The organism is Sphingomonas sp. SL1004 (assembly GCF_057815015.1).
Window position 1 is genome coordinate 562,501 of sequence record NZ_JBYMUX010000001.1, and the last position, 461,373, is coordinate 1,023,873.

Annotated in this window: 386 protein-coding genes, 1 tRNA gene, 2 rRNA genes and 5 pseudogenes (2 of these 394 cut by a window edge); 214 read left to right on the top strand and 180 right to left on the bottom strand. The window is 65.1% G+C overall.

The window, feature by feature from the left end; translation table 11 throughout:
- The 4 genes from AC3D24_RS02595 to AC3D24_RS02610 form a co-directional block, all read left to right on the top strand.
- Nucleotides 1-2,227 (top strand): 23S ribosomal RNA (locus tag AC3D24_RS02595); it begins 569 nt to the left of the window's first position.
- 217 nt (nt 2,228-2,444) lie between these two features.
- Nucleotides 2,445-2,559: ribosomal RNA gene (rrf, locus tag AC3D24_RS02600) — 5S ribosomal RNA — on the top strand.
- A gap of 83 nt (nt 2,560-2,642) precedes the next feature.
- A tRNA-Met gene (locus AC3D24_RS02605) sits at nt 2,643-2,719 on the top strand.
- 185 nt (nt 2,720-2,904) lie between these two features.
- A complete protein-coding gene (locus tag AC3D24_RS02610) occupies nt 2,905-4,152 on the top strand; it encodes a tyrosine-type recombinase/integrase (protein ID WP_489027910.1) in 1,248 nt (415 codons plus the stop codon).
- 162 nt (nt 4,153-4,314) lie between these two features.
- Here the strand turns inward: AC3D24_RS02610 and AC3D24_RS02615 are convergent.
- From AC3D24_RS02615 to AC3D24_RS02625, 3 genes and pseudogenes are all read right to left on the bottom strand, one after another.
- Nucleotides 4,315-4,841, bottom strand: a pseudogene (locus AC3D24_RS02615) (IS5 family transposase); the annotation flags it as partial.
- Nucleotides 4,842-4,862: 21 nt separating this feature from the next.
- Entirely contained in the window at nt 4,863-5,534 is a 672-nt protein-coding gene (locus AC3D24_RS02620) for a hypothetical protein (protein ID WP_489027912.1), read from the bottom strand.
- 658 nt (nt 5,535-6,192) lie between these two features.
- Nucleotides 6,193-6,684, bottom strand: coding sequence for an RrF2 family transcriptional regulator (locus AC3D24_RS02625; protein WP_489027914.1), 492 nt, complete (start codon nt 6,682-6,684; stop codon nt 6,193-6,195).
- A gap of 86 nt (nt 6,685-6,770) precedes the next feature.
- Here AC3D24_RS02625 and AC3D24_RS02630 point away from each other — a divergent pair, with 86 nt between their 5' ends.
- From AC3D24_RS02630 to AC3D24_RS02675, 10 genes are all read left to right on the top strand, one after another.
- A complete protein-coding gene (locus tag AC3D24_RS02630; protein WP_489027916.1) occupies nt 6,771-7,589 on the top strand; it encodes a globin domain-containing protein in 819 nt (272 codons plus the stop codon).
- A gap of 9 nt (nt 7,590-7,598) precedes the next feature.
- Complete coding sequence (locus AC3D24_RS02635) at nt 7,599-7,964, top strand: hypothetical protein (protein ID WP_489027918.1); 366 nt, start codon at nt 7,599-7,601, stop codon at nt 7,962-7,964.
- A gap of 11 nt (nt 7,965-7,975) precedes the next feature.
- Nucleotides 7,976-9,049, top strand: coding sequence for an NAD(P)H-dependent flavin oxidoreductase (locus tag AC3D24_RS02640; protein WP_489027919.1), 1,074 nt, complete (start codon nt 7,976-7,978; stop codon nt 9,047-9,049).
- A complete protein-coding gene (locus tag AC3D24_RS02645; protein WP_489027921.1) occupies nt 9,049-9,438 on the top strand; it encodes a tautomerase family protein in 390 nt (129 codons plus the stop codon). The genes AC3D24_RS02640 and AC3D24_RS02645 overlap by 1 nt, the downstream gene beginning before the upstream one ends.
- Before the next feature lie 232 nt (nt 9,439-9,670).
- Nucleotides 9,671-10,393, top strand: a complete 723-nt coding sequence (locus AC3D24_RS02650) for a response regulator (protein ID WP_489027923.1) — start codon at nt 9,671-9,673, stop codon at nt 10,391-10,393.
- Between the two features lies 1 nt (nt 10,394).
- Nucleotides 10,395-11,639, top strand: coding sequence for a HAMP domain-containing sensor histidine kinase (locus AC3D24_RS02655; RefSeq protein ID WP_489027925.1), 1,245 nt, complete (start codon nt 10,395-10,397; stop codon nt 11,637-11,639).
- 88 nt (nt 11,640-11,727) lie between these two features.
- Nucleotides 11,728-12,648, top strand: coding sequence for a dioxygenase family protein (locus tag AC3D24_RS02660; RefSeq protein WP_489027927.1), 921 nt, complete (start codon nt 11,728-11,730; stop codon nt 12,646-12,648).
- A 130-nt stretch (nt 12,649-12,778) separates the two neighbouring features.
- Entirely contained in the window at nt 12,779-12,949 is a 171-nt protein-coding gene (locus AC3D24_RS02665) for a hypothetical protein (protein WP_333922664.1), read from the top strand.
- A gap of 16 nt (nt 12,950-12,965) precedes the next feature.
- Entirely contained in the window at nt 12,966-13,859 is an 894-nt protein-coding gene (locus AC3D24_RS02670; protein ID WP_489027929.1) for a dihydrodipicolinate synthase family protein, read from the top strand.
- Between the two features lie 298 nt (nt 13,860-14,157).
- A complete protein-coding gene (locus AC3D24_RS02675) occupies nt 14,158-14,577 on the top strand; it encodes a GNAT family N-acetyltransferase (protein ID WP_277982711.1) in 420 nt (139 codons plus the stop codon).
- Between the two features lie 238 nt (nt 14,578-14,815).
- On the opposite strand, the gene AC3D24_RS02680 is transcribed toward AC3D24_RS02675, so the two are convergent.
- Nucleotides 14,816-15,310, bottom strand: coding sequence for a hypothetical protein (locus tag AC3D24_RS02680; protein ID WP_489027932.1), 495 nt, complete (start codon nt 15,308-15,310; stop codon nt 14,816-14,818).
- A 236-nt stretch (nt 15,311-15,546) separates the two neighbouring features.
- On the opposite strand from AC3D24_RS02680, the gene AC3D24_RS02685 reads away from it, so the two are divergent.
- The 7 genes from AC3D24_RS02685 to AC3D24_RS02715 all read left to right on the top strand — a co-directional run bounded on the left by AC3D24_RS02685 (nt 15,547) and on the right by AC3D24_RS02715 (nt 20,042).
- The gene (locus AC3D24_RS02685) at nt 15,547-16,128 is read left to right on the top strand and encodes a class I SAM-dependent methyltransferase (RefSeq protein WP_489027933.1); all 582 of its coding nucleotides are present in this window, start codon (nt 15,547-15,549) and stop codon (nt 16,126-16,128) included.
- A 137-nt stretch (nt 16,129-16,265) separates the two neighbouring features.
- On the top strand, nt 16,266-16,598 hold the full coding sequence (locus tag AC3D24_RS02690) for an ArsR/SmtB family transcription factor (protein ID WP_489027935.1): 333 nt from the start codon (nt 16,266-16,268) through the stop codon (nt 16,596-16,598).
- A gap of 11 nt (nt 16,599-16,609) precedes the next feature.
- The gene (arsC, locus tag AC3D24_RS02695; protein WP_489027937.1) at nt 16,610-17,038 is read left to right on the top strand and encodes an arsenate reductase (glutaredoxin); all 429 of its coding nucleotides are present in this window, start codon (nt 16,610-16,612) and stop codon (nt 17,036-17,038) included.
- Complete coding sequence (locus AC3D24_RS02700; protein WP_489027940.1) at nt 17,038-18,324, top strand: arsenic transporter; 1,287 nt, start codon at nt 17,038-17,040, stop codon at nt 18,322-18,324. Before arsC ends, AC3D24_RS02700 begins: the two co-directional genes overlap by 1 nt.
- On the top strand, nt 18,321-18,644 hold the full coding sequence (locus tag AC3D24_RS02705) for a YnfA family protein (RefSeq protein WP_489027942.1): 324 nt from the start codon (nt 18,321-18,323) through the stop codon (nt 18,642-18,644). Before AC3D24_RS02700 ends, AC3D24_RS02705 begins: the two co-directional genes overlap by 4 nt.
- Nucleotides 18,644-19,402, top strand: coding sequence for an arsenical resistance protein ArsH (gene arsH, locus AC3D24_RS02710; protein ID WP_489027943.1), 759 nt, complete (start codon nt 18,644-18,646; stop codon nt 19,400-19,402). Before AC3D24_RS02705 ends, arsH begins: the two co-directional genes overlap by 1 nt.
- Nucleotides 19,403-19,853: 451 nt before the next feature.
- The gene (locus AC3D24_RS02715) at nt 19,854-20,042 is read left to right on the top strand and encodes a hypothetical protein (RefSeq protein ID WP_489027945.1); all 189 of its coding nucleotides are present in this window, start codon (nt 19,854-19,856) and stop codon (nt 20,040-20,042) included.
- Between the two features lie 421 nt (nt 20,043-20,463).
- On the opposite strand, the gene AC3D24_RS02720 is transcribed toward AC3D24_RS02715, so the two are convergent.
- Nucleotides 20,464-21,135 carry a phosphoribosylanthranilate isomerase gene (locus tag AC3D24_RS02720; protein ID WP_489027947.1) on the bottom strand — a complete coding sequence of 224 codons (672 nt, stop codon included), beginning with the start codon at nt 21,133-21,135 and terminating at the stop codon, nt 20,464-20,466.
- Nucleotides 21,136-21,285: 150 nt separating this feature from the next.
- Between AC3D24_RS02720 and AC3D24_RS02725 the strand changes: the two genes are divergently transcribed.
- A complete protein-coding gene (locus AC3D24_RS02725) occupies nt 21,286-21,774 on the top strand; it encodes a GNAT family N-acetyltransferase (protein WP_489027949.1) in 489 nt (162 codons plus the stop codon).
- Between the two features lie 853 nt (nt 21,775-22,627).
- Here the strand turns inward: AC3D24_RS02725 and AC3D24_RS02730 are convergent.
- Nucleotides 22,628-24,040, bottom strand: a complete 1,413-nt coding sequence (locus AC3D24_RS02730) for an alpha/beta hydrolase family protein (protein WP_489027951.1) — start codon at nt 24,038-24,040, stop codon at nt 22,628-22,630.
- Nucleotides 24,041-24,212: 172 nt separating this feature from the next.
- The gene (locus AC3D24_RS02735; protein ID WP_489027953.1) at nt 24,213-25,064 is read right to left on the bottom strand and encodes a LytTR family DNA-binding domain-containing protein; all 852 of its coding nucleotides are present in this window, start codon (nt 25,062-25,064) and stop codon (nt 24,213-24,215) included.
- A 76-nt stretch (nt 25,065-25,140) separates the two neighbouring features.
- Here AC3D24_RS02735 and AC3D24_RS02740 point away from each other — a divergent pair, with 76 nt between their 5' ends.
- Together AC3D24_RS02740 and AC3D24_RS02745 are read left to right on the top strand one after the other, a co-directional pair.
- The gene (locus AC3D24_RS02740; protein ID WP_489027955.1) at nt 25,141-26,763 is read left to right on the top strand and encodes an alpha/beta hydrolase family protein; all 1,623 of its coding nucleotides are present in this window, start codon (nt 25,141-25,143) and stop codon (nt 26,761-26,763) included.
- A gap of 149 nt (nt 26,764-26,912) precedes the next feature.
- Complete coding sequence (locus tag AC3D24_RS02745) at nt 26,913-27,296, top strand: DUF7674 family protein (protein ID WP_489027956.1); 384 nt, start codon at nt 26,913-26,915, stop codon at nt 27,294-27,296.
- Nucleotides 27,297-27,480: 184 nt separating this feature from the next.
- Here AC3D24_RS02745 and AC3D24_RS02750 read toward each other — a convergent pair whose 3' ends face one another.
- From AC3D24_RS02750 to AC3D24_RS02770, 5 genes are read right to left on the bottom strand one after another with little or no spacing between them, the layout of a single operon-like run.
- The gene (locus AC3D24_RS02750) at nt 27,481-28,092 is read right to left on the bottom strand and encodes a DedA family protein (RefSeq protein ID WP_489027958.1); all 612 of its coding nucleotides are present in this window, start codon (nt 28,090-28,092) and stop codon (nt 27,481-27,483) included.
- Nucleotides 28,089-28,481 carry a hypothetical protein gene (locus AC3D24_RS02755; protein WP_489027960.1) on the bottom strand — a complete coding sequence of 131 codons (393 nt, stop codon included), beginning with the start codon at nt 28,479-28,481 and terminating at the stop codon, nt 28,089-28,091. Before AC3D24_RS02755 ends, AC3D24_RS02750 begins: the two co-directional genes overlap by 4 nt.
- Nucleotides 28,482-28,492: 11 nt before the next feature.
- Nucleotides 28,493-29,743: an arsenic transporter gene (locus AC3D24_RS02760; protein ID WP_489027962.1), complete on the bottom strand. Its 1,251-nt coding sequence runs from the start codon at nt 29,741-29,743 to the stop codon at nt 28,493-28,495.
- Nucleotides 29,740-30,867, bottom strand: coding sequence for a metallophosphoesterase family protein (locus AC3D24_RS02765; RefSeq protein ID WP_489027964.1), 1,128 nt, complete (start codon nt 30,865-30,867; stop codon nt 29,740-29,742). Before AC3D24_RS02765 ends, AC3D24_RS02760 begins: the two co-directional genes overlap by 4 nt.
- Complete coding sequence (locus AC3D24_RS02770) at nt 30,864-32,114, bottom strand: MFS transporter (RefSeq protein WP_489027966.1); 1,251 nt, start codon at nt 32,112-32,114, stop codon at nt 30,864-30,866. Before AC3D24_RS02770 ends, AC3D24_RS02765 begins: the two co-directional genes overlap by 4 nt.
- A gap of 696 nt (nt 32,115-32,810) precedes the next feature.
- Between AC3D24_RS02770 and AC3D24_RS02775 the strand changes: the two genes are divergently transcribed.
- Nucleotides 32,811-33,296, top strand: a complete 486-nt coding sequence (locus AC3D24_RS02775) for a J domain-containing protein (RefSeq protein WP_489027968.1) — start codon at nt 32,811-32,813, stop codon at nt 33,294-33,296.
- Here AC3D24_RS02775 and AC3D24_RS02780 read toward each other — a convergent pair.
- A complete protein-coding gene (locus AC3D24_RS02780; protein WP_489027970.1) occupies nt 33,284-33,409 on the bottom strand; it encodes a hypothetical protein in 126 nt (41 codons plus the stop codon). The two genes, AC3D24_RS02775 and AC3D24_RS02780, sit on opposite strands and share 13 nt — an antisense overlap.
- Nucleotides 33,410-33,985: 576 nt before the next feature.
- On the opposite strand from AC3D24_RS02780, the gene AC3D24_RS02785 reads away from it, so the two are divergent.
- Nucleotides 33,986-34,861, top strand: coding sequence for a transglutaminase-like domain-containing protein (locus AC3D24_RS02785; protein WP_489027972.1), 876 nt, complete (start codon nt 33,986-33,988; stop codon nt 34,859-34,861).
- 482 nt (nt 34,862-35,343) lie between these two features.
- Here AC3D24_RS02785 and AC3D24_RS02790 read toward each other — a convergent pair whose 3' ends face one another.
- Entirely contained in the window at nt 35,344-35,739 is a 396-nt protein-coding gene (locus tag AC3D24_RS02790) for a winged helix-turn-helix transcriptional regulator (protein ID WP_489027974.1), read from the bottom strand.
- A gap of 169 nt (nt 35,740-35,908) precedes the next feature.
- On the opposite strand from AC3D24_RS02790, the gene AC3D24_RS02795 reads away from it, so the two are divergent.
- The 3 genes from AC3D24_RS02795 to AC3D24_RS02805 all read left to right on the top strand — a co-directional run bounded on the left by AC3D24_RS02795 (nt 35,909) and on the right by AC3D24_RS02805 (nt 38,397).
- Nucleotides 35,909-36,286, top strand: a complete 378-nt coding sequence (locus AC3D24_RS02795) for a VOC family protein (protein WP_489027976.1) — start codon at nt 35,909-35,911, stop codon at nt 36,284-36,286.
- Between the two features lie 9 nt (nt 36,287-36,295).
- Nucleotides 36,296-37,282: an SDR family NAD(P)-dependent oxidoreductase gene (locus AC3D24_RS02800; RefSeq protein WP_489027978.1), complete on the top strand. Its 987-nt coding sequence runs from the start codon at nt 36,296-36,298 to the stop codon at nt 37,280-37,282.
- A 308-nt stretch (nt 37,283-37,590) separates the two neighbouring features.
- Nucleotides 37,591-38,397: an alpha/beta fold hydrolase gene (locus AC3D24_RS02805; protein WP_489027980.1), complete on the top strand. Its 807-nt coding sequence runs from the start codon at nt 37,591-37,593 to the stop codon at nt 38,395-38,397.
- Between the two features lie 343 nt (nt 38,398-38,740).
- On the opposite strand, the gene AC3D24_RS02810 is transcribed toward AC3D24_RS02805, so the two are convergent.
- From AC3D24_RS02810 to AC3D24_RS02830, 5 genes are all read right to left on the bottom strand, one after another.
- The gene (locus tag AC3D24_RS02810; RefSeq protein WP_489027982.1) at nt 38,741-40,246 is read right to left on the bottom strand and encodes a hypothetical protein; all 1,506 of its coding nucleotides are present in this window, start codon (nt 40,244-40,246) and stop codon (nt 38,741-38,743) included.
- 286 nt (nt 40,247-40,532) lie between these two features.
- Nucleotides 40,533-41,138, bottom strand: coding sequence for a plasmid pRiA4b ORF-3 family protein (locus tag AC3D24_RS02815; protein WP_489027984.1), 606 nt, complete (start codon nt 41,136-41,138; stop codon nt 40,533-40,535).
- 252 nt (nt 41,139-41,390) lie between these two features.
- Nucleotides 41,391-41,960, bottom strand: a complete 570-nt coding sequence (locus AC3D24_RS02820; RefSeq protein ID WP_489027986.1) for an alpha/beta hydrolase — start codon at nt 41,958-41,960, stop codon at nt 41,391-41,393.
- Nucleotides 41,961-42,136: 176 nt separating this feature from the next.
- The gene (locus AC3D24_RS02825) at nt 42,137-42,484 is read right to left on the bottom strand and encodes a hypothetical protein (RefSeq protein WP_489027988.1); all 348 of its coding nucleotides are present in this window, start codon (nt 42,482-42,484) and stop codon (nt 42,137-42,139) included.
- A gap of 111 nt (nt 42,485-42,595) precedes the next feature.
- Nucleotides 42,596-43,441: a LysR substrate-binding domain-containing protein gene (locus AC3D24_RS02830; protein ID WP_489027990.1), complete on the bottom strand. Its 846-nt coding sequence runs from the start codon at nt 43,439-43,441 to the stop codon at nt 42,596-42,598.
- Nucleotides 43,442-43,648: 207 nt separating this feature from the next.
- Between AC3D24_RS02830 and AC3D24_RS02835 the strand changes: the two genes are divergently transcribed.
- The 5 genes from AC3D24_RS02835 to AC3D24_RS02855 all read left to right on the top strand — a co-directional run bounded on the left by AC3D24_RS02835 (nt 43,649) and on the right by AC3D24_RS02855 (nt 49,878).
- Nucleotides 43,649-44,815, top strand: a complete 1,167-nt coding sequence (locus AC3D24_RS02835) for an acyl-CoA dehydrogenase family protein (protein WP_489027992.1) — start codon at nt 43,649-43,651, stop codon at nt 44,813-44,815.
- Complete coding sequence (locus AC3D24_RS02840) at nt 44,812-45,750, top strand: NAD(P)-dependent oxidoreductase (RefSeq protein WP_489027993.1); 939 nt, start codon at nt 44,812-44,814, stop codon at nt 45,748-45,750. Before AC3D24_RS02835 ends, AC3D24_RS02840 begins: the two co-directional genes overlap by 4 nt.
- An 11-nt stretch (nt 45,751-45,761) precedes the next feature.
- On the top strand, nt 45,762-46,598 hold the full coding sequence (locus AC3D24_RS02845) for a class II aldolase/adducin family protein (RefSeq protein WP_489027995.1): 837 nt from the start codon (nt 45,762-45,764) through the stop codon (nt 46,596-46,598).
- Nucleotides 46,595-47,569, top strand: coding sequence for an ABC transporter substrate-binding protein (locus tag AC3D24_RS02850; protein WP_489027997.1), 975 nt, complete (start codon nt 46,595-46,597; stop codon nt 47,567-47,569). Before AC3D24_RS02845 ends, AC3D24_RS02850 begins: the two co-directional genes overlap by 4 nt.
- Before the next feature lie 125 nt (nt 47,570-47,694).
- Nucleotides 47,695-49,878: a TonB-dependent receptor gene (locus AC3D24_RS02855; RefSeq protein ID WP_489027999.1), complete on the top strand. Its 2,184-nt coding sequence runs from the start codon at nt 47,695-47,697 to the stop codon at nt 49,876-49,878.
- Nucleotides 49,879-50,228: 350 nt separating this feature from the next.
- Here AC3D24_RS02855 and AC3D24_RS02860 read toward each other — a convergent pair whose 3' ends face one another.
- Genes AC3D24_RS02860 through AC3D24_RS02870 form a run of 3 tightly spaced genes read right to left on the bottom strand, consistent with a single transcriptional unit; the run spans nt 50,229 to nt 54,567 of the window.
- Nucleotides 50,229-51,737, bottom strand: coding sequence for a PepSY-associated TM helix domain-containing protein (locus AC3D24_RS02860; RefSeq protein ID WP_489028001.1), 1,509 nt, complete (start codon nt 51,735-51,737; stop codon nt 50,229-50,231).
- Nucleotides 51,734-52,291 carry a hypothetical protein gene (locus AC3D24_RS02865; RefSeq protein WP_489028003.1) on the bottom strand — a complete coding sequence of 186 codons (558 nt, stop codon included), beginning with the start codon at nt 52,289-52,291 and terminating at the stop codon, nt 51,734-51,736. Before AC3D24_RS02865 ends, AC3D24_RS02860 begins: the two co-directional genes overlap by 4 nt.
- A complete protein-coding gene (locus AC3D24_RS02870) occupies nt 52,291-54,567 on the bottom strand; it encodes a TonB-dependent receptor (protein WP_489028005.1) in 2,277 nt (758 codons plus the stop codon). The genes AC3D24_RS02865 and AC3D24_RS02870 overlap by 1 nt, the downstream gene beginning before the upstream one ends.
- Nucleotides 54,568-54,959: 392 nt before the next feature.
- Between AC3D24_RS02870 and AC3D24_RS02875 the strand changes: the two genes are divergently transcribed.
- Together AC3D24_RS02875 and AC3D24_RS02880 are read left to right on the top strand one after the other, a co-directional pair.
- Nucleotides 54,960-55,982, top strand: coding sequence for an IS110 family RNA-guided transposase (locus tag AC3D24_RS02875; RefSeq protein WP_107956118.1), 1,023 nt, complete (start codon nt 54,960-54,962; stop codon nt 55,980-55,982).
- Nucleotides 55,983-56,329: 347 nt separating this feature from the next.
- Nucleotides 56,330-56,605 (top strand): hypothetical protein, encoded by a 276-nt coding sequence (locus tag AC3D24_RS02880; RefSeq protein ID WP_235982751.1) that lies wholly within the window; start codon nt 56,330-56,332, stop codon nt 56,603-56,605.
- 322 nt (nt 56,606-56,927) lie between these two features.
- On the opposite strand, the gene AC3D24_RS02885 is transcribed toward AC3D24_RS02880, so the two are convergent.
- Nucleotides 56,928-58,100, bottom strand: a complete 1,173-nt coding sequence (locus tag AC3D24_RS02885) for an alpha-hydroxy acid oxidase (RefSeq protein WP_489028008.1) — start codon at nt 58,098-58,100, stop codon at nt 56,928-56,930.
- Nucleotides 58,101-58,396: 296 nt separating this feature from the next.
- On the opposite strand from AC3D24_RS02885, the gene AC3D24_RS02890 reads away from it, so the two are divergent.
- From AC3D24_RS02890 to AC3D24_RS02930, 9 genes are all read left to right on the top strand, one after another.
- Nucleotides 58,397-58,864, top strand: a complete 468-nt coding sequence (locus tag AC3D24_RS02890) for an NUDIX domain-containing protein (protein ID WP_489028010.1) — start codon at nt 58,397-58,399, stop codon at nt 58,862-58,864.
- A 132-nt stretch (nt 58,865-58,996) separates the two neighbouring features.
- On the top strand, nt 58,997-60,481 hold the full coding sequence (locus tag AC3D24_RS02895; RefSeq protein ID WP_489028012.1) for a carboxylesterase/lipase family protein: 1,485 nt from the start codon (nt 58,997-58,999) through the stop codon (nt 60,479-60,481).
- Nucleotides 60,482-60,490: 9 nt separating this feature from the next.
- On the top strand, nt 60,491-61,252 hold the full coding sequence (locus tag AC3D24_RS02900; RefSeq protein WP_489028014.1) for an SDR family NAD(P)-dependent oxidoreductase: 762 nt from the start codon (nt 60,491-60,493) through the stop codon (nt 61,250-61,252).
- Nucleotides 61,253-61,381: 129 nt separating this feature from the next.
- Nucleotides 61,382-63,541, top strand: coding sequence for a TonB-dependent receptor (locus AC3D24_RS02905; RefSeq protein WP_489028016.1), 2,160 nt, complete (start codon nt 61,382-61,384; stop codon nt 63,539-63,541).
- A 1-nt stretch (nt 63,542) separates the two neighbouring features.
- Entirely contained in the window at nt 63,543-64,946 is a 1,404-nt protein-coding gene (locus AC3D24_RS02910; protein ID WP_056481447.1) for an FAD-binding oxidoreductase, read from the top strand.
- A 51-nt stretch (nt 64,947-64,997) separates the two neighbouring features.
- On the top strand, nt 64,998-65,933 hold the full coding sequence (locus AC3D24_RS02915) for an alpha/beta hydrolase (protein WP_489028018.1): 936 nt from the start codon (nt 64,998-65,000) through the stop codon (nt 65,931-65,933).
- A gap of 9 nt (nt 65,934-65,942) precedes the next feature.
- Nucleotides 65,943-67,247, top strand: coding sequence for an MFS transporter (locus AC3D24_RS02920; protein WP_489028020.1), 1,305 nt, complete (start codon nt 65,943-65,945; stop codon nt 67,245-67,247).
- A 96-nt stretch (nt 67,248-67,343) separates the two neighbouring features.
- Nucleotides 67,344-68,096 (top strand): helix-turn-helix transcriptional regulator, encoded by a 753-nt coding sequence (locus tag AC3D24_RS02925; protein WP_489028022.1) that lies wholly within the window; start codon nt 67,344-67,346, stop codon nt 68,094-68,096.
- Nucleotides 68,093-68,815 carry a FadR/GntR family transcriptional regulator gene (locus tag AC3D24_RS02930; protein ID WP_489028024.1) on the top strand — a complete coding sequence of 241 codons (723 nt, stop codon included), beginning with the start codon at nt 68,093-68,095 and terminating at the stop codon, nt 68,813-68,815. Before AC3D24_RS02925 ends, AC3D24_RS02930 begins: the two co-directional genes overlap by 4 nt.
- A gap of 249 nt (nt 68,816-69,064) precedes the next feature.
- Here AC3D24_RS02930 and AC3D24_RS02935 read toward each other — a convergent pair.
- The 8 genes and pseudogenes from AC3D24_RS02935 to AC3D24_RS02970 all read right to left on the bottom strand — a co-directional run.
- Nucleotides 69,065-69,652, bottom strand: a pseudogene (locus AC3D24_RS02935) (tyrosine-type recombinase/integrase); the annotation flags it as partial.
- A gap of 68 nt (nt 69,653-69,720) precedes the next feature.
- A complete protein-coding gene (locus AC3D24_RS02940; RefSeq protein ID WP_489028026.1) occupies nt 69,721-70,758 on the bottom strand; it encodes a saccharopine dehydrogenase family protein in 1,038 nt (345 codons plus the stop codon).
- A gap of 91 nt (nt 70,759-70,849) precedes the next feature.
- Complete coding sequence (locus AC3D24_RS02945) at nt 70,850-71,149, bottom strand: hypothetical protein (protein ID WP_489028028.1); 300 nt, start codon at nt 71,147-71,149, stop codon at nt 70,850-70,852.
- Nucleotides 71,146-71,541 (bottom strand): hypothetical protein, encoded by a 396-nt coding sequence (locus AC3D24_RS02950; protein WP_489028030.1) that lies wholly within the window; start codon nt 71,539-71,541, stop codon nt 71,146-71,148. Before AC3D24_RS02950 ends, AC3D24_RS02945 begins: the two co-directional genes overlap by 4 nt.
- A 16-nt stretch (nt 71,542-71,557) precedes the next feature.
- Entirely contained in the window at nt 71,558-72,736 is a 1,179-nt protein-coding gene (locus AC3D24_RS02955; protein WP_489028032.1) for an acetyl-CoA C-acyltransferase, read from the bottom strand.
- A gap of 12 nt (nt 72,737-72,748) precedes the next feature.
- Nucleotides 72,749-73,642 carry an SDR family NAD(P)-dependent oxidoreductase gene (locus AC3D24_RS02960; RefSeq protein WP_489028034.1) on the bottom strand — a complete coding sequence of 298 codons (894 nt, stop codon included), beginning with the start codon at nt 73,640-73,642 and terminating at the stop codon, nt 72,749-72,751.
- 26 nt (nt 73,643-73,668) lie between these two features.
- Entirely contained in the window at nt 73,669-75,183 is a 1,515-nt protein-coding gene (locus tag AC3D24_RS02965) for a class I adenylate-forming enzyme family protein (protein WP_489028036.1), read from the bottom strand.
- 124 nt (nt 75,184-75,307) lie between these two features.
- Nucleotides 75,308-76,261, bottom strand: coding sequence for a LysR family transcriptional regulator (locus tag AC3D24_RS02970; RefSeq protein ID WP_489028038.1), 954 nt, complete (start codon nt 76,259-76,261; stop codon nt 75,308-75,310).
- Between the two features lie 150 nt (nt 76,262-76,411).
- Between AC3D24_RS02970 and AC3D24_RS02975 the strand changes: the two genes are divergently transcribed.
- The 5 genes from AC3D24_RS02975 (at nt 76,412) to AC3D24_RS02995 (ending at nt 84,022) form a co-directional block, all read left to right on the top strand.
- Entirely contained in the window at nt 76,412-79,465 is a 3,054-nt protein-coding gene (locus AC3D24_RS02975; protein ID WP_489028040.1) for a TonB-dependent receptor, read from the top strand.
- Nucleotides 79,437-80,510, top strand: a complete 1,074-nt coding sequence (locus AC3D24_RS02980) for an alpha/beta hydrolase fold domain-containing protein (protein WP_489028042.1) — start codon at nt 79,437-79,439, stop codon at nt 80,508-80,510. Before AC3D24_RS02975 ends, AC3D24_RS02980 begins: the two co-directional genes overlap by 29 nt.
- A gap of 100 nt (nt 80,511-80,610) precedes the next feature.
- Nucleotides 80,611-82,026, top strand: coding sequence for an MFS transporter (locus tag AC3D24_RS02985; protein ID WP_489028044.1), 1,416 nt, complete (start codon nt 80,611-80,613; stop codon nt 82,024-82,026).
- Between the two features lie 65 nt (nt 82,027-82,091).
- Nucleotides 82,092-82,865: an SDR family oxidoreductase gene (locus tag AC3D24_RS02990; protein WP_489028046.1), complete on the top strand. Its 774-nt coding sequence runs from the start codon at nt 82,092-82,094 to the stop codon at nt 82,863-82,865.
- A gap of 50 nt (nt 82,866-82,915) precedes the next feature.
- Nucleotides 82,916-84,022: an NADH:flavin oxidoreductase gene (locus AC3D24_RS02995; RefSeq protein ID WP_489028048.1), complete on the top strand. Its 1,107-nt coding sequence runs from the start codon at nt 82,916-82,918 to the stop codon at nt 84,020-84,022.
- Between the two features lie 180 nt (nt 84,023-84,202).
- Here the strand turns inward: AC3D24_RS02995 and AC3D24_RS03000 are convergent, their stop codons facing one another.
- The gene (locus tag AC3D24_RS03000) at nt 84,203-84,820 is read right to left on the bottom strand and encodes a TetR/AcrR family transcriptional regulator (protein ID WP_489028050.1); all 618 of its coding nucleotides are present in this window, start codon (nt 84,818-84,820) and stop codon (nt 84,203-84,205) included.
- Between the two features lie 424 nt (nt 84,821-85,244).
- Here AC3D24_RS03000 and AC3D24_RS03005 point away from each other — a divergent pair, with 424 nt between their 5' ends.
- The 6 genes from AC3D24_RS03005 to AC3D24_RS03030 all read left to right on the top strand — a co-directional run bounded on the left by AC3D24_RS03005 (nt 85,245) and on the right by AC3D24_RS03030 (nt 89,590).
- Nucleotides 85,245-85,511, top strand: a complete 267-nt coding sequence (locus tag AC3D24_RS03005; RefSeq protein WP_489028052.1) for a hypothetical protein — start codon at nt 85,245-85,247, stop codon at nt 85,509-85,511.
- On the top strand, nt 85,504-85,986 hold the full coding sequence (locus tag AC3D24_RS03010; protein WP_489028054.1) for a DUF3617 domain-containing protein: 483 nt from the start codon (nt 85,504-85,506) through the stop codon (nt 85,984-85,986). Before AC3D24_RS03005 ends, AC3D24_RS03010 begins: the two co-directional genes overlap by 8 nt.
- A gap of 82 nt (nt 85,987-86,068) precedes the next feature.
- Nucleotides 86,069-87,031, top strand: coding sequence for an alpha/beta hydrolase fold domain-containing protein (locus AC3D24_RS03015; protein ID WP_489028056.1), 963 nt, complete (start codon nt 86,069-86,071; stop codon nt 87,029-87,031).
- 50 nt (nt 87,032-87,081) lie between these two features.
- Entirely contained in the window at nt 87,082-87,945 is an 864-nt protein-coding gene (locus AC3D24_RS03020; protein ID WP_489028057.1) for an SGNH/GDSL hydrolase family protein, read from the top strand.
- A 183-nt stretch (nt 87,946-88,128) separates the two neighbouring features.
- The gene (locus AC3D24_RS03025) at nt 88,129-88,857 is read left to right on the top strand and encodes a sigma-70 family RNA polymerase sigma factor (protein WP_489028059.1); all 729 of its coding nucleotides are present in this window, start codon (nt 88,129-88,131) and stop codon (nt 88,855-88,857) included.
- Nucleotides 88,858-88,906: 49 nt separating this feature from the next.
- Nucleotides 88,907-89,590 (top strand): DUF3313 family protein, encoded by a 684-nt coding sequence (locus AC3D24_RS03030; protein WP_489028061.1) that lies wholly within the window; start codon nt 88,907-88,909, stop codon nt 89,588-89,590.
- A gap of 141 nt (nt 89,591-89,731) precedes the next feature.
- Here the strand turns inward: AC3D24_RS03030 and AC3D24_RS03035 are convergent, their stop codons facing one another.
- From AC3D24_RS03035 to AC3D24_RS03055, 5 genes are all read right to left on the bottom strand, one after another.
- A complete protein-coding gene (locus tag AC3D24_RS03035) occupies nt 89,732-90,004 on the bottom strand; it encodes a hypothetical protein (protein ID WP_489028063.1) in 273 nt (90 codons plus the stop codon).
- Nucleotides 90,005-90,089: 85 nt separating this feature from the next.
- A complete protein-coding gene (locus tag AC3D24_RS03040) occupies nt 90,090-91,559 on the bottom strand; it encodes an efflux transporter outer membrane subunit (RefSeq protein ID WP_489028065.1) in 1,470 nt (489 codons plus the stop codon).
- Complete coding sequence (locus AC3D24_RS03045; RefSeq protein ID WP_489028067.1) at nt 91,559-93,124, bottom strand: MDR family MFS transporter; 1,566 nt, start codon at nt 93,122-93,124, stop codon at nt 91,559-91,561. Before AC3D24_RS03045 ends, AC3D24_RS03040 begins: the two co-directional genes overlap by 1 nt.
- Before the next feature lies 1 nt (nt 93,125).
- Entirely contained in the window at nt 93,126-94,286 is a 1,161-nt protein-coding gene (locus AC3D24_RS03050; protein WP_489028068.1) for an HlyD family secretion protein, read from the bottom strand.
- The gene (locus tag AC3D24_RS03055) at nt 94,283-95,500 is read right to left on the bottom strand and encodes a patatin-like phospholipase family protein (RefSeq protein WP_489028069.1); all 1,218 of its coding nucleotides are present in this window, start codon (nt 95,498-95,500) and stop codon (nt 94,283-94,285) included. Before AC3D24_RS03055 ends, AC3D24_RS03050 begins: the two co-directional genes overlap by 4 nt.
- A gap of 218 nt (nt 95,501-95,718) precedes the next feature.
- Between AC3D24_RS03055 and AC3D24_RS03060 the strand changes: the two genes are divergently transcribed.
- Nucleotides 95,719-95,859: a hypothetical protein gene (locus AC3D24_RS03060; protein ID WP_489028071.1), complete on the top strand. Its 141-nt coding sequence runs from the start codon at nt 95,719-95,721 to the stop codon at nt 95,857-95,859.
- 498 nt (nt 95,860-96,357) lie between these two features.
- Here AC3D24_RS03060 and AC3D24_RS03065 read toward each other — a convergent pair whose 3' ends face one another.
- The 3 genes from AC3D24_RS03065 to AC3D24_RS03075 all read right to left on the bottom strand — a co-directional run bounded on the left by AC3D24_RS03065 (nt 96,358) and on the right by AC3D24_RS03075 (nt 99,277).
- Nucleotides 96,358-97,167 carry a SirB1 family protein gene (locus AC3D24_RS03065; protein ID WP_489028073.1) on the bottom strand — a complete coding sequence of 270 codons (810 nt, stop codon included), beginning with the start codon at nt 97,165-97,167 and terminating at the stop codon, nt 96,358-96,360.
- 360 nt (nt 97,168-97,527) lie between these two features.
- Complete coding sequence (locus AC3D24_RS03070; RefSeq protein ID WP_489028075.1) at nt 97,528-99,006, bottom strand: xanthine dehydrogenase family protein molybdopterin-binding subunit; 1,479 nt, start codon at nt 99,004-99,006, stop codon at nt 97,528-97,530.
- Nucleotides 98,894-99,277: a molybdopterin cofactor-binding domain-containing protein gene (locus AC3D24_RS03075; protein WP_489028077.1), complete on the bottom strand. Its 384-nt coding sequence runs from the start codon at nt 99,275-99,277 to the stop codon at nt 98,894-98,896. The genes AC3D24_RS03070 and AC3D24_RS03075 overlap by 113 nt, the downstream gene beginning before the upstream one ends.
- A 420-nt stretch (nt 99,278-99,697) precedes the next feature.
- Between AC3D24_RS03075 and AC3D24_RS03080 the strand changes: the two genes are divergently transcribed.
- Nucleotides 99,698-100,123, top strand: coding sequence for a fasciclin domain-containing protein (locus AC3D24_RS03080; RefSeq protein WP_332756231.1), 426 nt, complete (start codon nt 99,698-99,700; stop codon nt 100,121-100,123).
- A gap of 60 nt (nt 100,124-100,183) precedes the next feature.
- On the top strand, nt 100,184-101,158 hold the full coding sequence (locus AC3D24_RS03085; RefSeq protein ID WP_489028079.1) for an NAD(P)/FAD-dependent oxidoreductase: 975 nt from the start codon (nt 100,184-100,186) through the stop codon (nt 101,156-101,158).
- A 23-nt stretch (nt 101,159-101,181) separates the two neighbouring features.
- Here AC3D24_RS03085 and crtI read toward each other — a convergent pair whose 3' ends face one another.
- On the bottom strand, nt 101,182-102,846 hold the full coding sequence (gene crtI / locus AC3D24_RS03090) for a phytoene desaturase family protein (RefSeq protein ID WP_489028081.1): 1,665 nt from the start codon (nt 102,844-102,846) through the stop codon (nt 101,182-101,184).
- A 471-nt stretch (nt 102,847-103,317) separates the two neighbouring features.
- On the opposite strand from crtI, the gene AC3D24_RS03095 reads away from it, so the two are divergent.
- The 5 genes from AC3D24_RS03095 to yghU all read left to right on the top strand — a co-directional run bounded on the left by AC3D24_RS03095 (nt 103,318) and on the right by yghU (nt 108,885).
- Nucleotides 103,318-103,872, top strand: coding sequence for a fasciclin domain-containing protein (locus AC3D24_RS03095; protein ID WP_489028082.1), 555 nt, complete (start codon nt 103,318-103,320; stop codon nt 103,870-103,872).
- Nucleotides 103,873-104,773: 901 nt separating this feature from the next.
- Nucleotides 104,774-105,412, top strand: a complete 639-nt coding sequence (locus AC3D24_RS03100; protein WP_489033020.1) for a PAS domain-containing protein — start codon at nt 104,774-104,776, stop codon at nt 105,410-105,412.
- A 291-nt stretch (nt 105,413-105,703) separates the two neighbouring features.
- Nucleotides 105,704-106,471 carry a bacteriorhodopsin-like gene (locus AC3D24_RS03105; protein WP_489028084.1) on the top strand — a complete coding sequence of 256 codons (768 nt, stop codon included), beginning with the start codon at nt 105,704-105,706 and terminating at the stop codon, nt 106,469-106,471.
- Between the two features lie 37 nt (nt 106,472-106,508).
- Nucleotides 106,509-107,423: a Brp/Blh family beta-carotene 15,15'-dioxygenase gene (locus AC3D24_RS03110; RefSeq protein WP_489028086.1), complete on the top strand. Its 915-nt coding sequence runs from the start codon at nt 106,509-106,511 to the stop codon at nt 107,421-107,423.
- Between the two features lie 577 nt (nt 107,424-108,000).
- Nucleotides 108,001-108,885: a glutathione-dependent disulfide-bond oxidoreductase gene (gene yghU, locus AC3D24_RS03115; RefSeq protein WP_489028088.1), complete on the top strand. Its 885-nt coding sequence runs from the start codon at nt 108,001-108,003 to the stop codon at nt 108,883-108,885.
- Nucleotides 108,886-108,962: 77 nt separating this feature from the next.
- Here yghU and AC3D24_RS03120 read toward each other — a convergent pair whose 3' ends face one another.
- Nucleotides 108,963-111,146, bottom strand: coding sequence for a penicillin acylase family protein (locus tag AC3D24_RS03120; RefSeq protein WP_489028090.1), 2,184 nt, complete (start codon nt 111,144-111,146; stop codon nt 108,963-108,965).
- Between the two features lie 34 nt (nt 111,147-111,180).
- Between AC3D24_RS03120 and AC3D24_RS03125 the strand changes: the two genes are divergently transcribed.
- A complete protein-coding gene (locus tag AC3D24_RS03125; RefSeq protein WP_489028092.1) occupies nt 111,181-112,509 on the top strand; it encodes a metal-dependent hydrolase family protein in 1,329 nt (442 codons plus the stop codon).
- A gap of 86 nt (nt 112,510-112,595) precedes the next feature.
- Here the strand turns inward: AC3D24_RS03125 and AC3D24_RS03130 are convergent, their stop codons facing one another.
- The 6 genes from AC3D24_RS03130 to AC3D24_RS03155 form a co-directional block, all read right to left on the bottom strand.
- Nucleotides 112,596-114,242, bottom strand: coding sequence for a TPM domain-containing protein (locus tag AC3D24_RS03130; protein WP_489028093.1), 1,647 nt, complete (start codon nt 114,240-114,242; stop codon nt 112,596-112,598).
- A 15-nt stretch (nt 114,243-114,257) separates the two neighbouring features.
- On the bottom strand, nt 114,258-115,100 hold the full coding sequence (locus AC3D24_RS03135) for a DUF3667 domain-containing protein (protein WP_489028095.1): 843 nt from the start codon (nt 115,098-115,100) through the stop codon (nt 114,258-114,260).
- Between the two features lie 450 nt (nt 115,101-115,550).
- Nucleotides 115,551-116,864: a carbohydrate porin gene (locus tag AC3D24_RS03140; RefSeq protein ID WP_489028097.1), complete on the bottom strand. Its 1,314-nt coding sequence runs from the start codon at nt 116,862-116,864 to the stop codon at nt 115,551-115,553.
- Entirely contained in the window at nt 116,861-118,258 is a 1,398-nt protein-coding gene (locus AC3D24_RS03145; protein WP_489028099.1) for a c-type cytochrome, read from the bottom strand. Before AC3D24_RS03145 ends, AC3D24_RS03140 begins: the two co-directional genes overlap by 4 nt.
- The gene (locus AC3D24_RS03150; RefSeq protein ID WP_489028101.1) at nt 118,255-119,904 is read right to left on the bottom strand and encodes a GMC family oxidoreductase; all 1,650 of its coding nucleotides are present in this window, start codon (nt 119,902-119,904) and stop codon (nt 118,255-118,257) included. The genes AC3D24_RS03145 and AC3D24_RS03150 overlap by 4 nt, the downstream gene beginning before the upstream one ends.
- Entirely contained in the window at nt 119,901-120,491 is a 591-nt protein-coding gene (locus AC3D24_RS03155; RefSeq protein WP_489028102.1) for a sugar dehydrogenase complex small subunit, read from the bottom strand. The genes AC3D24_RS03150 and AC3D24_RS03155 overlap by 4 nt, the downstream gene beginning before the upstream one ends.
- 250 nt (nt 120,492-120,741) lie before the next feature.
- Between AC3D24_RS03155 and AC3D24_RS03160 the strand changes: the two genes are divergently transcribed.
- The 4 genes from AC3D24_RS03160 to AC3D24_RS03175 all read left to right on the top strand — a co-directional run bounded on the left by AC3D24_RS03160 (nt 120,742) and on the right by AC3D24_RS03175 (nt 126,011).
- Nucleotides 120,742-121,725, top strand: coding sequence for a LacI family DNA-binding transcriptional regulator (locus tag AC3D24_RS03160; protein ID WP_489028103.1), 984 nt, complete (start codon nt 120,742-120,744; stop codon nt 121,723-121,725).
- A gap of 246 nt (nt 121,726-121,971) precedes the next feature.
- Nucleotides 121,972-122,802 (top strand): 23S rRNA (adenine(2030)-N(6))-methyltransferase RlmJ, encoded by an 831-nt coding sequence (locus AC3D24_RS03165; protein ID WP_489033022.1) that lies wholly within the window; start codon nt 121,972-121,974, stop codon nt 122,800-122,802.
- 375 nt (nt 122,803-123,177) lie between these two features.
- A complete protein-coding gene (locus AC3D24_RS03170) occupies nt 123,178-124,512 on the top strand; it encodes a chloride channel protein (protein WP_489028104.1) in 1,335 nt (444 codons plus the stop codon).
- Between the two features lie 56 nt (nt 124,513-124,568).
- Nucleotides 124,569-126,011: a DUF389 domain-containing protein gene (locus AC3D24_RS03175; RefSeq protein WP_489028106.1), complete on the top strand. Its 1,443-nt coding sequence runs from the start codon at nt 124,569-124,571 to the stop codon at nt 126,009-126,011.
- Here the strand turns inward: AC3D24_RS03175 and AC3D24_RS03180 are convergent.
- On the bottom strand, nt 125,991-126,170 hold the full coding sequence (locus AC3D24_RS03180; RefSeq protein ID WP_489028108.1) for a hypothetical protein: 180 nt from the start codon (nt 126,168-126,170) through the stop codon (nt 125,991-125,993). The two genes, AC3D24_RS03175 and AC3D24_RS03180, sit on opposite strands and share 21 nt — an antisense overlap.
- A 279-nt stretch (nt 126,171-126,449) precedes the next feature.
- Between AC3D24_RS03180 and AC3D24_RS03185 the strand changes: the two genes are divergently transcribed.
- The 3 genes from AC3D24_RS03185 to AC3D24_RS03195 all read left to right on the top strand — a co-directional run bounded on the left by AC3D24_RS03185 (nt 126,450) and on the right by AC3D24_RS03195 (nt 131,306).
- Nucleotides 126,450-128,582: a TonB-dependent siderophore receptor gene (locus AC3D24_RS03185; protein ID WP_489028110.1), complete on the top strand. Its 2,133-nt coding sequence runs from the start codon at nt 126,450-126,452 to the stop codon at nt 128,580-128,582.
- The gene (locus tag AC3D24_RS03190) at nt 128,579-131,083 is read left to right on the top strand and encodes a PepSY domain-containing protein (protein WP_489028112.1); all 2,505 of its coding nucleotides are present in this window, start codon (nt 128,579-128,581) and stop codon (nt 131,081-131,083) included. Before AC3D24_RS03185 ends, AC3D24_RS03190 begins: the two co-directional genes overlap by 4 nt.
- 94 nt (nt 131,084-131,177) lie before the next feature.
- On the top strand, nt 131,178-131,306 hold the full coding sequence (locus AC3D24_RS03195; RefSeq protein WP_489028113.1) for a hypothetical protein: 129 nt from the start codon (nt 131,178-131,180) through the stop codon (nt 131,304-131,306).
- A gap of 15 nt (nt 131,307-131,321) precedes the next feature.
- On the opposite strand, the gene AC3D24_RS03200 is transcribed toward AC3D24_RS03195, so the two are convergent.
- The 3 genes from AC3D24_RS03200 to AC3D24_RS03210 all read right to left on the bottom strand — a co-directional run bounded on the left by AC3D24_RS03200 (nt 131,322) and on the right by AC3D24_RS03210 (nt 133,915).
- Nucleotides 131,322-132,347, bottom strand: coding sequence for an endonuclease/exonuclease/phosphatase family protein (locus AC3D24_RS03200; RefSeq protein ID WP_489028115.1), 1,026 nt, complete (start codon nt 132,345-132,347; stop codon nt 131,322-131,324).
- A gap of 117 nt (nt 132,348-132,464) precedes the next feature.
- On the bottom strand, nt 132,465-132,971 hold the full coding sequence (locus AC3D24_RS03205; protein ID WP_489028117.1) for a DUF2141 domain-containing protein: 507 nt from the start codon (nt 132,969-132,971) through the stop codon (nt 132,465-132,467).
- Nucleotides 132,968-133,915, bottom strand: coding sequence for a hypothetical protein (locus AC3D24_RS03210; RefSeq protein ID WP_489028119.1), 948 nt, complete (start codon nt 133,913-133,915; stop codon nt 132,968-132,970). Before AC3D24_RS03210 ends, AC3D24_RS03205 begins: the two co-directional genes overlap by 4 nt.
- A 217-nt stretch (nt 133,916-134,132) precedes the next feature.
- Between AC3D24_RS03210 and AC3D24_RS03215 the strand changes: the two genes are divergently transcribed.
- From AC3D24_RS03215 to AC3D24_RS03245, 7 genes are all read left to right on the top strand, one after another.
- Nucleotides 134,133-134,927: a DUF2334 domain-containing protein gene (locus AC3D24_RS03215; protein WP_489028121.1), complete on the top strand. Its 795-nt coding sequence runs from the start codon at nt 134,133-134,135 to the stop codon at nt 134,925-134,927.
- The gene (locus AC3D24_RS03220; protein ID WP_489028123.1) at nt 134,924-136,099 is read left to right on the top strand and encodes a glycosyltransferase; all 1,176 of its coding nucleotides are present in this window, start codon (nt 134,924-134,926) and stop codon (nt 136,097-136,099) included. The genes AC3D24_RS03215 and AC3D24_RS03220 overlap by 4 nt, the downstream gene beginning before the upstream one ends.
- Nucleotides 136,096-136,338, top strand: a complete 243-nt coding sequence (locus AC3D24_RS03225; RefSeq protein ID WP_489028125.1) for a hypothetical protein — start codon at nt 136,096-136,098, stop codon at nt 136,336-136,338. The genes AC3D24_RS03220 and AC3D24_RS03225 overlap by 4 nt, the downstream gene beginning before the upstream one ends.
- Nucleotides 136,335-137,096, top strand: a complete 762-nt coding sequence (locus AC3D24_RS03230) for a COG4705 family protein (protein ID WP_489028127.1) — start codon at nt 136,335-136,337, stop codon at nt 137,094-137,096. The genes AC3D24_RS03225 and AC3D24_RS03230 overlap by 4 nt, the downstream gene beginning before the upstream one ends.
- Before the next feature lie 131 nt (nt 137,097-137,227).
- Complete coding sequence (locus AC3D24_RS03235) at nt 137,228-137,716, top strand: RNA polymerase sigma factor (RefSeq protein WP_489028129.1); 489 nt, start codon at nt 137,228-137,230, stop codon at nt 137,714-137,716.
- 69 nt (nt 137,717-137,785) lie between these two features.
- Complete coding sequence (locus tag AC3D24_RS03240) at nt 137,786-138,754, top strand: FecR family protein (protein WP_489028131.1); 969 nt, start codon at nt 137,786-137,788, stop codon at nt 138,752-138,754.
- Nucleotides 138,657-141,005 carry a TonB-dependent receptor gene (locus AC3D24_RS03245; protein WP_489028133.1) on the top strand — a complete coding sequence of 783 codons (2,349 nt, stop codon included), beginning with the start codon at nt 138,657-138,659 and terminating at the stop codon, nt 141,003-141,005. Before AC3D24_RS03240 ends, AC3D24_RS03245 begins: the two co-directional genes overlap by 98 nt.
- A 45-nt stretch (nt 141,006-141,050) precedes the next feature.
- On the opposite strand, the gene AC3D24_RS03250 is transcribed toward AC3D24_RS03245, so the two are convergent.
- Entirely contained in the window at nt 141,051-141,842 is a 792-nt protein-coding gene (locus AC3D24_RS03250; RefSeq protein ID WP_489028135.1) for a TetR/AcrR family transcriptional regulator, read from the bottom strand.
- Between AC3D24_RS03250 and AC3D24_RS03255 the strand changes: the two genes are divergently transcribed.
- Nucleotides 141,778-142,518, top strand: a complete 741-nt coding sequence (locus AC3D24_RS03255) for an SDR family NAD(P)-dependent oxidoreductase (protein ID WP_489028137.1) — start codon at nt 141,778-141,780, stop codon at nt 142,516-142,518. The two genes, AC3D24_RS03250 and AC3D24_RS03255, sit on opposite strands and share 65 nt — an antisense overlap.
- A 391-nt stretch (nt 142,519-142,909) precedes the next feature.
- On the opposite strand, the gene AC3D24_RS03260 is transcribed toward AC3D24_RS03255, so the two are convergent.
- A complete protein-coding gene (locus AC3D24_RS03260) occupies nt 142,910-143,800 on the bottom strand; it encodes a LysR family transcriptional regulator (protein WP_489028139.1) in 891 nt (296 codons plus the stop codon).
- A gap of 90 nt (nt 143,801-143,890) precedes the next feature.
- Here AC3D24_RS03260 and AC3D24_RS03265 point away from each other — a divergent pair, with 90 nt between their 5' ends.
- The 3 genes from AC3D24_RS03265 to fghA are packed head-to-tail and all read left to right on the top strand — an operon-like array spanning nt 143,891 to nt 146,429.
- Nucleotides 143,891-145,000, top strand: coding sequence for an S-(hydroxymethyl)glutathione dehydrogenase/class III alcohol dehydrogenase (locus AC3D24_RS03265; RefSeq protein ID WP_489033024.1), 1,110 nt, complete (start codon nt 143,891-143,893; stop codon nt 144,998-145,000).
- Nucleotides 145,001-145,017: 17 nt separating this feature from the next.
- Nucleotides 145,018-145,584: an S-(hydroxymethyl)glutathione synthase gene (gene gfa / locus AC3D24_RS03270; protein WP_489028141.1), complete on the top strand. Its 567-nt coding sequence runs from the start codon at nt 145,018-145,020 to the stop codon at nt 145,582-145,584.
- Nucleotides 145,584-146,429, top strand: coding sequence for an S-formylglutathione hydrolase (gene fghA, locus AC3D24_RS03275; protein WP_489028143.1), 846 nt, complete (start codon nt 145,584-145,586; stop codon nt 146,427-146,429). Before gfa ends, fghA begins: the two co-directional genes overlap by 1 nt.
- A 48-nt stretch (nt 146,430-146,477) precedes the next feature.
- On the opposite strand, the gene AC3D24_RS03280 is transcribed toward fghA, so the two are convergent.
- From AC3D24_RS03280 to AC3D24_RS03335, 12 genes are all read right to left on the bottom strand, one after another.
- Nucleotides 146,478-146,783 carry a hypothetical protein gene (locus AC3D24_RS03280; RefSeq protein WP_489028144.1) on the bottom strand — a complete coding sequence of 102 codons (306 nt, stop codon included), beginning with the start codon at nt 146,781-146,783 and terminating at the stop codon, nt 146,478-146,480.
- Nucleotides 146,780-147,724: a LysR family transcriptional regulator gene (locus tag AC3D24_RS03285; RefSeq protein ID WP_489028146.1), complete on the bottom strand. Its 945-nt coding sequence runs from the start codon at nt 147,722-147,724 to the stop codon at nt 146,780-146,782. The genes AC3D24_RS03280 and AC3D24_RS03285 overlap by 4 nt, the downstream gene beginning before the upstream one ends.
- Nucleotides 147,721-148,128, bottom strand: coding sequence for a DoxX family protein (locus tag AC3D24_RS03290; protein WP_489028148.1), 408 nt, complete (start codon nt 148,126-148,128; stop codon nt 147,721-147,723). Before AC3D24_RS03290 ends, AC3D24_RS03285 begins: the two co-directional genes overlap by 4 nt.
- Before the next feature lie 4 nt (nt 148,129-148,132).
- A complete protein-coding gene (locus AC3D24_RS03295) occupies nt 148,133-148,762 on the bottom strand; it encodes an alpha/beta hydrolase family protein (protein ID WP_489028150.1) in 630 nt (209 codons plus the stop codon).
- Nucleotides 148,759-149,562, bottom strand: coding sequence for a DODA-type extradiol aromatic ring-opening family dioxygenase (locus tag AC3D24_RS03300; RefSeq protein WP_489028152.1), 804 nt, complete (start codon nt 149,560-149,562; stop codon nt 148,759-148,761). The genes AC3D24_RS03295 and AC3D24_RS03300 overlap by 4 nt, the downstream gene beginning before the upstream one ends.
- Before the next feature lie 326 nt (nt 149,563-149,888).
- Nucleotides 149,889-150,056, bottom strand: a complete 168-nt coding sequence (locus AC3D24_RS03305) for an antibiotic biosynthesis monooxygenase family protein (protein WP_489028154.1) — start codon at nt 150,054-150,056, stop codon at nt 149,889-149,891.
- 233 nt (nt 150,057-150,289) lie between these two features.
- Nucleotides 150,290-150,733, bottom strand: coding sequence for a VOC family protein (locus AC3D24_RS03310; RefSeq protein ID WP_489028156.1), 444 nt, complete (start codon nt 150,731-150,733; stop codon nt 150,290-150,292).
- 74 nt (nt 150,734-150,807) lie between these two features.
- Complete coding sequence (locus AC3D24_RS03315; protein ID WP_489028158.1) at nt 150,808-152,100, bottom strand: MFS transporter; 1,293 nt, start codon at nt 152,098-152,100, stop codon at nt 150,808-150,810.
- A gap of 148 nt (nt 152,101-152,248) precedes the next feature.
- Nucleotides 152,249-153,661, bottom strand: a complete 1,413-nt coding sequence (uxaC, locus tag AC3D24_RS03320; protein ID WP_489028160.1) for a glucuronate isomerase — start codon at nt 153,659-153,661, stop codon at nt 152,249-152,251.
- Nucleotides 153,658-154,824: a mannonate dehydratase gene (gene uxuA, locus AC3D24_RS03325; protein WP_489028162.1), complete on the bottom strand. Its 1,167-nt coding sequence runs from the start codon at nt 154,822-154,824 to the stop codon at nt 153,658-153,660. The genes uxaC and uxuA overlap by 4 nt, the downstream gene beginning before the upstream one ends.
- 258 nt (nt 154,825-155,082) lie before the next feature.
- Nucleotides 155,083-158,112, bottom strand: a complete 3,030-nt coding sequence (locus AC3D24_RS03330; protein ID WP_489028164.1) for a TonB-dependent receptor — start codon at nt 158,110-158,112, stop codon at nt 155,083-155,085.
- A 277-nt stretch (nt 158,113-158,389) separates the two neighbouring features.
- A complete protein-coding gene (locus tag AC3D24_RS03335) occupies nt 158,390-159,136 on the bottom strand; it encodes a FadR/GntR family transcriptional regulator (RefSeq protein ID WP_489028166.1) in 747 nt (248 codons plus the stop codon).
- A gap of 279 nt (nt 159,137-159,415) precedes the next feature.
- On the opposite strand from AC3D24_RS03335, the gene AC3D24_RS03340 reads away from it, so the two are divergent.
- The 7 genes from AC3D24_RS03340 to AC3D24_RS03370 all read left to right on the top strand — a co-directional run bounded on the left by AC3D24_RS03340 (nt 159,416) and on the right by AC3D24_RS03370 (nt 170,177).
- Nucleotides 159,416-160,837 carry a 3-keto-disaccharide hydrolase gene (locus AC3D24_RS03340; protein WP_489028168.1) on the top strand — a complete coding sequence of 474 codons (1,422 nt, stop codon included), beginning with the start codon at nt 159,416-159,418 and terminating at the stop codon, nt 160,835-160,837.
- A gap of 13 nt (nt 160,838-160,850) precedes the next feature.
- Nucleotides 160,851-162,173 carry a Gfo/Idh/MocA family protein gene (locus tag AC3D24_RS03345; protein WP_489028170.1) on the top strand — a complete coding sequence of 441 codons (1,323 nt, stop codon included), beginning with the start codon at nt 160,851-160,853 and terminating at the stop codon, nt 162,171-162,173.
- 1 nt (nt 162,174) lies between these two features.
- Entirely contained in the window at nt 162,175-163,029 is an 855-nt protein-coding gene (locus AC3D24_RS03350; RefSeq protein ID WP_489028172.1) for an FAD:protein FMN transferase, read from the top strand.
- Nucleotides 163,026-164,297 carry a Gfo/Idh/MocA family protein gene (locus tag AC3D24_RS03355; RefSeq protein ID WP_489028174.1) on the top strand — a complete coding sequence of 424 codons (1,272 nt, stop codon included), beginning with the start codon at nt 163,026-163,028 and terminating at the stop codon, nt 164,295-164,297. The genes AC3D24_RS03350 and AC3D24_RS03355 overlap by 4 nt, the downstream gene beginning before the upstream one ends.
- Before the next feature lie 14 nt (nt 164,298-164,311).
- On the top strand, nt 164,312-165,469 hold the full coding sequence (locus AC3D24_RS03360) for a Gfo/Idh/MocA family protein (RefSeq protein ID WP_489028176.1): 1,158 nt from the start codon (nt 164,312-164,314) through the stop codon (nt 165,467-165,469).
- A 178-nt stretch (nt 165,470-165,647) separates the two neighbouring features.
- Nucleotides 165,648-168,017, top strand: coding sequence for a GH92 family glycosyl hydrolase (locus AC3D24_RS03365; RefSeq protein ID WP_489033026.1), 2,370 nt, complete (start codon nt 165,648-165,650; stop codon nt 168,015-168,017).
- Nucleotides 168,018-168,065: 48 nt separating this feature from the next.
- A complete protein-coding gene (locus tag AC3D24_RS03370) occupies nt 168,066-170,177 on the top strand; it encodes a glutaminase family protein (RefSeq protein ID WP_489028178.1) in 2,112 nt (703 codons plus the stop codon).
- Nucleotides 170,178-170,248: 71 nt separating this feature from the next.
- Here the strand turns inward: AC3D24_RS03370 and AC3D24_RS03375 are convergent, their stop codons facing one another.
- On the bottom strand, nt 170,249-171,112 hold the full coding sequence (locus tag AC3D24_RS03375) for an endonuclease/exonuclease/phosphatase family protein (protein ID WP_489028180.1): 864 nt from the start codon (nt 171,110-171,112) through the stop codon (nt 170,249-170,251).
- Nucleotides 171,113-171,400: 288 nt separating this feature from the next.
- Nucleotides 171,401-172,306, bottom strand: a complete 906-nt coding sequence (locus AC3D24_RS03380; RefSeq protein ID WP_489028182.1) for an ROK family protein — start codon at nt 172,304-172,306, stop codon at nt 171,401-171,403.
- A gap of 303 nt (nt 172,307-172,609) precedes the next feature.
- Between AC3D24_RS03380 and AC3D24_RS03385 the strand changes: the two genes are divergently transcribed.
- From AC3D24_RS03385 to AC3D24_RS03410, 6 genes are all read left to right on the top strand, one after another.
- Nucleotides 172,610-173,806 carry an ROK family transcriptional regulator gene (locus tag AC3D24_RS03385; RefSeq protein ID WP_489028184.1) on the top strand — a complete coding sequence of 399 codons (1,197 nt, stop codon included), beginning with the start codon at nt 172,610-172,612 and terminating at the stop codon, nt 173,804-173,806.
- 393 nt (nt 173,807-174,199) lie between these two features.
- Nucleotides 174,200-177,253 (top strand): TonB-dependent receptor, encoded by a 3,054-nt coding sequence (locus AC3D24_RS03390; protein ID WP_489028186.1) that lies wholly within the window; start codon nt 174,200-174,202, stop codon nt 177,251-177,253.
- 97 nt (nt 177,254-177,350) lie between these two features.
- Nucleotides 177,351-178,400 carry a glycoside hydrolase family 43 protein gene (locus AC3D24_RS03395; RefSeq protein ID WP_489028188.1) on the top strand — a complete coding sequence of 350 codons (1,050 nt, stop codon included), beginning with the start codon at nt 177,351-177,353 and terminating at the stop codon, nt 178,398-178,400.
- A 150-nt stretch (nt 178,401-178,550) separates the two neighbouring features.
- Complete coding sequence (locus tag AC3D24_RS03400) at nt 178,551-180,845, top strand: GH92 family glycosyl hydrolase (protein WP_489033027.1); 2,295 nt, start codon at nt 178,551-178,553, stop codon at nt 180,843-180,845.
- Between the two features lie 28 nt (nt 180,846-180,873).
- Entirely contained in the window at nt 180,874-182,304 is a 1,431-nt protein-coding gene (locus tag AC3D24_RS03405) for a glycoside hydrolase family 125 protein (protein ID WP_489033029.1), read from the top strand.
- Nucleotides 182,305-182,326: 22 nt separating this feature from the next.
- Nucleotides 182,327-184,657 carry a GH92 family glycosyl hydrolase gene (locus tag AC3D24_RS03410; RefSeq protein ID WP_489028190.1) on the top strand — a complete coding sequence of 777 codons (2,331 nt, stop codon included), beginning with the start codon at nt 182,327-182,329 and terminating at the stop codon, nt 184,655-184,657.
- A gap of 123 nt (nt 184,658-184,780) precedes the next feature.
- On the opposite strand, the gene AC3D24_RS03415 is transcribed toward AC3D24_RS03410, so the two are convergent.
- A complete protein-coding gene (locus AC3D24_RS03415; protein ID WP_489028192.1) occupies nt 184,781-187,192 on the bottom strand; it encodes a GH92 family glycosyl hydrolase in 2,412 nt (803 codons plus the stop codon).
- Nucleotides 187,193-187,411: 219 nt separating this feature from the next.
- A complete protein-coding gene (locus tag AC3D24_RS03420; RefSeq protein ID WP_489028194.1) occupies nt 187,412-188,881 on the bottom strand; it encodes a PAS domain-containing protein in 1,470 nt (489 codons plus the stop codon).
- 171 nt (nt 188,882-189,052) lie between these two features.
- On the opposite strand from AC3D24_RS03420, the gene AC3D24_RS03425 reads away from it, so the two are divergent.
- From AC3D24_RS03425 to pelF, 11 genes are all read left to right on the top strand, one after another.
- Nucleotides 189,053-189,322: a GlsB/YeaQ/YmgE family stress response membrane protein gene (locus AC3D24_RS03425; protein ID WP_093400148.1), complete on the top strand. Its 270-nt coding sequence runs from the start codon at nt 189,053-189,055 to the stop codon at nt 189,320-189,322.
- Between the two features lie 68 nt (nt 189,323-189,390).
- A complete protein-coding gene (locus AC3D24_RS03430; RefSeq protein ID WP_489028197.1) occupies nt 189,391-189,702 on the top strand; it encodes a hypothetical protein in 312 nt (103 codons plus the stop codon).
- A 23-nt stretch (nt 189,703-189,725) separates the two neighbouring features.
- Nucleotides 189,726-190,361 (top strand): hypothetical protein, encoded by a 636-nt coding sequence (locus AC3D24_RS03435; RefSeq protein WP_489028199.1) that lies wholly within the window; start codon nt 189,726-189,728, stop codon nt 190,359-190,361.
- A 334-nt stretch (nt 190,362-190,695) separates the two neighbouring features.
- The gene (locus tag AC3D24_RS03440; RefSeq protein WP_489028201.1) at nt 190,696-191,553 is read left to right on the top strand and encodes a serine hydrolase; all 858 of its coding nucleotides are present in this window, start codon (nt 190,696-190,698) and stop codon (nt 191,551-191,553) included.
- A 299-nt stretch (nt 191,554-191,852) separates the two neighbouring features.
- Nucleotides 191,853-193,250: an exopolysaccharide Pel transporter PelG gene (pelG, locus tag AC3D24_RS03445; RefSeq protein ID WP_489028203.1), complete on the top strand. Its 1,398-nt coding sequence runs from the start codon at nt 191,853-191,855 to the stop codon at nt 193,248-193,250.
- Complete coding sequence (locus AC3D24_RS03450) at nt 193,247-194,116, top strand: glycoside hydrolase family 191 protein (RefSeq protein ID WP_489028205.1); 870 nt, start codon at nt 193,247-193,249, stop codon at nt 194,114-194,116. The genes pelG and AC3D24_RS03450 overlap by 4 nt, the downstream gene beginning before the upstream one ends.
- Complete coding sequence (locus AC3D24_RS03455) at nt 194,113-195,831, top strand: hypothetical protein (protein WP_489028207.1); 1,719 nt, start codon at nt 194,113-194,115, stop codon at nt 195,829-195,831. Before AC3D24_RS03450 ends, AC3D24_RS03455 begins: the two co-directional genes overlap by 4 nt.
- Nucleotides 195,828-197,297: a hypothetical protein gene (locus AC3D24_RS03460; protein WP_489028209.1), complete on the top strand. Its 1,470-nt coding sequence runs from the start codon at nt 195,828-195,830 to the stop codon at nt 197,295-197,297. The genes AC3D24_RS03455 and AC3D24_RS03460 overlap by 4 nt, the downstream gene beginning before the upstream one ends.
- Nucleotides 197,294-198,235, top strand: coding sequence for a hypothetical protein (locus tag AC3D24_RS03465; RefSeq protein WP_489028211.1), 942 nt, complete (start codon nt 197,294-197,296; stop codon nt 198,233-198,235). The genes AC3D24_RS03460 and AC3D24_RS03465 overlap by 4 nt, the downstream gene beginning before the upstream one ends.
- Complete coding sequence (locus AC3D24_RS03470; protein WP_489028213.1) at nt 198,232-199,077, top strand: hypothetical protein; 846 nt, start codon at nt 198,232-198,234, stop codon at nt 199,075-199,077. Before AC3D24_RS03465 ends, AC3D24_RS03470 begins: the two co-directional genes overlap by 4 nt.
- The gene (gene pelF, locus AC3D24_RS03475; RefSeq protein ID WP_489028215.1) at nt 199,074-200,540 is read left to right on the top strand and encodes a GT4 family glycosyltransferase PelF; all 1,467 of its coding nucleotides are present in this window, start codon (nt 199,074-199,076) and stop codon (nt 200,538-200,540) included. Before AC3D24_RS03470 ends, pelF begins: the two co-directional genes overlap by 4 nt.
- 249 nt (nt 200,541-200,789) lie before the next feature.
- Here pelF and AC3D24_RS03480 read toward each other — a convergent pair whose 3' ends face one another.
- The 5 genes from AC3D24_RS03480 to AC3D24_RS03500 form a co-directional block, all read right to left on the bottom strand.
- The gene (locus AC3D24_RS03480; RefSeq protein WP_489028217.1) at nt 200,790-201,869 is read right to left on the bottom strand and encodes a phosphatidylinositol-specific phospholipase C1-like protein; all 1,080 of its coding nucleotides are present in this window, start codon (nt 201,867-201,869) and stop codon (nt 200,790-200,792) included.
- Nucleotides 201,870-201,904: 35 nt separating this feature from the next.
- Entirely contained in the window at nt 201,905-203,113 is a 1,209-nt protein-coding gene (locus AC3D24_RS03485) for a Ca2+-dependent phosphoinositide-specific phospholipase C (protein ID WP_489028219.1), read from the bottom strand.
- A gap of 26 nt (nt 203,114-203,139) precedes the next feature.
- Nucleotides 203,140-205,560 carry a TonB-dependent receptor gene (locus tag AC3D24_RS03490; RefSeq protein WP_489028221.1) on the bottom strand — a complete coding sequence of 807 codons (2,421 nt, stop codon included), beginning with the start codon at nt 205,558-205,560 and terminating at the stop codon, nt 203,140-203,142.
- 93 nt (nt 205,561-205,653) lie between these two features.
- Nucleotides 205,654-206,991 carry an MFS transporter gene (locus AC3D24_RS03495; RefSeq protein ID WP_489028223.1) on the bottom strand — a complete coding sequence of 446 codons (1,338 nt, stop codon included), beginning with the start codon at nt 206,989-206,991 and terminating at the stop codon, nt 205,654-205,656.
- Nucleotides 206,992-207,069: 78 nt separating this feature from the next.
- On the bottom strand, nt 207,070-208,275 hold the full coding sequence (locus AC3D24_RS03500) for a TetR/AcrR family transcriptional regulator (RefSeq protein ID WP_489028225.1): 1,206 nt from the start codon (nt 208,273-208,275) through the stop codon (nt 207,070-207,072).
- Nucleotides 208,276-208,593: 318 nt separating this feature from the next.
- On the opposite strand from AC3D24_RS03500, the gene AC3D24_RS03505 reads away from it, so the two are divergent.
- From AC3D24_RS03505 to lysA, 4 genes are all read left to right on the top strand, one after another.
- A complete protein-coding gene (locus AC3D24_RS03505) occupies nt 208,594-208,872 on the top strand; it encodes a hypothetical protein (protein ID WP_489028227.1) in 279 nt (92 codons plus the stop codon).
- A 122-nt stretch (nt 208,873-208,994) separates the two neighbouring features.
- Nucleotides 208,995-209,384, top strand: a complete 390-nt coding sequence (locus AC3D24_RS03510; RefSeq protein WP_489028229.1) for a methyltransferase domain-containing protein — start codon at nt 208,995-208,997, stop codon at nt 209,382-209,384.
- Nucleotides 209,381-209,647 carry a hypothetical protein gene (locus tag AC3D24_RS03515; protein WP_489028231.1) on the top strand — a complete coding sequence of 89 codons (267 nt, stop codon included), beginning with the start codon at nt 209,381-209,383 and terminating at the stop codon, nt 209,645-209,647. The genes AC3D24_RS03510 and AC3D24_RS03515 overlap by 4 nt, the downstream gene beginning before the upstream one ends.
- Nucleotides 209,648-209,663: 16 nt before the next feature.
- Nucleotides 209,664-210,896: a diaminopimelate decarboxylase gene (gene lysA / locus AC3D24_RS03520; protein ID WP_489028233.1), complete on the top strand. Its 1,233-nt coding sequence runs from the start codon at nt 209,664-209,666 to the stop codon at nt 210,894-210,896.
- A gap of 102 nt (nt 210,897-210,998) precedes the next feature.
- On the opposite strand, the gene AC3D24_RS03525 is transcribed toward lysA, so the two are convergent.
- The 5 genes from AC3D24_RS03525 to AC3D24_RS03545 form a co-directional block, all read right to left on the bottom strand.
- The gene (locus AC3D24_RS03525) at nt 210,999-214,220 is read right to left on the bottom strand and encodes an efflux RND transporter permease subunit (protein WP_489028235.1); all 3,222 of its coding nucleotides are present in this window, start codon (nt 214,218-214,220) and stop codon (nt 210,999-211,001) included.
- 3 nt (nt 214,221-214,223) lie between these two features.
- Nucleotides 214,224-215,378 carry an efflux RND transporter periplasmic adaptor subunit gene (locus AC3D24_RS03530; RefSeq protein WP_489028237.1) on the bottom strand — a complete coding sequence of 385 codons (1,155 nt, stop codon included), beginning with the start codon at nt 215,376-215,378 and terminating at the stop codon, nt 214,224-214,226.
- A complete protein-coding gene (locus AC3D24_RS03535) occupies nt 215,375-216,637 on the bottom strand; it encodes a TolC family protein (protein WP_489028239.1) in 1,263 nt (420 codons plus the stop codon). The genes AC3D24_RS03530 and AC3D24_RS03535 overlap by 4 nt, the downstream gene beginning before the upstream one ends.
- Before the next feature lie 55 nt (nt 216,638-216,692).
- Nucleotides 216,693-217,025, bottom strand: a complete 333-nt coding sequence (locus tag AC3D24_RS03540) for a hypothetical protein (protein WP_489028241.1) — start codon at nt 217,023-217,025, stop codon at nt 216,693-216,695.
- A gap of 219 nt (nt 217,026-217,244) precedes the next feature.
- A complete protein-coding gene (locus tag AC3D24_RS03545) occupies nt 217,245-218,150 on the bottom strand; it encodes an SDR family oxidoreductase (protein WP_489028243.1) in 906 nt (301 codons plus the stop codon).
- Nucleotides 218,151-218,246: 96 nt separating this feature from the next.
- Between AC3D24_RS03545 and AC3D24_RS03550 the strand changes: the two genes are divergently transcribed.
- Nucleotides 218,247-219,098 carry a helix-turn-helix transcriptional regulator gene (locus AC3D24_RS03550; protein WP_489028245.1) on the top strand — a complete coding sequence of 284 codons (852 nt, stop codon included), beginning with the start codon at nt 218,247-218,249 and terminating at the stop codon, nt 219,096-219,098.
- A gap of 53 nt (nt 219,099-219,151) precedes the next feature.
- A pseudogene (locus AC3D24_RS03555) lies at nt 219,152-219,364 on the top strand (NAD(P)H-dependent oxidoreductase); the annotation flags it as partial.
- 195 nt (nt 219,365-219,559) lie between these two features.
- Here the strand turns inward: AC3D24_RS03555 and AC3D24_RS03560 are convergent.
- The 5 genes from AC3D24_RS03560 to AC3D24_RS03580 form a co-directional block, all read right to left on the bottom strand.
- The gene (locus AC3D24_RS03560; RefSeq protein WP_489028247.1) at nt 219,560-220,807 is read right to left on the bottom strand and encodes a TolC family outer membrane protein; all 1,248 of its coding nucleotides are present in this window, start codon (nt 220,805-220,807) and stop codon (nt 219,560-219,562) included.
- The gene (locus tag AC3D24_RS03565) at nt 220,800-223,235 is read right to left on the bottom strand and encodes an FtsX-like permease family protein (RefSeq protein ID WP_489028249.1); all 2,436 of its coding nucleotides are present in this window, start codon (nt 223,233-223,235) and stop codon (nt 220,800-220,802) included. The genes AC3D24_RS03560 and AC3D24_RS03565 overlap by 8 nt, the downstream gene beginning before the upstream one ends.
- Nucleotides 223,236-223,246: 11 nt before the next feature.
- Nucleotides 223,247-223,927 (bottom strand): ABC transporter ATP-binding protein, encoded by a 681-nt coding sequence (locus AC3D24_RS03570; RefSeq protein ID WP_380785503.1) that lies wholly within the window; start codon nt 223,925-223,927, stop codon nt 223,247-223,249.
- Between the two features lie 13 nt (nt 223,928-223,940).
- Nucleotides 223,941-225,230 (bottom strand): efflux RND transporter periplasmic adaptor subunit, encoded by a 1,290-nt coding sequence (locus AC3D24_RS03575; protein ID WP_489028252.1) that lies wholly within the window; start codon nt 225,228-225,230, stop codon nt 223,941-223,943.
- 75 nt (nt 225,231-225,305) lie between these two features.
- Nucleotides 225,306-225,623: a UrcA family protein gene (locus tag AC3D24_RS03580; protein ID WP_489028254.1), complete on the bottom strand. Its 318-nt coding sequence runs from the start codon at nt 225,621-225,623 to the stop codon at nt 225,306-225,308.
- A 192-nt stretch (nt 225,624-225,815) separates the two neighbouring features.
- On the opposite strand from AC3D24_RS03580, the gene AC3D24_RS03585 reads away from it, so the two are divergent.
- Together AC3D24_RS03585 and AC3D24_RS03590 are read left to right on the top strand one after the other, a co-directional pair.
- Complete coding sequence (locus AC3D24_RS03585) at nt 225,816-227,192, top strand: sigma-54-dependent transcriptional regulator (RefSeq protein ID WP_489028256.1); 1,377 nt, start codon at nt 225,816-225,818, stop codon at nt 227,190-227,192.
- Nucleotides 227,182-228,537 carry a sensor histidine kinase gene (locus AC3D24_RS03590; RefSeq protein WP_489028258.1) on the top strand — a complete coding sequence of 452 codons (1,356 nt, stop codon included), beginning with the start codon at nt 227,182-227,184 and terminating at the stop codon, nt 228,535-228,537. The genes AC3D24_RS03585 and AC3D24_RS03590 overlap by 11 nt, the downstream gene beginning before the upstream one ends.
- 64 nt (nt 228,538-228,601) lie before the next feature.
- On the opposite strand, the gene ahpF is transcribed toward AC3D24_RS03590, so the two are convergent.
- The 3 genes from ahpF to AC3D24_RS03605 all read right to left on the bottom strand — a co-directional run bounded on the left by ahpF (nt 228,602) and on the right by AC3D24_RS03605 (nt 231,679).
- Entirely contained in the window at nt 228,602-230,188 is a 1,587-nt protein-coding gene (gene ahpF / locus AC3D24_RS03595; protein WP_489028260.1) for an alkyl hydroperoxide reductase subunit F, read from the bottom strand.
- 127 nt (nt 230,189-230,315) lie between these two features.
- Entirely contained in the window at nt 230,316-230,879 is a 564-nt protein-coding gene (gene ahpC, locus AC3D24_RS03600) for an alkyl hydroperoxide reductase subunit C (RefSeq protein ID WP_489028262.1), read from the bottom strand.
- 113 nt (nt 230,880-230,992) lie between these two features.
- On the bottom strand, nt 230,993-231,679 hold the full coding sequence (locus AC3D24_RS03605; protein WP_489028264.1) for a type 1 glutamine amidotransferase domain-containing protein: 687 nt from the start codon (nt 231,677-231,679) through the stop codon (nt 230,993-230,995).
- A 282-nt stretch (nt 231,680-231,961) separates the two neighbouring features.
- On the opposite strand from AC3D24_RS03605, the gene AC3D24_RS03610 reads away from it, so the two are divergent.
- Entirely contained in the window at nt 231,962-232,564 is a 603-nt protein-coding gene (locus AC3D24_RS03610) for a TetR/AcrR family transcriptional regulator (RefSeq protein WP_489028266.1), read from the top strand.
- A gap of 197 nt (nt 232,565-232,761) precedes the next feature.
- On the opposite strand, the gene AC3D24_RS03615 is transcribed toward AC3D24_RS03610, so the two are convergent.
- The 3 genes from AC3D24_RS03615 to AC3D24_RS03625 all read right to left on the bottom strand — a co-directional run bounded on the left by AC3D24_RS03615 (nt 232,762) and on the right by AC3D24_RS03625 (nt 236,233).
- Nucleotides 232,762-234,045: a DEAD/DEAH box helicase gene (locus AC3D24_RS03615; protein ID WP_489028268.1), complete on the bottom strand. Its 1,284-nt coding sequence runs from the start codon at nt 234,043-234,045 to the stop codon at nt 232,762-232,764.
- A 161-nt stretch (nt 234,046-234,206) separates the two neighbouring features.
- Entirely contained in the window at nt 234,207-235,193 is a 987-nt protein-coding gene (locus AC3D24_RS03620) for a 3-keto-disaccharide hydrolase (RefSeq protein ID WP_489028270.1), read from the bottom strand.
- A 23-nt stretch (nt 235,194-235,216) separates the two neighbouring features.
- Entirely contained in the window at nt 235,217-236,233 is a 1,017-nt protein-coding gene (locus AC3D24_RS03625; RefSeq protein ID WP_489028272.1) for a LacI family DNA-binding transcriptional regulator, read from the bottom strand.
- 114 nt (nt 236,234-236,347) lie between these two features.
- Here AC3D24_RS03625 and AC3D24_RS03630 point away from each other — a divergent pair, with 114 nt between their 5' ends.
- From AC3D24_RS03630 to AC3D24_RS03670, 9 genes are read left to right on the top strand one after another with little or no spacing between them, the layout of a single operon-like run.
- Nucleotides 236,348-237,586: an MFS transporter gene (locus tag AC3D24_RS03630; RefSeq protein ID WP_489028274.1), complete on the top strand. Its 1,239-nt coding sequence runs from the start codon at nt 236,348-236,350 to the stop codon at nt 237,584-237,586.
- Nucleotides 237,583-238,647, top strand: a complete 1,065-nt coding sequence (locus AC3D24_RS03635; protein WP_489028276.1) for a sugar phosphate isomerase/epimerase family protein — start codon at nt 237,583-237,585, stop codon at nt 238,645-238,647. Before AC3D24_RS03630 ends, AC3D24_RS03635 begins: the two co-directional genes overlap by 4 nt.
- On the top strand, nt 238,644-239,801 hold the full coding sequence (locus AC3D24_RS03640; RefSeq protein ID WP_489028278.1) for a Gfo/Idh/MocA family protein: 1,158 nt from the start codon (nt 238,644-238,646) through the stop codon (nt 239,799-239,801). Before AC3D24_RS03635 ends, AC3D24_RS03640 begins: the two co-directional genes overlap by 4 nt.
- Nucleotides 239,798-240,184 carry a c-type cytochrome gene (locus AC3D24_RS03645; RefSeq protein WP_489028280.1) on the top strand — a complete coding sequence of 129 codons (387 nt, stop codon included), beginning with the start codon at nt 239,798-239,800 and terminating at the stop codon, nt 240,182-240,184. Before AC3D24_RS03640 ends, AC3D24_RS03645 begins: the two co-directional genes overlap by 4 nt.
- A gap of 13 nt (nt 240,185-240,197) precedes the next feature.
- Nucleotides 240,198-241,121, top strand: a complete 924-nt coding sequence (locus tag AC3D24_RS03650) for a hydroxypyruvate isomerase family protein (protein WP_489028282.1) — start codon at nt 240,198-240,200, stop codon at nt 241,119-241,121.
- A gap of 41 nt (nt 241,122-241,162) precedes the next feature.
- Complete coding sequence (locus AC3D24_RS03655) at nt 241,163-241,978, top strand: 3-keto-disaccharide hydrolase (RefSeq protein WP_489033031.1); 816 nt, start codon at nt 241,163-241,165, stop codon at nt 241,976-241,978.
- Nucleotides 241,975-242,556 carry a gluconate 2-dehydrogenase subunit 3 family protein gene (locus tag AC3D24_RS03660; RefSeq protein ID WP_489028284.1) on the top strand — a complete coding sequence of 194 codons (582 nt, stop codon included), beginning with the start codon at nt 241,975-241,977 and terminating at the stop codon, nt 242,554-242,556. The genes AC3D24_RS03655 and AC3D24_RS03660 overlap by 4 nt, the downstream gene beginning before the upstream one ends.
- Entirely contained in the window at nt 242,553-243,386 is an 834-nt protein-coding gene (locus AC3D24_RS03665) for a sugar phosphate isomerase/epimerase family protein (protein ID WP_489028286.1), read from the top strand. The genes AC3D24_RS03660 and AC3D24_RS03665 overlap by 4 nt, the downstream gene beginning before the upstream one ends.
- A 51-nt stretch (nt 243,387-243,437) precedes the next feature.
- Complete coding sequence (locus AC3D24_RS03670; protein ID WP_489028288.1) at nt 243,438-245,123, top strand: GMC oxidoreductase; 1,686 nt, start codon at nt 243,438-243,440, stop codon at nt 245,121-245,123.
- Nucleotides 245,124-245,193: 70 nt separating this feature from the next.
- Here AC3D24_RS03670 and AC3D24_RS03675 read toward each other — a convergent pair whose 3' ends face one another.
- The 5 genes from AC3D24_RS03675 to AC3D24_RS03695 form a co-directional block, all read right to left on the bottom strand.
- Nucleotides 245,194-247,395, bottom strand: coding sequence for an ATP-binding protein (locus AC3D24_RS03675; RefSeq protein WP_489028290.1), 2,202 nt, complete (start codon nt 247,393-247,395; stop codon nt 245,194-245,196).
- Between the two features lie 473 nt (nt 247,396-247,868).
- Nucleotides 247,869-249,203 carry an MFS transporter gene (locus AC3D24_RS03680; RefSeq protein WP_489028292.1) on the bottom strand — a complete coding sequence of 445 codons (1,335 nt, stop codon included), beginning with the start codon at nt 249,201-249,203 and terminating at the stop codon, nt 247,869-247,871.
- A 181-nt stretch (nt 249,204-249,384) separates the two neighbouring features.
- On the bottom strand, nt 249,385-251,187 hold the full coding sequence (locus tag AC3D24_RS03685) for an alpha-amylase family glycosyl hydrolase (protein ID WP_489028294.1): 1,803 nt from the start codon (nt 251,185-251,187) through the stop codon (nt 249,385-249,387).
- Between the two features lie 14 nt (nt 251,188-251,201).
- Nucleotides 251,202-253,706, bottom strand: a complete 2,505-nt coding sequence (locus tag AC3D24_RS03690) for a TonB-dependent receptor domain-containing protein (protein ID WP_489028296.1) — start codon at nt 253,704-253,706, stop codon at nt 251,202-251,204.
- A 98-nt stretch (nt 253,707-253,804) separates the two neighbouring features.
- Nucleotides 253,805-254,788 carry a LacI family DNA-binding transcriptional regulator gene (locus AC3D24_RS03695; RefSeq protein WP_489028298.1) on the bottom strand — a complete coding sequence of 328 codons (984 nt, stop codon included), beginning with the start codon at nt 254,786-254,788 and terminating at the stop codon, nt 253,805-253,807.
- 28 nt (nt 254,789-254,816) lie between these two features.
- Between AC3D24_RS03695 and AC3D24_RS03700 the strand changes: the two genes are divergently transcribed.
- The 5 genes and pseudogenes from AC3D24_RS03700 to AC3D24_RS03720 all read left to right on the top strand — a co-directional run bounded on the left by AC3D24_RS03700 (nt 254,817) and on the right by AC3D24_RS03720 (nt 258,031).
- Complete coding sequence (locus AC3D24_RS03700) at nt 254,817-255,080, top strand: hypothetical protein (protein ID WP_489028300.1); 264 nt, start codon at nt 254,817-254,819, stop codon at nt 255,078-255,080.
- A gap of 143 nt (nt 255,081-255,223) precedes the next feature.
- The gene (locus AC3D24_RS03705) at nt 255,224-255,922 is read left to right on the top strand and encodes a hypothetical protein (RefSeq protein ID WP_489028302.1); all 699 of its coding nucleotides are present in this window, start codon (nt 255,224-255,226) and stop codon (nt 255,920-255,922) included.
- Entirely contained in the window at nt 255,919-256,179 is a 261-nt protein-coding gene (locus AC3D24_RS03710) for a phospholipase D-like domain-containing protein (protein ID WP_489028304.1), read from the top strand. The genes AC3D24_RS03705 and AC3D24_RS03710 overlap by 4 nt, the downstream gene beginning before the upstream one ends.
- Nucleotides 256,180-256,269: 90 nt before the next feature.
- Nucleotides 256,270-257,244: pseudogene (locus AC3D24_RS03715) on the top strand (glycosyltransferase); the annotation flags it as partial.
- A 76-nt stretch (nt 257,245-257,320) separates the two neighbouring features.
- Nucleotides 257,321-258,031, top strand: coding sequence for a TonB-dependent receptor domain-containing protein (locus tag AC3D24_RS03720; protein WP_489028306.1), 711 nt, complete (start codon nt 257,321-257,323; stop codon nt 258,029-258,031).
- Between the two features lie 4 nt (nt 258,032-258,035).
- Here the strand turns inward: AC3D24_RS03720 and AC3D24_RS03725 are convergent, their stop codons facing one another.
- Nucleotides 258,036-258,533, bottom strand: coding sequence for a DUF2141 domain-containing protein (locus tag AC3D24_RS03725; protein ID WP_489028308.1), 498 nt, complete (start codon nt 258,531-258,533; stop codon nt 258,036-258,038).
- Between the two features lie 309 nt (nt 258,534-258,842).
- On the opposite strand from AC3D24_RS03725, the gene AC3D24_RS03730 reads away from it, so the two are divergent.
- From AC3D24_RS03730 to AC3D24_RS03750, 5 genes are all read left to right on the top strand, one after another.
- Entirely contained in the window at nt 258,843-270,794 is an 11,952-nt protein-coding gene (locus AC3D24_RS03730; protein WP_489028310.1) for a BapA/Bap/LapF family large adhesin, read from the top strand.
- Between the two features lie 164 nt (nt 270,795-270,958).
- The gene (locus AC3D24_RS03735; RefSeq protein WP_489028312.1) at nt 270,959-272,269 is read left to right on the top strand and encodes a TolC family protein; all 1,311 of its coding nucleotides are present in this window, start codon (nt 270,959-270,961) and stop codon (nt 272,267-272,269) included.
- On the top strand, nt 272,266-274,410 hold the full coding sequence (locus tag AC3D24_RS03740; RefSeq protein WP_489028314.1) for a type I secretion system permease/ATPase: 2,145 nt from the start codon (nt 272,266-272,268) through the stop codon (nt 274,408-274,410). Before AC3D24_RS03735 ends, AC3D24_RS03740 begins: the two co-directional genes overlap by 4 nt.
- The gene (locus AC3D24_RS03745) at nt 274,407-275,594 is read left to right on the top strand and encodes an HlyD family type I secretion periplasmic adaptor subunit (protein ID WP_489028316.1); all 1,188 of its coding nucleotides are present in this window, start codon (nt 274,407-274,409) and stop codon (nt 275,592-275,594) included. The genes AC3D24_RS03740 and AC3D24_RS03745 overlap by 4 nt, the downstream gene beginning before the upstream one ends.
- Entirely contained in the window at nt 275,591-276,091 is a 501-nt protein-coding gene (locus AC3D24_RS03750; protein ID WP_489028318.1) for a MarR family transcriptional regulator, read from the top strand. The genes AC3D24_RS03745 and AC3D24_RS03750 overlap by 4 nt, the downstream gene beginning before the upstream one ends.
- Before the next feature lie 381 nt (nt 276,092-276,472).
- Here the strand turns inward: AC3D24_RS03750 and rpsU are convergent, their stop codons facing one another.
- The 3 genes from rpsU to AC3D24_RS03765 all read right to left on the bottom strand — a co-directional run bounded on the left by rpsU (nt 276,473) and on the right by AC3D24_RS03765 (nt 277,334).
- Nucleotides 276,473-276,673: a 30S ribosomal protein S21 gene (rpsU, locus tag AC3D24_RS03755; RefSeq protein WP_489033032.1), complete on the bottom strand. Its 201-nt coding sequence runs from the start codon at nt 276,671-276,673 to the stop codon at nt 276,473-276,475.
- Between the two features lie 148 nt (nt 276,674-276,821).
- Nucleotides 276,822-276,953 carry a hypothetical protein gene (locus tag AC3D24_RS03760; protein WP_489028320.1) on the bottom strand — a complete coding sequence of 44 codons (132 nt, stop codon included), beginning with the start codon at nt 276,951-276,953 and terminating at the stop codon, nt 276,822-276,824.
- A 42-nt stretch (nt 276,954-276,995) separates the two neighbouring features.
- Nucleotides 276,996-277,334 carry a hypothetical protein gene (locus AC3D24_RS03765; RefSeq protein WP_489028322.1) on the bottom strand — a complete coding sequence of 113 codons (339 nt, stop codon included), beginning with the start codon at nt 277,332-277,334 and terminating at the stop codon, nt 276,996-276,998.
- Between the two features lie 256 nt (nt 277,335-277,590).
- Here AC3D24_RS03765 and AC3D24_RS03770 point away from each other — a divergent pair, with 256 nt between their 5' ends.
- The 7 genes from AC3D24_RS03770 (at nt 277,591) to AC3D24_RS03800 (ending at nt 285,214) form a co-directional block, all read left to right on the top strand.
- A complete protein-coding gene (locus AC3D24_RS03770; RefSeq protein ID WP_489028324.1) occupies nt 277,591-279,048 on the top strand; it encodes a TolC family protein in 1,458 nt (485 codons plus the stop codon).
- The gene (locus tag AC3D24_RS03775) at nt 279,045-280,046 is read left to right on the top strand and encodes an HlyD family secretion protein (protein WP_489028326.1); all 1,002 of its coding nucleotides are present in this window, start codon (nt 279,045-279,047) and stop codon (nt 280,044-280,046) included. The genes AC3D24_RS03770 and AC3D24_RS03775 overlap by 4 nt, the downstream gene beginning before the upstream one ends.
- Nucleotides 280,043-281,179, top strand: a complete 1,137-nt coding sequence (locus AC3D24_RS03780) for an ABC transporter permease (RefSeq protein WP_489028328.1) — start codon at nt 280,043-280,045, stop codon at nt 281,177-281,179. The genes AC3D24_RS03775 and AC3D24_RS03780 overlap by 4 nt, the downstream gene beginning before the upstream one ends.
- A complete protein-coding gene (locus AC3D24_RS03785; RefSeq protein WP_489028330.1) occupies nt 281,176-282,279 on the top strand; it encodes an ABC transporter permease in 1,104 nt (367 codons plus the stop codon). The genes AC3D24_RS03780 and AC3D24_RS03785 overlap by 4 nt, the downstream gene beginning before the upstream one ends.
- 55 nt (nt 282,280-282,334) lie before the next feature.
- On the top strand, nt 282,335-283,087 hold the full coding sequence (locus AC3D24_RS03790) for a dienelactone hydrolase family protein (protein ID WP_489028332.1): 753 nt from the start codon (nt 282,335-282,337) through the stop codon (nt 283,085-283,087).
- A 121-nt stretch (nt 283,088-283,208) separates the two neighbouring features.
- Complete coding sequence (locus tag AC3D24_RS03795; protein ID WP_489028334.1) at nt 283,209-283,499, top strand: hypothetical protein; 291 nt, start codon at nt 283,209-283,211, stop codon at nt 283,497-283,499.
- 149 nt (nt 283,500-283,648) lie between these two features.
- On the top strand, nt 283,649-285,214 hold the full coding sequence (locus AC3D24_RS03800) for an amino acid permease (RefSeq protein ID WP_489028336.1): 1,566 nt from the start codon (nt 283,649-283,651) through the stop codon (nt 285,212-285,214).
- A 36-nt stretch (nt 285,215-285,250) separates the two neighbouring features.
- Here the strand turns inward: AC3D24_RS03800 and AC3D24_RS03805 are convergent, their stop codons facing one another.
- The 3 genes from AC3D24_RS03805 to AC3D24_RS03815 form a co-directional block, all read right to left on the bottom strand.
- Nucleotides 285,251-286,630 carry a M20/M25/M40 family metallo-hydrolase gene (locus tag AC3D24_RS03805; RefSeq protein ID WP_489028338.1) on the bottom strand — a complete coding sequence of 460 codons (1,380 nt, stop codon included), beginning with the start codon at nt 286,628-286,630 and terminating at the stop codon, nt 285,251-285,253.
- A gap of 71 nt (nt 286,631-286,701) precedes the next feature.
- Nucleotides 286,702-289,239, bottom strand: coding sequence for a TonB-dependent receptor (locus tag AC3D24_RS03810; protein WP_489028340.1), 2,538 nt, complete (start codon nt 289,237-289,239; stop codon nt 286,702-286,704).
- A gap of 118 nt (nt 289,240-289,357) precedes the next feature.
- Nucleotides 289,358-290,923, bottom strand: a complete 1,566-nt coding sequence (locus AC3D24_RS03815; RefSeq protein ID WP_489028342.1) for a sulfotransferase family protein — start codon at nt 290,921-290,923, stop codon at nt 289,358-289,360.
- A gap of 162 nt (nt 290,924-291,085) precedes the next feature.
- On the opposite strand from AC3D24_RS03815, the gene AC3D24_RS03820 reads away from it, so the two are divergent.
- Both AC3D24_RS03820 and AC3D24_RS03825 read left to right on the top strand, forming a co-directional pair.
- Nucleotides 291,086-291,313: a hypothetical protein gene (locus tag AC3D24_RS03820; RefSeq protein WP_489028344.1), complete on the top strand. Its 228-nt coding sequence runs from the start codon at nt 291,086-291,088 to the stop codon at nt 291,311-291,313.
- 15 nt (nt 291,314-291,328) lie between these two features.
- Nucleotides 291,329-292,000: a UPF0149 family protein gene (locus AC3D24_RS03825; RefSeq protein ID WP_489028346.1), complete on the top strand. Its 672-nt coding sequence runs from the start codon at nt 291,329-291,331 to the stop codon at nt 291,998-292,000.
- A gap of 77 nt (nt 292,001-292,077) precedes the next feature.
- Here AC3D24_RS03825 and AC3D24_RS03830 read toward each other — a convergent pair whose 3' ends face one another.
- Nucleotides 292,078-292,284 carry a hypervirulence associated TUDOR domain-containing protein gene (locus AC3D24_RS03830; RefSeq protein WP_489028348.1) on the bottom strand — a complete coding sequence of 69 codons (207 nt, stop codon included), beginning with the start codon at nt 292,282-292,284 and terminating at the stop codon, nt 292,078-292,080.
- Between the two features lie 171 nt (nt 292,285-292,455).
- On the opposite strand from AC3D24_RS03830, the gene AC3D24_RS03835 reads away from it, so the two are divergent.
- On the top strand, nt 292,456-294,192 hold the full coding sequence (locus AC3D24_RS03835) for a chloride channel protein (RefSeq protein WP_489033033.1): 1,737 nt from the start codon (nt 292,456-292,458) through the stop codon (nt 294,190-294,192).
- Between the two features lie 324 nt (nt 294,193-294,516).
- Here the strand turns inward: AC3D24_RS03835 and AC3D24_RS03840 are convergent, their stop codons facing one another.
- Entirely contained in the window at nt 294,517-296,676 is a 2,160-nt protein-coding gene (locus AC3D24_RS03840; protein WP_489028350.1) for a histidine kinase dimerization/phosphoacceptor domain -containing protein, read from the bottom strand.
- 215 nt (nt 296,677-296,891) lie between these two features.
- Here AC3D24_RS03840 and AC3D24_RS03845 point away from each other — a divergent pair, with 215 nt between their 5' ends.
- The 6 genes and pseudogenes from AC3D24_RS03845 to AC3D24_RS03870 all read left to right on the top strand — a co-directional run bounded on the left by AC3D24_RS03845 (nt 296,892) and on the right by AC3D24_RS03870 (nt 302,421).
- Complete coding sequence (locus AC3D24_RS03845) at nt 296,892-297,575, top strand: NAD(P)H-dependent oxidoreductase (protein WP_489028352.1); 684 nt, start codon at nt 296,892-296,894, stop codon at nt 297,573-297,575.
- Between the two features lie 26 nt (nt 297,576-297,601).
- On the top strand, nt 297,602-298,633 hold the full coding sequence (gene adhP, locus AC3D24_RS03850; RefSeq protein ID WP_489028354.1) for an alcohol dehydrogenase AdhP: 1,032 nt from the start codon (nt 297,602-297,604) through the stop codon (nt 298,631-298,633).
- A 68-nt stretch (nt 298,634-298,701) separates the two neighbouring features.
- A pseudogene (locus AC3D24_RS03855) lies at nt 298,702-299,689 on the top strand (phosphoketolase family protein); the annotation flags it as partial.
- Between the two features lie 174 nt (nt 299,690-299,863).
- Nucleotides 299,864-301,006, top strand: a complete 1,143-nt coding sequence (locus tag AC3D24_RS03860; protein ID WP_489033035.1) for a phosphoketolase family protein — start codon at nt 299,864-299,866, stop codon at nt 301,004-301,006.
- Entirely contained in the window at nt 300,994-302,007 is a 1,014-nt protein-coding gene (locus AC3D24_RS03865) for an acetate/propionate family kinase (RefSeq protein ID WP_489028356.1), read from the top strand. The genes AC3D24_RS03860 and AC3D24_RS03865 overlap by 13 nt, the downstream gene beginning before the upstream one ends.
- 129 nt (nt 302,008-302,136) lie before the next feature.
- Nucleotides 302,137-302,421, top strand: a complete 285-nt coding sequence (locus AC3D24_RS03870; RefSeq protein WP_489028358.1) for a hypothetical protein — start codon at nt 302,137-302,139, stop codon at nt 302,419-302,421.
- 185 nt (nt 302,422-302,606) lie between these two features.
- Here the strand turns inward: AC3D24_RS03870 and AC3D24_RS03875 are convergent, their stop codons facing one another.
- The 6 genes from AC3D24_RS03875 to AC3D24_RS03900 all read right to left on the bottom strand — a co-directional run bounded on the left by AC3D24_RS03875 (nt 302,607) and on the right by AC3D24_RS03900 (nt 307,373).
- Nucleotides 302,607-302,795, bottom strand: coding sequence for a hypothetical protein (locus AC3D24_RS03875; RefSeq protein WP_489028360.1), 189 nt, complete (start codon nt 302,793-302,795; stop codon nt 302,607-302,609).
- Between the two features lie 137 nt (nt 302,796-302,932).
- The gene (locus AC3D24_RS03880) at nt 302,933-303,346 is read right to left on the bottom strand and encodes a response regulator (RefSeq protein ID WP_489028362.1); all 414 of its coding nucleotides are present in this window, start codon (nt 303,344-303,346) and stop codon (nt 302,933-302,935) included.
- 71 nt (nt 303,347-303,417) lie between these two features.
- On the bottom strand, nt 303,418-304,050 hold the full coding sequence (locus AC3D24_RS03885) for a response regulator transcription factor (protein WP_489028364.1): 633 nt from the start codon (nt 304,048-304,050) through the stop codon (nt 303,418-303,420).
- Complete coding sequence (locus AC3D24_RS03890; RefSeq protein ID WP_489028367.1) at nt 304,043-305,728, bottom strand: PAS domain-containing sensor histidine kinase; 1,686 nt, start codon at nt 305,726-305,728, stop codon at nt 304,043-304,045. Before AC3D24_RS03890 ends, AC3D24_RS03885 begins: the two co-directional genes overlap by 8 nt.
- A 139-nt stretch (nt 305,729-305,867) precedes the next feature.
- The gene (locus AC3D24_RS03895; protein ID WP_489028369.1) at nt 305,868-306,686 is read right to left on the bottom strand and encodes a universal stress protein; all 819 of its coding nucleotides are present in this window, start codon (nt 306,684-306,686) and stop codon (nt 305,868-305,870) included.
- Between the two features lie 75 nt (nt 306,687-306,761).
- Nucleotides 306,762-307,373, bottom strand: coding sequence for a GNAT family N-acetyltransferase (locus AC3D24_RS03900; protein WP_489028371.1), 612 nt, complete (start codon nt 307,371-307,373; stop codon nt 306,762-306,764).
- A 243-nt stretch (nt 307,374-307,616) separates the two neighbouring features.
- On the opposite strand from AC3D24_RS03900, the gene AC3D24_RS03905 reads away from it, so the two are divergent.
- Both AC3D24_RS03905 and AC3D24_RS03910 read left to right on the top strand, forming a co-directional pair.
- Nucleotides 307,617-308,207: a hypothetical protein gene (locus tag AC3D24_RS03905; protein ID WP_489028373.1), complete on the top strand. Its 591-nt coding sequence runs from the start codon at nt 307,617-307,619 to the stop codon at nt 308,205-308,207.
- A 90-nt stretch (nt 308,208-308,297) separates the two neighbouring features.
- Complete coding sequence (locus tag AC3D24_RS03910; protein WP_489028375.1) at nt 308,298-308,945, top strand: DsbA family oxidoreductase; 648 nt, start codon at nt 308,298-308,300, stop codon at nt 308,943-308,945.
- Between the two features lie 79 nt (nt 308,946-309,024).
- Here AC3D24_RS03910 and AC3D24_RS03915 read toward each other — a convergent pair whose 3' ends face one another.
- The 4 genes from AC3D24_RS03915 to AC3D24_RS03930 all read right to left on the bottom strand — a co-directional run bounded on the left by AC3D24_RS03915 (nt 309,025) and on the right by AC3D24_RS03930 (nt 316,422).
- Complete coding sequence (locus tag AC3D24_RS03915; protein ID WP_489033036.1) at nt 309,025-311,316, bottom strand: glycoside hydrolase family 31 protein; 2,292 nt, start codon at nt 311,314-311,316, stop codon at nt 309,025-309,027.
- A gap of 162 nt (nt 311,317-311,478) precedes the next feature.
- Entirely contained in the window at nt 311,479-313,845 is a 2,367-nt protein-coding gene (locus AC3D24_RS03920; RefSeq protein WP_489028377.1) for a TonB-dependent receptor, read from the bottom strand.
- A 151-nt stretch (nt 313,846-313,996) separates the two neighbouring features.
- Nucleotides 313,997-315,433, bottom strand: coding sequence for an NAD-dependent succinate-semialdehyde dehydrogenase (locus tag AC3D24_RS03925; protein WP_489028379.1), 1,437 nt, complete (start codon nt 315,431-315,433; stop codon nt 313,997-313,999).
- A gap of 167 nt (nt 315,434-315,600) precedes the next feature.
- Nucleotides 315,601-316,422: a transglutaminase-like domain-containing protein gene (locus AC3D24_RS03930; protein WP_489028381.1), complete on the bottom strand. Its 822-nt coding sequence runs from the start codon at nt 316,420-316,422 to the stop codon at nt 315,601-315,603.
- A gap of 221 nt (nt 316,423-316,643) precedes the next feature.
- On the opposite strand from AC3D24_RS03930, the gene AC3D24_RS03935 reads away from it, so the two are divergent.
- Both AC3D24_RS03935 and AC3D24_RS03940 read left to right on the top strand, forming a co-directional pair.
- Nucleotides 316,644-317,762, top strand: a complete 1,119-nt coding sequence (locus AC3D24_RS03935; protein WP_489028383.1) for a catalase family peroxidase — start codon at nt 316,644-316,646, stop codon at nt 317,760-317,762.
- Nucleotides 317,759-318,286: a cytochrome b gene (locus tag AC3D24_RS03940; protein WP_489028385.1), complete on the top strand. Its 528-nt coding sequence runs from the start codon at nt 317,759-317,761 to the stop codon at nt 318,284-318,286. Before AC3D24_RS03935 ends, AC3D24_RS03940 begins: the two co-directional genes overlap by 4 nt.
- Before the next feature lie 9 nt (nt 318,287-318,295).
- On the opposite strand, the gene AC3D24_RS03945 is transcribed toward AC3D24_RS03940, so the two are convergent.
- Both AC3D24_RS03945 and AC3D24_RS03950 read right to left on the bottom strand, forming a co-directional pair.
- Nucleotides 318,296-319,318: an oxidoreductase gene (locus AC3D24_RS03945; protein WP_489028387.1), complete on the bottom strand. Its 1,023-nt coding sequence runs from the start codon at nt 319,316-319,318 to the stop codon at nt 318,296-318,298.
- A 100-nt stretch (nt 319,319-319,418) separates the two neighbouring features.
- Nucleotides 319,419-319,868 carry a MarR family winged helix-turn-helix transcriptional regulator gene (locus AC3D24_RS03950; RefSeq protein ID WP_489028389.1) on the bottom strand — a complete coding sequence of 150 codons (450 nt, stop codon included), beginning with the start codon at nt 319,866-319,868 and terminating at the stop codon, nt 319,419-319,421.
- Nucleotides 319,869-319,985: 117 nt separating this feature from the next.
- Between AC3D24_RS03950 and AC3D24_RS03955 the strand changes: the two genes are divergently transcribed.
- Entirely contained in the window at nt 319,986-320,411 is a 426-nt protein-coding gene (locus AC3D24_RS03955) for an organic hydroperoxide resistance protein (RefSeq protein ID WP_489028391.1), read from the top strand.
- A gap of 84 nt (nt 320,412-320,495) precedes the next feature.
- On the opposite strand, the gene AC3D24_RS03960 is transcribed toward AC3D24_RS03955, so the two are convergent.
- From AC3D24_RS03960 to AC3D24_RS03970, 3 genes are all read right to left on the bottom strand, one after another.
- Nucleotides 320,496-320,753 (bottom strand): hypothetical protein, encoded by a 258-nt coding sequence (locus tag AC3D24_RS03960; protein WP_489028393.1) that lies wholly within the window; start codon nt 320,751-320,753, stop codon nt 320,496-320,498.
- 16 nt (nt 320,754-320,769) lie between these two features.
- Nucleotides 320,770-321,546 carry an SDR family NAD(P)-dependent oxidoreductase gene (locus AC3D24_RS03965; RefSeq protein WP_489028395.1) on the bottom strand — a complete coding sequence of 259 codons (777 nt, stop codon included), beginning with the start codon at nt 321,544-321,546 and terminating at the stop codon, nt 320,770-320,772.
- A 79-nt stretch (nt 321,547-321,625) separates the two neighbouring features.
- Entirely contained in the window at nt 321,626-322,801 is a 1,176-nt protein-coding gene (locus AC3D24_RS03970) for an MFS transporter (RefSeq protein ID WP_489028397.1), read from the bottom strand.
- A 78-nt stretch (nt 322,802-322,879) separates the two neighbouring features.
- On the opposite strand from AC3D24_RS03970, the gene AC3D24_RS03975 reads away from it, so the two are divergent.
- Both AC3D24_RS03975 and AC3D24_RS03980 read left to right on the top strand, forming a co-directional pair.
- Entirely contained in the window at nt 322,880-323,761 is an 882-nt protein-coding gene (locus AC3D24_RS03975) for a LysR family transcriptional regulator (protein WP_489028399.1), read from the top strand.
- A 90-nt stretch (nt 323,762-323,851) separates the two neighbouring features.
- Nucleotides 323,852-324,952 carry a metallophosphoesterase gene (locus AC3D24_RS03980; protein ID WP_489028401.1) on the top strand — a complete coding sequence of 367 codons (1,101 nt, stop codon included), beginning with the start codon at nt 323,852-323,854 and terminating at the stop codon, nt 324,950-324,952.
- Here AC3D24_RS03980 and AC3D24_RS03985 read toward each other — a convergent pair.
- Complete coding sequence (locus tag AC3D24_RS03985; RefSeq protein WP_489028403.1) at nt 324,927-325,838, bottom strand: LysR family transcriptional regulator; 912 nt, start codon at nt 325,836-325,838, stop codon at nt 324,927-324,929. The two genes, AC3D24_RS03980 and AC3D24_RS03985, sit on opposite strands and share 26 nt — an antisense overlap.
- An 89-nt stretch (nt 325,839-325,927) precedes the next feature.
- Here AC3D24_RS03985 and AC3D24_RS03990 point away from each other — a divergent pair, with 89 nt between their 5' ends.
- Nucleotides 325,928-326,809, top strand: a complete 882-nt coding sequence (locus tag AC3D24_RS03990; RefSeq protein WP_489028405.1) for an aldo/keto reductase family oxidoreductase — start codon at nt 325,928-325,930, stop codon at nt 326,807-326,809.
- Nucleotides 326,810-326,945: 136 nt separating this feature from the next.
- Nucleotides 326,946-328,289: a GntP family permease gene (locus tag AC3D24_RS03995; RefSeq protein WP_489028407.1), complete on the top strand. Its 1,344-nt coding sequence runs from the start codon at nt 326,946-326,948 to the stop codon at nt 328,287-328,289.
- Nucleotides 328,290-328,297: 8 nt separating this feature from the next.
- Here AC3D24_RS03995 and AC3D24_RS04000 read toward each other — a convergent pair whose 3' ends face one another.
- Both AC3D24_RS04000 and AC3D24_RS04005 read right to left on the bottom strand, forming a co-directional pair.
- On the bottom strand, nt 328,298-328,798 hold the full coding sequence (locus AC3D24_RS04000) for a gluconokinase (protein ID WP_489028409.1): 501 nt from the start codon (nt 328,796-328,798) through the stop codon (nt 328,298-328,300).
- 121 nt (nt 328,799-328,919) lie between these two features.
- Nucleotides 328,920-330,221 carry an MFS transporter gene (locus AC3D24_RS04005; protein ID WP_489028411.1) on the bottom strand — a complete coding sequence of 434 codons (1,302 nt, stop codon included), beginning with the start codon at nt 330,219-330,221 and terminating at the stop codon, nt 328,920-328,922.
- A 253-nt stretch (nt 330,222-330,474) separates the two neighbouring features.
- Here AC3D24_RS04005 and AC3D24_RS04010 point away from each other — a divergent pair, with 253 nt between their 5' ends.
- Nucleotides 330,475-331,749: an arsenic transporter gene (locus AC3D24_RS04010; protein WP_489028413.1), complete on the top strand. Its 1,275-nt coding sequence runs from the start codon at nt 330,475-330,477 to the stop codon at nt 331,747-331,749.
- A 12-nt stretch (nt 331,750-331,761) separates the two neighbouring features.
- Here AC3D24_RS04010 and AC3D24_RS04015 read toward each other — a convergent pair whose 3' ends face one another.
- Nucleotides 331,762-332,520, bottom strand: coding sequence for a FadR/GntR family transcriptional regulator (locus AC3D24_RS04015; RefSeq protein WP_489028415.1), 759 nt, complete (start codon nt 332,518-332,520; stop codon nt 331,762-331,764).
- A gap of 261 nt (nt 332,521-332,781) precedes the next feature.
- On the opposite strand from AC3D24_RS04015, the gene poxB reads away from it, so the two are divergent.
- On the top strand, nt 332,782-334,530 hold the full coding sequence (gene poxB / locus AC3D24_RS04020; RefSeq protein WP_489028417.1) for a ubiquinone-dependent pyruvate dehydrogenase: 1,749 nt from the start codon (nt 332,782-332,784) through the stop codon (nt 334,528-334,530).
- Between the two features lie 160 nt (nt 334,531-334,690).
- Here the strand turns inward: poxB and AC3D24_RS04025 are convergent, their stop codons facing one another.
- The 9 genes from AC3D24_RS04025 to AC3D24_RS04065 all read right to left on the bottom strand — a co-directional run bounded on the left by AC3D24_RS04025 (nt 334,691) and on the right by AC3D24_RS04065 (nt 344,907).
- Nucleotides 334,691-335,359, bottom strand: coding sequence for a peroxiredoxin-like family protein (locus AC3D24_RS04025; RefSeq protein ID WP_489028418.1), 669 nt, complete (start codon nt 335,357-335,359; stop codon nt 334,691-334,693).
- Nucleotides 335,356-336,702 carry an LLM class flavin-dependent oxidoreductase gene (locus AC3D24_RS04030; RefSeq protein ID WP_489028420.1) on the bottom strand — a complete coding sequence of 449 codons (1,347 nt, stop codon included), beginning with the start codon at nt 336,700-336,702 and terminating at the stop codon, nt 335,356-335,358. The genes AC3D24_RS04025 and AC3D24_RS04030 overlap by 4 nt, the downstream gene beginning before the upstream one ends.
- Nucleotides 336,699-339,233 carry a TonB-dependent receptor plug domain-containing protein gene (locus tag AC3D24_RS04035; RefSeq protein WP_489028422.1) on the bottom strand — a complete coding sequence of 845 codons (2,535 nt, stop codon included), beginning with the start codon at nt 339,231-339,233 and terminating at the stop codon, nt 336,699-336,701. Before AC3D24_RS04035 ends, AC3D24_RS04030 begins: the two co-directional genes overlap by 4 nt.
- Before the next feature lie 118 nt (nt 339,234-339,351).
- A complete protein-coding gene (locus AC3D24_RS04040; RefSeq protein WP_489028424.1) occupies nt 339,352-340,371 on the bottom strand; it encodes an ABC transporter substrate-binding protein in 1,020 nt (339 codons plus the stop codon).
- Nucleotides 340,371-341,471 (bottom strand): LLM class flavin-dependent oxidoreductase, encoded by a 1,101-nt coding sequence (locus tag AC3D24_RS04045; protein ID WP_489028426.1) that lies wholly within the window; start codon nt 341,469-341,471, stop codon nt 340,371-340,373. The genes AC3D24_RS04040 and AC3D24_RS04045 overlap by 1 nt, the downstream gene beginning before the upstream one ends.
- A gap of 29 nt (nt 341,472-341,500) precedes the next feature.
- Complete coding sequence (locus AC3D24_RS04050; RefSeq protein ID WP_489028428.1) at nt 341,501-342,724, bottom strand: rhodanese-like domain-containing protein; 1,224 nt, start codon at nt 342,722-342,724, stop codon at nt 341,501-341,503.
- Nucleotides 342,721-343,335 (bottom strand): cysteine dioxygenase family protein, encoded by a 615-nt coding sequence (locus AC3D24_RS04055; RefSeq protein WP_489028430.1) that lies wholly within the window; start codon nt 343,333-343,335, stop codon nt 342,721-342,723. The genes AC3D24_RS04050 and AC3D24_RS04055 overlap by 4 nt, the downstream gene beginning before the upstream one ends.
- Complete coding sequence (locus tag AC3D24_RS04060; protein ID WP_489028432.1) at nt 343,335-344,093, bottom strand: ABC transporter ATP-binding protein; 759 nt, start codon at nt 344,091-344,093, stop codon at nt 343,335-343,337. Before AC3D24_RS04060 ends, AC3D24_RS04055 begins: the two co-directional genes overlap by 1 nt.
- Nucleotide 344,094: 1 nt before the next feature.
- Nucleotides 344,095-344,907 (bottom strand): ABC transporter permease, encoded by an 813-nt coding sequence (locus tag AC3D24_RS04065; protein WP_489028434.1) that lies wholly within the window; start codon nt 344,905-344,907, stop codon nt 344,095-344,097.
- Nucleotides 344,908-345,095: 188 nt separating this feature from the next.
- On the opposite strand from AC3D24_RS04065, the gene AC3D24_RS04070 reads away from it, so the two are divergent.
- A complete protein-coding gene (locus AC3D24_RS04070; protein ID WP_489028436.1) occupies nt 345,096-345,932 on the top strand; it encodes a LysR substrate-binding domain-containing protein in 837 nt (278 codons plus the stop codon).
- Nucleotides 345,933-345,962: 30 nt separating this feature from the next.
- On the opposite strand, the gene AC3D24_RS04075 is transcribed toward AC3D24_RS04070, so the two are convergent.
- Nucleotides 345,963-347,465, bottom strand: a complete 1,503-nt coding sequence (locus AC3D24_RS04075) for an aldehyde dehydrogenase family protein (protein WP_489028438.1) — start codon at nt 347,463-347,465, stop codon at nt 345,963-345,965.
- Nucleotides 347,466-347,654: 189 nt separating this feature from the next.
- On the opposite strand from AC3D24_RS04075, the gene AC3D24_RS04080 reads away from it, so the two are divergent.
- The 5 genes from AC3D24_RS04080 (at nt 347,655) to AC3D24_RS04100 (ending at nt 354,468) form a co-directional block, all read left to right on the top strand.
- On the top strand, nt 347,655-349,703 hold the full coding sequence (locus AC3D24_RS04080; RefSeq protein ID WP_489028440.1) for a hydantoinase/oxoprolinase family protein: 2,049 nt from the start codon (nt 347,655-347,657) through the stop codon (nt 349,701-349,703).
- A gap of 10 nt (nt 349,704-349,713) precedes the next feature.
- Nucleotides 349,714-351,591, top strand: coding sequence for a hydantoinase B/oxoprolinase family protein (locus AC3D24_RS04085; RefSeq protein ID WP_489028442.1), 1,878 nt, complete (start codon nt 349,714-349,716; stop codon nt 351,589-351,591).
- 12 nt (nt 351,592-351,603) lie between these two features.
- Entirely contained in the window at nt 351,604-352,470 is an 867-nt protein-coding gene (locus tag AC3D24_RS04090; RefSeq protein WP_489028444.1) for an isocitrate lyase/PEP mutase family protein, read from the top strand.
- Nucleotides 352,467-353,579 carry a zinc-binding dehydrogenase gene (locus tag AC3D24_RS04095; protein ID WP_489028446.1) on the top strand — a complete coding sequence of 371 codons (1,113 nt, stop codon included), beginning with the start codon at nt 352,467-352,469 and terminating at the stop codon, nt 353,577-353,579. Before AC3D24_RS04090 ends, AC3D24_RS04095 begins: the two co-directional genes overlap by 4 nt.
- 115 nt (nt 353,580-353,694) lie before the next feature.
- Entirely contained in the window at nt 353,695-354,468 is a 774-nt protein-coding gene (locus tag AC3D24_RS04100; protein ID WP_489028448.1) for an IclR family transcriptional regulator, read from the top strand.
- 141 nt (nt 354,469-354,609) lie between these two features.
- Here the strand turns inward: AC3D24_RS04100 and AC3D24_RS04105 are convergent, their stop codons facing one another.
- From AC3D24_RS04105 to AC3D24_RS04120, 4 genes are read right to left on the bottom strand one after another with little or no spacing between them, the layout of a single operon-like run.
- Entirely contained in the window at nt 354,610-356,124 is a 1,515-nt protein-coding gene (locus AC3D24_RS04105) for an aldehyde dehydrogenase family protein (protein ID WP_489028450.1), read from the bottom strand.
- Nucleotides 356,121-357,383, bottom strand: coding sequence for an FAD-dependent monooxygenase (locus AC3D24_RS04110; RefSeq protein ID WP_489028452.1), 1,263 nt, complete (start codon nt 357,381-357,383; stop codon nt 356,121-356,123). The genes AC3D24_RS04105 and AC3D24_RS04110 overlap by 4 nt, the downstream gene beginning before the upstream one ends.
- The gene (locus tag AC3D24_RS04115; protein WP_489028454.1) at nt 357,274-358,197 is read right to left on the bottom strand and encodes a polysaccharide deacetylase family protein; all 924 of its coding nucleotides are present in this window, start codon (nt 358,195-358,197) and stop codon (nt 357,274-357,276) included. Before AC3D24_RS04115 ends, AC3D24_RS04110 begins: the two co-directional genes overlap by 110 nt.
- 17 nt (nt 358,198-358,214) lie before the next feature.
- Nucleotides 358,215-358,973 carry a maleate cis-trans isomerase family protein gene (locus AC3D24_RS04120; RefSeq protein WP_489028456.1) on the bottom strand — a complete coding sequence of 253 codons (759 nt, stop codon included), beginning with the start codon at nt 358,971-358,973 and terminating at the stop codon, nt 358,215-358,217.
- A gap of 242 nt (nt 358,974-359,215) precedes the next feature.
- Between AC3D24_RS04120 and AC3D24_RS04125 the strand changes: the two genes are divergently transcribed.
- Complete coding sequence (locus tag AC3D24_RS04125) at nt 359,216-360,433, top strand: FAD-dependent oxidoreductase (protein ID WP_489028458.1); 1,218 nt, start codon at nt 359,216-359,218, stop codon at nt 360,431-360,433.
- 285 nt (nt 360,434-360,718) lie between these two features.
- Here AC3D24_RS04125 and AC3D24_RS04130 read toward each other — a convergent pair whose 3' ends face one another.
- From AC3D24_RS04130 to AC3D24_RS04145, 4 genes are all read right to left on the bottom strand, one after another.
- Complete coding sequence (locus tag AC3D24_RS04130; protein ID WP_489028460.1) at nt 360,719-361,084, bottom strand: hypothetical protein; 366 nt, start codon at nt 361,082-361,084, stop codon at nt 360,719-360,721.
- Nucleotides 361,081-362,310 carry a class I SAM-dependent methyltransferase gene (locus tag AC3D24_RS04135; protein WP_489028462.1) on the bottom strand — a complete coding sequence of 410 codons (1,230 nt, stop codon included), beginning with the start codon at nt 362,308-362,310 and terminating at the stop codon, nt 361,081-361,083. Before AC3D24_RS04135 ends, AC3D24_RS04130 begins: the two co-directional genes overlap by 4 nt.
- 112 nt (nt 362,311-362,422) lie before the next feature.
- Nucleotides 362,423-362,716 carry a DUF1330 domain-containing protein gene (locus AC3D24_RS04140; protein ID WP_489028464.1) on the bottom strand — a complete coding sequence of 98 codons (294 nt, stop codon included), beginning with the start codon at nt 362,714-362,716 and terminating at the stop codon, nt 362,423-362,425.
- Nucleotides 362,717-362,806: 90 nt separating this feature from the next.
- On the bottom strand, nt 362,807-364,378 hold the full coding sequence (locus AC3D24_RS04145; protein WP_489028465.1) for an FAD-binding oxidoreductase: 1,572 nt from the start codon (nt 364,376-364,378) through the stop codon (nt 362,807-362,809).
- Nucleotides 364,379-364,580: 202 nt separating this feature from the next.
- Here AC3D24_RS04145 and AC3D24_RS04150 point away from each other — a divergent pair, with 202 nt between their 5' ends.
- The gene (locus tag AC3D24_RS04150) at nt 364,581-365,288 is read left to right on the top strand and encodes a hypothetical protein (protein ID WP_489028466.1); all 708 of its coding nucleotides are present in this window, start codon (nt 364,581-364,583) and stop codon (nt 365,286-365,288) included.
- A gap of 41 nt (nt 365,289-365,329) precedes the next feature.
- Here AC3D24_RS04150 and AC3D24_RS04155 read toward each other — a convergent pair whose 3' ends face one another.
- Genes AC3D24_RS04155 through AC3D24_RS04170 form a run of 4 tightly spaced genes read right to left on the bottom strand, consistent with a single transcriptional unit; the run spans nt 365,330 to nt 368,773 of the window.
- Nucleotides 365,330-366,247, bottom strand: a complete 918-nt coding sequence (locus tag AC3D24_RS04155; RefSeq protein WP_489028467.1) for a polysaccharide deacetylase family protein — start codon at nt 366,245-366,247, stop codon at nt 365,330-365,332.
- Nucleotides 366,244-367,164 carry a polysaccharide deacetylase family protein gene (locus AC3D24_RS04160; RefSeq protein WP_489028469.1) on the bottom strand — a complete coding sequence of 307 codons (921 nt, stop codon included), beginning with the start codon at nt 367,162-367,164 and terminating at the stop codon, nt 366,244-366,246. Before AC3D24_RS04160 ends, AC3D24_RS04155 begins: the two co-directional genes overlap by 4 nt.
- The gene (locus tag AC3D24_RS04165; protein WP_489028471.1) at nt 367,161-367,847 is read right to left on the bottom strand and encodes an isochorismatase family protein; all 687 of its coding nucleotides are present in this window, start codon (nt 367,845-367,847) and stop codon (nt 367,161-367,163) included. The genes AC3D24_RS04160 and AC3D24_RS04165 overlap by 4 nt, the downstream gene beginning before the upstream one ends.
- Nucleotides 367,844-368,773, bottom strand: a complete 930-nt coding sequence (locus AC3D24_RS04170; RefSeq protein WP_489028473.1) for a hydroxymethylglutaryl-CoA lyase — start codon at nt 368,771-368,773, stop codon at nt 367,844-367,846. Before AC3D24_RS04170 ends, AC3D24_RS04165 begins: the two co-directional genes overlap by 4 nt.
- A gap of 91 nt (nt 368,774-368,864) precedes the next feature.
- Here AC3D24_RS04170 and AC3D24_RS04175 point away from each other — a divergent pair, with 91 nt between their 5' ends.
- From AC3D24_RS04175 to leuD (AC3D24_RS04185), 3 genes are read left to right on the top strand one after another with little or no spacing between them, the layout of a single operon-like run.
- Nucleotides 368,865-370,064, top strand: a complete 1,200-nt coding sequence (locus AC3D24_RS04175; protein WP_489028475.1) for a CaiB/BaiF CoA transferase family protein — start codon at nt 368,865-368,867, stop codon at nt 370,062-370,064.
- 2 nt (nt 370,065-370,066) lie between these two features.
- Complete coding sequence (locus AC3D24_RS04180; protein WP_489028477.1) at nt 370,067-371,440, top strand: 3-isopropylmalate dehydratase large subunit; 1,374 nt, start codon at nt 370,067-370,069, stop codon at nt 371,438-371,440.
- 3 nt (nt 371,441-371,443) lie between these two features.
- A complete protein-coding gene (gene leuD / locus AC3D24_RS04185) occupies nt 371,444-372,067 on the top strand; it encodes a 3-isopropylmalate dehydratase small subunit (RefSeq protein WP_489028479.1) in 624 nt (207 codons plus the stop codon).
- Here the strand turns inward: leuD (AC3D24_RS04185) and AC3D24_RS04190 are convergent, their stop codons facing one another.
- The 3 genes from AC3D24_RS04190 to leuC are packed head-to-tail and all read right to left on the bottom strand — an operon-like array spanning nt 372,068 to nt 374,735.
- Nucleotides 372,068-372,703: an isochorismatase family protein gene (locus tag AC3D24_RS04190; protein WP_489028481.1), complete on the bottom strand. Its 636-nt coding sequence runs from the start codon at nt 372,701-372,703 to the stop codon at nt 372,068-372,070.
- Nucleotides 372,700-373,326, bottom strand: a complete 627-nt coding sequence (gene leuD / locus AC3D24_RS04195) for a 3-isopropylmalate dehydratase small subunit (protein WP_489028483.1) — start codon at nt 373,324-373,326, stop codon at nt 372,700-372,702. The genes AC3D24_RS04190 and leuD (AC3D24_RS04195) overlap by 4 nt, the downstream gene beginning before the upstream one ends.
- A complete protein-coding gene (gene leuC / locus AC3D24_RS04200) occupies nt 373,323-374,735 on the bottom strand; it encodes a 3-isopropylmalate dehydratase large subunit (RefSeq protein ID WP_489028485.1) in 1,413 nt (470 codons plus the stop codon). Before leuC ends, leuD (AC3D24_RS04195) begins: the two co-directional genes overlap by 4 nt.
- Nucleotides 374,736-374,940: 205 nt before the next feature.
- Between leuC and AC3D24_RS04205 the strand changes: the two genes are divergently transcribed.
- Nucleotides 374,941-378,222, top strand: a complete 3,282-nt coding sequence (locus tag AC3D24_RS04205; protein ID WP_489028487.1) for a PAS-domain containing protein — start codon at nt 374,941-374,943, stop codon at nt 378,220-378,222.
- Nucleotides 378,223-378,533: 311 nt separating this feature from the next.
- Here the strand turns inward: AC3D24_RS04205 and AC3D24_RS04210 are convergent, their stop codons facing one another.
- Both AC3D24_RS04210 and acs read right to left on the bottom strand, forming a co-directional pair.
- Complete coding sequence (locus AC3D24_RS04210; RefSeq protein ID WP_489028488.1) at nt 378,534-379,157, bottom strand: response regulator transcription factor; 624 nt, start codon at nt 379,155-379,157, stop codon at nt 378,534-378,536.
- Nucleotides 379,154-381,109 (bottom strand): acetate--CoA ligase, encoded by a 1,956-nt coding sequence (gene acs, locus AC3D24_RS04215; protein WP_489028490.1) that lies wholly within the window; start codon nt 381,107-381,109, stop codon nt 379,154-379,156. Before acs ends, AC3D24_RS04210 begins: the two co-directional genes overlap by 4 nt.
- Before the next feature lie 146 nt (nt 381,110-381,255).
- On the opposite strand from acs, the gene AC3D24_RS04220 reads away from it, so the two are divergent.
- Entirely contained in the window at nt 381,256-382,746 is a 1,491-nt protein-coding gene (locus AC3D24_RS04220) for a DcaP family trimeric outer membrane transporter (RefSeq protein ID WP_489028492.1), read from the top strand.
- A 233-nt stretch (nt 382,747-382,979) separates the two neighbouring features.
- Nucleotides 382,980-384,647 carry an MFS transporter gene (locus AC3D24_RS04225; protein WP_489028494.1) on the top strand — a complete coding sequence of 556 codons (1,668 nt, stop codon included), beginning with the start codon at nt 382,980-382,982 and terminating at the stop codon, nt 384,645-384,647.
- 155 nt (nt 384,648-384,802) lie between these two features.
- Here AC3D24_RS04225 and AC3D24_RS04230 read toward each other — a convergent pair whose 3' ends face one another.
- Complete coding sequence (locus AC3D24_RS04230) at nt 384,803-387,331, bottom strand: glycoside hydrolase family 3 protein (RefSeq protein WP_489028496.1); 2,529 nt, start codon at nt 387,329-387,331, stop codon at nt 384,803-384,805.
- Between the two features lie 487 nt (nt 387,332-387,818).
- Here AC3D24_RS04230 and AC3D24_RS04235 point away from each other — a divergent pair, with 487 nt between their 5' ends.
- The 9 genes from AC3D24_RS04235 to AC3D24_RS04275 all read left to right on the top strand — a co-directional run bounded on the left by AC3D24_RS04235 (nt 387,819) and on the right by AC3D24_RS04275 (nt 398,891).
- Nucleotides 387,819-388,634: a fatty acid desaturase gene (locus tag AC3D24_RS04235; protein ID WP_489028498.1), complete on the top strand. Its 816-nt coding sequence runs from the start codon at nt 387,819-387,821 to the stop codon at nt 388,632-388,634.
- Entirely contained in the window at nt 388,631-389,443 is an 813-nt protein-coding gene (locus AC3D24_RS04240) for a phosphate/phosphite/phosphonate ABC transporter substrate-binding protein (RefSeq protein ID WP_489028500.1), read from the top strand. The genes AC3D24_RS04235 and AC3D24_RS04240 overlap by 4 nt, the downstream gene beginning before the upstream one ends.
- Nucleotides 389,444-389,462: 19 nt before the next feature.
- Nucleotides 389,463-390,410 (top strand): serine O-acetyltransferase EpsC, encoded by a 948-nt coding sequence (epsC, locus tag AC3D24_RS04245; protein WP_489028502.1) that lies wholly within the window; start codon nt 389,463-389,465, stop codon nt 390,408-390,410.
- Complete coding sequence (locus tag AC3D24_RS04250; protein ID WP_489028504.1) at nt 390,407-391,177, top strand: gamma-glutamyl-gamma-aminobutyrate hydrolase family protein; 771 nt, start codon at nt 390,407-390,409, stop codon at nt 391,175-391,177. The genes epsC and AC3D24_RS04250 overlap by 4 nt, the downstream gene beginning before the upstream one ends.
- A gap of 66 nt (nt 391,178-391,243) precedes the next feature.
- Complete coding sequence (locus AC3D24_RS04255; protein WP_489028506.1) at nt 391,244-393,676, top strand: TonB-dependent receptor plug domain-containing protein; 2,433 nt, start codon at nt 391,244-391,246, stop codon at nt 393,674-393,676.
- A 121-nt stretch (nt 393,677-393,797) separates the two neighbouring features.
- Nucleotides 393,798-394,016 carry a hypothetical protein gene (locus AC3D24_RS04260; RefSeq protein ID WP_489028508.1) on the top strand — a complete coding sequence of 73 codons (219 nt, stop codon included), beginning with the start codon at nt 393,798-393,800 and terminating at the stop codon, nt 394,014-394,016.
- Nucleotides 394,017-394,519: 503 nt separating this feature from the next.
- On the top strand, nt 394,520-395,563 hold the full coding sequence (locus AC3D24_RS04265) for a rod shape-determining protein (protein ID WP_489028510.1): 1,044 nt from the start codon (nt 394,520-394,522) through the stop codon (nt 395,561-395,563).
- A 161-nt stretch (nt 395,564-395,724) separates the two neighbouring features.
- Entirely contained in the window at nt 395,725-398,097 is a 2,373-nt protein-coding gene (locus AC3D24_RS04270) for an FdhF/YdeP family oxidoreductase (protein WP_489028512.1), read from the top strand.
- On the top strand, nt 398,094-398,891 hold the full coding sequence (locus AC3D24_RS04275; RefSeq protein WP_489028514.1) for a formate/nitrite transporter family protein: 798 nt from the start codon (nt 398,094-398,096) through the stop codon (nt 398,889-398,891). The genes AC3D24_RS04270 and AC3D24_RS04275 overlap by 4 nt, the downstream gene beginning before the upstream one ends.
- 139 nt (nt 398,892-399,030) lie before the next feature.
- Here the strand turns inward: AC3D24_RS04275 and AC3D24_RS04280 are convergent, their stop codons facing one another.
- Nucleotides 399,031-399,504: an Lrp/AsnC family transcriptional regulator gene (locus AC3D24_RS04280; RefSeq protein ID WP_489028516.1), complete on the bottom strand. Its 474-nt coding sequence runs from the start codon at nt 399,502-399,504 to the stop codon at nt 399,031-399,033.
- Nucleotides 399,505-399,621: 117 nt separating this feature from the next.
- On the opposite strand from AC3D24_RS04280, the gene putA reads away from it, so the two are divergent.
- Complete coding sequence (putA, locus tag AC3D24_RS04285; RefSeq protein WP_489028518.1) at nt 399,622-403,227, top strand: trifunctional transcriptional regulator/proline dehydrogenase/L-glutamate gamma-semialdehyde dehydrogenase; 3,606 nt, start codon at nt 399,622-399,624, stop codon at nt 403,225-403,227.
- A gap of 15 nt (nt 403,228-403,242) precedes the next feature.
- Here putA and AC3D24_RS04290 read toward each other — a convergent pair whose 3' ends face one another.
- Together AC3D24_RS04290 and AC3D24_RS04295 are read right to left on the bottom strand one after the other, a co-directional pair.
- Complete coding sequence (locus AC3D24_RS04290) at nt 403,243-404,109, bottom strand: exonuclease domain-containing protein (protein ID WP_489028519.1); 867 nt, start codon at nt 404,107-404,109, stop codon at nt 403,243-403,245.
- A gap of 192 nt (nt 404,110-404,301) precedes the next feature.
- Nucleotides 404,302-404,562: a DksA/TraR family C4-type zinc finger protein gene (locus AC3D24_RS04295; protein ID WP_489028521.1), complete on the bottom strand. Its 261-nt coding sequence runs from the start codon at nt 404,560-404,562 to the stop codon at nt 404,302-404,304.
- A 147-nt stretch (nt 404,563-404,709) separates the two neighbouring features.
- On the opposite strand from AC3D24_RS04295, the gene AC3D24_RS04300 reads away from it, so the two are divergent.
- The gene (locus tag AC3D24_RS04300; protein ID WP_489028522.1) at nt 404,710-405,519 is read left to right on the top strand and encodes a class I SAM-dependent methyltransferase; all 810 of its coding nucleotides are present in this window, start codon (nt 404,710-404,712) and stop codon (nt 405,517-405,519) included.
- Nucleotides 405,520-405,601: 82 nt separating this feature from the next.
- Nucleotides 405,602-407,431, top strand: a complete 1,830-nt coding sequence (locus tag AC3D24_RS04305; protein WP_489033038.1) for a DUF885 domain-containing protein — start codon at nt 405,602-405,604, stop codon at nt 407,429-407,431.
- A gap of 13 nt (nt 407,432-407,444) precedes the next feature.
- On the opposite strand, the gene AC3D24_RS04310 is transcribed toward AC3D24_RS04305, so the two are convergent.
- Entirely contained in the window at nt 407,445-407,888 is a 444-nt protein-coding gene (locus AC3D24_RS04310; protein WP_489028524.1) for a hypothetical protein, read from the bottom strand.
- Between the two features lie 715 nt (nt 407,889-408,603).
- Here AC3D24_RS04310 and AC3D24_RS04315 point away from each other — a divergent pair.
- The 10 genes from AC3D24_RS04315 to mazG all read left to right on the top strand — a co-directional run bounded on the left by AC3D24_RS04315 (nt 408,604) and on the right by mazG (nt 418,031).
- On the top strand, nt 408,604-409,251 hold the full coding sequence (locus tag AC3D24_RS04315) for a glutathione S-transferase (protein WP_489028526.1): 648 nt from the start codon (nt 408,604-408,606) through the stop codon (nt 409,249-409,251).
- A 338-nt stretch (nt 409,252-409,589) separates the two neighbouring features.
- On the top strand, nt 409,590-410,606 hold the full coding sequence (locus AC3D24_RS04320; RefSeq protein WP_489033039.1) for a lytic murein transglycosylase: 1,017 nt from the start codon (nt 409,590-409,592) through the stop codon (nt 410,604-410,606).
- Nucleotides 410,590-411,324 (top strand): septal ring lytic transglycosylase RlpA family protein, encoded by a 735-nt coding sequence (locus AC3D24_RS04325; protein ID WP_489028528.1) that lies wholly within the window; start codon nt 410,590-410,592, stop codon nt 411,322-411,324. The genes AC3D24_RS04320 and AC3D24_RS04325 overlap by 17 nt, the downstream gene beginning before the upstream one ends.
- 27 nt (nt 411,325-411,351) lie before the next feature.
- A complete protein-coding gene (locus tag AC3D24_RS04330) occupies nt 411,352-412,515 on the top strand; it encodes a D-alanyl-D-alanine carboxypeptidase family protein (protein ID WP_489028530.1) in 1,164 nt (387 codons plus the stop codon).
- A gap of 25 nt (nt 412,516-412,540) precedes the next feature.
- Nucleotides 412,541-413,518: an AAA family ATPase gene (locus AC3D24_RS04335; protein WP_489028532.1), complete on the top strand. Its 978-nt coding sequence runs from the start codon at nt 412,541-412,543 to the stop codon at nt 413,516-413,518.
- A 61-nt stretch (nt 413,519-413,579) separates the two neighbouring features.
- Complete coding sequence (gene metG, locus AC3D24_RS04340; protein ID WP_489028534.1) at nt 413,580-415,127, top strand: methionine--tRNA ligase; 1,548 nt, start codon at nt 413,580-413,582, stop codon at nt 415,125-415,127.
- Complete coding sequence (locus AC3D24_RS04345; RefSeq protein ID WP_489028535.1) at nt 415,127-415,903, top strand: TatD family hydrolase; 777 nt, start codon at nt 415,127-415,129, stop codon at nt 415,901-415,903. Before metG ends, AC3D24_RS04345 begins: the two co-directional genes overlap by 1 nt.
- On the top strand, nt 415,900-416,664 hold the full coding sequence (locus AC3D24_RS04350; protein ID WP_489028537.1) for an MBL fold metallo-hydrolase: 765 nt from the start codon (nt 415,900-415,902) through the stop codon (nt 416,662-416,664). The genes AC3D24_RS04345 and AC3D24_RS04350 overlap by 4 nt, the downstream gene beginning before the upstream one ends.
- A 38-nt stretch (nt 416,665-416,702) precedes the next feature.
- Entirely contained in the window at nt 416,703-417,248 is a 546-nt protein-coding gene (locus tag AC3D24_RS04355; protein WP_489028539.1) for a retropepsin-like aspartic protease family protein, read from the top strand.
- A gap of 48 nt (nt 417,249-417,296) precedes the next feature.
- Nucleotides 417,297-418,031 (top strand): nucleoside triphosphate pyrophosphohydrolase, encoded by a 735-nt coding sequence (gene mazG, locus AC3D24_RS04360; protein WP_489028541.1) that lies wholly within the window; start codon nt 417,297-417,299, stop codon nt 418,029-418,031.
- Here mazG and hflX read toward each other — a convergent pair.
- The 7 genes from hflX to dusB form a co-directional block, all read right to left on the bottom strand.
- Complete coding sequence (gene hflX / locus AC3D24_RS04365; protein WP_489028543.1) at nt 418,012-419,304, bottom strand: GTPase HflX; 1,293 nt, start codon at nt 419,302-419,304, stop codon at nt 418,012-418,014. The genes mazG and hflX overlap by 20 nt on opposite strands.
- The gene (gene hfq, locus AC3D24_RS04370) at nt 419,301-419,858 is read right to left on the bottom strand and encodes an RNA chaperone Hfq (protein ID WP_489033040.1); all 558 of its coding nucleotides are present in this window, start codon (nt 419,856-419,858) and stop codon (nt 419,301-419,303) included. The genes hflX and hfq overlap by 4 nt, the downstream gene beginning before the upstream one ends.
- Before the next feature lie 88 nt (nt 419,859-419,946).
- The gene (gene ntrX / locus AC3D24_RS04375) at nt 419,947-421,323 is read right to left on the bottom strand and encodes a nitrogen assimilation response regulator NtrX (protein ID WP_489028545.1); all 1,377 of its coding nucleotides are present in this window, start codon (nt 421,321-421,323) and stop codon (nt 419,947-419,949) included.
- Nucleotides 421,324-421,327: 4 nt separating this feature from the next.
- Nucleotides 421,328-423,568, bottom strand: coding sequence for a sensor histidine kinase (locus AC3D24_RS04380; RefSeq protein WP_489028547.1), 2,241 nt, complete (start codon nt 423,566-423,568; stop codon nt 421,328-421,330).
- A 52-nt stretch (nt 423,569-423,620) separates the two neighbouring features.
- Nucleotides 423,621-425,063 (bottom strand): nitrogen regulation protein NR(I), encoded by a 1,443-nt coding sequence (gene ntrC / locus AC3D24_RS04385; RefSeq protein WP_489028549.1) that lies wholly within the window; start codon nt 425,061-425,063, stop codon nt 423,621-423,623.
- A complete protein-coding gene (locus AC3D24_RS04390; RefSeq protein ID WP_489028551.1) occupies nt 425,060-426,142 on the bottom strand; it encodes a two-component system sensor histidine kinase NtrB in 1,083 nt (360 codons plus the stop codon). The genes ntrC and AC3D24_RS04390 overlap by 4 nt, the downstream gene beginning before the upstream one ends.
- Nucleotides 426,111-427,109, bottom strand: coding sequence for a tRNA dihydrouridine synthase DusB (gene dusB, locus AC3D24_RS04395; protein WP_489028553.1), 999 nt, complete (start codon nt 427,107-427,109; stop codon nt 426,111-426,113). Before dusB ends, AC3D24_RS04390 begins: the two co-directional genes overlap by 32 nt.
- A gap of 91 nt (nt 427,110-427,200) precedes the next feature.
- On the opposite strand from dusB, the gene AC3D24_RS04400 reads away from it, so the two are divergent.
- From AC3D24_RS04400 to AC3D24_RS04410, 3 genes are read left to right on the top strand one after another with little or no spacing between them, the layout of a single operon-like run.
- Nucleotides 427,201-428,352, top strand: coding sequence for a bifunctional 2-C-methyl-D-erythritol 4-phosphate cytidylyltransferase/2-C-methyl-D-erythritol 2,4-cyclodiphosphate synthase (locus AC3D24_RS04400; RefSeq protein ID WP_489028555.1), 1,152 nt, complete (start codon nt 427,201-427,203; stop codon nt 428,350-428,352).
- Nucleotides 428,349-428,873, top strand: coding sequence for a hypothetical protein (locus AC3D24_RS04405; RefSeq protein ID WP_489028557.1), 525 nt, complete (start codon nt 428,349-428,351; stop codon nt 428,871-428,873). Before AC3D24_RS04400 ends, AC3D24_RS04405 begins: the two co-directional genes overlap by 4 nt.
- Nucleotides 428,873-429,388 (top strand): CinA family protein, encoded by a 516-nt coding sequence (locus tag AC3D24_RS04410; protein WP_132896344.1) that lies wholly within the window; start codon nt 428,873-428,875, stop codon nt 429,386-429,388. The genes AC3D24_RS04405 and AC3D24_RS04410 overlap by 1 nt, the downstream gene beginning before the upstream one ends.
- On the opposite strand, the gene AC3D24_RS04415 is transcribed toward AC3D24_RS04410, so the two are convergent.
- Nucleotides 429,334-429,807 carry a type II toxin-antitoxin system RatA family toxin gene (locus AC3D24_RS04415; RefSeq protein WP_489028559.1) on the bottom strand — a complete coding sequence of 158 codons (474 nt, stop codon included), beginning with the start codon at nt 429,805-429,807 and terminating at the stop codon, nt 429,334-429,336. The genes AC3D24_RS04410 and AC3D24_RS04415 overlap by 55 nt on opposite strands.
- Complete coding sequence (gene lipA / locus AC3D24_RS04420) at nt 429,807-430,733, bottom strand: lipoyl synthase (protein ID WP_489028561.1); 927 nt, start codon at nt 430,731-430,733, stop codon at nt 429,807-429,809. The genes AC3D24_RS04415 and lipA overlap by 1 nt, the downstream gene beginning before the upstream one ends.
- A gap of 175 nt (nt 430,734-430,908) precedes the next feature.
- On the opposite strand from lipA, the gene AC3D24_RS04425 reads away from it, so the two are divergent.
- Complete coding sequence (locus AC3D24_RS04425; RefSeq protein ID WP_489033042.1) at nt 430,909-431,550, top strand: carbonic anhydrase; 642 nt, start codon at nt 430,909-430,911, stop codon at nt 431,548-431,550.
- Between the two features lie 4 nt (nt 431,551-431,554).
- On the opposite strand, the gene AC3D24_RS04430 is transcribed toward AC3D24_RS04425, so the two are convergent.
- From AC3D24_RS04430 to aspS, 3 genes are all read right to left on the bottom strand, one after another.
- The gene (locus AC3D24_RS04430) at nt 431,555-432,331 is read right to left on the bottom strand and encodes a polyphosphate kinase 2 family protein (RefSeq protein ID WP_489028563.1); all 777 of its coding nucleotides are present in this window, start codon (nt 432,329-432,331) and stop codon (nt 431,555-431,557) included.
- Nucleotides 432,328-433,731 carry an APC family permease gene (locus tag AC3D24_RS04435; RefSeq protein ID WP_489028565.1) on the bottom strand — a complete coding sequence of 468 codons (1,404 nt, stop codon included), beginning with the start codon at nt 433,729-433,731 and terminating at the stop codon, nt 432,328-432,330. Before AC3D24_RS04435 ends, AC3D24_RS04430 begins: the two co-directional genes overlap by 4 nt.
- A 220-nt stretch (nt 433,732-433,951) precedes the next feature.
- Nucleotides 433,952-435,775: an aspartate--tRNA ligase gene (gene aspS / locus AC3D24_RS04440; protein ID WP_489028567.1), complete on the bottom strand. Its 1,824-nt coding sequence runs from the start codon at nt 435,773-435,775 to the stop codon at nt 433,952-433,954.
- A 177-nt stretch (nt 435,776-435,952) separates the two neighbouring features.
- On the opposite strand from aspS, the gene rnd reads away from it, so the two are divergent.
- Nucleotides 435,953-437,128: a ribonuclease D gene (rnd, locus tag AC3D24_RS04445; RefSeq protein ID WP_489028569.1), complete on the top strand. Its 1,176-nt coding sequence runs from the start codon at nt 435,953-435,955 to the stop codon at nt 437,126-437,128.
- On the top strand, nt 437,125-437,421 hold the full coding sequence (locus AC3D24_RS04450) for an I78 family peptidase inhibitor (protein WP_489028570.1): 297 nt from the start codon (nt 437,125-437,127) through the stop codon (nt 437,419-437,421). The genes rnd and AC3D24_RS04450 overlap by 4 nt, the downstream gene beginning before the upstream one ends.
- A 107-nt stretch (nt 437,422-437,528) precedes the next feature.
- Here the strand turns inward: AC3D24_RS04450 and AC3D24_RS04455 are convergent, their stop codons facing one another.
- Genes AC3D24_RS04455 through AC3D24_RS04470 form a run of 4 tightly spaced genes read right to left on the bottom strand, consistent with a single transcriptional unit; the run spans nt 437,529 to nt 443,119 of the window.
- On the bottom strand, nt 437,529-439,040 hold the full coding sequence (locus AC3D24_RS04455; RefSeq protein ID WP_489028571.1) for a Ppx/GppA phosphatase family protein: 1,512 nt from the start codon (nt 439,038-439,040) through the stop codon (nt 437,529-437,531).
- Complete coding sequence (locus tag AC3D24_RS04460) at nt 439,037-441,202, bottom strand: RNA degradosome polyphosphate kinase (RefSeq protein ID WP_056481892.1); 2,166 nt, start codon at nt 441,200-441,202, stop codon at nt 439,037-439,039. The genes AC3D24_RS04455 and AC3D24_RS04460 overlap by 4 nt, the downstream gene beginning before the upstream one ends.
- 16 nt (nt 441,203-441,218) lie before the next feature.
- Nucleotides 441,219-441,863, bottom strand: a complete 645-nt coding sequence (locus tag AC3D24_RS04465) for an HdaA/DnaA family protein (RefSeq protein WP_056050416.1) — start codon at nt 441,861-441,863, stop codon at nt 441,219-441,221.
- Nucleotides 441,864-441,874: 11 nt separating this feature from the next.
- Nucleotides 441,875-443,119, bottom strand: coding sequence for a heavy-metal-associated domain-containing protein (locus AC3D24_RS04470; protein ID WP_489028573.1), 1,245 nt, complete (start codon nt 443,117-443,119; stop codon nt 441,875-441,877).
- Between the two features lie 64 nt (nt 443,120-443,183).
- On the opposite strand from AC3D24_RS04470, the gene purM reads away from it, so the two are divergent.
- From purM to AC3D24_RS04490, 4 genes are read left to right on the top strand one after another with little or no spacing between them, the layout of a single operon-like run.
- Nucleotides 443,184-444,299, top strand: coding sequence for a phosphoribosylformylglycinamidine cyclo-ligase (purM, locus tag AC3D24_RS04475; protein ID WP_489028574.1), 1,116 nt, complete (start codon nt 443,184-443,186; stop codon nt 444,297-444,299).
- Nucleotides 444,292-444,864: a phosphoribosylglycinamide formyltransferase gene (purN, locus tag AC3D24_RS04480; protein WP_489028575.1), complete on the top strand. Its 573-nt coding sequence runs from the start codon at nt 444,292-444,294 to the stop codon at nt 444,862-444,864. Before purM ends, purN begins: the two co-directional genes overlap by 8 nt.
- Nucleotides 444,861-445,226, top strand: a complete 366-nt coding sequence (locus AC3D24_RS04485; RefSeq protein WP_489028577.1) for an MmcQ/YjbR family DNA-binding protein — start codon at nt 444,861-444,863, stop codon at nt 445,224-445,226. The genes purN and AC3D24_RS04485 overlap by 4 nt, the downstream gene beginning before the upstream one ends.
- The gene (locus AC3D24_RS04490; RefSeq protein WP_489028579.1) at nt 445,223-445,831 is read left to right on the top strand and encodes a hypothetical protein; all 609 of its coding nucleotides are present in this window, start codon (nt 445,223-445,225) and stop codon (nt 445,829-445,831) included. The genes AC3D24_RS04485 and AC3D24_RS04490 overlap by 4 nt, the downstream gene beginning before the upstream one ends.
- A 163-nt stretch (nt 445,832-445,994) precedes the next feature.
- Here the strand turns inward: AC3D24_RS04490 and AC3D24_RS04495 are convergent, their stop codons facing one another.
- The 4 genes from AC3D24_RS04495 to AC3D24_RS04510 all read right to left on the bottom strand — a co-directional run bounded on the left by AC3D24_RS04495 (nt 445,995) and on the right by AC3D24_RS04510 (nt 449,085).
- Complete coding sequence (locus AC3D24_RS04495; protein WP_489028581.1) at nt 445,995-446,513, bottom strand: GNAT family N-acetyltransferase; 519 nt, start codon at nt 446,511-446,513, stop codon at nt 445,995-445,997.
- On the bottom strand, nt 446,513-446,935 hold the full coding sequence (gene ndk, locus AC3D24_RS04500; RefSeq protein WP_056058698.1) for a nucleoside-diphosphate kinase: 423 nt from the start codon (nt 446,933-446,935) through the stop codon (nt 446,513-446,515). The genes AC3D24_RS04495 and ndk overlap by 1 nt, the downstream gene beginning before the upstream one ends.
- 74 nt (nt 446,936-447,009) lie before the next feature.
- Nucleotides 447,010-447,456 (bottom strand): DNA polymerase III subunit chi, encoded by a 447-nt coding sequence (locus tag AC3D24_RS04505; RefSeq protein WP_489028583.1) that lies wholly within the window; start codon nt 447,454-447,456, stop codon nt 447,010-447,012.
- A 153-nt stretch (nt 447,457-447,609) separates the two neighbouring features.
- A complete protein-coding gene (locus AC3D24_RS04510) occupies nt 447,610-449,085 on the bottom strand; it encodes a leucyl aminopeptidase (protein ID WP_489028585.1) in 1,476 nt (491 codons plus the stop codon).
- Between the two features lie 178 nt (nt 449,086-449,263).
- Between AC3D24_RS04510 and AC3D24_RS04515 the strand changes: the two genes are divergently transcribed.
- The 4 genes from AC3D24_RS04515 to rsmA all read left to right on the top strand — a co-directional run bounded on the left by AC3D24_RS04515 (nt 449,264) and on the right by rsmA (nt 454,905).
- Nucleotides 449,264-451,528 carry an LPS-assembly protein LptD gene (locus AC3D24_RS04515; protein ID WP_489028587.1) on the top strand — a complete coding sequence of 755 codons (2,265 nt, stop codon included), beginning with the start codon at nt 449,264-449,266 and terminating at the stop codon, nt 451,526-451,528.
- Between the two features lie 98 nt (nt 451,529-451,626).
- Entirely contained in the window at nt 451,627-453,048 is a 1,422-nt protein-coding gene (locus AC3D24_RS04520; RefSeq protein ID WP_489028589.1) for a peptidylprolyl isomerase, read from the top strand.
- Nucleotides 453,049-453,055: 7 nt separating this feature from the next.
- Nucleotides 453,056-454,063, top strand: a complete 1,008-nt coding sequence (gene pdxA / locus AC3D24_RS04525) for a 4-hydroxythreonine-4-phosphate dehydrogenase PdxA (protein ID WP_489028591.1) — start codon at nt 453,056-453,058, stop codon at nt 454,061-454,063.
- Between the two features lie 14 nt (nt 454,064-454,077).
- Complete coding sequence (gene rsmA / locus AC3D24_RS04530) at nt 454,078-454,905, top strand: 16S rRNA (adenine(1518)-N(6)/adenine(1519)-N(6))-dimethyltransferase RsmA (RefSeq protein ID WP_489028593.1); 828 nt, start codon at nt 454,078-454,080, stop codon at nt 454,903-454,905.
- Between the two features lie 161 nt (nt 454,906-455,066).
- Here rsmA and AC3D24_RS04535 read toward each other — a convergent pair whose 3' ends face one another.
- The 3 genes from AC3D24_RS04535 to guaB form a co-directional block, all read right to left on the bottom strand.
- Nucleotides 455,067-455,567, bottom strand: coding sequence for a tetratricopeptide repeat protein (locus AC3D24_RS04535; protein ID WP_175518035.1), 501 nt, complete (start codon nt 455,565-455,567; stop codon nt 455,067-455,069).
- A 56-nt stretch (nt 455,568-455,623) separates the two neighbouring features.
- Complete coding sequence (locus AC3D24_RS04540; RefSeq protein ID WP_489028596.1) at nt 455,624-456,811, bottom strand: RsmB/NOP family class I SAM-dependent RNA methyltransferase; 1,188 nt, start codon at nt 456,809-456,811, stop codon at nt 455,624-455,626.
- Nucleotides 456,812-457,382: 571 nt separating this feature from the next.
- Complete coding sequence (gene guaB, locus AC3D24_RS04545) at nt 457,383-458,840, bottom strand: IMP dehydrogenase (RefSeq protein ID WP_060525500.1); 1,458 nt, start codon at nt 458,838-458,840, stop codon at nt 457,383-457,385.
- Nucleotides 458,841-458,959: 119 nt separating this feature from the next.
- Between guaB and AC3D24_RS04550 the strand changes: the two genes are divergently transcribed.
- Both AC3D24_RS04550 and AC3D24_RS04555 read left to right on the top strand, forming a co-directional pair.
- Nucleotides 458,960-459,946, top strand: coding sequence for an SPFH domain-containing protein (locus AC3D24_RS04550; RefSeq protein WP_489028599.1), 987 nt, complete (start codon nt 458,960-458,962; stop codon nt 459,944-459,946).
- Nucleotides 459,946-460,383 (top strand): NfeD family protein, encoded by a 438-nt coding sequence (locus AC3D24_RS04555; protein ID WP_489028601.1) that lies wholly within the window; start codon nt 459,946-459,948, stop codon nt 460,381-460,383. Before AC3D24_RS04550 ends, AC3D24_RS04555 begins: the two co-directional genes overlap by 1 nt.
- A gap of 162 nt (nt 460,384-460,545) precedes the next feature.
- Here AC3D24_RS04555 and AC3D24_RS04560 read toward each other — a convergent pair whose 3' ends face one another.
- Nucleotides 460,546-461,373: the 3' portion of a phosphoenolpyruvate carboxykinase gene (locus tag AC3D24_RS04560; protein WP_489028603.1), read on the bottom strand. The gene runs 783 nt beyond the window's last position; the window shows 828 of its 1,611 coding nt (coding positions 784-1,611); its start codon lies off the right edge, out of view; the stop codon is at nt 460,546-460,548.

Sequence of the window (461,373 nt, forward strand, 5' to 3'; positions counted from 1 at the left end):
AGGGCTTTTATGGCCTGACAGCGTACCTCTTGCATAATGGGTCTGTGACTTAATGTATCAAGCAAGCTTAAGCCGATAGGTGTAGGCGCAGCGAAAGCGAGTCTGAATAGGGCGCCAGAGTTTGATGTATTAGACCCGAAACCCGGCGATCTAGGCATGACCAGGATGAAGGTGCAGTAACATGCACTGGAGGTCCGAACCGATTAACGTTGAAAAGTTACCGGATGAGTTGTGTTTAGGGGTGAAAGGCCAATCAAGCCGGGAAATAGCTGGTTCTCCGCGAAAACTATTGAGGTAGTGCCTCGCACGAACACCTTAGGGGGTAGAGCACTGGATGGGCTAGGGGGTCGCGAGATCTACCAAACCTAACCAAACTCCGAATACCTAAGAGTGATATGCGGGAGACAGACGGCGGGTGCTAAGGTCCGTCGTCAAAAGGGAAACAGCCCTGACCTACAGCTAAGGCCCCCAAATCGTATCTAAGTGGGAAAGCATGTGGGACTTCCAAAACAACCAGGAGGTTGGCTTAGAAGCAGCCATCCTTTAAAGAAAGCGTAACAGCTCACTGGTCTAAACAAGAGGTCCTGCGGCGAAGATGTAACGGGGCTCAAGATACGTGCCGAAGCTTAGGGTGTGCCACTTATGTGGTACGCGGTAGCGGAGCGTTCCGTAAGCCTGTGAAGCGATCTGGTAATGGGTCGTGGAGGTATCGGAAGTGCGAATGCAGACATGAGTAGCGATAAAGAGGGTGAGATGCCCTCTCGCCGAAAGACCAAGGGTTCCTGCGCAAGGCTAATCCGCGCAGGGTGAGCCGGCCCCTAAGACGAGCCCGAAGGGGGTAGTCGATGGGAACCACGTTAATATTCGTGGGCCTGGTGGTGTGTGACGGATCATGTGTGTTGTCATCCCTTATCGGATTGGGATGGCTTCGAAATGGTTCCAGGAAATAGCCCCACCGTATAGACCGTACCCGAAACCGACACAGGTGGTCAGGTAGAGTATACCAAGGCGCTTGAGAGAAGTGTCCTGAAGGAACTCGGCAAATTGCCTCCGTACCTTCGGAAGAAGGAGGCCCTCACTATGCGCAAGCACTTTGAGGGGGCACAGGCCAGGGGGTAGCGACTGTTTAGCAAAAACACAGGGCTCTGCTAAGTCGGCTTCAAGACGACGTATAGGGCCTGACGCCTGCCCGGTGCCTGAAGGTTAAGTGGAGGGGTGCAAGCTCTGAAATGAAGCCCAGGTAAACGGCGGCCGTAACTATAACGGTCCTAAGGTAGCGAAATTCCTTGTCGGGTAAGTTCCGACCTGCACGAATGGCGTAACGACTTCCCCACTGTCTCCAGGACATGCTCAGCGAAATTGAATTCTCCGTGAAGATGCGGAGTACCCGCGGTTAGACGGAAAGACCCCGTGCACCTTTACTGCAGCTTCAGAGTGGCATTAGGAAGAAACTGTGTAGCATAGGTGGGAGGCTTTGAAGCATCGGCGCCAGCTGATGTGGAGCCATAGGTGAAATACCACCCTGTTTGTTTCTGATGTCTAACCTCGTTCCGTAAGCCGGAACAGGGACCCTCTGTGGCGGGTAGTTTGACTGGGGCGGTCGCCTCCTAAAGAGTAACGGAGGCGCGCAATGGTGGGCTCAGGACGGTCGGAAACCGTCTGTTAGAGTGCAATGGCATAAGCCCGCCTGACTGCGAGACTGACAAGTCGAGCAGAGACGAAAGTCGGTCATAGTGATCCGGTGGTCCCTCGTGGAAGGGCCATCGCTCAACGGATAAAAGGTACGCCGGGGATAACAGGCTGATAACCCCCAAGAGCTCATATCGACGGGGTTGTTTGGCACCTCGATGTCGGCTCATCACATCCTGGGGCTGGAGCAGGTCCCAAGGGTTTGGCTGTTCGCCAATTAAAGTGGTACGTGAGCTGGGTTCAGAACGTCGCGAGACAGTTTGGTCCCTATCTGCCGTGGGCGTCGAAATTTGAGAGGAGTTGACCCTAGTACGAGAGGACCGGGTTGAACATACCTCTGGTGTACCAGTCGTTCCGCCAGGAGCGCAGCTGGGTAGCTATGTATGGACGGGATAACCGCTGAAAGCATCTAAGCGGGAAGCCTCCCTCGAGATAAGATTTCATAGAGCCGTCGGAGACCACGACGTTGATAGATCGGATGTAGAAGTGCGGTAACGCATGGAGCTAACCGATACTAATTGCTCTATTCGCGCTTGAGAGTCTCACACCATCAATGACAACACTGGGCAACCAGCTAGCCATCAGATGCGTGCGGATGATTAAGACGACGCCAGATTGCCAATCCCCTCGCCGTCGAGGGATTGGTCACAAATACCACTAACCTTGCACGGTATCGATTTTAAGCCCCCTCACCGCGAAAGCGGTGACGGGGTACCCAAAGCATTCCCCAACGTATCGTCGCACCGGCTCCATTGCCTGGTGGCTATAGCGTCGGTGTCCCACCCGATCCCATTCCGAACTCGGCCGTGAAACCCGACTGCGCCAATGGTACTATCGCTCAAGCGATGGAAGAGTAGGTCGTCGCCAGGCATTGAAGCCCGTGCGACAATACGTACAAGGAACGCTAAAACCCATTCACCATGTCATCTACCCTCAGTCCCTAACAGGACCGTCGCGGGGTGGAGCAGCCCGGTAGCTCGTCAGGCTCATAACCTGAAGGTCACAGGTTCAAATCCTGTCCCCGCAACCAAATCCAACATACCCACAACCGCCCAGGACATCCTGTGGCGGTTTTTTATTGCCTTTTTTCCACGACTTGCGCCGTCTCAGAGCCGGCATTGGCGTGCCAGCGAATGTCGCTGGGTGCCACTATGTCGATTTGCAATTGGGGGTATCTTCGGGGGTATGATGCCGGCCTCGGCAGGAGATACCCCCATGGCTCTCAAGGACCTCGAAGCACGCTACGCGACCAAACGCGACAAGGATTACAAGCTTGCTGACGGGGAGGGGCTGTACCTTCTCGTTCGGCCTAACGGCTCCAAGCTCTGGCGCTTCAAATACCGCTTTGCCGGCAAGGAGAAGCTGCTGTCGTTTGGACAGTACCCAAGCGTCGGGCTTGCTGATGCACGGCTGCGCCGCGCGGAGGCGAAGGTCGCGTTGGGGCAGGGGCTGGACCCGGGGGCCAGGGATAAGCCGACCGCCGTCACAACCTTCGAGGAGGCTGCACGCGCGTGGCACGCAAATAGGCTGGCCTCGCTCGACGAAGGTCATGCTTCGCGGCTCCTGACCCGGCTGGAGCGGGATGCGTTTCCGGCCTTCGGTAAAGTCGACCTTCGTGCCGTTACCAGCGCCGATGTGCTCGCGATGGTGCGTAGTGTGGAAGCACGCGGTGCACTCGACGTCAGTCGTCGTCTCAAACAGCATGTCAGTCAGATCTATCGCTTCGCGATTCCGCAGGGCTGGGCTGACAGGGATCCGGCCGAACATCTGAGCGACCTGCTCAAGCCGAAGCCTCGGACCCGGCATATGGCAAGGGTCGGTCTGGACGAGTTGCCGCAGCTCGTTCGCGCAATTGACCGCTATGATGGTGATGAGACGCCCAAACGGCGCGCGGTCACCCGCGGCGCGTTATTGTTCACGCTGCTGACCTGGGCGCGGACGAACGAAACCCGGCTGGCGACGTGGGACGAGTTTGAGGGGCTCGATACGCCTGACCCGATCTGGCGGGTGCCTGCTGCCCGCATGAAGATGGAGCGCGAACATATCGTCCCGCTTGCACCGGCGGTCGTGGCGCTGCTGGCCGAACTGCGGAAGATCAGCGCGGTGACGTATGTGTTTGCCGGCGACAAGCCCGGCAAGCCCATATCGCAGAACACCATGATCTACGGCTGCTACCGGATTGGCTATCGTGGCCGCCAGACCGTCCACGGGTTCCGCGGGATCGCGTCGACATGGGCCAACGAGGCCGAATGCTACCGCCCTGACTGGATTGAAATGTCGCTTGCTCATGTCGAGCGCGATGACGTCCGCGGGGCCTATAACAGCGCGCAGTACCTCACACCGCGTAGGCGGATGCTTCAGGCTTGGGCGGCTACCGTCATGCAGATGATCGACGCCGTGTCCGACCAAGACGCAGCTCCAATCCCGGCGAAATTCGCTTCCGATAGCGTACTCGTTGCGTGAGCGCATTTGAAAGCGGACCGTCCGCATTTCTGGTGGATAGCGGCCTGACCGCTTTGGAGAAGCCGGGGGCGGTAAGCAGCCCTTCATTCAGGATCGGTCGGTCGGCAGCTGTGCGCCCCGATGTCGCCGTGCAGCGGCCGATCCGCTAGGGCTGAGACTCAATCAGAGCCAGAATGCGAGCGCGGTTGCGATGGCGATGCCAGAGAGGAAGTTGGCGGCGAGCTTATCGTAGCGGGTGGCGACACGGCGGAAGTCCTTGAGACGGCAGAAGGCGTTCTCGATCAGGTGGCGGCCACGGTATCGGTCCTTGTCGTATCAGATGGCGCGTTTGCGGTTGCGCCGCCCCGGAAGGACAGGAACGACCCCGGCGTCACGCAGCGAGCGGCGCAGCCGGTCGGCATCATAGCCTTTGTCAGCGAGAAGGTAGCGCATGCGGCCGGCACGTTCGAGGAGTGCGGGCGCCGCTTTCACGTCGCTGACATTGCCGGCCGTCAATATCAACGCATAGGGGCGGCCGATGACATCGGTGAGTGTGTGGATCTTGGTCGTCCATTCGCCGCGCGAGCGACCGATCGCCTGGATCTGGCGCCCCCTTTTGCGCCGAAGGCCGCGCGTTGCGCCTTGATGTAGGTGCTGTCGATCGCCGTACTCTTCGTCACCGCGCCGGCATCCACCAGCGCGGCGAGCAGCTTGGCGGCGCAATCAGGCGTTCAGATGACGAACAACGGATGGGTCGGCGCGGAGGGGCCGCCGACCCGTTGCGTCAAGCTAATGGGCAGGCCATTATCGGTGCGGCAGATCGTAAGGTCGACGGGCCAATCCACGGCCGCGCCGGCTGCAGACCCCTGCGCCTTGTCGATGCAGGCCATCCCCCATGCAGCCAGGTCGAACGAACCGGCGCCGACGTTCTTGGCGGCGAACTCCGCCTTTGCGATCGCCAGAAACCCTGGCTGATCGGTGCCATCCGCATAAACGGGTCCGGGCTGCGGAGTGACCGCCTTGGAGCGCCAATCGAGGGTCATGATCTGTGCGGCGCCGCCGTTGCGGGCTGCTTCGGTGACGATCAGCGTCCCGTCAACTTTATGGGCGTTCGACTGATGCTTGAGCCGATCAATCTCCGCCTGCAGGCGCCCGTCGGCCACCTGCCCAAAGGCGTGCGCGATGCCGGCCGATGTCAGCATGCTCGAGTTACGATGCTGCCAAGACATCAGCTCGCCGATGAGCCGCTGAAGGCCCTCGCCGAAGCCCGTCTGCGAGATGACTACGTTCTCGCTCCAACGAAGCGCCTTGGGCGCGATGGTCGCAAAGCAGTAGACTGCGCGCTTGGTGTCGCTCGCGGTGAATGCAACGTCACCGCCCACATAGGTGAATATCGCCGTCAAAGTTCCTGCCTCCAATCGCCAGCCGTCTCCGGCGTCGACCGTCGCCGGGTCGCTGCGGTCGCCCTCGCGCCTGCTGCCACGCAAGGCTTACGCCGGCAAGCAGCCGAAGGCGACCATCGTGTTCCGCGCAGGTGCTTGCGGCTTATCGAAATGGCAATTGACCAACAAGAGCAGCAAGATGCGAAAAGACCTGAGCTGCCTCACGACCGCTTGCGCGCGTTCAGGGGCTACAAGCGGCCTGTCTCCTTCCGACCAACTCAAGCCCTTCGTGAAGCGAGTTGCGAATGGCAGCTTCGGACGGAACCCGTCATTCAAGGCCAAAACGATCGGCGGTCGCCGATCTTTGCGACCGAGCCCGTCCGGTAACCGGTCTTGAACACCGTCGTTCCTGACGTCACTCGGCACGAGCATCAAGCCGACCGGCGAGGGGTCATTGCCAACGGGCATCTATCGGGCACCTCTGTGCGGATAGCCGTACATGGGCTTTCCTGCACATTGTTTTCCAAACCGGTTGATGAACATTGGCCCGCGGCAACGGCCGGCTCTGGCGGGCCCGTATGCCGATGTTCGGAAAACGGCCGTTTTACGCACACCGCTTCCCGCCGCTTTTCTCAAAAAGGATGCTATATTGGGAATGCGAAGGGCCGTTCGCGCTCGCTTAGCTATGCTGATCGTCACTAATGGTAACGCCATCTGAGTCCAACACATCGCCCGAGACTGCGGCATCCGTATCACGCAACGCGAATAGCGCGCGTAGATCGGCCGGTCGGGTAGAAAGATCCGCGATCGTGTAGCGATCCAGCGTGGCAAGGAATGCCTTTGTCGCCTCAGCCAAGACGCGCGGCAGGCCACACGCGGGCGCGATCACGCAACCACCGCATTCCACCAGGTCAAAGCCGCCCTCGGTGTGACGCACCAAATCGCCAACGTTGATTTCTGCTGCTGGCCTCGCCAGCCGCAATCCCCCATTCCGTCCTCGGATCGTTTCCACGAAGCCGGCACGGCTGAGGTCCTGCACAACCTTCATCAGGTGATTTTGCGAGATCAGATAACGCGAAGCGATCCGACCGATAGAGGCCAGCTCGTTCTCATGCACCGCGAGGTGGATCAGCACGCGCAGCGCGTAGTCAGTGTATCGGGTCAGCTTCATTCAGATACGCTAATACCGGTATTCCGGTTGCATGTATATGGCAACGATAATAGAGGCATCTGCAATACCTCTTTATGGAGTCGCCCATGTCCGCGTCGTTGTCACCGCAAACCATCACCATCGTGAAGGCCACCGTTCCAGCGCTGGCCGAGCATGGCAGCGCCATCACTGGGGCGATGTATCGCCGGCTTTTCGAAGACGCGGAGATTGCCGCATTGTTCAACACAGCCAATCAGGAGAATGGCGCACAGGTCCATGCGCTGGCGACCGCCGTCCTTGCCTACGCTCGCAACATCGAGAATCTTGGTGCGCTTGGGCCTGCGGTCGAACGGATCGCGCAAAAGCATATCGGCTACGCCATCAAAACCGAGCATTATCCCTATGTCGCAACAGCCTTGCTCGGCGCGATAGAGGAAGTGCTCGGCGACGCTGCCACGCCAGAAATTCTAGCTGCTTGGGGCGAAGCATATTGGTTTCTCGCCAATATCCTGACGGGGCGCGAAGACACGATCCGCGCCGAAATTATGACGCACGAAGGTGGGTGGACCGACTGGCGCAAGTTCGTCGTCGCTGAGCGTCGGTCGGAGAGCGAAGGCATTGTGTCGTTCATTCTCAAGCCCGTCGATGGTCGTCCAGTGCTGCGCCATCGCGCCGGCCAGTATCTCACGTTCCGCTTCGACGCCGCGGGCTTGCCCGGTTTGAAACGCAACTTCTCAATTTCGTCCGGCCCAAGCGACGATCATTATCGCATCACCGTGAAGCGGCAGGCCGACGGGGGTGCGTCGGCGTTCCTGCACGATCAGGGTTTCCCTGGCGTGATCGTCGAAACTACGCCGCCTGCCGGCGATTTCTTCCTCGCCGACGTGCCGGAGCGCCCGATCGTATTGCTGTCTGGCGGTGTGTGACTGACGCCGATGGTCAGCATGATGGAAATGATTGCAGAGGCACATCCCGCCGCTCGCGTTTGGTACGTCCACGGGACGGCGAGCCGCGAAGCCCACGCTCTCGACGCCCATATCCGCGAATTGGCCGGTCAGCATGGCGGTACGAAGGTCCACACATTTTACGAACGGCGCAGCGAGGCAGACGATGCGGAAGCCGGGCTGGTCACGGTCGACTGGCTGAAAGCCAACACGCCATTCGAGCAAGCCGACTTCTACCTATGCGGTCCGCGTCCCTTCCTGCGCTCCTTCGTTCCCGGCCTGATCGGGGCGGGCGTACCATTGGGACAAGTTCACTACGAACTGTTCGGTCCGACTGACGAAGCGTTTGCGGCATAGGGATGCAAAGAATGCTCAACCGGCTCAACATAACGCTTCCCATCGTCCAGGCACCGATGGCCGGTGTCTCAACGCCAGTACTAGCAGCAACGGTATCGAATGCGGGCGGGCTAGGGTCGATCGGGGTCGGCGCGACCGACGCCAACGGCGCACGCGCGATGATCGAGGAAACCCGTGCGCGTATCGATCGCATCGACGGAGCCTTCAACGTCAACCTGTTCGTCCACGGCAACGCCACGGCCGATCCGGAGCGAGAACGGGTGTGGCTGGAATGGCTCGCGCCGTTGTTTGCTGAGTTCGACGCCGAGCCGCCCAAGGCATTGCGGACGATCTATAAGAGCTTTGCCGACGATGCCGACATGCTGGAAACGCTGCTCGCTCTAAAACCACCCGTCGTCAGCTTCCATTTCGGCTTGCCGTCTGCCGATACGCTCTCTGCCCTGCGCACGCGCGGGATCTACCTGTTGGCGACGGCCACCAGCTTGGAGGAAGCCCGCGCAATCGAAGCAGCCGGTATCAATGCTATTGTGGCGCAGGGTATCGAGGCAGGCGGGCATCGGGGCGTCTTCGATCCGGCAAAGCTCGACGATGCATTGGGGACGCTGGCGCTGACGCGCCTTCTGGTGCGGAAAACCAAGCTCCCTGTTGTCGCTGCTGGCGGGATCATGGATGGGGCGGGCATCGCAGCCGCACTCGACCTTGGCGCGGTTGCAGCGCAACTCGGCACGGCCTTCGTACCTTGTCCGGAATCCGCTGCTGATGATGCTTACCGCGCCGCATTGACCGGTCCGGGAGCGTATCACACGACCCTGACACCGCTGATTTCAGGACGCCCCGCGCGAGCGATTGCCAATCGTTTTACCGCGCTGGTCGAACACCTCTCCGGGCGGTTGCCGCCCGACTACCCCATTGCCTACGACGCCGGCAAAGCCCTCCATGCTGCCGCCAAAGCGCGCGGTGAACATGGCTTTGGCGCGCAATGGGCGGGACAGGGAGCACCGCTGTCTCGCGCCCTGCCTGCCACCACCCTCATTGAAACACTCGTGGGCGAGCTGCACGCCGTCCGCAATCGGAAGGACCAGTAATGCCGCTGCTCAACATTCATATCGTCAAGGGTCGCCCTGCAAATGCAGTCGCCGAATTGCAGCAGGTCATCCATGAAGCGATGGTGGAAGCGTTCCAGGTGCCGGTTCGTGACCGCTATCAGATCGTCACCGAGCACGAAGCTACTCACCTTGTCATGGAGGATACGGGCTTGGGCTTTGAGCGCACCGGACAGCGTGTTTTGATCCATATGACGACACGTCCTCGCTCGCAGGAAATGAAACAGGCATTTTACCAAGCGGTGACGCGCGGCCTTGCCGAGCGCTGCGGGATTGAGCCGCAGGATGTGATGTTCTCTGTGATCGAGAATAGCGACGCGGACTGGAGCTTTGGGTTCGGGACTGCGCAATTTCTCACTGGCGACCTATAAACAAGGGTCGTTTTCGGCCGTTTACGCACAGCGCCTCGCCTTTCTTTCAAACTGGATCTGAACAAAGACGATCAGAGGGAGACGGCATGGTAATCTAACAGTTCCGACCGGTTTCGGACCTCGTTGGCGCTGCGCTCTCGTTCGTGATTGTTGCAGCCCCGCAATGCTACGGATACGTTGCCGGGGCAGCGGTCGTGCTATGCTCGACATTGCACCAGCCCCACAGGATATGATGGATCTCTCGACCCGCCTCCTTATCGTCGATGACGATCCGGGCATTCGCGAGCTGACCACCGCGTTTCTTGTCGGGCACGGCTTTGTGGTCGATGCCGTGCCGAACGGCTCCGAGATGCGCGCCGCGCTGGCACGCGACCGTTATGATCTCGTAATTCTCGACGTGATGATGCCGGGCGAAGATGGACTGTCTATCCTTCGCTCCCTCGATCGAACAACCGGCCCTGCCGTCATCATGCATTCAGTGATCGGGCAAGAAGTCGATCGTATTATCGGTTTGGAGATGGGGGCTGATGACTATCTGGCCAAGCCCGCCAACCCGCGCGAACTACTGGCACGCATCCGCGCGGTCCTGCGCAGAGGTGCGAGTACGTCAGCGCCGCTTGTTCGAAGCCGGGTGTTTTTTCGTTTTTCTGGATGGCGCGTGGATCCGGTTGCGCGCGAACTGCTCGATCCCGACGAAGTGCTCATCAATCTAACCGATGGCGAGTTTCGCCTGCTGTTGACGCTGATCGAGCACCCGCGCCGTGTTCTGACGCGCGACTTCATACTCGATCATTCGCGCGGCATGAACGCGGAACAGTTCGACCGTGCGATCGATGTCCAAGTTAGCCGCCTGCGTCGTAAGCTCGCGCGCGACGATGGGCGCGGCGGTGAAGAGCTGATCCGGACCGTCCGCAACGAAGGATATCTGTTCACCGCCGATGTGCAGCGGCGCTGATATGCCCGCCAAACGCGCGGCGTCGATTGCGCAACCGATCTTCCTGTTAGTTATCGCCGCAATCGTGCTCGCGACTGTCGTCACGTTCGCGATCACGTTCAATGGCCCCCCGCCACGTCCAAGACCGATTCCTGATACGGACATCTTGGCAGCCTTGCGTGGCACGGTCGTGCCAGGCCTCATCGTTCTTCCAGGACGGCAACCCGCCCGCCCCGGCGAAACGCCAGACCTTGAACATGATGCCGCCCTCGCCCGAGCTCTGGGAAGCCCGGTTTTCGGCTTCTACGCTCAGCAAGAGCAAGAGCGAGAGCAGGCAGGCGAGGTCCGTGGTGGGTTCACTGTGTCCGGGCGTACGATGGACAAGTGGCGCACCGTTCGCAGCCCCGATCGTCCACTCATAACCAGCTGGCACGTTGTAACATTTGGCGGGATGGGATTCGCGCTGATCCTTCTGTCGATTCCGGCCTGGATAATCACCCGCCGCATCTCGCGTCCGCTCCAGCATCTTGCCAGCGCAGCCCAAGCTGCGCGGATAGGTTCGCCATTGGCGGCACCGCAAGAAGGCTCGCGCGAAGTACGCGAATTGGCTGTCGCATTTAGCGACATGCACGATCGTATTGGTCACCATGTGGAAGGTCGCACCACGATGCTCGCGGCCATTGCGCATGATCTTGGAACGCCCTTATCGCGCCTCGCCTTCCACATTGAGGGTCTACCCGAAGCGGCGCGCGCGCGCGCCGCTGCCGATGTCGATGAAATGCGCGCAATGATCGGTGCAGCGATCGGCTTCGCACGTGACGAACTCGTGAAAGGACCAGCGCTCCGCTTCGACTTGGGGAGCCTGCTCGACAGTTTGGTCGAGGACACGCGTGCAGCGGGGAAGGATGTGACGATCACTCCTGATGCGCGCGTGGTGGTGGTAGGTGACCCTGCTGCGCTGAGACGGCTATTCGCCAATCTAATCGACAACGCCATCCGTTATGGCGACCGCGCACGCGTTGGATGGCGTAAGCTCGACGGAGCGGTGGCTGTCACGGTGGAGGATGACGGCCCAGGCATAGATCCTGAACAAGCCGAACGTCTCTTCGAGCCGTTCGTTCGCGGCGACCCGTCCCGTAATCGGGAAACCGGCGGCACGGGCCTTGGACTCGCTATCGCTCGGGCCATCGCCACCCGCCACGGAGGACGGGTGACGTCCGAGCCAAGCGAAAACGGCGCGCAAATCCTAGTCGTACTGCCCTGCTGAAATATTCTGCAATAAATCCAGCCAGTCCCGAAATACGGTCGTCCAGCGCCTCCCCGACAAGCGTGATTTAAAGCACGAGGAGAGACGCATGAACGACCCGCACATGATCGAAGAAGCAGAGCATGGTCACGGCCTGGCCGAGGACTTGGTCCTCATGCACCGTCTTGCTGATCGTCGGCGCGCTCTGAAGTGGTTTGCCGGGGTCGGCACCGCTGCGCTGGTGACGGGCTGCGGTGGAAGCAGCAGCGACAGTTCCGGGACTGTTTCTGTCGTTTCGGGCGGGACGACCACCGCAACGCCGACGCCGACCACCACAACGACCACAACGACAGCTACTCCGACTAGCACAGCCACGTGCATTGCCGATCCAACGGAAACCGCAGGCCCCTATCCAGGCGATGGCACCAACACAGCCAGTGGATCGACGAGCAATATCCTTACCATAAGCGGGATCGTGCGAAGCGATATTCGGAAGAGCTTTATCAGCACCACGACGGACGCAGGAGGGGTGCTCGTTACTGTCACCCTGACGCTGGTGAACGTCAACGCCACGTGCGCGCCACTCAGCGGATACGCCGTTTATCTGTGGCACGCCGATCGGTATGGCCATTACTCACTCTATACAGCCGCGGCCGAGAGCTACCTTCGCGGTGTCCAGGTCACCGACGCTAACGGACAGGTCACCTTCACCACCTATTTTCCGCCTGCCTATGACGGTCGGTGGCCGCATTATCATTTCGAGGTTTTCTCGTCGCTCTCGAATGCACTCAGCGGAAAATACTCTATCTTGACCTCGCAGCTTTGTATGCCAGCAGCGATTTGCAACACTGTCTTCGCTGACACAACGACATATCCAAGTGCAAAAGGTATCTTTGCAGGTCTGTCACTCAGCACTGACAACGTGTTTGGTGTTAATACGGCCGCGCAGCTCGCGCAGCAGACGCCAACATTTACCGGTAGTGTCGCGAGTGGCTACACAGCGACAGCATTGATCGGGATCGCTCGGTAAGAAGTCATCGGCCTCGGAATGACGATCAACGCATAGAATGGACCCTGAAATGCGCTGACGACGAACGGGCTGCCGGGAAACCCCACGCCGGGGTTTCCCGGTACTGGACAGAGGCATCAAGCCTTGTTGAATGCTCCGAACTTCCGCTAGCTTCTTTGCAGCGCCCGCGTGGCGGCTGTATGAGCCTGTGTTCTCTACCGAGCCGATGGTGTGCGGCTACGCCTGCGCGCGCCGCTGGATCGAAGGAAGGCTCGCCATGGTGTTTACCAGCGCCGGCCCGAAGCTCTTCACCGCCTGCTGAACCAAAAGGCTCACTCATGTCCACGCTGTTCACCGGCCTGTCGGCTTTCCCGCTTACTCCCGCAGATCCCAATGGGATCGTCGACACCACGGCGATCGGCGTGCTGGTCGAGCGCCTGGTGGCGGCCGGTGTGGACTCTATCGGACTGCTCGGCAGCACCGGCATCTACGCCTACCTTGATCGCATCCAGCGCGGCCGGGCCGTGGCTGCGGCGGTGGAAGCGACGGGCGGGCGGGTGCCGCTGGTCGTCGGTATCGGCGCGTTGCGGACAAGCTGGGCAATCGAGCTTGCCGTCGATGCGGAGCGGGCCGGGGTATGCGGCCTGCTGCTCGCGCCCATGTCCTATGCCACCCTGACCGATAACGAAGCTGCGGCCCATTACCGCGCCGTCGCCGGTGCCACGGCGCTCCCGCTTTGCATCTACAACAATCCCGGCACGACCAATTTCAGCTTCTCCGACGCGCTGATCTGCGAGCTGGCGGCAATGCCCGGCATCGCCGGGATCAAGATGCCGCTGCCAGCGGATGACGACTATGCCGGCGAGCTGGCGCGGCTCCGCGCTTCAACACCCCAAAAGTTCGCGATTGGCTACAGCGGCGATTGGGGCGCCGCCCCGTCACTGCTCGCAGGTTGCGACGCTTGGTTTAGCGTCGTTGCGGGCCTGTTGCCTGAACCGTCGCTGCGGATGACCCGCGCAGCGCAGGAGGACGATGCCGCTGAGGTGGCCGCGATCGACGCTGCTTTCACCCCCTTATGGGCGTTGTTCAAAGCGCATGGCAGTCTGCGGGTGATGTACGTTGTCGCTGACCGGCTCTCCCTTTCGGTCGGCGATCCGCCGCTACCTATCATGCGCGTCAGTGCTGACGTTATGGCAGCCGTCGAGACAGCCTTGGAGCATCTGGGTGTCTGACGGGCCGCATGTGGCTTTCCCGAGCAGGCCCCCGATCGGGAAATAAGGGCGGTCCAAAACGCCCGGACACAGCCGCTAAAATGGGGAGTTTGATCTCTCGAAAGCGACCATTCGTTCAACACCTCCTTTCCAGCTTACCATCTTCAAACGGCAATTTCGGACAGGCAACGGCAACAGTATCTGGGAAGCTGGCAACATTGGGTGGCCGTCAGCGCGACCGGCTGGCGACCGTCTCCCGCTTTGGTTCGTGTGCGAGGAGGTACTATGTCGCAGAACGGGGTTCAGATACGCTTCTTCGATGACGCTACGAATCACTATCCCCGACAGCCCCTCCGAGACGGACCGCGAGGCAATAAGTGCGCCACTGCGCGCCTACAACATCCGTCAAGCGGGCGATCCGCGCATCCGCCCTGTGGCGATAATGCTGACCGATGAGCGTGGTGATCATGTGGGCGGCTTATGGGGCAAGTGCGTTTACGATTGGCTCTTTGTAGAGCTTCTGGCCGTCCCGGAGCAGTATCGAGGCGGAAGCTATGGCAAGGCGCTGATGAGCGAGGCGGAAGGGATCGCCCGAGCCAACGGCTGTGTCGGAATTTGGCTGGACACCCATGAGTTCCAAGCCCGCGGCTTTTATGAGAAGCTGGGGTTTGAGGTGTTCGGCACGCTGGACGACCATCCTATCGGCCAAAAGCTTATCTTCCTGCAAAAGCGGCTCTAGCGAGCAGGTTCCCTTTCGATCGAGTTTCGGGAATGTCCGAGATGGGAAGGAAAGCGGACTGTCCGCTTTGGAGGCAACGCCCCGGGAAACCTGCCACTGAACGGGTATTCCAAATGCATCAGTATTTTGCATCGCCCGAGCCGTTGGCTTCTCTCAGTTTTTGGGCTGATGCGAAATCCGTGAGTTTTGCATCAGGAACAGAAGATAGCGTCGGTCGGAGGCTGGGGTTTGCTCAAGTTCAAGCTGAAACCTCGACTGTCACATAATTGGTGCGCAACTGCTGGTACGCAGTCGGGCCGGCAATACTCATCAGTTTGATGAGAGCCCGAATTCGATACCGTCCGGGATTGGGAAAGACGTTGGTGGCGCGCACACCTACTTTGATTTCCAAAGGGCTGTTGGGCGTCACTACCGTAAGTTTTCCCTCGTCCAGCGGTGGCGCCGGGGGCGAGATGGCGATTGGCTCGCGCGGAGCGACCTGCTTTCCGTTCTGATCGATAACCTCAAAAGCGATTCCGCGCGTTGCCGTTATGAAGGGTGAAACCCGAAACTTCCCGTCATTGGATGATAGAATCACCGTGAGCGCAGCCGAACCGTTCATTGAAACCTGCTTGTCGTGAGACGCCATTCGGGCCTTGATGTTCGATCCGTCGCCCGCCCATTGTGCTTGAACGGGAGGAGCCCAAGCCGCTGTCACCACCTGAACTAGCATCGCGAGAATAAAGCTTATCATGAAAGTTCCTCATGCGGCGCGTTGCTAACTACTTAAACGCAATGGCAAGTGTCGGGAAGCCTTAGACGAGGCCCAGGACCGATTGTGAACCCCATAGACCAGCAGGCTTGGGCACGCCGCTGATGCAAAACTTTTGATTTTTGCATCAAGCCGGCATTCTCGGAATCGATCGAGAAATGGGAATCGTGCACGCCATGGGCTGATCCGCTAAAGGGCGATCCATCACGAGGTGACGAATGACAATGGACCACTCCGCTGGCTGGGAGGCAGTCTCTGACAAGTTCATAACCGTCCGCTCTGAAGTCGGGGCGGCGTTGGTTTTGGGATGGGCAACAGATCGTCTCCCGCGATCGGCTGCAATCTTGGACATTGGATGCGGCTCTGGTGTGCCAATCGCTCAAGGGCTGGTGGACGTTGGTTTTTCCGTATGGGGAGTCGATGCATCACCGTCGCTAATCTCGGCATACAGGCTCAACCTTCCCGACATGCCTGTGGTCTGCGAACCGGCTCAGGACAGTTCCTTCTTCGACAGAACGTTCGTCGGTGTGATCTCGATCGGACTCATCTTTCTGCTTGGTGAGGGCGACCAGCGGAAGCTTCTCACCAACGTCGCTAATGTGCTGGAACCCGACGGACGATTTCTGTTCAGCGCTCCACGTGAGGTCTGCCGTTGGAATGATACGCTAACGGGCCGTGCATCAATGTCGCTGGGAGCGGACGCATATGCTGCGCATCTTACCAGCGTTGGGCTGCGGTTGGACGGCTGCCGATCCGACGAAGGCGGGAACAACTACTACGAGGCGGTCAAACCCATCTGACGCGCCTCTGTTGGCCTTCCCGCAAACGAACGGCAGCCAAGACAAGGCGGGCGTTCCCGAAATCGATGCTGAATTGAGAAAGCCGGCTTTGGAAATCTCGAACTAGCCAAGTCCAGCATATCCTCTATGCTGGATATATGGAAAACGAATCGGCTATCGCTTCGCTTGGTGCGCTCGCACAGGCCACCCGCCTCGATGTGTTCCGCCTCTTGGTGCGGCACGAACCGGCCGGCATGGCAGCGGGCGAAATCGCTCGCCAGCTAGACGTACCGCAGAACACCATGTCCGCGCACCTCGGCATTCTCGCGCGGGCCGGCATCGTGCGCTCCGAACGGCATAGCCGATCGATCATCTACCGCGCCGATCTGGACGGGCTTCGAGCGCTGACGCTGTTCCTCGTCAAGGACTGCTGCGCCGGCTCGCCTGAACTGTGCGCGCCGCTCCTGGCCGAACTCACCCCCTGCTGCTGAAAGGACGCCCCGTGGCCGTCGATATCGTGATCTATCACAACCCCGAGTGCGGCACGTCGCGCAACACGCTGGCGATGATCCGCAATGCCGGCATCGAGCCGCATGTGGTCGAATATCTGAAGACGCCACCCTCGCGCACGCTGCTGGTCGATCTGATCGATCGCGCCGGGATGACGTCCCGCGATCTGCTGCGTGAGAAGGGGACGCCCTATGCGGAGTTGGGCCTAGGCGAGACCTCGCTGCCCGACGAAGCGCTGGTGGACGCGATGATGGCGCATCCGATCCTCATCAACCGGCCGCTGGTCGTATCGCCGCTTGGTGTGAAGCTGTGCCGACCTTCCGAAGCGGTCCTCGATCTGCTGCCTGAGCCACAACAGGGTGCGTTTGCCAAGGAAGACGGCGAACAGGTCGTGGACGCCGCTGGTCAGCGCGTCGCCTAATGCTGCTCGCGCTCGCTATCTTCGTCGCCACGGTCACACTCGTCATCTGGCAGCCCAAGGGCCTCGCCATTGGATGGAGCGCATTGGGCGGAGCGGCGATTGCGCTGCTCGTCGGGGTCGTTTCGCTCTCTGACGTGCCGGTGGTGTGGGGCATCGTCTGGAATGCGACCGCGACGTTTGTCGCGATCATCATCGTCAGCCTGTTGCTCGATGAAGCCGGGTTCTTCGAATGGGCGGCGCTCCACGTCGCGCGCTGGGGCCGGGGGCATGGTCGCCGGCTGTTCGTGCTGATCGTGCTGCTCGGCGCGGCGGTGTCGGCGCTGTTCGCCAATGATGGAGCGGCCCTGATCCTGACGCCGATCGTCATCGCGATGCTGCGAGCGTTGGGATACAAGGACAAGGCGACGCTGGCGTTCGTGATGGCGGCGGGGTTCATCGCCGATACTGCCAGCTTGCCGCTGATCGTCTCCAACCTCGTCAACATCGTGTCGGCCGACTTCTTCCGGATCGGCTTTGCCGATTATGCTTCGGTGATGGTGCCGGTCGATCTGGCGTCGATCGCCGCGACACTGGTCGCACTGCTGCTGTTCTTCCGGCGCGACATACCGGCGAATTACGATGTGGCGCAGCTCCGCACGCCCGGTGATGCGATCCGCGACCCTGCCACGTTCAAGGCGGGCTGGGTCGTTCTCGCCCTGCTGCTCGCCGGCTTCTTTCTGCTCGAACCTCTCGGCGTACCGGTCAGCGCCGTGGCGGCTGCCGGCGCAATCCTTCTACTCATCGTCGCCGCGCGCGGCGATGTCATCAAGACGCAGAAGGTGGTTGCCGGTGCGCCGTGGCAGGTCGTGATCTTCTCGCTCGGCATGTACCTGGTCGTCTACGGCCTGCGGAATGCTGGCCTGACCGACCACCTTGCCGGCCTTCTCGATCGCACCGCGCAAGGCGGCGTTTGGGGCGCGGCATTCGGGACCGGGATCATTGCCGCGCTGCTGTCGTCGGTGATGAACAACATGCCGACCGTGCTGGTGGGGGCTCTGTCGATCGACGCGACCCACGCCACGGGCGCGATCAAGGAAGCGATGATCTACGCCAACGTGATCGGGTGCGACCTCGGGCCGAAGATCACACCAATCGGCTCGCTCGCGACGCTGCTGTGGCTGCACGTCCTCGGGCAAAAGGATATCCGGATCGGCTGGGGCTATTACTTCAAGGTCGGCGCAACGCTGACGATCCCGGTGCTGCTGGTAACGCTCGCGGCACTCGCGATCAGGATCAGCATGGTATGACGACACTGCTATTTTTGGCCGCGTCGCTCGCGGAAATAGCAGGCTGCTTTGCCTTTTGGGCATGGTTGCGGCTGGACAAATCGCCCCTGTGGCTGGCTCCGGGCGTGGTCTCGCTTATGCTGTTCGCCTGGCTGCTGACACGCGTGGATAGCGATGCAGCGGGGCGGGCCTATGCTGCCTATGGCGGCGTCTACATCTGCGCATCGTTGATCTGGCTGTGGGCTGTCGAAGGGGTAAGGCCCGATCGCTGGGATGCTGGTGGAGCGGCACTCTGCCTGATCGGCACCTGTATCATTCTGCTTGGCCCAAGGACCGCCTGATGCCGCTCCGCGCTCTCTCCGATCCTTATAATTTGCCCGCGCTTGATCGGCGCTATGCGCTCGATCGTCCCGCCCTTGGGCTGGGCGCTGGTGATCCGCCTCCGCGCATACTGTTGCTCTACGGCTCCCTGCGGGAGCGGTCGTTCTCGCGGCTGTGCATCGAGGAAGCTGCTCGCCTGCTGCAATTCTTCGGCTGCGAAACGCGGATCTTCGATCCTTCGACCCTGCCGCTACCCGACCAAGTGACGGGGGACGATCACCCGGCCGTCCACGAACTGCGCGAACTATCGATGTGGTCGGAAGGGCATGTGTGGTGCAGCCCCGAGCGGCACGGCCAGATTACCGGCATCATGAAGTTGCAAGTCGATCACCTGCCGCTGTCGATGGGGGGGATGCGCCCGACGCAGGGCCGAACGCTCGCCGTCATGCAGGTGTCGGCCGGGTCGCAGTCGTTCAACAGCGTGAACACCCTGCGGGTCCTCGGCCGCTGGATGCGAATGGTGACGATCCCCAACCAATCCAGCGTAGCCAAGGCGTTTGCGGAATTTGACGACGCCGGCCGGATGAAGCCGTCCAGCTATTACGATCGGATCGTGGATGTAATGGAGGAACTGGTACGCTTCACGGTCCTGCTACGCCCGCACACCACGCAGCTTGTCGATCGCTATTCCGAGCGAAAGGAGGCAGGCGTGCCGATCGATAGCGCCACGGACCTTTCGAGCATCGCAACCTCGCCAACATACCGCAAAGGCGAGTAAAGCCCGCTTAGTGTGGTAAACCGCTCCTGCGACATTGTGCATCACTGAGTGTGCTTCTAGATGCACCCAATGAAACGCCGGGCTCGCCCAGTCTCCAAGATATTGCATTCCATGGCGTTTTTCGTCCTGGCAGTGATGTTGCTGGTCCGGCTTGGCCCGCTCTGCGAGACGATGGCGATGGCCGCGCCTCCGGCTGCGTCCGCGATGATGGACTGCGCCAGCACATCAGCAGGCGCTCCCATCAAAAAGGCCCCTGCGTCGGCTTGCGCCATACCGTGCGTTGCGGTTGCCGGCGAAACCGTCGAGCATATCGGGCTGGTTCCTTCCTCCCGTCTATCGCCTTGGCCGGCTCCACAGACCGGCCTTTTGGGCATGGCATACGCTCCGGCCACACCCCCTCCGCAAACCGTGTGACGTCGAACACCATCACACGTAAATTTCGGAGAATATCATGACCAAGTTCAAGCTCATCAGCGCTGCCTTCGCCCTCACCCTGTCGACTGGCGCATTCGCCGCTGTCGCCAATTGCTGCGCCGACATGGCGTGCTGCAAGGACGGTGCGGACTGCTGCAAGGATGGCGCAAAAGCTAAGGCTGCTGACTGCTGCGATCATACCAAGGGCGGCATGAAGCACGGCTAAAAGTCGGATAGGGGCGGGCAACCGCCCCTATCAAACCGCAATATTCCGTCGCGCTACATTCCTACATCGTGCGAATGGATATCCCGGGCTGAACCTGTTCGATGCCTGCCTTTCAATCCTCGCCATTCGCGCGAGGGTTCAGCCGCTAATTCGCGGCCCCCGTTTCACCCCCTCGCGCCACGGGCGCATCGTCGAGGGCAAAGAAAGGCGCAGCGTTGCCGCTCGCCCGCGTATCGCATCCTGCGTCCGCCCCAGGTCGCGCGCGATCTGGCTGACCGTCTGGCGTGCATCGATCCTCTTGCGCAAATCGGCATCGTCCACGTCCGACCAGAGGGGGGACCGGCTAGAGGATGTTCGGAATCGTACGCTAAGCGCTCCAGCCGTCCCGATTGGGATCGAGTTTCGCGAAAGGGCGGCGATGTCAGGCGGTCAGCGCTGCATCCGCCTGTCTCACCGCTAGCATGAACGCATCCAGCTTCACTGGATCGAGGTTGCCGTCGCTGCGAACCCCGGAACATAGGTCTAGGCCATAGGGCCGGACTTGATTGATCGCGTCCGCGACGTTCATGGCCGACAAACCGCCGGCAAGAAACACTGGCCTGTCTGTTGCCCGGACAAAGGCGGCGCTCACCGTCCAGTCGTGCGCCCGGCCCGTTCCACCCAGTTCCGCAATTGCGGCATTCGGCCTGCCGGAGTCCAGCAAGAAGGCGTGAACGTGTGGAGCGTAAGCGGGGATCAGGCCGATCGCTTCCGGTCCTTCGACATGGATAACTTGAACACGCCGTACATGCGGCTCCAGCATTGCCAGCTTTGCGGATTCTGCCGGGTCGATATGCGACACCACCTGCACCGTTGATGGGTTGGTTGCACGAATATGCGCCGAAATCGCTTCCGCTGTCGTTTCGGAGGTCAACAGAAATGTCCCTACCGGCGGTGGCGTTATCGCTGTCACCATAGAAATCATATCATCGGAAATTGGACCAGGGCCGGACGGCATCCGAGCGACCAGACCCAACGCATCGGCTCCCGCCAGTACCGCAGCGCGCGCCTCTTCCGGTGAGGCAATGCAGCAAATCTTGACCCGCGTTCTCATTGATAAACCATGCCGCAGGGCATGACCGGTCGCAATCTTCGTTTGCCCGGCATCATACTCCCCCCCGGGGCAATCATGGGTTTGATGCGTGGAAATGTCGTCAGGCGGTCGTTAGGATTGAAGCACGAAGGACATGATATGCAGATACGAATGGAAGCACCGGGCGACGAGGATGCGATCTCGGCTGTGACTGAGGTGGCCTTCAGGAACGCGCCACATAGCGATCAAAGCGAGGCGGCGATCGTCGTCGCGTTGCGCAGGGCTCACGCATTGACGATCTCTCTGGTGGCAACGGACGCGGACGGCGTAATCCTCGGCCACGTCGCCTTCTCCCCCGTGACGGTCAATGGCGAGGACCAGGGCTGGTACGGACTGGGACCGGTTTCGGTAACGCCAACGTGCCAAGGCCAAGGCATAGGTCGCGACCTGATCAAAGATGGAATTGACCGGTTGCGGGCATTCGGGGCACGGGGCTGCGTCGTCCTTGGTGATCCGGCGTACTACGGCAGGTTCAGCTTCAGATCGAACGGTGCTCTCACCTATCCCGGCGTACCGAACGAGTATTTCCAAGCTCGAAGCCTTGCCGGTCCAATGCCTGCCGGCGTCGTGGCCTACCATGCGGGCTTCGACGCGAAATAGCATGTGGAGCTCGCAAGAGGCTTTGATGCTCTTTCCCGAAAAGGAACGTCGATCGGGAAACCTGACCCGTCGATCCGGCTGACAGCCGCAGACGGGTGCTTTTTCTCAAAATCTGTTCCCGATTTGAAATTCTCAAAATTGCGAATTTTGATGGCATATTGGGAAAGATGCCGATCACTCTTGGCGGATATGGAGTGACGCCTATACCTGAACCTGACGCCGAGTGCTCATGTACACAACACCTCAGCAGCGCCGTCTGTGTATGTTCAACAAACGGACGTTTTCTGTACAGGTGCTTCCCGTTCCCTGAGATGCTGCAAAAAGATGCGCTCTCAGACAGTTAGACAGGGAGAGTGTTCAACAAACGGGTGGGCGCCTGTGAACAGTCCAACGCGAGTGGTTGCTAGCGACCTGCAAAGCGCAACCGGTTCGATCGCACCTACCCTAAAGGCGTTACCGAGGCGGCCACATCCGAACGTTGGCCGTCTGGAGACCCACGCTGCGAGCGTCTGCTTTTATCTGATCCCGCCGTTCGCGTCCGACGACTTTAAAGACCGCTTTGTCCCAAATTTCGCCATCTCGGTGCCGCTGCAAAACGATTGCAAGCCGATGAATGAATGTCCGGAGTCGGGAAGGTCGAGGAGGGCGTTGAGCGTCTGGCTCTGGGTCGTGTGACCCTCCCCAAAACCCGCTGTCTGGGAACGCTGAACATTCCCATAACTCCGTCTTCTTCCTGTGCTTTCGGGAAAGAGCAATTGGGAACGGATTTTGGGAAAATTGGGCCGCAAAGCCTTCGCCGGTGTGATCGCTGCGGACGTATTCGCAAACGGGTTCGCTTGTGGGAACGCGGACGCTAGCGGGGTCGAGTTTGGTTTACGATCCAATCGCCTACGGTTCGCAAGGCGTTGGGAGCGATCGTCTGCTCAATGAGACCATACTCGCCGACTTGCCCGGTGTCGGCGGTCTGAAGGAGGTGGTTCAAGCCTGGCAGCTTCACGATCGTTACCTCGGGGTTGGCGTGAAGCGCCAGCTTGATGCCGGCGAGATTGCTGTCGGATGCGACCTGAAGGTCCTTTGACCCGCCCACGGCCAGCACGGGGCACCTGACCTTGGCCAAAACGGAGCGAGGATCGTAGCGCACGAACCATCGCATCCAGGGTGACGCGACAACCTTGAGCTGTGCCGGCACGCTGCCGGATGGCCGGCCTTGCTCAGCGGCAATGGTTTCCCATGCCGTTTGCAGCGACGCGTCCGCTGAGGCTTGGTCAGGCGCGTCCTTGACTGCGTCATAGAGCCTCTGCATCGTCTGGGCGGATCGATCCACCGCCGCAGGCGGTAGGCCCATAGCGGTTTCGATCAGCCGCTTCTGTTCGAGCATCAGGGCTTCGCCTGTTTCGCCGGACCCGGCGAGCATTACGATGAAAGCGATACTTCGATCCTGCGCTGCGATCATCGGGGCGATGATCGCTCCCTCGCTATGGCCCATCAGCCCGATCCTGTGCGGATCGATGTCTCGGCGGGAGCGAAGAAACGCAACGCCGGCAGCCACGTCGCCGGCGAAGTCGGCCGTGGTGGCGGTACGGACCTCGCCTGTTGATCCACCTACCTGCCGATCATCTACCCGCAGCACGGCAATGCCACGCCTCGTCAATGTGTCAGCCCAGAGGAGGAAAGGCTTGTGGCCGAACACCGTTTCGTCCCGGTCCTGCAAACCAGAGCCGGTGATGAGCAGCACGGCTGGGAACGGTCCCGGCCCGCTCGGCAACGTCAGTGTGCCAGCTAGATGGGCGTGGCCAGCTGGGTTGTCATAAGCGACCTCTTCGCTTCGGTAAGGAAAAGGCGGATGGGGCATTTGCGGGCGAGTCACGGAAGCCGAAGCCGTGGTCGCTGCCCGCGTCATGGTAAGAGGCAGCGACGCGCCGCCCTGGTACCACTGCCCGACAAGAGTCTGACCGTCCGGCGAGAGCGATGCGATGTAGCTGACTTCAGGGGCAGTGATCTTGAAACGGACTACCGTGCTTTCCTGCACGACCTCGGCGACCGGTAACCCCAGCGCACCTTGCGATGGGCTATCGAAGGTCGCCGTCAAATGACCGGGCGTCCCCGCGACATGCATCACCAGGGGAATGGATCGACCTGACGCTGACAATGCGCCATGCCACTCACCTAAAGCTGAACCGGCCGCTGCTCCTGCGGGTGTTGGTAAGGCCTGAGCGTTCTGGATAGGCATTATCAATGCCCCCAACAGCCCCAACATCGCGCGCATCGACCTACTCCGCCAATGTTCGCAGGGTGCTATAAGCTTGAACGATTAAGGCCGCGAGAGTAGATCGCAATCAGGGGGCGCCCGTTCTCGGAATTGTTAGTCGAAGGGGTTCTGGGATCAGTTCACATCCCCATTTCCCGATCCCAATCGGGACCGCCGATCGCCACACCCTCTAGGCGGCAGAGCTTTCGGTATCTTTTATCCATCCGGCCGTCTTGAGGTGCGTAACAGCCGATCGCGCGACGGGTGCAACTACCCCGTTGGATAGCCGCAGGCGCATGGAGCGGGCGTTGCCTTCGACGGCTGTGACGGCATGGGCCGCCACCCACCACGATCGATGCGTGCGTAGGCCGTCTGCCTCGACCGCCTTGATCGCACGGCTGAGCGGCATAAGGATCAGCTCGGAACCGGCAGGGCGGTGCACGCGGACGTAATGGTCCTCCATCTGCAAGGCCAGCACCTCCCTGCCCAATGGCGTCGCGATTGGATCAACCACGGGTGCCGAGACGGGATTGCCCTGCGATACCGATGCGGATCGAAGCAGGACAATGGCGACACCTACCATCGCGATCACCCCAATCGTCGCCGTCTGCGCGAACCATAGGGGGAATGACAAATCGAACCGCACGAGTTCGGGCCACAGCCGGAACGCGGCCATCCGCGTTGCCAAGGCTTCAGGTATGCTGGCGAGCAAGGTTGCCCCGATCAGGGTAAGCCACCAGCGTCGCGAACCGATCGCGGTCAAAACGCTGACGATTCTGTATGCCGCGCCGTAGAGCGCGAGCCCGAGCAACATCGCGCCAATCCAGTACGTCAGCAGCCGGACCGGGCCACCGTTCATGTAGCTGCCGAACGGTCCGAGAATCGCCAGGAGACTACCAGCAACGATAGCCAAGCTAACCCAGCGCACTGCGGGCGACGCCATCAGGCTGCGATTAAGAACGAGGAAGGGCGAACGGGTCACGCCATCTTCTACCGCGATCACGACGACGAACAAAACCCGGTTGCCGACTGGCGTATCCATTCGCCCATTCGCGAATAGACGACTTCCGCCGAGAGGGTGTGCCGGGTCATTGGGACGCATCACCTGGGAGTCCCTTATGTCGTTGCGCCTCGCTATCGCTGCTCTGATCATCACCGTTGTCACTCCTGCGGCCGAAGCCCAATCGGTGCAGGCCGGGTTTCAGCACCAGATCACAGCGGACGGTATCGAGGTGGGTATTTGGTATCCCACATCCGGTACGCCCGTTCACCAGCGGCTCGGGCTTTATACGCAAGACGTGGTCGCCGGCGCGCGCGTTACGGATGGCAAGCATCCGCTGGTCGTCATCTCGTACGGCACCGGGGGAGATTTTGCCGGTCACGTCGATACGGCCGTGGCGCTTGCCCGCGCTGGCTTCATCGTCGCCGCGCTCACCCACCCCGGCGACAATTGGCGCAACAATAGCCGCGCGACCAGGATCGAAGGGCGACCGGCCGCGCTGAGCGCCACCATCTCGTACATGCTGCAGGCATGGCCAGCGCATGCCGCCATCGATCCCGATCGCATCGGTGCTTTCGGCTTTTCGGCAGGTGGCTTTACTGTTCTCGCAACGGCTGGGGGGAAGCCAGACATGACGCGCTTTGCCGATCACTGCGCACAGCATCCCGCCTCTTTCGTCTGCACGCTGCTGAAGTCGCAGCCTCGAACGCTGACGAGCGCCTGGCCGTCGATGACCGACCCGCGCATCAAGGCGATCGTCGTCGCCGCGCCGGCGATCGGCTTCACCTTCGATCGTGCTGGACTGGCGGACGTCCGTATCCCCGTGCAACTCTGGCGCGCCGACGATGACCGGGTTCTTCCGGCGCCCTTCTATGCGGATGCGGTTCGCGCGGCCTTGCCTAACAAACCTGAGTTCCATGCCGTACCCGGCGCGGGGCATTTCGACTTTCTGGCACCTTGTGCCGATCCCGCGACCATGCCGCAGCTATGCGCCAGCGGGCCGGGTTTCGACCGCACTGCGTTTCATGCGCGCTTCGATGCAGAGGTCGTGCGGTTCTTTACCGAAAAGTTGAATCGACCTGTCGTGGCGGCAGTGCCCGATGGTACGCGATTGCGGCCCCATTCGGCCTGCTATGCCATCGTCGGATTATCAGCCGAAGGCGCGCCCGTGATCGGCTCGGCGTGGCAGTCCGTTCGCAAGGAAAGGATAGGGCGACAGGCGGTCTGGCGGATCGTCGTGCATCAGCGCCTTGCCAGCGGTCGGTTCGATCTCCGCGACGCTTTTGCACTCGATGCCCGCACCTTGCGACCGATCAGCCTGACGACGACACGCGACGGCAAACCCCATGCCGAGCTGTCCTACACCGGCGATCATGTCACCGGGTACAAGCTCGATCGGCAGGGCAGCCGCGTGGTAATCGATCAGGCGCTTCCAAGCCCCGTCTGGGAAGGCAATCTCTTCGGGCCGACCTTCGCGGCGTTGCCTCTGGCTATAGGGGCGAGCTTCACGCTACCTTTCTACCAGTATGACCGTGGTTTGGGTGAGTTCACGATCACTGTGAAGGGAACCGAGTGGGTGACGACACCGGCAGGGCGAGTGGAGGCTTGGGTACTCGACGCAGGGTCAAGCGTAGCCCAGCGGTTGACGTATTGGATTGCCAAGCGCGACAGAAAAGAAGTTGGTTATAATTCGCCACGCGGCGGGCAACGGCTCGGCGGAACGTGCGAGGGCCTAGAATGACCCTCCCAAAATAGCATCGCATTTCGGGAATGTCGTGGCTCGGTGTACATCGAAGCGGCAGCTTTAGCTCGCGCCGGCTGTACCAGCCGAGTACCATATCAGCCATAAGGTTGGCCTCTTGGGAATGGGCCACAAGGATCACATAGATAATGAACGCTGGCCTTATCAACGATCTTGGCAACTTGGCGCCAGCGCTGCGTTTGGCACTTGATGAGGAAATAGCTTGGTGGGCCCCCGACGTCCCTCCGGTTACGATTGCAGCCGGGACACTTGCTACAAGCCTAAGTGCCCAGGTCAGCCATATTCCGCCAGAAATTCTAGCAGAGATATTTTCCAGATGCGAAGAGGCCCTGTCTCTTCCGCTAACTGACGAGCGCAATGCAGTGGCTACGGGGTTTCTTGAGGGGTTGCAGCATGCAGATGGACGCGGAGACTTTGATTTCACAATAATTGTCAGCTATCTTGGTCCAAAATCACGAGCCCATTGCGTTGGTATGGATGCTTTTCATGGAGCAACTACGCGCGGTTTATGAAAACGATCTGCGTTTGCCAGCACCGAACGGCCAGCGAGAAGTCATCGGCATTCTCGGAATAGATCATTCGCGAAATGAACTAGCGTCCGAAGTTGGGAAGCGAGCAGGGCGGCCTGAACGTCCACTTGTGGGTCGTCTGACCTTTTTCGCCGAGCCGTTTAGATCGACCGGGGATAATCGGTCTTCAAACCGTTACTTTTGAAGTTACTTCTGCTTTTCTTTTCCCGAACAGCTTCGATCCCAGAAATCCTGCGGCAAGAAGGCCTACGACGACCCAGGTGAGATTGCCGAGTAAGCTCGCCACGGTCTGAACCTGATCGCTAAATTGGCGTCCCAGCGAGACGTATATGAGAAGCCAGAGCAGTTCGCCGGCAACGTCGAGCAGGATGAACCATCCCCAGGGGTATTGCGTGAGGCCGCTTGTCACGTTGATCCAGGGTCCGAGCGGGCCGATCAGCCAGCGGCTGAAGAAGATACCCCAGCCTGCCCATTTGCGCGAGTAGGTCTCCGCTTGCGCCACCTTGTCAGCGCCGCCGATCCGCGTCGTCACGGCAGCAAGAAGCGGGCGGCCCCCGTAACGGCCAAATGCATAGCCGATCTGGTCGCCGAGCACGGCGCCGCCCGCACCCGAAAGCACGACCGGCCAAAAGCTCAGTTCGCCCTGCGCGACGAACGATCCCATTGCGATGAGCGTCAACGAACTGGGGAAAGGAAGCCCCGCAGCCGCCAGCACCATCGCGCCAAAGAGCGCGGGCAGGCCGTAGGTCGTCAGCAGTTCGAGCAGCTGGTCGGTCACGGCTTCGCGCTCGTCGGCGGGCAAGACCGTGAAGGCGGGGCGGGGGGCGGATAGGGCGGCCGGGCGTGGACGATCGCGTAGGTGAGCTTGCCGTCGATCTGCGTCATTGTTTGCCCGGTGTCCTGCGCGATGCGGCCGAGCGGACGGCGATCGGGTGCCGGGGGCAGGTTCAGCGCGCGGTGCAAGACGTGGGGTGGCACATGGTACGAATGCGCGACGTACCCGATCGTCATCCAGCGCTCGATCGGTTCGTCACGGTGCGCGTTCCAGTAGATCGCGTCGCTGACGGTGCGCGCCGCATGGTAGCCGGTGAATGCGACCACGGCGACGAACAGGGCGATCAGCAGGCGACGCCACATCCGATCGCGCGTCATGCTATCGTGCGTCATGCGATCCCGTGTCATCCCAGGGTAATCCTGACGCCTAGGGCAGCGATCAGCGCCAGCGGCATCGCCACCGCGCCGACCTTCAGGAACCGCCAGAACCCGATATCCTCGCCCTCCCGCCGGATCGCCTGCAACCACAATATCGTCGCCAGGCTGCCGGTGATGGACAGATTGGGGCCAAGGTCGACGCCGATCAGCAAGCCGTCGACGACCAGCTTGGGTGGCTGGGCCTGGGCAACCGCGGTGCTGGCAACCAGGCCCGCGGGCAGGTTGTTCATCAGGTTCGATCCGAACGCCAGGATCGTCCCCGATACCGCCGACGCCTGCGCCGGATCGGCCGACGCGGTGCGGATCGCGTGCGCGACCCACGCGATCACGCCGGTCAAGTCGAGCGCCTCGACCAGGACGAACAGTCCCGCGACCAGCGGCAGCACGCTCCACGAGATATCGCGCAGCAGCGCAACCGGCGACGACCGGGCGATCGTGCAGACCGCCAGCGTCGTGACGATACCGGCGATCGCGGTTGGCAGGCCGAGTCCGATATCGAGCGCGGATACAGTGAGCAGCACGATCGCGGTAGCGACGATCCCGACGAATGCGGCCTTGCCGCCCGCGGTCAGCGGGGTGCGCTCAACCGTGCTGGTGCAACTGCCTGCCAGCCGCGTGCGCTCAAGCCAGCGCAGCACGGCGAAGGTGACGACGATCGACGCCAGTGATGGCAGCGCGAACGAGGCGAACCACTGGCCGAGCGGCGGCATCTTGCCACCGTAGAGGACGAGGTTGGCGGGGTTGGAGATCGGCAGGACGAAGCTTGCCGCATTGGCGATCAGCGCGCAGGCGAACAGCAGCGGCAGGGGGTCGGCCTTCGCCTTCTTTGCCGCGGCATAGACCGCCGGGGTCAGCACCACCGCGGTCGCGTCGTTCGACAGGAAGGTCGTCGTGACGATGCCGGTGACGTAGACCAGCGCGAACAGCCGTGCGGTCGATCCCTTTGCGTGGATCGCCGCGGTCGCCGCGACCCAGTCGAACAGCCCTTGTGCGCGCGCCACCTCGCTGAGCAGCATCATGCCGATCAGGAACAGATAGACGTCCATACCCTTTTCGACGGCATGGAGCGTCGCGGGAAAGGGCATAAGCCCGAACAGCAGAAGCAAAGCTGCCCCTGCCACCGCCCAGATCGCCTCCGGCCAGCGGAACGGTCGTGCGATCACTGCAGCGGTCGAGGCGGCGCAGATACCCCAGGTGGCGCCGGTCGCGAGGATCACCAGTGCTTCCCGTTCTTGTTCGGGCCGAGCTGCGTGCCGGCGATGCCGTGCTCGGGCCATGCGCCGATGCTGTGGAGATCGCGACCCGGCGCGATCGGCACGCCGCGCCGCGGGATATCCGCTTCGCCACGGACCAGGATTTCGACCGTGTCGCGGTCCGTGCCGACGCTGGCCGCAACGCGGTGGAGCCCGGCGTCGAGCGTGATGCGCAACGACCAGAGCGCCGTGCCCGACACGGCGAGCATCGGCTGGGCGATGCCGTCGTTGACCGACAGCATCACCGGCTGTGTCGTGCCGCCGAACAGCTTGGCGACGATCTCGACCTCGCCCGGCCGCGGGGCCTGCGTGGCATCGGCGGGGCGCGTCACGAGCCGGATGTCGGCTGGCGCGACGATCTGGACGAACGGCCAGTCGCCGCCGGTCTCCTTGAACCGCCAGCTCGGCACGCGGCCGTGGAGCGTGACGATCGAGAAACCGGGCTTGCCGCTGCCTTCCTCGATCTCGCCGGTCGAACGCGTTGCGCCGTAGACGACCCGTCCGTCGTTGAGCAGCTCGTTGTAATGCGTATGCCCGGTATCGACGAAGGCGACGCGGGCGTCGGCGAAGATGCGGGCGATATCCTCGCCATCCGCGGCGAGGTCGCCGGGGTAGGCATGCATGAACACGACCGGCGTCTGCTGTTCCGCCTCGGCGCGCGCGAGTTCCTCGAGCAGGCGGTTGCGATGGTGCATCGTCAGCCGAAAATCTGGGCCGCCCGCACCCGCCGAGACGATATCGAGGAATATGCAGCGATGCCCGGCGATGACCTCGACCTCGGGCCGGTTCGCTTCGGCAAACGCGGCGTCGTAATGCGCGAGATCGCCGAGTTCGAAATCGTGATCGCCGGGGATGACCCGGTAGGGCAGGCGCAGCGGGGCGAGCGTATCGGTGATGACCCCGTATTGTTCGGCCGTCGCGTGATTGGCATTGTCGCCGGGCAGGTAGACGAAGTCCGCGGCGTCGCCGATATGCGCGTTGATCTCCGCGACGATCGCGGCGAGCCGGTCGCGGCTCTGCCAGCCGTTCGCCTCGTCCATGTGCAGATCGCCGATGTGCACCCATGTGATGGAGGAAGGGTGGGTCACTTGTGTGTCTCCGGCATGGCGGTGAGGTACAGCACGAACCCCGCCGCCGCGATCCCGGCGAGCGTCAGGAAGCTTGCACTGTATCCGGCCCAGACGATGATCGATCCGGCCAGCGTCGCCGACAATGCCGCCCCCAGGCCGAACACGCTCGACACGACGCCCTGGCTGACGTTGAACCGGCCGGATCCCTTGGTCAGGTCGGCGACGATCACCGGGAACAGCGCGCCGAAGATCCCCGCGCCGATCCCGTCGAGCGCCTGCACGCCGACCAGCCACCAAGGATCGTTCGACACGGTGTAGAGCGCGCCGCGCGCCGCCAGGAAGCCGAACGCGACCAGGAAGATCGGCTTGGTGCCCCAGCGTTCGGTGTTGCGCCCGACGACGATCGCGACCGGCACCATCACGAGCTGCGCCGCGACGATGCACGCGGCGGTCAGCGACGTCGCCTTGTCGGTGCCGACGGTGCGACCTAGCAACTGGCTGACCGAGGTCAGCGTCGCCGCATTGGCGAGATGGAAGGTGAATGCGGCCGCCGCGAAGATCATCAGCGGACGGTTCTCGATCAACGTCTTCCAGCCGCTCGGCTCCTCGCAGCCTTCTTCCGGCTCGCAGTCGAGGCCGCGCGCGACCGCATTGTCGATGTCGTCGTTCTTCAGCCGCCCCGCCACGATGACACTGGCGACCGTCAGCCCCGCCATCAGCCAGAAGACGACGACCGGACCGAACGACCAGGCAAGGACGCCGGCCAGCGCTGCGGACACGGCATTGCCGGCGTGGTTGAACGCCTCGTTGCGACCGACCCGCTTGGCGAACAGCTTCGGCCCGACCAGCCCCAGCGTAATCGCCGAGATCGCCGGTGCAAAGATCGCGCCCGCCGCAGCCGCGATCGACTGGGTGATCGTCACCATCGTGAAACCCGAGACGATCGGCAGCGACAGGCTGCTCAGCGTCACCAGCAGGGCGCCGGCGATGACGATGCGCGGCTTGTTCTTCGCCCGGTCAATCAACCCGCCCGCCGGCGTCTGCGACAACAGGCCGACGATCCCGGCGATGGTCAGCACGAGGCCGACCGTCGCCTCGTTCCAGCCATGCGAAGGCCCACGTACGACCAGCAGGTAGATTGCGAGATACGGCCCGAGCCCGTCGCGGACGTCCGCCAAGAAGAAGTTGAGCGCGTCGAGCGTACTGGTAGGCACGCTGCGCTGCGCCGGGTTCTTCGTCTCGGGCATGGCTGCCGCAGAGGCCATCGGGTGTCTCCAGATTTCGCGTAAAGAAAAGTGATCCGCGCAGTAAAGCGCTTCAGAGGCGGCAGCCTGAACGATGCCGTTCAGGTTCGATTTACAATGGCTTGAGGCATGCCGGATTAGCTGCGCAATATCGTTTCGGAGCTCATACAAGTTCCGAAGTGGACCGATATTCGTAAGAAATAACCATACATGACAGTATGTTAAAGATTCTGTGAATCGGATTTCACAGTCTGGTAGAGTGCGTTGACGATGGGGCGCGTTCCACGAAAGGGTGATTGGCATGCCTTTGGATCGGCAAGCTATCATTCGAGAGAAATCCGAAGGAATGTCCCGAGTCTGACGAGTATGGGCAAGGTGTCGAAGTGATCTCTTGTTGCGGAAAGCGACAGTTTTGCAGCCGACGAACGGACCCGGCGCGGTGCGCCTGATGCCGGGGGCACGCAAGGCGGTCATGGTGCCGAGATGAATGGATGTCCGAAGTTTGGGAGCGGGCGAGGCCGCCTATGCATACGGATGTAGGTTAGCGCCCGGGGGGGGCGGCGTCGTGTCATCGAAAGCAGGAAGTTGCGGATGGGAATGATAGCCATCTGGCTGTTGGCGCCTAAAGCCGCCCTTTGGATCACCCAGAAGGCCAGGTTAAGATCAAGGGCCAGGCGGACTTTCCTTTTTCGCGTTTTAGCCGCAAGAAACGACTAGATGGCGCTCTCACCCGACTATTATTCTGTTCTAGGGGTGCCCTCGACGGCAAGTCGCGACACTATCCACGCCGCGTGGAAAGCGCTGCTGCGCCAATATCACCCCGATGCCAATCATGGAGCGGACGTTTCTGCTCGTGCGAAAGAGATCAACGAGGCGTATTCCGTTTTGGGGAAAAAGGAAGCACGCGCCGCCTATGATCGGTCGCAGATCAGGCCGTCTGCCCACCGAGCGAACGCGGACCGCCCGTTTCACCCCAGGAAAACCGGCAGGCGTGCGATGCGACCTAGCCCGTCGGTTGCTGACCGGCAGCTTCACCGAGCGCCTACGGCCGCTCTTGTCAGAATAGGACGTCCACACCGGGCCTCAGAAGCGTCCGGGCTTGGTCGCAAGCCGCCCGACTGCTGCGAGCCGCGAGGACCTCAAGCGGTCATCCACGTGCCTCTACCCGCCTCCCAACTTTGGACACTCGTTCATTCGGACTGAGCAGGATCGTCATCGAGCGTAGCGACCCCCATCAACGGATGCATGACGAAGGTCCAGCCGTCGCCGCCGACAATCATAAGGCGCAGCGATTGACGATCTGCGGTGCCGAGCAACGATGCCGCTCCTGACGAAGCCGGCAATGTGACCGTCCTGCCATCCTGTAGAATACCCGTTGCCCAGCCACGCCGTCCATTAATGATCTCGTTGGCAAGGCGCTCCAGGGCCGTCTCGAGCGCAGTGCGCGCACGTTTTCCTGTAACCCACGCATAACCGCCCGTCCCCAATTCCGGCGGCGTTACTTAGGGCTGTCTGGGGACTGGAGACGGCTGTCCAACGATACGGCTCGGGTTTTGTTTCAGGGTGTTGAGAGGACGCACGCCCTCCATACTCATCATGCGCGCAAACTCATCCATCGCTGTTTCCTCAGTGGTAGCGCTCGGAGCGAATAGTTTGACCACTGGTTCCTTCCTGGTGCGAGGATAGCCTAAGAAGGGCGAATTTCGCTGCCGTGTTTTCCGTGCCCAGATCTAAGCGGATTCCAGATGGCGCACCTCTCGCAGGGGACCTCTTTTACGGGAGCACAAGGCTCATTACGCGGAGCAAGCAACCACTAAGCCCGCCGCTGGTTTATAGTAAACATCATCGGCGGCCGGTCCGGTTCATCGCGGGTGCTTTCTCGACGAGGCACTATGCTCATCCACGCTGGCTATACCCTGACCTTCGACTGCAATGCTCCGACGCCGATCATCGCCATGCTCAATCTTCACCCTTCGCGACTGGTCGATCTGCGATCACGCTACGCGATGTCCATCGGCGCGGCGACCGATCGGGAAGATTACCGTGATGCGTTCGGTAATATCTGTACCCGCCTGATGCTGCCAACCGGCACGACGACGCTGTCCTGCGACTTTGCCATTGAGGATAGCGGCAAACCCGATCCCCAGTATCCCGCCGACCAACACCCAGTTGAGGGACTTCCAGCCGAAGTACTGACCTATCTACTAGGCAGTCGCTACTGCGACACCGACCGCCTGACGACGGAGGCCTGGCGTCTGTTCGGCGGAACCGCACTAGGGGCTCCGCGCGTCCGCGCAATCGTCGACTTCGTTCATCAGCATATCACCTACGGGTACTGCTACGCTCGCGCTACACGGACCGCTTACGAGGCGTATAAGGAACGGGTTGGCGTCTGTCGCGACTTCGCCCATCTAGCAGTCGCCTTGTGCCGCTGCATGAATATCCCGGCGCGCTACTGCAGCGGCTACCTCGGTGACATCGGCGTACCGCCCGTCGACGCAGCGATGGATTTCCATGCCTGGTTCGAGGTTTATTTCGGCAATTCCTGGCATGCATACGATGCACGGCATCGCATCCCGCGCACCGGCCGCATCTTGATGGCAGTGGGCCGCGACGCAGCTGATACCGCCCTTACCACCGCTTTTGGCTGGGCGCGCCTCATCCGCTTTGAGGTTCACACGGAAGAGATGTCAGCGCTTGCATCGCGAATTGTACCGCGTCACGATCCCCTCCTAGCGCACGATGGCATCCTGGAACTCGTCGTTTAGTCCAGCGAACTTAGTGCTTCTAAGCCGTCCCTTTCTTGTTTGCCGATCCAACCTGACCCAGAAGCAGACGTCCCCGCCCCCTTCCTAGCTTCCCAACTTCGGCCGCTCGTTCATCTCCGCGTTACGACCGCTTTTAGCGCCTGACCCTGCGAACTCGAATGTCGCGACTGGGCAATAGTTTAGGAAGCAGGTCCAAGTCCGAGTTTTGTGCCCGATGAGCTGCGGACGGCTTTTGCAGGTGCCTCATGCACGGGATGAGCAGTGACGCTACGTCGAACCGTAGGTGCCACTCCGGATTCCTCATTCCACAGAACCAGGATTGTAGCGATAGGTGCGGCAGTGAGGATCAGCAGGAAAAGGCCCATCAGCCATTCGTTGGGCTGTAGCGGCTGCGAGAAGCTACCGCTGGTCTGCATCGCGCCGATCCGGCTATCATTATTTACACCACATCGGGACAAAGCCGATCGTCTAAGCAACCGCTATTAGTGATCAAAGGCAGTGCGGGCGGCTTTCACTCCATCCGCATTGCCAGCGACCCAATCGACCAACCCCTGAAGCGCAGGCAATAAAGTCCGGCCCATTGTGGTCAGCTGGTATTCCACACGCGGTGGGACTTCCGCAAAAACCTCCCGGGACAGAAGACCATCACGCTCCAAGCCGCGTAGCGTGAGTGACAGCATGCGCTCGGAAATCATCGGGATCGTTCTATGCAGTGTCGAGAATCGTGCTCGGTCCTCCGGCATCATCGAAAGCCCGAGCAATATGAGGATGCTCCATTTGTCACCGACTTTGGTGAGAAGCTCCCGGAACGCAATGGGGTCCTCATGGCCACAAAGCAAAACCGGCGCATCTACTGAAATCTGGTCGACAAGTTTCATGCTTACATCCATGTTAGCTTCGGCAATTTAAGTGCGTTCTTGTCGATATATGTTCCGCTGCATATAAAGTCGGTGACAGGCGAGCAGCTCTGCACAGAATTACATACGAAGTTGTCTTGAGTAATTCTCGAGATGACGAAACACATCTCAGAAAGATCGGAATTTTACCTTGATAAACCACATCATATTGAGCGTCGCTGACGTGGAAAAATCGCTGGCCTTCTATCAGGCAGCGCTCGCGCCGCTCGAAATTAAATTCTTCATGCCCTTCAAGGGCGAGAATGGCCACCCCGACCTCTGGGGATTCGGCGACGGGCAGAGCGCGCATTTCTGGCTTAAGCAGGGCACGCCCAGCCCAGACGCAATCCACTGGGGGTTCGATGCTGTCAGCAACGTCAATGTTGACGAATTTTACGCAGCAGCGATGGCGGCAGGGGCGAAGGACAACATCTCCCCGCGCGCGCGTCTTGAATATTATCCCGGGTATTATGCCGCGGACGTGTTCGACCCCGACGGGTACTCGTTCGAAGTTGTCTACAAGAGCTGATCCAGCACGTTGGTCCAAAGTCTGAAAGATCTGATCGTGCGCAATTTTGATGCGAACTCGACAACGAACGACGTGCTTGCCGGTCTGAACCTCGCGGGCAAGCGGGTCCTTGTCACCGGTGTCTCGGCTGGCCTCGGCGTGGAGACGGCGCGTGCTCTGGTCGCCCACGGGGCCGAGGTGATCGGCACTGCCAGAGATCTCGCCAAGGCCGAGATTGCCACGGCCGGTGTTCGGGAGGCCACCAAGACAAGTGGTAGCCGGTTCGATTTGGTCGAACTGGACTTGGCATCGCTGGCGAGCGTCCGTGCCGCTGCCGACATGCTGCTCGCGGACGGACGGCCGTTTGATGCGATTATCGCGAACGCGGGCGTGATGCTTACGCCGGAAGGCCGCACGCAGAATGGCTTCGAAACGCAGTTCGGCACCAATCATCTGGGACACTTCCTGCTGATCACGCGGCTCGCCCCGCTAATCTCCGATGGCGGACGGGTAGTGGTCCTCTCATCATCCGGCCACCGCACAGCGGACGTTGATCTGAGCGACCCCAATTTCGAGCGGCAAGCCTATGATCCTTGGATCGCCTATGGTCGTTCCAAGACTGCAAATGCATTATTCGCCGTAGAGTTCGATCGGCGGCATCGCGACCGCGGCGTGCACGCCTGTGCGGTGATGCCCGGTGTGATCAACACCGAGCTTGGACGTCACATAAAGCCCGATCAGCTAGATGCCATGATGGCCGATCTGCAACGCGAGACCGAGCTGTCGGGAGCGCCCCCGTTGACGTTCAAGTCGGTCGAACAGGGGGCCGCGACCTCCGTATGGGCGGCGGTGGTGGCCGATGGCGATCTGGTTGGCGGGCACTATTGCGAGAATTGCAGCGTGGCATCGGTCGCCGATCACGAAGGCTTTCGTGACGGCGTGCGTTCCTACGCGTTGGATCGTCAAAGCGCACAGGCGCTGTGGCATCTGAGCGAACAGTTGGTGAGCGAACGCTGAGCCAATGCTGCACTGAATAAGTGATTCTCTGACCTCTCGATGCGAAACACCGCGCGCTTGAATGATGCCGATACTCGCCGTGCGCATCCATTCGATCAACCTTACACGCTGAACGGACAAACAACATGTTGAACCCCGAAGATAATCTCGATCGTCGCGATATCCTTGGCCTGATGACTGGTGCCGGCACCGGCCTTGCGACACTCGCGGCTGCTTCGTCGACTGCCGCAGCGGCTTCGGTACACTCTGTCACTTCCGTCGATGCTCGTACCGTGCTTGGCAGCGCGACGCTGACCACGGAGGACGGCGTGACCATCTTCTACAAGGATTGGGGCCCAACGTCGGCGCAGCCGATCGTATTTCATCACGGCTGGCCGCTGACGGCGGACGACTGGGATAACCAGCTAATGTTCTTTCTACTGAAGGGCTATCGCGTCATCGCGCATGACCGCCGTGGCCACGGCCGTTCAAGCTCGACATTCACCGGCAACGACATGGATCATTATGCCGCCGACATGGCGGCCATCGCCGCACATCTTGATCTCAAGAGCGCGGTTCATGTCGGCCATTCGACCGGCGGCGGAGAGGTTACGCGCTACGTAGCGCGACATGGTGGCAACGGCCGCGTCGCGAAGGCGGTGCTGATCGGCGCGATACCGCCGATCATGTTAAAGACGGCTATCAATCCGGGCGGCTTGCCGATGGAGGCCTTTGATAGCTTTCGGTCGAGCTTGACCGGCAATCGCGCGCAATTCTACACGGACATTCCCACCGGGCCGTTCTATGGCTTCAACCGGCCCGGTGCCAAGGTGCAACCCGGCGTAGTCGCCAATTGGTTTCGACAAGGGATGATGGGCGACGCCAAGTCGCAATATGACTGCATCGTCGCCTTTTCGGAAACCGACTTCGCCGACGATCTAAAAGCAATCACTGTCCCAGTGCTTATTCTGCATGGTGAGGATGATCAGGTCGTACCAGTCGACAACACCGCGCGGCGCGCCGTGACGCTTTTGAAGCAGGGCACGCTTAAAACCTATCCCGGCCTCCCGCACGGCATGGCAACAACGCATCCGGAGCTCATCAACGGCGACTTGCTGACATTCATCCGAACCTGAGCCTTAGCGCGATACTGCATCTGACAACTCGGTCCGATTGCCTTTTTTTCATCCCACGCTGCGGAAGGAAGGCGCAGCCCCGCAACACTCGAAGACTCCTACGATACGCCGCTCGGCCGGCCAGGATGATCACTTTTCTAACTGTATCGTCGGCTTCCATCGCAAGCTGCCCTTCGTGTTATGCGCGGCGAATGACTGAAATGTCCCACTTTTTGCCCTCCGAGGCCGGCTTTGGTGGCCGGTCAAGCGACCGTCTGGCTAAGAGTAATGAGCGTCTGAAGTTGGGAAAGCCGGGAAGGGCTCTGAACGGCGACTTGTGGGTCCAGTTCGCAGAAGCGGTCATTTAGCGGGCGACGAGGAGGGGAGCACCGCCGCCAAGCGAGACATGAGCGTCGATGTCAGTGCGCACGAGCGCCAGCCCGGGTACGGCAAAGCTAATATCCACTCCGTCGATCTGCTCGAACGGTGGCATGATTTTGAAAGTGATCGGGCGGCCGGCTGTGATCGCGTAGAGCCCGTCTCCACCCGCTACCCACAAGCCGTCGGCGGCGGTCGTCAGTGCGTAGAAGGGCACTGTTTCAAAAGGCAATTTCGGTGGATCGGCAGGCCAGCTCTTCTGCATTGTGTACGGTTTGTAGTAGAGGCGTCGGACCTTGTCGCCGCACGCCTCGACCACCTGTCCGCTGGGAAAGAAGTGAACTAGGCCGACGGTGGCAACGACGCAGCCCGGGTGGCCAGGTTCGGGTCCCACGCCGTTGATCGGGCCGCCAAGTCCGGGGATTTTACTGACCGCGCCTGTATTTGTATCGATGCGCTCGAGGCCGCCACCCCACTCTCCCTTAGCGAGCCCCAGCAACAGGGTCGTCCCGGTATCGAAGGGCGCCGTTCGTACGATGGGACCGGTGAGCGGCGCCGAGAGGGGGACTGTGCGTTGCCGCCCGCCCGCGCTGACCACGAGGCGGTTCCGGCTCACCGCAATCACACGTTGGTCGGTGCAGCTCAGAGCCTGAACCGCTTCCCCGTTTAGGTCCAGGCGTTGCATCGCGTGCCAGGAACGATCCTCGAGGCGGGACATCTGGCCATCCACGCCGAGGATGACCAGTGCGGCGCCCGCGACGCAGATGTCGGCCGCCAGCCCGGGCGTCGTCTCAGTGCGGCGGTTGATCTCTCCCGGTGCGACGCTCGACAGTGTGCCGCGCTCGGTAAGCAGCCACAGGCGATCAGAGGCCCAGACCGCTCGCTTGATGAAGCGGTCCTGTCCGCGCAGCATATTCTCCGGAGTTGGGGCCGCAGGGTTCGTCGCTGCGCGCACTGCTGCTTGATGCTCGCGCACGAGAGCGGCGGCCACAGGGGCGGCCGGAACGCGGAAGCGTGTCGATGGGATGGCGGCGGTGCTGATCGAGACCAGTTGCGAGCCAAGGAGGTCGATCGGAGCACCCTGCGCGATTACCTCGCGGAAGCTGACGCGCTCCGGACTGTCGGCGCCCGGGAAGTTGCTCTGCTGCATTGCCGCGAGGCGCCGGTGGCCGGCCGCGAGCATTGCCAGCGAAGGATCGCGGCTGATGACCAGCGGCATGGCACCGGGATTGTGGCTAACGCCGTTGATAAAGTAGCGGGTGCCCTTCCGGCCGTTGATCGACACTGTGTCGACCGGCAGCCAGGCTTGCATGATCTCCGACGCGGGACGTATGCCCGCGCGAGCCGCAGCGGTGTCCGCCGTCCGGATCACCGTAGGGCCGCCCGGCCCGGGTCTGACCTCGTATCCTTTGCCGTTTTTCCAAAGATAGTAGCCGCGATCGTCGTTCCCGGCTCGAACGTCGCCGTTTGACGCGACCTCTATGGTGAGCACGCCTGCTGTGCTTACCGCACCAGGCCGCTGGTAAGTCGCCGTCATATCCGCGCCCGCTCGGGTGGGCGCAAGCGCGAGCAGCGCGACGCCTAATAGCGATGAATATCGTACCATTAGACGGCAGCCTTTCTCTGAACGGCGATAATACACCTTTGACTCACCGAACGGGAAGGCAACAACGTTCCGTGCTCAGGCTGAACGAACGTCCGAAGGTGGGGAGGGCGCTGGCTGCCGCGAGTGTCTGGAAGTGGGTCTTCCGCGCCACGATCTTGTTCTATCAACTGCGTCAGCGGCGGTTGCGGCTCTTTTCGTAGGCGACCTTGCCGGCATGTCGGCGGATCGCAATCGCTGCGACTGCATTCTTCGAGGCGACTTCATCGATGTCGAGCGGGTCGAAGGGGCCGCCGTACCATTCGTATAGCTGTTGATGTTCCTCGTGGGCCACGTCGCCCAGCTCCTGGAGGAAGCGCTCAAAGCCGGGTAGGCCGCCGACATCCTCGGGCGGGCATCGTCGCTCTCGGGAAACGAGGCGGGGATATTTGATTTCGTGCTCATCCAGTTCGACTGCCTCGACGGCGACAGTGTGCTGCCAGTCATCGCCCATGTCATAGGTATAGGTGAACTGCCGGACGTCGCGATCGATGAGCGTACCAAGCTTTACGTTTCGGGCTGCGGCGAGGTTGCGGTATGGCCATTCCGGGTTTGGTACGCCGTAGCGGCGTTCACCGGCCTCGAAATGCCAGAGATGATAATCCTGCCACCCCATTGCGGCCTGGATCACGTCATGGAGCATCTTAAGGCTGCCCGCGACAGGCATCTCGACGATCCGCCAGATCTCAGGCCCGATGTCGTTAAGGTTGATGCGCACGCGCGCGATGGTCTCTTGGGTCATGCCGCAGTTTTGAAGAATGGGGCACTCGTTGCCTGTGGATAGGCGTCGAAAGCTCTGCCACGGCAGAGTATCGCGAATTTATTGGAACTACCTCGAAAACCTACATGGTAGGGGACTAGATCGGCGCCGATCGGAACCATTCCCTGACCGACATTTTTCAAAAGATTGCAGTCAGTTGCTTCGCTAGCAGCAGGGCTCGCTTTCGACGCTGATACGCACGCATGCCCGACGCACGTAACGGCCGGCATGCAGCTAGGCGTCTCCGATCGCCTGGATGATGCAATACGCGGCAACAACATCGCGCTCGACCACTGCGGACGTGAAGCGTTCGATGATGGCGCGCAGGCGGTTGGTCGGCGCCGTCGCAGCGCTCAGGAGCGGGCCATCGATGAGGCGACTGCCCCATTCCATGCCCAGGCGCTGCGCTTCATCATCGGCGCCGACGACGATCGATGGGAAGGGCAGGCCGATCTTCGGCGCCGCAAAATGACGCTGGTGCAGGCTCGTACCTTCGGGGGCGACCAACAGGGCGCCGGCAACGTTCGCGGTATAGGCTTTCGGCGACAGTCGCGCCCACCATGCGGCGGCCGCGCAGGCACTGCCCTGCGCGAGGAGCATAACGGCACGATCGGACGCCGATACGGCGGCATCGATTCGCGCCGCCAGCGCTGTTCGCTCAGCGGCGGTACGACTGCGGACAGCGATATGCTGCGCATCGCCAAACCGTGGAAACTCCCGGAACCGCTCGAATATGGAGACGGCCTTGTCGGGGACGAGCGCGATGAGCGTTAGCCGATGGCTATCTAGGACGGCAACAGACACAATCCGGTCTCCCTTTCCAAGAACGCGGAAGCTGCCTTGTTCCGGTCAGCGGCGCAACGCAGCAGCACAGATACGCGCCAGACCGTTCTATCCCGAGTTTCGGCTGAGATCAGGGCGTTTAGATTTCACGCGATATGTCACCACGTCCTGCAAAGCGGTGCTTTCCCCATTTCGACTCAGCGAGTTCCATCCGTCTGGAAAGGCTTTTCCGGGTGCATGAAGAACGACAGGTCGGCGCCGACCAGGATTAGCGCCAGCGATGCGCAGAACGGGATCGACCAGCTGCCCGTCAGATCTACCGCCGCGCCGAACACTAGCGGAGAGAGGATACCGGCGATCCCGAAGCCAAAGTTCATCATGCCGCTGGCGGTGCCGGCATATTGCGGCGCGATGTCCCTCGGTACCGCCCAGATCGGCGCCACCACTAGCTCGGAGAAGAAGAAGGCGAGCGACAGGCATAAGGCGACCGTCGTCAGGTCGTGGGTGAGGACCACGGGCACGAGAAACACGAACGCACCGACCATCTAGAGAATGGCTCGCCACGCTTATTAGCGTTGCAAATACGGGCTCAAAGGATCACCGATTTCAACGTGTTGTCCGGCCGGCAAAGAAAGCCTTTGCGACCGTGAAGAGAGTCAATCTGCGCTGGCGGATTCGACGATCGAACGAAGGACGACGTCGTGGAGTCGGTCGAGTACCGGATGTCGCGTATCGTTGATGTGCAGGACATAGGCGACGCGGGGCAGCGCGGGGAGCCCGTCGTGGATTTCCGGATCGAGCCCCATCAAGGCGTCGGTCCGGCAGGTTATACCGATCCCGCCGGTTACTGCCGCGCGCAGCGCCGACAGGCTCGGCGTCTCCAGGACGATCCGGTAGGGCCTGCCCGCCGCCTCCAGCGCGGCGATCGCGGCATCGCGGAAGCGGCATGGCTTCTGGAGCACCGCCAGGGGCAGGATCGCGGCGGAGGTCAGGCGTGGATTGCCGAGCCAGTGCATGTCGGCGGTGACGACGGCGGCCGTGTCGGTGTCCTCGCCGATGCACAGGACGATATCGAGGCGGTCGGCCGCGAGCAGATCGAGCAGTTCGGCCGACCCTGCGACGCGGACGTCGAGCGAGGCGTCGGGGTTGCTCGACGCGAACACCGACAAGACGCCGGACAACAACGTCTCCGCGAAATCCTGGACGAAACCGATCCGTGCGGGGCCGGCCAGGCTGCCGTCGCCAAGTGCTGCCACCGCACGATCGTTGACCGCAAGCAGCTCGCGCGCGTGCGGCAGGAACCGTTCGCCCTGCACCGACAGGACGAGCCTGCGTCCCTCCCGCCGGAACAGCGCGACCTGGAGCAGTTCCTCAAGCCGTTTCATCTGCAGGCTGAGCGCGGACTGGCTGACGAAAACGCGGTCCGCGGCACGGAGCATCGAACCGGCATCGACGATCGCGACGAAACTGCGCACGACGTCGGTGGGAATGTTGACGGCCATCATCGGTCCTAGAAGCCACGCTCATATGCGTTAGCAGACAATCTACATTGATTCGATGGGAAATGAAGCGCTCCATGCTGCGAGAAGGAGCGCAGCCTTGGAATATCCTAATCCCGGACCAGGATCGCAGCACGGCAGCCACGCGCCGTGCGCGACCGATCGTCTTTACGCGAAGCCGGTCGACGACCTGATCGAGATGGTCCTGCGATGAGTGCGCAACTCCTCTCAATCGCGCCGCAGGGTCCGACGCTTGATCTGGATGCGATCCTGCCGGGGGTCACGGCCGCGTTCGCTGCAACCGCCGCACAGCATGACCGCGCCGGCACGTTGCCGGTCGAGAACTTCGCGCTACTGCACCGTCACGGCCTGCTCGCGCTGACCGCGCCTCATCGGCTTGGCGGTGGTGGCGGCGATCTGGCGGAGGCTCGGCGTGTGATCGCCGCGGTCGCGAGCGGTGAACCGGCGACCGCGCTCGTTCTGACGATGCAGTATCTGTTTCATGCCGGGCTCGACGATCGCTCCGGTTTTTCGGAAAGCCTGAAGACGCGTGTCGTCGGCGAGGCGTTGCGCGATGGCGCGCTGATCAATGCGCTGCGGGTGGAGCCGGATCTGGGCACGCCGGCGCGCGGCGGCCTGCCCGGCACGATCGCGCAGCGCACGGCCGAGGGCTGGCGGCTCGACGGGCGGAAGATCTTCTCGACCGGCTCGACCGCGCTGACGTGGATGGTGGTCTGGGCGCGGTCGGACGACGCCGAGCCGCTGGTCGGCGGCTGGCTGGTACGCGCCGATACGCCGGGCGTCCGGATCGAGGAGAGCTGGGATCATCTCGGGCTGCGCGCGAGTGCCAGCCACGATGTGGTGTTCGAGGACGTTCTGGTGCCGTTCGATCAGGCGCTGGAGCCCAGGCCGGTCGGCAAGCAGCCGCCCTATTCCGCTACGTTCGCCAACTGGTCCGCGGTGCTGACATCGGCGATCTATGACGCCGTCGCACGGAATGCGCGCGACTGGCTGGTCGGCTGGCTGATCGATCGCAAGCCGACCAATCTAGGTGCTTCGTTGTCGACCTTGCCGCGGTTCCAGGAGGTCGTTGGGACGATCGACGGCTTGCTGTTGCAGAACCGTCTGCTGCTCGATGCGGGTACGTCGGGCGCTACGAGCGGGCTGGAGGCGGGGATGGTCAAGCACCTCGTCACGGAGAACGCGATCGCCGCGGTGGAGAAGGCGATCGCGGTCACTGGCAATGCGGGACTTACAAGACACAATCCGTTGGAGCGCCACCTGCGCGATGTGTTGTGCGGACGTATCCACACCCCACAGGGCGATGTCGTGCTGGGCAGCACCGGTCGCGCGGCGTTCGCGGAGCGTGGCGCGTGACGCGTGTGCAGGTCGCCAGCCAGTTACCGATGCTCTTCAACGACGCCTTTGCAGCCTCGACGCAGGCGGCTGAGATCGTCAGCGTCGCGCCGGGATCGGCAGGGCTCGCGCACGGGCCCGAAGTCCTGATCGCCGCGCCGTTCCGACGGCCGGGCGATGCGTTTCCGGTGCGACCCAGGGGCTGGCCGTTCGATCTGCGCTGGATTCAGCTCGTCTCGGTGGGCATCGATTTCTATCCCGACTGGCTGTTCGAGGGACCGGTCGTCACCACCGCACGCGGGGCGTCGGCGATCGCGCTGGCGGAGTTCGCGCTTGCCGCGATCCTGGCGGAGGCCAAACATCTCCCCGACATCTGGATCCGCGATCGGAAAGACTGGGTGGCCAAGCCGCTCGCCACCGTCGGCGGCACCACGCTCGGGCTGATCGGGTTTGGGGCGATCGGCGAGGCGCTCGCCCCGCGCGCGCAGGCGCTGGGGATGCGGGTGATCGCCACGCGCCGCTCGGACCTGCCGCTCGCAGCGGGTGTCGAGCGTGCCGATCCCGCGGCGATCTTCGCGCAGGCCGACCACGTCGTCCTCGCCGCGCCCGCGACTGCACAGACCGAGCGGATGGTCGACGCGAAACTCCTGTCGCTGGCTAAACCGAACCTGCACCTCATCAACATCGCCCGCGGCATCCTGATCGACGACGATGCGTTGCTTGCCGCGCTCGACGAGGGGCGGGTCGGGCGCGCGACGCTCGACGTCACCTATCCGGAGCCACTGACCGCCGGGCACCGCTACTACACGCATCCCCGCGTCCGCCTGTCGCCGCATACCAGCGTCCACACGACCGAGACGCGCCGCAATCTTTCGCTGAGTTTCGCCGCCAATCTCGATCGCTTCCGCCGCGGGCAACCGCTCGACGGCGTGGTGGATCGCGCTCGCGGCTATTGAGGAGACCGACGATGACCAACCCGCTTCCCCTGCGGCGCCAGGAGCCGAACGAGACTGCGATCGTCGAGGCGCTGTTGCCCGAGTTCGGGTCGTCCGTGATCCCGGTTCACGCCGATCCCGCGGTCGAACGGCTGTATCGCAAACAGCGCCTGGCCGCCGCGTACCGGCTGTTCGGGCGCAACGGCTACGACATGGGCGGCGCGGGGCACATCACGGTGCGCGATCCCGAATGGCCCGATCATTTCTGGGTCAACCCGTTTGGCGTGCATTTCGGCCGGATCAAGGTGTCGCACCTGATGCTCGTCAGTCACGAAGGCGCGGTCGTCGAGCCCCCCAAGGGCGTGCCCCCGCGCCTCAACCGTGCAGCGTTCGCGATCCATTCGGAGCTGCACAAGGCCCGGCCCGACGTTATCGCGGCGGCGCACTCGCATTCCTTGTACGGCAAGGCATGGTCGTCGCTCGGCCGGCTGCTCGATCCACTGACGCAGGATTCGGCGGCCTTCTACGACGACCACGCGCTGTTCGAGGAGTATAGCGGCGTCGTACTCGACGCGAGCGAGGGCGAGAAGATCGCGCACACATTGGGCCATCGCAAGGCGGTGATCCTTCAGAACCACGGCATCCTGACGGTCGGTCATTCGGTCGAGGCGGCGGTCTGGCGCTATCTCGCGGTGGAGAATGCGTGCCAGGCGCAGTTGCTCGCCGAGGCGGCTGGCACGACCAAGCCGATGAGCGACGCGGTCGCGCGGCACACCGCGTCGCAGGTCGGCACGGAGGTCGGCGCGCTGTGGGCGTTCCAGCCCTATTGGGACGTGATCGTCTCGCAAGAGCCGGATTTGCTCGATTGACCCCGCTGCTGTCCCGCCGCGCGGTGATCGGGGGCGCGCTTGCCCTGTCGGCGTGCGGACGCGGGAGTTCCAAACCGGTCGCGCTGAAGGACGTGACGCTGCGCGTCGCCACCTACAAGGGGCAGATCGACTCGTTCTTCGCGCAGGCCGGCGAAGCGGCGGCGCCCTATACGGTGAGCAAGGCGCTGTTCGCGGGCGGCAACCAGATCGTCGAGGCGATCAACGCCGGCGCGATCGACTTCGGCGGGATGAGCGAGATACCGCCGATCTTCGCCGCCGCTGCGGACCCGCTGTTCCGGCTGATCGCGGTGCAGCAGTACGATGTGAACAATCAGGTCGTGCTGGTGCCGGCTGGCTCGACCATCCACGATGCGGCGGGTCTGCGCGGCAAGCGCGTCGGCTATGTTCGCGCGACCACCTCGCATTATATACTGTTGCGCCTACTCGACGAAGTCGGGCTGACGTTCGCGGACGTCCTGCCGATCGCGCTGTCGCCATCGGACGGACTAACCGCGTTCCAGCAGGGGCGGCTCGACGCATGGGTAATCTACGGCGTGCAGGGCAGTCTCGTCCGGTCGACCGGCGCGCGCGTGCTCGCCACCGGCAAGGGGAGGCTGTCGGGCAATTACGTCGTCGCGGCGTCGACCGCCGCGCTCGCCGACCCGCTCCGCGTCGAAGCCATCGGCGACTATCTCGGCAAGATCGCGCGGACCTTCGCCTGGTCGGTGGCCAACCCCGCGGCCTGGGCGGCGGCACTAGCCAAGGATACCGGGGTGCCCGAGGCGATCTGGCTCCAGCAGTTTAGAGAGCGCAGTGCCGATCCGCGCATAGTGCCCGTCACCGATGCGGCGATCGCCTCGCAGCAACAGGTTGCAGACCGGTTCGCGACGGCAAAGGTGATTCCGGCGAAGGTGGATGTCCGTCCGCTCTGGTCGACCGCACTCAATGCACGGATCGGGAAAATATACTGAAGAACAGTCAATGATACATATGTGTATCGACGAACAATCGGTAGTTTGAGGCCGGATACCTAAAGCAACTCGTGCCAATACCAGATCGACTCCATAGTTCAGCGACATAACAAGGGGTCGCATTGATGGGTCGTACTATACGGCGTTTGCTGAAGATATCCGTCGCAACCATGGCTTTCGGGTTGGCGTGGTCCGCGAGCGCGCAGACGACGGGCGGTCCGTCGACTACGGATCCGGTCGATACGTCGGACCGAACCGACACGTCCGATCGCGGTGAGATCATCGTCACTGCCGAGCGCCGTTCGACCGACCTGCAGAAGACGCCGATCGCGATCTCCGTGTTCGGCGGGCAGCTCGCGCAGGATCGCGACATCCGCGACGTGCGCGATCTGGCAGGGCAGGTCCCCAATCTGTTCGTGCCCCGCACCTCGATCAGCCACACCACGCAGACTTTCTCGTTGCGCGGCGTCGGCGAAAGCGACCCGATCCAGGAGCCGGTGCTCGCGGTCTATGTCGACGACGTCTACATCCCGCGACAGATCGGCTCGATGGTGGAGTTCAACGATCTCGAACGGATCGAACTTCTGCGGGGCCCTCAAGGCACGCTCTACGGTCGCAATTCGAGTGCTGGCGCGCTGCGGATCATAACCCGCGATCCCGATCAGGAAACGCACCTCAAGGCCGCGATCGGTTATGGCAGCAAGAACGAGGTCGACGCGCGCGCGCTGGTCAGCGGTCCGCTAAGCGATACGCTGGCGGCAAGCTTCTCGTATATCCACCACAGTCGCGACGGTGTGACCAAGGATCCGACGCTCGGCCACGACGTCAACCGGATCGACGTGGACTCGTTCAGGGCCAAGCTTCGCTGGACGCCGAATGCCGATCTCGACGTGTTGTTGACCGCCAATCTCGTCCGCGACCGCTCTGACTCGCGTAGCTACATCCCGGTCAACCAGCCAGGTGTCGTGTTCGACAAGCGTACCTCCTATTCCGAGGTCGAGCCGCTCCAGGATCTCGACGGCCGTTCGGGGTCGCTCAGGGTCAAATACGCGCTCGGCGAGCATCTCAGCCTGAAGTCGATCACCGCGGTCGGCGGGTTCAATCTCGACCCGGTCTCGTACGACAATGACGGCCAGTCCGCGCTGATCCAGAAGAACCTGATCCATTACAATGATCGCTACGTGACGCAGGAAGTGCAGTTGAATGGCGATTACGGCGCACTGACCTTTACCGGGGGGCTGTTCTATCTGCACGAGCGCTTCTTCGTCGAACGCGACGGATTCACGCGCCTTGGCACGTCGCCGACGGCCGCCGTATCTGGGCTCCGCGCACACAACATCACGACCACCGACGCGTATGCGATCTTCGGCGAGGCGACGTATCGGCTCGGGTCCGTGTTCAGTGTCACCGGCGGGCTTCGCGGCACGATCGAGCACAAGGATTTCGTGTTCGACAACAAGGTCATCAACCTCGCGCGCGTGCCCACCGCACAGTCGATTGCGGGAGAAGCGGACAAGACGTGGCGTGCGCTGACCCCGAAAGCCTCGGTGCAGGCGCAATGGAACCCGACGCTGCTGCAATATGCCAGCTATTCGCAGGGCTTCAAATCGGGCGGGTATGACAACCGTGCGACGCGGCTCGACCTTGCGACGCTGCCGTTCGCGCCGGAGAAGGTCAGCACCTACGAAACCGGGCTGAAGGCGACACTGTTCGACCGCGCGCTGCGCTCGAACATCGCGGTGTTTTACAACGACTATCAGGATTTGCAGGTGTCGTTCTTCGATCCGGTCTATCAGGGATCGCGCCGCGGCAATGCGGGCAAGGCGCATAGCTGGGGCGTCGAGATCGAGAACAGCGCCACCCTGACCGATCGCTTTAGCCTGCAACTCGCGGGCGGGTATCTCCACGCGACGTTCGACGACTATAAGGGCGCGGGCGGGGCAGGGGTGAACGCCGACGGCAACCGCCTGACCAATGCGCCGGAATGGACCGTCACCGGTGGCGCGAGCTACGAACTGCCCTTGGCCACCGCGGGTTCGCTGAGGCTGGCGGCGGACGTCAATTACCAGTCGTCCTATTATGCATCTGCGCTCAATCGCCCGCAGGACCGCTCGCCCGGCCAAGCCTATGTCAACGGCACGATCACATGGAATACCTCGAACCCGCATGTTGACGTCGCGCTGTCGGTCCGCAACGTGCTGAACACGAGCAAGCAGGTTGCGTCGGTCTACAACCCGTCGATCGGTGCATGGTACAAAAACTTTCCCGACCCCGGGACGGCGTTACTGACGCTGCGCTTCAGCCGGTAGATGCCGTAACACATAACAAAATTATTTTAACTTGCATATCGGGAGGTAAGCTAGGTATCCAGTATGGGGATGGCCAACATAGAAAGATAGGCTAGAAGTCGACACATTGCTTTCTGTCTAGATATACAAAGAGTAATAGGTAAAGAACCTGGAAAAGATGTTCTGGCAGCTTAATTTTATTGCGGGGATGAGTTGTGAGTAATCATACGATCTTGCAATATCTGTATCCTATCCATCTTTTGATAAAGGCATTCTGGGCGGGGGTTTGAGGTTTGTAAATCTTATCGCGGAGATGAACGAACGGCTGAAGTTGGGAGGTGGGGAAGGGCGCGCGAATGTCCGGGTATGGGTCATTTACTTACGATTGCACGTTGGCCGACGCGTTTAGCCACAATTGCAGAAGCGCGGCTATATTTGCCCAACAGGAAAATTACACTGCCGCCGATCAGCAGAAGGATGTCTACTCCCAAGCTGGCCGGCGTGACGAAATAAGCCGTAAGATGGCATGCGCCTAGTGTGATCATTGCTACTGCCAGCGCGAGACGTAAGCCGTGCGCGATCGCAGTCGCTGGAAAGCGCAGCGCCCCGGACCCTGACAACAGAACCACGGTTGCGACGAGCCAGGTCCATAATGCCGCCCCGCCAGTTGGCACGGCGATCGTTACGAGCGCGGCCAGCGCGAACGCGAGCGGTTGCCCCCAGGCGACCGACGCCCACAACCGTTCCCATTGCGGCACCGCGCGGCCCCGGTCGCGGCGGCGGGCGAGCCAGATGGTCACGCCGCTCGACGTGAGCACGCACAGTGCAAGGCCGAGTAGACCATAGATGATCCGCACCGGTAGCCCGCCATACCAGCCGAAATGCAGCTGACCGATACCGCCCAGGATCTTTGTCCCCGCGGCCAGATCACGGGGGTGCCGATCCTTCAGCACGCGGCCCGCCGCGTCGAAGCTCGTGGTGTCTTGCGGGACGAGTAGCCGTAGGCGTTCGGAGGTGACCGTGATCCGTGCATCGGCGCGACCGGCGTTCTCGATGATCAATTGATGCGGCGCCGCCTCGGGTGCACGGCGTCGCGCCTCGGCGAGCAGGGCAGCGAGCGGTGGCAGTGGCGCGGGCGAGGCGTTCACGGCGGGCGGCGCGTCGATGAAGAGGCCGTACACTTTCGCCGTATCGCCACGGTACAGCAGCATGGCCAGCACCCCGACGATCAGGGTGCTGAGCCCCAGCAGTGCTCCGGTCAGCGCGATAACGACATGGAACGGAAGTGCCCATATGCCCAGCCGGTTGTGCAGGTCGGCCTCCTGCAACCGGCGCGAGCCGCCGCGGCGCAGGTGGAAGGCGTCCTTGAGTACACGCGGATGCGCAAGGATCCCGGACACCAAGGAAGACAACAGTGCCACGCCGGCCAACCCGACAATGAACTCGCCCCAACTACGCGGCAGGTGCAGCGCGATGTGGAGGTTCACGACAAATTCGGAAAACGCCGTAGCCTTTTCGAGCAGTGCGCCATGCGCATCGATCGACCATTCACGCTCGAATGTGGGCGAATACGCGGTGATCTCAGCGCCGGGTTCGCCAGCCGACGGCAGCGAGGCGTAGAGCGTCGTGCCCGTCGGTACCTGCGCGCGTGCTGTATCGAGCGCACGCATCATCGCCGTATCGTCGATCCGGGACACGACTGGCCTGGCCGGCTGCTCCCAGCGTTCCAGATCGTGGACGAACACCGTCAGCGTACCCGACAGGCACACCAGGTAAATTATCGCCGCAAAGGCCAGTCCAAGAATACCGTGCCCGCTGAGTACCGCGCGCACCGTTGCAGGCGACAGCGGCCAGCGGCTCTTCACCTTCGACATGGTCATGCGAGGCCTCGCATTGCCGCCAGGGCGAAGCCGACGACCGTCGTTCCCACCAGCACCCCCAGTGCGCGCAGCAGACGCTGGTCGGCCAGCGTCCACGTCATCGCCAGCGCCCAGGCGACGGGCATCAGGAGGCCCCCGATGATGATCCGTGTCCGTGGATCACCCGGCGCCCAGGCGGCGTAGCAAAAGGCGAGGCCCATTGCCGCGGTCATGCCAAGCGGACCGGCAAGTAGGAACTTCATCCACCCGCGCCACGCGCGCGACGGCCCCTCCAGCGGCTCCGGTGCCAAGCTGTCGCGCGATGCCCGCGCCGCACGTCGCACGCGGCCCTGTACGACGACGCCAAGCGCACCGATGCCGATCGCTGCAACCCCCACCGCTATACCCTTTACCGGCCCGATGCTCCACGCGGCGAGCAAGACGGTCGCGAGCAGCGTCACCCATCCGGCCGCAACCAGCACAGGGCGCTCGCGCGTGCGATCTGCCCACGCATGGCGCAGCAACACAGCGCCACCGGCGCCGCCCGCCATGCTGGCGAGCGCCACTGCCAACATCAGAAATGCACCTCCACACCGCCGCCGAACGTTTGCGGATCGCCGAGGATCGCACGGCTGCTGCTGGCGAAATCATACTGCTTGTAGTCTTCGTTCAGCAGGTTGCGCGCGAAGGCGAAGATCGTGACGTGATCCATCTCCCAGCCTAGTCGTGCATTGACGACTGTACGCCCGGGCAATCGCCCCTGCACCTGCGTCACGCCGACATCGCTGAATACCGGCCCGCGGTAATTGGCGTTCAGGTTGCCGACGACAGGCCCCACGCGCGCGTTCACCCCGCCTGCGATCGTCCAGTGCGCGGCATAGGGAAATTCCGATCCGGCAAGGTCGACAGCGCTGGTCGAACCGTTCGGCAGCGTGAAATCGTCGAATTTGGTACGGACATGGCCAACGGACACATAGGCGTCGACCGCGCGGCTGATCTGCCCCTGCGCCTCCACCTCAAACCCGTAGAGGTGCGACTTGCCCGCATTGACGGTATTGTAGTCGAATTCGTTCAGGCCGAAAAAGGCGTTCGTCTGCTGGTTTTTCCAGTCGATGTAGAAAACGTTGGCATTCAGTGTCAGCTTGCCATCAAGCCAGCGCGATCGCAGCGAGCCTTCGTAGTTCCAACTATATTCGGGGTCATACGCCACCAGCAGCGCGCGCGCCGGGTTTTGGCTCGATCCGCCCGAGCGATAGGCGCGCTGCACGGTGAAGGCGGTGCTGACATCGCGTGTCCATGCCATGTTGAGCCCTGCCTTAGGCAGGAAGGCATCGAAGCTGCGTGCATTGCTCGCCCGCGCCGAATTGGCGTTGCCCACCAGACCAAGCACGCCTTGATTGACCGCAGAGACGGCGAGGAACAGCGGAGTTCCCGGTGCGCCGAACGCGGTGGGGCTGGGCAGGGTGCCGGTGAAGGTCGCTACCGTCTCCGCAGTATAGCGGTTGGTCTCGTGATCGTAGCGGAAGCCGCCAATCAGCGAGAGCCGGTCGGTCAGCTTGTAACGCGCATCCCCGAACAACGCGGCTGTGCGCACGCGCTGTGGAAAATCCGCAGCATACGCCACCGGGATGACCGGCAGCGCCGCGGTGTAGAGGTTGGCGATCTGCGTCGCGGCGGCCGCAGGGAAACCACCGCCCTGCAACAGTGCGGCGATCGTGCCCGTCGGCGTGTTGATGTTGAGCCGGTTCGCCGCGACAAGTCCGCCGGAGCGGCTGTAGGCCCAGGCGCCAAGCACGCCGCTCAACCGGTCGCCTTCGTAATTGAGCCGCAGTTCCTGCGTCCACGTGCGGAAGTCGTTGGTGTTATCGACCACCTGCAGGTTTGCCGCCGTCCCGTCGGTATCGATCACCGCGCGCGTATGGGTCTTGTTGAAAGACGTGATGCTGGAGAGCCGAAGCCGAGGCGTGATCTCGTAGCCGGCATTGAGCACGGCGATGTCGGTCTTGATATGCCCGCGGCTCGGCGCGTCGCCGGTCGAGACGCGATTGTCGTAGAAATCGGGCACGTCGGTGCGGCTGTATTCGTAGAGGTAGCCGCCATCGCGCCGGACGCGATTGTAGCTCGCCTGAACGTCCAGCCCAGGCAACGCGTGCGGCGTCCATTTGAGTTTGCCGCGCAGGTTCAGAGATTCGAGCGCATCGTCATAGCCGCCGCGGGTGACGTTGCGGATCAGCCCGCGATCATTGCGGCGCCCCGCCGAGATGCGGACGCCCAGTTCGTCCTTCACCAGCGGGCCGCCAACTGCAGCCGAGAATGTGCGGTCGTTGAACTCGCTCCAAAGCACACGCGCATCGGCGCTGTATTCGGTGGTCGAGGCGTCACGCGTCTTCAGTACGATCGCCCCGGCGAGCGCGTTGAGCCCCTGGATCGTCGATTGCGGGCCGCGCAGGATCTCGACCTGCGCCACGTCCCATAAATCTGTAGGACCACCGAACAGCGCCTCGCGCGGGATCGGCGCTCCGTCGACATACACGGTCGCGGTATCAGCACTGCCTCCGGCGCCGACCCCCTGGTTGCTGATCCCGCGGATGGTAAATCCCGCCGCGCCATACGTCTCTGCGACGTTGGCAGTGCGGCTGTAGATATCCTGGATCGTCAGTATATTTTCCTGCCGGATCCGCTCCGGCGTTGTGACCGCTACGCTGGTCGGCGTATCCTGCAACGTGCGGTTCGACTTTTCACCGGTGACAATGATGTCGTCGCCTTGCGGCTCGTCCGTTGCCTGCTGAGCGCTCGCGGAACTCGCCCAACATATTGCGCACGCGAGCGCCGAGATATGAATAATACGCATTGTGTCCCCCACGATCGACGCACTTGACGGAGGGGCTAACGCGAGTCAATCGCATTATCGTTCAGCAGGTCTTCGCCGGCTGGCGGATCGCGTGGCACACTGGGGTGACCGCTGAATGAGGTCGCACTCTGGGCGTTCGATCCGCCGGATTCCACGTAGCCGGGTGGCGTCGTAATGCCGGCAATACAGCCAACGTGGGTCATCTGAAGATACACGTAAGATGAACCTGGCGGTTGACGGAGGAGCGCTGTCTTAGTCGATTTCGCACGAAGCTGAACGAACGTCCGAAGCTGGAAAGGGTCTCCGACCGTCGCAGCGTCCGATTATGATGACGTGGACGGCTCTCCAACCCTCAAGCAGTATGTCCTGCGGAGAGTCGAAGGAGAGTCACGATGGGAAACGTCACAACGATCGGTCTGGATATCGCGAAGAACGTGTTTCAGGTGCACGGAGTGGATGCTGATGGCGCAGTGGTTGTTCGCCAGCGTCTGACGCGTGGGCGGATGTTGAAGTTCTTCGCCAAGCTGCCCCGGTGTCTGATCGGCATTGAGGCGTGTGCGACATCACACTTCTGGGCGCGCGAGCTGGTCGCGCTCGGGCATGACGTGAAGCTGATGCCGGCGCAGTACGTGAAGCCGTACGTCAAGCGAGGCAAGAACGATGCGGCTGATGCCGAGGCGATCTGCGAGGCCGTGACCCGCCCGACCATGCGCTTCGTCGGGATCAAGTCGCCCGAGCAGCAGAGCGCGATGATGCTCCATCGTGTCCGCCTGATCCTAAACCGCCAGCGCACGCAGCTGTCGAACGCGATGCGGGCGCACTTGGCCGAGTTCGGGATTGCAGCGCCGATTGGCAGAAACGGCATCGAGCAGCTCCTCGACGTAATCGCTGATCCTACCGATGAGCGCGTACCGGCCGATGCGCGGTTCTGCCTGGAGATGCTGGCAGCCCAGTTGCGCATCGTAAAGGAGCAGATCCTCGAGAACGATCGTCGCATCCTGGCGAGCGCACGCGAGACCGAGCTTGGTCGCCGGCTGATGGAGATACCCGGCGTGGGGCCACTGCTCGCCAGCGCCATCGTCGCCACGGTTCCTGACCCCGCGATCTTCCGCTCGGGCCGCAACCTGGCTGCTTGGATAGGCCTGGTGCCGCGGCAGAACTCGAGCGGCGGAAAGGAGCGGCTGGGCAGCATCACGAAGGCGGGCCACCAATATCTGCGTCAGATGCTGATCGTCGGCGCTATGGCAGTCGTGCGCTATGCCGAGCGGAACGGGGCTAAGCGGCCCTGGCTGGTGCAACTGCTTGCCAGGCGGAAGACCAAGGTCGCCGCGGTCGCGCTCGCTAACAAGAACGCCCGCATGATCTGGGCAATGATGGCCAGCGGCGAGCGCTATCGCGAGCCGCAGATCGCGTAACAGGATACGGTGCGGGCGACCACACCGGACGAGGTTGGGAAGGGCGGATAGGAGCTAATGCAACAAGCCGGTTGAACCGCCGGATCGGGAAAACCCACAAAGACCCAAGCACCTCGAGTGCGTGTTTGTGATCGGGACCCGAACCGCGCGAATGGCATTATGGCCAGCGGCGCTAAGAGCCGCACAACAGGTCGGACACATGGCCGCACCAACCAGCATTGCAACGCGACTGTTCAAGCTTGCCAACGGAGGGCCGTCCACACATGGGTCTTTGGATCGATCTCGGACGTGCCACCCGACTGGGGTCTGCCTTGCCAAGGATCGGGTGCGAGACCAACGGTGCGCGCATGACGGAAAAGCTGGCGATGTCCGAAGATTATGCACGCGGGCGGCGAGATGGACTGCGCTTGGCGCTGTCGATCCTGGAGGCAGAGGAGGCGAAGTGGGAGGCGCTGCTTGGTGAAAGCCCATCATGGCGGACGAATGCGACGCGTGCGATCCGACACAAGGCATATCAGGTCGCACGCAAGCGAGTGCAGACTGCGTTTAACCGGTTCCTGCCAAAGTCAGAGTCCGCATTGCCGGTCGAGGTTGCATCCATGATTGACCAAGCTGGATTGTAGGATGGTCGCCTTTGCGGGCTCTACCGTTCAACCCAGAATCGAGTTCGATCAAGGCGTTCAAACGTGATGAACGAACGGCAGGTTTTGGGGACCGGCAAAATTCCACAAGTGGGTCGATTCTAAATCTTTTTGGGAGTCATTTGCAGAAGTCGGCGAGAGCCCGAACTTTAGATCGTCAATCAGTCAATGAGGCTGGTTTCTCTTGAGTGCACCTATGCCGAAACACATCAGCGCCGCTCAAGGCGGCAGGCGTCGGATAGCCACGTGTCGATGAGCCTGCCCAATAGCGGATGCGACATGACGATCCCATTGGTGCCGAAAACTACGCCTTATCGCGCATATTTTCCCGAGTCCGAACATGGCGGCAGGACAGGGATGCGACATCATTGACGCCGGCCAGCGTCAGCGTGCGCTCGATTTCCTCGGTCAGCAGCGTCAGCACCCGGTCGACGCCTGCTTCTCCGGCGGCTGCGAGGCCGTACAGATAGGGACGCCCGATCGAACAGGCGGTCGCGCCTAGCGCCAACGCCTTCACCACGTCCGAGCCGCGCCGGATGCCGCCGTCGCAGATGACGTCCGGCGCATCGCCGACGGCGTCGCGTACCGCTGCGATCTGATCGATCGGCGCGGGCGCGCCGTCGAGCTGGCGACCCCCGTGATTGGAAACCATTACGCCGGTCGCGCCCGACGCGATGGAACGTCGCGCGTCCTCGGGTGTCATCACGCCCTTTATCGCGAGAGGACCGTTCCATTCGCGCGCGAGCCATTCGACGTCGCGCCAACCGACCGAGCGATCGAACTGGCCACCGATATAGTCGAACAGGCTCATCGGCCCCGATGCCAGCGCGTCGATCTTGTGACTGACGTTCGCAAGATCGAATCTCGATCCCGTCAGCGCGGGCAGCGACCATGAGGGATGACGCGCGAAGCTCAGCAACGACTTGAGCGTCAGCTTGGGCGGCAGCGACAGTCCGCTGCGCCGGTCTCGCTCGCGGTTGCCGGCGACCGGCGTGTCGACGGTCAGCGCCAGCCCGTGGAAGCCTGCGTCGCGACAGCGCGCGACGAACTCCGCGGTGAGGCCGCGGTCCTTGAAGATATAGATCTGGAAAACCTTCGGTCCGGCGAATGCCTGGGCAAGGTCTTCCAGCCGCGTCGTTCCCATCGTCGACAGGCTGTAGAGGATGCCGTGCCGCGCGGCCGCGCGCGCGACGGCGAGTTCCGCATGCCCGTGGAACATGCGGGTGAGACCGGTTGGCGCGAGCATGAGCGGCCATCGCGATGGTTGTCCGAAGAGCGTCATGCCGGTCCGGATCGCCGAGACATCGTTCAGTACGTCCGGGACAAGCTCGTAGTCCGAAAACGCGCTGACGTTTCGACGCAGCGACACCTCGTCGTCGGCCCCGCCGTCGATATAGTCGAAGATCGGTCGCGGCAGCCGTTTGCGTGCCATTAGGCGCAGGTCGGCAACGTTATTCGCACGACGAAGCTGCTTCATGATTGTCGCCACTTTTCGATCGCTGCCAACAGACCCTCTTTCACCATCGCCCTCCCACGTCGTAACGCCTCGCCGATGTCCGGAATGCAGGCACGGCGAGCAGACGTAATCTCGACGCGTCGTCCTTGCGATTCGGATTTCAGGGGCGCCGTCGCAGTCTGCGCGCATTCGGTGCTAGCGACGAAAGCATTCGCTGTGCGCGCCCGCTGCATGACTGTGCTTGCCGAGAAGCATATGCGCGTCGAACGAGGTTTCGGTAGTATTGCGACGCGTCGAACACATCGGGACATAAGCGCGTGGGCATATCGCATCGACTGATCGGCAAGGCGGCCAGATTGTTATGCCGAATCGGCAAGCCGCGCACGATCGGTGTTCGCGCGCTCCTGCTGGATCGGGACGGGCGGGTCGCGCTGGTGCGGCATACCTATGCCGATCACTGGTATCTCCCGGGCGGCGGCGTCAAGAAGGGCGAGAGTATCGAAGCGGCGCTGATGCGCGAGCTCGCAGAAGAGGTGGCGATTGCCGACGCGGTGATCGAGCGGGTCCTAGGGGTCTATCACAGCCGCCGAGAGGGCAAGGACGACCACATCGTGATCTTCGTCGTCCGAACCGCTACAAGCGGTATCCTCGCCCGTGCCGACCTGCGGGAGATCGAACAGGCTGGCTGGTTTGCGGTAGATGACCTGCCGGAGACGACATCTCCCGCGACCCGACGGCGAATCGCCGAATACCGGCAGGGGGCGACCGGAACCGGGGCCTGGTAACGCGGGCGCTCGCCAGCCCGCCGGACTGCACGATGAAAGCAACGATGGGCATAACGTGAGTTCGCGACGTACTTTGCCGGGCTGCTACCTTTGTTCTCCGACCGCGGCTGCGGATCGGGAGGAGAGAACATCGTGAGCCAACCCATCGTCTCGACCGCCGACGGTATCGTGCAGGGGAGCGCCGCGGGCGACGTACGGCGGTTCCTCGGCGTGCCCTACGCCGCGGCGCCGGTGGGTGCGAACCGGTTCGCACCGCCACAACCTGTCGTGCCGTGGTCAGGCGTACGCGACGCGACATTGGCCGGACCGAACGCACCGCAGCGGACCAAGGCGTTCCCCGGCCTCGATACCGTACCGCTGATCGGCGAGGGCTGGGCGCCGGGCGACGAGTATCTGACGGCGAATATCTGGCGGCCCGATGACGACCGAACTGGCCTGCCGGTGATGGTGTTCATCCACGGCGGCGGGTTCGTCATTGGTAGCAAGGATGCGCCGGTGCAGGACGGCGCGACGTTCGCGCGCGACGGCGTGATCTGCGTCGCGATCAATTACCGGATGGGCGTGGACGGTTTCCTGCCGATCCCCGGCGTGCCGACCAACCTGGGTCTGCGCGACATGATCGCGGCGCTGACATGGGTAAGAGACGGGATAACCGCGTTCGGCGGCGATCCGGACAACGTCACGGTGTTCGGTGAGTCCGCGGGGGCCATGGCGATCGCCGATCTGATCGCCTCGCCGCTCGCCAAGGGACTGTTCCGGCGGGCGATCGTTCAGAGCGGACACGGCGGAATGACGCGGTCGGTCCCGGTGATGCAGCGACTGGTGAAGAAGCTCGCGAAGATCCTGAAGATCACCCCCGACGCGACCGGCTTCGGCAGCGTGCCGTACGACGCATTGATCGACGCGGTCGAGGCGGTATCCGCACCGACCGCGCGGATCGATCTGCGCGACGAGGCGGGCCACGAACCGGTGTTCGGGATCAGCCGCTTCGTCCCCGTCCACGGCGACGACGTGCTGCCGCAACGTCCGCTCGATGCGCTGGCGAACGGCGCTGGCGCGGAGGTGGACCTGCTGATCGGCACCAATGCGGAGGAGATGAACCTTTATCTCGTCCCCACCGGCGTGCGTGACAAAATTGGGCGGTTGCTGGCGACCTATGTCCTTCACAAGTCGCAACCGCATGCGCGCAAGGTGGTTAAGGCCTACGGGATCGGCACGAAGGGCAGGAAGCCGGGACAGGCGCTGACGGACGCGATGAACGACCTCGTCTTTCGCTGGCCAGCGCGCAGGTTTGCGGAAGCGCACAAGGGGCGCACGCACATGTACGAATTCGACTGGCGCTCGCCGATGTTCGGCGGCGAGCTTGGTGCCTCACACGGGATGGAGCTTCCGTTCGTGTTCGATACCTTGGCGTGTGCGACCGGCGAGCAGGGTCTGTGCGGACCCAATCCGCCGCAGGATCTGGCCGAACGGATGCACGCGCTGTGGATCCGGTTCGCGACCGATGGCCGCCTGCCCTGGGTCGAATTCGATGCCGAAACGCGGCAGGTCTATTCGCTTGTCCGGCAGGAGGCGCGGCATGAGCCAGTCATGCCGGCCGCACCCTTCCTGCCCTGAGGACCGACGATGTATCTCGAACGACTGAAGCTGACCGGCCGTCGTGCGCTCGTGACGGGGGGCGCGGCGGGGATCGGCCTGGCGTGTGCCGAAGCGCTGGCCGAAATGGGCGCTTACGTGACGATCGCCGACCGCGACGACGGTGCGATCGCTTCCGGGCAGGCTGCGCTCTCGGACAAGGGCTATGCGGTCGACGGTATCGCGATGGACGTGACCGACTCGGCACGCGTCACCACGGTCGCAGATCAGCTCGGGGCGATCGACATCCTCGCCAACAATGCCGGGATCGCGCGCAGTGAAACCCCAGCGGAAGACGTCGCCGACGAGCATTGGCTGAACGTGCTCGACGTCAACCTCAACGGCACCTTCTGGTGTGCGCGCGCCTTTGGCCGTCACATGCTGGCGGCGGGGAGGGGCGCGATCGTCAATGTCGGGTCGATGAGCGGTTTCATCGTCAACCGGCCGCAACCGCAGAGTTATTACAACGCGTCGAAGGCCGCAGTGCACCAGCTTACCAAGAGCCTCGCTGCCGAATGGGCGCCACGCGGCGTCCGCGTCAACGCGGTTGCGCCGACCTATATAAACACCGTCCTCAACAGCTTCGCGGATCGCGAGGGCGAAATGTACAAGCGCTGGATCGACGGCACGCCGCAGGGCCGACTCGGCGAACCCGAAGAAGTCGCGTCGATCGTTGCATTCCTAGCCTCGGATGCGGCGAGCCTGATGACCGGCAGCATCGTCCTCGCCGACGGCGGCTATAGCTGTTGGTAACGCACCGATCGGCGAAGCCCGCGAGCCGGACGGCATAGCGCGGAACCTTTCATACAGGTAAGCTATCGGATAGCTCTGACTGTAGAAGTAGCCGGCGATGGATCGGCGCTCTAAAGGGATGAGGATCCAATGCGCTTCAAGACATTGCTCGCCGCAGGATGCGCCGCCGCCGCCTTCACGACCGTGCCGGCCTACGCACAGGACGCCGCCGATACGGCCAAGACCGCAACGCCCGTCAGCTCCGATGACATCGTCGTCACCGCCCGCCAGCGCCAGGAGTCGCTGAAGGATGTGCCTATCGCAGTCACCGCGATCACGGGCGACCGGCTGAAGGAGCTGCAGGTCAACACCGTCAAGGACGTCGCGTCCTACACGCCGGGCCTCAACATCAATTCGGACAGCGTAGGCCGCGCGTTCGTGTCGATCCGCGGCATCGGTACGACGCTGATCGACACCGTACAGCCGGGCGTCGGCATCTTCATCGACGGCGTCTATCAGCCGAACACCTCCTACCTCAACTCACCGATCGTCGACGTTGCACGGATTGAGGTTCTCCGCGGACCGCAGGGGACGCTGTTCGGCAACAACACGCTGGGCGGCGCGATCAACGTCATCACACGCCAGCCGGGTAACGAATGGGAAGGGCGGTTCGACGCGGCCGTCGCCGGCACGGACAATTACGCGTCGGTCTCGGGCTCGGTCAGCGGGCCGATCGTCCGCGATCTGCTCCAGTTCCGGATCGGCGCCTCCTATCACGAGCAGGACGGCTTCATGCGCAACACGCTGACGATCGGCGACATGAACCCGCTGAAACAGCAGAGCGTCGGCGGCACGTTGCGCTTCACGCCGGCGGATTGGGCGGTGTTCACCGTCAACGGCAATTACGACCGGACCGCGGGCGGCAGCACGTCGTATATCCACGTCGCCGGGCCGACCGATTACCGCCTGGACGGCGCGACCAACGTCCTGAACCGCGCGGTGATCGACTATTACGGCGCGAGCGTGAAGGGCGAGTTCGATGCCGCTTCGCTCAAGACCAAGATCACCGCGATCGGCGCCTACAACCAGAAGAATGTCGCCGGAATCAACGACGGCGATTTCGGCCCCGTCGACCTGCTCCGCACCCGCGGCGGTTCGACCTTGAAGACCAAGACCGCCGAACTCCGCTTCGATACGCAGTGGAGCGACGCGTTCTCGACGTTGATCGGGCTGTACGGCAACCGCTACACGCAGACGAGCGATCAGCTGACGACGATCGACTTCCGCGCGCTGCTGGGGCCGACCTTCCCGGCGCCGGCCTCGACCACGCCGTCGTCGACCTATGTCCGCAACGACACGCGCGCGATCTTCGCCACCGCGTTCCTGAAAGTCGGCACGCTCGATCTCGCCGTCGGCGGCCGGTACGATCACCAGAAGCTGGTCGCCAGCCAGGTCAACGGCACCACGCCCTATACCGCGCCCGAGTACAAGAAGAACCAGTTCCAGCCGCGCGTCACGCTGACGCAGCACTGGACACCGGCAGTGATGAGCTACGCCTCGGTCGCCAAGGGTATCCGCGGCGGTGGCCAGAACGGTCCGGGCACGCGGCCGGAGGATGCGACTTACAAGGGCGACAATGTCTGGACCTACGAACTCGGCACCAAGTTCGACGCGTTCGACCGTCGCCTGACGATCAACGCAGACGTGTTCTACAACGACTACAAGGACTTCATCGGCCAGAACTCGCTCGCGCCCAACACCAGCGGCGGATTTGTCGCGATCAACCTGAACACCGGCACTGTTGAAAGCTACGGCGCGGAAGTGGAGGCGCATCTGCGCGTGACGAACCAGTGGCGGATCGATGCCGGCGCGTCCTATCTCCATGCCCGCATCACCGACGACAGCCAGTATTTCGCGACCACCGGCGTCCACGTATCGAGCGACCGGATCATCTTCACGCCCGATTACAACTTCAATTTCAACACGACCTACACCGTGCCGGTCGGCGACAATGCGGTGCTGCTCGATGCCGGGATCTTCGGGAAGGGCAGCCGCATCGGCTCCTCGCTCGACCCCAATGTCGCGCCGAAACTATCGGCCTATGCGATCACCAACGCCTCACTCGGCTTCCGTTTCTCGAGTGGCCTGACCGTCACGGCGTTCGGCACCAACCTGTTCAACACCAAGTTCATCGAGAGCTATATCGACAAGTCGGCGCTGGTGCGGGCCGGGCTCGCGCCGCTGGCGTCGAACCTCGCCATCCAGGGCGATCGCCGCCGCTACGGCGTGCGCGCCAGCTTCCGGTTCTAGGATGACCATGCATTTCGACCCCATAGAGCGCGCACCGCTCGACCCCGCGTTCGTCGCGGCGCTCAAGCAGCGGTTCGGCGATGCGCTCCAGATGAGCGACGCGATGCGGCTCCACCACGGCAGCAGCGAGGCGCATTTCGCGCCGATGCTGCCCGACGCGGTCGTCTTCGCGCGATCGACCGAGGAGGTCGTCGATCTCGTCAAGCTGTGCACCGCCGCCAAGGTGCCGATCGTGGCTTTCGGGGCTGGCACCTCGATCGAGGGTAATACGCTGGCGGTGCAGGGTGGCGTCTCGGTCGACCTGTCCGAGATGACGCAGATCGTGTCGATCAACGCCGAGGACTTCGACTGCACGGTGCAGGCGGGGGTCCGCCGCGAGCAGCTGAACGAACATATCCGCGACCTGGGGCTGTTCTTCCCGATCGATCCCGGCGCCAATGCGACGATCGGCGGGATGGCGGCGACGCGCGCGAGCGGGACCAACGCGGTGCGCTACGGCACGATGCGCGAGGCGGTGCTGAGCCTGCGCGTGGTGACGCCCGACGGCCGCGAGATCCGCACCAGCCGCCGCGCGCGCAAGTCAGCGGCGGGGTATGATCTTACCCGGCTATTCGTCGGCTCCGAGGGGACGCTCGGCATCATCACCGAGGTGACGCTGCGGCTGCACGGCATTCCCGAGGCGATCTCGTCCGCGGTGTGCAGCTTCGACACGCTGAACGGCGCGGTCGATACCGTGGTGCAGGCGATCCAGATCGGCGTGCCGCTCGCCCGCGTGGAAATCCTCGACGACATGCAGATGAAGGCGGTCAACGCCTGGTCGAAGCTCGACTATCCCGAACTGACGACGCTGTTCTTCGAATTCCACGGCTCGCCGCGCTATGTCGACGAACAGGCCGAGACGGTGCGTGAACTCGCGGCGGCGAACGGCGGCGGCGACTTCCGTTGGTCGAATCTGCCCGAGGAACGCTCGAAGCTGTGGAAGGCGCGACACGAGGCGTATTACGCGGCGGTCAACCTGCGTCCGGGCGCGGTCGGCTGGGCGACCGACGTGTGCGTGCCGATCAGCCGCCTGGCGGAGTGCATCGGCGAGACCAAGGCCGACCTCCAGGCGTCGTCGGTCCCGGCAACCATTCTCGGCCATGTCGGCGACGGCAATTTCCACGTCGTCTTCTCGATCGATCCGGAGTCCGAGGCGGAACTCGCCGAGGTGTCGGCGATCAACGCAAGGATGGTCGAGCGTGCGCTGGCGATGGACGGCACCTGCACCGGCGAGCACGGCATCGGCATCGGCAAGCAGGATTGGCTGGTCGCGGAACTGGGCGATGCGGTCGATCTGATGCGGACGCTGAAGCATGCGCTCGATCCTGACAACCTGTTCAACCCGGGCAAGATCTTCGCGTTCTGAACGCCGTTCCGATATCGAACGTGCGTCAAAATGAAAATCGTGGAGAGAATGATGGACAGCCTGCACCTGGTGGACCCAACGCTGCGCCCGCTGCTGGAGATCTTGCCGCCGATATCGCTCAATGCCGATATCCTGCCGGCATTGCGGAACCGGCCGCCGATGTTGCCGCCGGCCGACGAGTCACTGGCGACGCGTGAGATCCATACGGTTCCAGGGCCTGCCGGAGCGCCCGATATCGACCTGCACGTCTTCCGCCCGGTGGGCGTCACTGGCGTCCTGCCCTGTATCTATCACATCCACGGCGGCGGCTATGTGATGGGCAAGGTGTCCGAATATGATCCGCTGGTCCGTCCGCTGATCGCCGACCTGCAATGCGTCATGGTGTCGGTCGAGTATCGCCTCGCGCCCGAGACGAATTTTCCGGGTCCGATCGAGGATTGCTATGCCGGGCTCGCCTGGACGATCGCGAATGCCGAGGACCTCGGAATCGATCCGACCCGGCTCGGCGTGATGGGGCAGAGCGCAGGCGGCGGGTATGCCGCGGCGCTGGCGCTGATGGTGCGCGATCGTGGTGAGTATGCACTAGCGTTCCAGCACCTGATATACCCGATGCTCGACGATCGCACCTGCACCGCACCGCCGCATCCGTACGCCGGCGAGTTTATCTGGACCGCGCAGAGCAATCGCTTCGGCTGGAGTTCGTTGCTCGGCCACGCCCCCGGTGGCGACGACGTCTCGCCCTACGCGGCACCGGCCCGCGCCACCGACCTCGGCAACCTGCCGCGTGCCTATATCGCGACCGGTGCGCTCGATCTCTTCGTCGACGAGGACATCGACTATGCCACGCGGTTGATCCGCGCCGGCGTGCCGGTCGAGCTTCACGTTTATCCCGGCGGCTATCACGCCTTCGATGTCTTCGCCGACGGTCCGGTCTCGCAACAGGCGCGCCGCGACAGCCACGAGGCACTGCGCCGTGCGCTTGCATAAGGACCTCCCATGACCGATTTCGCCCGACCGATCGAGGCGGCCTCACCGCCGTTCGCAAGGACGCTGCTGCCGTTGCTCGCGCTCGCGCTCGCGATGGCGGTCGGCTTCACGATGATGGGCTCGTTCGGGACGGTGCAGGAGGGCGCGAAGGCCGAACTCCACCTCAGCGACTATACGCTGAGCCTGATCCAGGGACTGTCCGCGGCACTGCCGCTCGCGGTGTTCTCGATCCCGATCGGTATCCTGGTCGATCGCTACAACCGCGTGCGGATGATGATCGCGCTCGCGCTAGTGTGGACGCTCGGCACGGTGCTAACCGCGTTCGCGCAGGGCGTGCCGGTGTTGTTCGTGGCGCGCATGCTGACCGGGATCGGCACGACCGGCGCCTTGACCGCGGCGCTGTCGCTGTGCGCCGACTTCTGCGTTCCAACGCAGCGGGGTAGGGCCATGCTAATCGTCAACCTCGGCAAGTCGCTCGGCGTTGCGCTCGCCCTGGGCTTGTCAGGCGCGCTGTTCGGCCTGTTCGCGCATGGCGGCGCGCCGGCATGGTTCGCAGGCATGATGCCGTGGCGCAGCGTCCATCTGGGCCTTGCCGTCGTCAGCGTGTTTGCCATCCTGCCGCTGTTCTTTTTGCGCGAACCGGCGCGGCAGGAGGTTGCGGCGGGCACGCATGCGCCGTTCAAGGTCGTCGCTGGCGAACTCTGGGCGCGTCGCGTGTTCCTGATCCCCTTGTTCATCGGCCAGATCAGCGTGGTGATGGCCGATGCCGCTGCCGGAATCTGGGTCTCGCCGGTCCTGTCGCGCAATTTCCACCTGCAGCCCGACCAGTTCGCGGGATGGATGGGTACGCTGCTCTTTGGCTCGGGCGTCGTGGGTGCGATCGTCGGTGGCCTGTCCGCCGACCGCGGGCAGAAGAGCGGTCAGCGCGGAGGCCTGCTGATCGGTGCGATCGTTGCCGCCGCAGTCGGCGTACCCGCCGCGCTGTTCCCGATCATGCCCTCGGTCCCGCTGTTCGGGGTCGCGGTCGGCCTGCTCGTGACGTGCGGCGCGGTGACGGGCGTAGTGACCTCGGTGGCGTTGACCGTGCTCATTCCCAACGAGCTGCGTGGGTTGTGCATCGGCGCGTTCATCGCGATGGCCGGGCTGATTGGCTACGGTCTCGCACCGACGCTGGTCGCGGCGGCAAGCGGCATGCTGGGCGGCGAGGCGCATCTCGCGCAAGGTCTTGCAATCGTCGGCGTGGTGACCAGCGCGATCTCCGTCGTCGCCTTCACGGTGGCGATGCGTCGCGCGCCGGTATCGGCAACGGCCTGACCTGTAAGATAGCTCTTGCGCGAGCTATCCGATAGCTGCATGATCGACCCAATCCCGGCAATCGGGAACAGGAGATCGGTGTTGGGCGAGGGTAGCATGCAGAAGGAACGGGTCACGGTGTCGACCGAGATGGCGGCATTCATCGGCGAGGGCCTGGTCGATCCGGCGGCTGTTTCCGCCGACGCGGTGGTCCTCTGCTTCACGCTCGGCGAGGACGCGCCAGCGCAGGTCACCGTCACCACCGTCACGGTTCCTTCGGAGGAGCGCGCGATCCTCGTGCTTGCGGTCGAACGTGGCGCCTGCCTGCGGGTCTTCGATTACGCGCCCGACGCGAACATCGCGTGCCATCTGCCGAGCGAGTTGCGGATGATGGTCGCCGCGATCCTCGATTGCACGCTGCCCGAACCCTGGCGCAGCACGCATCGTTCGGCAAAATGCATCGAGCTCCTGTCCAGCACGTTCCAGCGGATCGTCGAGGACGACCTGGTGCCGCTCGCGGGTGCCGGGCAATTGTCCGCTCGCGACAGCCAGCGGATCGTCGCGGCGAAACGGATGATCGACGAGCGCTGGGGCGAGAAGATGACGCTCGACTCGATCGCACGCGCCTGTGGACTGAACCGGGCGAAGCTCACGCGCGGCTTCCGCGACATGTTCGCCTGCACGGTCGCCGACGCGCTGCTCGACCGGCGGCTGGGAGCGGCACGCCAGATGCTGATGGCGACCGACCTGCCGGTATCGTCGATCGGGTACCAGTGCGGCTATCTCAACAACGCCAGTTTCACGCGCGCCTTCTCGCGGCAGTTCGGCGCGACCCCGTCGTCGCTGCGCGCACCACGGCTCGCGGCATGAGCGCGGCGAGCCTGCGACTAGTCGAGGGCGGCTCGCTCGTCGATCAGGCAGTCCATGCGGTCCGCACGCACATCCGCACGAACGACATGAAGGTCGGCGACACGCTGCCCTCCGAAGGTCATTTCGCGACCGAGCTGGGCGTCAGCCGGCCGGTGCTGCGAGAGGCGTTCGGCGCGCTGGCGGCGTTGCGGCTGATCGACGTCGGCAACGGCCGGCGCGCGCGGGTCGCGGCGATCGACGGATCGGTGATGGCGACGTCGCTCGATCACGCGGTGGCGACCGCGCAGATCTCGATGGTGCAGATCTGGGACGTGCGCCGCACGCTGGAACTCCGCACCGCCGAACTCGCCGCGATCGAACGCACCGACGACGAGGCGCGGACGATCGTCGGCCTGGCCGAGGCAATGGAAGCGGCGGGCACCGATGTCGATGCGCTGACCCGCCACGACATCGCGTTTCACCAGGCGATCGCGCAGGCGGGGCGCAACATGCTGTTCCTGCAGATCGTCCGCTCGTTCGCACCGATGATGGTCCACGCCGTGCCCGCCGCCTGGGCAACGCGAACCACCCCGCGGCAGCGTACCGCCGTGCTGGCGCATCATCACGACTTGGCGCGCACGATAGCCGATCGTGATCCGAAAGCTGCGATCGCAGCAATGAACACGCATTTTGTTGCGTCCATAGGAGATCTGTTTGCTCGTCGTGAGAATGGTAATTAGTCGGCGCCCATTATCCGAGCATCGACTGGTGTTAAAAGCGGTTGGCTGCAACAGCATTACCCCAACATTTGTCGGGTGTGGAAGCTTATAGGCTGTTGTGTAGGACGTATCTATGCCAGCCGACACCTGCCAGGAAGCGTGCGTCAATTGCATGACCTTTCAGGGTCTTGTAAGCGGGCTGCAACTGACGATAAACGAGCGTCAGTTTCCGGGACGCCACCGACTGCACTTGAACGTCCGCCACATGGGTCAGACTTCCGTCCGTTCTGACAGTTCCAACGCGTCTTCGACATCAACGCCAAGGTAGCGGACCGTGCTTTCAATCTTTGCATGACCGAGCAGAATCTGCACCGCTCGAAGATTTCCCGTAGCCTTGTAAATGATCGATGCCTTGGTGCGTCGAAGCGAATGAGTGCCGTAATCCTCAGCTTGGAGGTCGATACCGATGATTCACTCCCGAACGAAGCGCGCATACTGCCTTGTGCTCATGTGCCCCATATAATCGTTGCGGCTTGGTAAGACGAAGTCGTTCAAAGTGCCACCGCGACGCTCAAGCCAAGCTGGCAACGTCTTGCGTGCCGGTTCGACGATTTCGAACTGCACGGGGCGTTTGGTCTTTTGCTGCACTACGACGGCGCGATCCCGAATCCTGCCGCCGGCGACTATGTCACCGATGCGCACCTTGACGACATCGCAGCCGCGCAGCTTGCTATCGATCGCAAAGTCGAAAAGCGCTCGGTCCCGGAGACGCCGGTGCGGGTCAAGCCAAAATCGAATGGCCCAAACTTGCTGCGGTTTAAGGGCGCGCTTTGCGCCCCGAACGCGGCCGTCATTCCAGGGGCTGAGTTCATGAAAAGCTGGATTTAACGCGCGCGAGCGCCTCGCTCTGCGGCCACTTCGGACAGCTAGGTGATCCTGATTCTGCCGGACCCCGGCAGCGATTCGATAAGCCCGGCACCGCATAGAAGCGCCGGGGTTGTGTATCCCGGCTCGAGCGTGGCGGCTTCCATGATATGACGAAGCACCGCCAGCGCACCGTCTATCGTCACTTGGTAGCCATTTCCTGTGCGAATGCGCGCCGTCCGGGTCTTTCCGGCCACGTTACGCACTTCACCCCATAGATACGTTGGCGCGTTCTCGCGGGCGGTCGCATCTGGGCCGATCACCGCACCCGCTTTTGCAAGCATTCGCTTGCGGATCGCCGGCATCCGCAGGATCGGAGCCAGCATATTTGACGCTAACATTGCGACGCGGAAGGCAGGCGCTACCGCTAGATAGACCGTAATAGAGGGAATGCCGGTCGTCTTGTACGCCGTGCTGACATCTCCCCATGGAAAAGCGACAGCAAGGCGCGTGCCTAAACCGAAGTCTATTCGGCGGGCGAGAACACCAAGCGGCTGGGTGCGAATGGTGCCGCCTCGGCGGATTTTGGTGCCCGTACCGATGCCTTCCACAGTCGTCTTGGCAGTGCCTGGTGATTTGAGCGACTGGGATTGAAAGCCAAGGCTAAGCGAGATCGCGTCCGGCAGTGACTGCTTAAGCGCAAGCGCCAGGCAATCCGTCGGAATAACATCGAAGCCAACGCCTGGGCACAGGATGACATTAGCGGACCGCGCCTCGATGTCGAGCGAGCGAGCATGCTCGAAAACATCGATTTCGCCAGTGATGTCAAGATAGTGGACGCCGGCAGCGATCGAGGCAGCGATGATTGGCCGGGCCGTTGCCGAAAACGGGCCTGCGCAGTTGAGGACGAGCGTCAAGCCCGAGAGGTCAGCCGCGTCTACCGAAAAAACACGGTGAGAAAGGCCGAGCTCGACTGCGAGTGCGGTAACCTGACTAGCATTACGGCCTGCTAAAATGGGCCGAAGGCCGCGCCGCGCCGCCTCTCGAGCGATGAGCTCGCCCGAATAACCGTTGGCGCCGTAGATCATCCATTCAGCCATTACGTCCCTCCCGAAGCGGTGACAGCAATCGGATACATGCACACTGTCTTGTGTAGGCACCGGTGACATAGGTCGCCGGTGCCGGAACGCTTCAACTTACTTTTGTGCCCGTCAGCGGGAATGCACCGAACGCGCCCGTGTCGATCTTTCCATCGACCGATCCGTTCTCAATCGTCGCCGTACAATCGAGTGTTAATGGCATGGGGACTGTAATTGCCTGTTTCCAGCTCAAAGTGTTTCCGCTCACACGACCAGAAATGTTAGCTGCGCCCATCGAGCCCGAGCTGGCGCCGGTAAAGGTATCGCCATCAACTTGCACCGTCAGCGTCATCTTCTGCTCGCCGAGCGGGGTGGTAGTAGCCACGTCGTAGCTGCCGTTCAGGTCACTCATGTATTGTACTCCTTTGTTGAACCAGCGAGAATGCGGTCGTTGATCCAGGCAAGCAGCGTTGCCAAAACCTGTTCAGCAACGGCGTCGTTGAGCAGCTCGTGGCGACCGTCCGCCACCAGATCCAACGTCTTGTCTCGGGCAAGAAGACGGTCGAAAAACACGGCGCTATCGACGGCGGATGCAACCATCGGTGCGGGCAGAGGACCGCTCAGCCCGATCACGCGGGCAGGCGGAAACGGAGTCGCCGAATACGGTTCAAACGCGCGGGCAGGGGGCGGTGGCAGCTTACGATACGCAGGGTTGAGGGCGGGACGGAGAGTTGGATCGGCGCCCCGCGCCGGGCGTTGCCGGACGGACGAAACCACCACATTCGTCCTGCTCGGAGCGGTCATGGTTCGTCCGTTCGCTTCAGAGGACTTCGAACAGGCCGGCAGCACCCATACCGCCACCTACGCACATCGTCACAACGACATACCTGGCACCGCGACGCTTGCCCTCGATCAGAGCGTGACCAGTCATCCGCGCGCCCGACATGCCATAAGGATGGCCAATCGAGATCGCGCCGCCATTCACGTTCAACAGTTCGTCTGGGATACCGAGCGTGTCGCGGCAATACAGCACCTGCACAGCGAACGCTTCGTTCAGCTCCCAAAGACCGATATCGTCCATTTTCAGATTAAATCGTTCGAGCAGTGCAGGGATCGCGTAGACCGGACCAATGCCCATTTCGTCGGGCTTGGTGCCGGCTACCGCCATGCCGACATAGCGGCCGAGTGGGGAGAGGCCGCGTCGCTCGGCGACTTTACCCTCCATCAGAACGCTGGCCGAAGCGCCATCGGACAGCTGACTAGCGTTGCCCGCGGTGATCGTGCCATCAGGGCCGACAACGGCCTTCAGCGATTGCAGCCCCTCTAGCGTGGTGTCAGCGCGATTGCCCTCGTCCTTCGACAGCGTGGTCTCCTTGTAAGATACCTCCTTGGTGACCTTGTCAGTAACAGCCGTCGTCGCGGTCACGGGCACGATCTCGTCATCGAACTTGCCTGCCGCCTGTGCTGCCGCCGTGCGCTGCTGCGATTGCAGGCTGTAGGCGTCCATCGCATCGCGATCGATGCCATAGCGCCTGGCGACAACCTCGGCAGTCTGTAGCATCGGCATGTAGATGTCGTTGTGCATCGCGAACAGTTCGGGGTCCGGCGCAACACGCATCTGCGGTGTCTGGACCAAGCTGATGCTCTCGACGCCCCCCCCGATTGCGATATCCATATTGTCGACAATGATCTGTTTGGCGGCGGTAGCGATCGCCATCAGGCCCGACGCGCACTGACGATCGAGCGACATGCCTGCAACCAACGTCGGCAACCCGGCCCGCAGGAGCGCGTTGCGCGCGATATTTGCGGCCTGACTACCTTGCTGCAACGACGCGCCGAAAATCACGTCTTGGACCTCGCCACCGTCGATCCCGGCACGTTCGACAGCGGCTTTGATTGCATGGCTTGCAAGCGTGGGTGCAGGGAGGGTGTTGAACGCACCGCGATACGCGCGACCTATGGGAGTACGAGCGGTGGAAACGATGACGGCGTCACGCATGGATCTGATCCTTCAGGCGCTGATGGTGTTTTGAATGGTCTTGGCTTTGGCGGCGGCGGTCAGTTCCTGTTGGATCTGCGCACCTCCGGATTCAGGAACGGTCTCGCCACGGCGGTCTGAAATGTCGTCCCAATGTGCAGCGACCTGCTCGGCAGCATCGTCGCCGTCACCGGCATAGGCACCAGCAGTCAGCGTGACGTACGCGCGTCCGAAATGCCCTGCGCCGGCGGCCAGGATGACGCGTGTCGGCGCCTCCTCGCCGACCAACTTGACGAGCCCCGGGCTAACGCGCTCCGGTTGCAGCAGTGCCTTCATGGGCGGTGGCAGAAGTCCGTCGGTCATCGCTGTCGCAGCCGTCGGTGCAAGGCAGTTCACGCGGATGTCGTTCTTCGCACCTTCGATGCTGAGGGTCTGCATCAGGCCGACCAGAGCCATCTTCGCCGCACCATAATTCGACTGGCCAAAATTGCCGTAGAGGCCTGAAGACGAAGTGGTCAGCACGATGCGGCCGTAATTCTGCTCGCGCATGCCGTTCCATACCGCCTTGGTGCAGATCACCGCGCCCATCAGGTGGACGTCGACGACACTGCGAAAGTCGGCAATGCTCATCTTGGCGAAGGACGAATCTCGCAGGATGCCGGCGTTGTTCACGAGGATATCGACACGGTCCCACTTCGCCTTGGCAGCTTCGACCATAGCGGTGACCTGCGTCTCGTCGGTAACGGATCCGGTGACCGCAAGTGCTTCGCCGCCCGCCGCGCGGATTTCTTGGGCAACCTCCTCAGCGCCGTCGCCAAGGTCGTTGACGACGATTTTTGCGCCGTAACGGGCAAGCAGTAGCGCATGTGAACGGCCGAGGCCGCCTCCGGCGCCAGTGACGATGGCAACGCGTCCCTGCAAAGTCATACGATTATCCTTCTCGTTCGCTTGGTTCAGGCTGCGCGGAAGCGGTCGCGCAGCTCACGTTTCAACACTTTGCCGATGGCACTGCGTGGAAGTTCGTCGATCGCCTCGGCGGCGGACAACCGCTGCGTCTTGCCGACACGCGTGTTGGTCCAGGCCACGACGTCAGCGGGTGTGAGTTCGGGTATGGCTGGGATGTAGAAGGCGTAGGGGGTCTCGCCCCACACGTCGGACGGTACGCCGATGACCGCAGCGTCGAGGATGCCGGGGTGCCGGAGCAGCACGGCTTCGATATCGGGCGGGTAGATGTTGAATCCACCGCTGATAATCATGTCCTTTGACCGACCAAGCAGCGTCAGGAATCCGTCTTCGTCAAACCGTCCAAGATCACCATGGCGAATAAAATGATTGCCCTCGGCGTCGATCCATTCCGAAGCGGAAGTAGCTTCGGGACGATTATGGTAACCCGCCATCATAACGCCGGACCGGCCGACCACTTCACCGATCCCGCCCCGTGGGACTTCGCGACCATCTTCGTCGATCAGCCGGATGTCGTTGCCAGCTGCGGGTTGTCCAACGGTATGCAGTTTATCGGGAAAGGCGTTCGCATTAAGGACACAGCTCCCGCCGCCTTCCGTCATGCCGTAGACTTCCAGCAAAAGGCCGGGCCAGCGCTTGACGACATCAGCCTTCAGCTCGGCTGAAAACGGCGCGCTGGTAGACGATTTGAACACGAAGCTCGACAGATCGAATCTGTCGAAGTCCGGTACAGCCATGATCCGCTGATATTGAACAGGTACCAGCATCACGTGCGTCGCGCGCTCCCGCTGAGCGACTTCCAGGAACCCTCGCGCATCGAACTTGCCAAGCAACACTGCGGTGCCGCCATAAGCCAGCGTCGGTAGAAGACTGACCAACGTAGTGTTCGAGTATAGTGGGGTCGCCACTATCGTCGTCGACTGATCGAAACCAGCGGCTGCGTAAGCCTTGATCTGCGCCCAGCGCATCGCGTGATTATGGACGATGCCCTTTGGTGTGCCGGTCGTTCCCGACGAGTAGATAATATTGAACGCCGACGTGGGCCCGATCAGCACAGGGGATGGCGTGACACCAGCAGGCGGCAACCATTCTTCCAGCAGCTCAGTCGGGACGAGTTTCACGTCGAGCGGCGGCAACGTACTTCTGACATCGTCGTCAACGAAGATAATCCGGCTGCCGCTGTCCGCGACCATCGACGCGATCTGCTCGGGGGTCGACGACGGCGCGATCGGTGCCGGAATGCATCCGGCACAAATTGCGCCCAAGAATATGGCCACACCCGCTGCAGTGGTGGCGCCCAGCATCGCGACCGGCTCTCCGGGCGCAATTCCGTCCCGTTGTAGTCCCGCCGCAACACGCGCGATCAACGTACTTAGCTGCGCATACGACAGCGCGATGTCATCTTGAACGAGCGCCCGCACGTCGCCATCGCTGGCGGCATGGGCGCTGATTAAATCAACAATGGTCGCGAATTCGCGCGACAACACCTCTTGGGCGCCGTTCATAGTACGCGTTCCTTTAGCGATCCTCTTCTGCCCGACTGCATCGCCGAGATTGAGTGATCCGGCAAGGTGTTGGTTTCGAGCCGTGTCGTTCCATTTTTGGTACCTTCAAAATTGGCGAATGGGATCAGCCAGGCACCCTCAACGTTCTGAAATCGGCGCGCTGCCGCTCGATTTGCTCGGCCACGAAATCGAGAAAGACCTTCAATTTCGGGGAGACTGCCAGACGTTCCGTGTACAAGGCGTACAGCGTCGATGGATCGTAGATTTCATAGTCCGGCAAAATCCGAACGAGTTCGCCGGACCGGAGCGCGTCAACGATCCGGACGGCAGCGATCGGCGCAATCGCGGTATCCTGTCGTACGAGTTCGAGCATCATCATGTGGTCTGTGGACGTGAATCGCTTCCAGATCGGCACCGTGTACCGATCTTTCCCGCGGACCAATTCGAGAACGGGAACCCGCGCTGGAAGCCGGCCGATCTCGCTTGCGCCGGGGTCATGATAGAAATTACCGATGATCGCGTGATCCGCGAGTGCCTCGATCGAGTCCGGCCTTCCATGGCGCTCGATATAGCTGCGGCTGGCAACCAGTAACGTCCTCACTTCTGTCAGTTTCTGAACGATCAGCCGGGAATCGGCCAGCCATCCGGCGTGCAGCACGACGTCGAGTGTACTGGGCTCTGGCAGCAGTCGTTCGCCAACCCGAATCCGCAGATCGATATCGGGATATCGTCGCAAGAATTCGGGAATGCGCGGTCCCAGAAGTTCGCGGCCGACGTCTGCGGAACAGCCAACCCGCAGGGTCCCGGCAGGCACCCCCCGATGCGCTGCGATCTGCGCTTCGGCTTGTGCCATCTCGTCCAGGACGCGCAGGCACGAGCGATGAAGCGTCTGTCCGACCTGGGTAAGGCGAAGGCGCCGATTGGTACGGTCGAGCAGCGCTACCTTGTATGTTGCTTCTAGCCTCGCAACCGCCCGGCTGACGTTGGCTTTGGGTAAGCTGAGCGATCTGGCCGCTCCGGAGATCGACTCGAGCTCGCCTACCTTGGCGAAAATCGCAAATGCCTCGACATGATCCAACGCCAAATCCTTCCGTTCCAGAACTGGAACGTCATGATCCGTTTTGGTGATCTAGTCGATACGCCCTCGCTCTGCGACGGTGCAAGCATCACGGATAGCCTGTCAACAGACTGGGCCGCGTGAAACGTCGATGAGACGGGGAGAGGTGACATGAAGGCTAGTCTGCGCTCGGGAACCGCCATCGGTTCTGTAATCACGATGCTTGCTCTATCGACTGCGATGCCAGCGATGGCACAGACGATCCCTCCACAAAACCAGGACGCAGGCCAAGTCGGTGGCCCTGAAAAGCCGGTAGCCGCAACCGCGCAAGCTACAAGCGGTACGACGCAGTCTGCAGACGATGGGAACATCGGCGACATTGTCGTCACCGCGCAGCGTCAGTCGGAGTCGCTCCAGCGTGTGCCGATCGCAGTAAGCGCCTTCACTGCCGAGACGCTTGCAGCGCAGCAGATCAAGAACGCGAACGATCTGCAGCTCAGCCTCCCGAACGTCACCTTCACCAAGACAAACTTCACCGGTGGTAGCTTCACCATTCGCGGCGTCGGCGACCTCTGCGTTGGCACGTCGTGCGATCAGGCGACGGCGATCCACGTCAACGACATGCCGCTGTTGCAATCGCGCCTGTTCGAAACCGAATTCTTCGATCTCGAACGTGTCGAAGTGCTGCGTGGCCCGCAGGGAACACTGTTCGGGCGCAACGCGACCGCGGGCGTCGTAAACTTCATCACTGCCCGTCCGGACCTCACGGGGATCCACGCTGACGCGCAGGTTGAATATGGCAGCTACGACACAAAGAAATTCACTGGCATGATCAATGTGCCGCTAACGAACACAATTGGTCTTCGCGTCGCAGGAACCTATTTGAACCGCGATGGGTATACCAAGAACGTATTTGACGACAGCCGGGTCGACGGCCGTGATCTCTATGCGGTCCGCGGTACGCTTCGGTTCCAGCCTACGTCGAACACAACTCTAGATATAATCGGCTATTACTTTCGAGAGAAGGACGACCGTACGCGGTTTCAAAAACAGGTTTGTGGGCGGGATACAACGGGCATTCTTGGCTGTCGCCCTGACCAACTCGGCTTCGGATCGGTCAACGCCAATTCGACTTTTGGCAACTTGCTCGCGTCGCGTGAGTTTTTGAACATTGCAGGCGGCGGTGCACTGATCGGAAACCTTGGATTGGGCAGCATCTATGGTACGGATGGCTATGCGAACTCGGTAAATCCAGCGAATCTTCGATCCGTCAACGCTGACTATAAACCGAACTATTTCGCCGAAAACTACTTCATTCAGGGACGTCTCGAGCAAAACATCGGCGACTCGTTGGCGCTGACGGTGACTGGCGGCTATAATCACGACACTGTCGATGCACGGTCCGACTTCAACAACCTCGTTGCTAGCTCACTGGTCGGTAACGCAGGCATCACCGGTCTCACCACACTTGCGGCGGCGCCCGGTGCAGCGTTCCCGGGCGGCGTAAATCCTTTCACCAACGCCGCAAACGCTTTGGCACCAAAAGGTCCCTCGGGCAGTTTCTGTTTTTCCGAACCTACCAATTCGTTGACCGGGATTTTTGGCGGCAACGTGGCCGGGTGTTCACCAAGCGGCGGCGAGTTCGACAGCAGTCAAGCAACCAGTCGTCAGTATTCAATCGAGGCACACCTCGACAGCAAATTCGATGGCCCGTTAAATTTCCTCGTAGGGGGAATTTATCTCGACCAGAATATCAAGAATAACTATTTCGTAAGTTCATTCACAATTGATTACGCGGCGGGCGTACTTGGTGCAGCGACCTCGCTCGGCCAGCGAGCCGCAGGAAACACGAGCTACCCGAATGTATTTCTTGCGCCGCCATTCTTTGACGGAGAGGTCTCGGACTACGGCCTGAAAAGCTACGGTTTGTTCGGTGAGGTCTACTATCAAGCAACTGATCGCCTCAAGTTCACTGGAGGCCTGCGTTATTCAAATGATCGTAAGCGTCAGATAGGGCGCAATTTGACCGTCTCGTTTCCGGTCACTTACGGGCTCACGGATGCGTCGCAATCACCGTATTTTGCATCCTATGATGCCGTTGCGGCACAACCGGGTATCCAGCCGGTCAGCGAGAGCCGTGCAAAATCGGACGCGCTTACCGGACGGTTCGTCGTCGACTTCCAACTCGACCGTCGGACGATGTTCTATGCGTCCTACTCACGAGGTTACAAGTCCGGCGGCATAAACCCGGCCGTCCCGGCAGCGTTCAACGTATCGAATTCCTTTTTGCCGGAAAAGTTGGACGCGTTTGAGCTCGGAACGAAGACCACTCTCCTCGGCGGCACCCTGCGCCTCAATGCCAGTGCTTTCTACTACAAGTACAATAATCTCCAGATCAGCCGCCTGGTGGCGCGGACCGCACTAAACGACAATACCAACGCTGACATCTACGGCGCTGAGGCGGAAGCGGTGATCAGTCCAACGCGCAACTTCCAGGTCAATCTATCGGCAAGCTATCTGCATACCAAGATCAAAAGCCTGTCGCTGATTGATCCGCGGGATCCGTCGGGTGGCCGTTCCGACACCGTGATCCTGAAAGATATCAACTCCGGATCGCTCTGCACTGTCCGGCCGAACACGGCAGGGAATGCCACTGGCACGAACTTATTGGTAACTGCCTTTAACTCGGCCATTGGCTTGCGCGGCCCTACCGCGATCCCGGGTACGAACACGACGGGTGCTTTCAGCATCTGTAACTCGCTGGCGTCGACCATCGCGAACCCGGCCACCCCGCTGCGAGCCCTGTTCGGCGTTCCTACGGGTGCGTTGCCGTTCACCGTCTCCGATGGCAACGCTGTCGATGTATCGGGCAATCAATTGCCGCAAGCACCGCAAGTCAAATTCTCGGTCGGTGCACAGTATAAAATCGAGTTTGCCAACGGCATGACGCTAGTGCCCCGTGCCGACCTAACCTATACTGGTGAATCATACGCTCGCCCTTTCAACACTATTGTCGATCGCATCCAAGGTTATGAGATCGTCAATGCGCAGGTTCAATTGAACGGCGCAGATAGCAATTGGTTCTTGCGCGGCTTCGTTCAGAACCTGACCAATAATGACGCGGTCACCGGCCAGTTTCTAGCTGACACGTCTTCGGGTGGGTTCACTAACCTGTTCCTGCTTGAGCCTCGTCGCTATGGTATCGCTGCGGGTATCAAGTTCTAATGTTAGACCTGTGGAAGTTGCTAATAGCATCCCGACGGAGCCTGGTATGAAGAAACGCTACCTCCTGCCGGCCGTCGCGCTCGTCATTCCGGTCGTTGCTTTCGCCGCCCATGCGTTGACGGTCAAGAATGGTGGGAGCGTTGCGATGCAAGCCGCGACGCTGGCGATAAAAGCGCGCGGCAAACCTCTTGCTGATCCGGATGCGTTCCGGGTGGCGATATTGAAGCGCCCCTATCCGTCGCCAGCACCGATTCCCGCGGCGATGCGGGACGCGTTCGACATCCATGAGATCGATATCGACGGGCACAAAGTCATCGTCGTAGCCCCCAAATCCGGCGTGAGCCGATGGAACATCATCTATAATCACGGCGGCGCTTATGTGAACGATCTCGTTGGTCCGCACTGGGACATCGTGAAGGCGTTGGTTCAGGCTACCGGTGCAACAGTCACGGTGCCGATCTATCCGCTGGCGCCTGAATTCAACAACCGGCAGGCTTACCCCTTCCTGGCGAACGTGTACCGCAGCGTCCTGTCGAAGACGGCGGCGTCAAACGTAGTGCTGGCAGGCGATTCCGCTGGCGGCGGTCTCGCCATAGGCGAAGCGATCGAGTTCAAGCGTCTCGGTCTGCCCGCACCGGCACGCATCATCGCGTTCTCCCCGTGGCTCGATCTGACGTTGGCTGACCCTGCCGCGCAAGCGGTCGAGCCGTACGACATCATGCTCGGGATCGACGCGTTGCGGCTCTGTGGAAACTGGTGGGCAGCGGGCGACGATCCGAAGTCGCCGCGGTTGAGTCCGCTCTACGCGGATCTCAAGGGATTCCCTCCGATCGATATATACCAAGGCACCGAGGATCTTCTCGTTGTCGACGCGCGCACATTTGCCGCCAAGGCGAAGAAGGCCGGAACGCCCGTGCATTACGGCGAATATAACGGCGCGTTTCATGTCTTTGTAGGCGCGACCTTTACGCCCGAGGCGAAGGACGTGTTCGCGCGCATTCGTGCAGATCTTCCATCGGGTACGCCAGCTGGAACGAAAAAGTGACATCGATGATGGATAAATCGATCACGCAGCTAGCGCCGGTCAGGCACCAATCGTGACTCCACCAAGCGCGGTGCCAAGGCCGCTGACAACTCGCACGCGCTTGTTCTACGGCTTCGGCTCCGTCGCCTTTGGCGTGAAGGACAACGGCTTCGCGTATTTCCTTCAGTTCTTCTACACGCAAGTGGTGGGGCTACCGTCGGCGACGGTCGGCGTGGCGATCCTATTTGCTTTGGTCCTGGATGCCTTCATCGACCCGATAGTCGGTCAGGCGTCAGACAACTTCCGTAGCCGGTGGGGCCGTCGACATCCGTTCATGTATGCTGCCGCGTTGCCGGTGGCGTTATCGTATCTGCTGTTGTGGAATCCACCTTCAGGGTGGAGAGCTGGTGCAATGATCGGCTATCTCATCGTCACGGTAGTGCTGATCCGAACGTTCATCACCTGCTACGAGATACCCTCTACCGCGCTTTCGGCCGAGCTTTCCACCGACTATGACGAACGCACGCGGCTGATCAGCTATCGCTACCTTTTCGGTTGGATCGGCGGTCTGGCCATGTATACCTTGGCCTTGCTAGTCTTTCTGCGTCCTGCTGCGGCGGGGACCGTCGGTCAATTGAACGCGGCCGGCTACCGCAACTATGGCCTGTTCGCAGCAGGGCTCATGCTTGCTGCAATCCTGATTTCGGCGCTGGGAACACATAATCGGATTCCCGATCTTCCGCAGCCGGCCCGCGTGCGGGTACCGCTTGGTCAGTTAGCCCGACAGATGCTTGGGACACTGTCACATCGGACGTTTCTGTTCGTTCTCGGCGCGAGTTTCTTTAACGCCATGGCGTTGGGGCTAGCGCTATCGATCAACCTGTATATTGTAACATATTTCTGGTTGTTCACGGCCTCCCAGATCGCGCTGCTTGGAGCTTCCAGTTTGCTCGCGGCTGTGTTCGCATTCTGGATTGCGCCGCGTATCTCTTCCCGAACGGACAAGCGCACCGCCACCATCACACTGATCCTGCTGGGCGCGCTTATCACCGTGCTGCCTGTGACACTAAGACTGCTCGGCCTGCTTCCGCCCAATGGCAACGCTAGCGTCTATTGGCTAGTTTTTTGCGCAAACGTCGCCGGCCTCGGTCTCGGTATTACCGGCCAGATCCTTTCGGCGTCGATGATTGCCGACGTCGTTGAGGACTCCGAATTGCGGACCGGTCGCCGCCAAGAAGGCTTGTTCTTCGCGGCCGCTGCGTTTGTGAACAAGGCCGTCACGGGAGCTGGGATCTTCGTCACCAGTGTTATCATCAGCGCTGTTGGCTTCCCCCGCGGAGCGGTGCCGGGCTCGATCGCGTCGAAGACCTTAAGCGAATTGGGGCTGATTTACTCGGTCTCGACGGTCGCGTTGTTCGCAGCGTCGGCCGTGCTGCTGCTCGGCTACAAGATAACTCGCGCAAGCCACACCGATACGCTTGCACTGCTTGCCGAACGAAAGAGATCCGGCACGAACGATCCGTTGGCGCACGGATGACGACCCGCGACGACCGGACCTTTCCTTGCACCTGAAATTCGCCCGCATTTCTAAGGATAAACCAGATGGACACTACCACCCTGTTCCGGCTCGACGATCGGACCGCGCTGGTCACCGGCGGCTCGCGGGGGATCGGCAAGATGATCGCGGCGGGTTTTATCGCTCAAGGCGCGACCGTCTATATCTCGTCTCGGAAGGCTGACGCATGTTTTGCGACCGCGTGGGAACTCGGTGAGCGCTGCATTGCACTGCCGCAGGATGTCTCCGTAGTCGAGGGCTGTAAGGCGCTAGCCGCACAACTAGCCGAGCACACCGACACCTTGGACATCCTGGTCAATAACGCTGGCGCTGCGTGGGGTGCACCGTTCGAAGAGTTTCCTGAGAGCGGTTGGGACAAGGTGATGGACCTGAACGTCAAATCGCCATTTTTCCTCACCCAGGCTCTGCATGGTGCGTTGAAGGCTGCAGCACGCCCCGAGCGCCCAGCAAAAGTCATAAACATCACCTCGGTGGACGGGCAGCGGCTGAATCCGAGCGAGACGTACAGCTATCACGCGTCGAAGTCGGCCCTGATCTACCTGACGAAGCGGATGGCTGCTCGGCTCGTGCGCGATGGGATCAACGTTACATCGATCGCTCCAGGGGCGTTCGCCAGCGAAATGAACCGCGTCGCGCGGGATCACGCCGACGCCGTCTCCAAGATGATCCCAGCGGGGCGTATTGGAGTGGACGAGGATATGGCGGGTGCAGCGATCTATCTGGCCAGCCGCGCTGGCGACTATGTGATTGGCGACACGATCACCGTGGACGGCGGGCGCGTCAATGCGAACATCGCCTGAAGGCGATCTTCACTCCGACGTGGTACTGCGCTTCAGCTAGGAAGTTTTCGATGTCTCTCGCCAGTCTTTTCTCACCTTTCACGTACAAATCGCTGACCTTGGCGAACAGGATCGTCATGGCGCCCATGACCCGATCACATTCGCCCGGCGGTGTGCCAACCGCTGACGTCGCCGCTTATTATCGCAGGCGCGCTGCGGCCGATGTCGGGCTCATTATTTCGGAGGGCGCCGGCATCAACCGCCCGGCCGCACTCAATGGCCCTGACATGCCACGCTTCCACGGCGAGAAGGAACTGGCGGCCTGGCAAACAGTGATCGACGAGGTGCACGAGGTCGGCGGCGTCATGGCTCCGCAGCTCTGGCACGTCGGCGCGGTCAAGACGCGGGAGAAAAGCTGGGTTCCATCGGGTCCTTACGACAGTCCATCTGGCCTGGCTGGCCCAGGCAGGGCGTTGGGCAAGGCAATGGCAGATCACGAGATTGCCGATGCGATCGCTGCGTTTGCGCAAGGCGCAGCAGACGCTAAGCGGCTCGGCTTCGACGCGGTCGAGTTTCATGGCGCACACGGCTATCTGATCGATCAATTCTTTTGGGAAGGAACCAACACACGCGACTGTCGCTACGGCGGTGCTTCGTTGCCACAGCGCATCAACTTCGCCGCCGACATCTTGAAAGCAACACGGCTCGCAGTCGGTGCCGATTTTACGATTATCCTCCGTATCAGCCAATGGAAATCCCAGAACTATCTAGCTAGGCTGGCAAACACGCCGGGCGAGATGGAGGCCTGGCTTACGCCTCTGGTCGATGCAGGTGCTGATATCCTACACTGCTCGCAACGACGGTTTTGGGAGCCCGAGTTCGAGGATCAGGGGTCTGACCTGAACTTTGCGGGCTGGGCAAAAAAGATCACCGGCCAACCGACGATTACGGTGGGGTCCGTGGGCTTGTCGGCCGATTTTTTTGGAGCATTCGTCGGCATGGGCTCCGAACTCGCTTCGCTAGACGAACTCTTCCGCCGCTTGGATCGTGGCGATTTCGATCTTGTTGGCGTGGGCCGCGCTCTGCTTCAAGATCCACATTGGGCAAGCAAAATAAAGCAGGGTCGACTTGACGAACTTCAGCCGTACAGCGGCGATGCGTTAGCCACATTGACCTGATGCTCGAGCAGCTTGGGTACCGCGCGCTGGAAGCCGTGGGTGGCTCGCACAAAGATGACATAGGTCCTTTCAGGGCTGGAGCCCGTGGAAGGTGTGATCCGTAGATTTGGTTGTCGCGACGTCTTTTCCGGACAAATCGATGTCATAGCCATCTCGCGTCCCAGGAGACGCGCCACATTGCTACTTCAAGGCGATACGACTAAACGCGCTCCATCGCTGTTCGAAGACCTCGATCTTCTCTTGCTCGGACACTTTCCGCGTCATGGCGAGCTTGTCGGAGCCGCCGTTCATCAGCTCGCCGAGGATTTCGGCCTGCAGGTATATGTCGCCATCGACGCGCTTGCCGCGCGCATCAATTTCCTCGAGATACCGGACGTACAACAGTAAAAACCGTTCGCGCCACTGCAGCATTCGGTCGCGGATCCTGTCGTCCCGCAATCCCTCCACGCGCAGAAAAGTCGCTGTGCGATGGGCCATCACGACGTCCTTGTCGAAATGCGACCAAAGCAGGTCACGCAACGCCAAAACCGGATCATCGTGCGCCGGGACGGGCTGCTGCAAACCGTCGTCGAGCAGTCTGTCGATCGAATGCGCCAGGAGATCAAACTTGCTGTCCCAACGCCGATAAATGGCCTGCTTGCTGACCCCGGCGAGCTTTGCCACCTGGTCCATGCTGAACTCGTTGCCGTTAGTCGAGAACGCCTCGATCGTTGCTTTGACAACCACGACGCCGATTTCCGCGACACGCTCTGTGGTAGGGCGCCCACCTAGTGGCTTAGCTTTTGCTGTCTTGATCATCCGCTTGGTTCCTAGGCCCGTCGATGCGCGTTGATCAATGGCGGCGAGTGCCTCAGTCCCATCTGTTTAGGTTTCTGACAAATAGGCGAACCGTCAGCTCAGCTCGATGCACGCGCCGGGTTCGCCATCTGCTCGTTAGCGAAGAGCGAAGACCGCTGCCTTTCTGCACAATCAAAGTGTCGTCTTACTGTATCGCTTCACACCGAACTCCCATTCACCGGCGCCGAGCGGATGAAAAGAGATGCACGGGGGGGATCGTCGCGCACTGTCCAGACCGATCGATCCGGTTGCGCCACCACCTACAGCAAGAGCTGACGACGACGCCAGTTCGAACTTTCAAATGCGATCGCCAGACTTTTCACCCAACACGCAACGCAACTAAATGGTTGCGTTGCGTGTTGGGTACTCGATGAGATTCACTATCATGCCTACCGGCCCTCATGCGTTCGGCACAATCCCAGCCAAGCCTGCAACCGATCGCGGGCGTGGCCAACGCGGCGGCCCGAGCAGGACGCTTACCGGGACGATCGACGTTTCGGCGGGGCCCTGCGACATTGAGGCGCAGGTCGTCTTGCTCGTCGAACGCTGGGAATCATCGGGTTTGCTGGCCATTTGGGAGGCGAGCAACGACAACCAGCGCCGGGGTATCCGGCCTTGCGGACCGCAGACGGGTGCGAACGACCGTGCGTAAGACATGGCGTGCGGTGCGTCTCCGCCTCCTCCTTGCCGCGGTGGGGTTGCCGTTTTCCGCCTATGCGAACGCGCAGGCGCTCACACCCGGGAACTGGGACGTGAAATCGACCGCGGTTGAACTGACCGTGCCCGGGGCGCCGGGGTTCATGCTTCGCATGATGCGCGGAAAGTCGAAGGTCGAACATAAATGCGTGGCGCCCGGCGATGCGAAGATCGGCGTCGCGACGCTGGTCGCACCCGACCCGGCCGCGAGATGCACGGTCGAGAGGGCGCACATCGCGGACGGGCGGATCGAGCATGTCATGGCGTGCCCACAGAAGAAGGGGCCACCCATGCGCATCGTGCGTGCTGGCGCCTACACCGCGACCGGCTTCACTGCGCGCATGACGATGACGGGCGAGACCGACAAAGGTCCGATGCGCATCGTAGCCGATCAGGTCGCCACGCGAACTGCGCCGATCTGCAAGCGCTGAAAGCAAATCACGGAACGATGGGCAACCGCCTGCCGTCCATATCGCGGACCGGATGCGTTCGCTGTAACCTAGGAGTTTACCGATGAGTGCTCATGACGCGACCGACGCCGTCCCGGTCCCCGCTCGCCAGTTGCCGGTGCCAGCGCATCTCAGCGATATCGCGCGAGCGTATCTCGTGCCGCAGCCTCCCCAGGCGCCTTACCCGCCGATCGACGACAAGGCCGCCTGGGTGGCCTATGTAGAGGCGCAGGACGCAGCGGTCCTGCCGATGCTGCAGGGCATGATCACGCAGGTCGCTGCCGACGTGACGACCCGCGATGCTGACGGTGCGAAAGTCTATGACATTGCATTGACCGATCAGAATGCGGATCGGACAATCATCCTCGACATTCATGGCGGCGGCCTGATCCTCTGCGGTGGAGAGATCTGCCGGATGATGAGTATCGGCATGGCGGCGCGCATGCGTCGGCGGGTCTGGGCGGTCGACTATCGGATGCCACCAAAGCACCCTTATCCGGCGGCGCTCGACGACTGCATAAACGCCTATCGCGCGCTGCTGCGCGAGCGCGCGCCTGGCGAGATCATCGTCAGCGGCGGTTCGGGCGGCGGCAACCTTGCGGCGGCGCTCATTCTGCGCGCCCGCGCCGAAGGGCTGCCGATGCCGGCGGGTCTCATACTGGTCACGCCGGAGGTCGACCTTACCGAGTCAGGCGATAGTTTCCAGACCAATGACGGCATCGATCCCGCCCTGCATAGCCTGATGCCGGTCAATCTGCTCTACGCGGACGGCCACGACTTGGCGGATCCCTATCTTTCGCCGCTGTTCGGCGACCTCAGCGGCTTCCCGCCAGCGTTGCTGACGACCGGCACACGCGATCTCTATTTGTCCAACACCGTCCGCATGCATCGAGCGCTGCGGGCCGCGGGCGTCGCGGCGGACCTGCACGTGACGGAAGCGGGTCCACATACGGGCTTCCCGGGGTCGCCGGAAGGGGAGCAGATCGACATCGAAATGCGCCGGTTCATAGCGACGGTCGTCGCATGAGCAGGCTAGAGTTGGTGACTGGAAAACGGCGTCCCGTACGACGCGTCGTGATGAGGACGCTGCTCGCCCTACTGGCGTTGGGTGCGCTCGGCACTGTGGCGGTGGTCGCGATCCTCTTCTACCAGGGTCGCCGTCCGCCCCAGGGGCGCCCCGAATATGTAGCTCTTGGCAGTTCGTTCGCGGCGGGCTTGGGACTGGGCGACCGCGCGCCGGGCAGCCCAATCGCGTGCCAGCGCAGCGTTAACCGCTATCCGCAGCGGTTGACGCGAACTTTACATTTGTCGCTGGTCGACATGAGCTGTTCCGGCTCTACCGCGGCGCAGGTCGTGCAGGGCGGACAGTTCTTCCAGGGGCCGCAGATCGAGGCGGTGCAGCAGACGACCCGCCTGGTTACGCTCACGACCGGCGGAAACGATATTGCGTATATCGGCGACCTGGTCGGGATGAGCTATGCAAACCGCGGCGGCGTGATTGGTGGCGTTGCCGGGTTGCTGATGAAGGCGCCACACGCGCCTGCGGAGAGGAACATCGGCGCCGTCGCGGCCAATATCAGGAAGGTGATCGTCGCGGTTCGGCGTCGCGCGCCGTCCGCGCAGGTGATCGTCGCGACTTATCCGGCGGTGCTGCCGGAGCATGGGACCTGCGCGGCGCTGAACCTAACCGAACGCCAAGTGGCGCTGATGCGACCGGTCGCGGCGCGGCTGGCCGATGTAACCAGGGCGGCCGCGCGTGCTAGCGGGGCGACCGTGGTTGACATGGCGATAATCGGAAAGGGGCACGACGCTTGCTCCGCCAATCCATGGGTCAACGGCGTGGCGCCCGAGACCGGGGCGCCGTTCCATCCGACCCAAGCGGGCGCTGCCGCGACCGCTCAGGAAATCGCACGCGCAGTGGGTCCTAGCCTGCCCAGTTAAAACACCGGCATTAACGCAACTATGCAGTTGTGTTAATGCCGGTCTACTCGTAGAGCGCCGCTGCACGGCATCGTGCTGCAGAAGCTTCAGCGGCCTCTCGACCCGGCGCGTTCCGCGCTGCCGGTCGTGCAGGGGCGGGCGGGAGGACATCGTGGCGGTCTCCAACCGGTGCAAAGGTGAACGATGACACATCACAACGGGATTGATCATTGGGTCGGCACGCCGCTTCGTGCGGCGTTCCCGCCGCGAGTCGATATGGCGCTGCCGCACGAACTCGACCGGTTGATCGGACAAGTCGACGCGACACTCGCCGACCGCGCCTTCGGACGCGACCTGGCGGCACTAGGACCTAGGCTGAAGGCCTATGCTCGGTCGCTGACGCGGGGCGCCGAGGGTGCCGACGACCTGGTACAGGATACATTGGTGCGGGCATGGGTGGCACGCGCTGGCTTCGCCGAGGGCACCAACCTGCGCGCCTGGACCTTCACCATCCTGCGCAACTTGTTCCTCAACCAGCGACGCCGCGCGCGGTTTGAGGGCGAGTATGACGAGCTGGCTGCCGAGAAACGGCTCGCTCGACCCGAGGTCCAGTCGATCGTCGTTGAAGTTACCGACGTGCAAAAGGCAATGGGCCGGCTGTCGCGCAACCGTCGCGAGGCGCTGCAACACGTCGCGATTGAAGGCCTGTCGTACGAGCAGGCTGCGGTCGTCATGGGGATTTCGCTCGGGAGCCTGAAAAGTCACGTGTTGCGCGCGCGTGCCGAGCTGTATGCGATGCTGAACGACACGGCCAAACCGCCGGAAGTCGTACCTGATTGCGCCACACAGGCGCGCGGGCCGGCGCGCCGCCCGGCGCGCGGTGGTGCCTGGACCGCCGCCAAGGCGACCGGACGCCCACTATGGATCGGGTGAGACGAGCCTGTCCGCATGATTCCGCCCCGGCCCAGTACAGGACATTTTCATGATTCGCGTTTTTCAAAGTCGTGCGCTCGTCGCCTGCATGCCTGCGCTCCTGCTGGGGGCCTGTTCGACAGGTGGGCAGAAGCTTACGCATTCGGGGTTCCTGCCTGATTACGCACAGCTGCAGAAACCGGCGAAAAAGAAGAACGTCGCGGTCTGGGTATCGCCCGATTACCGACCGGAGCGCTACCAACAGGTCGTTATCGAACCGGTCGAGTGGCGCGCCCCGCCGCGCGATGCGAAAGCCGAAAAACAGTTGCGTGACGCGCTGCACCAGCATCTGGTGACTGCATTGTCGGGGCGGTACCAGGTCGTCGAGGGGAGCCAAGTACGCGGGAGCGCGCTACGCGTCCGGAGCGCGATCACCGGCGTGCGCCGTACGCGCTGGTTCTTGAACGCGCCGCTGCAGGTCGCGACGCTTGCGGCAGGTGGGCTTGGCGTACTGGCCCCGTTGCGCGGCGGGGGCAGCGTAGAGATTCAGATTGACGATGTCGGCACACAGCGTCCAGTCCTCCAGCTCGCCACCTACCGCAACGGCCAGCCCTGGAACATCAAGGGCTCCTACGTGGCGTACAACCACGCTGAGCAGGCGTTCGAGGGGGCGGCCGCCCAGCTGGTCGGCTATCTAGACGGCACTTCCGCGGCCCCGACACCGGGTGCGTCCAAAGCAAAGACCGCGCAATAAGATCGCTATCGCCGCATGCAGCTTGGTGGAGAATGGTAGCGGGCGCTGAGCAATCTTCCTTTCGTATGAAGGGTTATGACGCCTGACGCTTCCGATATAGTTGGAGTGGAGCGGCGACGCCCGTAAGCGTCGCCTCCAATATCATCGACGATGGCGGCGATGGCCGCGCTGGTGGTAGACCGGGCGGGCGTGATAGCCACGATGACCACGGTAGGCACGGCGGGCTGACGCGCGACGGTTGTAGCGATACGCCCGAGCACGCTGCGCACGACGCACCTGCGCGGGGCGGACTATCGGACGGTGCGCGCCGCGATCGGAGCGATAGGATTGCGCCTGGGCATCAGTGGGCGCGACGGAGACGCCGATCCCCGTGAACATCAGACTCATGGCAATGAGCATCAGCAGTTTCTTCAATCGACAAACTCCATAGGTAAAGGGCAGCAGATAACGCAACCGGTGAGTCTGCTTGCGCGTTCCGGGGCGATCGAATTAATTTATGTCATGGCTTTGCACCGTCCGGTGGTGCGCTCCAGCCGAGGCCCAGGCTCTTCTGGACGGCGATATAGCTGTTCGTCAGCGCGGCCTTGCCCTGCGCGACCGAAATGGCAGCGGAGAGACGCTGGCGCTGGATGTCGAGCTGGTCGATGACTGAGCTGGTGCCGGCGCGGACGCGCTGGTCGTTGAGTACCGCGGATCGCGTTGCCGACACTTCGGCGCGGCCCAACCCGGCCAGTTGCAGCCGCAGATTACCGAACCGCGACAGTGACGTCTCGGCGTCCTGGAGCGCCTGGAGGACGGCTTGGCGATACTGAGCCTCTGCCTCGTCGCGCTGCGCTTCGGACTGGCGGACGGCGGCGCGGTTCTTGCCGAAATCGAGGAAGGACCAGCTGATTGATGGTGTGACGAGCGTCGTTAGCTTGCCAAAATCGAAGACGTCACTGGGATCGGTGCCGCCGAGACCAAGGATGCCCATGAACCGAAGCCCCGGCAGCTGCTTTGCTTTGTTCACGCCGATCGCGGCATAGCTGGCCGCCAACGCGCGTTCGGCGGCCCGGATGTCGGGGCGGTGCGCGATCAGTGTTGCGGGGTCGGCGATCGCAACCTGCGCAGGGGGCAGTGGTACGGCCACGACCGTCGTCAGCGTCGCGTCGAGCGTGCCTGGCTCGCGGCCGGTCAGCACGGCGATCTGGTCGCGATACTCGTCGATCTGCGCGGCGAGCGGGATGTTCTGTGCATCAGTCGATTCGAGCTGGTTCTGCAACCGTTCGACATCGAGCGCGGAAACCGTGCCGCCGGCGTAGCGCTGGCGTGTCAGTTGCAACGCGCGCCGTTGCAGCTCGCTCGACTGCGCATTGAGCCGGGCTCGGTCCTGCGTATCGCGCAGATTGACATACGCCTGCGCGACTTGTGCAGAAAGGCTAACCTGCGCGTCGGCCAAGTCGGCGAAACGCTGCCCGATCTGCGCGCGCGATTGTTCGACACCGCGGCGTACGCCGCCGAACAGGTCTGGCTCCCACGATGCGTTCAGTCCGAGATTATAGAAGTCCAGCTTGGTCGACGAATCGGATCCCGTCGTCGCGCCGTCGCTCGCCGTGTCACCACTGCTGCCGATATCTACGCCGGGCAGCTGCGCGTGGAGATAGGTGGCGTTGGCGCTCGCGCTCGGCAGCTGCGCGGCCTGCTGCTGGGTGAGCGACGCGCGCGCTTGGCGGATACGCGCCTGTGCGATGTCGATCGACGGGCTGTGGGCGAGCGCATCGTCGATCAGGCGCGTGAGGATGGGGTCGCCAAGCCCTTCCCACCAACGCGCGACGGCGGGGGAGGGGACTAGCGTCGCATCGCCGGCCCGGACGAACGTGCCGCGCTTGGCGGCGTCCGATGCGGCGGCGGGCGGCCCCTTATAGTCGGGACCGACGGTGCAGGCGCCGAGCGCGGTCAGCGCTAGCAGGGCAGGGAGCGGGTGCGTCATCAATGTACCGCCGCGGGTGCGGCGTCCTTAGGCAAGGTGCGGAGGAACAGGACCAAGGGTAACACCGCGAGCGTGCCGACGCCCATGATCCAGAAGATGTCGTTATAGGTCATGACGAGTGCCTGGCCTTGGATCTGCTGCCCGACGAGGCGCAGTGCGGTGGGGCGCCCGCCCATCTGCTGACTTAGGCTCGCAACATAGCTTTGCACCGCCTGCGAGTTGGCGTTGAGCGACTCCTCGATCCGCCTGGAATGCAGCCAGCTGCGCTGCTCCTGCAGGATCGAGATGCCGGCGAGCGCGAAGCTGCCGCCCAGGTTGCGCACCGCGTTGAACAGGCCCGACGCATCGCCCGCATCCTCGGGCGCTACGGCGCGGACGACGGCTTGGCTTAGGAACAGCATGCCCAAGATTTGGCCGACGCCGCGCATCAGTTGCGACACGGTGAAGTCGCTGCCGACGGAGTTGGCCGTCAGGTTGGCGTCCATCAGCGCCGAGAGGCCCATGATCGACAGTCCGAGAGCGACCGCGATGCGGATGTCGACGCGCTTCAGTAGGATCGGCACGATCGCCATCATGACGAGGCTGGGCAGCCCGGAAAGCAGCACGACATAGCCGGACTGCAGCGCGTTATAGTCCGCGATCGAGGAGAGGAACTGGGGGATCGCGTAGGAGGTGCCGTACAGGACAATGCCGAGCACCACGCCCATCAGCGCGACCGACCCGAACTGCCGGTCGAGCAGGAGCGACAGCTTGATGACCGGCCGCTTCGCCACGATCTGACCTGCGAACAGCATCGCGAAGCCGGCCGCGGACACAACCGCCATCATGCGGATGAGCGACGAGGCGAACCACAGTTCGCGTTGGCCTTCTTCGAGGAGCACGGTGAGTCCGCCCAGACCGAGGGCGAGTCCGGCGATGCCGAGCCAGTCCGCCTCGCGGATCAGATGCAGCCGCAGCTTCTCGTGCGGCAGGCCGAGCAGAAGCAACGCGACCAACGCAGCGCAGAGCGGCAGGTTGAGGAAGAAGGCATAGTGCCAGCTGTAATTCTCGGTCAGCCAGCCGCCGATCAGTGGACCGATGACCGGCCCCAGAATCGCGGTGACGCCGAACAGGGCGATGCCGATCGGCTGCTGGCTGCGCGGCAGCCGCTGCGCGATGATGGTCTGCGCGGTTGGAATCATCGCGCCACCGGTAAAGCCTTGCCCAACGCGCCCGATGATCATCATTGTCAGGCTGGTCGACAGCCCGCAGACGATCGAGAAGATGGTGAACAGCCCCGCGGCGATCAGCAGGAAGGTGCGCAGGCCCAGCATCCGTTCGAGCCACGCCGCCATCGGGATAATGATGATTTCGGCGACCAGATAAGCGGTCGCCACCCAGGTGCCTTCGGTGCCGCTGGCGCCGATCTCGCCCTGGATGGTCGGCAACGCCGAGTTGACGATCGAGATGTCGAGCGTCGCCATCAACGCGCCGAGCGTACCTGCCGCCACCGCCAGCCATGCGCTCGCATCGGCGCGCTCGGCCGGCTTCGCGCCGCTCGCGCCTTGGATCGCAGCGCTCGCCATGTCAGCGATGCTGCTTATCGAGGCGCTTCTGCTCCTCCTCGATCCGGTCCTGCGCGTCCTTGGCGGCGATCGTGTCGACGCTCACAGTCACGGACAGGCCCGGCACCAGCAGCTTCCGGGTCTCGGGGCCCGCCTCGACTGCAATACGGATCGGCACGCGCTGGACGATCTTGGTGAAGTTGCCGGTCGCATTCTCGGGCGGTAGCAGCGAGAATTGCGATCCTGTGCCCGGCGACACGCTGACGACGCGGCCACGCAGTTCGACGCCGTCGAGGGCATCGACCGTGATCGTCGCAGGCTGGCCGACGCGCATCAGGCCGATCTGCGTCTCCTTGAAATTGGCAACGATGTAGAGCTGGCTCAGGGGGACGAGCGACATTAGCCTCGTGCCCGACTGCGCATATTGGCCGATCGTGACTGTCTTATCGCCTACGCGGCCGGCAATCGGCGCGCGGATAAGCGTCGCGTTGACGTCGACGTTCGCCGACTCCAGCTGTGCACGCGAGCCCCTGGCCTGAGCCTCCCCTTGCCGCACCTGCGCCTGCAACGAACCGACCTTGCGCTGCTGCGCGACAAGTGCCGCCGCCTGCGCGCGCGCATCGTTGGCGGAACCAATTGCGGTTGCGCGTAATTGAGCGAGGCGTTCGCGCGGTTCGGCGCCAGAGGCCGCAAGCGGCGTGTAGCGCGCGACTTCGGCGGCATCGTACGCGGCCTTGGCACGCGCGGCAGCAAGCTGTGCGCGTGTCTGCTCGATCGTGGCATATTGTTCGCTGATCGAGGCGCGGACATTGTCGGCGGTCGCCTGCGCGACGGCGATCTGCGCCTCGGCCTGCGCTGCCTGCGCGCGATAGTCGCGCGGATCGATGCGCACCAAAGGTTGTCCCTTGGCGACGTCCTGATTGTCGATCACCAGCACCTCGGCGACATAGCCGGCGGTGCGCGGCGACACCGTCACCGCATCGGCGCGGATCGTCGCATCATTGGTCGACTGAAGATATTTGCCGCGCGTTTCGTGTCGCACATACCAAGCGATGCCGGCGATCACCACCACCGCCACCAGCACCAGTAGGATAAGCTTCGCCCGCCCGCTCAGCTTGCGTGGGGGCTTTTCCTCGGGTGCGTCGGTCTCGGGCGCATCGTGCGGGGTGTCTTGATCCATCATGGCCTTCTTGGTGATATCGGTGTGGCGGGAGGGGACGGCGCCGGACGCGCAAGACAGTCGCCCGCCTGGCCGACACTCAGGCCGTAGTTATAGAGCGCGCGCATATAGTTGGGATCGAACAGCGTGCTGTCCTTGACCTGAAAACCGTCGTCGATTGCGCAGACCGAGACGGCGGTACCATGATCCGCGCCATAGGCTTTCAAATCCTTGACGCCGGTGCGGTCGATTTCCCCCAGCACGGTTGCCAGCGCACGACCCATAATGCCGAAGGTACGCGGCTTGACGACCGCAAACTGAGGATCGATCCGGCCATTGTAAAGGATCTGGATCGTGCCGCCGGGGCCGTTCTGGCGATTGCCCGCCTCCAGCATGGCGCGAGGCATAACGAAGAAACCGCCGATTGCGCCGCCATCGACATGCATCTCCGCAAAGGCGTGGCCGTTGCCGACGACGTCGACCATGACCGGCGGGAACGCGCCGGGGATGCTGGCAGAGGCGAGCAGGATTTGGCGGAACAGGATCAGGGTTCGCGGCGCGGGACTGGCGGCGATCGCGCCCATGTCCCAGACGACGCCGCGCTCTGCGTCCAAATTTGTGGTGAGGACGAGGAGGCGCCGGCCGCGGCGATGCTCGGCGGCGACGCGCGCTAGAAAGTCCGACGTAACGTAGCGCGCGATCAGAGTTTGCAGCGGCTTAGTGTCGAGCAGGCTAGCGCCGCCAAACAAGCCGCCGAGTACGCGCTGCCGATAAACGTCCTTGCCGTTGATGCCTGTATAGATCGCGGTCAGCGACGCATCCTCAGCCGACCCCAGAAATGCGAACGGCGCAATCAGCGCACCGGTGCTGACGCCCGTGACAATATCGAATTCGGGGCGGCCGCCGCGGCCGGTCCAGCCGTTCAGTAGCCCGGCGGCATAGGCGCCCTTGTCCGATCCGCCCGACAGCGCGAGCAGCGCCATGCCGTGCGCAGGCGTGACGCCACGGTCGCGGACCAGCGTGTCGCCCCACCGCGCGTAAGTTCTCGCGTCGTCATCGGCCCAGAACCGCACCGGATCGCCAGGGACCGCCCGCGCCGCGGCGAGATCGACCTTCGTGAAGGTCACCCGGTCGGGCAAGGTCGCGCAGGCGGTCACGGTCGCTACCAGACCGACCGACACGGCGCGGCGCAGGATCCGAACGATCGATCGCGGACGTGATGACGTGGCAAGAAGCATGTCGGATTTCAACGGTACCGGTGAGTTGCGATAGCGCCCCTAGCGCGGACGGGGAGCAATGACCACCGTAATCTTTGTTCACTACAGCACGTTAGGAACGAGGGTTTGAGATCGTTGCTTCCGACGCAGTTGCAAACCGCACACTCAGGAACCAGAGCAACGAGCATCATGGTGCACGCTGGTTCCGCGGGGCGCGCTATGTCGACCAGTTCTACAGCGTGCTCGATCTCGCACGGTTGGCGGGGCAACCGAAGGACGACGGCACGTCGATCATCCGCAACATAGCGTTCGAGAACACCACCCTGGAGACGATCGGCGAAAACGCGATCTACCTGGCCGCCCTTCCCGAAAGCCCGTGAGGGATATTCGGCTTGAGAATGTGGCTGCGGTCGGGCTCCACGGTTTCGTTGCCTATAACATTCGCGGGCTGGCGTTGAACGCGGTCTCAGTCGACGCGCGCAACGGGAGCGGAATGTGCTTCGTCAACGTAGCGGCATAGGGAAGACCAAGCGCATGGATCGTCGAACTGGACTTGCCGCGATGGCTGCATCGGGGCTCGTCGCACTGGACGGTACCGTCAGCGGGGCCCCTCACTCCCCACCACGTCCCCCCGAGCCTGATGCTGAGCAGCACGGTCTTTGCCGTGACCATCGACGAGATGTCGGAAGCTCGCGTCGTGTACCCTATGGGTATACCGTGAGGGAACACCCGGCGTTGAACAGTCCCCCCGTTCAAGCAGAGTCATTTGCGTAGAGATTGAACACTCCGTGCAGGGGGCTAGAGCCGGACTGAACAGATGGGGCTTTAATGACGCGTTTCGGATAAACGTCGTGAGGAGGAGAATCCCACCGAGATATTTAAGACAGCGTTGGCCGGGGCAGGGCATCCAGCGCTGCCGATACTTGGAGGCGTAAATCGTTGTCCCGGGTAATTTCCAGCATCGCGCTGAGACTGGTGCGGGCGCCGGCCACATCTCCTGCGACCAGCTGAAGTCTGGCTCGCTCCCACCAACCATGAGCGTGCGTGGGTGCCACGATCGTCATGCGGTCGTATAGGACCAATGCGCGCGCGGGGTCGCCAGCCTGCTCAGCACGGGTCGCCTGGTTAAGCAGCAGTCGAACGAGTGCCGATCGGTTCGACAGGGGAAGCATCCCGTCGGAAAACCGTGCCTGGCCCGTCATCTGCTCCAACAAGGCCTCCACCTGTTCAGGGTCGACGATGCGACCGTCATTGAAGGGATCGATAATCAGCGCATCCGACGCGTCGCCCAGGCGCACCAGAACGTGGCCGGGGGTGTTGAGCGGCATCGCCGACCAGCCGAGGCGTCGTGCCATCGCCACATAGAGGATTGAAAGACTAATCGGCAGACCGAGCCGTCGATCGACGACGGCGATCAAATCTGCATTCTGGGGATCGTCGTAGTGCGTGCGGTCGCCGGAAAACCCGAACTCCTCAACCATCACGGTGCTCAGTGCCTGGGACTGAGCTACGCTGCCTGCTGTGTCGCCTTCGGCAGCGCGTAGGGCTATTTCTATGTCGGCGAGCTCGGCGATGTATCCATCGAGCTCGACATCGGGGTGATCGAGCGCTGCCAATTCAAGTGCGGCCAGATCAAGCTCGATCTCCCCGTCTTCCATAAGCCCGAGATAAAGAATGGTATTAGTCATAAGACCCTAGATAGAGATTATCCGGATCGTTCCCATAACAACGCAAGATACGGGGTGGCCAATCCGTCGACGCGCTCTATCGGTGCGCTCGGCCTCGACGCACAGTGTCCACCGTAGTTAGCGACGCGTGATCGCGGGCTGCCGTCATGAGGGTCTCCATCTAACGAACCGACACCATTGGTAGGACGGAAGGGCATGAATCTATAAGGGCTACACTGTGACCGCAAGGGAATGTCCGGCTTTGCTAGGGCGGCTCCTCGCAACCACTTTTGACGACACCCCTAGCCCCGTAGCGCAAGCTCCGGGGCTAGGGGTGTCGTCGTTTCTGGTCTCTTTCCTTTCGCGCGCGCCATCGCGCAATTACGCCAACCTCTCGAGCGTGATCGGTAGGCTGCGTATCCGTTTACCTGTGGCATGGAAAACGGCGTTGCCGATGGCTGGCGCCACTCCGACCACCCCGATTTCGCCGACCCCCTTACCGCCGAGCGCAGTCGCCCTCAGGTCTGGAATGCCGACCGAGATCGCCTGCATTTCAGGAACGTCGGCGTTTACCGGCACCGCATAGTCGGCGAAGTTAGCGTTGACGGTGCGGCCGTCGCGCTGATCGATCAGCCCTTCTTCGAGCAGGGTTTGTCCAAGCCCCATGACCATGCCGCCGAACCATTGGCTTTCGGCGAGCTTCGGGTTGAAGATGCGGCCGCTGTCGAACGCCGATACCATGCGCTTCACCCGGATCGCGCAGAAATCCTCGTCGGCGCGCACCTCGACGAACTGCGCGCACCAGGCATGAGCGGACACGCCGCCCTCCGTCGCGCCCTTTAATTGCGCAAAGCTGCGGTCGACGCCCTTCTTCATTTCCCCGGTGGCATCCGCGGCGAAAGTGTTGCCTTCGATTTCGAGTTTGGCCTTGCCGACCGCCTTGAGCAGATCGGCGATCGTGAGCCCTTTGCCGGGACGGCGGGTCGGACGTATCGCGCCTTTGGCGTAAGTCAGATGCCCAACCTTCGCGCTCGCGAGTGGCGATCCGGGATCGTTCGCCACCAGGGCCACCAGCGCGTTGCGCGCGTTCCTTGCGGCGCGCGTGACGGCACCGCCGAGATTGTTCGCCTGTTGCGATCCGCCGGCGAGTGCCGACCGCGGCAGGATGGTATCGCCCAGCCGCACCTTGATAGTGTCGACCGGTACGTCGAGGACTTCGGCAGCCGCCTGGGCGAGGATCGTGTAGGTGCCGGTGCCGATATCGGTGCCCGCGCTCAACACTTCGATCAGGCCGTTCGCATGAAACACGATCTTCGCTTCGCTGGCCGTGCCGATCATCGGATAGGCGCCGGCCGCCATGCCGTAACCGATCAACTCCCGCCCCTCGCGCATCGAGCGGGGACGGCGGTCCCGCTGCCACCAGCCGATCGCGTCCGCCCCCGCGGCATTGGCTTCACGCAGCTGACGCGTCGACCAAGGCATCTGGTTGCTCGGATCGACGTCGGCCCAGTTGGCGAGGCGCAGCGTGATCGGATCCATGTCGAGCGCATAAGCGAGCTCGTCCATCGCGCTTTCCAGCGCCCAGGCACTCGGGTTTTCGCCTGGGCCGCGCTTCCAGCCGGGCATGACCGTATGGACCGGCGTGACGTTGATGCGCGAGGCGAAGTTCGGCGTCGCGTACATGATCTTGGTGACGTTGTTGCAGGCCTCGACGTGCACCTCATCGATCGCCGTCTCGTTCCAGCTTTCATGGACGATCGAGACGATCTTGCCGTCCTTGCTCGCACCGATCGCGATGTTCTGCCGCGTCGCCGGCCGGCCGCCAAGGCCGGTGAAGGTCTGTGGACGGGTCAGCGACACCTTTGACCGGCCGCCCGAGTTTGCGCGAGGCGGCGCAGGCTAGCCCGACATGGGGATGCGCACCGATCTTCGAGCCAAAGCCGCCACCGACATAGGGCGAGATGATCCGAACGTTCTCTGCCGGAATGCCGAGCCATTCAGAGACGACGCTGCGCGCACCGCCGACCCACTGGCTTAGTTCCCAGACGTTGATCCGGTCCCCCTCCCAGGATGCGATGCAGGCATGGGGCTCTAGCGGTACGTTGTACTCGCGGGCAGGGCCGGAGTTCATGAAAAGCTGGATCTAACGACGGGTGCACCATCGCATATCTCCACCGTGTCGAGGAGTTAGCGCGGCAGAGTACGTCTGCAAAAGCCGTGTCAGCACGCGAATGTCCCCACTTGGGTCAACTGGAACAGCACGTAGAGGCAAAACATCGCACCGTATTGTCGGATTTCAGGGCGATACGTGGTGGAAAAGCAGCAGGCCTCCTTCGGAGGCAGAGTAAGAGGTGGCGTTGACGACGTCGATTATCATACGCCCTAAAGGTCATATCGCGCATGGCTTGACTGGGTGGAATGAGGGATCCGCCGGGCGACGAAACGGCGAGACGACCTCCGATTTTCGGCCCCGAACAACGGCCGCGGCGGATCGTGCGCCGCCCGAAAACTTGGCAAAAGCGCTATTTTGCTCTGATTTAGGACGAAGAAGATGACCGATACCAAGCATGATATTGTCGATACCGCCGTTGCTGCGGGCTCGTTCACGACGCTGGTCGCGGCGGTCGGCGCCGCGGGGCTGGTCGACACGCTGAAGGGCGAGGGGCCGTTCACCGTCTTCGCACCGTCGGACGACGCCTTCGCCGCGCTGCCGGCCGGCACCGTCGACGATCTGGTCAAGCCAGAGAACAAGGCCAAGCTGACCGAGATCCTCCTGCTCCACGTGCTGCCCGGTACGGTGATGGCGGCGGACGTGAGCGGCAAGGTGCTCGACCCGGCCACCGCAGGCGGCGCGACGGTCCATGTCGATGGCACCGACGGCGTGACCGTCAACGGCGCCAAGGTGGTGACTGCCGACATCGCCTGCACCAACGGTGTGATCCACGTGATCGACAAGGTGCTGCTGCCAACCGGCTGAGCCCCTGTACAATCCGGCACCGGGGCAGCAATGTCCCGGTGCCATCGGTTGGAGATATGCGTGAAGATTGCGATCGTCGGTGCGGGCATTGCAGGGCTGTCCTGCGCCCTACGGCTCCAGCAGGATGGCTGCGACGTCACGGTGCTGGACAAGGGGCGTGGTGCCGGTGGACGGATGTCGACGCGGCGCATCGCGATGCCCAAAGGCGGGGGGCCTGGAGGCGGGGGGGCCGGCAGCGAGGTCGCCTTCGATCATGGTGCGCAGTATCTGACGATGCGTAATCCCGCGTTTGCCGAGGCCATGCATGTCTGGGAAGCCGACGGGGTGGTCGCACGCTGGCCCGCTGCCGGCGAGGACGCGTGGGTCGGCACCGATGGCATGAGCGCGATCGTCAAGCACCTCGCGGCGCAGACCAAGGTCCACTGGAACTACCGCGTCACAGATATCCGCAATACGGCCGAAGGGTGGCGGGTCGAGGCGCCGGTGACAGAATCTTTGACGAAGAGCTATGACGCCGTCGTCGTCGCGACGCCCGCCGAGCAGGCCGCGCCGTTGCTCGCACCGCACGATCCGGCGATGGCGAGCGAGGCGCTCGCCTGTCGATCGACGCCGTGCTGGACGGCGATGCTTGCGTTCGACCGTCCACTGGCGATCGCGCACGACGTGATCCGGGACGCAGGGATCATCGACTGGGCCGCGCGCAACAGCGCGAAGCCTGGACGAACCGGCCCGGAAGCCTGGGTCGTGCACGCGACGCCGGCATGGTCGACCGCGCATCTCGAGGAACCGGCGGATACCGTCGTCGATCGTCTGATCGCGGCCTTGGCGACGCAGTGCGGCGCCGACATGCCTGTGCCTATCGTTCGTGCCGGGCATCGGTGGCGCTATGCGCGCGCTACGGCCACCGACCTCGGCTGTCTGTGGAACGGTAGCGATCGGATCGGTGCTGCGGGCGATTGGCTGATCGCGCCGCGCATCGAGAGTGCATGGCTATCCGGGCGGCAGCTTGCCGAGCGGATTTTGGCCACCGCGTAGCGCGAACGCCGGGGGCGGACCGTTCAGACTTCCGCCCGCTCCGTCGCCAGCGGTCGATCATCGGCGACCTCCGACGGCACGCCGCCGACGATCCGCGGATCTATCGCGAAATCGCGCGCGATCTCTCGCACCGTCATCTTGGCGGACATCATCACCGAGGGCGTGCCGCCGCCCGGCTGCGTGCCCTGGCCGACCAGATAGAGGTTCGCGACATCCTCGCTACGGTTGTGCGGGCGGAAGAACGCGGTCTGCGTCATCCGTGGCTCGACGCCGAAGCCATTGCCGAGATGCGATCCCAGCACCTCTTCGAAATAGTCCGGCGTCACGAAGCTGCGATGGACGATCCGCTCACGCAGGCCGGGAATGTAGCCGCGTTCGTCGAGGAACGTCAGCACCGTGTCGGCAAAGCCTTCGCCGACCGCATCCCAGTCGATATCGCTCTGGTTGTTGGGCACCGGGATCAGCGTGTACGCCGCGTGGTGCCCCGCCGGCGCGAGGCTGGGGTCGGTGATCGTCGGGATGTGGAGATATTGCGAGTAGTCGTCGGCGAGGATCTTGCGCTCGAAAATGTCGGTCAGAAGCTCCTCGTAGCGCGGGCCGAGGATGATGTTGTGGTGCCGCAGGTCGGGGGCGCCCTCCTGCATCCGATAGCCGAAATAGATCACCATCAGCGACATGCTCTGCTTGCGGAACTTGACCAGCGCGTCGCGATTGATCCGCCGGTGCGCCTTGTCGACGAGCTTGAGATAGGTGGTCGCATAGTCGGCGTTGGAGACGACCAGATCGGCGGCCAGCGTTTCGCCGTTCGCCAGCGTCACGCCGGTCGCGACGCGCTTGCGGCCGCGCTTATCGACCTCGATCCGGTCGACCTTGGCGTTCAACCGCACCGATCCGCCGAGTTCCTCGAACTTGCGGACCATCGCCTTTACCAGCGCGCCGGTGCCGCCGATCGCGAAATGCACGCCCCAGGTCTTTTCGACGAAATGGATCATCGCATAGATTGCGGGCACCTTCAGCGGATTGCCGCCGATCAGCAGCGGCTCGAAGCTGAACACCTGCCGCATCTTGTCGCTCTTGAAATATTTCGAGATCAGCGAAAACAACGGCTGGATCGCGCCGAGCTTCAACAGGTCCGGGAGCACGCCGACCATCGAGCCGAGCGAGCCGAAATAGGTATAGCCAAGCTCAAGGAAGCCGCGCTCGAAGATTGCGCGGGCGGCCTCGTGGAAGCGTTCGTAGCCGTCGAGATCCTCGGGGGCCAACCGCGCGATCTGCGCCCGCACGTTGACCGGGTCGGCATCGTAATCGAAGAAGCTGCCGTCGTCGAAATAGATCCGGTAGAATGGCAGGATCGGCACGATGTCGACATAGCGGCGCGTGTTCGGGCCGCCGCTGGCGCCCGATACCACCCGGGCTCCCTCGGCGAGCACTGATGGCGGAAAGTCAGGTTCGTCGAGCATCGCCGCGTCGCGCTCCAGCGAGAACAGCTCCTCGATGAAATGCGGGACGGTGAGCACGGTCGGCCCCATGTCGAAGACGAAGCCGTCGACGCGGCGGACATAGGCGCGGCCGCCGACATCGGCGAGCTGCTCGACGATCTGCGTATCGAAGCCGAGGCTCTGCAGGCGGATCGCGCAGGCGATGCCGCCGATCCCCGATCCGATTACTATAGCGCGCTGGCGGGTCATGACGGTCGTCTTTCCTGGGGGCCGGTCGAGAATCTGCGGCACGCTACGAGCAGTCGTTCGATCCCGCGCGATAACCGCGGGTGCGGCACCGCAACAGGGGCGAAGGCTGCAACGTCCGGTCGGTGCTGGTGGGGGCAGACCCGCGGGTTGGTTGCGTTACGCTTTCGCCGAGCGGGTCACGATACGGACCTTCGGCCGTATCCCATTCCGGCCATCGTCGCGTCGTTCTACGAAAGATCTGATCGCCCAGCAGCGGATCGGGGGTCGCATTGTTCGCTCAGGAAGGTCGGACCTGTCCTTTGGTCCGTATTGCCTCGCGAACGCTCAGTGCCGAGACCGCGGGTGGGCTGATGGTGAGTGATTGTGCGCCCCTGAAAGGCGCTGTGACTACCCTTCAGGTCCGTCGCTTCAGGATCCCGAACGCTTGTCGGTGGCCGGCAGACGGGAATGTAAGATGCTAGGAGAACCAAGATGACATCACGGATAGCGCGCACATTGGGCGTTTGCCTCGCACTGTCGGTTGCAGTGCCGGTTATTGCGGTCGCGGCTAACCCGAAGGTTGGCGGCGCCGTCATGTATGCCAGCAAAACCATCGTCCAGAATGCCTCCGCCGCCAGCAACCTGACGACGCTTGTCGCCGCGGTGAAGGCGGCGGATCTCGTCGAGACGCTGTCCGGTCCCGGCCCGTTCACGGTGTTCGCGCCGACGAACGCGGCCTTTTCGAAGCTGCCGGCCGGTACGGTGACGGCGCTGTTGAAGCCCGAGAGCAAGGCGCAGCTTGCGGGTATTCTGACCTACCACGTCGTGCCGGGGAAGATCACCGCGAAGGATGCACTCGCTGCGATCAAGGCCGGGGGCGGCAAGGCGACGCTCACTACCGTGCAGGGTGAGGCGCTCACGGCGCGCGTCACGAACGGCAAGATCGTGCTGACCGACGCCAAGGGCGGCAAGTCTACCGTGACGACGGCAGACGTGATGCAGTCGAACGGTGTGGTCCACGTGGTGGACACGGTACTCATGCCGTGACGCAATTCGTGGCGCCGGCGTGTCCGGCGCCACGTCCTCTCTGCTCCCGGCAGTGTTTACGGTAAGAGCTGCATCTGCGGCGCCGCGACCGAGGTCTATCAGATCGATCAAACCCGCTCGATCACTCCCCAGACCCCTATTGGGTGTGGATCGACCGCTGACTGCCAGAAGGCGTGCGACTTCATCGCGAACGCGGACTGGTGCATCCCGAGCGTTGAACTTCCACTCCTTCTCGGCCGTGAATGCGGAAGGCGGACACGGAACGAGCGTGTATTGGTGCGGCCTGACAGCCGACACGACCCGAAATAGCCGGTCGTTGGGAATGCGTTGTTTGCTGAACCATATACTTTTGAGGGTCGGTACGCCGCTTCCCAGCGATGCCAATCAGGGGGGTGGGCACAGCCTTCGATGAGCGTTCGAGATAGATCGGAAGCTGTGCCGTTCAACCAACCTATGATGGAGCACAGCGCAAGCGCGCCGTACATACGTGCAATGGAAAGGGCCGTTTGGCTCTAGCCGAAGGTGCAGTCCTGCGTTTTAGGTGGTAAACCTAAGTGAAGCGCGCATGAAATGTCAATAGTATCTTTGAAAGTGATACAAACGGGCGAATGTAGGCCGAATCTTACCAAGCTTCACGAGTCCTAATCAAGAGAAAGGGTTGCACAATTTGTCCGTGAATCCTCACGACTCTCCTATTTTACGGATAAAAGCTGATAAATATAATCTATATAAACAAGAATTAGGGCGATCGATCCGCACTGCTTCGCTCGCATCTTGAGCCGCGTTTCCTACGGTGTCGATCTTTACCCACGATTATGTTCTTAACGATTTTATGCAGAAGCATGGTATTCAGCATCAGAGGGCGCAGGCGACTGATCAAGCGTCGGGGGATCGATGCGGGATGACTATAGGCACCATTTCAATCGACAGTGCCGAGGCAAGGTCGAACCAGCGCCTTATGCGGCTCGTCACCGACAGCCCGATACCGTCGGTAATCAGCGATCCACGTCTGCCCGACAACCCGATTGTCGCATGCAATCAGCCGTTCTGCGATCTGACGGGCTATGCGACGGACGAGGTCGTGGGACGCAATTGCCGTTTTCTTTCGGGACCGGCGACCGAACCTTGGCTATCGGAAGAAATCCGACGCGGAGTGCGGGAGCACAAGCCGGTGCTGGTCGAGATACTCAACTACAAGCGCAACGGGCAGCCGTTCCGCAACGCCGTCCTGGTCGCGCCGCTGTATGACGAGGAAGACCGCCTGCTGTATTTCCTGGGCTCTCAAGTCGAGATCGACACGAACGCTGCAACACCGACGAGCATGCGCCGGATCAGGGCGGCAGAAATGGTCAAGGCGCTGTCAACACGGCAGGGTCAGGTGCTCAAATTCGTTGCACAGGGTCGCCTCAACAAACAGATTGCCGCCGAACTTGGGCTGGCTGAGAAGACCGTCAAAATGCACCGAGCCATACTGATGGACCGGCTCGGCCTGACCACCACGGCGGACTTGGTCCGGCTCGCGGTCGAGGCCGGACTTTGATCTGAGATCTAACCTTCGAGTTAATTTGGCAGCGGGTATGGGCCAAGGTCCGTATCGCCCCGTGCTCCCCTCCGGCGTATCCAATCCTTGGTCGTCACAGCGGCTGGGTCGCGGGCTGTATTAGCCATCGGTTCCGTGACTTGGGTGGAACTCCCTCCGTTGCCCTTCAAGTCGCTGTGGCGCCATCTCCGGGTGGGCAACAGCCGATCTCTCCATCGGCCCTCGCTCTCCCGCAACAAGGCCGGTTCGCCAGCGTAGCGGGCTTGGCACAGCAAGGCGATGGAGACCTTAATGGACAGCATAACCCCGTTCCAGTTCTCACTGGTGTACAACGCGTTTTCATTCACGTTCGCGACGATGGCCGCAGCGACCGCCTTCCTGTGGCTGTGTCGATCACAGGTCGCGTCGGCGTACCGCACTGCGGTGACCATCTCGGGGCTGGTGACCGCTATCGCCGCCTATCATTACCTGCGCATCTTCGAGAGCTGGAACGCTGCCTACACTCTGAAGGACGGCATCATTTCGGCGACCGGCTTCGCGTTCAATGACGCCTATCGTTATGTCGACTGGCTGCTGACCGTGCCGCTGCTGCTGATCGAACTCGTGCTGGTGATGCGGCTGTCACCCGAGCAGACCTCATCCAAGACCGTCCGGCTGGGTTCGGCCGCGGCACTGATGATCGTACTGGGCTATCCTGGTGAAATTGCGATCGACATTCCGACCCGCGCCCTGTGGGGTACGTTGTCGTCGATACCCTTCATTTACATAGTCTGGGAGTTGTTTCGCGGGCTCGGCGAGTCGATCGAACAGCAACCTGCCGCCGCGCGCGATCTGGTGCGGAAGGCGCGCCTGCTGACCTTCGCCTCATGGGGCTTTTATCCGATCGTCTATATGGCGCCCTATGCCGGTATCAGCGGTGCGACGGCAACGACAGTTATCCAGCTTGGATATACCATCGCCGACATTATCGCGAAGGCCGGAGTCGGCGTGCTGATCTACATGATCTCGGTCCGCAAATCCCAGGTCGAGGCGAATGGCATCGCACTCCACGCCCATTGATACCAACGCCAATGTTCGGGTCACGGCATATGCTGCCGTGACCCGCTTGGACCGCCGCGCCGCCTCGGTGCGCGGCGTCGTCCACCCCGCCTTCTGGCTTGTCGCCATCTATCTTGGCGTGGCGCTGGCCGCAGGACTACCGCTCGAAGGACCGGTCGCGACCCTGATCGCGACACTGGTCTTCACTGGCGGCGGGATGCCACATGGCGCCTACGACATTGCCTTGCTCGCGCGCGCAAGCCGTCTCGGGCGCTTCGACCTAGGCCTCGCGGTAGGTGGCTATATCGGCATCGCCGCTGCAATGGCCACGCTATGGATTGTGAGTCCCCTGATCGCGTTGGTCGCGTTCGTCGCGGTCGCGTCGGTGCATTTCGGCGAGGACTGGACCATGATCGACGAGCCGTTGCTCAAGGTTGCTGCCGGTACAGCGGTCATCGCCGCACCCGCGATTGGCCACCCCGCCGATGTCGCGCGGCTGTTCGTCGCGATGGTTGGTGGCCCCGGTGGCGAAACGATCGCACGGTCGCTGATCGCGGTTGCGCCCGTCGCACTGCTTGTCACGATGGTAGGCATCGTCGACGCTTGGCGGAATGGTGCACGCGAATGGGCTGCGGCGACGGCGGTTGCGATCTTGGTACTGGTCGTTGCGCCGCCAGTCGCGGGGTTCGCGCTGTTCTTCGTGTTCCTGCATTCGCCACGTCACCTCGCAGATGCGCGGATCACGTTGAGCGGAGTTTCGCATCGCTGGTGGCTGGCGACGGGGGCAGCCTTGTCGGTGGCAGCGATCAGCGGCTGGGTCGTCTTTGCGACCAGCCTCGGGCGGTTCCTGCCCGCCGACCTGACCGCACAGGCGTTCCAGCTTCTCGCAACCGTCGCGGTGCCGCATCTGGCATTTTCGAAATGGGTCGAGCGGCGGCTGGCGCTTGGCGATCGTCAACTATGCGTGGTGTGACCGGCGGCGCCATGAGTGAGCGAGGATTTGCGCGGCGAGGTGACGGCCGAATAGCGAAGCGCCCTCGATCCTTGGCGAGTGTCGCCTGCGGCACCGATCCGTTCGCCGGCATTCCAGAGAGAGCCGAGATCGAGCCCTACCGTCGCTGCAGATCGCCAGCGACGGCAGATGCGAACGATCGGCAAAGAAAAGCCGCCTGACTGTACAACGCCAGAGCTGCCGGCAGTCGATCAATTGCGGAATCAACACACTCTTCAAACGGCTCGCGCGACCAATCCGGAGTTGGCTGGACCACCCATGTTTCCAGCTTGTGGCGACCCGACTTCGCGCTGTTCCGCGCAGCCCAGCCAATGGTTCCGGCATCCTTGAGTACGTCATGAGAAATGCTGGGTGCCGAACGCGCCGAGAGGGCGCGGGAACGTCCGCAAGTGGGTCTTCCGGCATCTGAAAGACGGAAGACCCAAACCCGGACGGCTTCTAACAGACAATCTCGGCTCAGCGACTTCAGCTCTGCCCTTGCGTATAACTCGGCAACGGCTCAATTCGCGGAGCAGATTAGAGATAGCGGAGAACGCAAATGACCGAGACAGCCGAATATACGCCGCCGAAGGTCTGGACCTGGGACAAGCAGAGCGGAGGCCGGTTCGCGAGCATCAACCGCCCGATCGCGGGTGCCACGCATGACAAGGACCTGCCCGTCGGCAAGCACCCGCTCCAGCTCTATTCGCTGGCAACGCCCAACGGCGTGAAGGTGACCGTTATGCTCGAGGAGCTGCTCGCCGCCGGTCATACGGGGGCCGAATACGACGCCTGGCTCATCAAGATCATGGACGGCGACCAGTTCGGTAGCGGCTTCGTCGACGCCAATCCCAATTCGAAAATCCCCGCGCTGGTCGATCGTAGCGGCGCCGATCCGATCCGGGTGTTCGAATCCGGCTCGATCCTTGTCTACCTTGCCGAAAAGTTCGGCGCGTTCCTGCCGACCGATGTTGCCAAGCGCGCCGAAGTGCTCTCGTGGCTGTTCTGGCAGATGGGTGCGGGGCCGATGCTGGGCGGCGGGTTCGGGCATTTCTACGCCTATGCCCCCGTGAAGATCGAATATGCGATCGACCGTTTCGCGATGGAGGTTAAGCGTCAGCTCGACGTGTTGGACCGGCGGCTGGCCGAGAGCGAATATGTCGGTGGCGACGCGTATTCGATCGCCGACATGGCGGTATGGCCCTGGTACGGCGCGCTAGTGACGGGCCAGGTGTACGACGCCGCCGAGTTCCTTCAGGTGAGCGACTATAAGAACGTCCGGCGCTGGACCGACCTGGTCGGCGCGCGGCCGGCGGTCCAGCGCGGGCGGATGGTCAACCGCGTGATGGGCGATCCTGCCAGCCAGCTCCACGAACGCCATGACGCGAGCGACTTCGACACACGGACACAGGACAAGCTGGAAGGGGAAGCGACAAAAAGCTAGGCGCGGCGACGCTCTGCGAGGCGGATGCGAGGTGCTCGTCGACAGGATTGGAGAGCACCGGACGCGTCGCCGCGACGTCAGCCGCCGGGGCGGTAGCTACGCTCGACGTGCCCCTTGAGGTCTTCGGGATAGAAATAGACGGGACGCAGCCTGCCCTCCGCGTAGCGCGACGTCTGGTCGGCGAAGTGCGGTGACGTCGGGTCGCCGCTCTGGCCGCCGGCCATCACCGCCATCGCCTTTACGCGCGGGCCGAACTCGACGACCGCGACGAAGCTGTTGCCGCCGGTGCCATAATAGCGTTTCGTCCCCGGCCAGGGCTTGGCGCCGAACGACGCGAGACTGCCCCATTGCGCCGAGGTGAACGGCACCGAAATCGATCCGCGCGCGTCGTCGAAATGCGGCTGGATCGCGTCGTCGAGCCGCTGGAAGCGGTTGATCTGCTGCCACGGCGTGCGCCAGTCGCCGAAATCGCGCGTCAGGCGGTCGACGGCGGCGGACAGCGCGGCCAGCTTGGCGTCGGGCAATACGCGCGCGTCGATGTAGTCCGGCACGTTCAAGCGCTCGGCCTGCGCGAAGCTGCCGACCTCGCGCCACAACTGGTCGCCCCAGAACACCGCGAGGCTGGTCGCAACCGAGTCGTAGCGCCAACGGTGATCCCATCGCTTCAACAGCGCGATCGGCGCGGCGAGCGACGCGCGCCGGGGATCGCGGGCAGGCAGCGCGTCCCAGGCCTCTACCAGTCCGGGGATCAGTCGGGCGAAGGCGGGCAAATAGGAATCGAACGCGGCGGCGCGGAGCGTCTCGGGAGTCCAGCCGCGTCTGCCGGTCAGAAGCAGGTCGGCATGGACGCCGCGCGCGTTGCCGCCGACCTGATCCATGTACTTCGGATAGTCCGCAGCCTTGGGGCTGTCCGGCCCGGCCGCGCTCCAGGGCCAGTCGTTGGTGTTGTGTGCCCAGCCGGTCCGCGGGTTGGCGACGCTCGGCAGGCTGGCGAGCGTGTGGAGCCCGTGCCAGTCGGTTGCGGGATCGCTGCCATCGACGGGACGGGTATAATCGAACCGGTCGCTGCGGATCGGCATGAACTGCGGCATCAGGAACGCGATCTCGCCCTTGTCGTCGGCGAACAGCGTGTCGTTGGACGAATTCGCCTTCCGCTCGGCGACGGCGATGTAGCTGGCGAGATCGGTCGCCTTGGTCCGCAGATAGCTTTGTTCCAGGGCGGGGACGGGCTTCCACATCAGCGCGGTCGCGATCCATCGTCCGCCCTTGATTGCGACGATCGGTCCGTGATGCGTCGCATAGGTGGTGAAGCGGCGCTCATCCATCGTGCCGTCGGCTCGGCGATAGCGTATAGTGACAGTGCGCGTGGTGACCGGGCGGACTTCGGTGCCGTAGCGATAGGCATAGCGGTCACCGGTCCGCGCGATCCGTTCGGCGAACTCGTCGATATTGTCGACCGTCGCGGAGGTGTGCATCCAGCCAGCCTTGGAGTTGAAGCCCTGATAGACGAAGAACTGCCCCCAGGTGCTGGCGCCGTACGCGTTCAGGCCTTCGCCGCTCGTCATCTGCGCCTCGGAGCGGAAATAGAAGCTGGTGTGCGGATTGATCAGCAGCAGCGCACGGCCGTTCGTGGTGAGGCGGGGGGCTATCGCGATACCGTTCGAGCCCGACGGCTCGCGCGGCACCATGCCGCGTTCTTCCGGCGAGGGCGGGGTGGGCTTGCCGTAGAAGGTCTTCAGATCGCTGAGCGAGATCCGTTCGATATCCCCGCCGATGCTCCCTTCGGTGAAGCTGAGCGCCATCCAGGGTTCGAACCGGGTGAGGACTCTCGGCTTGGTCTGCGGATGCGTCGCCAGATAATAGTTCAGTCCGTCCGCCCATGCCTGCATGAGCGGACGCAACCAGGCCGGGCTGGCGGCATACTGGCTTTTCAGGTCCGCGGGATCGACGAACAGCCGCTGGCGAAGGTCCGCCCATACCGCGTCTTCGCCGTCTGCTTCGGCGCTACGCCCGAGCGCGATCAGGTAATTCGCCTCGATTCGCGCGAAATCGTCCTCCGCCTGCGCGTAGATCAGTCCGAATACCGCATCCGCGTCTGATCGCCCACGGATATGCGGGATGCCCCAGTCGTCGCGCGTGATCGTGACGCGCGACGACTGCGCCTGCCACCGCGCCATGTCGGTCGGTGGCGCACTGGGCGCAGCCGTCAGCAGGGCCAACAGGATCACCGGATTGCGCGCACGCCGAAGGAGCTTATCCATGGTCGCAGCGTAAGGCGGGAACGGGGGAAAGACCATGCGGTGGCTGACGACGATGATGCTGACGACCGCAGCGGTCCTGCTCGGACCCTCGAGCGCGGTGCCAGCGTCGGGTCCGGGGTCGATCCTCCTGAAACCCGCGGGCGTTTTCGACGGCGCGGACGGGACTGTCCATGCCGGCTGGCAAGTGCTCGTGACGGGTGCCCGGATCGTCGCGGTGGGGCCCAGCCTTCCGTTACCCGTCGGTACGCAGATCGTCGACCTTGCCGGCGATACGCTGATGCCCGGCATGATCGAGGGGCATGGGCATCTGTTCCTGCACCCGTATGACGAAACGAGTTGGGACGATCAGGTCCTGCACGAGCCGCTCGCGCTGCGCACCGCGCGCGCTGTTGCAAGCGCAAAGGCGACGTTGCTCGCAGGCTTCACCAGCGAACGCGATCTTGGCACGGAAGGCGCAGGCTATGCGGATGTCGGGCTGAAGGCGGCGATCGATCAGGGCATCGTGCCGGGGCCGCGGCTATCGGTCGCGACGCGGGCGATCGTGGCGCTTGGCGCTTACGGTCCGAAGGGTTTCGAGCCTGGCGTCCCGGTACCACAGGGTGCCGAGGAGGTGTCGGGCGTCGACCAGATGGTGGCCGCGGTGCGCCGCCAGATCGCGGCGGGTGCGGACTGGGTGAAGCTGTACGCCGATTATCGCTGGCGACCCGGCGAGGAGAGCCGGGCGACGCTTAGCCTCGCCGAGATTACGGCTGCCGTGACGGCGGCGCACGACGCGGGGCGGCCGGTCGCCGTCCACGCCGCGACCGCCGAGGGTATGCGCCGTGCGGTCTCAGCCGGAGTCGATACCATCGAGCATGGCTATGGCGGTACCCTCTCGATCTTCGCGGCGATGGCCGCCAAGCGCATCGCGCTCTGCCCGACGCTCGCGGCGTCGGATGCGACCTCGCACTATCGCGGATGGAACGGGAGCGAACCGGCGCCGCCCGCGGTCGAACTGAGCCGTTCGAGCCTCAAGCTCGCGCTAAAGGCTGGCGTGCCGATCTGCGTCGGCGGTGATGTCGGGGTGTTCGCGCATGGGCAGAACGTGCGCGAGATGGAATTGTTGGTCGATGCCGGGATGCGCCTTGCAGACGTCCTGTTAGCCGCGACCTCGGGCAACGCGCGGTCGCTCCATCTTGGCGACACGCGGGGCACGGTCAAACCTGGCCTGCTGGCTGATCTGGTTGCGGTATCGGGCGACCCGACTGCCGATATCGGCGCTCTTCGCCGTATTCGAATGGTTATGAAGGGCGGCACCATCGTCCCGGACTCGTACTCGAGCCATTCGCCACCGTCCTCTATCCGAAAGTCGGAAGATGAATGAGCGTCGGGTTTAAGAGACGGGCAACTGCACAACGAATGTCGCATTGTGGGTCGTTGCTGCCCCAATGTCGCACTTGGGTGCAAAGATCAGATCGCATCGTAGCTGAACAGCCACATCGACGAGGCTTGCCTGCTCGCTTTGTCGCCGGTGCTTTGAAGTCGGCCGACCGCGGTATATCTGGTGCCGTTCCGGAGTGCGCCGGACGGCATCAGGGGTGCGAGGCGCGGTGCGACGTAAAGCACGAGGTCATGGCCATCGTCGGTGGTCATGCTGACCGCCGTGTAGCCAAGCTTCCCACCCAGGAGTCGTTCGTTTGCCTGGCCGTATCCGGTTGGCGACTTGAGGCTCGTAATGCGGCCCGTCACCCGGACGAGGTTACCGTTGGGCTGGTCGCTCGCGGCATTGAACGGCCGCTTTGTCTGCATCCGCGCGGCATTGATCCCATTGTAATGATCGAGCAGCTGGCCGAGGCTCTGGTAGCCGATCGTCCATTTGCTGCGCTCGGCCCAGAACAACGTCCCATCGAACACGGTGAACAGGGCGTCGGTCCAGCCGGCGCATCCGTCGGCATCCTCGCAATTGGGCCATGCGGCATCGATCCATTGCACAAGCTGCGTGTTCGGATCCGAGAATTCGGCTTCCTTGGCAAGACCGGGCCCGAACGCGACCGCAGCCTGATGTTGCCGCGGGGCGACGACCGCGACCGCGCCGTTGCCGACATCGAGCTTGCCGATCCGCAACTGCCGCATCATCGCCCAGGCATAGTCGTTCGCGGACAGCCCCTTGAGGTCGTCGACCACCAGGATGCTCATTTCGACGCCCGAATCCTTGGCAAGGCGATACAGCTTTTGCTCCATCGTTTTCATGCGCGCCGGATCGAGCCGTCCGGTCTCGTCGACGATGAAGCGGCCATATTTGAAGGGTATCGATCCGGGTGCCGGTAACAGGCGGGCGGGGACCGAGGCGTTAACGATCGCCGGCGTTGTTGCGGGGGATGGCGCTGTCGGACCTTGGGCGATCGCGCCCGTCGCGGCGCCGCCCGGCGCCGCGGGCGCTTTCCCGCCCGCGCACTCGAGACCGCCCGATTGCGTGCAGGACTGCTGCCACCCTTGGCGGATCGCGTCCGCGCGCTGGTCCTTTGCCGGATGGGTCGGCGAGCCGTGGCTGCTGCCGACCGTCAGGATCATCCGCTGCGCCTCGGCGAGCGGCGCGCCCATCTTCTGCAGGACGTAGCCGCTGAACTTGTCGGCTTCCAGTTCGATTTCCGGGCGACTGCCGCCGGGTACGATCGTGTGCCCGGACAGATGATGCGCGATTTCGTGCGCCATGATGCTGATCGGACCCCAGGGGCTACCACCGACCTGCGCTTCGGCGGCTTTCATGAACGTGGGATTGAACGCGATCACTCGGCGCGGCACCCGCTTGTCGTCGAGCATGATGACCGCGGCGGCGTTCGGCACCGGTCCGGACACGACGACGAAATTGGCGGGCAGGCCGGTATAGCCCATGATCCGCGTGACGGCGCTGGCGCAATCCTGCGGCGCGCCTCCGGTCAGCGCGGCGGCATCCGCCTTGACCGGCTTGCCGTCATAGGAACAGGCCTGGAGCGTCGATGCGATCGCCTCGACCTTGGCCGCGCTGGACGCCGTCTTGCTCGTGTCGTTCGCCTTGCCGCATCCGCTTGTCAGGAGGGCCGCCAGCGCACTCATGGATGCCAGATGCAGGGTCCGCATGTCACCGTCTCCTCGTCAGCGGCTTACCAGCCACAGGATCGCCCATGCGTAGATGCGCAGCAGCGTCCAGTTGATCGCGGCGACCATGATGCCGGCTAAAACCAGCCTTGGCCAGTCCGTCCGCCATGACAGGAGGAAGAACTGGCGATAGGCCAGCACGACGATCAACGTCTTGAGTATCGGGACATAAATCTGCGACGCCGCCTTGTGCGCCAGGATGAAGGCCGGGTCGCGCCAGATCAGCGTCGGCAGCAGGTTGACACTGATGAACGCCAGCACGATCGACTGGCAGTAGATCGCCAGGACCGTCACTTCGACCAGATTATAGCCAAGCCGGCGCCGGAACACGATCGCTGCCGTAGCGACGATGGCGACGATGGCCAGCGAGAAGCTCCAGTTGGAGTAGGCGAGCACCTGCGCGGCCATGCGCTTAACGACGCCGTCGCGATCGACGCCTGCATAGACAGTGAAATACTGGTTGGTCGCGAGTAACAGGACCAGGACGGCAACAGTCGCCACAAGCAGCTTCAGCGGGTGCATCCACGTCGTCCGCCGGCCCATCACATATTCCCGGGCGACCGTACCGGGCGTGACGACAAGTTTGCCGAGCGTGCGCACCGCCGGCAGCTCGAACAGACGGAGTCGATCCCAGGTTTCCTTGCGGATATCGCCCCAGACAAACCGCTTCGCGGCTTTCTGCCCGCATCCACTGCAATACGCGGTTGCCATCGGCCTCGCGCAATTGCGGCACGTCGGTTGCTCGAACCAGTCATTGGAAACCGGAACGCTGGGGAGGGGAGGAGTGTTCTGTTTGCTCGGACCGAACGCACCGGCAATCCTGCGGCGGACATCAAGCATCTTACCTCCCCCACGTTGCTCTGCTTCGACTTAGCATAGGGCCGATAGACGGTGGAACAGTATCCTCATGGACCCGATACTGCCCTGCGATCCGGTTCATTTTTGAAGCAGCCGGTCGGTGGCCGGCTGAACAAGGCCGAACACGCTAGATGAACAAGGGTCCGTTTCTAGGAAGGGGGCGAACAGCCGCTGAGTGGCCGGTTCTGGGTCGGCTTTCCCGCGTGCTGAATTTGTCGCGCGCTTCCTCGAAGCGGGCAAGATTTTCTTCCGCCCAGATCCAGACACCGCAGAAGACGGCGCCAAGGCTCGCACTGAGTTCAGTTAGCGAATGGTCGACGCGTGTTCATGTCGTGTTCCTCAGCCCAGATCGCCGCCCGCCACGGGCAGCACCGAACCAGCGATATACGATGAGGCCGAGGCGAGGAGTAGCGCTGGTTCGATCCCTCAGGTCTACAACGTCGCCTGGAGATGCAGCGTGGCGACGACGGTATCGGGCCGCGTATCATAGCCGCCGGGGTGGACGACATATTGAAGGCCCGGACGCAGCAGCAGCCATGGCGCGATCTGGGTGCCGTAGTTCACTTCCCAAAGCTGCTCGTTGCCCTGGTGCGCGGTGCCGGCGGCGATCTGCGTGTCGATCACGTTGCTGTTGATGTTCGCCTCGGTCCAGCTGATGCTGGCGATGTCGTTGCCGCGGCTCGGCACGATACCGCGCCAGCTCGCCCCCAGTTCATAGAAGGTGCGTAACAGCCCGGTCTCCGCGTCGTTCAGCGTGGCGACGCCGAACACCGATACGCCCTGGACCAGACCCGGATGCGGTTTCCAGATCTGCTGGGCGGCCTGGATATAGCCGCCGGTCCGGCCATGCGCGCGGCGCGTCGGGTCGGACAGGTTGGTGGTGTTCGACGTGTCGTAATAGAGGCCGATCTTGTAGGTGCCGGCATAGTCCGACGGCGTCTTGCCGTGGACGTAGCCGATTTCCAGCGGCGCGATCACGCCGGTATTGTTGTCGAAGCCGATCTGGAAGCCGTGCTCCTGCCGCTTGCGCGACGGGGTGACGTCATAGACGCCGGTTTCGGCATAGAAGCCGGAGCGGTCGGTCCATTTGACTCGCCCGCCCCATTGGCCGGTGGGATTGTCGACCCAGCCGCTGCCGTACAGCAGCCCGAGCGGATGGCCGCAATTGCCGTTATTGTTGAAATTGCAGGTATAGGGCAGCCCGGCGAAATCATTGCCCATCGCATAGAAGCCGCCTTTGACGCTCAGCCGCTTGTCCATGAAGACGCGCTCATAGCTCACCTCGTCGAACCGGGCGTTGGCGCCCTGGCCGAAATACGCCTGGTTCTGGATATACGCGCCGGTGCGATCCTGGTGCAGGCCGTGGCCGAGGCGGTCGGACACCGCGATGCGGACGATGCCCGAATTGGCGACGCCGAGCTTTTGCAGGTCGATCACGGCGCCGATATCGATGCTCTGCGTATAGTCCCAGCCCGCGCTGATATAGCCGCGATCGTTTCCCGCGACCTCGCCGATGACGTGCGCGGTGACGTCGATGCCGCGTTCCGAGAGCCACGCGCGCGGCTTCCAGTTCTGGAGCAGCGGCGTCTGGCGCACGCTGTCGAGCGGCTCCGGCTTGGGCGTCGCCACCGGCTGGTCGCGCGTGACCACTTCGGGTGCATCCGACCCGCTGCGCGTCTGTGCCGCGAGCGTCGCCGGCGCGAGCAGCGCAAGAGCGGCCGCGGTGGAGAGGAGGGCGCGGTTCATCGTGCGAACACCCGCTGGCGACGGCGACGGCGAACGACGAACCAGGCGATCGCGGCAAGCACCACGACGATACCGGCCGGCATCCCGATCTGGACGAGCCGGAGCAGCAGCGGCGGTGGTCCACCGTTGCGTGCGGTCGCGACGTCGGCGGCGGTGATCGTGCCGCCGGGGCCGAAGGTCGTCCGGACATAGCTGGCCACCGCGGCGATCTGGTCGTCGCTGAGCGACTGGACCATCGATCCGCCGCCGAAGCTCGGCATCAGCACGTGGTGGCCATCGACGGTGCGATCGACGCCGTGGATGATGACCGAGATCAGATTGTCCGGACGTGCTGCGCCCACCGTGCTGTTGTGAAACAGCGAGGGATAATATTGGTCGCGACTACCGGCGCCGTCGTCGCCGTGACAGCTCGCGCACGCGCCGCTGTACAGCGCATGGCCGTCGGTGCCGCCCTTCGGGAAGGTCAGCCCGCGCGTCCCCGCCTCGTTGTCGACAGGCGCGCCGTACGCCGTGGAGGCCTTGGCCGCATCGCCGCCATCGCGGATCGCAGGCGCGCTCTTCACATAGGTCGCGAGCGCCGCGATGTCGGCGGCGTTCAGGTGGCTGAGGCTGTTCGTCACCGCCTCGGCCATGCCGCCCGCGGCCTGCGCCTTGCCGGCGACGCGGCCGGTCTTGAGATAGGTCGCGATCTCGTCCTGGCTCCAGCTGCCGATGCCGCTGACCGGATCCGAGGTGATGTTCGGCGCGTGCCATTCGCCGAGCTGTCCGCCGCCGAGCGCCGAACCGGACTTCTCCTGCATCAGCACGCCGCGCGGGGTGTGGCACGACGAGCAATGCTCCAGTGCGTTCGCCAGATACGCGCCGCGGTTCCACGCAGCACTCTTGGTCGGATCTGGCTCGGCCCGCTTGTCGTCGAGGAACAGCGCGTTCCAGATCGCCATCGAGAATCGCAGGTTGAACGGGAAGGGCAGGTTGGTCACCGGCCCGGCCCGATCCACCGGTGCGACGCCGCGCATGAAATAGACGTAGAGCGCGTGGATGTCCGCGTCGCTCAGCTTCGCGTAGGACGTGTACGGCATTGCCGGGTACAGATGCGAACCATCGGCGCGGATACCCTGGCGCAACGCACGCGCAAACTGCGCCTCGGTATACTTGCCGATCCCGTGGCTCTTCGACGGCGAGATGTTGGTGGCATAGATCATGCCCAGCGGCGAGGCGATCGCATAGCCGCCGCCGAACGCCTGCTTGGCCTTGGGATCGGTGTGGCAGGCGGCGCAATCGCCGGCGGTCGCCAGGTAGCGGCCGCGTGCGACGGTGTCGTCGGGCTCCGCGGCGGTCGCGGCGCTGCCCGCCAGCAGGACCGACAGCGCGGCGATCAGGACACGGCGGATCATGCGTGCACCAGCGTGCGCTCGATCGCATCCGCAGCCTTGAGGCCGAGTGCCGCCATGCTCAACGTCGAATTGACGACGCTGGCGGACGGGATCGGGCCGCCACCGGGGAGCCATAGATTGGCGTGATCGTACGTGCGGCAATCGCCGTCGACGACCGAATCGCGACGGTCGCTTCCCATGATCGTGCCGCCCATGATGTGATTATTGGCGTTGAGCGCCGTCGTGATGTGGAACTCCTCGGCATTGAACAGCGAGCCGATGTGACGGAGCTGGTCGCACGCCTTGTCGTAGCCACGCCGGGCATAGTCGCCGAGTTTGTAGTGGATGTCGGGGCAGGGCAGTCCCAGCCCGTCGCGCCGCGTCTTCGACAATGTCAGCCGGTTGTTCGGATCGGGCAACGGCTCCAGGCTGATCGACAGGTCGACGCCGAAGGTGGCCCGGCGGCGGATCTCGTTGTCGAGTGCCTCCCCGACCAGCCCCAGCTTCAACGCCTGGTCGGTGGCCGGCGCCACCCGGTTGATGTTGTTCAGGATCATCTTGTTGGCGGAATATTCCGAGCGGAACGCGCCGTCGCGCGGGCCGACCATGCAGCTCGACTGCGCGGGGCCGCGACCCAGCCACATCGGCCGGTCGGCGATGAACGTGCAGTGGAAACCGCTGTGATCGAGCATGTTGCGCCCGACCTGATCCGACGAATTGGCGATGCCGCGCGGGTTGCGGTCGTTCGCGGCAAGCAACAGTAGCCGCGGCGTTTCGAGGCTGTTGCAGGCGAGCACGAACGTCTTGCCGGTCGCCTTGTGGCTGACCTTGTCGGTATCGTACCAGTGGACCGCGACGACGCGGTTGTTCTCGTCGGTATCGATCTTGTAGACGACCGCCTCGGCCAGGACCTTGGCGCCCTTGGCCTCGGCCGCCTCGACGGTGTGGATGCCGTTGTACATCGCACCGATCGGGCAGATCGGCTGGCAGTTGTTGTTGCCGCAGCAGGCCGGGCGATCGTTCCACGGCTGGACCATGCGACCCTGCGGAATCGGCACCAGGTTATAGCCGTGCGGATTGACCACTTCGGCAAACGTGGTGTCGCCGTGCGCCCAGGGGATCATGTCGGCGGGATAGGGCTTGCTGCGCTCGCGCGGCGACTGCTTTTCAGGGTCGAGCGGCCCGGATACGCCCATCGCCTCCTCGGCGCGGCAATAATAGGGCTCCAGATCCTCATAGCTGATCGGCCAGTCGCGGCCGACGCCGTACGTCGACTGCATCTTCAGATCGACCGGCAGATGCCGCCAGCACGATGCGGCCCAGTGCCAGGTGGTGCCGCCGACCGCGCGGATATAGCCCTGCTTGTAACTGGAGCCATCGGGGCCGGACAGCGCGACATAGTCGTTCGGCGGGAAATACAGCGGCGCGGTGGCGTGCGGAGACTGCGGGTAGAGCCCCTGGTAATCGCTACCGATCCGCCGCTCGAAACTGATGTTGCGCCAGTTCTCGACCACTTCCGCGCGGTCCAGTCGAGGGCCCGCGTCGAGCATGAGCACCGAGTGCCCCGCGCCGACGAGCTGGTTGGCGATCAATGCGCCGACCACGCCCGTGCCGACGATCACGACATCGGCATCGGCGTCGCCGTTGTTGAAGCTCGGCGTTTTCATGGCTTGCGGGTCTCCGGTGTACCGACGGTGGGCGGGGCGGGTGCGGTTTGCGTGGTGGACTGCACGACCCGCACTTCGGGAGGCTCCGCGGTCCACCAGGCGGGGCCGCCCAAGGCATAGGTGGGTGGATAGAGACCGTCGGCGACCGCGCGCTGCATCAGCGCGTCGCGGTAGCTGACGGTCACGGCCTTGGGGCCGGTGCCGGCGGTGCCCGTGTACCAAGCCGCCACCACGGCCAGCGCGACCGGTTCGAGCCCGGCGGCTTGCGCGGCAGCCAGCGCTGCCTCTGGGGACATGCCGGCGTTCCAGATCCTGGGCAGGCGCATGATCTTGGCGTGGACGTCAGGTGCGAGATCGGCGAACGCCTTCGACAGCCGCGCCCCGGTGATCGGGTTCAGATCGCCGTGCCCGGTGATGATCCGCGAGATCGACAGGAACAGCGGGTCGGGCGTCGGCGCGTCGGCCGCATCTGACACTGGCAAAGCGGCCTGCCTGGAACAGGATGCCGCGAGCAGCATCAGCGATGCGAGCAGGACGCTGCGCCGTGTCGTGGCGGTCGCGTCGCCCCCAATATCTACCGAGTTCATCGATTTTCACCGTTTCCAAGACCGCGCAGCCATTGCCGCCGATGCGAATCGCCCCTAGGCTGCATCGCGATGCAAGGCAATGCCTTTGGCGATCGGTCATGGCTCGTTCAGCTTGAGCTATTGCCAGGTTGCAGCTCTCGAATACTGCTATGGATCCCGGTATGCGCGCTGGATGGTTGCAGACATGCCGGCCAACCCACTGATCTTTAGGAAGGATCGATAAATTGGCGACACCGGAGTATGACGGCGGATGACTGACGCTCCCTCCCGCCCGATCACGTCGCACGATGTCGCGAAACGTGCCGGCGTATCGCAATCGGCGGTATCGCGAGCCTTCACGCCCGGCGGCAGCGTATCGCCGGCCATGCGCGCGCGGATCGACGCTGCGGCGTCGGCGCTCGGCTACATGCCCAATTTGTTGCCGCGGATGATGCTGAAGGGGCGCATCGGGATCGTCGCCGTCATCATCGGCGATCTCTACAACCCGTTCCACGCCAAGACGCTTGATGCATTCGCGCGCGACCTTCACGCTGCGGGCTACAAGCTGATGCTGGTGCCCGTCGAGGGCTCCGTCATCCCCGACGGCATGATCGACGAGCTTCTGGGCTACCGCGTCGACGGCGTGGTGACGGGTCTGTCGATCCTCACCACGCCCGACGCGGACCGATTGAGCAGTTTCCGCATCCCGGTGGTGGCGCTGAACTCGCCGACCGGCGGCGACTGGATCCGCAACGTTCGCTCGGACAACGAAGCCTCGGGCCGCGCGGCGGCGACGCTGTTTCATGAGCGGGGCCGGCGACGGTTCGCGTTCCTGACGGGGCCGGGCAGCTTTGCAAGCCTAGGCCGCCAGCGCGGTTTCGCCGAGCGCGCCGTCGACCTCGGGCATGACGATCCGGTGATCCTGCCCGGCGATTACACCCATCAGGGGGGCATGGCCGCGGCGCGATCGATGCTGGCCGGCGCGGCGCCGCCGGACGCGATCTTCTGCGCCAACGACCTGAGTGCGATCGGTTTGATCGATGGCCTGCGCGCCGGTGGCCGTCACTGCCCGGAGGACGCGATGGTCATCGGCTACGACAACATCAACGCGGCGGCATGGCCCAGCTACGATCTCACGACCTTCGACCAGCAGATCGATGTGATGACCGCGGCGGTGGTCGAGTTGCTCGGCAAGCAGCAGGCTCCCGACCGGATCGTGCCCTCGTTGCTCGTCGAGCGAGGCAGCACGAAGTAATCGCCGCAAGAATAGCGCTCGCTAAGAGTTTACGTTCAGGATTCTCCATAGGCGGCCCGCATCGCTGGCTGCATCGCCATGATCGTCTGATTATCATCCTGATCAAGTCTTACGCAGATGAGTGTTGAAGGTTTCCGCCCGACTTTATACCAGCACCGGGTTTATGACTTTAACCGCCTCGCGCTCGGCAACCGCGCCAGCGCCAGCGCCACATATGAAGCTAGATCGTCGGGATTTTGCATCGCAATGAATTATCGCCATTCCTTCCATGCGGGCAATAGTGCCGATGTCGTGAAGCATAGCCTACTAATCACCCTCGTGCGGGCCTTGCAGCAAAAACAAGGCGCGCTGACGCTGATCGACACCCATGCCGGTTGCGGGCTGTACGACCTCAACGGCGAGGATGCCGAACGTACCGGCGAGTCCACGGAGGGCGTGTTGCGGGCCTTTGCCGACCCGAACCCCTTGCTGAACGACTATCGCGCCGTTGTGCAGGCGGTGAATGCCGAGGCCGAGCCGCGGTTTTACCCCGGATCGCCGCGAATCCTGGCGCAGCTTCTGCGCCCGCAGGATTTCCTGATCCTGAACGAAAAGCATCCCGAAGACGCCTATACTCTGCGCGGTGTGATGCGCGACACATCCGCTGCCGTGCATGAACGTGACGCCTACGAGCTTTGGCTGGCGATGCTGCCGCCCCGAACCGCGCGCGGCGTGGTGGTGGTCGACCCGCCGTACGAGCAGCCCGATGAACGCGCACGTATCACAGCCACCCTCGCCGCCGCTCACCGCAAATGGGCACATGGTGTGACGGTAATCTGGTATCCGCTGAAAGACCGCGCCACGCATTCGCGTTGGACGGAGCAATTGCGCAAGCTCGGCATCCCGAAACTGCTGCAGGTGGAGCATTGGTTGTACGATGACGATCAGCCCGGCATCTATAATGGCGCAGGTCTTTACATCGTCAACCCGCCCTACGCCTTTACCCAGGCACTGCCGCCTCTGCTGGAAGCCCTGCGCACCGTGCTGGCGCCGGATGGGCATAGGGGCCAGATCACGGCCGATTGGCTGAGCGGTTAAATTAAATCCTGATCGCCCTCTTCTCGCGAATGAGGTATTGCCGCGCTGAAGGTTTCCGACAAAGCATCTCGGGAGATTTGCTCGTTGTCGTAGGTTGGCTGGTAACCATCGCCGCTTGCGCTCCGCGTTTACCGGGGAGCGCGGGTGGTTCTGCTTTCTCCGAACAACAGTCGATTGCCGAAGATGCTGGGTACGGCGGATAAGTCCCCCTTCTTGTCTCTCCAAGGCCGCTCGTCGATGCGTAGGGTCGACATGAACGGATGTCGGGAGTTGGTAGGCGCGAAACCGCGCCTGAACGGCTGGTTGTGGGTCTGAGCCGCGAATGCGCTTGCCGCCGGGGGTAGCCTAACTGGCCCCGGGACTTAAAAGAACGGCATGACTGGCCTGTTCAATCGCCTTCTCCCGTCCAGACGCTGGACGCCCTCGCGGTACAGGGCGTTATTGCGCGCGCGCGGGCCGCGATCTACGCAGTTTCGAACGCGTGGTGCGATCCTCACGGGTGCGATCCTGATCGGGATCGTTGCGACGCTGTTTGCGGAGGCGGCCGATTGGGCGGGCGAGGTTTTCAGCCACTTTGCCACGACCTGGCATTGGATCCCGCTGATCACGACGCCGCTGACCTTCATGGGGCTGGTCTGGATGACCCGTCGCTATGCGCCGCTCGCGCGGGGATCCGGTATTCCTCAGGTGATCGCGGCTCAGGCCAACCCGAACGATGCGACCGGCACGCTGATCTCGATCCGGACGGTCGCAGCCAAGGCGGTGCTGACGATCGGCGCGGTACTGGGGGGCGCATCGGTCGGTCGGGAAGGACCGACCGTCCAGTTGGCGGCGGCCGTGATGGGTTTCACGCACCGCGTCGTCCGCGTACCGTTGCGCGGCGGGGTCGTCATCGCCGGCGGTGCGGCGGGCGTCGCGGCGGCATTCAACACGCCGCTCGCAGGACTCCTGTTCGCGATCGAGGAACTCGCGTCGGCCTATGAACAGCGCGTGACGCTGCTGGTCCTCGCCGCGATCGTCATCGCCGGGATGGTCGCCCAGTCGGTGCAGGGCGACTATATCTACTTCGGCGCGATCGGCGCGCATATGCCGCTGCTGTCCGCGCTGCTCGTCGCGCCGGTCGCCGGCATCGCCGGTGGCATGACCGGCGGGCTCTTCTCGCGAATCCTTTTGGGAATGGCGGTCAGCCGCAATCGACTGACGCGTTGGACCCGCGCGCATCCGGTGGCGTTCGCCGGTTTTTGCGGCGCTGTGGTCGCGGTGCTCGGCGTCGCGACCGGACTGACGTGGGGAACCGGCTACGCGTCGGCGCGCGCGATGATCGTCGGCGTCGATGCCCCGCTCTGGTTCGGGCCGGCCAAGATGATCGCCACCGCCGCGACGGCAATCGCCGGCCTGCCGGGCGGGATCTTCGCGCCGTCGCTCGCGGTCGGCGCCGGCGTCGGCAATCTGCTCCGCGAGATATTCCCCGGCGAGCCGGCCAGCGCGATCGTGATCCTCGGAATGGTCGCCTATTTCGCCGGGGTCGTCCGCGCGCCGCTCACCGCGGTCATCATCCTGTCGGAGACCACTGCCAGCCGAGGTCTCATGCTGCCGATGTTCGCGACCGCGTTCATCGCCGATGCCGCCAGCCAGTGGGTATGCCGCGAAAAGCTGTACCATGGTCTTTCAAAGACCTTCGCCATGACGGAGACGACCCGATCCACCTGAACCCTGCAAAATTCGTTACGCTCCCTCAGGCGTGGCTGGCCAAGGTCACCGAACGCGTGGACCATGACGGCGTCCTGCGACAGATCGCCGAGGAAGCGGGGTGGTCGGGCCGCTACGCCTTCCTGATCGTCATCTCGGCCGCGATCTCGCTGCTCGGGCTGCTGATGCCCTCGGTCGCGGTGCTGATCGGCGCCATGCTGCTGTCGCCGCTGATGATGCCGATCATCGGCCTGGGCTTCGGCATCGCCACGCTCGACTTCCACGAGATACGCCGCGCCGCGACCGCGCTGACCCTGGGCGCAGCGCTCGCGGTGGCGCTGTCCGTCGTGCTGATCCTGCTGTCGCCGGTCCAGACGATCACCAGCGAGATCGCCGGACGGACGCAGCCGACGCTGTTCGACCTGCTCGTCGCACTGCTGTCGGCCATCGCGGGCGGCTACGCCCTGATCCGCGGACGCGGCGGTACGGTTGTCGGGGTCGCCATCGCGATCGCCCTGATGCCGCCGCTGGTCGTGGTCGGGTTCGGCATCGCAACCTGGAACTGGGTGGTCTTCTCGGGCGCGTTGTTGCTCTTCCTGACCAACGCCATCACCATCGCGCTGACCGCCGCCCTCGTCGCGCGCTGTTACGGCTTCGGCAGCCACCTTTCGCCGCACCATACCGGCGGGCAACTCGTCCTGTTCGCCGTGGCGATCGGGGTCCTGTCCATTCCCCTCGGTGCCGGCCTGCGTCGCATCGCCTTCGAGGCGGTAGCCCAGCGGCAGGTACGCGATGCCCTGGGTCAGGATTTTCCACCCGGTGCGCGATTGAGCCAGGTCGAGATCGACCATGGGGCGAACCCGGTCCGCGTTCGGGCTGTGATGCTGACGCCGCGGATCGAACCGGGGGCGGACCGCAAGCTCGCGGCCGATCTTCGCCAGCGGCTCTCGCGGCCCGTCGACGTCCATGTCGATCAGGTGCGCATCTCGCCCGAAACCGGCGCGGTCGAGGCCGCACAGATCGCGCGAGCGGGCAATGGCGATGCGCTGCGCGCCGCACGCGAGCGTGATCGCGCAATCGCCGACGTTTCGCTGATCGCGGGCGTTCCCGTTTCATCGGTGCAGTCGGAGGCGGCCGGGCGGACGATCCGCGCCACCGCGGCGCCATTGTCCGGCCTCGACATCGCTGGCTATCGTGACCTGGAACGTCGCGCGGACGCCGCGGTCGCCGACTGGCGCGTCATACTAAGTCCGCCGAACGACGTCGCTCTGCCGGATATCGCGATCACCTCCGGTGTCATCGACGATCAGGCGCTCGGCCAAGCGGGCTGGGCATCGGCTCGGCTCGATCGGACGCTCGACGTGTCGGGCGGGACCTTGCGGCAGCGCACGGCGATCGCGCAGGGCATTGTCGAGCGAGGGGGCAGGGCGGAACCCGGCCGTGCGGACGGTCGCCTGCGCCTGATATGGTCGATCGATACCGAGCAGCCTGCGCCCGGATCAGACCAGAGCAGGCCATAGCCGCGCATAGCTCCCCTCGAACACGGCGCGGTCGTCGCGATCGTCGATCGTTTGACGCACCCGCTGGGCGTGACGCGAATCCCAACTCGCGATCGGCTCCCGCATCGCTGGCAGGTTCGCACGCATAGCCGAGAGCGTGCTGGTCAAGTGAAGAGACACTTCGACCTCTTCGCTACCTTCAAGAACGGCCGCTCTGCCCTTTCGCCTCGTCTACGGTGCGTGTGGAAGCGACAGCTACTCGTCGCCCGCCCATCGCTCATCGTCCACGGTGCCGCGCGCCAGGCGAAATCCATGTTACACCTAGGGCTGCCGATCGGCCGTATTATAGATTGATACGCATTCGCAATAAGGCTAGGGGTGGCGTCAGGGAGAGGGTTTGGGGCCGAGGTAAAATGCCTTCGTCGCCGCCATCGGTTCAGTCGAAGAACGGAATTCTCCTTGTACCATAACCGCCGCGCGCCCGCGCTCCTGGCCTCGATGTTGGCCGCCTTCGGTCCGGCCCCCGTTTTCGCGCAAATCGCCGGAGACGGTGCCGAAGAAAGGATCGAGCGCGACGACGAGATCATCGTCACCGGCCGCGCGCGAAAACTATACCGCGCGAATGTGACCGAGATCGGCCGCGCACCCGCCAATCCGCTCGACCTGCCGCAATCGGTGCAGATCATCACCGCCGACCTGATCCGCGACCAGGGCGCGCGTGACATCACCGACCTGTACCGTAACATCGCCGGCGTCAGCGCGAGCCAATATGCGACCGTCACCTATCGCGGATTCCGCCAGGACGGGATCTTCTATGATGGCTTGCGCGGCGATCCTTTCCAGGGCTTCGCGGTCCCGAGCCTGTTCAGCATCGACCGCGTCGAGTTCCTGAAGGGGCCGGTCGGCATGCTCTACGGCGCCAGCGCGCCTGGCGGCATGATCAACTATGTCACCAAGAAGCCGGCTGAGACGTTCGGCGCCTCGCTGCGCGGGATCGTCGGGAATCGCGACCGGTATGGCGCGTCGGCTGAGGTCACCGGGCCACTTGACCGGGGCGGCGTCCTTTCGGGACGCGCGGGCGCGTTCTACGAGAGTCTCGATACCGTCCAGGTCAACAGCCGCAGCCAGTCGTTGGTGCTCGATGGCGGCCTCACGACGCGGCTGGGTGCCAACACGAAGCTGACGACGCAGCTGACGCATTTCGAGCAGGACCTGCCGGGGCGGTTCCGCGGGATCCCGATTGACGACAGTGGCAATTTCCTCGCCGATCGCCGCTGGAACCATCTCGAGCCAACCGACTTTTCGAAGCTCAGCGGCACGGTGGCGCAGGCGCGGCTCGATCACAGGCTCAGCGACGCGGTGTCGTTCAACCTGGCGTCACGCTGGTTCCGCTACCGCGAGCATCAGGAATATCACGAGCCGCGCGCGGTGGTGGACAGCGATCGCGACGGGATCTTCGATACCGTACCGCGCGAATATCGCAGCCAGCGCTACGACATCACCGGGCTGACCGTCGCAGGCAATCTAATCGCCAAGTTCGAGACAGGCCGCTTGCATCACACGATCGCGGCGGGCGGCGACTGGTATCGCCAGCGGTCCAAGCTCGACAGCGTGGCGGTGCGGTCCGGCGTGCCGGCGCTGTCGCTCACCGACCCGGTCTATGGGCTCACCTCGGGTGTCGATTACGATTTGAGCGCGGGCAATGCGGAACGGACCGACGTGCGCTCGCATCGCTATGGCCTGTACGCGCAGGACCAGATCGATATCGGCCGCGTCATCGTCGTCGGCGGGCTGCGCCAGGATTGGTTCGACGACCGCGATCCTGTGGCCGGCGACGATCGGACGTCGGGCGACAGACTGAGCTGGCGGGGCGGTGCGATCTACAAGCCGATGAAGACCGCCTCGCTCTACGCCAACTATTCCCAGAGCTTCGAACCGCAGTCGCCGGGCGTCCAGAGCTCGAGCGTCGGCGGCCCGTTCGCGCCGGTCGCCAGCCGGCAGGTCGAGGTCGGCGCCAAGGGTGAATTCCTGAACGGCGCGCTGCAGCCGACGCTCGCGCTCTACCGCATCGTGCGCCGCGGGATCGTCCAGGCAGATCCCGATCTGCCGCCGATCGGCGGGATCGACCAGCTCGCGCCGGTTGGAGAAGTGACGAGCAAGGGCGTCGAACTGACGCTGGCCGCCGACATCGGGCGCGACTGGGTGGTGACCGCGAACTATGCCTATAACAACGCGCGCATCACCGACAGCGCAGGGCCGGCGATCGACAATTCGGTCGGCGGCCGCTTCCCCAACGCGCCGCGGCACCAGGCGGGCGCCTGGAGCCGATACCAGGTTCGTCCGCTTGGCACGGCGGTGGCGCTGGGCGGGCAATATGTCTCGGGCCAGCTAGCGCGCGGTGGCGCACATATGAAGGGCTTCGCGGTGTTCGACGGCAGCATCACCAAGCAGCTCGGCTTCGCCGACGTGATGCTGCGCGCGGAGAATATCTTCGACAAGGTCTATGCGACCTCCGCCTTCGATTCGCGGCGCGGCGCCTTCGTCGGCCGTGCGCGCACCGTGTTCGTCGAACTGCGCGCGAATTTCCGATGATGCGCCGCGTCCTGTTCCAGATTCACTGGTTCGTGGGGATCACCGTGGGCTTCGTGCTCGCGCTGATGGGGGTCTCCGGCGCGATGATGAGCTTCGAGACGGAGATCATGGCGACGCTGTCGCGGCCGATGCTGAGCGCCGCGCTGCACCCCGACGCGACACGGCTGGCGCCCGACGTGCTGATCGCGCGGATCGCGGCACAGCGGCCTGGAACGCGCGTCCAGCGGCTGACGCTGCACAGCGATCCCGCGCTTCCCGCCGAGGTTCGACTGCAGGGCGGAAAAGCGCGCGAGGATGCGCTGGTCGATCCAGCCACCGGGCGTCTGATCGGGACCAGGACGGGCCAGTCGGTCTTCACCGTCGTGCGCCAGCTGCATCGCTGGCTTGCGCTGCCCGGCAACGGCAACGGGATCGGCCGGCAGATCACAGGGATCGCGGCGCTGTCGCTGATCTTCTTCGCGCTGTCCGGGCTGTATCTGCGCTGGCCGCGGCGCGCGCTCGACTGGCGGTCGTGGCTGGTGCTCGATCTGCGGCGGACGGGGCGCAACCTGTACCGCACGCTGCATGCCGTGATCGGAGGCTGGGTCGTGGTGTTCTATCTTGTCTCGGGGTTCACCGGACTGTGGTGGTCCTATGGCTGGTATCGCGACGGGGTGACCTATGCGCTGACCGGCAAGCCCGCGGTCGCGGAACGACGCGAGGGGGGCAGGGATGCACCCGCGACGCCGCGATCGGTGACGGTCGCCTGGACCGGCCTGCGTATCGCGACCGGGCCCGATTTCGGCACCGTCAGCTTCGCACCACCGACCGACGCCAAGCCGGTCGAATTCAGCGTGCTGCCGATCGGCGCGCGATACGACCGGATGACCGACGACCTTTCGGTCGACCAGGCGAGCGGGCGGATCGTCAAGGCCGATCGCTATGCCGACAAGCCGTGGGGCAAGACGATCATCGGTGCCATGCTGCCGATCCATCGCGGCGATTTCTTTGGGCTGGCGGGGCGCGTGGCGATGATGCTCGCGAGCCTGACCATGCCGTTGTTCACGGTGACCGGGCTGCTGCTCTATCTCGGCCGGCGCAAGCGCGCGCGCGCGGCGCCTGTAACGATGCCGGCGTCGTCGCAAGAGGCTGCGGACGGTTCGCTGCTGATCGCCTATGCCAGCCAGACCGGTGGCGCCGAACGGATCGCACGCGCGACCGCGGCGATGTTCACCGACACCCCGGCGCGCGTGATGCCGTTGACGCAGGTCGACGACGCCGTGCTCGCGCAGGCGCGCCGCGCGCTGTTCGTCGTCAGCACCTATGGCGAGGGCGAGCCGCCAGACATAGTGCGCGGCTTCGCACGCCGGTCGCTCGCGACGCCGCCTGCGGTGGGCGAGCTAGAGTATGCGGTGCTGGCGCTCGGCGACCGTGAATATGCCGATTTCTGTGCGTTCGGGCACCAGATCGATCGGTGGCTGCACACCGGTGGCGGCCGGCGGCTGTTCGACATGATCGAGATGGACGGCGACGATGTCGATGCGCAGCGCCACTGGCAGCGGCAGGTCGCGTCGATCGGCGCGAACGGCGACGTCGCCGACTGGGCACCCGCCGCGTTCGCGCGCTGGCGGCTGGTCGAGCGTTGCCTGCTCAATCCCGGCAGTCTGGGCGGTAAGGCCTTCCATCTGGCGCTGGAGCCGATCGACGGCGATCTGCCGATCTGGCAGGCGGGCGATATCGCCGAGATCGCGCCGCGCCATGATCCCGCTCGGGTGGCGGCGTTCCTGGCCGTGACCGGACTGGACGGCGAGGTCGAGGTGCGGGGGCTGCCCCTCGCGGACCATCTGTCCGGCGCGATCCTGCCCTACCCGGAAACGGTCGCGGGGCAGGATGCCGCGCACGTCGTCGCGTCTCTTCGCGACCTGCCGCACCGCGAGTATTCGATTGCCTCGATTCCGAGCGACGGACGCCTGGAATTGCTGGTCCGGCAGGTCGCGCGGCCCGATGGCCTCGGCTTCGGTTCGGGTTGGTTGACCGCGCTTGCCCCCATTGGCGGCGAGGTCCTCCTGCGGATCAGCGACAATCCCGGCTTCCATGCGCCCGCAGGCGATACGCCGATGATCCTGATCGGCAACGGCACGGGGCTCGCAGGGCTGCGCGCGCATCTGCACGCGCGTGCCGAACGCGGGGCGGGTGACGCGTGGCTGCTGTTCGGCGAAAGAAGCCCGGCCATCGACGATTTCTATCGCGACGAAATGGAGTCGCTCGCCGACCGCGGCACCCTGGCGCGCGTCGACCGCGCTTTCTCTCGTGACCAAACGTCCCGCCTGTACGTCCAGCACATCGTGAAGCGTGCGGCAGACGATATCCGTGCCTGGGTCGATCGCGGTGCCACGATCCTGGTCTGCGGCAGCCTTGCGGGCATGGCGCCCGCGGTCGACGAAGCGCTGCGACTGGCGCTCGGTGATCCCACGCTCGAGGCGATGACCGAAGATGGACGTTACCGGCGCGACATCTACTGACGAACTCGAAGATCTCGACTTCTCGAACCTCGACCGCCCCGGATCTGCCGGCGGCCAGGGGTTGTGAGTCAGGCTGCCTATCTTAGTCGCTCCGATGTCGATCGGGCTGTTGGCATCGGCGATTCTCGGCATCGTCATCGCGCTCACCAATCGATCGATGCGACGCACGTCGGTGATAGTTCTCGTGGCGGGAGCCGCGTTGCCGCTTCTGCTGCTGGCCTGACACCGCGATCGGCCGTCAGCGGCTCGCCAGAATGGCCCGCGGTCTGGACCGGATACCGGCGCTGTCCAGCGCATAGGAGAGCATGACCCCGACATGATCGGACAGCATCGCGTTCGCGCCATCATGGCCGAACGGCGCGCTCAGACCGAGTGGTCGGATCGAAAGAGCGTTCGGGGCGCGATACATCAACCAGTCCTTCGCGCGGGCGGTCGAGATCGCGATATCGGTCGGCTCGCTCACCACGCAGGCGCGCGTCATCCGGCATTGCAGCGATCCGCCGGTCAGAGCGATTGGCCCGCCGAACATCCGCTGGGCGAAATAGCTGCGGCGAGCGAGGTCTCGCCCGACGTTGAAATCGCCCGCCACCAGGATTGCGGCGTCGGGCCGTGCGACCGCACCGATGAAGCTGCCGAGCAGGTCGATCTGCCGTTTATAGGCATAGAGCGCGCGCGGTTCCGACACCCCGGTTGCGCCATTGGAGTTCAGATGGGTGTCGATGACGGTGACTGGCCGGGCCATGCCGGGGATCGCGATCGAGGCCGCCATCGCGCCCTTGTTGGCGAGGCAGTCATAGCCCGCGCAGACCGGATAGCTCATCCGGCGCACGGCCAGGATCGGGTAGTCGGAAAAGATCGCCAGACCGCTGCCGACATGCTTGCCCACCCGTTCGCCGCGCAACATGCTGCCCTCGGACACGAAGCGTCGGTCGTCCGGGGTCGTGGCGGACGACGAGTCTTCGGCAGGCGCGCCGAACGCGATATAGCGATAGCCCGCCGCGATCCCGATCGCCTTGGCATCGGGCACGAACGCTTCCTGCAGCGCGACGATGTCCGGCTGGCGGCGGGCGGCGCGCATCGCGCGAAACTGCGCGGCGATGGCGGACAGCGACGCGGTGCGATCCTCCGCGATCGGCCAGGGCAGGCCGTGCACGTTATACGTCATGACCGACACCATCGGATGCGGTTCGCTGGCGACGGCGGGCGCGGCACAGGCCATCAGCGCCGCCACCCGAAGTCCGAAATTCCCGATCCGTATCGACACCATTCGGTCTCCCGTTACTGTTTTCTACACAGACGCCGCCGCGCAGGATCAACCGCATATCGAAATTGCCAACCTGCGATCGTGTGCGGCGGCTCCCGTCCTGGCCGGTCGACGGAATCAGTGCTTGAGCGGCGCGAACGAGAATAGTCCGCTGCGATAGTTCATGACGACCGTCGTCGCGGTCAGACCGGCATGCGCGACGATCCGGGCCTGGTCTACATCGGGCTTCGAGTGGCCGAGCCGTGGATTGCCGGCAAAACCGATGCCGTCGTGGAGCAGGCTGAAACCGTGGCCGCCCGTACGGCTGTGGACGACGCTCAGCGCGTAGGCGCCTTCGCCGGGTACGCGCAGGCACAATTGCGCAGGGCCGGATGGCGGCACTGCGATCACCGCGCGGCGGAAGGTCTTGCCCTGTGCGATCAGGACGTTGTCGTCGGCGAGGAAATCCCCCTCGACAGCCGGATAGACTTCCGCCCGCAGCCGTCCCGCCCGATCCTTCAGTCCGTCGACGGTCACGACGATCGCGGGGCCGGTCTCGTGCGGCCGGCACCGCGCCGCCTCGGTTCCCAGCGCGGGTGTCGACGGCAGGGTGGCAGCTAGGACGGTCATCAGCGACAGGATCATTGCGTACGCTCCGGGTTCAGGATCTCGACGGCGGCAAGGATCGCGCCGAGCAGCAGATGCGTGATCAGCCAGAGCGCGGCGATCATCGTCAGCATCGCGGTCACCTGCGACGACTGGCCCACCGTGAAGGCGACCAGCCCGGCGAAGACGATGTCCTTGTTGGGGATCAGCGGCAGGCGCGACACGAGCATCCGGAGCGTCGCGAGCACGAGCCACCAGGCGAGAGGCGCGGTCGGCAGCGTGACCGCCCAGAGCGCCGCGGCGAGCACCGTGGTCGCGACGATGCGCAGCAGGTGGATTATGGCGATCCGGCGAAGATCGCCGCGCGGCAGGCTGAAGAGCCGCTTGCGCATCGCCAGCGCCACGAGCGAGGGCAGCGCGATGCTCGCGGCCGACAGGATCATCACCTTGGCATCGGTGCCGAGGTTTAACGCGACGAGCGCGCGCCAGCTCAGCGCGGCGAGCGCCAGCGTGCAGACGTTCGCAACGACCGCGGACAGGACCGAGACGTCCTTGATCGCGCCGAACGGTGTGCCGACCATCGTCGCATGGCGACGTGCCCAGGCGTAGAAATAGAGCTCGCCCGAATAGCCCGCGACGATCTCGTTGCTGATCCGCTTGCGGAGCAAGGCGAGGAATCCCTTGGCCGGCAGGGTCCACAGCCGGCGATAGATGACCCATTCGCTTGCGGGCATCGCCAGATAGCCGGCGGCGAACACCAGCCAGAACAGCGGCGACCGCGGTACCATCGCGATGACGCCGCGCACGTCCAGATGGCGCAACTGCCAGAGCGCGGCGATCAGGATCGCGGCGGACAGGAGCGGCGTCAGCCAGCGTGCGACGAGCCCCTTGTGAACCACCATCGGCTTCAGCGGCAGCGCCGCTGCGGACAGGATGGTTCGGCTCGGGGTCCCGCTGGGCGTTCGGTGCAGCGCGTCGCTCATGCGGCACTGACCTTTGCCATTGCCCGATTGAGACGGTGCCGCGAGGCCGCGGCGGCGAACGAACCCGGATCTGTCATGGCATCTCGACGCCGCGGCGCCGGGCTATCCCCAGCCCGACCTTGGACGGCGAGGCAAAAATTTTGCGAAGGACTGCGGATCGGCCTCCGCAGTGCCGTCACCAGAGCATGGACGGACACGCTGCTTTCTGGACGGTGCGATGGTGACAGGTTCGAGGGATCACACGCCCGAAGCTCCGCGCGACAAGCGCCTGATCGTATCGATCCACGATGTCTCGCCTGCCTTTGCCGATCCGATCGAGCGACTGGCGGAAACGATCGGCGAGATCCTCGGCGGCCCGCGGTTCGCGATGCTCGTGGTGCCCAATCATTGGGGCGCGGCACCGCTGGACCGCGCGCCGGCGTTCGCGCGTCGGTTGCGTGGCTGGGCGGATGCGGGCGTCGAGATGTTCCTACATGGCTGGTTCCACCGCGATACGAGCGACCACGAAGGGACCGCCGCCGCGATGAAGGCACGGTACATGACGGCCGGCGAAGGCGAGTTCCTGGGCTTGAGCGCGGACGAGGCGGAATGCCGGATGCGGCGCGGGCGCGATGTCGTGGAGCAGGCGATCGGTCGTCCGGTCGCGGGGTTCATCGCGCCGGCGTGGCTTTATGGCGCGGGGGCCAGGGCGGCTTTGAAAACCTGCGATTTCGCGCTGGCCGAGGATCATTTCCGGGTCTGGCAACCGGCGAGCGGCGCGGTTGTCGCGAAGGGGCCGGTGGTGACCTGGGCCAGCCGATCGACCGCGCGGACCGCCAGTTCGCTCGCGGTGGCCGCCGCCGCACGCGCGCTGCCGGACTGGCTGCCGACGCTCAGGGTCGCGGTGCATCCCGGCGACGTCACCAAGGAGTCTCTGATGACGAGTATCGACAGGACGATCCGATCGCTGTCGGCACGACGCACCGTCGCGCGCTATGCCGATCTGCTGCCCGTGGGGGGACGCGCGTCATGAAGATCGTCGATGTCTGCGCCTTCTACACGCCGAGCGGCGGGGGCGTGCGCACCTATATCGATCGCAAGCTGATCGCGTTCGCCGAGCGCGGACACGAGGTCGTCGTCGTGGCGCCGGGCGACCATGATGGCGAGGAGCGCCGGGGCCCGCACGCCCGCATCCGATGGGTGCGATCGCCCCGCTTCCCGCTCGACCGCTCGTATCGCTATTTCGCCGATCGCACCGCGCTGCACGCGGTGCTCGACGACGAGGACCCCGATCTGGTCGAGGTCTCGTCACCGTGGCGCAGCGCGTCGATGGTGGCCGACTGGCGTGCCGAGCGTGGCAGCGGCGCGAAACTGTCGCTGGTCGCGCATGCCGATCCGCTGTCGGCCTATGCTTATCGCTGGTTCGAGGGGGTCGCATCGACACGGACGGTCGACCGGGCGTTCGACTGGTATTGGCGCCATCTGCGGCGGCTCGACCAACGGTTCGATCTGGTGGTGAGCGCGAGCGACAGCCTGACCGAGCGACTGCGGGATGGCGGCCTGCAAAAGGTCGTAACCGATCCCATGGGCGTCGAGCCCGGGCAATTCTCGCCGACGCTGCGCGATGCCGCGGCGCGACGCGACATGCTGGCGTTGTGCGATCTGCCCGAGAATGCGCTTCTGCTGATCGGCGTCGGACGGCATGCGCCCGAGAAGCGCTGGCCGATGGTCGCGCAGGCCGCGACCCTGGCGGGTGCGCAGGTGCCGGTCGGGCTGGTGATCGTCGGCGGCGGATCGCGGCAGCGCCCGGTCGTCGAGGCGATCGACGGCAATCCGCATGTCCGCCTGGTCGAGCCGACCACCGATCGCGCGGCACTGGCGCGGATGATGGCCAGCGCCGATGCCGTGATCCACGGATGCGAAGCGGAGACCTTCTGCTTCGTCGCAGCGGAGGCGATCGCCTCTGGTCGCCCACTGATCGCGCCGGATCGCGGGGGTGCCGCGGACCTCGCGCGCGCAGGCGGCGGCGTGACCTATCGATCGGGCGACGCGCAGAGTGCGGCCGATGCGATCCTCGCGGTGGCACGCGCCCGCGAGACCCCCGGCCTCCAGCGCACAATCCGCACGATGGACGATCATTTCGACGCACTGCTCGCGCTGTATGCCGACGGTGCCGCCACGAGGAGAGAAGGATCATGCCGATGACCGCGATCGCCTTTGCGATGCCGCTCGCCGCCGCGACCGATCCGCCTCTCGCGACGACGCCGTGCAATGCCGATGTCTGCGACTTCAGCGGCGACGGCCGGCTCTGTATGGCTGGTGTGGAAAGCCGATCCGCCTGGGCCTGTCCGGGCTTCTATCTGGCGATCCTGGCATGCGCGGTGCTGTCGATCGCGGTCATGATCGTCCGCTTGGGCGGCATGATCCGACACAAGCCGCGATGACCGACCGCGACCACGCGGCGCTGGCCAAGGTGCCCGCCGTCACTGTGGTGTTCTGGATCATCAAGATTCTGGCGACCACGCTCGGCGAGACTGCTGGCGACACGGTGAGCATGTCGATGAACCTCGGCTATCTCGTCGGCACCGCGATCTTCGCCGCGATCCTAGTATTGCTGGTGTGGCGGCAGGTGGCGGCACCGCGCTATCGGCCGTTCCTCTATTGGGCGACGATCATCGCGTCGACGACCGCCGGCACGACGATGGCGGACTTCGCGACGCGCTCGCTCGGGATCGGGTATCCGGGCGGGTCGCTCATCCTGCTGGCCGGCGTCGCAGCATCGCTGCTGGTATGGCATCGCGCATTGGGATCGGTGTCGGTCGCCACGGTGCACGAGCCGCGCGCGGAACTGTTCTACTGGGTCACGATCACCTTTTCGCAGACCCTGGGCACCGCGCTCGGCGACTGGACCGCGGACACCGGTGGGCTCGGCTATAGCGGTGCCGCGATCATATTCGGCGCGATGCTGGCCGTGATCGCCGCGCTGTATCTGTGGACCGCGATCGACCGCGTGCTGCTGTTCTGGGCGGCGTTCATCCTGACCCGACCGCTCGGCGCGGCGGTCGGCGATTTCCTCGACAAGCCGCTCGATCACGGCGGACTCGCGTTCAGCCGTCCGCATGCCTCCGGCGTGCTGGCGGTCGCGATCGTCGTGCTGATCCTGATCTGGCCGCTGCATCCCGCCGATCGGCACGCCGCCTGACGCGATAGATTTCTGGGGCGACTTACCGTTCGCACAAGGGCATTATGTCCATGCGGCCAAGGCGCTGCACTTGAACGCGGAGCCCTGTCGTAGCCGACGCCGACCCGATCCCGCCCGCCGGCCTGTCCGCGGTGCTTGCGGCCAACCGCCCGCAACTCGTCCGGTTCTTCACCGGGCGAACGGGAAGCGTCGCGGAGGCCGAAGACGTGGTGCAGGAAATATGGCTGCACGTGGCCGAGCCCATGACGGGCCCGATCGCGAACCCGCTCGCCTATCTGCACCGCGTCGGCATGAACATCGTGCTCGACCGGGTACGGGCCGGCGGGCGACGGCAGCGGCGCGACGCGGGCTATGTCGAAGTCACGACGTCGGTCATGGGCGCGGAGGCGATCGACGATGCGCCCTCCGCCTTCGACGCGGCGATGGGGCGTGAGCGGCTCGACCGGCTCGTTGCCGCTTTGTCCGGGCCACCCGAAGGCGCGATGCGCGTGTTCCGGCGGCACCGCATCGACGGCGCATCGCATGCCGAGATCGCCGCCGAACTGGGCATATCCCGCAGCGCGGTCGAAAAACACGTCGCGGTCGCGCTCCGGCACCTCAGAAAGGCGCTCGATGATTGATCGAGACAAGCAACTGCGGTCCGATACAGGCGGCGGCGTCTATCATTCGGGCGGGGAAAGGAGGGCGGCATGACGGACATACGCACGGCGATCGACGACGCGGCCTCCTGGCACGCCCGGCTCGATTCGCCGGAAATGGACTGGGAGGCGTTCGGCGCCTGGCTCGACGCCGACCCGTCGCATCGCCGCGCCTATGACAGCGTCGCGGTGCTGGACGCCGAGATCGGCGAGGCCGCGCCCGCGATCGCAGCCGCGATGCCCGCGAACGACGACATGGTCGCCGAGACGCCGGCGCCGGCACGATCGCCGCGCTGGCGCTGGGCTGCGCTCGGCACCGGCGGCGCGCTGGCGGCAGGGCTTGCGGTGCTGATTGCCGTCCCGTCGGCCGATACGGCGGCACAGCTTTACACGACCGGTCGCGGCGAGACACGCGCGGTCACGCTCGCCGATGGCAGCCGCATGCAGATCGACCGCGGGTCCCGCCTCTCGGTCAGCGGCGGGACCAGTCCGGTGATCGAGATCGCCGACGGCGCCGCGAGCTTTGCCGTGCGCCATGATCCCTCGCGCGTGTTGATGGTCCGCGCCGGCGGCTACGAAGTCCGCGATATCGGCACGCGGTTCGACGTCGTCAGCGCGCGCGGTCGCGTCGCGGTCACGGTCGCGGAGGGCGCGGTGGACGTCACGCCGATTGGCGGCTCCTCGGCGGACACGACGATGCTGCACGCCGGGCAAAGCCTGGACATCACACCATCGAAGCAGATCGCCGAGCGCCGCACCGTCGATCCTGCACGCGTTTCGGACTGGGCCGATGGACGGCTCGATTACGATGGCGCACCGCTGGCGCTGGTTGCCGCCGACATATCGCGGTATGCCGACGCCCCGCTGATGGTCGATCCGTCCGCGGCGAACCTGCGTTTCTCCGGGGTATTGACGATTGGTGATGGATCGCGGCTCGTCGATCAGCTTCGCGCGGTCCTGCCGATACGCGCTCGTCGCGTCGGCGGCGTGGTGCATCTGGACGCCGCCGCTTCACGCTGAGCAGACGCGGCTGGAGCTGACGATTCCGGCCGGCACGCTGCGATCCGCGCTCGACGTGCTCGCGCGACAGAGCGGCATCTCGATCGGCATGGCGGGATCGCTCCCCGATCTGCGTGTCCGGCGGATCGATCGCGCGGGCGATGTCGGCGATGCGTTGCGGCGGATGCTGGCCGGCAGCCGGCTTCGTGCGATCAGGATCGACGCGACGACGTGGCGGATCGAGGCTGTCCCGCAAAAAACCCCGCGTCCACTCGGCCGCCGTGCGCCGCCGCCCGAGCTGGCCAGCGGCGACATCATCGTTACCGCCAGCAAGCGCGACGAACGCCTCTCCGATCTACCCGCCTCGATCAGCATCGCGGACGGGCAGGTGCTCGACCGTCTTGCCGGGCGGCGCGGGCTGGTCGACGTGATGGCAAGCACCGACAGCGCGTTCTCGACCAATCTGGGCCCCGGCCGCGACCGTATCTTCCTGCGCGGCGTCGCCGACAGTGCGTTCAACGGCACCAGCCAGTCACTGGTCAGCCTGTATCTCGACGACGCGCGGATCGGCTATGCCGCGCCCGACCCCGATCTGCGGCTCGTCGATGTCGACCGCGTCGAGGTGCTCCGCGGACCGCAGGGTACGTTGTACGGCACCGGTGCGTTGGGCGGCGTCGTCCGCATCGTCACGGTCGCGCCCGATCTCGATCGCTTCGCCGGTAGCGCCGCGATCGAGGGAACGAGCGTCGCCAACGGCGCGCTGGGCGGCGCGGTCGAGGGCATCGTCAACGTGCCGATCCTGCCCGGCACGCTGGCACTGCGCGCTTCGGGCTGGAGCGAGACGATGCCCGGCTGGATCGACGACACCGGGCGAAACCGCCGCGACGTCAATCGGACCCGCCGGATCGGCGGCCGCGCCGCGTTGCGCTGGGCGTTCGGCGACTGGCACGCGACGCTCGGCGGCGTCGCGCAGCGGATCGATGCGCGCGATAGCCAATATGCGACCGATGGCCTGTCGCGCGCGACCCGTATCGCCGAGCCGCAGGACAATGACTTCACCTCGGCAACGCTCACTCTCGATGGGCCGATCGGCAAGCTGAACGTGCAGGCGACGACCGCATTCGTCGACCAGGAATTCGGCAGCACCTATGACGCCAGCGTTCTGGCGCCCTCGCTCGGTCTGACCGCGCCGCTCGCCTATATCGAGGATCGCTCGGCGCAACTCCTGTCGCAGGAGGTCCGCGTCAGCGACCCGACTGCGCGCCATCCGTGGATCGTCGGCGCGACGATCCTGCATTCGACCAGCCGGCTGGACGGCCGGTTCATGGCCACCGGCGGCTCTCCTGCGGTGACGGCACGACGTGACGAAGAGGATGTGATCGACGCAGCCCTGTTCGCCGAGGGCACGCAGCAACTGACGCAGTCGCTCGATTTCAAGCTCGGCCTGCGCGCGTTCTCGACGATCAGCCATCTCGAACAGGTCGACCCCGACCGCGAACGCGCGGCGCGGGTCGGCGTCACGCCCAGTGCGACACTCAGCTGGCATCGCGACGATCTCGGTCTCGTTTGGCTGCGTTATGCGAGCGCGGTCCGTCCGGCGGGTGTCAGTCGCACCGCGCCCGTCAACGATCGCCGCATCCCCGGCGACGAGTTGCAGAGCCTCGAGCTTGGGTGGCGGATCCGCGTGGACGGCGACCGTCTCGCGCTGCACGGCGCGATCTTCGGCTCGACCTGGGAGCATCTGCGCAGCGACACCGTCGGCGCGGACGGCCTGCTCGGGACGATCGATGCGGGCAACGCGGTCAATTACGGGCTGGAACTCGGCGGTCGGCTCGACCTCGTGCCGGTCGCGATCGATTTCGGCACCACGCTGCAGCGTGCGCGCCTGACCTCGACCTCGTCGGGTGTGACGATCGATGACGACGATCGCCGGCTGCCCGTGGTGCCCGACATATCCGCACGGCTCGCCGCCTCGCGAAGCTTCGACGTGCGCGGCCTGCCTGCGCAGATTTATGCGGCGGCTCGTTATATCGGCCGCACGCGACTGAGCTTCGATCCGCTGCTCGATCGTCCGGCGGGTCATTATGCCACGATCGATACCGGCGGCTCGATCGATATGGGGAGGCGACGCTGGTCGGTCGACGTCACCAACCTGCTCGACAGCCGCGGCAACAGCTTCGGCTTCGGCAACCCTTTCACGCTCGACAGCTTGACGCAGACCGTGCCCGTGCGTCCGCGGACGATCACGCTGCGGTTAGCGATCGGGCTCTGAACCGCGTCGGACACTACCGATCAGGCCCTAATGAGTTTTTCCGGACTATTGGGTGCGAGCGTCCCATCCGGCCATTGCCACCAACGTCAGATTCTCCAGCTCGGAGCGGCTGGCGCTATCGCGCGCCAGGATCGACATACCTGTTTGAACCGCTTGCACGAACCGGGCGAGCGCACGACCATCGGTAGCTTGAGGAATTTCACCGCTCTTCTTGGCTTGCGCAAGACGCTCTTCCAGCCGCTCGAGCGTGACGGCTCGTGCGGCTTTGACGATCTCGCCGAGGCCGGCATGGCCCTCACTGCCGACCGACGAGAGTGTCACCATACAGCCGCGGGGCATGTCGGCGATGCAACCGGTCAGCGCCGCAGCTGAGTCCATCAGGAGGGACTGGACGGCGCCTCTTGCGCTGTCCGCAGCCTTGAAGGCCGCCCAGACGAAATGCTCATTGCTGTCGACATAGTGCTGCAACGCCTCGGCGTAGAGCGCCTCCTTCGAGCCGAATGCGGCGTAGAGGCTCGGAGACCCGATCCCCATCGCCCCCGTCAGGTCCGTCATCGAGGTCGCTTCATAGCCCTTGCTCCAGAACAACCGGGTGGCCTGTTCCAGCGCCGCATCACGATTGAACGCACGGGGCCGGCCGCGTGATCGCGTTGCGGCCGTTCCAGCTTCTCCCGACGAGTTAGATTTCTGCATCGATCGATATGTAATACATTGACGCCGGAAGACAACGATCCTAGCTAATCTGTGTCGAACGATACAGAAAGACATTATCATGACCGAACTGACTGGCAAACGTGCGCTCGTGACGGGTGGATCGCGAGGCATCGGCGCCGCCATCGCTCTGGCTCTGGCGAAAAAGGGTGCGGATGTTGCCGTGACTTACGAGCGTTCCGCAGACCGGGCCGCAGAGGTCGTGCGAGCAATCGAGGCGGAAGGGCGGCGCGGCTTCGCCATCCAGGCCGACAGCGCGGATCCCGCCGCCATCAAGCGATCGGTCGAAGACGCCGTGACCTCGCTGGGGGGATTGGACATCCTCGTCAACAACGCCGCGATCGCACTTTACGGCACGATCGAAGACTTCAAGATCGAAGACATCGATGCCCTGCTTGCGGTGAACGTACGGGCTCCCGTGCTTGCCGCTCAGGCTGCGATCCGGCATCTGGCGTCGGGCAGCCGCATCATCACGATCGGATCCGCGGGAGCAGATCGGATCGTCGGCGCGACGGGCACGGTGTACTTCATGACGAAGTCGGCGCTGCAGTCATTCACGCGCGGACTGGCGCAGGAACTCGGCCCCCGGGATATCACCGCAAACCTGGTGCAGCCCGGTTCGACCGACACCGACATGAACCCAGCCGACGGGGACTATGCGGACTTCCAGCGCAGCCTCAGCCCCTTGGGCCGCTACGGTACAGCGGAGGACGTCGCCGCTGCCGTGGTATTCCTGGCCAGTCCGGCGGCTCGCCACGTGACCGGGGCCATCCTGAACGTCGATGGCGGGCAAACTGCCTGAATCCGATTGAGACGGCATGGGTGCGATGGAGCGTGCCCATGCCGTCTCGATTTTGACCTGCACAAACGTCTGTATGCGAAGGCCGTCGTACAGCCTTCGGATCGTTAACGGATCGGCTCCGCCGCAAAGCGGGACACCGAAGAGCAGCCTTCATTCCGCTCAGGCGAGGATAGCTGAAACCTTCTGGTCCGCGCGGGCCATCGCGGCCTCGAGTTGTACGGGCCCTAGCAACACTCCCTCCGCGACACGAACTCAGGCGCGACGCCGATGAAGGCGAATACTGTCGACAATAGGTTTCGAGATGCTCGCCGACAATATGGTTTCGCCGTCACCAACGGCCGGCTGCCGACCAGGCGGGGAGATCGGGGGCAGCCGAGTTGCACGTCCCCGGTCATCTCCCGCCGAGTCGAGACTGCAATTGCGCCTTCAGCCGATCGACCAGTACGCGGACCTTCGGGAGCAGATGGCGCCTGTGCGGATAGACCGCCCAGATCGGTTGCGCGGAGGGTTCGAACTCTTCGAGGAGCGCGACGAGGCTGCCGTCCTTGATCGGCTCGCGCACATAGAAATCGGGAAGTTGGCAAACTCCCATGCCGGCGATCGCCGCCTCGACGGTGGATTCCCCGCTGTTGCAATGCCACCGCCCTCTGACCCGACGTACAACCTCGGCACCATCCACGGCGAAACTCCAATGGGGGTTCGTGCCGAGCAGGCAAGAATGCAGGTCTAAATCTGCGATTTCGCCCAGGCCGGGCTTTCCCTCTAGGTAGGACGGCGAGGCACAAACCTGCAGCCGCCTCGACGCGATGCGCGTCGCGACGTAGCTGGAATCGTGGAGCCCGCCGGTGCGGATCGCGATGTCATATCCTTCCGCGATCAAATCGACGATGCGGTTGGTCAGATCGATTGTGACGCTGACGTTCGGATAGTCCGTCGCGAATTGTCGGACGATCGGCACGACGAAGCGATCCCCCAGCGCGATCGAGCAGGTCAGCTTCAAGTCCCCCTGGGGTTCACCGTCGACCGCTACGCTGGCGAACGCCTGGTCGCGGTCGTCGATGACCCGGCGGAGCTGGTCGAGCAGAAGCCTACCCTGCTCGGTCGCGACGACGCGGCGCGTGGTCCGGTTGAAGATCTGAACCTGGAGCGTCGCCTCGAGCCGCGCAACGGCGCGGCTAATATGCGACGTCGACACCTTCAAAGACCGCGCCGCGCCCGCAAACGTGCCGGCGGTATCGACGGCGACCGCTTCTGCAATTCCGTCCCACCTCCGCACGATCATCCCCACACAGCAACAATGAATTGCCGAATGCCCGGATTATCCCGCGGCGTCGAGCATGGCATGACCTGGTTCAGAGAATTGGAGATCAACATGAAAACGCGTGCCGCAGTCGCCTTCGAAGCAAAGAAGCCCCTGGAAATCGTCGAGCTCGACCTGGAAGGGCCGAAGTTCGGCGAGGTCCTCGTCGAGATCATGGCGACGGGCCTGTGCCATACCGACGCCTATACGCTGGGCGGCCTCGACAGCGAAGGCCTGTTCCCGAGCGTGCTCGGCCATGAAGGCGCCGGCATCGTCCGGGAGGTCGGCCCCGGCGTGACCAGCGTGAAGCCGGGCGACCACGTCATCCCGCTCTACACGCCCGAATGCCGCCAGTGTAAGTCGTGCCTCAGCGGCAAGACCAACCTGTGCACCGCGATCCGCGCGACGCAAGGGAAAGGGCTCATGCCCGACGGCACGACCCGCTTCTCGTACAAGGGCCAGCAGATCTTCCATTACATGGGCTGCTCGACCTTTTCGAACTTCACGGTCTTGCCGGAGATCGCCGTGGCGAAGATCCGCGAGGACGCGCCCTTCAAGACGACCTGCTATATCGGTTGCGGCGTGACCACCGGCGTCGGCGCCGTGGTGAACAGCGCAAAGGTCCAGGTCGGCAACACGGTGATCGTGTTCGGGCTCGGCGGCATCGGCCTGAACGTGGTCCAGGGTGCCCGCATGGTGGGTGCCGACATGATCATCGGCGTCGACCTGAACGGCGACAAGGAGGAATGGGGCCGCAAGTTCGGCATGACGCACTTCGTCAATCCGTCGAAGATCGACGGTGACATCGTCGCGCACCTCGTCGCGCTGACCGATGGCGGTGCGGACTTCACGTTCGACTGCACCGGCAACACGATCGTGATGCGCCAGGCGCTCGAAGCCTGCCATCGCGGCTGGGGTGTCTCGACCGTGATCGGCGTGGCGGAGGCCGGCAAGGAGATCTCGACGCGACCGTTCCAGCTGGTCACCGGCCGCGTCTGGCAGGGCAGCGCGTTCGGCGGCGCCCGCGGCCGCACCGACGTTCCGAAGATCGTCGACTGGTACATGAACGGCAAGATCGAGATCGACTCGATGATCACGCACGTCCTGACGCTCGACGAGATCAACAAGGGCTTCGACCTCATGCACGAAGGTAAGAGCATCCGTTCGGTCGTCGTCTACTAATCACACGGAGTTACCCCATGACCATATCCCTCCACCCTATGCTCGATAGCGGCGTGACCCCCGGCACCGGCGATTTCGCCGGCGGCACGCTCAGCTGTCATTGCACCGACCGCACCGTCACGGTGACGGTCGACGGCGACGTCGCGCACAACCATGCGTGCGGCTGCACCAAATGCTGGAAGCCCGAGGGCGCGGCATTCGCCGTCGTCGGCGTCGTCCCGCGCGAGAAGGTCGCGATCGCCCGGAACGGCGACAAGCTGGCGATCGTCGACGAGAGGGCCGCGATCCAGCGCCACGCCTGCACCGTCTGCGGCGTGCATCTGTACGGCCGGATCGAGAACAAGGACCACGGCTTCTACGGTCTCGATTTCGTCCATGCCGAGCTGTTCGATACCAAGGGGGCGGCCGCACCGGGCTTCGCGGCGTTCGTGTCGTCGATCATCGAAGGCGGCGTCGATCCGGCGGAAACCACGCCGGTACGCGCGCAGCTCAAGACACTCGGGCTCGAGCCTTATGACTGCCTCAACCCGACGCTGATGGATGTGCTCGCGACGCAGGCCTACACGCTGAAGCAGGCGGCGTAATGGCTATGATCGAGACGGTTTCTACCAATCGATCGCATGGTGGCGTGCAAGGCGTGTACAAACACGCCTCTGCCGTCACCGGGACCGAGATGACTTTCTCGGTCTATGTCCCGCCGCATGACGAGGGGGCGACGCTGCCGGTCGTGTGGTTCCTGTCGGGGCTGTCGTGCACGCACGCCAACGTCACCGAAAAGGGCGAGTTTCGCGCGGCCTGTGCGGAGCTCGGCCTGATCCTGGTCGCGCCGGATACCAGCCCGCGCGGGGAAGGCGTGCCCGACGATGCCGCCGGTGCCTATGACTTCGGTCTCGGTGCCGGGTTCTACGTCGACGCGACCGAACCGCCGTTCGCGGCCAATTACCGGATGTGGAGCTATGTCACCGAGGAATTGCCCGCGCTCGTCGCCGCCAATTTCCCGGTCGACATGGCGCGGCAATCGATCATGGGCCACTCGATGGGCGGGCATGGTGCGCTGACCATCGGCCTGCGTCACCCCGATCGGTTCAAGGCGGTCTCCGCACTCGCGCCGATCGTCGCGCCCAGCCAGGTGCCGTGGGGCGTCAAGGCGCTCTCGGGCTATCTGGGCGACGATCGCGCGACATGGCGTTCGCATGACGCGGTCGCACTGATCGAGGACGGCGCGCGCATTCCGGCGATACTCGTCGACCAAGGCGATGCCGACCAGTTCTTGGTCGAACAGCTCCGCCCCGAACTGCTGAAGGCGGCATGCGATGCGGCCGGGATCGACCTGACTTTGCGGATGCAGCCCGGGTACGACCACAGCTATTACTTCATCTCGACCTTCATGGCCGACCATCTACGCTGGCACGCGCAGCGTCTGGCGTAACCCGGTGAACCCGGCCGGCCGACAGGCTGGCCGGGTCCCCTTGGTCGATCAGGCCTTGCTTGGGTGCAGTGCTACCCAGGCCGTAAATGCCGTTACGAAGCCTTCAAGGAAGGTCTTGCCGCTGCCTTCGACCAGGTTGCTGGCGTCGTCGAACAGGCTGGCGGCGTGTCCCAGATAAGCCTCCGGCTGCTGCATCGCCGGCATGTCGAGGAATACCAGGCTCTGCCGCAGGTGATGGTTGGCGCCGAACCCGCCGATCGCGTCGAGCTTCTGGATCGCAATCGCGAGTTTGCGGGTCAGGCCGTTGGTTCGCAGGCTGCCGATGAGGATGCCGATTGTTGGCTTGCCGGTCATGATGATTTCCCTTGTGTTTGAGGAGTAAGTGGAGGCGCGGCCGTGCCGAAATTCGGCAGCAGCAACGCCTTGTTCGTGGCGATAGCGGCGACGAGGACGTCCTGGACCGCCATGATCCGCGGCGCGTGGCGGGTGTCGCGGTGGACGCCCATCCATATCTCGCGCGTGAGGGCTTCGCCGGTACCGAGGCGGACCAGATCCGACTGATGTGCGGCGAGGTAACAGGGCAGGTGACCCAGCCCGAGGCCTGCCTTGACGCCCTGGAGCTGAACTTCGCGGCTGTTCGCGAGAAGCGCAGGTTCGGCGCGCGTCGTGCAGTCCGCGAACCAGCGTCCGTCCGGCGTGTCGAGCAGGTCGTCCTGTACTCGCACGATCCTGTGCCCCGGTGCGCCCGTCGCCCAGTCGGGCCTGCCCCGAGCGTCCAGATAGGCGGCGGAAGCATAGACGGCGAACGCCATCTCGCCGATCTTTCGCACGACCGTTTCATGGGCATCGAACCGGCCGAGCCGGACGGCTACGTCAGCTTCGCGGCGGGCGAGGCTGAGCGAGCGATTGTCGGTGATCAGCTCGATCACGATACCCGGATGCGCGTCGTGGAGCGGCTTGAGACCGGCGGTGAGGATGTGCGCGGCGAGCGCATCGACGGTGGTGACGCGGACCAGGCCCTCCAGGCGCTGGTCCCCGCCGCTGATCGTGCGCTCCAGCGACAGCGCCGCATCCTCCATGCGCTCGACCTCGCCGAGGATCGCCGCACCCGTCGGGGTCAACCGGAACCCCGTCGGCGTACGATCGAGCAGGGTTGCGCCGGCCCGACCATGGAGATGGTCGAGCCGGCGGCCCATCGTCGTCTGGCTGACCTTCAGCGCCCGCGCGGCCGCGGACAGCGTGCCGTGCCGGGTGATCGCCAGGAACGTCTTGAGGTCATCCCAGTCGAGCATCATGCACCGCGCTTGGCGTCGATGCTCCAGGGGCCAGAACCCGCGGCAGCTAGGAAGAGGAAGGCGAAGGTGTAGATCACCGCGAGCTCGCCGCCGTTGAGGACGGGAAAGAAGCCCTGGGGAGCGTGCACCATGAAGTAGGCGACGGCCATCTCGCCTGCCAGCACGAAGGCGATCGGGCGGGTGAACAGGCCGACGAGCAGGGCTAGGCCGCCAACCAATTCAAGGACTGCAGCAAGCCCGAACAGGCTCAGCAGCGGCACCTGGCCTGGTGCTGCGCCGGCGGGAAAGCCGAACAGCTTCACCAGTCCGTGCGACAGGAACAGGAGCGCCAGGACGATACGGAAGATGGCGTGCAGGCGAGGCGCCCAAGAGGAGGCGGTGGTATCCAGGGTGTTCGTGGTCATGATGTCATCCTTCGATCGTAAGTGCGGGGGTGAGTTCGGGGGGGCGTGGGGAAGCGGTCGCGGCGAGCCAGCTCGCGATCGAGGAAAGTGTTTGCGCGCCGATGCCATGGCCGATCCCGGCGGTCAGGATCTGGTCGACATGATGGCCTGCCGCGCGAAGCCGTTCGGCGGCGTCCTGCGACAATCCCTGTGGCATCACCCGGTCGACCGAGTCGGCGATGACGAGCAATGACGCGGGGTGTGTAGCCGCTGGGATGACAGGCGCTGCCAGTCGGCCTGCGATCGCGATGGCGCGCCCGGCGTGAAACCCCTGCGCCACCATCGCGAGCGTCATGATCGCGCCCTGGCTGAAGCCGAGCAGCACGAGATCCTCTCGCGCGACGCCGTGCTGTCTTGCCAGGTCGTCGAGCCGCTTGAGCATGCGAGGCAACGCACCCGCCACGCGCCGCGGCCGGTCGGCCTCGGTCACGCCGCTGACCGAGAACCATTGCCGTCCGCGGCCACCGCCGTCGAAAGGTTCGCAGCCGTCGAGTGCGATCACCTCGGCAACGGCAGTCAACGGCGCGAGGGCTGCGCCCATGTCGGAACCGGACGATCCGACACCGTGCAACGCGACGATCAGGGGCCGGTTCATGCCGCTCCTCCAAATGCAAAGGCATCCATCCGCAGGATGCCGTGCGTGGTGCTCGCGTGTAGATGCTCGGCCCGTCCGGCCTCGCTACCGCCGCTTCCGGCTCCCAGCGCCACGAACAGCGGCAGTAGATGCTCCTCGGTCGGATGGTTGCGCACGGCTTGCGGCGCGCGGTTGCGATAGGCGAGCAGGTCGTCGATGCGGCCTTCCTCGATCGCATCGGTCATCCAGTCCGCAAACTGGTCGACCCAGGCCGGGGCAGGGGCGTGCAGGGCATTGTAATATTGGCGGAAGCTGGACAGGTCGTGGGTGAAGCTGCCCGAGCCGACGATCAGCACGCCCTCCTCGCGGAGCGGTGCCAGAAGCTGGCCCAGCTTGTAATGATAGTCCGGCCCGAGAGCGGTCTGGACCGAGAGCTGGACGACGGGGATGTCGGCCTCGGGATAGACGAGCCGCACCGGCACCCATGCGCCGTGATCGAGACCGCGGCCGGGGACACGGGCGACCTTGCCGCCAGCCGTTTCGATCAGGCCGGCGACACGATCGACCAGCCAGGCCGAACCGGGCGCTGCATAGCGGATCGCATACAGCTCGGCGGGAAAGCCGGTGAAGTCGTGGATCGTCTCGTTGACCGCGCTTGCGGTCACGCTCGGCGCGGCGGTCTCCCAATGCGCGGAGATCACGAGGATCGCGCGCGGCCGTTCAGGAAGATCAGCCCCGAGTTGCTCGAGGAAAAGGCGGGCGGGCGCATCCGTCAACGGGAAGGTCGGCGCACCGTGCGATACGAAAAGGGCGGGAAGCATTTGGACACCTCGTTGCTACCCCGCTGATATGGACGCTGCATAATGCTTTAGCGATCTGCGATATACGCGTAACCCATATGCGTTTTCGCATAGACCGGAAGGGGAAATGAAGTCCCGCCATAGGGACTCTACCCGGTCGTTCAGGCGGCAACAGGCTCGCGAGCGACCCGCAGGATCGGCTTGATCGTGACGCCGCGTTCGGAATCCTCCATCGCCTGGTTGATGTCGTCGAACGCATAGAACCGGACGAGCCGGTCGAACGGGAAGCGGCCCTGCTTGTACAGGTCGATCAGGACCGGGATGAATGTCTTGGCAACGACGTCGCCCTAGACGATGCTCAGGAGATACCGGAGAGGATCTTCGACCGATCGTTCGAGGTGAACGCTCTCGCAGCCCTTTGCGCGTTTGAACAATGGCACGGCGGCCGAGAAACTCCGCTCGAACTGTTCTCCCATCCCGGCGCGGATCAGGATGTTGGCGAGTTCATGTACCATTGGGCGGGTCCTTCCGATCGTCGGCACGTCGCCCACATGAAGGGGGCACGGCCCGGTCTGTCTGTGTAGCGTGTACGACCGGCGAAGGAAGGCGAACCTCAGTCCACTCTCTGCAGCCGGACGGTGCGTCTGCGGGGTCGTGCGGCAGGATAAGACGATCTGATGCGGCAATGAACTTCTCGAACATCGCGGGCTAATGTTCCTGCCGCTAATCGCGCCGAGTTTGGGTGAAATCAGCGTTTGGAAAGGGTAGGCGAGTCCCCGATCTCCAGCCAATAGCCATCGGGATCCTGCGCATAGATCTGGCGGACGCCGTCGAACCGGACCTGCATCGCGCGCGGCTTGCCCGCGAGATCGGTCCAGACGACGCCATGTCGGTCCAACCAGGCGGTGACGGTAGCGAGATCGTCGACATGCAGCGCCAGATGCTCGTTCCGGTTCGACGGCTTCGGTGCGGTGCGGCCGTCGAGGATGTGGAGCGCCAGGCCGTTGCCGAGGTCGAGCCAGCGGCGGTTCTTGAGCGGCGTCGGGATGATCCGCAAGCCGAACGCCTCATGGTAGAAGGCCGCGCTGCGATCGATGTCCGCTGCCTGGATCGCGACATGTTCGGCTTTCGCGACGGGCGCGACCGTCGCCTGCGCTGCCGCCAGTATGAGAAGAACGGACGGCACGATCATGAGCGACGATCCTCGAAACATGGGAGATGGTATGAGCCGATGTTTGAACGCTCGTCATCGGCTCCTGCACGACGTTAGCCGGGTTGCGCATCTTCCAGGTTCGGCAGCAGAAGATGGACGATGGCCAGCGCGACGAAATAGGCGATGCCGGCCCAGACGAACACCGGGACGTAGCTGCCGACCGTTTCGAGCACGTGCCCGACATAGCGCGCCATGATCATCCCGCCGACCGCCCCGGCGGCGCCGCCGATCCCCATGACCGACGCGACCGAACTCTTGGGGAACGTATCGGAGACCATCGTGTACAGGTTCGACGACCAGCCCTGGTGCGCGGCAGCGGCCACGCCGATGATCGCGACCGCGGCGAACAGGCTGGACACGGTGCTGGCCAGCATGATCGGCAATACCAATATGGCAGAGGCGAGCAGCGCCAGCTTGCGGCCGGCGTTGACGCTGTACCCGCGCTTGATGAGTGCCGACGACAACCAGCCGCCGCCGATGCTGCCGACGTCCGCGAGCAGATAGACCGCGATCAGCGGCGGACCGAACGTCTTGAGATCGAGGCCGTGGCGCTTGGCAAAGAAGTCCGGCAGCCAGAACAGGAAGAGGTACCAGACCGGATCGGTCAGGAACTTGGCCACGACGAAGGCCCAGGTGCCGCGATAGCGGAACAGGCGACGCCACGGGATCGGCGTCGTGCCCGCATCATTGTCCTGATCGGCGCGGATATAGGCAAGCTCCTGTGCCGAGACCCGGGGGTGATGTTCGGGCGCGCGGTAAAAGATAAGCCACGCCGCGAGCCAGACGAACCCGAGCAGGCCCGTCACGATGAACGCCGCGCGCCAGCCATAGGCGAGCGTGATGATCGGCACGACGATCGGCGTGGCGATCGCGCCGACATTGGCGCCGGCGTTCAGGATGCCGGCGGCGAGCGCGCGTTCCTTCTTCGGAAACCATTCGGCGACCGACTTGATCGCGGCCGGGAAGTTCGCCGCCTCGCCGAGCCCCAACGCAAAGCGGGCGATCGAGAAGCCGCCGGGGCTGCGGACCAGCGCATGGAACAGCGCGGCGAGGCTCCACACCGTGATGGCCGCGGCATAGCCCATCTTCGAGCCGATCTTGTCGATGATCGGCCCGCAGGCGAGCAGGCCGATCGCATAGGCCGCCTGGAACCAGAACACGATCATGCCGTAGTCGACTTCGGACCAGCCCAGTTCGCCCTGCAGCGTGGGCTTGAGGATGCCGATGACCTGACGGTCGATGTAATTGATCGTCGTCGCGAAGAACAGCAACGCACAGATGACCCAGCGGACATTGCCGCCGGCCTTTTGCGGGCCGGGATCCGTCGCCTGTGTTGAACCGTCCACGCTCGCTCTCCCCTCGCGGTTTGTCCGCTTTTATCGTCTGCCGAATGCTGCCGGTTTGTCGGCTAGTATCGCGCGGTCCTGCGGGCGCGGTCATAGTCGGGCCGTGCGACATGCGCCGACAGCCGGTCGATCGTGGCGGCGGACAGTCTCACACGCGGTAGGCTCGGCGCGCGAGTCCGACGGTCAGTTCGTGCGCGAGGTCGGCCGCTTCCCAATCCGCCAACCGATGCTCGGCGACGAGGCGCGCAAGGAACGCACAATCGACACGTCGTGCGACGTCATGGCGCGCGGGGATCGACAGGAACGCCCGCGTGTCGTCGTTGAACCCGACCGTATTGTAGAAGCCCGCCGTCTCGGTCGTCATCTCGCGGAAGCGGCGCATGCCTTCGGGCGAATCATGAAACCACCAGGCGGGGCCGAGACGCAGGCAGGGATAATGGCCGGCGAGTGGCGCCAGTTCGCGCGCATAGGTGGATTCGTCGAGCGTGAAGAGGATGATGGTGAGGCTCGGATCGTTGCCGACCTCGTCGAGCATCGGGCGCAGGCCATGCACGAAATCGACGCGGGCGGGGATATCGGCGCCGCGGTCGCGTCCGTGGCTGGCGAACAGGCGCGCGTTGTGATTGCGCACGCTGCCGGGATGGATCTGCATGACCATCCCGTCCTCGATCGACATGCGTGCCATCTCGGTCAGCATCTGCGCACGGAACAGCTCGGCATCGGCAGGTGTCGGGTCGGGACCGGTGACGCGGGCAAACAACGCCGCGGCGGCGCCGGGATCGAGGTTCGCGGTTTGCGCGGTCGGGTGGCCGTGATCGGTTGCGGTCGCCCCTGCGGCGCGGAAGTCCGCGCGGCGCTTGCGGTGCGCGGCGAGATAGCCGGGCCAGGTCCAGACATCCTCCCCGGTCAACGCGGCAAACCGCTCCATCGTGGGGCGGAACCCCTCGTGCTCCACGTCGATGACGCCGTCTGGACGATAGGTCGTCACGACGCGGCCCGCCCAGCCGGAGCCGCGGATCGCACGGTGCGCGTCGAGCGGATCGTCGGCGCCCTCGGTGGTCGCGAGGAATTCGATCCCGAACCGCTCGAACAGCGCACGCGGGCGAAACGCCTCGGTCGCGAGCCGCTCGGCGATGCCGTCGAAATACAGGTCGCTCGTCGAGGCATCGAGCGCCACGTCGAACCCGAGCACCTCTGCGAAGACATGATCGAGCCACGCCTGTGACGGTGTCCCACGGAACAGATGGTAATGAGTGGCGAGCGTGCGCCAGGCTTCGCGCGGGTCGGTATCGGGCACGCCCTCCCGCGACGGAACGCCGAGACGATCGAGCGCGATGCCCTGGCTGTAGAGCATCCGGAACAGATAATGGTCGGGCGCCAGCAACAGGCTGGTCGCGTCGCGCCACGGTTCGTTGGTCGCGAACCAGCGCGGATCGGTATGGCCGTGCGGCGAGACGATCGGCAGCGTGGCGATCTCCGCATACAGCGCGCGGGCGATCGAGCGCTGGTCCGGGTCGCTGGAGAACAGTCGATCTGGCGAGAGGCGAAGCGGGCGGCTCAAGCGCGCACCGCCATATACGCGATCCCGCGCTCGAGACCGCGCAGCTCGGCAAGGCCGCGCATCCGCCCGAGCAGCGAATAGCCGGGCAGCGTGTGCTTCGACAGGTCATCCAGCATCTGGTGGCCATGATCGGGGCGCATCGGGATCGAGCGTCCCTCGCGCGTCTGCAGGGCATGAATGGCCGCGACCAGCGCGACCATGTCGGCATCACCGGCGAGATGCGCGGCCTCGTGGAAGGCGCCACCCGGCTCGCGCTGGACGGATCGCAGGTGAAGGAAGCCGATCCGGTCGCCAAGCCGCTCGATCATCCCGGGCAGGTCGTTGTCCGCACGGGCGCCGAACGAGCCCGCGCAGAAGCACAACCCGTTGGAGCGGTTGGGCACTCGCGCGAACAGCGTCGTCACATCGGCCTCGGTACTGACCACGCGGGGCAGGCCGAACAACGCAAAGGGCGGGTCGTCGGGATGCACCACCAGCCGCATGTCGAGTGCGTCCGCCAGCGGGCAGACCGCCTTCAGGAACGCGATGTGGTTGGCGCGAAGCCCCTCGGCATCGATCGCGTCATACTGCGCCAGCGCGTCGCGAAACCGATCGGCGGTGAAGGTCTCCTCGCTGCCGGGAAGCCCTGCGATGATGGTCTTCTCGAGCAGGCGGCGCGCGTCCGTATCCATCGCAGTGAACCGGCGCCCTGCGCTTTCGACCAGCGCAGGAGAATAATCGCGCTCGGCCCCTGCGCGCTGTAAAATATGAATGTCGAAGATTGCCGCCGCCTCGAGCTCGAAGCGAAGCGCGCGCGCGCCGTCGGGCATCGTCCAGGCGAGGTCGGTGCGGGTCCAGTCGATGACCGGCATGAAGTTATAGGTGACCGTACGGATGCCGCATGCGGCCAGATTGGTCAGGCTCTGCCGATAATTGTCGATCAGCCTGTCCCGGTCGGCGCCGTACGTCTTGATCGCTTCGTGCACCGGCAGGCTCTCGACCACCGACCAGACGAGCCCGGCCGCCTCGATTTCGGCTTGCCGCGCGGCGATCGCATCCTGGGGCCAGACGTCGCCATTCGCGATCTCGTGGAGCGCCGTCACGATACCGGTGGCACCGGCCTGGCGAATATCGCGTAACGTTACCGGGTCGGAAGGGCCGAACCAGCGCATCGTCTCGATCATCGGCACCCAGCGTCCTCTCTCGATTGTGCGGACCTTGTGGCCTCGCTGCGGTTACATGTGTCTAGCGATCCCGAACCTATTAGGCCAGATGCTATAAAGTGGTCAGGCCATTTTTCGTCGGTGAAGGTTGATGGTGACTGGAGACGTATCTGGGTTCCGCTCGAACAGAAAAATCGGGTGCGCCGCTACACCGTGCGGCGCACCCTGAGTTGGTCGACATCGGCAGGGGGCGTCGATGTCGATGGAGGGAAGGGGTATTCAGAACTGGAAGTTGACCGCCAAGGCGTAGGTGCGACCAAAATAGGACGTGTAGAGCGGATCCTTACGCACCGTATCGACGGTCAGGCGATTGGTCTCGTTGGTGACGTTCGAGACTTCGGCGATCAGCTTGATATGCTCGTTGAGATTATACGAGGCCGATGCATCGACGAAGATCGAGCTCGCATTCGACGTCGAATCCGCGTCGACCGAACCGCTCGGAACCGCGGTCAGGAACGCCGCGCGGTAGTTTACCGTCGAGCGGATGCTGAACTTGTCGTCCTCGTAATACAGCGTCCCGCTTGCCGTTTCCGGCGACAGGCCCACCAGCGGCGCCGTGCGGGATAGCGTCGGCGATATGACGTAGTTGATGTTCGAACGGACGCGCGTGAAGTTGCCGAGTGCGCCGAAATTGCGCAGCACGCCGGGCAGGAAGGTGAAGGGCAACTGGACGTTCACCTCGAACCCGCGCAGCGGCCCGCCCTCGGTGTTGTTGCTGCGCTGGACCGTGAACACGTCGGTCGGGCGAAGCTGCGTACCGTTGAGCAGCGTCAGCGGCAGGCCGATATCCTGGAACGCGACCGCCTGGCTGGTCGTCTGGATGTAGCTTTCGATATTCTTGTAGAAATAGGCGACCGAAATCAGCGAGCCCTTGGCGAAATACCATTCGAGCGCCGCGTCGAACGTATTGGCGCGGATCGGTTCGAGGAAGGGATTGCTGAACGATGCGGTCTGGATGACGAGGTTTGCCGAGCCTGCGGGAATCAACTGGCCGTAGGCGGGCCGTGACATGACCCGCGCCACCGAAGCGCGCGCGATCAGATTCGGCGTGATGTCCAGCGCGAGATTCGCGGACGGCAGCCAATCGTCATAGCTGCGGCTGACCTCCGATATCACGAAACGCGAGGGATAGAGCGATCCGGCGGGAGCCGCCGAAGTGATCGGACCATAGGTGCTGAGGCTAGTATGGACGTAGCGGACGCCGGCATCGCCGCGCAGTGCGAACGGCAGGGTGTCGGCGGTGTTGAACTTCACCATCGCGTAGCCCGAGCCGTATTTCTCGTAGACGCCGCCAAACGTACCCTTCGCGCATTCGATGCTGCAATAGGCATAGCTGTCGAGACCGACGGCATCGCGGAACTTGTCCGGATCGATCGAGACGAAATCCTGCAGCAAGCCGTCCAGATTGCTGCCGACGCCCTTCGTCACCGTGGTCAGGCTCGCGAGCGTGACGCCCGCCGGCAGTTCGAGCGGGGTGTTGGTGGCAAGCTGCCGCTCGCGCGCGGTATATTTGTTCGTGCGATACTGGCCGCCGACCTGAAGCGTGAAGCCTTGTGCCGCCTCCCATTCGCCGTTGAGTTCGAAGGTCTTGCTGGTGATCGTGTTGCGGCGGATAAAATTCGACAGCTGGCCGCGCTGGTCGCCGTTCGCGAGCGGCGGTCCGTATTGGAACAGCGCGGGATTGGTCGTGTCGATCCCGTAGCCGATCTTCGGAATGTCGGGATTGTCGCGGAAATCGATCGAGAAGTTCCGCGTATCGTTCGAATCGATCGCCACCTGCAGGCGGTCGACGTCAAGCCGCGACTGGTTGATGCCGGCCAGGCCGTAGACCCGAACCGTGTCCGAGAAGCGCTGGTCGAAGTTCAGATTGACCTGGCGGTAGGTCGAGGTGAACTTCTCCTGCTGCATCTCCGACCGCAGATCGACGCCGTCGAACAGGCCGTGGACCAGAGACCCGTTATCGTCGACTTCGATCTCGCGGACCGAGGTCAGAGGCTGGCCGTTGTTCGAGATCGCGCGCCCGAACGAGCGCGCATCGAACATCTGGTCGAGCCGGTCGACCTTGAAGCGCGAATACAGGCCGTCGAGCGATATGTCGGTATTTGCGCTGGGCTTCCACTGCAGCGTCAAGGTACCGGCGAGACGCTCCTGATCCTGGCTGCTCTTCACCGGGCGCGGCAGGCGCGGCAGATAGACACCGCCGCCCGGGCGACCGTTCACCCCGGTACGGCTCATGATATAGTCATACGCCGCGGCGGTGCTGGTACGCGGATTGCCGGTGCTGCAATTGTTGGCGTCGGCGCCGATCGGCGTCCCGTTGGGCTGGGTATAGCCGCCGACGGGGCTGTTCGTCGCGGCCCCACGATAGCTGTAGCCGACGGGCGTGCAGAACGGGAAGATCACGCCGGCGTTCGCGGTGCCGGCGGGCTGCGCCTGGCCGTAAACCGTGGTCGGCACGACATCGACCGCCGAATAGGCATATTCGTCGATATGCCGCTTCGAATAGGCTATGCTGCCGAGGATGCCGAACGTGTCGCCGAACTTCTTGGAGACCAGCGCGGACAAGCGAGGATCGGCCTTTTTGCTGATGTCGTTGTAGATACCGCGCGCGGTGCCGGTAAGGACGAAATCCTTTTTCTGGTCGAACGGCTTGGGCGCGCGAAGATCGACGGTCGCGCCCAGCGAGCCTTCCTCGACGTCCGCCGATAGAGTCTTGCGGACCGAAAGCGCGGAGAAGATCTCGGTCGGGAAGGTCACGAAATCGAACGAGCGACCGGTCGCGACGCCGCCGCGGATATCGCTGCCGCTGACCTGCGATACGCCTTCCATGCCGTTGATGCGCACACGCGTGAACTGCGAGCCGAGGCCGCGAACCGAGATGTTCCGGCCCTCGCCGCCGTCACCGCGCGAGAGCGCCACGCCGGGAATACGCTGCATCGATTCCGCGAGGTTGGAATCGGGGAACTTGCCGATATCCTCCGCGACGATGCTGTCGATCGCTGCGGTCTCGTTACGCTTCTGGTTCAGTGCGTTGTTCAGCGCGGCACGAAACCCGGTCACGACGATATCTGCGGTTTCGGCCTCTGGAGCGGCCTGGGTAGCGGGATCGGGCGGGCTCGTCTGACTGTCCGCTGGCTGTGGCATCTGGCTGCCCGCAGTCTGCTGGGCCATGACGGGCGCGGCAACGAATAGGCTGACGATACTCGTCGAGATAAGCAGTTTCCGCTTATCGAAGCTCTTACGGCTCAAAGACCCTCTCCCGATAGGCCGGCGCGCTGAGTTGACGCTGTCCGACAGTTTGCCGCCCTAGTTTTCTAAAGTCGGCGTAATTCGTCAGGTATCATTACAAACCAAATATGACAACGCAGAATCATTTGGTCAGGGAGATTGTTTGACCACTATGGTTGCGCAGTGGCGCTATCATGCTGTGATAGGCTGAAAAGCTCGATGGCACGCGCGCTCAGGCTGCAGGCGCGACTGGCCGTTCGGTCCCGTTGGACCGAGTCAGATCAGGTCGAGCGTCGGGTCAGACCGAGCGTCGGGCCAGCGCGCGTCGACGCTGGTCGGTAGCAGCGCGTGCGCGCTCGACGGCTTCGGTTTCGGTAACGTCGAGCAGGTGATCGATCACGCGGGCGAGATGATCGCGCATCGCGTTGCGTGCGTCGATCGGCGAGCGAGCCTCCAGCGCACTCAGGATCCGGCCATGTTCGATCATGCGGTTCTCGGTGCCGAGGCTTCCAGCCTTCGCCAGCACTTCGCGCGCGAGTGGCGAGCGGAAGCGCATGTCCCAGAAGTCGGTGACGGCGGAGATGATGACGGCATTGCCCGTCGCCTCCGCGATCGCGATGTGAAAGCGACGATCCGCGTCCTCAGCCGCTAGCGTGTCGTCCTGATTCATCTGACCCAGCAGGCCGCGCAATTCGAGCAGTTGCTGCTCGGTTATCTCCGTCGCGGCGACCGCGGCAACCTCGCCTTCGAGCAGGCGGCGCGCCTCGGTGATCTCGAACGCGCCGATGTCGAGCTCTTTTTCCGAGTCGTTCGAAGAGGAGGCGAGCACGAACACGCCCGATCCCTTGCGAGCCTCGACCATGCCCTTCATCTCGAGCGCGATCATCGCCTCCCGGATCGTCGGGCGGCTGACCTGGAACCGCTCGGTCAGGTCGCGTTCGGCGGGCAGGCGCGCGCCGACCTGGTATACGCCGGCCGTGATGTCGGCGATGATCGCCTGCACGATCTTGCGATAGAGTTTGCCGCCGCCTTCAGTGCCTTGCATTATATTCCTCGTTCGATGCGCGCCCGCCAGAGCGATGGCGCCGTCTTTTACATCGCGATGCGTAAAGCATCGTCAAGCCTCGTGCAGCCGAAAAGCGCGCACTGGTCGGATTAAAATGCCTTACAATCCTGTTGCATGTGGCCCGACCACAATTTAAGACGTGGTTCAGGAGAGGCCGTACGACAGCGACATGTCGGCGGTAAACGATGCGAGACGACCGGACCCGTCCGGACAGGGTTGCCCAACCCGCGCTCGCAGAAAAGAGAAAAGGGGAAGCGAATGGCTCGAGCGCTCGCAATTCTGACCTTGGCGGTCGTGCCGTTGATGGCACAGTCATCGGTCAATGCTGCACCGACGCAGCAATCCTCCACCCATCAGGTTCCCGTTAATCAGGCAAAGGCGCCGTGGCGCGATGTTACTCCCCGCGCGGGATTGGCCGGCTGGCGCGCGACCGGCGGCAAGGCGAGCTATGCGTTCGAGAATGGCGAACTGATCGGACGCGCCGAGCCCGGCAAGACCAATAGCTGGCTGGTATCCGAGGCGCAGTATGGCGACTTCATCATCGAATTCGATGCGAAGACCGATCCGGCGCTCAATTCGGGCATCATGATCCGCGGTCAGAGTCGACCCGATTACCGTGACGGCGTGGTGCATGGGTATCAGGCGGAGATCGACCCGTCGTCGCGCCGCTGGAGCGCCGGGCTATACGACGAGCAGCGGCGGCAATGGCTCTATACGCTGGGTCGCAACGAGGCGGCGCGCCATACCTTTCGCTCGGGCGACTGGAATCACTACCGTGTCGAGGCGATCGGCAACCGGCTGCGGACGTGGATTAACGGCGTGTCGGCCGCCGATGTCGTCGACGACATGGATGCGCGGGGCTTTATAGCCTTCCAGGTCCATGCGATCCCCGATGCGGAGGCCGCGCGGCATCCAGAAGTGCGGTTTCGCAAGGTGCGGATGATTACCGATGCGCCGGCACGGTTCGCGCTGCCCGCGACCGCGCTCGCCGAGCAGGGCTGGCTGACCAATCGCCTGTCCGCAGGCGAACAGCGCGCCGGCTGGAAACTGCTGTGGGACGGTAAGACCGGTACCGGTTGGCGCAGCGTCAAGGGCCAGGGGTTTCCGGCATCGGGCTGGTCGATGGCCGACGGTGCTTTGCGCGTCGATGGTGGCGGCGGTGGCGGTGGGGGCGATATCGCGACGACCCGCGACTACCGCAATTTCGAACTGTCGATCGATTTCAAGCTGACGCCCGGCGCCAATAGCGGGATCAAGTATTTCGTCGATGCCGGGCTGCTCAAAAAGGGCGAGTCGATCGGGCTCGAATACCAGTTGCTCGACGACGAGCGGCATCCCGATGCCAAGATGGGACGCGATGGCAACCGGACGCTCGGATCGCTGTATGACCTGATCGCCGCGAAGAACCTCTCCGATCCCGATAGCCCCGGCAAGCGTATCAACCCGCCGGGCTCTTGGAACCGTGCGGTGATCGTCGTGCGCGGTGCGCATGTCGAGCATTGGCTGAACGGCTTCAAGATGGTCGAGTATGACCGCGGATCCCCAGCCTTCCGTGCGCTGGTGGCGCAGAGCAAATACGCCGGCGTGCCCGGCTTCGGCGAAGGCAAGCAGGGACCGATCCTGCTGCAGGATCACGGCGACCGGGTCGAATTCCGGTCGATCAAGCTGCGCGAACTCTGAGGGGGATGGATCGATGGACCGTCGGACGATGATCAAGGGCGCGGGCGCCACGGTAGGGCTGGGGCTCGGTGTGGCGATGAGCGCGCGCAGTTATGCGCGGATCAAGGGCGCGAACGACCGGCTCAGCGTGGCGATAGTCGGCGTCAACGGGCGCGGCCAGGCGCATATGGGTGCGTTCACGAAGCTGCCGAACGTCGAGATCACGCATTTCTGCGACGTCGATTCGGCGGTGCTGGCCAAGCGCGCGGGCGAGTTTGCGGCGCGCGGCAATCCGGCACCGAAGACCGAAGGCGATTACCGTCGCCTGTTCGACAACAAGGCGCTGGACGTCGTTACGATCGCGACGCCGGACCATTGGCACGCCAAGCTAGCGGTCGACGGAATGAAATCCGGGCATCACGTGTATTGCGAAAAGCCGATCGGCATCGCGCCTGCCGAGGGCGAGGCGATGATCGCCACGCAGAAAAGCACCAAGCGCATCCTGCAGGTCGGCAACCAGCAGCGATCGAGTCCCGAGACGCGGCAGCTGCTCGCGCTTGTACAGGCCGGCGAACTGGGCGACGTTTACGAGGCGCAGACCTGGTATGCGAACGATCGCAAGACGATCGGCAAGGGGCATGTGACGACGCCGCCCGCCAATCTCAACTGGGACATGTGGCAGGGACCACGGCCGCGCGCGCCGTACCGGTCGAACCTGGTCCCCTATAACTGGCACTGGTTCTGGCAATACGGGACCGGCGAACTCTGCAACAACGCGATGCACGAACTCGACGTCGCACGCTGGCTGATGGGCCTGACCTATCCGAAGACGGTGTCGGCGCAGGGCGCCAAGCGCTTCCATGCCGGCGACGACTGGGAAATGTACGATTCGCTCGCGCTGGACCTGACCTACGACAACGACCGGGTGATCCGCTGGAACGGGCAGAGCTGCAATGCGATGCTGACCTACGGCCGGGGACGCGGCGTCCTGTTGCTCGGCACGAAGGGGTCGGCGGTGGTCGATCGCAACGGCTTCGAGCTCTACGACCTGGCGGGCAAGTCGATCCGGCAGGTGATGGCCAAGGCGACGTCGGAGACGACCGGCACCGTCGGCGAGGGCATTCTCGACGTCTATCACGCCGGTAATTTCGTCGACGTGATCCGCGGCAGCGCCTCCGCGCTCAATTCGCCGATCGCCGAGGGGCATATCAGCACGACGCTCTGCCATCTGGGCAACATGGCCTATCGCACCGACAGCGTGCTGACCGTCGATACGACGACCGGCAAGCCGAGCAGCGCGGAGGCGATGAAGCTGTGGTCGGTCGCGTATCAACCGGGCTGGGAGGTCAAGGCCTGACGTGAGTATCGTCGCGCAGGTCGAACGCTTCGGTGCGATGGGAACGCGGGTCGAGCTGCACGTGTTCGGCGGCGGGTTTGCGGATGCGCTGGTCGCGGCACGGCGCGCGATCGAGGACGTCGACGATGCGTTGACCATCCATCGACCGTCGCCGACGACTGCGCTCAACGACGAGCTTCTTGCCGGTCGGGACGCCGCGATCGACGATCCGGTGCTGATCGAGGCGCTGATCGCGGTCCAGGAGGTGCACGCGCTGACCGACGGGGCGTTCGATCCCGCCATCGATCACCGCTTCGGTGGGGCAGGGTGGGCCGACATTGTCTTCGACCCGCGCGCGGCACGGATCTCGACGACGCGACCGCTGGCGCTGGATTTCGGCGGCTTCGGCAAGGGGTTCGCGCTCGATCGGGCCGGTGCGGCGTTGCGCGGTGCGGGCGTCGTCTCTGCGTGTCTCTCGGCGGGCGAGAGCTCGCTGACGGTGATCGGCGAGCATCCGCTCGGGGGGGGCTGGCCGTTCGCGATACCCCATCCGTTGGTCGACGGCGCGGTGCTGGTCGAGCTCGAACTGCTCGACGAGGCGCTGTCGATCTCGACGACGGTGGGCGCGGGTACGCACGCGCCCGAGCGTGCGGCGATGATCCGGCCGAGCGATGGCACGATAATCACCACGGCGCGCTGTGCGGTGGCGATCGATCGCAGCGGCGGCCGTGCCGAGGCGCTGAGCACCGCTCTGCTGGTCGCGAATGACGCTGGCGCGCGACGGCTGCTGGACGGCGAGCCGGCCCGACGTTTTCTGTATGATCTTTCCCAAGAGGCGGCGCCGACCGTCGACGTAGCGAGGATGCAAGCGGCATGACCGACAAGGATTTCGACCTCACGCGGCGATCGTTCATCGATCGCGTGATGATGGCGACCGCGGGTGCGGGGATGGCGGCGGCTGCGCCCTGGGCAGCCTCGGCTGCGTCGGCGGCAGATGCCGATCCGGTGAAGACCAACCCGGTCCGGATCGGCGTGATCGGCACCGGCGACCGCGGCCGCACGCTGATCCAGAACATCGCCAAGACGCGCAACTGCACGGTCGTGTCGATCTGCGATACCTATGCGCCGAACCTGGCGAAGGCGCGGCAGTGGGTTGGCCCGACGACGCGCGTCTTCAGCGATCACCGCGCGATGCTCGACGCGGGTGGGATCGATGCGGTGGTGATCGCGACGCCGCTCAACATGCACGCGCGGCACAGCTTCGACGCGTTCGATGCGGGGCTGCACGTATGGTGCGAAAAGGCGATGGCGCGCACGATCGCGGATTGCGGCGCGATGGTGACCCGGTCGCAGGCGGCGAACAAGGTGCTCCAGATCGGCCACCAGCGGATGTTCCACCCGACCTATCTCAACGCCCTGAAGCGCGCGAAAGCCGGCGAGATCGGCTCACTGACGCAGATCCGTGCGAGCTGGCACCGCAACAATGCCTGGCGTCGCGCGGTGCCGGCCGACGCCACCGATCGCCAGATCAACTGGCGGCTGTACCGCGACAGCTCGGCGGGGTTGATGACCGAACTGGCGACGCACCAGCTTCAGGTCGGCAACTGGTTCTTCGACGCGGCGCCGACGCGGGTAATCGGGTCGGGCAGCATCTGCTTCTGGAAGGACGGCCGCGAGGTCTACGACCATGTCGCGCTGATCTACGAATATGCCGGCGGGCGAAAGTTCATCTACACCTCGCTGCTGAACAACGCGCGCTATGGCTGCGAGGAGCAGATCCAGGGTAGCAAGGGCACGATCGAGCCCGAACTCGGCCGCATCTATCAGGAGGTGCCGGCCAAGGTGCTGGCGCTGCAGCGGATGCAGAAGGACGTCGCGCGGGGGCACAAGCGCACCGTGCCGATCGGTGGTGCCACCTGGTTCCCCGAGCTGCCCGTGACGACGCCCGGCGAGTCGCTCGGCTGGGGCGAATATGACGAGACGATGCTGCAGTTCGAAGGGTTCGGTGCCGCGGTGCGTGCCGGCAAACCGCTGCCCGGCCTCTTGCGGCAGGCCTATCAGGCAAGCGTCGCGTCGCTGCTCGGTGAACAGGCGATGGACCGCGGCGAAGCGATGACCTGGCCGACGAATCTGGTTGCGATCTGACAAGGGGAATAGCTGTGACCGATACCAACCGACGCGGGATCCTAGGGCTTGGGCTGACCGCTGGCCTAGCCGCCGGGTTCGCCGCCGACGCGTTCGCGCAATCCGCCACGCGCGGCGATGCGCCCACCGAAGGTGCGGTCGCGCGTCCGGCACCGGAGGCGAAATACCGCCTGCCGTTCGCGGTGATCGGCATGGACCACAACCACATCTATGGCATCACCGACGCGATCATCCGCGGCGGCGGCGTGCTCACCGCGTTCTATGCGACCGATCCGAAACAGATCGCGATGTTCAGGAAGCGCTACGGCGACGTGAAGCTTGCCCGGTCCGAACAGGAAATCCTCGACGACCGCGCGATCAAGCTGGTGTGCAGCGCAGCGATTCCTAGCCTGCGCGCACCGCTGGGCATCCGGGTCATGCGTGCGGGCAAGGATTACCTCAGCGACAAGGCGGCGGTGACGACGCTGAAGCAACTCGCCGACGTCCGCCGCGCGATCAAGGAGACCGGGCGCAAATATGGGATCATGTATTCCGAACGGCTCGAGGTGCCCGCCGCAGTGATGGCGGGGCAGCTCGTCCATGACGGCGCGATCGGGCGCGTGATCCAGACGGTGAACCTGGCACCACACCGGCTGTCCGCCGCGAGCCGTCCCGACTGGTTCTGGGACCCGGCGCAGAACGGCGGTATCCTGACCGATGTCGGCAGCCACCAGGCCGACCAGTTCGTCTACCTGACCGGCACCAAGCGCGCGCAGGTGCTGGCCTCGCAGACCGGCAATTTCGGCAATCCCGCGCATCCCAAGTTCGAGGATTTCGGCGACATGATGCTGAGTGGCGATGGTGGTGCCGGCTATGTCCGCGTCGACTGGTTCACCCCCGACGGCCTGCCGACCTGGGGCGATGGCCGCCTCTTCATCCTCGGCACCGAGGGCTATATCGAGCTCCGCAAATATGTGGACATCGCCGGGCGACCGGGCGGCAACCACCTGCTGATCGCCGACAAGAAGGGGACGCGCTACCTCGATTGCTCGAAGGTGCCGTTGCCGTTCGGGCCGCAGTTCGTGACGGATATCGTCGAACACACGTCGGTCGCGCAGGATCAGGAGGGTGCGCTGCTCGCGGCCGAACTCGTGCTGACCGCGGAGGCGCGTGCGACCCCGGCGAGACGGTGATCTGGTCGCATCTCGGGTCGGCAGGCGCACCGCCTCTGCGGTGAACGGCATTACAATCGCTACTAATCCCAGCTTCGGTATCGGAGGCTTCTGAACAACCGCATTGACCTGGCGCAGCGCGACCTGTTTAAAGAAAGAAAATTGTCTTAAGGAGAGGACAGTGGGTCATATCCGCTCCATGCTGTTAAGTATGGTTGCTTTGACGGCGGCGACGGCAGCGGCGCAAGACGTTGATCAGGCACACAATGCGGATCTAGCGGGAAGCGTGAATCCATTCGTTGGTACGACGAATGGCGGCAACACGTTTCCGGGGGTCACAAGACCATTTGGAATGGTCGCTTTCAGCCCGGAGCAGACGCCGCTTGCCGGGAAGCGTCTGCCGATAGCAGCCCCTGGCGGGTATGAGTGGCGAGCCAACGGCGTACGCGGATTTAGCCTCACCCATGTTTCCGGTACCGGTTGCGCAGGGGCCAGCGGCGACGTTCCGATCATGCCGGTAACAGTCCCGGTCGAGCGCTCACCCTCTTCGGTCGAAGCGGGATTGAGCTATGCCAGCCTGCTGGATCACAAAGCCGAATCTGCCAGTCCCGGTGCCTATTCCGTAAAGCTGGACAATGGCGTCAAGGTCGACCTGGGCGCGACTGATCGGACCGCCGTCGGTCGCTTTACGTTTCCCGCTGGCAAGCCCGCCAATTTGTTGTTCAGAACCTCTGACAGCGAGGTGGGCAGCACCGCGTCGACGATCAAGATCGATCCCTCGACCCGGACCGTAAGCGGAACGGTGACCAGCGGCAATTTCTGCGGCTACCTCGCCGAGGATCGCCGTGAAAGCTATTACACGCTGCACTTCGTTGCCGTGTTCGACCAGCCATTCGACGTCGGCGGGACATGGCGCGACGAAACGATAAACAAACGCGCTGCGACGGGGGCGGGCGGCACCGGCTATGGCACCCAAGGCCATCCACCAGCAGGGAAGGGGAGTGGCGGCTGGATCAGTTTCGATAGCAGCCACGGTGCTCCCGTCACGGTCCGGATCGGCATCTCCTATGTGGACCAGGCCGGTGCACGCGCGAACCTTCAACGTGAAAGTCCAGCGGGAACGAGTTTGGAGGCCGTGCAGGCGGCAGGAAGGGCGGCATGGAACCGTGCGCTCGGCAAAATCGATATCGAGGGTGGCGCTCGAGATGATCGATCCGTCTTCTATTCCGCGCTCTACCATTCTCTCCTGACGCCGAACCTTACGAGCGACGCCGACGGTCGCTACCGCGGGTTCGACGGCAAGGACCATCGCCTCTTCCGAGGGCAAGCCGCGCAATACGCGAATTTTTCCGGCTGGGACGTTTATCGTTCGCAGTTGCAACTCGTGACCTTGCTCGATCCGCGACGCGGGTCCGACATCGCGCAGTCGCTGCTCAACCAGGCCGACCAGAATGGCGGGGTCTGGGACCGCTGGACACATCTGACGGGCGCGACCAGCGTGATGAACGGCGATCCTTCTCCGCCTTCGCTCGCCGCGATTTACGCGTTTGGCGGTCGTTCGTTCGACCTGAAGCGCGCCTACGCGTCGCTCAAGCAGGCCGCGACCGTTCCGACCGCCAAGGACCTCAGCGGCAAAGGATGTCCGGTGATGTGCGTAGGTCAGCGCCCTGGCCTCGATCAGTGGTTGCGGTTGCATTACATGCCGGTGGGCAGCCGGGGATGGGGGAGTGCGTCCGACACGCTGGAAATGGCGGCCGCGGATTTCGGCTTGGCGCAACTTGCGCGCATGGCTGGTGATCGTGCGGGTGAGCGACGCTTCCTGGGTCGGTCCGGGTGGTGGCGCAATCTGTTCAACCCGAACGCGACCGCGCAGGGCGGATACATTCAACCTCGCAAGGCCGACGGCAGTTGGCCACCCTTCGACCCCGCTGCAGACGACGAGTTCGTCGAGGGGAGCGGCGCTCAATATTTGTGGATGGTGCCGTTCGATCCGGCCGGCCTGATCGACGTCCTAGGCGGTCGCGACGCGTTTGCCCGCCGTCTCGATGCGTTCTTCCGTACATCGACGGGGGCATGGGCCGTGACGAAGGCTGGGCCGCTACACGCCGAACTGGACAACGAACCCTCGATTGCCTCGCCGTGGCTATATCTGTTCGTCAACCAGCCCTGGAAGACGCAAGCGACGGTGCGCGCCGCGATGCGCCAGATCTGGACGAACACCCCCGAAGGCATCTCGGGCAATGACGATCTTGGCGAAATGTCGTCCTGGTACGTCTGGTCGGCGCTGGGCCTGTATCCGCTCTACCCCGGGCGGAGCGAGCTGGTGATCGGCAGCCCGCTGTTTCCGCGTGCGACCATTGACCGGCCCGGCGGTCGCATCTCGATCCGTGCAACCGGTGCCGAACCGGACGCGCCGTATATCCGCTCGCTGCGGTTGAATGGACGAGCGCTCGACCAAGCCTGGCTCCCCGCGGACTTCGTCGCTCATGGCGGCACGCTCGACTTTACGCTGGCGAAGAACCCTGAACGGTCCTGGGCGACAAAATCCCCGCCGCCCTCATTCCACTGATCGGTAAGCAGCACCTTCACGGTGCGGACTCGGTACAAAGGAAACGCAATGCAGATCCGCTCGACCATGACGTTCGCACCGCTTCGCCGCCTCGCCCTCGCGGTGCTGGCGACCGGCGCGTGCATGGCTGGTGTGCACGCACAGGAGCCGGTCCTGACCCGTACGCCGGCGACGCCACTGGTCGCGCACGATCCGTATTTCAGCATCTGGAGTTTCAGCGATGCGCTGAACGATCAGCCCACCCGTCACTGGACGGGATCCGAGCAGCAGATGAGCGGCTGGATCCGCGTCGACGGCAAGCTGCTGCGATTCCTCGGAGCGGGGCGAGGGGATGCGATGCGCCAGGTTTCGCGCGCGCTCACGCCCACCCGCACCATTTATGATTTCGAAGCGGGGGGCATCAGGCTCACGGCGACCTTCTTCACCCCGGCGTTGCCAAAGGATTTGGACGTGCTGTCGCGGCCGGTCACCTATCTCAGTTGGACCGTGCAGGCGACGGACGGCGGTCATCACAAGGTTCAGCTTCTGTTCGACGCCAGCGCGCAGCTCGCCGTGGACAACGATCAGCAGAGCATCGTGTGGGGAACCAGCCGGGTCGGCGACATGGCGGTGATGCGGGTCGGAACCGACACGCAGCAGGTGTTGCAGAAGGTCGGGGACAATCTGCGCATCGACTGGGGATGGGCGCAGCTCGCCGTGCCGCGTCAGGCCGGTACCACCACGGCGATAATCGGCGAGCGCGAACGCGGCATGATGCTCGACAAGGGTGTCGTGCCCGATGCGGACGACCTGGCCATGCCGCGTCTCGCACATCAGAACCGCCCGCTGATGACCCTGCAGGTCGACTTCGGTGACGTCGGTGCACGTGCCGATACGCGGCGGGCGATGCTGGCGTACGACGACATCGATTCGATCGAGTATTTCAAGCGCCGCCTGCCGGCGTATTGGCGCCGCAACGGCATGACGATGGCGACGCTGTTGCAGACGGCGGAGAACGAGGAGAGCGCGCTGCGTCGGCGGGGTGAAGCGTTCGACCGGGAGCTGATCGGGGATCTGGAAAAGGCTGGCGGGCGAAAATATGCCGAATTGGCCGTACTCGCCTTTCGTCAGACCTTGGCGGCCAACAAGCTGGTGGCCGACATCGACGGTCGACCGCTGTACTTTTCGAAGGAGAACTTCAGCAACGGGTGTATCGGGACGGTCGACATCACCTATCCCTCTTCGCCGTTCTTCCTGCTGTTCAACCCGGATTTGCTTGAGGCTCAACTGCGCCCGATCCTTGACTATGCGGCGATGCCGCGCTGGCGCTTTCCATTCGCCCCTCATGATCTCGGTACCTATCCACAGGCGAACGGCCAGGTCTATGGCGGCGGCGAGACGTCCGAGGATGACCAGATGCCGGTCGAAGAGAGCGGCAACATGATCCTCATGCTCGACGCGCTTGCCAAGATTAGGGGCAACGCGGATTTCGCCGGTCGGTATTGGCCACAGCTGCAGCGTTGGGCGAGCTATCTCCGCGAGAACGGGCTCAACCCTGAGAACCAGCTGAGCACCGATGATTTTGCGGGGCATCTCGCGCACAACGCCAACCTTTCGATCAAGGCCATCAGCGCTCTGGATGGCTATGCCGACCTCGCTAGGATGCTGGGCAAGAAGGATGAGGCGACGCGCTACCATGCCACGGCGCATCAGATGGTCGGCAAATGGCTGGCGATGGCAAAGGACGGCGACCATACCAAGCTGGCCTTCGATGCTCCCGGCACCTGGAGCCAGAAGTACAACCTCGCCTGGGACAAGGTGCTGGGCCACGATCTGTTCCCCAAGACGCTGCTCCGAGACGAGGTCCGCTTTTACCGCAAGCATCAGCAGACCTACGGTCTCCCGCTCGACAGCCGCAAGACCTACACCAAGCTCGATTGGATCATCTGGAGCGCAACGCTCGCCGAGGACAGGGCGGCGTTCGAGGAGCTTATCGCCCCCGCTCACCGCTACATGCAGGAGTCGCCCACTCGGGTGCCTTTGAGCGACTGGTACGAGACCAAGGACGGAAAGCAGGTCGGCTTCCAGGCGCGATCCGTGGTGGGAGGCGTCTATATGAAGATGCTGGCGACGCCTGGCATGTGGGCCAAATGGGCCGGCGCTTCAGTCAAGACGAAATAGGCTTGGCAAAAATCGAGACGCGGTGTGGAGGTGTTCGCAAGACGTACGTCCTGCCGTTCCGCGACCGAGGGTCACTTTCCGTCGGTCGGTGGTTCGGTAGTTCGACGGTCGAATTGGAGCTTGGCCCAAACCGGAAAATGGTCCGACGGGTAGGTGGCATTTTTGTGGATCGTGCTCGTCTCGATCTCCGTGGCATGCACACCGCGCAGGAAGAGATAGTCGATCCTGCGGTCCGGTACGCCCGTGAAGTCGTGGAAGGTGTTCTCGGGACCTCGCCGCCTGCCAGACTGCTGGCGGGCATCCGTCAGCGCCGCCGAAAGCGTCGCGTAGGTGCTGCTGGACGGACCTGCGTTCATATCGCCGGCCAGGATCACCGGCAGACCTTTCGCAATATGCTGCAAGCGAGTGAGGATGAGCTCCGCCGACCGCCGGCGAGCGTCCTCGTCCTGGTCGCGATGGGGCAGATGCGTATCGACGAACAGGAAGCGCCGTGACGGTCGGGCGCGCGTTTCGAATATCGCCCAATTCGCCATCCGGGCCAGATCGGTGCCCCAACTCATGCTGCCGACGACTTCGGGCGTGTCCGACAGCCAGAAGTCTCCGCGCTCGACGACGCGGAGACGGTCGGGCCGGTAGAATATGCCCATATGCTCGTCGGTATGGCCACCATGGCGATCACGCCCGAACCAACGATACTGCGGCAGTCCGGCGGCGAGGTCGTCACCCTGGCGTTGCAGCAGTTCCTGCGTGCCGATCAGGTCGGGATGTACGCGCTTGATCAGGCCGATCATGACGGGCCGGCGTTCAGCCCACGGGTTCGGTGCTGCGTCGGAGGCGTAGCGGACGTTGAACGTCATGACGCGCAACGAGGGCGTACATCCCGCGAGGAGCGCTGCGAGCGGCAGGGCGGCATGTCGCCAGAATGTGTTCGTCACGGCCTTCTCCTTACGTGAACCCTTCGGCTTGACGTCGCCCGGTCGACATTAGTGTGTCACCATCCGGATTTGGCGCTTTTAGGAGCTTCTACCGATCCATGTGGACCACCGGAACCGAACCTCATGCTTCGATGCGCTTTCACCCGGGCGGCTCGAAGCCGACCCGCCGCTCGACAGCGCGGGGGGAGGTAACGCCTAGTCCGAAGCATCGAACGTTCTCAACGCCCTAGCCCAGGCCGCAGGTGTTATCCGGCCAGCGCCGTGAAGCACGATCCACCAAGTCCGGTTTCATCGTGGGCTTGCCGCCATCGCAAGGGCGATCGATCCAAGCGGCCCTGCGAGATCGCCCAGCGCAGGTGCGACGATGATCGGTCGAACGGGGGGAAGTGCCATGTATCCCGCCAAACTGGTCTCCAACTCGGCTTCGATCTGTGCGAGCAGATGTGGCTGCCGCGTTACGACGCCACCGCCGATCGCGATGCGGAACGGCCCCGTCGTTGCAATGAGGGTATGGGCCATCGCAGCGAGAGCCGAGATCATGGGTTTCCAGACGGGATCATCGGCGGTCAGACTATCGACTTCCCGTCCGTCCAGCCGCAAGACCAGCGCCGACCCGGATGCCAGCCCCTCGACGCAATCGGCATGGTAACGACAGGAACTGGCGACCGTGTCGCCAGGCGTCCGCGGTACCCGGATGTGCCCGATCTCGCTGTGCCCGATCCCGCGCGTAGGCTGCCCGTGAACGATAAGCCCCACGCCGATGCCTGTTCCTACCGTGACGTACGCGAAGTCCTGCAACCCTTCGGCGCAACCCCAGCGCATCTCGGCCAGGGCTGCGCCGTTGACGTCCGTGTCGAACGTGAAGGGTTGCTTGAAAGGCCCCGCGATCGCCGAGACGATATCGCAGTCGCGCCAGCCCGACTTGTTCGTTGCCAAGATCGATCCATACCGGTCATCCGCGGGATCAAGACAGATGGGACCGAACGACGCGATGCCGATCGCGGCGAAGCCATAGGCTTCGTCCCATTCGCGCAGCGTCGCGACGATCGCCGGCAAAGTGGCCTCGGGCAACGTCGTGGGGATAACGCGCTGCTGCAATATCGCGTCCGGCCCGTAGGCAAGCGTGCAGACGCATTTCGTTCCTCCGAGTTCGACCCCGACGAACGGTGTGCCTACCGATGTGCCTGCCGACATTTCCACGGTCCTTGCCCTCTCCCTACGGCTCGCCTCTACCCGGCTGCTCGTTCTCGATGTCGGCTAGCAATTATTACATCAAATTTCCTAATTCAATCGACTTTTGCCAAGTGTGCCGCAAGGCAGGGCAAGGCCAGTGCGTCATCCGCGCAACGGCAGCCGAGATGTACTTGACGCTCGACTGCACTCGGGGGATGAACCACCGAACTCTTTGCGGGCGGAATGCATGAACGGAATGGAAGGCACCTCTCGCGACGCCACCGGCCATGCCTGCACGACCAGCGGCAACTTCGACAGGCGTACATGACCCAAGGTGAACGGCCCCGACTGTCGGGGACCAATCTCGAGCGCGCTGCAGATCATAATCAGCGCGTCACGCTGCAGGCCATCCGCGTTGGAGGCTCGCTGACCCGCGTCGATCTTGCACGGATCACCGGGCTTACGGCGCCGGCGATTGCGAATATCACGCGGCGATTGACCGAGGACGGGCTCATCGAAGAGGCTGGACAACGCCGCGGCGGACGCGGACAGCCACCGACCAACCTGAGGGTCCGTCGCGACGCCTGCTACTCGGTCGGCATCAACATCGATCGCGATCACGTGACCTTGGTGTTGGTCGATTTTGCCGGCCAGGTTCTGGCGCGCAAATCTGTCGAGATCGATTTCGCGCTCCCTGACCAGGTCCGGTCGCTCTATCGTCGATCGATCAAATCGATGTTGCGTCGCGCCGACGTCGACAGCGCGAATCTGGTTGGTCTGGGAGTAGCGATGCCCGACGATCTGGGCTCGGTCAGTCTGCCGGGAAGACCTGCGGGATACGCTGCGTGGGAGGGGCTGGACGTTGCTGGTCTTTTTGCCGAGCCGCTGCCGCTTCAGGTATTTGTCGAGAATGATGCGGCCGCGGCTGCCTTGGGAGAGATGCAGCTGGGGCTGGGCCAACGCTACAATAGCTTCTTCTACGTTCTTATCTCGGCGGGGCTCGGTGGCGGTTTCGTGCTGGATGGGAACTACGTCCGCGGTGCCAATGGCCGAAGCGGAGAGCTTGGCTTCATGAGGGCATCGCTTGCGGCTGGACAGCAAGAACAGGTGCAGAAGCTGGTGTCGTTATCGGGCCTTGCGGAGCATCTTGCAGGCAGTGGCTTCGGCGTGGCGGCGCTTCGCGAGGAGGCCCCACCGCCCGATTTCCTGCGCTGTCTGGACGAGTGGGTCGAGCAGGCTGCACGCCGGCTCTGCACGCCGCTCGATGCGATCAACTGTCTGATCAACCCATCCGTGGTGCTGATCGGCGGGCGGTTGCCGCGCCAGATCGTCGAGCGGCTCGCCGATCGATTGAACGCCATCATCGGCGATGCCACCGACGCTCCGTCGATCGCGAAGGTGGAGCGTGCTGCGTTGTCCGAGGACGCCCCGGCCGTCGGCGCCGCGATCCTTCCGTTCAGCCACTTTCTGCTGCCCAAACCCGGCGCCCTTTGGAAGGCATCCGGACTGGATGCAGGTTAAGAGGCGAAGCCGTAGCTGGCGATGCCGGACCGGCGGATTCCCGGCGGTTTCGTGAACGCGACTCGAGACGCCTGATTTCGCATCGGAGTCGCCAGTCGGTCCGGACCCGCCCAGTTTCGTGCGAGTCCGTAGCGGCGTTAGCGCAGCCCTGCCGCCGCCATTTGCTCTCCGCCCCTTCTGCAACGGATGCTTCGTCTGCCGTGAGTTCGACGCGTCGATGCGGTCGCCAAAATATGGCGGACAATTTAATTGACAATTTGCTTTGTGTATTGGCAAAACGGCAGTGTTGCTGCGCTGATTGCTGCCCGTTCGAGGCCGCTGAGGGCATGCTGACGAAGGACATAAGGGAAAAGGGCCGTCTGGCATCTTGTCCCACAGGAGGAGGAATTCAGGATGGCTACTCGCCCCATTAATCGCACAGCCGCATCGCCGCGCAGTCGCGCAATCGCTCGACTCTTCGTATCAGTCAGCCTGCTGGCGGGAACAGTCGGCATCGCCCACGCTCAGCAAGCCGCGCCCGCTGGTGGCCCTCAGAACGTCCCTACCCAACCGACGGGTATTGAAAACCTGCCGGCGCCGGCTGCAGATGGTTCTACCGCGACGGCAGCGCAGGATGCGGGCAACGCCAACGATATCGTCGTGACAGGCTACCGTCAGTCGATCGAGAAAAGCCTTAGCCGCAAGCGCGAAGCCAATGCCTTTGTCGATGTGATCACTGCCGAGGATGTGGGCAAGTTCCCGGACAAGAACATCGCCGACTCGCTGCAGCGCGTACCAGGCGTCGTCATCGAGCGCAGTGGTGGCGAAGGTAGCCGGGTCAGCATCCGCGGTCTCCAGTCCGATCTGACGCTGACCGAACTCAACGGCAATTTCATTGCGGGTGCCGACAGCGGCGATCCCTCGCGCTCGTTCAATTACGTGCTGCTGCCATCGAACATGATCGGCAGCGTCGAGGTGTTCAAATCGCCCGAAGCAAGGCTCGATGAAGGCGGCGTCGGCGGCACCGTCATCCTTCACACCCGTCGTCCGCTTGATCTCAAGCCGTGGTCCGGCTTCGTTTCGATCGAGGGTACCGATTCCGACGTCACCAAGAAGGTCGAGCCGCAGGCGTCCGGCCAGCTTTCCTGGCACAATGAGGACAAGACCATCGGCCTGCTGGTTGGCGGCACGTATCAGAAGCGTACCAACCGCGAGATGGATGGCTCGACCGAGAGCTGGCAGTGGTGGGCCGACGGCGGCCGGGGCGGTCCGACGCCTGCAACGGACGTCAATGGCAAGACCTTCGCCAACGACGATTCGGTGTCCTACTGGTCGGAGGACAGGGCCCCCACGACCCAGTCGGGCCAGCATTATAATGGCTATTGGGCGCCGCAGTCGGTCAACGAGACGATCGTCACGGAGAAGCGCGAACGTATCGGTCTGCAGGCGACGCTCGAACTGAAGCCGACCGACAATTTGCACATCACGGCAAACTATTTCCGTTTCCAGCTTAACAACGACCGTCAGACGAACTCGCTCAAGATTCCTGAATGGGGTTACGGCAATTTCTACACCGGTGCGCAGTTCGACAAGAGCGGCACGATCATGCAGTCGGCAACGTTCCAGGTGCCGGCCGCGGGCACCGGATGCCTGACGAGAACCCCGATCTGCACCATGGAAACGCCGCAGATTTCCGGCAGCTATGCGCGAGAGAAGGACATTTCGAATACGTTCGACGTCCATGGCGACTGGACGAGGGATCGGCTCGACGTATCGTTCGTCCTTGGCAAGACCCGCGCGACCGGCGGCCCTTCCCAGCAGTTCAGCGTCGCCGCCAAACCACGTCTGACGGGTGCGGTCACGGCGAACGGCAACAACCTCAGCAGCTGGGATTTCAGCGACGGGGGGCTCGGCATGGCGTTCTCTCCGGAGCTCCAGGCAAACCTCAACAACGGCATTGCGCAGATCGATACCGGTTCCACCGGTTCCGGCTTCACCAACAGCTCGATCCAGCAGCGTTATGCGCAGATCGACGTGACTCGGCACTTCGATAGCTTCATCGATTCAGTCCAGATCGGCGGCAAGTGGCGGGACGGCAAGATCCACCGTGAAACCGGCGAGCTCAACTGGTATGTCGATCCGGCGACGAAACTGCGGTTCCAGGACACGCCCGGGGGCGCGGTCGCGCAGCCGAGCTTCTTCTATAGCGATGGGATCGGCAACATCCCGGGCGGCTTCAGTGCAACGTCGTTTCCGGGGATCAACCTCGATAAATATCTGGGCTATCTGAATGCCACCTACGGCGACGCGGTAACGGTGCCGCAGCCGCAGAACCGCTACGACATCAACGAGCGGATCTGGGCAGGGTACGCTCAGGTCAACTACAAGACCGGGCCGATACGCGGCAACGTCGGTCTCCGGGTGGCGAGCACGAAGCAGTCCGGCCGCTCGACCGACACGCTCTATTTCGAGAATGATTACTGCGTGAACGGGCCCGGCGGGGCGTTCGATCCGGCGGTGCCGCTCGGCTCCGACGGAAACTGCCAGGTCATTCCGCAAAGCCAGCGCGAAACGCGCGTCTTCGCGCCGGTCCTCGAGACCAAATCGTACACGGATTTCCTGCCGAGCTTCAACGTCGCCTGGGACGTGACCAGCGATATCCTGGTTCGCGGCGCGGTGTCGAAGGTCGTCGCGCGCCCCGCATTCAATGATCTCGCCTCATCCCGGTCGCTGACCTACCATTCGCCGGAATACACCTTCGATCGCGCACAGTTCGGCGAACGCGTGGGCTGGTTCGGCAACGGGGGCAATTTCGATCTCAAGCCGTTCTCTGCCTGGGCGTACGACCTGGGTGCAGAATGGTATTTCCATCGTGGTTCGGTGCTCGGCGCAGCGTTGTTCCGCAAGGACGTGAAGAACTTCGTGGTGCCGCTCGTCCTCGATCTGACCCAGACGGTTCAGGGCCAGGAGGTCGTGGTCCAGCAATATTCGACGCAGGCCAACGGCGGCAGCGCGGTGTCCGAAGGCATCGAACTTTATGCCCAGCACACGCTGGACTTCGGTTTGGGTGCACAGGTGAACTTTACATACAACCACACGTCGACGGCCGACGTCACGCTGAACGGCGAGAATATCGGCACGTCGCCGCTGGTCGGCAGCGCGAAGACCCAGTGGAACGCATCCGTGTTCTACGAAAAGCATGGCGTGCTGCTGCGTGCGTCGTACAACCGCAAGGGCGAGCAGGTGGGTGGCATCGTGTCGGGCCTGAACGTGTACTCGGCACCGTACGAGCAAGTCGACTTGAACGGTCAGGTCAATATCACGCCGCAGTTCTCGCTTACGGCTTCGGTCATCAACCTCACGAAGTCCGAGCAGACGGCGCATCTGGGTAACGATACCGACCTTCGCTACTATTCCAGCCAGTACACCGGTCGCCGTTTTTACGCCGGTCTGCAGTACAACTTCTGACGCTCGTATGATTGTGGAGGTGGCGATCGGAGCCACCTCCTTCCAGGCCCTGATCGAGGGTCGTCAGGTCCGGAACGGGAAAGCTCATGAGATTGTGTTGAATAGAACTCGGGCAGCCGTCTTCGCAGGCTTCGCCGTGCTCGCGGCGGGCGCCGCCTATGCCGTCAATCCTGCTTTTCCAGGATGGTACGCCGATCCCGAGATCCGGATGTTCGGCAATCGCTACTGGATCTACCCGACCTATTCGGACGACGCTGGAAAGCCCGATGTCTCACCGCGCTTTTCGCCGGCACAGGCAATATTGCGCAAACGGCACACGGTACGGCCATCGTACACGAAACAGACCTTCTTCAACGCCTTCTCGTCCCCCGATCTGGTCCACTGGACCCGGCACGAGCATGTGCTCGACGTCGCTGATGTTGCCTGGGCCGGCTATGCTGTCTGGGCACCCTCGGTCATCGAGGCGAAGGGGCGGTATTACATGTTCTTCGCTGCCAACGACATTCAGAGCGATGCGGAGAATGGCGGGATCGGTCTCGCCGTGAGCGACACGCCGGGCGGCCCGTTCAAGGACGCGCTCGGCAAGCCGCTGATCGGCGCGTTCCACAATGGAGCCCAGCCGATCGATCCCTTCGTCTACCGCGACGACGACGGACAGGTGTATCTCTATTACGGCGGCTGGAAGCACTGCAACGTCGTCCGCCTCAGTAAGGATCTGCGGTCCGTCGTGCCGTTCGCCGACGGTACGACCTACAAGGAGATCACGCCCCCCGGCTATGTCGAGGGCTCGTTCGTCATCAAGCGCAACGGCGTCTATTATCTCATGTGGTCGGAAGGCGGCTGGACCGATGCGGACTACCGTGTCGCCTACGCCATGGGCAAAACCCCGTTGGGGCCGTTCAAACCGATGGGCACGGTGCTCGCGCAGGACGAGCACATCGCGCGCGGCGCCGGGCACCATTCCGTGGTCAACGTGCCGGGAACCGATGACTGGTACATCGTCTACCATAGGCGCCCGCTGACCGACACCGTGGGCGAGCATCGCCAGGTCGCGATCGATCGGATGCGCTTTGCGCCGGACGGCACGATCCGCCCGGTCGTGATGACCCGGCAAGGCGTACTGCCTGTACCGAACCGCGGGGGGTAGGCGACGGGCGCGACGACCGCGCCTTGCCGTTCCGCCGCGAAACCGAAAAAATCATTCCGTCTCCAGGGGAGAACTGTTTTGAAGACCCTCGTTCCCGCACTGCGCGGCGTCGTCGCGCTGTTCGCCAGCACCGCTCTGGTGGCACCGCCGATCGGCTCGGCAGCGCTCGCGCGCGAGGCGGCACCGGCCAAGGATGACGTGCCGCTCGTCGATCTGGTCAACCCGCTGATGGGTACGGACTCAAACCACGAGCTGTCGTACGGGAACACATATCCCGCCGTCGCGGTACCCTGGGGCATGAACTTCTGGACGCCCGTGACGGGCAAGCCCGGCAGCGGGTGGGGCTACATGTACCATGACCCCAAGATCAACGGCATCAAGCAGACCCACCAGCCCAGTCCGTGGATGAACGACTACGCCGCGTTCTCGCTGTTCGCGGAGACCGGCGAACTGAAGCTGAAGGAAGACGAGCGCGCGAGCTGGTACAGCCACAAGGCGGAGGAAAGCCACCCGTACGACTACAAGGTCTACCTGGCCGATTATGATGTGACCGCCGAAGTCACGCCGACCAATCGTGCAGCGCAGTTTCGTTTCACCTTTCCCAAGAGCGACGACGCACACATCCTGCTCGACGGCCTCGCCGGTGGATCGATGGTCAAGATCGACGCCGCCCATCGCCGGATCACTGGGTACGTCCGCAACAACAACGGCGGCGTTCCGAGCAACTTCCACAATTACTTCGTCGCGCAGTTCGACCATGATTTTACCGTCAGCCGGACCTGGGACGACAATTGGCAGATGACCGCCGAAACGACCCGCGAAGGCGGTCATGTCGGCGCGGTCGTCAGCTTCAAGACGCAGGATGGCGAGCAGGTCGGCGTCAAGGTCGCCTCGTCGTTCATCAGCCCCGAACAGGCCGTCCGCAATCTCGACAGCGAGATCGGCAGCGACAGCTACGCGCAGACCCAGTCCAAGGCGAAGGCCGCGTGGGAAAAGGAGCTCGGCCACATCCAGGTCAGCGATCCGAACCTCGACAACCGCCGGACCTTCTATTCGGCGATGTACCGCATGCTGCTGTTCCCGCGCATGTTCCACGAAGTGAACGCGACCGGCAAGACGGTCCACTACAGCCCCTATGACGGCAAGGTCCACGACGGCCCGTTGTTCACCGACAACGGGTTCTGGGATACGTGGCGCGCGGTATTCCCGTATTTCGCGCTGGTCCGTCCCGATCTCGACGGACAGATCATGCAGGGTCTCGCCAACGCGTATCAGGAGGGCGGCTGGCTGCCGGAATGGATGAGCCCGGGGCAGCGCGACGTGATGATCGGGTCCAATTCGGGCAACATCATCGCCGACGCCTATCTGAACGGCGTGCGCGGTTTCGATGTCGAGAAACTCTACGAAGCGATGGTCAAGAACGCGACGACCTCCGAAGGCCGGCCGCGCGACGTGAAGGGTAACGTGATCAGCGCGGTCGGTCGCGAGGGCGTCGAATACTACAACAAATACGGCTACGTGCCCTACGACGTCGGCATCAACGAAAGCGCCGCGCGGACACTTGAATACGCTACCGCGGATTTCTCGCTGTCCCGCCTCGCTGCCGCGCTCGGCAAGACCGCGGACGCCACCAAATATGCCGCGCAGGCGCAGAACTATCGCAAGCTCTACGACGCGCAATCGGGGTGGATGCGCGGCCGTAACAAGGACGGCAGCTGGATGACGCCGTTCAACCCCTATGCCTGGGGCGATGCGTTCACCGAGGGCAATGCGATCCACTACAGCTTCTCGGCGATGCAGGACGTGCAGGGCCTGATCGACCTGAGCGGCGGCGACAAGGCGTTCACCGACAAGCTCGATTCCGTCTTCACCCGCCCGCCGCTGTTCGACGACAGCTATTACGGGTCGGTGATCCACGAGACGCGCGAGATGCAGATCGTCAACATGGGGCAATATGCGCACGGCAACCAGCCGATCCAGCACATGATCTATCTCTACGACTGGGCGGGCCAGCCATGGAAGACGCAGGCGCATGCGCGCGACGTGATGGCGCGGCTGTATTCGCCGACGCCCGACGGCTATCCCGGCGACGAGGACAACGGCCAGACCTCGGCCTGGTACGTGTTCTCGGCACTCGGCTTCTATCCGGTCACGCCGAGCGTCGGCCAGTACGCGATCGGCAGCCCGCTGTTCCGCTCGGTCCGCGTCACGATGCCGGGCGGCAAGGTGCTGGCGATCGAGGCGCCGAACAACGGGCCGAAGAACGTCTACATCCAGTCGGTGAGCTTCAACGGCAAAGCCCATGACAAGCCGTGGTTGTCGCGCGAGATGCTCCAGGGTGGTGGCACGCTGCGCTTCGTGATGGGGCCGACTCCCAACAAGAGCTGGGCGACGGCGAAGGCGAATGCGCCGTTCTCGATGAGCGCACCGCAGTCGCGGCCCTGAGCACCGGTAGGAATTACGGATCATGACCATGATAGATCGACGCGACGTGCTCGCCGGGACCGCGGCAGCCGCGCTCACTGCGATGCTTCCATCCGGCGCAGCGGCTGCGACTGGGTTCGCTAGCAAGCGGCCACCTAAGGCGCAGCGACGGTTCACCAGTCCGGCGGTGGAAGCCGAGATCAAGCGCGTGAAGGCCAAGATCGCCGACCCCGAACTCGCCTGGCTGTTCGAGAATTGCTACCCCTGCACGCTCGACACCACGGTGAAGCTCGGCGAAATCGACGGCAAACCCGACGCCTTCGTGATCACCGGCGACATCAACGCGCTGTGGCTGCGCGACAGTTCGGCGCAGATGCAGACCTATGTCCATCTGGCGCCCAAGGATGCCGGGCTGCGGCGCGTGTTCCACGGGCTGATCCAGCGTCAGGCGCGGTGCATCCTGCTCGATCCCTACGCCAACGCGTACATGGAGGATCCGACCGCCAGATCGAACCTGTCGGCGATCAACGACAAGACCGACATGAAACCGGGCGTCGCGGAACGGAAATGGGAAATCGACTCGCTCTGCTACACGATGCGCCTCGCGCACGGATACTGGACCGCGACCCACGACAAGGCGCCGTTCGATGCGCTTTGGGCGCAAGGCGCAGCCCGCGCCGTCGCGACCTTCCGCGAGCAGCAGCGCAAGACCGGTCCGGGACCGTATCATTTCCAGCGCGTCGATCCATCGCCGACCGAAACGCTGATGCTCAAGGGCTATGGTGCGCCGACGCGGAAGGTCGGTCTGATCCATTCGGGCTTCCGACCCTCGGACGATGCCTGCGTGCTGCCCTTCCTGATCCCGTCGAACCTGTTCGCCGTATCCGCGCTGAAGATGCTCGCGCAGGTCCACCGCGAAGCGCGCGGCGATGCCGCGGCGGCGCAGGATTGCCTCGCGCTGGCAACAGAGGTGCAAGCCGCGCTCGATGCGCACGGCAAGATGGCGGACGGCAACGGCGGTGAAGTCTGGGCGTTCGAGGTCGACGGTTTCGGCAACGCCATCTTCATGGACGATGCCAACGTGCCGAGCCTTTCGGGACTGCCGCTGATCGGCGCCGCAGACCGCGCCGATCCGCTGTTCCGGCGCACCGCGGCGCTCGCCTGGAGCAATCGCAATCCCTATTATTTCGAGGGGACCGCGGCCCACGGGATCGGAGGGCCGCATATCGGCCTCGACCAGATCTGGCCGATGTCGATCCTGACGCATGCCATGAACAGCGACGACGACGCGGTCATCCGCCAGTGCCTGCGCTGGCTGAAAACGACGCACGCGAACACCGGCTTCATGCACGAATCCTTCGACAAGGACGATCCGGGCACATTTACCCGCACCTGGTTCGCCTGGGCCAACGGGCTGTTCGGCGAGCTGATGCTCGATCTGGAACGCCGCAAGCCGGCGTTGCTCGCCGAGCTCTACTGACACGCAACGAAGGATATCAGCGATGACGACAGCCAATCGCCGACAGCTCCTGCTCGGCACCGGACTTGCCTCGCTCGCAGGTGTGCTGCCCGGCGCCAGCTGGGCCGCAGCCGCAGCGCGACCCGCGGCGGGAAAGCCCGACCTTTTCGTCGGTACCGGCGGTCACGGCCACACGTATCCGGGGCCGTCGCTGCCGTTCGGCATGGTCCAGCTCGGGCCTGATACCGACAATGCGCGTTGGGACGCCTGCTCGGGTTATCACCGCGATGACGGCTCGATCATGGGCTTCTCGCACACGCATCTGTCCGGCACCGGCATCGGCGACATGCTCGACGTGCTGGTGGTGCCATCGCGCGGGCCCCTGAAGCTGGTTCCCGGCGCGCTCGACAAGCCGGACGAGGGGTACCGACAGCGCTTTTCGGACGAGCGCGCCGAGCCCGGCTATTACCGCGTCCGGCTGGAGTCCGGCGTGCTTGCCGAACTCACCGTTACAGAGCGCACCGGTCAGCACCGCTACCATTTCCCCGCAGGGGAGGGGCACATCCTCATAGATTTCGCCCATATGATCCAGGACGTCTGGGACAAGGGTACTCTCATCGACGAGGCATCGCTCCACCTCGACGCCGACGGACTGCTGACCGGTAGCCGCCGGGTGCACCGCTGGGCCAAGGGACGGCGTATCCACTTCGCGATGCGATTGTCGCGCCGCCCGGATCGCGTGCAGTTCTTTGGAGACGGCGATGTTCCAGCTGCCAAGGGCACGACCGGGATCAATGGCGCCCGCCTGAAGGTGGCACTCTTCTTCGATGACGCGGGAAGCGCTCCCATAGAAATCAAGACCGGGATCTCGGCCGTCGACGTTGCGGGCGCAAAAGCGGCGCTGGCAGCAGAAGCGCCCGGCTGGGCATTCGATGCCACGCGCGCGGCTGCTGCACGTCGATGGGCGGGAGAACTCGACGCGGTTCGCGTGGAGGGTGGAACGCCCGAGCAGCGGACGATCATGGCGAGCGCGCTGTATCACGCGTTCCTGTCGCCGACGCTCTTCACCGATCGAGACGGCCGCTATGTCGGGCTCGACCGGCAGGTCCATACCGTGCCCGCGGGCGAGGCGGCATTCAGCGCCTATTCGCTGTGGGACACGTATCGTGCGCTTCATCCGCTGCTGACGTTGGTTCGCCCCGATCACGCAGGGCTGCTCGTCCGCGATCTGGTCCGGCAGACGATCCAGAGCCCGGCGGGGCCGCCGGTCTGGCCTCTGCAGGGTGTCGAGACCGCGTGCATGATCGGCTGGCACGGCGTGTCGGTGATGGCTGAGGCGTGCGCCAAGGGCATCAAGGCGGATTACGCGTCGGCTTGGCCGCAGATCAGGCGCCGCGCGTTCGATCGTACCTTCAAGGATATCGACAGCACGCTGGGCCGCAGCTTCTATTACGACCTCGGCTTTGTCCCCGCCGACAAGACCTGGGAGTCGGTCAGCCGCACGCAGGAATATGCCTATGACGATTGGGCGATGGCGGTGCTCGCCGACGCGGCAGGCGCGCATGACGATGCCGCGACGCTTCGCAAGCGCAGCCTCAACTATCGCAACGTCATAGATTCGACGATCGGCTTCGCACGTCCTCGCTTCGCCGATGAGAGTTGGTGGAAGGACTATGATCCGATCCAGCTCGGTCACCAGCCGGACAAGCAGCGCGATTACACAGAGGCGAACGGCTGGCAGGCCACGTTCCTCAACCAGCACGACACCTACGGGCTGATCGCGATGTTCGGTGGGGATCAGGCGTTCGAACGCAAGCTCGATGCGCTGTTCACCGCGCCTTCGACGATGCCGCGGAATGCCCCGCCCGACATTTCGGGGCTCGTCGGCCAATATGCGCATGGCAACGAACCCGATCAGCACGCCGCGTATCTTTACGCTTTTGCCGGTGCGCCGTGGAAGACGCAGGCCATGGTCCGACGGTTGCTCACGGAGATGTACAAGGCGGCGCCAGACGGCGTGATCGGCAACGACGACTGTGGGCAGATGAGCGCATGGTTCGTGCTGTCGTCGCTCGGCTTCTATCCGGTTGATCCCGTCAGCGGCGTCTATGTATTCGGCTCGCCGCTGTTCGACGCGGCCGAGGTCCGGCTAGGCCAGAACAGAACAACCCGCGTTCGCGCGATCGGCAATGCCCCCGATCGGCCATATGTCCAGTCGGTGCGCTGGAATGGCAAGCCGTGGACCAAGAACTGGATCGCGCACGCAGACCTCGTTCACGGCGGCGAACTCGTCTTCACGATGGGCGACAAGCCGTCGCGGTTCGGGACCGCCAAGCAGGATCGGCCGCCATCCTACGGCCACCGCGCAGTATGACGCGCGGCGCACGCACGGTATTACCGGCAACGTCAAAAAAACGCTCCGGGACACGGTGTCCCGGAGCGTCATAAGACCGTGGGGTTCACAAGGGGGAAGGCGAACCTCACGGCGCTCGGCCCGTCATGGAGCGGGCAGAGAGGGTGAAGTGGTCGAGAGGGAAGGGGGGGCATCGGCGACCGCGCTGCCCCAGGCAGGATTGGGCTTGGGGCCCATCTGCAGCACCAGCGTGGCGCCGTCCTTGATATCGGCATGGCTGAACCACGGCTTGGTCCAGACGCGTCCGTTCATTGTAGCCGACTGAATATAGATGTTGGTCGGCGAGTTGCTCCGCGCGGCGATCTCTAGCGTATGGCCGTTGCCGAGCCGCAGCTTCACGTCGTCGAAGACAGGGCTGCCGAGTACATACACGTCGCTCGACGGATCGACCGGATAGAAGCCAATCGCGCTCATCGCATACCAGGACGACGTCGCACCCTGATCGTCCATGCCGGGATAGCCATAGCCGGACGCATCGCTGCCATACAGCGTATCGAGAATCCGGCGTGTGATCGCCTGCGTCTTCCACGGCTGCCCGCTCCACGCGTAAAGATAGGGCGCGTGCTGATCGGGCTGGTTGCCCTGGACATATTGTCCGATCATGCCCGTACAGTCGCGGCAGATGCCCTTGGGAGTGTACGGCGTCGCAAAGAACCGATCGAGCTTCACGTTGAACTTGTCCCGCCCTCCCAGCGCCCGTTCAAGCCCCGCAACATCGTGCGGTACCAGCCATAGGGTCGACCAGCCTGAAGCTTCCTTCATCATGAAATTATAATAGGGCTCCTGAGGATCGAACGGCGTGATCCACTTGCCATCGGCGGTACGTCCACGGACGAAGCCGGTCGAGGGATCGAACACATTGCGGTAATTCAGGCTGCGCTGTCGAAACATGCGCGCGTCGTCGCGCTTGCCGAGCTTGTCGGCATACTCCGCCATCGCCGCATCATCCCAGGCATATTCCAGCGTCGTCGCAGCGCCTGCCTTGCCGCCCGCATAAGGCGGACTTGGGTTGCCGGTCGGTATCTCGTCCGCGATCCATCCCTGCCGCTGATATTCGGCGAGATAGCCCCGCGGGCCCTTTGGATCGGTCGCGTTCTTGCGGAGATATTCGTACACCGACGCATAGTCGAACGGAATGCCTCGCTTCCATGCGCCGAGGTACATGAACACCGCGTTGTCACCGTGGAACGACGTGTTCATGTAGCCGCGCTCACGCGCCATATCGAGTTCGGAACGCATCACGTTCTCGATCACGGCGGGCTCCATCAGTTCCATCAGCACGATCTGGTTGCGACCGGTATCCCAGAACGGCACCGGCCCGTAGCGATCGTACGTGGCGGTATGAACGCGACCCTGCGTGTCCGTGAACGTCTCCCCCTTGGCCGCGATCAACCTTGGGCTCGCAAACGACTGGAACAGCGTCGAGTAGAACAGCATCCTCTGTTTGGCAGTGCCTCCGGTTACCTTCGCCTTGTCCAGCAGCGACGCCCATACGGTCTTTGCGTCCGCATGTACGCGAGCGAAATTCCAGTCCGGCAGTTCCTTGTTGAGCCGCGCCGTCGCGTCGGCATAACTCGTACCGTGCGCGATCCGCATCAGGACGCGGTCTCCGGCGTTCGTCATGAAGGTGAGGTATCCGCCCGCGAATGCGCCCTTGATGTCGCGCCGGCCCGCCTCGACGTTGGCCTCCCCGATGCCCCAGCCCTTGCGATCTGTAAGGCCTTGGAACGTGCCGAAGCGCGCGAACGGTTTCGAGAATTCCGCGACGAAATACTTACCTCGGTCATGCTCGCGATCACCGTCTTCGGCCGCGATCCCGCGCACAATGTGATCGCCGACGATCTCGACTTCGCCGCCCGATCGCCGCAGGTTGACGATTACATTCGATCGCTCGCTGGCCGGAAACGTGAACTGCATCAGGCTCGCCGACGCCGTTGCCGTCAGCTCTACCTGGGTATGGAAGGTATTGAGGTATACCGAATAATAGCCCGGCGACGCAATCTCGCGCGCCTTGTCGTAGTAGGATTGGCTGTACGCGGGTGGCACGGTCCAGTCCCCCACGACCGGCATGATCATGGGCTGGGCACGGCCGCCATAGGACGGTCCCCCGCCACCCGTGAATCCGATCATGCTGGGGTTCGGATAATTGTAGGGCGCTGGGACGCCGTTGGGATAGCTCAGTTCCAGATTGACGTTCACCGGCGCGGCTTCGGTCGCGCTGTGCGGCAAACGTGCACCAGCCGAGGTGATACCGGAATATACCGGCTCGCCGGGTGGGGGCGCGTTGCCGATCAGCTCGGGAATGTCGAGCGGGGCGGTGCCGACCAGAGGATTGGCCTCGTCAACCGGATGTTTCGCGACTGATGAATTCGCCTGCGCATGTACCAGCGACGACACGGATGCGATCGCAATTGCCGCAATGCAGCATTCTCGGAAACAGCGGCGGCGTATCGAAATGTCTGCCTGGTATCGACCGGCACGTGCAGAATGTTCCATTCGCCATCCATCCCGACGGCCGCTGATTACCTGCTCTCTAACGGAGCGGCAGCCGATCCGTGCATTTCTTTAATAAAAAAGTTTGTTTGTCAATTGGACGCGTTTCTTGGAAGTGCTGGGATTGCGAAATGCGGCAAATCCTCGTTCCTGCCACATTGCTTCCAAACTGTACCGACCGCTTGAACTGTTACGATCCCTAACGATGCGGTCGATCCGACTTCAGGGCCCTACGCCGCGTTCGTGTGCCCAGACGATCGCGGCGCTCCGCCGGTTGACGCCGATCTTCGCATATAGTCGCGCGACGTGGTTACGGACCGTGTTGCGCGACAGCCCAAGCCGTTCCGAGATCGCTGCATCGTCGAGGTCCTGGCAAATCAGCTCGAGCACCTCTCGCTCGCGCTTGCTGAGATCGGCGGCGGGTGCCGCGGACCCGGTCCTGGGATTCCGCAAGGTCGCCAGCTTGTCCATGATCGACCGGCTGAGCCAGTTGGCGTCCTTCATCACCGCGTCGATCGCCTCGACCAGTTCCAGTTCGCCGCGTCGCCGGGCCGAGATGTCCTGGTACAGCCACAGCACGCACGGCGTCCCGTCGACGCTGATCCTTTCGGCGGACACCAGGCAGTCGAGCGCTTCGCCGGCCTTGTGCAGCAACTGCACGTCGCGGCTGCGGAAGCCGCCATGTTCGCCGATCTCGGTTTCGAGCTGCTGGCGCTGGGCGGCATCGTTCCAGAGTTGCAGGTTGTCGGCGCTGCGGCCGATCACCGCGCGGTCGGTATAGCCGGTCAGCGCCTTGAACGCCGCATTCACCTGGACGATGCGGTTGTCGCCGCCTTCGGTCACGACCATCGCGACCGGGGCCATCTCGAACACCGAGGCAAAGTGGCGCTCGCTCGCCTTCAGCGCATGTTCCGCGCGCCGCCGTGGTTCGAGATCGGCGAAGGTGAACAACAGGCAGTCCTCGTTAGCGACCTCGATCGGTTGCCCCGCAAGGATGACGAGCGTCTTTTCCCCGCCGGCGAGAGGCAGTTCCGCCTCGAGCTGCGGGATCGTCTTGCCCGCCGCGACGCACTCCTTGACGAACGCCTTGCGCTCGACCTCCGCCAGAAAGTCGAAATCGAACAGCGTCTTCCCGACGATCTGGTCGCGCGCATAGCCCGACAGGTCGAGGAAACCCTGGTTGACGAGCACATAGCGCTGGTCGGCAACGCGGATGATCAGCGCGGGGGCGGGGTTGGCGTGGAACATCGCCTCGAACCGGTCCTCCGCGTCGAACCGTTCGGAGACGTCGTTGATGACGAGGCCCAGGCAATCGGGCTCGCCCCCATCCTCGTCCATGACGATGTCGCGGACCTGGTGAACCCAGCGCGGTTCGTCGGCATCGACCGGTGCGACCTCGACGATCAGGTCGGGGAAACTTTGCCCCGCGAGCAGCCGCATCAGCGGATAGTCCCGCCGCGGCAGCTTGCGACGATCCCGGTAGCGCAAGCTGAACCGCGTGGCATAGCCGTCCGCGGTCTGCCCGAGATCCTCGACCGCCCTGACCCCGTGCATCTTCAGCGCGGCTGGGTTGGCGCTCAGGATGATTCCGGTGGGATCCATCAGGATCACGCCTTCGAGCAGCCCGGTCATGAGCTGTTCGAGGTGATGCAGGGTAGGGGCGTGAAGCTGTTTCGCGGGCATCTTGGTCATCCCGGTTCAGCGCCGATAGAGGCTTAGGGTTCCGGTTAGGACAGCATAAATATACCAATGGCCCCGGTACTTGCGCACCAATTCCAAATTCACCGGAAAGCGCGCGAACTGAACGGATCGGGCGTCGAGACTGTTGAGCCATCTGTAACCATATCGAACAGGAGCCTCATCATGAACCTCATCATCCTTCTCGTCGTCGGCGGACTCATCGGCTGGGTCGCCAGCATGATCATGCGGACCGATGCGCAGCAGGGCGTCTTCCTCAACGTCGTCGTCGGCATCGTCGGTGCGCTGCTCGCCGGCTTTCTGATCACGCCGTTGATCGGTGGCGCATCGATCATGGACGGCGCGCTCAACATCCAGTCGATCCTGATCTCGCTGGTCGGCGCGGTTATCCTGCTTGCGATCGTCAACATGTTTCGTCGCGGTACGGTTCGCTGAGCGAACGGGAGGGCACGCTCGCGTTGCCCTCCCAAACCCCGGAAAATACAGACACTTAGGAGAGTGCAATGACCGTTCGAGTTATCCTGGCATGCGGCGCGATGCTGCTGGCCTCCGGCGCCGTCGCGCAGACCGCGACGCATACCGGCGCGCACAATCCCGCGGTCAAGGCGAGTGCGGCAGCCCACGTCGCCGCCCCCGCCAGCGGTGCCAATTCCTTCTCGGAAGACCAAGCCCGCGGTCGCCTGACCAAGGCCGGCTATCGGTCGATCTCGCGTCTGGCGAAGGACAAGGACGGCGTCTGGCGGGGCACGGGCACCCACGCCGGCAAGACGGTCCATGTCGGGCTCGACTACAAGGGCAACGTGTCGTCGCGCTGAAAAAATTCGATAGGAGAGAGATTATGACCAAGACCATTACACGCCTGTTCGACGACTATTCGGACGCAACCTCGGCGCTGCACGATCTCGAGCGCCTCGGCGTGCCGCATGACTCGGTCAGCATCGTCGCCAACAACGCCGACGGCGCGCACGGCGACGCGACCTCGACGCTCGGCGACGTCAACGATCACGGCGACGTCAGCCGTGGCGTCTCGACCGGCGCTGCGGTCGGTGGCGTCGGTGGCCTGCTCGCAGGGCTGGGCCTGCTGGCGATCCCGGGTCTCGGTCCGATCGTTGCGGCCGGCTGGCTGGCCTCGACCGTCGTCGGCGCAGGCATCGGTGCTGCCGGTGGAGCCGCGACGGGAACGATCGTCGGCGCCTTGAAGGATGCCGGCCACTCCGACTACGAGGCGCACGTCTATTCGGAAGGTGTCCGCCGTGGCGGCACGCTGCTCAGTGCGCGTGTCGACGACACGCAGGCGACCGAGGCCGAAGCCATACTCGACCGTCATCGGTCGGTAGACGCCACGACACGGGGGACCGCGTATCGTCAGGATGGCTGGTCGTCGTTCGACGATACCGCGCCAGCCTATAGCCGCGATGAAGTCGCCGCCGAGCGCGATCGCTATCGCTCCACGTCGACCTCGACCACGTACTGACATGGCGAAGCCGCCGACCTGCGGACAGGTCGGCGGCGTACCATTTTCGAAAGAGAGCCACTGAAATCGGTTTAGACGTATCGCTGGCGTCTGCGCCGCTCGGTGCCGGGACGGAGCAGGTATCGACGCTTGCCGCCAAGCGGCCGGACGGAAGTGGCTCGGTCTTGCGCATGTCTTGTCAGCACGACTTGCCCTACAAGCTGCCAAGCGGAAGGCTCGACGTACCGTTTCGCGCCTTCCGTTGTTCGTATTTCAGGTGCATGTAACACGAAGCGTTCAGGTTTTTCGGTTTACCGTGGGTACGTCGCTGAAGGACAATACTCGAGGACGATCGATGCACGTGCCCCTGCTTTCTCGCCTGCTTCTCGTTAGTATCGCCACAAGCATCTTGGTCCCGGCACCGGCGGCCGCAAGCTCCCCTGAACTCATCGGGCTTGAGCGCGCGCTGAGCACGCTGATCGCGGAACGCTCGGGAGACTACGGTATTGCCGCCCTCGATCTTCGCGATGGCACGACGGTTTCCGTCAACGGCGACACCCCGTTCCCGATGGCGAGCACGGTCAAGATCGCTATCGCCGCTGCCTACCTGGCCGAGGTCGATCAAGGGCGACGCAGCCTTGGCGACATGATCGCTGGCCGATCTGCAGCAAAGGTCATGGAGCTGATGATTATCCGCAGCGACAACCTGGCAACCGATCAGTTGCTTGCCACGCTTGGCGGCCCGATCGCGGTCCAGCGGTGGCTGTCGTCCCATAACATACCCGGCATCCGGATGGACCGGACGATAGCCCAGCTGCTGCGAGAGCGCGGCCATCTTGCCGACAGCAAGGATGTTGCCACGCCGCTTGCGATGGTCACGCTGTTGAATAAGCTCGACAACGGTACCGTTCTGACGGCGCAGAGCCGCGTCTTTCTGCTCGAACTGATGAGCCGATGCGCGACGGGCACCCGCCGCATCCGCGCTCTGCTTCCTGCAGGTACGCGCGTAGAGGACAAGACCGGCACGCTGGACGGAATCACCAACGATGTGGGCTTCATCACGATGCCCGACGGCCGCCGCGTGGCAGTTGCGGTATTCGCACGAGGTGGGCGCGACCGCCAGCCTGTCATCGCCGAGGTCGCACGCGTGATCTATGACCGCTTTGCAGATAGCGTCCGCAACGCGCTCGCGATCTTCATGCAGATGCGGTGACCAGTATTTAGCGATGACCGCGTCGGCGGCCGATATCGACGATCATGCGCCGTGCGATGCCCGGCTCCTTCCCGCGGACCTTGGTCGACGGTACGGATAAAAGGCCGGCGGACGAATGGAGCGCGTGGTCGCGGACGCTTCTCGGGCTGATATCGGCCGGTTTCCGAGCCTGTTCCAGATCGCCGGGCCAGATCGATCAGGAGATCAGGATCGGCCCCCCTACGCAGAAAGCCGATGAACTGCTGCGGCCGAAAAGCAGGAACGAAATCTTCACGTGAGCGAACTAGGCGTCGGTCCGAATGGCAGGAATTGGCTTTCAGTTAGCGAAGATCGCGCGCGAAGGGGGCGTCGGCGGGATCGCCGGTGCCGCGGCTTATGGCGCAATCATCAGCGCAGGGCCCTGGTTGATCACGGCCGTCACGATGGAATTGCTCGAGCATTGGGCCGTGGTTCATCTGGGGCCTGGCGAAGGCCGGATCGTGCAGGCAATCCTGGTGTATGCGTTCAGTCTATCGGCCTTGGCGGCAGCGCCGATCGGCATCGTCGCAACCCGATTGGTCGCCGATCGGATTTTCGCGCGCGATGCGGCTGGTGTACCTGGAATATTGCTGACGGCGCTCGTCGTCGGCGGCGGGATCGGGCTGATCGGGGGCGTACTGGTGTTCGGTGTGTTCGCACATTTGCCGCTGATGCAGGCGCTTCTCGGAACGGCTATTCTGGCCTGGCTGACGCAGATCTGGATCGCCGCCCCCTTGTTGACCGCGCTCAGGCGCTATCATGCGGTGCCGGGCGCGTATCTGATGGGTATTTTGACCGCTACGGCGGTATTGGCGGCCTGGCCGCATCCGACCGTTACGCTGGTGCTCGGCGTGATCGCCGGCGGTGTCGGGCTGACACTGGCGGCGATCGTGCTGCTCGTCCGTCGGCAGTTCGGAGCGATACCCGTGCCGCCGCCGCGTGATGCGATGGCACCGCGCCTCGCGGCGATGGTCGCAGCGGCGGGCGTCGCCGGCGTCGCGGCGATCTGGGTCGACAAGTGGATACTCTGGGTCGGGCCGGGCAGCGTCCATACGATCGGACTGTTGAGGCTCAATCCGATCAACGACCAGGGAAGCTTTCTGGGTCTGCTCACGCTGGTACCGGGTCTGACCCTGCTGCTCATCGTCAGCGAGACGCGGTTCGATCGTGCGTTCGGGGACATGATCGCGCGCTGTACGGGCACCTCGACGCTGCAGCGGATCGAGGAAGCGCGCAGCGATGTCGCGCGGACGATGCTCGATGGGTTGCGGTTGCTGGTGCTCGTGCAGGCGCTGGTCGCTGCCCTCGCCTGGGTGCTCGCGGTGCCGCTGTTCGACGCGATCGGCGCGGACGCGCGTGCGGTCTTCGCGTTCCGCCAGACCTCGCTCGGTGCGGTGTTTCATATCGTCGCAATCGCGGCGACCGTGGTGCTCGCCTATTACGACTTGTTCGGGCGCATCCTGCTGACCTGGGCGACGTTTGCGATCGGCAGCGCGATCGCCACGCTGCTGCAGTGGGACGCGGGTTTCGCTGCGTTCGGTTGGGGCTATATGGCCGGTGCCGTGATCGGTGCGTCGACCGGGCTCGCGCTCGTCGCCGAGGCGACGGTGAATCTGACGTACCTGGTGTTCGTCGGCAACAACCCCGCGGTGGTGGGACGTGGGGGACGTTTGCTGTGAAGACCTTGACGATGGGGCGCCGCCGGCTGCTGGCACTGGGCAGTGGCGCGATTGGCCTGACGCTGGGGTTTCGCGCGCCGCCGAAGACGCGCGATCCATGGCGCTGGGGTGTCGACTATGGGCCCTCGACCGATCCCGTCCTGGCCAGAGCATGCGCGTTGCTGGTATTGGAGCCGCATCATGCCCGCCCGATTGCGCCGCTACGGGGACCTGGCAGCAGCCTGCTCGGCTATATAAGCCTCGGCGAGGTGGAACGCAGCCGGCCGTATTTCGCGACGCTCGACGCAGCCGGCGCGCTGGGTCCCGTCAACCCGAACTGGACCGACGCCAGGATGGCCGACCTGCGCCATCCGGCTTGGCGCGCGGCAGTAATCGAGCGGATCGTCCCCAACGTCCTGCGGCTCGGCTATGACGGCATCTTCATCGACACGATCGACAATGCCGAGGCGATGGAGCGACGAGATCCGCGGGCCAATGCCGGCATGACCGCCGCCGCCGCGTCGTTGATCGCTGCGATCCGCACGCAGTTCCCAAAGATCCGCCTCATGCTGAACCGCGGCTATGCGGTCCTGCCGCACGTAGCGCCGGTGATCGATCATGTGCTCGGTGAGGCGATGGCGTCCCGTTGGAATTTCCAGACCAGGACATATGAATTGCTGAGCGACGCGGACTGGCGGTGGCAGGCCGATCGTCTGCAGGCGGCATCGCGGCTCAACTCGCGGCTGACCCTGACGACGCTTGACTATTGGGATCCGACGGACAGCGCGCAGGTGGCGGCGCTGTATGCGCGCGAACGGGCGGCGGGGTTTCGCCCCTACGTGGCTACGCTGGCGCTCGACAGGCTGATAGCGGAGCCGCGTGCATGATGCGCCGGCAGCTCAAGGGCTGGTTGGCCGTCATCGTACCGATTATCGTCGGTCTGGTGCTGCTGGCGATGGCGTTGCGGTTGTTGCCGGGGGACCGGGAGGTCGTGACCGCATCGGAACGGGCACGACCTGCGCGTGCCGTAGCAACATCGTCGGTGGTAGCTCCGACGGTCGCCAAGACGGAAACGGTCCTGCAAATTCCGATACTGGCAGCCGCAATCCGGACCGACGATGCGTCCGCCCTTGCAGCGTTGACCGAACAGCTGATCGCACAAGGGCGAGCGGTAACCACGGCGCAGGTTGCGTACGATCTGAACGCGGCGGGCCGTACATCGGTGGCGCTGGCCTACCTTGCGGTCCGTCCGGACGGCCAAGCTGCAGCGACGTGGAGGCTGCGGTTCGATCTATTGCGGAAGGCTGGACGGACCGCGGAAGCGAGCGCGTTGCTGGCGGAAGCCGTCCGCGCACCATCGCACATTCCGGCGGCGGACATCGTCGCGGCCGGTTACGCGCTCGAGCGCCCCGATCTTGTTATTGCCGCTGCGGCTAGCGGCGCGATCCCGGCCCCCGACGCGACGCTCGCACTGGACCTCGCGCGAAGGGTGGAGCGGCGGTGGCCAGACCTGATCGCGGTGCTCGACCGTGCAACGCGGGTCGACTGGCGCGCGGGCGATCCATGGCTTGCGCTGCGCCTGGCGCAACGGTCGGACGATAGTCCGGCGGCGTTGCGCGCAATCGCTACCCTTCCGGCGGACCAACGCGACGCTGCGCGCGAGGCCATGCTGACGAAGTCCGGTGACCGCGCCGGGCTACGTGAATTGCTCCTGGCGCGCGTTCAGGCGGGTGCTGACGGCGAGACCGTGGCCGAGCAACTGCTGGCGGCAGGATACCGCAACGATGCGATTACAGTGTTGCGGCGAGCAGCGACCGGCCAACCGGTCGATGCGAAACCGTCCCGGCGATTGCTCTATCTGATGGGCCCGCGACCTGGTGCGAACGACGTCGCTTGGCTACGCGAACAGACTGAGCGAGGGACGGCGGACGACCAGATGCGCTGGCTTACCGCGTACGCGGAAAGGGTTTCTCCTGCCGAGGCTTTGCCGGTGCTCGCGCGGCACCGCCTTGCGGCGCGCACGGAGTTGCTGTTGACCCGGCTGTCGCTCGCAAATGCAGCGGGCGATGACGCGGCGGCACGTAAGGCAGTCGCGCTATTGGTCGATGGCCGGCCCCTCGATCCGGTACAGCTGCGTCGCCTTTCCGCCACGTTGCCCAGACGGATAGATCCAGGTCAGGCCAGCGCGGTCGGCAGGCTGCGGGTCGCGGCTGGGATTGCGGAACCGAGCGACCGGCTCGATCTCGCCTGGGCGGCTTGGAACGACGGCGATGCGCCGGCGGCGGCGCGATGGCTCCGCGATCATCTTGCGGTGCGGCCGACAGACTTGGTCGCATTGCGACTGATGGCCGACGTCCAGACGCGACTGGGTGGCCAGGCGGCGGCACGGCCATGGCTGGAGCGCGCGTTGGCGCAGACCCCGCCGAACAGTCGCGCGCGCGCCGAACTTCTCGACCGGCTGGGCAGGCGTGCCGAGGCGCTGACGCTGGTCGAGAGGCTTCGACAAACCGCGCCCGACGATCGGACATTGGCGGCGCTTCAGGCGCGGTTGCTGATTGCACAGGGGCAACCCGGCCGCGCCCGTCAGGTGCTAGCGCAATGATCGCGCTGCTACTCCTGAGCGCAACCGTTCCGATGCTGAACGTACCGGCTGCTGCGATCGGCGACGATCATACGACCATGCCTGCGGCTACGCTGGCTTGGCCGGACGGCACCGAAGTCAGCGTGGAAGACCGTGGCGGAGAACTCGTCATGCGCTACGATCGGCCGCTGGCCGGGGAACGGATCGCGGCATTCCAAGCTGCTGGCAAAGTAGCGATCGGCGACCTGCGCTGGAACGACGACAGCCTCGTGCTACGTCCCGTGGCCGGCTGGGGCATGCGCTGGGCTAGCGTCGGATCGATCGTGACCGTCGCCTTCACCGCGCCGCCCGGCGAAACCGTCGCAGACACGACAGACGTCGGGCGCGACGCGGAATTGGTGGCGATCGAGGCGAATGTAGCGGCAGGGTATACCGGGCAGGCGCGCCGCGCGGCGGCGGCGCTGGCGGCGCGCAGTCCGGACGACCGCCAGGCGGCACGGTTGCTGGCCGATACGCTGGTCGCGTCGGGCGATGTGCGCAGCGCGGCTCGCGGGTACCGTGCGCTCGACGCCAAAGATCGGGCGGCGCGGCGTGCCATAGCGGCAGCTCCCGGCATCGCCAGCGTCGGCGTCATCGCTCGGGGTGGTAGCGATCTATCTCAGGTGGAGTTCGGCGCGCGCATCGACGCCGCAATCGATGACCAGCTGAGCGCAGGTGGCGGCGTTCGGCACATCGCCAGCCGCGTGACGACGAGCGTGCCGGGCGGACGCGTCGGCGAGACGGTGATCGATGCATCGCTCGCTGCGGCGCTGGGCGACGCCGTACGGCTCCAGATCCTCGCGTCCGCGGCGCTCGATGATCGTGTCACGGGCGGCGGCGCGAAGTTGACCGCGGGATCGGCCGAGGCTCAGTTCCGTGCGACGCTGTTGCGCCATATGCCGGACTATTCGACGCCGGCACAGGCGCTGGCGGGGGGATATCTGTCGCGTGTGGCGGGCGGGTTCACGTATCGGCTGACACCCGGTTTGGTCGGGCAGGCAGACCTTGGCTGGAATCGCTACGGTCTGGCGGGCATGTCGGCGGCCAGCGACACGATCACGGCAAGCGGCGGGCTCGACTATGTGCTCCGGCGTCAGTTTCCGACACTGGGGCTCAGCTATCGGTTCGAAGCCGAATATGTCGAGCGGATGCGGCTGGACGCCGAGGGACGCGGGATTGTGTCGTTGGCGACGCGCGAGAACCATACGCTGCAAGGCGTGATCGGTGGTAGTTTCGGCGAGGTCCAGTTGACCGGGCTCGCGGGATGGACGGTCGATCGCTTCGGCGGCAATGGCCCGACCGCGAGCGTCGGCATCGTCGCACCAATCGCCATCGCGTGGCGGATCGAGAGCGGCGTCGGCGTCACTTCGGTCTCGCGGCCGGGTTTTTCAGGAACGCAGCTGTTCGCGCGCGCGCAGGTGTCGCGCGCGCTGGGGGATGGGAAATGACGCTGGATTGGCGGCGGATGCTGCGGATCGCACTGGAGATGGGCGTCGGGTTCGGCGCACTCGCCCTGCTCGATATGGGATTGACCGGAGGGACCGGGTTCCCGTCGATCGAGCCGAACCCGTTCTGGCTGCCAGTCCTCGTGATGGCGCTGGCATACGGCACCGGCCCGGGGTTGGTCGCCGCCGTGCTCGCATCTGCAGTGTGGATCACCAACGTGACCGAGATGCCGGGCGCGGGTGATTATTTCGATCATCTGTTCCGCGTGTCGGTACAGCCGCTCCTCTGGTTCGTCGCCGCGGTGGGAATTGGCGAAGTGACGATGCTGCGGATCGCGCGCCATGCTCGACTCGAGAAGCGCTGCGGCACCGCGATGCGCAACGTCGCGCGGCTGACCGATGCATTCGACGGTTTGTCGCGCACCAACCGGACGTTGCAAGTCCAGGTCGCGACCGACGAGCGGACGATGGGTCACGTCATCGCGACCGCTACGCAGCTTGCCGCAAGCGAGCCCGCCGCACGCCGAGACGCGGTCATCCACCTGATCGCGATGGCCGTGCGAACCGAAGATTTCACCTGTTACCGCCTCGTCGGCAACGTAGCGCGCGCGTGGCTGCGCGGTGGCGCGGCGATCGGGCGGCGGGATGTGACCCCGGCTATCCTGCTCGACCGGCTGCGTCTGCGCCACGGCGTTGTCCACGCTGCTCGCCAGGCTGATCGCACCGCTCTGGACGGCGTCGGGGTGGCTGCGATCCCGCTGCAGCATGATGGAACCGGCGAACTCCTTGGCTGCCTGGTTCTGCACAGCCTGGCTTTCGACGCGCTCGGGCCGCACCGCCTTGCCGAACTGACTGAAATTGGCGACTGGCTGACCCCATTGCTCGCTGATCTTTCGCCATACGGGCAACGCGTCGCCCGCCTCACCGGCGTGGTCGCATGACACCGCGCTTGCTTGCGCTGTCGATCATCGATGGCGGCGTACTGGCAGGGGCGATCATCGGGTTGCCCGTCGCGTGGTCGATGCCCGCGCATGCGTTGTTGACGGTGCTAGGGCTTGCAGCGTGGCTGCGCGGCGGTGGCGCTCCTGGATTTGCGCCAGCTGTCCTCGGCTTGCTGGGGCCGATCGCCCTGTTGCTGGCCTTGCCGCTTGGCCGGCTGTTTGCGCGTCGCCGAGCGATCGCGGCGTATGAACTGCCATTCGAACCGCCTCGGCAGGTGGCCCGGACCGGTGCCAGGCTGAAGGTCGCGCGGATGCTGGATGGTCGCGTCGTCCATGCCGAGCCTGAGACGCTCCACTCGCTCGTCACGATCATGCGCCACGGTGATGTCGGCGCGCGACGCCAGGCGCTGGAAACGGTCGTCCGATCGTTCCAGCCGGCGCTGTCGCCGCTGATCGCGCTCGCGCTGACCGACTCGGACCAGACCATCCGCGCGCTTGCCGCGGCGGCTGCCGCGCGGGTCGGGCAGAACCTGGCATTGTCGCGATCGGCGCTCGAGACGCGTGTGCTGGACGATCCTGCCGCGTCGGCCACGCTTGCCGCGCTGCTCGCCGACCACGCGCGCGGCGACGTGCTGCTGTCGGACTCGCAGCGCACCCATCTGCGCGAGGATGCGGTGGCGATCCTGTGCGGGCAACCCTCGGTTACGGACGAGACGATCCTGTTCGAGGCACTGTGGGCGACGGGCGACTATGACGCGATCGACCGGCTTGCGGGCGCGGTCCCTACGGCGTCGCCCGCGGCACCTATGGCGGCATGGTGGCAGACGGAAGCAGCCGCATGACCGATACGGACGCGGATATCTGCCTGATCGTCGAGGGCGCCTATCCCTACGTGATTGGCGGCGTGTCGGGCTGGTTGCAGGATCTCATCACGCATTTGCCCGATGTCCGCTTCGCGATCGCGGCGATCAAGCCTGGTGCGGAACTGCTTCCGTTCCTGCTGGCACCGCCGGCCAATGTCGTCGCGATCACCGAGATCGGTCTGGCACCGGAACCTGCCATGCCACGACGCTGCGACGAGCGTACCGTAGCCGCGATCGCCGATGCGCTGATCGGGTTCGTCGCGACCGGCGGTACGGACCAGCTCGCGGCGTTGATCGATCTCATCGGCGGGTTGGCCCGCCCGCTCTCGACCGGCGACGTCCTGTCGCATCCCGCAACCTTCGCCCGCCTGCGGCACCAGTACGAAGCGGCGCTGCCCAAGGCGTCGTTTCATCATTATTTTTGGGCGATGCGGGTGCTGCTCGGCGGGTTGCTCGCAGTGCTGACCGCGCCACTGCCCCGCGCCCGTGCCTATCATACCATTTCGACCGGGTTCGCGGGGCTGTTGGCGGCGCGAGCGAGGCGCCAGACCGGTCGGCCGACCTTCATCACCGAGCACGGCATCTATCTGCTCGAACGGCAGATCGAGGTCATGATGGCGGACTGGATCGGCGACCAGGTAGATACCGGCCTCGAGCTCGAACGGAGCGTGAGCGACCTGCGCGACTTGTGGGTGCGCGCGTTCACGAGCTACGCGACCGCGTGCTATGATGCCTGCGATCCGATCGTCTCGCTCTACGGCGACAACGCGGCGGTGCAGCGGCGGCTCGGCGCCTTGCCGTCGCGCGTCCGAGTCATTCCCAACGGCATCGACGCAGGACGGTTTTCGGCGATGCCCGATGCGCGTGATCGCGCGCATCCTATCGTCGCGTTGCTGGGCCGGGTGGTGCCGATCAAGGACATCAAGACCTTCATCCGCGCCGCCGCGATCGTCCAGGTCGAACGTCCCGACCTCCGCTTCGTCGTACTTGGCCCCGAAGACGAAGATCCGGAATACGCGGCCGACTGCGCGCTACTCGTCGCACACCTGAAACTCGGCGACGTCTTCCGCTTCGTCGGACGTGTCCGTATCGAGGACTGGATGCCGCGTATCGACCTGCTCGTGCTGACCAGCCTGTCGGAAGCGCAGCCGCTCGTCATTCTCGAAGGCGGCGCGTGCGGCATACCGGTGGTCGCGCCCGACGTCGGCAGTTGTCGCGAGATGATCGAGGGGCGGGGCGGGGAGGATTGTGGGCATGGCGGCGTCATCACGCCGCTGGTCAACCCGGCGGCCACCGCCGCGGGGATCCTTGCCATCACCTCCGACCCGGCATTGCGTAAGGCAATGGGGGACATCATGCGCGATCGTGTGCGGCGGGATTATGATCACGACACGATCATTGGCGCGTACCGCGACCTATACCGCGAACTCGCGGAGCGCTGACCCGGCGGAAAGTTCCCGAACAACAAGCCGAACCGCGCGTGGATCGTCCATCGCTTTGCGAATGCCAAAGCTTCCGTTCTGCGAAGCGAGTGAGTTCCAAGTCATCCGGCGAGACACTGTGGATCTGGGTGATCTGGCTTCAACCGGACTTCTCGTCGTCAAAGGCTTGGTGGGAATGGCGTTACAGGGCGATCCGGCCTCTTTCACAGGTCTGAATTCTATGCCGACCGGAGAAAGGCATAGCGCGGCTCATCTCTGCTGCCCGTCAAGATCACCGCAGGCCTGATGCACGCGTACGGGGTTGCAACGGGCGATCTCGTTGTCGGGCAAGCTCACATGATAGCCGCCAGCCAGACGAGGGTCGGGCCAGAGATAGTCGGTGGAGACGTATTGCGCACCGCCGGCGAGCGCAGTGTCGCGCGGAACGGTGTCGTTCGCGCGCGCCTCCCGCGTGTTGGCATCGGCGCGGGTGCGGACGATGAAGCCGGCGGCGACGTCGCGGCGGATGCGGTCTGCGTCGCGCACCGGATCGTTGAGCGTGAGATAGGCGGCGGCGGGCGATGCCTCGTCGGTGCTGATAAAGAACACCCGGCCTTCGAGCGAGCGCCGCTTGCCGCGATACACCGCGACCTTCGCGGGCGGCTCGTCCATCGCGAACAGGAACTTGCCGCGCGAACGCTCCAACAACGGCCAGTTGTCGGCGAGCACTGCCTCGCGGAGCGTCGGGTAGCGACCCTGCACGTCGTCGGGGACGATTAGCTTGCTCGGCGCCAGGACCGAGCGGATCTCCGCGTCGAGCGCATCATAGGCCGCCTCATCGTACGGCAGCGCATCGATCCCGCCGCGCGCGGCGTTTTGCTCGTCCTTGGTGTTGAACATCAGCATGATCGGCACGTGGCGTGGATGCTTGGCCGACCAGTCGCGGACGATCGTCAGGCACTCGGTCAGCAACACGCAGCTCGACGCATTGTCGATGCCGGGGATGTGCAACACCTTGAAGCCCGGCTGCATCAGCTTCGGATCGTTCGAGCCTCGCGCGTAGTGGCCGCCCTGCGGGTCGTAGTTCACATCGATCTCGAGCTGTCGCGCGCCGGCATCGAGTTGCTCGACGAGGCTGCGGTGCGAATAGTCGAGCGCATCGGCCATCGCCGGATCGATCGCGCGGATCCTCGCCATCGTCGCGGCGGGCATCGGCTGCTTGTAGCTGTTGTGCGTGCCGATTACCGCGACGTCGTTGATGCGCAGCGCGCGCACCGGGGCGGCATCCTTGGCCATCGCGGTCCCGGCCATGAGCGCGAGCACCAATCCCGCTGCGAACGATCGTGTCATGCGTTTTCCTGTCTAATTTCGAACGACGTCGTGGTTCAGCGAGGCAACGTGCAGTCGGCGGGCGCGTTGACCGGATTGCAGCGCGCGGCACCGCCGCCGGGCAGCCGCACGACGTAGGGCGTGCCATAGCCGTTGCCGGGCTTGTAGAAGTCCGTCGACACGATCTGCGCACCGCTGCGGAACGCCTGGATTGCGCGCGCAGGGTCGTTGATCCGCGCCTCGTACGTCTCGATGTCGGCGCGCGCGCGGACCAGATAGCCCTGCTTGACGAGCGCGGGGATCTCCTTGGCGCGCATGGTCGCGTTGTCCATCAGCAGGAACGCGGCATAGATGTCGCCCGGGCTGGCGCGCAGGAACGCCGCGCGCCCTTCGAGATTGGGATGGCCCTCATGATAGGCGGCCAGCGCGATCGGATCGAGTGCGGTCAGCAGCAGGAAGACGAACTTGCCGCGTGACGCCTGCAGGGTCGGCCAGTGATGCGCGCGGACGCCTGTCTCAAGCGTCGCATAGTCGCCGCGAACGGCATCGGGCGTCACCAGATGGTCGCGGCCGATCACGTCGTAGATCGAGGCATCCATTTCTGCGAACGCCTTGGCGTCGAACGGCAAGGGCTTGGTCGATCCGGGGAAGATCGGCAGCGGATCGCTCTTGGCCTCGACGAGGATGAAGATCGGTTCGTGGTTCGGATGCGCGTCGGACCAGGCGCGCAACTGGCCGAGGCAGGTGCGGAACAGGTTGCAGCTCGATCGCACGTCGAAATCGGCGATGTGGAAAACCTTCAACCCCGGCTTGTCCATGTCGGTGCCGTCGAGCGGCAGCGGATCGACGACGCCTTTCGCCTTCAGTGCGGCATAGCCCGCGGGGTGCGCGTAGCGGCCGCCCTCGGGATCATTGTTGATGTCGATCTCGAGGCTGCGCATCCCCGCGTCGAGCTGCGCGGGAAGCGAGGCGTAGCGATAGTTGAGCCCTTGGCTGAGGCTGCCCGGATTAGGGTGATATTCGAGCGCCGCTGCCTTTGCCGCGCCGGTCAGGGTGCTCATGCGCGCCATCAGTTTTGGGCCCACCACCTCTTCCGCCATCGCCATCAGGCGCGGGTCGATGCCCTGCGAATAGCTGTTGTGCGTGCCCACCACCTGGATCTGGTTGAGCAGCACCTCTGGGGCACGATCCCTGGCGCCGGCCAGACCCGACGTGGCACCGATCACGGCGCACGTCACGGCCAGGCCGACTGCGAGCTTTTTCATGCGGATACTCCTTTGACCCGGCATCGTCAGAAACCGAATTTCACGTAGCCACCGATCGTCCGATACGCGTCCGGCGTGCTGTAATGCAGCAGGCCAAGGTTCCCGTAGATCTGATAGCCGGTCGAGAAATACGTGTTGAACAGGTTGCGGGCATAGACCCCGACCTCGACCGAGCCGTTGATCTTGGCGACGCTCAGGCGGGTGTTGACCAAGCCGTAGGCGGGGATGAACGAATAGCTCGCGTTCGGCGTGGACGTGCCATCGGCATTCTTGACCGCTGCGGCGAGCCAGTCGCCGAGCAGCGCGCCGGTGACGGTCTGCGTGCTGCTGCGGTACGCATAGTCGATATGCGCCTTTACCTTGAGGTCGGAGCTGATCTCTATGCCGTAATCGCCGTTGATCGTGAACGACCAGCGCGGTGCGTTGGTAAGGCGCGTGCCGGTGTAGTTCGCGGTCGGGCTGGCGACGTAATCGGTGAACTTGGAGTCGTTGAACGTCACCGCGCCACCAATCGAGAAGTCGCGCACCGGCTTGACCGCCAGCGACGCCTCGAAGCCGCGCGAGCGCAGGCCGGGGGCGTTGCCGATCGCCGAGGCGAGGATCGAGCCGCCGACGCCCGTATTGACCGGGGTCAGGATCGTTGCCTGGAAGTCCTTGTACTTCGACGAGTATAGATCGAAGTTCAGTCGAACGCGGTGATTGAGGAATTCGGACTTGATGCCCGCCTCCCAGCTCTTCACCGTTTCGGGATTGTACGGATCGTATTTGTTGCCAACAAACGCGATGCCGCCCGGCTTGTAGCCGGTCGAGTAGGTCGCATAGAGCATTACGTCGGGGGTGATCGTGAACTGCGGCGCGATCCGGTAGGTGAAATGCCCTCCGTTCTTGGTGCCCGACCGGAAGTCGGCGGTCGGCGCGATGCTGGTCGCGGCGGCGATGAAGGTCGGCGAATACCCGGTCAGCGCGATCGGATCGGTGTTGAAATAGCCGATAGTCTGGCCGTTCCAGTCGTAATTGTAACGCCCTCCGAGCGTCAGGCTAAGCTGTGGTGAGGCGGTGAACTTGGTCTGCCCGAAGATCGCGGCGGTCTCGTTGTACGACTTGAACCGCACGGTGTTGCCGAGCAGCTGCCCGGTGACGGGATCGTTGGCGCCGGTGTTCGCCGTGAGAACGGGCGTGCCCACGCCGTTTGCGCCGTAGACGGGCCCGGCACCGAGAGGGCCCCACTGCACCTGCGACTGGGTGGCGTTGAGCTTGTTGTAGAAGCCGCCGACAAGATATTCGAAGAAATGCCCGGTCGGCGAGGCGATATGGACCTCTTCGCTGAACTTGTCCGAATGGAGCTTGCCGACGTTGAACGGGAGATAGGCGTTGACGGTGTCCGGAAGCAGATCGGCCGGGGTGACGTTGACGTAGCTAGTCTCGCGATAGGCCGTGATCGAGGTCAGCGTGGTATCACCCAGCGCATAATTGACGTGCAGCGAGCCGCCCTTGTTGACCATCGTGATCGAACCGAGCTGGCTGTCGAGCGAGTCGGTGTTCTTCTCGTCGGCGACCAAACCCAGTGCGGCCATCTGCGCGGTGATCGCTGCGGACGGCGCGAAGGCCGAGCCTGCAGGGCCGCCGACAGGAGTGCGGACCGAGGTGTCGTAGTGGCGGGTATATTCGCCGGCTAGGATCACTTCGAGCTGGTCGGTCGGCTGGTAGAGCAATTTCCCGCGGATGCCGTACTCGTGAACGCGGTTCAGGTTGCGGCCGATCGTGAGGTACTTGCCGGCACCATCCTGGCCCTGTTCGAATGCGGAGACGCGGAGCGCCATGGTGTCGCTGATCGGCAGGTTGATCGTGCCGTTGACGATATGATCGTTGCGCTCGCCATAGCTGCCGTAGAAATTGCCGGACGTCTCGCCGATCATAGGCTTGTTGGTGGTCAGCGAAATGACGCCCGACGTCGAGTTCTTGCCGAACAGCGTGCCCTGCGGACCCATCAGCACATCGACGCGGGCGACGTCGACCAGTCCGATCAGGCCGTTATCGCGCTGGTTGTCCATGACGACATCGTCGACCACGACGTTGACCGACTTGGCGTTGGAGAGATCGAACGAGCTGCTGCCGACGCCGCGGATCTGGAAGGCGGCACCCTGGGTAGGGTTATACTGCACCCCGGGGACGACATATTGCAGGTCGGTCAGGCCGATATAGCCGGTCTTCTCGAACTGCTCGCCGCTGATCGACGTGATCGAGATCGGCACGGACTGGGCTTTTTCCAGGCGACGCTGCGCGGTTACGACGATTTCGCTCAGGCCCTCGCCATTGTCGCTCGCGTCGGCCGTCGTCGGGGTCGCGCTCTCTTGAGGGGCAACCTGCGCGTACGCTTGTTCAGCCGTTGCGCCGGACATCAGCAAGGCGGTTCCGGTGATCAGGCGTTCGAGTTTCGAAATCTTCACTTTAGCGTTCCCCAATTACCGTCGATCCGTCAGTAGGCATTGCGGTCCTCTAGAAGCGTTCGGTGACAGAGAAATTACAGTTGTTCAGCTTCCCTAAATTATTATTTCGGTCTGCGGCATGGCCTCGCAGCGGTCGGCTCGCGCGTCCGCGCGCCCCTGTCGGACCAGCCAGATCGAGGTTGCCATGAGAAGCACGGCGCACAGGGCGGGCATGAGCTGCGCGGCTACATACGGATGTTCAACGCCGTGCGGCACGGCGGGGTCGAACCCGAGCAGCCGGTACCCTGCGAACAACAGTCCCGTCGCCAATGCGCCGCACAGGTTGAAGGGCAAGTGGAAGCCTGCATAATGCGCCGCGGCGCGCGCATCCGCGTGGCCGGAACGCGCCGCGAGGTCGAGCCGCTCGCCGAGCAATAGTCGCAACGCCATGAAGTCGACCGCGGACACCAGGCCGAACAGCACCGTCCAGAGCATCAGCGCCGCCGGACGGCCAGGCGGAAGCGCGATCAGCGCAATCGCCAGTAGAAGATTTACCCAGAATACAGCCTGCAGCACCCGCGCGGCTGGCACGCGCGATCCGCAGGCGATCGCGGCGGCAATGCCGATCGCAGCACAGACCGACTGGACCAGGATGCCGGTCGGTCCCCAGCCGGGAAGCGCCAACGCGTTGCCGACGAGGTAGAGATAGGCGGTGCCGGTGATCGCGGTATGCGCGCCGTTTAACGCGAAAAGTACGGCAAGCCTGCGGTTCTCGCGATTGGCGAACAGCAGGCGCACCGGGTCCAGCAGCGTACCGCGGTGGCGTGTCAGTCCCGGCGAGGCGCGGTCGGGGACGAGGAGGATCAGGCCGGCATGTGCCAGGGGCGCGCAGATCGACACCGCTGATAGGATCGCCGCGAACGGGGACGCGTGCCCGATGTGCAACGCGCCGATCAGCGAAAAGGCCACCATGCCGAGAATGCCTGCAAGCGATCTCAGGCCGAACACGCGTGCGCGGCCCACGCCGTTTTTCGTCGCCTCCAGCGCCCACGCTCCGTGCGTGACGTTGCAGATCGCCCAGCCGACCACCAGCGCAACCAGCGCGAGCGCAACGATCGCAAGGCTGCTCGTTCGATCGAGGCACAGCAAGACGATACCACCGGCGACAAGCAGCGCGGTGCCGCACAGCATCCATGGCACGCGTGTTCCGATCCGGCCTGACCCGCGGTCGCATAAGGCCCCGGCGATCATTTCGGCAGGTATGGCGGCGAGACTGGCAAGGATCACCAGCCAGCCGACGATCGCTATGGGCAAACCGAGGTCGTACGAAAGATAGGCTGCGAGGAAGCTGCGTCGCGCGAGGTCATAGCCTGCGAACACCCAGGTGGGCAGCGACAGCGCCAGCATCTGAAAGCCCGAGGGCGTGCTCGGGTCGGTTGTGTCATGGTCCACGCGGTCGCTTAGGCCGCAAATGCTCCCGTTCGATGACAGCGACGCGGAAGTTCGGCGCCGGAGCCCCTTGTTCGGCGCTCAGTCCTTTCGGTCGGCGGTCCAGGCATCGAGAGCCGCGAACGCACTGCGATAATAGGCGTGTTCCGGCAGCGTGCGGCTCATGGCGACCATCCGCATCCCAAACAGCGCGATCGAGACGACCTGAGCTGTCGCGCGATCGAACGCCTGATCTGCGTGCGGATCGAACCCCAGCGTCACCATATCGCTAGCGCGAATATTCTCGCCGCGCCGTCGCCGCATGTCGACGGCATAGGGGCGTAGACTAGCCGCGCGCGCACTGGCCAAGGCGATCATCGACGTCGCCTTGACGAGATCGCGAGCTTCCAGATCGTCGCCCGGTGCGGTTTTCTCGGCAAGCGCACGCTCACGCGTACCGTGGAAACGGGCGATTACCGCATGGAGGCCCGCAGCGACCAGGGCGCCGCGTCCGCCGAAATGGTAGACGACGGTCGACGCCGGCACCCCGGCCGCCTGCGCCACCGAGCGATGGGTTGCCGCATCCATGCCTTGCGAAACGATGATCCGCGCGGCGCTGTCGGCGATACGCTGGCGCTTGGGATCGTCGGTCGCCGTGATCGTGAGATCATTCGGTTTGAGCGTTGCGATCAGTCGCTCGATAGCCATACCGTCCGCGCCGCCGCGCGGCCGCAGCCCGTCGGCGAACCGGTGCAGGCATAGTACGCGCAATGCTGCATAGGCGGGCTCGTCGTCCGCGCCGAGCGCGAACCCGGCCTCGTCGAGCACATAGCCGAGCGCAAGGTCGGCCAGTCCAGACGAGCCGAACACCAATGTCGACCAGAAGGTCCCCGCGCACGCCAGCCATCGATCGAGCGTAGCCGACGGCGTTTGCTGCAGCGCGTGATGGTGGACCAGCTCGATCAGGAAGACCGCCTGTTGCCGGCCTGTCGTCGTCCAGTCCCGGAAGGCTAGATCCGCCAGCACTGCGCGGGTGGTGGCATCGCGGGGCGAGACGGTGTCGGCCAATGCGCGCCATCGCGCGAAGAAGCCCTGATCGCGTTGCGCGGCAAGATCGATGACGCGGTCGATCAGCTGATCCTTGGTCCCCATCCGCACCGATATCGCGGCGACGCTGACACCGAGGTTCGATGCGAGCGGGCGCAGGGTCAACCCGGCAAACCCGTTGCGGACGATGATGTCGATCGCGGCATCGACGATCGCGTCCTGACCAATGCCTTCCCGGCCACCAGAGTTCTGTACGTCCACGGGACTGGAGCTAGCGGACCTCGTGCGCGACGTCACGACCGATCGCTTCCCTTTTCGAGGACTGCCACCACTCCGGTCCGCTTATTCGTACGCTGGCAATGCTCTATCGAGTTCTTGCATCACGGTGCGGACGACAAAGGCGACAGGGACGCTGATCGACCAATTTCGAGCGCCCCCGGACGGCCGAAATGCCCGTGCCGGCGGAATGCTATGCTGACACTATGCGATCGGCGCGGATCGATCTCGCAGCGCTATGCCGCACTCCGTACATCACGGGGGCGGGCAGGACGCTCGCGATACGAAAGGCAACGCGGCGAGATGTCGTCTGAACCCATATCGGAGCCCGATCCTAGCGGGCTCGTCATCTATGTTGGACAGGACCGTGCGGGGCATTGGCTGGTCCAGGACAGCAGACGGAATCTGGAAGGCCGTTTCATCTCCTACGGCGCCGCCATGCGCTATGCGCTGGCGGAGCGAGACATCTACCATGCCAGCGTCCAGATCGCAGACCTGCCGCTTACGCCGCTCGTGTCCTTTGCTCCGGTCGGCCGCAACGAGCGTGCGCGGCCATGTCGCGTGACAGAGGAATGGCAATGAACGTGCGCCCGCTACCCGCCCGGTCGGGTATTGCTCCTGGAAAGGACAGGCGGACCCATTCGACGCGGCGCGCATCGAGGACGGCCGTCCATGACCCGCGCTGGCCGCTGGTCGAATCCGCCTTGTCGGCGCTGCGTAAAAGCGGCCGGCACGCAGTCCGTATCGTCGATGCCGATTGCGGCGCCGGGGCACTTCTGCTCCAGGCGCTGGAGCAGGCCAGGCAGCTTGGCTTCACCGCGATAGAAGGCCATGGCATCGATCGATCGCCCCGGTTGATCGGTCGCGCGCGCGCCGCTGCGAGCCGAGCGGAAGACCCGGCGATCGGCGCCGACTTCGCGGTGGCGGACATGATTGCTGCGTTGCAGGCGGAGCAAGACTTTCCCGCCGACATCGTGATCTGCCCTGACATCGCGCCCAACCGGAGCCCGGAGGTGGTGCGCGCGTTACGCAACGCCGGGCGGGTCGTCATCGTCGACGGTATCGGCGCATATGCTGGGGAGATCGCATCATGACCAGACGCGATATCGTCTGGCGTGGGATCGGTCTGGTGCTGGCGGTCGGCGCTTGCGGCGTTGCTACGGCGATGCAGGGATCGGCGCGGGCCCTATTCGTGTTCCCGATCGCGTTGCTCGGCCTGACGCTGATGTTCAACGGCAAGCGCGTCCTGGTGGCATTGCGTGCCGAACGTCACGGCCACCGGCATACCGCCGAAGCGATCCACGGCGTGCGTCTTCGTCGCAACGGCCGCCGATCCGATCCTCTGCAGTCCCGTTAGCAGGTACCGAACGACCATGAGCTATTTCAATTCGCGAAACGGCGTCCTGTACGCCGAAGACGTGCCGTTGCCCGTCATCGCCGAGGCAGTGGGCACGCCTGTCCATGTCTATTCCACCGCTGCTCTCCGCGGCGCGGCGGGGCGGTTAGCATCCGCATTGTCGATTCTGCCGCGGGTGCGTACCGCATTTGCGGTCAAGGCGAACCCCAACCGCGCGGTGCTGCAGCTGCTGGCCGAGTGCGGTTTGGGCGCCGACATCGTCTCGGGCGGGGAGATGCGGCGGGCCCTCGACGCGGGCATGGCGGCGTCGAACATCGTCTTTTCGGGCGTCGGCAAGACCGATCGTGAGCTTGCCGACGCGCTCGCTGCCGGTGTCGGACAGTTCAATCTCGAGCTGGAGGAAGAGGGCCATGTGCTAGCCGCGCTGGCGCGCGCGCGGGGCTGGCAGGCGACAGCCGTGTTGCGCGTCAATCCCGACGTCGATGGCGGCACGCACGCCAAGATTTCGACGGGGCTGCGTGGCAACAAGTTCGGCGTAGCGATCGCCGACGCCCCCAATGTGTACGATCGCCTGTCTCGAGTCGAAGGTCTCGATCTTGTCGGGGTCGCGGTTCACATCGGCAGTCAGCTTCGTGATCTCGCACCGCTGGAAATGGCCTATGATCATGTCGGCCGGCTCGTGGCGGACCTGCGTGCGCGTGGGCACGCCGTCAGTCGCGTCGATCTTGGTGGCGGCCTTGGCATTCCCTATCGCGACGACGACGTCGTCCCGACGCTGGACGCCTATGCGGCCATGGTCGCCAGGGTCACGCGCGAATGGGACGTCGAACTGACATTCGAGCCCGGGCGCGTTATCGCAGGTCTTGCCGGCGTGTTGATGACGCGAGTGATCTGGACGAAACCGGGCGTCGACCACCCGTTCGTGATCGTCGACGCCGCGATGACCGACCTCGCTAGGCCGGCACTATACAATGCCTTCCACCGGTTCGCAGCGGTTGCGCCTGACGGTGAGCGCATGGTCGCCAACATCGCAGGCCCGGTATGCGAGAGTGGCGACATGTTCGCCGTCGCCCGCGAGATCGATCATGTCCGCCGCGGCGATCTGGCGGTCTTCTACGCCACCGGCGCCTATGGTGCTGCAATGGCATCGACGTACAACTGCCGGGCGCTCAGCCCCCAGGTTCTGGTCGACGGCGATCGGTTCGAGGTCGTCGCCGACCGTTACCTGCCCGATGAGTTCGCGCGATGAGAGCGTTCCCGTCGGACGGCATGGATGCGCCGCTGCGATTCAAGTCCAGACTGATTCGCAGGTGCATGGGAATGGTCGTGCCTGGCGTGATCGTGGTCCCGCTCACGCGACATCTCCCGGCTCTATCCCTTGGCGGGAAATGCTGTCCGCCGGCACGCGCCTTCCGCCGAACCGAGCGTAAAGCGTCGGCAGGACGAACAGGGTCAGCAGCGTAGCCGAGATGAGACCGCCGATCACCACGGTCGCCAGCGGCTTCTGGACTTCGGCACCGGCGCCATGCCCGAGCGCCATCGGCACGAAGCCGAGGCTTGCGACCAGTGCCGTCATGGCTACGGCCCGCAGTCGCGCAAAGGCGCCATCGTGCGCCGCCTTCGCCCTATCCAAGCCTTGCGCCATCAGGTCGTGAATCGACGACACCATTACCAGCCCGTTGAGGACCGCGATTCCCGACAGCGCGATGAAGCCGACTGCGGCTGAGACGGAAAACGGCATCCCGCGCAACGCAAGCGCGAGCACCCCGCCGACCAGCGCCAGCGGCACACCGGTGAACACGATTACCGCATCGCGGAGCGAGCCGAGCGCGCCGTAGAGCAACAGCATGATGACCATGAAGCAGACCGGCACGACCAGCGTCAGCCGGTCGCGCGCCGACGTGAGGTTCTCGAACTGACCGCCCCATTCGACATAGGTTCCCGGCGGCATCTTCACCGTCGCGTCGATCGCCGCGCGCGCATCGGCCACCACGCCCGCGACGTCGCGGTCGCGCACGTTCGCCTGGACGACCACGCGCCGCTTGCCGTTCTCGCGGCTGATCTGGTTGGGGCCGTCGACGACCGCGATGTCGGCGACCGTCGACAAGGGCACGAACCCGCCCGCCGATGTCGCTACGGGTATCTGCGCCACCTCGGTCAGGTCCGAGCGCGAGTGTTCGGACAGGCGGATCACGACCGGGAAGCGTCGATCGCCTTCGAAGATCATGCCGGCCTCCCGTCCGCCGATCGCAGCTGCCACGGTATCCTGCACGTCGCCTGCGGTGACGCCGACGCGTGACATCGCCATGCGGTCCGGGCGGATGTCGAGCATAGGCAGGCCCTCGGTCTGCTCGACGCGGACATCGACGGCCCCACGTGTCCTGCGCAAGACGTCGGCGATGCGATCGGCGGCGGCGTTCATGCCGCCGAAGTCGTCGCCGAAGATTTTCACCGCGATGTCGCCGCGGACGCCCGCGATCAGTTCGTTGAAGCGCATCTGGATCGGTTGCGTGATCTCATAGGCGTTGCCCGGCAGCGTCGAGAGCTGCTTTTCCATCCGTTCGACCAGCGCTTCCTTGGCAAGCGTCGGGTCGGGCCACGCCGTCCTGGGCTTGAGGATGACGAAGGTGTCTGTGGCGTTGGGCGGCATCGGATCGCTGGCGATCTCCGACGTACCGGTGCGCGAGAAGGCGAAGCGCACCTCGGGCTGGCGCGCGAGCATCTTTTCGACCTGGAACTGCATCGCCTGACTCTGGTCGACCGACGTGCCGGGAATGCGTACCGCCTGAACCAGGATGTTGCCCTCGTCGAGCTGCGGCAGAAACTCCTGGCCGAGCGTGGTGAAGGCGACGCCCGCCACCGCCAGCGCGCCGACCGCGATACCCAGCGTGACGGTCGGGCGGCGCATCGCCTTGCCGAGGCCCGGCTCGTAACGACGCCGGAGCCAGCCGATGATCCTGCTCTCCTTTTCGTCGATGCGCTGGCTGAGCCCGATCGCGATGGCAGCGGGCACGAACGTCATCGACAGGATGAAGGCGAAGACGAGCGCGATGATGACGGTCAGCGCCATCGGTTCGAACATCTTGCCCTCCACGCCGGTAAAGGTGAGGAGCGGGGCGTAGACGAGGATGATGATCGCCTGTCCGTAGACCGACGGCCGGATCATCTCGCGCGCCGACGCTGCGATCAGATCGAGCCTTTCCCGCAGCGGCATTGGCTCGCCGCGACCGTGTTGTGCGTCGCCCAGGCGGCGGAGCGAGTTCTCGACGATGATGACCGCGCCGTCGACGATCAACCCGAAGTCGAGCGCACCGAGGCTCATCAGGTTCGCGGACACGCCGGCCTTCAGCATGCCGATACTGGTCAGCAGCATCGTGATCGGGATCACCAGTGCCGCGATCAGCGCAGCGCGGAAGTTGCCGAGCAGCGCGAACAGCACCACGATGACCAGCACCGCCCCTTCGGCGAGGTTGCGGGCAACCGTTGCGATGGTCGAGTTGACGAGTTCGGTACGGTTCAGGACCGGCTTGATCACGACGTCGACGGGCAGGGCGCGACCGATCTCCTCCAATCGCGTGCCCACGCCGGTCGAGACCGTGCGGCTGTTCTCGCCGATCCGCATGACCGCGGTGCCGACGACGACCTCGTGGCCGTTCTCCGACGCCGAGCCCATCCGCAACGCCTGGCCGGTGCGGACGGTGGCGATCTGGCTGAGCAATATGGGGACGCTCTCGCGCGTCGCGATCACGGTGCGTGCCAGCTCGTCGGCGTTGCGGAGACGACCATCGGCGCGGACCGCGAGGCCTTCGCCGTTGCGGTCGACGACGCCCGCACCCGCACTGGTGTTGTTGCGCTCCAAGGCCGTCGCGAGATTCTCCAGGGTTATCTTCATCGCCGCCATCCGCTGGATGTCGGGGACGACGAGATATTGCTTGGTGTAGCCGCCGAGGCTGTCGACCCCCGCGAGGCCTGCCGTGCCCTTCAGCTGCGGCGTGACGATCCAGTCCTGCACCGTGCGCAGATACGTCGCCTTGTCAGGCTCGCTGACGAGGTGGTCGCCTTCCGGCGTGATGTAGCTACCGTCCATCTGCAAGCCCGGCTCGCCGTTTCGGTGACGGATCTGGTCGAGCTCGCGATATTCGACCGTCCACATGAAGATGTCGCCGAGCCCGGTGGCGATTGGCCCCATCTCGGGCGTCACGTCGTCCGGCAGGTCCTCTTCTGCGGTCCTCAGCCGCTCCGCCACCTGCGCGCGCGCGAAGTATATATCGGTCTTTTCGTCGAACACCGCAGTCACCTGCGCGAAACCGTTGCGACTGAGCGAGCGGGTGTATTCGAGGCCTGGAATGCCGGCGAGTGCGGTCTCGACGGTGAAGGCAACCTGCTTCTCGATCTGGTCGGGCGACAGCGCGGGCGCCCGGACGTTGATCTGGACTTGGTTGTTGGTGATGTCGGGAACGGCGTCGATCGGCAGCCGCTGGATGGCGAACACGCCGGCGAGCGCCGCGGCGGCGGTCAGCAGCAGGACGAGCCAGCGTTTTTCGACGGCGAGCGTTACGATACGGGCGAGCATGGCCTAGTCCTCCTCTTTCGCTTCGCTCTTGCCGAGTTCGGCCTTGAGCGTGAACGAGTTGGTGGAGGCGATGCGTTCGTCACCGTTCAGCCCGGCGGTCACGGTGACGGCGCCGCCGTTGGTGCGGCCGAGCGTTACCGGGGTAGCCCTGAAGCCAGTCGCCGTGCGGACGAACACGTGGGGCTTGTCGGCGATCATCTGTACGGCAGCGGAGGGTATCGCGACGCTGCGGTCTCCGCTGGCCGGAAGGAGGACGGAGACGCCGACATTCTCGCCGATGCGCCAGATGCCGTCCGCGTTGTCGATGGCGGCGATCACCGGGACGAGCCGCGTGGTTTCGTCGAGGATGGGCGAAACGAAGGTTACATGACCGTCCTGACGTCTGCCCGCGGAAGTCACCTCTACGCGCGCGCCCGGTTTCACGCGTCCCGCGTCGGCGGGCACGAGCGACATCGTTACCGACACCTTGCCAAGGTTGGCGATGCGGAACAGCTCCGCATCGGCGGCGACCTGTTGCCCGAGCGTAGCCGACCGAGCGATCACCTGGCCTGCGATCGGCGCGCGTACCGCGATGCGGTTCAGCGAACCGGCACTGCCGCCCGTTGCCGAGAGCTGCTGCCGGGCAAGACGCAGCGCGATGCTTGCCTCCGTTGCGGCGGTACGCGCTGCCACCAGGTCCTGTTCGGGCGATACCCGTTCGGCGAACAGTCGCTGTTCGCGCCGAAGGTTCGACTGGGCGAGTGCGGACCGTGCACCGGCGGCCTCGACCTCGGCGTTGAGCGAGGCCGCCTCGCGGCTCTCGATGATCGCCAGCGTTTCGCCGCGACCGATCGACTGGCCCAGGTTGCGCGTCAGCGAGACCAGCCGGCCGCCGATCGTCGCCGACACCACCTGAACGCCCTGCGGATCGCCCTCGATGGTCGCGGGCAGTTCGATGGCGCCGGCGGCGCCGCCTACGGTCGGGCGCGCAACTTCGATCCCGGCATCGGCGATCTGCTGCGCCGACAGGCTGATGACCGAGATTTCGCCAGAAGCCTTCTCGCTATCCTCGCCAGCGGCAGTGTTCGTATCGGCCGCGGGGCCGGGGGAGGGGCCACACCCGGCTAGGGCTACGGCGATGGCGGCAGGCGCGATCGCCTGCAGGATCGTGCGGTTCATCGGTCGGTTTCCTTGGCGATAGGCGCGACGGTGGTCAGCCGCTCGAGGCGCGCTTGCGCGTCATGATAGGCGGCAAGCGCATCGATCGCGGCCGTCCGGGTTTCGAGCAGGGTCCGCTCGGCGTCGAGCAGGTCGAGCTGCCCGAACTTGCCTTCGCGGTAACCAATGCGTGCAATCCGCGCGGCTTCCACGGCCGCTGCCAACGCCGGCCCGGTGGTGTAGCGCGCGGAGGTCGCGGCGTTTTCGGCCTCGGCGTGCGTGGCCACGATGTCCTGTTCGGCGTCGAGCAGCGCCACCCGGCGCAGCGCGTTCGACTGGTCGCGTTGCGCGTCCGCGACCGCAACGGCCGAGCGGCCTCCGTTGAACACGTTCAAGGGGATCGACACGCCGAACACGGCGGCGACGTCATTGGTTTGCTCGAGCCGTCTGGCGCTGGCGCTCAGCGTCAGGTCCGGCACGCGTTGACTGCGCGCCAGCCGGACCTGCGCGGTCGCGGTGTCGAAATCCGCGCGGGCCGCAGCGGCGGTCAGCGTGCCCGTCGAACCACGCGGCTGGACCGAGCCGACCCCATCCACCCGCTGGAACCAGGCGTCGTCGAGTATGCTCACCTTTACCCCGATGAGCCGCGCAAGACTGGTCGAGGCGACGGCGGCCGATCGCTCGGCACGCTCCACCGCGCTTTCGGCAGAAATCCGCGCGACATCGGCGCGCCGTTCCTCCAGTGGCGACGCCCGACCGGCCTGCACACGCACCGCGGCGGTCCGCAAAACTTCCGTGGCGATGTCACGTTGATTGCGGGCGATCGCGATGTGGCGTTGCGCGGCGACTGCGAGGACATAGGCCTGCGTCACTCTCAGGCGAAGGTCGGCGCGCACGATCTCCGCCTGGATGTCGGCACGGTCGATCTGGGCATCGGCGACGGCGATCCGCGCACGGCGCTTGCCGCCGCGTTCGAGCGGCAGCGCCAGCCCGACGGTCGTCTCGGACGAGCGCAGGCCCCGATAGATGCCGGATCCGCCGACATTCTCGGTCTCGGCGACGAGCGAGGGGTTCGGACGAAGTGCTGCGACCCGGCGCAGCGCCTCGGCGGCGCGGGATCCGGCCGAGGCGGCGTCCTGGAATGGCGAGGACGCGCCTGCGCGTTCCAGCGCCTCGGCGAGCGAGAGGATCGGCGTCGCCGACGCCGGCGGATTGGTCTGGGCCTGCAGCGACGATGCGCAGACGCCTGCGGCCATGACGGCCGCAATGATGCGATGCATGGAAATGCTCCTGACGATGGGGACGCGGGCGCGTGTGGCGCACCCGATCGACGCGTCAGGCCTGTGGCGGTCTCAGTGCGGTATCGGCATCGCGGCCGACGAGCGCGGCGCCATCGACGCGCGCGAGCGTGGCGATGGCAGGCCCGGTCATGCCGGCCATCGTGTCGGCGTCCGGCGCGCTCAGATGGTGCGCATGGCAGCTGCCGTGATGATGCGGATAGCCCTTGTCGGCATCGGCCGGAACCTGATCTGCGTCGCCATCGACATGCGCCGCGGCTTCGTATTGGCTGGTCTCGATGCAACCGCCGATTTCAGCGGCATGCGCCACGCCGACCCATGCGGTCAGCACGAGCATCAGACAGGCAAGGAAGGGCAGGAGCCTACGCATTGGCCGGGGATTACCAGATCTTGGGGCCGCTGTAACCAGCGACTCCCGGCCGACGGAGCGACTGAGGGGCGTAGCCGGACGGTTCACCGCTATCGGACAGCAAAAGGATCGGCGTGTGCATCACGGCTGAACCCGACACCGCCGGGACGGCATTGTCCCGACGGTTCGTTCAGGTGCCTCGTTGGTGCCGGGTTGAACTGTTATCGACGCGGCCGTTGGCTATGCAGCGGCATCAGGCAGGGCATATTCCATTGCCTCCAGATCGGCGATCAAGCCCGGTCCCGTCGGCGTCCAGCCAAGCTCAGCCCGCGTCCATGCGCTGGAGGCAAGCATGTCCAGCCCCGCGAAGATCCCGAACCATCCGAAATAGTCCGACGCCTTTGCAGGGGGCACCGAAACTACCGGAACACCCAGACCCGCTGCGACCGCTTCGACGATCGTCCGCGCCGCAACCCCCTCTTCGCCAACGGCATGATAGCGCGCGCCCTTGCAGCCATGGTCGAGAACCAAGGCGTACAGCTTGGCCACGTCGAGCACATGGCCAGCCGACCAGCGGTTCGCGCCATCGCCGACATACGCCGCCTCGCCCTTCTCGCGCGCAATCTCGACGAACGGCGAAATCAGTCCTTGCTTGACCGTATCGTGGACCTGCGGGAGCCGCACCACGCGGACGTCGACCCCGGCATCGAGCAGCGCGTGGCCAGCCTGTTCCGATGCGATCCGCGGATTGGGATGGTGGTGATTGAAGGTGTCCTCGGTTGCCGGACGACCCGGGCCGTTATCACCGAGGCCAACGCCCGAGGTGATGAGCAATGGCCGATCGCTGCCTTCGAGGACGTGACCCAAAGCGGTGATGACGCTCCGATCCTTCTCGCAGTTCGCAACGAAATTGGTGAATTCGTGATCGAACGCCGTGTGGATCACGGCATCGGCCTGCGCCGCACCGGCGCGCAGGCTGTCGAGATCCTCGAGTGTCCCGCGATGTACGTCGACCCCAAGGGACGCCAGCGATCGCGCGCCCGCGTCGGATCGCGCCAGCCCCGACACCTGGTGACCGTTGCCGAGTAATTCGGGAATGATATGAGAGCCGATGAAACCGGTCGCACCGGTAAGAAACACGCGCATGGGTCGCTCCAAATTTGTCTGAAGCGACGGTTTGGCGCATTGCTTTCCCTGTTAAAGTAGTGACTTTATCAGGGTATAGAAACCAACAGGACCACCATGCCGCGCGATACGATCAATCCGCTCGGGACTTTCCTGCGCGATCGTCGATCACGAATGGACGCCGCCGCGTTCGGCTATGGCGGGACGCGTCGGCGCACGCCGGGCCTCCGCCGCGAGGAGGTCGCCCAGCGTTCCAACATATCGCCGACCTGGTACACCTGGCTGGAGCAGGGGCGTGGTGGCGCGCCGTCTGCCGATGTCCTCAATCGCATTGCCGCCGGACTGATGCTGACGGAGGCGGAGCGTGAGCATCTGTTCATTCTCGGACTCGGGCGGCCGCCAGAGGCACGCTATATCTGCTCCGACGACGTGACGCCGCGTCTCCAGCGGGTGCTGGATGCGCTGCCGATCAGTCCGGCGATCATCAAGACGGCAACGTGGGATGTCGTGGCCTGGAACGCTGCAGCGGCGATGTTGCTGACGGACTATGGCAAGCTACCGCGCGAGCAGCGCAATATCCTGCGTCTCATCTTCACCAACTCGAGCGTGAAGGCGGCGCAGGAGGATTGGCTGAGTGTCGCACGGTACGTCGTCGGAGCGTTCCGGGCAGACGCTACCCGCGCCGGATCGGCTGTGGAGATCACCCGGCTGGTCGAGGAGCTTTCTAGCCTCAGCCCGGAGTTCGAGGCGTTGTGGCGGAATAACGACGTGGCGGGACATGCGGACGGTCTGAGGCGGCTGCACCACCCAGAACACGGCTTGCTCGAGCTGGAATTTTCGGCGTTCGCCATCGACGGTCGACCAGACCTGGGTATGATCGTCTACAACCCCGCCTCGCCGGATACGACCCGGCGGATCCAGGCGCTGCTCGCCAGCATGCCCTCTACGGAAACGCCCTCCACGCGATAGCGGACCATTCGCAGTGCCCATGAGCGCGCCGGTCGATCCGGACCAGCGCCCGCGTGATCGACGCGGGAAATCGCCAATTCGATCATCCGACTGTTGGCGGTGCCGCAGCGCATCGACCAGCAAGGCAAACGCCGCCGACGGTTGCCGGCGCCGACCGTGCCGACATCGTCGTGATCGGCGCGGCATTCTATAATTTCTCCATTCCCAGCCAGCTGAAAACCTGGGTGGATCGCATCGCCGTGAAGGGCAGGACCTTCACCTACGGCAAGAATGGTCCGATCGCCCGCGGCAACGTCTATGGCGAGGGATCGCCCTACGCAGCCTATGAGCATGCCGAAACGCTGCTCCGTTCAATTCTTGCCGTGAACCTTTGGCCGAACGGCCCCGTTCATGAACCGACCCGACGACCGTGCGCGGGGCGGATCTCTGTCCGGCCGCATGCGGGACCACGGGACATGATCTTACCGAAACGCCGTTTCCTGCAGCGCACCAGTCGCGCGAAGCAATGCGGTTTCGCTGGTCAGCAGGTCGCTACGACTGCTCGCCAGCGCCAGTTGCGCACCACGCAGACTTTCGTCGGCGATCAGGATGTCGAGCGTCGAGCGCAAACCGACCGCATATTCGGCCTTCACGCCGGCCAATGCGCGATCGGCGGCGGTGACCGCCTGCGTGTTAGCATCGACGCGCGTCCTGGCGGCGGCGACATTGGCCCAAGCGGTGTCGGTCGCGCGGATCACGTTGCGCGATACGGCCTCGGTATCGTAGCGCGCGGCTCGCGCATCGGCGGTCGCCTGGCGGACCTGCGACGCGACGAGACCGCCGGTGAGCAAGGGCAGGCGAAACGTCGCGCCCGCCGCAGCGCTGCGGACGTAGCCACCATTGTCGCTGCCCGCCGCATAGCCATAGCCGTAGCTCGCGCCGACCCCGACGCTGGGCGCACCGTTGCTCCGTGCGACGCCGATCCGCGCATCGGCCGCATCGCCTGCCGACTGAGCCTGACGATAGACCGGGTTGGCCGCGATCGCCTGCGCGCGCGCATCCTCGATCGTAGCGGGCAACCCCGCGAGCGTTGCCGGCGGTGGCGCGAGTTGCCCTGCATCGACGCCGACGACGGCGCGGTAGTCCGCCGCCGCAGCCGCGAGCGCGGCGACCGCGCTGGCTTCGGTCGCGCCGGCCGATGCACGTTGCGCAACCAGCCGGGCGACATCGGTCTGCGTCCCCGTTCCCAGATCGAACCGCGCCTTCGACTCCGCCACCTGGCTGTCGAGCAACTGGATGTCGGCGCGAACGATCGCGACCGACTCCTGCTGGAACAACAGGTCGGCATAGGCACCCGCAATATCGCTGAGCACCCCGGCGGCGATGTCGCGCACGCCTTCCCCGCCCGCCGCGACATCGGCATTGGCAGCGCGGACCGCGGTGCGGACCCGACCACCGGTCCAGATCGGCAGCGATGCCGATACCGTGCCGCCGCCGCTCGTACCGCGATCGTAACGGTCGTAGCCGCCGGTAGCACCTGCGTCCGCGGTCAGCCGGCCGAGCGATCGCGCCTGCTCCGGTGCCTCGGCGAGCGCATCCTGCCGGGCATGCGCGGCGGCAAGCGTCGGATTGCTTGCCACGGCGGCCCGCACCGCATCCGCCAGCGTCTCGGCCGATGCCGGCGACGCCGCGACGAGCAACGCAGCGCCGGTAAACCAGACCCTATTCATGGCGAAGTGCCCAGGCTGGCGTTGCCCGCGACGCCCGGATCGACTGCGAGAGAACCGTCGCGATCGCGATCACCAGCGCGAGCATGCTCGCAGCGACGAAGTATAGCGGTGACAACGCGATCCGGTCGTCGAACCCGGCAAGCCACGCGCGCATCGCGACATAGGCCAGCGGCCAGGCGAGCAGGTTGGCGATCAGCACCGGCCGCAGGAACTGCCCGACCAGCAGCTTCACGACGTCGCTCGACGATGCGCCGAGCACTTTGCGAATGCCGATCTCGCGCACCCGCCTCGCGGTGGTGAACGAGGCGAGCCCCCATAATCCCACGCAACCAATCGCGACCGCCAGCCCGGCGCCGATCGCGAACAGGTTCGCCATACGGTCATCGGCCTTGTAGAGCGTATCGAGCGCCTGCAGCGTGGTGCGCGCTTCGAACGGCACTGCGGGTACCTCGCGCCGCCAGGCATCCTGCGCCGCGTCGGTAATCGCCTTGGTATCGCCGGTGTAGCGGATCAGCGCGACGGCCGATTTCGGTGGCCGCAAGGTGAACTGATACGCGGTCGGCGAAACCTTGTCGCGCGGCGAGCCTACCCGCATGTCTTCGATCACGCCGATGATCGTGCGCGGCGTCTCGACGCCGACGGTCTTGCCGATCGCGGCCTCGGGGCTTGCGAAATGGAAGGCGCGCGATGCGCTGCGGTTGATGACCATGTTGCCAGGCCGGCTATCCGACTGCTCGACGCCGGGCTTGGCCGGGTTGATGTCGGCGGGGCGCGAGGGATCGAACAGTCGCCCGGCGATCAGCGTCGCGCCCAGCACGTCGAAATAGCCCGGAATGACGTCGTAGCGTTCGAGCGATGGCCCAGGCCCAGACGAGCCCGGGATGGGGTACGTCGTCGTGGACACGTAGAGGCCGACCCCCGGCACAGACGTTCCCACGCTCACGCCGCGCGCGTTCGGCAGCGCGGCGAAGCGGTGGATCAGCGATTCCTGCTGCGCTTCGTCGAGGCTGTCGCTGCCGAACGAACGGACCAGCAACAGACGGTCGCGGTCATATCCGACATCGGCCTCGCGGACGTGCCGGGTCTGCGCGACCAGCACCATCGTCCCGACCATGAGCGCGATCGTGACGGTGAACTGGAACACGACCAGACCCTCGCGGATCCGCGCGCCTGCACGCCCCCCGCCGGGCGAGCGCGCCGACGCGAGCACCGCCGCGGCCGGCACACGCGACAGGATCAGCGCCGGATAGAGACCGGACACTGCGCCGACGACGATCGCGAGCAATACCAGCGGCAGGACCACGCCGTCCGATCCGGCATAGTGGATCGACAGATCGAGCCCGGTCGCCGCGTTGACCATCGGCACGCCAAGCTCGGCCAGCGCGAGCCCGAATACCGCGGCGATCAGCGTGGTCGCCACCGCCTCGCCGACGAAATGCCGGAGCAGCGTCGCCCGGTCCGCGCCGAGGACCTTGCGCATCCCCACTTCACGGGCGCGCAACCCTGCCCGGGCGGTCGCGAGGTTCACGTAATTCACGATCGCGACGATCAGCGTCAGCAGGCCGATGATCCCGAGCGTGGTCACCATCAGCTTTGCACCGGGTGTCTCGAAATGCGTATCGACCAGCCGCTGCACCGACAAAGTCAGCGCGAAATTGTCGTTACCCGGCGTCTCCGTCTTCACGTGACGCGCCGTGATCCCCGGCAGTGCCGCGGCAAAGCGCGATACGGCGGCGGCGTCGCGCAACCGGACATAGGTCGCCGTGCCGCCGTAATTCCACTGGTGGCTGTTGGGATAGCTTGGGTCCGCGCGATCCTGCGTAACCATTAGTGGCGCGAGCAGGTCGAACTCGAGCCGCGTATTTTCCGGCAGGTCGTCGATCACTGCGGCCACGCGATAGGCGTAGCGCTGGCCACCGAACGACACGGCAAGCGGCGCGCCGATCGGTGAATGGGTACCGAAATATTTGGTTGCGGTACGCTTCGTGATGACGACGGACGTGGGGTCGACGAACCGTCGGGGCAGCGTCCCGGCGATCGCCTTGAAGGCGAATACGTCGAAGATCGCGGGGTCGACCAGCCCGATCCGCTCGCGAATACCGACCCCGCCCTTCACGACTGCGGCCGTCTTGCCGTCGATCCGCGTGCCGACGATATCGGGCAGGTCCGCCTTGATCGCGGTCCATGCAGCGATCGGCGTCGATTGCCGCGCGCGGATGCTGCTCAATTGATCGTTGGTCCGGCTCTCGACCAGATAGATCTGCCGATGACCGGGCAGCCAGCGCTCATAGCTCGTCTCGAACCGGACATAGAGCGCGAGGACGAGGAACACGGCGATGCCGAGCGCCAGCCCGCCGATATTGAGGGCGGCGTAGAGCCGGTGGCGGGTCAGCGACCGCCAGAAGCTGATCAGGGCGAAACGGTTCATCACGGGTCCCCTCAGATCTGACGCGCGACCGAGGCGACGATGCGCCCGTCGAGCATGTCGATGCGGCGGCCGACGAGATCGGCATGCGCGGGGCTGTGCGTGACCATGATGATCGTCGCGCCGGCGGCGTTCAGGCTTTCGAGGATCCCCATCACCTGCGCGCCGTTCTCGGTATCGAGGTTGCCGGTCGGCTCGTCGGCGAGGATGAGTTTGGGATCGCCGACGATCGCGCGGGCGATCGCCGCGCGCTGTTGCTGGCCGCCCGACAGCTGGTGCGGGTAATGACGCGCGCGATGCGAGATGCCGACGCGGTCCATCGCCGCCTCGATTCGCCCGCGCCGGTCGCCCTTCTGGTCTTTCCGATAGGCCAGCCCGAGCTCGACATTCTCGGCGATCGTCAGCTCGTCGATCAGGTTGAAGCTCTGGAACACGAAGCCGAGCGTCTGCGCGCGGAACTGCGCCAGCGTCGCCTCGCCCTCGCTCGCCAGATCGCGGCCGTCGAACAGATAGCGTCCGCCGGTCGGTCGATCGACCGTGCCGAGCGTGTTGAGCAAGGTCGACTTGCCGCAGCCCGATGGGCCCATGATCGCGACGAACTCGCCAGCGGCGACATGGAGGTTGATATCGGCAAGCGCAGTCGTCTCGACCGCATCGGAGAGATAGCGGCGCTGAATGCCGTCCAGGGTGATCATGATTTTGGACCCTTCACTTGAGGTTGATCGAGGCGGCTTTGTTGAAGCCGCTGGTGTCGGAGGTGACGATGCGTTCGCCGGCGGCGACGCCGGACAGGATCTCGACTTGCCCCGCGTTGCGGCGGCCGATCCGGATCGTGCGGCGCGTCGCATGCGTGCCGCTCGCGTCGAGGACATAGGCGGCGGCGCCACCGTCGCTGTCGAGCCAGCCGCCGAGCGGCGCTACGATCGCGGGACGCGCTGCACCGAGCCTGATCCGGGCATCGAGCGCCTGGCCGCGGTTGAGGCCTAGCGGCGCCGGTCCGCGAAAGCTGAGCTCGACGCGGAACCGACCGTCGGTCACCGCGGGCAGGACCTTTGTGACGACGAGGTGCGGCGTACCTTCGCCGCTCGCCTGCTGCCCGATCTGGACGCGACCGAGAAAATACTGGTCGACGTCGGCGATCAGTTTCCAGGAGCCTTCGCTGTCGACTTGGCCAGCAGGATCGCCGGGCTTGAGCGACTGGCCGGGCTGGATCGTGAAGTTGGTGAGGCGGCCGGTCGCAGGCGCACGAATGGTCAGCGCGTCCAGGCCATCGCGCACCGCCGCCAGATTGCTCGACAGGCGGCCGCGCGTATCGGACAGCCGGCTCGCCTGAAGCTTGGCGATCCGCTGTTCGGCACCTTCCGCCGCATGCAATTGCGCGACGCGCTGGCGCTGATATGCGGCCTCCTCCTGATAGCTTTTCAGCCCCGCGTCGGACACGAACCCCTTGTCGTGGAGTTGCTGGCGGATGCTCAGGTCGCGCCGCGCCTTGATCAGGTCATAGTCGGCGCCCGCCACCTGCGTATCGCGGTCGCGCGAACTGCGTTCCAGCGAAAGGTCCTCGCCCGAAACCTGGCCGAGCTGGCTCGCGATCGCGGCCTCGCGCGTCAGGATATCGAGCTTCAGCTGCGGATTGGCGAGCGTGGCCAGCGGTTGGCCGGCAATCACCGCCGCGCCGTCCTGCACGATCAGGCGCTCGATCTGGCCACCGGATACCACGCCGACCAGCGTCGTGATGTTCGGTGCGACCGTCGCGCGAACGGGAACCGCGTCGTCGAACGGTGCGCGCGTCACGGCACTCGTCTCGACATCGGCCACCGCGACATCGGTGGAATGCGCCGACGGAAGGAAGCGCCACAGCGCAATTGCACACACGACCGCAAGCGCCACGGCGGCCCATATCCCGAGACGGCGGCGCGAGAGTCGCGGCGTCTCGACGCGGCGATCCATGCTGGCACCGCTCGTCGCGGTCGGGCTGGGAGGAGAGTCAGAGGTCACGATCGGTGATCCATGCGTGAGTGTCCAAATCCGGACGGCGACTGTCCAGCGTCGGACAGTCGCGGCCCCACCAACTCAACCACGCAGGGCCTGACTATCGAGGCCGGCGATGCGGTGCGCTTGCTCGACGACATTGCGCCGGCAGGATAACTCCGACGTCGTCAACATCCGGGCTCCGTCCGCGCAGACCAGGTTGGCGGCGCCGGCGACACGACGGTCGAAAACGGCCCGGCCGGCGGGGTTGGTGAGATCGAGATCGCGGTATTTCACCGTGGCTTGCCGGGGAGCGTTGATACCGGCCGTGCTTGCGCTGGCAGGGTTGGCGAAGGCGACGAGACTGGCAGCGCCGGCAAGGCTCAGGACGGAACAGACAATCCGTTGGGAGGTATTCATGGCAGGACCCTTTCCGTCGGCGATGCTGCCGACCCATCCTGCTGAGCATGAGCCGTGCCAAACAGGCTAAGCTGCTGGTTTGCAGGAGAAGTCCGCTACCTCCGCCGTCCGGTCCGCGATGATTGATGACCATGATCGGACATCGGGTGTCCACCTCCGGACACTGGCACGCATCTTGATTGTAGAGCGGGTATGACCAAAGCTGCGCCGATGTCGTCCAAGCCCTCCTTCGATCGCTGCCTCGTCGTCGACGATGACGAGGACATTCTGCTCGCCGCGCGCCTGCTGCTCGCGCCGATGTTCAGCGAGATCGTGACAACCACGTCCCCGGACGAGGCTATAGCGGCGATGGAACGCGGGCATTTCGACGCGGTGCTGCTCGACGCCAATTTCGCGCGCGGTGCGACCGACGGCTCGGAGGGGTTTCGCTGGCTGGGTCTGATGCAAGCCGCCGATCCCGCCGCCGCGATCGTGATGATCACCGCCCATGGCAGCGTCGCGGTGGCGGTTGCCGCGATGAAGCACGGCGCGACCGATTTCGTCTCGAAACCCTGGAACAACGATCGGCTGCTGGCGACGGTGCGCAACGCCGCCGCACTCGGCCGAATGCGCCGACCCGATACCGGCCCTGCGACGGCGAAAGCGACCGGCTCGCCGTTGCTCGGCACGTCGCCGGCGATGGCGCGCGTCCAGTCGCTGATCGAGAAGGCCGCGCCTACCGACGCGAACGTCCTCATCCTCGGCGAGAACGGCACCGGCAAGGAACTCGTCGCGCGCGAACTCCACCGCCTCTCGCGGCGAGCCGCAGGAGAACTGGTGACGGTCGATCTCGGTGCGATCGCCGAGACATTGTTCGATTCCGAACTGTTCGGCCATGCCAAGGGCGCGTTCACCGACGCGCGGACGGATCGCATAGGACGGCTGCAGTCGGCCGATCGCAGCACGCTGTTCCTCGACGAGATCGGCAACCTGCCGCTCCATCTCCAGCCCAAATTGCTGACCGCGCTGGAGCAACGTCGTGTGACGCCGGTCGGCACGAACCGGCCGGTGGCGATCGACATCCGCGTCGTCTCCGCGACGAACATGGCTGTCGCCGGTCTCGCCGACGAGCGGCTGTTCCGCCAGGATCTGCTGTTCCGGCTCAATACCGTCGAGATCGAACTGCCGCCGTTACGCGAGCGCCGTGAGGATATCGCGCTGCTGCTGAACACGTTCCTCGACGAGTTCCGCACCCGCTACGACAAGCCGGATCGGAACTTACCTGCCGATGTCCTCGCCGCCCTGATCGCGTACGACTGGCCCGGCAACGTCCGCGCGCTTCGCCACGCCGCCGAGCGCGCGGTCATCCTTGCCGAAGGCGGAGCCTATACCTTGGCCGACTTCCCCCTCGGTCGATCGGCGCCGGTAGCCGAGGCGGCACCGGTCGACGACCTCAACCTCGACCGGGTCGAACGGCAGGCAATCGAACAAGCCCTGAAGAAGCACGCGTTCAACATCTCGACCGCAGCCACTGAACTCGGACTGTCGCGCGGCACGCTGTACCGGCGGATGGAGAAGCATGGCCTTTAGACGCCGTTTCGCAGTGCGCCTGGCCGCCCGAGTCCTGCTGCTGCTCGTCGCGCTGAGCGTCGCGAGCCTGCTCGCCGCCTATCAGCGCGCGCCGACCGCGATGCTCCTGGCGATCGGCTTTGCGCTGCTCGTCACTATCGGCCTCTGGCGGCTCGTTTCCGAGAGCAATGCAGACCTCACGCGGTTCGTTGCCGCGCTCGACCGCACGGACCTGAGCCAATCATTCATCTGGAGCGGCCGGGGCGCAGGGTTCGACCGGCTCGGCGCAGCGTATGAGCGTGCACTCGCGCGGCTCCGCGAAGAACGGACCGGTGGCGCCGTCGCGGCGACGTTCGCCAGCGCACTCGCAGACGGCGCTCCCACGCCGCTGCTCGTCCTGGGACCGGGCGACGCACTGACGCTGGGCAACAAGGCGGCAAGGCGCCAGTTCGGCCGCGGGTCGCCGACCGATATCACGGGACTGGACCGTTACGGCGAGGCGTTCGTCGACCTGCTCCGGGCGTCGGCCCCTGGTCCCAGCCGGCTCGGCCGGATCGTCCTGGACGGCCTGTCGCAACGCGTCGTCGTCGACACCACGCTCATCGATCTCGGCGGCGACGTTCGGCGGATCGTTGCCGTGAAGGTGATCCAGGCCGAACTCGACGGTGCCGAACTCGCCGCACAGATCGACCTCGTGCGCGTCCTGACGCACGAGATCATGAACTCGCTGACCCCGGTGACCTCGCTCGCCGCAACCGCGAAGCAGCTGCTCGATGCGCTGGATGCCACCGAGCACCCGGCGATCGGCGACGCGCAACTCGCGGTTGGCGCGCTCGCGCGACGGGCCGCCGAACTCGAACATTTCGTCGAAACCTACAAGGGTTTCAGCGAGGCCCCGACGCTGCGCCGCGAACCGATCCACATCGCCGACTGGCTGAGACGGACTGCTGCGATCCAGGCCGCCACACCCAGCGCCATCGCGCCGGTAACGCTCCAGATCGCGTCCGGACTGCCACCGCTGGACGGCGACGTCGCGCTGCTGACGCAGGTCCTGCTCAATCTTCTCAAGAACGCCAGTGAAGCGATCGCCGCGACCGAATATCCGCACATCGAAGTGACCGCGGAAGCACGATTGCCGGGGCGCATCAGGATAACCGTCACCGACACCGGATCGGGCGTCGCTCCCCATCTCGCCCGAGAGGTCTTCCTTCCCTTCTTCACGACCAAGCCCGGCGGCAGCGGGATCGGGCTGAGCTTCGCCCGCCAGATCGTCCTGCTGCACGGTGGGCAGATCGAAGTCGGTGAAGGCCTGCCGAGCCGTATCGTCATAACCCTTCCGGTTACGTCCGATCCCGCTGCTCGTTGACGCGCGCTGGCCTAATAGGCGTGACGGCTCCGAACACCGTTCGGAGCCGCCCTTGCTTCCCGTACTAAGCGGCCTCTTCCCAATCCTTGGTCTCTTCGGCAGGCATCCGGATTAGATAGTCGAACGCCGATAGCCCTGCCTTCGAGCCTTCGCCCATCGCGATGACGATCTGCTTGAACGGCACGGTCGTGGCATCGCCGGCCGCGAAGATGCCGGGCTGCGACGTGTGACCGCGGTGATCGATCTCGATCTCGCCGCGCGGGGTGAGGGCGATCGCATCCCGCAGCCATTCCGTGTTCGGGACCAAGCCGATCTGTACGAAGATGCCCTCCAGTTCGACCTGGTGCATCGTGTCGTGATTGCGATCGCGGTACGAGAGGCCAGTCACGCGGTCCCCGTCGCCATGAACCTCGGTGGTCAGCGCCGAGGTGATGATGCGGACGTTCGACAGGCTCGCCAGCTTGCGCTGCAGCACCGCGTCCGCACGCAGATCGGTATCATACTCGACCAGCGTGACGTGCGCGACGATGCCGGCAAGGTCGATCGCCGCCTCGACGCCCGAATTGCCGCCACCAATGACCGCGACGCGCTTGCCCTTGAACAGCGGACCGTCGCAATGCGGGCAATAGGCCACGCCCTTGTTCTTGTACGCGTCCTCGCCCGGCACGTTCATCTGCCGCCAGCGTGCGCCGGTCGACAGGATAACGGTGCGCGCCTTCAGCGACGCGCCGCTCTCGAACACCACCTCGTGCAGGCCGCCTTCGCTTGCGGCCGGGATCAGCTTTTCGGCGCGCTGCAGGTTCATGATGTCGACGTCATAGTCGCGGACATGGCGCTCCAGCTCGGCGGCGAGCTTGGGCCCCTCGGTGTGTGGCACCGAGATGAAGTTCTCGATCGCCATCGTGTCGAGCACCTGGCCACCGAACCGCTCGGCGGCGATGCCGGTGCGGATCCCTTTACGCGCCGTGTAGATCGCCGCTGCGCCGCCGGCGGGTCCGCCACCGATGACGAGCACGTCGAACGCATCCTTCTGCGAGATCTTCTCGGCGATCCGGCTGGTGGCGCCGGTGTCGAGCTTGGCGACGATCTGCTCCAGCTCCATCCGGCCCTGGCCAAACGGTTCGCCGTTCAGGAAGATCGTCGGTACCGCCATGACCTTGCGCTCGGTGACCTCGTCCTGGAACAGCGCGCCGTCGATCGCGGTGTGCGTCACGCCAGGGTTGAGGACGGCCATCAGGTTGAGCGCCTGCACGACGTCGGGGCAGTTCTGGCACGACAGCGAGAAATAGGTCTCGAAGTGGAATTCGCCGTCGAGCGCCCGGACCTGCGCGATCAGGTCCTGCGCAGCCTTCGACGGATGGCCGCCGACCTGGAGCAGCGCCAGCACGAGGCTGGTGAACTCATGGCCCATCGGCATGCCGGCGAAGCGCACGCCGATGTCGGTGCCGGCGCGGCGGATCATGAAGCTCGGCTTGCGCTTGTCGTCGGCGGTGATCACCGTGATCTGGTCCGACAGGACGGCGATCTCGTCGATCAGTTCGCCCATCTGGCGGGATTTGGCGTCGTCGCCCAGGCTGGCGACCAGTTCGATGGGCTGGCGGATGTTGACCAGATAGGCCTTCAGCTGCTGCGTCAGATTGGCGTCGAGCATGGGGTAAACTCCAATATTTCCCGGTATTTTCGGGTCGAATTTCTATGTCTTGAACGCAAACGGCCCGGGAGGATGCGCTCCGCCCCGGGCCGCCTTCGCTCAATTCCCTGACGGGAGCCGAGAAAGCTTAGATCTTGCCGACGAGATCCAGGCTCGGGGCGAGCGTCTCTTCACCCTCTTCCCACTTGGCCGGGCACACTTCGCCCGGATGCGCGGCGATGTACTGCGCGGCCTTGATCTTGCGCAGCAGTTCGGTCGCATTGCGGCCGACGCCTTCCGAGGTCACTTCGACCAGCTGGATGACGCCTTCCGGATCGACCACGAACGTGCCGCGATCCGCCAGGCCCTGGCCTTCGCGCAGGATGTCGAAGTTCAGGCTGATGCTGTGGTTCTGGTCGCCGAGCATGAAATAGTTGATCTTGCCGATCGCCGGCGACGTGTCATGCCATGCCTTGTGGCTGAAATGCGTGTCGGTCGAGACGCTGTATACTTCGACCCCCATCTTCTGCAGCGTCGGATACACGTCGGCCAGATCCTCCAGCTCGGTCGGGCACACGAACGTGAAGTCCGCCGGGTAGAAGAAGAACACGGCCCACTTGCCCAGCACGTCGGTGTCGCTGACGGATACGAACTTGCCCTGCTTGTAAGCCTGGGTGGTGAACGGCTTAATCTTGCTGCCGATAAGGGCCATGAAACGTCTCCGGTTGATTGCGTCGACCGCGATGTAGGCGGTTTATGCTGCAGTGCAAAATTAATCTAATCGGGCTGGGTGATCGACTCAACCGATCAATCGCAGCGCGTCGGTCATGTCGAGGCTGTCAGCACGTCGACCAGTGTTTGCGCTGCAGCGGAAGAAGACCCGGGGTTCTGTCCGGTGATCAGCAGGCCGTCCCGGCGCACGTACGAACCCCAGTCGGGGCCGCGCGAATACACGCCACCCAAGGCCTTCAGCTCGTCCTCGACCAGGAACGGCACGATCTCGGTCAGGCCCACGGCGTCCTCCTCGGAGTTGGCAAATCCGGTGACCGTCTTGCCTTCGACCAGCGGGCGACCGGCGGTCGTCTTCACGTGGCGCAGCACGCCGGGTGCGTGGCAGACCAGGGCGACCGGCTTGCCGGCGGCCAATACGCTCTCGATCAACGCGATCGACATCGGGTCCTCGGCGAGATCCCACAATGGGCCATGGCCCCCCGGATAGAAGACGGCGTCGAAGTCGTCCTGCACCACGTCCGACAGCTTCACTGTCTCGGCAAGCGCCGCCACGGCCTCGCGGTCCGCCTCGAACCGGTGGGTGTCGTCGGTCTGGCTGGCAGGCTCGTTGCTTTTCGGGTCGAGCGGCGGCTGGCCACCGTTTGGCGATGCCAGCGTGATCTCGGCGCCGGCCGCCTTGAACGTGTAATAAGGCGCGGCCAGTTCCTCGAGCCAGAACCCGGTCTTGCGGCCGGTATCGCCGAGCTGATCGTGCGAGGTGAGTACCATCAGGATCTTCATGGGACGTCCTTTCATGTTGCGACCGAAAACCGGTCCTGCGGAAATGCGCTGACCGCATGGAAATAGACCGGTCATCTTCATATTGCGCGAAGACGATGCTTTCCAATCTGTAAATCGGATCGCCCGTCGATCGGCAGGCGGCAGATACACGCCGCTAGACCGATCGTCTAGTAGTCGGATCGAATATTTCGGGGGGGGTATAGCAACGTCTCAGGCAAGAGGCGGAATATGCCGATGACCAGTCAAGCTAGACGACTGGTCTAACGAATGGTATCAGCGGGCATGGCGCTTGCACACCAAGATCAGAATACCCGCACGACGATCCTTGCTGCGGGCCAGCGGATCATGAGCCGGAAAGGGTTCTCCGGTGTCGGCCTGACCGAGATCCTCAAGGATGCCGGGGTCCCGAAGGGGTCGTTCTATCATTATTTCGCGTCGAAGGACGCGTTCGGGGAGGCTATGCTCTCGGCGTATTTCGAGGGATATCACGCCGATATGGACACGGTGTTCGCCAAGCCCGGCCTGACCGGGGCGGAGCGGCTCATGCTGTATTTCGCGGCGTGGCGTGAGAGCCAGAGTGCCTTCGACTGCCAGGGCCGGTGCCTCGCGGTAAAGCTGGGCGCCGAAGTGGCGGATCTGTCGGAGCCGATGCGCCTGGTGCTCAAGTCCGGCACGAACGGTATCATCGCGCGCTTGGCCAGCGCGATCGGGGCCGGGATCGCGGACCGTTCGCTGGCGGTCGAGGAACCCGCTGGAGATCTGTCGGCGTCGCTATATCATCTATGGCTCGGTGCCAGCGTGATGGTCAAGATCCTCCGCACGCATGAACCGTTCGAGACAGCGCTCCGGTCGACGCGGGCGATGCTGGGAATGACGGTGCGGTAACGGAGTGGTGGTCTAAACTACAACCTCGACGACGGGCGTCGCGATCGCGCGGTGCGCCGGATGCCAGGAATCCAGACGCGGGAGAAGGCGGTCAGGCCGATCCCACCGGCATCGCCGCCGATCCTCCAGTGACAACGCCTGCTGACCGGCGGCAAACCCGGCGATCGACATGAATGCACGCCGATCACCGGGCTCCGTCAGGCCGCCTTGGCAGCCATCCGCGCGGCTAGCTTCTCTTCCTCGGTCCAGATCTTGCGCTCGCGCGGCGCCTTGGCCGGCTTGACCTGCTTGACCGGGCCACCGCCCAGGACGGGGGCGCGCTTGGTCGAGTGGCGCGCCACTTCGCAATGCCATTCGTGATCGTCCTGCACGGTCAGCGTGCGACCGATCTCACGCTCGACGTCGTGCAGCCAGGCGCGCTGCTCGGCATCGCACAGCGTGATCGCAAAGCCGCTGCGGCCCGCGCGACCGGTGCGACCGATGCGGTGGACATAGCTTTCCGGCAGGCTCGGCAGGTCGTGGTTGAAGACGTGCGTGACCGTGTCGACGTCGATACCGCGCGCCGCGATATCGGTGGCGACGAGAACCTGCACCGTGCCGGCGCGGAACGCGTCGAGGGCGCGCTCGCGCTGACCCTGCGACTTGTTGCCGTGCAGCGCTTCGGCGGTGATACCCGCTTCGCCGATGAACGCGCAGACGTCGTTCGCAATGTTCTTCTGCAGCGTGAAGACGACCGCCTGGCCCATGTCCGGCGTCTTCAGCAGCGCCAGCAGCGCCGCCTTCTTGTCGGCGGCGTCGAGGAACATCACCGACTGGTCGATCCGATCGACCGTGGTGGACGGCGGAGCGATTTCGACCTTGGCCGGATCGCGCAACAGGCTCTCGGCCAGCGCGGCGATCGACTTCGGCATCGTCGCCGAGAACAGCAGCGTGTGTCGATCCTCGGGCGTCGTCGCGACGATGCGCTCGATCGGCTTGGCAAAGCCCATGTCGAGCATCTGGTCCGCCTCGTCCAGCACCAGCGCCCCCAGCTGCGACAGGTCGCAGTGGCCCTGCTCGACCAGATCCAGCAGGCGCCCCGGTGCGGCGACGATGATGTCGACGCCCGCCTCCAGCGCCTTGACCTGATGGAACTGGCTGACGCCGCCGAAGATCGTCATGACGCTTGGGCGCAGATGGCGGCCGAAGCTCTCGAAGCCGGCGGCGATCTGCGATACCAGTTCACGCGTCGGCGCGAGCACCAGAATGCGCGCGCCGCCCTTGGGGGCGGGGCGGGGATCGGCGGCCAGACGGTGCAGCAGCGGCAGCGCGAAGGCGGCCGTCTTGCCCGTTCCGGTCTGCGCCATACCAAGCATGTCGCGGCCCTGCAGCAGCATCGGGATCGACTGCGCCTGGATCGGAGTCGGATGGGCATAGCCTTGCTCGGCTAGCGCCTGCAGCAAAAACGGTGCGAGCGAGAGATCGGCGAAAGTCATGGTCATGGTAACGCGGCGCCTCCAGCGCTGAGCTAAAGCTGCGCCTGGTAGGGCTTAGCGTCGTGAGCGCGGCCAGGTAGGTTTTATGCTGCACTGCGTCAATGCGGAAAGCCGCGAAACTGCCGGTTCGATGTTCGCCCGCGTGTACCGGCAGGCAAGGACGCCGCTCAGTCGTCGGCCACGGCAATGGTCGGCAGGCTGCGGATCGGCTCGATCGTCATGGCGCGAAACCATGTTTCGGCGCCTTCCGACTGGAGCTGGATATGGCCATGGGTCAGTGGCTGTCGTGTGCCGTCGGGGGCGATCGTCGCGATATCGGTGACGGCGGCCACCGGTATGCCGTTCACGACATGCACGGCGCGATCACCCACGACATAGAGATCGAGCGTATTCCACTGTCCGATCGGATGTTCGGCATCGGTGGCGGCTTCGACGTTCCAGGTCGGGGTGCCGTTGACCATGTCGATCGGTCGCCCGCCAACCCGAAACCGCAGATGAGGTGCGACGATCGTCGGATCGAAGGTAACGGTCGTCCGGCTCCGGACCTTGCTCCCGACGACCACCGCCATGCCGGTCGAGCCCTTCATGATCTCGAATTCCATCGATGGCTGCCATGTCCCGAACACCGCGCCGGGGGTGCCGTGGCTATGGTAGAGCAGGCCGTTGTTCGGCGGTTGGCGATCGCGCGGCGCCCAGGTTGTCGTGCCCCATTTATACTGGAGCCGGAGATGATAATTGCTCAGGTCGGCACGGTGGACGAGGCTGCCCCAAGTCTCGCCCTTGATCCAGATCGCCGGGCCGCCGTCGATCTGGCGGACGGCGAAATCGCCACGATCGCGTCCGGGAACGCCGATCGGCTTGCCGCCGGGATCGCTTTTATACGTCACGGCCGGGTCTGCGTAGCCGAGCCAGGGTTGCCAGTCTTTCAGGCTGCGACCGTCGAACAGCGTCACCGTCTTGCCCACGGCCCGCGGCAGGTCGGCCAGGATCAGATGCTGCTGGCGGGGAACGGGGTCGCCGCCGATGGCCTGTGCCTGTTCGGCCGAACTCTGGGCGGCCGAACTCTGGGCGGCCGAACTCTGGGCGGCCGAACTCTGGGCAAACGCCACTACGGGCGCCACGCAGGCGAGAAGAAGAGCGCAGGTCTTGAGCATGGACATTCTCTCGTCGATTGCGGTTATCGGGTGCGGGGGATCGCGGTGCTGTTTCTCACCACGAGTTCGTGGCGCAGCGTGACCTGCTTGAGCGGGCTGTCGACGCCGCGAAGGATGTCGACCAGCAGTTCGACCGCGCGGCGACCGATCATCGCCTTGGGCTGGGCGATGGTGGTCAGCGGCGGCTGGAAATAGCGCGCGAGCGGTAGATCGTCGAAGCCGATGATCGAGACGTCGCTCGGGCACGACAGCCCCGCATCACCGATCGCACTGAGCGCGCCCATCGCCATCTCGTCGCTGAAGCAGAAGATCGCGGTGACGTCATGGGCGAGCAGGTCATGGATCTGGTCGACGGCCGAGCCGGCGGAATAGTCGCCGATGCGGATGTGGAGGCTATCGCGCAAGCCCGCGCGGGTTGCGGCACCGATCGCCCCGGCGAGGCGGTCGCGGCTAATCGGGCTGATCTCGGGGCCGGTGACGACGCCGATCCTGCGGTGGCCCAGGGCGATCAGGTGCTCGATCGCGTCGGCGCTGGCGGCGGCATTGTCGATGTGGACGCTGGGGACGCCCAGGTCTGGGCTATATTCACAGCCGTTGACGATCGGTGCGGCGGCACCCTTGCGGGCCAGCAGCGGGGCGAGGCTGGCGGGCAGGCGATGGCCGAGGAAGATCAGCCCATCGACCTCGCGGCGCGAAAGCATGTCGGCATATTGATCCTCGACCTCCGGATCGTGCCGCGTGTCGCCGACCACGACTGAGTATCCTGCGTCCCTCGCGGCCTCCTCGGCGCCGCGGATGACGCTGGCGAAGAACGCGTTGGAGATGTCGGGGACGGTCAGCAGGATCTTCGCCGCGCGCAACGTCCGCAGGCTGCGTGCGGCGACGTTGGGCGCGTAGCCGGACTCGTGAACGACCGCCAGCACGCGCCGCCGTGTCTCTTCGGACACCTGTTCGGGGCGGCTGAGAACGCGCGAAACCGTGGCGGTCGAGACGCCCGCGAGTGCAGCCACTTCGATGATCGTCGGCATAAGCGTCGTCATGGATCCAGCGTTCGACACTGTCGATATATATCCGATGTAATCCTTTACATTCGTTTCCGGCCTCCGTAGCTTTGCCATCGACAAGCAGTAAAACTGCGATCGGAGAGGTAGCGAATGGCGCTTGCAGATACTCGGCCCCAGGCCACGACCGGCGGCCTGCTAACCGGCCGCCTGAGCGCCATGATGTTCATGCAATTCTTCGTATGGGGCGCCTGGACCGTAACCCTCGGCCTCGTCATGCAGACCGTCGGGATCGGCAACCTCATCGGCAACGCGTTTTCGGTCGGGCCGATCGCGTCTATCGTCGGCTCGTTCCTGCTCGGCATGGCTGCAGCGCGCTATGTCAGCCCGCGGATGCTGATGGTGATCCTGCACCTGATCGGCGGCGTGCTGTTGTTCGTGCTGCCGTCGCTGGTGACGCCGGAGAATGGCCGGACCTTCGTCTGGCTGCTGCTCTGCTACATGATCCTCTACATGCCGACGGTCGGCCTCGCGAACACGATCGCGCTAAAGAGCTTTGGCGAGCGGACCGATAAATTCCCGTTCGTCCGGGCGTTCGGCACGCTGGGCTGGATCACCGCGGGGCTGCTCATCGGCTGGGCGGGCCTGTCCGCGAGCCCGGAGATTTTCCGCGTCGCGGCGGTCGTGTCGATCGCGCTCGGCCTCTACAGTTTCACGCTGCCGAACGTCACCGCGGACGCGCCGCGTGACGAGAGCGTGCTTCGCCAGGTGTTCTGCGTCGAGGCGTTCGGGTTGCTCAAGCAGCGCTCGTTCCTGATCTTCATGACCTGCGCGACGCTGATCTCGATCCCTCTGGCGATGTATTACGCCTATGCCTCGCCCTATGTCGGTGCGACCGGGATCAGCAACGTCGGCGGCACGCTCGCGATCGGGCAGATGTCCGAACTGGTGTTCATGTTCTCGATGCCGTGGCTGTACCGCCGGTTCGGCGTGAAGCCGCTGCTGCTGGTCGGCATGGCCACATGGGCATTGCGCTACGCCTTGTTCGCAATCGGTGATGGCGGTTCGTCGATCTGGGCGGTGTATCTCGGCGTCGCGCTGCACGGCGTCTGCTATGATTTCTTCTTCGTCGCCGGCGCGATCTACACCGGCACGATCGCCACGCCCAAGGGCGTCAACGCGCAGGCGCAGGGCATGCTGACGCTGTTCACCTACGGCGTCGGCATGCTGCTCGGGTCTCAGATCGGCGCGCTTCTGTATGCGCAGCTGCCCGCATCGCCGACCATCGCCGACTGGCAGCATATGTGGTGGTATCCCGCCATCGCCGCCGCGGTGATCGCACTGCTCTTCCAGTTCACGTTCCGCGACGACACCAGAAAGAGTGCAGCATGACCGGCATGAAGGGCCCCGGGATATTCCTCGCCCAGTTTCTCGGCGACGAGGCTCCGTTCGACACGCTCGACGGTTTGGCGGCATGGGCGGCGGGGCTCGGCTATGTCGGCGTCCAGATTCCCTGCAACGCGCAACTGATCGATCTGAAGCTCGCCGCCGAGAGCAAGATCTATTGCGACGATCTTCGTGGGCGGCTGGCCAAGCACAACATCGAAGTCACCGAATTGTCGACGCATCTGCAAGGGCAGTTGGTCGCCGTCCACCCGGCGTATGACACGCTGTTCGACGGCTTCGCGCCCCCCGAAGTCCACGGCAAACCCGCCGAGCGTCAGATTTGGGCGGTCGAACAGGTCAAGCTCGCCGCGCGCGCCAGCGCCAATCTCGGCCTGTCCGCGCATGCCACCTTCTCGGGCGCGCTGGCATGGCCGTACGTCTACCCCTGGCCGCAACGTCCCGCCGGGCTGATCGAGGAGGCCTTTGCCGAACTCGCTCGCCGCTGGACCCCGATCCTCGACGTGTTCGAGGACGCCGGCGTCGACTGCGCGTTCGAGGTCCATCCCGGCGAAGACGTCCATGACGGCGCGACCTGGGAACGCTTCCTCGCCGCGGTCGACAACCATCCGCGTGCGCGCCTGCTGTTCGATCCGTCGCATTTCGTGTTGCAGCAGCTCGACTATCTCGACTTCATCGACCGCTATCACGACCGGATCTCGTGCTTCCACGTCAAGGATGCCGAGTTCAACCCGAACGGGCGTACCGGCGTCTATGGCGGCTACGAGAACTGGGTCGACCGCGCCGGCCGTTTCCGCTCGCTCGGCGACGGGCAGGTCGATTTCTCTGCGATCTTCAGCAAGATGGCGCAGTATGGCTATGACGGCTGGGCGGTGCTCGAATGGGAGTGTGCGCTCAAACGGTCCGATGACGGCGCGCGCGAAGGTGCGCCGTTCATCCGCGATCACATGATCCGGCTGACCGAGCGCCCGTTCGACGACTTCGCCGCCAGCGGCATCGATCGCACCGCGATCCGCAAGCTGCTCGGGTTGTCGGAGGAGCAGGCATGAGCCGCCTCCGTCTCGGCATGGTCGGCGGCGGGGAAGGGGCCTTTATAGGCGCCGTCCACCGGATGGCAGCCGCGCTCGACGGCGATTGGGACCTCGTCGCGGGCGCGTTCAGCACCGACGCCGGGCGCAACACGCGCACCGGCACGCTGCTCGGCCTCGATCCGCAACGCGTCTATCCGTCGCTCGACGCTATGATCGCGCACGAGCGTGCTTTGCCCGCGGACCAGCGCATCGAAGCGCTCGCGGTCGTCACGCCGAACCATCTCCACGCGCCGATGGCGATCGCCGCACTCGACGCTGGCTTCCACGTATTCTGCGAAAAGCCGATGGCGATGAGCGTCGTCGAGGCCGAAGCGATCGCCGCCGCCAAGGCTAGTGGTCGCCAGTTCGCGCTGGCGTTCACCTATAGCGGCTACCCGATGATCGAAGAGGCGCGCGCGCGGGTCGAACGCGGCGATTTCGGCGCGATCCGCCTGGTCCAGGTCGAATATCTGCAAGGCTGGCTCAGCCAACCGATCGACACCGACGGCAACAAGCAGGCCGAATGGCGCACCGATCCCGCGCGCGCCGGGCTCGGCGGCTGTCTCGGCGACATCGGCACACACGCGTTCCAGCTTGCCGAGCATGTCTCGGGCCTGTCGGTGCAATCGGTTTCCGCGGACCTTACGACGCATGTCGACGGTCGTCGGCTCGACGACGATGTCAGCGCGCTGCTCCGGTTCGAGGGCGGCGCCCGCGGCGTGCTCAAGGCGAGCCAGGTTGCGGCGGGCGAGGAGAACGGCCTTCGGCTCCGCATCCACGGCGAACGCGGCGGGCTGGACTGGTCGCAGATGGAGCCGAACACGCTGACGCTCCGCTGGCTCGACCGTCCCGCCGAGATCGTGCGGACCGGTGGCCCGGGCATGCTCGACGCGACCGCCTCGCTGGTGCGTACACCTGCCGGTCATCCCGAAGGTTATATCGAGGCTTTCGGCAATCTTTACCGCGCGTTCGCCTCGGCGATCCGCGGCGATCAAGACGGCAGTGGCGGAGACGACCGCTGGTTTCCGGGCGTGACCGATGGCCTGCGCACGATGCGCTTCATCGAGGCGGTGATCGCCAACGCCGACGCAGACCAGAAATGGACTTTAGTAAATCCGGGAGAGAATGAATGAAGCTGCTCATGGCTCTGGTCGCGGGAAGTATCGCGGCAGTTGCGGCAGTCACGGTCTCAGCGCCGACCACTGCGCAATCCACCGCTGCTGCACCGTCGGCCTTCGCGGCGTGCCGCGCGTGCCACACCGTCGTGAAGGGCGGCAAGAACGGCATCGGCCCGAACCTGTACGGCGTGGTCGGCCGCGCCGCCGCTGCGGCGCCGGGCTTCAACTACTCCCCCGCGATGAAGGCATCCAAGCTGCGCTGGGACGAGAAGACGCTGAACGACTATCTGACTGCGCCGCAGAAGAAGGTGCCGGGCACGCGCATGCCGATCGCCACTCCCGATCCGGCCAAGCGTGCGGCGATCATCGCGTATCTCAAGGCCGAGGGCTCGAAATGATGGTAATGGTCGCATGACGCTCTCCCGCCGAAACCTGCTCGGGGCCGGGCTCGCGGCAGGCGCCGCCGCATCGCTGGTGCCGGGCATGGCCGCAGGGCAACGCCGCAGTTCGAACGCCGCGCGCTTCTCGCTCGGCTATGCGCCACACGAGGGCAGCTTCGCCAGCCGCGGCGGGCGGATCGAGCAGATCGCCTACGCCGCCGATCAGGGCTTTACCGCCTGGGAGGACAACGAGGCGGCGACGCGGTCGGTGGCCGAGCAGGAGCAGATGGCCAAGGCGCTCGCGCAGCGCGGCATGACGATGGGCGTGTTCGTCGCCAGCATGCCCAAATGGTCGAAGTCGCGGCCGTTGCTCGGCGCGACCGACGGCGCCGAGCGCGAGGCGTTCCTCGCCGACATCCGCGCCTCGCTGGACGTTGCCAAGCGCCTGAACGCGAAGCACATGACCGTCGTCACCGGCTTCATGGACCCGAAGGTGCCGGTCGATATCCAGACGGCGCGCGTGATCGACATCATGCGCCGCGCGGGCGACATCGTCGCGTCATCGGGCACGGCGATGGTGATGGAGCCGCTCAACACGCGGACCAACCATCCCGGCGTCTATATGCAGACGATCTCGCAGGGCTATGCGGTCGCGCGCGGCGCCAACAGCCCGGCGGTGAAGATCCTCGCCGACCTGTATCACGAGCAGATCCAGTCGGGGAACCTGATCCCGACGCTCGACACCTGCTGGGACGAGATCGGCTATATCCAGTTCGGCGACAATCCGGGTCGCAACGAACCATCGACCGGCGAGATCAACTTCAAGTCGATCGTGAAGTGGCTGACGGCGAAACGCTACGCCGGCGTGATCGGCATGGAACACGGCAATTCGATCGCCGGACGCGCGGGCGAGGATCGCCTGATCGCTGCCTATCGCGAAATCGATGCAGCATGACGGGGACGGGGATGAGGGGAAGACGCATGAACACCTGTTTGATGGCGAGCGCTGTCACGGCGATGGCGCTGATGACGACGGGGCCAGTCGCGGCCCAGGAGAAGCCCGGCTTCAAGGACACGCCGATGCTGCCCGGCGGCCAGTGGCGCGTCCACGACGCCGACCGCCCCGCGCCGGTCGTGGTCGCACCCGCCGCGACCCCCGGCGGTGCACCTGCCGATGCGGTCGTGCTATTCGACGGGCGCTCGCTTGACGCGTGGAAGCCGGATCGCATCGCGTGGCCGATCGACAAAGGCGTCCTAACGATCCCGTCGCGTGCGAAAAGCGGCGGCGAGAACAACCTCGTCTCGAAGCAGAGCTTCGGCGACGTTCAGATGCATCTCGAATTCCGCTCGCCAAACCCGCCGACCAAGACGTCGCAGGATCGCGGCAACAGCGGCATCTGGTTCATGCAGCGCTATGAATTGCAGATCCTCGATGGTTCGCAGAACCCGACCTACGCCGATGGCACCGTCGGCGCGGTCTATGGCTGGAAACCGCCGTTAGTGAACGCCGCGCGTCGACCGGGTGAGTGGCAGACCTACGATGTCGTATTCGAGCGGCCCCGCTTTGCCGCCGACGGCAGCCTGCTCCGCCCGGCGTACGTCACCGCGCTGCTGAATGGCGTACTCGTCCAGAACCACCAGGCGATGCTCGGCACGACCATCTGGCGCAAGGTCGCGAGCTACACTGCGCACGCCGACGCCGCGCCGATCCAGCTCCAGGATCACGACTCGCCGGTGTCGTTCCGCAACATCTGGGTTCGTCCGTTGCCCGAGGCGGCGATCGCGCAGGACCTGAAGAAGGACGGCAAATGATCGATCGCAGAACTGCACTCGCCGGTGTCGTCGGCATGTTCGGCAGCGCTTTGTTCGCGCCGATCGCGCGCGCTGCCGGTGTCGGCCAGGCACCCGGCGCGGCGGCGGGCATTCCCGTCATCAGCGAAGGCCCGCCCAGCGTGGCGGTCTTCACAGCCCCCCAGCGCGCGCTGATGACCGCGCTCAGCGAGCGCGTCCTGCCGACCACCGACACGCCGGGCGCGATTGCCGCGGGTGTCCCGGCCTATATCGAAAAGCTGCTCGCCGACTGGGCCGCCCCGGCCGACCGCGTGCCGATCCTCGCCGGGCTCGACGCGATCGAGGCGCGCAGCCTGAAGGACTATAAGGTGGCCGGCGCAAAGGCGACGGCGGCGCAGCAGGATGCGCTGCTCACGCTCGCGATGAACGACCAGATCCCGTCCGGCGGCGTCTTCTTCGAAGCGTTCCGGCAACTCGTCGTGACCGGCTATTATACGTCGGAAATCGGCATGACGCAGGAGCGCGAATATCTGCCGGTGCCAGGCGAGTATAACGGCCAGTTCCCCTATTCCCAGGTCAACAAGGTGTATTCCGCATGATCCTCAGCCGTAGAAATCTGCTCGCCGGCTCCGGCGCGGTCGCAGCGCTCGCGTTCGTGCCGACCGCGTCGGCGGCGCAGTTGGAGGCGATCGGCCTGCAACTCTACACGATCCGCGACATCTTCTCGAAGGACCCGGTCGGCACGCTCGGACAGGTCGCGAAGATCGGCTACCGCGAGGTCGAATTCGGCGGTGGCGGCTATGACGGCATGGATCACGCGATGCTGCGCCGGACGATGGACAAGCTCGGCCTGACCGCGCCCTCGGTGCATATCGGCTACGACGCGTTGCTCAAGCAGTTCGACCAGTCGGTGACGATGGCCAAGACGCTCGGCGCGACCACCGTCGTGCTGCCGTACATGACTGACGAGCATCGCAACGAAGCGGGCTGGGCCGCGGCGCTGCCGAACTTCAACCGGTTCGCGACCGATCTGAAGAAGGCCGGGCTGGGCTTCGCCTATCACAATCACGATTTCGAGTTCACCACCAAACCGGGTGGCGTCAGCCTGTACGAGCGGCTGCTGAAGGAGACCGATCCCGCGCTCGTGAAGCTCGAACTCGATCTCTACTGGGCATTGCATGCCGGCGAAAACCTCACGACGCTGATCGAGCGGCTGTCGACGCGTCTGTACGCGTATCACGTCAAGGACATGCGCCCGGACCGGAGCATGACCGCGGTCGGGCAGGGTACGATCGATTTCGCCGCGCTGTTCAAGCTGAAGGGCAGCGCAGGCGTGCGGCATTTCTACGTCGAAAACGATCAGGCTCCCGCGCCCTATCTGCCCGACATCACCACGAGCTTCCGGACGTTGCGCGCGCTTCGTTTTTGAACGGGGGCGTTTTTGACCGGACGCGTTTCTGAGAATTAGGAGAGGAAGATCATGGCCGAGACCAACAGGTTCGACGCGATCGTTATTGGTTCGGGCGTAAGCGGCGGTTTCGCTGCGAAGGAATTGACCGAAAAGGGCCTCCGGGTCCTGATGCTGGACCGCGGCAAGATGGTCGAGCACGGCGAGGGCTACACCTATGACGGCAAGCCCGCCTACGAAGTGCCGGCACGCAACATCATGCCCAAGCACTTGATCGACAGCGACTATTTTATTGCCACGCACGGTTACGTCGCGCCCAGCAACCGTGAATTCTACAACGACGACCGGCTGAATCCCTATGCCTATGACGAGGGCAGTAAATTCTACTGGATCCGGCCCGCGGCGGTCGGTGGCAAGTCGATCATCTGGGGACGGTGGTGCTTCCGCTGGAGCCCGGAAGATTTCGAGGCGAACAAGCGCGATGGGATCGATGGCGACTGGCCGATCCGCTATGACGACGTCGCGCCGTGGTACAGCTATGTCGAGAAGTACATCGGTGTATCCGGTTCGCGGGAGAACCTTGCCTACCTTCCCGACAGCGAGTTCCAGCCGCCGATGCCGATGAACGTCGCCGAGAAGTGGCTGAAACAGGGTCTCGAGACCAGGTTTCCCGGGCGAAAACTGATCAACACGCGGTTGTCGAACATGACCGAGGACAAGCCCGACCAGAACCGCACCAAATGCCAGTTCCGCAACCAGTGCAGCAACGGATGTTCGTTCGGTGCCTATTTCTCGACCCAGGCCGTCACCTTGCCGGCCGCGCGCGCGACCGGTCGCCTGACGCTCAAGTCGGACTCGGTCGTCACGAACCTAGTATACGACGCAGCGCGGAAAAAAGTGACCGGCGTTCGCTACATCGATGCAAAGACCGGCCAGGCGGAAACGGTGCAAGCCGATCTCGTCTTCCTCTGCGCCTCGGCGATCGCGTCCACGCAGATCATGCTGAACTCCCGCGCGCCGGGCAGCGACCGCAGCTATTTCGACGAGAGCGGCACGCTCGGCCGCTATGTAATGGACCACATCTTCCGCGTCGGGATCGAAGGCGACATCCCCGGCATGGAGGAGTTTATCGAATTCGGCCGTCGTCCGGGTGGCGTCTACATCCCGCGCTTCCGCAATATCGGCGGTGACGAGGGCGTCGGCTTCAAGCGCGGCTATGGCTATCAGGGCAGCGCCTATCGCAATCCCGCCGCGCCAGTCGGCTTCGGCGCATCGATGAAGCAAGGCATGCGCCAATACGCGCCATGGAAGTTCAGCATGGGGGCGTTCGGCGAATGCCTGCCCTATGCCGACAACAAAGTCTCGCTCCACCAGAACAAGGTGGATCGGTTCGGCGTCCCCCTGGTCCGCTTCGACGTCCGCTTTCGCGACAATGAATTGAAGATGATGACCGACGCCCGGGCTCAGGGCGAAGCGATGCTCAAGGGGGCAGGTCTCACGAACGTCAAGAGCACGGAAAAGGAGCACGTCCCCGGCGACGCGATTCATGAAATGGGTGGCGCGCGGATGGGTCGCGATCCGGCCAGGTCGGTACTCAACGAATGGAGTCAGGCGCACGCGGCGTCCAATCTCTACGTGACGGACGGCGCGCAGATGGCATCGATCTCGTGCGTGAACCCGTCGCTCACCTTCATGGCCCTGACGGCGCGCGCCGTGGATCACGCGGTGCGCCAGCTACCCGCTAGGCGCAACGCCTAGCGGGCCAGCGCGAAGGTTCCGGGCGGGCCCTGCGAAGGTTCCGAGCCGGATCGGCGCGAAGGTCTGCGCCTCACCGGGCGTGGGCCAGACGCTGGAAGGCGACGGCAAGGGCGTCTATCGAATAGGGTTTGCGGAGCAACTCGAATTCGCCTGCGCCTTCCCGCGACAGGATCTCGCTGTACCCGCTCGTCAGGATGATCGGCATATCGGGTCTGCCTCGCTGGATCTCGTGCGCCAGCTCGATGCCGTTCATGCCGGGCATCATGACGTCCGAAAAGACGACGTCGAAGGGCAGGCGATCCTGCGACAGGCGATCGAGCGCCTCGGCCGCGTTGCGCGCGAGAACCGTGTCGTGACCAAGGTCGCGCAGCGCCGCCATGGCGAAGTTACCGACCTCGGGATTGTCTTCCACGACCAGCACCCGGAGTGCCAGCGGGGCTTCGAATAGCGGCGACCGGAGGCCGGTTTCGAGTGCGGGCCGCGCATGCTCGCGCGGCAGGAAAAGCGTGAACGTCGCGCCTTTGCCGGGCTCGCTGGCGACAGCGACGTCGCCCCCCGACTGTTTGGCGAAACCGAATACCTGCGACAATCCGAGGCCGGTGCCGTGTCCAACGCCCTTTGATGTGAAGAACGGTTCGAAGATCCGTTCCAGGTTCTCCGGGGCGATGCCGCTGCCGGTGTCGGAGATCGCAACCGAAACCCAGTCGCCGGCGCGCGCGTCGTGGCCGCGCAAACGCGGTATCGTATCGCAGGTATCGACGGTGATGGTCAGGCGTCCCTGCTGCGCCATCGCATCGCGGGCGTTTACCGCCATGTTGACGATCGCCGTCTCGAACTGGCTGACATCCGCGTTGATATAGCAGGCGGCGGACGACAGCTTCAGGTCGACTTCGATCAGCGAACCGGCGAGCATCTCCATCATGTCGTTGAGCCCGCGGATGGTATCCCCGACATCGAACACCTGCGGCGTCAGCGACGAGCGGCGGGCGAAGGCGAGGAGCTGGCTGGTAAGCTTCGTCGCGCGATCCGCGGTCTGCGCAATGGCATCGGTATAGCGCTCCCGTCGGCTCTCGCTCAGGCCCGGCCGCCGCAGCAGTTCGGTCGACCCTCGAATGACGGTCAGCAGATTGTTGAAATCATGCGCGATTCCGCCGGTCAGCTGGCCGAGCGTTTCCATCTTCTGGGCCTGGCGCAGCGCCTCGTGCGCCCGGGTCAGCTCGTCGGTTCGTTCCATGACTCGGCGTTCCAGCGTATTGTTCACGTCCTGGACCGCCGAGAAGAGCCGGGCATTGTCGATCGCGATCGCGGCCTGGGCGGCGACGCCGGCGAGCAGGCGTTCGTGCCGCTCGCTGAAACGACCGGGCTCGGGATGACCGAACAGCAGCCCGCCCAGCACCTCGCCCGACCGCGACACCACCGGCGCGGCAAGATAGCTGCGGACCGGCAAGTGGCCGGGCGGCATCCCTGCGAACGGCGCGTTGCGTCCATAGCGCGGATCGACGAGGATATCGTCGGCGCGAAAGACGCCGACATTGCGGAACGTGGGCTCGAACACCGCGGTCGCGCGCGGGCGGCCTAGCGCTTCGAAATCGGCGCGATCGGCGCCCGACAGCGTGAACAGGTGCAGCCGCTCCCCGCTCTCGTCCATGAGGTTGTGGAAATACGCACCGAATTGCGCGCCGGTAAGCTTCACGCCGGCGTCGGTCACCATCTGCACGAGCGGCTCGAGGTCCAGTTCGGCTGCCAGCGCGGCGCCGGTTTGGTTCAGCGTCTCCAGCGTCTGCGTCTCGGCGATGAGGTTTCGCTCCATCGCAACCGTCTTGGTCACTTCGATGACCGTCGCGATCACACCGGCAGGCTGCCCGTCCATATCGAGCATGGGCGCGTAGTTCAGGTCGAAAAACACCTGTTCGGCGCGCCCCGCACGGTAGAGCGTCAGCTCCTGTCGGGAGAATGTGAGTGGCCGACCACCAAGGCAGGTGGCGAGTATATGGCGATTGAAATCGACCGCCTCGGGCCATGCGTCGGCAACCGGGCGGCCGAGCATCGCCGGGTGATACGCGCCGGCGATCTCGATATAATGCTGGTTGTAGAGCAGTATGCCGTCTGGACCCCAGAGCAGGGCCATCGGCATCGGCGATTGCAGGATCATGCCGACTGCGATCTGCAGATGCGGCGACCACGCCTCGATGGGCCCGATCGGCGATCCACTCCAGTCATGGCTCGCAACCAGTGGTCCCATGCGGTCGTCACCCCGGAGGAATCCTGGCAAGCCGTGCATCACTGGTACGCTCCATAAAATCGGGTAGGCAGAGGGGGTTGTCCGGTTCTTACCAACACGCGACGGCATGCTTAAGCCCATATCTTTATGCGCCACGGGATGCGTGCGGAACCGCGTATCGGCCGGGTAGCAGTAACCCACGTTGAGGAACGTCGCTTTTGCGTGCCCACAACCCGCAAGCTTGCCGCGCTCCGTGGGAAGCGAACGCGAGGCGGTTGCCAGGCCGGGCAGGGATCGTCGTGCCGTGCCCGGTGGGATTTGCGGGGCGCGGCGTCGCTCTGATTCCGATCGGTCTGCTTTTCGCGCCAGGTTTCGTAAGTGCCGGCCAAACCCCGGGTCAGACCTCGATTTTCGGCTGGGCTTGCCGGTGCTTGGGTGATTTTTGCTCGTCCCATCGCACCGCCCGCCGCCCGTTGCGTCCGGTCATGACCCGCCGATGGGGACGCCTTGCCAGTGGGTCAACGTCAGGCGGACGCTGGTGGGCGGATGGGATGCGGCATCGTCACGCGGGTCGTCGCGATCGCGCCGAGGATCATCAGCGCGCCGCCGAGATACAGGATGTTGCGCGGTTCGCCGCCGAGGAGCGAATGGTAGAACAACGGCACGGTGAGGCTCTCGATGATCATCGGGATGACGATGAACATGTTGAAGATGCCCATGTAGACGCCGTTGCGCTCGGGCGGGATCATGTCGATCAGCATGATGTACGGATTGCCCATCATGCTCGCCCAGCCAATGCCGATGCCCAGCATCGCCACGAACAATGCCGCCTCGGTGCGCAGGCCGGGGATCGCCAGCATCGCCACGCCCGATGCGAGCAGGCAGGCGGCATGCGCGCTCTTGGCGCCCCAGCGTCGGGCTAGCGGGACCAGCGCGATCGCCGCGATGAACGCGACCGCGTTGTAGAACGCGCCGAGCTGGCCGACGGTGAGCACGGTATCGCGGAACGCTTCGCTCTTGGCATCCGACGTGCCGTGCAGCGACCGTGCGACCGCGAAGGTGATGAACTGCCAATAGGCGAACATCGCATACCATTGGCACAGCATCGCCAGCGCGAGCTGCCGCATCGGCCGCGGCATCTCGACCAGCGCAGTCCTAAGGTCGCTCAGCGTACCGCCGAGCGTCAGCGGCTCCTTCGCCAGCCGCGCCTTTTCCTCCTCAGGCAGCGGCAGTTCGGGGACGCGGACGACCGACCAGACGATCGTCGCGAGCGACAGCACCGCACCGATCAGGAACGCGATCCGCGTGATGTCGGGAATGCCGTTGCCATCCACGGCGTCCTTGTTGAAGCCGATCCATACCAGCAGCGACGGTGCCAGATAGGACAGCGTCTGCGCGAGGCCGGTGAACGCGGATTGCGTCAGGAACCCGGCGGCCCGCTGGTCGTCGGGCAGGCGATCACCGACATAGGCGCGGTACGGCTCCATCGTCACGTTGTTGGCCGCATCGAGCACCCACAATAGGCTGGCCGCGACCCACAGAGTCGGGCTGTACGGCATCGCCAGCAGGCACAGGCTGCACAGGATCGCGCCGACCAGGAAATAGGGCGTGCGCCGGCCGATCCGGGTCGAGGTCCGGTCGCTCATCGCGCCGATCAGCGGCTGGATCAGCAGGCCGGTCATTGGCCCGGCGAGCCACAGCAGCGGCAGGCTCGCCTCGTCGGCGCCGAGATAGCCGTAGATCGGCGCCATGTTGGCCTGTTGAAGACCGAACGAGAATTGCAGCCCGAGGAAGCCGAGGTTCATCTCGATCAACCGCATCAGCGACAGGCGGGGCTTGGTGAGGTGGCCGAGGTTCATCAAAATGCCCCTTGTTCGAGCCCGCGAGGCGTGGACCGGTCGATCCTCCCCCGCCAGGGGGAGGTGGCTGGCACTTGCCAGACGGAGGGGGAGGAAAGAGCAACCGCCGTTGCGTGTCCTCCCCCTCCGTCACCTTCGGCGACACCTCCCCCTTGCGGGGGAGGATTGCGAAAGTGCAAGTTCATGCTGTGGGGCCTGCCCAAATGACGCCCCAGGGTTCGACGGCGAGGGTGGCACCGCACGGCTGTTCGGACAACCGATCCTGCCAGCTCGCCAACCCTTCGATCGAGACGGGCTTGTCGGAGAAGTTGAGGAAGACGCGGTCGCTACCACAGCCGATCCCGAGCAACGCAGCCGAGCCCGTCGCTATCGTCACCGGCGAACCCGCGCCACCGCTTGCTATACGTGCCGCGCGCAGGGCTTCCAGGTCGCCGCTGATCCGTCGTGCGGCGGGGCCGTCGAGCGCCGTCCAATCCATCTCGGGCCGGTGCAGCCAGCGACCTTCATGCGCGCGCTCCAGATCGCCCAGATAACTCGTGTCGTTCAACAGCCCAGCCTCGTCGCCCATATACGTCGTCGCCAGCCCACCACTCGCGATCGACAGCGCATTGAGCAATGCGATCCGCCGAAACGCCATCTCGCGGGCCTCGTCGTCCACCGCCGCTTCGAGCCCGGCGAGCGACGCCATCGTCCCGTTCGAGCCGTGCAGCACCGAGCCGTCCGACTGGAACGGCGCCCCGCGCGCCCAGCTGCCATCGCCGCCTTCAAGGAACCGCGCCGCTACCTTCAGCCGCGCGACGGGATCAGGATCGATCCCGGCGAGATCACCGATCACCGCGCCCCAGCCGATATCGTCGTGGCATCGCGCGTAACTCAGCCAGTTCGCACCGCGCGGCAGGCCACCGCTCGCCTCGACGATCGCGTGGGGGAGGGTGGCGGACTGTTCGGCCAGCGCAACCCAGCCTGCGACCATCAGCGAATTGTTATAGACCAGATGGCATTCGGGCTCGAACCCGCCATCCCAGTCAGTGCCTTCATCCGCGCCGAAATACGGCGGTACGAGCGCGGTCGGGACGATCGCTTCCGCTTTCAGCAACGTCGCCGGCGCGACGATGTCGAGCGCCGCGCGCAAGGCACGGACGATGAAATGCGCCTCCGGACGGTTGCGGCAATCGGTGCCGATCTGCTTCCAAAGGAACGCGATCGAATCGAGCCGGAACGCCTCGAAGCCGTGGTTCGCCAGCCGCAGCATCGTATCGACGATCGCCAGCATGACCTCGGGATTCGACCAGTTCAGGTCCCATTGGAACGGATAGAAGGTCGTCCAGACCTGCCCGCCCATTGCCGGCACGGACGTGAAATTTCCCGGCGCCGTGGTCGGGAATACTTCAGGCAGTGCCGCCTCGTACGCTTGAGCCTCGTCCTCGCTCAGCACATGATAGAACGCGCGGAAATGCGGATCGCCAGCGAGTGCCGCCTTAGCCCAGGCATGATCGTCCGCGGTGTGGTTGAGCGCGAGATCGACGCACAGGCTGATCCGCCCTTCGCGCAACCGGGCCGCAAGCCGCTCGACGTCGGCCATCGTTCCCAGCCGCGGCTCGATCGCCAGATAGTCCGCGACCGCGAACCCGCCATCGCTGTCGCCCTCGCGCGCCTTCAGCAACGCGAGCAGATGCAGATAGCGGACCCCGAGCGATTCAAGATGATCGACCTTGCCGATCAACCCCTCGACCGTGCCGGCGAACCGGTCGACATAGGTCGAATAGCCCAGCATGTCGGGTGCGACGAACCAGTCGGGATCGGCCAGCCGCGCCTCGTCGAGCGCGACCATCGCCGCCGGCCGTTCGCTCGCCCGGTCGCGGAGGATCGTCTCCATCCGCGGCCAGAGCGCCGCCAGCCGATCGCTGCCGTACAGCCGTTCGAGCTGGCGTTTAAGCCGGGGGGCGAGCGCGTCGAGACGGCGTTCGGTCGAGGATAAGGTCACGCTCACCCGCCCGATCAGAAGCCGACGCGGACTGCGGCGGAGATCGTCCGGCCGGTGATCGAGCGCGCCCGGACGATGCCGTTGGTCGGGATCGCGCCTTCCTCGGCCTCGGTGATGCCCTTCACGTCGAACAAATTGTTGCCGTTGACCGACAGCGTCACGTTCTCCGCGGGGCGTACCGAGACGAACGCGTTGACCTGCGTATAGCCGGGCATCTTGAGGACGTTATTGTCCTGCGCGAAGCTGTCGGTGGTGCCGATCACGTTCGCGCCGACGGTCAGCCGGCCGACATCGACCTGCGGGGTCGCCTGGAAGATGAATTTGGCCTGGCGACGCGGGCGATTGCCCTCGACCGCGGGGTTGAGCACGTCCTTGGTGATCTCGGCATCGGTGTAAGTGCCGCCCGCCGACAGCGAGAACGGCCCGCGTGCGATCCGGCCTTCGAGCTCGACGCCCTTCGCCTCATATTCACGGTTGAAGAAACGCTGCGTCGTCGCCTCGAAATTCTGCTCCTCGGTGCGCGCCCAGAAGCCGGTGGCGTAGAGCGAGAGGCCGTTCTGGCGGAACTTGAAGCCACCTTCGAGCTGGCGGACGAAATCGACCGCGGCGCTCTCGTCGGTTAGGCCGCCCGTCGTCGTGTTGATCGACGGGCCGAACAACAGGCGATCGGCGTTGGCGCGACCGCCGCGGCTGTAGCGGGCGAACACCGCCGTGCTGTCGGTCAGGCGATAGTTCGCGCCGCCCGAATAGGACAGGTAATCATAATTATAGTTGAGCGGCGACCGGACGTTCGGGATCACCGCGACCAGGCGCTCCGCGGCCGAGATCACGCCGTCGCCGTTGATGTCGAAGGTCGTGATGCCGCTGCCAAAGCCCGCACCCAGATCGGCGCCGGCGACGCTGCCGCGGGCCCGACCGAAATCGTAGCGCAGCGAGCCGTCGATGTTGAAGCGGCCGATCTCGAGCCCGAGCTGCGCGAACGGTGCGTAGGTCGTGTAGTCGAGATCGTACGACCGGCGGCAGCAATTGCCGAAGCCGCTCGCCGAATAGCCGGGGACGCCGTTCTGCGTGACCGGCACGCCCGCCGCGGTTCGGATGTCTACGAGTTCCGAACGGCCGTCATCGGCGACGGTCTGGACGAACGAGTTCCACAGCCAGTCGGTCTTGATGTCCTGACGCGAGGCGTAGAAGCCGCCCGTGACCGACAGCGACCCACCGGCGAACGGCAGCGAGCCGTTGAGGCGGATGTCGTTGGTGATGTTGTTGAGGCTCTTCAGGTCGACGTCGAACAGCACGACGTTCGCCAGCAGGCCATTGCCGTTGAGCGACGCCGGGTTGGTGATCCGCTGGCCGTTCTGCGAACCACTGGCGTAGAACAGCTGCGCACCCGCGCCGCCGAGGCCGTTGGCGATCGTCTGCGCGGAATCCACGGCGGATGGGAAGGGCGAGGTGAAGCCGCCCGAGATGTCCGAATAGCGGAAGCGCTCGACGATGTTCCAGCCGTCCGTGACCGGGATCTGCGTCTCGAGCCCTGCCGAATAGACCACCGGATGCTGGCCGTCGCGGATCGAGCGTGTGACGAGCTTGTTGTCGCCGTCGAGCGTCTGCACGGTGCGGATGTTCCCGCTGTGCAGCGTGCCGTTGTTGATCGAGAAATTGGTGATGTTGCTGTAGGTCGGGTCGCTGTTCGTGCCGCTCACCTGCACCGGGTTCGGCAGATAGCCGATCGCGCGGTCGTCGAGATACTTGCCGTAGAGCCGGACATAGCCGCCGTCGCCGAACGACTTGGTGATGTTCGCCTTGAACTGGCCGCCCTTCACGCCGTCATAGCCGACCTGCCGCTGGCCGTCGCCGATCCGGTAGAAGCCGCCGAAATGATAGGTCAGCGTGTCGGACAGCTTGCCGCCCTGATCGAAATCGACGCGGAATTCGCGGTAGTCGAGCCCGCTGGTCAGCTGGAACGCGCCGCCTTCCTGCTCACCGGTCTTCGAGATGAAGTTGATGACACCGCCGGGCGAGTTCGACGCGAAGGTCGAGGCCGATCCGCCGCGGACCGACTCGATCGTCCGCACGTTGAAATCGGCGCGCAGGAAGATGTCGGCATTGCCGAACGTGATGTCGCCGAATTCCAGGATCGGCAGGCCGTCTTCCTGCAACTGGAGGAACTTCGAGCCGCCCGATGCGACCGGCAGGCCGCGGACCGAGATGTTCGCGTTGCCGTCGCCGCCCGATGCCTCGACGCGGATGCCGGGGAGGTTGCGGAGGAGTTCGCCCGAGGTGCGCGGTGCGAGCTGGACCAGCGTGTCCGAGTTGATCGAGCTGGTCGTGATCGAGGTGTTGAGCTTGTTCGTACCCCGCGCAACCGCGGTCACGACGATATCGTCCTGCGGCGCGTCTGCGGCAGGTGCCGAGGCTGCATCCGTCTGCGGATCGGCGGTCTGCGCCGACGCCCCCGTTGCGAACGATGCGGCGAGCGAAGCGGCGGCGATGCCAGCCAGCAAAACGTGACGAGTGTTCATGCGATCCTCCCTGCAGGGTGGCTTTCTGCGAAGCCCAGAATCGCCTCCTACGCTTTTCGCAATCGATTGCAATAACCTTCCGCAATCGATTGCGAAATTCAGGCGGACTGTCGTGCGACCAGGCTCGGCGGCACGATCGCGGACTCCGCAGGCTCGCCCGCGATGCGCTTGAGCAGGCGGTCGACCATAAGACCGGCACCGATCGCCAGATCCTGCCGGATCGTGGTCAGCGACGGCGATGTATGCGCCGCCAGCGTCACGTCGTCATACCCGACGACGGCGGTGGTCCCCGGAACGTCGATGCCGGCCTCCGCCAGCGCGCGCAGGACGCTCATCGCCGCGACGTCCGATGCCGCGAAGATCGCGTCCGGCGCGGGACCTCGCCCGAGCCGTTCGGCGACCGCCGCATGGACGATTTCCGGCATCATCGGCGTCGCGAGCACTTCGCAAGCAAGTCCCCATTCGCCGGCGGCCGCGGCAAATCCGGCCAGTCGGTCCGCGAATTCCGGCGGGGCAGGGTCGCCCACGAACATCAAGCGTTTGCGCCCCCTTGCGATCAAATGCTCGGCCGCCATCCGACCACCCGCGACATTGTCCGATCCGATCGTCAGATGATGCTGGTCCGGGCGATGCGCCCCCCACACCACCAGCGGCCGATAGCGCTGCGCGACGCGTTCGATCACTGCGAACTGGTCCGACTGGCCGACCAGCAGCAGCCCGTCGATCCGCCCGCTGTCGACCACTCGTTCCAGCCAGTCGTCGGCATCGGGAATGACCCGCGACAACAGGATGTCATAGCCCCGCTCGACCAGCAGGTCGGCCAGAAACCCGAGCAGCGTCAGGAAGAAAGGATCCGTCAAATGCTGCGTTTTCGCGTGGCCGAGCGGTAGCACCAGCCCGATCGCGCCCGTGCTCTTCAACCGCAGGTTGCGCGCGAGTTGGTTCGGCCGCACGTCATGTTCGACCGCGAGGGCGCGAATGCGGTCCCGCGTTCGCGCATTGACGGAGGAATGCCCGGCCAGCGCGCGCGATACCGTGGCCGTCGAAACGCCTGCGAGTACCGCCAGATCGGCAAGTTTCATTCTTCGAGTGATCCTAGCGGAAGATACGATGGCGATTGTCGTACAATGCGCCGTGGCCCGCTACAATTGTGCGGGCAAGTTATGCGGCGCGCGCACCCGCGGGGCATCCTTCATCATTGCGCCGATCGCTTCGGCGCGTTCGGTGCGCCTCCAGGCCGAAATGCTCTGGTTCGGCCCTCGGCATGTACGGATCGCCGTCGATGCCGATCTGCTCGCAGCCATCGTCCGACAGGTCGATAAAACCCTGGTTGACGCGCGCACGGGGCGTCGTCGCACAGCTTGCAGCGTATGAGTGTCGATGATCTCGGTCCGCTGGTCTCCGGCTGACGGTGTCCGATCCGGCCGGAGATATCGCGGTGGGGGCTGGAGGTGTAGGCCGCTCCCATGGCACATCGCGGGCGCGCCGTCGCTCGCGGCACAGCAAAGGGTGTAATCGTGCGCAATATCGATTTCAGTTCATGGCAAAGCGTGTTCGCGACGCTATTCGGGTTGGTGCTCGTGACTCTTCTCGGGGTCGGCATCCGGCTGCTGACGATGATGGTGTTCCAGCAGCGCCGCGAGCGCATGAACCGTCAGATCAACGAGCGCCTGCGCACGCTGATCGCCGCGTACAAGACGCTGGGTGGATCCTTTACCGGCGATCTGACCGTCGACCCGGCGCACAAGCGCGACCTGCGCCGCCGTGCGCCGGCGGGTCCGGCGACCGAACCGATGGCCGCGCTGGATCTCAGCGCAGAGACCGCGTCGAGATCCGATCGTACCCGCCGGATCCGTGATGCCGTCGAGGCCGCATTGTCCGATATCATCCTGCTCGGCACCGAGGAGCATGTCCGCCTGGCCGACCGCGCGGTGAAGGAACTGGTCGCCGGCCATCCGGTCCATACCCACGAACTGGTCGTGTCGTTGCGCGCGTTCGTTCGCGATGCGCTCGACCTCGATCCGATCCCGAAGGACCTGGTGATCGCCCTGCAGGGCCCCGCCCGCCCAGGAGGCGGCGCAAAGGGATCCGCCGGGCGGGATGATGGCGGCAAGTCGGGCGGTGGCGGCGGTGGAAGCGGTGGTGGCGGTGGCGGTGGCGGTGGCGGCATGACGAGCATCGAGACCAGCGACGACCCCCATCATCCGCTGCGATGAGCCGGAACCTGTTCCGCGATTATCTGCTTCACGCCAAGAACGTCAGCATCGACGATGCGGTCAGCATCATCGGATCGAGCAACGTCGATCTCCGCTCGTTCCAGTCGAACGAGGAAGTCGGTTTGTCGCTGCATGATCGCAGCAGCATCGCGGTGCTGACCGCGGTGCTGGCCAGCTATCTGGCGAACAGCGATACGCTGGAACGAAACGCCGGTGCTGGATCCGCAAGTTCAGCGAGAATATCGCGCGCATGGTGAGCCCGCGTCTCTGACCCGGCCGCGTGCCCGCGTTGGTCAGCGGTGCAATAAGATTGGCGTCGGAAGGGCGGTGACGGTAACCGCGCGGGAATGTGTTTGCCGGCTCCGTCCATCCTGATCGTGCTCCATGATTTTGCGCTGGGCGGTACCGAGCGCGTTGCCGTTCGCCTCGCGATGGCATGGGCACACAGCGGCGCGGCGGTGACGATCTTCGCCGGCGCCGACACCGGTCCCTTGCGCGCACTGGCGGGACCGGACGTGGCGGTCGTCGTTGCCGATCCTCCTGTTCCCAGGGGGCGGGGATCGCGCCGGCGTCTTGCGCAGGCGACGCGGAGGTTCGTCGCGCACCGTCGGTTCGATGGGATCTTCCTACCCGGAAATTTTCACTGGCCGGTCGCTGCAGCCTTGGGCGGAAGTGGCGTCCCCGTCATCGCGCAGGTCAGCGCGGCGTTGGACAAGCCGCAGCGTGGTCGGGTCCGGCAATGGGCGTTCGAGCGGCGAATGCGGCGGCTGTTACGGCGCGTGGATGCGGTCGTCGCGCTGTCGGACGTCGCGCGGGATCAGGCGAACCGGATTTTGCGCCGCAAGGTCGCGACGACGATCGCCCTGCCTGCGCTCGGCGACGACCTGGCGCCGCCGACGGCGATCCCCGCTACGCAGCCGCCCATCGTCCTGGCGGCGGGGCGGTTGGTGCCCGAAAAGGGCTTTTCACGGTTGATCGAGGCGGTTGCTACGCTGCCGGGAGATACAGCCCGGCTCGTGATCGTCGGAGACGGACCGGAGGCCAGTGCGCTCCGCCGGCAAAGCGCGGCGCTGGGGATTGCCGACCGCGTCGTGTTCACCGGCTATGTCGCGGATATCCGTCCGTGGCTCGACGCCGCGCGGCTGTTCGTGCTGGCGTCGGATTTCGAAGGGTACCCGGCGGTCGTCGTCGAGGCACTCGCGGCGGGGCGGTCGGTGGTCGCGACCGATTGCACGCCGGCGACGCGGTTGCTGGCGGCTCCGGGGGCCGGGATGATCGTACCGCTCGGCGACGGCGCGGCACTGGCGCAGGGGATCGCGGCGATGCTGGCCCAGACACCGCCGGACCCCGTGTCGCTGGCGGCGCTGGTCGCGCATCACCGGATCGGTGATGTCGCGTATGCGCTATCAGTCGGGATTCCGGACCGGCGGAATTACGGTCGCGCCGGGGGTCGGACGGGTTGCCGATCTGGTGCCCGACACGATCCATGTCGCCGAGATCGGTATCCGCAAGGAACGCGGAGGGCCGACCGGTCTCGCCGGATCGCTGGGCGCATCGCTGGCGGACTGGCGCCATATTCAGGCGGATCTCGTCGATCGCACCGGGTTTCCGTTCACCACCAACCTCGGCAACAGCCGGATTCGAGGGCTGGAGGGAAGCATGAACTGGGTGCCGCTGATCGGCTTGCGGATCGAGACGGCGATGTTCCTGAACGACACACGGGTGACCGACCCCGATCCCACGCTGCGCCGCCAGGTGGGCGCACGGCTGCCGAACACACCACCGTTCGCAGTGTCCGGTAGCATCGGTTACGATTGGTCGGTGCGCGCCGATGCCAGCGCCAGCGTTGACGCCGGCTGGCGTTACGTCGGCCGGTCGACGGTCGGGACGCAGGTACCATTGGACGTATCCCAGGGCGAATACGGAACCGCGCATCTCGGCGGGGCGTGGACGCAGGGCGGGATCCGATTGACCGCGACACTCGACAATGTGTTCGACGTAAAGGGGGACCGCTTCGCGGGCGGCAATCCGTTCGCACTCGCAGCCCGTAACGAATATACGCCGCTGCGACCGCGCACGCTCAGGATCGGGGGATCGCTCGCGTGGTAGCGCGCTAGTCGATCGGCTTCAGCGAGCCGCCCTGGAGATAGGTGAGCGTGACGGGAACGACGGTCGTGCCGGAACCGACACGGACCTGGACGATCTTCGGATCGGGCTTGCGCGAGAACAGCATGTCGAACAGCGTGACGTGCGGGTTGCCCGACGCGCCACCGCCGTCGCTACGATCGGTCTTGCCGTTCGCGTTGCTGTCGTGTCGGACGTCGACAGCATAGACGCCCGGTCGCTCGACGGGCATGCAGATCGCGACGGGTCCTGCGCGCGGCACAGGTATTTCGGTCCGCAGCAAAGCCTTCTTCTTGTCGAAATACGTCGATGTCGCGCCGCCGAACACGCGCACGCGGACGGTTCCCGCACGGGACTTGAACCCTCCGACGTCCACCAGAATGGCCGAATGCCCGCCGCCGGGCATGCATTTCGCCGCATCGGGGCCGAGCGGCCTCACAGCGGGGGTAGGCGCAATCAACAACGCCGCAATGAATAGTCCAGTCATAGGCCGTGAGCCTATGCGCGCTTCGATCTCGTATGCAAGGCAGACTCGGGTGGAACGTGGCGTCCGTCCGGTGCACGCACCAGATGTGGTCCGGTCTCTCGACGAACATCCCAGGCGATCGTCGGTCGGTGTCGACGACGGCGGTGAAAACGCGCCGTCGAACGCCTCCCGATCCAAATTAGTTCCGAAAGCGGAATCCTAGCATCGCTGCAACCAGATGCGCCGTTCAATCCTCGCGGGAATTTGCCGCTCTCGATCATCGCTTGGTCGGGGGGAGCCAAATGCAGTGCGATCCAGGAGTAGACAGCGATGAACGTGGATGTGATCTCGAAGGCCACCGGCACCATCAGCCAGGTTTCCAGCGATACTATCGATCTCAATGCGCCGAGCATCGTCCGGCTCGACATCGCACGTGCCGACGTCGCGGGCTTCGAACGACAGGGCCATGATCTCGTCGTCAAGCTGGTCAGCGGCGAACAGATCCGGGTCGTCGATTTCTACCCCGACAACGTCACCGTCCCGAACGACATCGTCCTGCGTGAGCCGGATGGCACCCTGTGGCTTGCGCATACGGCGAGCACGCCGGCACGCTTCTCGCTGATCGAGGACCTCGACGATCTCACCGCGGTCGTCGCATCGGGCGGCGGATCGTCGCTCGCACTGCCGGCGATCCTGGCCGGCGTCGCGGGCGTGGCCGGCCTGGCTGCGGTTGCCGCCAGCGGTGGTGGCGGCGACGACAAGCCCAGCCAGCCCAATCCCGGGACCGGCGGGGGCGTCACGCCCGACACCACGCCGCCGTCGCCCCCGACCGTCACCGTGCGCGGCGACGGCGCGGTGCTGAACGGAACCGGCGAGGCGGGTGCGACGATCCAGGTTCGTGATGCCAGCGGCGCGGTGATCGGGACCGGCGTCGTCGGCGCCGATGGCACGTATTCGGTCACGTTGACGGCCCCGCAGATCAAGGGCGATCCGGTCGTCGTCACGCAGACCGACCCCGCCGGCAACGTCTCTGGCGGGACGACGGCTGCAACGCCCGATCTGACCGCACCCGCCGCCCCCAGCGCGACCGTCGATGCGACGGGAACGACGATCACCGGTCGTGGCGAACCTGGCGCGACCGTGACCGTCACCAACGCCGCCGGCGTCGTGATCGGCACGGCCGTCGTCGCTGCGGACGGCACCTATAGCGTCGCCCTGGCCGTGCCGAGTGTCGATGGCGCGCCGCTGTCGATCGTCCAGACCGACGCCGCGGGCAATGTCTCCGCGCCTGTCTCCGCCGCTACGCCCGACCTGACCGCGCCGGCCGCGCCGACCGCAACGGTCGCCGGGAACGGATCGCAGGTGACCGGTCGCGGTGAGCCCGGCGCGACGGTGACCGTGCGCGATCCGGCCGGAACGGTGCTCGGTACCGCGGTCGTCGCAGCCGACGGAACCTATACCGTGACGCTTGCAACGCCCCGCGTCGATGGCGCCGAGCTTTCGATCGTTCAGGCGGACGCTGCCGGCAACGTGTCCGCTCCGGTGACGGCGGCAACGCTCGACCTGACTGCGCCGACCGCCCCGACGGCGACGATTGCCGGCGATGGAACCCAGGTCAGCGGTCGCGGTGAGCCCGGCGCCACGGTGACCGTGCGGGATCCCGCTGGAACAGTTCTTGGTACCGCGGTCGTCGCAGCCGATGGAACCTATACCGTGACGCTTGCGACTCCCCGCGTCGATGGCGCCGAGCTTTCGATCGTCCAGGCGGACGCTGCCGGCAACGTGTCCGCACCGGTGACGGCGGCAACGCCCGACCTGACTGCGCCGACCGCGCCGACGGCGACGATTGCAGGCGATGGGACCCAGGTGACCGGTCGCGGTGAACCCGGCGCGACGGTTACCGTGCGTGATCCGGCCGGAACGGTGCTCGGTACCGCGGTCGTCGCAGCCGATGGAACCTATACCGTGACGCTCGCGGCTCCCCGCGTCGATGGCGCCGAGCTTTCGATCGTCCAGGCAGACGCTGCCGGCAACGTGTCGCCGCCCGTCACTGCGACGACGCCAGATCTGACCGCCCCGACCGCGCCGACGGCGACGATCGCGGATGATGGAACGCAGGTCACCGGTCGCGGCGAGCCCGGTGCCACAGTGTCGGTCACGGACTCGACCGGCGCAATCGTGGGTACGACGGTCGTCGCGCCCGATGGGACCTACACGCTGACACTACCGACCCCGCAGGTCGACGGGACCAATCTGTCGATCGTGCAGACCGACGGCGCCGGCAATGTTTCGGCGCCCGTCACGATCGCCACCCCCGATCTGACCGCGCCGACCGCGCCGACCGCGGCCATTGCCGGCGACGGGTCGCAGGTGACGGGCCAGGGCGAACCGGGCGCGACCGTGACGGTCCGCGATGCGACGGGCGCGGTGATCGCGACCGTCGTCGTCGGCGCCGACGGCAGCTACGCGGCGCCGCTCGTACCGGCGCAGGTCGACGGCACCACGCTGACCGTCGTCCAGACCGATCCCGCCGGCAACGTCTCGCCGACCGTCGATCTCGGCACGCCCGATCTCACCGCGCCCGCACTGCCGACGATCGCGATCGACGCTACCGGAACGCAGGTCAGCGGTACCGGCGAGCCCGGCGCGCAAGTCGTCATCACCGATCCGGCAGGCACGACGCTCGCCACGGTCACGGTTGCCGCCGACGGCAGCTATACCGCGATTCTCTCGGCACCCCAGGTCGACGGCGAGGTGATCGACGCACGCCAGATCGATGCCGCCGGCAATGCGTCCGGCACCGCCAGCACCATCGCGCCCGACTTCACCGCGCCGGCACAGCCGACCGCGACGATCAGCGCTGACGGCACCTCCGTTGCCGGCACCGGCGAGCCGGGTGCGCGCGTCGTTTTCGCAGACCCGAGCGGCACGGTGATCGCCACGGCGACCGTGGCGGCAGACGGCAGCTACACCGCCGCGCTGACCCCGGCGCAGGCAAATGGCGAACAGCTCACCGCGACCCAGGTGGATGCGGCCGGCAATGCGGCGCCGCCATTGGCGCTGACCGCACCCGATGTGACGGCACCGCTAGCGCCCGCCGCGACGCTCGACGCCAATGGTACGATCGTCACCGGTTCGGGCGAAGCAGGCGCCACCGTCACGGTCCGCGATGCGGATGGTATCGTGCTCGGCACCGCGACGGTCGGCGCGCAGGGCAATTATGCGATCACGCTTGCCGCCGTGCAGGGCAATAGCGAGACGCTGTCGGTAACGCAGGCGGATGCGGCCGGGAACATATCGCCCGCCGCCACGCTGGTCGCACCCGACCTGACCGCACCGCTCGCACCGACCGGCATCGTCGGCGGCGACGGCGCCAGCATCAGCGGCTCGGGCGAAGTCGGCGCGACCGTGACGATCCGCAGCCCGGTCGGCGCGGTCATCGCGACCGCAGTCGTCGGCGCAGACGGTAGCTATACCGCGGTACTCACGCCGGCACAGATCGACGGCGAGGTGCTGACGGTGCGTCAGGCCGACGCCGCCGGCAACGTCTCGCCCACCGCGACGGCGACCGCACCCGATCTGGTCCTCGACGACGCGCCCGATGCACCGACCGCCACGGTCGCCGCCGATGGCACGGCCGTGACCGGCGTCGCCGTCGCGGGCGCCGCGATCACGCTGTACGATGCCGATGGAACGATCATCGGTACCGGTGTCGCAGGTGCCGACGGGACCTATTCCGTCGCCCTTACGCCGGCGCGCATCGACGGCGAGACGATCAGCGTCACGCAGGCCGATGCGGACGGCGACGTCTCGCCGCCCGCCACCGCCATCGCACCCGACCTGACCGCCCCCGAAGCCCCCGGCGCGACCCTGGATGCGACCGGCGCCGTGGTCACCGGTAGCGGCGAGGCAGGCGCCACGGTCACCGTGCGCGCCGCCGATGGCACCGTGCTGGGCACTGCCACCGCGAACGCAAACGGCGACTACGCCGTCACGCTCGATCCGGTGCAGAATGCCGGTGGCACGATTTCGGTGACGCAGGCCGACGCGGCTGGCAATGTCTCGCCGCCAGCCCGCCTTGCCGCCCCCGACTTCGCTGCACCCGATGCGCCTGTCGCCACGGTCGCGCCCGACGGTAGTGCCGTCACCGGTACCGGCGAGGCTGGCACCACCGTCACGGTCCGCGATCCCGCGGGCGTCGTGATCGGCAGCGCGATCGTTGCTGCCGACGGAACCTATTCGGCGCCGCTCGCAACCCCGCAAGCCAATGGCGAGACCGTGTCCGTCACGCTGACCGACACCGCCGGCAACGTCTCGACGCCTGTCAACGCGATCGCGCCCGACATCACCGCGCCCGGTACGCCCACCGCGACGCTGTCCGGCGATGGCGGCCTGGTCGCTGGTACCGGCGAGCCTGGTGCCATCGTCACCGTCACCGCACCCGGCGGCGCAGTCATCGGGTCCGCGACGGTCGGCGCCGGCGGCAGCTATGTCGTGACGCTCACCACGCCGCAGGCCAATGGCGAGACGCTGACCGTGACGCAGGCCGATGCCGCGGGCAACACCTCCGCGCCCGTCAGCATCGTCGCGCCCGACGTGACCGCACCTGCCGCTCCGACGGTCGCCGTCAACGCCGACGGCACGGCCGTAACCGGCACCGGCGAGCCGGGCGCCACCGTCACCATCACCGACCCCGCAGGTGTCGCGATCGGCACCGCGCTGGTCGATGCCGGCGGCACCTACACCGCACAGCTGAGCACGGCGCAGGTCAATGGCGAGACGTTGACCGCAACGCAGGCGGACACCGCCGGCAACGTGTCCGGCGTCGCCACGACAATCGCGCCCGACTTCACCGCGCCCGCGCCTGTGGACGCCGCGATCAACGGCGACGGCACGCGGGTATCGGGTACCGGTGAGGCCGGCGCACGGATCGTCGTCGTCGACGCCGCCGGAACGACCATCGGTACCGCGATCGTCGCCGCCGATGGCAGCTTCGGCGTCACCCTCACGCCTGCACAGGCCAATGGCGAGGCGCTGAGTGTCGTGCAGACCGATGCGGCCGGCAACGCCTCTCCGTCGCTGGCACTGACGGCACCCGACATCACGGCGCCGCCGGCGCCCGATGCCGCGCTCGACCCGTCCGGTACGATCGTGACCGGCACCGGCGAAGTCGGCGCGACCGTCTCGGTCCGCGATGCGGGCGGGACGGAACTCGGCACCGCGCTCGTCAACGCGCAGGGCGCCTACACGGTCGTCCTCGCCGCCCCGCAGGTCGACAGCCAGGCGCTGTCCGTCGTGCAGACGGATGCGGCGGGCAACACCTCCGTTCCCACGCCACTCACTGCGTCCGATCTCACCGCGCCCGACGCGCCGGTCGCGACGGTCGGCGCGGATGGCCTGAGTGTCACCGGGACCGGAGAAGCCGGGGCGGCAGTCGTCATTCGCGATCCACTCGGCGTGGTGATCGGCAACGCCGTCGTTGCGGCCGATGGCACCTACACGGCAACGCTATCGTCCGCGCAGGTCGATGGTGAAGTGCTGACCGTTCGACAGACCGATGGTGCGGGCAATGTCTCGCCGCCAGCGACGACGACCGCGCCCGATCTTTTCGCGGATACCGATCCCGACGCGCCGACCGCGGCAGTAGGTGCCGACGGTACGACCGTGGCAGGCACCGCGATCGGCGGCGCAGCGATCACGGTCTACGACGCCAACGGCGCGGTGATCGCAACCGGCGTCGCCAATGGCGATGGCAGCTACAGCGTAGCCCTCACGCCGGCCCGAATCGACGGCGAGACCATCCGCGTCACGCAGACCGAAGCCGATGGCGACGTCTCGCCGCCGGCAACCGCGGTAGCACCCGACCTGACCGCGCCGATCGCACCGACGGCGGCGCTCGATGCGACCGGCAACGTCGTTACCGGAACGGGTGAAGCCGGCGCGACGATCACCGTGCGCGCTGCCGACGGCTCGCCGCTCGGCACGGCGCTCGTGAACGCGGGCGGCTTCTACGCCGCAACGCTTAGCGTGGCACAGATCAATGGCGAGGTGCTCAGCGTCACGCAGGCGGACGGGGCGGGCAATGTCTCGCCGCCGATCGCGCTGACCGCATCGGATCTGATCGTCCCCACCGCGCCGCTGGCAAGCGTCACCGCGGATGGTACCGCGGTGACGGGCACAGGCGAGGCGGGAACCACGGCGACCGTACGCGATGCGGCAGGCGTCGTGATCGGCAGCGCGCTCGTCGCCCCCGATGGCAGCTTCACGGTGCCGCTCGCCGACGCGCAGGATAATGGCGGAACCCTGACGGTCACGCTCACCGACGCGGCAGGCAACGTCTCGCCGCCGGCCAACGTGGCGGCGCCCGACATCACGGCGCCGGACGTGCCGACCGCGGTGATCGCGGTGGACGGCAGCGCGGTGACCGGCGCCGGCGAAGCGGGCGCGACCGTCTCCGTAACGGATGCGAACGGCGCGGTGCTCGGCACGGCGGTCGTTGCCGCCGACGGCAGCTATTCCGTCGCACTGACCCCGGCGCAGGCCAATGGCGAAGCGCTGACCGTGACTCAGGCCGATGCGGCGGGCAACGCCTCCGGTCCGGTCACCATCACCGCACCCGACATCACCGTGCCGACGGCACCCGTGGTGAGCGTCGTGGCGGATGGTACGGCAGTGACGGGCACGGGAGAGGCGGGAACGACCGCAACCGTGCGCGACGCCGCAGGGGTAGTGATCGGTATCGCGCTCGTCGCGCCCGATGGCAGCTTCACGGTGCCGCTCGCCGATGCGCAGGACAATGGCGGCACCCTGACGGTCACGCTGACCGATACGGCCGGCAACGTCTCGGCGCCCGCGAGCGCGCTGGCGCCCGACATCACGGCTCCCGACGTGCCGACGGTGGCGATCGCCGCCGATGGCAGCGTCGTGACCGGTGTCGGCGAAACGGGCGCAACGGTGTCCGTGATCGCAAACGGTGCCGTGATCGGTACCGCGGTCGTTGCCGCCGACGGCAGCTATTCCGTCACGCTGACCCCGGCACAGGCCAATGGCGAAGCGCTGACCGTGTCGCAGGCCGATGCGGCAGGCAACGCCTCCGGCCCGGTCGCCATCACCGCGCCCGACATCACCGCGCCTGCAGCGCCGGTGGTGACCGTCTCGGGTGACGGCACGCAAGTGACCGGCACCGGCGAACCGGGGGCGACGGTTTCGATCGTCGGTCCCACCGGGGCGACCATCGCCACCGCCATCGTTGCGGCTGATGGAACCTACTCCACGGCTCTCTCGCCGGCCCAGGCCAATGGCGAGCAGCTCCAGGCGACGCAGGTCGACGCGGCGGGCAACGCTTCGCTGCCGACGCTGGCGACCGCGCCGGACATCACCGCACCGACCGCACCGACGCTCACCATCACGCTCGACGGCACCGCCGCGAACGGCACCGGCGAGCCTGGCGCCACCGTGACCGTGCGCAATCCCGATGGCAGCACGATCGGCACGACCGTCGTCGCGGCGGATGGCAGCTACACGCTGGCTCTCGATCCGGCGCGGATCGACGGCGAGGTGCTGAGTGCGATCCAGAACGATCCGACTGGCAACGTATCGCCGCCGGTGACCGCGGCTGCGCCCGACTTCGATGCGCCCGTGGGTCTCACCGCCGACGTGTCCGGTGACGGCACGACCGTGACCGGGGCCGGCGAGGCCGGCGCAACGGTGACGATCCGCGATCCTGCGGGGCTCGCGATCGGCACTGCGCTGGTCGGCGCCGACGGCACCTACGTCGCCACGCTGACGACGGCGCAGACCAACGGTGAGGTCCTGAGCGCGACCCAGGTCGATCCGGAGGGCAATGCCGGATTGCCCGTGGCCGCCACCGCACCGGATCTGACCGCGCCCGCGCTTCCGACGGCCGACGTCAATGGCGACGGTACCGTGGTCACCGGCACCGGCGAAGCGGGTGCGACCGTGACGGTCACCGCGCCCGGCGGCGGCGTCGTTGCAACGGCAATCGTCGGTGCGGACGGCACCTACACCGCGTCGCTCACGCCTGTGCAGGCCAATGGCGAGACGCTGTCGGTGGTGCAGGCTGATCCGACCGGCAATGTCTCGCCGACCGCCACCACGCTCGCGCCCGACATCACGGCGCCGGTTGCGCCGACCATCGCGATCAACGGCGATGGCACCGTGGTCAGTGGTACGGGCGAGCCCGGCGCGACCGTGACGATCACCGGCCCCGATGGCATCGTCGGTACGGCGGTGGTCGCCGGGGACAGCACCTACACGATCACGCTCGGCGATCCGCAGATCAACGGCGAGACATTGACCGCTACGCAGGCGGATGCCGCTGGCAATGCGTCGGGCCCGGCTTCCACGATCGCCCCGGACTTCGTCGTACCGCTGGCACCGACCGCGGTCGTCTCGGCCGACGGTGCGATCGTGACCGGCACCGGCGAGCCCGGCGCGCAGATCGTCGTGACCGATCCCGCCGGCGCCGCGATCGGTGTCGCCACGATCGGGGCTGACGGCACCTATTCCGCGACGCTCGGTACGCCGCAGCTGAACGGGGAGGTCCTGTCCGCGACACAGACCGATAATGGCGGCAACGTCTCGCCGCCGGCCGCCGCCACGGCACCGGACCTGACGGCACCGGCAATCCCGACGCTGGTGATCGCCACCGATGGCGCGAGCGCGAGCGGTACGGGCGAACCCGGCGCTAGCATCACGCTCGTCGGACCCGGCGCCGCAGCGATCGGCCCTATCCTGGTTGGGCCTGACGGCAATTATACGGTCGTGCTCGATCCGGCGCGCCTGAACGGCGAAACGTTCACCGCGACGCAAGCAGACGCGGCGGGTAATGTCTCGCCGCCTGCTACCGCGACGGCGCCCGACCTGACGGCGCCCGACGCTCCCGTGGCCGTGCTCGGTGCCGATGGCGCCAGCGTGACCGGCACGGGCGAGGCCGGCGCGACGGTCAGCGTCACCGGCCCGAACGGCCTCCTGGGATCCGCGGTCGTCGCGGCGGACGGCAGCTTCACCGTGCCGCTGTCGTCGATCCAGGCCAATGGCCAGGCGCTGACGGTGATCCAGACCGATCCCACCGGCAACGGCTCGTTGCCGACCGGGATCACGGCACCTGACACCACCGCACCGACCGCGCCGACGGCAACCGTTGCCGCGGACGGCGCGAGCGTGAGCGGCATCGGCGAACCCGGCGCGCTCGTGACGATCACCGCGCCCGGTGGCGGCATCCTGGGATCGACGACGGTCGCAGCGGGCGGCGGCTACACGGTGACGCTGTCGACCGCGCAGACGAACGGCGAACTGCTGACCGCAAGTCAGACCGATCCGACCGGGAATTTGTCTCCCACGACACCTGCGCTCGCGCCCGATACCACGGCGCCGACGGTACCGACGGCGGCCGTATCGGCCGATGGCGGGTTCGTCACGGGTACCGGCGAACCGGGTGCGACGGTCAGCGTCACCGGGCCGGGCGGTCCCCTCGGGACGGCGATCGTCGGCACGGACGGCAACTACGTCGTCCCGCTGTCCTCCGCGCAGACCGACAGCCAGACGCTGACGGTCACGCAGGCCGATGCGTCGGGTAACGTATCGCCGCCCGCAACCGCGATCGCGCCTGACGATACCGCGCCGTTCTCGCCGACTGCCACCGTTTCCGCCGATGGCGGCGCGGTCCTCGGCAGCGGCGTTCCTGGTGCCACGATCACCGTCAGTCGCGCGGGCGCGGTGCTTGGAACCGCGATCGTCGGCGCCGATGGCACCTACACCGCGCCGCTCGACGTAGCGCAGCGCAACGGCGAGGTGTTGAGCGTCGTGCAGTCCGACGGGGCGGGCAATGCCTCGCCGCCAGTGCCTGCGATCGCACCCGATCTCACCGCGCCGGTCACGCCCTCGATCGCCGTCGGCGGCGGCGGCGATGTCGTGACGGGAACCGGAGAGGCCGGCGCAAGGGTCACCATCACGGGTCAGGGCGGCGTCATACTGGGCACCGCGATCGTCTCCGGCGGTGGCACCTATCTGGTCACGCTCGATACGCCGCAGCGCAACGGCGAAACGCTGGTCGCAACGCAGAGCGACGCGGCCGGCAACGTGTCCAACCCGGCCAGTGCGGTCGCACCCGATCTGACCGCGCCGTCCGCACCGACAGCTTTGGTCGTCGCGGGGGACGGGACGTCGGTAACGGGTACCGGCGAACCCGGTGCGCGCGTCGAGGTTCGCACCAGTGGCGGTGCCTTGCTCGGCACCGGCGTGGTAGGCGCGGACAGCAGCTTCACGGTCGCGCTGACCACGGCGCAGGTCACCGGGGTGACGCTTGCGGTGACGCAGACGGATGCCGCGGGCAACCCTTCGCTACCCGGCAGCGTCGTCGCGCCGTTCGACATCGCCGCGTTCGACAACACGAACACCGCGTCGATCGACCTCGTACCGCCGACCACGGCGGTGAACTTCGGCACCGCCAACTACCTCGCGCTCGTCTCGCTCGGGGTGGTCAACCTGCAGGCCCAGGTGCTCGGGGTACCCGCCGTGCAGTTCACCGTGGAAGGCGGACATAGCCTGGACGCCGTGTTCACCTATGATGCATTGCTGAACGTCGGCGTGGTCAGCGGCTATGCGGTCGTCGTGCAGCGCTTCGACGGGACCAACTGGGTCGCAGTCGAAGGGTCGGGCAACGCGTCGCTGCTGGAGGTCGGATTGCTCAACGGCAATCTGAGCGCCACCGACACGCTGGGCCCGGGCGAATACCGCGCGTTCCTCACCTTCGATGGTGTCTTGGGCGTCGGGCTGCTCGGTAGCCTCAACGTCGGCGGGGTCGAGTCCGACTTCACCGCGATCGGCGGCGCGGTGCCTTCCGCTGCGGCCGGCAACGTCATCACCGATCCCGGTGCGGGCGGCGCGGTCGATATCGTCGGACCCGGCACGCATGTCGATAGCGTGACCATCAACGGCGTGACCACCGCGGTCACGGCGAACGGCACGGTCGTCGATGGCGCGTGGGGCACGCTGGTGATCAATCTGAACGGTAGTTATACCTACACGCCGGATGCCAGCGCGCTCGCGATCGGTCATACCGATGCGTTCACCTACACGTTGATCGATCCGACCGACGGCGAACGCGAAAGCGCCATCCTGTCGATCGCGATCGGCAGCCCCGACATCACCGGCGCGCCGGTGGCCGTCGCGGACGTGGCGGTCGCAGCGGTGACGTACGACAACGTCGTGACGACGACCGCACCGGCAGCGGCGTTCTCGTTCAACTCGACCGGTCCGCTCGGTCTCGCTTCGACGGGGTCCGGGGCCGGCGGCTTCACGGTCGCGGCAAACAGCGTGGCGGACATCTCGATCGCGGCGGCACGCGCGCCCGGTCTCTCGGTCTTGCCGAGCTACACGCTGACCGTCCGCGACGACGCGGGCACCGTGATCGACCGGGTGACGCAGGTGGCGGTCGTCGGGTTGCCGATCGGCACCGGCACCGTGTTCACGGTCGAGGATCTCCCGGCGGGGCACTACACCTACACGATCTCGAGCAGCGCGCTGGCCGGGACGTTCGCAACGCAGGTGTCGGTCGGGGCGACGACGACGTTCCTCGACCAGTTCACGCTGGGCAGCGCGGCGGCGGCGGCAGGCAACCTGCTCGAAAACGATACCGCGCACACGGCGTTCGCTGGAATCCGGGTGGATGCGGGCACCGGCTTTGCGGAAATCGGCGATACCGCGGTGGTGCTGACCGGCCAGCACGGGACGCTGACGGTCGATGAGACGGGCGATTACCTGTATCGTCCAAGTCCGACGCTCGGCTATTCGGCGGTCGATCTGCTGGATACGTTCACCTACCAGGTGATCCAGCCCAACGGCACCGTGGCGACGTCCACGCTGACGGTGACGATCGACGTGCCGGGAGACAACGGGGCCGCGGCGGCAAGTCTGGCCAGCCACGTCACCAGCCACGTCACCGTCGAAACGGACGTCATCGCGCTCGATGCGTTCCTTGCCCCTGCGGTCGATGCGGATGCATCGGTGACGGCGGCCCACGACAGCAACGCGATCGGGCGCGCGATCTACGACGTGTTCGAAGGGCAGGGCGATCTGGAGCACGTCCTGGCGAACTACCTCCCGCCGGAACAGCACACCGCGCTGGAAGGCGTTGGCGAAACAGGACACCCGACCTTCGCCGTCGATGTGGCGATGCCGGCAATGGCCGATCCACTCGACTATATCGTCGCGCCGGAAGATCCGGACCGGCACGGTACCAATACCAATTCCGTTTATTAAGAACTCAGAACGGATTTAATATAATGAAATCAATGCTGTAAAGGCTCTAGCCTTATACATTTTATTAAAGGTACCGGGTCTTCTGTGTGTTCGACGCAGAGGACCCGGTACCCATGCAATACAGCGCACGATACGTACGATCGATACTTGCACTAGGCGGCGTGATGTCGCTGGGCTTGGGCGGTATCGGCAGAGCAGAGGACAAGGGAACGGGGCCGGTATCGGACATGCTGCCGGTAACGGTGGCTGACCGGACGGCGCCCGTGACCCTTGCCGAAGCCGCCAAGGAGGCGTTGACCTGGCATCCGTCGATCACCGAGGCGGCCGGCGTCCTCAGCGCCCGCGGCGAGGAAATCAATGCGGCCCGCGCCGGGTATCTGCCGACCGTCAGCACCGGCGTCGGCAGTGGCTATGACAACCGCGTATCGGGCTCCTGGCGCCCGCGACCACAGGTCGGCGCATCCCAGATGCTCTATGATTTCGGCAAGGTATCGAGCGACGTCGCGGCCGCACGGGCAGGGACGCGCGGTGGCCGCGCCGAACTGTTGCTCGCAGTCGATACGCTGATCCGCGAAAGCGCGTACGCCGTCATCGAGCTCCAGCGCGCAACCGCACTGTACGCCGTCGCGCAGGACCAGGCATCGCGGATCGAAGAGATCAGCGCGCTGGTCGGTCAGCGTTCGAAGATGGGCGCGGCGACGCAATCGGATGCACTCCAGGCCGAAGCGCGGGTCGAGGCGGCGAGCGCTACGGTGACCCAGATCGAGGCATCGAAGCGGCGCTGGACCAGCAATCTCGCCTATCTGCTCAATCGCGACACGCCGCCATCGGCGGTCGCGCCCGACGTGCCGGACTGGTTGATGCGCAGCTGTTCCAGGCCAATGCCGGAATGGAACACCGTGCCGTCGGTGATGGTCGCCGACGCGCTGATCGACCGGGCCAACGTCACCGTCCGCCGGAGCCGCGCCGATCGCTATCCGACCGTATCGCTGGGCGGCGACGCCTCCAGCGACATCGCCTCGCCGTTCGGCCAGCGCAGCATCTACAATTTCGGCCTGCGGGTTTCGAGCAACGTCTTCTCCGGCGGCGTGACCAAGGCACGACTGCGCGGCGCGGGGTATGAACTCGATGCGGCTCAGGCGAGCGCGCGGCGTGCGCGGCTCGATACCAGCCAGGGCATGGCCGAAGCGCAGCAACAGATCGACAGTTACACGCGTGTGATCGACACGCTGGTCTCGCGGCAGGGCAACATGCGCGAGACCAATCGGCTCTACCGGATCCAGTATCTGGAGATGGGCACCCGGACGCTCGTCGACCTGCTCAACGCCGAGCAGGAACTTCAGCAGGTCCGCTTCGAGGCGATCAACTCGGCGCACGATCTGCGGCGGCTTCAGGTCGATTGCCTGTTCCTGTCCGGGCGGATGCGCGATGCCTTCGGGTTCTCGGGCACGACGTTGCGCGGGGTGACGCTGTGAGCGCCGTGCTCGCCCCGTCGCCAGCCATGGCGATCGACAGCTGGCTCGAACTGTTCGGCCGCGTGGCACGGCATTACCGCCTGCCGGTGTCCGAACAGCGCGCGCGGCTCGCGGTGCAATGGGATCTCGGCGGCGACGACGAGACCCGCATCCGGACACTGGGCCGCGCGACCGGCCTGACCGTGCGGTTCGAGACGCCGCGCGCGGTCCGCCTGACGAGCTGGCGACTGCCCGCGATCGTGCGCTTCGCCGATGGCGAGATCGCCTTGATCGAGGGGATCGATGCCGACGATCAGGTCCGCCTGACGCTGCCCGGCGATCGTGGCGGCCAGACCCGGCTGACGCTCGCCGAACTGATGGAGTCGGCGACCGGGTTCGTCATCCCGCGTCCGTCCCGTTCCGCGCCCGACATGCGCGTCGACACCTATATCCGCCCGTTCCAGGATCACTGGCTGCGGCAGATCCTGATGCGAGACGCGCCCTCCTACGGCCATGTCATGGTCGCGTCGGTGGTGACCAACTGCCTGGGGCTCGCGGGCGTCCTGTTCTGGATGCAGGTGTATGACCGGGTCGTGCCGGCGGGGTCGATCCCGACGCTGACCATCCTGTTCATGGGCGTGCTGATCGCGATCGGCTTCGACTTCGCGTTGCGGCGGCTGCGTACCAACATCGTCGACGTGCTGGGCAAGCGCGCCGACCTGCGCATCTCGGACCGGGTGTTCGGGCATGCCTTGCGCGTTCGCAACCGCGCACGGCCGGCGTCGACCGGCACCTTCATCTCGCAGCTGCGCGATCTGGATCAGGTGCGCGACATGCTGACGTCGACCACGGTCGCGACGGTGGCGGACATGCCCTTCTTCTTCCTGTTCCTCGCCGTGCTCTGGTACATCGGCGGAGCGCTTGCGCTGGTGCCGCTGGGCGCGCTGGTCCTGCTGTTGCTGCCGGGCCTCCTCTCGCAACGCAAGCTGCGCATGCTGGCGACCGAATCGATGCGCGAATCGTCGCTCCGCAACGCGATGCTGGTCGAGGCGGTGCAGGGGATCGAGGACATCAAGGCGCTCCAGGCCGAGGAACGCTTTCACCACCAGTGGAACCACTACAACGCGGTCGCGGGCGAGGCGCAGTTGCGGTTGCGCGGCGTCACCAACGGCCTGTCGGTCTGGACGCAGAGCGTGCAGAACGGGGTGTATGCCGCGATCATCTTCGTCGGCGCGCCGCTGGTGATCGCCGGCGACATCACGACCGGCGTGCTCGTCGCCACCTCGATCCTCGGCTCGCGGATGATGGCACCGATGGCGCAGGTCACGCAGCTGCTCGGCCGGTTGCAGCACGCCCGCGTCGCGATGGGTAGCCTGAACCAGATCATGGCGCTGCCCGTCGACAGCGCCGACGGCGATCACCGCATCCCGCTGCCGGCGGTTACCGGCGACTTCACGATCCGGTCTGGCGTCTTTACCTATGCCGATCCCAACGCGCCGCCGGCGCTGTCGGTCGCCAGTCTCGATATCACCGCGGGTCAGCGGATCGCGCTGCTCGGGCGTAACGGTGCGGGCAAGTCGACGCTGCTGCAGGGCCTGTCGGGCATGCTCCAGCCCGTGTCGGGCGAGGTCCTGCTCGACGGGCTTGCGCTGCACCAGATCGATCCGGCCGACGTCCGCCGCGACATCGGCCTGCTGACGCAGAACAGCCGGTTGTTCCACGGGACGCTGCGCGAGAACCTGACGCTCGGTGCGCCATCGGCATCCGACGCGGAGATCGTCGAGATCCTCGGTATGGTCGGCGCGGAGGGCATGGTACGCCGGTTGCGCGACGGGCTCGGCCATGTCGTGCAGGAGGGCGGGCTCGGCCTGTCCGGCGGGCAGGTGCAGGCGTTGCTGCTCGCACGGCTGCTATTGCGGCAACCGATGGTCGCGCTGCTCGACGAACCGACCGCATCGATGGACGAGGGTGCCGAGCGTCACTTCATCGAGCGGCTCGGGCATTGGAGCCGGACCCGGACGATCGTCGTCGCGACGCACCGGATGCGGATGCTCGACATCGTCGACCGGATCATCGTCATCGACAACGGCAAGATCATTCTCGACGGGCCCAAGGATCAGGTGCTCGCGACGATGCGCGGAACGCGGAGTGCTGCAGCATGACCACCATCACAGCCGAGGACGACCATCTGTTCGGCGGCGAAGGCGAGGCGCGGCTGGCGTCGTCCAAGCGGCTCGTCTGGGTCCTTGCGGCGATGTTCGCAGCGATGTTTGGCTGGGCCTGGCTCGCCAGTCTCGACGAAGTGGCGACCGGAGAGGCGCGTGTCGTGCCGACCAGTCGCGAGCAGGTGCTGCAATCGCTGGAGGGCGGTATCCTCGCCAAGATGCTCGTGCGGCAGGATGATATCGTCAAACCCGGGCAGCTGCTGGCCCAGCTCGATCCAACCCAGGCGGGCTCGACGATGGACGAAAGCGCCGCCAAATACCGTGCCGCGCTCGCCAGTGCAGCGCGGCTGCGGGCGGAGGCGAACGGCACGCCGTTGCAGTTCCCGAGCGAGTTGGCGCCGTACCCCGACCTCAAGGCCGCGGAGACGCAGTTGTACGACACCCGTCGTCGCAGCCTGCAATCGTCGGTCGGCCTGATCGACGAATCGCTGCAATTGATCGGCCGCGAAGTCGCGATCGGCCAGTCGCTGATCGCGGTCGGTGCCGCCAGCAGCGTCGAGGTCCTGCGCCTGCAACGCCAGCGCGCCGATCTCGAACTGAAGAAGGCCGATCTCCGCTCGCAATACATGGTCGAGGCGCGGCAGGATCTCGCCAAGGTCACCGAGCAGGTCGACTCGCTGGCGCCGGTGGTACGTGGCCGCTCCGACACGTTCCAGCGCCTGACGTTGCGCTCGCCGGTGCGCGGCGTGGTGAAGAACATCGAAATCTCGACGATCGGCGGCGTCGTTCCCCCGAACGGCAAGATCATGGAGATCGTCCCGCTCGATGATCGCCTGCTGATCGAGGCACGCATCCAGCCGCGCGACATCGCTTTCATCCGTCCCGGCCAGCCTGCGAACGTCAAGGTCACCGCTTACGACTATTCGATCTACGGCGGCCTGAAAGGCACGGTGACGAGCATCTCGCCCGACACGATCCGTGACGAAGTGAAGCCCGATATCCTCTATTACCGGGTGTTCGTGCAGACCAAGTCGGATTCGCTGACCAACAAGACCGGGCGCAAGTTCGCGATCACGCCGGGCATGGTCGCGACCGTCGACATCCACACCGGCAGCAAGACCGTCCTCCAGTACCTCCTGAAGCCGCTCAATCGCGCGCAGGAAGCGCTGAGGGAGCGATGAGCCCGCCGCGTTCCGATGGCGCCGTCGATCTGGCGGCGCGCCGTGCCAGGGCAGGGGGGCCCGCGGGGGGACTCGTCGCGATCTCGCCCGCATTGCTCGCCCGTGCCCGACAGGCACGTCAACTCCGCTCGACGATGAGCGCGTTCCTGCCGCGCGACCTGCTCGTCGATCCGGCATGGGACATGATGATCGACCTGTTCATCGCGGTGGCCACTGGCGAGCGTCTCTACGTCAAGGATCTGATCCTGATGTCCGGGGAAAGCGTCGCAAGCGCGATGCGGCGTATCGATCGGTTGCAGGAAGCGGCGTTGCTCGCGCGGCATCCCGATCCGACCGATCATCGCCGCGTCCATGTCGGGCTGACCGCGCGGGGCCAGTCGGCGATGGCCGCGATGCTCGAGCATCTGTTCGACGCCGGATCATCCGGCAGCGAACAGAGCGCCAAGCCGCCGCGGTCCTTCTACCCGGATGTCGGCACGATCAACGCCAGGGACTGATCGAGACGAGACTTCACCGCTTCGCCAGGGCACGCATTCGAGCCTTGACCCCTCGGTCACGTCCGACCGGCGGATCCGGTCGCCAGGCCCCGATACTGCGTCGTGCGAACGTCAGGACGACTGCTGAAACTGCCCCCGTTCCGGTGTGACGCGGCGCGCACCCGGCATCTTGGACCGCGTACAAGGATCCACCATGGGCACGGGTGCCGTTCCGGCATACCAAACGTACGGGCGCACCCCCGCCGGGGATGCGCCCGCTGCCATCGCCATGGACGTCGCAGATAAACCCGGGAGACGCCGCGTCATGCTTTGCCGTCTCGCTCAGGGCAAATAGTCGGCAAATCCGGTCGTCAGCAGATATGCTGCGCCCAGATGCCAAGCTCAACCATCGCGTTCTGCGCGCTTGCGGTCGGCCTTGCGAGCGCGGCTGATCGCAGCCGCGTGCGCCCGCGCCCGCTTTTCGGACGGCTTTTCGTAATGCCGGCGAAGCTTCATTTCACGGTAGACGCCTTCACGCTGCAGCTTCTTCTTGAGGGCGCGGAGGGCTTGGTCGACATTGTTGTCGCGGACGATAATTTGCATGCTAGCTCGGCTTTCGACTGTCGTGGCGCTGTGTTGATCGTCGCCCGCTTTATGAGCAGAAGCGGTGCAGGCCAAGATGCGAAATACACCAACTGCATTTAGCTTGCATTTGGCGGGTCGCTGCATGCCGCCGCAGACCGCTTCGCGATCATGTATTCGGGCCATTGCCGTTCATGTCGGTATGGACCTCCGTCAACGCGGTGCCGAGATCGCAGCCGACGGTCTCCGTGATCGGGATGGCCGCGGTCAAACCCGGTCCCGCTTCGAAATCGTCGGCCATCTCCCTGTAATCATGCCTGAATCTGCAGGAGACAGGCTCGGGTCAGCGTTGCTTCTTGGCCGGCGCCGCGGTGAAATCGGGGTCCTTGTTCGCAACCCAGTCGACGAATTTGCGCATGGTCGGGTTCGCCAGGATGGCATCCACGTCGGTACCGTGGCGTTGCAATTCCGAGTTGGTGAAGTTCGTGGTCAGAGTCTGCTGACAAACCGGGTGCATCGGCACGACGTCGCGGCCGCCGCGGCTTTTCGGCACGGGGTGATGCCAGACGATGGTCTTGCCGGTCGGCCGACCGCAGAGCCAACACGGCACGATTACCACCGGCGTATCCTCTTCGGTCTGCGGGTCGTCATACGGGCCATGTTTCGAATGCTTGCGGGCCATGTGCTGTCTCGATTTCCTGAACCTGTACTGCTCGCCTCTTAACGACGTGACCGGCACTGCGTCACCCGCCTTGTCGCGGCTTCGGGTCCTCGGCTTTGCGATCGCCGCGCAGCGTCCGGCCGGGGCATCATACAGCGATACTCGGCGCGACCCGCGTGATCGGCATACCCGTCGCGTCGATCGAACTGCGCTGCTACAGCGATCATCGACAATGGTTTCGAGGGCGTATGCGGTGAGGGGGAGGTGGCATTGGTCGATGGCGATCGCGCTGGCGGCGACCTTCCCGTCGACGGCCGACGCGCAGGCGGCGCTCAGCTTCGACGCGGCGCAGATGCGGTTCGACCGGACCTCGCGCGCGCTCAGTGCAGCCGATCACGGTGTCGATGCGGCCAAGGCGGGGGCGGATGCGATGCGGACGCTGCACCGACCGATCGTCACTGCGTCGGCGCAGTATCTCGTCTACGAGAAGACGCTGTCGGTCGACCTCGCCGGCGCCAAGGGCGATGCGCTGGGCAACACCCAGGATTTCCTCGCGGCCTTTCCCGGCAGCGTCCCTCCGGCGTTCCAGCAGATCGCGAGCGAGATCACCGGGCGGCTGTCGCAGGCGCTGCCGGGGCTGTTCGATGCGATCCCCGACCAGCTCAGCTACCGCTTCCGCGACGAGGTGTTCCGGCCGACCGTGCAAGCGGCGATGCCAATCTATACGGGCGGCGCGATCCCGGCGATCCAGCGTGCGGCGCAAGGCGGCGTCGCGATGGCCGAGGGACGCCGCGCGCAGGTGATCGATCTAGCGCGGATCAACCTGATCCGCGCGTATTTCGGGCAACAGGCCGCCGCCGGGCTGCTCGAAGCCGCCCGCCACAGTCGCGATGCGCTCGACAAGATCCTGTCGGATTCGCGCAAGCTGGAGGCGGCGGGAGTCATTCCGCACGCCCGGACGCTGGAGGTACAAGTCGCGCGCGACACCGCCGAGCGCACCTATCAGCGTGCCGACCTGTCCAGCGCCACCGCCCGCGACGAACTCGCGCGGCTGCTCGAGATCGACGGCAGCGTGGTGCCGACGACCGCGCTGTTCGTGCAGACCCGTCCGCTCGCGCCAGTCCAGACCTATCTCGGCAGCGAGGGCACGGCACCGGAGGCGCGCACCGCGGACGCCGGGCGCCAGATCGCCGATGCCGGCGTCGCGCTCGCCCGGTCGCGCCGCCTGCCGCAGGCCTACGCGTTCGGCGAATATAATTTCAACCGCTCGAACGCGCTGCCGATCGAGCCCGACTGGATCGCGGGCGTCGGCGTTCGCTACACCATCCTGTCGAACATCGACCGCAGGCGTACCGAGGACGCCGCGCGCTCGCAGGCGGCCGCCGCCGCGGATACCGCCGCCGAAGCGCGCAGGATCGCCACCAGCGCGACGATCCGCGCGTACAATCTCGTCGAAGGCGCGCGCCGCTCGTTCGTCCTGCTCGACAGCAGCCTGATCGCGGCGCGCGAGAATGTCCGTGTGCAAGCGGTGGCGTTCCGCGAAGGCGAGGGGACCGCGACGCCGGTGATCGCCGCGCAGGCCGCACTCGATACCGCCGAGGCACAACGCATCGCCGTCGCCTATGAATACGACCTCGCGCTCGCGGGACTGCTCGCCTCGGCCAGCCGGCTCGATGCGTTCGGCGCGCACCTCGCCCAGGCCGACCAGCGCCTCACCTACGGAACCGACCGATGAGCGATCCCACCGCCCCGCCGACCCGCCGTGCGCGCATCCTGTTGTACGTCGGCCTGATCGTCGTGGTGGCGATCGTCGGCATCGGCTTGTGGCTCGCCAGCCGACCGGGGCCCGAGCAGATCCAGGGCATGGTCGAGGCGGACAGCGTCAACGTCGCGACCAAGGCGTTGGCGCGTGTCGACCGGTTGCTGGTCGACGAGGGCGCGCGGGTGAAGGCTGGGCAGCTACTCGCGACGCTGTCGAGCCCCGAACTGGGCAATGCCGAACGCCAGGCGCAGGGCGCACTCGACACCGCCCGGGCGCTCGATGCGGTGGCGCAGGCCGGCGCGCGCAGCGAGGATGTCGGCTCGCTCCGCGCGATCTGGCAGTCGGCGCAGGCCGCGGCGGATCTCGGCGCGACCTCGAGCCGCCGCGCGGACACGCTCTATGCTGAGGGGGTCATCGCCGCCCAGCGACGCGACGAGGCGCATGCCGCGCGCGACAGCAGCCGGATGTCGGCCGAGGCCGCGCGGCTGCAATATGAAAAGGCGCTCGCAGGACCGCGCAATGAGGACAAGCAGGCCGCAGCGGCGCAGGTCCGGATCGCGCAGGCGGGCCTGTCGACCGCGCGATCGTTGATGACCGAGACCCGGCTGGTGTCGCCGATCGATGGCGAGGTATCGCGCAAATTGCTCCAGCCGGGCGAGATCGTCAGCCCGGTGCTGCCGGCCTATCAAGTGATCGACATCGGTCATCCGCGCGTCGAGATCACGGTGCGCGAGAACCAATATGCCGGCGTCCGTCCGGGCGGCATCCTGGTCGGCCATGTCCCGGCGCTGGGTCGAGACGTCCGGTTCCGCATCACGCATATCGCGCCCGAAGCCGCCTTCGCGACGGTCCGCGCGACGCGGCAGTCGAGCGGGTACGACGTCCGTGCGTTCGCAGTCCAGTTGCGGCCGGCCGAGCGGGTGGCGGATCTGCGACCGGGGATGAGCGTGCTGTTCGACTGGCCGCGATGAGCGCGTTCCGGCGGGCGCTGGCCGAAGAAATCGCGCATCTCTGGCGCGACCGGTTCGACCTCGCGCTGCTCACGCTGGTGCCGCTGGTCTGCCTCCTCGTAATGGGCGGCATGCTGTCGCAGGGCTCGCCGCGTGGCCTCGGCGTGGTGATCGTCGACCAGGATCGCAGCGTCGCGTCGCGGTCGATCGTCCGGGCGATCCAGGCGGTCGATGCGCTGACCGTGGTCGGTGAAGTGTCCAGCCTCGCGGACGGTTTTTCCGCGATCCGGCGCGAGCGGGCGATTGCGGTGGTCGTGCTCCCGTCCGGTCTTGGCAGCGGTCGGACGGCAGCGACCCCGCGGACGGTCGAGATCTTCTACCAGACCGCATTCCTGTCGACCGGCGCGCTGACCTCCGCGCTGCTGCAGGCGACGATCACCGCGGACCTGCTCAGACAGACGCCCGCGAACGCCGGCCTCGCCGGGATCGCGCTGCTCAGGGTACCGCTGCCGGGCGTGCAGGTGACGCTGCTCGGCAATTCGTCCGCCAGTCTCGAATGGTATCTCGGTCTGCTGATCGGTCCGGCGATCCTGCATCTGCTGATCGCCGTGACCTGCGCCGCGTCGCTCGGGCGCGAGCTGGTCGGCGGGTCGATGGGTCCTTGGGCGATCCGGGTCGGAGCCCCCGCAAGGGCGGCTGTGGGGCGGCTGGTGCCGCACGTCGTGATCGGCACGCTCTGGCTGTGCCTGTGGCTGTTGTGGCTGACCCTGGGGCAGGGCTTCGCCTTCACCGGCGCGATCGGGCTCGTCGCGCTCGGCGGACTGTTGCTGTTCGTCGCGACCGCGGCGATCTCGACGTTGCTCATCGTCCTGACCGGCGAGGTCGCCACCAGCCTGTCGGCAAGCGTGATCTATGCGGGGTCGGCGCTCGCCTATTCGGGCGCGTCGCTGCCGATCACCGGCGGCATCGCGGTCGCGCGGATCTGGAGCGCGATCCTGCCGCTCACCCATTACGTCACGCTCGAGATGGACCAGACGATCGGCGTGGCGGGCGCGATCTGGGCGAAGCAGGCGGCGATCCTTGCGTTGTCCGCACTGGTCGCAGGCGGCGGGGCGACGCTGCTGCTGCGGCGGCAGGCGCGTAAATCGGCATGAGTTTTCGCCAGGCCTTCGAAGGCGCGTTGCTCGAGATCCTGCGGACGCGCGATCTGGTCGCGGTCGCGGTGATCTCGGTGCTGTTCTACGCCTTCTATTACCCGGCACCCTATGCGCATCAGGTGGTCGAACGGCTGCCGATCGTCGTCGTCGACGCCGATCGCAGTGCCGTCTCGCGCGCGATCGTCCGCAACCTGGGCGCCGCACACGAGGTGGAGATCGCCGCCGACGTATCGGACATGGCGGCGGCGCGCATGCTCGTCCGCAACCGCCAGGCCGAGGGCATCCTGCTGATCCCGCACGATCTCGGTTCGGCGCTGATCGAGGGGCGGCCCGGCGCTGGCATCGCGGTGTGGCTCAACGGCGCCTATCTGCTCCGCGCGGAGGCGGTCGGAAAGACGGTCGGTGCGGCGATCGGCGCGACACTCGAAGGGCGGCTGGCGGGGCTTGCGGGATCGGCGGCCGTGTCCGTCACACCCGTCGTCACCCGCCCGCTGTTCAATACCACCGAGGGCTATCGCGACTATATCTTCCCGGCTGTCGCCAACATCATTCTCCAGCAGACGCTGCTGTTCTCGGTTGCCCGCCTGATCGCCGAGCGCCGCCGCACGGGTCGGTGGCAGCACGGCATGTTCCTGGGAACATGGGCCGCGTGCACGACGATCGGAACGCTCGGCGGGCTGTTCTATTTCGGACTGGTCTACTGGCTGCAGGACATTCCGCACGGCGGCAACATTCCCGCGCTGCTGCTGACCGTACCGCTGTTCGCCGCGACCGTGTCCGCCCTCGCGCTGACGGTCGGCAGCTTCGTGCGGAGCGGCGACGATGCGCTGAAACTGCTCATCCCGACGTCGATCCCGTTCGTCTTCCTGTCGGGCTTCGCGTGGCCGCTGTTCGCGATGCCCGGCTGGGTACAGGCGATCGCGTGGATGATCCCCGTCACCCCGGCGACGCACATCTTCGTACCGCTCAACCAGATGGGCGCATCGCTCGGCGAAGTCCGCGGTGCCGTGGCGATCCTCCTGACGCAGCTTGCCGTGTTCGGCGCGCTCGCCGCCTATCGTCTGAACCGATCGTCGTCACGTCGCCGATCGCCTTGAGCGATACCGACGCTGATGCCCACAACCCCGTGAACTTCCGCAAGGACCCCAGCCCATGATCATCCGAAGTGACGAATATGCCGACCTGCCAGCCGCCGACGGGGGCGTCATGCGCGTCAACCTGTTCCGTCCGGCGATCGAGGGCCGGTTTCCGGGCGTCTTGTTCTTTTCCGAAATCTATCAGGTCACTGCGCCGATCCGGCGTCTCGCGGCCTATGTCGCCGGGCACGGCTATTGCGTCGCGGTGCCCGAGGTCTATCACGAATACGAGGCGCCGGGCACGGTTCTGAACTATGACCCCGATGGAACCGATCGTGGCAACGCACTGAAGATCGCCAAGCCGGTCGCGGCGTTCGATGCCGATGCGGCTGCGGGGCTCGAGTTCCTGGCCTCGCATGCGGCCTGTTCCGGTCGCCTCGGGACGATGGGTGTTTGCCTTGGCGGACACCTCGCATACCGCGCCGCGCTCGACCCGCGCGTGCTGGCCGCCGCCTGCTTCTACCCGACCGATATCCATTCCGGCGCGCTGGGCCTTGGCAGGCAGGACGACAGCCTCGCGCGGATGGCGGCGCTGAAGGCCGAGACGATGTTCGTGTTCGGACGCCAGGATCCGCATGTGCCCTTCGACGGGCGCCAAGCCATTCGTGCGCGGCTCGAGGAGGTCGGCGCGCGGTATGAATGGCATGAGGTGAACGCCGCGCACGCCTTCCTGCGCGACGAGGGACCGCGCTACGATCCTGCGCTGTTCGGGCAGGCGACTGGCTGGATGCTCGCCTTGTTCCAGCGCGTTCTGCACGGGCGCGATTGAGCGTCGCCGCGTTGCCCGGAAATCGCGCTGGGAAAGTGAACCGTTCGGCGGAGGGGGAGTTGACCGCTCGATCGTTTGCCCCCGCGTGGGAGACGAGCGGATCAGGCAAGAAGGATCGACCATGAAAATTCAGCATGCCACGGCCATCGCCGCCGCGTTCACGATGATCTGCGGTACGCCGGCGCTCGCGCAGACGACCCACCAGACCAAGGTCGATCATGACACCAAGGTTCATGACGGCGTCGCCACGACGACGACCAAGGTCACCGAGACCAGCAAGCGCAAGACCCGTCAGCCCAAGAAGGTGCTGGGCGTGAAGGTCGGCCACAAGACGGTGACGCACAAGGTCGTGCACGAGAGCTCGGTCAGTTCGGACGGCGATCGCAGCGCTACGGTGAAGACCTCGCGGTGATGATCCAGACGCTGGTGGATCCCCTGCCAGCGCCATCACCGACGGCAATTCATCGGCTAAGCCGTTGAAACGCATAATGGAAGATTGCGTCTCCCCCGCCGTCCACTAGGCTGTGGATCGGTGAAGGTCGGAACGGCCGGGGGAGAGATATGCCAATTCAGGCCCGTAGAGGCGTCATCGAGCGGATGTTCGCGCGCAAATCCATCGCGCAGGTCCAGCGCGAGACCGCGGCAAGCGAACTCAAGCGTACGCTCGGCCGGTGGAACCTGCTCCTGCTCGGAGTCGGGTGCATCATCGGGGCGGGGATCTTCGTGCGTACCGGCTCCGCGGCCGCGCTGCACGCCGGGCCCGCGGTTCTGCTGTCGTTCGTCGTTGCCGGGATCGTCTGCGCGTTCGCCGGGCTGTGCTATGCCGAGTTGTCGTCGACGCTGCCCGTTTCCGGTTCGGCATACACCTATGGCTATACCACGCTCGGCGAGTTCGTCGCTTGGACGATGGGCGCGCTGCTGATGCTCGAATACGGGCTCGCGGCGTCGGTGGTCGCGGTCGGCTGGTCCGGCTATGTCGTCAGCCTGCTGGGTGATCTGGGGCTGCACATCTCGCCGCGCTTGACCGGTCCGTCGGGCTATACGCTGATGCGGGGCGGTGTGCCGGTGCTGGTCGACGGGCGGACGGTGACGACGCTGTTCAACCTGCCGGCGTCCCTGATCTGCCTTGCGCTCGCCGCGTTGCTGGTTCGCGGCGTTTCGGAATCGGCGAAGGTCAATACGGTCATCGTCGCGATCAAGGTCAGCGTGCTGGTCGCCTTCATCGTGGTCGGCGGGGCGATCGTCCTGACGCACTTCGACGCGCTGGTTGCGCGCAACTGGACGCCGTTCATCCCGGCCAACCAGGGCGACGGCAAGTTCGGCGTCGACGGCATCATGCGCGCCGCGTCGATCGTTTTCTTCGCCTATGTTGGCTTCGAGGCGGTGTCGACCGCGGGGCAGGAGGCCAAGGATCCCCGCAAGGACATGCCGTTCGGAATCATCGGCGCGCTGGTCGTCTGCACCGTGATCTACATGCTGGTGGCGGCGATCATGACGCTGCTGGTGCCCTATACCGCACTCAACGTCCCCGATCCGGTCGCGGTGGTGGTCGACAGCTTCGGCCCGACCTGGGGCTGGCTGGCGAAACTCATCAAGATCGGCGCGATCATCGGCCTGACGTCGGTCGTGCTCGTGCTGATGTACGGGCAGACGCGCATTTTCTACACGATGGCGCGCGATGGTCTGCTGCCGCGCGTGTTCGCGACCGTGCATCCGAAGTTCAGGACGCCGTACGTCAATACCGTGCTGGTCGGCGTGGTCACCGCGATTGCGGCAGGGTTTTTCGACATCAACGTGCTGGGCGACATGACCTCGGTCGGCACGCTGGCGGCGTTTTCGATCGTCTGCCTGTCGGTAATCTATCTGCGCCGCGCGGCACCCGAACTGCCCCGCGGCTTCTCCGTGCCGCTGTATCCGGTGATCCCGCTTCTAGGCATAGCGTCGTGCGTTTACCTGATCACGACGGTGCCCGGGCGCATCCTGATGTTCTTCCTCTGGTACGTCCTGGCCGCGATCATCCTGTATTTCGCATACGGCATGCACCATTCGAACCTGCAGCGCGGCGAGCCGCAGGAGGATGCCCCCGATATGGGCGAATATGTCGCGCCTGTCGGGCAGCAACCATGAACCGGCCCCGCGCTCTCTACTTTGCGGAGACCCGGACTATTTCGTCAGGTCGGTGAACAGCGACCGATAATAGGTGATCGCGAGCGGGATGTTGTCGACCGGGGTACGTTCGTTCAGGCCGTGACTGAAATCGTCCGACTGCTTGATGAAGATCGGGCTGACGCCGTAGCTCGGGACGCCGACCGAGCGATACCACATCGAGTCGCTCGCACCCGCCGACATGCTCGGGAAGATCGGCACGCCGGGACGGATCCTGCCCATCGCCGTCTTGACCGCCCCGGTCAGGTCCGCGCGCAGCGGCGATGCATCGGTCGGGTTCGAGCCCTCGGTGACGTCGCTGAATTTCACGCCCGGATCGCCTGCGACCTTCGCCAGTTCGGCCATCACCGCGGCAGGCTTCACGCCCGGGAAGATGCGGCAGTTGATGTTCGCGGTCGCGCGCTGCGGCAAGGCGTTCAGCGCGTGGCCGCCGCTCACCATCGTCGTGACGCAGGTCGTGCCGATCTGGCCGACATAGCCGGTATTGGCGGCGAGCGTCTCGATCGCCTTTTGATCGGCGGGATCGGCGACGAACGCGCGCATCGCGGCACCGATCTCGGGAGTCTGGCGCGGCGCGACGCCTTCGAAATAGCCCTTGGTGATCGGCGACAATTGCGGCGTGAAGCGATAGGCGCCGATCTTGACCAGTGCCGCCGACAGTTCGTTGATCGCGTTCACCTTGCGCGGTGCGGACGAATGACCGCCGGGGTTGGTCACCTCCATCTGGAAGTCGGCATAGGTCTTTTCGGCCGCGCCGATCGTGAAATATTCGGGCTTGCCGTTTTCGGCGTAAAGTCCGCCGCCGCCGTCGATGTTGAGCGCCATCTCGCTCGCCTTGAGCCGGTCCGCGATCAGCGACGAGGTCTTCATCACCGTTTCCTCGTCACCCGACAGCGCCAGCACGATGCCGCGCTTCGGCGTGTAGCCGGCCTTCTTCATGTCGAGCAGAGTGGCGATCACCAGCGCGGCGTCGAGCTTCATGTCGGTTGCGCCGCGGCCGTAGAGATAGCCGTTCTCGACCACCGCGGTGAACGGATCGCGCTGCCAGTCGGAGGGCTTAGCCTCGACCACGTCGATGTGACCCGAGACGACGATCGGTTTCAGCGCGGGATCGCTGCCCTTCCACGTCGCGATCAGATAGGCGGTGTCGTCGACCGGGGTGATCGTCACGTCGCCATCCGCGAATCCGCCGGCGACCAGCGTCGCCTTCAGATACGCGGCAAGCTGCGGCGTCTGATTGCCGGGCCCGCGCACGCTGCGAAACGCGATCATCTTCTTGGCGATGTCCAGCCCGTTGGTCGCCGCGGTCTGCGCCCCGGCGGGGAAAGCGGCGGTCAACGCCACGGCGGTCAGGCAAAGTTTCAGTTTCAGTGTCATCGTCGTCTTTCCTCGGGGCTCACCGGCCCATGTCAGTCCGCCTGCGGCCGATCGATCGCAGGCGGTATCGATCAGAATTTCGCGCCAGCCCTGAGCCCGATCGTGCGTGGGGTACTGGTGACGACATAGGTGCGCTGCGAACACGTCCCGCATTGCTGGAAGCGCGAGAGTTGCGCCCGTTCGTCCCACAGGTTCTGCACGAACACCTCGAAGGTATAGCCCGACAGCTCCGCCCCGACCGAGGCGTTGCCGGTCGTATAGGCCTTCAACCGCCCGAGGCTCTGCGCCTGCAGCGTCCGGATGTCCGCCGACGCCGAACTCTGGTGCGCGACCAAGCCCTGGATATAGGCCTTCATGCTGCCGATGGGGACGCTGTAGCGCACGGTGCCGCTCGCCTTGAAGCGCGGCGTGATCGGCAGGCGCGTGCCCTTCACCGCGAGAACGTCGCTGCCGTCGCCGATGCACACCTGCGTCGCGCACAGATCGTTGCGGGTCTTCGCATCGGTGTAGGAGCCCGCCGCGGTCAGCGACAGGCCGCCGGTCGATATGTTCGCGTCCGCCTCCACGCCGCGGATCCGGGCATTCGGGCCGTTCTGGATGATCGTGAAGCTGTTCGCTCCCAGGAACGAGAACTGGAACTTGTCCCAGGCCTGCTGATAGATCGCCGCGTTGAAACGCAGCCGATCGAACAGCGTCGTCTTCAGGCCCAGTTCGTAGTTGGTGAGGAAATCCGCGTCATAAGGCGCAACGTCGCCGCGGCGATTGATTCCGCCCGGCCGATACCCGCGCGAAAAGGTGGCATAGGCCATCACCTGGTCGCTTGGCTTGAAGGTCAGGTTGAAGCGGTAGGTAGCCCCTTGTCCCTGCGTCTTTTTCGGGACCAGGCCGGTGGTCGTGTACGTCGCGAGGTTGGTACAGGGCGAGCCGGAAACCGCCGCCGGCAGCAAGGCAGACGTATCGCCGCCGCTCAGATAGGCTTCGCGCAGCGTCTGGCCGTTCGCAAGATAGCATCCCGCGACGCCGGTCTGGCTGCTGCCCGCGGCGTTGAACGGCGTTGCGGTATAGGGGCGCCCATCGTCCGGATCGACCGCCGGATTGCGGCCGAACCCGTAAAAGCCGATCAGCGAATTGTCGTAGATATACGCGCGTCCGCCAGCAGTCGCGGTGAGGTTCGGCAGGATGTCGTAGCTTGCCTCGCCGAACATCGCATAGTCGGTGTCGACCCGCTTCTGCTTGGTCAGCCACAGCGTGCCCGGCGAGCCGTTGACCGACACCGCGGTACCCAGATTCGCGATCTGGTAATCCTGGAAGATGGCGTTGGTCTGGCGCTGGTAGAAGGCGCCGCCGACGACCCGGAAGCGATCGCCGGCGGGCGATGCGACGCGCAGTTCCTGGCTGGTCTTCTTGAAATGGTCGGTGCCGATGATCTTCTGCCGCGGATCGATCGTCCGGCCGGCATTGTCCTGGTAATAGAAATAACCCGCGAGGCCGCCGACCGACGAATACATCGAGTCATAGGCTTCGGCATAGTCGGTGTAATCGCTCGACGTGTAGGTCTTCCGGTCGAGATACGCGCCTGCATAGGTGACGTCCCAGTTGCCGACCTTGCCCTCGATCGTCAGCGCGCCCTGGATGAAGCGGTCCTTGCGATATTCGGGGAAGAAATGCTGGAGCTTCAGGTCGCCGACCTTCGGGTCGTAGCCATAGGTGCCGTGGTTGCGCTGCTCCTGGTACAGCACGGTCGGCGTCACGGTCCAGTTGCTGTCGAGATCGACCTTCAGCGCCGCACGACCGCCATAGGTCTCGGTATCGTTGTAGTTCTTCTTCACGAACGCGGCGTTGTCGACGACGATTCCGCCGTTGGTCGACGTGCACGATGTCGCGGTCGGCTCCGGCAGGTAGCTGCGGCAACCCGCGACGTTGTCGATATAGCCGGCATCGCGCTGGTAGAACCCGACGATGCGCAACGCCGCGGTCTGTGCCAGCGGAATGTTGAGCATCCCCTCGAACTTGTCGCCGACGCCGCCGTACCGGACGCTGTTCACCTCGGCATCGACGCGGCCGTAGAAGCCGCTGTAATCGGGCTTGTTGGTGATGATGCGGATCGTGCCAGCTTCCGACGAGGCGCCGTATAGCGTGCCCTGCGGCCCGGCGAGGCTCTCGATCCGGGCTATATCGTAGATATGGACGTCGAGCGTACCACCGATCGTGGTGACCGGCTGCTCGTCCAGATAGGTGCCGACCGACGGCAGGGGCCCCGAATGGTTGCCGTCCCCGCCCGAAGCGACGCCGCGCATATAGACCACGGTCGACCCCGGCTGGGTGGTTTGGAACGACACCGACGGCAGCAACTGGGTATATTGGTTGAAGTTCGAGATGTTGAGATCGTCGAGCCGCTTCGTGCCGATCGCCTGGATACTGATCGGGACGGTCTGGATATTCTGGTCGCGCTTCTGCGCAGTGACGACGATGTCGCCCTCATATTCGCCGACGGGCTGCTCGGCCGCGCCAGGTGCCGTTGCAGGCGCGGTTTGCGCGGCGGCGGGGAGAGCAAGGGCGGAGGACGCCAAGAGCGACGCGATCATTACGCGACGATCGAAAAATTGCATGATTGACTGCCCCCACGACGAATTATGTCCGGAGCGTGTGTTGCGACGCAACAAAGGTCAAACGAAGCTTGAGTGGTCGATACATTTTATGACGCATCCGTGACGTTTTCGCCACGGCTCAGGGACAGAGCAGATCCCCCAGCGCGGCACGCAGCGGACCAAGCCACGGCTCGAAGGGCCGCCACGCGTCGATTCCGTCGCGGTTGATCGGGCGGCGGACCTGCTCGGAACTGGCGGTGCGCACCGCGCGCTCCGTTTCATGGAAGGCGAGGCAGGCGGGCTCGAACGACAGTCCGCACGCCGTCAGCAATGTGCGGACTTCGGCTTCGGTGTTGTCGATCAGCGCTTCGTGATCGACCCGGTGAACGCGGCCGGGCAACACCATGTCGACATGCGCCATCAGCCGCACGTAATCGCGGTAATAGCGGCCGAGATCGTCGAGACTGTAGCTGAACACCTGGCCTCGCGCATAATGCTGTTTGAAGTTCGAGAAGCAGCAGTCGAGCGGATCTCGGCGGGCGTCGATGATCCTGGCGTTCGGCAGTGCAAGATGGATCAGCGGCACGTGCGCCCAGTTGTTGGGCAGCTTGTCGATGAAGAACGGGCGATCGGTACGCCGCTGGATCGCGGCCCGACGCAGATACTCCTCGCCGATATCGCGCAGCGTGTCGGAGGACAGCGCGTTGATACCATCCGGATAGTCCGTGATCGTGCGGGCTAGCGCCGGCATGTCGGGCAGTTCGGTCGTCCCCTCGACCAGACTATGGCTGGCTAGGATCTGCTCGATCAGCGTCGAGCCGGCGCGCGGCATGCCCAGCACGAAGATCGGGTCCGGTGCCGCGCAGCCGTGGTTCGTACGCGCCGTCAGGAAAGCGGTGGTCAGCACCGCGATGCTGCGATCGACGAAACGCGTGGTCTCGTCGGCGTCATACGCGCTCCGGGTGCGCCGTAGCGCGTTGCCGGCGTCGTAATGCGCGAACGATCGGACGGGTTCGCGCCGGTCCTCGAAAGCCTTGCCGAGCGCGAAATCGATATGGAACCGGTCCTCGGCATCGATGTCGCTGCGGGCAAGCGCTGCTTCCATCAGGGCAATATCGCCATCGTCGAACCGTACGGTCTTCAGGTTGGCCAGGCTCCACCACGCATCGCCCAACGCCGGCTGGAGCGACAGCGCGCGGCGATACGCGGCGATGCCCTCCTCGCGGCGCCCCACGGTCTTAAGCATATGGCCATAGCTCAGCCAGACGCGAGGCTGGTTCGGTGCGGTCTCGAGTACCTGTTCGTACAGCGCGATCGCGTCGTCGAACCCGCCCAGGCGTCCGAGCGCGGCGGCCTTCAGATTGGCGTGTCCGGGATTGTCGGGCTCGTCGGCGATGACTGCGTCCAGAAGGGTCAGCGCCTCGGGGGCTCGGTTCTGGCGGTAGAGCACCAGCGCCAGGTTCGCGCGCGCGGCCGTGAAGCCGGGGGCAAGCTCGACCGCGCGCCGCAACAGCGTTTCGGCATCCTTGTATCGGCCGATCCGCCCCGCCAGTTCGGCCAGCATCCGGATTGCGCGCGCGTCGAACGGATCCTGCTTGAGATAGGCCTTGAGCAGGGGTTCGGCGACGTGAAGCTGGTTGTCGTGCAACGCCAGCGCCGCCTGCATCAGGTCGCTGGGCCAACGGGAATTCGGGGTGGAAGCCATCGCCGCGGACAGTCGCGGTGGACAGGCCGGGCGTCAAGCGCGCGGCTGGCCGTTCGGCGGCCGAAGCGGCGAAGACGAGCGGTGCTCCGCCCGTCCACCGGGTTGCGTGCGCGTCGATTTTCCGGCCCTGCCATTTTCCGCCTTGGCCTGCTAACGCGGGACATGCTGAAAACTCGAATTAAGCGACGCACCGTCGAGGCCGCCCAGGCCGTTACCTGTGTAGCGGCAGTGCGGGCGTCGATTGCTGCCCTGAAGGACGACGACCTGCTCGATCTTGCAGACATCTTTTCGGATCCGACGTCCGGGCCGTTGAACCAGATGGCCGTCGCCGAAATGGCGGAGCGGAACCTGAGCATGACGGGCGCCGCGCCCCATGTCTCCACGCACTGATCGCGGGACGTCTGTATGAAACCCCTGGCATCCCGGCTCCGTCGTCTCGACGATGCACTGGCAGATCTTCCGCTCGAGGAGCCGATGCTGCTCACCGAACTGGACGGCTATCTCACCGGCATCGTGATCAGCCCCGAACCGGTCCCGCAGACCGAGTGGCTGCAGGGCATATGGGGCCTGGACGAGGGGGGCATAGCGCCGTTCGAAGATCCGCTCGACGTCCAGTGGTTCGTCGATGCGGTGATGGCGCGCTACGCGGAGATCGTCCGCGGCCTGACGCGGGGGAAGCCCAGACCGATCTTCGACATCGACGAGCGCAACGGCGATGTGCTCTGGGAATTGTGGATCGACGGGTTTGCCGAGGCAATGGCGTTGCGGCCTGACGGCTGGGATGCGTTGGCGAAGGGCGACGACGCCAGGACCGCCGCCGCGCTCGAGCGAGTGTCGCTGCTGATCGACGTGGCGCGCAACGAGAGCGACCTCGATAGCGTGGAGATCAATGCGCTTGAGGATCGCGCTCCGACCATCCTAGTCGAGAGCGTGATCGCGCTGTACGCCCCGCGGTCCGACACCGGGATCATTCCCTCGGGTTCGGCAAACGCCGTGGACGCGACACCGGCCAAGGTGGGGCGTAACGATCCCTGCCTGTGCGGATCGGGGAAAAAGTCGAAGCGCTGCTGCGGATGAGGCGTTGCCGGCGATATTCGTCGCCGGTAACGATCCAAGGCTACCGACGGCTGCGGTCCGGAACCCTGGCTCGCGGCTTAGTCCTTGTGCAGAGCGCTTGCCTTGTGCGCTGCCTGCTTGCCGTCTTCGGTTTCCACGATGAATTCCGGGTTATCCTTCGACGCGGCGACCTTGTGGCCCTTGATCGTCGTCGGGCTCGTCACTTTCTTGACGACCTTGCCGTGTGCTTCGCCGCCATGGCTGTTCCAGGCGACCTTGGTTCCTGCCTTCGGATCCTTGTCCATCTACGCTCTCCTCTGCAGTCATAACCGTCGTCGACGCGGTGCGTTGCGCGGACGTGGCGGATTTTCGGCAGGGTGATCGTCCGGGGGCCGGGGGGGCGACGAAACTCCTGTTCCAATCCACCCGTCGCGAGCTAGACGCGGACGTCGACCTTTTCGACGAGGCGCCAGATCCTGCACGCTCGCTCCCTTCTCCAATGGATCCGTCGGCGCGTTCGTGCCAGCGAGGCCGCGTTCATCGTGCTGGCGACGCTGGTGGGGGCGGGGGCGGGGCTGCTCAGCGTGCTCCAGGGTGCCGTCGCGCGGACGATGCAGCATCTCCTGTTCGGCCTCTCGTCGGCCGCGCGCCTGAGCGCGTTGCCGGCACTCCCGCTCGCAACGCTGGTCGTCCTGCCGATCGGCGGGATCGTATTTACGACCTTTTCCTGGGTGACCCGCTCCCGCAAAAGACCCCTGGTCGACGCGGTGGAGGCGAATGCGCTGCACGGCGGACGCATGTCGGTGCCCGACAGCCTCGTGATCTCCGGACAGACGATGCTGTCCAACGGCTTCGGCGCCTCTGTCGGCCTGGAGGCCGCGTATGCTCAGCTCGGCGGCGCGATCGGATCGGTTACTGGGGCTGCGTTCAATTTGCGCCGCGCGGACCTGCGCAATCTGGTCGGTGCCGGCACCGGGGGTGCCATCGCCGCGGCATTCGGTGCACCGTTGGCAGGCGCGTTTTATGCGTTCGAAATCGTCATCGGTGCCTACACCCCTACGGCACTGGCCCCGGTGGTCGCGGCAGCGCTGGCGGGCACGCTTGTCGCCCAACTGTTGGGGATCCAACCCTATGTCATCGATTCCGTCGCGACAATGCCGACCGAAACGCATCACTATCTCATCTATGCCGGACTTGGCGCGCTGTGTGCGGGCGTCGGTATCGTCCTGATGCGGGCGGTCGCGCTGGTCGAGGCGGGGACGCGGCGTGCCAAGCTGCCCGATTGGGCGCGGCCGGCGATCGGCGGCGGGTTGCTGATTCCGATCGCGCTGGTCTCGCCGCAGGTTCTATCGGCCGGGCACGGCGCGCTTCATGCCGATCTCGCTCTGGGTGCACCGCTGGCGTTCATCGCGACGATTTTTCTAGCCAAGTGCGCCGCGTCGATCGTGTCGCTTGGTTTTGGGTTTCGCGGGGGTCTGTTCTTTGCTTCGCTGTTCCTGGGGACGTTGATCGGGCATCTGTTCGCCGGAAGTCTTGCCGTGGTCGTCGGCTTCGACGTGGTCGATCCCCGCAATGCGGCGCTCGTCGGGATGGCGGCACTCGCGGTGGCGGTGGTCGGCGGGCCGATGACCATGGCGATGCTGGTACTGGAGGCGACACATGATTTCGCCCTGACGGGGGCAGTGCTCGCGGCAGCTTTGGTGTCGTCGACGATCGTCCGCGAGACGTTCGGCTACAGCTTCTCGACCTGGCGCCTCCATCTGCGGGGCGAAACGATCAAGAGCGCGCGCGACGTCGGCTGGGTCAAGACGTTGACTGCCGGGCGGATGATGCGCCGCGATCCCAAGCCGTTGCGCGCCTCGACGACGATCGCAGAGTTCCGTCGGCGCGTCCCGCTCGGCGCGACCAGCCGGACCGTGCTCGTCGACCCCGACGATCATTACGCCGGGATCGTTCAGACACCGACGGCCTTTGCGGAGGGGCTCGATCCGCAGTCGCCGATCGGATCTCTCGCGGTCGCCGTCGATGCCGCGCTGGCGCCGACCATGGACATTGCCGACGTCATGCGTCGCTTCGATGCATCGGGCGCGGACGAACTTGCCGTGCTCGACGACGACCGCATAGTCCTTGGCATATTATCCGAGACGTTCGTCAGACGACGCTATGCCGAGGAGCTGGAAAAGGCCCAGCGAGACCTGTTCGGCGAACGCTGACGCTTTATCCGGTGAGCAGCGGTTCTCTGCTGGCCGGCGGCATCGCAACCATCATCATTCCGATCCTTCAATGAGATGAAGCAGAGCTGCCCGTTCCCGCTATCGCCGACGGATAAGCACTGGGTGGCGAGCGTGTCGACGATGAAGCGACGGATACCCTATGGTCCGCAAAGCCTGGCGATTAGCGGACTATCCGTGCTGGCGCTCGCATACGTCACAGCGCCGGGATCGACGCGATCGGCATCCTAAAGCGAAGCCGCGCGCGCGCTGCCGGAAAAGTCCGCACGTGGTGAAGCGCTGAACCGGTGGAAAGGGGTGCCCTCTTCAGTGCTCGTCGTTGATCGGTGCGGCGACGGTCACGCGGAGGCCGGGATCGTTGTCGGCTTCCTCGATCGTACCCGACAGACGCGCGACCATCGACGTCAGCATGCGCGAGCCGAACCCCTTGCCCGCGTCGAGCTTGCCGCATCCGCGATCGGCGACGATCAGGCGGAAGCGGTTGCGATGCTGTTCGAGCGCGATCGTGATCGGCCCTGAGCCGCCCGCATAGGCATATTTGTTGGCGTTGATCACGAGTTCGGTCAGGATGAGACCGACGTTCACCGCACGATCGGTCGAGATCAGGATCGGCGCGAGTTCGAGCTGGACCTGACTTCCCCAGGACGTATCCATCGTCGACTTGATCTCGGTACACAGGTCGCTGATATAGCGGGCCAGATCGACCGCCTGGACATGCTCGTCCGAATGGAGTCGGCGGTGCACCATCGCCACTGCGGATAGTCGCCGCTGTGCCTCCGCCAGATGCCCGGTCAGGACGGAATCACCGACGGCGCGCGCCTGCAGACCGAGGAACGCCGACACGAGTTGCAGGCTGTTCTGCACCCGGTGATGGACCTCCTTGATCAGATAGTCCTTCTGCAGCAACAGGCTCTCATTGTCGGCGATCGTCGCGGTCAGCTCTCGATTGACTTCGAACAGCCGGCGGTTCTGCCGCGCGTCGAACATCGTCCGCCTCAACCGGCCTGCAGCCTCGATCTCGAACATCGTCCACGGTGCGGACCGACCGCGCACGGCTTCGCTCCAGCTTTCGAACGAGGCGCGCGGCGTGAGCGGCGTATGCGGATCGGCGGGAATGTCCTTTTGCGGATTGCCCGCCCAGTTGACGACCTCGATCTGCTCGGCACGGAACCAGAGCAGGATGGTCGGTTCGTCGGTCGACATCGTCACCGCGATGACGCCGCTCGCCAGATCCTGGCAGCATTGCGCCTCGGGCAGCTGTTCGGACAGCCGATCGGTCGCGAACGGCAGCGCACGGCCCAAGTCGATCACGTACGCGGCGATCGTGCGGATGTCGTCGTGGCGCGGCGACCGCCCCGCCACGAACAATTCGGTGCCGCGGACTGCTGCAAAGCTGTCTGCGCCGAGCATCCGGCACATGTCGTCGCCGGCGGTGGCAAAAAACCCGGCAAGCGAGATATCGCTGCCGAGACGGAGCATGACCGCGTCTTCGGCCGTGCGCAGGCGGATGCGTTCGCGGTAAAGTTCGGCGTCCTCCTTTGCGCGGATCTGACGGGCTAGGCTGCCGGCCAGCGCGCGGCACGCCATGCGGACGTGGAGCGGCAGGAACCGGGGTGTCGGGTGATGGCAGGCGATGAGGCCCCAGAGCGCACCGTCACGGACGATCGATACCGATGCCGACGCGGCGACCCCCATGTTGGCAAGATACTGGAGGTGGATCGGCGAGACGCTGCGTAAGGCGAGATCGCTCATGTCGATCGTCGCCGCGCCCGAAGGCCGCAACGGCGCCGGTTCGTAGGCGACATCGGGGATGATCCGGACCCGGTTCCGCACATACAGCGCGCGTGCCTGCCGGGGGATGTCCGACGCGGGGAAATGCTGGTTGAGGAAGCTGCCGAGTGACGGATCGCGGTCCTCGGCGAGCACGACGCCGGCATCGTCGTCGAGAAACCGGTATAGCATCACCCGGTCGAAGCCGGTGAGTTGCCGGAACGTGCGGGCGGCGCGCTCGCACAGTTCGCGCAGGCCGAACGCCTGCTCGAACGTGGCCGCCGCCTCTTCCATGTCCGACAGCACGTCGATCGGCGATGGCATGATCTCGGGTGCGGATTCCAGTTCGACGATGATCGCGGTCGCCGTCCGGTGTGCGATGGCATCGAACATGCCGAACCGGCCTTCGATCCTGGCGAGCATCACCGTCCGGCTGGCAGGCCTGGCGGTCAGCTGGGCAGACGCCGATGGGCCGAGCAGATCATCGAGCGTAGCGCCGAGCCAGTGCGGCGCCAGCATGGTTTCGATATCGCCGGCCCCGGCGGTGACCGTCAGGCTCGCCGGATCGCAGATCAGAACGATCCCGTGCGGCTGGATCGATCCGGGACGATGGATCGGTTCGCGGTCGCAGGCGGAGGCGTCGGGTAGGGGCGGTTGAGTATCGAGGCTTACCGCGGCCAGCGCAGACCCAGGCATTGCTAATCCGATCCGGACGGAGGCGATCAGTCAACGCGGCACTCCGCATCGTTACGCACGCGATACAGCAGGGGGATCGCGCCAATGTCAACGACATGGATCAACCGCGCCTACAGGCGACTTGGCTCTGCGTAGTTCCCGAGGGTCATCGCCACCCATCCGGCGCGCTAAACCGCAAGCGAACCAGGTTCGAGGTTTTATGGCGGGGCGCTGCAATGACGGACGAGAAGCGAGTTTTGACGGGCGGCCGGCATGCGGTGATCCTGTGCCATCCGGATCCGACGAGCTTCAACCACGCGGTCGCTGGCGCCTATTGCAACGCGGTGCGCTTGGCGGGGCAGGAGGTGGTGCTGCGCGATCTGTATGCGATCGGGTTCGATCCGGGACTGAAAGCGGCGGAGCGGCCGACCAATGTCGCGGCGGTATATGGCCAGGACGTGCTGGACGAGGTCGACATGATCGGCGGCTGCGACGTGTTCGTGCTGGTCTATCCGATCTGGTTCGGCACCCCGCCGGCGATGCTCAAGGGCTATGTCGAACGCGTGTTCGGTGCGGGCGTACAGCCCGAGGCTCTGCAGGGGAGGGTGCGGACCGACTTGCTCGGCGGTAAGCGGTTGCTCAGTTTCTCCACCTCGGCCGCCAGCAAGATCTGGCTTGACGAGCAGGGCCAGGGTCAAGGGCTCAACAGCGTCTTCGACCAGTATCTGGTCCACGCGTTCGGGATGCGATCGCAGGAGCATCGGCGGCTCGCGCATATCACGCACGACCTCAGCCAGCATTTCGCCGACCAGTATCTCCGCGACGTCACCGCGCAGGCGCAACGTACCTGCGCGCAGATTGCGTTCGGCGACGAGGCGCTGCTCGCGGATCCTTCCCTCGTCACCCGGATGGCGCGCTGACTTTCCCGCATCTTCAAGGACATCCCATGACCCGTCTGATGCAAGCCGCCGTCGTCGAGGCATTCGGCAAACCCCTGACCTTGCGCGAATGGCCGGTACCGGTCGCAGGGCCCGGACAGATCGTCGTCAAGACCGAAGCGTGCGGGGTGTGCCACACCGACCTGCACGCGGCGCGGGGCGACTGGCCCGTCAAGCCAGTGCCGCCGTTCATTCCCGGCCATGAGGGAATCGGCATCGTCGTCGAGGTCGGCGCGGGCGTGACGATCGTCAAGCTCGGCGACCGGGTCGGCGTGCCGTGGCTGTATTCCGCGTGCGGGCACTGCGAATATTGCCTGTCCGCGTGGGAGACGGTGTGCGCCGAGGCGCAGTTCGGCGGGTACACGCGCAACGGCGGGTTCGCGGAGTATATCTTGGCCGACCCGAACTACGTCGCTCATATCCCTGCCGGATTGTCCGCGGTGGAGGCGGCCCCGATCATCTGCGCGGGGATCACGACCTACAAGGGCATCAAGGAAACGGCTGCGAAGCCGGGCGAGTGGATCGTGGTTTCGGGCGTCGGCGGGCTGGGCCATCTGGCGGTGCAATATGCCAAGGCAATGGGTTTGCGCGTTGCCGCCGTCGATGTCGACGAAGGCAAGCTCGCGCACGCCAAGGCTCTGGGCGCAGAATTGTTGATTGACGCACGAGAACCCGATGCGATCGCCGCGTTGAAGGATGGGACGGGGGGAGGCGCCCACGGCGTCCTGATCACCGCGCCGTCGCTGACCGCGTTCAATCAGGGCGTGGCGATGACGCGGCGCAAGGGGACGTGCGTGCTCGTCGGACTGCCGCCGGGCGACTTTCCGTTGCCGCTGTTCGACGTGGTCGCGAACTGCATCACGGTGCGCGGGTCGTTCGTCGGCACTCGGAAGGACATGGCCGAGGCGCTGGCCTTTGCCGCGGACGGCAAGGTGAAGGCTGACATCGAAGTGCAACCTTTGTCTGCGATCAACGACATCTTCGACCGGCTCGAACTCGGGCAGGTCGCGTCGCGCGTCGTCCTCGACTTCGAGAGCTAAAGATGGCCGATCTTTCAACGCTCGCGCCGACCAGGGCGCACCCGTTATCCCCCGACATGCTTAGGCGAATGGATGCCTATTGGCGGGCGGCGAACTATCTGTCGGTCGGGCAGATCTACCTGCGCGACAATGCGTTGCTCGATCGGCCGTTGACGATCGCCGACGTCAAGCCGCGGCTGCTCGGACATTGGGGGACGACGCCGGGGCTGAACTTCCTGTACGTCCACCTCAACCGCCTGATCGTCGAGCATGATCTCGACATGATCAATATCATCGGGCCGGGGCATGGCGGCCCGGGGCTGGTCGCGAACACGTATCTGGAGGGCTCGTACACCGAGCGCTATCCGGCGATCGAGCGGAGCCGCAGCGGCGTGCACCGGCTGTTCCGGCAGTTCTCGTGGCCGGGCGGCATCCCGAGCCATGTCGCGCCCGAGACGCCGGGGTCGATCCATGAAGGCGGCGAGCTGGGGTATTCTCTGGCCCACGCGTATGGCGCGGCGTTCGACAATCCGGACCTAATCGTCGCCTGCGTGGTCGGCGACGGCGAGGCGGAGACGGGCGCACTGGCTGCGAGCTGGCATTCGAACAAGTTCCTCAATCCCGCGCGTGACGGCGCGGTGCTGCCGATCCTGCACCTCAACGGCTTCAAGATCGCCAATCCGACGATTTTAGCTCGGATCGATGGGCATGAACTCGACGCGTTGCTGCGCGGCTATGGGCATGAGCCTTATTATGTCGGCGGCCGTCCACCAGCAGCTCGCCGCGGCGCTCGACAAGGCGCTGGCGAAGATCCAGGCGATCCAGGCGGCGGCGCGGGGCGCGGGCGTGACGCCGGAGCGGCCGCGCTGGCCGATGATCGTGTTCCGCACGCCGAAAGGCTGGACCGGGCCGAAGTTCGTCGACGGCAAGCCGGTCGAGGGCACGTGGCGCGCGCACCAGGTGCCGATCGCGGACTTCAAGGATCCCGAGCATCTCCGACAGCTCGAAGACTGGATGCGGAGCTACCGGCCCGAAGAGCTGTTCGACGAGACGGGGAAGTTTCTGGAGGAGTTTGCCTCGCTTGCGCCGACCGGGCATCGGCGGATGGGCGCGAATCCGCATGCCAATGGCGGCGAGCTGATGGTGCCGCTGTCGCTGCCCGATTTCCGCAGCTTTGCGGTGCCGGTGGACGCGCCGGGCAAGGTGAAGGCGGAGGCGACGCGGGTGCTCGGTCGCTATCTGCGCGACGTGATGAATCTTAACCTCGCGAGCGCCAACTTCCGCCTGTTCGGCCCCGACGAGACTGCGTCGAACCGGCTTGCCGACGTGTACGACGTGTCGGGGAAGGTCTGGATGGCGGAGACCGAGGCGGTCGACGAGAATCTCGGACCCGACGGTCGGGTGATGGAGGTGTTGAGCGAGCATCTCTGCCAGGGTTGGCTCGAAGGGTATCTGCTGACCGGGCGGCACGGGCTGTTCTCGTGTTACGAGGCGTTTGTCCACATCATCGATTCGATGGTCAATCAGCATGCCAAGTGGCTGAAGACGACAAGGACGATCCCGTGGCGGCGGCCGATCGCGTCGCTCAACTATTTGCTGACGTCGCATGTCTGGCGGCAGGATCATAACGGGCTGTCGCACCAGGATCCGGGGTTCATCGATCACGTCGCGAACAAGACCGCGGACGTCGCGCGGATCTATCTGCCGCCCGATGCGAACTGCCTGTTGTCGGTCGGCGATCACTGCCTGCGCAGTCGCGGCTATGTGAACGTGATCGTCGCGGGGAAGCAGCCGGAGTGGCAATGGCTCGGGATCGACGCGGCGGTGCGGCATTGCACCGCGGGCGCGGGGATCTGGGAATGGGCGGGCGACGATGCCGATCCCGACGTCGTGATGGCGTGCGCGGGCGACGTGCCGACATTGGAGGCGTTGGCGGCGGTGACGATGCTGCGAGCGTACGTGCCCGACATCCGCATCCGGGTGGTCAACGTGGTTGACCTCATGGTGCTGCAGCCACGCTCCGAACATTCGCACGGGCTCGACGAGCGCGAGTTCGATGCGCTGTTCACGCGCGACAAGCCGGTGATCTTCGCGTTCCACGGCTATCCGGCGATGATCCACAAGCTGACGTACCGGCGCGCCAACCACGCGAACATCCACGTCCGCGGCTACAAGGAGATGGGCACCACGACGACGCCGTTCGACATGGTCGTGCTGAACGATCTCGACCGGTACCGGCTGGCGCTCGACGCGATCGAGCGCATTCCACGGCTGCGTGATCAGGTGCCACGCGAGACGGCGCGCTACTGGACGACGATGGAGCGGCACAAGCTCTACATTGCCGAGCAGGGCGACGATTTGCCGGAGGTGCGTGACTGGCAATGGTCGCGGTAGTCCTTGCGCTCAACAGCGGGTCGTCTTCGCTGAAATACGGGTTGTATGCGGTCGATGGCGATCCGGTCCTGCTGGTTGGTGGGACGATCGAGACGGCGGAAGATCATGCGCGCTTCTTCGACACGGTAGAGGCGGCGTTGAAGGGGTGGCCGGCGCCGACGGTGATCGGCCACCGGATCGTCCACGGTGGCCCGCACCGCTACGCACATTGCCTGATCGACGGCACAGTGATGGCGGATCTGGCGGCGGTCTGTGCCTTTGCACCGCTGCACGGGCCGTCGTCACTGGCGCTGATCCGGGCTGCCGAAGCCCGCTATCCGCGCGTGCCGCAGGTGGCGTGCTTCGATACCGCGTTTCATGCGGGGATGCCCGAAATCGCCCGTGTTCTGCCAATCCCCCGAGCATATCAGGCGGACGGCGTCCGGCGCTATGGCTTCCACGGTCTGTCCTGCGAATCGATCGTCCGCCAGTTGGGCGGGGCTATGCCCGCACGGCTGGTGATCGCGCATCTCGGCAATGGCGCCAGCGTCACGGCTATTCTCGAGGGGCGATCGATCGACACGAGCATGGGCCTCACTCCGTCCGGCGGCGTAATGATGGCGACGCGGACCGGCGACATCGATCCGGGTGCGCTGCTCTACCTGTTGCGCGAGACGGGGCTGGACGCGGCGGCGCTGGCGACGATGGTCGATCATGCTTCGGGGATGAAAGGTGTTTCGGGACTGTCGGGCGACATGCGTGTCTTGCGCGCCGCTTCGACCGAAAACGCGAACCTCGCGATCCGGATGTTCGAGCGATCCGTGTGCAAGCAGGTCGCGGCTATGATCGCTTCGCTCGGAGGTGCCGAAATGCTCGTGTTGACGGGCGGCATCGGCGAGAACGACCTGCAGACCGGCCGCGCCGTTCGCGCTGCACTGGCGTGGATACCGGGCTTGGAGATCCGAACTGTCGCATCGCAGGAAGACGCGCAGATCGCACTGCACGCGGCGGCGCTTGCGTGAGAAACCCTGCGAGTACGTGCTTTCCGAGTCCCGACGTCGCTCTCTACCGTCGTTAAGGTCTGAATACGGATCAGCTTCATCAGACCCCGCATCATGCGGCGGCAAGGGCGGACCAGCGGGGAGTTCGCCATGAACGCTATCCACACTGAAATGCGCTACCTCCAGCGCCGCCTCGACGCGACGCTCATGATGGCCGACGCGGCTGCGGAGCCCTGCGCCCGCAAGGCGCACGAGCTCCTCGCACAGCTCTACGGTGAGGCGCTGGACGCGCTCCTGATTGAGGTTTCGCCCGCTCCGGCTCGACGACCGCCGATGTCTCTCGCCATCAGTCTTCGGCTCGATCGTACCATGGGGCCGCGCGCCCTCCGGCATGCGACGCTGCGGATGCAACACGAGCTGAAGCTCGCTTCGTAAAGCGACCACATCCGTTGCAGGATCGATGGCGTTGCCCGTGATCCTGCAGCGGGACCAGCCTAGCGTCGAGCTCGCTCGCGTCGGGCGCTATATGGCGCCTGTCGTTGAGAAGCAGCCGCGTATGCGACGAGTTCGTCGTCACTGCGTTCCCGTCGAAGATATCTTCCGTTGCGGCGTTGTCGCGTTCAGCGTCGGGATCGAGACGAACATATCGATCGTGCACGACGGTTTCGATGCAAGCAGCCTCCCGCCGCAAAGCGAATAGCCGTCCGCCGCCATCGAGGCCGCCGCCGAGCAGCGGACCTTTCGTCGATGATCGTGATGCCCGCCCCACGCATGTCACCGTCGCGGATCAGAAATGCGGCGGCGGCCAACGATGCAATCCCCGGCCGACTAGGAACGCGGGCCTTCGTCGCGCGGTATCGGCGCGGTGTCCGGGTCTTCGAAATGGTCGGTAGCGGTCATGCGAAGATACTTGGCGTGGGGAGGGGGGCCTGTTCCTGGCTCGACATCACCCGGTCACGTTCCAGCCGGACCAGGTGCGGTCGATCGAGGCGGCGATGGCGGTAAGGAGGGGCGCGTCGCCAGTCGCACGATCGAGGATGCGGTCGCCGTGGCGTTCGGCGGCATGGACCAAAGCGGGCGACGGGATGCTGCCGTCGAGGAAGATCGCCTTGCCGCGCCAGCCCGACATGCGCATCGCGTGTAGCGCGATCATGCCGCCATCGCTGCTCCCGAGGTCGATGATGATGCAGGGGCAATCGCGAGATCTTAGGTCGGCCAGCAACGCTTCGCTGGTTGCGTAGGAGCGGACGTCGTAGCGTTCGGACAGAAGCATGATCTGGCGCGCGCGGCGGATTGCGGGGTCGCCATCGACGAGCGAAACGGCGATGCCGGCACGGGGAGCGGTGATGGGGTCGGTCATCGATGGTCCTTGTCGCGACAGTCGATGACAGGACTGCCGGGCCGCGTCTGTACGTAGAAGGCGAGGGCCGCTCAGGCGGGAGCGACGACCTCGCCAAGGCCTGCGGCGAAGGCGATGCGGAGGACGTCCGACAGGCTGCGCGCGGACAATTTCTCCATCAGGTTGGCGCGGTGGACTTCGACGGTGCGCGTGGCGATGTCGAGGTCGAAAGCGATCAGCTTGTTGGGGCGACCGAGCACCATGCCGTCGAGCACGTCGCGTTCGCGCGGCGTGAGCGCGGCGAGCCGCACGACTGCGTCCGCTGCGGCAAGATGCGCGCGATCGGCGCGCGCCGCGTGCGCCAGCGCGGTCTCGATCGCTGCCAGCAGCGCGGTACGTTCGAACGGCTTTTCGAGGAACTCGATCGCGCCGGCCTTGATCGCGCGGACCGCCAGCGTCACGTCGCCATGGCCCGTCAGCATGATCACGGGCAGCGCGATACCGCTCTGTGCAAGCCGCGCCTGCACTTCGAGCCCGTCGAGATCGGGCATGCGGACGTCGAGCAGCACGCAACCCCGCGTCTCGCGCGTGACGGTTTTCAGAAAATGCGTGCCCGCCGGATAGGTCTCGACGACATAGCCCGCCTTGCGCAACAGGAAGCCGACCGACTGGCGGATCGCCTCGTCGTCGTCGACGATGTGGATCGTGCGGAGCGGATCAGTCATCGGCTTCGCCTTCCTCGAGCGTGGCGAGCGGTACGATGAAGTGGAACGCGGTCCCGCCGCTGGCCACCCCGTCCGCCCAGATCCGGCCGCCATGCGCCTCGACGATCGTCCGGCAGATCGACAGGCCCAGGCCCATGCCGTCCGCCTTGGTGGTCGCGAAGGCCTCGAACAGGCGCGCGCGGACCGCCGCGTCGATGCCGGTGCCGGTGTCGGCGACGGTGATCCGCATCCACCCGTCGCGGTCGGGCGCAGTCACGATCGTCAGCGCCCTGCACGGCGAGGACGCCATCGACTGGATCGCGTTGCGGATCAGGTTGACCAGTACCTGCTGGATCTGGATGCGATCGACGCGGACCATGATCTGGACCGGAGCGATCGCCTTGGTCACGGTGATGCCTGCCTCATGCGCGCCGAGCAGGCCGAGACTGGTCGCTTCCTCGATAAGTTGATCCAGCGGTTCGACGCGGAACCCGGTATCGCCGCCATCGACGAAGGCGCGCAGCCGGCGGACGATCGTGCCGGCCCGAAGCGACTGTGCGGCCGCAAGGTCGAGCGCCTCGGCGATGTCGGCAAGCAACGGCGTGTCACCATCGCCGATCATCGCCCGCGTCGCCTCCAGGTAATTGGCAATTGCGGTGAGGGGCTGGTTGATCTCGTGCGCCAAGGTGGAGGCCATGGTGCCCATTGCGCTGATACGGGAAACATGGATGAGTTCGGTCTGAAGTTCGTGGAGGCGCCGTTCGGTCGCGTGGCGGTTGGTGAGGTCGCGGATGAAGCCGGTGAAGATTCGCTCGCCGGCGATCGACGCCTCGCCGACCGCGAGTTCGATCGGGAACGTCTCGCCCCCCTTGCGCATCGCGCGTTCGAGGCGGACGTTGCCGATCACGTGGCGCTCGCCGGTGTCCCGGTACTGCCGCAGGTGCGCGTCGTGATCGCGCGCCTCGGCCTGCGGCATCAGCATCGCGACGTTCCGGCCGATCACGTCGCTTGCCGCATAACCGAAGACGAGTTCGGCGGCGGCGCTGAACGAGGCGACGATGCCGTTCTCGTTCATCACGATCATCGCATCGGGCACGGTATTGAGGATCGAGCGGAGATGATGTTCGCGCCGCACGATCGCGGCCTCGGCGGCCTTTTCGTGGGTGATGTCGCGGATCACCTTGCCGAACCCGCGCAGTGCGCCGGCATCGTCGTGCAGCGCGGTGATGGTGACGTGCGCGAGAAATTCGGAGCCGTCCTTGCGGACCCGCCAGCTCTCCTCCTCGACCCGGCCGCAGGCGTGTGCGCGCGCGAGGTCGGCGGCGGGCTTGCCCGCGGCGATATCCTCGGCAGGGTAGAAGATCGCGACGTCGCGACCGATGATCTCCGCTTCCGCCCAGCCCTTGATCCGTTCGGCACCGCGGTTCCAGATCGTCACCCGGCCCAGCGGATCGAGCATGTAGATTGCATAGGTCGTCGCGCCGTCGATTAGCAGGCCGAGTTCCTCCGCCAGCGCCGCATCGCCGCGTGTGCCGGCATCGCCTGGCGACGACCCCGCGTTCAAGCGCGCCGCCATGAGGGCGGGGCGCTCGCTTCTGACGCGCAGCGGCAAGTCATTGAGACGCGGGCCTTGTTCGGCTGACCGCACCGATCCGCCGACCGTCGAGATCTCGACATCCGACACCGGAACATGACGCATGTTAAACCAAAGTTCCGCGATAGGCCAATAGTCCTTCGACGATCGCGATCACGCACAACACTGTCCCGCCTACGACAAGTCTGCGGTTCGCGCCGCCGAGCGGCGCCAGATACTTGCGGAATGCCGCCGCGATCACGGGCTAATGCGACAACAAGGTACAGCGGCGGTCGCGCAGCAGCAGATCGCGCGTGACGCCCCCGAACGCCCATTCGCGGAGGCGGGTGTGGCCATAGGCGCCGGCAACGACAAGATCGGCCTCGACCTCGTTGGCGATCGAGGCGAGCGTGTCGATGCTCGTGCCCTTCATCCGCGCGACGATCTTGTCCGCATCGACACCCTGTCGTGCCAGCCACGCGGCGACGTCTTCGACCGGTTCGCGTGCGCCGGGCGCGTCGAGCGTCACGGCCGCCACGATCACACGGTCGGCGGCGTGAAGCATCGGCAGCGCGTCGCTTACCGCGCGGCGGCATTCGCGGGTGTCGGTCCACGCGACCAATATCGTCGCCAACGTCGCGGTCGCGTTGCCGTCGGGAACGACCAGCACGGGACGCCCGGCGCGCAGGATCAGGTCGCCGGTGTCGGCATGCGTCGACAGGTCGGCATATCCCGGCCCCGCGCTGGTGATGACCAGGTCGGCGGCGCGCGCATGCTCGGCGACGACATGCGCAACGTTGGTGAGCGTCGGGATCGACCGCCATTCGAGCACGTGCCGCGCCAGCCGTTCGTGCGCGTGGAATTCCACCTTGGCACGCGCCAGTTCGTCGGCAACGATCTCGCGCTCGATCACCGCATATTCGCCGCCGAGATACCCGTCGCACGACCCGATCTGGACCGGCTGGCAGGCCGCGATGCCGATCACTCCGGCGTCATGCTGATCGGCGAGCGTCGCCGCGACGTCGAGCAGCGCAGCGTTCGGTCGGCCACCGTCGAGATGCACCAAGAGGGTCGAGTAGGTCATATCGGTTCTCCCGTATCTGGTCCCGTATCCGCAGCGGTTTTCGGTGGTTCCGCATTGGTCGAAAAGCGTCGGCAATTACGCAGGGATGTGCTTTGCAAGATCAACGACCGGGTGATGGCCGGGACCGTCGAGCGCGATCCGCAACATCATCGCCGCGGGATCACCCGGACAGGGCGAGGCGATCCAGCCGCGTTCGCGCTCCAGATCGATCGCCCGGTGATTGTCGCGGCTCTCGATCGATTCCAGCGACCGGATACCCTTGGCCTGCGCGAACGCCGCGACATGATCGAGCAACGTCCAGCTGATCCCGCGCATCTTGAAATCCGCCCGGATCGCGATCGCCACCTCGGCGCGTGTCATCGTGTCGTCGGCGGCGAGCATGGCAGTCGCGATGATCTGGTCGGTCGTGGGATCGAACGCGAGGAAGTGCTCGGTATGATCGTGATCGACCGTCACCAGTGCCTGGAGCTGATCGTGGCCGACCTTGTGGATCGCACTGAGAAAGCGGAACCGCAGATCCTCCTTGTCGACATGCTCGAAAAACGCGCCGAGCGCGGCTTCGTCCGCGGGTGCGACCGGACGGACGTGGAAGACGAAGCCGTCCCGCGTCGTCAGGTCGGCGGTCCATGATCGCACGGGCAGGGTGTTCGGCGCGGCGGTTGCGCGCGCGCTGACGAGGTTGACCATCATGCTGTCCTTTGCCGATTGCGCAGCCCGACCGGGGGCATCGACCGATTAGCCGCAAAGCCGCGACCGCCGCAGTGTCGGAAAACACGTAGTTCCCGAGCCTATCGACGGCCGGCGAGCGATCTACGGTCGTGACGGCGGGCGGCGCTTCGTCCCCGCGCAGGCCCGACGCAGGCCCGAAGCAGGAGAGTATATGCCCGAGCACGGCAAACGGCACGCTACCGTCCCCGGGCGGACCCCGGCATGACGATCGAGATACAGCGGATGCGCGACCTGGCGCAGGAGATCGTCCGGCTCCAGGGCGAGCTGGACCGTGAGATCGAGGGCCGGCGGCGGGCGCTGGGCGTCCAGATCACCGGGCGGATCGTCGGCTTCGAACACGGCGTGCTCGAGGCGCAACGGCGGCTGAAACTGTCCGTGCTGCGCTTCGTCGTGCGCTCCGACCTGAGGTCGATCGTCACCGCGCCGGTGATCTATTCGCTGATCGTCCCGCTGCTGATCGTCGATGCCTGGGTCAGCCTGTATCAGGCGATCTGCTTTCGCGCCTACGGGATCGCGCGGGTCCGGCGCGCCGACTACATCATCTTCGATCGCGCGCATCTGGCGTATCTGAACCGGATCGAGGCGCTCAACTGCGCCTTTTGCTCCTACGCCAACGGCCTGGTCGGCTTCGTCCGCGAGGTCAGCAGCCGAACCGAACAATATTGGTGCCCGATCAAGCACGCGCTGCGCGTCGATGATCCACTCCACCGCTATTACGAGTTCCTAGAATATGGCGACGCGGACGGATACCGGGCGCGGCTCGCCGAATTCCGGGACCGGCTGCGCGAGTGACGGGCGCCGTGATGGTGGAACGCTGCGGCCGTGCCCATATAGTCGGCGACGGCCGGGGTAGCTCTGGCCACGCGTTTGCCGGAGACCATGATGACTGCTCACCTCAAGATCGATTTCGTGTCCGATATCGCCTGTCCGTGGTGCGTCATCGGCCTGCGCGCGCTGGAGGATGCGCTGGCGCATTCGGCCGATGCACTCGACGCGGAGATCGCGTTCCAGCCGTTCGAACTCAATCCGTCGATGCCCGCGGGTGGCCAGAACATCGGCGAGCATGTCGCGGAGAAGTACGGATCGACCCGCGAGCAATCGGTGGCCAACCGCGCGATGATCGTCGGCCGCGCGGCGGACCTGGGCTTCACGATGGCGATGAACGACGACAGCCGGATCTACAACACGTTCGATGCGCACCGGCTGCTCCACTGGGCCGGGCTCGAAGGGCGGCAGGCTGAACTCAAGCACGCGCTGTTCGCCGCCAATTTCACCGACAATGCCGATCCCGGCGACCACGACGTGCTGGTGCATGCCGCGGAGACCGCGGGGCTCGATCCGGTCGCGGCGGCGGCAGTGCTCGGGTCGGACCGCTATGCCGACGCGGTGCGCGAGGCAGAGGCGCTGTGGCGCGCGCGCGGCATCAACGCGGTGCCGGCAGTGGTGATCAACGGCAAGCATCTGATTTCGGGTGGCCAGCCCGCCGAGGTCTTCGAACAGGCGCTACGCCAGATCGCTGCTACGGCGTAGCGGAACGGGGGTGTCGCGGGCTGTTCTATCGTAAAGCGGACGATGCGCGCCGGCATCGTCCGCTTTTTGCAGCGCGGCGTTACCGGGCCGGAGACTGCCCGGCGACCTTGACGAGGCTTGCCGCGTCCTGGCCGGTCGGCAGTTTGCCCGATGCGGTCAGCCGCTTGCTCGCATCGTCCCAGCGCAACGTCGCGACGCTGCCGCCCGATTTCTTGTAGTCGTTCGTGACACCATCGTCGTCGTACAGCGTGAAGTCGCTGCTGCGGCCGGGATAGACGCGGATGCTGTCGAGCTTCTGGCGCGTCGCGGTGCTCTGGATCTCGGCGCCCATCGGGATGATCGAGCCGGCACGGACGAACAGCGGGATTTGGTCGATCGGTGCTTTCACCGTGATCGCCTGGCCGCCCGTGAAGCGCTGCTCGGTCCAGTAATCATACCAGTCCGTCCCGGCGGGCAGGTACACCGACCGCGTCGTCGCGCCCTGTTCCGTCACCGGCGCGACTAGGAACGCCGGCCCGAACATGTATTGATCGCCGATCGCGGCGACCTTCGGATCGTTGGGGAAGTCCATGAACAGCGCGCGCATGAACGGTGCGCCGGTCTTGTACGTCTGATAGCCGAGCGAATATATATACGGGATCAGCGCGTAGCGAAGCTTCAGGAAGCGCGCGAGGACGGGTTCGGCCGCCGCGCCATATTCCCAGATCGCGGTCGCCGGGCGCTGGCCGTGGATACGCAGCGTCGGCGTGAAGCTGTTATACGCGAACCAGCGCGCGAACAGCTCGGGATAATCGGCATAGCTCGGCGACATCGCGGTCGCGCCGGCGGGATCGAGCAACACGGGGTGCGTCGCCTTCGGCCCGTTCGGATACTGCCAGCCGCCGGTGTCGCTGCTCCAATACGCCATGCCGGTCGCGGTGAAGCCGAGGCCGCTCGGGATCTGGCGACGATACGCGTCCCAGGTCGCCTGGATATCCGACGACCAGAACAGTGCGCCGTTGCGCTGCGTGCCGAGATAAGCGGCGCGCGACAGGATCAGGTTGCGTTTGTCGGGTCGATCGCGTGCGGAGCCTTCCGCAACGCCGGTCGTGTGCACCAGCGGGAACAGGTTGTGATAGCGATCGCCCGAGCCGAGCTGATAGAAATGACCGTCGGGCACGAGGTCCGGCTCGGTCTCGTCGAGCCAGAACCAGTCGAAGCCCTGCGACGCGATATTGTCGCGGATCTTGCCCCAGAACCATTCGCGCGCTTCGGGATTGGTCGAATCGAGCAATGCGCCGGCGCGATCGGCGCGGACCGCGAGGCCGTCGACGACGCTGCCGTCGGCATCGTGCAGCAGCCAGCCCTTGCTCGAGAGCAGGTCGAAATAGCGCGATTCCCGCTCGAACCGCGGCCAGACGCTGATGATCGAATGCATGCCCAGCGTCTTGAGCTTGTCGTTCATCGCCTTGGGATCGGGGAAATAGGTCCGGTCGATGTCGAGCTGGCCCATGCGGGTCCAGTAGAACCAGTCGAGCACCATCACGTCGAGCGGATAATTGCGCTTGCGATACCCCTCCGCGATGCCGAGCAGTTCCTGCTGCGTCTCGTAGCGCGCCTTGGACTGGATCAGTCCGAACGCCGCCTTGGGCGGCAGCGGGGTCGCGCCGGTCAGCTTGGCGTATCCGGCGTACAGCTCGTCGGTGGTGGTGCCGGTGATGACGAAGAACGAGACGCGCTCGCCGACTTCGGACTGCCACTTCGTCGCATTGTGCAGGCCGGGCGAGACGGTGGTGACCGACGGGTTGTCCCAGACGATCCCGTAGCCCTTGTTGGTGACCATGAACGGCACGCAGACCGTCTCGCCGGCGGGGGCATCGTAATTGTGGCGGCAGTCGATCGTCCGGCCCTTGAGGTCGAGCACGCCGTCCTGGTTCTGGCCGAGGCCGTAATAATGCTCGTCCGGCTGCATCGCGAAGCTCGCGCCGACGCGGAACGTCTTCTCGCCGTTGACGGTGTGCGGCGCGCGCTCCCAGCCGTTCATCTCCGCGATCGTCCGCCCATCGGCGCTTACGATGCCGATCGAGACAGGTGGCAGCGACGGCGCGAAATAGCGCTCCATCTGGCTGGGTGCCTTGGGCCAAGGCTGTGCCTTTACCGTCAGCTGGAGCGCGGCGGAGGCGAACACGTCGCCGGTGGTATCGGTACGATGCGTCCAGCCGGTCGCGTTCGGCTTGGCGTTGGGACCTTCGCCGGGCGCGGAATCGGACTGCGCGCGATCGAGCGCGATCGTGACGCGCACGATGTTCGGGGCATAGGGTTCGATCGCGACCAGCGCGCCGTTGCGGTCGACCGTCGCGAGAGGCTCGGCGAGCGCCGGGCTCGCGATCATCGCCAGCAGCGAGGCGCCTGCCGCCCATGCTGTCCGTACAGTGTTGCTCCGCCGGTCTTTGCCCGATCGTGCCGTCATATCGTCTCTCCCATTTCGTGGTAGCGCTAACGGCTTTGACCGCGAAGGGGAAGGGGGGAGGCGCGCTCCCCCCGGCTAATAGCGTCAGAAGCCCTTCTTCAACGAGATGAAGACCTGGCGTGGCGTGCCGGCGAGCAAGGTCTGGTTGTCTCCGCTGGCGGTGAATCCGTTCGAGCCGATCGTCGAGATATACTTCTTGTCGGTCAGGTTGGTGACGCTCCCTTCGATCGCGACACCGTGCAACGCGCCGTCGCCTTCGAACCGATAGCCGATGCTCGCGTCGACCAGCACGCGGCCGGGCACGGACTGGTCGTTGAGATAGGTGAAGTAGCGCTTGCTCATGTAATCGGCGCCGACGCGTCCGGTGAAGCCGGACTGTTCGAGGACGATCTCGCCCTTGATCATGTGCTCGGGGCTGTCGACAGCCATCTTGCCGTCGGTCGCGACCAGCACCGCGCCGTTCGCCGCCAGGACGTTGTCGGCGTATTTGGACTTGTTGTACGAATAGCTGGCGAACAGCGACAGCGGCGTGAACACGCGGTAGTTCACCGCGACCTCGGCGCCATAGGTGTGGACGCTGCCGACGTTGTTGAGCGTTGCCGGGTTGCCGATGATGCCGGCACCGTTGGCAAAGCCGAGCAGGCGATTGGCGAAGTCGATATAATAGCCGACCGCCGACGCCTGGAACGGTCCGGTGCGGAAGCGCAGGCCACCCTCTGCCGTCTTCGAGCGCTCGGGCTTCAGCTGGCCGCGGATCGCGTCGAAGCCGGCCTGCGTGGTCGAGAACGGCCCGGTCGTCGCCGACGAGACATAGGCGCGGACGTTTTCCTTGTAGTCTGCGAAGACCTCGGCACCGGGCGTGAACTTGAACAGGATGCCGGCCTGGGGCTGGAACCAGTCCTTGGCACTGATCGTCCCGACCGCGAGCGGCGAGGTCGTCGCGGGCAGCATGATCGCGCGGTTGGTGACGTAGAAGCCCTTCCACCCGGCGTTGAGGACGAGCCGATCGTCGGCGAGGCGAATGGTGTCGCCGACATGATACTGGATCGTGTCGGTCGTGTATTTGCCGTCCCACTGCGTCGCATACGGGTTTTTCTGGAACTCCAGCACGTCGCGGTTCGGCGTGGCAGTGTCGGTCATGCCGTAGAAGCGCCGCGCCTGCGTGAAGGTGTTGCTCTCATACCAGGCGCCGAGTTCCAGCGTGTTCGTGCCGGTCTCGTACGCCAGGTTGCTCAGCGCGCCGCCGCGCTTGATCGCGTATTCGGTGGTGCGGAACCCGAGCGGGCTTGCGGCGGTGATCGGTGAGCCATCGGCGTTGGCCGCACCGACCGGGGTCGGCGAATAGGGCGTGACCCACGATCCCTGCCCCTTGTTGTCGTGATAATAGCCGGTCGTGGTCAACGACAGTTCGGGCGTCAGATGCGCGTCGAACGTGACGCCGCCGAGGTAATCGCGCCGCACGCCACCGGCGTCGAAATAGGCATCGTCGACCGTGCCGAAGCCGGTCGGGAAGGTTGTGCCCGCACCGGCCCAGGGCTGCGCCTTGCTGGCCGCGACCGCCGCCTGGTTCTGGTAGATCTTGCCGATCTGCAGCGCGAGCGGATAGTTGTCGGCGATGTTGTCGTTGCGCAGGCCGCGGCGGCGGATGATGTCGTAGCTCAAATCCTGGTAATCCTGCTCACGCCGATCGGAGAAGTTCAGGAATGCCGACAGGCTGCCGATCGAACCCAGGTCCTTGACGATCTTCGCGTTGGCCTGATGCTGGCGCTGGACGCCGTCGCCCTTCCACTTGTCGGTGGTGAGGAAGCCGTAGCTGAGATAGCCCTTGAGGCCGCCGCCGAGATCGCCGCTGTCGATGCGGGCGAACGCACGATAGGTGTTATCCGAACCATAGGTGCCGCCGCCGGTGACGTTGGCGGTGTCGCGGGGCTTGTCGCTGAAGAACTCGATCGTGCCGCCGAGATTGCTGGTCGATGCGGTGCCGAGCGCGCCGGCGCCTTGCGCGACGTCGGTGCGCGCGACGTTCTCGGAGATGATCGCGCGGCTGATGTGCAGGCCGTTGACGTTGCCGTAGCTCATGTCGCCGAGTGGTACGCCGTCGAGCGTGAAGCCGAGCTGGTTCTGGTTGAACCCACGCAGCGAGATGCGGACTGCCCATTCATACGCGCCGAACGGATCGGCAGCCTGGAAATTCACGCCCGGCAGCTTCTCGATCGCTTTCAACGGACTGGAGCCTGGGGTCAGTCGGCTGAGGTCGGCGGCGTTGACGCTCTGGACCTGTCGGCTCTGCCCGAAGCCGAGGACGACGATGTCGCCCGCTGCATCGGCCGCGGGTGCGTCGGTCGTAACCGATGTGGCATCAGGCAGCGTCGCCGGCTCGGTCTGCGCCGAGGCCGAGGCGGAAATGGCAAGCATGGCAACGCCTGCGAGCAGGCCGGAAAGACGGTTCATGATAGTCCCCTGGGGCTGCTTCGCTGCAGCTTCGTCAGGGGCCATCGTCGATAGTCGTTACGCCAGCGCGATGAAACGGTGACGGTTCCGCGTCACGCCGGTCGATTGTGCGAGATCGATCCCGACCGGGACCGATCTCGCACCGACATTCTCAGCTGATATGCACGGCCTTGGTAATGAGATGCGCCCGGATTCCCTCGGGGCCATCCTCGGAACCGTGGCCGCTGTCCTTCACGCCGCCGAAAGGGCTGTCCGGATAGCTGAGACGGACGTTGTTGATCGCGATCATGCCAGCTTCGATCGCGTCGCCCAGGATGTTCTGGCGCCGACCATTCTCGGTGAAGCAATAGGCGGCGAGGCCGAACGGCAGGCGGTTGGCTTCGGTGATCGCTTCCTCGTCGGTTTCGAACCGGGCGAGCAGCGCGACCGGGCCGAACGGTTCCTCGTTCATCGCGCGTGCCGACAGCGGCACGTCGCCCAGCACGGTCGGCTGGAAGAAGAACCCGCCCGAACCGCCATATTCGCCGCCCGCGAGCAGCGTGGCGCCGTGGCTGGTCGCATCCCCGACCAGTTCGGCGATCGCATCGGGGCGGCGCGAATTGGCCATCGGCCCCATCTGGCTCGCCGAATCCATGCCGTCGCCAACCTTCAGCGCGCGGGTGCGCTCGGCGAAGCCCGCTGCGAAACGATCATAGATGCCGTCCTGGACGTGGAAGCGGGTCGGCGCGACGCAGACCTGGCCGGCGTTGCGGAACTTGTGTGCCACCAGCGTGTCGAGCGTCTTCTCCAGATCGCAATCGTCGAACACCAGTACCGGACCGTGACCGCCGAGTTCCATCGTCGTGTGCATCATCGTGTCGGCGGCCAGCTTCATCAGTGCCTTGCCGACCGGTACCGATCCGGTGAAGCTCAGCTTGCGGGTGATCGGCGACGCGAGCAACTGACGCGAGACCATGTCGGGTACGCCGAACACGCACTGCGCCGCGTCACCTGGAAGGCCGGCATCCTGGAAGCACTTCAACACTTCAACCGCGCTGCCCGCGGTTTCCTCGGACGGCTTGATGATGATCGAGCAGCCTGCAGCCAATGCCGGCGCGAGCTTGCGCACGACGTTCATGATCGGGAAGTTCCAGGCGCAGAACGCGGCGACCGGACCGACCGGCTGGTGCAGGACGAGGCTGCGCGTACCGGACGGCCGCGGCAGGACCCGGCCATAGACACGCATGGCCTCGGCGGCGTGGAAATCGAGGAGGGCGGCGGCGAAAGCGACTTCGCCCTTGGCCTCGGCCTGGATCTTTCCCTGCTCCAGCGTCGCGATCCGTGCGAGGTGATCGGCGCGTTCGCGAAGCAGCTGGGCGGTGCGGACGAGGATCGCGGCGCGCTTTTCGGGGGGTGTCGCGCGCCACGACACGAAACCGCGCTGCGTCGCCTCGAGCGCGCGATCGAGATCGGCCGCGGTGGCAAGCGGCAGCGCGGCCTGGCCCGCACCGGTCGCGGGATTGAGCACGTCGCGCGTATCGCGCCCTTCGCCGCTCAGCCATTCGCCATCGATGTAGAGCCCGAGTTTCGTATCGTAAGCGGTCGTCATTGGTCGTCTCCGTTGATGGCGTTGGGCGTAAAGCGTCCGGTCGCTGTCGCGGCATCACGTCGCAACTGTATCCGCCTGATGCAACCGGAGGATGACCGAGGATGCGGTCGACCGGCTCTGTCGTACGTTTACCGTTCGTGCGACTGGGTCAGCGTGATCGACCGCAATCAGGCTCCAAACGGTACGCGGTTCTCGTCGGTGTAGACTTCGAAGCGGGTCAGGGTGGTCGGCCCGAAGGTATTGGTCAGCGCCACGTCGGTCGCGTCACGGCCACGCGCCATCAGGATCCGGCCACGGCGCGGATAATTGTGGCGCGCGTCGAACACGTACCAGATGCCGCCGAGATACACTTCGAACCACGCCGAGAAGTCCATGTCGCCGACCAGGGCGGGCAGGTCCATGTCGCCCATGTAACCGGTACAATAGCGTGCCGGGATGTTCATGCAGCGGCACAAGGTGAGCGCGAGGTGCGCGTAGTCGCGGCATACCCCGACCTGTTCCTCATGCGCGTCGAACGCGGTCTTGGTCGGGCGCGCGCATTGATAATCGAAGCGGATGCGCTCGTGGACATAGGTGACGATCGCCTGGACCATGGCCCAGCCGGGTTCGAGATGCCCGAACAGCGACCAGGCGAGATCGCTCAGTCGATCGGTTTCGCAATAGCGACTGCCGAGCAGGTAGATGAGGACGTCGTCGGGCAGTTGCTCGACCGGCGTCGCGCGCGCATCGGGAGCGACCAGATCGGGGGCGAACGAATCCTCGATCACGAAGCCGGTCGAGATCGTGATCCCGCCCGCCGGGATGGTCAGCCGTGTGCAGACATTCCCGAACGAATCCAGATAGTCGTAGATCGGCACGTCGGGCGTCGTCATGATCCGTTGCGCGGTGCGCAGGTCGCGGTTGCGCGACGGATGCACGCTGAGATTGGCGAGCATCGGTACGCGCTGTGCGGTCTCGACGGTGATGGCGTAGCCCGCACGAATGAGCATGGGTGGTTCCCGTATCTGGGCGCGAGGCCGTGGCGAAGAACGGTATCCCTAACACGCTCGCGCCGCCGCACATCCGAAATCGCGGGGTAGGTCGCGGATTTTTACGGTCGGCCAATGCCTTAAGCCGGTGCATCACGGCTAGGCGGAGGGGGGCATCGGCTGCTAACTTGTATTAATATGCTGCCGCAGCGGTTCACGGCGACGGGCATTCGGAGAACGCCATGATACGACCCGACGACTCTCCCGATGCCCCTACCGAGACGACGCTCGGTCATCTGCGTCGCCATCCGGTATCGGCCGCGGTGATCGGTGTGGTGCTCGCCGCGACGGTCGGCGGGTTCGTCTATGTCGGCGGCTTCCTTACCCCCGATAGGCTCAGTTCGGAGCGGGTCGCCGATGCGATCGAGACGACCGGTGGCGGCGCACATGCGGGGTTCCGCCGCGCGCATGCGAAAGGCATCTGCATCGCCGGGACCTTTACCGGCAGCGCCGCCGCGCGCGCCGTATCGCGCGCCGAGGTGTTTGCGGGTGGCGCGGTACCGGTCACCGGTCGCTTTGCCGAGGGGACACCCGATCCCTATGCGAAGGATCCTGCGGTCGGCGTCCGCAGTATGGCATTGCGGCTCCAGCCGACCGGCGGTGGCGGCGAATGGCGGACGGGCATGAACGATACCCCCGGTCTGCACGTAGCGACGGCGGAGGCGTTCTACGAAAACGTGGTCGCGTCGACTCCCGATCCGAAGACCGGCAAGCCCGATCCGGCGCGGATGGCGGCGTATCTTGCCAAGCACCCCGAATCCGCCGCTTTCATGGCGCGGATGAAGGCCAAGCCGCTGGCGGCGGGGTTCGCCAACGACACCTATAACAGCGTCAACGGGTTCGTCTTCGTGGCGCCCGACGGCACGCGGCGTCTGGTCCGCTGGTCGATGCGCGCAGAGGAGCCGTTCACGACGCTGTCGCCGGACGATCGCAAGGGACGCTCGGCGAACTACATGTTCGAAGACGTGCTCGCGCGCGTGTCGCATGGCCCGATCAAGTGGCGGCTGGTCGCGACTATCGCCAAGCCCGGCGATCCCAACCGCGCGACCGAAATCTGGCCGGCCGATCGCCAGACCGTCGATCTGGGCGAACTCGTGATCGACCATGTCGAGAGCGAGGCGACCGGGAATTGCCAGGACATCAACTTCGACCCGCTGATCCTGCCGCCGGGCATCGCACCGTCTGACGATCCGATCCCGTTCGCGCGATCGGCGGTGTACGCGACATCGTTCCGGCGCCGTGCCGGGGAACCCAAGCCGCCCAGTGCAGTCGCTGACCAGTCCGCAGGACCACGCCCATGACCCGTTCCACCGAGCGTTTCCCGCTGCTGTCGCGCCTCCTGCACTGGAGCATGGCGGTGCTGATCCTCGCGATGTTGTTCATCGGCATCGGCATGGTGAGCACCACGTCGCCGCGCTATTTCGAGCTGCTGTCGATCCACAAGACGATCGGCATCGTCATCCTCGCGCTGGTCGCGGTCCGGTTGATCAACCGGCTGTTCAACCCGCCGCCGCCGCTGCCGCGCGACTTGCCGAACTGGCAGGCGTTCATGGCGAAGGCGTCGCATTACGTGCTGTACGTGCTGATGTTCGCGTTGCCGCTGATCGGCTGGGCGATGCTGTCGGCGGGTGGGTATCCGATCGTCGTCTTCGGCACGTTGCACCTGCCGGCGATCCTGCCGCATGATCTGGCGATGTTCGCGGTGCTGCGGACCGCGCACACGATCCTGGCGATCACCTTGTTCGCGACGTTTCTAGCGCATCTCGGTGCCGCGCTGTTCCACGGGTTCGTCCGCCGGGATCATGTCCTGCAGAGCATGACCTGAGCGGCGGGATCAGAGCGCGATCTCCCGGCGTTCGGCGGCGCTGCGGAGACCGGCGTCGAGTATGTCCATGACCTGGATGGCCTCGGTCGCGGGTACGGGGTTCGGGCCCTCACCCCGGATCGCTGCGGCCAGGGCCTGCCAGAACAGCCGGTAATCGCCGCGGTCGTTCGGCAGGGTCTCGACCGTATCGCCGATCGTGAGCAGGCCCTCGGTCGGATCGTGGCCCCAGTCTTCGCCACCGGGCGCGCGACCGGCAACGGTCGCCGCCTCCTGCGGATCGATGCCATGCTTGATCCAGCTGCCGCGCGTGCCGTGCACGACGAAGCGCAAGTCGTGCGCGGCGGCCAGCTTGCTCGAATGCAGGATGACGCGTCGGTCCGGATAGCGGAGTACGACGTGGAAGTAATCGGGCGCGACCGCACCGGCGCGCAATGTCGCGATGTCCGCGGTAATCGCGATCGGGCGGCCGAACAGGACGAGCGCCTGATCGACCAAATGCGGTCCCAGATCGAGCCACGAGCCGCCGTCGCGGGCCTCTTTCCAGGTCTCTGCGGGGACAGGCCTCCAGCGATCGAAATGACTCTCGAACTGGACGATCTCGCCCAGCCGACCTTCCGCTATCAACCGGCGAAGCGTGCGGAAATCGGCATCCCAGCGCCGATTGTGAAACACGGCAAGGATGCGCTCCGTCGTGTTTGCCGCCATCACCCGGCGGGCGTCGACCAGCGAGGTGGCGAACGGCTTGTCGATCAGGACGTGCTTGCCCGCCTCCAGCGCGGCGATCGCGTGATCCGCGTGCAGTCCGTCGGGGCTGGAGACGATGACCAGGTCGATGCCGGGATCGACCAGCAGCGCCTCGACGCTGGGCACGACGCGCATGTCCGGCAGGTCCGCGTGCACCTTCGCGGGATCGCGTGACACGACGGCGCGCAAGGCCATCCCGGGCGTCGCCCCGACATAGGGCGCGTGGAAGGCGCGTCCGCCCAGGCCATAGCCGATCAATCCGACCCCGATCGTCTGCGTGTCGATCATCTCTGCTCCTGTCGTTCGTTGCTCGTCGTCCGACGGCCAGCCATCACGCGGCCGCCCGCTGTCAGCCCGGCAGGCAGCGCCGCGTAGAGCAGCGCCGTAGTCATTGAGACAGTCCGGGGTTGCCGACGAGCGCGCGGCGCAGTGCCGCGACTTCGGCGTTCAGCGCCGCCAGCCGATCGAACGTCATGCCGCTGCGCTCGACGATTATCGGCCCGAGACAGCCGGTTTCGGCCCAGCGCGTCTTTCCCTCTTCGGTCAGTCGCACGCGAACCTGGCGTTCGTCGGCCGGGTTGCGGATCCGGGTGACGAGACCCGCTGTCTCGAGCCGCTTGGCGAGCGGGGTGATCGTGCTGGGCTCGAGCGCGAGACGTTCGGCGATCGCACCGATCGATCGGCCGTCCTCCGCCTCGTTCAGCGTTTGGAGCACGAGGAACTGCGGATAGGTAATACCGAGCCGGTCGAGCATCGGCTTGTACGCGCGATTGATCGCGATCGTCGCGGCGTAAAGTGAGAAGCAGAGCTGCTCGTCGAGAGGCAGGGGATGGGTCACGCAACACTCCTTCGCGCGGCGCGTACCACGAAAACCATTATCGCGGCAAATGTCTCTGGACATCATCCGCGGCCGACTCTAGAACGTTTATCGCGATAACTAAAAGGACCATTCGGTATGTCGATCGACGTGAAGTACAGCACCAAGGCCACTGCAACCGGTGGTCGCGATGGTCATGCCCGCTCCGAGGACGGTCGGTTCGACGTCGCCTTGTCGACGCCCAAGGAACTGGGCGGCGCAGGCGGCGACGGCAGCAATCCCGAGCAGCTGTTCGCAGCGGGCTATTCCGCATGCTTCATCGGCGCGCTCAAGGTGGCCGGCCAGCAGCTGAAGATGAAGGTCCCTGATGATGCTGCGGTCTCCGCGATCGTCGGGATCGGTCCGCGTGCGGCCGGCGGGTTCGGCATCACCACCGACCTGACGGTAACGCTGCCGGGCCTCGATCGCGATCAGGCGCAGCAGCTGGTCGATGCGGCGCACCAGATCTGCCCGTATTCCAACGCGACGCGCGGCAATGTCGACGTCGGCCTTACGCTGGCATGACCATGGTGCGGCGGATGGGTCGTCCATCCGCCGCGACGCGCCAGTCCCCCGTGGACCGCGGCGTTCCCGGACGGCCCGAAGTCTTCACGCCGCCTGGTAGCCGAGCACGAAGGCGATCACCGTCTCGACCGGCATCTCGCAGGGGCGAAGTGCCGGTCGATCGTTCGTCAGCCGGTAGAGGTTGAAGCTCACGCGACCCGGCCCGCCAAGTTCCTCGCCCCAAAGCCAGTTCCGCCGACGGTCTGCGGATACGTCCAGCGTCACGCCCCAGCGGCGGCCATCATACCGGCCTTCGCTGTAGCCGATCGGGACTCGGTCGAGCGCGGCGAGGAACGCGTCCATCCGGTTACCCGTGCCGTTACAACGTGTCGATGATGCCGCCATCGACACGCATCGCCGCCCCCGTGGTCGCCGACGCGAGCGGCGAGGCGAGGAAGACGACGAGGTTCGCGACCTCCTCGACCGTCGCGGCGCGCTGGATGAGCGAACCCGAGCGATGCTCCTGTACGAATGCGGCGGCGACCTCCTCGATCGGCTTGCCGGTCTTGGCGCGTTCGGTTTCCAGCATCGCCTGGACACCCTCCGACAGCGTCGGGCCGGGCAACACCGAGTTCACCGTGACGCCGGTGCCGGCCATCCGCTTGGCGAGACCGCGGGCGAGCGCGATGTCGGCGGTCTTGCTGACGCCGTAGTGGATCATCTCGACCGGGATGTTGATGCCCGACTCCGACGACAGCATCAGGAAGCGTCCCCAGCCGTTCGCCGCCATGCCGGGCAGATACGCCCGCGCGAGGCGCACGCCGGCCATGACGTTCACCTGCCAGTGCCGATCCCAGGTCGCGTCGTCGACGTCGAAGAAATCGGCGGGCTGGAAGATGCCGAGATTGCTGACGACGATATCGGCATGCGGCTCGGCGGCGACCAGCGCGTCATGCCCTTCGGCATTGCCGAGATCGGCGGCGACGCCGCGGGCGCTGCCGCCCAGCCGTGCGACCGCGGCGTCGACCTTGGCCTGCGTGCGCCCGTTGACGATGATGGTGGCGCCTGCATTGGCGAGGCCTTGTGCGATGCCGAAGCCGATGCCTTCCGTGGAGCCGGTGACGAGCGCGGTCTTGCCGGTGAGATCGATGATCATTGTTTGCTGTCCTGAAAGAAAGTCGAAGGGGAAGCGCATCGGCTACGGCTTTGTTTCCGATGCGCGGGAAGAGGGAACGTCAGGCGGGGACGGCGTGCGGTCGTCGGCCACGGATGGCGACGAAGGCGATGGCTATCGCCGCCAGGGGAAACAAGGCGGCGGTCCAGGTGATCGCGCCGAGCCCGATCCGGGCGAGCGCGACGCCGCCGATCCACGCGCCGATCGCGTTGCCGAGGTTGAACGCGGCGATGTTGACGCTCGACGCGAGACTTTCGCCTGCGCCGCGCGCGTTCGACATCACCCATAGCTGCAACGGCGCGACGGTCGCGAACGCGGCAAAGCCGAGCGCGGCGACGGCAACGAGGGCGCCTGCCTTGGTGGCGAGCAGCGGACCCATTACCAGCAGTACGACGAGCAACGCGATCAGGCTGGCGAATACCGCCGGCACCAGTGCCTTGTCGGCGACGCGACCGCCGGTGAGGTTGCCGAGCACCAGCCCGGCTCCGAACAGCAGCAGGATCGGCGAGATTGCGCTGGCAGCAAAGCCCGTGCGCTCGATCAGCAGCGGCGCGATATAGGTGAACACCGCGAAGACGCCGGCATAGCCAAGCACCGTCGTTGCCAGCCCAAGCAAGACCGGTCGCTGCCCCAACATGCGGAGGTCGCGGCGCCAGTCGGCTTCGGCGGGCGGCTCTCGGTCGGCCGGCACCGCGGCGGCGATCACCGCGAACGCGACGACGCCGATCACCGACACTGCCCAGAAGGTCGCGCGCCAGCCGGCTTGCTGGCCGAGCCATGTGCCCATCGGCACGCCGAGGATGTTGGCGACGGTCAACCCGGTGAACATGATCGCGATCGCCGACGCCTTTTTCTCAGGCGGTACGAGCTGCGTCGCGACGACCGATCCGACGCCGAAGAACGTCCCGTGCGCGAGTGCCGCGACGACCCGCGCCGCCATCAACAGGCCATAGGTGGGCGCGATCGCACAGGCGATGTTGCCGACCACGAAGATCGCCATCAGCGCGAGCAGCACCTGCTTGCGCGGCCAGCGTGCGGTGGCGACCGTCAGGATCGGCGCACCGACGACGACTCCCAGCGCATAGCCGGAGATCAACAGGCCAGCGGCGCTGGTCGAGACGTGCAGGTCCGCGCCGACGTCGAGCAGCAATCCCATGATGACGAATTCGGTGACACCGATGCCAAAGGCACCGGCGGTGAGCGCGAGCAGCGCAAGCGGGGGGCGGGAGCGGGTCATGTTCATAGTTATGGCATCGATGGCATCGATGAATTAGACGGAGCCGCGGAACATCATCTGTGAAGCCTGGGAACAGTCATGGCCAAGGAACCCAATCGTGCGGCTGAGATGGCGGTCTTCGTCCGGGTCGTCGAAGCCGGCGATTTCTCGGGTGCGGCGCGAGCGCTGGGGTTGAGCCCGTCGGCGGTGAGCAAATTGGTCGCGAGGCTGGAGGCTCGGCTCGGCACGCGGCTGCTCCGGCGATCGACGCGACGACTGGCGCTGACCGCCGAGGGTGAAGCTTTTCATGCGAGGGCGGCAACGATCCTGTCCGAGATCGACGCGGCGGAACGCGAGGCGGGCGGCGCGCGACTGCCCGCCGGTCGCGTGCGGATCGCGAGTAGCGCGTCCTATGTCGCACATGTTCTCGCGCCGATCCTGCCGGATTTCCTGGCGCGCTATTCGGAGATCGCGATCGATATCGTCCAGAGCGACGCGATCAGCGACCTCGTCGCCGATCGTACCGACCTCGCGATCCGCGCCGGGCCGCTGGTGGATTCCACCCTGATCGCGCGATCGCTGGGAGAAACGCCGTTGATCGTCGTTGCCGCGCCGTCCTGGATCGACCGGCACGGCTTGCCCGCCACACCCGAGGATCTTGCCGCGCACGCTCGCCTCGGCTTTTCCTACCCGCGCGCTGCCGGCAACTGGCTGCGACCGTCGCGGCAGGATACCGACCGGGTCCAGGTCAACGACGGCGAGGGCATACGGCACCTAGCGCTCGCGGGCGTGGCGCCCGCGCGCCTGGCCGGCTTCACCATTCGCGACGATCTGGCGACCGGGCGGCTGGTTCGACTCCTGCCAGGCCTGCCGGTCGCCAGCGAACCGTTCCACGCGATCTATGTCGGCCGGTCCGATACGCTGCCGCAGCGCGTTCAGGTGTTGCTCGACGAACTCACGGCGCGCGGTATGGTCGGCTAGGTTCGCTTTACCGCGCAAACCGCTGCAAGGGGGGCCGCGCGCGATTGGGCGACCGAATGGAGACAGACGATCTTTAGCCTTATTTTCGCGATGCCGTGCCTGCTCGTCATCATCCGCTGGCTGCTGCCCTTGGCGCTGCCGTTCTGGGCGAAGGGCGGCCTGGCGATCCTGCTGATGGTGGCCGCGCAATATCATTTCTGGAGCCGGCTCTCGTCCGGGTCGGTGTTCGCGCCTGAATTCCCGCGCGCGATCGTGATCCTGTTCAACTGGGCGTTCGGTGCGATCCTGTTGCTCGCCGTCCTGCAGATCATGCTCGATCTCGGGACGTTGGCGACGATGCTGGCCCGGCGAAGCATGATCCACGTACCCGATGGCGTACGGTATGGCGCGGCCGGTCTCGCAGCCCTGCTCGCGGCCATCGGCGTGGCCAATGCCGTGCGCGTACCGCCGGTCGTGGATGTCGAGGTCGCTATCCGAGACCTGCCGCCGGCCTATGACGGGTATAAGGTGCTGCAGCTTACCGACCTCCACATCAGCCGCCTGTTTCCAGCCGGCTGGGCACGCAAGATGGTCGCGCGGGCGAACGGGGCGGGGGCCGACCTGATCGTCGTCACCGGCGACTTCATCGACGGATCGGTCGCGATGCGCCGTGCCGACGTCGAACCGCTCCGCGATCTGCATGCGCCGGACGGGGTGTATGCGATCCCCGGCAACCACGAATATTTCTTCGATTACGACGACTGGATGCGGCATTTGGGCGCGCTGGGCATGCGGATGCTGCCCAACGCCCATGCGGTGCTCGCTCGCGGCGATGCAAAGCTGGTGATCGCAGGCGTCACGGATCTTTCGGCGCCCGGTGCCGGCAAACCCGGTCCCGACCTGACTGCGGCGCTTGCAAACGCCCCCCCCGGCGCGCCCGTCATCCTGCTCGATCATCAGCCGAGAGCGGCACGCAGTGCAGCCGCCCACGGCGTGGCGCTTCAGCTGTCCGGCCACACCCATGGCGGCATGATCGCGGGGCTCGACCGGCTGGTCGCGCCGGCCAATGGCGGGTTCGTATCGCGGCGCTACGATGTCGACGGGATGACGCTGTACGTGAGCAACGGCACGGCTTTGTGGCCGGGCTTCGCGCTCCGTCTCGGTCGACCATCCGAGATCACGCGGATCACGCTTCGCCGGGTAGCGCCTTGATGAAGTCGAGGAACGCGCGGAGCGGGGGCGGGACGAGGCGGCGACCCGAATAATAGAGGAACGGTCCGGAGAAAGGCTGCCACCAGTCCTCCAGCACCGGCTCCAGCGCGCCGCTCGCGAGATGGGGCCCGAGCCAGTCTTCGAACAGCGTGACGATCCCGACCCCCGCGACCGCCATGTCGACCGCGAGATCGATCCCCCCGCCGACGCTGACCACCAGCGGCCCCTGCGGTTCGACGCGCACGATCTCGCCCTCGCGCTCGAACTCCCACGGCGTGGTCAGCGCACCGCTCGCGAACCGGCCGCGCAGGCAGGCATGCGCGAGCAGGTCGCCGGGATGCGCTGGGCGGCCGTGACGATCGAGATAGGTAGGCGAGGCGGCGGTCGCAAAACGCTGGATCCGCGGACCGATCGGCACCGCGATCATGTCCTGCTCCAGCCGCTCGTCATACCGGATGCCCGCGTCGCACCCCGAGGCCAGCACGTCGACGAAGCTGTCGTCCGCGACGATTTCCAGCTGGATTTCGGGATAGGCGGCGAGGAAGTCCGGCAGGATCGCGGGCAACACCAGCCGCGCGGCGCTGACCGGCACGTTGAGGCGCAGCTTGCCCGCCGGACGATCGCGGAAGCCGTTCACCGTGGCGAGCGCCGCCTCCACTTCGTCGAGCGCGGGCGACAGCCGTTCGAGCAGCCGCGCGCCGGCCTCGGTCGGCGCGACGCTGCGCGTGGTGCGGTGAAGCAGGCGGACGCCGAGCCGTGTCTCGAGCCGGCGTACCGCCTCGCTCAAGGTCGAGGGACTGACACCACCGATCCGCGCGGCATCGCGAAAGCCCCGTGCACGGGCCACCGCGAGGAACGCATTCAAGTCGGCAAGATCGACGCTCATTGTTCGGTATCCCGCACAGCCCGTGCGGATAGTGGTGGATTATCGACGCGATGCGCAAGGTCTATCTGGGGGACATCAAGGAGACGGGCATGCACATGATCGATCAAGCCGGTACTTATTCCCTCGGCGACTGGACCGTGAAGCGACTTGGCTACGGGGCTATGCAACTTGCCGGGCCCGGTGTCTTCGGGCCGCCGCGCGACCATGACGGCGCGGTCGCGGTCCTTCGCGCGGCAGTGGCAGCAGGCGTGGATCACATCGACACCAGCGACTTCTACGGTCCGCACGTCACCAACCGGATCATCCGCGAGGCGCTGTCGCCTTATGCAGACGACCTGACGATCGTCACGAAGATCGGCGCGAGACGCGGCGAGGACGGATCGTGGCTGCCGGCGTTCGGCGCGGACGATCTCGCACGCGCGGTCGACGACAATCTCCGCAATCTCGGATTGGAAACGCTCGACGTGGTCAATCTGCGGATCATGTTCGGTGTTCACGGGCCTGCCGAAGGTGCGATCGGCGAGCAGGTGAAGGTCCTCGCCAACCTCCAGCGGCAGGGGCTGGTGCGTCATATCGGCCTGAGCAACGTCACCCCGCGGCAGGTGGAGGAAGGGCGCGGCATCGCCGAGATCGTCTGCGTGCAGAACCAGTATAATCTCGCGCACCGCGACGACGACGCGCTGATCGATACGCTCGAGAAGGACGGCATCGCGTATGTCCCGTTCTTCCCGCTGGGAGGCTTCAGTCCGCTGCAATCGGCGACGCTGTCCGAGGTGGCTAACGAACTGAATGCGACGCCGATGCAGGTCGCGCTGGCCTGGCTGTTGCAGCGCGCGCCGAATATCCTGCTTATCCCGGGGACTTCGTCGGTTGGGCATCTGCAGGAAAATCTGGCGGCGGTCTCGCTCGTGCTTTCGCGGGATGCAGTCGCTGCGCTGGATGGCATTGCCGGGGCGCGTTCGGCCGACTGAGGCATGCCTGCGTCGGCGAGGGGCGGACGTTTCGCCTGGGTTCGTTCGCGAACCTGTCCTAGAGAACACGCCCAGGCCGGCGACCGGAACGAAGTCGACGCCGCGATCGGAGGATAGGCATGCGCGTGAAGACCCGATGACCCCGGCCGACTTTCGTCTCGTCGCCGCCGCGCTGTTCGGGATCGCGCTTGCGGTGGGGCTGATCGTAAAGGGGCGGCTTCATCCCTTCATCGGCCTGTTATGCGGTGCGTTCGCGGTCGGGCTGGTCGCCGGCCTGCCGCTCGGCGATACCGCGAAGGCGGTGCAGAAGGGGGTCGGCGATATCCTCGGCGGCACGGGGCTGGTGGTGGCGCTCGGCCTGTCGCTCGGCGCGATGCTGCAATTGTCGGGCGGCGCCGCGGCGCTCGCGCAGACCGGGCTCAGGTTGACCGGGCCGCGCGCCGCACCTTGGGCCAGCATGGCGATCGCGATCGTCATCGGCCTGCCGTTGTTCTTCGAAACGGGCCTCGTCCTGCTGCTGCCGATCGTTGCGGCGGCGGCGGCGTCGCTCCCCGAGGGCGAGGGCAAGGATCGCGCGAAACTGCGGCTGATGCTGCCGGCGCTTGCCGGCCTGTCGGTGGTGCATGCGCTGGTCCCGCCGCATCCGGGGCCGTTGCTCGCGGTCAACGCGCTCGGCGCGGATCTCGGCAAGACGATGATCTACGGCATCCTGATCGCGATCCCGACCGCCGCGCTGGCGGGACCGGCGCTGGCGTTGCTGACCGCGCGCGGTGTGCGGCTCACGACGCCGGTGATCGAGGCGCCAAGCGTGCAGGTCACACCGCCCAGCCTCAGCGCGGCGCTGTTCGTGGTGCTGCTGCCGGTGCTGTTGATCGCGTCGGGCGAGCTTGGCCAGGTGGTGCCGGGCGCCAGCGGATCGCCGTGGCTGACCGCCGCAAGCAATCCGGTGCTGGCGTTGCTGCTCACCAACCTGATCGCGCTGCCGCTGCTGTTCGGCCGGCGGCTGCGCGAGGCGGCGATCCAGGAGGCTGTGTGGACCGATACGATGCGGTCGGCGGGCGCGATCCTGCTCGCGATCGGGGCAGGCGGCGCGCTGAAACAGGTGCTGGTCAGTGCCGGCCTGTCGGACCTGCTGGCACGGCTGGCATCGTTGCAGGCGATTTCACCGTTGCTGCTCGGCTGGCTGATCGCGGTGGCGATCCGGATCGCGACCGGCTCCGCGACCGTCGCGACGATCACCGCGGTCGGCGTGATGCCCGGCGTCGTTGCCGCGACGGGCGCTTCGCCAGAACTGGTGGTGCTGGCGATCGGATCGGGATCGGTGTTCTTCAGCCACGTCAACGATCCCGGCTTCTGGCTGGTGAAGGGGTATCTCGGCACCAGTACGCAGGACACGTTCCGGACGTGGTCGCTGCTCGAAACCGCGATCTCCGTGGTCGGGCTGCTGCTGGTGATCGCGGTGAGCTACGTCGTCGGGTGATGCCGCTATTACGATTCCGCAGGCATGACCGAATCGACCCAGGCCCAGGTCATGGCCGACAGAGTCGCCGGCGACGCCTGCGCATCGAGAATGAGCGCGCATTCGTCCGGGGTCGGGCGTTCCAGTGTCGCCAGCTGGCTGTCGAGCAGGCTCGGCGGCATGTAATGGTCGCGGCGATGCACGAGCCGGCGGGAGAGCTCGGTCGGATCGGTGTCGAGCAGCACGAACAGCAGCGGTACGCTTGCGGCACGCGACAATCGCACGCGGTAGCTGTGCTTGAGGGCGGAACAGGCGGCGACCGCGAGCCCGTCGGCGTCGACCGCGGCACCGATCGCCGCGCCGACCCGGTCGAGCCAGGGCCAGCGGTCCGCATCGTCCAACGCCTCGCCCGCGCTCATCTTGGCGACCGCGTGCGCGTCGTGAAAACTGTCGCCTTCGAGGAAGCGGCAACCGGCGGTTGCGGCCAGCGTGGTGCCCAGCGTCGATTTGCCGCTACCGCTCACCCCCATGACGACGATCGCGCATGGTCTCAATTTGAGCGAAGAAACCGTTGTAATGCTCGGGTCTGACTGCACATTTCCTCGCTTGTCGAGCGTCCCTGTCGACGCCTGGCCAGCTTGCGTAGCACGATCAGGCGGTTGCCGCCTCGCGCTCGCCGGTTTCCGCCTCTGAGTCCTTCGTCTCGGGCATGGCGACGAAATACAGCGCGAGTCCGGCGCCTGCAATCGCGGCGAGCGTGAGGAAGCTCGTCGTGTAGCCGGCCCAGACGATGATCGCGCCGGCCAGCGTCGCCGACAGTGCCGCACCGAGCCCCTGCGCGCTCGCCACCGCGCCCTGGCTGACGTTGAAGCGGCCGGTACCCCTGGTCAGGTCGGCGATCACGACCGGGAACAGCGCGCCGAAGATGCCGGCGCCGACGCCGTCCAGCGCCTGCACGCCGACCAGCCACCACGGATCGTCCGACACGGTGTACAGCGCACCGCGCGCGGCAAGGAAGGCGAACGCGACGAGGAACAGCGGCTTGGTCCCCCACCGATCGGCGTTGCGACCGACGACGATCGCGACCGGCACCATCACCAGCTGCGCGGCGACGATGCATGCCGCGGTCAGCGAGGTCGCCTGATCCTTGCCGACGGTCCGCGCGAGCAACTGGCTGACCGAGGTCAGCATCGCCGCGTTGGCGAGGTGGAACAGGAAGGCGGTGACCGCGAAGATCATCAGCGGCTTGTTCTCGATCAGCGTCTTCCACCCGCTCGGTTCCTCGCAATCCTCGTCCGGTTCGCAGTCGAGCCCGCGCGCGACCGCGTTGTCGATCTCGCCATTGTCGATCCGCGACGCGGTGACGATGCTGGCGACGGTCAGCGCAGCCATCAGCCAGAAGACGACGACCGGACCGAACTTCCAGGCGAGAACGCCGGCCAGCGCGGCGGATACCGCGTTGCCGGCGTGGTTGAACGCTTCGTTGCGGCCGACCCGCTTGGTGAACAGCTTCGGCCCGACCAGCCCCAGCGTGATCGCCGAGATCGCCGGTGCGAACACCGCGCCGGCAATCGCGGCGATCGACTGGGTCACGGCGACCGCGGTGAACCCGGAGACGATCGGCAGCGAGATGCTGCTCAGCGTCACGAGCAGCGCCGCGATCATCACGATCCGCGGCTTGTTCTTGCTGCGATCGATCAGGCTGCCGGCGGGCGTCTGCGACAGCAGTCCGACGATCCCCGCGATCGTCAGGATGACGCCGACGGTGGCCTCGTTCCAGCCATGCGCAGGCCCGCGCACCGCGACTAGGTAGATCGCCAGATAGGGACCCAGACCGTCGCGGACGTCGGCGAGGAAGAAGTTGAGGGCGTCGAGCGTCCGGTTGCCCGTCCTGGTTTGTCCCGTCCTGGTTTGTCCCGTCTTGGTCTGTCCCGTCTTGGTCGGCGCGGCCATGGATCGATTCCTGGAAAGAGTGTGACGGACTGACCGCTAAAGCTGCGGCGTCATGCAAAGTTTCCGTCGTCGAAAAATTTAGGCAATTCCAAGATTTGCCCATGATCTCAGACCGTAAACCGAAACTGAACGGTTTCGTTAAGCTTGAAAACATAACGTAAATGTCACGGAACGACAGTGGCTCCGCATCGCTGTCAGCGCGGCTCACGCCGATGCTTTCGCCACCCTTCCGGCCATGGATACCAACCGCCCGATGCCCGCCGAAATTCTTGCTAGATATGGAATCTGGGCGATCTGCCTCGCTGCGACCGCATGCGTGATCGTGCGTCCGTTCAAACTGCCCGAAGCGGTTTGGGCGGTCGGCGGCGCTGCGTTGCTGGTGCTGCTGGGGTTGATCTCGCCGCTCGGCGCCTGGAATGCGGTGCTGAAGGGCGGCGACGTCTATCTGTTCCTGATCGGGATGATGCTGCTGTCCGAGGCGGCGCGTGCGGAAGGGCTGTTCGACTGGGTCGCGGGCCATGCGGTGACGCTGGCGAAGGGCTCGACCAGCCGGCTGTTCGCGCTCGTCTTCGGCGTGGGTATCGTCGTGACGGTCTTCCTGTCGAACGACGCCACGGCGGTGGTGCTGACGCCGGCCGTTTATGCCGCGGCGAAGAAGGCGAAGGCGGATCCGTTGCCGATGCTGTTCGCCTGTGCGCTGATCGCCAACGCCGCGAGCTTCGTGCTGCCAATCTCGAACCCCGCCAACCTCGTGCTGTACGGTGGAGCGATGCCGTCGCTCGGGGCATGGATGGCGTCGTTCGCGTTGCCCTCGCTACTCTCGATCGTGGTGACGTTCGGCGCGTTGCGCTGGGTCGAACGCGATCGCCTGAGCGGGCGGTGCGAAACGGTGGTCGAGACGGCCATCGAGACGGGCGCCTTGCCGCTCGGCGGAAAGATCGCGCTCGGCGGCATCGTCTCGACTGCCGTGCTGCTGATCGTCGCGTCGGCCGAGGGGTATGACCTCGGCCTGCCGACCTGCCTGGCGGGGGGCGCGACGATCGTCGCCATCAGTATCGGCAGGCGCACGTCGCCGGTCGAGACGGTACGATCGGTATCCTGGGCGGTGTTGCCGTTGGTCGCCGGTCTGTTCGTGCTGGTCGAGGCGCTTGCCAGCACCGGCGTCATCGGGATGCTGGCCCGGTGGCTGTCAGCCGGTGCGGCGCAGGCACCCGCGCTGACCGCCGGTATCGCGGGCACGACGCTGGCGTTCGGATCGAACCTGATGAACAACCTGCCCGCCGGACTCATCGCGAGCACCACGCTGCAACAGGCGCATGTGCCGCAGATCGTCACCGATGGTCTGCTGATCGGCGTCGACCTGGGGCCCAATCTGTCGATCACCGGTTCGCTTGCCACCATCTTGTGGCTCACCGCGATCCGCCGCGAGGGTGAGGATGTCGGCTTCTGGCGGTTCCTGAAGGTCGGCGCCGTGGTGATGCCGCCCGCGCTCGCAGCTGCGCTCGGGGCGAGGTTGCTGATCGGCTGACCGGATTGGCGGTCAGCGCTCCATTGACAGTTGCGTATCCTCCAGCGCGAGATCGACCAACGCGCGCATGGCGTCGCTCGCACCGGTCGCGTCGCCCGCCGCGATCGCATCGTACACGCGGACATGGTCGGGGATCGGATTCCGGGGCAGGGCGCGGGCGCGCTGCTTGAACTGCGTCGTCCAGCTGACCGCGGCGCCGATGCTCGCGCTCAGCACGACCAGGGCGTCGTTGCGGGTCGCGTGAAGGATCGCGTTGTGGAAATCGCGATCGGCGGCGCGGCCGGCTTCGGTTGCCAGCGTATGCCGACGCATTGCCGCCAGCGCGTCCTTCATGATTTTCAGGTCGGCGCGCTCGCGACGCTGTGCGGCGAACGCGGCCGCGGCCGGCTCGACGACGCCGCGCAGTTCGAACAGGCTGCGGATCAGGCCGACATCGGGCTCGCCCGCGAATGCCCAGGCGAGCACGTCGGGATCGAGCAGGTTCCACCGGCTGCGCGGCAGTACGCGCGTGCCGATCTTCGGCCGGCTCTCGACCAGGCCCTTCGCGGTCAGCACCTGCACAGCCTCGCGATAGGCGCTGCGCGAGACGTCGAGCGTCTTGGAAAACTCGACTTCGCCGGACAGCGTGTCGCCGGGAACATATTCCCCCGACAAGATCGCCGTGCCGAGTTTATGCGCGACCGCCCCGTGCAACCGCCGCCCCGTACCCCGCGGTGTCCGCGGCGCCGACGCATCGCCGCTAGCATCCTCAATCGCTTCGATCTTCGTCATAGCGCCACTCCCTGCCGGAGACGTAACAGTCGAACTTCGATCAAGGAACGATAAAGATCACCAAACAGCGGCATCCCGCAAATGTAGGAGTAGAAACTGCGTATTTGGCGTCCTTTCGATCACGGCAGGTGCGATCGGTGACCAGTTGAGCTCAAAATGCTGCAGTGCAATGCACCCTGATTAAGGGCCGGCGCGTTTGGAGTTCGATCGCCATGTCGGTTGGAAGACCGGCGCGGCCTACCGCCATCGCCGGAGACCTTCATGTCCAAGACCATCATCGCCGACCTGTTCGCCGAAACGCTTCACCTCGCCGGCGTCGAGCGGATCTACGGCGTCGTCGGCGATAGTCTCAACGGCCTGACCGACAGTTTGCGGCGGCAAGGCAAGATCGAGTGGATCCATGTCCGCAACGAGGAGGCGGCGGCGTTTGCGGCGGGGGCCGAGGCGCAGTTGACCGGCAAGCTCGCCGTCTGCGCGGGGTCGTGCGGACCGGGCAACATGCATTTGATCAACGGGCTGTACGACTGCAACCGCACCCGCGTGCCGGTGCTGGCGATCGCTGCGCAGGTACCCAGCGGCGAGATCGGCTCGAACTATTTCCAGGAGACCCGTCCCGAAGCGCTGTTCCGCGAGTGCAGCGTCTATTGCGAGACCATATCGGATGCCGACCAGATGCCGCGCACGCTGGAAACCGCGATCCGGGCCGCTATCGGCCACCGCGGGGTTTCGGTCGTGTCGATGCCGGGCGACGTCGCACTCCGCCAGACCGACGGCGTGATCGCGCGCTCCGCCGCCGCGTTGCTGCCGTCGCTGGCGACGATCGTACCGGCCGAGGCGGATGTCGCACAGCTCGCCGCGCTGCTGAACGGCGCGGGCAAGGTGACGATCCTCGCCGGACGCGGCTGCAAGACCGCGCATCCGCAATTGCTGAAGATCGCGGCCGCGCTGCAGGCTCCGGTCGTCCATGCGCTGGGCGGCAAGGAGTTCGTCGAATACGACAATCCCTATGATGTCGGCATGACCGGGCTGATCGGCTTTTCGAGCGGGTACGACGCGATGATGAGCTGCGACGTGCTGCTGATGCTGGGGACCGACTTTCCCTATCGTCAATTCTATCCGGTCAAGGCGAAGGTCGCGCAGATCGACCTGCGTCCGGAGAATCTGGGGCGGCGCACCCCGATCGACCTCGGCCTGGTCGGCGATGTCGCCGCGACGATCGACGCGCTCTTGCCGCATCTGACAAGCGCGCGCGATGACGGCTTCCTGCGCTCGGCGCGCGAGAATTACGTCGAGAGCCGCAAGGGGCTCGACGATCTCGCACGGGGCAAGGCGGGCAGTGGCGTTCTCCATCCACAGCACGTCGCGCGTGTCGTCGACGAACTGGCCGACGACGATACGGTCTTTGCCTGCGACGTCGGTACGCCGACGATCTGGGCGGCGCGCTATCTGACGATGAACGGGAAGCGCCGGTTGATCGGCTCGTTCAATCACGGGTCCATGGCCAACGCGCTGCCGCAGGCGATCGGTGCGCAATCCGCCTATCCAAAGCGCCAGATCGTCTCGCTATCGGGCGATGGCGGGCTGGCGATGCTGATGGGTGAACTGCTGACGGTGCGCCAGTTGGGCCTGCCTGTGAAGATCATCGTGTTCAACAACGGCACGCTGGGCTTCGTCGAGATGGAGATGAAGGCCGCGGGACTGGTCGAGACCGGGGTGGCGCTCGACAATCCGGACTTTGCCGCGATGGCCCGCGCGATCGGCATTCACGGCGTGCGGGTGACCGATCCTGGCGAGGTCGAGGCGGGCGTGCGCGAGGTATTGGCACATCCGGGGCCTGCCTTGCTCGACGCCGTGACCGCGCGCACCGAATTGTCGATGCCACCCAAGATCACGTTGGAACAGATGAAGGGCTTCACGCTGTACATGGCTAAGGCGATCATCAGCGGGCGCGGCGACGAAGTGGTCGAACTCGGCAAGACCAACGCCGGTCTGCTCAGCCGATTCTTCTGATCGGGATGCGTGCAGGGGAGCCGGCCGTGAAGCGCGATGACCTTGCAGGCACAACTCGACGGCAACGACGTCACCGATGCCCGGCCTCGGGTTCGCGACCTCGAACCGCGTCCAGCGGGGTTGTCTCTACCCGGTTGGTCGTCTGGCTTCGCAAGCTGTTCTAGGCCGCGACACGGCGAGCCGGAACGAGCGCGCGAACCGCGGCGATGACGGCATCCGGTTCGGTCCGTTGCATCCAGTCGGGCGCGATGTCGACAAAGCTGGCGATGTGATCCTCACCGATGACGAGCACGGTCGGGAAGGGGAGTTCCCATGTGCCGGTGCCGGTGATCTCGCCGAGCGGCGTTGCCGCCGCGGCGCGGGTGGCGGCGTTTGACTCGAACACGATGCCGAGTTGACGCGCCAACCCGTTATCGTGGTCGCTGGCAACCGTGAAGCCGAGGGTGTGGCGCTGCTCGATCGCCGCGAGCCTCGACGGAATCTGGGGGCTGATCGCGACCAGCGGAACCTTCAGTTCGCGCAAGGTCGGCCAGAGCGTGCGCTGGTAGACCGGCAGCGCGATGTTGCAGGCCGGGCAGCCCGCGAACCGGAAGAAGATCAGAACCGCCGGCCCGTTCGCGACCAGGTCGTCCAGGCGGATCGTCGTGCCGTCGACGGCGTCCAGCGCGAAGTCCGGCACCGTATCGCCAGCCTTGATCGCGCGCGACGGATCGAAGTGCTCGACGAGTTCGCGTCGCTGGCCGGCGTTCAGGTCGAGCTGCGCGGGCGTCCAGTCGCGGTCCCGCTCGGCTTGCAAGGCGCCTAGCGCAGCGCGGACGGATTCGGTCATGATCGATCTCCTCTGGTGTGGAAGCTGTTGGCGGGACGGTCGAGGCCGAGATGGCCGCGCAACGTCGATGCGGTGTAGTCGCGGCGGAATATGCCGCGCGCCTGGAGCAGCGGGACGACGTCGCGCAGCATCCGGTCGACGCCTGCCGGCATGAAAGCAGGCATGATGACGAACCCGTCGCACGCGTCCTCGACCAGCCAGCGCTCCATCTCGTCTGCGACGGTGCGCGGGCTGCCGATTATCTTGGCGAACGACAGGCTGGAGCCGTACCAGCGGCCGAGTTCACCGAGCGTCCAGCCTTCCTCGATCGCCTTGCCGATGACGTAGTGGAACCGGCCCTTGCTGCCGCGGATCAGGTCGCGGATGTCGGGGACGGGGTCGTCGATCGCATGACCGGCGAGATCGTAGTTCATGCTGCCGGACATGAAGCTCAGGCCCGCGAGGGGCTCGACCAGCGCGTCCAGTTCGCCGAGAAGGTCGGCGGCGGCATCGTCGCTGTCGGCGATGATCGGGACCATGCCGGGAAGGATCTTGACGGCGTCGCGGGAGCGCCCGGCTGCAGCGACGTCGTCCTTGAAGCTGCGATAGCCCGCCTTGGCGCGATCGACGTCGGGATAGACGGCGAACACGATTTCGGCGTTGTGCGTCGCCAGATCCTGGAACGCACCTGATGCACCGGCCTGGATCAGGACCGGGTGACCCTGCGGCGGGCGTGGGAGCGACAACGGCCCCTTTACGTCGAACCAATTGCCGACATGATCGGCGTAATGGACCTTGGCTGGATCGCCATAGGTGCCGGCGGCCTGGTCGGGGGCGATCGCGTCTTCTTCCCACGTGTCCCAAAGGCGGCGGACAACGTCGAGATATTCGGCGGCGCGCGCGTAGCGGGTGGCGTGGTCGTAATGCTCGGCGCGGCCGAAATTATGCGCTTCGGCATCGCTGACGGAAGTGACCGCGTTCCATGCCGCGCGGCCGCCGCTGAGATGGTCGATCGACGCGAACATCCGCGCGACGTGATAGGGTTCGGTGTAGCTGGTCGAGATCGTGCCGCCGAGGCCGATATGCTCGGTCGTGGCCGCCAGCGCAGACAGGAGGGTCAGCGGTTCCGTCCCGCGCGACGCGCGGTAGCGGACCGTCGTTGCGAAATGCCCGCCGTACAGGTCGTCGATCGCGAGCTTGTCGGCGACGAACAGCATGTCGAGCTTGGCGGCCTCGGCCTGCGCGGCGAGACGACGGTAGAAGCCAAAGCCCTGGTCTGCGCTGCTTGCTTGCGGATGCCGCCAGCCGCCGTGGTGTATCCCGTCCGCCGTCACGAACAGTGCGAGGTGCATCTGCCGGGTCACAGCGACACGCCGACGCGGGCGTAATAGGAGCCGCCGCTGAGCCCGAACGGGGCAAAGCCACCATAGGCGCCGCTGCCGTCGGCCGCGATCAGGCCGTCACGGTCCGGGTAGGTGTCGAACAGGTTGTTTGCCCCGACCGCCAGCGTGATCCGATCGGTCAGGTCGTAGCCGATATCGAGATCGGCGACCCATTTGCCGCCGAAGGTGCGGTCGCCGGTCGCGACGTTGCTCGACTCCGTGTAGCGGCCGTAGCGCGTGGCGCGGGCGAGCGCGTGGACCTTGCCGAGCGACCAGTCGTTGGTGAGGACCAGCTTGGTCCGTGGCAGAGCGACCACGAGATCGCGCTGAGCCTGGCGGCCGAACAGCACGACGTTGAGCGAACTGAGCGCGGCCGGATTGTCGGCGATGCTGAGGATCTTGGTCCTGTTGTAGCTGTACGCCGCGCTCAGCCGGAACGCGCCGAGGCCGGTCGTGCGCAGCGTGTATTCGGCGACCGCATCGATGCCGCGGGTGCGCGTGTCGATCGCGTTGGTGAAGAACTGCGCGCTGTCGACCCCGGTCACGCCGTTCGCGATCAGGATGTCGCGGATCGCGGTGCCGCCGTTTGCCGCGGTGCCGAGGAACTCGGTCTTGACGATGCGGTCGTCGACGCGGATCTGGTAGGCGTCGAGCGTGAGGTGTAGCGCGCCCGCCTCGTAGGTGATGCCGGCGGTGTAGTTGAGCGACTTCTCCGGCTTCAGGGGTTGCGCGCCGAGCGCGATCGCCGCGGCGCTGTTTACCGGGAGGAACTTCGCGATCGTCGAGACGGGCGTGTTGCCGATCACCGTCGTGGTGTTCTGCGTGGTCGAGAAGCCGGTCTGTGCGAGGGCCGGCGCGCGGAACCCGGTGTTGACGCCACCGCGGATGGCAAGCCCCGGCGTCAGTTCGTAGCGGGTCGAGAACTTGCCGCTTACCGTGTTGCCTGCGCTGTCGTCGTAATGCTCGAACCGCCCGGCGACGCCGATGAACCACGCATCGGTGACGTTGGTCGAGAGATCGACATAGCCCGCCAGATTGTTCCGGCTGAGCGAGGCTGCGTCGGCGGGTGACGTGCCGGTGAACGACACGAGCCCCGGCGACGGATAGCGGCCGCCATAGAGTTGGCCGAACGGGGTGTCGTCGACCGGTATCTGGTAGCCGCCGTTGCGGTAGCTGTCGGGTTCGCCGGCGCGAGACTGGAAGCGTTCCCAGCGGTGCTCCGCACCGATCGAGATCGACAGCGGCTTGGCGAGACCGATCGCGACGTCGCGACTGAGGTCGAGATTGTTGACCCACAGATCCTGGATCTGCGTGCCCATGTAGAAGTTCGTCGGGCTGGACGGTCCGATCGAGGGGTTGAGCGTGTTCTCGGCACCCAGCCAGACGCGGTCGCGACCGACGCTGGAGCTGAGATCCCACGCCCAGCCGGCAAGCTCGCCCTTCACGCCGCCGGTGAGCTGGAAATCGGTTTCCTTGATCCGGCGATAGGCCTGGAACCCGGTCGGGTAGAGTTGCGGCAGGACCGAGGCAGCGCTGGTATTGGCCTGGCCGCCATAGCCGGTGGAGGAGGGGATATAGGCGCCGCGGGCGTCCTTGATGTCGCGGTAGCTGAGCGTCGAGAAGCTGTAGAGCCGTAGCGTGTCGCCGACCGGCACTTCGGTATTGTACGATCCGTTGATCATCTTGTCGCGGTTCGAGCGGCCGTATCCGCCGGCGTAGACATGATCGAGCGACGCCTCGCGCGGGTCCGGCTGGCCGTTCACCAGCGGCAGGATGCGCGGTACGGCATCGGCCGAGGAGTCTGCGCGATCATGGTATTTCGCCTCGACAGCGGCGCGGAAGAACCCGCCTTCGCCAAGTTGAGTGCCGTAGCTGAGATCGGTCTGGAGCAGCGGCGCACCTTTCGAATATTGCTGGCCGCCGGTGATCGAGAAGCGCCCGCCCTTGGGGGCGTCGTCGAGGATGATGTTGATGACGCCGGACACCGCGTCGGACCCGTATTGGGCCGCCGCGCCGTCGCGTAGCACCTCGATATGCCCGACCGCATTGGTCGGGATCAGGTCGATGTCGACCGGGGTGGAGCCACCCGAGATGCGTGAGAGGTTGTTGATCAGCGAGGTGGTGTGGCGCCGCTTGCCGTTCACGAGCACCAGCAGGTAATCGCCCGACAGTCCGCGGATCGCGATCGGCTTGACGCTGGCCGACGTGCCCCCGCCGCCGAGCGCGGGCATCGTCAGCGACGGCACGATGTTGCCGAGGATTTCCTTCAACCCGGTGCGGCCGGTCGCCTGCAGTTCGCGGCGGCCGATGACGTCGATCGGGACGGGACTGTCGGCGACGGTCCGTGGCTGGCCGCCACGGACGCCGGTGACGACGATCGTGGCGTCATTGCCACCCGCGTCGTCGGACGCAGCCAGGGTCGTCACGGGGGCCGGGGGCGTGTCTTGCGCAAAGGCGGGTACGGTAAAGGTCGCGAGGGCGACACCGGCAAGCAGGCGGGAGATCGATGTCATGATGATGTCCGTGAGCAAGGCGCGCGTCTCCGATCCCGCCGAAGCGGGGACGCACGAGGTAAAGGGAAATGCGGTCGGGCGGCGCGGGGCCGCGGCGGTTCAGCCCGGCATTCGGCGCTTACCGGGCACCGGGACGACCTTGGTCGAGCGGCAGATAGGCGTCATCGAGCGGACGGTTGCCGGCGAGTGCGCCGGCCTTGCGGAACTGGGCGACGACATCGCGTTCCTCGGCCTTGACGGCGGCGTCGACCGGGACACGGGCCATCGGCAGATGCTTGGCGTGGAACAGCGCTATCTTGAAGGGTAGCCCGGTCTCTCTGGCGAGCACTTCGGCATAGGCGTCCGGATGCGCGCGAGCCCAGTCGAGGGCACGGGATTCGCGTTGCAGATAGTCGGTCAAGATGGCTTTCTTCGCCGTTGCCGCGCGCGCATTGGCCGCATCGAAGCCATAGCCGCTCAGATAGTCCGCGCCGTCGGCGACGACGCGCGCCCCCTGTGCCAGCGCGGTCCCGCTATAGGGGGACCAGATCGACCAGGCGTCGATCGATCCGGTGTCGAAGGCGGCCTTGGCATCGCCCGGCGCCAGAAAGATAAGGCGGACGTCGCTCGGCTTGAGCCCCTTGGCGTCCAGCGCGCGGAGCAGCAGGTAATGGCCGACCGAGCCGCGTGTCGTTGCGACCCGCTTGCCGCGCAGGCCGCTCACATCGGCGATCCGCGACCGCGCCGGTACCAGGATCGCGAGGCTGTCCCTCGGCCGTGAGGTGGCGGACTGTACCGCGACCGCCTTGATCGGCGCGCCGCTCTGATAGGCGAACTGGAACGGCGCATCGCCGACCATGCCGACATCGACCGCGCCGGCGCCGATCGCCTCCAGCAACGTCTGCGCGGCGGGGAATTCGGACCATTCGACGCGGTAGGGCGCGCCGTCGAGCGCATGCGATGCGAGCATCAGCGCCTTGGTCCCGCCGCGCTGGCTGCCGACATGCAGCACGTCGCCGGCGGGCGCGGCGCGCCCGAGCCACGCATAGAGTGCCGCTGCCAGCACCGCCGCCAGCAGCAACGGCCACCAGCGCTTCACGCCTTCCCGCGGCGGGGGTGACGTCGCTGCCACCCCCTCGTCATCCGTCCAGTCCGGCATCAGCCCACTGCCCGCTGCGGTTCGAGTTCGCGCTCGGCATCGCGTGCGGCGACCAGTTCATGGACGGCCGGCAACAGATCGCGCCCATAATCGATCGCATCCTGCAACGGCTCGAACCCGCGGATCAGGAAATGGTCGATGCCGAGGTCGTAATAATCGAGCATCGCGTCGGCGACCTGTTCCGGCGTTCCGACCAGCCCAGTCGAGTTGCCCGCCGCTCCGCCGAGGGCCGCGACCCCCGTCCAGAGACGCTTGTCGACGCGGTAGCCCTGGTTTGCGGCCTCCAGCAGACGCTGCGACCCGGCATTGACCGGGGCATGACCGCTGGTCGCGACCCCGGCTGTTTCGCGGAGATCGCGGACCTGCTCGACGATGCGGTCGGCCTTTTTCCACGCCGCTTCCTCGGTATCGGCGATCACCGGGCGCAGCGACAGCGAGAAGCCGGGGTTGCGGCCATAACGCGCGGCGGCGTGGCGGATCGTGCCGACCGCCTCGCGGACTTGCGCCTGCGTCTCGCCCCATAACGCGTAGACATCGGCATGGCGCCCGGCGACGTCGATCGCCGCCGACGACGATCCGCCGAAGAAGACGGGCAGGTTGGTCGGCTTGATCTGGCTGAACGCTTGGCGGACGTTGTAGAAGCGCCCGTCATGATCGAACGGCGTGGCGGACGACCATTCCTGCTTCAGGATCTGGAGGTATTCGTCGGTGCGTGCATAGCGCTCGTCCTTGACCGAATGATCACCGTCGCGCGCCATCTCGCTGTCCGCACCGCCGGTGATGATGTGGACCGCAACGCGTCCACCGGAGAGCTGGTCCAGCGTCGCCAATTGCCGTGCGGCGAGGGTCGGCTGGGTGAAGCCGGGACGGTGCGCGATCAGGAAGCCGAGCTTGGTGGTGATCGCGGCGGCGTGCGCGGCGACGATCTGGCTTTCGGGGCTGTCGGAGCCGAACGGGATGAGGACGCGGTCGAAGCCGCCTCTCTCCTGCGCAATCGCGGCGGCCTCGACATAGGCCTTGTCGAGGCCCCGGGCCTTGCCGACGCCGTGGATTTCCGAAGCGTCGTTGAAGCCGATATAGCCGATGAACTTGACGGGCATGACGTGTCTCCTGTGGGTCGTTCGGGGAATTAGATGACGTAGAAGCCGTGCGTACCGTCGCGCGCGAGCTGGTCGACGAGGCCGTATTCCCAGTCGAGATAGGCCTGCATCGCGGCGGCCGCGTTGTCGGTGCCTTCGTAGGGGCGCTTGTAGCGGTGCGCGGGATCGCCCGGCGGGATCGTCGGACCGGGGCCGGTTTCGAGCGCGCCGTCGAAGCCACCGTCGAGGAGGAACACGTCCCAGCCGAGTTGCGCGAGCCACGACGCGGTCATGTCCGCGCGCGCGCCGATATCGTCGGCAAGGACGATGCGCGCACCGCGGACGGGGGCGGCGATGTCGGTTTCCTGCACCAGCTGCCCGCCGGGATAGGATCGGAACCCTGCGATATGGCCGGCGGCGTATTCGTCCGGACGGCGTACGTCGAAACGGTAGAGCGTGCGGCCGGTGTCGCGTTCGAGCACCGCTAGCTCGGCGGGCGTCAGGCGCTTGACCCCGGCGCGATAGGCGACGGCCCGGGCGGTGGCGGCGGTCTCATCACTCTGTCGCACCTCGGGCGCGGGGCGATCACTGCCATGCGCCAATGACTGGCCGGCGAGCGTCCAGCCGATCGTGCCGTTGCGCAGCGCGACGACGCGGTTGGGCACGCCGGCGTTGATCAGCGACTGCGTACCGATGATGCTGCGCGTGCGGCCGGCGCAGTTGACGATGATCGTCGTGTCGGGATCGGGCACCGCCTCGGCCACGCGCAACACGAGTTCGGCACCCGGCACGCTGGTCGAGCCGGGGATGTTCATCGTCGCATATTCCTCGAACCGGCGCGCATCGAGGATCGCGATGTCGGCCTTCTCCTCGATCAGCGCGGCGACGTCCTCGGCGGCGAGCCACGGCGTGTGGCGGCGCGCTTCGACCAGTTCACCGAACGCCTTCGAGTAGGAATTCACGTCCTCGAACACTTCGAAGCCTGCGTCGCGCCAAGCTGCGAGACCACCTTGGAGAACGTCGACGTCGGTGTATCCAAGCGCAGTCAGCGCGGTGGCAGCGGCGGCCACAAAGCCCTCGCCATCATCGTACAGCACGATCGGCACGTTCTTGCGGGGCAGGCGGATGGCCGCTTCCAGTTCGACGCGATCGAAGGCGAGGTTGGCGGCGAACAACGGATGGCCAGTAGCGAATGCGGCCTCATGACGGACGTCGAGCAACGCGATCTCGTGTCCGAGCAACAGCGCGGTGCGGATATCGATTGGGGTGGTCATGCGGTTGCTCCCGATCTGTCCCAGAGGTTTGGCAGCACGGCGTTGGCGTAGCCCGAGACGAACCGCTTCGGCGTGCCAGTCGCGTCGTAGGTCGCGCGTTCGACGGCGCCGATGTTGCTGCCGTAAAGGTGGATGCTGATCGACACGCGGTCGTCGAATGCGTTCGAAACGCGGTGAATATCGCCGACGGAGGGCGAGACCGCCTCGACTTCGCCGGCTTCGAGCCGCTCGATCGCGCCGACCGCGTGTAAGCCGCCGTCCGGGTACCGCGCGAACCGTTCGGAGAGTTCGGCGCCGCGCAGCAGGCCGACCAAACCCCAGACGCGGTGATCGTGGATCGGCGTGGCTTGTCCCGGCCCCCAGACGAAACTGACGACGGAAAAGCGCTCTCGGCTGTCGCAATGGAGCAGATATTGGCGGTAGCGATCGGGGTCGGGCGCGGCATAGGCGTCCGGCAACCAGTCGTCGTGCGCGATGAGTTTGCCGAGCGCGGCGCTGCCCTCCTCGAGCAGCGAGCGTTCGTCGCGCGTCCGATCCAGTACTGCGCCGATGCCGGTGACGAAGTCGCGCAACCGGTCGAGCCGGGGGCGAACGAGGATTTGGCTGGCCATCATTCGGCTTTCACGAAGGGCAGGGGCTCGTCCCGTTCGACGCCGAGCGATCCCAGCAACCGCTCGCGCAACGCCGTCGCGATGCCGGTCCGCTGCCCGCGCGGGATCGAAATGCGCTCCTCAACGACGATCCGACCGGCGTCGAGCACCAGCACGCGATCGGCCAGCGCGATCGCCTCGTCGACGTCATGCGTCACCAGCAGGACGGCAGGCCTATGGACCCGCCACAACGCCATCACCAGGCCGTGCATCTTCACGCGGGTCAGCGCGTCGAGCGCGGCGAACGGCTCGTCGAGCAGCAGCAATTTGGGCTCGCGGACGAGCGCGCGGGCGAGTGCCACGCGTTGCGCCTCCCCGCCGGACAGGGTCAGCGGCCAGGCATCGAGCCGGTGGCCGAGCCCGACCTCGCGCAACGCCGCCTCAGCGCGATCGCGCACGTCGGGGCCCTTCAATCCGAGCCCGACGTTGCGCCACACCCGCTTCCACGGCAGCAGCCGGGCATCCTGAAACACTACCGCACGGGACGTCGGGATCGTTACGTCCTGCGCCTCCGCGGTATCGAGACCTGCCAGCGTCCGCAGCAGCGTCGTCTTGCCCGATCCCGAGCGGCCGAGCAGCGCGACGAACTCGCCCTGCGCAATTTCGAGGTGCAGGTTGTCGAGGACGGTATTGGCCCCGAAGCGTCGTGAGAACTGATTGAGACGGACAACCGGGCGGATCGGCTGCGGCATCGCGATGATGTGCGAGTTCATGGTCATCTTAAGCCTCCACGAGCTTGGGGCGCCAGGCCAGCGCACGATCTTCGATCAGGCGCACGGACTGGTCTGCGGCGAGACCGAGCCCGGCGTAGACGAGCAGGCAGACGACGATGATGTCGGTCCGCATGAAATCGCGCGCGTTGTTGATCAGGAAGCCGAGCCCCGCCGAGGCGTTGATCTGTTCGGCGACCACCAGGATCAGAACCGCGACCGAGAAGGCGTAGCGCAGACCGACGAGCAGTTGCGGCAGCGCGGCAGGGAGGACGATGTCGGCGACGATCTGCGTGCGCGTCAGGCCGAAGCTGCGCCCTGCGTCGATCAGCCGGACGTCGACTCCCCGGATGCCGTTGTAGAGGTTTAGATACACCGGAAACAGCGTGGCGAAGGCGATCAGCGCGATCTTCGGCGTCTCGCCGATGCCGAACCAGACGATAAACAGTGGCGACAGTGCCAGCGCGGGCAGGGTCCGCAGCATCTGTACGGGAGAATCGACCGCCGCCTCGCCTTCGCGCGTCAACCCGGCGACCAACGCGAGGACGATGCCGAGACCGACGCCGATCACGAGACCCGCCGCAGCCCGACCCAGCGACACGGCCAGATTGGTGGGCAGTTCGCCCGACACGATCATCTCCCATAACGTGCCCAGCACCTGCGACGGCGCCGCCAACGTTCGTGCGGGAATGAGCCCGCTGCGCGAGGCGGCTTCCCATGCGAGCATCAGCAGGACCGGCGACAGCCAGCGACTACGCTGCAGCCTGCTTAGCCGGGAACGCTGGGACGCATTTGCAGGGGATCGATATAGGGCATTCGCCATGAACAGCTCTTCCGACGCTCGTTTCCGGTGCGGCGACAATGCTTGTTTAATTCCCACTGGTTCAATAGAGAATGCCTCAGAGGCTCATTAGCAATGCTAATGTAACGGACGAAGTGGCGGAAAACCGGCACTAAAAGGCGACGGATAGAAAGGCTTTGCCGGTGCAAAGTCAGGCTGTGGAGCTGCCAATGGCGATCAACATACCGACCAATCTGCTGCGCAGCTTCGTGACGATCATCGACAGCGGATCGATGATGGCAGCGTCAGAGCTCGTGTTCGTGACGCAGGGCGCGCTCAGCTTGCAGATCAAGCGGTTGGAGGACATGTTGCAACAGCCGTTGTTCGTCCGCGACGGTCGGCGGTTGGTGCTGAACGCCGCGGGCGACACGATGCTGGCGCACGCACGCCGGGTGCTCGACGCGCACGATCAGGCGGTTGCAGCGCTGGCGGGAACGTCGTTGAGTGGCCCCGTCCGGATCGGGATGGTCCAGGACTTCGCCGAGACGTTGCTGACCGGCGTCCTTGCCCGGTTCGTGCGGCTGCATGAGGATGCGCAGATGTTCGTCCGGGTCGCCGGTACCGCGGAACTGCAGGATCTCATCGCGCACGGCAGTCTGGATCTCGCGATCGGGTTCGCCGCGCCGGACTGGCCCGATGTGATCCGCACCACGCCGACCTGGTGGTACGGTGCGACGGATCTGCTCGACCGCGATCCACTGCCGCTGGTCGTGCTGGAGCGGCCATGCCGGTTCCGCGATACGGCGATCGCGGCGCTCGACCGTATCGGACGGCGTTATCGGATCGCGGTCGAGACTCCCAACCTCTCGACACTGCGGTCGGCTGTCCTGGCGGGGATCGGCGTCACATGCCGCCCGCCGCTGTTCCTCCGCGACCTGCCCGCGCTACCGGCCGAAGCGCTACCTGCACTGCCGGCGGTAGGCACCATGATCCTCGGCGGCATCGACCAGGGGCAGGCCGTCACGCGGTTGCGCGAACTCACCGTCGAGGCGATCCTGGAGCTGTAACCGCCAGACCTTAGATGAGTCGCGTCTGGGTCAGATTACCGCGCAGACTGTCTTCCATTCGAGATAGCTGTCCATCGCCTGCTTGCCGCTGTCGCGGCCCCAGCCGGAGGCCTTCATGCCGCCGATCGGCAGCGATGCGTCGTACATCGCGTGGCAGTTGATCCACACCGTGCCCGCGCGGAGTTGCCCGCTGAGCCGGTGCGCGCTGGAGAGCGATTGCGTCCAGATGCTCGACGCGAGGCCGTATTGGCTGTCGTTCGCCGCCGCGACCACTTCGTCGAGATCGTCATAGGGTTGTGCGACGAGGACCGGGCCGAACACTTCCTCGCGGACGATCGTCATGTCGGGGCGGACGTCGACCACGACCGTCGGCGCGACGAACGTGCCGGCTTCGCCCGAGCGGTCGCCGCCGGTCAGGACGGTTGCGCCTTCCTCGCGCGCACCCGTGACGAAACCGGCGACGCGTTCGGCCTGCCGTGCCGAGACGAGTGGGCCCATCTGCGTTGCGGGGTCCAGGCCGTGGCCCATCGCCAGCCCCTTCGCGTAGGCGACGACGCCCTCGATCACCTGGTCGTGGATCGAGCGATGCACGTACAGGCGCGAGCCGGCGATGCAGACTTGCCCTGCGTTGAAGAAGATCGCGTTGGCGACGCCGGGGATGGCGAGGTCGAGGTCGGCGTCGGGGAGTACGATCGCGGGCGACTTGCCGCCGAGTTCGAGGCTGACGCGCTTGAAATTGGTCTTGGCCGCATCGAGGATCGCGCGGCCGGTCTGGGTCGAGCCGGTGAAGGCGATCTTGTCGACACCCGGATGCGCGGCGAGCGCGGCACCCGTCTCGCTGCCGAGGCCGGTGACGATGTTGAGCACGCCCGCGGGCAGCCCCGCCTGTGTCATCAACTCGCCGAGCCGGAGTGCGCTGAGCGAGGTGTCCTCGGCGGGCTTCAGGACGATCGCGCAGCCGGCCGCCAGCGCTGGCGCGAGCTTCATCGCGGTCAGCACCAGCGGCGAGTTCCACGGCACGATCGCAGCGACCACGCCGACCGGCTCGCGTACCGTCCATGCGGACATCTGCTTGCCTGCTGGCTGATAGTCGATCGAGGTGTCGACCGTGTTGCCTTCGATCGCCATCGCCTGGCCGGCGAAGAAGCGGAACTGGTTGATCGCGCCGGGGATCTCGGCCCAGCGTGCGACGAACAGCGGCTTACCCTGATCGAGCGTTTCCAGTTCGGCGAGTTCGTCGACATGCGCCTCGATCAGGTCCGCGATCGCCCACAGCACGCGCGCGCGGTTGACGGGGGTGGTGGTGCGCCAGCCGTCGAAGGCGATGCGGGCGGCGGTCACCGCCTGGTCGACGTCGCCCGCCGAGGCGGATGCGATGCGGCCGATTTCTTCGCCCGTAGCCGGATCAAGCGTAGCTAGCGTGCGCCCGCCTTCTGCCGACTGCCAGGAGCCGTCGATCAGCAACCCTGCCCCTGTCGCACGGCGATCGAGGAAGGCGCGCGTATCGGCGCGAAGTTCGGGGCGGACGATCATGACGGCTTCTCCTGCAAGGCTGGCACCGTGGCGAACGTGGCGAAGCGTGGCCAACCGCCACGCCCGAAAAGTCGCACAGCGGATAGTCGCGGTGACGCGGGCCAATCGCATCATCGGCCGGTTCTAGGAAGGCCTCAGCAAAAGCGGTGGCCCGGGCGGCTGTCGCGTCATCATTATCGCGGGGACATCATGGCTTATCGTTTGGGCGTCGATGTCGGTGGGACCTTCACCGACCTGCTGCTGCTGGATCAGGAGAGCGGCGGGTTCTGGCGGCACAAGACGCCGTCGACGCCGCATGACAGCTCGGTCGGTATCCTGACCGGGGTCGAGGCGATCTGCGGCCAAGCGGGGATCACGCCTGCCGAGATCGAATTCTTCCTGCACGGCACGACCGTCGCGACCAACGCGGTACTCGAAGGCAAGGGCGCGCGCGTCGGCCTGGTAACCAGCGAAGGGTATCGCCAGATCATGCAGATCGCGCGCAGCTTCGTCCCCGGGGGCCTCGCCGGCTGGATCGTCTGGCCGAAGCCCGAGCCACTTGCCGCGCTGGAGGATACCGTCGAAATCCTCGGGCGGATGGACGCGCAGGGCAACGAGGTTCGCCCGATCGACGACGCAAACATCCGCGCGGCGCTGGAGGCGTTGAAGGCGCAGGGCATCGAGGCGCTGACGGTGTCGCTGATCAACGCGTATCTGAACGGCGCACACGAACTGCGCGTGGCCGAACTGGCCGCGGAGATCCTGCCCGACGTGCCGCTGTCGCTCAGCCATGTCGTGCTGCCCGAGATGCAGGAATATGAGCGAACGCTGACGACCGTCGCCAACGCTGCGGTCCGCCCGATCATGCGCAACTATGTCCGCAACCTGCGCACCAAGCTCCGCGACAGCGGGATGGCCGGGAGCCTGTCGCTGCTCCGCTCGGACGGCGGCCTGATGTCGTCCGAAAAAGCCGAGGAGCATCCGGTCTCGCTGCTGATGTCCGGGCCGGCGGGCGGCGTGACCGGCGCACTCTGGGTCGGCAAGAACGCCGGCATCCGCAACATCCTGACGCTCGACGTCGGCGGGACCTCGACTGACGTCGCGCTCATCGAGAACCTCGAAGCGCGCCGTGTGCGGACCACCGAAGTCGGGCATCTGGCCGTTCGTGCCTCGGCGCTCGACGTGAAGACGGTCGGCGCCGGCGGCGGGTCTATCGCCTATGTTCCCGAACTGACCAACGCGCTGCGGGTCGGCCCGCGCTCGGCGGGCGCGGTGCCGGGGCCGGTCGCGTACGGCAAGGGCGGCGTCGAGCCGACCGTGACCGACGCCAACGTGGTGCTCGGATACTTGCCGGAATCACTGCTCGGCGGCGCGTTCAAGCTCGACCGTGAGGGGGCGAAGATCGCGGTGCAGGGGATCGCCGACAAGCTCGGCATCGGCCTGATGCAGGCGGCGCGCGGGATCATCGACATCGTCAACGAGAACATGTTCGGCGCGCTCCGTATGATCTCGGTCCAGCAGGGCTATGACCCGCGCCACTTCGCGCTGATGGGTTTCGGCGGGGCCGGGCCACTCCACGTCAACGCGGTCGCGCGGCTGATGGGCAGCTGGCCCGCGGTGTCGCCGGTTTCGCCTGGCGTGTTGTGCGCGCTCGGCGACGCGACGACGCAGATGCGGACCGAGACTGCGCGTAGCTTCTCGCGCCGTTTCAGCGAAACGGATGAGGCCGAGGTCCAGTCGATCCTCAACGAGATGGCCGCACAGACCCGCGCCGAACTCGCCGCCGAGGGGATCGCGGAAGGCGACATCACGTCGCTGTTCGAGATCGACGTGCGCTACGAAGGCCAGGCGTTCGAGGTGCCGCTGTCGATCGATGCCGAGACCTTGGCGCGTGACGGACTCGCCGGCGTCACCGCGCGGTTCGACGAAGAGCATCACCGGCTGTTCACCTTCAACATGGAAACCGCGCACGAACTCGTGAACCTCCGCGCGGTCGCGCTCGGGCCGCTGCTCGACCTGAAGGCACCCGTGCTGGAGGAGGGCGACGGCGATCCGATCGCCGCAAAACTGCGCGATCACGAGCTCTGGACCGACGGCGCGATGCGCCCTGCGGTCATCTACGACCGCTCGAAGCTCCGCGCCAACGACGTCATCCCCGGCCCGGCGATCATCGTCGAGATGGACTCCACGACGCTGATCGAAGGCGGCTGCATCGGCATCGTCGACTCGGTCGGCAACATCCTGATCAATCTGGCCTGAGAGGACCATCATGCCCGCACGCATCATCCAGGCCAACGCCACACCGTTCGAGACGGTGCCGATTGATCCCGTCACGCTGGAGGTTATCGAGAACGCGCTCCGCAACGCCCGCATCGAGATGGACGCGACGCTCGTCCGCACCGCGATGTCGCCCGGCATCCGCGAACAGGGCGACGCCTTCCCGCTGATCGCCGACAGCAAGGGCCGCATGATCGTCGGCCAGTTCGGCTCGTATATCGGCCCGTTCCTCGAAGGCTATGACGGCACGGTCGAGGACGGCGACCTTATCTTCCTCAACGATCCCTACTCGGTGCAGGGCGCGATCAGCCATCTGAACGACTGGCTCGTGCTGATGCCGGTGTTCAAGGACGGCCGCGTCGTCGCCTATACCTCGATGTTCGGTCACATGAGCGACATCGGCGGCAAGGTGCCCGGATCGATGCCGATCGACGCGACCAGCATCTTCCAGGAGGGGGTTCGCATTCCGCCCGTGAAGCTGTGGAAGCAAGGTGTCTACAATGAGGACCTGCTCAACCTGGTGATGCACCAGACGCGCACGCCCGACTGGTGCCGTGCCGATCTGAACGCGCTGATCGCCTCGTGCCGCGTCGCCTCGCGCCGGATCATCGAGATGTGCGAGCGGTTCGGCGATGACGTCTACGCGTCGGCCACCGATCTGCTGCTGGAGCGCAATTACCGCGCGATGAAGCAGCTCGTCGAAACCGCGATCGGCGAGGAGAAGGTGAGCTTCGAGGATTATATCTGCGACGACGGGCTCGGCTATGGCCCGTACAAGATCAAGTGCACGATGTGGCGCGAGGACGGTCGCGTCATCCTCGATTTCGACGGTACCGATCCGCAGAGCCAGGCGTCGATCAATTTCCTGCTCAACGAAAACATGATGAAGATGTTTTTCGGCATCTACATGATCATGGTCTTCGATCCGCAGATCCTGTTCAACGACGGCTATTACGACCTGATCGACGTGCGGATTCCGGAAGGATCATTGCTCAAGCCGCGCTTCCCGGCGGCACTGTCGGGGCGGACGCACGCGCTGGGCCGGTTGTTCGACATCCTCGGTGGGCTGCTCGGCCAGAAGACGCCCGAGTTCCTCAACGCCGCCGGCTTCTCGTCGTCGCCGCATCTGTTCTATTCGGGGCTCGATGCGAGCGGCAAATGGTTCCAGCTGTTCCAGATCGGGTTTGGCGGCATTCCCGCAAGGCCGATGGGCGACGGGCCCGATGGCCATTCGCTGTGGCCCGGCTTCACCAACGTGCCGAACGAGTTCCTCGAACGCTATTTCCCGCTGCGGATCGAGACGTACGAGACGGTCGCGGACAGCGGCGGGGCAGGGCTGCACCGCGGCGGCAACGGCATCAACATGGTGTACCGCTTCCTCCAACCCGGCGTGATCGCGATCCACGACGATCGCTGGTTCGTCCCGCCCTGGGGCGTCAATGGCGGCGAACCCGGCACGCGGGCGCGGAAAGTCTTGGTTAAGAACGACGGGACCGAGATCGTGCTCGGCAACAAGCTGGAGGATTATCCGGTCGAGGCTGGCGAGCAGCTGAAGTTCGTCACCTGGGGTGGCGGTGGCTGGGGCGATCCGCTGGAGCGCGATCCGGCGTTGCTGGCGAAGGAACTGCGGCAGGGGCTGGTCACGGCCGAGGGCGCGAAACGCTACGGCGTGGTGCTGGTCGACGGCGCGGTCGATGCGGCGGCAACCGAAGCCTTGCGCACGACGATGCGTGCAGGCCGTCCGGCGGAACTGCCGACTTTCGACTACGGCCCCGACATCGATACGTTGCGCGCCAACTGCCTCGCCGAAACCGGCCTGCCCGCACCGAAGCAACCGCGCTGGCATGCCACCGCTATCGCTGCCGAATAAGGACTGCACATCATGGCCAATTCCATCCTCCGCACGAAGCTCGCCGAGGGCAAGTTCTTCGTCGTTCCCGGCGTCCACGACATGATCTCGGCGGTCATCGCCGACAAGGTCGGGTTCGATATCCTCTACGGCACCGGCTATTGGCTGACCGCCTCCGCCTACGGCCTGCCCGACGCCGGGATCGCCAGCTACACGCAGATGGTCGACCGCATGGCGACCATCGCCCGTACCAGCAAGGCGGCGCTGATCGCCGACGCCGACACGGGTTACGGCGGCCTGCTCAACGTCCATCACACCGTGAAGGGCTACGAGGCGGCGGGCGTCACTGCGGTGCAGCTCGAGGACCAGGAATTTCCCAAGAAGTGCGGTCATACGCCCTTCAAGCGGTTGATCTCGCTCGAAGACATGGTCGAGAAGATCAAGGTCGCGTGCGACGCGCGGACCGACAAGGAGAACGTCCTGATCGTCGCGCGGACCGATGCGCGGCAGTCCGAAGGCCTCGACGGATCGCTGCGCCGGCTGGAAGCGTATGCGAAGGCCGGTGCCGACATCCTGTTCCCCGAAGCGCTGCAGAGCGAGGAGGAGATGCGGACCGCCTGCGCCGCGTTCGACAAGCCGGTCATGGCCAATATGGCGAACGGTGGGCTTTCGCCGGTGCCGAATGCTTCGGTGCTGGTGGAACTCGGCTATGCGTTCGCGATCTATCCGTCGCTGACCAGCCTGGTGGCGGCGACCGCGATGGAGAGGGCACTGATCGACCTGAAGCAGAACGGCGTTGGCGAGCCCGCCGACATCTTCGATTTCAAGGAGTTCTGTTCGCTGATCGGCTTCGAAGACGTCTGGGCGTTCGAGAAGAAATGGGCCAAGGGCGACGCATGACTCTTCAGATCACGGCGGCCGTGCTCGGCCGGAGCGGCGACAACCCGCGTCCTTATGCCGACACGCCGCCGCTGACGCTGAAGACGCTAACGCTCGACGATCCGAAGCCCGGCGAATTGCTGGTGCGGATCGATGCCGCCGGGATCTGCCATTCCGACCTGTCGGTGGTGAACGGCGATCGGCCCCGGCCGATGCCGATGGCTTTGGGGCACGAAGCCGCGGCGACGGTCGTCGGGCTCGGCGATCCGGCGGACGCGCACTTTGCCGTCGGCGATCAGGTCGTACTGGTGTTCCTGCCCTCGTGCGGCGAATGCGTGGCATGCGCGTCGGGGGAGGGGTATCTCTGCCCCAATGCTGCCGCAGCGAACGGCGCGGGCGAACTGATGCGTGGCGGCGGCCGCCTTTCGGACTGCGGCGAGGCGGTGCACCACCATCTCGGCGTGTCGGCATTCGCGACGCATGCGGTCGTCGATCGCCGCTCGGCCGTGAAGGTCGATCGCGATATTCCGGCGGAGACCGCGGCGCTGTTCGGCTGCGCGGTGCTGACGGGCGTTGGTGCTGTAATGAACACGGCACAGGTGCGGCCGGGTGAGAGCGTGCTAGTTTACGGGCTCGGCGGGGTCGGCCTTGCCGCGCTGCTCGGAGCCCTCGCAGCAGGCGCGCAACCCGTCACCGCGGTCGACCCTTCGCCTGAAAAGCGCGCGCTGGCCCTCGAACTGGGCGCTACGCAGGCCGTATCGCCCGACGAGGCGGCGTCGTTACCGAAAACCGACGTCGTGATCGAAACGGTCGGCAAGGCCGCCGTGCTGGCGCAGGCCTATGCCGCTGCGCGTCGCGGTGGACGCGTCGTCACGGTCGGCCTGCCCAATCCGTCCGAGATGCTGTCGATCCCCGCGGTGTCGCTGGTCGCAGACGGCAAGACGCTGATGGGCAGCTACATGGGCTCGTCGATCCCGGCCCGCGACATTCCGCGCTACGTGGCGCTGTGGCGGGCGGGGCGGCTTCCGGTCGAGCGGTTGCTCACCTCGATCAGCCCCTTGTCTGAAATTAACGGCCTGCTGGATCGACTGGCGAGTGGCGAAGCCATCCGGCAGGTGGTCAAACCTTAAGATGATGGCCTGTCCGCCAGGCGGATAAAGATTGTCACGTGGCGGTCAACCGCGCATTCCCTGTCATGTTGGTGTCACAACACGGCTTCGGAGACTCGCGAGCATGGAAAAGGGTGTGCCCATCCGATCGATCAGCCGGTCGATCGCCGCGCTGAAGGCGATCAACCGCCACGGCTCGCTGTCGATGATGGAGATCTCGAAAGCGTCCGAAGTCCCGTACCCGACCGCGTGCCGGATCGTACAAACGCTGTTGTATGAGGGACTTATCGAGCAGGAACCGGCGCGTAAGCGGTATCGGCCGACGGCGATGGTGCAGACGCTGGCGCATGGCTTCCAGCAGGACGACCGGCTGGTGAAGGCGGCGCGGCCGCATATCGTCGAGTTGACCCGACGGTTCGGCTGGCCGGTCTCGATCGCGACGCGGGTCGGACGTAACATGATGCTGCGCGATTCGACCCACGCGAACACGTCGCTGACGTTCGAGCAATATTATCCCGGCTTCACGCTGCCGATCCTCGACAGCGCATCGGGCAAGCTCTCGATGGCGTTCGCGCCGGAGGAGGAGCGGTTGATGATCCTGAAATGGATGCGTGTCTCGCAGGAGATCGACCTGCAATATCTCGCCACCGCGCAGGCCAGCCTTGATGTCGAACGCATCCGGCGACAGGGCTATGCGGTGCAGGGGCGCAATCACTTCAACCTCACGCCGGGCAAGACCTCGTCGATCGCCGTGCCGATCTTCAGGAACGGCGTGTTCGAGGCGGCGATGACGATGGTGTTCTTCGTGACCGCGATGAAGCTGGAGGTGGCCTTGGAGACGTATCTGGAGGAGCTGAAGGCGGCGGCGATCTTGATCAGTCACGATCTGAGCGAGGGGGCGGCGGCTTAGACCGGCATTCGCCACCACCACCCCGGCGAAGGCCGGGGCCCAAGTGGAAAGGTGGCAATGATGACGGGCCGCCCTCCAGTATAACCGTCCCCCAATTGGGCCCCGGCCTCCGCCGGGGTGGTGGTTTTGGGGGAGGTACCCTCACAACCGCGCCGTTACTGCCTTCGTCTCGAGATACGCATCGAGCCCTTCACGACCGAACTCGCGACCCCAGCCCGACTGACCGTACCCGCCGAACGGGATGTTCGTCCCTACTGCGCCGTGGCAGTTGATCGACACCTGGCCCGCCCGAATCCGCGATACCAGGCGGTGCGCCGAGGACAGGCTCTGCGTCCAGACGCTCCCGGACAGCCCGAACGGCGTGTCGTTCGCCAGCCGCGCGATCGCGTCGAGATCGTCGGTCGCGAACTTCGACACCGCCATCACCGGGCCGAAAATCTCCTCGCGCACGACGGCCATTTCGGGCCGGGTATCGGTGAAGATCGTCGGCTGGATGAAATTGCCCGGTCGGTCCAACCGCTTGCCGCCAGCAACCAGCGTCGCACCCTCGGCGATCGCGCCATTGATGTAGCCCATTACCTTGGCGGTATGCCCGTCCGAGATCATCGGCCCGAGCATCGTCGAGGGATCGAGCCCGTGGCCAAGCGTCATGCCGCCGGCAAATGCCGCCAGCCCCTCGACCAGTTGATCGTGGACGCTCTCGTGGACGAAGATCCGCGTGCCGGCCATGCAGTTCTGGCCCTGCAGGAAGAACGTCGCCATCGCCACGCCGGGGATCGCCAGCGCGAGATCGACGTCGGCCAGGACCACCACGGGTGACTTGCCGCCGAGTTCGAGCGAGACTTTCTTGAGGTTGCCGATCGCCGCCTGGACGATCCGCTTGCCCGTCGCGGTCGAGCCGGTGAACGAGATCTTGTCGACATCGGGGTGTTCGGCGAGCGCTGCCCCGACGCTCGAACCGAAGCCGTTGACGATGTTGACCACGCCGTCGGGGAAACCGGCGTCGAGGATCACCTGGCCGAGCCGGAGCATCGACAGCGGCGTCTCTTCGGACGGCTTGATGACTACGGTGCAGCCGGCCGCCAACGCCGGCGCGAGCTTCAGGATCGCGGTGGACAGCGGCACGTTCCACGGCACGATCTGGCCGACCACGCCTACGGGTTCGCGCAACGTATAGGTCAGCGCTTCGGCTTCGGCGGAGACATGGCGGGGCGGGGCGGTCGTCGTGCCTTCGATCCGCATGATCCCGCCGGCATAATAATCGACCATCTCGACGCAGTTCGCGACCGTCAGGCGTGCGATGAACATCGGCATGCCGTTGTCGATCACGTCGAGTTCGGCGAGCACCTGCGCGTCGTCGTTCATGGCGCGCGCCAGCCGCATCAGCAGCGCGGTGCGCTCGGCGACGGTCAGCCGCGACCATGGCCCCTCGAACGCCCGTCGCGCTGCCGCGACCGCGCGATCGATATCGCTCGCGCCACCGATCGCGAACCGCGCGAGGATCAGCCCGGTCGCCGGATCGCGCGTCCTCATCGTCTCGCCGGTCTCGCCGTCGACCCACGCGCCATCGATCAGCAGCTTGTGCGACTGGCCGAGAAACGCGTGCGTCTCGGGCGCGATGGCGTGGCCGTCGAAGGGCACGATGTTGGCGGTCATACGGGTACGCTCCGGCAATCATAATCGAACAGGCCGAGGCTTTCCTCGTCCTTCATCGCGCCGAGCCCGAATAGCGCGGCGTCGTCCGCCTGCATGCGATCGGCGTTGGCGTTGGACTCGGCCTGGATGAAGCTTGCGCGGTCGTGGCGTGCCGCGACGTAGCGGCGCAGGCCTTCTTCCGTCGTCTTCGATGCGGCGAGCGCACGCGACAAGACAACCGCATCCTCCAGCGCGCAGGCGGCGCCGTGGCCGAGGAACGGCGTCATCGCATGCGCGGCATCGCCGAGCAGCGCGACGTTGCCGTCGATCGTCCAGTCGGGCAGCGCGGCGCGTGCGTTGATCGCCCATTTGAACAGCGGGACCGTCGATGCCGCCGCGATCATCGCCTGGACCTCGTCGGACCAGCCCGCGTACGTAGCGGCAAGATCTGCGGGATCGGCGGGCAGCGTCCAGCCATCCTCGGTCCAGCCGTCCTGCCGCGCGAAGAACACCATGTTGAGCAGACTGCCGCCACGCACGGGATACCGCGTGATCATCTTGCCGGGGCCGATATGGATCCCCGGCCATTCGGTAACCGAGCTGATCGCGTCGTCGACAGGCACCAGCGCCCGCCATGCGACATGGCCGGTGAACTTGGCAGGCGTCGTTTCGAACCGCTGGCGGACGACGGACTTCACGCCGTCCGCGCCTATGATTACCTCACCCTCGACGCGGCTGCCGTCGGCGAGGGTCACTGTGGTGTCTTCGGTCGACGCGGCGGGGGCGCTGGTGCGCAGGTCGACGCCCGCCTCAGTCGCCGCGCGGACCAATTCGGCGTGCAGGTCGGCGCGGTGGATCGTCACATAGGGCGCGCCGTATTTCGCGCGCGCGCTCGCCCGTTCCATCGGCACGAGCACGCGGTCGTCCTGCCAGTGCTGGATGCGCTGGCGCGTGGGCTCGACACCGGCGCTGGCGACCGCCTCCATCACGCCGATATGGTCGAGCGCCTTCATCGCGTTGGGCGACAACGTGACCCCCGCGCCGATATCGCCGAACTGCGGTGCTGCCTCCAACAACGTCACCGGAAAGCCGGCCTGCGCGATCGCGGCGGCAGCGGTCATCCCGCCGATGCCGCCGCCGACGATCGTGATCCGTTCGCTACGGGCCACCTTAAGTAGCCTGGCCGAGCTGACCGGGAATATGCGACTCATGGTTCTGGAGATACCAGTCGGCAATCTCCTCGCGGGTCGCCCACCAGACGCCGGGCAACGACTTCGCATGTTCGATGAACTCACGCAGCGCGCGGATGCGGTGCGCGCGGCCCGAGACGTGCGGGTGGAGCCCGACGTTCATGATCCGGCCGGTGGTCGCGCCTTCCTCGTACAGCACGTCCAGCTCCTCGATCAGCGCCTGCGAGAACTGGTCGGTGGTGAAGTTCTTGCGCGTGATGAAGGTGAAGTCGTTGATCTCGTTCGAATAGGGCACCGACACGATCGGCCCGTTCGGCGTCTTCAGAAGATAGGGCTGATCGTCGTTCATGATGTCGCAGTAGAAAGTGCAGCCATATTCCGCGAGAATGTCCGCGGTCTGCATCGTGCCCCGTAAGGACGACGACAACCAGCCCTTCGACTTCCGCCCGGTGAACTTCTCGAACTGGTCGAGCGTCCGCAGCACGATCTCGCGCTCCTTCTCCGGATCGCCTGCGAAGTTGGTCAGCAGCTCGCCCTGCTCCCAATTGTGCGTGAGCAATTCCCAGCCGCGCTCCAGCACCGCATCGGTCATCGCCCCGCGCCGTTCGAAAGTCACGCCGTTGGTGGTGCAGCTCGCCTTGACGCCAAGCTTGTCGAACAGTTCGAACAACCGCCAGATGCCGACCCGCTGGCCATATTCGCGCCAGCTGTAATTCGGGAAATCGGGAACGTTGCCGGGCAGGATATCGGGCAGGATCGACGGACCGCCGGCATAATAGGGCTTGTCGGTATCCTTGGTCAGATCCCAGGTCTCGAGATTGAACGTCAGGATCAGCGCGACGCGCGCACCGTTTGGCCACACGAGCGGCTGACGGGCGGGAAGCGGAATGTAATCATAGTCCATGCGCGTACTCCTGGGGGTCAGCAGTGGCTGAGCAGATGGCCGAAGCCGTCGATCTGATCGGAAATGCCCATCGTTCTGAGCGCGTGCCAATAGGTCGCGGTATTGATCGCGATCACCGGTTTCTCCAGCCAGAATTCGGCAATTGCCGCAACCTCGGCAAAGGCGAGATTGGTACCGGCCTGGATGATCGCGTCGACGCCGTCCGAGACGTCGATCGCGGCCTGTTTCAGTATCTGCTTGGATTCATGGGCAATCATCATCGGCGAGGGCGATTTCAGGCCGACGAGATTGACCACCTCGTAACCCTGGTCCTCGAAGAACTTTTGCACGTTGCGGTCGCCGACCGGCATGTACGGCGTGATGATGCCGATCTTGCGGATGGGCTTGCGATCGGCTTCGTACGCCTTGATGGCCGCATCGACCGCGGTCGATCCCATGATGACGGGTACGCCGCCGGTCCGCTCGACCATCTTCTTGTGAAGCCGGTCCGCACCCTCCGCACCATCCCAGAACGTCTCGGCCGACATGCCCATGACGACGCAGCCCGGGTCCATCGACATCGACACGTCGACCGCGTCGAAGGTCGAGGCGCGGATGGTGTTCAGCATCACCATGAAGCTGTCGTCGTCGGTCACCTTGGTGTCGGGGATCGCGATGCGGCTGAAGTGATTGGTCACGCCGCGCGGCTGCATCCGGGCGTATTCGGGTTCCACGCTGGTGTTGGTGGACGGCGCGACGACCGCGAACTTCATCCGTGACCCGAGAGAATCTACCATCCGTGCGCCTCCTGTAAGCGACGCTCACACAACCATCCGGCGGCATGGACCGTAACGGTTTCGGATATATGTCTCCGCTTGGCGGTCATTCGAAAGCGGGCTGACCCGATTGTTCATGCGGTTCAGCACGCCTGTTTGGTCGTCTGTCGAACAGTATTGATCCATGCGCAGGCCGGTTTTCGCACGGCCGCTACCCCAATGCGACGAGTAGGCGATTGTACGGGGGAAGCTGTGTGGCGGACATGACCGGAACGAACACGAAGATCCGGCGAACGCAGGTCGTCGTCGCAGGTGGTGGCCCAGTAGGGGCGGTGGCGGCGTATCGGCTCGCGATGATGGGCATCGACACGATCCTGGTCGAGGCGTTGCCTGACTGCCCGGAGGACATGCGCGCCTCGACGCTGCATCCGCCAACGCTCGACATGCTCGCCGAGTTGGGCGTGCTGGGCGAACTAGAGCAGGTCGGCTTGCGTGCACCGACCTATCAGTATCGCAACCGTCGCAGCGGCGGCGTGATCGAACTCGACCTTGGCGAACTGGCGGACGTGTCGGCGCATCCGTATCGGCTGCAATGCGAACAGTTCAAGCTAGCCCGGCTGCTGACAGCCAAGCTCGATGCGCTGCCGAATGGCGAAGCACAGTTCCAGCGGCGCGTGCTGGCCTATGACCAGGACGTCAACGGCGTGACGGTATCGGTCGAGACGCCGATGGCGATCGAGACGATCCGCGCGGACTATCTGATCGCCGCGGATGGCGCCAATTCGACGGTACGCAAATGGACGGGCACGAGCTTCGACGGTTTCACCTATCCCGAACGTTTCCTGACGCTGTCGACGCGCTATCCGATCGAGCAGCATTTCGACGGGCTGGCTGGCGTCAACTACGTGTCGGATCGCGACGAATGGTGCGTGCTGCTGCGTGTGCCGGAGTTCTGGCGCGTGCTGGTGCCGACCAACATTGCCGCGCAGGATGCCGACCTGCTGTCCGATGCGAAGAAGAACGCGGTGTTCGACGGCCTTGTCGGTGACGGCACCAAGGTCGAGACGTCGCACCGTACGCTGTACCGCGTGCATCAGCGCGTTGCGGGTGCGTTCCACCACGGCCGCGTGCTGCTCGCCGGCGACGCGGCGCATCTCAATAATCCGCTCGGCGGGTTCGGGATGAATTCGGGGATTCATGACGTGTGGAACCTGACAACCCGGTTGCGCGACATCATCCTGGACGATGCCGACGCGGAGTCTTCGCTGGCGCATTACGACCGCCAGCGGCGGACGATCGCCAACACCTTCGTCCAGTCGCAGACGATCGCGAACAAGAAGATGATGGAGTCGCAGGGGGATGGTCGCAGCGAGCAGGAAGTGCGGCTGGCGGCGCTGGCGGATGATCCGGAGAAGCGACGCGCATATCTGTTGCGCCAGTCGATGTACGAGAGCTTGAGGGACGAGGCTGCGATCGTTTGAGAGCGCTGTACCTTGCAGGCTTTTCACCACCCCGGCGAAGGCCGGGGCCCAATTGGGGGACGTTCCTAACGGAGCGCAGCGCGTCGTTGTTGCCACCTTACCAATTGGGCCCCGGCCTCCGCCGGGGTGGTGTTGCTTGGAAAGGGCCCATTGCCATTTCAGCTGCCCCGTTCTCTCGCGAGGGCGGGAGTCCAGGGTCACGGGCGGTAACGCTTGCGACTCGTGTTCCCCTGCTTTCGCGGGGGAACACGAGTTAGGTCAGGCCGTTAGTCGAGGCCTATACGCTCACCCCTCGGCGATCTCCGCGATCGTCGAGCGATACCCCTCGTGCGTCGCAGCCTGCCCGGCCTCATGCGCGTCCTTGCGCATCAGATAGAACAGCCGCTCCAGGAAGTCCTGACGCCAGGCCTCGCGCGTCTCCAGCGCAGCCTGGTCCAGTTCCAGCGTCTCGATCCCAGCCGCCAGGTCGATGCCATGCTTCGCCGCGACCCGCTCGACCGAGTCCAGCCGGTCGTGGACAACGGAAATCTCGTTCGCCAGCACCATGATCATCGACATCGCCTGGTCCATGCCCGGCGCCTCGTAGAACACCGGCCGCTTGCCCTTGGCGTCCTTGACAACGTGCGGGCGGTCTTGGGTCTCGGTCGTCATGCTGCCAGTGCCTTTGCGAGGGGTTTGCGAGCGATCAGGACTTCCCAGCCGCCGCCGGGGGCGAATTCGCCCGCGGTGAAGTCGCGCTCGGCGACCGCGGTTGCGGCTTCCTCGCTATAGCCGCCGGATTGCGCGGCGAATTCCATCACCGCCATCGGCGCGGTATCGAAGCGCACCTCGGAACGATCGAACCCGGCCTTCTCGGCAAGCGCGACCTGATCGGTATCGCGCATCGCGCCCCAGAACGGCTCGTTGTTATACCAGGTCTCGTTGTCGAGGATGAACTGCGTGAACGGGTCCATCAGGTCGAACGGCGGCAGATCGGCGTGGATCATGTACCCGCCCGGCGACAACAGGCGCGCGCACTCGTCGAAGATCCGCGGCATCGCCTTGCCGCTGGTCTCGTGCAGCAGGATGTGGCTGACGATCAGGTCGAAATGGCCATCGGGGAAGCGTGTCTCCTCGGCATTCATCTGCGCGAAATTGACGTTCAGCCCGACCCCCGCGGCGCGCGCGTGCGCGTAGCGGATCTGCGGTGCGGCGACGTCGATCCCCCAGATTTCGGCGTCCGGAAACAGCTCGGCATAGGGGAGCGTCGAATGGCCCACCGTGCAGCCCATGTCGAGGATCCGCTTCGGCGAGAATCCCTTGAGGTTGCGCTTGACGTAATTACATACCGACCGACCCATGTCGTCGTTCATCGGCCCGGTATAGCCCATCGCGTAGAGGTACACGCCGCGATCGTAGAGCACGCCGACCGACACGTCGTCGGGCGCGACCTCGGTCGCATAGCCGCCTGGCATGCAATGAATATCCAGCGCGGTGATGTAGCGCGGCGTCTCGAACGTCTCGGGGATGTCGAGCACTGCGCTCGATCCGGCTGAGAGCGCCTTGGCCTTTTCGATCAGCTCGGGCAGTTCGCGCTCGACGCTGATGTTGGTCGCTTCCCACAGCAGTTCCTGCGCGGTGCGGTTGGCCGAGGCGTAGTGCTGGAAATACAGGTCGTCGACCATCGCGGTCCGGATGTCGCGGCGATCGGCCGGCGCGCGGCCATGCTCGCGCTCGAACGCCTTGGAGACGCGGCCGCCGTAGACGGGCCCGAGACCGGGCAGCAGATTGGACTGGATGAACCCCTTGAAGCTCTTGGTGAACTCCTGCCGCGCTGCCTCGTCGTGCGTGACGGTCGGCAGCATGGGATGCAGCGCCTGCTGGAAGGTGTTGAGCATGTACTAGAACTCCAATGCTGGCTGGTGCCAATTTTGCGGAACTCACGGACCGCAAGATAGGCGTTGTGGAGATTTATCCGCCTGACGGATATCTGTTCGAAACCGCGCTTCGTCAGTCGGGGTCGACGAGCAGGCGCATCTCGACCGTGCCCGCACCGACGCGGAGCGCCGCAGCGGCGAGATATTCTGCCGATTTGGCATAGCTGCGTGCGGCTTCGGCGGACGGGTAGCGGCTGACGACGACACGCTCGCTGGGCGAGACGTCGCCTTCGAGCACTTCGCTGATGGCACCGCGGACGATATATTCGCCGCCATGGCGTTCGCTGAGACCGGCGATGGCCTTGCCGTACGCGGCGAAGCGGACCGGATCGGTGATGTTGACGGTCGCGATGATGTAGGCGGCCATGGCGATATCCTTGAAGCTGACGGGGAAGCGGTCAGCCTAGCTCCGACCGCCGATGCGCGAAGGCCATGCGTGTCGCTGTCCGCCTGCCGGTCAAAGACCGAGCGCGCCGGGGTTCATCAGTCCCTTGGGGTCGAGCGCCGCCTTGATCCCGAGCAGGAGCGCGCGCGCTTGCGGGTCGAGCCGATCGCGATAGGGATAGGCACGGCCGATCTGGAAATGCGCGGCACCGAACTGTTGGTACAGCGCGATGATGTCCGCTTTCAGTTGGTGCGTGTACGCGCGGGCTTCGGCGTTCTCGGCATAGGGTTTCAGGCTGGCGACATGGTCGGGCGCGAGCGTATTGCGGTGATAGTCGGTGCGATCGTCGGGCCAGTAGAGTGCGACCTCGTAGAGGAAGCCGCTCGATCCTGCTGGGCTGAACATCGTGCCGGACCATATGCCAAGCCGATCCATCTCCGTCTTGCGCGTCTCGTACAATGCCTTGAGCGCGTCGTGGAACGGCACGACCTTGTCGTGCTGCAGCACGCCGTGGATCGGGACCCAGCGTTCGCCGCTGGGCCCCAGGATGTTGGTCAGCGGCGCGAATGGCAGCGAGCGGACGAAGCTCGGCACGCTGTTGGCGATCTCGCGGCCATATGGCGCGATCACGGCGCGGAGCTTGGTTGCGCGCGCGACGGCGTCGGTCGCGTCGACGCCCTCGATGATGAAGTGGCACATATAGTCGCCGGCCTGCATCGCCTTGTCGCCGGCCAGCGCCATGCGGATCAGCTGCTTCACGCCGACGAACGCGTTGGGGGCCTTGGCAAACAGCTCGCGGGCGATCTTCAGCTTGGCGCCGACGCCGTCCTGGCGAGCGATCTGGCCCTGCGACAGTGCGAGATCGAGGCCAAAATGCGAGTCGTCGAGGCCTTCGCGTTGCGCCTTGCTGACGCCAGCATGGCACGCGGCGAAACTGTCGAATGCGAAGCTGACGGCCTCGGAATGCGGCCGGATCGCGATCAGCGGCAGGCGGATCGTCGCCTTGATCCCCAATGCGCCGCAGTCGCCGGTGAACAGCCCGGTGAGATCGGGGCCATAATAGCGCGTAGCCTGCGAGGTGCCGGTCTTGAGCAGGTCTCCCGACGCGAGCACTACGTCGAGCGACAGCACCGACTGCGCGGAGATGCCATAGGCGCCGCTGCCGTGGCTCAGCGTATTCTGGCTGATGCCGCCGCCGACCGTGGCGACAAGCCCGGAGAAGGGACCCCAGAACGGCGTGCGCAGACCGTGTACCGCCAGCGCGTCCTTGAGCTTGGCCCAGGTTGCGCCAGCGCCGACCGTGACGACCGCGTTGTCGACATCGACCTCGATGCTGTCGAGCGCACCGGTGTCGAACACGACGTGCCCGCCCGCATCGACCAGATAGCCGTCGGTGTACGAGGCGCCGCCGCCGCGAGGTACCATCGCGACGCCCGCCGCCGCGCAGACGCGGACCGCGGCCTGCAGCGCCTCGACCGTCGTGGGGCGAACGATCAGGGCAGGGACGCCGGCCCCGCGATAGACATCGTTGCTCATCACGGCGCGAGCGGCGGGATCGTCGCTGACCGCATCCTTGCCGATGGCGGCGATCAGGTCGTGCATCAACGTCATCATCATCCCCGGATCGTCAGCGATACCAAGCACCGCCAGTGCATCATGCGGACGCGTGATGCGAGCGTGGCAGGTGCGCTATCCGATACTCGATGACGCGATCCGTCCGCGAACCTATCCGCCTGGCGGCCAAACCCGACGCTGCGAACGACTGTCGGTCGCGCTTGGCCATTCTGGCCGAATGACAGAGGCATCATCGCTCGAATCCGTTCGCACCGACATCGGAGTAACCCCCATGACCCGCGCGCCGTTGATCGTATCGGTCGGCATCGCCGACGCGCGCCTGAACGATCCCGCCTGGGCGGCAAAGATCGTCGCGCTCGCCAGTACCGCCCGGGTTGCGCTGTTGCTGCTCGGCGATGGCGGTGCGGCGGGGTTCGATTCGATCGCGATCGGCAAGTCGATGGCGCCGGACGCCGGTGGCCTCGCCTTCGTGCCCACGGTGGATACCGGGTTCGACAACCCCGTGACCGTCGCGCCGTCGCTCGTCGAACTCGACCGGCTTGCGTCGGGTAATGCCGGTTGGCAGCCGACGACGCTGGTGCAGCCGCACACCGCGCAGAGCCTAGCCGACGGGGTCGACTTCGTTGCCGCCACGCATGCCCTGTGGGCGGAGCACGAGCGGCCGGTGCTGGTCCAGAGCGACGCGGACCCCCTCTGGTCGCGGATATCGCCGGACATCGTCGTCATCGACCGCGATTCTCCCGCACCCAAGGCTGGTCCGAAGGTGCTGCTGCGTACCTTCACGGCGATGGCGGGGCTCGACCAGATCGAGGCGCTGTATCTGGAAGGGGTCATCGACGGCATCCACCTGACCCCGCCCGATATGGAGGAGGGGCTCAAGGCATTCGCGGAAACGATGCTGCCGGCGCTGATCGCCCGCGGGCTTGTCCTGGCGGAGGAACCGGAGGGTTCGCTCAGGGCGCGGCTGGGGATCGCCTGAAGCCGCATTGCTCTCCCGTTTCCGCGGGAGAGCAATGTCTATCAGCGTTGCGCGATATACCGGTCGAACACGTCGCTGCCGGTTGCGAACCACGTCTCTGGTCGCCCCGTCAGCTCGGCGAGCAGCGCTTCGAACACGTCCATTCGGTACGGTAATCCGATGATGTACGGCGTCAGGTGCAATGGCAGCAGGCGGCCGCTACCCTGTGCCGCAGCCTCCGCACTCAGCCAGTCGTGCGCGTCGAGGATCTGCTCGGCATAGCTGTCGACTGACTGCTGCTGGACGGTGAGGATCTGGCGGTCGGACAGTTCGTGGTTGAGCGGCACGTTGACCACCCCGTTCGCGAACGTCCAGGGAAGCTCGTCATTCGCCCAGTCGACGCAATAGTCGACGCCCAGCGCCTTCAGCAGCGGCACGGTGTTGAAGCTCTGTGACCGGGCGATCGAGTGCCAGCCGCGCGGGCGAATGCCGGCGACCCGCTCCAGCGTGTCGAGCGACGATGCGATCAGCGCACGTTCCTCTTCCAACGGCAGACCGCTGGCGATCGTGCCGTTCATGTCGGTCGAATGCGCGATGATCTCGTGCCCGGCCGCAACGATGTCGCGGATGATCGACGGATAGCGTTCGGCGATCGCGCTGTTCGCCGCGACCGACACCCGGACACCCGCCTTCGCGAAGGCATCGAGCAGGCGATAGAAGCCGACACGGGTGCCATATTCGCGCGCGGTGTAGTGGCGGTAATCGGGATAGGCGGTCTGCATGTGGCCCGGCGCGCGGAACGGCTTGTCCTCCGGCGTGATCGGGAACCACTCCAGGCTGACGACGATCCACGTGGCGACGGTCCTGCCGTCCGGCCAGGCGATCGGAGCACGCTTGGGCAGCGTTTCGTACGGATAGAGATCGTGGTCGTAGCCGAGCCGGCGTTTGGCATAGTCGAGATAGGTCGGGTCGAGACTCATGCGATCTGCTCCCGACCAATCTGATTTCGATACGCGTCGGCGATGTCGCCGGCGCGGGTTATCCACGCGCGACCGTCCGCGGCAATGTGCCGCAGCACCTCCTCGAACGCGCCGATCCGGTGCGGCTGGCCGATCAGATAGGAGTGGAGCGGGATGCACATCACCGTGCCGCCTGCGCCGCCATCCTTCTCGGCCTCGTCGGCGAGCCGCTCATACTGGCGGATCAGCGTCCTCGCGTATTCGCGCGGGCTCATGTTGTAGATGAAGAAGCCGTAATGGTCGTTGACCTCCAGGCTGTACGGCATCGAGATCAGGTCGCCACTCGCGGTCGTCACCGGCATCGGCTGATCGTCGTGGTACAGGTCGCAGGTGTAGTCGAGGCCGTATTCGGCGATCAGGTCGAGCGTGCGCGGGGTATGCGTCAGCGCAGGCGCGAGCCAGCCGCGGATCGTCTGGCCGGTCGCCTCGTGCACCGTGCGGATTGAATCCTCGATGATCTCGCGCTCCTGCGCCTCGTCCATGCCGTAGCTGTAGCGCGTGTTGTAGATGCCGTGGCTGAAGAACTCCCAGCCGCGCGCCGCGCCGTCCGCGACGACCTCCGGGTGATGCTGGCACAGCGCGACCGAAAGCGAGACCGAGCCGGGAAAGCCGTGCTTGCTCATCACCTCCGCCATCCGCCAATGGCCGACGCGGTTGGCGTGGTCGCGGTGGCTGTAGCCGACCACGTCGGGATGCGGCTTCGCCCAGCTTTTCCGATGTGGATTGGCGGGCGGATCGATCTCGTAATATTCGAGGTTGGGTGACACCCAGACGGCGACCTTCTTGCCGCCCGGCCAGACGATCGGTTTCCGGTCGCGATAGGGACTGAAGTCGTACAGGCCGGGATCGGCGGCACCTTCCTGCATGGCCGTTTTCATGGGCGGGCCTCCAGCCAGTCGATCACCGTCTGCACCGGCTCGACGTCCGCATATTTCAGCTGGAGATCGGTCAGGTTCGCGAAGTGATAGCTCTCGTGCTTGTCCGCGCATGTCTCGATCGGCACGATGGTCCGGTAACCACGACTGAGACTGTCCACCGCAGCGGCGCGGACGCAGCCTGACGTGGAACCGCCGGTGATGACGACCGTGTCGACCTTGTGCCACACCAGCAGGCTCTGCAGCGGCGTTTCGAAGAACGGCGACGGCATCCGCTTGGTGTAAACTGCGTCCTTCACGTGATCGATCTCGCAGCGATCGTCGAAGGCGTGCCGGCGCGAGCCGTATTTGATGTTCTGTAAGCTGTCGGGCGTATCGGTCCGCGTGCCCCACACGCCTGCGTCGCCGGCGTCGTCCATATACGCGACATGCGTCCACACCACCGGCATGCCCTTTGCTCGGGCCAGGCGCGAGATCGTGTTGGCATATTCGATCTGGCGCGGGTCGGTCTCGTACGCAGTCTTGAACTCGTCGATCCGGGTATAGGCGTTCTGGAAATCGATGTTCACGATCGCCAGCTTCTGCCCGAAGCCGAATTTCGTGCGGGTCGGATTGGCCATCACCGCCTCGAACAGCTGCCGTGCAGTCTTGTCCTCGCGGACCATTTTCGTACCCAACATGGTCATGCCTGCCTCCAGCCGAGCGGAAGTCCCGCGTCGGGCAGGAAGCCGAACAGCGGTTCGCCGGGCAGAGCCTCGGCCAAAATTGACCGCACAGCGACCAAAGCGTCGAGGTCGATCCCGGTTCGCAGGCTCATCGCGGCCAGCATGAAACATAGATCCTCGGTGACGATATTGCCCGACGCACCCGGCGCGAAAGGGCAACCGCCAAGCCCTCCAAGTGAGGAATCCAGCGTCGTCAGCCCGCATTCCAGCGCCATCAGCGCGTTGGCCAGCCCGAGCCCGCGCGTGTTGTGGAGGTGGATCCCGGTTAGCGCATCGTCGCCCGCCGCGCGCTTCACGAGCGTGATCAGCCGCTTGACGGCGGACGGGTCGGCGTAGCCGGTCGTATCGGACAGCCCGACCTCGTCGCAGCCCGCCGCCATCAATCCGTCCGCCAGCCGCGCGATCTGCGCATCGGGGATCGCGCCCTCCAGCGTGCAGCCGAAGACGGTCGACAGCGATCCCTCGAAATGCGGGCGCTCACCCTCGGGCAGTGCCCTGATCATCTCCGCGATCGTCTTCGCCTCGACCAGGACCTGGGCGTGCGTCCGGCGAAGATTGGCCAAGCTGTGCGTCTCGCTGACCGAGAGCGGCAGCGTGATCTTATGCGCGCCTGCCGCAATCGCTGCCGCAGCGCCCTTGGCGTTCGGCACCAGCACCGCGACCGTCAGGCCGGGGATGGTGCGGGCATGCGCGACGATCTCGGCGGTGTCGGCGAGCTGCGGCAGGAGCTTGGCGGGGACGAAGCTGCCAACCTCGATCTCGCGCAGCCCCGCTGCGGCTTCGGCGGTGATCCACGCCTTCTTGGCAGCGGTCGGCATGATCCGGTCGATGCTCTGCAAGCCGTCGCGCGGGCCGACTTCGCTCACCAATATGTCGATATCGGTCATTTTTTCCGGTCCTCGGATAGTCGTCTCAGCGTGGTGGTCAGCGATGACGCGGGTGCCGCAGGGTGGCGACGGACCAGGAGAAAGTGACCGGATGTCGGATACGGAAATGTCGTCGCTGGGCGACCTGCCACTCGCCGGGCTCAAGGTCGTCGAGTTCACGCACATGGTGATGGGCCCGTCGACCGGGCTGATCCTCGGCGACATGGGTGCCGACGTGATCCGCGTCGAGCCGATAGGCGGCGATCGCACGCGCCGGCTACTCGGCTCGGGCGCGGGCTATTACCCGATGTACAACCGCAACAAGCGCAGCGTCTGCCTCGACCTCAAGTCCGAAGGCGGCATCGCGGCGGCGCGCGCGCTGGCGGCGGACGCGGACATCGTCGTCGAAAATTTTCGCCCCGGTGCGCTAGATCGCCTGGGGCTCGGCTACGACGCCCTGTCGGCGGACAATCCCGGTCTGATCTATTGCTCGGCCAAGGGCTTCCTCGCGGGGCCGTACGAGAACCGCACCGCACTGGACGAGGTCGCGCAGATGATGGGCGGGCTCGCCTATATGACCGGCCCGCCCGGAAGGCCGCTCCGTGCGGGCGCGTCGGTGATCGACGTGACCGGCGGGATGTTCGGCGTGATCGGCATTCTCGGCCTGCTCGAACGTCGCCATCGCACCGGTGCTGGCGGTCAGGTGAAATGCTCGCTGTTCGAAACGACTGCATTTCTCGTCGGCCAGCACATGGCGCAGAAGGCGGTTACCGGCACCGCCGCTGCACCGATGCCGGCACGCATCTCGGCATGGGCGATCTACGACGTGTTCGCGACCGCCGGCGACGGCCAGATCTTCGTCGGGGTCGTCAGCGACCAGCAGTGGATCGCGTTCTGCGCCGCGTTCGCGCTCGACGATTTCGCAGCCGACGAGACGCTGGCGCTCAACAACGACCGCGTGCTGGCGCGCGATCGCATCCTGCCGCGGATCCGTGCGCTGTTCGACGACATCGACCGCGACGTGCTGCTCGCGAAATGCGAGGCGATCGGCCTGCCGGTCGCGCCGATCGCCCGCCCTGAGGATCTGTTCGATGATCCCCACCTCAACGCGCAAGGCGGTCTGGTCGATCTGCACTTGCCGAACGGCACGCCGGCACGCCTCCCTGCGCTGCCGATCGAGGTCGACGGCGAACGCTTCGGCGTCCGCCACGACTTGGGCGATCCCGGCGCTGATTCGCGCGCCCTCCTGCTTGATGCCGGCATGTCGAACGACACCATCGACGCGCTGTTCGCGTCGGGCGCGGTAGCCTGAGCATGGGGCTGACGATCTTCGAGAAGATCTGGCACGATCACGAGGTCGCGCCGCTCGCGGATGGCGGGTTGATCCTGATCGACCGCGTCCTCCTCCACGAACGCACCGGCGGGATCGCGCTGCAAAGTCTCGCCGAGGCTGGCCGCACGGTCGCAGCCCCGCGGCAAGTGTTCGCGACGATGGATCACGTCGTCGACACGCTCCCCGGCCGGACGGATCGCACGATGATGCCGACCGGCACCGACTTCATCCGCGCGACCCGCACCGCCGCGAACGCAGCCGGCATCACGCTGTTCGACATCGGCGATCCGGGGCAGGGGATCGTTCACGTCATCAGCCCCGAACAGGCGATCGTCCTGCCCGGTGCGACGCTCGTCTGTCCCGACAGCCACACCTGCACGCAGGGCGCGCTCGGCGCGTTGGCCTGGGGGATCGGTTCGACCGAGGCCGAACACGCGCTCGCCACCCGGACTCTTCGCGTGCTGAAGCCCAAGACGATGCGCGTCACGATCTCGGGCGAACTGGGGCGCGGTGTGACCGCGAAGGATCTCGCCCTCCACATCCTCGCGAGGCACGGATCGAGCGGCGGCCACGGACATGTCGTCGAATATGCCGGAGACACGGTCCGCGCGCTCGACGTCGAGGCGCGCATGACGTTGTGCAACATGGCCACCGAATTCTCCGCCTTCACCGCGATCATCGCTGCCGACGACAAGGTCTTCGCTTATCTGAAGGGCCGCCCCCACGCCCCGAACGGCCCCGGCTGGGACGATGCCGTCGCCTATTGGCGAACGCTCCCCACCGATGCCGACGCGGTGTTCGATGCGGAGATTGCGATCGACGCGACCCAGGTCGCACCGACGATAAGTTGGGGCATCAGCCCGCAGGACTCGGTCGCACTCAACGGCAAGGTGCCCGCCGACGCACCCGTCCGCGCACTTGCCTATATGGGACTGGCCGCAGGCGAGTCGCTGCTCGGCCTGCCGATCGACGCCGCCTTTATCGGTTCCTGCACCAACAGCCGCCTGTCCGACCTTCGTCGTGCCGCCGCGTTGCTCGACGGGCGCAAGGTGGCGGACGGCGTTCGCGCGATCTGCGTCCCCGGCTCGACCGCGGTCAAGCATGCCGCCGAAGCCGAAGGGCTCGACGGTATCTTTCGCGCGGCCGGTTTCGAATGGCGCGAGTCCGGCTGCTCGATGTGCTTCTTCGCAGGCGGCGAGAGCTTCGGCGCGCGCGAGCGGGTCGTGACCTCGACCAACCGCAATTTCGAAAGCCGCCAAGGCCCCGAAACCCGCTCGCATCTCGCCAGTCCGGAGACGGTGGCCGCCAGCGCGATCGCGGGCCGGATCGCCGACCCCCGCCTGTTGGAGCGTTGAGCGATGGAACCCTTCACCCGCCTGACCGCCGTCGCCGCGCCGTTGCTGCGCGACAATATCGATACCGACGCGATCATCCCCTCGCGTGAGATGCGGTCGGTGTCGAAGACCGGCCTGGCGGATGGGCTGTTCGCAGGCTGGCGCTATATCGGCATCGGTACGCGCGATCTCGACCCCGCGTTCGTCCTGAACCAGCCTGCCTATGCGGATACCCGGATCATCCTTGGCGGTGCGAATTTCGGGTGCGGTTCCAGTCGTGAACACGCAGCCTGGGCTCTTGCCGAATTTGGCATTCGAGCCATCATCGCACCTTCATTCAACCCGATCTTCCAAGGCAACTGCATCCGTAACGGGATCGTCCCCGTGACGCTCGATGCAGTTGCCATAGCCTCGCTCGCGGCAGCCTCGACGCGTGATCCGCAAACCTGTCGGATTACGATCGATCTGCCAGCGCAGAGCGTTACGGCAACGGGCGGCTCCGCCTACGCGTTCGCGATCGCGGACGAAGCCAAGGAAATGCTGCTGGACGGCCTGGATGCGATCGACCTGACGCTCAAACGTCGCGAGCAAATCGACGCGTTTATCGCCGCCGATCGTACGTACAGGTCCTGGGTCTACCGCGTATAGTCATTGCGCGCGCGACAAGCTCTGGAGGAACGCGACCGCCTCCCCCTCGCGCACCACGTCGGCATATTTGGCATTCATGTCGAACAGGTTGGCATCATGTGGTGCGGCATGACGGTCGCCGCATGCGTCTGCGACGACCGCAGTCCGGAAGCCGTGCGACATCGCATCCACGCAGCTCGCACGGATACAGCCACTGGTCGTGAGGCCGGTGAGCAACACGCTGTCGACGCTCAAGGCCGTCAGCGTCGAGGCGAGCGAGGTTCCGAAGAATGCACTTGGATATTGTTTGGATATGATCAGTTCGTCCGGCTCAGGGACAAGGCCAACCGGCCATGCGCCCATCGGACTGCCCGCGAGGAAATACCGCAGCGGTGCCGCCTTCTCGTAGAAACGCCCGCCATCGATCGCGCTTGGATGGTAGACGACGTTGGTCAGGATCACGGGGATACCTGCCGCCCGCGCCGCGGCACGAATGCGTAACGCCGATGCGAGCGCGTCCTCGACACCGGAATACAGATCGCAGGCAGGATCGAAATAGCCCTGGCAAAAGTCGACCAGGATCAAGGCAGGGCGCAGGCCGAAGCCGACTCGCGTGCCGTAGACGCCGGCGTAGTTCGCAACCAGATCGTCGCTCATTGCATGTTCTCCGTCTCGTACAGCCAAGGCTGGACGCGGTGTTGTCGTGCCTCGAACAGCGCAATGTCCGCGCTATGGCCGTTGAGGACGAGGTCCGTCTCGTCCCAGCCGTTAAGCAGTGCGAGCCGCTGTTCGGGGGCGATTTCGAACGGGACGGGTGTGCTGTCGGGGATGGCGATCGTCTGCGTTTCCAGATCGACGACCAACATGTGCCCCGCCACCGCCGCCGCTGTCACCCCCGCCGCCACCGCCGCATCGCTCAGGACGATCGGCAAAACCCCGTTTCGCAGACAGTTGCCGTAGAAGATCTCGCCGAAGCTCGGCGCGACAACGCAGCGTATCCCGCGGCCAAGCAAGGCCCAGACCGCCTGCTCGCGGCTTGATCCCGATCCGAAATTCGCGCCCCCGACAAGGATCGGCGAACCGCGCCAAGGCTCGCGATTCAGGACGAACGCCGATATTTCACGCCCATCCGCGTCGAACCGTCGATCGTGGAATGCATAGCGGCCCAAACCCTGTCGCTCGGTAATCAGCAGGAATCGCGCCGGGAAGATAATGTCGGTATCGACATTCTCCTCGAGCAGCGGCGCCGCGGTCCCGAACAGGCGGGTAAAGGGGATCACGCGATCGCTCCCTGGATCGTGCGGACGTCGACCAGATGCCCGGTGATCGCCGCTGCAGCCGCCATCGCCGGGCTCATCAGATGCGTTCGCCCGCCGGGACCTTGGCGTCCTTCGAAATTACGGTTCGAGGTCGATGCCGAGCGTTCCCCGGGGTTGAGACGGTCGTCGTTCATCGCGACGCACATCGAACAGCCCGCATGGCGCCATTCGAACCCCGCCGCACGGAAGATCGCATCCAGACCTTCCGTCTCGGCCTGATGCTTGGTGGCGGTCGAACCCGGCACGACGATCGCTGCGACGCCCTTCGCAACATGCCGCCCTGCGACGATCGCCGCCGCCGCACGCAAATCCTCGATCCGGCCGTTGGTGCACGAGCCGATAAACACCCGGTCGATCGCAATCGACGCCAGGGGCGTGCCTGCCTGCAACCCCATATAGGCAAGCGCCTTGCGGATCCGCCGCCGCGTGCCCGGATCGGCGATCGTTTCCGGATCGGGGACGCAGCCCGTGATCGGTGCGCAGTCTTCCGGGCTGGTCCCCCAACTGACATGCGGGGTTACATCGCCGAGGTCGAACGAGACATTGGCGTCGAACGTCGCCGCCGCGTCGGACCGCAGCGTCCGCCAATACGTCACGGCGTCGTTCCACTGCGGGCCCCGTGGTGCCAATGCACGCCCTTCGAGAAATGCGAACGTGACGGCGTCCGGCGCGATCAGTCCAATCCGGCCACCGGCCTCTATGGTCATGTTGCACAACGTCATCCGGGCTGCCATCGACATGGCCGCGACCGCTGGTCCCGCATATTCGACCGCATATCCAGCCGCGCCGCTGGCGCCCAATCGCGCGATAAAAGCCAGCGCGACGTCCTTGGCCGAAACGTGCGGCGATAGCGTGCCGGTCAGCTCGACGCGCATCGTCTTCGCGCGCTTCTGTTTGAGGCATTGTGCCGCCATCACCGTCCCACACTCGCTTGCGCCGATCCCGAAGGCCAAGGCCCCGAACGCCCCATGGGTGGTCGTGTGGCTGTCCCCACATACCAGGGTGATGCCCGGCAACGTGAACCCGGCCTCGGGCCCGATGACGTGGACGATGCCCTGGCCTTCGCTGTCGAGGCGGCGATAGGGCAGGTTGAACTGGGCTGCATTGGCCTCGAGTTCGGCGACCTGTGCCGCGGCGAGCGGATCGGCAATCGGCGCGTCCCGGTCGCGCGTCGGTACCGCATGATCCGCGACCGCGAGGTGCGTCTCGGGTCGTCGTAATCGCCGTCCGGCGTCGCGCAATGCCTGGAACGCCTGCGGGCTGCTCACCTCATGGACGAGATGGCGATCGATGTAGAGTAGCGCGCCGCCGTCGGGGAGGTCGGCGACGACGTGGCTGGCCCAAAGTTTTTCGTACAATGTCGATGGCATCGTATCGGCCTAGCGCGATGTGGCGATACCAGCGCCGTATCGCGTCGGGCTGTCCGCGTGGCGGTCAAGCGCTGGCAGACTCACTGGCGGTGGTTGGGTTCCCCGTCGTGCCGCGTCCGCCTAAGCTGCGGCATCGAGCAACGGTTGAACGGAGCGCATCATCACCGGGCCAAGCGTCATTCTGGCGATCCTTGCGTACGGCGCATTGCTGTTCGGCATCGCATGGCTGGTGGATCGGCGTGGCCTGTCCCGCCGGTTGGGCCAGATCGCCTATCCGCTGTCGCTGGCGGTATATTGCAGCAGCTGGACGTTCTTCGGCGGGGTCGGCACGGCGGCAACGCGTGGCTGGGATTACCTCGCCATCTATCTCGGGCCGGCGCTGATGTTTCTTCTGGCGCCGAAGTTTCTCGGGCGACTGGTGCGGCTGGCGCGTGAGGAGGGGTCGAGTTCGATCTCGGATTTCATCTCCGCGCGCTATGGTCGCAGCCGGGGCACCGCGGCGATCGTCGCAGGGACGGCGATGCTGGCGTCGGTGCCCTATATTGCGCTCCAGTTGCGATCCGTAACACTGAGTTTCAGCGCCATTGCCGGCGTGGGCAGTTCGGCCGAGGTCGGGACGTTCGTCGCGCTGTTGCTGGCGGTTTTCGCAATCGTGTTCGGTGCGCGGCGGTATGAAGTCGCGGGGCGCAACCCCGGCGTAGTCGCGGCGATCGCCGCGGAGTCGCTGATCAAGCTGCTGTGTTTCGTCGTGCTTGGCGTGGCGACGGTGTCGTTGCTCGTGGACGTGCCGCCCGAGACGCTGGAGGCACCGTTGGCTCGGCTCGAGTCCGGCTTTACCTGGGGCGCGCTGACATCCGACTTCTGGGTGCGGACGTTGCTGTCTGCGCTCGCAATCCTGTGTCTACCGCGGCAGTTCTATGTCGGGGTGATCGAAGCGCGCAGCCCCGAAGCGATGGTACGCGCGCGCTGGCCGTTCATCGGCTACATGGTGCTGATCTCGCTGCTCGTGCTGCCGCTGGCACTTGCGGGGATGACGCTGTTGCCGGGCGATGCCGAGCCCGACCTGTATGTGCTGACCGTGCCGCTGCAGCAGGGCAAGCATCTGGTCGCGCTGATCGCGTTTCTCGGGGGGTTCTCGGCGGCGACGGCGATGGTGGTGGTCGAGACGATCGCGCTGTCGACGATGGCGACCAACGACCTGCTGGCGCCATTGCTGCTGCGGCGGCACGGCGAGGCGGGCGAGGGCGAGCTCGGCCGGCGGATGCTGCGCGTGCGACGCGTCATCATCGCGGCGATCGTCGCGGTCGCATTGCTGTATGGCCGGAGCCTCGGAGCGGACCTGCCGCTGGCGTCGATCGGGCTGATCGCGTTCGCGGGCGTCGCGCAGTTCGCGCCTGCGCTGATCGCGAGCGTGGGGTGGAACTTTGCCAATCACAGCGCGGCGCGGGCCGGACTGATCGGGGGTGTGGTCGTCTGGATCTACTGCCTGTTGCTGCCGTCGATCGGGGAGGGTGTTGGGCCGGCGTTGGCGCAGTTCACGCGGGGGTGGCTCGATCCGGATGCGTTGCTGGGGTGGCGGATCGGCTCGCCTCTGGTCAACGGCACGGTGTGGAGCCTCGGCGTCAACGTCGCGCTGGTCGCTGGCCTGCACCTTCGCGAGCGGCATCGGGGGAATGCGGCGCTCGACCATGTCACGACGCTCGGCGAATTGCGGATGCTGGTTGCGCGGTTCGTCGGCGACGGCGAGGCGGAGGCGATCGGTTTGGCTTCTCCCGATCTTCGCGCACCGATCGATGGCCCCTCGGCGCGCACCGCCGAGCGGCTGATCGCGGGCGTGATCGGCGCACCGTCGGCGCGGAAAATCGTCGCGTCGAGCATTGCCGGGTCGGCGATCGACGTCAGCGACGTGGTGCGGCTGCTCGACCAGCGCGGGCGCTCGCTGCGGTTCTCGCGTACGCTGTTGTCGGCGACGCTGGAGACGATCGATCCGGGGGTCAGCGTGATCGACGCGGACCTGCGGCTGGTCGCGTGGAATCCGCGCTATGTCGAGATGTTCGATTATCCCGAGGGCTATGTCGTGGTCGGGCGCTCGATCGCCGACCTGATCCGCTACAATGCCGAGCGCGAGGGGGTGGGCGATATCGCCGCGCATGTCGGGCGCCGGGTGGCGCATCTTGCGCGGGGCACGCCGCATAGTTTCGAGCGGCAGCGGCCGTCGGGGCGGTGGATCAAGATGGTCGGGCGGCCGATGCCGGGCGGCGGGTACGTCCAGAGTTTCACTGACATCACCGCGGAGAAGGAGGCGCAGGCCGATCTGGAGGCTCGGGTCATCGCGCGGACGCAGGATCTGGCGCGGTCGAACCACATGCTCGACGAGGCGCGGGCGGTGGCGGAGACCGCGACGCGCGACAAGACTCGGTTTCTGGCGGCGGCGAGCCATGACCTGTTGCAGCCGTTGCATGCGGCGCGGCTGTTCTGTGCGGCGCTCGACGAGGGAAAGGCGCCGCATCAGGGTGAGCTGGTACGCGCGATCGATGGCGCGATCGGCTCGGCAGACACGTTGCTGCGCGCGTTGCTCGACGTGTCGCGGCTCGATGCAGGGGGCGTGGTGCCGAAGGTCGAGAGGTTTGCGCTGGGCGCGCTGATCGAGGAGCTAGCGGTGCAGTTTCGGCCGTTGGCGGGCGAACGGGGGCTGGTGCTGGCGTCGCATCCGGGGGCGTTCAGGGTGGCGACCGATCGATCTTTGCTGCGGTCGATATTGCAGAATTTCCTGTCGAATGCGGTGCGTTATTCGGCGGACGGACGGATATGGATCGGGGCGCGGCGCAGGGGCGACGACGTGCTGATCGAGGTGCGCGATGCTGGACCGGGGATTGCGGCGGGGGACCGCGAGCGGATCTTCGAGGAGTTCGAGCGGCTGGAGAGCAAGGGGAGCGCGGGCGGCGGCGTCGGGCTTGGGCTGGCGATCGTCCGGCGGATCGCGCGGGTGCTCGGAGTGGCGATCGAGTTGCGGTCGGCGCCGGGGTGCGGGACGACGTTTGCGGTGCGCGTGCCTTTGGCGCCTGCCGGTCTGGATGTGGCATTGCCGGCACCCTTGGTTAGTCGTGCGCTGGTGCCGGGGTTGCGGGTGCTGTGCCTCGACAATGATGCGACGATCCTGGCGGCGCTCGATGCGGCGTTGCGCGCGCGGCGGTGCGTGCCGCTGCTGGCCGCGACGATCGCCGAGGCGATGGAACTGGCGGCGGACGAGGAGCCGGATGTCGCGCTGGTCGACTATCATCTGGACGAGGCGGAGGACGGGCTCGACGTCGTCGCGCGGTTGCGGGCGATGACTCCGGCGCCGGCGATTGCGTTGGTGACCGCGGACCGTGCGGTCGTGGAGGATGTGCGGTGTGCGGGGCTTGTGGTGCTGACCAAGCCGGTGGTGCCGTCGGATCTGTGGCGCTTTATCGAGGAGGCTTCGGCGGCCGCGGCGCGGGGGAGTTGAGCCTCCTTGATCCTCCTCCGCCAGGGGGAGGTGGCAGGCGTTTGCCTGAGGAAAGGGAAACGGGCGTTGCACGTTCCCCCCCCTCCGTCGCCTTCGGCGCCACCTCCCCCTGGGGGGGGGAGGATTGAGAGGGGCAGCATTCAGCCGTGCCAGAGAGGCTTAATTATCTTCGTCATGCCGGGCTCGTTCCGGCATCCACGGTGCCGCACATCGTCGGCCGCTGGTTCGCGGAGCGGTGGACCCCGGAACCAGTCCGGGGTGACGGAGTGGTTGGGGTGTTTGTGGCGCGAAGCTTCGGGGTGCGGTGTGCATCAGTCGGCGAAGTGGATGTCCATTGCCCGTGCTGCCAGCACCGCCTGTGTGCGGTTCTGGACTCCGAGTTTTCGTAGGATCGCGGTCATGTGGCCTTTTACCGTGCCTTCGGAAATACCGAGGTCGAACGCGACTTGCTTGTTCAGGCGGCCGGCGAGGACACCGAGCAGGACCTTCAGTTCGGTGGGGGTGAGACTGGCGACGCGGGTGGACATTTCGTCGACGGGGGCGCCCTCGGTTGGTGCGTCGCGTTCGCCGGCGAGGGCTCGGGCGACCGCGTTTTCCAGCGTCGCGAGGTCGGCGGTTTTCGAGACGAAGCCGATCGCACCATACGCCCGCGCACGCGGTGCCGCTTCGGCTTCGTCCGCCGAGGAGATCACCATGATCGGCGTGTCGGGACGTTCGGCGTGGAGCAGCGCTACGCCGGCGAACCCTTCCGACCCCGGCATGCGCAGGTCGAGCAGGATCAGGTCGAGGCGGTCGGCACCGCGTACCGCGTCAACCGCCTCGCAGAGCTGCCCCGCCTCGATCACCACCGCGTCGGGCGCGGCGCGGCTGACCGCCAGCTTCAGCGCCTGGCGGAACAGGGGGTGATCGTCGGCGATGAGGATCGTTCGGGTCATGCAGGGACTGGAATGGCCTCCTCGCGGCCGGCGATCAAGGCGTCGACTACCGCGGGATCGGCAAGCGTCGAGGTGTCGCCGAGCTGGTCGAGCTGGTTCTCCGCGATCTTGCGCAGGATGCGGCGCATGATCTTCCCCGAGCGCGTCTTGGGGAGCGCGGGCGCGAACTGGAGGATGTCGGGCGTCGCGATCGGCCCGATCTCGCGACGGACCCACTGGACCAGTTCCTTGCGCAAGTCCTCGCTCGGTTCCGCGTTCGCGTTGAGCGTGACGTACGCGTAGATGCCCTGGCCCTTCACGTCGTGCGGCATGCCGACGACCGCGGCTTCGGCGACCTTCGAATGTGCGACGAGGGCGCTCTCGACTTCGGCGGTGCCCATCCGGTGGCCGCTGACGTTGATGACGTCGTCGACCCGGCCGGTGATCCAGTAATAACCGTCTTCGTCGCGGCGGCAGCCGTCGCCGGTGAAATACTTGCCGGGATAGGTCGAGAAATAGGTCTGGAAGAAGCGCTCGTGATCGTTCCACACGGTCCGCATCTGGCCGGGCCAGCTGTCGGCGATGACGAGGTTGCCCTCGACCGCGCCCTCCAGCACCTTGCCGTCCGCATCGACCAGCTCGGGCAGCACGCCGAACAAAGGCTTGGTCGCGCTGCCGGGTTTCAGCGCGGTGGCGCCCGGCAGTGGCGAGATCATGTGGCCGCCCGTCTCGGTCTGCCACCAGGTGTCGACGATCGGGCAACGGCCGTCGCCGACGACGTTATGATACCAGTTCCACGCCTCCGGATTGATCGGTTCGCCGACCGAGCCGAGCAGGCGCAGCGACTTGCGGCTCGTCCGCGTCACCCAGTCGTCGCCCTCGCGCATCAGCGAGCGCAGCGCGGTCGGTGCGGTGTAGAGGATGTTGACCTGGTATTTGTCGACGATCTGCCAGAAGCGGCTGTGATCGGGGTAGTTCGGTACGCCCTCGAACATCACGGTGGTCGCGCCGTTGGCGAGCGCGCCGTACAGCGAATAGGTGTGACCGGTGACCCAGCCGACGTCCGCCGCGCACCAGAAGATCTCGCCGGGGCGGTAGTTGAAGACGTATTCGTGCGTCATCGACGCCCATACCAGATAGCCGCCGGTCGAGTGGAGCACGCCCTTGGGCTGGCCGGTCGAGCCGCTGGTGTAGAGGATGAACAGCGGGTCCTCGGCGTTCATCGGCTCGGGTGCGCAATCGGTCGACTGGCCCTCGACGCAGTCCGCATACCAGCAGTCGCGGCCTTCGGTCATCGAGACCTTGCCGCCGGTGCGTCGGACGACGATGACGGTCTCGACCGCAAGGTCGCCGTGGTCGAGCGCGGCGTCGACATTGGCCTTCAGGGGCACGGTCTTGCCGCCGCGGAGCCCTTCGTCGGCGGTGATGACGATGCGGCTGTCGCAATCGTGGATGCGGTTGCAGAGACTCTCGGGCGAGAAGCCGCCGAACACCACCGAATGGATCGCGCCGATCCGCGCGCAGGCGAGCATCGCGAACGCCGCTTCTGGGATCATCGGCAGGTAGATCGTGACGCGGTCGCCCTTCTGGACGCCCTTCGCCTTCAGCGCGTTGCCAAGCTTCGACACTTCGTCGCGGAGTTCGGCGTAGCTGATCTTGCGGTCGTCGGCGGGGTCGTCGCCTTCCCACAGGATCGCGGTCGCATCGGGGCGCGTCTCGGCGTGGCGATCGACGCAGTTGGCGGCGACGTTGAGCTGACCGTCCTCGAACCAGCGGATGTGGAAGTCGCTCTCGTCGAACGAGGTATCCTTGATCTTGGTCGGCGGCACGATCCAGTCGAGCCGCTTGGCCTCCTTGGCCCAGAATGCGTCGGGATCGGTCGCGGCCTCGGCGTACATCCGGTCATAGGCGGCGGCGTCGATCAGGGCGTCCTTCGCCCATTCCGCGGGGACGGGATAGCTGGCCTCGGTCATCTGGCTCTCCTTTTGCCGCGCTGTACGCGGTCGTGTTCGGGCGATCACCCCTCACCAAAGTAAGGGGTGGACGCGTGTTCGCAATGCGGCATGATGACCAGGCTCATATCCACGCGTCAGACAAGTGGAAGAGTACGGAGACGGGGATGACACGTATGGCGTTCAACAAGCAGCTGGCCCTGAAACGATGGGCCCTGACGGCTTTGCTTTCCGGCAGTGCGCTGGCGGGCATGGCGCCCAGTGTGGCGCAGGCCCAGACGGCGCGCGAGATCGAGCTCGAAACACGGTTGAAGGCGCTCGAAGCCGCGGTCCAGGATCTGCGCGGCGAGTTGAATGCCGCCCGCGCCACGGCGTCGGCTGCCCCGTCGTCTTCGCCTGCTCCCGCGACATCGGTGACGGGCCCCACCGCGGTCGCTTCGTCGTCGACGGCACCGCATCCCGTAGCACCCGCCGGTCCGACGGCACCCACCGCGCTTGCCGAGACGAAAGCGGGAGCCGCTGCACCCGGCTCGGCCGATGGGTTCAAGGTTGCGGGCACGACGGTCAAGCTGAACGGCTTCATCAAGACCTGGGCGTCCGTCAGCCGGTATAGCGGCGGTAACATCGCGCCTGAATCGGTTGGCCGCGATTTCTATTTTCCCAGCATGATCCCCGTCGGCGGGCGCAACGAGGGCAACAGCCCGGAATCGCATGCCAAGCAGACGCGGATCGTGCTGTCGACGGAGACGCCGGTCGCGGGGCATACGCTCAAGGGACTGGTCGAGCTCGATTTCCAGGTCGTGCCGGGCACGCAGGGCAACCAGCGCGTCGTCAGCGGGTATAATCCGGGCCTGCGCCGTGCGTTCTTCACCTACGACAACTGGCTGTTCGGCCAGGAGTGGACGACGTTCCAGTATATCGGTGCGCTGCCCGAGACGACCGACTTTATCGGGCCGTCGGAAGGCACCGTGTTCGTTCGGCAGGCTCAGGTGCGGTACACGCGCAAGTTGAGCGATACGCTGTCGCTGTCGGTCGCGGCCGAAAACCCGGAGACCGCGTCGACCAATCTGGTGTCCGCGGCCGTCGTCGAGAATGCCGATGACCGCCTGCCCGATGTTGCCGCGCGATTGAACTACAAGACCGCGTTCGGCGAATTCTCGCTGGCGGGCCTCGCGCGCAAGCTGACGATCGACACCGGCCCACTGAACGAGAGTGCAACGGGCTGGGGCGTGTCGTTTGCGGGCAAGGTGCCGCTCGACGTGTCGGGGCGATCCGACATCCGCTTCATGGTGACGCATGGCGACGGGATCGGCCGGTATGTCGGGCTGAACCTGGCGCCGGATGCGGTGTTTGCAGCCGTGCCGGGCGCGGAACTGCAGACGCCTAGCCTGACTGCCGGTTTCGCCGCACTGAAGCTGGGGTGGACCGAGAAGCTGCGCTCGACGTTCATCGGCAGCGTCCAGTCGATCGACTATCCGACCGGCGGCGAACCGATCGGCGCGAGTGCGTCGGCGTGGAGCGCGTCCGCCAATCTGTTCTTCTCGCCAGTCAAGGCCATCGATCTAGGTGTCGAATTCCGTCACGCGGAGCGGCAGCTGGTCGATGGACAGGTCGGCAAGATGGACCGCGGCGAGCTTGCCGCGCGGTATTCTTTCTAGGGCATGAGTTCACGATCCTCCCCCGCCAGGGGGAGGTGTCGCCGGAGGTGACGGAGGGGGAGGATACGGAACCGATGTTTTCCTTACCGCCCCCTCCGTCAGGCAAGTGCCTGCCACCTCCCCCTGGCGGGGGAGGATTGCGAGCCACCCTCGTACACTCGGGGATGGCGTCAGTTTTTCATAAGCCGGCGACGATCGGCTGTTCCACCCAACCCATCTGAGAGGACACCGCCATGGCGACGACAACAGGGGATGTTTCGCCCCTTGGGCATGTGAAGCAGAGCCAGCCGCTGATCATCATCGCGTCCTCCTTGGGCGCGGTGTTCGAATGGTATGATTTTTACCTCTACGGCCTGCTCGCGACGATCATCACCGCGCAATTCTTCTCCGGCGTCAACGAGACCACCGGGTTCATCTTCGCGCTCGCGGCGTTCGCGGCCGGGTTCGCGGTGCGGCCGTTCGGTGCGCTGGTGTTCGGGCGGATCGGCGATGTCGTCGGGCGCAAGAACACGTTCCTCGTCACGATGGCCATCATGGGCCTGTCGACGTTCCTCGTCGGCCTGCTTCCAAGCTACGCGTCGGTCGGCGTCGCCGCGCCGATCGCGCTGGTCGTGCTGCGCCTGTTGCAGGGTCTCGCGCTCGGCGGTGAGTATGGCGGGGCTGCGACCTATGTCGCCGAACATGCGCCCGACAAGAAGCGCGGGCTGTTCACCAGCTTCATCCAGACCACCGCCTCGCTCGGGCTGTTCGCGGCGCTGCTGATCGTGATCGGTGTCCGCACGCTGGTCGGCGAAGAGGCGTTTGCGGCTTGGGGCTGGCGTATCCCGTTCATCGTCTCGATCGCATTGCTGGCGGTGTCGCTCTGGATCCGCATGCAGCTCGAAGAGAGCCCGGTGTTCCAGAAGATGAAGGACGAGGGCAAGACCTCGAAGGCGCCGCTGACCGAAGCGTTCGGGCAGTGGAGCAACTTGAAGGTCGTGCTGATCGCATTGTTCGGTGCGGTCGTCGGCCAGGGCGTCGTGTTCTACACCAGCCAGTTCTACGCGCTGTTCTTCCTCGAAAAGAACCTGCGCGTTGACGGGCCGACCACCAACATCCTGATCGCGATCGCGCTGTTGATCGCGACCCCGGCGTTCATCTTCTTCGGCTGGTTGTCGGACAAGATCGGTCGGAAATACATTATCCTGACAGGCTGCGCGCTCGCCGCACTGACGTATATGCCGCTGTTCCACGCGCTGTCGAAGGCCGCCAACCCCGCGCTGTATGCGGCGCAGGCCAATTCGCCGGTGAGCGTCGTCGCCAATCCCGACGAATGTTCTGTACAGTTCGATCCGGTCGGCAAGAACAAGTTCGACAGCAGCTCGTGCGACATCGCCAAGGCGTATCTGGCGAAGGCGGGCATCTCGTATGCGAACGTGATCGCGCCCCCCGGCACCGTCGCGCAGATTCACATCGGCAGCGCGACCATCCCAGTCGTCAATCCGGCGGTCGTTGCCGGCCCCGAAAAGGCAGCGGCGATCAAGGCGTTCGGTGCCGAGGTGAAGACCGCCCTGACCGCGGTGGGCTACCCCGAAAAGGCGGACCCGGCGCAGATCAACAAGCCGATGGTCATCGGGATCCTCGTCATCCTCGTGCTCTACGTAACGATGGTCTACGGTCCGATCGCGGCGCTGCTCGTCGAGCTGTTCCCGACGCGGATCCGCTACACCTCGATGTCGCTGCCCTATCATATCGGCAATGGCTGGTTCGGCGGGTTCCTGCCGACCGCGGCGTTCGCGATGGTGGCTGCGACCGGGGACATCTATTACGGCCTCTGGTATCCGATCCTTGCTTGCGCGGTGACGGCGCTGGTCGGGCTCGTGTTCCTGCCCGAGACGTTCCGCCGGTCGCTCCACAGCTGATCGACTACGGCATCGTCGCCTTACGTTGGTCCGAACCCGAGCCACAGGTTGGTCTTCAGGTTCGGACCTTTTTTACGACTACCGAATTTCCCCGACGAGCGGCGCATGGCGAGCCAGCACGTCGGGGTGATAGCCGCCGCATATCGCATGCCGGCTCAGTCGCCGCATTTGGTCATCGGTACGGGGGCGGAATCGATCTTCACGTCGGAGATCGAGACGCTGAGTGTACCGTCGGTGGCGATCACGAAGGGTGCTGAAACATGCGCCATGTCGATGCCGCGCTTGGCGAAGCACTGTAGCGGCACGATGACCTGCTGCCAGTCGCCGGGTTTGCCGGCAGCAAGTGCCTTGGTGATCGGAACGGTCACCGCCTTGCCGTCGTTGCTCACCATGCCGAGGCCGACCGGCGCGCTGGCGGCGCGATCGACGCGGACGTCGACGACGAGGCTCAGTTCGCCATTGCTCTCGCGGGTGAGGTCGAGCGGTCCCGAAGCTTCGACACGAACGTCTGCCGCACCGCCCGCCCAGACGAGTGCGCGTGCGTCTTCCTGGCGACGGCGATCGACGGCCGAGGCGGTGAGGCGCTTGGTCGCGGTAGTCGCGCTGACGCCGAGCAAGCGGACCTTCGACTGGCCCTGCTCGACCAGCGTCAACGACCAGCCCTCGGGAACGCGCCCCTTGCCGAAGATCGTGCCGTTCGACGACGCAGCCATGCCGGCGGGGCGGGTTTCGTCGAGCTTCTGCACGATGCCCGGCTTGGCGTAGCTGAGGCCGTAGCCGAACGCGAACAGCGGGTCGTAGCCGGGATCGGAGCGGTTCAAGACATATTGATCGGGGCGCTTCGGCCATGAGAAGCTCAGCTTGCCGCGGAAATCGTTGGCGACGCTGCCGTCCTTCTTGCGGAACAACACGTCGGCCACGCCGCCGCCTTCGCTGCCCGGCAGGAACGCCGCGACGAACGCATCGGAGGCGTTCAACTCGGCATTCACCCAGAGCGGGCGGCCCGACAGGAACACCGCGACGACCGGCACGCCCGCCGCCTTCAGTTTCCGCAGAAGTTCGAGGTCCGACTTGTCCTCGGGGCTGTATTCGAGGTTCGGACGGTCCCCCTTGAACTCGGCATAGGGCTGTTCGCCGAACACGACGATCGCTGCGTCGGGCTTCTTGGCGAAGCTGCCGTCCGCCGATAGCGTCGCGGTGCCTCCCGCAGCTTTGACTGCGGTGTCGATGCCGGACCAGATCGTCTGGGCGTTGGGGAAGTTCGCATTGGTGGTGCCGCCGCCCTGCCACGTCAGCGACCAGCCGCCAGCCTGCTGCGGAATGTTGTCCGCACCGCCGCCCGCGACGAGGATGTTCGCGGAGGGTTTCAGCGGGAGCAGACCACCTTCGTTCTTGAGCAGCACCATCGATTCGCGGACCGCCTGGCGGGCGATCGCGCGGTGGTCTGCGGCGCCGATGAGGTTCATCTTGCCCGCGAGTGCGCGCGACGAAGGGCGACCGCGATCGAACGTGCCGGCGCGGATCTTCACGCGCAGGATGCGGCGAACCGCGTCGTCGAGGCGCGCTGCGGGGATCTCACCCGACTGCGCCTGCTTCAGCGTGTTGCCGTAAAGCGTCTTCCACCCGCTGCCCGAATACATGAACATGTCGAGCCCGGCGTTGATCGCGGCGGCGCAACTTTCGTTCGAGCAGCCTTCGACCTGGCCGTGCCCGTTCCAGTCGCCGACTACGAAGCCGTCGAAGTGGAGGCGGTCCTTGAGTACGCCGGTCAGCAGGCTCTTGTTGCCGTGCATCTTGGCGCCGTTCCAGCTCGAGAAGCTGGCCATCACCGATTGCGTGCCTGCCTCGATCGCCGCGGGATAGCCGCCGAGATGGATATCGCGCAGCGTGGTTTCGGGGATCAGCGCGTCGCCTTGGTCGCGCCCGCCAGTGCCGCCGTCGCCGAGGAAATGCTTGGTCGTCGCGATGACATGGTCGGGGGCGAGGAACGCCTTGGTGCCCACCTTGCCCTGGACGCCTTCGATCACCGCACCGGCGTAATCGGCCTGAATCGTCGGTTCCTCGGAATAGCTCTCGTACGTGCGGCCCCAGCGATCGTCGCGGACGACCGCGAGCGTAGGGGCAAAAGTCCAGTCGATGCCCGCGGCGGCGGTCTCGATCGCGGTGACGTGGCCGATTTCGCGCATCAGGTCGCGATCACGCGCCGCGCCAAGGCCGATATTGTGCGGGAAGAGCGTTGCGCCGGGGATGTTGTTATTGCCGTGGACCGCGTCGGTGCCCCAGATTACGGGAATTGCAGGCCGGCCGTCGGTACGCGTCATCGACGCGTCGTAGAACGCATCGGCTAGTTTCAGCCATTCGACGGGCGGCGCGAAATCATCGCCGCCGGGACCGGCATTGCCTCCGTTGAGGATCGATCCGAGCTTGTAGGTGCGCAGGTCCGATGGCTCGATGCTGGCGATGTCGACCTGGATCAGCTGGCCGATCTTGTCCGCGACCGACATGCGTTTCATGATCGCCGTGATCCGCGCTTCGACCTTGGGATCGCGCGCGGGCCGGGCGTTTGCGGTCGGCCAGATCTCGGGATGCGCGACGGCAGACAGGGGCGGCGCCGGTACAGGGACGGGCGTCGTCGCGGATTGCAGCAGCAGCGCGATCGTGAAGGTGGAAACACTGGCGGACATCATACTCTCCCTGAGCGGTACGCGACCAGGGTCGGTACCTTTGCAGCCGTGCTACCGGGTGACGGCAACTTGGGGCAAATCATTTGGTTGTTTGCGCGTCCGCATCGCGGGAAGCGCATCGCTATAGGTCGACATCGCGGTAGTGTTCGGGCCTCGTCGGTGGTCGACGGGTGCGCGTCGCCTGTAATGGCGAGGCCGGTAACGGGCAAGAACGCGATGGTGCATGCGCTATTGGTCTTGAGAGGCCGTCAGGTCCACCGCGATGTCAGCTGCCATCATGGCTCCACGACCATGACGGCAGATCCGGCGCAAACACGCCGGACAACCAAAATTTGCACGCGGCAAAGCTTAAAGCGTTGCGAATTCCTACTCTCTTAGGGGATATTGGCTGAATCGAGAGGCGGTGGCGATGCAGTATCGAGTGAAGCGTTCGAGCGTGAAATGGCCTACTGTGGTGCTGACGGCCGTGATTTACGGCGGATGGCTGATGGCGACATCGTTTCACGCGGCGATCCCGACACCGTTTCTGATCGCGATCGGCGGCTGGTTGCTGGCATGGCAGGGATCGCTCCAGCACGAGACGATCCACGGGCACCCGACGCGGTACCACGCGATCAACGATGCGATCGGGTTCGTGCCTCTGGCGCTATGGCTGCCTTACCGCCTCTATCGCCGGAGCCACCGCGCGCATCACGGTGCCGCCGTCATCACCGATCCGCACCATGATCCGGAATCGCGATATCACATGCAGGACGATGGTCTGTCAGGCGTCCTCGGGCGGTTGCAATCGACCTTGGTCGGCCAGATGGTCTTTGGGCCGCCGATCTCGGTTGCGCGGTTCGCGCTCGAGGAGGCGCGGCGCGCGGGTCGGGAGCCGGCGCGGGTCGTGCGGGACTGGGTTCCGCACCTGATCGCGGTCTCCGTAATCCTATGGTGGCTCGATCGGGTCGAATTGGGCGTCGGCCGGTACATGCTGACCTTCGTCTATCCTGGCATGGCACTGACGATGCTGCGGTCCTACGCCGAGCATCGCGCGGATCTGGAAAGCCCAGGACGAGCTGCAAGCGTCGAGCGCGGTGGCCTGCTCGGAATGCTGTTTCTCAACAACAATCTGCATGCCGCGCATCACGAGCGACCGGCACTCCCCTGGTACGAACTGCCGGCGTATCATGCGCAGAACCGGGCGCGGTTCGTCGAGGAGGGGGCGCCGATCTATCGGGGGTATGGCGAGATCGTCCGGCGGTTTGCGCTGAATCCACATGACGACATGATCCACCCGCGTCACCGGAGCCGAGGATCATGACCAACCGGGTCGCCTCGCTTGGAATGTACGATCATCCGGTGCAACACGACGCGAACGACCGGCTGTGGGCGGCGATCGTTCGGTGCCTCCGGGTGCGCGGCATATCGCGGGTGCCGGATCGGCTCGACCGGACGCGTGACGTTCATGCGATCTGGCACGATCCGACGCTGTTGCTCGGGCAGGCCTGTGGATATCCGCTGGTTGTCGATCCGACGCTGACGCTGCGGATCGTCGCCGCGCCGCTATACGACGCGCCGGGGTGCTCCGGCGCTACGCATGCGAGCCTGCTGGTAGCACGTGCCGACGATCCCCGTCTTTCGCTCCAGAATTTTCGCGGGACGCGCGCGGCGATCAACGATCCGCGGTCGAATACGGGGATGAACCTGTTCCGCGCAGCGCTGGCGCCCGTTGCGGGGCAGGGCGCGTTCTTCGACGCGGTGATCGAAACGGGATCGCATCGGGCCAGCATCGTCGCCGTCGGCTTGGGCAGGGCGGACATCGCCGCGATCGATTGCGTGACATACGCCGCGATCGCCCGGTCCGAGCCCGGCCTGACATCGGCGTTGAGGATCGTGGCGCAGAGCCCGGCGTCGCCGACCCTGCCGTTCGTGACGGCGGCCGCGACCGATGCCGAGACCGTCGCTGCGCTTCGGTTCGCGCTTCATCAGGTGATGCTCGATCCAGATTTGGCCGATGTTCGCGACACCTTGTTCCTGGCCGGGATCGCCCCCGCCGGCGAAGCGATGCTCGCCCCGATCGTCGCGCTTGAGGTCGACGCCGTCCGGGCCGGCTATGCGGAGTTGCGCTGATATGTCGAAGGAGTCCACCATGGCACACACCGCCGCACCGCTGGATCTGACCGCGGCGATCGAGGAATTGCGCCTGGCGCGCGCATCATGGCGGCAGGATGCCGGGGGGCGGCACAACGTCGCGCGATTTCCCTCCCAGGCCGAGACCGCGCGCGCGATCGAGGATCTGGTCGCAGCGCTGTTCCCGGGGCGGCTCGGTGCATTTGCCGGACCGCCGGACCTGGAGGACGTCTTCGTCGAGACGCGGTTGCGCCGTGCGCTGGCAGGCTTGCAGCGACAGATCGAAAGCGAGTTCGACTATTGGCAGGAGGAGGCGCTGCTGTCGTTCGACGTCAGCCAGGCGGCGATGATCGTCGGGCTGTTCGCCGCCGAACTGGGACCGATCCGCGAACTGGTCGACGATGATGTCCGGGCGGCGTTCCTCGGCGATCCGGCGGCGCGCAGTGCGGACGAGATCCTGGTCTGCTATCCCGGCGTCGTCGCGATCCTGTATCACCGGATCGCGCACGCGCTGTACGGCCTCGGCGCGCCGATCGTTGCGCGGATCATTTCCGAACTCGCCAACAACCGGACCGGGATCGACATTCATCCGGGCGCGACGATCGGGCGGAGCTTCTTCATCGATCACGGCACCGGCGTGGTGATCGGCGAGACCGCGATCATCGGCGACCGCGTGCAAATCTACCAGCACGTCACCCTCGGCGCGCGCAGTCCTCTCGGCGTCACCGAGGTCTCGCCGCGCGAACGGCTCGCACGGCATCCGATCGTCGAGGACGACGTGGTGATCTATGCCGGCGCAACGATCCTCGGTCGCGTGACGATCGGGCAGGGGGCGACGATCGGCGGCAACGTCTGGCTGCTGGAGGACGTCCCGGCGGGCAGCGTCGTGGCACAGCCGACCGCGGTGATCCTGGCGGGCGATGCCGCGGTCCAGTTGCATGAGGCGCTACGGGGGCGTGCGACATGATGCGGTTCGCGTGCTGTCGCAGCGACGACGGGCCGATCAAGCCGGTGATCGGCGTGCTGTGCTGTAACGAGATCGCCGACCGCCCGGTTCAGGCGGTCGCGACGCGGTTCGTCGAGCCGCTGGTACGCTATGCCGGCGCGACCGTGCTGCTGGTGCCGGCCGTGGCGGATGCGATGGATACGCGCGCGCTGGCGGGACGGCTCGACGGACTGTTGCTGACCGGATCGCGGTCGAACGTCGCCGGCGCGCGCTACGGCAAGGCGGATGCGGCGGACGATACGCTGGACCTCGACCGCGATGCGGTGGCGCTTGAGCTGGCGGGGCGGATGATCGAGGCAGGGCGGCCGGTGTTCGGCATTTGTCGCGGTCTGCAGGAACTGAACGTGCTGTTCGGCGGCACGCTGACCGAGACGTTGCAGGACGGGCATCACCGCTCGACCGACGATGCGACCGCGTACGAGACGCTGTTCGATCATGTCCATGACGTGACGTTGTGCACTGGCGGCTTGTTGGCGACGGCGATCGCGGAGCCGAGCATCTCGGTCACCTCGGTCCACCGCCAGGGGATCGACCGGCTGGGGGCAGGGCTGAGCATCGAGGCGCACGCGGTGTCGGACGGGCTGGTCGAGGCATTCTCGGCGCGCCCCTGCGGCGGCGACGTGCTGGCGGTGCAATGGCATCCCGAATGGGACGTTGCAGCACGCGCATCCAGCCGCGCATTCTTTTCACTTATCGGACAGTCGCTTGGCACCTATCGGGACCGCTGAGTGCGTTCGGAATTTTCACGCATACGCCGAAATCGTCACAGAACGATCCACTACAGGGACCAAGACATGATCAAGTATCGTACCGCGTTGGCTATCGCCGCCTCGACCCTCGCCTTCGTCGGCGCGCATGCCGCTTCGGCGCAGGATGCCCCGGCCGCAGCAGAACCGGCGGCCGCGGCATTGCCCGATACGCAGGACGAGATCATCGTCACGGGGACGCGCGCCGTCGGCCGATCGCGGCTCGACAGCGCATCGCCGGTCGACGTGCTGAGTTTGGCGGCGTTGCAGCGGCAGGGGACCACCGAACTCGGCGCGGCGCTGTCGGCGATCGCGCCCTCGATCGACTTCCCGCGGCCGTCTGCGGTCGATGGTACCGATGCGATCCGCCCGGCAACGCTGCGCGGTCTGTCGCCCGATCAAACGCTCGTGCTGATCAACGGCGTGCGCGGGCATACCGCGGCGTTGCTCAACGTCGGCGGCTCGGTCGGGCGCGGCTCGGCGGCGGTCGATCTTAACACTATTCCCACTGTGGCGCTCGACCGCATCGAAGTGCTGCGCGATGGTGCATCGGCGCAATATGGCTCGGACGCGATCGCCGGCGTCGTCAACCTGCGGCTGCGCGAGGCGCGGTCGGGCGGCGGTGCGACGGTCAATTACGGCTTCTATAACACCGACATCGACACCGCGCGCGGCAGTCGCGACACGAACGGCGAGCATGCCGTCACCGTTTCCGGCTGGCAGGGCGTCGGCTTCGGCGAGGACGGCTTCCTGACCGTGTCGGGCGAATATCTGAACCGCCAGGCCACCAACCGCGCCGATTTCGACCCACGCGTCACACCGAACCGCGTCACTGGCCGGTTCGGCGATCCGCAGGTCGAACAGTACAGCATCTTCGCCAATGCCGGCACGACACTGACGGGAACCTGGAAGCTGTACGGCTGGCTAGGCTATCAGGACCGCGACACCCGCAGCGCGGCGTTCCCGCGCCTGACAAGCGCGGCGACGACGCTCGCCGGCTATCCGAACGGCTTCCTCCCGCTGATCAACACCAAGTCGCGCGATATCAACTCGGCGATTGGCATCAAGGGAGAGGTCGCCGAATGGAACGTCGACCTGAATGTCAGCTATGGCCGCAACAAGATCGGTTTCCGCACGCTGAACTCCGCGAACTACGCATACGGTGCAGCGACGCCAAAGGACTTCTCGGACGGCGCGCTCGTCTATGACCAGCTGGTCGCCGGACTCGACGTCAGCCGCAAGTTCGACATCCTGCAGGGACTGAACGTCGCGTTCGGCCTCGAAGGGCGCCGCGAAGGGTTCCAGATCCAGGCCGGCGAACTGGCGTCCTACGGCGCGCCGACGACCGGTGCAGTTGTGGGCGCGACGCAGGGCGCACAGGGGTTCGGCGGCTTCTCGCCGTTGAACGAGGTGGACCGTCACCGTCGCAACGGTAGCGTGTATCTCGATCTCGAAGCGCAGGTGACCGACAAGCTGTTGATCGGCCTGGCGGGCCGCGGCGAGGATTATTCGGACTTTGGCAGCACCGCCACCGGCAAGGTCTCGGCCCGCTATGACTTCGCTCCCTGGTTCGCGCTGCGCGCCACCGCGTCGACCGGCTTCCGTGCACCGGCGCTGCAACAACAATATTTCACGCAGATCGCCAGCGTCATCCAGAACGGCTCGCCGATCCTGACCGGCACCTTCCCCTCGGTCAGCGCGACCGCATCCGCGCTCGGCGGACTGCCGCTCGAGCCGGAGAAGTCGACCAACCTCTCGGTCGGTACAGTGGTCCGGTTCGGTGGGTTCGACCTGACCATCGACGCCTACCGGATCCACATCCGCGACCAGATCGGCCTGTCGGAGAATCTCACGACCTCGAACACGCAGTCGGACGCGGTGAACGCGGAGATCCGGCGGCTGCTCGCCCAGTCGGGTACCGGCGCGACCGCTGCACGCTTCTTCATCAACGGCCTGGCCTCGACGACCAAGGGCATCGACGCGGTCGCGCATTACCGATTGGCCACCGACGCCGCGGGCAGCTTCGATCTAACGATCGCGGGCAATATCAACGATGCGAACGTGACCCGTGTGCCGACCTCGACGTCGACACTGAACCCTGCGCCGATCCTGTTCGCGCGTAGCCGCATCCTGACGCTGGAGGACGGTACGCCGGGCGAGAAGGTGACGGGCTCGATCGACTGGTCGCTCGACCGGCTAGGTGCGCTGGCGCGCGTCACCTATTACGGTGACGTCAACCAGCCCGGCACGACCGAAGCCGCCGACGTGCACAGCGGCAAGAAGGTCATCACGGACGTCGAACTGCGTTACCAGGCCAAGAAGGGCGCACAGCTCGGTCTCGGCGTCAGCAACCTGTTCGACGTCTATCCCGATGCGACCACGCCGGCGAACAATTCGACCGGCGTGATCGGCTTTCCGTACTACTCGCCGTTCGGGTTCAATGGCCGCTATGTGTATGCGCGGGCTGGGTTAAGTTGGTGATAAATCCTATCGTTACGATAGGGTATTGCGTCGATCGATCATCGGCGATAGCTTTTGGTTCCAGAATCAATGTTGCGCGATGCAATCGTAATTCTGCGTTCGTCACCACGGAGACCAGTTCATGAAGAAAATCACGATCGTGCCAATGATTGCAGTCCTGGCACTTGGCCTAGCAGCTTGCTCCAAGACTGCAGAGCCGTCGAATGTCGCTGCCGTTGACACGAACACGGTCGTCGAGGAATCGGATGCTAACTTCTCTGCGGTCGATGGCGTGGATACCGAGAATTCGGCAGACCTCGTAAACGTGACAGAGACCAACACGACCGGCAACGCACTCTGATCGGCTGGGCGGCGCTGTGCTGAATAAGTAGCGTTGTCCGATTATAAAAAACTGCTCAATACGGCCTGAACGGATAACATTTCCCAATTGATCGGGGAGTGTTGTCCGTTTGCGTTTGTGGCATTATTACTGCAAAAAAACCGCTTCTTTTACTTGGTCGTATTTTTGCTTCCGTTCGCCGCTGACGGAAAAGAATTATATTCCCATTCAGTTGATATGTATTAGAACGGGGTAACGTCAAGGCGAAGTGAAGCTCCCTAGACGGACCCTCGTGGTCCAGCGGTCCCCTTCCGCTGGGCCACGATTTTTATGCGGCGACGTGCGCCTGACTGCGGAAGTCGCTATTCGACTTCGCTCCCGGTGAACCGAGGCCGTAATCGTCGTTCGGATCGCCCGTCCGGACGCAGACGGATTGACGCGGATCGCGCGCGCTCCCAGCGGTTACGCTCTCTACGGCGATCGCGGGCCAGTCCGCGCGCCCTTGTTGCAGAATGTCAAAGCCGATGCGCCTTCCTCGCCTGTTCAGCCGTCCCTCCAACGACATGGCGATCGACCTCGGCACGGTGAACACCGTCGTCTATCTGCGCGGGCAGGGGATCGTGCTCAACGAACCCTCCGTGGTCGCGATCGAGACGCGCGACGGCGTACAGCAAGTGCGGGCGGTGGGGGCCGAGGCCAAGCTGATGATGGGCAAGACGCCCGACGGGATCGAGACGATTCGGCCGATGCGTGACGGCGTGATCGCCGACCTCGACGTCGCCGAGCAGATGATCAAGTTCTTCATCGACAAGGCCCATGGCGGCCACAGCCGCTTGCCGCGTTACCCCGAGATCGCGATCTGCATCCCGTCCGGCGCAACTTTGGTCGAGCGCCGCGCGATCCGCCAGGCGGCGTCGAACGCCGGCGCACGCAAAGTCTTCCTGATCGAGGAGCCTATGGCAGCGGCAATCGGTGCAGGTCTGCCGGTGACCGAGCCGGTCGGCGCGATGGTCGTCGATATCGGCGGCGGCACGACCGAAGTCGCGGTGCTGTCGCTCCGGGGACTCGCCTACAGCACGTCCGCCCGTGTCGGCGGCGACAAGATGGACGACGCGATCGCCTCGATGATCCGGCGGAAACACAACCTCATGATTGGCGAGGCGACAGCGGAGCGGGTGAAGCTCGCGGTCGGCATGGCGCGCATCCCGGATGACGGCGTGGGCGAAACCATGCGGGTAAAGGGTCGCGACCTGCGCGCGGGTGTGCCGCGGGAAATAGAGGTCACTCAGGCGGACATCGCGGCGTCCCTGAGCGACCTGATCGGCCAGATCGTCGAGACCGTGCTGACGGCGCTCGAAAAGACCGAGCCGGAACTGGCGGCGGATATCTGCGACCAAGGTATCGTCATGACCGGCGGCGGATCATTGTTGGCGCGCCTCGACGAGGTCTTGTCGGATGCGACGGGCCTGCCGGTGATCGTCGCAGAAAATGCGCTGACGTGCGTGGCAATCGGCGCCGGGCGCGCGATGGAAGAGCCTGTCTACCAAGGCGTGATGACCGAAATATAATCTGGGTTAATTCCGTGAGGTGATTGTTCCACGCAATATGCCGATCACCGACTGAAGAATTTCCGCTTTAAGGCTTTTCTTACAACGGCCTATTCGCCGAAGTCGTATTTTCCTCGCGACGATTGCGAGGGATGGTGACCGGACGCAGTTGGAGAAGCGGCATGAAAAACAAACGTCCCGATGGGATTGCCGACTATTCCGGTCCTGCAGGCGGCTGGGGCGCGCTCAAGGCGGTCGCGGTATCGCTGAAGGCGCAGCAGATCGTCGTGCGCGGCGGCCAGACGCTGTTGAAGTCCAACCAGCCCGACGGTTTCGACTGCCCGAGCTGCGCTTGGCCCGACCCGAAGCATACCTCGTCCTTCGAATTCTGCGAGAACGGCGCCAAGGCTGTCGCCTGGGAATCGACCGCGAAGACGATCGGCGCCGAGTTTTTCGCCAAGCATAGCGTATCCGAGATCTGGAAGCAGAGCGATCACTGGATCGAGGACCAGGGCCGCGTCACCGAGCCGCTCCGCTACAACGCGGCGACCGATCACTACGAGGTCGTGAGCTGGGCGGATGCGATGCGCGAGATCGGCGCGGGTCTTGCGGCCGTGCCCGATCCCAACCAGGCAGAGTTCTACACCTCGGGTCGCTGCTCGAACGAGGCGGCGTTCCTGTTCCAGCTGTTCGTGCGGCTGTACGGTACCAACAACTTTCCCGACTGCTCGAACATGTGCCACGAGGCGACCTCGGTCGGGCTGCCGAAGTCGATCGGGATCGGCAAGGGCACTGTCAGCCTCGAGGATTTCGACCATGCCGACCTGATCCTGTCGATCGGCCACAACCCCGGCACCAACCATCCGCGGATGATGGCGACACTGCGCGAAGTGTCGAAGCGCGGTGGCAAGATCATCGTCTTCAACCCGCTCAAGGAGCGCTCGCTCGAACGCTTCGAATCGCCGCAGTCGGTGGTTGAGATGGCGACGATGTCGGCCACCCCGATCGCGAGCAGCTATTACCAGGTGAAGGTCGGCGGCGATGCCGCGGCGCTGAAGGGTATCGCCAAGGCGCTCGTCGCGCTCGACGAGGCGGCCAAGGTGTCGGGTGGCGAACGCGCGCTCGATCATGCGTTCATCGCCGAGCATACCGCGGGGCTCGACGAGTATATCGCCGATCTCGCCACCACCGAATGGGCGGATATCGAGCGCTCCAGCGGGCTCTCGCGCAGTGATCTCGAAGAGGTCGCGCTGGCGTACTCGAAGTCGAAGTCGACGATCTGTTGCTACGGCATGGGCGTCACGCAGCATCGCACGGGCACGACCAACGTCCAGCAGATCGCTAACCTGCTGCTCCTTCGCGGCAACATGGGCAAGCCGGGCGCGGGCATCTGTCCGCTGCGCGGCCACAGCAACGTCCAGGGCGACCGTACCGTCGGCATCACCGAGCGGCCGATGCCCTTGCTGCTCGACAACATGCGCGACGTGTTCGGGTTCGAGCCGCCGCGCGAGCACGGCCATTCGGTCGTCGAGAGCATCGCCGCGATGCGCGACGGCAAGGCCAAGGCGATCGTCTGCCTCGGCGGCAATCTCGCAATCGCCTCGTCCGATCCGCAGGCGTGCGCAGAAGGGTTCCGCAATCTCGATCTGGCGGTGCACATCACCACCAAGCTCAACCGCACGCAGTTGCTGATGGCGAAGGCCACGTATGTGTTGCCGTGTCTGGGGCGGACCGAACTCGACATGCAGGCGACCGGCCAGCAGTCGGTGACGGTCGAGGATTCGATGTCGATGGTCCACGCCTCGCGCGGGTTCCTGATGCCGCCGGGCGAGAACGTGAAGTCGGAGATCTGGATCGTCGGCGAGATCGCCAAGGCGACCTTCGCCGCCAAGGGCCGCGCGCCGGTCGAGATCGACTGGGACGCGTATGTCGGCGACTACAGCCTGATCCGCGACAAGATCGAAGCGGTGTTTCCCGCGTTCGCCGATTACAACGCGCGCATCCGCAAGCCGGGCGGCTTCCACCTGCCGAACTCGGCGGCGATGCGCGAGTGGAAGACGGACAGCGGCAAGGCGAATTTCCTCGTGACCAAGGGCGCCGAGGAGGACGAGGGCGCGGGCGATCCGACCGTGCTGCGTTTGACCACGCTGCGCGCGCACGACCAGTACAACACCACCGTCTACAGCCTCGATGATCGCTATCGCGGTGTGTTCGGGCGTCGCGACATCCTGTTCATGAACGAGCGCGACATGGTGCGGCTCGGGCACAAGGAAGGCGATGTCGTCGATATCGCCACCGCGCTGCAGTTCGCGCGGCCCGACCGGGTCGTGCAGAAGCTGATGCTGGTGCGGTATGCGCTGCCCGATGGTTGCGTCGCCTCCTATTATCCCGAGACGCAGCCGTTGATCGCGCTCGAGGATCACGATCCGCAGAGCTTCACCCCCTCCTATAAATCCATCCCGGTGACCGTCCGTCCCGCCGCTGCCGACCTGGGGTCGGATCGCGGCGTGGTGCGCGCGGGGATCGTCGGCCACGATAGCAAAGTCCCCTTATGAGCACTGGTTATTCGTCGACGATCGACACCTACGCGACCCTCGCGGCGACCAAGGCGGAGGCGTTGCGGCGCTCGCCCCCGGGGTTCTTTGCGGGCGCGATCCTCGCCGGCACGTATATCGGCATCGCGATGATCCTCGCGCTCAGCACCGCGTCGGGGCTGGAGCCCGGCGTGCGCCCGCTGGTGATGGGCGCGACCTTCGGGCTCGGGCTGATCCTGACGGTATTCGCGGGCGCGGAGCTGTTCACGGGGTATGTGATGTATCTCGGCTTCGGTCTTGCACGGCGGACGATCACGATCGGTGACGCGCTCAAGCTGGCGGTCGTGGTGTGGATAGGCAATCTCATCGGCGGCGTCGTCCTGTCGCTGGTGTTCGCGGCAGGCGGTGGCGGCGCGATCTTCGCCAACGCCGATGCGATGTTCCACGGCTATGTGCTGCACAAGGTGTCGGTCGACGCGACCGCACTGCTGGCACGCGCGATCCTGTGCAACTGGCTCGTCTGCCTGGCGATCTGGACTGCGGCGCGGATGACGGGCGATGCCGCCAAGTGCATCGCGATGGCGTGGATCCTGCTCGCGTTCGTCGCTGCCGGGTTCGAGCATTCGGTCGCCAACATGACTGCGCTCACGCTTGGCCTGCTGGTGCCGCATTCGTCGATCGATCTCGCTGGGATGGTCCGCAATCTCGCGATCGTCACGGTGGGGAATACGATCGGCGCGTTGGTGTTCGTGGTCGGCGGGTATCTGGTCGCGTCGAAGACCGATGGGGTCGTTGCGCCCGCCAAGCGCGGCTAACCTGATCCTCCTCCGCTAGGGGGAGGTGGCGCTGAAAGCGGCGGAGGGGGAGGAAAGGGAACCGCTGCTCCGTGTCCTCCCCCTCCGTCTGGCAAGTGCCAGCCACCTCCCCCTGGCGGGAGAGGATCTCAGAACTGGATCACATCGCGCCGTCGCGGATCGTTTCCATCGCGACGAAGGTCGAGGTGCTGGCGACATGCGGCAGGCTCGAGATGCGCTCGCCCAGCACTTCGCGATACCGGCGGATATCGGGCGTGCGGACCTTCAGCAGATAGTCGAAGCTGCTCGCGATCATGTGGCATTCCTCGACCTCGCGGATCGCGAGCACCGCGCGGCGGAACGCGTCGAGCGCCGCCTCGCGCGTGTCGGACAGCTTCACCTCGGTGAAGGCGATGTGATCCAGCCCGAGCTTGACCGGATCGAGCACCGCGCGGAACCCGCGGATATAGCCCTGGTCGAGCAGGCGTTTGAGCCGGACCTGGCAGGGCGTCTTCGACAATCCGACGCGGCGCGCGAGTTCGGCGACGGACATTCGGCCATCGTCGCGGAGCAGGTCGATGATGCGTCGGTCGAACTGGTCGATCTCACTGCCATGATCTACTTTATCAAACACTTCACCTCTCCAGACGTGTAAAAATGGTCCGTCCGACCGTTGTTTGGCTATCGATAAGGCGGATCGCCATTCGCGTCCATGCTACGATCTGGCCAGATTCCAGACGAGGCTCGCCGCATGTCGCACACATCTTCGCTTCCGCCGTTGTTCGCCGATTTCGCCCCACCGATCCGGGAGCAAAGCGATCTGCGTCGCGCGATCACCGCCGCCTATCGACGCCCCGAAGCCGAATGCCTCGCGCCGTTGCTCGATCAGGCGACGCTGGACGACGCGACGGCAGCGGATGCGACGCGCACCGCGACCTCGCTGATCACCGCGCTCCGGGCTAAAAAGCGCGGCGGCGGGGTCGAGGGGATCGTCCAGGAATACGCGCTGTCGAGCCAGGAGGGCGTCGCGCTGATGTGCCTGGCCGAGGCGATGCTGCGGATTCCGGATGCGGAGACGCGTGATGCATTGATCCGTGACAAGATCGCGGGCGGCGATTGGACGTCGCATCTGGCCGAAGGGCGATCGCTGTTCGTCAATGCGGCGACCTGGGGGCTGGCGCTGACCGGCAAGCTGACCGGGAGCGTCGACGACAAGGGGCTGGGCGCTGCGCTCACCCGGTTGATTTCGCGCGCGGGCGAACCCGTGATCCGCGGCGGCGTGGCGATGGCGATGCGGATGATGGGCGAGCAGTTCGTCGCCGGCCAGACAATCGCCGAGGCGTTGAAGCACGCGCGCGGCCCCGAGGCGGAGGGGTTCCAGTATAGCTATGACATGCTCGGCGAGGCGGCGACGACCGCGGAGGATGCGCGGCGCTATCACGGCGATTACGTCGCGGCGATCCATGCGATCGGCAAGGCATCCGCCGGGCGCGGGACCTATGGCGGTCCGGGGATCTCGATCAAGCTGTCGGCGCTGCACCCGCGCTATGCCCGGTCGCAGGCCGACCGGGTGATGGCCGAGCTGTTGCCCGACGTGAAGGCGCTCGCGCTGCTGGCGAAGCGCTACGACATCGGCCTGAATATCGATGCGGAAGAGGCGGATCGCCTCGAGCTGTCGCTCGACCTGCTGGAAAGCCTCGCGACCGACCCGGATCTGAGCGGTTGGAACGGGCTGGGCTTCGTCGTGCAAGCTTACGGCAAGCGCTGCCCGTTCGTGCTCGACTGGATCGTCGATCTCGCGCGGCGCGCCGATCGCCGGATCATGGTGCGGCTGGTCAAGGGCGCGTATTGGGACGCGGAGATCAAGCGTGCGCAGGTCGACGGGCTCGCCGACTTCCCGGTCTACACACGGAAAGTGCATACCGACGTCGCGTATATCGCTTGTGCGCGGAAGCTGCTGGCGGCGGGCGATGCGGTGTTCCCGCAGTTCGCGACGCACAATGCGCAGACGCTGGCGACCATCCACGCGATGGCCGGGCCCGATTTCGTGATCGGCGATTACGAGTTCCAGTGCCTCTACGGGATGGGCGAGCCGCTGTACGAGGAGGTCGTCGGCGGCAACCGGCTGAACCGGCCGTGCCGGATCTATGCGCCGGTCGGGACGCACGAGACGCTGCTCGCGTATCTGGTCCGGCGGCTGCTCGAGAACGGGGCGAACTCGTCGTTCGTCAACCGGATCGCGGACCCGGCGGTGCAGATCGCCGAGCTGGTGGCGGACCCGGTCGCGACGGTCCGCGCGATGCCGGTGCCGGGCGAGCCGCATCCGGCGATCGCCTTGCCGCGCGATTTGTATGGGACGCGGCGCAATTCCGACGGGCTCGATGCGAGCGACGAGGGTGTGCTGGCGACGCTGAGCGAGACGTTCCGTGGGGCGCTGGCGCCGGTGCAGGCCGGGACCGAGGGCGACGCGCGGCCGGTGCTCAATCCGGCGGACCACCGCGACGTCGTCGGCACGGTTTGCGAACTGTCGCCAAATGCTGCGCTTGCAATGGCGCGGACCGCGGCCGACGCGGCGCCACGCTGGGCGGCGGTGTCGGTCGACGAGCGGGCGGCGTGTCTCGATCGCGCGGCGGACCTGATGCAGGCGCGGATGCCGGTGTTGTTGCCGCTGGTCATGCGCGAGGCGGGCAAGTCGCTCGCGAATGCGGTGGCCGAGGTGCGCGAGGCGATCGATTTCCTGCGCTATTATGCGCAGCAGGCGCGGCTGCTCCCCACGGGGCAGGTCCCGCTCGGGGTGGTGACGTGCATCAGTCCGTGGAATTTCCCGCTCGCGATCTTCGCCGGGCAGGTCGCCGCGGCGCTGGTCGTGGGCAACGCTGTGCTGGCGAAACCCGCCGAGGAGACGCCGCTGATCGCCGCGCAGGGGATCGCGATCCTGCACGAGGCGGGCGTGCCCGAGGATGTGTTGCATCTGGTGGCGGGTGACGGTGCGATCGGTGCGACGCTGGTTGCGGCGACCGAAACGTCGGGGGTGATGTTCACCGGTTCGACCGAGGTCGCGCGGCTGATCCAGGCGGAACTCGCCAAGCGCGTGTCGCCGGCAGGGGCGCCGGTCCCGCTGGTCGCCGAGACGGGCGGGCAGAATGCGATGATCGTCGATTCCTCGGCGCTGGCCGAGCAGGTGGTCGCGGACGTGGTCGCCTCGGCGTTCGACAGCGCGGGGCAGCGGTGTTCGGCGCTACGCATCCTGTGCTTGCAGGAGGATGTCGCCGACCGGACGCTGGCGATGCTGAAGGGGGCACTCCGTGAGTTGCGGATCGGCCGCACCGATACGCTGGCGACTGATATCGGCCCGGTGATCTCGGCCGAGGCGAAGACGAACATCGAGCGGCATATCGAGCGGATGCGGTCGCTTGGCCGCCCGGTCGAGCAGATCGCGCCGGCTGGGGACACGACCCACGGCACGTTCGTGTCGCCGACGATCATCGAACTCGACGATCTCGCCGATCTGGAACGCGAGGTGTTCGGGCCGGTGCTGCATGTCGTGCGCTTCCGGCGCGCCGATCTGGGCACGCTGATCGATCGGATCAACGCGACCGGCTATGGCCTGACGTTCGGGCTGCACACGCGGCTCGACGAGACGATCGCGTTCGTCACGCAGCGGGTGCAGGCGGGGAACCTGTATATCAATCGCAACGTGATCGGCGCGGTGGTCGGCGTGCAGCCGTTCGGTGGGCGCGGGCTGTCGGGGACCGGGCCGAAGGCGGGCGGGCCGCTGTATCTCGGGCGACTGGTGACGGGGGCGGATGTCGGGACGCGCGGTTCGGGCGATCCGGTGACAGCCGAGTTCGCGTCGTGGCTCGAGGGTCGCGGCGATACTGGTGCCGCGCACGACGTGCGTGAGTACGCGACACGGTCGCCGTTGGGCGGTGTGACGGAACTGGCCGGTCCGGTTGGCGAGACCAACGTCTATGCGATCCATCCGCGTGGCACCGTGCTGCTGCTTCCGGCAACGCGGGAGGGCCTGATCGCGCAGTTGGCGGCGGGGCTTGCTTCCGGTAACGACCTCGTGGTCGGCGATGCGGCGGCGCTGACGCTGGATCTTCCCAAGAGTGTTGCCGCTCGCGTGCGGTGGGTCGAGGATTGGAAGGCGGCGGGGCCTTATGCCGGCGCGCTGATCGAGGGGGATGCGGCGCGGGTTCGCTCGCTCAACCAGGCGATTGCCGCGCTGCCGGGGCCGATCGTGCTGACGCAGGCGGGGGGTGGCTACCGGCTCGACTGGCTGGTCGAGGAGGTGTCGACCTCGATCAACACCACAGCGGCTGGGGGCAATGCGAGCCTTATGGCGATGGCCTGAGCCGATAGGGGAGCGTCAGGGGCGGCGGTTGGCGGCTATCGCTTTCAGCGCGTCGCTGGCGATGATCCGGATTGGTGAGCCCTCGGCGCGGAGGGCCTGCGCCCTCGAATAGGCGACGCTCGACCGGGTCGCGCGGCCGAATGGTTCGCGGCCGGCTACCACCAGCAGAGTCGTCGAACTGCCGACCCCGGTCATTACGCGCGCACCCAAGCCGGCGGCGACGTGCGCCAGCTTGCCGTCGCGGGGTTCGCCGAGGATCACGACGCGGTCGCCTTTCAGCGGTCCGTCTGCTGCCGCCGCGGGTGCGGGGCCGGCGACGCGCGGCGGGGCGAGCCAGTCGGCGAGCGACAGGCCGGTATGCTCGCTCGCCTTGACGATCACCCAGCCGGCGGCGCGCGCGTCGCTGAGCGCGTCGTGATGCTTGTGCGCGATCCCGAGATAGCGCGCGAGGAGACCGAGGCGGTGGCTTTCGAGATCGGGCCAGGCGCGCTTGGCGACGCGCACGCTGTCGAGCCAGGTCGTCTCGATCATCGCGCGGTCATGAACGCGGCAGGCGGCGGCCAGCGCGCCCTTGTCGAAATAGGAGTGCGCGACAGTGGTGCGGCCCGACAGATGACCGTGGACGATGGCGTGGACGTCGGCAAAGGTCGGTTGGCCGACGACGTGATGCTCGGCGATGCCGTGGATCCGTGTGTTGAACACCTCGAATATGTCGCGCGGGTCGATCAGTGTCTCGTATTCGAAGATCTCGCGGCCGTTCTTGAAGCCGACGATGCCGATCTGGCAGATGCTGCTGACGCGCGAGCAGGCGGTCTCGACGTCGATCACGACGAAATCGGGGGTGTCGTTTTGTAGCTCTGGTGTGTGCGTCACGTCGCTCATGGGTCTGCCCTGACGATCAGGTGGGGCGAAGTAAAGGCACGACAAATCACGCGATCCTCCCCTGCCAGGGGGAGGTGGCTGGCACTTGCCAGACGGAGGGGGAGGTAGGCGCAACGTCTGCTCCGTGTCCTCCCCCTCCGTCTCGCTGCGCGATCCACCTCCCCCTGGCGGGGGAGGATCGAAAGATATTGCCTACCGAAGCTGGCTGTCCTTGCTGCCGCGACGGTTGAAGAGTGTGGAGGCGGGGCGATCGCGGCCGCTCTGGCAGGCCACGCAGGTGCGTACGCCGGGGATCGCCAAACGCCGTCCTTCCGGGATGTCGTCGCCGCATTGCGCGCAATACGGTTCGCTCTCGCCGGTCGGCATGCGCGCGCGCGCAGCCAGCACGGCGTCCATCACCGTGTCGTCGATCTGATCCTGTACCGCGCCGTCCCGAGTCCAGCCGCCAGCCATTGCCTCTTCCTTTGCTCAACCTACTCGATAATATGGGTAATCCTGCTGTCCTTTTCCAGACGCGGACAGATCTGGCTTGCCGCTGTTGGCTTGTGGATCGGCCGGATTCGGGCCACGCTCGGGCCAGCTCATTCCGAAAGGTCGACGATGAACCGCTCTGTCCGTCTCATGCTTTGCGCCGCCCCAGCCTTGCTCGTCGCTAGCGCACCGATTGCCGCGAACGCGCAACGCGTGCCCGCAGCGATCGCCGCCGCGGTGGCTGCGACGACGCGGACGCCGGCCAATGTTGCGCGCGATCGCTATCGCCACCCTGCGCAGACGCTCGCGTTCTTCGGGGTGAAGCCGACCGATACGGTGGTCGAGATCTGGCCGTCGGGCGGCTGGTATACCGAGATCCTCGCGCCGCTGACTGCGCGTGGCGGTGCCTATTACGCGGCGGGCCCTTGGGAGAAGGGCCTCAACGGCGTGCGCGCGATGCAGGCCAAGAATGCGACCGCCTATGGCAAGGTTCGGCTGGCGGCATTCCCAGCCGAGGCGGGCCAGCCGTCCGTGCCCGACGGCAGCGCTGACGTCGTGCTGACGTTCCGCAACGTCCATAACTGGCGCTTCGGTGGTGCTGATCGGGCGCGTGCGATGTTCGCGGCGATATTCAAGATGTTGAAGCCGGGCGGCACGCTGGGTGTCGTGGAGCATCGCCTCCCCGAGACGCGCGACGTCGCCGCCGAGGAGAAGAGCGGCTATATGAAGCCGAGTTCGGTGATCGGATTCGCAACCGCGGCCGGGTTCAAGCTGGCGGGCAAATCCGAGGTCAACGCGAACCCGAAGGACAGCGCGGATTGGCCGGGTGGCGTGTGGACGCTGCCGCCGAGCTATGCGCTGAAGGACGTCGACCGCGCGAAATATGCGGCGATCGGCGAGAGCGACCGGATGACGCTGAAGTTCGTCAAGCCGCGGTAAAGCGTTGCTTGCAGCGGTTGGACGCCCGGCCTAATCCTCGACGATAGCCGCGTGTTTGCGGTGGGGGAATTTGCCGGTGTCGATCAAGCTGCTGCTCGCTGCGTTTCTTGCAACCACTGGCGCGACGGCGGCGGTCGGTCAGGCGTTGCCGCCACCGACCGCGCAGGCCGGGGACAGTGCCGAGGACACGAAGCTCAAGGCGCTGTTTTACGCGAGCGACGAGGCGAGCCTGAAGCGCAACCCGATCTCGGCGATCTTTCGCGGCGACCTGCGCTATGCGGATCGTCTCGGTGACTATCTCACGGATGCCTATACTGCCGCCGAGCGCGCTGCCGCGGAAGCCGATCTTGCCGCGCTCGGCCGGATCGATCGCGCCAAGCTGTCCGCCGTGGATCAGATCGCGTATGACGTGTTCGAGACGAATACGCGGATCACGTTGCGCGGCTACGCCCCCGATCTGCTGAAGATTCAGCGCGACCTGCCGATCGATCATTTCTCCGGCTTCCAAACCTTCTATCCGGATTTTGCTTCGGGGCAGGGCGCGGCGCCGTTCAAGACGCTCGTCGATTATGAGAACAACCTGAAGCGCAACGTCGAATATGCGGCGTTGCTGGACCGTGCGATCGGGCTGTTTCGCGAGGGCATGAAGGACGGCATCGTCCAGCCTAGGCTCGTGGTCGACAACATGATCGGGCAGTTCGACAATCTGATCAAGGAGGGCGTCGAGGGATCGACCTTCAATGGCCCGCTCAAGACGTTTCCGGCGGGCATATCCGCGGCCGACCAGGCGCGGTTGCGGACGGCTTATGCGACGCAGATCCGCGACGTGATCCTGCCCGCCGAACAGCGGATGCGCGATTTCCTCGCCAACGAATACCGCGCCAAGGCACGCGAGAGCGTCGGCCTGTCGGCGATGCCGGGCGGGGCGAAGCTGTACGCGTATCTGATCGAGCAGAACACGACGCTGCCGATGACGGCCGATGCGGTGCACACGCTGGGCCTGTCGGAAGTCGCGCGGTTGCTGAAGGACATGGAGACACAGAAGCAGGCGGTCGGGTTCAAGGGGACGCTGCCCGAGTTCTTCACCTATCTGCGCACCGATCCGAAGTTCGCGCCGGCGTCGGCCGCCAAACTCCGCGAGGGGTATCAGGCGATCGAGACGAAGATCTATCAGCGGATCCCCGAGCAGTTCTCGCTGGTGCCCAAGACCAAGCTCGAGATCCGCGCGGTGCCGGCGTTCAAGGAGAAGACCGAGGCGGGCGGATCGTACCAGGGCGGTACGCCGGACGGGACGCGGCCGGGCGTATTCTATTACAACACCTACGACCTGCCCTCGCGCTACACCTGGGAGATGGAAACGCTGTTCCTTCACGAAGGCGTGCCGGGGCATCATTTTCAGATCAGCCTCGCGCAGGAGAACACAGCGCTGCCGGCCTTCATGCGGTTTGGCGGGAATACCGCCTATGTCGAGGGTTGGGCGCTGTATTCCGAAAGCCTGTGGAAGGAACTCGGGATGGAGACCGATCCGTATCAGCGGATGGGCGGTCTGAACGACGAGATGCTGCGCGCGATGCGGTTGGTGGTCGACAGCGGGATCCATGCCAAGGGTTGGACGCGCGATCAGGCGATCGCCTACATGCTCGCGAATTCACCGATGGCGCGGACAGACGCGACCGCCGAGGTCGAGCGGTACATCGCTATTCCGGGTCAGGCGCTGGCGTACAAGATCGGTCAGCTGACCATCGCGCGGACCAAGGCGAAGGCCAAGGCGGCGCTGGGCGCGAAGTTCGATCCGCGCGGCTTCCACGCCCAGGTGCTCGATACCGGCGCGCTGCCGATGCCCGTGCTGGAAAAGAAGATCGATCGTTGGATCGCGAGCGGGGGGATCGCGGGCGGCGGAACCGCGCGCTGATCTGGCGTCAGCCTCAGCGGGCGAAGCATTTCTCCATATAGTCGATGCGGGCTGGGCCGCTTTCATGCGACGCGTCGCCCGGGAACTGCTGCATCGTGCGATCGAGCTTGGTCAGTTCGTCGCGCGACAGCCAGCCCTGGATCTTGCCTTGCTGAACCGACCAGCAATCCGCAGCCGCTTCGCCAGGACCGAAGATCTGGTGCGCACATTCGTGGGTGTACCAGAAGAGCTGCTGGGCACGCGGCAGGTTGAGGACGCGGGGGTGGAGGATGATACGCCCCTTATAGGCGGCGGCGATGTCATCGATCGGCTGGATCATCGTATCGACCGGGCCACAGGTAGCGCGGTATCCGGCGAGCAGTAGCGCGCCCGGCAGGATGAGACGCTGTGCAGCCGCAGGTTGGGGGACAAGCGCCAGCAGCGACGCCGCAGCGCCTGCAAGAATATTTTTGAACATGGGTATCCTGGCCTCGCCATAGGCAAGGACGTGAAAGAGTATGCGTCAGCAGTGCGTCCGACGATCCGTCGTCCGAATGGCGCAGATGCCCTGCAGGTCGTCCTCTCTCGCCAAGCGTCTCTGCGCTGGTCTTATCGTATCTCGGTGGTCACATCGTCAGCTAGGGCATGGCCGATAGATGGGGCCGTTCGCTGGATGCGACGGCGCGGGTTGCATGGGATATCGATCCCATGCCCGCGAGAAAGCTCGGGTGCATTACGTGTCTCCGCCGATGTCCGTTAAATCGCGTCACCCTTCGCTCTCGCCGGCAGCGGAGCGTGGGATGTTCCCGAACTCTTCGGTCTGGTGCGACTTAGCGCATCCATCAGGGCGGGGTGGCGGCGATGAAATCGCTCAACCGGCCTAACCTATGTTGGTCGTACTAGATAAACGTGGGTTGATCGATAAAGATGCATGACGTCGAAATTAAATAACGGCATCACGGGGCAACAGGCTTTATTTGGCCTATACTTGGTTAAGACAACAGTGTCACACGTTGTAAAGCCTTGATATTATCGTGATATCTGGTCGCGAATCGGCCACTTCCGCGATCCGCGGTGCCTTGGACTTCGAGCCGTGACCCGAGAGGGGACGCGCTACCCGATCCGCGCGGTGGGTCTTCGACACCGACGGGTCCGCAGCGGACAAGTTGGGCGCAACCGGGTAGGATGCGGCGATGTCTCGACCTGTCCTCTACAGTTTTCGCCGCTGCCCCTATGCGATGCGCGCGCGGCTCGCCCTGCTCGCAAGCGCGCTTCGCGTCGACCTCCGCGAAGTCGTACTGCGCGACAAACCGGCAGCCATGATCGCGGCATCCCCCAAGGCCACCGTCCCTGTTCTAGTCCTGCCAGATGGCACGGTGATCGACGAGAGCCTCGACATCATGCGCTGGGCGCTCGCGACGGGCGGGCAGGCCAATTGGCTCAGCGGCGAGCATACGGAACTGATCGGTGCCAATGACGGGCCGTTCAAACTACACCTCGATCGCTATAAATATGCCGACCGGTACGGTGTGGATCCCGTCGTACACCGTGCCGAGGCAACCGCCTTGCTGGCGCCGCTCAACGATCGCCTGACGGGGCGGCCATACCTTGGAGGAAGCGATCCGGGTTTCAGCGACATAGCGATCCTGCCATTCGTCCGCCAGTTTGCCGAAACCGATCGAGCCTATTTCGACGCGTTGCCACTAGCGAACGTCCAGCGGTGGTTGGGCCGGTTTCTCGGCTCGGCGATGTTCGCACGCATCATGGTACGGTTCGCTCCATGGCAGCCCAACGGTCCACCGGTCGTATTTCCACAAGCCGGACCACCGCCAGCGTCCTGATCAGCTCGCCGCCGACGGGTATGCACATTTGGGGTAACGTCGTTCGGCATAGCAAAATTGAATACCGGCTCCCGCAGCGTATGCGCCGGCTGCATACTTGCTCGTGCATTCCGCCTGCTTGGCCTGCCCGGCAGTGCCATCGGGACATGGCGCTGGCTGGCAGGGGTACACAGATATGAAATTCTTTCTCCCCGACGAGCCTCGGGTCAAAACCCCGATAGCTTCCCCCGCACGCATTGCGGTTAGCGGTGTCGATCATCCGACGATGTGAGGTTCCGCGTCGGGCGCGTCTGTGGCAAACCCGGGTCATGGGTGGGGCATCAACAGCAGCGACTTGGCTGCGCAATAGCGTATTCGGCATACTTGCAGTGCTGTCCGGTAGTGGTCCGGCAGAAGCGCAGGATGACGCGGGTTTCCAATCCTATATGGTCGTGTTGCGACAGCAGGCGCTTGCCCAAGGCGTAAGCACGCGCACCGCGGACGCGGTCTTTCCGACGCTCACGCTTAACAGCCGCGTGATCGAGCTTGATCGCGCGCAACCGGGCGCAGCGAACACGAGCGCCATCCCCGCATTTGCGCCGTACAAGGCGCAGCACGTCGATACGGCACGGATAGCGCGCGGACGGCAAACGTATCTGGCACAGCGATCCAGGCTGCAGCGGATCGAGCAGCAAACCGGCGTTCCCGAATCGATCATGGTTGCGATTTGGGGGCATGAGACGAATTACGGCAGCTATACCGGCAATTTCGATCTGCTCCGTTCGCTCGCCAGCCTGGCCTATGAAGGACGACGCCGGTCGCTGTTCGCGGGTGAGTTTATCGCCGGGCTCAAGATGCTGGACCGGGGCGTCACGCGCGAGCAACTCAAGGGGAGCTGGGCAGGCGCCACGGGCAACCCGCAATTCCTGCCGTCGATCTACCTGCGTCTCGCTCGTGACGGCGACGGCGATGGCCGCGCAGACATCTGGAACAGCCCGGCGGATACGCTGGCCTCGATCGGCAATTATTTCACCGATGCCGGCTGGCGCGCGGGTCAACCATGGGGGTTTGCAGTTGCAGTTCCTGCCGGGTTCGATCGGTCGCAGGTCCGCAATCGACTGATGTCGCCACGCTGTCCCCGTGTGTTCGATCGGCATAGCGGCTGGCGGACGATTGCAGAGTGGCGGGCGCTGGGGATAATGCCGCAGGGGCGAAGCTGGCCCGCCGACACCGTGATGGCGACACTGCTCGAACCGGACGGGCAGGGGAATACCGCCTATCTGCTCACCAGCAACTACCGCGTGATCCTCGATTACAACTGCTCGAACTTTTACGCGCTCTCGGTCGGATTGCTGGCAGATGCGGTCGAGCGCTAAGACGCTTTGCCTGGTGCTTGCGCTCGCGGGCTGCAGCGATGCGCGCGAAAGCGTCGGCGCGACTTTTCCCGGTAGCGGCGGACTGTACGGCCGCTATCGGGATACGGGACTCGCCAGCTGGTATGGCGAGGAGCTGACCGGCAACCGAACGGCATCCGGCGAGGCATTCGATCCCGATGCGATGACTGCCGCACATCGAACCTTACCGCTCGGATCGTTCGTCGAGGTGACGTCGATCGAGACCGGACAGTCTATCCTGGTACGAATCAACGATCGCGGTCCAGGCCGTCGTGACAGAATGATCGATCTGTCGCGCGCTGCGGCACATCGGCTTGGCATAGACCGTCGGCAGGTCGCCTCCGTGCGGATCCGCGCGATCATGCCGACCCTGCAGGACGCGACGCTGCTTCGGGCGGGGAAAGCCGCTGCGCCGCGGACGCCGGCGTTCATTCAGGCCGTGAGCGTCGATGCATTGCCCGCGCGCAAGTCGCCACCTCCGTTCTCGGGCGGGCAGCGCTACGTATTGCAGGTCGCGACATTCTCGAACGCAACGCGCGCCACAGCTTTGGCGCAGCGCATGAACGCCGATGTGGTCGAACGTGGCGGCCTCTACCGCGTTCGCGTCGGTCCGTTCAAAGATGCTGCTAGCCTGCAACGCGCGCGTGACGCGGTCGCCGAGCGCGGCTATGGCGATGCTCAGGTCCTCCCCACGGATTGAGTTCCCTTTTTACTCACGGAATACCCCATGAAGAAGCTCATCGTCGCACCGCTCGTCGCCATCGCGCTGGCGCATCCGTCTATTGCCGCTGCACCCCAGTTTCAGACTGCTGCGCCGATTGCATATATGGAAGACCTGTCGTCGGGCGCGGTTCTGTTTTCGCGCGATGCGAACCGCCGCATGCCACCGGCGTCGCTCGCCAAGATGATGACGGTCTATGTCGCCTTCGACATGGTCAAGAAGGGCGAGCTGAAGCTCGACCAGATGATGACGGTTCGCCCCGAGACCTGGGCAAAATGGCATGGTCCTGCCGCAGGTTCGACGATGTTCCTGTCGTCGGGTGAGAGCGTTAGCGTTGCCAATCTTCTTTACGGCATCGTCACGTTGTCGGGCAACGACGCGTGCATCGTGCTCGCGGAGGGCATTTCCGGGTCCGAGGAAGCATTCACCGAACGTATGAACCGCAAGGCGGCCGAACTGGGTCTCAAGGACAGCCATTTCGGTACGGCCAATGGCTGGCCCGACAACGGCGTGACCTATGTCACGGCGCATGATCTCGCGGAACTCGCGGCGGCGACGATCACCAACTATCCCGATCTTTACAAGCAATTCTATTCGAAGCGCGATTTCACGTGGGGCAAGACGATGGGCGGCAACGCCATCACCCAGGCGAACCGCGATCCGCTGCTCGGTCGCGTGGCGGGGGCCGATGGCCTGAAGACCGGTCACACCGAAGAGGCCGGCTACGGCTTCGTCGGGTCGGCCGAGCAGAACGGTCGCCGCCTGGTGATGGTCGTTGCGGGCCTGACCGGTTTCAACCAGCGGTCCGAAGAGTCGGTGCGGTTCATGGAATGGGGCTTTCGCGCCTGGCAATCGAAGCCGATCGTCGCGAAGGGCAAGAAAGTCGAGACCGCCGCGGTCCAGCTTGGCGACTCCTCGTCAGTCGGTCTCGTTGCGCCCAAGGCGCTTACCGTGACGCTGCCCGCCGGTACGTCGCCGAACCTGACTGCGAAGGTCGTCTATGACGGCCCGATCAAAGCACCGATCAAGGCTGGCCAGCACATCGCCGACCTGGTGGTGACGACCTCGGACGGTCTTCAGCAGCGCATGCCCCTGGTCGCCGAGAAGGACGTGGCACTCGCTGGTTTCTTCGGTCGCGCCTGGGCAGGCCTGACCGGCTTTTTCGGCTGATGGTCAAAGTTCCGATCGCTCTGGCATGACGCGGGTTATCGGCAACACCGCCGCCCAGGCCGCTTTCCAGGCGGCTATGCGCGGCGGGTCGCTGCATCACGCCTGGTTGCTAACGGGGCCGCAGGGGGTCGGCAAAGCGACGTTCGCGCGGGCTGCGGCGATGCGGATGCTGGCGGACGGTGCGAATCCGAACGGGGCATCGGCTGGGTTCGACGTTCCCGACGGCAACACGACGCGGTCTTTGATCGAGGCCGGTTCGCACCCCGATTACCGCGTGCTGGCCCGGTTGCCGAGGGATCCCGAGAAGCCGGACCAGGATCTCGCACGCAGCATCACGATCGCGCAGGTGCGGACGCTGCAACCGCTGTTCGCGACAACCCCGTCGATGAGCCCGCGTCGCGTCGTGCTGATCGATGCGATCGACGATCTGGAGCGGGGCGGGGCCAATGCTTTGCTCAAGAACCTCGAGGAGCCACCCGCCGGGACGATCTTCCTGCTCGTCAGCCATGCGCCCGGCCGGTTGTTGCCGACGATCCGGTCGCGGTGTCGGCTGTTGCGGTTCGAGGCGCTTGGTGCCGACGAGGTCGCGACCGCGATCCGCACGCTGCGACCCGACGCGGACGACGCCGAAGTCGCGGCACTGGTGCGCGCCGGCGACGGCGCCCCCGGACGCGCGCTGCGCTATGCGGGTCTCGACATAGCGGGCATCGACGACGCTATCGCGTCGATCGCAGCCGATGGCGATCGCGACAATGGCCGCAGGCTCAAACTGGCCAAGTCGCTTGGCTTGAAAGCGGCACAACCGCGCTACGAGGCGTTCCTCGATAGAGCGCCTGCCTTCATCGCCGATGCGGCACGAACGCGGTCGGGCCTTGCGTTACGGTCGGCACTCGATGCCCATGCCGCTGCTCGCGATCTTGCGGGGGCCGCCATCGGGCTGTCGCTGGATGCGCAGGCAACCGTGTTCGAAATGGCGGGGATCGTCGCGACACTTCGCAATTAGGCCATCGAAACCCAAGCGTCGCGGGCTTCACCTGATCGGGGCGATGCTCTAGGAGCGCGGCATGGCCGACCCTTTCTATATCACCACCGCGATCCACTATCCCAATGGCCGTCCGCATATCGGCCATGCGTATGAGATGATTGCCGCCGATGCGATCGCGCGGTTCCAACGCCAAGCGGGGCGCGACGTCCTGTTCCAGACCGGCACCGACGAACACGGTCTGAAGATGGTCCAGGCGGCGCGCGAGCGGAATATACCGGTGCGCGAACTCGCCAATGAGATGTCGTCGCACTTTCATGAGATGGCCGACCGTCTTGGCATCTCGTATGATCGGTTCATTCGTACCGTCGACGAGGACCATTATGCCGCGAGCGCCGCGATCTGGCAGGCGATGGCGGATGCGGGTGATCTGTATCTCGATCGATACGAAGGCTGGTACTCGGTTCGTGACGAGGCGTTTTACGATGAAGCCGAACTGACCGGGGAGGGCGACGATCGCCGTTCCCCACAAGGCACCCCGGTCGAGTGGACCGCGGAGGAGACGTGGTTCTTCCGCTTGTCAAAGTATCAGCAGCCGCTGCTCGATCTCTTCGCCGCCAACCCAGATTTCATCCGTCCCGAGAGCCGTCGCAATGAAGTGATGCGATTCGTCGAGGGGGGCCTGAAGGATCTGTCGGTCTCGCGCACCAGCTTCGACTGGGGCGTGCCGGTGCCAGGCAGCCCCGGGCACGTCATGTATGTCTGGGTCGATGCGCTCACCAATTACCTGACCGGGATCGGCTATCCGGACATGACCGGCGACAAGGCGAAATACTGGCCGGCGGATATCCATCTGATCGGCAAGGACATCGTCCGCTTCCACGCGGTCTATTGGCCAGCTTTCCTGCTGTCGGCAGGCATTCCGTTGCCCAAGAGCGTGTTCGGGCACGGCTTCCTTCTCACGCGTGGCGAGAAGATGTCGAAATCGGTCGGCAACGTCGTCGATCCGATGGCGCTGGCCGACGCGTTCGGGATCGATGCACTCCGGTATTTTTTCCTCCGCGACGTGAGCTTCGGCCAGGATGGCAGCTACTCGCCGGACGCGATCGTGACGCGCGTCAACGCCGAACTGGCCAACAGCTTCGGCAATCTCGCGCAACGGACCTTGTCGTTCATTGCCAAGAACCTGGGCGGCGAGTTTCCCACGACGGGCACGGTTCAGGACGCCGACGGGATGCTGATCGAGGAAGTCGTCGTCGCCTGTGCCGGGTTCAAGTCCGCCTTCACCGATCTCGCTCTGTCGCAAGGGATCGAGGCGTGGATGCGCGGCGTGTTCGCGTGCAACCAGTATATCGATGCGCAGGCACCCTGGGCGCTGCGCAAGACCGATCCCGAGCGCATGAACGCGGTGTTGCGCACGCTGGTCCGCACGATCCGCATGCTCGCGATCACGATCCTGCCGGTCGTACCGGAGTCCGCGGGGAAGGTGCTCGATCAGATCGGCGCGACCGAGCGCGATCACGCCGCGATCGACGACGATGGCTGGTATGATCGCGCGGCGGCATCCGACTTCCGGATCGCGCCGCCATCGCCCGTGTTTCCCCGCCTCGAAATGCCCGCGGAGGCCTGATGCTTGCCGACAGCCATTGCCATCTGAACTACAAGGGCCTCGTGGAGGACCAGCAGGCGGTGCTCGCGCGGGCACGGGCGAGGGGGGTGACGGCGATGCTGAACATCTCGACGCGCGAGAGCGAGTGGGACGATATCGTCGCCACCGCCGAGCGCGAGCCCGACGTCTGGGCGACGATCGGCATCCATCCCAACGAGGCGGATACCTATCCCGACATTGACGCGGCAAAGCTGATCGCGAGGGCAGCGCATCCGCGGGTCGTCGGGCTCGGCGAGAGCGGCCTCGACTATTTCCGTGACACCTCGGACCGCGCGCGCCAGCAGGCAAGCTTCCGCGCGCACATTACCGCCTCGCGCGAAACGGGCCTGCCGATCGTCGTGCACACCCGCGATGCCGAAGAAGATACCGCGGCGATCATGGCCGAGGAGATGGGGAAGGGGGCTTATCCCGGTGTCATCCACTGCTTCACCGCCAGCGGAGCTTTCGCAGACAAGGCTCTGGATATGGGGCTTTATATCTCGATATCTGGGATCGTGACGTTCAAGAACGCGCGCGATCTTCAGGAGACCGCGGCCCGGCTTCCGCTTGAACGCCTGCTGATCGAGACGGACGCGCCGTTTCTCGCGCCGGTGCCGCATCGTGGTAAGACCGGCGAGCCTGGCTTCGTGGCCGATACTGCACAATTCCTCGCCGACCTGCGCGGCGAAGATGTGGTGGAATTATCGCATCGTACAGCAGAGAATTTCCACACGTTGTTCGGTAAGACGCGCGCATGAAGATCACGATTCTCGGCTCGGGCACGTCGTCCGGCGTTCCGCGGATCGGCAACGACTGGGGCGATTGCGACCCGACCGAACCGCGCAACCGTCGTACCCGTGCCTCCGCCATCATCGAACATGACGGCACACGGATCCTGATCGATACCAGCCCGGACATGCGCGAACAGCTGCTCGCAGCGGACATCGAGCGGGTCGACGCGGTGATCTGGACGCATGACCATGCCGATCATTGCCACGGGATCGACGACCTCCGGCAACTCTTTCACGCGACCGGTACGCCCGTCACCGCCTATGCACGGCCGACGACGCTGGCAGCGCTCGACGCGCGGTTCACCTACGCGTTTCACGGCCGCAGCGGCTATCCCCCGACGATCTCAGCGGCCGCATTGCCCGACAGCCTGACGATCGGCGGGATCGATATTCGCGTAACGGATCAACCGCACGGCAATATTCATGCTGCCGGATTGCGGTTCGAAGTGGACGGATGTTCGATCGGTTATGCAACGGATTTCAATGTCATGACGGACGATATGGCCATGCTGTATCAGGATCTTGATATCTGGGTCGTCGATGCGTTGCGCCGCCGACCGCATCCCACGCATATGGAACTTCCGGCGGTACTCGGCTGGGTCAAGCACCTGCGTCCCAAACGGACCGCGCTGATCCACATGGATCACAGCATGGATTATGCGACGTTGCGTCAGGAACTCCCGGCGGGTGTAGAGCCTGGATATGACGGCCTCGTCCTGACCGCATGACCGGCGATCGCGCAGCCCAGTTCGCGCTGTATGCGGTCATGCTGATCCTGCCGCTTTCCGCCCTGGCGGCACGCCGACTTTCGATCAAACCCGTGCTCAAAATGGCGCTGGCATGGGTCGGGATCTTCACGATCGGACTGCTTGCTGCAAGCCAGCGGGATCGGTTCTCGGGACTTGCCGCCATGTTCAGCGACCAGCAGATCAGCGGATCGGAAACGCGGATCAGAATGGCGGAAGACGGACATTTCTGGGCCGAGGTGGTGATCGACGGCGTCACGCGGCGTATGCTGATCGACAGCGGCGCCACGACGACCGCGCTATCGGTGGACACCGCTAAAGCTGCCGGATTATCCAGTGACGAGAGCCCAGTTCCGATGGTCATCGAAACCGCCAATGGAACGGTCATAGCGCGGTCCGCAACGGCAAAGACTGTCTCGATAGGATCGATCACGGCGACGGACCTCGGCGTCGTCACGTCGCCATCATTCGGCGACACCGACGTGATCGGCATGAATTTCCTGTCGCGCTTGCGATCCTGGCGCGTAGAGAATGGAACCCTCATCTTGACCCCTGTTACCCAATAGATTTTACATAATGTATATTATCGATCTCAATATGGGATATCGTTTCGTATGATCGAAAGACTGGTTTCCATCATGGCGCGGCTTCGCGATCCGATCGCGGGTTGCGAATGGGATCGTGTTCAGACCTGGTCGACGATCGCGCCCTATACTATCGAGGAAGCGTACGAGGTTGCCGATGCGATTGAGCGCAACGACCCCGCCGACCTGAAGGACGAATTGGGCGATCTGCTCCTCCAGGTCGTCTTCCACAGCCGCATCGCCGAGGAGTCCGGTGCCTTCGCCCTCGCCGATGTCATTGCCGCGATCAGCGACAAGATGGAACGCCGCCATCCCCACATCTTCGGCGATGCCGTCACGTCACCCGGTTGGGAGGCGATCAAGGCGACCGAGCGCGCAACGAAATCCGATGACAGTGCTCTGGCGGGCGTGGCAGTCAGCCTGCCGGCGCTGTCCCGCGCAGATAAATTGCAGAAGCGCGCGGCGCGTGTCGGGTTCGATTGGCCCGATGCATCGGGGCCGCTTGCCAAGGTGATCGAGGAAATCGCCGAAGTTCGCGAGGCCGGCGCAGATACCGTGGCGGAGGAGATTGGCGATCTGCTGTTCGCGGTAACGAATTGGGCGCGGCATCTGGGCATCGATCCCGAGGCCGCGCTCAGGGCTGGAAACGCCAAGTTCGAGCGCCGTTTCCGCGCGATCGAGGCCGATGGTGGCGAAGGATTTGCCGCCATGACGCTCGATCGAAAGGAACAATTATGGACGGCGGTCAAACGTCGCGGCGGATGAACCGGTCGTAATCGGTTTCGGACAACCGCACGTCATAGGTCGTCTCAAGCTCGTCATTGACACTATTGAGCACCTCGCCATGCGCATGAAGCCATGCAGCACCCGCGCCATCGCTCGCTTCGATCGCGATGCTGTACCGGCGATGCGCGTTGGTCAGCTTGGCCGCAACCTGCTCGACGAGGTACTGCACCCCTTCCCCGCTCAGCGCCGAAATCGCGACGACATCGTCGCGGTGCGCAGCCTGCCCTGCAATCTCCTCATGCGTCTCGGCATCGAGTAGATCGAGCTTGTTCCACACCTCGAACCGCGGGGTATTCTCATCGACGCCGATGTCCGCAAGCACGGTTTCGACATCGGCTCGTTGCGCTTCGCTGTCGGGATGCGCGATATCCCGGATGTGAATGAGCAGGTCGGCAGAGACGACCTCTTCGAGCGTAGCCTTGAAGGCCGCAACCAATTGGGTTGGCAGATCGGAGACGAAACCCACCGTATCCGACAGGATCGCCTTGTCGATGCCCGGCAACTGGATCTGACGTAATGTCGGATCCAGTGTCGCGAACAACAGGTCCTCCGCCATAACGTCGGCGCCCGTCAGACGGTTGAAAAGCGTCGATTTGCCTGCGTTTGTGTAGCCGACGAGCGCGATCACCGGCCACGGCGCACGCTGGCGGCGCTCGCGATGAAGACCGCGCGTACGACTGACCTGCTCGAGCTCGCGCTTCAGACGCGCCATCCGGTCGCGGATCAGGCGACGATCAGCTTCGATCTGCGTCTCGCCAGGGCCACCGAGGAAGCCGAAGCCGCCACGCTGGCGTTCGAGGTGGGTCCAGCTTCGTACGAGCCGCCCAGCCTGGTAATCGAGATGCGCAAGTTCGACCTGCAGGCGCCCTTCGGCTGTCGCCGCCCGCTCGCCGAAGATCTCGAGGATCAACCCGGTGCGATCGATGACCTTGGTTTCGAGTGCCTTTTCAAGGTTTCGCTGTTGGATGGGACTGAGGCTGGCGTCGAAGACGACGAGCTTTGCTTCTTCCATGCGTACTTGCGCAGCGAGCAGTTCGACCTGCCCACTGCCGATCAGCGTCGCCGGCTTGGCCTGCCGCACGCGGTAAGCGATGCGTTCGACCACTTCGACGCCGATCGCCGCGGCGAGACCCGCGGTTTCCTCCAGGCGGGCGTCGACATCGCGCGTCCCGTCACCCTGGTCGGGCAGGACGACGATCGCGCGGGTGCCGCGCGTGAACTCGTCCCGATCGCGTTCGAAACCACTACTCAATCGTCATCGTCCGATTCATCCGTGTCGGTGGGTTCTTCGGCGAGGTTCAGCGGCCGCGCCGGCTGGATCGTCGAGACGGCATGCTTGTAGACGAGCTGAGCCATGCCCTCGCGCTGGAGCAACATGCAGAACAGGTCGAAACCGGCGATCTGACCCTGCAGCATGACGCCGTTGATCAGGAACATCGTCACGCTGTCTTCAGATTTCCGCACTGCGTTCAGGAAGATTTCCTGCAGCAACGGGTGCTTCTTCTGGTTTTCTCCGACCGCTTCGACGATCGCCGACACGTCCATCGGTCCAGCCGGCATGATCGTCGAGATCGCATGCTTGTAGATCAACTGCGACTGGCCATCACGGCGGAGCAGGACGGAGAAGTTATCGAACCATGTGACGATGCCCTGGAGCTTCACGCCCTTGACGAGGAACATCGTAACCGGCGTCTTGGAGCGCCGGAGTGCATTCAGGAAAAGATCCTGAAGCGAGCCTGGTTTTTCGGCCAACGGGATAACCCTTTGTTTTTGGCGGGACTTTGCCCGCAAGGCGCTGTTTCCCAGCGTCGGAGATGCGCCCGATTACCGGGCACGGATACTGATCTATGATCGACACCCTCCTAGTTCCAGAGGGCGGCGAAAATGGGGCGCTTTATTCCTCGCGCGTTTCGGTAATACCCAGCAGTTTCAATTTCCGATGAAGCGCCGAGCGTTCCATGCCGATGAAGCTGGCCGTGCGGGAAATATTACCCGAAAACCGCCGAATTTGAACGCGCAGATATTCTCGTTCGAACGTCTCGCGCGCCTCGCGCAGCGGCGAGCCCATGATAGCGGTTGACCCTGCCGAACCCATGTCACCCTGATCGCCCAGCACCTCTGCCGGCAAAAGATCGAGATCGATCCTGCCGATGCGATCGCCGGGAGCAAGAATGATCGTGCGCTCGACGACGTTGCGAAGCTGGCGCACATTTCCCGGCCAGTCATAGGATTGCAGCGCAACCATCGCATCCGGCGCGATTTCCGGCGTCGGCACCCGTCGCTCGGATGCGTAGTGCGCAATAAAGTGCTGGACGAGCGCCGGAATGTCCTCGCGACGATCGGAGAGCGGGGGGATCATCACCGGCACGACGTTGAGCCGGTAATAGAGGTCCTCCCGGAACCTGCCCTCGGAAATCTCGAAGACGAGATCGCGGGCGGTTGCGGAGACGACGCGCACGTCGACCTTGACGACGCGGGTGCCGCCAACGCGCGTAAAGCTCTGATCGGTCAGGGCTCGCAGGATCCTAGCCTGCGTCGCGATCGGCATGTCGGCGATCTCGTCGAGGAACAGCGTTCCGCCGTGCGCCTGCTCGAATAGACCGGGACGGACGAGATCACCCGCCTCCTCAACACCGAACAATTCCTCGTCCATTCGCTCGGGCGTCATTCGCGCGGCGCTGACGATGATGAAGGGCGCGTCGGTCCGCAGGCTCCAGCCGTGCAGCAGGCGTGCCGCGACTTCCTTTCCGACGCCGGCGGCACCCATGATCAGGACGCGGCTACCGGTTGCAGCAACGCGCTTGAGAGTCGCACGGACACCGTTGATGGAGCCTGAACTTCCCGTGAGATCGGTCTCGCGGCCGACCGTTGCGCGCAGCGTTGCGACTTCGCGACGGAGCCGCTCGGTCTCGGTCGCTCGTGCGACCATGAGCAGCAGGCGCTCGGCCTCGAACGGCTTCTCGATGAAATCGGACGCCCCGCGCCGGATCGCCGCGACCGCCGTGTCTAGGTTGCCATGGCCCGAGATCACCAGCACCGGGATCGACGGGTCACGGCGCTTGATTTCATCGAGCAGTTCCAGGCCGTCGAGCCTTGATCCCTGGAGCCAGACGTCGAGCAGCACCAGCGACGGACGCCGTGCGGCGATCGCCTCCAACGCGGAATCGCTGTCGCCGGCGTCGCGCGTATCATAGCCTTCGTCCTCCAGAACGCCGGCTACCAGTTCGCGAATGTCACGTTCGTCGTCTACGACGAGAATATCGAGCGCCATCAAATCATGTCCGGTTGCGAGTCATCATGGCGGGCTGGCCCTCCCCTGCCAGCTCGGGTGCGGATGCCCCCTGGTCGAGCGCGGCGAGCGCCTTGGCGTCGAAGATCATGGTAACGACAGTGCCGCCACCGGGGCGATCGGAGAACCCGATCGTTCCGCAATGCTCCTCAATGATCTTCTTGACGATGGCAAGCCCGAGACCGGTGCCGCGGGCGCGCGTCGTCACATAAGGCTCAACGATCCGGTCGCGATCGGCGGGGAGACCAATGCCGGTATCGGCTACCTGAATGCCGACGCTACGGCCTTGATCCTGCGTCAGGCTCATCGTTACCGAACCTCCGGATTCGCCACGTGTTTCAATCGCTTCGACGGCGTTCTTGACGATGTTTGTAAGCGCCTGACCGATCTGACGCCGATCGCAGACCAGCGTAAGCCCTGGATCGTCATTGACCAGCTGGAAGCTGATCCCCGGATGCGCCACTTCGTGTAAAAACAGCGCCTGACGGGCGGCGTCGACAAGAGATTCCTCACGGAACACCGGTTTGGGCATCCGCGCGAACGAAGAGAATTCGTCGACCATGCGGCGCAGGTCGCCGACCTGGCGAATGATCGTGTCGGTGAGGCGGGAAAACGTGCCGTCCTGCGCTTCGATCTTGCCGCCGTAACGCCGCTGCAGCCGCTCGGCCGCGAGCTGGATCGGCGTCAGCGGGTTCTTGATCTCGTGCGCTATGCGGCGTGCAACGTCGGACCAAGCCGCGCGACGCTGGTCGAGCAATTGCTGCGTGATGTCGTCGAACGTCAGGATGGGACCCGTCGCAGGGCGCGCGATACGGACCGCCAAGGTACGGACGTCGCCACCCTGCCCAACTTCGACGATCGCCTCGCGGTCACCACCGTCAAGCATCGCGTCGAGTTCGGGTGCAATGTCGATCAGGCGACGACCGACCAGCCCGCCGGCATCCGTTCCGAGCAAAGTCGTCGCGGAGTCATTGGCGATGGTTATCGTCCGGTCGCGCCCGGTCGCGACTACGCCGGCTGAAACCCCGGCCATGACCGCTTCGATCAGTGCGCGGCGACTTTCCAACTGGCCGTTCGCCGTGACCAGTTCGGTATTCTGCTCTTCGAGCCGCCCCGTCATCTGGTTGAAGGCGTTGGCCAAGGTGCCGACCTCGTCACGACTGCGCGGATCCGGCACGCGAGCGGTCAAATCACCCGCGGCAACGCGGCGGGCCGCGTCGACCAACTCGCCGACCGGCCTCACCAGACGATCGGCAACTGCCAGAGCGATCCATACCGCAACGCCGACGATCAGCAGCGATATCAGTAGCAGTGCCGCGTTGAACCGCAATTGGAGGCTGCGCGACCGGGCGAGGAGTGAGCGATAACTCTTCAGGACGTCATTGGCGCGTGTGGTCTGCTCGGACAGTAATTTCGTATCCTCGACGCGGCCTGCATAAAGAAACAGCTCGTCCGATCCCGGCAGCATCGTGATTGTCTGGATACGATCGCCGGTAACCGCGAGAACCGCACTCTTGCCCGACCGCAGTTCAGCGATCGCCGCAGGCGTGACGCGGCGCGTAAAGTCGATCTCGTACGGGTTGACGATCGCCAGCGTCTGGATTCCCTGCTGCGGGGACAGCTTGAACAAGGCGGCCTCGGACAGGCTGCGATAATAGACCTGCTGGAGGAACCACCCCGAAAAGTCCGGGCTCTGCAGCGAACGCTCGCGAAGATAGGCGGACATGTCGCCCGCCATCGTCACGGTCGCTTCCTGCCACCGGTTGAGCTGGCGCCCGTAGGACGACTGGGCAAGCCCGGTGGCATTCTCGAGCATCCCGCGCGCCTGGTCAGAATACCAGAACTGGACGCCGTACTGGAACAACAGCGACGCGAAGATCGTGACCAGCAGCATCGGGACCGCTGCGACGATCGAGAACAGCGCGACCAGTCGCACGTGCAACCGACCGCCGCCACCGACCGGCGAGCGCGCCGCACGTCGCATCGCGATCCGCCGTCCGAGCAACATCAGGAGAGCGATACCCGGCACGAGATTGGCCACGAGTAGCAGGGCGACGAGCGGTGGCGGGATCAGGCGCTGCGGTGCGTCCGTCCCGATGATCACGAAATAGCTCGCCAAGGCGGTAGCGATGGCCACGGCCAGCACCAGCATCTCGACGGCGGGCGTTACGGCGAACCTCGATCCGGGTTCGTCATCATCCACAGATAGCGTCGTGGAAGCGATCATCGTTGCCGTGATACAACGTCAACCGTTGCCGGGAAACCACATAATGCTCGGTTCAGCGTCGATCACCATCATCAGGCCGGGCGATATCGGCCATGTCGATCCCCAACGTGTCGAGCCGTTTGCGCAACGTGTTGCGATTGATCCCCAGTGCACGCGCCGCCCGCAGCTGATTTTGCCCGTGTCGTGCCAGCATGACTTCGATTAACGGCCGCTCGACGTCGCCGATGATGCGATCGTAGAGCGTGCCATCATCGAGTGCGTCTGGATCTTCGCGAGCGATTCGCTCGATCAGCGCGCGAACCGCATGGCCGATATCGACATCGCCGGGTTGGCCGGTCGTCGGCGGACTGCCGATCATCGCGCGGATCGAATCGGCTCCGATCACCTCGTCACGGGCCAGCACCGCCAACCGGCGCATCAGGTTCTCCAGTTCTCGGACGTTGCCGGGCCAGTCATGCGCGCCGAGTGCGGTCAACGCATCGCTGGCGAGCTGGCGGCGGGGCAGTCCTTGCACCGCTGCGTGGTCGAGGAAATGGCGCGCGAGCAAGGCAATATCCTGCCGCCGTTCGCGCAAGGCCGGCAGCATGATCGGGACGACGTTCAAGCGATAGAAGAGATCTTCCCGGAACTGGCCGGTAGCGACCTGTGCAGAGAGATCACGGTTGGTGGCGGCCACGATCCGGACGTCTACCCGGATGGTGCGAGCACCGCCGACGCTGGTGAACTCACCGGACTGGAGCACGCGCAGCAATCGGGTCTGCGCTTCCATCGGCATGTCGCCGATCTCGTCGAGAAACAGAGTGCCGCCGGACGCCTGCTCGAATCGGCCGGCATTGCGGGTCGCCGCGCCGGTGAACGCGCCACGCTCATGCCCGAACAGCTCTGCTTCGATCAGCTCGCGCGGTATCGCCGCCATGTTGATCGCTACGAAAGGCGCGGCACTCCGCGGGCCGAGATCGTGGATCGCACGGGCGACGAGTTCTTTGCCGGTTCCTGATTCGCCCGAAATCAACACCGTCAGGTCGTTTGACACGACCCGCGCGATGATCCGGTACACGTCCTGCATTGCCGCGGACCGTCCGATCAGCGGGAGCGCACGGTCTTCATCGTGAAGTTCGTCGTCGGACACCATCCCGCCGCGAGCGAGGGCCCCCGTCACCGCGCGGGCAAGAACATCGAGATCGAACGGCTTGGGAAGATATTCGTATGCGCCGACCTCGGCTGCACGCACCGCAGTGGTCAGGGTGTTCTGGGCAGAAAGGACGATGATCGGCAGCAGCGGAAAGCGCGCGGCGACGCTGCGGACGTGATCGATGCCGTCGCCATCGGGCAGGATGACGTCGGTTACGATCACATCGGGCAGCGCATTCGCCAGCGCGCGTTCGAGTTGCGTAAGGCTGTCCGCGACGGTCACCTCGTGCCCCGCGCGCCGCAAAGCCTGCGCGACGACCGTACGGATCGCAGCGTCGTCGTCGACGACGAGGACGGTGCTCATGATGCCGCTCGGGGAAGCAGCAGGCGGAGAACGGTCATTTCGGGAATCCCTTCGCGGGCGTATTGGACGATGCCGCCCATGTCGCGCGTGAATTTGTCGACGAGCGCCAAGCCAAGCCCCTGCCCTTCGCGCCGACCGGACACGAACGGATCGAACAGGTGGTCGGCGATGTCGGCGGGGGCGCCCGGACCGTTGTCGTAGACGCAGATCTCGATCGGTAGCGGCAGGCGTGGCTTACCCGGTGCCGAACTGACGGTAATGCCATGTCGGTACGCGGTTGTGAGGACGATCCGTGGTTCACGTTCGTTCCGAACGGCTTCCCGCGCGTTCTTAAGCAGGTTTATGATAATCTGGAGCAACGCATCGCGATTAATCTGCGCCGGCGGAAGCGAGGGATCGAAGCGCTCCTCGATCGAAATCCCGCGTGCGAACCCTGCAAGCGCAAGCCGCCGCGCATGACCGAGAAGCGGATAGATGTTCTCGCTGGCAAGCGGCAAAGGCCGCGTGTCGCTGAAATCCTGCATCCGGTCAATCAACGCAGCGATCCGGTCGACCTCGGTCACGATCAGCGTGGTAAGCTCGCCGGCGCCTAGCAACTGCGCCGCTCCGCGAATGCCCGACAGGGGATTCTTGATCTCATGCGCGAGCATCGCCGCAGCGCCGACTGCAGCCCGTGCTCCGGCAGCGCGGTCCGCCGAATGGCCGAGACGTCGCGAGGTTGCCGCGGCATGGAGCGTGATCGCTCGCCAGCCTGGATAATCCGCGATCTGCGTCTCCGCGAAATCGACGCGGATCTTGCCGCCTCGCGCGGTCGACATCTCGGTATCATAGACCGCAAGCCCATGGCCGTCGCGGTTGCGCGGATCATCGGGCGGCGGGATGATCGCATCGAGCGGCTGACCGATCATCAGCCGTTCGGACAGATTGAGCAGTTGTTCGGCGAGCGCATTGGCGTGCGCGACACGGTGGTCGGGATCGACGACGACGACCGCGACCGGGAGCGCCGCGAACAGCTCCGCAAAGCCCGGCCGGCTGCGTGAACTGGTGTCAGGCCGCTGCAAGGTCACGCCAAGGCGCATAGAACTCGGCGAGCATTGCCTTGACCTGCTTGGGATCGGGAACCTGGTTCACCTTGTTGCGGAACTCGGCCGAACCGGGGAGCCCCTTGGTATACCAGCCGATATGTTTCCGCGCCATGTTGACGCCGGTCTCGATCCCATAATGCTCGAGCATCGCCTCGTAATGTCCTGCAATCGCGTCATATTGTTCGGTGATCGACGGGTCTTCGATGCGGCGACCGGTGGCGAACCACTCCATCACCTGGCCGAGTACCCATGGGCGGCCATAGCTGCCGCGACCGATCATCAGGCCATCGGCGCCGGACTGGTCCATCGCCGCTTCGGCGTCCTCGATCGTGCAGATGTCGCCGTTGACGATGACCGGCACGCGCACCGCATCCTTGACCTTGCGGACGAAGCCCCAATCGGCGCTGCCCTTGTACATTTGGTTGCGCGTGCGACCGTGGACGGTGATCAGCTTGATGCCGAGGTCTTCCGCGATGCGCGCGAGGTCTGGCGCGTTGAGGCTGTCGTGGCACCAGCCCATCCTCATCTTCAACGTCACGGGCACGTCGACCGCCTTGACCGTCGCCTCGATGATCGCGCTGGCGAGCTTGGTGTCGCGCATCAGCGCCGAGCCCGCGTCGCCGTTGACGACTTTCCGCACCGGGCAGCCCATGTTGATGTCGATGATCGCCGCGCCGCGATCCTGGCTGAGCTTGGCCGCCTCGCCCATTTCGTACGGGGTGCAGCCGATCAACTGCATCGACACGGGTTCCTCCAGCCGGTCCCACGCCGCCTTCTGGAGCGACTGGCGCGTCTCGCGGATCGCAGCTTGGCTGGCCACCATCTCGGTGACGTTGAGGCCCGAACCATAGCGCCGCACCAGCGTGCGGAACGGCATGTCGGTGACGCCGGTCATCGGCGCGAGCACGACGGGGCTTTCAATCCGGACAGGACCGATCTGGATGGGGGTCAAGTTGCGCATGAATGTGCCTGAAAAAGAGGCATCGCCCTACCCTGTCCGAGGGTTTCTCGCAAGACTGGCGAGCGTCGGGACGAACCGCTAGGCCGCGAGGATGACACAGACCCAGCGTATCGTCGCGATCATCGTTGCCGCCGGAACCGGCGTGCGCGCCGGGGGATCGGTTCCCAAGCAGTTCACGCTGATCGCCGGTCGGCCGATGGTCACCTATTCCTACGATGCGTTTGCCGCGCATCCGTCGATTGCCGAAACGATCGTGATCATCGGTGAGGGACAGCAAGCCCTCGCCACCAAGTCGCTCGGCAGCGGCGTGAGAACTGTCATTGGCGGAGCGACCCGTCGCGAGTCGGTCGCGAACGGGCTCGCAGCGGTCGGCGATGCGACGTACGTGATGATCCACGACGCGGCCCGCCCCTTCCTTTCTGCCGCCATAATCGATTCGCTCGTCGCCGCCTTGAGGACCCGGGACGCGGCCATTCCGGTCCTCCCGGTGGCCGACACGCTCGCGCGCGGCACCGTCTTGCTCGGGGACATCGTGACCCGCGCGGACCTTAACCGGGTGCAGACGCCCCAGGCGTTTTCCGTGGAGGCGTTGCGCGCCGCGCACGCCGTTTGGCCCGCAGACGAAGACGCCACCGACGACGCGCAGATGGTACGGCGGCTTGGCGTCGGCGTCGCGTTGGTGCAGGGCTCGGCGATGCTCGAGAAAGTCACGCACCCAGAAGATTTCGCGGCCGCCGAAGTGCGTGTCGCGTACGAAACCCGCACCGCGATGGGCTTCGACGTCCACCGGCTCGAAGTCGGCGAAGAACTTTGGCTCGGCGGCGTCCTGATACCGCACGACAAGGGGCTGTCGGGGCACAGCGACGCCGACGTCGCTCTGCACGCGCTGACCGACGCGCTGCTCGGCACGATCGCGGCGGGTGATATCGGTACGCATTTCCCGCCGAGCGATCCGCAGTGGAAGGGCGCCGACTCCGCGCAGTTTCTCCAGCACGCGGCCAAGCTGATCGCCGACAAGCGCGGCCGGATCGATTTCGTCGACCTGACGCTGATGTGCGAGGCGCCCAAAATCGGCCCGCACCGCGCTGCGATGACCGCGCGGATCGCCGACTTGCTCGGGCTGACGCTCGATCGGGTCAGCGTCAAGGCGACGACGACCGAACGGCTGGGGTTCACGGGCCGCGGCGAAGGGATCGCAGCGCAGGCGGTCGCGACCGTGCGCATACCCGGGATGCCGCTGTGAAGATCGCCGTCGCGCTCACCGCGATCGCCCTCTTGGCCAGCCCTGCACAGGCGCAACCGCGCTGCATCACCGGCCCCGAAGCCGAATCGCTGACGCTCGTCGCGATGCCCGACATCCTGCGCGAAACCGGCAGGGTTTGCGCGGCACAGCTTCCCGCCGCCAGTCTCATCCGGTCACAGTCGAGTGCGCTGATCGACCGCTACCAGATCGAGTCCGACCGGGCTTGGCCCGCAGCGCGCGCCGCGATCGTCAAGCTGAGCGATCCTGCCGTCGACGCAATGCTCGACTCGGAGTTTGCGCGGCCATTGCTGACCACGTTGCTGGTCCCGCAGATCGTCGGGCGGATCGCCACGCGTGATTGCGGGACGATCGATCGGATGGTGACGCTGCTCCAGCCCTTGCCACCGCGCAACACGGCAGGCATCGTCGTCGAGACGTTGCGGTACCTGAAATCGCAGAAGTCGCGCAGCGGTGATATTGCCGCGGTGGCGATGCTGTTGTGCCCGGTGGAGATTCGCTGATGGATACGATCCTTCCCGCCGAACTGGTCGACGCCGCGCGTAAGGTCGTAGAGCAGAACCGCGCGATCGGTCGCCGCGTCGCGGTTGCCGAGAGCTGCACCGGTGGCCTCGTCGCGGCCGCGCTGACCGAGATCCCCGGATCGTCCGACGTGTTCGAGGTGGGCTTCGTCACCTATTCGAACGAAGCCAAGCTCGGTGTGCTTAAAATCAGTTCGGACGTGCTCGAAACGTTCGGCGCGGTCTCGATCGCAGTGGCGTGGAGCATGGCGCAGGCCGCGTTGAAGCAATCGGGCGCCGACATCGCCGTCGCGATCACCGGTGTTGCCGGGCCTGGTGGCGGTTCGCTCAAGAAGCCGGTCGGCACGGTCGTGTTCGGCCGTGCGGAGAAAGGCGGCGACCCGTCCGACGTCCATGCCGATCGCAAGGACTTCGGTGATCTGGGTCGTGGGGGAATCCGGCTTCAGGCTGCGTTGTGGGCGCTCGAACTCTTGCTGCCTGACGCTTCGGCACCGTAAAGCTCGGCTGCGCGCGTTTCGAATGCGCCGATCATTTTCCGCAGTGCAGCACCGAACACCTGCCCGGCGATCATCTCGAACATCCGGTTCTTGAACGCGAAGTCGACGGTGAAGTCGACCGCGCAGCCCTGTGGCTCGGGCCGGAAATGCCACTCGTTGCGCAGGTACTTGAGCGGGCCATCGACGTAATCAACGGTCAGTTCGCTCGGCCTGACCTTCTGGACGCGCGACGTGAACGTCTCGCGCAGGCCCTTGAAGCCGACGATCATGTCGGCGAGCGTCTCGGTCTCGCTGTTCGATCGCACGCGCATCGCGCTGACCCAGGGCAGGAACTCTGCGTAGCGGCCGACATCCGCGACAAGGTCGAACATCTGCTCAGGGGTGTAGGGCAGATGGCGCGTTTCCGAATGCTTCGGCATCAGATGCGCACGACGCCCAGCTTCGCGTCGCGGTTCGCGCGCAGTTGCTCGAAATCATCGCCGGCGTGATAGCTCGACCGGGTGAGCGGCGACGATGCGACCAGCAGGAACCCCTTCGCGCGGGCAATCGAGGCATAGGCATCGAAGGCCTTGGGCGGGACGAACTCGGCAACCTTCGCGTGACGCGGCGTGGGCTGGAGATACTGGCCCATCGTCAGAAAATCGATGTCGGCGCAGCGCATGTCGTCCATCACCTGATGGATCTCGAGACGCTCCTCGCCGAGTCCGAGCATCACGCCCGACTTGGTGAAGATCGAAGGATCATGCTTCTTCACGCTCTCCAGCAGGCGGAGCGACGCATAGTAGCGCGCACCCGGGCGGATCGTCGGATAGAGCCGCGGCACGGTCTCGAGATTGTGGTTGTATACGTCGGGACGCGCCTCGACGATCGACTCGATCGCGGCCTGCGCCTTGTTGCGGAAGTCGGGAGTCAGGATCTCGATCGTCGTAGTCGGGTTCGACGCGCGGATCGCCTGGATCACCTTCACGAACTGCGACGCGCCGCCATCGGGCAGGTCGTCACGATCGACCGAGGTGATGACGATGTGGTTGAGCCCCATCTGCGCGGCGGCGTCAGCGACGTTCTGCGGCTCCAGCCGGTCGACCGCGCGAGGCATGCCGGTCTTGACGTTGCAGAACGCACAAGCCCGCGTGCAAGTGTCGCCGAGGATCATGACCGTCGCGTGCTTCTTCGACCAGCATTCGCCGATGTTCGGGCACGCCGCCTCTTCGCATACGGTAGTGAGGCTTTTCGAGCGCATCAACTCGCGGGTTTTCGCGAAGCCAGCGGAGGTCGGCGCCTTGACGCGGATCCAGTCGGGCTTGCGCGTACGGACCGGCGCAGCCATCGGGGTCATGTCGTTCATGAGGTGCCAGATAGCCCCGCCCTGCCCTTGAGACAATGGCGGCGGACGACATCGTCGGCTTGGAACCGATCGACGAACCGGATAAAATCATGGAACCAGTTTCAACATGACAGGTTTGTCATGTTGCATCGCAAACTGATATGGAAGGCTAACCGTGCCAACTCACTTTCCGGAAATGATTGAAGGCTATCACCGCTTCAAGGACGGTCCCTGGGAAGAGCAGCGCGAGCGCTGGAAGGAGCTGCAGGACGGCCAGAGTCCGAAGGTGATGATCATCGCCTGCTCGGACAGCCGCGTCGAACCCGCACAGATTTTCGACACGCTTCCGGGCGAAGTGTTCGTCGTCCGCAACGTCGCCAATCTCGTGCCGCCGTTCGAGACCGGGGGCGGCCATCACGGCGTTTCGGCGGCGATCGAGTTCGCGGTCACGCAGCTGAAGGTCGAAGAGATCGTCGTGATGGGTCACGAGAAGTGCGGTGGCTGCAAGGCTGCGCTGACGCAGGCGTTCGCGGATGCCGAGCATGGTGCGGGTGGCTTCGTCTCCGACTGGGTCAGCCTGCTCGACGGCGCGCGCGAGAAGGTCGTCGCGAAATTTGGCGACGGCGAGCAGGCCGGTCGGGAGATGGAGCTTGAATCCGTCCGTACGTCGATCGCCAACCTGCGCACGTTCCCGTTCGTGACCGAAGCCGAGGCCGCCGGCACGCTGGCGCTCCGCGGTGCCTATTTCGGCATCGACAAGGGGCAAATGCTGCTGCTCAACGAGGATGACGAGTTCATCCAGGCCGAGGCAGCAGAGGCCAAATCCGCAAAGGCCTGACGGGTCAGCGAAGGCCTAACGCCTTCTCCGCCACCTTCTTGACCTTCGGGTCGAGCGGTGGCGGCACCATCGATACGCCCGCTTCGAGGCGGTCCGCGATCAGCGTCAGCGCTGCGATCCGGGCCGCCTTCTTGTCGTTGCCGTCGATCACCGTCCACGGCGCGGTCGCGGTGTCGGTGCGCGCGAACATCTCGGCCATCGCCTCCAGATAGTCTTCGCGGCGCGACCGGTTGTGGAAATCGTCGAGCCCGGTCTTCCAGTGCTTCCACGGATCGTCGAGCCGCGCCTCGAGACGACGGTCCTGCTCCTTCTGCGTCGTGTGGATGAACAGCTTGATCAGCGTCGTGCCGCTCTCGACCTGCTGTGCCTCGAACGCGTTGATCTCGTCGTAGCCGTGACGCCATTCGGCATCGCTCGCGAACCCCTCGACGCGCTCGACCAGCACGCGGCCGTACCAGCTGCGATCGAAGATCGCGATGTTGCCGTTGGCGGGTAACCGATTCCAGAAGCGCCAGAGGAAATGATGCGCCTTCTCGTCCGCGGTCGGTGCCGAGATCGGCCAGACCTTGTAGTTGCGCGGATCCCATTCGGCGGAGAGACGCTGGATGATGCCGCCCTTGCCCGCTGCGTCCCAGCCCTCGAACATGACGATCGCGCGCGTTCCACCGACGATGTGTGCGACCTGGATGTGCTCGAGACGCTTCTGCAGTTCCGCCAGATCGTGCTTGTACTTGCCGTCGTATTCGTCGCCGGTTTCGTAATCGGCCAGATGGATCGTCATGCGTTGCTCTCCGTCGCTAGTGGAAGATGAACGTTCCACGGGCCGCGACGACGCAGGACGAACCAATAATAGGCGATCGAGAGCAGGATTTCGGCGGCCGTCATGATCAGGCCGGGGCGGCCCTCCTCCAGATCGAACCAGCTCGTCCAGCAGACATAGCCGAGCGCGAGCAGCGTCAGGATTGGGGCCAGCGGATAGAGCGGCATCTGGTAGGGTGCGTGGGCGGTCTTGCCGGTGCGCCTGCCGACCATCGCCGCGACGCAGATGCCCGCGTAGATCGCGACGAGTCCGGTGCCGCTGAGGACCAGCAGCAACTGGAGCGGGAGGAAGCACGCGACGATCCCGAACCCGCCGACCAGCAGCGTGCCGACCCAGGGCGAGCCGAAGCGCGGGTGGACCTGCGCCATCCACTGATCGAGCGGGCGACCCCATGATCCGTCGCGCGCGGTCCCGTAGAAGAACCGCGCGCAGGCGAGGATGCAGGCGATCACAGCGTTAACGATCGCGACCACGACCCCGATCGAGATCCAGTCGGCCATCGCGGAGCCGCTGCGAAGCGCCACCAGAAGTCCGAACGGATCGTCGGCGGTGAGCGTGGCGGGGAGGTCGGGTGCACCAACGAGGACCGCGACGATCGGGATACCCTCGAACAGCAGCGTCAGCGCGAGCGACGCCATGATCGCGCGGGCGATCAGCCGCGGGGCGTCAAGCATCTCCTCGCCGAAGTACACCGCCGCGCCGTAACCGTTGAGCGCGAAGATCGCGATCGACGTGGCGAGGCCTATCGAGGCGGCCGATGCGGGGACCAAGGCAGCGCCTTGCGGCATGACCGGGTGCAGGAGCAGGTCGCCGAACGGGCGCACGGCGTCGGCGAATCCGAGCCATACGACCGCGAGGATCGCCAACATTTCGACGAGCAGGAAGAGCCCGGTGAGCCAGGCGTTCACCTTGATCTGGAGGATCGCGACCAGCGTCGATCCGGCGACTACGGCGATCGCGACGGGGATCTGCGGCAGGCCGGGGACGAGCGTACCAAGCACCGCGCTGACGCCCAGACCTGCGACCGGCGGGAAGAGCAGGTTGTTGAAGACGTTGACGCCGAGCATGACGAACCCCGCCATCGGCCCGAGCGTATGCGCGACCGCGACATACTCACCGCCGGCAACCGGCCAGGCGGAGGATAGCTCGGCATAGACGAATGCGGTCGCCACGCAGATGAGACCGGCGATCAGCGTCGCCCAGACTGCGCCTGTGCCAGCCACCTGGAGCATGCCCGGGACGATAACGAATACCGACGATGCCGGGGTCGCGACGGAGAGGGTCAGAAACAGGACACCCGTGACGCCGAGGCTGCGGACGAGGCTTGGCGCCGCCGCCGGTGTCATCTGATCGTCGAGCATGCCATCCCCTTACTGTGCAGGGGTATTTGCATGGTTAACGGGGTTGGGAAAGCGGCGGGCGTACAACTTGAACCCCTCGCCCCGTCGGGGAGAGGGAGGGGCCCGCCCGTGCTTGCGGGTGGGAGGGTGAGGGGCGTTGGGGTATCCCAACCGCCCCTCACCCTCCCGTCGCCAAGCGGCTCCTCCTTCCCTCTCCCCGAAGGGGCGAGGGACAGTTTCATTACCCCGCGTTGGGTGCGACCACCTTCGTCGCGTCCTTCGGACCATCCACCGTCAACCGGATGTTGAGTTCCTTCAGCTGCTTGGCGCTGACCGGGCTCGGTGCGCCCATCATCAGGTCCTCGGCCTTCTGGTTCATCGGGAACAGCACGACCTCGCGGATGTTCGGCTCGCCCGCGAGCAGCATCACCATCCGGTCGATCCCCGGTGCCGAGCCACCATGCGGCGGTGCACCGACCTTGAACGCGTTGATCATGCCCGCGAAGTTGGTGTCCACATCGGCCTGCGTGTAGCCGGCGATCTCGAACGCCTTGTACATGATCTCCGGCCGGTGGTTCCGGATCGCGCCCGACGACAGCTCGACGCCGTTGCAGACGATATCGTACTGATACGCCAGGATATCGAGCGGATCCTTGTTCTCCAGCGCGTCCATCTCGCCCTGCGGCATCGAGAACGGGTTGTGGCTGAAGTCGACCTTCTTCGCGTCCTCGTCATATTCGAACATCGGGAAATCGACGATCCAGCAGAACTCGAAGCGGTTCTCGTCGATGAGCCCCAAGTCAGCACCGATCCGCGCACGCGCGGCTCCAGCGAGCTTCGAGGCGGGGAGTTCCTTGCCGGCGGCGAAGAAGATGCCGTCGTTCGGGCCGAGGCCCATCTCGGCGATCAGCTTCCGGGTGGCTTCCTCACCGTGGTTCTTGGCGATCGGGCCGCCGAGTTCACCGTTCTTCTGCGTGATGTAGCCGAGCCCGGCATGCCCTTCGGCGCGCGCCCAGTCGTTCATGTCGGTGAAGAATTTGCGGCTCTTGTCCGCGGTGTTCGGCGCCGGGATCGCGCGGACAACGTCACCGCCGGCGACGATCCCGGCGAACAGGCCGAATCCCGAATCGATGAAATGACGGCCGACGTCGTGGATCAGGATCGGGTTGCGCAGGTCGGGCTTGTCGCTGCCGTATTTCAGCATCGATTCGCGGTAGGGGATGCGCTTGAACGGCAGTGCCGAGACCTGACGGCCCTTGCCCTGCCAGTCGGCGAATTCCTCGAACACGCCGTGCAGGACGGGTTCGATCGCATTGAACACGTCGTCCTGCGTGACGAAGCTCATCTCGAAATCGAGCTGGTAGAATTCGCCCGGCGAACGATCAGCGCGCGCGTCCTCGTCGCGGAAGCACGGCGCGATCTGGAAATAGCGGTCGAAGCCGGCGACCATCAGCAGCTGCTTGAACATCTGCGGCGCCTGCGGGAGCGCATAGAACTTGCCCGGATGGACGCGGCTTGGCACCAGATAATCGCGCGCGCCCTCGGGCGACGACGCGGTCAGGATCGGCGTCTGGAATTCGGTGAAGCCCTGCGCATTCATGCGGTTGCGCAGCGACGTGATGACCTGGCTGCGGAGCATGATGTTGGCGTGCAGCCGCTCGCGACGCAGGTCCAGATAGCGATAGCGCAGGCGGATATCCTCGGGATACTCGGCCTCGCCCGCGACCGGCATCGGCAGCTCGCCGGCCATAGACTGGACGGTCGCGGCGGTCGCGCGGATCTCGATCCCGCCGGTCGGCAGGTTCGGGTTGACCGCTTCGGGCGCCCGTGCGGTCACCTTGCCGGTGATCGTGACGACGCTCTCGCTCTTCAGACCCTCGATGACCTTAAAGACCGGGCCGCTGACGTCGGTGACGATCTGCGTGATGCCGTAGTGATCGCGCAGATCGATGAAGACGAGGTCGCCGTGATCGCGCTTCTTGTGGACCCAGCCGGAGACGCGGACCTCTTCGCCGACCTGTTCGGGGCGGAGGGCGGCGCAGTTGTGGGTGCGATAGGCGTGCATGTCTCTGTCTCTCATACGTCGTCCCAGCATCTCGTGCAGCAAGGGTGCGCCCTGCGACGGGAGATCCCAGCTTGCGCTGGGATGACGGGAATTGGATGGCTCGCGCTTCACCTTCCCTACCCGCCTTTGTCAACCCGCCCCTTTGTCAACGAGAGGGAGCCTCGCTATGGACGGGCGATGCATATCCACCCGCTTATCTCCGACAGTGCCACGCTCGCCAATCTGTGCGCGCGGATGGCCGACGCCGACTATGTGTGCGTCGACACCGAATTCATGCGCGAGAGCACCTATTACCCGGAGCTCTGCCTGATCCAGATCGCCGACGACAAGGAGGCGGCCGCAATCGATCCGATGGCGCCTGGGATCGACCTGAAACCGCTGCTGGATTTGCTCGTCGAGAATCATGACGTGCTGAAGGTCGTTCATGCCGGCGGGCAGGACATCGAGATCGTCTACAACCTCACCGGCAAGACACCCTTCCCGCTGTTCGACACGCAGGTCGCGGCGATGGCGCTCGGCCAGGGCGAGCAGATCGGCTATTCGAACCTCGTCGACAGCTGGCTCGGGATCGCGGTCGACAAGGGCGCGCGGTTTACCGATTGGGCGCGCCGACCGCTCGACGCGCGGCAGATCGAATATGCGATCGGCGACGTGACGCATCTGTCGAAGATCTTCCCCAAGATGCTCGAGCGGTTGCGCAAGACCGGGCGCGGCGTGTGGCTCGATCAGGAGATGGAGCGGCTTGGCGACATTGCCAATTATGCGAACGATCCCGATCTTGCGTGGAAGCGCGTGCGGATTTCGGGGCGCAAGCCTGACGTGCTGGGAAGGTTGAAGGCGCTGGCGCGGTGGCGGGAACTGGAGGCGCAGGCGAAGGATTTGCCACGCGGTCGGATCGTCAAGGACGAGACACTCGGCGACATGGCGGGCCATCCGCCGCGCAAGCAGGCAGACCTCGCGAGGGTGCGTGGACTTTCGGCGACCTGGGCTGGTAACGACATCGGCGGGCGCTTGATGGCGGCGATCGAGAGTTCGCAACCGCTGAGCGACGACGAGATGCCGCCGCGCGACGATCGTAAGCCGGGGCTTGGCAAGGAGGGCTCGCTGGTTGCAGACCTCCTCAAGCTATTGCTCAAGATTCGCTCGCGAGACATTGATGTTGCGTCAAAACTTTTGGCGCGGACGGACGAGCTGGAGGCACTGGCGGCAGGCGTGCGGACCGGACTGCCGATGCTGGAGGGTTGGCGGTTCGATCAGTTCGGGCGCGATGCGCTCGATCTGGTCGAGGGACGACTGGCCTTTGCGGTCATCGGCGGCAAGCTGAAGATGACGCGTACGGAAGATGCCGCATGAGGATCGTTCTGGTCGCAGCCTTGGCCGCCACGGCGGCGTGTACGCCGGTAGAGATGCGCGGCGAGACGCCTGCCGCTGCACCGGTCGCTACCGCGTGCAATGCCGACTCGTTGGGCGATTTGGTCGGCAAGCGCGCAAGCGATGCCCGGGCGGATGTGATGCAGACCCGGTCGGGATCGCGGACGCTGCGCTGGATCGCACCGAATACCGCGGTGACCATGGATTTCCGGGCTGATCGGCTGAATGTCTATGTCGATGCGAAGGGTCGGATCGAGCGCTTTACCTGCGCTTGACGGCACGTCGTCCTCACCCATGCCAAGGCCGAGTGGCCGCGGGCCTCTCCCCTCTCCCATTTGGAAGCGGGAGAGACGCCGGAATCGGCGATGAGTGAGGATCGGTTTTAGGCCAGCGCCAGTAAGGGTTTGCGGCCTAACGCCGTCGCCAGTGCGGTGTGGCGGCGCTCCACCGCTTCACCGTATAGCCCTCGATCTTCCGGACGTAGCGTCAGCGTCAGCGTGGTGCCGTCGTCCGACAAGCGTGACCGCTTCAGCGGACCTGCCAAGCCTCCGCTCATGCGCTGGCCGAGACGCATTGCGAGCCCCCAGGCGGTCGCGCTCTTTACTGCTGCGGGCGTTGCAAGTCGGCAGACCGGATCAGCTGCTGCCAGATCGCCACCGAGGCTCGTATAGAGCGCCTGCGCCAGCATCCCCCTGCCCGGTGCGTCAATGGCTACCCAGTTGCCGTGTAGCGCGACCTCGACGCCACGTTCGGCGCGGAACTCGGGGTTGGCGCGCCAGCCTACGTCCGCGAGCAGGCATGCCGTGTGACGAATGCGGGCCATCGCCGGTGGCTCGGTGGTGAACAGCGGCGCGATCCAGCGATCGAGGAGATCGCCGTGTTCGGGAAAGCGCCCTAGCAAACGCCCCTCTTCGCGCGCGGCAACGATCAGCGGATCGAGCGCGCGGTCTGCTGACTTCAGGTTCTCATAAAGAAGGCCTTCGCGCAGGCCATAGGCGGACACGACCGTGGTTCGGCTGCCGAGTTGCCGCATCAGCAGCCCCAACAGTGCCGCCGCATCCGCCAGCGTTGCCGTGCGGCCCGAGGACAGGCCGGGAATAGCCTTCAAACGCGGCTTCGAGAGTTGCGGGATCGTTCGGCTCAACCGCGTGATCGTCGCGGCAGTCATGGAATATTGGTGAATGATCGGCAGCGGGTAGTCCGACAGCTCCATGTCGAGCCGCGCGAGCGCACGCCAGGAACCACCGACGAGGTACAGAGGAAGGCCCTGCCCGCGTGCCGTCCAGCCGGCTTCGCGTACCAGGCGGGCGACGTGACGTTCGAGGACCTTGCCGCGTTTGGCGCGGATCGGGCCGATACGCAGGACGCCAAGCGGGAACGAGACGCGGTCCTCGATCTTCCCGCGGCGGACGCGGACGAGTTCGAGACTGCCACCGCCCAGATCGCCGACAATGCCGTCCGCCTCGGGGATCGCGGAAAGGACACCGTAACCGGCCGCGCTGGCTTCCTGCTCGCCCGACAGGGTCTCGACCTTCAGGCCGAGTTGTTCGGCGGTTGCAATAAGTTCGCCGCCGTTCTTCGCATCGCGTACCGCCGCCGTCGCGACCGTCCGGAGCGTCGAGCATTCCATCTCACGCGCAACCGCTGCGAACCGCGCGAGCGCAACGCGCGCGGTCTTCAGCGCGGATTTCTCGATCGATCCGGTTGCTGCGAGACCTCGCCCGAGACCGGCGAGAACCTTCTCGTTGAACCGGATCGCGGGGAGTCTGGGCGGGCCTTGATACACCACCAGACGGATCGAGTTCGAGCCGATGTCGATAATCCCGGTGCGCGGGTGATCGTCGGTCTCGGCCTTCGGGGTCGAATTGCCGAACAGGATATTCGTGACGTTCATCGTTTTCGCCGAAGCGACAGGGTCGGCACGGCGTTGCTGGTCGCGAGCGATGCGCCGCGGCCGGAGAGCGAAGGATTCGTCATGAAATACCGATGCAGGTTGAACGGGCGGTCGCCGGGATCGACGCGGCTATATTCGCCGTCAGGGCCTAGCTCCCAGCTCTGTTCGTTGTCGATCAGATTGGCGACCATGACCTGATCGAGGATCTGGTCGTGAACGGTCGGATTGAGGATCGGCAACATATATTCGACGCGGCGGTCGAAGTTGCGGGGCATCCAGTCGGCCGACGAGATGAACAGCTTGGCCCCGTCGTTGGGGAGCGCCTTGCCGTTGCCGAACGCCCAGATCCGGCTGTGCTCGAGGAACCGCCCGATCACCGATTTCACGCGGATCGTCTCGGACAAGCCAGGTACGCCGGGGCGCAGGCAGCAGATGCCGCGGATTATGAGGTCGATCTCGACCCCTGCCCCGCTCGCTTCATACAGCTTCTCGATCACCGCAGGGTCGACCAGCGAGTTCATCTTCGCCCATACGCCGGCGGGTTTGCCGGCGCGCGCGTTGGCGATCTCGACGTCGATCAGGTTCATCAGGTTCTGGCGTAAGTCACGTGGCGACAGGCTGACGCGCGCCATGTCGGTCGGTTCGACGTACCCGGTGATGTAGTTGAACATCTGCGCCGCATCGCGCCCGACCGCGGCGTCGGCGGTAAAGAAGCTGAGGTCGGTGTAGATCTTGGCGGTGACCGGGTGATAATTGCCCGTGCCGAAATGGCAGTAGGTGCGGAACGCCTGGCCTTCGCGGCGGACGACCAGCGAGACCTTGGCGTGCGTCTTCCAGTCGATGAAGCCGTAGACGACCTGCACGCCCGCACGTTCCAGCGCGGAGGCCCAGACCATGTTCTGCTCTTCGTCGAACCGCGCCTTGAGCTCGACGACCGCGGTGACCGACTTGCCCGCTTCGGCCGCGGTGATTAGCGCGTTGATGACCGCGGGCTGCTTGCCGGCGCGGTAGAGCGTCTGCTTGATGGCGACGACGTCGGGATCGTTCGCCGCCTGCTTGAGGAAGGCGAGCACCACTTCGAACGTCTCGTAGGGGTGGTGGACGACGATGTCCTTCGCCTTGATCGCCGCGAAGCAATCGCCGCCGAATTCGCGGATGCGTTCGGGGAAGCGTGGTGTGAAGGGCGGGAACTTGAGGTCGGGGCGGTCCTCGTCGACCAATCCGTCGAGGTCGACGATGCCGAGCAGATTGCCGCTCTCGGTAATGATCGCGTCTGCACCGCCGAGCTCATCCTTGAGGACCGCGGCGAGCACGTCGGGGATACCGGTTTCGAGTTCCAGACGGATCACGCGGCCGCGGCGACGGCGCTTGATCGCGTTGGCGAAGTAGCGGACGAGGTCCTCGGCCTCCTCCTCGATCTCCATGTCGCTGTCGCGCAGGACGCGGAAGCTGGCGGCGGCGAGGACTTCGTAGCCGGGGAACAGGACCGGCGCGAACCGCTTCAGGATCGATTCGATCGAGATGTAGCGCGCCGGCTCGCCGGGGAGGCGGACGAAGCGCGTCATCGTGTGCGGGAGCATGACCAGCTCGCGGACCGGCTCATTATCCGACCGACGGACAAGGTCGAATATCACCGACAGGCCGCGGTTCGGAATGAACGGGAACGGGTGCGCGGGGTCGAGCGCCTGCGGGGTCAGGATCGGGAAGATCTGGTCGCGGAAATGCGTTTCGAGCCACTCGTCGGCCTCGCCCTCAACGGCTTCCCGGCGCAGGACGAACAGCCCAGCCTCGTCGAGCAGCACGCGCAGGTCGCCCCACACCGCCTGCTGGCTCGCCATCAGCTCGTCGGCCTCTCGGACGATCGCGGTAAGCTGCTGGCCCGCGGTCAGCCCGTCCGCCGAGCGTCGATCGACGTCCTGTGTCTGCTGCCCCTTCAAGCCGGCGACGCGGACCATGAAGAACTCGTCGAGGTTGGACCCCGAGATCGACAGGAAACGGAGCCGCTCCAGCAGCGGATGCGCGGGGTTGCACGCCTCCTCCAGCACACGGCGGTTGAACGCCAGCCAGGACAGCTCGCGGTTGAAAAACCGGTCGTTCGGCTCTGCGCCGATGGGATCGTCGTCGTCTTCCGATTGACGGACGATATGGGCTGGACGGTTCATCGGGCCTCTTGGGGGCTTATGGTGGCGTAAAGAGCGGAAGGTCGAGAGCGAGTTGCGGTCGGAGGATCAGCCCGGCCTCGGTCAGTGTGGTTCGTGCAAGAGGAATGGACAAGCGCTTGCGACGTTCCATCGCCTCCTGATCGAGCGCATCGACGGTTCGCGTTACGGTAATATGACTGCGCTCGATTCTGGTCGCGAGCCAGTCGATCAGATCGGGTCGCGCATCGAGGCTGCGCCGCTCGAACAGATGCGCTAGCAACAGCCGCATCAGTTCGTCGTCGGGCGCGCCGATCGCCGCGATCGGGCTGGCGGCGAGGCGCGAGCGGAGATCGGGAAGCTTCACCTTCCACTCTGGCGGGGCTGCGTCGGCGACGATCAGGAGCGGCCTGTGCTCCTCCTGCGCGCGGTTCCAGGCGTGAAACAACTGCGCTTCGGGCACGCGCTCGGCATCGTCGATGATCGTGCCACCACTCTTCGCCGCGAAGATCCGCGCGAGCAGGCTCCGGCCAGATTTGCGCGGGCCGGTGAGGATGGCGGTCATGACGGGCCACGTCGCGGTATGCTCCAGCGTATGGACGGCCCGCGAGTTGGAGGGGGTAACCAGGAAGGCGTCGTCGCGAGGGTCCGCCGGCCAACCAAGTGGCAGCGCGATTTGAGTCATCTTGGTCGCGCTCACCCTGTCGTCACGGTATCCGCGGGAAGGTCCGGCGGAAGAAGTTGGGAAACCCGGCGGATCCGGATCGTCTGGCCCGAGCCGAAGACCTGGAACCCGCGCGCTTCGAGCGCGGTCTTGAGCGCAGCCGGATCGCCGTCATAAGCGACGCGCATCAGCGAGACGCCGCCGAGCGCGAGGCTGGTCGTCGCGGCCGAGCGGACGCCGGGAATCGCGCGGAGTGCAGCTTCGGTCGAGGAGACGTTTGCAGCAGCAGGTGTGTCGAACTGGACGATGACCGAGATGCCCTCGCCGCCGGTCAGCGCCGCGGTGTTTGCATCCGCGGTCTCGTCCGTGGGCAGGTCGTCGACCACCGCGGCTTCGGGCGGCGGCGGTGGCGACAGGCTGTAGTCGACGCGGAGCGAGCCGTTGCGACGTGCCTGCTGGTAGAGGTCGTCGATCCGCTTCACGCCGGTATCAAGCAGCTGCGCGATCCCGTCGGGCGTGCCGACTCGCAGCGTGAAGCTCCCGATCAGCTCGTTGTCGGGGCCGTGGCGCGCTTCGAACACGCCGATCACCGGGCCGCCGGGCCATTGGCGATAAAGCTTCACGACCGGGGTCAGCACGTCGCTCGCGCCATATTGGTCGAGGATCGTCCGCCACCAGCCGCGGCCGGGGCGCTGCGTCTGGCCTACGTTGAGCAGGAGCGCGTCGGGGCCGGAGCCGGACGGGCGGACATAGTCGATGCTGCTGTTGCCGGTGCGATAGCGCGCCCAGGCCTGCTGCCACTGCGTGCTCTGCTCGAACGCCTGGCCGACGCCACCCGAGTATTGGACGGGGATCACGAGCATCGGCTGCGAGCGATCGGCGTAGGTCGAGATACCGAGGATCGATCCGGCGCGGGTGCGATCGAACAGGACGCCGAGCTTGGCGATGTAGCGCTGCGGGCCGATTTGTTCGTTCTCGACGACGATTCCAGAGACCAGCGAATCGAGCGTACCGTCGGAGACGAGGCCACCGCCGCCACCGAGCCGGTTCGACAATTGCACCCAGGCCTTACGCTGGGCGAGCCGCCAGCCGCTGTAACGCGCGGCGTCGGCGGTCTTGCCCGCGACGTCGACGGTGACGCCACTCACCTCGTAGGCGCTGCCGCTGTCGACCGGAGCTGCGCCTCGGCTGCCGCCTTCGATTTGCGCGAGCACGGCTCCACCGCTCAGCAGGAGAGCGGCGCCAGCAAGCGCGGTGGCAAGGGTACGGATACGCATCAAGCGGGCCTTTTGGCGAAGCAGACGTGGAAATCCAAGCGCGATGTGGCTAGCAGCACCGATCATGACCGATACGCCAGACTCCGCCGCTCCCGCTTCGGGCCCTTACACCTACGCTCAGGCGGGCGTTTCGATCGCCGCGGGCAATGCGTTGGTGCGGGCGATCGCGCCGCTCGCGCGCTCGACGCGTAGGCCGGGGGCGGATGCCGATCTTGGTGGCTTTGGCGGGATGTTCGACCTCAAGGCGGCAGGGTTCGTCGATCCGTTGCTGGTCGCGGCGAACGATGGCGTGGGCACCAAGCTGAAGCTGGCGATCGAGTGGGACCGGCATGAGGGCGTCGGCGTCGACCTGGTGGCGATGTGCGTCAACGACCTGATCGTGCAGGGCGCCGAGCCGCTGTTCTTCCTCGATTATTATGCGAGCGGGAAGCTCGATGCCGCGGTTGCAGAGCGCGTCGTCGCCTCGATCGCGGAAGGCTGCAAGACCGCCGGCTGCGCGCTCATCGGGGGCGAGACCGCCGAGATGCCGGGCATGTATGCGGACGGCGATTACGACCTGGCGGGGTTCTGTGTCGGTGCGGTCGAGCGGACCAACGTGCTGACGGGGCGCGAGATCGCTGCGGGCGACGTGATGCTCGGGCTGGCGTCTTCGGGCGTGCATTCGAACGGGTTCTCGCTGGTGCGCCGTCTTGCCACCGATCGCGGGTGGAAGCTCGATCGGCCTGCGTTGTTCGACCAGGACAAGTTGCTGATCGATCACCTCATGGCGCCGACTCGCATCTATGTCGCGAGCCTGCTGCCGTTGCTGCGCGAGCGGCGGATCAAGGGATTGGCGCATATCACCGGGGGTGGTCTGCTCGAGAACATCCCGCGTGTGCTGCCCGACGGCGTGCATGCGGTGGTCGATGCGGATGCGTGGGAGCAGTCGCGGTTGATGGCGTTCCTGCAGGCGCAGGGCGCGATCGAGCCGGAGGAGATGGCGCGGACGTTCAACTGCGGGATCGGCATGGTCGTGATCGTGAGTGCTGACGAGGCCGAGGCGGTGACCGCCGCGCTGGAGGCGGCGCACGAGACCGTGTTCACGATCGGGAAGATCGAGACCGGGACGCATGGCTGCACGGTACGCGGGTCTGCCGGCACGTGGAGCGCGCGCGAGGATTGGACCGCGACGCATGGCTGAGAAGACGCGGGTCGGCGTGCTGATCTCGGGGCGTGGATCGAACATGATGGCGCTGGTCGGCGCGTCGCGCGCGGCAGATTGTCCTTTCGAGATCGCGCTCGTGGCGTCGGACAAGCCGGATGCAGCTGGACTCGCATGGGCGCGGTCCGAGGGTGTGGCGACGTTCGCGCTCTCCCCGAAAGGTTTGGGCAAGCCGGCGTACGAGGCGGCGATCGATGCGGCGTTGCACGAAGCTGGTGTCGAGGTCGTTGCGCTGGCCGGCTATATGCGGTTGCTGTCGGACGGGTTCGTCGCGGCTTGGCGGGATCGAATCGTCAACATCCATCCGTCGTTGCTGCCCAAGTACACGGGGCTCGACACGCACGCACGGGCAATCGCGGCGGGCGATGCGGTCGGCGGGTGCTCGGTGCATGTCGTGACGGAGGAACTCGATGGCGGCGTGGTGCTGGGCCAGGCCGAGGTGCCGATCCTTGCCGGCGACGATGCGGATGCGCTTGCGGCGCGCGTGCTGGCAGCGGAACATGCGCTGTATCCGAAAACCTTGGCGGAGTTCGTGACTCGATGACCGACTTGTCCCCCCTCGACCGCGTTCGTGCGGCGGCGCTGGCGTTGCCCGAGACCGAGGAGATGGTCTCTCACGGCCAGCCCACCTTCTTCGTCGCGGGCAAGCAGTTCGCGCAGTTTCGCGAGGATCATCATGGCGATGGGCTGACCGTGGTGTGCGTGAAGACCAGCGGCACTGATGAACAGGCGACGCTGATCGAGGCGAACCCGGCCGTGTATTCGCGGCCGGCGTATCTCGGCGCGACCGGCTGGGTCGGGATGAATGTTGCGGGCGATCCGGATTGGGCGCTGGTCGAGGACCGGATCGCGCGGAGTTGGGAACTCGCTGCCCCCGCCCGCTTGCTGGAAGCCGGTGGGCGATGAGCACCGAGACACCGACCGAACGCCGCGAGGCTGCTGCGACGCGCCGCCGTTGGGTTACGCTGGCGGAGGTCGTGGCGGTCGCGGGCGTGCTGATCGCGGCGTTGACCCTGTGGACGAACTGGTCGGATCACCGTGCGAGCGAGGCCGACAAGATCGCTGCCCAGTCGAGTGCGGCGCGCGAGCGGACGAAGATCGATCTTTCGGCGATCGTGCAGGATGGCGGCAACACGCTGTTGCTGAAGGATGCGCGGCATGACCTGCAGGACGTGACGATCACCTTCCCGCACGCGCTGGGCGTATCGCCGCAACGGCCGCCGGCGGAGCCGATCATCGACAAATCGTGGTTCTCTAAACCGCTTCTGAAGCTGACCGATGGCGGCGCGGACAACCGAGCAGGCCGGTTGCCGGTTCTGGTTAGCGTCCAATATTTTGATGGTGACACGACCCGGTCGGCGAGGGGGATTTATGAAGTGATCTGGAAGACCGAAGCCGGCTTGCCCTTGATGGGTCGATCACTGAAGCTCGAGGGCTTGCGCGTTCGCCAGCGCGGTGGTGACCAGGCTAGGCTGGATACGATCTGGGCGAAAGAGAAGCCGGCGACGTGATTGCCTACCTCTAAACGGCACCACCCCGGCGGAGGCCGGGGTCCAATTGGGGAACGTTGCTAACGGAGGGCAGCGTTCCGTTACTGCGACCTTTCCAATTGGGCCCCGGCCTTCGCCGGGGTGGTAGCGCTGCCCTGAAGTGCGGCGCCTTCGCCGGGGAAACTCACACCGACCGGGCGTAGACCGGGTCGTCATGGAGCGTGGTGCCGACCATGAACTGGCGAGCGCCGATCACCTTGAAGCCTTGGCGTTCGTAGAAGGCTCGCGCGCGGGTGTTCTGGTCCCATACGCCTAGTAGGACTCGGGTTCGGTCTGCCGCGACGGCGTCTTCGAGGGCGCGGGTCATCAGGGCGGCGCCGAGGCCTGAGCCTTGGGCCTGATTCATGAGATAGATGCGGCGGAGTTCTATGTCCGCTGGGCCGGGTTCGATCGGAAAGTCCGGCGCGGTCAGTACCGTGTAACCTATAGGCGCGTGGCCGGGCTCGTACTCGGCCAGCGTGACGATCGTGGCCGGATCGGCCAGCCACGTCTCGAACGCGGCGATGCTGTTCTTCATCGTGCAGTGGGAGACGATGTCGGCCCCTGACAGCACGGTCGCATAGGTATCGAGGAACGTGGCGGATGCGACGAGCGAAAGCGCAGGCGCGTCGCCCGGCCCTGCCCGTCGCAACCGCCAGGTCATCAGCCGACGATTTCTTCGGGCTTGAAGAAGTACGCGATCTCGATCTCGGCGTTCTCGTCCGAATCCGAACCATGCACCGAGTTGGCTTCGATCGACTCGGCGAGTTCCTTGCGGATCGTGCCGGCGTCGGCGTTGGCAGGGTTGGTGGCGCCCATGATGTCGCGGTTGCGCTGCATCGCGTTCTCGCCTTCGAGAACCTGGACGACGACCGGGCCCGAGATCATGAACGAGACGAGCTCGCCGAAGAACGGACGCTCCTTGTGGACCGCATAGAAGCCCTCGGCCTGCTCGCGGGTCATCTGGATGCGCTTCGAAGCGACGACGCGCAGGCCGGCTTCCTCGAGCATCTTGGTGACCGCACCGGTCAGGTTGCGGCGAGTGGCATCGGGCTTGATGATCGAAAAGGTACGGTTCGCGGCCATGATGGTCACGGGCTCCTGTGTTGACGGTACTTGGATGCGCGGCGCTTAGGCGGGGGACGGCCGTAAAGCAACGGTTATGCCGCCTGCTCCCAGCGGCCGGAGTCGTTCTGCTTCCAGTAGCGGCGTTCGACGCCTTCGCGGTCGGCGAGTGCCTTCCAGGCCAGGCGCGATTCGCGGATCGCTTCGTCGTCGAAGATATGGAAGGCTCGGTCAAAGGTTAGGATAAGGTCACGCCAACGTCCGTCTACCACCGCGACGTTGCGGGCGGCGTTGGCGGGGGCGGTATCCTGGATATCTTGGGCGATTAGAATGGGTTGCGCTGTATCGTCAGCGCTGCCGGCCTGGGCGTGGGGGAGGAAGCTTTCGGGAGCATAGGACCAGAGGAGGCGGTCTAGTGCGACGCGTTGTTCCTCGGGTTCGGCGACGATCAGGAGGCGGCCGCCGGTTTGGATGACGCGCTCGGCTATGCGTGGGAGGACGCGGTCTAGGGGGCTGGTGAGGTGGTAGAAATCGACCTGCATTGTTTCCCTCTAGCATTCCTCCCCCGCCAGGGGGAGGTGGCAGCCGTAGGCTGACGGAGGGGGCGGACACGGAGCAGGCGCATCGCAGCCCTCCCCCTCCGTCACGGCTGCGCCGCACCACCTCCCCCTGGCGGGGGAGGATTATCTCAGGCCTCAGCCCTCGAAATTGTCCGCTACGAACTGGTCGAGCAACCGCACGCCGTAGCCGGTTGCGCCCTTGTCGTGGTTGGTGCCGGGCTTGTCGGACCAGACCATGCCGGCGATGTCGAGATGCGCCCACTTCACGCCCTCGTCGACGAAGCGCTTGATGAACTGTGCGGCAGTGATCGAGCCGGCACCGCGGGGGCCGACGTTCTTCATGTCGGCGATCGGCGAGTCGATCAGCTTGTCGTAGGCGGGCGACAGCGGGAAACGCCAGAGCGTGTCGCCGGTGGTCTTGCCCGCCGCGATCAGCTGGTCGGCGAGCGCGTTGTCATTGGCGAAGATGCCGCCATTCTCGGTGCCGAGCGCGACGATCATCGCCCCCGTGAGCGTGGCAAGGTCGACAATCGTGGTCGGCTTGTGCGCCTGCTGTACCCAGGTCACGCAGTCGCAGAGCACGAGGCGACCCTCGGCGTCGGTGTTGAGCACTTCGATCGTCTGGCCCGACATCGAGGTGATGACGTCGCTCGGGCGCAGCGCGGCGCCGTCGGGCATGTTCTCGACCAGGCCCATCACGCCGACGACGTTCGCCTTCGCCTTCCGGCTGGCCAGTGCCTTCATCGCGCCGGCGACGGCGCCTGCCCCGCCCATGTCCCACTTCATGTCTTCCATGCCCGCGCCAGGCTTGATCGAGATGCCGCCCGAATCGAACGTCACGCCCTTGCCGACGAACGCGAGGGTGGGCGCGTCGGCCCCTGCCCCGTTCCACTTGAGCGCGAGGATGCGTGCTTCACGGCGCGAGCCCTGGCTGACGCCGAGCAGGGAGCCCATGCCGAGCTCGGTCATCTGCGCTTCGTCGAGCACGGTGATCTCGAGCCCGAGACCCTCGACGTCCTTCGTCACCTTCTCGACGAAGCTCTCGGGGTAGACGACGTTCGGTGGCGAGGTGACGAGCCAGCGGGTCAGGTCGAGCCCGCCGGTGACCGCGGACTGCTCCGCCCAGGCAGCGTCGGTGCCGTCCGGTGCACCCGCGATGGTGATCGCGGTCAGAGTCGGCTTCGACTTCTCGGCCAGCTTGGTGCGGTACGTGTCGTAGCGCCATGCGCGCTGCGCAGCGGCGGCGGCGAAGTGCGCGGCGGCCTTCGGGGTCGGCGTGGCACCGGCCGACAGGTCGGCGACGACCGATGTCGCACCCGAAGTCAGCAGGCGAGCGGTGATCGCGCCGCCCGCCTTCTCCCAATCGGCGTTCTCGCCCGTGCCGACGCCGACGAGCAAGACCCGGCGAACTGCGCCGTCGACGGGTACGAACAGCTCGACGACCGAACCGGTCTCGCCTGCGAACCGTCCCGCGGCCGCTGCGCTGGTCGCCACCGCCTCGACATCGCCGCCGATCGCGCTCCAACTGACCTTAGCTACGCCGTCCTTCGCGACGGGCACGGCCAGGATCGGGGCGTTGGCGGGAACGGTCGGGGCGAAGACGATCTGCATGAAGAAACCTCGGGAAGCTTTTGAACGGATGTGCGTAGCCCATAAGTTGATGCCGCGGGCCCGGCAAAGCAAGGTGGTCTCCCTAACGCACGGCGATTGCAGCGAAGGCCCGGTGGTGCGATAGGCGGGCGATATGGCGGCAAACGGCTGCCCAGTGCCAAAGGGGTTGGTTCGGATCGTGTTGCGTATCGACCTTTTGACGGGTTGCGCCCTTTCGCTCGCGCTGGCGACCGGACTCGCGGCTGCTCCTGCGCAGGCCCAGGATTTCCAGAACCGCCCGGTGGCGCCGCCGGTGCAGGACCCGCCCGTTGCCAATGCGTCGACCGCGACGCCGGCCGAAGACCAGGTGCAGTTCAGCTCGACCGCGCTGGAGTACAACACCAACACCGATATCGTCACCGCGACCGGTGAAGTCCGGATGTTCCGCCAGGGCAGCCGGCTGCGCGCCGACAAGGTCGTGTGGAACCGCAAGACCGGCAAGGTCGTCGCGACCGGCAACATCGCGGTCACCAATCCCGAAGGCGACATCGCGTACGGCGACGAGATCAATCTGACCGATTCGCTGAAGGACGGCGTGGTCGACAACATGCTCGTCGTGCTCGAACAGGGCGGCCGCCTGGCGGCACAGCAGGGCACGCGCGACGCCGATGGTACGGTCAATTTGAAGACCGCCGCCTACACACCGTGCGGCGTTACGAACGCTGCCGGTTGCCCGAAGGAACCGACGTGGAAGATCACCGCGGTCCGCGTCACCTATCGCCCCGAACGCAAGCGCATCTTCTACAAGGGCGCACGGTTGCATCTGTTCGGTCTGCCGAGCCTGCCGCTACCCGAATTCTCGAACCCGGTCGGCGGCGGCAGCGACAGTGGCCTGCTCTCGCCGAACGGCGGCTATAGTCGCGTCAACGGCGTCGAAGTCAGCGTTCCCTATTACTGGAAGCTCGCCCCGAACCAGGGCCTCGTCATCACGCCGCACATCTACAGCAGCGTGCTGCCGATGGCGCAGGTCGACTATTCCGCGCTCAATTCCAAGGGCGCGTTCAAGATACGCGCCTATGCGACCGAAAGCCGGCGCAGCGACGACCTGACGACCGCCAACACGGCCGACACGAGCATGGCGTTCCGCGGCTATATCGACGGCATGGCGCGGTACCAGTTGACGCCGAACTGGACCGCGAGCGGTTCGCTGCGCCTGACGACCGACCGGACGTTCCTGCGCCGCTACGACATTTCGCGTGACGACCGGTTGCGCACCACGGCAAGCCTGGAGCGGATCGACGACAGCAGCTATTTCTCGCTGAGCGGCTGGTACGCGCAGACGTTGCGCGTTGCCGACAGCCAGGGACAACAGCCGATCGCGCTGCCGGAAATCGATTATCGCAAGCGGTTCGACGATGGGCTGGTCGGTGGCCGGTTCCAGCTCCAACTGAACACGCTCGCGCTGACCCGAACCGATGGCCAGGACACGCAGCGCGCGTTCGCGAGCCTGCAATGGGACCTGCGCCGCTTCACGAACTGGGGTCAGGAAGTCACGTTTACGGCATTCGCGCGTGGCGACCTGTACAATACCAATGAGATCGCTTCGACGATCCCCAGCTATCAGGGGTTCGGCGGCTTCCGCCAGCGCGTCATCGGCGCGGCCGCGGTAGACGTGAAATGGCCGTTCATCGGCACGTTCCTGGGCGGGACGCAGCGGTTTACGCCGCGCGTCCAGTTCGTCGCGGCGCCCAAGGTCGCCAATATTTCGTTGCCGAACGAGGATTCGCGCGCCGTCGACCTGGACGATACCAACCTGTTTTCGCTCAACCGGTTCGCCGGCTATGATCGGTTCGAGGATTCGTCGCGTGTCACCTATGGCGGCGAATGGGCGCTCGACCTGCCGGGTATCGCGTTCACCACTAACGTCGGCCAGAGCTACCGCGTGAACACGCGGCCGACGATCCTGCCCGACGGCACCGGCCTGAGCGACCGGTTCTCCGACATCGTCGGGCGCAGCGAGCTTAGGTTCCGCGACTTCGTCTCGATCGTCCACCGCTACCGGCTCGACAAGGACGGTTTTGCGATCCGCCGCAACGAGCTGGACGCGACGATCGGCTCGCGCGCGACCTATGTCCTCGTCGGGTATCTGAAGCTGAACCGCAACATCGATGCCTCGATCGAGGATCTGCGCGACCGCGAGGAAATTCGCGTTGCCGGCCGCGTCCAGTTCGCGCGCTTCTGGTCGGCGTTCGGGTCGGGCGTGGTCGATCTGACCAATGCATCGGAGGATCCGCTATCGGTCAGCGACGGCTTCACGCCGATCCGTCACCGCCTCGGCGTCCAGTATGAAGACGACTGTCTGCGTCTCGGCGCGACGTGGCGGCGAACCTACAACGACACGGGCGACGCGCGGAAGGGCAACAGCTTCCTATTGACGCTGGCCTTGACCAACCTCGGCCGCTAAGCCCGCGTTCAGCTACTAAGAGGCAAGCCGCACCGGATATGCGTCGTCATGACAAATGGCGGCGCCGATTGCGGGGCGCGATGATGGGATACCGACACTTGAAGCATGATGTTCGACTGGCGGCGCGTGGCGGCCGTGTGATCGGGGCGGTGGTTCTGGCCGCTTTGGCAGCAAGTGCGATCGCGCAGAGTGTTCCGCCCCAGGGCGCGGCAGGTCAGGGCGCAGCGGGTCAAGCTGGGTCGGGCCGGACGGTTTCGGATCAGAGCGTGCCGGACAATACCGGCCTCGATATTCCGACCAACCTGCAGATCTTCGGCAAGCTCGACCCCAACATTCGCAAGCCGACCGCGATCGTCAACGACACCGTGATCACCGGGACCGATGTCGATCAGCGTGTGGCGCTGGTCGCGATGGCGAACGAGGCCAAGCTCTCGCCCGAAGACCGCGAGCGGTTGAAGCTCCAGGTATTGCGCCAGCTGATCGACGAGACGCTGCAGATCCAGGAAGCGAAGACCGCCGACATCACGATCACGCCCGCCGAGCTGACGCAGAGCTACGACGCGGTGGCAAAGCGCTTCAACCGGACTCCGGCAGCGATGCGGACCTATCTGCGCGAGTCTGGTTCCTCGGATCGCTCGCTCAAGCGCCAGATCGAGGGCGAACTCGCCTGGCAGCGCTATCTGCGTCGCCGGGTCGAGCCGTTCGTCAACGTCGGCGACGAGGAGGTCAAATCGATCATCGATCGTCTGCAGGCGGCCAAGGGCACCGACGAGTTCAACCTGAAGGAAATCTATCTCGCGGCGACGCCGGCCAACAGCCAGCAGGTCTATGCGAACGCCAAGCAGATTCTCCAGGAGATCCAGAAGGGCGCGCAGCCGTTCGAATATTATGCTCGGCAGTTCTCCGAAGCCTCGACGCGTGCGGTCGGCGGCGATCTGGGTTGGATCCGGGCGGCGACGTTGCCGGCTCAGCTGGCCGAAGCCGCGACAACGATGCAGGTCGGCCAGGTGGCGGGGCCGATCGAAGTCTCGGGTGGCTATTCGATCCTGTATCTGACCGACAAGCGCCAGGTGCTGACCGCCGATCCGCGCGATGCCAAGCTCAGCCTGAAGCAGCTGACGCTGCGGTTCCCGCCGAACACCAACCAGGCCCAGGCATCGGCGCGCGCGCAGGCGTTTGCCAAGGCGACGCAGGAGTTGCGTGGCTGCGGTACCGTCGAGAAGGTCGCGGCGGGCATCGGTGCCGACGTGGTCGACAACGACACGGTGCGTATCCGCGACCTGCCGCCGCAGCTCCAGGAGATCATGCTGAAGCTCCAGGTCGGCCAGTCGAGCCCGCCGTTCGGCTCTGCGGAACAGGGCGTACGCGCGCTCGTGCTGTGCGGTCGTGACGACGCGCAGGCCGGGTCGGTGCCCAATTCGGAACAGATCCAGGGTCAGCTCGAACAGCAGCGCGTCAACCTGCGCGCCCAGCAGAAGCTGCGCGATCTGCGGCGCGACGCGGTCGTCGACTATCGCTGAGCGCGGCATGACCCGCATTCACCCCCTTGCCGTGTCGATGGGCGATCCTGCCGGGATCGGGCCTGAGATCATCGCCAAGGCCTGGGACGCGCGTAACGCGCATGGCTTGCCGCCATTCGTGGCGGTGGGCGATGCGCGCGCGATCGAACGGGTCTGGGCCGGCCCGATCGCGCGGATTGCCGATCTGGGCGAGGCCGCGGCGGCGTTCGCTCAAGCGCTGCCGGTGTTGACGGTCGGTGATGCCGGAACGATCGTCCCCGGACATCCCGACGCCGATGGTGCGCGCTGTGCGCTGCATTCGCTGGAGCTCGCCGTCGGTCTGGTCCGTACCGGGGCGGCGCGCGCGCTGGTGACGGGACCGGTATCGAAGTCGCAGCTTTATGCGATCGGCTTCAGTCATCCGGGGCAGACCGAGTTCGTCGCCGAGCGTTACGGCGTGGCGGGTGACAATGCGGTGATGATGCTCGCCGGACCGTCGCTGAAAGTGGTGCCGATCACCACGCACGTGCCGTTGAAGAATGTATCCGCGCTGCTGACCGTCGACCTGATCGTCGCCAAGGCCCGGGCGACCGCGCGTGGTCTGTTGCGCAATTTCGGGATCGAGAGCCCACGGCTCGCGTTTGCCGGATTTAATCCCCATGCCGGCGAGCAAGGGGCGCTCGGGCGTGAGGAGATCGAGATCATCGCTCCTGCCATCGCGATCCTGCGCGAAGAGGGCATCGACGCGACCGGGCCATTTGCAGCCGATACGATGTTCCATCCGCGGGCACGGGCGACCTATGACGTCGTGATGTGCTGCTATCACGATCAGGCGCTGGTGCCGTTGAAGACGATCCATTTCGACGACGGCGTGAACATGACGCTGGGCTTGCCGATCGTGCGGACCTCGCCGGACCACGGTACGGCGTTCGGGATCGCCGGCAAGAACCTTGCCGAACCCGGCGCGATGATCGCGGCGATCGCGATGGCGGGCGAAGCGGCGGACCGGCGCGCTCAAACCGCTGCCCAGTCGTGAGCGAGGCTGCATCGATGGAGCTTCCCCCGCTGCGCGAGGTGATCGCGCGATATGGACTGAATGCGAGCAAGGCGCTCGGGCAGAACTTCCTGTTCGACGGACAGTTGCTCAAGCGGATCGCGGCGGTGCCGGGTGATCTTCAGGATGCCGAGGTGCTCGAAGTTGGCCCCGGCCCTGGTGGCCTGACGCGCGCATTGCTCGCGGCGGGTGCGCGGGTGACGGCGATCGAGCGTGACCGTCGGTGTATCCCTGCGCTGGCAGAGCTCGGCGAGGCGTATCCGGGGCGGCTGCGGGTCATCGAGGGCGACGCGATGGAAGTCGACGCGCCGGCGCTGTTCGAGGGCAAGCCGCACATCGTGTCGAACCTGCCGTACAATATCGGCACGGCGTTGCTGGTCGGGTGGCTGTCGACGTCGTGGTTGCCGTGGTGGCAGTCGTGCACGCTGATGTTCCAGAAGGAAGTCGCCGAGCGGATCGTCGCGAAGACCAATGACGATCACTACGGGCGGCTGGCCGTGCTGGCGCAGTGGCGCTCGACCGCGCGGATCGCGATGCCGGTTCACCGGTCGGCGTTTACCCCGCCGCCTAAGGTGATGTCGGCGGTGGTGCATCTGGTGCCGGTGGACGCGCCCGAGGACGTGAACTTCGAGGTGCTGGAGCGGCTGACGGGCGCGGCGTTCGGGCAGCGGCGCAAGATGTTGCGTCAGAGCCTGAAGGGCGTGCCGGGGGCGCTCGATGCGCTGGAGCGGATCGGGGTGGACGCTACGCGTCGGGCGGAGACGCTATCGGTTGCCGACTTCGTGGCGTTGGCGAAAGCCGTCGGCTCACCGGTACGCACCTAAGCGGACTGCATTCGACGTAGGACCACGGCGCACCACCCCGGCGTAGGCCGGGGCCCAATTGGAGAGGTGGCAGTAACCTCGCGCCGTCCACACTTAGCACCGTTCCCCAATTGGATCCCGGCCTTCGCCGTGGTGGTGAATGGGGTGGATCCGCTGGTAGCTCAGTCCTTGGCCGCTACTGGGGTCTTCTCGACCTGCGCGGTCGCAATCGGTGGGCCCTTGGCGATCACCGCCGCGAGTTGCGTCGCTTCCGGGCAGACGCCCTTGCAGAGCGTGCGGATCTTTACGAGGTTGTCCTTCGCGCGGACCACGGCGCCCTTGGCGACCAGTGCCTCGCCCTGCCCCTTCAACGCCGCGACGTCGTTCGGCTCCAGCAACAAGGCCTCGCGGTACAGGCGGATCGCCTTGCCTGGCAGGTCACGCGTTTCGGCGACGCGTGCGAGCAGCAGGAACGCCGCACGATTGCGCGGATCGACCGCGACCGACGTTTCGAGCACATCCGTCGCGCCGTCGAGGTTGCCCGCCGTCATCAGCGAACGCCCTTGCGCCAGCAACTGCATCGAACGCGCGTCGATTTGCGCGTCGGGACGCTGCCCGCTGAGCGAAGTCGACACGCATACGACGGTCAGCGCGGCGGCAAGGGCAACGGACGAAAAACGCATCATCGTCTCCAGGCGGGATACAGGTTTGGCCGTGAGTTGAGCCATAGGTCGGCTGGCTAGCACGCAGCCCGGAGGCGCGCGACAAAAAAGCCGTCGGTGCCGTCGCGACCCGGTTCGAGGCGGACGCCGTGGCCGTGCTTCGCCCCGGCTGGGAGCGACAGGGCTTCCGTAGTCCAGCCGGGGTGCGCGTTGAGGAACCAGCTGACCTGGTCCGTTCCTTCGGCGTCGAGCAGCGAGCAGACGATGTAGACGAGCGCGCCGCCGGGCTTGACCAGCGTAGCGGCCACGGAGAGCACCACCTGCTGCGTCGATTGCAGCCGCGAGACGCGGTCGGGGGTGAGCCGCCAGCGTGCTTCGGGATTGCGCCGCCACGTGCCGGTGCCCGAGCAGGGGGCATCGACCAGCACGCCGTCCGCGCGACCGGCCCATTCGCTCAGCGCTTCGATCTCGCGCGTCGGGTTGAGAAGGCGGCTTTCGACGATCGTCGCGCCGGCGCGGGTTGCGCGGGGGGTAAGGCGCGAGAGGCGGTTGCGGTCGGTGTCGCAGGCAAGGATCACGCCTTCGTTCTTCATCGTTGCGGCCAGTGCGAGCGTCTTGCCGCCCGCGCCTGCGCAGAGATCGACGATGCGTTCGCCGGGTTTTGCCTGCATCGCGAGGCCGACGAGCTGACTGCCTTCGTCCTGCACCTCCAGCGCGCCTTCGTTGAAGAGCGGGAGCGCTTCGACGTTGGTGCCGGTCGGGAGGCGGATGCCATCCGGGGCATGCGGGGTCGCTTCGGCTTCGGGGAGCGCGGCGAGGACTGTAGCACGGTCGGAGATCAGCGTGTTGACGCGCAGGTCGAGCGTGGCGCGGCCAGCGAGGTCGGTCAGTGCGGCCCCGTCGAGTCCGGAAGCACGCAGGGCCTTGGTCAGCCACTGTGGCGCGACACCGGCACGGGCGCGGGGTTCGTCCTTGGCGATCGGTGCGGGGGCATGGGTCGAGCCGTCGAAGGTCGCGGCGAGCTCCGGGTCGGCGTCCGCGACGAGCAGCATCGCAGTGCGGCCGTTTTCGGGGCGGTCTCCGGCCTTGCGGATCGCGGCGTAGACGAGCTCGCGCACCGCGCGGCGGTCCTTCGAGCCGGCGTAGCGGCGGGTCTGGAAATAGCGCGCGATCAGCGTATCGGCAGCGGCGCCGGACTCGCGGGCGGCGGCAATGATCTGGTCGAGGAGTTCGATCGCGGCCTGCGTGCGTGCGGGGGGAGTCACGTGTTAGCTCCGGCATGCACGCGGAGCGGGGTCTGAGCTTGGTACGGTGTGTTCGTCATCATCCCCTCCCCTAGCCCCTCCCGCGAGCGGGAGGGGAATAATTTCGGGGTTTGGGTTTGGGATCGTGGTGGCTTCCGCCCTCTTGCTCCGTCATCCCGGCGGACGCCGGGACCCATGGTTGCGGTTTGGGTGGTGGTTGCACGCTGTCGTCGGGTCCACCGTGGCCATGGGTCCCGGCGTCCGCCGGGATGACGGAGAGGGGGGCGGAGGGCGGAGGTTTGAAATTTACCCTGCCGTCTGTGGAGGATCGCGCAGGCAAATATCGTTCGTCATTCCCACGCGGGCGGGGATCCATATTTTCGAACGGTTGTGATCTTACCGCGACGTCAGCCAGTATGGGTTCCCGCCTTCGCGGGAATGACGGGGCGCGTGAAAGCGAGCATCGGACTTGCTTCCCTCCCTGGAAGGGAGGGGTTGGGGGTGGGTTGGCCCGCTTTAGCCACCGACCGGAGCTTGCGGGAACCGACCCACCCCGGCCCCTCCCTTTCAGGGAGGGGGGAAGTTTCGGCCTTTACCGCGTCGGGTAGTTCGGCGCCTCGCGGGTGATCGTCACGTCGTGGACATGGCTCTCCATCAACCCCGCACCGGTAATCTGCACGAACTCCGCCCGCGCCTGGAGATCCGGGATCGTCGCCGAGCCGGTATACCCCATCGCTGCCTTGATGCCGCCGACCAGCTGGTGAACGACATCCCTCGCTGGGCCCTTGTACGCGACCTGCCCCTCGATACCCTCGGGGACGAGCTTCAGCTGGTCCTTGATGTCGCCCTGGAAATAGCGATCCGCCGACCCGCGCCCCATTGCGCCGACGGAGCCCATGCCGCGGTACGACTTGTACGCGCGGCCCTGGTACAGGAACGTCTCGCCCGGTGCCTCGTCGGTGCCTGCGAGCAGCGAGCCGATCATCACGGTCGATGCGCCTGCCGCGAGCGCCTTGGCCATGTCGCCCGACGTGCGGATCCCGCCGTCGGCAATCACCGGAACGCCGGCCTTATGGCCTGCCTCCGCGCAATCCATCACCGCGGTCAGCTGCGGCACGCCAACACCCGCCACCACCCGCGTGGTGCAGATCGAGCCCGGGCCGATGCCGACCTTGATCCCGTCCGCGCCCGCACCGATCAGCGCGCGCGTCGCTTCGCCGGTGGCGACGTTGCCCGCCACCACTTGCACCGAATTGGACAGCTTCTTCACGCGCTCGACCGCGCGACCGACGTCGCGATTGTGGCCGTGCGCGGTGTCGATCACGATCAGGTCGCAGCCGGCGTCGACCAGCTGTTCGGTTCGGTCGAAGCCCTTGTCGCCAACCGTCGTCGCCGCCGCCACGCGCAGGCGGCCCGCCTCGTCCTTGGTGGCATCGGGGAACATCACCGCCTTCTCGATGTCCTTGACCGTGATCAGCCCGACGCAACGATACTGTGCGTCGACCACCAGCAGCTTCTCGATGCGGCGGGCGTGGAGCAGGCGACGCGCCTCTTCCTTGCCGACTTCGGTCGAGACGGTGGCGAGGTTCTCGTGCGTCATCAGCTCGCTGACGGGCTGTTTCGGATCGCCTGCGAAACGCACATCGCGGTTGGTGAGGATACCGACGAGCTTGCCGTCCGCCTCGACGACCGGGATGCCGCTGATGCGGTGGCCCGACATGAGGGCCTGCGCTTCGGCGAGGGTGGCGGTCGGCTTGATCGTGATCGGGTTGACCACCATGCCCGACTCAAACCGCTTGACCTGACGGACTGCGATGACCTGCTCCTCGACGGTCAGGTTGCGGTGGAGCACGCCGATGCCGCCGAGCTGTGCCATCACAATGGCCATGTCGGCCTCGGTGACGGTGTCCATTGCGGACGAGAGAATCGGGATGTTGAGTGCGATGCCGCGCGTCAGCTGCGTGCGGGTATCGGCCTGGCTTGGCAGCACGTCCGATTCCCCCGGATACAGGAGGACGTCGTCGAAAGTGAGGCCGAGGCGGATATCCATGAGAGCTGCCGTTCCTGGGTGTGAGGTGGCGCGCCATGTAACCAAAGCGCGCCCGTACGGCTAGGCCTGTCCTTCGCCGACGTGCTATAGCGGTGCGATACACGGATGGGGATTGTTCGATGGGCCTGATCGTTGCCGCGCTCCTGCTGGCGCTGGTGCTGCTGTACCTCTTCACCAGCATCAAGATCGTCCACCAGGGCTATCAATACACGATCGAGCATTTCGGCCGCTTCACCACGGTCGCGCGGCCGGGCTTCAATTTCTACCCGGCGTTCTTCTACCGCGTCGGGCGGAAGGTGAACATGATGGAGCAGGTGATTGACATCCCCGGCCAGGAGATCATCACCAAGGACAATGCGATGATCTCGACCGACGGGGTCGTGTTCTTCCAGGTGCTCGACTCGGCCAAGGCCGCGTATGAGGTGTCGGACCTGTACCAGGCGCTGTTGCAGCTCACGACGACCAACCTGCGCACCGTGATGGGGTCGATGGACCTCGACGAGACGCTGTCGAAGCGCGACGAGATCAACGCTCGGCTGCTCAACGTGGTCGATCATGCGACGACGCCGTGGGGCGTGAAGATTACGCGCGTCGAGATCAAGGACATCCGCCCGCCGGCGGATATCGTCAACGCGATGGGCCGGCAGATGAAGGCCGAGCGCGAGAAGCGGGCTAACATCCTGGATGCGGAGGGATCGCGGGCCTCTGAGATCCTTCGCGCGGAGGGGCAGAAGCAGGCGCGGATCCTCGAGTCCGAGGGGCGCAAGGAGTCGGCGTTCCGCGATGCCGAGGCGCGCGAGCGGGCTGCGGTGGCAGAGGCATCGGCGACGCGGGCCGTGTCGCAGGCGATCGAGGAGGGTGGCGCGCAGGCGATCAACTACTTCATCGCGCAGAAATATGTCGAGGCGATCGGCAAGTTCGCGACCTCGCCCAATGCGAAGACGATCCTGTTCCCGGTCGAGGCTACCCAGTTGATGGGGACGCTTGGGGGGATTGGGGAGCTGGCGAAGGATGCTTTGCGGGATGCGGTCGCGTCGCCGCCGACCAAGCCCGCTGCTCGGGGGCCGTTCGAATTGTCGAAGTCGACCGAGGTTCCGAAAAGCTGATGGACGTGTTCGGGGCGGCTGGTGCTTGGTTGATCGCGGCACTTGTGCTGGGGATCGCCGAGCTGGCGGTGCCTGGTGTCTTCCTCGTGTTTCTTGCGATCGCTGCGGCGGTGACGGGGATAGCGGTGTACGTGTTGCCGGACTTGCCGGTGGCGGCGCAGTTGGCAGCGTTCGGCGTTTGGAGCGCGGTGACGGTGCTGATCGGGAAGCGCTGGTATCGCGATTACCCGGTCGAGGGCGGCGATCCGATGCTGAATGATCGGTCTGCTCGATTGGTGGGTCAGGTTGTCATTGTAGAGATCGCGCTCTTCGGCGGGCGCGGTCGCGTCCTGGTGGGCGACGGGAGCTGGCCGGCTCGCGGTGAAGACGCGGTAGTTGGTGCTCGGGTTCGGGTAACGGCGGTCGTCGATGGCGAAGTCGTGGTGGAGCCCCTCTGAACCTAGCGGCACGCCGCACACGCAAAGCCCTTCGTTCACCCACCCCCTCCGTCACCCCGGACTAGTTCCGGGGTCCACAGTTCCGCGTACCCAGTTCTATCGAGTCTGCGGAACAGTGGATGCCGGAACAAGCCCGGCATGATGGAGACAGAATGCGGTGAGTCAGGCCGCCTCTTTCACCTTTGGCGCCGCCTGCCGGACGCCTTCGTCGACATGCTCGGCGAACTGCGCGAAGTTTTCCACGAACAGGTCTACGAGCTTAGCGGCGGTCTGGTCGTACGCATCCTTGTCCACCCAGGTCGTCCGCGGGTCGAGGATCGCGCTGTCGACACCCGGCACGCTCACCGGCACTTCGAATCCGAAGTTCGGGTCCGTCCGGAACTCGGCATCGTTGAGGCTCCCGTCTAGCGCCGCGTTTAGCAGCCCCCGCGTCGCCTTGATCGGCATGCGGTTGCCGACGCCGTATTTGCCGCCGGTCCAGCCGGTGTTGACCAGCCAGCAATCGACGCCGCCCTTAGCGATCCGCTCCTTGAGCAGATTGCCGTAGACCGAGGGATGCCGTGGCATGAACGGCGCGCCGAAGCAGGTCGAGAAGGTCGCGTCGGGTTCGGTCACGCCGATCTCGGTCCCCGCGACGCGTGCAGTGTACCCGGAGAGGAAGTGATACATCGCCTGGTCGGGCGTCAGCTTGGCGATCGGCGGCAGCACGCCGTACGCGTCCGCGGTCAGCATCACGATGTTGCGCGGCACCGGCCCCATGTTCTCGACCGAGGCATTCGGGATGAAATCGATCGGATACGCGCCGCGGCTGTTCTCGGCGAGCGTGTGGTCATCGAGATCGAGCAACCGCGTCGCCGGGTCCATTACGACGTTCTCCAGCACCGTGCCGAACCGCTTGGTCGTCGCGAAGATCTCCGGCTCCGCGTCGGCCGAGAGGCGGATCATCTTGGCGTAGCATCCGCCCTCGAAATTGAAGACGGCGGTATCGGA

Excerpts from the sequence above, each read along its gene's own strand:
- AC3D24_RS02610 (WP_489027910.1), top strand. The coding sequence starts at position 2,905 with ATGGCTCTCAAGGACCTCGAAGCACGCTACGCGACCAAACGCGACAAG.
- AC3D24_RS02625 (WP_489027914.1), bottom strand. The coding sequence starts at position 6,684 with ATGAAGCTGACCCGATACACTGACTACGCGCTGCGCGTGCTGATCCAC.
- AC3D24_RS02630 (WP_489027916.1), top strand. The coding sequence starts at position 6,771 with ATGTCCGCGTCGTTGTCACCGCAAACCATCACCATCGTGAAGGCCACC.
- AC3D24_RS02635 (WP_489027918.1), top strand. The coding sequence starts at position 7,599 with ATGGTCAGCATGATGGAAATGATTGCAGAGGCACATCCCGCCGCTCGC.
- AC3D24_RS02640 (WP_489027919.1), top strand. The coding sequence starts at position 7,976 with ATGCTCAACCGGCTCAACATAACGCTTCCCATCGTCCAGGCACCGATG.
- AC3D24_RS02645 (WP_489027921.1), top strand. The coding sequence starts at position 9,049 with ATGCCGCTGCTCAACATTCATATCGTCAAGGGTCGCCCTGCAAATGCA.
- AC3D24_RS02650 (WP_489027923.1), top strand. The coding sequence starts at position 9,671 with ATGGATCTCTCGACCCGCCTCCTTATCGTCGATGACGATCCGGGCATT.
- AC3D24_RS02655 (WP_489027925.1), top strand. The coding sequence starts at position 10,395 with ATGCCCGCCAAACGCGCGGCGTCGATTGCGCAACCGATCTTCCTGTTA.
- AC3D24_RS02660 (WP_489027927.1), top strand. The coding sequence starts at position 11,728 with ATGAACGACCCGCACATGATCGAAGAAGCAGAGCATGGTCACGGCCTG.
- AC3D24_RS02665 (WP_333922664.1), top strand. The coding sequence starts at position 12,779 with ATGCTCCGAACTTCCGCTAGCTTCTTTGCAGCGCCCGCGTGGCGGCTG.
- AC3D24_RS02670 (WP_489027929.1), top strand. The coding sequence starts at position 12,966 with ATGTCCACGCTGTTCACCGGCCTGTCGGCTTTCCCGCTTACTCCCGCA.
- AC3D24_RS02675 (WP_277982711.1), top strand. The coding sequence starts at position 14,158 with ATGACGCTACGAATCACTATCCCCGACAGCCCCTCCGAGACGGACCGC.
- AC3D24_RS02680 (WP_489027932.1), bottom strand. The coding sequence starts at position 15,310 with ATGATAAGCTTTATTCTCGCGATGCTAGTTCAGGTGGTGACAGCGGCT.
- AC3D24_RS02685 (WP_489027933.1), top strand. The coding sequence starts at position 15,547 with ATGACAATGGACCACTCCGCTGGCTGGGAGGCAGTCTCTGACAAGTTC.
- AC3D24_RS02690 (WP_489027935.1), top strand. The coding sequence starts at position 16,266 with ATGGAAAACGAATCGGCTATCGCTTCGCTTGGTGCGCTCGCACAGGCC.
- AC3D24_RS02700 (WP_489027940.1), top strand. The coding sequence starts at position 17,038 with ATGCTGCTCGCGCTCGCTATCTTCGTCGCCACGGTCACACTCGTCATC.
- AC3D24_RS02705 (WP_489027942.1), top strand. The coding sequence starts at position 18,321 with ATGACGACACTGCTATTTTTGGCCGCGTCGCTCGCGGAAATAGCAGGC.
- arsH (WP_489027943.1), top strand. The coding sequence starts at position 18,644 with ATGCCGCTCCGCGCTCTCTCCGATCCTTATAATTTGCCCGCGCTTGAT.
- AC3D24_RS02715 (WP_489027945.1), top strand. The coding sequence starts at position 19,854 with ATGACCAAGTTCAAGCTCATCAGCGCTGCCTTCGCCCTCACCCTGTCG.
- AC3D24_RS02720 (WP_489027947.1), bottom strand. The coding sequence starts at position 21,135 with ATGAGAACGCGGGTCAAGATTTGCTGCATTGCCTCACCGGAAGAGGCG.
- AC3D24_RS02725 (WP_489027949.1), top strand. The coding sequence starts at position 21,286 with ATGGAAGCACCGGGCGACGAGGATGCGATCTCGGCTGTGACTGAGGTG.
- AC3D24_RS02730 (WP_489027951.1), bottom strand. The coding sequence starts at position 24,040 with ATGCGCGCGATGTTGGGGCTGTTGGGGGCATTGATAATGCCTATCCAG.
- AC3D24_RS02735 (WP_489027953.1), bottom strand. The coding sequence starts at position 25,064 with ATGGATACGCCAGTCGGCAACCGGGTTTTGTTCGTCGTCGTGATCGCG.
- AC3D24_RS02740 (WP_489027955.1), top strand. The coding sequence starts at position 25,141 with ATGTCGTTGCGCCTCGCTATCGCTGCTCTGATCATCACCGTTGTCACT.
- AC3D24_RS02745 (WP_489027956.1), top strand. The coding sequence starts at position 26,913 with ATGAACGCTGGCCTTATCAACGATCTTGGCAACTTGGCGCCAGCGCTG.
- AC3D24_RS02755 (WP_489027960.1), bottom strand. The coding sequence starts at position 28,481 with ATGACGCACGATAGCATGACGCGCGATCGGATGTGGCGTCGCCTGCTG.
- AC3D24_RS02770 (WP_489027966.1), bottom strand. The coding sequence starts at position 32,114 with ATGGCCTCTGCGGCAGCCATGCCCGAGACGAAGAACCCGGCGCAGCGC.
- AC3D24_RS02775 (WP_489027968.1), top strand. The coding sequence starts at position 32,811 with ATGGCGCTCTCACCCGACTATTATTCTGTTCTAGGGGTGCCCTCGACG.
- AC3D24_RS02785 (WP_489027972.1), top strand. The coding sequence starts at position 33,986 with ATGCTCATCCACGCTGGCTATACCCTGACCTTCGACTGCAATGCTCCG.
- AC3D24_RS02790 (WP_489027974.1), bottom strand. The coding sequence starts at position 35,739 with ATGAAACTTGTCGACCAGATTTCAGTAGATGCGCCGGTTTTGCTTTGT.
- AC3D24_RS02815 (WP_489027984.1), bottom strand. The coding sequence starts at position 41,138 with ATGACCCAAGAGACCATCGCGCGCGTGCGCATCAACCTTAACGACATC.
- AC3D24_RS02825 (WP_489027988.1), bottom strand. The coding sequence starts at position 42,484 with ATGGTCGGTGCGTTCGTGTTTCTCGTGCCCGTGGTCCTCACCCACGAC.
- AC3D24_RS02830 (WP_489027990.1), bottom strand. The coding sequence starts at position 43,441 with ATGGCCGTCAACATTCCCACCGACGTCGTGCGCAGTTTCGTCGCGATC.
- AC3D24_RS02835 (WP_489027992.1), top strand. The coding sequence starts at position 43,649 with ATGAGTGCGCAACTCCTCTCAATCGCGCCGCAGGGTCCGACGCTTGAT.
- AC3D24_RS02845 (WP_489027995.1), top strand. The coding sequence starts at position 45,762 with ATGACCAACCCGCTTCCCCTGCGGCGCCAGGAGCCGAACGAGACTGCG.
- AC3D24_RS02855 (WP_489027999.1), top strand. The coding sequence starts at position 47,695 with ATGGGTCGTACTATACGGCGTTTGCTGAAGATATCCGTCGCAACCATG.
- AC3D24_RS02860 (WP_489028001.1), bottom strand. The coding sequence starts at position 51,737 with ATGACCATGTCGAAGGTGAAGAGCCGCTGGCCGCTGTCGCCTGCAACG.
- AC3D24_RS02865 (WP_489028003.1), bottom strand. The coding sequence starts at position 52,291 with ATGTTGGCAGTGGCGCTCGCCAGCATGGCGGGCGGCGCCGGTGGCGCT.
- AC3D24_RS02870 (WP_489028005.1), bottom strand. The coding sequence starts at position 54,567 with ATGCGTATTATTCATATCTCGGCGCTCGCGTGCGCAATATGTTGGGCG.
- AC3D24_RS02875 (WP_107956118.1), top strand. The coding sequence starts at position 54,960 with ATGGGAAACGTCACAACGATCGGTCTGGATATCGCGAAGAACGTGTTT.
- AC3D24_RS02880 (WP_235982751.1), top strand. The coding sequence starts at position 56,330 with ATGACGGAAAAGCTGGCGATGTCCGAAGATTATGCACGCGGGCGGCGA.
- AC3D24_RS02885 (WP_489028008.1), bottom strand. The coding sequence starts at position 58,100 with ATGAAGCAGCTTCGTCGTGCGAATAACGTTGCCGACCTGCGCCTAATG.
- AC3D24_RS02900 (WP_489028014.1), top strand. The coding sequence starts at position 60,491 with ATGTATCTCGAACGACTGAAGCTGACCGGCCGTCGTGCGCTCGTGACG.
- AC3D24_RS02905 (WP_489028016.1), top strand. The coding sequence starts at position 61,382 with ATGCGCTTCAAGACATTGCTCGCCGCAGGATGCGCCGCCGCCGCCTTC.
- AC3D24_RS02910 (WP_056481447.1), top strand. The coding sequence starts at position 63,543 with ATGACCATGCATTTCGACCCCATAGAGCGCGCACCGCTCGACCCCGCG.
- AC3D24_RS02915 (WP_489028018.1), top strand. The coding sequence starts at position 64,998 with ATGGACAGCCTGCACCTGGTGGACCCAACGCTGCGCCCGCTGCTGGAG.
- AC3D24_RS02920 (WP_489028020.1), top strand. The coding sequence starts at position 65,943 with ATGACCGATTTCGCCCGACCGATCGAGGCGGCCTCACCGCCGTTCGCA.
- AC3D24_RS02925 (WP_489028022.1), top strand. The coding sequence starts at position 67,344 with ATGCAGAAGGAACGGGTCACGGTGTCGACCGAGATGGCGGCATTCATC.
- AC3D24_RS02930 (WP_489028024.1), top strand. The coding sequence starts at position 68,093 with ATGAGCGCGGCGAGCCTGCGACTAGTCGAGGGCGGCTCGCTCGTCGAT.
- AC3D24_RS02940 (WP_489028026.1), bottom strand. The coding sequence starts at position 70,758 with ATGGCTGAATGGATGATCTACGGCGCCAACGGTTATTCGGGCGAGCTC.
- AC3D24_RS02945 (WP_489028028.1), bottom strand. The coding sequence starts at position 71,149 with ATGAGTGACCTGAACGGCAGCTACGACGTGGCTACTACCACCCCGCTC.
- AC3D24_RS02950 (WP_489028030.1), bottom strand. The coding sequence starts at position 71,541 with ATGACCGCTCCGAGCAGGACGAATGTGGTGGTTTCGTCCGTCCGGCAA.
- AC3D24_RS02955 (WP_489028032.1), bottom strand. The coding sequence starts at position 72,736 with ATGCGTGACGCCGTCATCGTTTCCACCGCTCGTACTCCCATAGGTCGC.
- AC3D24_RS02960 (WP_489028034.1), bottom strand. The coding sequence starts at position 73,642 with ATGACTTTGCAGGGACGCGTTGCCATCGTCACTGGCGCCGGAGGCGGC.
- AC3D24_RS02965 (WP_489028036.1), bottom strand. The coding sequence starts at position 75,183 with ATGAACGGCGCCCAAGAGGTGTTGTCGCGCGAATTCGCGACCATTGTT.
- AC3D24_RS02975 (WP_489028040.1), top strand. The coding sequence starts at position 76,412 with ATGAAGGCTAGTCTGCGCTCGGGAACCGCCATCGGTTCTGTAATCACG.
- AC3D24_RS02980 (WP_489028042.1), top strand. The coding sequence starts at position 79,437 with ATGGTATCGCTGCGGGTATCAAGTTCTAATGTTAGACCTGTGGAAGTT.
- AC3D24_RS02990 (WP_489028046.1), top strand. The coding sequence starts at position 82,092 with ATGGACACTACCACCCTGTTCCGGCTCGACGATCGGACCGCGCTGGTC.
- AC3D24_RS02995 (WP_489028048.1), top strand. The coding sequence starts at position 82,916 with ATGTCTCTCGCCAGTCTTTTCTCACCTTTCACGTACAAATCGCTGACC.
- AC3D24_RS03000 (WP_489028050.1), bottom strand. The coding sequence starts at position 84,820 with ATGATCAAGACAGCAAAAGCTAAGCCACTAGGTGGGCGCCCTACCACA.
- AC3D24_RS03005 (WP_489028052.1), top strand. The coding sequence starts at position 85,245 with ATGCCTACCGGCCCTCATGCGTTCGGCACAATCCCAGCCAAGCCTGCA.
- AC3D24_RS03015 (WP_489028056.1), top strand. The coding sequence starts at position 86,069 with ATGAGTGCTCATGACGCGACCGACGCCGTCCCGGTCCCCGCTCGCCAG.
- AC3D24_RS03020 (WP_489028057.1), top strand. The coding sequence starts at position 87,082 with ATGAGGACGCTGCTCGCCCTACTGGCGTTGGGTGCGCTCGGCACTGTG.
- AC3D24_RS03025 (WP_489028059.1), top strand. The coding sequence starts at position 88,129 with ATGACACATCACAACGGGATTGATCATTGGGTCGGCACGCCGCTTCGT.
- AC3D24_RS03030 (WP_489028061.1), top strand. The coding sequence starts at position 88,907 with ATGATTCGCGTTTTTCAAAGTCGTGCGCTCGTCGCCTGCATGCCTGCG.
- AC3D24_RS03040 (WP_489028065.1), bottom strand. The coding sequence starts at position 91,559 with ATGACGCACCCGCTCCCTGCCCTGCTAGCGCTGACCGCGCTCGGCGCC.
- AC3D24_RS03045 (WP_489028067.1), bottom strand. The coding sequence starts at position 93,124 with ATGGCGAGCGCTGCGATCCAAGGCGCGAGCGGCGCGAAGCCGGCCGAG.
- AC3D24_RS03050 (WP_489028068.1), bottom strand. The coding sequence starts at position 94,286 with ATGATGGATCAAGACACCCCGCACGATGCGCCCGAGACCGACGCACCC.
- AC3D24_RS03055 (WP_489028069.1), bottom strand. The coding sequence starts at position 95,500 with ATGCTTCTTGCCACGTCATCACGTCCGCGATCGATCGTTCGGATCCTG.
- AC3D24_RS03065 (WP_489028073.1), bottom strand. The coding sequence starts at position 97,167 with ATGACTAATACCATTCTTTATCTCGGGCTTATGGAAGACGGGGAGATC.
- AC3D24_RS03075 (WP_489028077.1), bottom strand. The coding sequence starts at position 99,277 with ATGAACTCCGGCCCTGCCCGCGAGTACAACGTACCGCTAGAGCCCCAT.
- AC3D24_RS03080 (WP_332756231.1), top strand. The coding sequence starts at position 99,698 with ATGACCGATACCAAGCATGATATTGTCGATACCGCCGTTGCTGCGGGC.
- crtI (WP_489028081.1), bottom strand. The coding sequence starts at position 102,846 with ATGACCCGCCAGCGCGCTATAGTAATCGGATCGGGGATCGGCGGCATC.
- AC3D24_RS03095 (WP_489028082.1), top strand. The coding sequence starts at position 103,318 with ATGACATCACGGATAGCGCGCACATTGGGCGTTTGCCTCGCACTGTCG.
- AC3D24_RS03100 (WP_489033020.1), top strand. The coding sequence starts at position 104,774 with ATGACTATAGGCACCATTTCAATCGACAGTGCCGAGGCAAGGTCGAAC.
- AC3D24_RS03105 (WP_489028084.1), top strand. The coding sequence starts at position 105,704 with ATGGACAGCATAACCCCGTTCCAGTTCTCACTGGTGTACAACGCGTTT.
- yghU (WP_489028088.1), top strand. The coding sequence starts at position 108,001 with ATGACCGAGACAGCCGAATATACGCCGCCGAAGGTCTGGACCTGGGAC.
- AC3D24_RS03120 (WP_489028090.1), bottom strand. The coding sequence starts at position 111,146 with ATGGATAAGCTCCTTCGGCGTGCGCGCAATCCGGTGATCCTGTTGGCC.
- AC3D24_RS03125 (WP_489028092.1), top strand. The coding sequence starts at position 111,181 with ATGCGGTGGCTGACGACGATGATGCTGACGACCGCAGCGGTCCTGCTC.
- AC3D24_RS03130 (WP_489028093.1), bottom strand. The coding sequence starts at position 114,242 with ATGCGGACCCTGCATCTGGCATCCATGAGTGCGCTGGCGGCCCTCCTG.
- AC3D24_RS03135 (WP_489028095.1), bottom strand. The coding sequence starts at position 115,100 with ATGCTTGATGTCCGCCGCAGGATTGCCGGTGCGTTCGGTCCGAGCAAA.
- AC3D24_RS03140 (WP_489028097.1), bottom strand. The coding sequence starts at position 116,864 with ATGAACCGCGCCCTCCTCTCCACCGCGGCCGCTCTTGCGCTGCTCGCG.
- AC3D24_RS03145 (WP_489028099.1), bottom strand. The coding sequence starts at position 118,258 with ATGATCCGCCGTGTCCTGATCGCCGCGCTGTCGGTCCTGCTGGCGGGC.
- AC3D24_RS03150 (WP_489028101.1), bottom strand. The coding sequence starts at position 119,904 with ATGAAAACGCCGAGCTTCAACAACGGCGACGCCGATGCCGATGTCGTG.
- AC3D24_RS03155 (WP_489028102.1), bottom strand. The coding sequence starts at position 120,491 with ATGAACTCGGTAGATATTGGGGGCGACGCGACCGCCACGACACGGCGC.
- AC3D24_RS03160 (WP_489028103.1), top strand. The coding sequence starts at position 120,742 with ATGACTGACGCTCCCTCCCGCCCGATCACGTCGCACGATGTCGCGAAA.
- AC3D24_RS03165 (WP_489033022.1), top strand. The coding sequence starts at position 121,972 with ATGAATTATCGCCATTCCTTCCATGCGGGCAATAGTGCCGATGTCGTG.
- AC3D24_RS03170 (WP_489028104.1), top strand. The coding sequence starts at position 123,178 with ATGACTGGCCTGTTCAATCGCCTTCTCCCGTCCAGACGCTGGACGCCC.
- AC3D24_RS03190 (WP_489028112.1), top strand. The coding sequence starts at position 128,579 with ATGATGCGCCGCGTCCTGTTCCAGATTCACTGGTTCGTGGGGATCACC.
- AC3D24_RS03195 (WP_489028113.1), top strand. The coding sequence starts at position 131,178 with ATGTCGATCGGGCTGTTGGCATCGGCGATTCTCGGCATCGTCATCGCG.
- AC3D24_RS03205 (WP_489028117.1), bottom strand. The coding sequence starts at position 132,971 with ATGATCCTGTCGCTGATGACCGTCCTAGCTGCCACCCTGCCGTCGACA.
- AC3D24_RS03210 (WP_489028119.1), bottom strand. The coding sequence starts at position 133,915 with ATGAGCGACGCGCTGCACCGAACGCCCAGCGGGACCCCGAGCCGAACC.
- AC3D24_RS03215 (WP_489028121.1), top strand. The coding sequence starts at position 134,133 with ATGGTGACAGGTTCGAGGGATCACACGCCCGAAGCTCCGCGCGACAAG.
- AC3D24_RS03220 (WP_489028123.1), top strand. The coding sequence starts at position 134,924 with ATGAAGATCGTCGATGTCTGCGCCTTCTACACGCCGAGCGGCGGGGGC.
- AC3D24_RS03225 (WP_489028125.1), top strand. The coding sequence starts at position 136,096 with ATGACCGCGATCGCCTTTGCGATGCCGCTCGCCGCCGCGACCGATCCG.
- AC3D24_RS03230 (WP_489028127.1), top strand. The coding sequence starts at position 136,335 with ATGACCGACCGCGACCACGCGGCGCTGGCCAAGGTGCCCGCCGTCACT.
- AC3D24_RS03240 (WP_489028131.1), top strand. The coding sequence starts at position 137,786 with ATGACGGACATACGCACGGCGATCGACGACGCGGCCTCCTGGCACGCC.
- AC3D24_RS03245 (WP_489028133.1), top strand. The coding sequence starts at position 138,657 with ATGGATCGCGGCTCGTCGATCAGCTTCGCGCGGTCCTGCCGATACGCG.
- AC3D24_RS03255 (WP_489028137.1), top strand. The coding sequence starts at position 141,778 with ATGACCGAACTGACTGGCAAACGTGCGCTCGTGACGGGTGGATCGCGA.
- AC3D24_RS03250 (WP_489028135.1), bottom strand. The coding sequence starts at position 141,842 with ATGGCGGCGCCGATGCCTCGCGATCCACCCGTCACGAGCGCACGTTTG.
- AC3D24_RS03260 (WP_489028139.1), bottom strand. The coding sequence starts at position 143,800 with ATGATCGTGCGGAGGTGGGACGGAATTGCAGAAGCGGTCGCCGTCGAT.
- AC3D24_RS03265 (WP_489033024.1), top strand. The coding sequence starts at position 143,891 with ATGAAAACGCGTGCCGCAGTCGCCTTCGAAGCAAAGAAGCCCCTGGAA.
- gfa (WP_489028141.1), top strand. The coding sequence starts at position 145,018 with ATGACCATATCCCTCCACCCTATGCTCGATAGCGGCGTGACCCCCGGC.
- fghA (WP_489028143.1), top strand. The coding sequence starts at position 145,584 with ATGGCTATGATCGAGACGGTTTCTACCAATCGATCGCATGGTGGCGTG.
- AC3D24_RS03280 (WP_489028144.1), bottom strand. The coding sequence starts at position 146,783 with ATGACCGGCAAGCCAACAATCGGCATCCTCATCGGCAGCCTGCGAACC.
- AC3D24_RS03285 (WP_489028146.1), bottom strand. The coding sequence starts at position 147,724 with ATGATGCTCGACTGGGATGACCTCAAGACGTTCCTGGCGATCACCCGG.
- AC3D24_RS03290 (WP_489028148.1), bottom strand. The coding sequence starts at position 148,128 with ATGACCACGAACACCCTGGATACCACCGCCTCCTCTTGGGCGCCTCGC.
- AC3D24_RS03295 (WP_489028150.1), bottom strand. The coding sequence starts at position 148,762 with ATGAACCGGCCCCTGATCGTCGCGTTGCACGGTGTCGGATCGTCCGGT.
- AC3D24_RS03300 (WP_489028152.1), bottom strand. The coding sequence starts at position 149,562 with ATGCTTCCCGCCCTTTTCGTATCGCACGGTGCGCCGACCTTCCCGTTG.
- AC3D24_RS03305 (WP_489028154.1), bottom strand. The coding sequence starts at position 150,056 with ATGGTACATGAACTCGCCAACATCCTGATCCGCGCCGGGATGGGAGAA.
- AC3D24_RS03310 (WP_489028156.1), bottom strand. The coding sequence starts at position 150,733 with ATGATCGTGCCGTCCGTTCTTCTCATACTGGCGGCAGCGCAGGCGACG.
- uxuA (WP_489028162.1), bottom strand. The coding sequence starts at position 154,824 with ATGATCGAGACGATGCGCTGGTTCGGCCCTTCCGACCCGGTAACGTTA.
- AC3D24_RS03335 (WP_489028166.1), bottom strand. The coding sequence starts at position 159,136 with ATGCAAGGCACTGAAGGCGGCGGCAAACTCTATCGCAAGATCGTGCAG.
- AC3D24_RS03340 (WP_489028168.1), top strand. The coding sequence starts at position 159,416 with ATGGCTCGAGCGCTCGCAATTCTGACCTTGGCGGTCGTGCCGTTGATG.
- AC3D24_RS03345 (WP_489028170.1), top strand. The coding sequence starts at position 160,851 with ATGGACCGTCGGACGATGATCAAGGGCGCGGGCGCCACGGTAGGGCTG.
- AC3D24_RS03355 (WP_489028174.1), top strand. The coding sequence starts at position 163,026 with ATGACCGACAAGGATTTCGACCTCACGCGGCGATCGTTCATCGATCGC.
- AC3D24_RS03365 (WP_489033026.1), top strand. The coding sequence starts at position 165,648 with ATGCTGTTAAGTATGGTTGCTTTGACGGCGGCGACGGCAGCGGCGCAA.
- AC3D24_RS03370 (WP_489028178.1), top strand. The coding sequence starts at position 168,066 with ATGCAGATCCGCTCGACCATGACGTTCGCACCGCTTCGCCGCCTCGCC.
- AC3D24_RS03380 (WP_489028182.1), bottom strand. The coding sequence starts at position 172,306 with ATGTCGGCAGGCACATCGGTAGGCACACCGTTCGTCGGGGTCGAACTC.
- AC3D24_RS03385 (WP_489028184.1), top strand. The coding sequence starts at position 172,610 with ATGACCCAAGGTGAACGGCCCCGACTGTCGGGGACCAATCTCGAGCGC.
- AC3D24_RS03390 (WP_489028186.1), top strand. The coding sequence starts at position 174,200 with ATGGCTACTCGCCCCATTAATCGCACAGCCGCATCGCCGCGCAGTCGC.
- AC3D24_RS03405 (WP_489033029.1), top strand. The coding sequence starts at position 180,874 with ATGATAGATCGACGCGACGTGCTCGCCGGGACCGCGGCAGCCGCGCTC.
- AC3D24_RS03410 (WP_489028190.1), top strand. The coding sequence starts at position 182,327 with ATGACGACAGCCAATCGCCGACAGCTCCTGCTCGGCACCGGACTTGCC.
- AC3D24_RS03415 (WP_489028192.1), bottom strand. The coding sequence starts at position 187,192 with ATGGAACATTCTGCACGTGCCGGTCGATACCAGGCAGACATTTCGATA.
- AC3D24_RS03420 (WP_489028194.1), bottom strand. The coding sequence starts at position 188,881 with ATGACCAAGATGCCCGCGAAACAGCTTCACGCCCCTACCCTGCATCAC.
- AC3D24_RS03425 (WP_093400148.1), top strand. The coding sequence starts at position 189,053 with ATGAACCTCATCATCCTTCTCGTCGTCGGCGGACTCATCGGCTGGGTC.
- AC3D24_RS03430 (WP_489028197.1), top strand. The coding sequence starts at position 189,391 with ATGACCGTTCGAGTTATCCTGGCATGCGGCGCGATGCTGCTGGCCTCC.
- AC3D24_RS03435 (WP_489028199.1), top strand. The coding sequence starts at position 189,726 with ATGACCAAGACCATTACACGCCTGTTCGACGACTATTCGGACGCAACC.
- AC3D24_RS03440 (WP_489028201.1), top strand. The coding sequence starts at position 190,696 with ATGCACGTGCCCCTGCTTTCTCGCCTGCTTCTCGTTAGTATCGCCACA.
- pelG (WP_489028203.1), top strand. The coding sequence starts at position 191,853 with ATGGCAGGAATTGGCTTTCAGTTAGCGAAGATCGCGCGCGAAGGGGGC.
- AC3D24_RS03455 (WP_489028207.1), top strand. The coding sequence starts at position 194,113 with ATGATGCGCCGGCAGCTCAAGGGCTGGTTGGCCGTCATCGTACCGATT.
- AC3D24_RS03460 (WP_489028209.1), top strand. The coding sequence starts at position 195,828 with ATGATCGCGCTGCTACTCCTGAGCGCAACCGTTCCGATGCTGAACGTA.
- AC3D24_RS03465 (WP_489028211.1), top strand. The coding sequence starts at position 197,294 with ATGACGCTGGATTGGCGGCGGATGCTGCGGATCGCACTGGAGATGGGC.
- AC3D24_RS03470 (WP_489028213.1), top strand. The coding sequence starts at position 198,232 with ATGACACCGCGCTTGCTTGCGCTGTCGATCATCGATGGCGGCGTACTG.
- pelF (WP_489028215.1), top strand. The coding sequence starts at position 199,074 with ATGACCGATACGGACGCGGATATCTGCCTGATCGTCGAGGGCGCCTAT.
- AC3D24_RS03480 (WP_489028217.1), bottom strand. The coding sequence starts at position 201,869 with ATGACACGATCGTTCGCAGCGGGATTGGTGCTCGCGCTCATGGCCGGG.
- AC3D24_RS03485 (WP_489028219.1), bottom strand. The coding sequence starts at position 203,113 with ATGAAAAAGCTCGCAGTCGGCCTGGCCGTGACGTGCGCCGTGATCGGT.
- AC3D24_RS03505 (WP_489028227.1), top strand. The coding sequence starts at position 208,594 with ATGTCGTCTGAACCCATATCGGAGCCCGATCCTAGCGGGCTCGTCATC.
- AC3D24_RS03515 (WP_489028231.1), top strand. The coding sequence starts at position 209,381 with ATGACCAGACGCGATATCGTCTGGCGTGGGATCGGTCTGGTGCTGGCG.
- lysA (WP_489028233.1), top strand. The coding sequence starts at position 209,664 with ATGAGCTATTTCAATTCGCGAAACGGCGTCCTGTACGCCGAAGACGTG.
- AC3D24_RS03525 (WP_489028235.1), bottom strand. The coding sequence starts at position 214,220 with ATGCTCGCCCGTATCGTAACGCTCGCCGTCGAAAAACGCTGGCTCGTC.
- AC3D24_RS03530 (WP_489028237.1), bottom strand. The coding sequence starts at position 215,378 with ATGAACCGCACGATCCTGCAGGCGATCGCGCCTGCCGCCATCGCCGTA.
- AC3D24_RS03535 (WP_489028239.1), bottom strand. The coding sequence starts at position 216,637 with ATGCATCGCATCATTGCGGCCGTCATGGCCGCAGGCGTCTGCGCATCG.
- AC3D24_RS03540 (WP_489028241.1), bottom strand. The coding sequence starts at position 217,025 with ATGCGTAGGCTCCTGCCCTTCCTTGCCTGTCTGATGCTCGTGCTGACC.
- AC3D24_RS03545 (WP_489028243.1), bottom strand. The coding sequence starts at position 218,150 with ATGCGCGTGTTTCTTACCGGTGCGACCGGTTTCATCGGCTCTCATATC.
- AC3D24_RS03550 (WP_489028245.1), top strand. The coding sequence starts at position 218,247 with ATGCCGCGCGATACGATCAATCCGCTCGGGACTTTCCTGCGCGATCGT.
- AC3D24_RS03560 (WP_489028247.1), bottom strand. The coding sequence starts at position 220,807 with ATGAATAGGGTCTGGTTTACCGGCGCTGCGTTGCTCGTCGCGGCGTCG.
- AC3D24_RS03565 (WP_489028249.1), bottom strand. The coding sequence starts at position 223,235 with ATGAACCGTTTCGCCCTGATCAGCTTCTGGCGGTCGCTGACCCGCCAC.
- AC3D24_RS03570 (WP_380785503.1), bottom strand. The coding sequence starts at position 223,927 with ATGATCACCCTGGACGGCATTCAGCGCCGCTATCTCTCCGATGCGGTC.
- AC3D24_RS03580 (WP_489028254.1), bottom strand. The coding sequence starts at position 225,623 with ATGAATACCTCCCAACGGATTGTCTGTTCCGTCCTGAGCCTTGCCGGC.
- AC3D24_RS03585 (WP_489028256.1), top strand. The coding sequence starts at position 225,816 with ATGACCAAAGCTGCGCCGATGTCGTCCAAGCCCTCCTTCGATCGCTGC.
- AC3D24_RS03590 (WP_489028258.1), top strand. The coding sequence starts at position 227,182 with ATGGCCTTTAGACGCCGTTTCGCAGTGCGCCTGGCCGCCCGAGTCCTG.
- ahpF (WP_489028260.1), bottom strand. The coding sequence starts at position 230,188 with ATGCTCGACGCCAATCTGACGCAGCAGCTGAAGGCCTATCTGGTCAAC.
- ahpC (WP_489028262.1), bottom strand. The coding sequence starts at position 230,879 with ATGGCCCTTATCGGCAGCAAGATTAAGCCGTTCACCACCCAGGCTTAC.
- AC3D24_RS03605 (WP_489028264.1), bottom strand. The coding sequence starts at position 231,679 with ATGAAGATCCTGATGGTACTCACCTCGCACGATCAGCTCGGCGATACC.
- AC3D24_RS03610 (WP_489028266.1), top strand. The coding sequence starts at position 231,962 with ATGGCGCTTGCACACCAAGATCAGAATACCCGCACGACGATCCTTGCT.
- AC3D24_RS03615 (WP_489028268.1), bottom strand. The coding sequence starts at position 234,045 with ATGACCATGACTTTCGCCGATCTCTCGCTCGCACCGTTTTTGCTGCAG.
- AC3D24_RS03620 (WP_489028270.1), bottom strand. The coding sequence starts at position 235,193 with ATGCTCAAGACCTGCGCTCTTCTTCTCGCCTGCGTGGCGCCCGTAGTG.
- AC3D24_RS03625 (WP_489028272.1), bottom strand. The coding sequence starts at position 236,233 with ATGACGACGCTTATGCCGACGATCATCGAAGTGGCTGCACTCGCGGGC.
- AC3D24_RS03630 (WP_489028274.1), top strand. The coding sequence starts at position 236,348 with ATGGCGCTTGCAGATACTCGGCCCCAGGCCACGACCGGCGGCCTGCTA.
- AC3D24_RS03635 (WP_489028276.1), top strand. The coding sequence starts at position 237,583 with ATGACCGGCATGAAGGGCCCCGGGATATTCCTCGCCCAGTTTCTCGGC.
- AC3D24_RS03640 (WP_489028278.1), top strand. The coding sequence starts at position 238,644 with ATGAGCCGCCTCCGTCTCGGCATGGTCGGCGGCGGGGAAGGGGCCTTT.
- AC3D24_RS03645 (WP_489028280.1), top strand. The coding sequence starts at position 239,798 with ATGAAGCTGCTCATGGCTCTGGTCGCGGGAAGTATCGCGGCAGTTGCG.
- AC3D24_RS03650 (WP_489028282.1), top strand. The coding sequence starts at position 240,198 with ATGACGCTCTCCCGCCGAAACCTGCTCGGGGCCGGGCTCGCGGCAGGC.
- AC3D24_RS03655 (WP_489033031.1), top strand. The coding sequence starts at position 241,163 with ATGGCGAGCGCTGTCACGGCGATGGCGCTGATGACGACGGGGCCAGTC.
- AC3D24_RS03660 (WP_489028284.1), top strand. The coding sequence starts at position 241,975 with ATGATCGATCGCAGAACTGCACTCGCCGGTGTCGTCGGCATGTTCGGC.
- AC3D24_RS03665 (WP_489028286.1), top strand. The coding sequence starts at position 242,553 with ATGATCCTCAGCCGTAGAAATCTGCTCGCCGGCTCCGGCGCGGTCGCA.
- AC3D24_RS03670 (WP_489028288.1), top strand. The coding sequence starts at position 243,438 with ATGGCCGAGACCAACAGGTTCGACGCGATCGTTATTGGTTCGGGCGTA.
- AC3D24_RS03680 (WP_489028292.1), bottom strand. The coding sequence starts at position 249,203 with ATGAACCTCGGCCACCTCACCAAGCCCCGCCTGTCGCTGATGCGGTTG.
- AC3D24_RS03690 (WP_489028296.1), bottom strand. The coding sequence starts at position 253,706 with ATGAACACTCGTCACGTTTTGCTGGCTGGCATCGCCGCCGCTTCGCTC.
- AC3D24_RS03695 (WP_489028298.1), bottom strand. The coding sequence starts at position 254,788 with ATGAAACTTGCCGATCTGGCGGTACTCGCAGGCGTTTCGACGGCCACG.
- AC3D24_RS03700 (WP_489028300.1), top strand. The coding sequence starts at position 254,817 with ATGGCGATTGTCGTACAATGCGCCGTGGCCCGCTACAATTGTGCGGGC.
- AC3D24_RS03710 (WP_489028304.1), top strand. The coding sequence starts at position 255,919 with ATGAGCCGGAACCTGTTCCGCGATTATCTGCTTCACGCCAAGAACGTC.
- AC3D24_RS03720 (WP_489028306.1), top strand. The coding sequence starts at position 257,321 with ATGCGCTATCAGTCGGGATTCCGGACCGGCGGAATTACGGTCGCGCCG.
- AC3D24_RS03725 (WP_489028308.1), bottom strand. The coding sequence starts at position 258,533 with ATGACTGGACTATTCATTGCGGCGTTGTTGATTGCGCCTACCCCCGCT.
- AC3D24_RS03730 (WP_489028310.1), top strand. The coding sequence starts at position 258,843 with ATGAACGTGGATGTGATCTCGAAGGCCACCGGCACCATCAGCCAGGTT.
- AC3D24_RS03735 (WP_489028312.1), top strand. The coding sequence starts at position 270,959 with ATGTCGCTGGGCTTGGGCGGTATCGGCAGAGCAGAGGACAAGGGAACG.
- AC3D24_RS03745 (WP_489028316.1), top strand. The coding sequence starts at position 274,407 with ATGACCACCATCACAGCCGAGGACGACCATCTGTTCGGCGGCGAAGGC.
- AC3D24_RS03750 (WP_489028318.1), top strand. The coding sequence starts at position 275,591 with ATGAGCCCGCCGCGTTCCGATGGCGCCGTCGATCTGGCGGCGCGCCGT.
- rpsU (WP_489033032.1), bottom strand. The coding sequence starts at position 276,673 with ATGCAAATTATCGTCCGCGACAACAATGTCGACCAAGCCCTCCGCGCC.
- AC3D24_RS03760 (WP_489028320.1), bottom strand. The coding sequence starts at position 276,953 with ATGGCCGACGATTTCGAAGCGGGACCGGGTTTGACCGCGGCCATCCCG.
- AC3D24_RS03765 (WP_489028322.1), bottom strand. The coding sequence starts at position 277,334 with ATGGCCCGCAAGCATTCGAAACATGGCCCGTATGACGACCCGCAGACC.
- AC3D24_RS03770 (WP_489028324.1), top strand. The coding sequence starts at position 277,591 with ATGGCGATCGCGCTGGCGGCGACCTTCCCGTCGACGGCCGACGCGCAG.
- AC3D24_RS03775 (WP_489028326.1), top strand. The coding sequence starts at position 279,045 with ATGAGCGATCCCACCGCCCCGCCGACCCGCCGTGCGCGCATCCTGTTG.
- AC3D24_RS03780 (WP_489028328.1), top strand. The coding sequence starts at position 280,043 with ATGAGCGCGTTCCGGCGGGCGCTGGCCGAAGAAATCGCGCATCTCTGG.
- AC3D24_RS03785 (WP_489028330.1), top strand. The coding sequence starts at position 281,176 with ATGAGTTTTCGCCAGGCCTTCGAAGGCGCGTTGCTCGAGATCCTGCGG.
- AC3D24_RS03790 (WP_489028332.1), top strand. The coding sequence starts at position 282,335 with ATGATCATCCGAAGTGACGAATATGCCGACCTGCCAGCCGCCGACGGG.
- AC3D24_RS03795 (WP_489028334.1), top strand. The coding sequence starts at position 283,209 with ATGAAAATTCAGCATGCCACGGCCATCGCCGCCGCGTTCACGATGATC.
- AC3D24_RS03800 (WP_489028336.1), top strand. The coding sequence starts at position 283,649 with ATGCCAATTCAGGCCCGTAGAGGCGTCATCGAGCGGATGTTCGCGCGC.
- AC3D24_RS03805 (WP_489028338.1), bottom strand. The coding sequence starts at position 286,630 with ATGACACTGAAACTGAAACTTTGCCTGACCGCCGTGGCGTTGACCGCC.
- AC3D24_RS03810 (WP_489028340.1), bottom strand. The coding sequence starts at position 289,239 with ATGCAATTTTTCGATCGTCGCGTAATGATCGCGTCGCTCTTGGCGTCC.
- AC3D24_RS03815 (WP_489028342.1), bottom strand. The coding sequence starts at position 290,923 with ATGGCTTCCACCCCGAATTCCCGTTGGCCCAGCGACCTGATGCAGGCG.
- AC3D24_RS03820 (WP_489028344.1), top strand. The coding sequence starts at position 291,086 with ATGCTGAAAACTCGAATTAAGCGACGCACCGTCGAGGCCGCCCAGGCC.
- AC3D24_RS03825 (WP_489028346.1), top strand. The coding sequence starts at position 291,329 with ATGAAACCCCTGGCATCCCGGCTCCGTCGTCTCGACGATGCACTGGCA.
- AC3D24_RS03830 (WP_489028348.1), bottom strand. The coding sequence starts at position 292,284 with ATGGACAAGGATCCGAAGGCAGGAACCAAGGTCGCCTGGAACAGCCAT.
- AC3D24_RS03840 (WP_489028350.1), bottom strand. The coding sequence starts at position 296,676 with ATGCCTGGGTCTGCGCTGGCCGCGGTAAGCCTCGATACTCAACCGCCC.
- AC3D24_RS03845 (WP_489028352.1), top strand. The coding sequence starts at position 296,892 with ATGACGGACGAGAAGCGAGTTTTGACGGGCGGCCGGCATGCGGTGATC.
- adhP (WP_489028354.1), top strand. The coding sequence starts at position 297,602 with ATGACCCGTCTGATGCAAGCCGCCGTCGTCGAGGCATTCGGCAAACCC.
- AC3D24_RS03860 (WP_489033035.1), top strand. The coding sequence starts at position 299,864 with ATGAATCTTAACCTCGCGAGCGCCAACTTCCGCCTGTTCGGCCCCGAC.
- AC3D24_RS03865 (WP_489028356.1), top strand. The coding sequence starts at position 300,994 with ATGGTCGCGGTAGTCCTTGCGCTCAACAGCGGGTCGTCTTCGCTGAAA.
- AC3D24_RS03870 (WP_489028358.1), top strand. The coding sequence starts at position 302,137 with ATGAACGCTATCCACACTGAAATGCGCTACCTCCAGCGCCGCCTCGAC.
- AC3D24_RS03880 (WP_489028362.1), bottom strand. The coding sequence starts at position 303,346 with ATGACCGACCCCATCACCGCTCCCCGTGCCGGCATCGCCGTTTCGCTC.
- AC3D24_RS03885 (WP_489028364.1), bottom strand. The coding sequence starts at position 304,050 with ATGACTGATCCGCTCCGCACGATCCACATCGTCGACGACGACGAGGCG.
- AC3D24_RS03890 (WP_489028367.1), bottom strand. The coding sequence starts at position 305,728 with ATGCGTCATGTTCCGGTGTCGGATGTCGAGATCTCGACGGTCGGCGGA.
- AC3D24_RS03895 (WP_489028369.1), bottom strand. The coding sequence starts at position 306,686 with ATGACCTACTCGACCCTCTTGGTGCATCTCGACGGTGGCCGACCGAAC.
- AC3D24_RS03900 (WP_489028371.1), bottom strand. The coding sequence starts at position 307,373 with ATGGTCAACCTCGTCAGCGCGCGCGCAACCGCCGCGCCGAACACCCTG.
- AC3D24_RS03905 (WP_489028373.1), top strand. The coding sequence starts at position 307,617 with ATGACGATCGAGATACAGCGGATGCGCGACCTGGCGCAGGAGATCGTC.
- AC3D24_RS03910 (WP_489028375.1), top strand. The coding sequence starts at position 308,298 with ATGACTGCTCACCTCAAGATCGATTTCGTGTCCGATATCGCCTGTCCG.
- AC3D24_RS03915 (WP_489033036.1), bottom strand. The coding sequence starts at position 311,316 with ATGATCGCGAGCCCGGCGCTCGCCGAGCCTCTCGCGACGGTCGACCGC.
- AC3D24_RS03920 (WP_489028377.1), bottom strand. The coding sequence starts at position 313,845 with ATGAACCGTCTTTCCGGCCTGCTCGCAGGCGTTGCCATGCTTGCCATT.
- AC3D24_RS03925 (WP_489028379.1), bottom strand. The coding sequence starts at position 315,433 with ATGACGACCGCTTACGATACGAAACTCGGGCTCTACATCGATGGCGAA.
- AC3D24_RS03930 (WP_489028381.1), bottom strand. The coding sequence starts at position 316,422 with ATGCTCATTCGTGCGGGCTACGCCATCACCGTCGAGACCGCACAGCGC.
- AC3D24_RS03935 (WP_489028383.1), top strand. The coding sequence starts at position 316,644 with ATGATACGACCCGACGACTCTCCCGATGCCCCTACCGAGACGACGCTC.
- AC3D24_RS03940 (WP_489028385.1), top strand. The coding sequence starts at position 317,759 with ATGACCCGTTCCACCGAGCGTTTCCCGCTGCTGTCGCGCCTCCTGCAC.
- AC3D24_RS03945 (WP_489028387.1), bottom strand. The coding sequence starts at position 319,318 with ATGATCGACACGCAGACGATCGGGGTCGGATTGATCGGCTATGGCCTG.
- AC3D24_RS03955 (WP_489028391.1), top strand. The coding sequence starts at position 319,986 with ATGTCGATCGACGTGAAGTACAGCACCAAGGCCACTGCAACCGGTGGT.
- AC3D24_RS03960 (WP_489028393.1), bottom strand. The coding sequence starts at position 320,753 with ATGGACGCGTTCCTCGCCGCGCTCGACCGAGTCCCGATCGGCTACAGC.
- AC3D24_RS03965 (WP_489028395.1), bottom strand. The coding sequence starts at position 321,546 with ATGATCATCGATCTCACCGGCAAGACCGCGCTCGTCACCGGCTCCACG.
- AC3D24_RS03970 (WP_489028397.1), bottom strand. The coding sequence starts at position 322,801 with ATGACCCGCTCCCGCCCCCCGCTTGCGCTGCTCGCGCTCACCGCCGGT.
- AC3D24_RS03975 (WP_489028399.1), top strand. The coding sequence starts at position 322,880 with ATGGCCAAGGAACCCAATCGTGCGGCTGAGATGGCGGTCTTCGTCCGG.
- AC3D24_RS03980 (WP_489028401.1), top strand. The coding sequence starts at position 323,852 with ATGCCGTGCCTGCTCGTCATCATCCGCTGGCTGCTGCCCTTGGCGCTG.
- AC3D24_RS03985 (WP_489028403.1), bottom strand. The coding sequence starts at position 325,838 with ATGAGCGTCGATCTTGCCGACTTGAATGCGTTCCTCGCGGTGGCCCGT.
- AC3D24_RS03990 (WP_489028405.1), top strand. The coding sequence starts at position 325,928 with ATGCACATGATCGATCAAGCCGGTACTTATTCCCTCGGCGACTGGACC.
- AC3D24_RS03995 (WP_489028407.1), top strand. The coding sequence starts at position 326,946 with ATGACCCCGGCCGACTTTCGTCTCGTCGCCGCCGCGCTGTTCGGGATC.
- AC3D24_RS04000 (WP_489028409.1), bottom strand. The coding sequence starts at position 328,798 with ATGGGGGTGAGCGGTAGCGGCAAATCGACGCTGGGCACCACGCTGGCC.
- AC3D24_RS04005 (WP_489028411.1), bottom strand. The coding sequence starts at position 330,221 with ATGGCCGCGCCGACCAAGACGGGACAGACCAAGACGGGACAAACCAGG.
- AC3D24_RS04010 (WP_489028413.1), top strand. The coding sequence starts at position 330,475 with ATGCCCGCCGAAATTCTTGCTAGATATGGAATCTGGGCGATCTGCCTC.
- AC3D24_RS04015 (WP_489028415.1), bottom strand. The coding sequence starts at position 332,520 with ATGACGAAGATCGAAGCGATTGAGGATGCTAGCGGCGATGCGTCGGCG.
- poxB (WP_489028417.1), top strand. The coding sequence starts at position 332,782 with ATGTCCAAGACCATCATCGCCGACCTGTTCGCCGAAACGCTTCACCTC.
- AC3D24_RS04025 (WP_489028418.1), bottom strand. The coding sequence starts at position 335,359 with ATGACCGAATCCGTCCGCGCTGCGCTAGGCGCCTTGCAAGCCGAGCGG.
- AC3D24_RS04035 (WP_489028422.1), bottom strand. The coding sequence starts at position 339,233 with ATGACATCGATCTCCCGCCTGCTTGCCGGTGTCGCCCTCGCGACCTTT.
- AC3D24_RS04040 (WP_489028424.1), bottom strand. The coding sequence starts at position 340,371 with ATGCCGGACTGGACGGATGACGAGGGGGTGGCAGCGACGTCACCCCCG.
- AC3D24_RS04045 (WP_489028426.1), bottom strand. The coding sequence starts at position 341,471 with ATGCCCGTCAAGTTCATCGGCTATATCGGCTTCAACGACGCTTCGGAA.
- AC3D24_RS04050 (WP_489028428.1), bottom strand. The coding sequence starts at position 342,724 with ATGACCACCCCAATCGATATCCGCACCGCGCTGTTGCTCGGACACGAG.
- AC3D24_RS04055 (WP_489028430.1), bottom strand. The coding sequence starts at position 343,335 with ATGGCCAGCCAAATCCTCGTTCGCCCCCGGCTCGACCGGTTGCGCGAC.
- AC3D24_RS04060 (WP_489028432.1), bottom strand. The coding sequence starts at position 344,093 with ATGACCATGAACTCGCACATCATCGCGATGCCGCAGCCGATCCGCCCG.
- AC3D24_RS04065 (WP_489028434.1), bottom strand. The coding sequence starts at position 344,907 with ATGGCGAATGCCCTATATCGATCCCCTGCAAATGCGTCCCAGCGTTCC.
- AC3D24_RS04070 (WP_489028436.1), top strand. The coding sequence starts at position 345,096 with ATGGCGATCAACATACCGACCAATCTGCTGCGCAGCTTCGTGACGATC.
- AC3D24_RS04075 (WP_489028438.1), bottom strand. The coding sequence starts at position 347,465 with ATGATCGTCCGCCCCGAACTTCGCGCCGATACGCGCGCCTTCCTCGAT.
- AC3D24_RS04080 (WP_489028440.1), top strand. The coding sequence starts at position 347,655 with ATGGCTTATCGTTTGGGCGTCGATGTCGGTGGGACCTTCACCGACCTG.
- AC3D24_RS04085 (WP_489028442.1), top strand. The coding sequence starts at position 349,714 with ATGCCCGCACGCATCATCCAGGCCAACGCCACACCGTTCGAGACGGTG.
- AC3D24_RS04090 (WP_489028444.1), top strand. The coding sequence starts at position 351,604 with ATGGCCAATTCCATCCTCCGCACGAAGCTCGCCGAGGGCAAGTTCTTC.
- AC3D24_RS04095 (WP_489028446.1), top strand. The coding sequence starts at position 352,467 with ATGACTCTTCAGATCACGGCGGCCGTGCTCGGCCGGAGCGGCGACAAC.
- AC3D24_RS04105 (WP_489028450.1), bottom strand. The coding sequence starts at position 356,124 with ATGACCGCCAACATCGTGCCCTTCGACGGCCACGCCATCGCGCCCGAG.
- AC3D24_RS04110 (WP_489028452.1), bottom strand. The coding sequence starts at position 357,383 with ATGCGAAGTCGTTGCCCGGCGTCTGGTGGGCGACCCGCGAGGAGATTG.
- AC3D24_RS04115 (WP_489028454.1), bottom strand. The coding sequence starts at position 358,197 with ATGGACTATGATTACATTCCGCTTCCCGCCCGTCAGCCGCTCGTGTGG.
- AC3D24_RS04120 (WP_489028456.1), bottom strand. The coding sequence starts at position 358,973 with ATGGTAGATTCTCTCGGGTCACGGATGAAGTTCGCGGTCGTCGCGCCG.
- AC3D24_RS04125 (WP_489028458.1), top strand. The coding sequence starts at position 359,216 with ATGACCGGAACGAACACGAAGATCCGGCGAACGCAGGTCGTCGTCGCA.
- AC3D24_RS04130 (WP_489028460.1), bottom strand. The coding sequence starts at position 361,084 with ATGACGACCGAGACCCAAGACCGCCCGCACGTTGTCAAGGACGCCAAG.
- AC3D24_RS04135 (WP_489028462.1), bottom strand. The coding sequence starts at position 362,310 with ATGCTCAACACCTTCCAGCAGGCGCTGCATCCCATGCTGCCGACCGTC.
- AC3D24_RS04140 (WP_489028464.1), bottom strand. The coding sequence starts at position 362,716 with ATGGCCGCCTACATCATCGCGACCGTCAACATCACCGATCCGGTCCGC.
- AC3D24_RS04150 (WP_489028466.1), top strand. The coding sequence starts at position 364,581 with ATGACCCGCGCGCCGTTGATCGTATCGGTCGGCATCGCCGACGCGCGC.
- AC3D24_RS04155 (WP_489028467.1), bottom strand. The coding sequence starts at position 366,247 with ATGAGTCTCGACCCGACCTATCTCGACTATGCCAAACGCCGGCTCGGC.
- AC3D24_RS04160 (WP_489028469.1), bottom strand. The coding sequence starts at position 367,164 with ATGAAAACGGCCATGCAGGAAGGTGCCGCCGATCCCGGCCTGTACGAC.
- AC3D24_RS04165 (WP_489028471.1), bottom strand. The coding sequence starts at position 367,847 with ATGACCATGTTGGGTACGAAAATGGTCCGCGAGGACAAGACTGCACGG.
- AC3D24_RS04170 (WP_489028473.1), bottom strand. The coding sequence starts at position 368,773 with ATGACCGATATCGACATATTGGTGAGCGAAGTCGGCCCGCGCGACGGC.
- AC3D24_RS04175 (WP_489028475.1), top strand. The coding sequence starts at position 368,865 with ATGTCGGATACGGAAATGTCGTCGCTGGGCGACCTGCCACTCGCCGGG.
- AC3D24_RS04180 (WP_489028477.1), top strand. The coding sequence starts at position 370,067 with ATGGGGCTGACGATCTTCGAGAAGATCTGGCACGATCACGAGGTCGCG.
- leuD (WP_489028479.1), top strand. The coding sequence starts at position 371,444 with ATGGAACCCTTCACCCGCCTGACCGCCGTCGCCGCGCCGTTGCTGCGC.
- AC3D24_RS04190 (WP_489028481.1), bottom strand. The coding sequence starts at position 372,703 with ATGAGCGACGATCTGGTTGCGAACTACGCCGGCGTCTACGGCACGCGA.
- leuC (WP_489028485.1), bottom strand. The coding sequence starts at position 374,735 with ATGCCATCGACATTGTACGAAAAACTTTGGGCCAGCCACGTCGTCGCC.
- AC3D24_RS04210 (WP_489028488.1), bottom strand. The coding sequence starts at position 379,157 with ATGACCCGAACGATCCTCATCGCCGACGATCACCCCCTGTTCCGCCAG.
- acs (WP_489028490.1), bottom strand. The coding sequence starts at position 381,109 with ATGACCGAGGCCAGCTATCCCGTCCCCGCGGAATGGGCGAAGGACGCC.
- AC3D24_RS04220 (WP_489028492.1), top strand. The coding sequence starts at position 381,256 with ATGACACGTATGGCGTTCAACAAGCAGCTGGCCCTGAAACGATGGGCC.
- AC3D24_RS04225 (WP_489028494.1), top strand. The coding sequence starts at position 382,980 with ATGGCGACGACAACAGGGGATGTTTCGCCCCTTGGGCATGTGAAGCAG.
- AC3D24_RS04230 (WP_489028496.1), bottom strand. The coding sequence starts at position 387,331 with ATGTCCGCCAGTGTTTCCACCTTCACGATCGCGCTGCTGCTGCAATCC.
- AC3D24_RS04235 (WP_489028498.1), top strand. The coding sequence starts at position 387,819 with ATGGCGACATCGTTTCACGCGGCGATCCCGACACCGTTTCTGATCGCG.
- AC3D24_RS04240 (WP_489028500.1), top strand. The coding sequence starts at position 388,631 with ATGACCAACCGGGTCGCCTCGCTTGGAATGTACGATCATCCGGTGCAA.
- epsC (WP_489028502.1), top strand. The coding sequence starts at position 389,463 with ATGGCACACACCGCCGCACCGCTGGATCTGACCGCGGCGATCGAGGAA.
- AC3D24_RS04250 (WP_489028504.1), top strand. The coding sequence starts at position 390,407 with ATGATGCGGTTCGCGTGCTGTCGCAGCGACGACGGGCCGATCAAGCCG.
- AC3D24_RS04255 (WP_489028506.1), top strand. The coding sequence starts at position 391,244 with ATGATCAAGTATCGTACCGCGTTGGCTATCGCCGCCTCGACCCTCGCC.
- AC3D24_RS04260 (WP_489028508.1), top strand. The coding sequence starts at position 393,798 with ATGAAGAAAATCACGATCGTGCCAATGATTGCAGTCCTGGCACTTGGC.
- AC3D24_RS04265 (WP_489028510.1), top strand. The coding sequence starts at position 394,520 with ATGCGCCTTCCTCGCCTGTTCAGCCGTCCCTCCAACGACATGGCGATC.
- AC3D24_RS04270 (WP_489028512.1), top strand. The coding sequence starts at position 395,725 with ATGAAAAACAAACGTCCCGATGGGATTGCCGACTATTCCGGTCCTGCA.
- AC3D24_RS04275 (WP_489028514.1), top strand. The coding sequence starts at position 398,094 with ATGAGCACTGGTTATTCGTCGACGATCGACACCTACGCGACCCTCGCG.
- putA (WP_489028518.1), top strand. The coding sequence starts at position 399,622 with ATGTCGCACACATCTTCGCTTCCGCCGTTGTTCGCCGATTTCGCCCCA.
- AC3D24_RS04290 (WP_489028519.1), bottom strand. The coding sequence starts at position 404,109 with ATGAGCGACGTGACGCACACACCAGAGCTACAAAACGACACCCCCGAT.
- AC3D24_RS04295 (WP_489028521.1), bottom strand. The coding sequence starts at position 404,562 with ATGGCTGGCGGCTGGACTCGGGACGGCGCGGTACAGGATCAGATCGAC.
- AC3D24_RS04300 (WP_489028522.1), top strand. The coding sequence starts at position 404,710 with ATGAACCGCTCTGTCCGTCTCATGCTTTGCGCCGCCCCAGCCTTGCTC.
- AC3D24_RS04310 (WP_489028524.1), bottom strand. The coding sequence starts at position 407,888 with ATGTTCAAAAATATTCTTGCAGGCGCTGCGGCGTCGCTGCTGGCGCTT.
- AC3D24_RS04315 (WP_489028526.1), top strand. The coding sequence starts at position 408,604 with ATGTCTCGACCTGTCCTCTACAGTTTTCGCCGCTGCCCCTATGCGATG.
- AC3D24_RS04325 (WP_489028528.1), top strand. The coding sequence starts at position 410,590 with ATGCGGTCGAGCGCTAAGACGCTTTGCCTGGTGCTTGCGCTCGCGGGC.
- AC3D24_RS04330 (WP_489028530.1), top strand. The coding sequence starts at position 411,352 with ATGAAGAAGCTCATCGTCGCACCGCTCGTCGCCATCGCGCTGGCGCAT.
- AC3D24_RS04335 (WP_489028532.1), top strand. The coding sequence starts at position 412,541 with ATGACGCGGGTTATCGGCAACACCGCCGCCCAGGCCGCTTTCCAGGCG.
- metG (WP_489028534.1), top strand. The coding sequence starts at position 413,580 with ATGGCCGACCCTTTCTATATCACCACCGCGATCCACTATCCCAATGGC.
- AC3D24_RS04345 (WP_489028535.1), top strand. The coding sequence starts at position 415,127 with ATGCTTGCCGACAGCCATTGCCATCTGAACTACAAGGGCCTCGTGGAG.
- AC3D24_RS04350 (WP_489028537.1), top strand. The coding sequence starts at position 415,900 with ATGAAGATCACGATTCTCGGCTCGGGCACGTCGTCCGGCGTTCCGCGG.
- AC3D24_RS04355 (WP_489028539.1), top strand. The coding sequence starts at position 416,703 with ATGCTGATCCTGCCGCTTTCCGCCCTGGCGGCACGCCGACTTTCGATC.
- mazG (WP_489028541.1), top strand. The coding sequence starts at position 417,297 with ATGATCGAAAGACTGGTTTCCATCATGGCGCGGCTTCGCGATCCGATC.
- ntrX (WP_489028545.1), bottom strand. The coding sequence starts at position 421,323 with ATGGCGCTCGATATTCTCGTCGTAGACGACGAACGTGACATTCGCGAA.
- AC3D24_RS04380 (WP_489028547.1), bottom strand. The coding sequence starts at position 423,568 with ATGATCGCTTCCACGACGCTATCTGTGGATGATGACGAACCCGGATCG.
- ntrC (WP_489028549.1), bottom strand. The coding sequence starts at position 425,063 with ATGAGCACCGTCCTCGTCGTCGACGACGACGCTGCGATCCGTACGGTC.
- AC3D24_RS04390 (WP_489028551.1), bottom strand. The coding sequence starts at position 426,142 with ATGCGCCTTGGCGTGACCTTGCAGCGGCCTGACACCAGTTCACGCAGC.
- dusB (WP_489028553.1), bottom strand. The coding sequence starts at position 427,109 with ATGCGCAACTTGACCCCCATCCAGATCGGTCCTGTCCGGATTGAAAGC.
- AC3D24_RS04400 (WP_489028555.1), top strand. The coding sequence starts at position 427,201 with ATGACACAGACCCAGCGTATCGTCGCGATCATCGTTGCCGCCGGAACC.
- AC3D24_RS04410 (WP_132896344.1), top strand. The coding sequence starts at position 428,873 with ATGGATACGATCCTTCCCGCCGAACTGGTCGACGCCGCGCGTAAGGTC.
- AC3D24_RS04415 (WP_489028559.1), bottom strand. The coding sequence starts at position 429,807 with ATGCCGAAGCATTCGGAAACGCGCCATCTGCCCTACACCCCTGAGCAG.
- lipA (WP_489028561.1), bottom strand. The coding sequence starts at position 430,733 with ATGAACGACATGACCCCGATGGCTGCGCCGGTCCGTACGCGCAAGCCC.
- AC3D24_RS04425 (WP_489033042.1), top strand. The coding sequence starts at position 430,909 with ATGATTGAAGGCTATCACCGCTTCAAGGACGGTCCCTGGGAAGAGCAG.
- AC3D24_RS04430 (WP_489028563.1), bottom strand. The coding sequence starts at position 432,331 with ATGACGATCCATCTGGCCGATTACGAAACCGGCGACGAATACGACGGC.
- AC3D24_RS04435 (WP_489028565.1), bottom strand. The coding sequence starts at position 433,731 with ATGCTCGACGATCAGATGACACCGGCGGCGGCGCCAAGCCTCGTCCGC.
- aspS (WP_489028567.1), bottom strand. The coding sequence starts at position 435,775 with ATGCACGCCTATCGCACCCACAACTGCGCCGCCCTCCGCCCCGAACAG.
- rnd (WP_489028569.1), top strand. The coding sequence starts at position 435,953 with ATGCATATCCACCCGCTTATCTCCGACAGTGCCACGCTCGCCAATCTG.
- AC3D24_RS04450 (WP_489028570.1), top strand. The coding sequence starts at position 437,125 with ATGAGGATCGTTCTGGTCGCAGCCTTGGCCGCCACGGCGGCGTGTACG.
- AC3D24_RS04455 (WP_489028571.1), bottom strand. The coding sequence starts at position 439,040 with ATGAACGTCACGAATATCCTGTTCGGCAATTCGACCCCGAAGGCCGAG.
- AC3D24_RS04460 (WP_056481892.1), bottom strand. The coding sequence starts at position 441,202 with ATGAACCGTCCAGCCCATATCGTCCGTCAATCGGAAGACGACGACGAT.
- AC3D24_RS04465 (WP_056050416.1), bottom strand. The coding sequence starts at position 441,863 with ATGACTCAAATCGCGCTGCCACTTGGTTGGCCGGCGGACCCTCGCGAC.
- AC3D24_RS04470 (WP_489028573.1), bottom strand. The coding sequence starts at position 443,119 with ATGCGTATCCGTACCCTTGCCACCGCGCTTGCTGGCGCCGCTCTCCTG.
- purM (WP_489028574.1), top strand. The coding sequence starts at position 443,184 with ATGACCGATACGCCAGACTCCGCCGCTCCCGCTTCGGGCCCTTACACC.
- purN (WP_489028575.1), top strand. The coding sequence starts at position 444,292 with ATGGCTGAGAAGACGCGGGTCGGCGTGCTGATCTCGGGGCGTGGATCG.
- AC3D24_RS04485 (WP_489028577.1), top strand. The coding sequence starts at position 444,861 with ATGACCGACTTGTCCCCCCTCGACCGCGTTCGTGCGGCGGCGCTGGCG.
- AC3D24_RS04490 (WP_489028579.1), top strand. The coding sequence starts at position 445,223 with ATGAGCACCGAGACACCGACCGAACGCCGCGAGGCTGCTGCGACGCGC.
- AC3D24_RS04495 (WP_489028581.1), bottom strand. The coding sequence starts at position 446,513 with ATGACCTGGCGGTTGCGACGGGCAGGGCCGGGCGACGCGCCTGCGCTT.
- ndk (WP_056058698.1), bottom strand. The coding sequence starts at position 446,935 with ATGGCCGCGAACCGTACCTTTTCGATCATCAAGCCCGATGCCACTCGC.
- AC3D24_RS04505 (WP_489028583.1), bottom strand. The coding sequence starts at position 447,456 with ATGCAGGTCGATTTCTACCACCTCACCAGCCCCCTAGACCGCGTCCTC.
- AC3D24_RS04510 (WP_489028585.1), bottom strand. The coding sequence starts at position 449,085 with ATGCAGATCGTCTTCGCCCCGACCGTTCCCGCCAACGCCCCGATCCTG.
- pdxA (WP_489028591.1), top strand. The coding sequence starts at position 453,056 with ATGACCCGCATTCACCCCCTTGCCGTGTCGATGGGCGATCCTGCCGGG.
- rsmA (WP_489028593.1), top strand. The coding sequence starts at position 454,078 with ATGGAGCTTCCCCCGCTGCGCGAGGTGATCGCGCGATATGGACTGAAT.
- AC3D24_RS04535 (WP_175518035.1), bottom strand. The coding sequence starts at position 455,567 with ATGCGTTTTTCGTCCGTTGCCCTTGCCGCCGCGCTGACCGTCGTATGC.
- guaB (WP_060525500.1), bottom strand. The coding sequence starts at position 458,840 with ATGGATATCCGCCTCGGCCTCACTTTCGACGACGTCCTCCTGTATCCG.
- AC3D24_RS04550 (WP_489028599.1), top strand. The coding sequence starts at position 458,960 with ATGGGCCTGATCGTTGCCGCGCTCCTGCTGGCGCTGGTGCTGCTGTAC.
- AC3D24_RS04555 (WP_489028601.1), top strand. The coding sequence starts at position 459,946 with ATGGACGTGTTCGGGGCGGCTGGTGCTTGGTTGATCGCGGCACTTGTG.